The following is a 461,373-nucleotide window of genomic DNA, read 5'->3' as shown; positions in this document are numbered from 1 at the left end:
ACTGTCCTGCAAATCCACGTCATCCGTTAAATCGATTAACCACTGATATGTAGCCCTAGCCTTTTCCTCGGCTGCGATATCCTCGTACAGGTCGGCGATGGGATCGCCCTTAGCTTGAATATAGGCAGCAGTGAAAGGTACACCTGCAGCATTGTTGTAGAAAAGGGCCTTATCATGTGCGGCGTAATGAGCATCCAGCCCGGCCTGTTCCAGCTGCTCAATCGTGGCATCCTTCGTGAGCTTGTAGATCATTGTTGCAATCATCTCTAGATGCGAAAATTCCTCCGTCGCAATGTCATTGAGCAGACCGATAATTTTGTCAGGTATGGTATAGCGCTGATTCAGATATCGTAAGGCTGCCGCGAGTTCTCCATCCGCACCGCCATACTGTTCCATCAACAGCTTCGCCATATGAGGATCACATTTACTCACCCGAACCGGATACTGCAATTTTTTTTCATATACCCACATGTACAGGACGCCTCCTTTGATTTTATACCTGCCAAGGCCAAGGTGTCTGGGACCACTCCCACGGATATTTGGAAAAGGCGTGGCCAAAATTCGTCAACGGACCATACAGCTGCTGAAATTCATGGGCAACGCGCATACGTTCCTGACTGAATTTGTTGTACTGTTCAATGCTTTGAAAATCCCCCGGGTGGGTGTCCAGATACAGATTCAGCTCAACAAGGACAAAGTCCAAGGCCTGCAGCTCTTCCAGCAGCTCGTAATACTTAGCATCACAGGCTTTCGGCTGTTCCTTATCCATCGTTCTCCACCGCCCTTTCTTTCGTTTTTTTCGATGTATACGGACTATACAGCGCAGGCCACAGTGTCCCCAGTCTCAAAGCTTCAGCCGGACTGTACTGCGGCCAGCCCATCGGCTGAAAGGGGATAAACAACTGTGGTGGAACCAGGTACGTTCGAATACCTATCGGCTTACATGGATCAAACGGACCCACGAACGGCATATAGGCGCGAACCTGAGGATCTTTCATTCAAAACGCCTCCTTTATCGTACAGATGACCTGCATTCTGGTATTCCTTCACAGCATGCAGTACGATCCCATCATTTCCTGTCCTTATAACCATATGTCAGGCTGAGCCAATATCATTCCTCTTTACCGAAACTGTACAAAAAAAAAGACCTTCAAAAGCCGCCTGAGCTGCTTCCAAAGGTCCTCTATATTTAATTTACGATCTCTGGCTCCGGATGTTAAAATCACAGATCTAAACGACACCTGAGAAATAATCATCATTCTGAGACTGAAGCAGCTCACTGCTCCTCTTGTGAATCAGCATTTGATTCTTTCGGCTGTCTATACACTCTAACCCGGGTAATTCGTAATCGTGTGGATTCTTCTACTTCAAAAACATATCCGTTCTGTTCACGTGTTTTTCCCTTGACCGGACTGCCTTCCAGCTCTTTGAACAGCCACCCGCCGATCGTATCTACTTCTTCGTCCTCAATAATCGCCCCGGTCCATTCATGAACTTCTTCAATCAGCGAACGTCCGTCGATCGAAAAGGCTTCACCGATGCGTTCCATATGTGGACGCTCATCTTCAAACTCATCATAGAGATCGCCAACGATCTCTTCCAAAATCTCTTCAGCGGTCAACAATCCCGCAGTCCCCCCGTATTCATCGACTACAAGGGTCATCTGAGAATGCTTTTTCTGCATCAGGCGAAGCACATGACTGATCTCCATCGACTCCGGTACGTTCAGAATCGGGCGTACAAGTGAAGCCAGATCCTGCTGCTGCTCCGGTTCAGCCAAGAGCAGATCCGTAATATGGATAAATCCGATAATCTCATCTTTATCCTCCACAGCTACCGGATATCTGGAATGTTTCGTTGCGTTAATAATCTTTAAGTTTTCTTCCAGGGGCAGATGGGTGTACAAGCAGTCCATATCTGTACGAGGCAGCATAACCTCACGAGCCAGCATGTCAGAGAAATCGAAAATGTTGTCCATCAGCTTGATCTCATCCTTGTCGATGACTCCGCTTTTGGCACTTTGTTTCATCAAAATGCGAAGCTCATCCTCGGAATGGGCCTCACTTTCACTCGCGGGTTCAATACCAGCCAGACGCAGCAAAGCATTGGCTGATGCGTTCAGAACCCAGATAAACGGGAAGAAAATTTTATAAAACAACAGCAGCGGGGCGGATAAAAGCAGCGCGACACCATCTGTTTTTTGAATCGCCAGAGATTTGGGCGCCAGCTCACCAAGTACGATATGCAGGAACGTAATGATACAAAAACCAATAATGACAGATACGGTTGTAATCAGACTTGTATCCGACACGCCCAGCTTAAACATCAGTGGTTCCACAAGCAGCTTGGAGATTGCAGGTTCTCCTAACCATCCCAGTCCGAGAGAAGTCAGTGTAATTCCGAACTGAGTTGCTGACAGGTAGGCATCCAGTTTACCATTCACCTTCAAAGCATAACCAGCCAGACGGTTTCCTTCACTCTGCAGTTGTGTCAGGCGCGTCTGTCTTACTTTGACAAGAGAAAACTCTGCTGCCACAAATACGCCATTCAAAAATACGAGCAAAAAGACACAGACCAGATTAAATACCAGCTGTCCAAGATGAAATTCGGTATGAATCTCCAAGATGTAACTCCCCTTCTCTGTCTATTTCAGGAATGCACCTGGAATATTAACGTGTAATGGCCTTTCTGGATTTAAAGTCCACGCCTTTATAATACATATCGGCCACAAGCAGGTTTGGCCCGCAGCATGATGCTGCATCACAATGGCAGTTTACCGTCTGATTCAGCGGATGCTCCGCAGACCATTCGTGGAACACGTCATCCAGTTTCCGGTCATGAATGTTACCGAATGCAGGGATATCGGCAAAATCGGTCACATATACGTTACCGGTGAACATGTTGACATTAACACGGTTGCGTCCATCCGGATCGTTGCGAACGGTCACATTCGGTTCGCTGTACAAGCGCTGAATCAATTCACGATCCTGCTCGGCCGTACTGCACGCGAAGAACGGCAGTGTTCCGAAGAGCATCCACATCTCTTTATCACGTACATCAAGCAGCCGATGAATGGCAGCTCTCATGTGATCGAGCGACAGCACGGGCAGCGCGGATGCAAAGTTGGAATTGTACATCGGATGGACTTCGTGCCGAACGCAGCCCATTTCCCGAATTAATTGATGAATGCCATCCAGCTTATCGTGCGTACGATAATTAATCATCGACTCTGCAGAGATAAACATGCCGGCTTCACTCAGCTTCCGAGAGTTCTCCATCATCTTCTCATACATTTTCACGGCAACCTCACGCTTCACCGCTCTGCCGCTGTTGGCAAATCCAACCTGATGGAAGTCATCTGCATTCAGATAATTGAAAGAAATGTGCATCACATCCAGGTAGGGAAGCAGCTTTTCGTATCGGCTGATATCCAGCGTCAGATTAGAGTTGATCTGACTGCGAATACCGCGTTCTTTGGCATATTTAAGCAGCGGAATGATCATTTCATCCACCGTCTTCTGGCTGAAGCTTGGTTCGCCGCCTGTCAGACTGATCGTCTGAAGGTGCTCCACCTCGTCCAGTCGTTTCAACATCAGTGAGAGCGGAAGTGCAGGCGCCTCCTGCATCGTAAGCATATCCCCTACGGCACAATGTTCACACCGCATATTGCACAGATGTGTCACCGTCATTTCTACACTGGTCAGCACATGCCGTCCATATGTACGCAGAGAGCCAATCGGATCCCACGGATCATTCGTTGGCGATAAAGGCATCGGCTGTACCGATCCTGAGTTTAGCATGGTCATAGTTCTTCACCTTATTCCTTTTATTAACCGAAAAAGTTTTATTTACATCATATCCGAGATTACTTTTTTGGAAGCTGTCTTTTATCATAGCACAATTACAATTCTTCCGGCACATCCAAACCCTGTCCATTACATGACAAAAAACGCTCATGCATCTTCGAAAACTTGTCTTCAAGTCTCCGATAAGACGATTGAGCGCCTGCACCATATTCTGTTTGCTCAGCTTTTCAGAGGTTCACCTGTCAGGAGTGAAGAAGCATCTTCCACGCCCTCCACACCTGTAATCATTACTGAAAGTTCAGTGGCAAGGTTTATTTCATATGGTGCAGCGAGCATCTGCCCTTCTGCATCCTTGAGAACACGAATCAGCGGCCGCTGCGGCACGCGCGGTTGAATCGCAGCAACAACGCCGACTTCCCCGGTGCTCAGCGTTACGGATAGACCTACGGGATAGATCGCGACGCAGTCCCTGAACTTTTCAAGCATTCGCTGCTCATAAAGGGTCCCGGAACCTGTGTACAGCACTTCCACAGCTTGATGCGGCAATAAGGCTTGACGATAGACGCGGTTCGTCGTCATTGCATCGTAAGAATCTGCCAAAGCAATCCACTTTGCATATTCATGGATTTCACTGCCTTTCAAGCCGAAAGGATAACCGCTGCCATCAATTCGTTCATGATGCTGCAGTGCACAGTGTGCTGCAAGCAGAGGGATGCCGGGTTCATCCTTCAGAATCCGGTGCCCGTATGTCGTATGCTGCTGTATAATCTTGAATTCTTCATCACTGAGGCGTGAAGGCTTATGTAGAATGTCGGAAGCAATCTGTGTTTTACCAATGTCGTGCAGCAGTGCACCCAAACCAATCTCCATAAGCTGCTGACGTGTATAACCTGAGGCTACTCCAAGCACAAGGGTATATACGCAAACATTCAGCGAGTGATTGTACAGGTCAAAATCGCTGGAGTTCATGTCCATTAACATGATCATCGCTTCCTTTTGACTGCCGATGTCCTCCAGAATGCTGTTCATTACACCACTAAGCGCTTTACCGAAGTGAGGGATCCGGTTTTTACTTTTCAGGCCGGACATATGTTGGAACTGCTGTTTGATCTCTACAAGCGCCCTTCGCTTCGTTTCTTCCTGGAGCATGTCAGGCACGACGATATCCTCTGTCGCCGCATCCTGAATATAGACATATCCAATCCCGAGTTCTTTCAATCGTCCGATCAATCTGCTTGTTAATTCTACATCCTCACTGAGTAAGACCAGACCTTCTTCACTAAAAATTCGTTTCCCCAGCTTCATGCCAGGCTGCAATAAGTTTATATGTACTAAACGCACAGCCTATCCTCTCCCGCTCCGTAGATGTAATGAACACTAGCCGCCGCATCAGCAGAAGGCAGTCCTGTTCTAGCTTTGAAACCAGCGAGCATGCTGGCTCTCCTCCAGTGCACCTGGTCGTTTTAATTCCCGTTCCAGCAAATCACGTATAAATTCAGGAAGATAATATTGTATACTGTTTCCTTGGGCCAAGGAAGGATATCCCACATTAAACGTAAACATGTCAAGTGTTCCAACAACATATTCACGCTGTTCATCCATAGGAATTCCGTTTACGTAAATGGACTGTATTTTGTTATCCGCTGCCGCCAAGGGATCATAATGAACCTCCATTCCGTCCATACAGATCGTCCCGAGAATTCGCCCCCGAAACCCGAATCCTGTAATCGGTTTATGAATAAATTCTTCAAGTAATGACTGCTCCAGTGCTTCACGAATCTGCTGACCATTCAAGCATATTGTACAAGCATTTATCGGAGATGGACATAGGGAATGTAACATTCCTTTGGTAATGTCTCCCTGCGGGAGGCCGCCAAGAAGCTGCCCCGCATTCACAAGTGCCAGTTCAGCCCCTGTAAACTGCCGGACTGCTTGTGCAAGCAGGTTGGCAAAAGGCGACTCCTGTTCGTAGTTGATGGGCAGCGTCCGATCCGTAATTACGGCTGTCTGATCCAGCGTTCTCTCCGCTTCTTTAAAATTTGTGGCAATCGCCAGGGACACCTGTTCTTCCAATAGGGTCTGCTGTACGGGCACACATCCACTGCTCACCAGCTTCACGGGTTCGGCTTCGCCTGCTCGTTCCAGCACTACTTTACCAAGCCATTGTCCGAACTTACCTGCTGCTCCAAGCACAGCTTGACCTATAACCAGAGGTTCCTCCAAAACATGATGGGTATGTCCGCCCAGAATAACATCAATACCGGCAATTTGTTCCGCCAGTCTTTTATCCATTGATAGACCAAGATGAGATAAAATGACAATCACGTCCACTTGCTCACGCAGCATGTTAACCTGTTCTTTTAACGTTTCTACAGGGTCAGTCACTTCCCACCCCAGAAGTTCATAGAACGTATTAAATGGAGCGGTGGCTCCCAGGAGACCAATGCGGAAAGGACCTTTTTCGATAATAATCGACGGTTTCATCCAGGCAGGAGGGCATCCTGTATCCTGTTCTATTACGTTGCCGCATACAATCGGACAGAGCAGTCCGGAATAGGACTGTGCAAGCTGGGCCGGTGTAAACGTCAGCCCTTCATTATTGCCGATCGTAACGGCGTCATAACCTGTCAGATTCATCACATCCACGTTGGCCATGCCGAGTGTACCTTCCGTCTCAACAGCCATTCGGTCCATATGGTCCCCGATATCAAGGACAAGCAGATGCCTTCCTTCAGCGCGTTCCTCATGAATCATGGCAGCGATGGCGCTCATGGAGCTGAAATGACTATGAATATCATTGGTGTGCAAAATGGTTAATGTTTGCTTCTCGCTGCTGTGCATAACACTGCCTCCCTGCCGTTCATTAAACGTACATTCTTCTAATGGATAAGCATAACATTTTCTACGGCGTTATGATATATTTATAGGGTTTAGAGATCAAAAAGGAGAGATCCATTCCATGAAATTTACAATTCAACTATTTGCAGGCATTGCCGAGCGTTTAAATACATCCCAACTGGATTTTGAGTGCAATGGCGAGATGATTACGGCTTCTGTGCTGAAAGAACAATTAGGACAGGCATATCCCGAGGCTGCTTCGCAGATTCGTTCCTCCTTCCTGGCAGTAAATCAAAAATACGCTCCTGCCGATACTATACTTAAGGCCGATGATGAACTCGCCTTGATTCCTCCTGTATCCGGAGGAGATGGTACTTCTAACCAGAATCAAGATCAGCAGCCGCATACGCAGGAACACCGCACGGAAGACGGCCTGTTTATGATTACGAATGCGCCTCTGTCTGTTGAAGAAGTTACCAATCAGGTGATTACTGCCAACCATGGCGCCGCACTCACTTTTGTAGGGACGACTCGTGAAATGACGGGCGAGCAGCGCACTGTACATCTGGAATACGAAGCATATGTGCCCATGGCTCTTTCCCATATGGCAGCGATTGGTACGGAAATTGCAGCACGCTGGCCAGGTGTAATCTGTGCGATCAGTCATCGTATTGGCAAAGTTGACGTGGCAGAGATCAGCGTGGTGATCGCCGTATCCTCCCCTCACCGCAGCGACTGTTACGATGCAAGCCGTTATGCTATTGAAAGACTTAAACAAACGGTACCGATCTGGAAAAAAGAAATTTGGGAAGACGGTTCAGAATGGAAGGGACATCAATTAGGACCCTGGAACCCCATGGAATAGAAAAAAATGAGTCTATACGCTGTTTACATGAACCTTTAAACAGTAAATAAGTCGTTGTCAACCCATTTTTTTCTTGTTATTATAATGATATGTGTCGATATTAGTCGAGGAAAAGGTGGTTTATACGTGAGAGTGCATGTTACAGATCTTAGACCCGGCGACCTGCTAAAAAACGATATCTACAATTCTTCAGGTCTCCACATGCTGATGAAAGGTTCCGTTCTCAGTGAAGATGACATATCCAAACTGCTGCAGCATGGAATTGATTTCGCAGATGTAGAACATACATCTAACCTTCACTCTGATGAACAAAACTTGCCTTCCGATCAGACCCGTCTGTTAACCAATCTGTTTAACGACACGATCAAAGGCACGGAATCCCTGTTCCAACAAGCCATTGAGAAGGGATTTATTGATGAATCACAGGTTGATGAAATTTTAGGCACCCTGACGGGTCAGCTTGAAAAACAAAAAGATGTTGTCTCTCTCCTGCTTATGCTTGATGGAGATAGCGACTATACGTACAATCATTCTTTACAAGTCGGCATGCTCGCTTTTTATATTGCTGGCTGGATGGGCTATGACCCGGAAGAGTGTCTTACGGTAGCCAAAGCGGGGTATCTTCATGATATCGGAAAGTCCAAGATTCCTTCTGAAATCTTACATAAACCAGGCAAACTAACGACCGAAGAATTCGCAGAAATGAAAAAACATACCTTTTACGGTTATGATATTATCAAAGCTTCTACACAGGACGAAATTTTGGCATTGGTTGCCCTCCAGCATCATGAACGCGAGGATGGGAGTGGTTATCCGCATGGATTGAAGAGGGAAGAAATTCATCCCTATGCTCGCATCACTGCCGTAGCTGACGTGTACAGTGCCATGACAACGAATCGGGTCTACCAAACCAAGCAGGAGCTGATCTCTGTACTGTGCGAGCTCTACAGTCTCAGTTTTGGTCAATTGAATGGTGAAGCAACTCAGGAGCTGATCAAACATATGCTTCCGAATTTTATCGGCAAAAGGGTACTTCTCACAACAGGACAGACGGGTGTCATTGTTATGAATAACCCCGCCGACTATTTCCGCCCACTCGTTCAGACCTCTACAGCCTTTATCGATTTAGCGAAAGAAAGAGACGTGGCTATTGTTGAAATCTACGTTCAATAAGCCGCAGCATCCGATTAAATTACCATTATTAAAAGGGAAGCTCACCGGAGCTTCCCTTCGTTTTTTAAGTGTTATTTTGTCGGTCGTGTTATACGCAGAATGCTTTTGTGATGATTACCAACAGGATGAACAGTACCAAGATCGCGCCAACGGATGTACATGGATTGTATCCACCTACACCGCCTACGTTACCAACATTGCCCCCACAGCCATATCCTACTTCGCTCATGTGATTGCCTCCTCTTTATCAGGTATACCCTAACATATGATGCTTCTCCCCTCGGTGAACCGGGCGAAACGGCAATCTTCCGGATTTGGTTCACAGCCCATCTAACTTTTTCCCCGTTTCCTTCCGATGCATGATTACAAGTATTCTCCAAAAGTCATAACTCCCTGTGTCATCCTCAATAAAGGGACGATAATAGGCCAGTGCCTCCTGAGCCCACACAGGGCAGCTCATATTAGTCAAACGCTTCTGTTCCTGAATCCATTTTCCTTGAAGCTGCAGTGTTTTCTGCATCAGCGTAAACAGCTCTTTTTCCTCATTTGTCATCGGCGTTCCCTCCTCTTCCTGAGAGATCATTCCGTATTCTTTTAACAAGTATGCTCCTGGTTCAACAACTCCATGTTCACTTGCCGTGTATCCATAGGAAGGTGAACTTGTTTTGCGAATCTCATAATGTACATGCGGACCTGTGCTCTGCCCAGTACTGCCCTGGTAACCGATAAGGTCGCCTCGCTTCACCTTCTGACCAATGCGAACAGCAATACGAGAAAGATGACCATAACAATGCAGGTATCCACGATGATCTTCCATAGCGACGGTAAGCCCATATCCTCCAAAACCGGAGCCTGTGCGTCCTTCTGCCGCAAAACGTACCGTTCCTTCAAGAAATGCGTATACGGGACCATTCCAAGGCTCTGTGACCAGGTCTACACCTCGATGAAACGTTTGGCCTCCATGTATAGGATGGATTCGATAACCGAATGAACTTGTAATCCGATACCCTTCGAAAGGGTTTGCATTCATAGCATCACATCCTTTTTCTATTATAAAATGCTCAACTCTATGAATTGGCTTGTGCGTTTCGTCAGATTGGAGCAAAAAGAGCACCCCTCGGAATACGATCGTACGATAACCTTTCGGTTTCAATAATCGTTTCAAGCGGTGCGGCTGATTATATGATTTATGCTCTATTTGAAAAAATACAGAATGAAAATACGTAAAACTACATTACCTACTTACTCAGCATGGATTGGCTTATACACGACACCAAGCTGATCTAATTCCTGTCCTGCTCTTCCGTAAAAACCGGCAATGTACCAGCCCGCAGGCGCTTCCAGCTGCATCTGGTCTGATGTCCTCTGACCACCTGCAATTTGTTGACCCAGGTTGGTCGTTAACTCTACATAGAAGATGCGTTTATCTCCATTTCTCGTCCCCTGAGCAATCGTCATGTGTGTCAGGTATTCCCCATGAGCCAGGTTTAAGGCAGCCGCACTGGCACTGCCTCCGTGGCTCAAGGTTGTGCCGTCTCTATATGCCACTGTGATACCGTCCACGCGGTTACCTGTATTGATTACGATGGAACTAGGCTCGGCATCAGGAATATGATTCAAATCGTTAAAGCCTGTACCTCCAGACCCGCCTATCGACGAACTCAGCTGATATTGCGAAGATGTGCTGTACACTAGTGATGCTGTAATCGGATAATGATCCGATAACTGATTTCCTTTAGAATCAACAAAGACTTGGTCTTCCAGACGATAGCTCTGAGCATGAAGGGAAAGTGCACTGCTTCCGCGATACAAAATTTTATCTACAACCTCGTAATTCGGGCCGTTTTTATTCGTACCATCCATAAGAGCGTCTCCGTCAGCAGGGATATTTCCCCCACGAATAAGGTCAATCCATGGATCTCTCAATCCATTTTCAGACATAAGCAGCTCAATATTGTCGGAAGCACGGGTGTACCTTGTATTTGTATCCCCCATAACGATGACCGCATTACCGTCCGAATGCTCTTTGATGTAGTTGGAGAGCTGCCGGATGTTATCGCGTCTTGCCTCAAGCGAATTAGCATCACCGCCAGCATCTGCATGCAGGTTGTATACATCGACTTTTACGCCTGGTGCAATCTCGTACACTGACGCTGTAAAACCCTTTGGTGTCAATTCATCATTACCATTATCAAAGAAACCCGAACGCTTATTCCAGGTCACACGTTTCAAATCACGGAAGGGATACCGGGATAAACTGTTGAGTCCGCTTCCAAAACCTGCAGGCCCACTGGTTTGGGTCAGGTAGGGCAGCGATACCTGCGAGATCAGTTCATTATGATAATTAAAATCTTCCTGTACGTTAATAATGTCATAGTTATTGAGTTTGGGAGAAATCTGAACGGTGTATTCTTGAGGTTTGGAACTGGATACAAGGCTCGGAAGACCACCCACATTATAACTTAGTACCTTGAATGAACCCGTTACTACTCCACTTTCTTCTGCCTGTACCTTTGGTGATCCTGCCTGAAAACCCGTCAAGATTACAGCAGCAGTTAAAAGCAGGGCTGCCCCCTGTTTTATCCAATTCCTTTTCAATCATCTCACTCCTTCTATGCATATTCCTTTGCATTTAGTATAACTTTTGTTTAGATGGGTATAAAAAAACACCTCATAGACAGACATTGTTCTAAAGTCTGTTCTAAGAGGTGTTTTAGTGAAAAGGCTGGGTCTGTCACAGAGCTTCTGCTGCAGTACCCAGCTTATTGTAGAAGGCTGTATCGCTTAACCGATGGAGCCTTCCATTTCGAATTTAATCAATCTATTCATCTCAACTGCGTACTCCATTGGCAATTCTTTTGTGAACGGCTCGATGAAGCCCATGATGATCATCTGTGTTGCTTCCGCTTCGGTCAGACCACGGCTCATCAGGTAGAAGAGCTGATCCTCGGATACTTTGGATACCGTTGCCTCATGCTCCAGCATGATGTTATCATTCATGATTTCGTTGTATGGGATTGTATCCGATGTGGACTCATTATCGAGAATGAGTGTGTCACATTTGATGTTGGATTTCGCGCCCTCAGCTTGACGTCCAAAGGAAGCCAGACCACGGTACGTTACTTTCCCTCCATGTTTACTGATCGACTTGGATACAATCGTGGAAGTTGTATCCGGAGCAAGGTGAATCATTTTGGCGCCTGCATCCTGGTGCTGGTTTTTACCTGCAACAGCGATCGACAGAACGGAACCTTTAGCTCCACGGCCTTTCAGTACAACCGCAGGATATTTCATCGTCAGTTTGGAACCGATGTTACCATCAACCCATTCCATCGTTGCGTTCTCTTCAGCAACCGCACGTTTGGTAACGAGGTTGTAGATGTTCGGTGCCCAGTTTTGGATCGTTGTGTAACGAACGCGCGCATTTTTCTTACAGATGATCTCAACTACCGCACTGTGCAGGGAGTTTGTGCTGTAAATCGGTGCAGTACAGCCCTCTACATAGTGAACGAAGCTGTCTTCGTCTGCAATAATCAATGTACGTTCGAATTGACCCATGTTTTCAGAGTTAATCCGGAAGTAAGCTTGCAGAGGCACTTCACATTTTACGCCTTTTGGTACGTAGATGAAGCTTCCTCCAGACCATACCGCACTGTTCAGCGCAGCAAATTTGTTATCTGCTGGCGGAATAACGGTAGCGAAATATTCACGCAGGATTTCCGGATGCTCTCTCAGTGCCGTATCGGTATCCATAAAGATTACGCCTTGGTCTTCCAGTTCCTTTTGCATGTTGTGATATACAACCTCGGACTCATACTGAGCCGATACCCCTGCCAGGAACTTTTGTTCTGCTTCCGGAATACCCAGTTTATCAAATGTTTCTTTAATTTCGGAAGGAACCTCTTCCCATGTTTTCCCCTGCTTTTCGGAAGGACGAACATAGTACTGAATATCGTTGAAATCCAGCTCATCCAGGTCGCCGCCCCATTTAGGCATAGCCATCTTCTCAAACTGTTTCAAAGATTTCAAACGGAATTCCAACATCCACTCCGGTTCGTTCTTAATCCGGGAAATTTCAGTAACAACTTCTGCCGTCAGACCTTTACCGGTTTGAAAGATGGATTTATGCTCATCGCGAAAACCATATTTATACTCTTCCATTTCTGGTGCTTTTTTAGCCATCTTACTCGACCTCCCTATCGTTATTGTACATTGTCCTCTTCGTCAATTCCTTTGCGTAGTGCATTCCAGGCCAGAGTGGCACATTTGATGCGTGCAGGGAACTTGTTCACACCGGATAGGGCTTCGAGATCTTCATAATCGTCGAAATCGACTTCTTCCCCTTGCATCAATGAGGAGAAACGGTTAGCCAAATCGAGTGCCTGCTCAATCGTCTTGCCTTTGACAGCTTCGGTCATCATCGATGCCGAAGACATGCTGATCGAGCAGCCTTCTCCCGTATACTTGGCTTCCTGAACGATTCCGTCATTCAGCATCAGCTGCAGTGAAATCCGGTCGCCGCACGTTGGATTGTTTAAATTCACCGTGACGACATCATTGTCAAACGTTCCGCGATTACGCGGGTTTTTGTAATGGTCCATTATAACACGTCGGTACAGATCATCAAGTTGCATCGCCAAAATACTCCTTCGTCTGGATTAAGGCGCTCACAAGCCGATCCACATCTTGTTCGTTATTGTATAGATAAAAGCTCGCACGAGCCGTTGAACTTACTTCAAGCCAGCGCATAAGCGGCTGACAGCAGTGATGTCCTGCACGAATCGCTATACCGCTCGCATCCAGCACAGTCGCCACATCATGGGGATGGACATCTCCCAAATTAAAGGTGACTACGCCAACGTGACGTTTAGCCGGACCATATATCGTTAGTCCATCAATCTCGGACAGGCGTTCGGCTGCATATGCGGCCAGTACACCTTCATGATGCGCGATTTCATCCATGCCGATCTGCTCCAGGAAATCAATGGCAGCGCCCAATCCTACTGCTCCAGCAATAATCGGGGTTCCACCTTCGAATTTCCACGGCAGCTCTTTCCAGTTGGAATCGTACAATCCAACATCATTAATCATCTCACCGCCGAATTCAATCGGTTCCATGGACTCCAGCAGCGCCTTTTTGCCGTAGAGTGCACCGATACCGGTTGGGCCGCACATCTTGTGACCAGACAGTGCGTAGAAATCACAGTCCAAATCCTGCACGTCTACCTTCATATGCGGTGTGCTTTGTGCTCCATCTACAACGATAACTGCTCCGTTGCGATGGGCAATTTCAGCGATTTCTTTCACGGGATGCACAAGACCCATCACATTGGATACATAAGCAATCGCAACAATTTTAGTCCTGCTCGTGATCGTCTGCTCCACGTCTGCCAGTTCAATATGACCGTCGGACTGCAGCGGAATGTACTTCAATGTGGCCCCTGTCTCCTTGGCGACCTGCTGCCAAGGAATCAGGTTGCTGTGATGCTCCATCTGCGTAAGGACAATTTCATCGCCTTCTTTGCAGTTGGCACGGGCATAAGACGAAGCCACCAGATTCAGGGCTGTCGTTGTGCCGCGCGTGAAGATGATTTCCTGTGTACGGCGAGCGTTAATAAACTTCGCCACCTTCTCGCGAGCGCCTTCGTAAGCATCCGTTGCACGGCTGCCAAGCGTATGAACACCGCGATGCACATTGGAGTTTTCATATTCATAATAATGTTTAACCGCATCGATTACAGCACGAGGCTTTTGTGATGTTGCGGCACTATCTAGATATACGAGCGGGTGTCCGTTGATTTCCTGGTGGAGGATCGGGAACTGCTCGCGAATGGATGGGTTCATTGTCCCAGCTTTTTCTCAATCAAGGACTGCAATTGGGTACGCAGTGCTTCCAAAGGAATATCCGCCACCACCGGTGCGAGGAAGCCATAAATAATGAGGCGTTCCGCATCCGTACGGTTAATCCCGCGAGACATCAAGTAATGGATCTGCTCCGCATTCACTTGACCGACAGAAGCCGCGTGACCTGCTGTTACATCATCCTCGTCAATCAGAAGGATCGGGTTGGCATCTCCACGTGCTTTAGGACTAAGCATCAACACTTTCTCGGTTTGCTGTCCATCGGCTCTTGTAGCGCCTTTCTCGATTTTCGTAATGCCGTTAATGATTGCCGAAGCCTCTTCACGCATAACCGCACGTGTAATCATTTGGCTTGGCGTATTTTTACCGAAGTGACGCGCTTCGGTTGTATAGTTGATTTTTTGGGAACCGGAACCGACTGCGATCACTTTCGAGTCCGAAGTGGAACCGTTGCCTTTCAGAACACTCATCGTGTTGCTTGCTGTATCCCCATTATTCATTTCACCAACGATCCATTCAATGGAGCCGTCATTCTCCAGCACAGCACGGCGGAAAGATACATCCGTTACGTTGACGTTCAACTGGTGTACGGTAGCGAAGCGTACTTTTGCACCCGATTTAACGAATACTTCCACCGCACCGTTATGGAATACCGGTGCAGACAGATCGCCAGACACATAGTTGTCTACGTAAGTCACCGAGCTGTTCGCTTCAGCAACAACGAGCACGTGAGGTGCAAACGTTGCAGAAGCATCGTCAGTAAGCAGCACCGCTTGCAGCGGAACTTCAATGTTAACGTTTCTCGGAACGTAGAGGAACACCCCGCCGTTCCACAAAGCTGCATGTAATGCGGCAATGGAATGCTCGTCGGCTTTGACCGCTGTGTTCAGGTAAGGTTTTACCAAATCAGCATGTTCACGAACAGCTGTTGCCAGATCTGTGAAGATGACACCTTGCGCTGCAAGATCAGCAGACAACTTGGAATATACGGCTCCAGAGTTGCGCTGGATAACCAGACTTCCTTCTGCCTGGTCCTGAACCAGTTCTTTGATTGATGCAGGTACTTCTTCCAGAGAAGAGATCGCTGCGCCTGTTTTATATGTGCCGTACTCGCTGATATTCCAGCGTTCGATTTTTTGTTTTTCCAGTTTAGGAAGCGCCAGCTCACTCGCAAGCTTCAAAGCTTCGAGACGCTGTTCAGTCAACCAGCCGGGTTCATTATTGCTTTCCGACAAGGCGCGAAGCGCTTCAGATTCAACCGGAAGAATTGTTTGTGTAGTCATCTATTACCCTCCTCCGTTTTGTCTTTACGCTTCTTGACCTACAGTTTCATCTGTAATTCCCAGTTCTGCTTTTACCCAGTCATAACCTTCTGCTTCCAGACGTTGAGCCAGTTCAGGGCCACCGGACTTCACGATACGACCCTGCATCATCACGTGAACGTAGTCAGGTGTGATGTAGTTAAGCAGGCGCTGGTAGTGGGTAATAATCAGGAAACCACGATCTTCGCTCTTCATTGCATTTACACCTTCTGCAACAATTTTCAGAGCATCGATGTCCAGACCGGAGTCGATCTCGTCAAGAACTACGATTTTCGGGTCAAGCAGCATCATCTGCAGAATTTCATTCCGTTTTTTCTCACCACCGGAGAAACCTTCGTTCAGGTAACGATGAGCAAACTCAGGGTTCATATCGAGTTCTTTCATTTTGGATTCCATTTGACGAATGAACTTGATCAAGGAGATCTCGTTGCCTTCGCCGCGGCGGGCATTAATTGCACTGCGCAGGAAGTCGGAGTTCGTTACACCCGCGATTTCGCTCGGGTACTGCATAGCCAGGAATAGACCTGCACGTGCACGCTCGTCTACAGCCATGTCGAGTACATCTTCACCGTCAAGTGTTACTGTACCGTCTGTTACTTCATATTTCGGATGTCCCATCAGGGCAGAAGCCAAAGTGGATTTACCTGTTCCGTTCGGTCCCATGATCGCGTGGATTTCTCCACCTTTCATCTCCAGGTTAATGCCTTTCAGGATTTCTTTACCTTCAATGGTCGCTTTCAGACCTTCAATGACGAAATTCGTAGTCATGTGTAATGTTTCCCTCCATTGATTAAATTGATGTTTACTGTCGAAAAAGAAAAAGCGCCTATTATATCTGAACAGGGCTTCCCCTGACTTTCTCTGTGATCATACATCTGTGATGCCATTTCTTCATACACCCTAGAGCAATTCCTTCAAACGCTGTAGAGCAGCAATCACTTTAGAATAATTCTAAACTGATTCTCAATGATTATCAAGTCATTTCCTATCAATTCTTGTCCTTCACAGGAAACTTCATTCCTATTGATTCTATAATAAATGACTGTTTGAATCAAATGAGAAAACAACTTCTCTGTGGTCGGACAGTGATATAAATCACAAAATTCACAGTTTGTTCAGCATAGGCACTGAATTAAAAAGGACTCATCCATTTCTGGATAAGCCCTTTTCAATTCCAGCTATTAACTTTTCACGCACAGCCGGATTACATTCTGAGTGTTTCGTTAATCTTCTGTACCTGTTCGGCAAAATCCGCAACGTCCAGCACCGGCGTCATTTCGCTCGTCGCCAAACCATTCGGAATGGAAATCCATGAACGGCAGCCGTTATATTCGGGTAATACGGGAATCTCCATCGGTTCCTGCAAACGGTACACACGTAAAATCAAAATGTGGAGCGGATCTTTCTTTTTCCACTTCAACCGGGATTCAGCAAAATCCGCTGTCCACATATGATATTCCAGAAGTCGATCCAGCATTTCCTGATCTCGAATCTCCAAATCCTGCGTTACTTCAGCATACGCTGTAATGCGGACGGTTGAAGCTTCAGGCACCCATTCGGCCAGCGACTCTTCAACATAGGATTGATCCAAGGACTTGATCAGTTCTTTACGCTGATGCTCATAAGTCGGATACAGGTAAAATGCCGGACTTTTCAACTCAAAATGTTTTGTTTCCTCCACAATGCCGCCTTTGCGCATCACCATAATCTGGCGTCCGCTTTCCAGCGCTTTGATCGCAGAGGCCCATTCCTTTAACGCCGGTTTTGCTGCCTTATCTACCATCGTGATCACCCTCCCTGTCGCTTTGTCAGCAGTATAGACGCTTAATGCTTTTCTGACAACTTACTGGCAGGAAGGACGGAATCACGATGAAAGAACCTTTACGAGAACAAAGTCAGGAATAGCTGTATGTCAGTCGTGGACGAATTAACCCAGGTATGCACGAAGCATCCACATATGTTTCTCCAGATCCGCTTTGAAGCCGGTCAGCATATCGGCAGTTGGTTGATCTTCAGCTTCATCAGCCAGATCAATACCTTCCTGATACTCACTGCACAGCGTCGCGAAGTCTTCAATCAGATTCTGCACCATGGCATTGGCATCTTCCTTACCGGAAGCCTCTTGAATGGAAGCCATCTCCAGATATTCTTTCATCGTTGCTGCAGGGCTGCCTTTCAGTGTGAGCAGACGCTCAGCAATTTCGTCCATTTGAACTGTAATTTCGTTATAGAATTCTTCAAACTTCACATGCAGCGTGAAGAAGTTCGGGCCTTTAACATACCAGTGATAGTTATGGACTTTGACATACAGTACGTTCAGGTTAGCCACCTGACGGTTAAGTACTTGTTCTACTGATTTTGCTTGATCTGTTTTGTTTTTTGTAGCCATATTCTATCCCATCCTTTATTTAAAATGTAGTCCGCCCGACGTGATATCAGGCTGCCCTGTACGAAGAACAGAGAGTAAATATTAGAAACCCGCCAACTCGGCAGATGTGCGCTGCGGCTCGGTTTTCTTAACCGTCCGCCCTATTCGTTTTTACCCTTCCGTCTGATCTTCGAATCACAGCAGGCGTGACTTGTCTCAAAAAAAAGTTCAAAAACCGCGCTGTATCCGATATACTGTCATAAACCAAGCAAAGAAGTGGGTTTTCCTGTTTCTTCATATATATGGAGGTGGCACCTTTTGACTCAATATCATCCTTTAAACCCCCAAGAAGCGATCGAATTAGCCAAAACCTTACCGGGTCCATTTGCGGCAGATACGAATCTGGAATGTCGTGAGATTGGGGACGGCAACCTGAATCTCGTTTTCCACATCACGGATCCGAACTCCGATAAAAGTATCATTATCAAACAAGCCCTTCCTTATGCGAAGGTGGTGGGCGAATCTTGGCCGCTTTCACTCGTACGTGCCCGGATTGAACGTGAGATTTTGCAGGAAGAATACCGCTTATGTCCAGGAATGGTGCCCCAAGTTTATCATTACGACGATGATCTTGCGTTAACCGTTATGGAGGATTTGAGTGACCACGTTATCATGCGAAAAGGTCTGATCGACGGAGCCTCCTACCCTCTTTTTGCCCAGCATATCGGGGAGTTTATGGCAAGAACCCTCTTCTTCACATCAGACCTCGGCATGAATCAACAGCAAAAGAAAGAACAGCAGGGACGTTTCGTTAACCCCGACCAATGCAAAATAACAGAAGACCTGATCTTTGATGAACCGTATCGGATTGCCCACAATAACAATTATGACGCAGCGATCGAGGATGAAGCCGAAGCACTTCGCACCGACGAAGAGCTGCATCTGGAAATTGCTTTGCTGCGAGCAAAGTTCCTGACCCAAGGACAGGCACTGCTTCATGGTGACCTGCATACCGGCAGTATTTTTGTGACACCAGAGTCGACCAAAGTGATTGACCCCGAGTTTGCTTTCTATGGACCGATGGGTTTTGACATTGGCGCGGTTCTAGCGAACCTGCTGCTTCATTATGTTTCACTGTCAGGTCGTATTCAGAATATGTCATCTCGCCAGGATCGCGAAGCAGAGCTGCTGCAGATGGTGCAGGATGTCTGGACCGAATTCGAAACTCGTTTCCGTGCTTTGTGGGTATCCGATCTTGTTGATCCGATGGCCAAAACCCCCGGATATCAGCATCTGTATGTACAGCAGCTGTTCAGGGACACGGTTGGTTTTGCTGGAGCCAAAATGGTTCGACGTATTGTGGGACTCGCCCATGTGGCTGACATCGATACGATTGCGGATGCTTCTGAGCGTGAACGCGCGCAGCGCAGGGCATTGGCTGTTGGCAAAACTCTGATTAAGAATAATCGCCAGGTAAACACAATCGGTGAGGTGCTCGATCTGATATCGTCCGCCTTCGCTGCCGTAAAAGCCTAAACAAAATGAACGGAGGAACATCCATGACAACCCCTGAACATCAGCCTCTGTCTTCTCTGAACTGGAAAAAGGACAAGCTTGAAATGCTCGATCAGCGTCTGCTGCCCGAAACCATTCTGATGCTGAAACTATACACCCCTGAGGAGGTGTGGGAATCCATCCACTCTATGAAAGTTCGCGGGGCACCTGCCATCGGTATTGCGGCCGCATTCGGCGTTGTGTTAGGTGCCAAAGCTTACGATGGCACTGCCATCCAAGGCTGGCTCGAGCACGTTAAATCGGTCTGCGCACATCTGGCCACATCCCGTCCAACCGCGGTGAACCTATTTTGGGCACTCGACCGCATGATGCAAAAAGCTAATCAGGCTGCCGAGGTCGGTTTAAGTTTGGAAGAAAGTACGGATGCTCTTGAAGCGGAAGCGCTGCTCATTCAGAAGGAAGACGAGGAAGTGTGCCGCATGATCGGTGAACATGCCCTTCCTTTGTTTGAAAACGGCATGGGAGTACTAACCCACTGCAACGCAGGCGGCCTGGCAACAGCCAAATACGGTACGGCAACGGCGCCAATGTATTTGGCTCAGGAACGCGGCATTCATCTCAAAGTATTTGCTGACGAGACACGCCCTGTTCTGCAGGGAGCTCGTCTGACAGCGTTTGAGCTGCAGCAGGCAGGAATTGACGTTACGCTGCTGTGCGACAATATGGCAGGGATGGTCATGTCCAAAGGCTGGGTTCAAGCTGTCATCGTAGGTACAGACCGGGTTGCGGCGAATGGCGATGTTGCCAATAAAATCGGCACGTACAGTCTGGCCGTTCTTGCTAAGGCGCACAACATCCCGTTTTATGTGGCCAGCCCATTATCAACCATTGACTTGTCTACGTCATCCGGCGATCTGATTCCAATTGAGGAGCGTGCTGCTGAGGAAGTTACTGAAGGGTTCGGCAAACGTACTGCACCGCAGGGGGTAAAGGTATTTAATCCCGCTTTTGACGTAACTCCTAACGAGTACGTTACAGCCATAATTACCGAAAAAGGCATCGTTCGTGCACCTTTCCAGGAAAACCTGGCCGCTCTGTTTGCGCAATAAAAAGACGGTGAACGTATAAAGCTTTGAAGAGTTTTGTATAAGCAGCTTTCGAGGATTTAGTTAAGATAGGAAATATATAAGACAAGTGCACCTAGAAGCAATTGCTGTGGGTCTGTAAGAAGAAGGGACAAGAAGGATATCCGACTTGGTCCCTTTTTTTCTGTTCTATTTCTATTTTGACAAATAGGAATCCAAAACTTGCTTCAAATCATTTTCAACAGTGCTTCTACACCTGTCATTCCTGCTGTAATACCCATAGCTTCTGCCTCGGTTGTCACTGATTCCATCGGCGCGTGAAGCAGCTGTTCAAGTGTGCGCACACCGACAGCCCGCGCTGCCACAATCTTGCGATCACCCAGTTTCTCATTCAATAAACCGACATCGAGTGCGCCGCACATGATATACCCTTTGGATGTATTAATCGTCAGCAGCGTCGTTTTGGGAAGCTTGACTTCTACCCCTACGAGTACATGCTCTCCTACTACAATAGGCTCCATCGTCACCATAGTTTCCCGGTCCACCTCCTCTTCAACAGATCACGATATTTGTATGCCTCTCGGTGATTCCTCGTGTGGACACCTGCCATGCATGAAGAAAAAGTGTATTCAAAATAAGATAATATAACCTTTATATTCGATGTTTTCTAAGTCTTCGGTACTATGATTTCAAGCATATTAATGCTATAGTATACTAGAGTGTCTTTTTTGCTCACACATTATTTTACGGGGCTGGGATGAATGAAACAAACCTTATCCAATCAAGATGAAATCGGCTATTTATTCAATGTCGATATACTTATTAAAAGCCGTTCAAATGCATTGGCACTGCAGTCCCTGATGGAGTTCATTAATAAACAAGAACAAATTGCGGACTTTCGGATTCATTCCGGAATAGAACTTGGCAAAATGATTGAAGCTATGCTTCAGGCCGAAACAAACTCCCCTGACTCCGATCAGCCGAAGCTGGAGTCATCACCATTACTTAGTCAGCAATTAACCTCTAGCAAGTCAGACAAGAAAGCCGAATCTGTTTCTTCCGGATTACATCAAGAATTAACGACCAGCGCTGCCAAAAAAGAAACTTCTGTCGACACTTCACATGTTGCTGACGCTAATTCGTTCGATGCCTGGATTGAATCTTTAATTAAAGAAAATCGCCTCACGCGAATTGTTGTAAACAACAAAAATGGCAAACATCAGAGCATACCTTGCCGAATTCTTAATTTTGACCGGGACAATAATGTGGTAACTATCTACCATGTGGATGAAAAACAAGTGTATACGTTCCGAACGAACGAGATTGATGAGTTTTTGCTGTAGACCTCATTACAAGCGCAGTACAGCTGAGCTCAAATTTTATTCAAACCAAAAAAGCAACCTGAGCTGGAATGCAGAACATTCGACACAGGTTGCTTTTATTATGCTGCTGTCTTTGCAATAGAAGAAGTTACAGACTCTTCTTGCCTCGCTGCCATACATCCATTGCAAACAGCAGCCAGCCGGCGATAAAAGCGACACCACCGATCGGTGTAATTGCTCCCAATATTTTGATACCCGATATACTGAGTATGTAGAGGCTGCCTGAAAAAATAATTATACCCGTGAACAGCAGACGTGCCGCCCATTTCAGCTTTGTTGATGATCCCAGCTGCCCGGCCGTTAATCCAACAATCAGCAGAGCGAGTGCATGTATCATGTGATACTGCACGCCTGTTTCGTATGTAGCTATAGCACCTGCACCAATTTTGTCCTTAAGCATATGTGCACCAAATGCACCAATGGCTACAGACAGCATGGTTAATATGGCCCCAATCATCATCCATTTTCGCTGCATATTCATTCTCTCCCTTAACTCGTTTCTAACTCCATTTATTGTAGCGAATTCGTGAGCTAAAGTAAAAGGAGCATGGTATGCCGAATAATCCCGGAATCACAGTCCGCTAAGCGGGGTAATAGATTACACTGATCATTAAAAGGAGGAGTCCTGCATCATGGACCATCAACATTCTCAGAACTCAGGCATGAATGACTCATCATCGCATGCCAGCAGCTCAGACCCCTATAATACGGGAAGAAGTGACACATATTCACCCGATTTCGCCGAGCCTCCTGCAGAACATCTGAAACACTCAGGCCCCGGTATATCCAGTTTCATTGTTGGGTTGGTCGGACTGATCGGGCACATTATGATCTTTCTACTGCTCTACCTTGCCCTGTACAGTTCTTTTGGAATTTTGGACTCATCCATCAGTCGTGAAGAACTTGCTCTGCATCCGGCAGTCATTCTCTCTTCGTTAGCTTTCCTTGTATGCCTGATCCTGAATCTGGCCGGGCTCGTCCTTGGTATCATCGGATTGGTGCAAAAAAACCGCAGAAAGGTTTTTGCGATCATAGGTACCATTATGAATGGACTGCTTATATTGCTGTTCGCGGGACTCGTACTTGGAGGGATATACATGGCGTAATACTTTGCATGAATCCTCAGGTTCATTATAATTAAACTCAGACGGCCTGTATCCGGTTCAGCCGCACTTTACTTATTGACTGACCAAATATATGTATTCTAAAGGAGAACGACATGTCACGAATCAAAATTTTTGCGGACAGCACCAGTGATCTGGCTCCTGAGTGGATCCAGCAGTATGATATTGGCATCATCCCTTTGTATGTGGTGTTTGGCCAAGAATCGCTGAAAGATGGAGAAGAGATCAAACCAGAGCAGCTGTATGACCGTGTGAGCCGTAATGGTTCTCTTCCAAAAACAGCTGCACCTTCACCTGCTGATTTCATAACCGCATTTCAACCTTACATAGAACAAGGCGATGATATTTTCTACATCTCCTTATCCTCTGAACTTTCTTCAACGTACCAGAATGCACTGCTTGCGAGTTCCGAATTTCCAGAAGGACGCATCTCCGTAGTAGATTCACAGAATCTTTCCTCAGGAATTGCTCTAATGGTCATGAAGGCCGTTCATGCTGCAGAGCAAGGACAAAGCCTGGCTCAGATTACCCAGCTGATTGAAGCCATGAAACCTACGGTGCGTACAGAGTTTGTTATTGATACACTGGAATACCTGTACAAAGGCGGACGCTGCTCGGGTATGCAGAACCTGATTGGAAGCCTGCTTAAGATCCGTCCCGTGATTCGAGTCACGGATGGTAAGATGTCTCCCGCCTACAAAGTACGCGGTAAACGGGAGAAAGCGCTGGAACAAATGCTTCAGAATACGCTCAGCAATAAAGATCAGATTGATCGGGATCTAATGATTGTCGTTCACACGATGGCGGAGGAAGATGCACTCAACCTGAAAAAAACACTTCAGGAGCAGACCGGAGCACGCGTAGAATTGACTACAGCAGGCTGCGTGATCTGCAGTCATTGTGGTCCAAAAACAACAGGAATTATATATAACACCCTTCACTAGGATCGAAGAATGCTGGGGGCAGGCAGCCTCAAACTCTGTCAGTTTCTTACCTCACTTCGCTAACAAAAACAAAAAAGGGCATGCTCAGCGAATTCGCTTGGCATGCCTTCTTTATCTTCATTAAAGTCTCCTAGATTCGTTCTAAGCATCGATACGTTCGTGACTTAATAACATTTGGTTTTCAAGTCATTCAAACTTTTGAACACATAACCCTGCTTCCTTGCATCATCGATAATAGAACCAAGTGCCTCGGTGTTGTCTTTGGATACCGAATGCAGCAAAATGACTGCTCCGGGGTGAAGCTGCTTCAGCACTTGCTGATGAGCATATTGTGACCCTCGCTGTACATTGGTATCCCAGTCCTTGTATGCTGCAGACCAGAACACGTTGATATATCCCTGCGCATAACTCTCGGCAAGCGTACGGTTGTTAAAAATGCCGCGAGGCGGACGCAAAAAAGTACCCTGCTGTCCCGTAAGACGCTGTACCTCCGATTTTACCTTCTCCAGTTCCTCTTTGATCTGAGCATTGGAGATTCGAGTCATGTCCGGGTGGCTCCAGGAATGGTTTCCGACAATATGTCCTTCCGCCGCCATACGTTTGACAAGTTCAGGCTGGTCCTTCAGATAATGTCCTGTAACAAAGAAAGCAGCAGGCACTTTCTTCGCTCGAAGCACATCCAGTATTGCAGGGGTAAATCCGTTCTCATAACCGTTATCAAAAGTCAGATACAGTTCTTTTTGTTTGGTATCCCCCAAAAAGATGGCATGATTGTGTTCCAAAATGGACTTAAAGCCTTCCTGATCAATCGAAGGCAGCTGACCATTCTGACTTTTTTTGAAACCAAAATGGTACGCTCCATTAATAGGAGATGCTTCTGCCTGTGATGCCAGCATGCTGATCGTTAACAAGCCGAGCAGCAGATATAGAACCGTTCGCCTCATGTTATACGCCCCTGTTCCTGAATATTTCGGTTTGTTTAATCATCTACAAACACCTTCAGGTAATATGCCTCAGGAACGTCTATATTATGTAATCTTAAAGGTTATATCCGTTTATTTGCTCGGGAATTCGAGGTTGGTTGGTGAAACAGCTCAAGTAAGGTCTGAGGTTTACCGCTGGCAGCCAGCCATTCTTTAACCGTTTGAATCGCACGAGTCTGACCATCTCCCTGATCACGCCAGGTCAGAAGTTCAATCACTTTGATAATTAGTGCCGACATATTATGATTGTCCTGTTCAGTGCGTTCAGCACGCAGCTTGTGATATAATGCCTCCTGCTCCCAGTCCAGCAAAATTTCATCTCCAATCGTCGGTTTCATGAGTGTATAGGCCCGATTGCATCCTCCGCAGCGAACGGTGTTAACCTGCTCCTGCATGAAATATATGTTTATTTCCTGCCCGCAATCAGGGCATTGGAACCCCACTTGTATATTTTGAATATGATCACTCATGATATGGCCTCCTGGTCTCTGTGTATAACATCTATACCCGATAAACAGACCCTTTACGCTTTTTTTGCAGAAAATTCTCATAGTCTATAATCTACTAAATATGTTAAAATATTATACATTCCAGTAGGCGAGAAGAGGCGGGATAACATGTCAAAGGACGAGCGCAATATTACCTGGCAGGCATCAAGTCTAACCAGGCAGGATCGGGAGGAAAACAATGGGCATCGCAGCCGCACCTTGTGGTTTACAGGTTTATCCGGTGCAGGTAAATCATCCATTGCGTTTGCACTGGAGCGATTTTTGCATGAGCAGGGTGTTCGCTGTTATGTGCTTGATGGCGATAACGTGCGGCATGGATTAAATCGGGATCTTGGTTTCACTGCAGCGGATCGGCAGGAAAATCTGCGGCGGATCGGAGAGGTGTGCAGGCTGATGGTAGACGCTGGACTGTTTGTGCTCTCGGCGTTTATTTCTCCCCACGCCCAGGATCGGGAGATGGTTCGGCAGCTGATCGAACCGGAAGATTTCATTGAAATCTACGTTCGCTGTTCCATTCAAGAGTGTGAGCGGCGTGATCCCAAAGGACTCTACCAAAAAGCCCGAAAAGGTGAAATCCCTCATTTTACAGGCATCTCTGCTCCTTATGACATCCCTGAATCCCCTTCATTCATCATTGATACCGAACTATGCACTATTGAAGAAGCCGTGCAGGAGATTGTGGGGCATCTGCAGCAGATCGGTGCATTACATCTTCCTCTGCAAACCAATTCAGCCCTGATCTATTAATCCAATTCCAAGCAGCTGCACAGCAGGATAGAAAAGGCGTCCCTTCGCGGGCACGCCTTTTTGATGCATCTCACTTAAAAATTCGGCAAAACCTGCTTCTTTACTTTTTTAGATCTTCACTGCCCTGCCGCACCAGCCTGCATATTAAGCAGCTTGCTGAACGTACCTGCCGAATCCGTAGAAAGCTGCTGATAGCCTCCCTCTTGAATGACACGCCCTTCTTCCAGAACAATTACACGATCCGCAGTCCGAATGGTCGACAATCGATGGGCAATGACGATAATGGTAACGCGGCCTTTCAATCGTTCAAGTGCTTCGTGAATGTGCTGTTCATTTTCGCTGTCCAGTGCACTTGTCGCCTCATCCAAGACGAGCACCGAAGGATTACGGAGCATAGTCCGGGCCAGCACAAGACGCTGACGTTCACCTCCTGACAGACGTATCCCGCGATCGCCAATAACCGTATCCAGACCTTGAGGCAGCCTGCGAACAAATGCGGCCGAGGAGGAAAATTGCAGTGCCCGCCACATCTGCTCTTCACTTGCATCAGGATCAACCAGACGTAAATTTTCACGAATGCTTGTATGAAACAAAAAAGGGTCCTGAGACACATAACCAATCGAACTCCGCCAGTTCAATAACCGTTCCTCTGTCAAGGGTTCCCCATCAATCAGAATGCGGCCGCTTTCTGGTTTTACTAAGCCCATAATGAGATCAATTAATGTGCTTTTGCCCGCACCGGATTTACCAACGATGGCAGTCATACCTTTAGCGGGAATGGAAGCATGCACACTCGCCAAAGAATAACTGTCACTCCCTTCGTAACGATAAAACACATCTTCACAGATGATTTCATCGTTCAGATCAATGGGAATGATCTGCTGCGCGGGAGCGGAAGATGTGCTTACCTCTCCTGCCTCTCGCTGTGCAGCGGTCTGTTCGCTAATTTCGCGGCTCCCCTCTGTCTGGACCTGCAGCTCTCTCACGATTCGAAACGCCGGAAGCATCGAGCTGATGTACTCCAGATTGGACTGAATAGCAGTAAACCTTGGCCATAATCGTGAAAAAATCAATATTATTAGCAGCAGACTGGCCGGGGGCACCGACATCACCTTTAACGATAGATAGATAAACGCCGCGATAATCATCGCCGCGGATACCCGGTGGATGAGCTGTGTACCCGTGTTAAGCTGGCTAAACTGCACCACGTTCTGCTCAATCTGTCTGCACATACGCTCGAACCAATGGATATGTGAACGTTCCAGCATGTTGCTCTTGATGTCCTTGATTCCGTTAAAATGCTCGGTAATTCCATAATAATAGCTTTGTGAGAATTCTGAAGTCTGATCCCCAATCTGTTTGGCACGTTTAACGAATTTTCTCAGGAGAACAAACAGCAGCAGACCACAGACAAACACAAGCGTCGTAAGCTTCGCGGACAACCAGAAAGCCAGACCAATCTGAACAGCAGTAAAAATCAGTGAAGCTGCCATCTGCAGTACCAGACTTGTTCCCTGACTTACACGGGCCAACTCTGTCGTTAATATATGGTTAAAATCGGATTTTCGTTTTTGGAGGAAAAAGGACCATTGTGCCTTAAGGACAGCACTGTAGGTTTCTATACGCAGCGTTCGTACGAACTGCTGCTGAATACGGGTATTACGGATCGTCTGGAGGCGCTGCATCCACGCCTGCCCGGAGACGATGAGTACAAAGGAGAACAGAACAAATATCAACTGACTACTTTCTGAAAATCGACCGAGTACTTCGGTTAACCAAGGGATGTGTATACCAGAGGACCCCATTTCAAAAACACCAATCAGACTCAGCATAGGAACGAGCATATAGATGCCGATTCCTTCCATTAACCCAATACAGACCATGCCCAGCAGATTCCAATATAGAACTGGCCCAGAGACTTGATGAAGTTTTCGCATAAAATAGTTTAATTCCGAGATCATACTTTTCCCCTCTCTGTCATCGTGCTTCGTTTCAAACGTCGCCAGAACCAGAGAAACGGGCGTAACGGAAAATACAGAAAGAACAGCCGACGCGGAAGAGGGAACTGCTGCACGTCCCAGGTACTTGGATATAAACGTTCAACAAAGAAAAACCATTTCTGTCTCGTACTCCGGAGAGAAAATAAATAGGAGCGGTAATGCTTCAACTGATCCGGACTGTCCAGCATATCATTCATAAACAGCGCACCTTCTCTTGCTAATCGCCGGCCTGCGCGCTCATTCATAGTCTGGATCGATGTGAAAGCATCATCCAGCGGTGTGTGCAGCAGATCTGAAGTCAAGTGCAGTGTTTGCGAACCAATAGATAAACGGCCCTCGGCTTTCAAACGCCGCTCAATCTTTTTCATGTCCAGCGGCATCGTTCGAATCATCTGATCAATGTCCAGCAGCCACCGCAGCCTGAACCAGCCATGCCTCGCTCCATGGGTCACCAGATAAACCCACAAATCTTCTCTTTCGAGCATACGCACAGGTGTCTGGGTATACGAGCTGAACCGGCTTCGTTTCCACAACACCTCAAAATCCGTTTCACGGCCAGAATCGGGATTAAGCCGCCAATGGATCTCCACCTGCGTGCGTTTGTCCGGATGAATATAACAAATATGGTGCTCCCGCCACTTCCAGCTGCGGACCGTAAGTGCCCTCTCGCCTTCTTTACACTGGTAACCAAGATCGATAAGTATACGTTCAGCTGCCTCGACGTCCTGTACGGGAATCAGAATATCCAGATCTTTGGACGTCCGCATCGATACTTCCCCGTATAGGTCATCGGCCAGAGCAGGTCCTTTAAGTGTTATCGTACGGATGCCTCGTTCGCGGAATGCACCACATACTTGCTCCATTTCTGCCGTTAACTGCAGCATACGAAAGGTATTGATCGTGTACTGCTGTTTCAGGCGTTCCATCACCGCTGCAGGAACAAACGGACTGTTCAGCTTTTTTAATTGGACATAAATGACCGAATACAGCCGATGGTGGTACGCAAGCTTTAGAAATAGCGGCCAATCTATATTATGCAGCCGGCTCTTGATCTCCTCCGAAGTCAGATCTGTCAGATCACCTCTAAGCATGCTCAAGATCAGCTTGAGCTCCTTTGGAAACCGTGTCCCATAAAGTTCAGTTTCATGTGTCATAGACAATCTCTCCAGATCCCTTCTCAGGACATCGTTTGCCAAACACGCCGACAACCGTATACTGGTCCATCGTATCTGCACCGGTTACGATCAGTTTTCCGCTTCGCAGCCAGGCGTGTGCCTTCAGTTGTCCTTGTTTATTCCGTGCAGTGCCCATGTACAATGTACTTGCAATTTTACGTCGTTCCAGCATTTTCATTGCAGCTATAGCCATCACGAGACATTGACTTTCCCATAACGTATACTTACTGGCGATCAATACGGCTTTGGAGATATTCCTTATTTCGAGCACTTGGCTGCGATCCAGCCCGGTCACAGGTGTTTCAACCATAGGCGCTCCAAGCCCTGGAGCAATTTTGGCAAAAGGTCTTGCCTTCTGGATTCGTGCCCAACCCAGCAGCACATAAGCTTCCCACACCAAACGCCTTATCGGACCCGGGAGAGAAAAGTATGACCTCGCTTTATGAAACATCTCGCTACACTCCGCGAGAAATGGCGATTAAACCTTCACGGGAAAGATGCTCCAAAAAAGGCACAACCTGCTCACGGCATTGATCAGGCTGAATATCGTATTCCGCAGCAAGTGTCTCGATCAATTCGTCCAGCGTATGTTCTTCGGCAATCAGTTCCCAGATTCGTCCGCCTGTGCTGCCCAGATTGTAATACTTGCCTGAACTGATGCTCATCATCACCTTTTCGCCGCCCATATCACTAACCAGATTGCCTTCCTTCCGGGTTACCACGTCATTGGCATAAATGGGTGTAACTGCTGTCATATGCTTGTATGCACTCCTTTGCTTATATGATTGATGATCCGCTCCACCATTTCAAATGCCGTAAAATCCGGCCCGGTTCTGCTTAATCTGCTGACTTCTACACTTGCTGAAAGTCTTGAAGACGTTTCAAACAGCCATTGAGCAAGCCCCTGACGTGTCACCAGTCCACCACGAAAAGTATGAGAGCAGAGCACGTGCAGACGTTCAAGACCGCTGATCGCTCTCAGCTGTACAGGTCCCGGTTCAAGATCAGGCTGGGGTACAAGCTCATATATACCCGCCAGCGGCACAGCGCTCTCGTGGAAGTAGTGCTGAACCGGTATGGCATACTTGGTAACTTCAGCATGGACTGTAGCATAATTTTCCTGGTTCATGCCGAAGCCTTCCAGACTGGGCTGCCATAATTTCTGCTGAGGATATCCTGGCGATACAATTGCCCTCCCTCCAGCATCCCATGTTAAAGCCACTACATCATCTGTGAGCAGCGGATACCCGCGTGATGCCAGCGCTGCTGACAGTGTTGATTTTCCTGCTCCAGAATGACCGACAAATGCATAAGCCCACCCATCAATAACAACTGCACTTCCATGCAGTGGAAGTATACCGCGCTGCATCATAATAACGGACATGCATGTCCCCAGGATAAATAATCGAATCTTCTTCTCATCCGCCCCGGGCACTGGAGAGACAGCGATCCTTTGACCGTATTCCATTAAAAACAAACCCGTATCTTCGATTTTGAAAAAAAGACATCCATCCCGTGCCACAAAATTGTCGCTGCCAACATCCCATTTCTCCCATAAATCGGTCAGATCGCAGGCATCGATATTCACATCCACTGTCTGCTGATCCGTCCCTGTATTCGGCACTGCAATCTGCAATTCAGGCATCGGAATCTGACTTAACCAGACCAAACCGTAAGCTTCATAATGCACAGGCAGCAATAAAAGATCCTCCTTCGTTAATAGATATGAAAAAAAGCCCTGATATTCATGTGCTCAATATTAGGGCGGAGGCGGAAAAGCTGGACTGGCTGCAGTTCCGCCCTTTAAGTATGGTGATTCTATGGGAAATTAGAATTAAGACGTTGTTGGGTCGTACAAGTCGGCATCATGAACCGTAATCCAGTCGATTTGTCTGTAGCCGGTACCTGCCATTGTTTCATTTACGTCCAACACTTCAAGTACGGGTGCTTGCCATTCCTTTTTTTCGTTTTGCATCGTATTCACCTCCTTTCAAGTGGATAAGATAGAGATCAAAATTGCTGCATAAAGCGGTATACAATCAGGCTGTGCATCATTAAACGCAAATCTGGATGGGACGCTAATTCAGGTCGTGGGCTTGGAAAATGAGCCAGAGCCGATTGAATACGATCCGTGTTTAATATGCCGGCAACCCGGCTGTCAGAACACAACGTTTGAAGCTCGGAGGTAAACCTCTCCCAGTCGGGCAGGATGCGGTGCAGCCAATCCGCAGGCTGTACTCCCCGTACACGCTGGTTTAGTCTCACTTTATCGGGCAGTTCGGGTGAAGCAGCCCGGCGAATCAGGGATCGGTCTGTCCCCTGCCGTACATACTGCTCAATGGGCACGGAAAGACAAAACCGGATTACTCTTGGATCACTGGTCGGATCACGCTCCCACACCCGGTAACGGAGGGAGCATTTGGTGGCAACAGCCCCATTTTTATTAGCAATAGCCAGATTGTTGAACTTGTCAGCTCGTACCTTAAGCGCATCAGCTTGTGCACTGCTCTGCAGCACAAGGATGGATTTAAGTCGATCAAGCACACCTGTTCTTCGGGCAAACTCTGGATGAATCAACTGCACGCCTGCAGGCTGAGCCGCCCCGTTGCGGTGTGACTTGAACAAATCAGGAAAAGCTTTACGGCCTGTAATTTTGGCGATGCGTGTGAAGGCCATCCCTGTCCGCTCGCTGTACTGCTGCATCTCGCGAAACCAGCGGAAATATCGACCGCTCTTCAGCAAACTGGCGTAGTAATCCAGTGCAGGTCCCCAGGAGATCGTAAAATTACCGCGTGCGCCTGTCAGCAAAATGCCGGCATCCTGCTCACTCGCTTTTTCATAAAAGCCGCGGATCCAGAATGAATTTTCAAAATATTTATATGGCATCTCCATCATATTGAGCCACGTATCTACTTCACTAAGTGGACTGCGTCCTTCGAAATCCAGATAGTTTTCCGAGATGTTACCGACATGATTAATGGTAGATCGAATAAACGGCCGCTCGTCAGCCAGTAATGTTTTCGACGTGTAATCTGTAAAATCCGGAACTGGCACATAACTGTATGCATGAAGCTGTTTACCCTGGCTCCGGAGCGTACCGGAAGCAAAACCGGCAACAGCCCCTGAATCCAGTCCTCCGCTTAAAGCTGCCGCCACCTGTCTGTGGGTCCGCAGCCGCGAACTGACAGCTTGACTGAACACTTCACGAAAAGCTTCTACATAGTCATCATCCGATTTGAGGCGAAGTGGTTCAACATCGTCCCAGTGATGATACTGCTTCAGTTCAATCTTCCCGTCTCGTAACGTCAACGTGTGCGCAGAGGGAAGCTGCTGGACGCCGCGATATACCGTAGAATGAATATCTGCCGAATCATGCATGTCAGGAATGGCCAGAAATTCGGATAACCAGGTTTCGTCGAGTGATTTCTGTACACCTCCAAGCTCAAGCAGTGGTTTCATCAGCGTACAGAAGGCAAACCGCATACCGTCATGACGATAATAAAATGCTCTCATACCTGTAATATCTCTCGCGGCAAACAGCATGCGGCGGCGTTCATCCCAGATTGTGAACACAAAATCCCCGAGTAAGTGCCTCGCCACGTCTTCTCCCCAGTGCTGATATGCACGTAAAATCACTTGACTGTCCGCCAGCACAGCCAGCTCTGCTCTTGAAATCTGGAGCTGGTCGGCCAGCTGCTCCCGGTTGTCCAGAATTGCATCGGCCGTAATAATCATTCGACTTTCTTCATCATATAGAGGTAATTTCTCGTTTACGGACTCTGGCGTAATCCACTGGGCATGACAGCTGAGAAACGCTTCATCCCCTTTCCATACTCCCGTTGTATCTGCCGGGATATGTCCTAGACTGGCGTATAACCGCCAGCTGTCCTCCCATAGCGCCTGCTGACCATCCATATGTACGATTCCGGCTATGGCACTCATGACTTTCCTCCCCGAACCATTCTGCGCTGGGATGCCCATGCGCTGATTTGACGACCAAATGGTATCCATGATTTGATTCGCTGCAGTTTACTATGGGCAGAAGCAAGCTGCTTCTTCAGACGTTCCCGTTCCGTATATCCGCGTTCCAGCCTCTGATCCGCTGCTCGAAGAGCTGCCTGCAGCTGTCTAATCGTGACCATGGCTTCCAGTGCCGGATCACGCTTGGCAGGTTCATCCTGCTCACTGCAGTTCTGCATCGGAGACGGATGCTGCCCATTGTTCTTCCATGCCTTCATTTGGTAATTTGGCTGCCACCGACATCCGGACGCCACCGACAGCTGCTGCTCAAGCCGATGTAACACTTCCTGATCGGGATTATCTTCCACCCGAACTCCTGTCCATTGTTCAGCTTCCCGCAGCTGTTCACTGTAACCCATCCGGTGGAACAGGTTTGCTCCCAGCACACGGCAGTACATTTCAACCTCCTGCCGATCAAGTATTTCTTTCCAGTTGTTAACAGAATTCTGATGAGCTTCCTGATGTGATGAGAGGAAAGGGTCCCCCACACCCATACTGTAAAACATGTCCGCTTTGGTACTATCAACAAATTGCCCATACTGTTCCATTCCCTGTTCATACGAGATGTCCAGAAAAGCACATAACTTTTCAAGTTCTTCCCGTGGTCTCATGACCAAGTGCTCATACTTCAATTCGTAAGCAAAGGAATGAGACTCGGCAAAGTAATCATTTAAACGAGTTAAACCAAGGGTCAGATCGACTGCCTTCATATCAAGCTTCGGACTATTTAAACTCTGGAGCAGATCAAAGCCTTCTCCGGTATGGCGGTTCACTTTTTTAAAGGATGCGGCTGTTGAAAGGGGGTTACGCTGAAGATGGATGCGCCTGGACTGTGGAAACAAACGATCCAGCCATTCCAGCATGTAATAATAACGCGGAGATTTATCAACGATGAAGTCTGCTCCGCTCCCTTCCAGGAATCCATTATATATTTCAAGAGCAAAGCTTCTGCATGCCTTTTCGAAAACATCTTCGGACACCATCGCTTGATAAAATTGGCGGATGATGGAGCTGCCGCCATATACCCGGGAGTCTGCCTTGGATAAATCGACAAGGTTCATCAGAAACCACATCTCCTGGGTGGCAAATATGCGGCTGTGATTCTGCAGCATGACGGTGGACAACGAACTTCCGCTGCGCGGGATGCATAGTAAAAAGACAAGTCCATTTCCCTGCGTATCTATCAATGGCAGCCTCTCCTCTGTATATTTATAAGAATATGCTGTGGGATGGGATCGACCGAATGATCATTACCTTACAATTGACAGGAATTTTCGACACTCTAAGATACACTATGTATTCATACCTTTACTCTATGATACAAAATGTATCATGTCAATCTTTTATTTTCACCTTTTCATAATTTCTTTATGTTCCCTTGTCCTGATTATGGAGCAGGACAAAAAAAAGCCCCAGACCTCTGTTCTGCTGTGAACTAGGTCTGGAAGCTGGGGCAAAAACGATACGGATCAATACACTACACTACTCACCCGGTAAAAGGAACTCCGTCCCCTTTTCCCTTCATACTTCTGCCTTGAATGCGTTCCCGTTCTTCCTGGTCAGCTAACTGTGCATCCTGCATCCCACGCTGCACCTTCACTGTCAGCAGCATCGCAATGCCCGCCGCGAAAAAGAAGATCAATGACAGAATGCCCCAGCGAGTCGAGCCCGTGATCTGCCCAACGTAACCAAATACAAATGGACCAAAGATGGAAGCAAATTTACCCGTAATGTTAACAAATCCAAAATACTCTCCCGTTCTGCCTGCAGGCATCAGATTACTGAACAACGAGCGCGACGTTGATTGGCTTATTCCCTGCACAACCCCCACAAGTCCGGCGAGCAGATAAAAATGAACAGCTTGAGTCATAAAGTAACCCAAAATAACAATACAGATATAGATGCTTAAACTGACCAATAGTACCTGCTTCGCTCCCCATCGCTGCGCCCATGCCCCCAGAAGCAGCGTACAAGGAAAACCGATAAATTGGGTCAGCAGCAGCGCCAGCATCAAATCAGTGGTGCCAATGCCAATGCTTGCCCCATAAATGGTTGCCATCAAAATAATCGTGTTGATCCCGTCATTAAAAAACCAGAACGCGATCAGCATGCGAAGCAGCTGCGGAAAACGCCGGATCTGCCCGAAGGTTTGCTGCAGTCTGCGTAAGCCAACCTTAGCATAATCGGTCCAGGATGCAGGCAGATCAGCCGATGCTGGCCGTCCCGGGGCATGGCGGAAGATGGGGAGAGAAAAAAGCAGCCACCACAGCGAAACGGAGATGAATGCCAGTCTCGTACCTGCAAGTGTACTCGGCATGCCAAACCAGCCCGGCTGCTGAATCATCAACAGATTGATTGCAAGCAGCAGTCCTCCGCCGATATAACCATAGGCATAACCTTTGGAGGACACCATATCTCTCCGCTCCGCAGGAACCAGATCGGGCAGCATTGCATCATAGAACGTATTTCCGCCAGCAAATCCAATCGTGGACAACACAAGCAGGATAGATGCAAGCAGCCAGTCTCCTTCACCAATGACACTGAATCCGAGTGTCGCCATAATTCCAACGATCGCAAATACACGTAGAAAGTCCCCTTTTCGTCCCGACAAATCAGCCAGTGTGCCGAGCAGCGGAGTTAACAGCGCCACACATAACATGCCAATCGAATGCGTATAAGCAAGGTAAGAGGCTGCGGTGTCCTTATCCACTGTTGCGGCAGCAACAGAAGCATAGAATACAGGCAGCACTGCTGCCAGTACGGTTGTTGCATAAGCCGAATTGGCCCAGTCATACATAATCCAGGCTTTTACTGCACGTTTATCCACATGTAATCCGTCCTTTACACGCATCAGGTGAGATGCTCAGAATCAGTCCATTTTCTCTATTGTAAAGGAAAGAACTCACATTAGATCATGATTTTTGTAAATTTTCGGCATATGCCTCTTCTCAGCCTATGGTTAGGCCAATCGAGTGGAATTCATTCATTTTAGTTGAGATCGCATCACATATCGTCCCCGCCCGTGAATATACTTAATTACCGACAGGCCAAACTGTGCCGCGTAATCAATGGGGGGTGCCTACATGTCAAATTCACACCAGCCTTACTCGTTCGTCGTATCCCGGGAAGATTGGTCGCTTCACCGCAAAGGGTACCAGGACCAGCAGCGCCATCAGCAAAAGGTGAAAGATGTCATTAAGCAGAATCTGCCTGATCTGATTACCGAAGAAAATATTATCATGTCCGATGGACAACAAATCATTAAGGTACCGATCCGCAGTCTGGATGAGTACCGTTTTGTGTATAACTACCAGAAACAAAAACATGTCGGTCAAGGAGACGGAGACAGCCAGGTAGGTGATGTTATTGGCCGCGATCCTGCTTCACAGAAGCCGGGCAAGGGTGAAAAAGCCGGTGATCAGCCGGGTCACGATATTGTAGAAGCCGAGATCAGCATCGAGGAATTGGAAGATATTTTGTTTGCCGAGCTTGAATTACCGGACTTGAAACAAAAAGATAAGGATCTGATCGAGACACATACGGTGGTCTTCAACGATATTCGCAAAAAAGGCATGCAGTCCAACATTGACAAGAAACGTACGATTTTGGAGAACCTTCGCCGCAATGCAACAACGGGTAATCCCGGCATACACCATATCAGTCCGGATGATCTCCGTTACAAGACGTGGGAAGATAAGATTATTCCCCAGTCCAATGCTGTCATTATTGCCATGATGGATACGTCAGGATCGATGGGCTCTTTTGAAAAATACTGTGCGCGAAGCTTTTTTTTCTGGATGACCCGTTTCCTGCGCCGCCAGTATGAGAAGGTCGAAATTGTGTTTCTCGCCCATCATACGGAAGCCAAAGAAGTCACGGAAGAGGAATTTTTCACTCGCGGCGAGAGCGGCGGCACGATCTGCTCCTCTGTATATATGAAGGCACTGGATATTATTGATCGCCGCTATCCGCCTTCCAGCTACAACATCTACCCATTTCATTTCTCGGATGGGGATAACCTGACATCGGATAATGAGCGCTGCGTGAAGCTGATCGGCGAATTAATGAAACGCAGCAATATGTTTGGGTACGGTGAAGTGAACCAGTACAACCGCAGCAGCACGCTTATGTCCGCCTATCGCCACATTAAGATGGATCAGTTTATGTATTACGTCATCAAGGAAAAAGGTGAAGTCTACAAAGCACTGCGCAGCTTTTTTCAAAAAAGAGAAGGAGGCAGCCTGGGATGACCGATGAAATCCGCGAACTGGAATATGCCATTGCTGAAATTATGGAGATTGCCGATGGATTCGGCCTCGACTATTACCCGATGCGCTACGAGATCTGCCCGTCGGATATCATTTACACCTTTGGTGCGTACGGCATGCCCACAAGGTTCAGTCACTGGAGTTTCGGCAAAACCTTTCACAAGATGAAAATGCAGTATGATTTCGGTCTGAGTAAAATTTATGAACTCGTCATCAACTCCAATCCCTGTTACGCCTTCCTGCTGGACGGCAACTCTCTGATCCAAAACAAATTAATCGTCGCCCACGTGCTGGCCCACTGCGATTTTTTCAAAAATAACGCTCGCTTCTCCAAGTCCAACCGCAACATGGTGGAAAGCATGGCTGCTACGGCGGACCGGATCAGCAACTATGAGATGGAGTATGGCACAGAGGCGGTCGAATCGTTTATTGATGCCGTGATCGCCATTCAGGAGAATGTTGACCCGCAGCTGATCAAACCCCGCCATCTGGATAAACAGCGTTATATGGAGATGAAAATCCGTGAGCAGCGCGGCGAAAAACCACCTAAACCGGAAGGTCAATATGACGATCTCTGGTCTCTCGACAATCTGCAGACCGAGGAGAAACCTGCGGACAGCGTGAAGGTGCATCATTTCCCACCCGAGCCGGAAAAAGACATTATGTGGTTTATTCAGGAGTTCTCCGAGGTGCTCACCGACTGGCAGCGGGATATTATGAGTATGATGCGGGAAGAGATGCTCTATTTCTGGCCGCAGATGGAAACCAAGATCATGAACGAAGGCTGGGCCTCCTACTGGCACCAGCGTATTATACGCGAATTGGACCTGAGCAGTGAGGATACGATCGAGTTTGCCAAGCTGAATTCTTCCGTTGTACAGCCGTCCAAACAGAGTCTGAATCCGTACTATCTGGGGCTAAAAATTTTCGAGGACATCGAACACCGCTGGGATCATCCGACACGCGAAGAGCAGGAACGATGGGGACGTCAGCCCGGACAGGGCCGCGCCAAAATGTTCGAGGTCCGCGAGTTCGACTCGGATACCTCCTTCATCCGCAACTACATGACCAAAAAGTTAACCGAGGACCTCGACCTCTATGTGTTCGAGAAAAAAGGGCCGGACTGGAAAATCACCGATAAGTCCTGGGAAAACATCCGCGATCAGCTTGTATTCTCCCGCATTAACGGCGGTTCTCCGTATCTGGTCGTACAGGACGCAGACTATCTGCGCACCGGAGAACTCGTGCTGAAGCACCAGTATGAAGGCATCGAGCTGGATCTGAAATACATGGAGCGCACGCTTCCGTATCTGTACCGCCTATGGGGACGTACGGTGCATGTTGAGACCCGTGTGGAGGATAAACCGATCTGGTTCACGTACGACGGCAAGAAACATCATCGCAAGTTTTTATAGACACAAGCAGTCATACTTTTATAATCAAAAAGAGGCAAGTTCCAGATACTACTCAGGAACTTGCCTCTTGGCCGTTTATACATGTTTTCCGAAGACTAGAATCTATATTTGCGATTCATCGCACCATGCTTAAAAGACGTAATTACATAGCGTTCACCGCTTTCCATTACTTTGTAAGACACAACGTAACGATCCACGATACAATAATATGTATTGTGGTACTCACGGGATGGCATTAATGTACCCATGGTAACCACCTTCTGTTCCACTCTACGAATCAAATTAACCTTATACTCCATCGTTTCTTGATCTGTAAAATGTTCACTCTTGATCTGACGAAGTCGGTTCATCGCCGTTGCGGTCCATTGAACCATCAATTACAGCTCACCACGCTTCACCAATTCAATCAGGTCATCTGTTGAATACAGCTTGCCTTGCTCGATGTCTTTCTCGGATGCTTCAATCATTTGTCTTATTTCCGGATCAAAATCCAACTCATCCACCGGGTTATACACTTCATATTCCAGGCCTGCAATACGAATAAATTCCTTATGATCTTTCTTATAGGATTCAATGACGGTGCCATCAGGAGCTTTCAGACTAAAGTTCATTCCTTGCAACCTCCTTTGATGAAATTACAACATCTTCTCGCGAAATATTTAATCTGATTATAGCATATAACCAAGTAAGAACTAATTCATACACTGTGATAATCCTGCATTTAATCATTTTTCATTTGTATCATAGAACAAAAAAGAGGCAAGTTCCAGATACAATCCGGAACTTGCCTCTTGACCGTTTAAACCGAATGAAACACCGTGTTACGTTCCCCCAGCAAACGCAGGGGTACAAAGAAATTGTTTTCCACTTCGCTTGCCGGTAGAGGCCTACTGAAATAATATCCTTGAATCTCCCTGCAGTCATTCTGCATTAGAATATCAAGCTGTCCTTTCGTTTCAATGCCTTCGGCGATCACTTCCATCTTGAGATTCTGGGCCATCGAGATAATTGTAGCTACAATGGCCTGATCACTGTGACTTTCGGTAATATCCGTGACAAAGGAACGATCAATCTTGAGTTTGTGAATCGGGAAGTGTTTGAGATAGCTCAGCGAGCTGTATCCCGTGCCGAAATCATCCAGACTGATCTTCACACCCAGAGCAGACAGCTCGTTCAGAATGGCCGTGGAGACCGCTGCATCCATCATCATGCTCTCCGTAATCTCCAGCTCCAGATATTTGGCTTCCAGCCCTGTCTCGCTTAACGCGTTCTGAACCTGCTCCACCAGGTTCGACTGGTGGAATTGCTGGCTGGACAAGTTCACAGACACCGGTATGAGTGGCCCGCCGCTGGCATGCCACAGCTTCATCTGCCTGCAGGCTTCACGAAGCGTCCAGTTGCCAATCTCATAGATCAAGCCTGTCTCCTCGGCCAGCGGGATAAATACATTCGGTGCAAGCAGTCCTTTAAGCGGGTGTCTCCAGCGAATCAGGGCTTCGACGCCAATCATTCGGCGGTCCTGCGTGCGAATCTGGGGTTGATAGTACAGCACCATCTCATTGCGCTCCAGTGCTTTCCGCAGATAGCCTTCCAGCTCAATTCGTTCATAGAGTTCCGAGTCAAGCTGTGCGGTATAGAACTGGTACCCGTTCTTGCCATTTTTCTTCACTTCATACATGGCAGAGTCCGCATGTTTAATCAGGGCATCTGTCCCCGCCCCATGTTCAGGATACATGGCAATACCGATGCTGGCTGTAACGTAAAAATCATTTTCCTTCAAACGATACGGCTGCTGTATCGATTCAACGATTTTTTCCGCAAGCTGAATGATTCGCTTCTCGTTCGCCTGGTCCCCGGTGACCACCATGGTGAACTCATCTCCGCCCATTCGAGCCAGTGTGACATTAGCAGCAGCCTGAGGATGGGAAGCTTCAATGGTGCTTACAATTCGGTCGCTGACTTCCTTCAAGAATACGTCTCCAATCGAATGACCGAGAGAATCATTAATCATCTTGAAACGGTCGATATCCATAACCATAACCGCAAATCTGGCTTGTTTTCTCCCGCAGACATGGATCGTTTCAGCCAGCACTTCATCCAGCTTGCGACGATTAGGCAGTCCGGTGAGCGGGTCGTGCAGCGCCTGATGACGTATCTTTTCCTGAGCCTGTGCCTCTTCCGTAATATCTTTAATCAGAATATGGCTTCCAACATGCGTTTCATCAATAATAACCGGAATGACGGCAATGCTTAGGTCGAGAAGTTCATTCTGTCCATTTTTCATTTTGGCCATATAAAGTCTCTGTTCCAGTTCCTGATTGTCCCACTCGTGAACGGTATGCTTATTCGCACACTGTACATTAATCTGCTCTACGATCTCGCCAACCGGACGGTTGATCATCTTTTTCTCGGAATATCCCGTTATGGTGGTGACTGCAGCGTTGATGCCTTTAATGATCCCATCTCTGTCCACAGAGATGATAGCATCCGAATGATTATGGTACAGCGCTTGATACCACTGTTCGTTCTCACGAATACGCTGATCCTTCTGAGACATCCGCTGATTGATGAAATTACCAAATATGGTGAGTCCAATCGCAATAAATGAACCTGCTGTAATCAGATAAGCAAGAACCTCTGCCTCCATTTGTCTGCTCAAGCTCTCAGGAATCACCGCAGTTTGATGGAAATCTGCGGCGGCCATCCCGGTATAGTGCATGCCTGTAATGCCCAGACCCATAATAAATCCGCTGCCAATTTTGTAAACCCAATCGCGCTTCGAGTCCCGGCGGTTAAAATAAAACATAAGCCACAGTGCGGCAAACGAAGCAGCGGCTGCAATAAGAATCGATAAAGATACAAGAGCAGGCTTGTACGTCACAGTAATTGACATCGCCGCCATTCCTACGTAATGCATGGAGGTAATGCCTGTTGTCATCAGCAGCCCCGCAATCACGAGCCTGCTGATTTTATTGGACTGACGGCCGGCGAAATCCAGTGCTACCCCCGATGCAGCAATTGCAAGCAAAACGGACAAAATGACTTGATCTGTGGAATAAGAAACGTGCATAGGCAGCACAAAAGCAAGCATGCCAACAAAGTGCATCGACCAGATGCCAAGCCCCATGGAGACTGCCCCGCATACGACCCACAGGTGACGTGCCTTTCCACTCGTCAAAGATACACGGCCTGCAAGATCAAGTGCCGCATAAGAGGCTAGCGATGCAATGATATAGGATAAAATAACAAGTTGTAGATTGTACGTGCCATGTATGTGCTCCACTCACTCTGTCCTTTCAGTCGGGCGATCTCCGTATGTATGTTAAAAGTAAAAAAGAAGCGAGTGCGCTGTCTGGATGACAGGCACTCCCTCCGTATCATTTGACTTTGCGACCAGCGACTTAGTCATAAACCATTCGGCATACATTAGAAACCCGCTTATGATGAATGTCTATAGTCTAAACGTCCCAGCCCTATAAATCAACACTTATTTCCAGAAACACAGCTTGTTTAAACCTGACTTCCTCATTTGAAGTGTTTCATTAAACGCCTGAACCCGGTGCATCGTCGGCCGCTTTATTTTTTCACCAGCAGCAGACTGCCAAACCCAGATGTGTCGCGATATGAATTGCCCGAAGGATCACTCCACATGAACACACTGCTGCGCTTGCCATCCCCTGCACCGTCATCATTCACCTGCAGATCAAAACCAATCCACCTGCTCTGCTTGGAGCTGACATTCTCGAGTGGAATAGCTGCCTCGATCACATACCCGTCCTTGGTCAGACGAGCACTCGATTTGAACTGCTCCTTGCGGGCATTGCCTCCATAGGAAATTTCATTGTCGAAGTTCACCCGGTATTGGGCGTCATCGTCCTCATAACTGCTCGTTTGGTTTTTGTTCAGATCAATGAACAACTCAATGGAGTCCTGTTCATGTGCATTCGCACTTTTTTTGCTGAGCAGCGGATCTGTGACTTGAGCAAGTACGTAGAGATATTTCTCATCCCAGAGCAGCTTCGCCTTGGCCTTAGCACCAGAATCTCCTGCGACCTTAACATCCGTTGAGATCGTTACAGCTTTTTTCCACTGCTTATCTTCTTTACCGTCCACTACCGGAGTTCCGTACGTAACTTTTACCTGTTTCAATACAGGGCCCAATTTGAGCTTGCCCCGGCTTTCCTTTTTCTGCGGCTGCTGATTATTTGTATCGTTCCAGACAATGATTGAAGTTTTACCGTCAGCTTGTTTATCCGTAATGCGGAAATCCAGAGACAGTACTTTGCCTTCGGTCAGATCAGCTGAGGAGAAGGGCAGGGATGCATACACAACATATCCCGATTTATTCTCTTTCACCTGATACAGCTTCTGATCTTTGCCTTTGCCGCCATCCCGGTTAAAGATATAATGCCCGTCCTTTGGCGTACTGGTTTTCTTGCCGGATGTCAGCTCTTCCGGACTGACAAAGACCTCTACCTGGTCACCCTTGAAACGTGTGGCATCTTTTACGTCAATACGCAGGTTCAGTTTTTTGCCATCCCATAACGTCTTCACTTCACCTGTAGTGCCTGCTGTGCCTTCAATGACATGCGAGAATGGCTGTGCCTTGACAGCTCCCCATAGAATATCCTCCTGTCCTTTGCGATCAGGCAGGGATACTTTCGACTGAGCTGCTGTCCACTCATTTCGATATACAGGCAGGGAGGCCGGGTCCACCAGTGCCCAGTAAGCCGGTTTGGCTTTCAGCTTGCGATCAAACAGAAGTGGTGCATCCTTTCTTCCTTTGACAGGGAAATCATCCAACCAAGTACCGTCGTCGGCAAGTCCCCATAACGTCACACTGTCCATAACACCACGATCGTCAAACTCTTTGAACAGGTCAAACAGCGCACGATAACGATACGCCTGCTCCAGCATCATCTCATCCGTTACAGGTTTCTCCTGCTCGGAGTTTCCGGAATAGATCGACATATCCAGCTCTGTCACTTGAATGTGAACGCCCAGAGCTGCAGCCCGGTTGAATGCTTCACGAATTTGTTTCACATCCGGTCCGTACATAGACACATGCATCTGAAATCCGATGGCATCAATCGGTGTACCTTTGGCCAGCAGCTTCTCTACAAGCTTGACCATATCGTTCATTTTGCTGACACTGCCCTCAATACCGTAATCATTGATCACCAATACCGCATCAGGATCAGCCTCGCGAGCGTAACGGAAAGCCAGTTCAATGTAATCACTGTCATCGCCGTCGCCATCTACATCACCAATAATATCCCGCCATTTCGAATTGCTCGCCTGATCACGCAGACCGCCGCCGTCCGAAATGACTTCATTGACAACATCCCACGTGTGCACTTTGCCTTTGTAGCGGCTCACAATCGTTTGGATATGTGTTTTCATGCGCTTCAGAAGCTGCTCACGCGTAGCAGGCTTCGATGGATCATTCGGATCCGTAAAGAACCAGTCCGGCACTTGACTGTGCCACAGCAGCGTATGACCTCTTACCTCCATATCGTTCGCCGCAGCAAAGTTAACCAGTCGATCCGCTTCAGACCAGACAAAGTTGCCTTCTGTTGGCTGCATTGCATCCATTTTCATAAAGTTGCCTGCAGTAATACTCTTGAAATGTTTCTTGAGCAGATCCGAGTGTGGGTCCTGTGGATCGAGAGCTGTCTGGTCAATCGCCGCACCCAGCGCATAAGACGTACCCAGCGTTTTAGCCAAGTCCGGAATATCCTGCTCAATCGCAATCGCTTCTGTCGCTGTAATCTGCACATCATCGATATAGAACGGAATGGTATCTGTTTCGGTCACTTCCGAAGACTGCTTCCAAGGTGTTTCGGCGTACATCCGCAATCCGCTTACACCTGTACTTTCTGCCGGCACGATGATATCTGCTTCGATTTTTTTCCACTGGCCTTTGTTCAGCGTAGTGGAAGCAAAAGTGGCATACTCCAGCTTAGCCGCATCACCGTTAAACTCCTTTTCCAGAGAGCCGTTGATCACCTGTGATGCTGGTCCTTCATCATACATTGCCCAGAAGGAGACATGAACTGTACTTCCCTTTTGCAAGTAAGGCAGCACCTCTACCAGCGGTCCGTGGTAAGTTTCCGTTCGGGAGGAGGTTTTCAAACTGCGGTTACTATTGTGTCCGATGCCGCTGACTACCTCCAGCTTCTCCGTACCGCGAGGCTTCCATTTTCCGATATTCCCATCTTCAAAATCAGCGTTAAACAAAGCTTTGCCCGGTTCTCCTGGTATACCCGGGTTCTCTGGGGCAGGCTTCACAAGCCGGATCTGGAACTCATCTAAAAAGTATGCAGCAGCTGCATCTGTGCTCTCCAGATACAGCTGCAGTCCGCTTCCCTGCTCATAGCTGTACTGACCCTGCAGCTTCACCCACTTTTGATCGGTTACCTGCTCGGCTGCGTTAACCTGATCGTACTGCGTATCCCCGCTGCCATCACGGCGTTCTACGGTGAATTTCAGATCAGCCGGTGCTGAACCTGCAGTCAGTTTCACATAACCGGAGATTTCTACAACTGCATTTTTGTTTACCACGTCTGTTAATGATAGGGAGGGTCCATTCCAGGCTTCCGTACGGCCTGTGGTTTGAAGGGAGTGTTTCCCTTGATAAGCCTGATCTCCATTCACTTCTACCTTCGCTGCCCCCCGGGCTGTCCAGCCTTGAGTCGTACCGTCTTCAAACGAATGAGACAACAGAATATCACCTGCATTTGCTGCGCTTGCCTTCCCTTCTCCTGCTCCGATTCCTGGAAGCAAGCTCAAGATCATCACGGCTGCCAAGCATAACCTCAACCATTTTCCCCGCACGTAAACTCCTCCTTGTCAATTTCATCATCCATCCTGTAACGCAGTCAAACATCAGGCATTTCACGACACACTTCTGCATGCATGGATTTCCTCTGCTGGTCTGTTCGCTGGCAGCTGCTCACGCTGCTGCACGGATGGGATCAGGAACATTCAATGCACGGTCCTTAACCTCCTCAAGTGAGCCTTATAGCGCCCTGGAGAACCTGCTTCACACCAAAAGTAAGCGGTTACATAATCAAATTTATGTCATTGTACCTTTAACTGTAAATATGGAAATTTAGTGTCCAACCCCCTCTTTTTATACTTCTGACTGTTAACGATGCCTTTTTCACTCCAACTTCACGTTATATTCTGGCACTAAAAAAAAGCACAGCCTAAGGCTGTGCAGGTACTTCCTGATCCGCTTCATTTACTGGCGCCGTTGTCTGGCGGATAATTAAATTTGATGGCTCCGTCACGACAGGCGGTGTATAAGATGGATTCTCAACCATAGCAATCAGATATTCAATGGCTCGAATACCAATATTGTAAATATTCTGATTCACCGTGGTCAAACCTGGCTTAAACACTTCTGCATAATACGTGTTGTCGAATCCGACCACAGAAATATCTTCCGGCACACGGAAGCCATGTTTCTCAATCTCATGGATTGCGCCAAAGGCAGACATGTCTGATGCACAGATTACTCCTGTAGGCTGTTCCCGCAGCGCCAGCAAACGACGCGCTGCCTTCGCGCCTCCATCAAAGGAATAGTCACAGACTTCCAGATAGATCGTTGCATACGGAATGCCGCATAGACGCAGCCCCTCCTTGTACCCATCCAGACGCAGATTGGCTACAGCAGGTCCCAGGGTACCTGAAATATAGGCAATCTTGCGATGCCCCAGCTCATAGAGATGTTTGACTGCCATCGCGACGCCGTTAACATTATCTGTTGTAATATATCCTGCACGTTTGCCGAACAGGTCAGTATCAATAAACATCGTCGGGATCTCTGCAGTGACCAATTCCTGAATACTTTTATTTTCCCGCCCTTCCCCGAAAACAACAACGCCATCCACATTTCGACTGCGGCAGTGCTTGATGAATGAATATGTAGGGTCATCAAATCGTGTTGATAATCGAACTAGATCATAACCGCTGTTTTCCAAAGCTGTTTTGATACCTTCAAGTAATTCCGATACAAACGGGTTCGTAAACGGAACGGTAAGCAGCACCCCCACTGTCCATGAACGGCGTTTAACCAGTCCACGTGCGACAACATTGGGTTGATATTTTAATAGTTCGATGGCTGTATTCACTTTTTTACGTGTTTTTTCGCTAACATCCGGGTAATCGTTTAACACTTTGGAAACGGTTGCAACCGATACGCCCGCCTCTTTGGCCACATCATGAATAGAAGCCATCTAATCACCTCAACCTCTTTATGAATCCCCTGTCTCCGGTTATATTGTCTATAACATCGGCAGGTTTGTCTACCATTATAGCTTATTACAGCCCGAAACGGTATGGAAGGTTCATGCGGGCTCGGAGCTTACTTATCCTGCTGCTGTTCGAGTTTTTTCAAGTCCGCTGCAAGCCTCTCCATAGCCGTCGCAAAAACGGCAAGCTCGGACGAACGTGAAGCCTGACTCCGTGCTCCGCTCGATGTGCGGGTAGATTCATGCTGTACTTTCCTTAATTTTTCCATGATTTGATCCAGGTTGGACTGGATTTTACTCTGCGCTTCTCTGGAGCTTGCCGCCAGTTTGCGCACCTCGCTTGCGACCACTTCAAATCCACGTCCAAACTCTCCAGCATGCGCTGCTTCAATGGCAGCGTTCAAGCCGACAAGATGACTTTGATCAGAAATTTCACGAATCAGCTCACCCATTTTTTCGATCTGCTGCATTTCTCCAGTCAATTCTTCCAGCAGCATATGCGCCTGATCCTGAGAAACGGCTGTTTCCTTCGCTACAGCGGAGATGGACACTGCATTTTCATTTAATTCTGTAATCATACCCGTAAGCTCCTGGGTAATCTTCGTGATGGCCTGCAGTGTATGATCCTGATCCGCAGCAAGCTCCTCAAGCTGCTCTTTTTCCTGCTTTTCATAAGCTTCCAAAACCAGCTGCGAGTCCAGGTTGAACATTTTGCTCAGTGCATGTATAACGGGATGCCACGAAGCCGGAATGAGCTGCTGAAATATGTTCGTGGCAATATCCAGATAAACCATGTAAGCGCCCAGATAATAGTTAGCCGTTAGTCCAATGCGTGAATGTACCAGCCCAATGGTAATCCGCTGTTCAATATAGGCATCGTCGACAATCCCGTCCGTCATGGATAACCAGTACATCCGCTGCGTTTCCTTCAGCCGGTCAATATTGGAGAAACGGTCTATCAGTTCCATTAACTCAGGATACCTGCCGATGTGTTCATAGAAGTGATCAACCACTTCCTCAACGACTTTCTTGAAGACAGGCCGATGATCAGCAAGCAGTCTTAAATCCCCTACATCCAGCCCCACGTAATCCAGTTGTTTCTGTCTTTCTGCTGAAATACTGCTCATATCAGATCAGATCAACTCCTTATCCACTTTTACTGCAAAATTAAAAAGATTTTAATTGATTATAGACTAAAATACCTAATCAAACATATACCCTAAGAACTATTTACCGTAGAACTAATCCTATTTTTGTTAATATTTGTTCATTTTTGATCTTTTCAATATAAAAAGGCCCTGAATATGCTGTGAAGGAGCCTCACAACAAATCTTCAGGACCTGATTCGGAATGGTGCGGCAGGTTAGCGGTTAAGCAAACTTCCCACGTATCTTAACAATTCATTGGCGCTTGCAGCTGTATATCCATGTTCTTCAATGAGACGTTTGATGACTTCATTCATTCGCTTCAATTGTGTAGCATCCGGTGTTTTCGTAGAGGTCGTAATCTTGACAATATCTTTGAGATCCGCAAACAATTTCTTCTCGATGGCTTCCCGCAGCCGATCATGGCTGCTGTATTCAAACTTGCGCTCCTTGCGGGAGTATGCCGAGATTCGAATCAAAATCTCTTCCCTGAACGCTTTTTTTGCATTCTCCGAGATGCCGATCTGCTCCTCAATGGAGCGCATCAGCCGCTCATCCGGGTCCATCTCCTCATCTGTAAGCGGATCACGGATTTTCGACCAGTTGCAGAAGGCTTCAATGTTATCCAGATAATTTTCGAACAGCGTTTTGGCGGATTCTTCAAATGAGTAAACAAAAGCTTTCTGTACTTCCTTCTTCGCCAGTTCATCATACTCTTTACGTGCAAGAGCGATAAAGTTTAAATACCGCTCGCGCTCTTCCTTCGTAATGGAAGCATGCTGATCCAGCCCATCCTTGATGGCACGCAGAATATCCAGCGCGTTAATGCATTGAAGGTTTTGCTTAATCAAAGCACTGGATATCCGGTTAATGACGTACCGAGGATCAATACCGGACATGCCCTCATCCAAATATTCATTTTGCATTTCGCGCAGATCGGCTTCCTTGTACCCCTCAACCTCTTCGCCGTCGTACATCCGCATTTTTTTCACCAGGTCCATGCCTTGTTTTTTTGTTTCCTTCAATCGGGTAAGTATGGAAAAAATAGCTGCTGTTCGCAGCGCATGCGGTGCGATGTGCACGTGTTTCATATCACTTTGCTGAATAAGCTTGGCGTAAATTTTCTCTTCTTCCGATACCTTCAGGTTATAAGGTATGGGCATGACAATCATCCGCGACTGCAAAGCCTCATTTTTCTTATTGGATATAAAAGACTTATACTCGGATTCATTTGTGTGTGCCACGATCATCTCATCCGCACTGATCAGCGCGAAGCGGCCCGCTTTAAAATTCCCTTCCTGCGTCAGGGATAACAGGTTCCACAGAAATTTCTCATCACATTTCAGCATCTCCTGGAATTCCATCAAACCACGGTTGGCCTTGTTCAGCTCCCCGTCAAAACGATACGCGCGCGGATCCGATTCCGATCCAAACTCGGTAATTGTTGAGAAATCGATGCTGCCTGTCAGGTCAGCGATATCCTGTGATTTCGGGTCTGACGGACTGAATGTACCAATCCCCACCCGGTTATCTTCAGAGATAATGACCCGTTCCACCGGAACTTTACTGATATCGCCACCGTACTCCGTGCGCAGTCTCATCTGGCAGGATGGGCACAGATTGCCTTCGATACGCACACCAATCTCTTTCTCCACCTCTGCTCGAAGCTCCAGTGGGATGAGATGAAGCGGCTCCTCATGCATCGGGCATCCTTCAATGGCGTAAACTGCCCCTTTCTCCGTTCGTGAAAATTGTTCCAGCCCACGCTTCAGCAGCGTCACCAGCGTAGACTTCCCTCCGCTGACAGGCCCCATCAGCAGCAAAATCCGCTTGCGTACATCCAGACGGCGTGCAGCCGAATGGAAATATTCTTCCACCAGCTTCTCAATGGAACGATCCAGTCCGAAGATCTCTTGCTCGAAAAATTTGTACCGCTTGTGCCCCCCGACCTCTTCTACCCCAAACGATTCAATCATCTGATACACTCGTGCGTGAGCCGTCATTGCTGGAGTCGGGTCCTCCCTCAGCAGGGCAATATAATCTTCAAATGTTCCGTTCCATGACAAACGGTCACTCTCTGCCCGATATTCCGCAACACGTTCAAAAATATTCATGCTTGGTACCTCCCATGGCTCCTTTAGTGTGATTGTCAACCATTCCGAATGGTATGAAGAAATCAATAGAATTGCAGCTCCTGCTTGAATACCCTTCTGCGGTCGGCTTCGTCCCGCCAGCCTTGTTCCAAATGTCTTGTATGGATGTGAAAAGTGTATTACATACCTATGCGGCAACTTGGATAAGTTGACCTCTTTTTTTCAAACCTTCGCGCTGAATTTTACGTACGCACTGTTCTATCAGACATCTTCTGGCCTCAGAAAAAAAAGCATGAATATGCTATAATAAAGGTTCTATCCAAGGAAACCGGACAACGCAATGAAAACAGACAAACAACTTCAAGAGAGGAGCGGAGAGCATGGCTGTACAGTATGAAACGGAGCTGTATTCCCCCGTCAAAACTTTTTTTGAACAGCGCGGATTCGATGTCAAGGCAGAGGTGAAGCACTGTGACCTAGTCGGAGTCAGCGCGGATCAGACTGAACCCCTTATTGTAGAGATGAAAAAAACGTTTAACCTGTCTCTGCTCCTGCAGGGCATGCAGCGCCTCAAGCTCAGCCCGCTCGTATACTTGGCGGTAGAGCGTAACCGAACCAAGCGCGGAGCCGTCAATCAGCGCTGGGGCGAACTAACCGCACTGTGCAGCCAGCTTGGTCTCGGGCTGCTGACGGTCACCTTTTACAAAACCAAACCACCTCTGATTGATGTACTTTGCGACCCTGCGGTGTACTCGGCTGCTGGCAAAGCCGTACCCTCCGCTCGAAAAAGCGGTATACGCCGGCAGCGTTTGCTTAAGGAGTTTGATGAACGGAGCGGAGATTACAATACAGGCGGCAGTACAGGCCGGCAGCTGATGACGGCTTATCGCGAAAAAGCGATACGTGTCGCAGCAGCCTTGAGGTCGAGCGGTGAATCTTCCCCGGCAGCACTTGCCCGGCAGACAGGTGTAGGCACAGCGGCATCCATTTTGCAAAAAAATTATTACGGCTGGTTTGAACGTGTCTCCCGCGGAAAGTACATGTTAACCGTTAAAGGGATTGAGGCATTATCCGAGCATGTATTTGTAATGCAGGATCAGGGTTTGATGACCGGGGAGGTTGACGAATGGACGGAACAGGATGGGGTCAACGGACAGGATATGAACTCGGATGAACTCGAGCATGCAGCGGATGAAGAGCTTGCCCTGGTCGCTGAAGTCACCGAACAATATCTCCTGAACACAACCAAAAACTAAATCGATATGATGAACTATAGGGAACTGCTCTGGAGTCACCATCCTCCAATGTGAACGTACAGCTTGATGCTCACAATGTCATACAGCACAATCAGGACCACCCGTCCAACGGGTGGTTTGCTCTTGGGGTATAACCCCCTGTTGCCAAACTGCGCCTAAAGACGCTAGCCTGACAGCAGGGCTGTTCAGGCTCAGTGTAATTTGTCTCTTTCACTTACCAGTAAACTGGTTTTACTTCTTTTTGCTTCGATTACTGCTGAATGGATCTTCGTATTCTTTTACACTCAGCTTATCTACCGCCTGATCATGTGCTTCTTGCTCACGAATATACTTTCTTACGGTTGCTTCATTTAGACCCACTGTGCTCACATAGTACCCTTCGGCCCAAAATTTTCGATTTCCGTATTTATACTTAAGCTGGGCATGTTTTTCGAAGATCATGAGCGAACTTTTTCCCTTTAGATATCCCATAAACGTGGAGACCGCAATTTTTGGAGGGATGGCTACTAACATATGGACATGATCGGGCATCATGTGACCTTCTATGATTTCGACTCCTTTGTACTTGCACAAACGTTTAAAGATTTCGATTAAATCTCTTCTCACTTGATTATAGATTTCTTTCCGTCTATACTTCGGGGTGAACACAATGTGGTACTTACACATCCACTTTGTGTGAGCTAGGCTGTAGCTCTTGGTTGCCATGAATGACCATTCCTTTCTTTTTGAGCCTGAACATCTCAATTGTATTGGAATGGTCATAATGGTCAAACCCTTCATCCCTCCACCCGCATAGCGGGTGGTTTTTTGTTTCGCGCGTTTCACGCACTCAACTGGCTAAAGCCATAAAAAAAACGCCTGTCATCTCCTGGGGAGACGACGGGCGTTCTCTTTAAATCGAAATGGAAAAGCTTAGAAGCTTGCTGCCACTTCTTTAGCCAATTTCAAACCAGCTTCTACGATCTCTTGGGAACGATCAGGTGAAGCATTGTGACCTTCAACTACAACAACTTCAGGGTTTTGAATGCCCCAGAAGCCAAGTACGTTCGTTACATAACGAACAGACATTTCAGCAGATGCCATAGGCTCTACGGAATATACGCTGCCGCGTGCGTTAAGCAGTGCAACTTTTTTGTCGCCTACCAGACCTACAGGGCCTTCAGCAGTGTATTTGAACATTTTGCCTGCTTGGCTCAGGTAAGAAATGTAGTTCACCAGTGGTGCTGGAACAGTGAAGTTCCACAGCGGGAATGCAAATACCACTTTATCAGCCGCCAGGAATTGATCCTGCAGTTGTGCAGCCAGTGCTGCTGCTTTTTGCTCTTCTGGTGTTGCTTCGATACCGTTAGCTGCTTTGTAACCACCAGTGATTACAGTGTTACCGTAGTAAGGAAGATCCGTATTGTAGAGATCCAGCTCAGTGATTGTATCGCCTGGGTGGGACTCTTTGTATGCGCTCAGGAATGCATCGTACAATTGAACACTAATTGCTTGATCCGCAGGACGGTCATTAGCTTTAATAAAAAGAACGTTAGACATGTTGAAATTTCCCCCAATAATTAAAATGTATGAGTGCGTATCCCGAACTCGCAACTGCTGCTGCCCAGTATAAAGAAACCAACAACTCATTAATACATATTATATATAAAAATGTTAGTGGATGCAATAAGGTAATCTAGGTTATCTATATATTTAAAATTCGAATCGAATAACTACGTATACAATCTTCTCTTCTTCTAGCTCCGTGCTGTAAATTCCGAGATAGCTTCGCTAATGAGATTCATGCCAAGCAGCAGCTCATCACGGCCCGGATGGCTGAAATTCAACCGAATGTATCGTTGATCCAGCGTGCCTGTAGAACATAGCGTTCCGGGCAGAAAAGATACCCCTTTTACTAAAGCTGCCTTGAGCAATGCCTCACTGTTCAATCCTTCAGGCAGCTGCACCCACAGATACATTCCCCCTTGAGGGATATGATAGCTGCACCCTTTCCAGCCAGGTCTTTTCAATAATTCTAACATCAATTTAAGTCTTATTTTGTACTCTTTGTTCAGCATGGACAAATGGTCACTCCACCGGAAAGGAGACTGTGCGAGCAGTTGATACAGCAGCCGTTGGTTCATCGGACTGGACTGTCCATCTGCAATTCGCTTAACGGATGTCATCGCCTGGATCAATGCCGGGTGGCCTGCCGCCCATCCCGTGCGGAGGGCGGGTGCAACCGTTTTGCTGAAAGAGCCAATATGCAGAACATGTCCACCCTGATCCGCGGTATCCAGTGCGAAGAGTGAAGGGTATTTTCGATAGAACGCAGACGGCTCCAAACCGTCAAAATGAAGCTCTCCATAGGAGTCATCCTCGACAAGCAGGACTCCATAACGAGAACACAAGTCAAGTACGGCTTCTCTCCGTTCCATGCTCCACAGAATGCCGGTAGGGTTAGAAAAGCTGGGTGCAGCAAAAAGCAGCTTCGGCCTCACCTGCTGCATGTGCTGTTCCAACAAATCCGGCAGAATGCCGTCCTGATCTCCCAAGACGGGTACAATGGCCGCTCCCTGCATTTCCAGTACTTCAAGACAGCCAGGAGAGGTAGGATGCTCTACAAGCACAGAGTCTCCCGGCTCCAGCAGCAGACGCATCACGAGATCAATGGCCTGCTGGGTACCTGTGGTCAGCAGAATCTGGTCGGACACAGTCCGTATACCTTTGCGAACATTCCAATCGTTGTTCAGCCATTCCCTTAGCGGGGCATATCCTGCGGGCTCACCATACTGCAGAGCAGAAGGACCTGAACTGAAAACAGACAGTGCCGCTTCCTCCAGCAATTGAAAAGGAAACAGTTCCTCCGCAGGCAGTTCTTCAGCGAGTGAAATGAAATACTCCTTGCCGGACATCTCACGGATATCCCTCAATGGTGAAGACAAAAGCCTGTTGGTTCGGGAAGCAAAGAAATATTTCATGGATAGATCCCCCTTCATCTCTATTCCGAAACTGTTCTCGCAGCCGCCCTACAACCTATTCCAGATGAACAACAAATATAACTGGAAGCATGCCTGATTTATGACCTGTCTGGACCAATCTGATTTCGACCTGTTAGGAACTATTTTAGTTCGACCTGCCAGCCAGGGCCGGTGGAAGCAATAATCAGGACACTGTCTTGGACTGCCTTGCATGCAGGGCATAACGTTCGATGGCCTGCGCTCTGCTGCTTACTTCCAGCTTCACATAGATTTTACGCAAATAATTATCAATTGAGCGTCTGCTCACATTGATCTCACTCGCTATTTTATCATAGGTTACCCCTTGAACAATTCTTTCCATAATAAAAGTTTCTGTTTCTGTTAATTCAATCAGACTTTCTTCTGCCTGCGAATCGGTAGGCTGGCCCCAATCTGTACTGTGCAGCCACGACATCGGGATGGAAACATAGCCCTCCCGCAGCCCGGAGATGAGATGAATCAGTTGACTTGGAGAAGCCTGTTTCGATAACATACCGCTTGCTCCAATGCTCATTAGATGGCGGAAGAGCTTGACGTTATCTTCATCTGTCAAAATAACAATATGTGTTTCATTCGACAGCTCTTTTATTTGAGCGATGTATTGATCTGCCTGTCCCTCTGGAAGACGATAATCCATGAGAATCAGATCGGGCTTGTGCATAGTCACAAGTTCGAGGCCTTCCGTTCCGGTTGAAGTCATACCACGCACCGTCAGATCCTTCTGCTCTTCCAAAATTAATTTTGTACCCAGCATGCTGGTGGGGTGGATATCTACGATGACCACCTGCCATACTTTTTTCATTGCGGTTCCCCCTGTTATGTATTGGGCAGTTGACTTCTGCTTCTCATCTACATTCTTTACGCAGTTTATGCGACAGTCCGAGTATAGATGAAGCAAGGGTCGGATTATGTCGAATAACAAAAGAATACAGGACCCAGACGCTCAAAAGCTCTGTTTTATAACTGTATCTCACGCTAACGACGGCAAAACGGCCCTCTTTCCATGCCTGAAATGATCAAAACCTAGTATAAATTTCCTGCATTTCTATCTAAAAAAGTCGAAAGACTCGCCCAAAGTTCCTACTTATTGCATCTATAAGAAATTGTATCCTAGGACTTCCTTCCGATGCAATCTCTTTTTAAGCTATTATTTAAAGAATTTCATTTTTGCGTAATGAATTGCAGCATGGTAGAATGAGGATTGGAATTTTTTTAACCATAATCTATCAAACCAGGAGTGATGTTATGAAACTATCCGACCCGTCTTCTGACATCCATCACACCCGGAGCGCCAAAGGCAGGATCAGATCATCGGTCAAGTGGTTTCTGGTCATGTGGATTGTTCTTATTGCATTAGGTGTTACAGGTACCTACTATTATAGTAACCACCTCCAGCAGCAGATGATCAACCAGCTTCAGGTTCATACACAGCAGCAGATAGACGCACTCAAAACCGATTATGAAAAGCAGCTGACAACGATATCATCGGAAGTCGAAGCACTGCAGGGACAAGTCCAGTCTTTCAATGAACTGTTGACGTTCACTAAGGATAATGCAAGCAGCAAAACGGATAACAGCAATAAATTGTATACGCAGCTGAGCGAAGTGAAAAAGCAGCTCGATGCTCTCCAGAAAAAGATGGACTTGCTCAAATGATTACACCCGTGAAACAGGTTAATCGTTTTTTTATGCTTGCACTGGCTCCTTTTATAGGATTAATTATATGCATGCTGCTGTTTCGTCCCGAGCTTGAGACCGGAAACGTGCTTCCCGCTGCTTTGCCTGAAGATCGGGTAACCGCTCAGACCCAAGCCATCAGCAGGGAACTTGCCGGAGCAAAAGATGCTGCGGTTCAAACTTCTTCTTCTATTAAAAGAACAACGCAGCTGTATAACAAAACCACCAGCACCATGTCAACCATAGTACAGAAGGCTGCGGTTCAGGCTTCACGTCCGGAAACCATCTACAACAAACGAATTACATCCAAACTCGGTATTCCTTTCGAGCGTGTGGATAGCGACCGGATCACCATTGAAATGTACCATGTTAATCCCGGTACCTACACAGGATATGCCATGAAGATAAAACTGAAGGATCCCAGCGCCATGCAGATGGCCATGAGCAGTGAGCCTGGACGTTCGGAGACAACGATGCAGGCCGTGAAACGGAGCGGAGCCATTGCCGGAATTAATGCCGGCGGATTCGCTGACAGCGGCGGTAAACGATATCCTCTCAGTACAACGGTCATGGACGGTAAGTACGTAAATGGTTTTCAAGCCAGTTTCAAAGACCTGTTCTTTGTTGGCCTTAATGATGCCGGCAAGCTGGTTGGAGGCAAATTTTTTGATAAAAGCACACTGGATCGTTTACGCCCCCAATTCGGAGCAACATTTGTACCGATCCTTATGAAAAATGGACAGAAAACGATTATTCCAGACAAATGGAAAGTATCACCGAAACGGGCACCAAGAACCGTCATTGGAAACTACAAAGACGATCAATTACTTATTATTGTTGTCGACGGATATAACGAAAGCGGAAGCTCTGGTGCCACGCTTGAAGAGCTGCAGGGCAGATTGCTCAAACTGGGCGTAATCGATGCCTATAACCTCGATGGCGGCGGTTCCTCATCGCTAATTCTGAATAACCGGGTAATGAATAGACCTTCGGATGGCAGCTTGAGACCGGTGCCCACCCACTTTTTATTTTACAAATGATGGGATGAGGCATTCCTTTTCTAGTTAATATGGTTATAATAGAAGTAAATGAGCTTGTGCAGGAGGTGCGAAGTGTATGTCGTTTTCACTGACATTCTGGATTATTGCTGTTGTATTAACACTGTTTATCACAGGCATTCTCACTTCATCCTACAACCATGACAAAACAAAAGGCCTGTAAAAAGCGAAGCCTCTCTCTGGAGAGGCTTTTTTTCATCTTCTCGCATACAGCAAAAGACAAGTCTCAAAAGAATGATTCATTCCTCCAAAGCTTGTCTCTTGCTGTAGCGTTTGATTTTGCAGATAAGCAGCAGGTAAGGTTGTGAAACATGTTAAATTGCTTCAATAGCTTGCTGCACGTTCATTTGGCATGGAAAGTATGGAGGCAGGATCAGCATGATTTGGTCCCTTCACCGACTCTCCTTCCACCAAAGTGACATATATCCGCTCATGATCGACCGGTTCTCCAGCGATAATTTTAATTAACTGCTCAGCCGCAAGCGCGCCCCACTTTCGTTTGGAGTAATCGATGCTTGCCAGCTTTGGCTGCACGTAGTTGCTCAGCTCAATATGATCGAAGCCAATGACATCGATCTGCTCTCCCACCTGAAGGTCACTATCTGCAAGACGGTCACATAAGCCGATAGCCATCTCATCATTAAGACAAAATACCGCTGCCGGTCCGTTATACGTCTGTATAATGTGATCCGCAGCTCGTTCTCCTCCGCTTTTCTCGAAATCTCCCGCGATTTCGATCCATTCGACATCCGCCTCACGCTCTGCAACCTGCCTTACCGCCTTCAAACGCTGTACGGAGTCAAACGATCCTTCCGGACCTGTAACTACATAGATTTTTTTGTGTCCCTGTTCAATCAAATATTCCATCGCCAGTGTAGCGCCAGCCTTGTTATCCAGCAGTACCTGATTAATGTTTGCATGTTTCAGCTCACGGTCGAGCACTACAATTTTATGTCCCCGATCGGCATACTGCATCAGTTCCTCACTAGCAAAGGTATGATCGAGAATAATGGCGCCATCGATCATTCTTTCGGGCAGCATCCGATGGGACTGTTTACCGCTGCATACAATGAGATCGTACCCTTGGGCATTGCACACCGCCTTCATCCCGCTTAACAAGTCGCCATACACATCACCGCTGAAATCCGTGAGAAACACACCCAAAATCCGTGACTCTCTCTTTTTTAATGTTCGTGCAGCTGCATTGGGAACATAGTTCAGCTCTTTGGCAATGGCCAAAATTTTGGAACTCGTCTCATCGGTCACTTTGCTGCTTCCATTCAGCGCGTATGATACGGTCGAGATGGAAACTCCCGCCTTTTTGGCGATATCCTTGATACTGACCATATTCTTCGCTCCTCTGTTATGTGGATCAGGCCTTTCCTTACGAAAGACCTGATTATATTAAGTAATGGTATCTGTTTGTAAACTAAGTTCTGTTTAAACCAGTCTGAATGTACGGCTTTGTGTGTCTCTGCTGTTGGGTCCAACCAAAACATGAAACTCTCCGCGATCACTCCGATGGCTCAGATCAGAATGATGATAGCGCAGCTGCTCTTCATGTAATGTAAACACTGCTGTGCCGGTCTCGCCTGGGGCCAGGGACAACCTCACATAATCTTTCAGCTCACGCATAGGACGAACCACTTCACCGCTTACATCCCGAACGTACAATTGCACAGTCTCCACACCAGCACGATCTCCTGTATTGGTTACACTCAACTGAACCGTCAGAGAATCATTCGCAGTCATCTCCTGACCCGACACTTCAATCTCTCCATAAGCGAATGTGGTATAGGAAAGACCGTATCCAAATGGGAATAACGGTTCATTCGGACTGTCGATATATTGGGAAACATAACGATTCTCGGTATTATCCGGGTTGATTGGGCGCCCCGTATTGAAATGATTGTAATATACCGGTACCTGCCCAACCGATTGCGGGAAGGACATCGTCAGTCTGGCAGATGGATTAACCGCACCCGTGAGTACATCCGCAATGGCTGCTCCGCCTTCGCTTCCCGGGAACCAGGCTTCAAGTACAGCATGCGATTCCGCAATAACTCCGTTCAGATCGAGCGGACGGCCATTGAAAATAACACTCGCAATCGGTTTACCTACGGCCTGCAGTGCCTGCACCAGCTGAAGCTGCGCGGCTGGCAGACGAATGTCAGTGCGTGAGCCGCCTTCACCGCTCATCTCTGAATCTTCGCCCAATGCAAGCACAATGACATCAGACTGACTTGCAGCTTCAAGCGCTTCGGCAATCTGTTCTTTCGTGATGGTGTGCACATAACTGCCCTGCGCCATACGAACCGTACCTTGCGGTAAACGTTCTTGAAGCGCTGTACCCAGCTTCACCGCATCTGCTTTAACGCCTTCACAGGACCACCATCCGAGAATATCCTCACTGTCGGCGAACGGTCCGATCAATGCCACGTTCGCATCAAGTCGGAGTGGAAGGACCTGATTTTCATTTTTCAGCAGCACTGCAGATTTCGCAGCAATTTCCCGCGATACTTCACGGTGCTCCTTGGAGAAGACAACTTCACGCTCGCGAACAGGATCAGCGGCGCGGAAGGGGTTATCAAACAGCCCCAGCTTGTCTTTGAGCTGCAGCACCCGCAGCACGGCTTCATCTACAAGATGTTCCTCCACTTCACCCTTTTGAACCAGTTCAGGCAGATGTTTAACATAGCATGGAGTCATCATCTCCATGTCCACACCCGCGCGGATCGCGCGATAAGCAGCTTCACGATCATCCTCAGCTGCACCATGCGCAATCATCTCCCGGATCGAAGCCCAGTCAGAGATCAATACGCCATCGAAGCCCCATTCATCACGCAAAATGCCGCGCATTAACTTCTCATTCCCGCTGGCTGGAATACCGTCTACCGTGTTGAATGAAGTCATCACCATCTCCACACCAGCATCCAGTGCTGCCTTATATGCCGGTAAATAATATTCACGCAGCTGCCGTTCTGACATATCTACCGTGTTGTAATCACGCCCGCCTTCCGCGGCACCATATGCCGCAAAATGTTTGACACAGGCTGCCAGACGATCCAGCTCTTCTGTCAGGTTATCCCCTTGATATCCACGTACAAAAGCAGCGGCAAACAGGCTGTTCAGATACGGATCTTCACCTGTCGTTTCCATGACTCGACCCCACCGCGGATCACGAACCAGGTCCACCATCGGTGCAAAGGTTACATGCAGACCGGATACAGCGGATTCACGCGCGGCAATCTCCGCACTTTTCTCCGCAAGCTCCAGATCCCACGAGCAGCCGATCGCCAGCGGAATGGGGAAAATGGTTTTGAAGCCATGAACCACGTCTGCCATGAACAGCAGCGGGATGCCAAGACGGCTGTTTTTCATATAGGCCTGCTGTACATCCATAATGGCCTGTGCACCGGATAAACCTAAAATCGATCCACTTGCACGTACAGATGATTCCGTGATGCCCATTTCTTCCATCGGACCTGTAATCTGGCCCTGTGTATCTGTTCCTTCATAGAAATTGGCCGTCAGCTGCAGCAGCTGGGCCACCTTCTCCTCCAGCGTCATTTGATTCACCAAATCCATCAACTGCTGATTGTTCACTTAACCATCCTCCACTTCTACTGCATTTGTATTGAAAGAAAGAACCCGGCTGCGTTCGGGGAGAGACCGCGCACCGGGTTCAAACGGACGGGAGACAGAACGCTCCTGCCATCCCCATTCTGTTCTTTAGTGTTTTACGTTTTTACTTGAACTTCTCGTTCAGTTCATCCAGGTATGGTTGAACCAGAGACATTTTGCTATTAACCCACTCTTTCCAGTTGGCTTCCAAATCTCCACCTTTGAGGATCAAGTTGGCGTATTCGTTTTGATAATCGAAAGAAGCTTGGCTCTTCGCTTTGGAATCGTACAGGTTCACATCCCAATCGTATGGTGCCAACGATTTTCCTTCTGTACCCAATTTCGCTTTCTCTTGGAACAATTCTACTGCTCTATCACGGTAATCTTTTTTGATTGCAGGGTTTACAACACTGAAGTCATCGCCAAGAAGATAAAGTCCTTCAAAACGTGCAGGATATTTGTCTTCCAGTACAGTTCCCTCTGGCAGCAAGCTTACCAGCTCTTTGTTGTCATCGTATTTCCAGTCCTTGCCTTCAAAGCCCATGTTGATAAGCAGTTGTCCTTCTTTAGTTGCAGAGTAATCGATCAGATCCATGATCCGTTCGAATTTCTCATCACTGATGTTCGGGTTGAAAATCAGTGCAGACCAGAAGTTCGCTTGCTCCATGTTGCGGTATTTACCATCATCACCAAGAACGATCGCTGTGTGAACGAGGTCATCACTGTTCACGCCAAGGTTCTTTTTCATATCGGAATCCAGACCTTGTCTGTAAGAAGCGAGTCCACCAAGACTTGTTACAGCCGCAGTACCTGTTACTTTGAAGTTGTTTTGTCCTTCATTGTTTTTCCAAGTGTAGAACTCAGGGTTAAGCAGTCCATCTTTGTACGCTTTTTGCATCAATTTCAGACCTGTCAGTGTTTCTGGATCTGCAGGACCCCAATGGAACTGACCATCTTCACCTTTGTAGAAAGGAACGTCTGTAATTGCATGAACATTGTTAGGCATGATGATGTTTGTCATCGCATCGGCAGCATTGTAAGACAATGGCACCAGTTTATTGCCCACTTTGCCTGGATCTTTTTCTTTTACCAGTTCAGCAAACTGATTCAATTCGGAAGTTGTGTAAGCATCCTTCAGTTCGAAACCAACGGCTTTTGCCCAGTCTTTACGAAGAGCGATAACACCGATTTGGTTCGTCAGCGGATCTGCCGGTTTGTTTTCAAAATAGATTGGTCTAGGAAGCACATACGTACCGCCTGTCAGTTCTTCCAACTTATCACCAAGTCCTGTCAGTTTGTAAGCCGCAGCAACGTTTGGCCAGCGCTCTTTCCAATCATCCGGGAATTTGTAGAACAAACCTTGATCGATGTTGTTGATTGCATCGCCATGTACATAGTTCCACACCGCTACATCCGGCAGGTCGCCAGAGTTGATCCACAGACGAAGCTTCTCGCCCCAAGAATCCCAGTCAATGTAGTTGTAGTCCCATTTTATGTTGAATTTGTCTTCCCAGAATTTATGGAACTCATTGTCCATATTTCCGTTCTTCACTTCGGTCAGATTCGCTACAGAAATGGTCAGGTTATCTTTGTAATTTCCTTCCGCATCCTTTTCGTTTCCACCATCTGAACCTTTGCTGCTGTTGGAACAAGCGGATACCACCAACATCAAGAGACAGAGTGTGATCGCAAATAACGATTTGACTGACAACTTTTTGCCCGTTTTCATGCTTTTACCCCCATGTTTTTTAGTCGAATTTCTTTTGCATTGAAATCCTATGTGTATATCAGGTCTTGATAGCCCCTGTTAATACCCCTTTGGCAAAGTGCTTTTGCAGCATTGGGAAGAAACACATAATTGGTACCATTGTTACAAAGACCGCAGCCATCTTCATACCCATGGAGAAGCTGCTCAGCTTGACTGCATCGACACTGGATGCATTGGAAGCATTGGTCGTTGATGTGACAATGATGTTGCGCAGCACGTTCTGCAGCGGTAACTGATCTGCTTTTCGCAGGAAGATCATCGCATCATACCAGCTGTTCCAGTAGGCTACCCCGTAGAAAAGTGTGATGGTTGCCATAATTGGTGTTGCCAGCGGAAGAACGACGGAGAACAAAATTCTCCACTCTCCTGCACCATCCAGCCGTGCTGATTCCATCAGCGATTCAGGCAGGGTGTAGAAGTAGTTCATCATCAGAATCATGTTAAAGGCACTGAAGCTTCCCGCCAGAATAACGGACCATAACGTTCCTGTAAGATGCAAAGATTTCATAATCAGGTACAGAGGAACGATCCCTCCGTTAAAGATCATGGTGAACAGCACCAGGAAAAAGAGAAACTTTTTGAACGGAAAATTGCTGCGGCTCAGACCGTAAGCCATACTTGTTGTCAGGAACAAGCTGAGCGGCAAACCAATAACCAGCAAAATCAATGTATTTTTGTAACCAGACATAATACTTCCGTTAGCGAACAGTGCTCGGTAGGAATCCAGCGTGAACTCTTTCGGGAACATCAGGAACGGATTTTCCGCATACTCTTTCTGCGTTGCAAACGAGATCATGACGACATTCCAGAACGGAATCAGGATCATCAGCGCAAGCACTAACAAAATAGCAAATATTACGTAATCGAGAATCGTCATTCGTTCGGTGCCGATTTTCGGTTTTCTTCCAGCTTTTTTGCTCATCTCATTTCTCCCCCTCTCTTATCGGAACAAACCGTCTCCGCCAAGCCACTTGGCAAATCTGTCAGCCAGAAGCAGCAGCACCATATTCACCAGGGAACGGAACAAGCTGACCGCTGTCGAGAATGAAAAGTCGGTTGAGGACTGGAACGTAATCCGATAAATATACACATCGAGTACTTCTGATACATTTTTCGTTGCCGCGTTCGCCAAGTTGAAAATCTGGTCGAAACCGGAGGACATCAATCCGCCTACGGACAAAATAAACATGACTGTAATCGTTGGAAGAATATTGGGCAGCGTAATACGAAACATCTGCTGCATCCGGGATGCACCGTCAATCTGTGCAGATTCGTATTGGTCCTGATCGATACCTGAGATCGCTGCCAGGAAGATAATCGCGCCCCAACCGCTTGATTTCCAGATATCCGTCAGCAGCAGCATGGGAACGAAGTTTGATTCAGATCCAAGGAAATTAATGGTTGGCAGTCCAAGCAATCCAAGTGCACTGTTCACCAAGCCGTCGTAGGCAAGCACGTTGATGACTACCCCGGATACGATGATCCAGGACAAAAAGTGCGGGAACGTCAGAACCGTTTGAAACCACTTTTTCCCTCTGCGCATCCGCAGCTCATTCAGCAGCAGTGCCAGAATAATCGGGAACGGGAACTGAATAATCAGTTTCAGAATGTTAATGTAAAGCGTCCGCCATACGGCATCAATAAAGGATGGATCACGGAAGACGTATTTGAAATTTTCAAATCCGCTCCATGGACTTCCCCAGATTCCAAGATTCGCTTTGTAATCTTTGAATGCCAGTGACAGGCCGCCCATTGGCATATAAGCAAACAGGATCAGCCAGACAAGACCCGGAACAAGCAGGGTATACGTCATTCGGTGCTTCCAGATTTCAGTCCAGAGCGACTTGCCTTTCATGTTTGCCTTCAGCTTTTTGCTAGGTCCTTCGGCTGCAGGTTTCAATTTGCATCTCCTCACTCTACTATGGTGTTGTCGTTGAAAAGAAAATCAAACATCGTTTTCAGATGCTGCTCCCAAAATCTCCATTCATGTGTGCCGGGCGTCTCTACATACCGAAAATCAAATGCAGTTCCCCGCATGTACTCGGCATAATCCCGATTCATCTCCACGAAAGGATCGTGGTCTCCGCAGCAGCTCAGTATGCTCGGCAGAGATTTTCCCTGCTCCAGCAGTCTGGCTGACAATGCGTAAATATCCTGATCAGCCGTTACCTGTAACCGTTCCCCAAAAACCGCTTTCATTTCCTTGACCATGCCTTCTGGCATATGAGGATCACGAAGACGAGCCTGAATATTGGTTACACCGGATAAAGACGCCACCTTACTATACTGCTCAGGATAAGTCAGCCCACATTTCAATGCTCCATATCCACCCATGGACAAACCAGCAACGTACGTTTTGGATGGATCGGAATTCAGCTGTAACAGCCGTCCGCATATGTCGGGTAGTTCCTTCGTGATGTAGTGGAAGTAATTCAGGCCGTATTCCATATCGGTGTAGTAACTGCGATTTGCTTCCGGCATGATGACGGTACAGCCGTACTGGGCTGCGTACATCTCAATCGTAGTCAGACGCTGCCAGGTACTCGCATTATCTCCTGCCCCGTGGAGCAGATATAGTGTACCGCCTGAAGTCTCTCCGGAGTCACTGGACACCACGTGTATGCTGGTGTTCATACATAATGTGGGCGATCCGGTTTCGATCGTTATGTGCGCCATTTTCGTAACCCCTTTCATCATGCTGCTTTTGTACTGCGGATTGCTTACTTTTCTTCTCTGTGTTCCGTTTCTTCTTCTCTCATGCTCCCCGTAACCAGCTCTGTTATCGAAACGATTCTCTCGAATCGTTTCAAAACTACCTAACGTTGATTTACTTAGAGTTGAAATATCAACATTTTACTTGGAAGCGATTTCTTCGAATCGTTTCGAATAAATCATAATCCCGATGAGTAAATCCTGTCAATAACCTTTTTACAATTTTCGCGTTATTTTATCAAAAAAGTGACCTGAGCGTTTCAATTTTGATCCAAAAGACACTTTTATTGTGAACATATTAAGGTTTAACCATTCGTTTTTGCACCCGAATTGACATCAAAACAAGATTATATTAGCATGAGTTCTAATTTTCCATTAAAATTACGGAAACGTTTCACCAGATTGAATTCTTTCAGGCGAACACCTGAAATTGGAGGGTTATCATGTCTGTTAAACTCAAAGGATTTATAGACACAATCACAGCGAAGCAGCTCAATGTGCATTCTGTGCGTGTACTGCAGCATGGACAGCTGCTGGACGAATGGCATCAGAATGGTGATTACCGCCGTGTACAGCATTCTATCAGCAAATCCTTTACCAGCATGGCCGTCGGACTGGCCGTTCAGGAAGGACTCATCCATCTCGACAACACATTGGGAGACTTCTTCCCTTATGATCAGTCACAGCCTGTCCAATCCCCGCTTCCTTCTCCGCGGGAACTTAAACTGCGAGATCTTCTTCGCATGTCTTCGGGCCACGACTCCCCGCCTCTCTGGGCTGACGAGCGGGAATCGCTGCAGGAAAAGGATTGGGCAAAGCATTACATGTCTTTATCACTGGACCGAATGCCCGGAGAACACTTTACTTACAGCAGCGGCGATACGTTTATGATTTCGGCTATGCTGCAAAAGGCCGTCGGCCAGACAGTTAAAGATTACCTCATTCCACGTCTTTTTGAACCACTGGGCATGCATCATATTGAATGGGAGACTTCTCCACTTGGCATTACACTTGGATGTGCAGGTCTTTGGCTGAACAATGAGGAATTAAGCCGTTTTGGACAATTTCTGCTTCAGGAGGGCCGGTGGAATGACCAACAGCTGGTCCCTTCAGAATGGATCGAAGCAGCTGTGCATGAGCAGATCAAAACAACAGGCGACGGGGATTGGGGACAAGGATACGGTTACCAATTCTGGATGTGCTCGCATGATGCTTATCGCGCAGATGGAGCTTTCGGTCAATTTTGCATCGTGCTGCCTTCCAGAGAAGCGGTCATCAGCATAAACAGCCAGGAGGAAAATATGCAGGGCATTCTCAACACCGTTTGGGATCAGATTTTGCCTGAGCTTGCTTAGTGATCACTAAAAGCAAAAAAACGCCATGAAGTTTAGAACTCCATGGCGTTTTTTTGCTTATTTTTTATGAAAGCTGAGTCATTTCTTCCAAGCATTGTGCGCATATGTAACGCTCTTTAAAGTCATTGACTTCTTCCATCGATCCGCAGAAAATACATTTCGGGCGGTATCTTTCCAAAATAATATGATCCCCTTGAACTAAAATTTCTACAGGATCTCCTTCATTCATTTGATACCTTTTGCGCAAAGATTTAGGCAATACGATCCTACCCAATTGGTCAACTTTGCGAACTACTCCAGCTGGCTTCATAGCTACGGCACACCTCTCCTATCTTACTCTGAATTTCTAGGTACATTAGTACTATATCTAATGATTCGCCAAAATTTTGTCGAATCCTGCTGGAAATAAACATTTTTTGTCCTTTTTTTTGAAAAATGTTTTTTTAGCGAATTCTAACCGTCTTTTTACGCGTATTTCATTAATCCAACCCTGGAAAATTTAGCTGTCGCAGCGCTTCATATACAATAATTGCTGCTGAATTGGAAAGATTTAATGAACGAACATCACCACTCATTGGCATTTTCATACACGTTTCGGGATTGGCAGCGATGAGTTCAGGCGGAAGTCCCTTTGTTTCTTTACCGAATACAAGAAAATCTCCATCTTGAAACTCGAAATCAGTATACTTGTTTTTGGCTTTCGTTGTTGCGTAGAAAAAACGTCCCTCCGGATACTTCTCTTGAACCTCAGCAAACGAATCGTGATATTCTATATGGACCGCATGCCAATAATCCAGCCCTGCGCGCTTCAGTGTGGCATCATCTGTACGGAATCCCAAGGGGCGCACGAGATGCAGATGGGTGCCTGTCGCAGCACAAGTCCGAGAAATGTTGCCTGTGTTAGCCGGGATCTCCGGCTCAACAAGAACGATGTGTAATGCCATATGTGTTTGATCTCCTTTTAATTACATGTCAGATGTACAGCAATCCTCTAATTCTAAAGAAAAGCCCTCCACACGTCAATGTGGAAGGCTTTGCCACAGCAGCAGTACAGCTCGTTACAACAGCTTCACTACTGCCCATCTGGTCAAATTTGTGAGATTAACCGTTCGTCTGTTGGAAGTGGTTCATAAAGTCAGTAAGCGCCTTAACACTATCGTAAGGAGCCGCGTTATAGATGGAAGCACGAAGTCCCCCCACACTGCGATGTCCCTTCAGACCTACAAAACCTTCCTGCTCAGAAGCTTTAATAAACTTCTTCTCCAGTTCCTCGGAAGCGAGCCGGAACGTAACATTCATTAAAGAGCGGTCTTCTGGTGCAACGCAGCCGCGGTAGAAATCTCCGGAGGAGTCGATTGTATTGTAGAGCAGCTCCGCTTTTTTAATATTCTTTTGTTCCACGCCAGTCAGGCCGCCTTGTTCTTCAATCCACTTCAACACTTCGTTTACCATATATACCGAGAAAGATGGCGGTGTATTATACAGGGAATTGTTATCCACATGTGTACTGTAACGCAGCATGGTCGGGATGGTTTTAGGGGATTCACTCACCAGCTCCTCCCGTGCGATCACAACGGTAATGCCCGAAGGTCCAAGGTTTTTCTGTGCACCTGCATAGATCATTCCGAACTGATTCAGATCAAACGGTTTGCAGAAAATATCACTCGACATGTCCGCAATCAGCGGTACTGATCCGGTATCGGGGAATGATTTGAACTGTGTACCTTCAATCGTTTCATTAGATGTCAAATGCACATAAGCCGTACGTTCGGACAAGCTGAGATTCGAAACATCCGGTAATTTCATGAATTTATCGGATTCCGATGAGGCAGAGATCTGTGTCTCACCAACGAGCTTCGCTTCAGACAGAGCCTTTTTGGCCCAGCTGCCTGTCATGATGTAACTCGCTGTCTGACCTGCCCCAAGCAGGTTCATCGGCACCATGGCAAACTGTGTGCTTGCACCGCCCTGCAGGAAAAGAACTTTATAGCCTTTTGGACTTCCCAGCAGCGACAGCAGGCGCTCCTGAGCTTCATTATGTACAGACTCGTACACGGCCCCGCGGTGGGACATCTCCATAATCGACATACCCGTATTACGAAAATCTACAAATTCCGCCTGAGCACGCTCCAGTACTTCTAGCGGCAGCGCCGCTGGTCCTGCATTAAAGTTATACGCTCTCTTTGTCAAAAAATCCCCCACCCTTTCCATCCTTAACTGACATATGAAGTAAATATTATCGCTATGATATCAGTATTCCCTCACTGCTTCAAGGGGAATATGCACTGAATTGTCATTCCAGGCCATCAAATTCCTTTATCACCCTAAAAAGTTAAAGCGATACACTGTTTCCTTCAAGGAAAAGCCTCCGAGAACGAATCCCGGAGGCTTGGTGCTGGAACCGCTTTGGTTCCGACTTCGACGGATTAGCAGTCGAAGTAGAGGCTGTATTCATGCGGATGAATGCGAATTGCAACGGCTTTAGCTTCATCACGTTTGAGGTTGATGTAGTTATCGATAAATTCTTTGGTGAACACGCCGCCTTCAGTCAAGAACTCGTGGTCAGCTGCAAGTGCATCCAGCGCTTCTTCGAGGGAAGCCGGTACACTGCGGATGTTTTCTTTGTCTGCATCAGACAGGTCGTAGATATTTTTATCGAGTGGACCATATCCAAGTTCAGTTGGGTTGATTTTGCGTTTGATTCCGTCCAGACCCGCCATCAACATTGCGGAGAATGCCAAGTAAGGGTTAGCTGTGGAGTCCGGTGTACGGAACTCGATCCGGCAGCCTTTAGGTGTTACAGCCGCTACCGGGATACGCACAGCTGCGGAACGGTTACCTTTGGAGTAAACCAAGTTAACAGGTGCTTCATAACCAGGAACCAGACGTTTGAACGAGTTCGTGCTTGGGTTCGTCAAAGCGATTAGTGCCGGAGCGTGGTAGAGAATACCTCCAATGTAGTGCAGAGCCATTTCGCTCAGGTTAGCATACCCACCTTTGTCATAGAACAATGGAGAATCGCCATCGAAGATGGATTGGTGAACGTGCATTCCGCTTCCGTTATCGCCAAACAATGGTTTTGGCATGAATGTTGCTACTTTGCCATATTGACGTGCCGTGTTGTGCACGATGTATTTATAAACAAGCAGGTTATCTGCTGTTTTCTTCAACGTATCAAAACGGAAGTTGATTTCAGCTTGACCGGCAGTCGCTACTTCATGGTGATGACGCTCGATGGACAAACCGGCTTCTTCCAACAAACGACACATTTCGCTGCGGATATCTTGTTGGGTATCCACTGGAGCTACTGGAACATATCCGCCTTTAGTGCGAACTTTGAAGCCCAGGTTGCCGCCTTCTTCTTTGCGGTTTGTGTTCCATGATGCTTCTTCGGAATCTACGAAGTAAGAAGAGCTGTTCGTGCCGCTCTCATAACGAACATCGTCAAAGATGAAGAACTCGGACTCTGGTGCGAAGAACGCTGCAGTACCTACGCCGCTTTCTTTCAGGAAAGCTTCGGCTTTAACTGCGATGCTGCGCGGGTCACGCTCATAACGCTCGCCATCCGGCGTGAAAATGTCACACATAACATTCAATGTAGGGTGTGCAGTGAACGGATCGACATAAGTCGCTTCAGGGTCAGGCATCATAACCATATCGGACTCTTCAATACCGCGGAAACCTTGGATAGAAGAACCATCAAACGCTACTCCATTTACGAACGTGTCTGCATCAACAGCCGAAGCTGGCAAAGAGATATGATGCGCACGACCAGCCAAATCTACAAAACGAAAATCTACCCACTCGATGTTGTTCTCTTGAATTGATTTCAATACGTTTTCAACCGACATGTATTCGTCCTCCCAAATATTCCGAACATTAAACAACCCCACGAAGAAAATGTCTATATATTCGAATTTTTTTCTGTCGTCATTATAAAATCTGAAATATGACATCGTCAATACTTATGTAAGGTATTTTTTGCGAGCATGTCAGATATACTTACATTTTATAATAACTATAAATGCATATAACAACGAACTTATTTAACATTTGATTGATTTAATGCGGTGAAGCGACCCCCGAAATAACCTAAATCATGGAAAAACATAACATCATAAATGTTTCTTATCACCTTTGATTAATAAATATGTTCATCTATGCAAAATAGACGAAAAACCGGACATCTCCTCCAATTGTTCACAAAGAACGAATCAGAGAAAATGTCCGGTTTTTAAAAAAAATCTCATTCTTATGCTGCGTCAATTTAAACGCCTGCACGTGCCGGGAAAAATGCCGCAGGCTGTTTAGCTGTGTTAAACGTTTTGCCAACGATTGGAGCTAACTTCTCCAAATCCTGCAGCAAATTCGCGAACTGGTCAGGGAACAGGGACTGCACACCGTCTCCAGTCATGGAGTTATCAGGATCTGTATGCATCTCAATGATCAAACCGTTTGCTCCTGCAGCTACTGAGGCTTTGGTCATCGGTTCTACCAATTCACGACGTCCTGTACCATGGCTCGGGTCGGAAATGACGGGCAGATGGCTCAGAGACTGCAGGACAGGGATCGCCGACAGGTCAAGTGTATTACGAGTGTATTGTTCAAATGTACGGATACCGCGTTCACACAGCATCACATTTGGATTCCCACCTGCCAGAATGTACTCCGCTGCGTTAAGCAGTTCATCATATGTGGCACTAAATCCGCGTTTCAAAAGTACCGGTTTACCGCACTCACCCAATTTGCGCAGCAAGTCGAAGTTCTGCATGTTGCGTGTACCTACCTGCAGAATGTCCGCGTATTCCGCACAAATATCTACGTATTCCGGCGTCATGACTTCTGTAATTGTGAGCAGGTTATGCTTCTGTCCCGCTTCCGCCATCATGATCAAACCTTCCACACCCGTACCCTGGAAACTGTAAGGTCCTGTGCGAGGCTTAAAGGCACCTCCACGAAGCACCTGCCCGCCAGCTGCTTTCACGAGGCCAGCAATTTCATCGATCTGTGCTGCAGATTCAACCGCGCAAGGACCGCCCATAACCACAAGCTCTTTTCCGCCGATGTCTACACCTTTGATCGAGATCACTGTATCTTCCGGATGGAAGTCACGACTTGCGAGCTTATAGGATTTCGAAATCTTCACAACATTCTCGACACCCTTCATCTGGCGCAGGTGTTCCTGCATTTTAGGTTCCACTTTACCAATCAAGCCAATGATCGTACGGTCCTCTCCGCGCGATACATGCGCCTGCAGCCCTTCCTTTGCAATAACGCTGACGATATCCTGAATCTGATCCTCCGAGGTATTCTTGCCTGCAATAACGATCATAATATTTCCCCATCCTTCCTTGTATAAGAGCACTCGTTTACTTCGTGCCTCTGAATGTTTAGTTATTGGTTGATTGTGCCGTCAAATCCTGTCGCACTTAAACGCTTGTTCGCTTTTAAGCTTTTAATCATTAAAGCAAATATATCACAGCTCCCTCCTTCCGTCAAGAAGCGCCGTCAATGATTCACGCTTTAGACAAAATAAAAATAAAAAAATCCCGCTGCGCAGTTATCCAAAAAGGGATCTGCACAGCAGGATATTTCCTGTTCATTTGTGAAATTAGGTTGTACGGGTCTTCTCTCTAACCGGAGGCAGCAGCTTGCTCATGTTAACGGTACGTTTGATTTCCCACGTTTCCGGCTGATCATGCTCATACTGCTCCAGATACTGGATAACTTCCTTCGTAATTGGTGTGGGTGTTGAAGCACCTGAAGTAACCGCTACCTTCTGTACACCTTTCAACCAGTCTTGTTGAATCTCGGATACGTCCGAAATACGATATGCCGTTACACCTGCAATCTCCTCCGACACTTGAGCCAGACGGTTCGAGTTATTGCTGCGCGGATCACCCACGACGATGACAAGATCCGATTGACCCGCCTGTTCAGCAACGGCCTCCTGACGTACCTGTGTAGCGAGACATATTTCATTATGAATTTCCGCACCCGGAAACTTCTCCAGCAGCCGGCTCATAATGTGTTTGATATCCCATTGACTCATCGTAGTCTGATTGGTAATCAAAATTTTGCCCGCAGGCACACGCAGGTCTTCGATCTCTTCTTCCTTCTCGATCAGATGCACATGGCCCGGCGCAACACCAATCGCCCCTTCAGGTTCAGGGTGATTTTTCTTACCGATATAGATGATCTCATATCCTTCGGCTGTTTTCTCCCGGATCAGATCATGGGTCTTGGTCACATCTGGACAAGTCGCGTCCACTGTAGTGAGACCTTTCTCCCGAGCCAGCTTGCGCACCTCTGGTGATACACCATGTGCTGTGAAAATAATTGTGCCGCTCTCCACCTGATTCAGAATCTCCATCCGATTCGGACCGTCCAGTGTAATAATGCCCTCATCTTCAAAAGAATCCGTCACATGTTTGTTATGCACAATCATTCCTAATATATAAATAGGCCGTGGTAGATCCAGGTTGCGTGCCGCCTGACGCGCAAGCACCATGGCGTCCACAACTCCGTAACAATATCCCCGCGGTGAAATTCGCAGTACTTCCACTTGGTTGCCACCCGCTTTCTTTTCGGCGTACAGCCGATGTAATTGCAGTCCTCATTTATTATACCTTTATTCGATAGGCGGGGCAAAGACAACCGGAAGCCAGATGATAAAAGTGGTTCCTTCTCCACGTCTCGTCACAACTTCTACAGAACCATTATGCTCCTCGATGATCCATTTCGCAATGGAAAGTCCCAGCCCAATACCCGGTGTCGCTCCGCGAGACTCATCTGCCCGGTAGAAACGGTCGAAAATAAACGGCACCTCGTCCCGTTCCATGCCAATTCCGGTATCACTGATCCGCAGTCCAACCTGTCCTTTGTAGAGCAATGCATCCAGTGTAACCGAGCCTTCCGGTGTGTACTTAAACGCATTCTCGATAAAAATAAACAGCATCTGCTGCAAATAATCTTTGCTCCCATTCACGTAGATGCCATTCAGGATCGAAAAATCACCAGGCAGCCAGTCAGCTTGGCGATCCAAAAACTGCGCTCTGCGCGCCACTTCCTGCACCAAAATCTGAAGCGGAGTGGGATTAAGCTCAATTTTCTGCCCTGTATCCGCTCTGGCTAGTGACAGCATATCACTAATGAGCCTGCTCATTCGCTTACCTTCATCTGCCATATCTTCGATCGCCTCCAAAGACATCTGTTTGACTGTTTCTTCATCCAGATTCGGGCGATCGCCACTCTCTTGATCCCACAGTTTCTTCAGGAAATCCACATTCCCTCGAATCGTGGTCAGCGGTGTCCGCAGCTCATGGGAAGCATCGGATACAAATCGGCGCTGCGCTGCATTGGTCTCCTCCAATCCGCGGAAAGACAGTTCCGTACGCTCCAGCATGCTGTTCACCGTTTCAATTAAACGGCCAATCTCATCTTTCGGACCGGTGTACTGAATCCGGACGCTGAGATCGTCCCCGGACTGTATTTTATTTGCCGCATCAATCACATTAACCAAAGGGCGCATGGACTTGCGGGCAAGAATCAAACCTGACGTTATCGCCAGAGCCATAGCGACAAGCCATCCAAACACAAGGATGTTCCGCAGCGCTTCCAGCAGACGCTCCTGTGAATTCACAACAGTCCCCACTTGAAGAACGCCTTTAACGCTAGTTACCCCATTGATTTTAATAATGATGGGGTCCTGATTCACCATGAACGGTGTTCCATTCACATAGAGCTTTGTCATTCCCGGTTCTCGAAGCAAACGTTCGGCATTCATAACCGGAAATTCCAAACCTACTTTTTCCATATTGTTGGATCGGTTGTTGTTTCCCGTCTCATAATCGAATAACTGAATGTAGATTTGGGAACCCTGCAGTTCAATCTCTGTAAATGGATCTAGGTTCAGATTCAGTTGGTTGAGAAAGTTCAGATTAATCTGACTCAGAATCTTGCTGCTTTTCTCTGCAAGTTGATGTTCAACTTCCTGATATGAATTAAAGTAAACAAAAGCATAAATGACAACACCCCAAAAAATCAGCACCGCTGCCAGAATTCCGGAATACCATGCGGTTAGCCTTAACCGAATGGACATGTTATGAGTCACCTCTTAAAATGTAGCCGGCTCCCCGGATCGTCTGAATCAAACGTTTGCCGCCATGCTCTTCCGTTTTCTGTCTCAGCATCGCAATATAGACCTCCAGCACGTTAGACTCTCCGCTGTAGTCATATCCCCAAATTTTATCCATAATCAGATCACGGGACAGCACCCGTCTTGGATTCTGCATAAACAGATTAAGCAGTTCGAACTCTTTCGCCGTCAGCTCCAGACGTTTACCATCACGCAGCACCTCACGTGAATCGTTGTCCAGAATGATGTCTTCATACACCAGTCGATTATCCGTCACAGTAGCGATATCCGCCTTGCGGCGCAGCAGCGCACGGACACGGGCGAGCAGTTCCTCCAGTGCAAACGGCTTCACCAAATAGTCGTCAGCGCCGGTATCCAGTCCGGTTACTCTGCTCTGAACCTCATCTTTGGCAGTCAGCATCAGTACAGGCACTTTGCTGCCCGCTTCTCTTAATCTGCGGCACACTTCAAAGCCGTCAATTTGCGGCATCATGACATCCAGAACTACAATATCCGGCTCCTTGTCCATCAGCTTGCTGAGGCCCTCTGCTCCGTTAGAAGCCGTCTGTACCTCGTATCCTTCAAATGCCAGGCCTCGGCGCAGCATAGACACAATTTTTTCGTCGTCATCTACAATTAAAATAGTTGAGCGCATGGTCTTTCTCCTTTACCCTAACGTTGTATTCCCATTGTAACAGGCCAAAGCCCGATTCGCATCTTCTCCATCTTGAGCAGCAAAGTCCGAATCATTGAGCAGCAAAGTCCCAACCAAAATATAGGGAGCAGCGTTCCAACTGCATCATAGAAATACAGTGCAAAAAACGGAAGGGCCTTCACCCTTCCGTTCTCAGCTTTTCGGCTGCATCGCGTCTTACAGCTTATTGCTGCTGTGTTTGTGTTGTATTGAAATCATTTTTGTTGCCAATCTTTACTTTTACATCCATTTTTTTACCGTCACGAACGACATTGAGCGTAATTTCACCGCCGACTTTCTGTGTCTTGATGAAATTAATGAGGTCCTGACTGGTTGCATACGGCGTGCCATTTACACCTGTAATAATGTCATAGGGTCTCAAATCAGCCAAATAAGCTGGTGATTGGTAGACCGTACTCGCTACAACTGAACCTTCCGTAATATTGGTTCCCATTTGTTTAGCAACTTCAGGTGTAAGATTCATAAGTGAAGCTCCAATAAACGGTACAGGTTCTTTAGGAACGTCCTTATTCTCTTTCAAATATTTCACGGCCTCAGAGATTACGCTGGACGGAATCGCAAAACCGATCCCCTGTGCGTCTGCGCTTACTGCAACGTTCATACCGATAACCTCACCGTTCAGGTTAAGAAGAGGGCCGCCAGAGTTACCCGGGTTAATGGAAGCATCGGTCTGCAGCAGGTGGCTGTATTCACGTGTTTTACGTGTTTCCTGATCCGGAATGCTGATCGAACGTTCTTTGGCACTGAGGACACCCGCAGTTACCGTATGTTCAAACCCTTCCGGGTTACCAATCGCTACGAGCCATTCACCAACCTGGGTGTTGTTGGAGTCGCCCAGCGGCGCTACAGGGAAATCTTTATCTCCGCTGTTTTTCTCAATTTTCAAAACGGCAAGGTCAAGGTCAAAACTGCTTCCCAGCAATTTGGCTTCATAAGGCTTGCTGTTATTCTCAAGTGTTACCTGAATGACGTCAGCTCCTTGAACAACGTGCTGGTTCGTGAGGATGTAACCTTCTTTATCGAAAATAAATCCGGAGCCAATCCCCATAGGTACGAGCTGATTGCCTGCTTGAGGCTGCTGACCTTGTCCTGGTTCCTGCTCTTCATTTCCACCAGGCCCGCCAAGCCCGCCGCCGAAGAAATATTGATACAGTGGATCACTTGTATTGGCTCCGCCCTGTCCTGCACCACTGCGCGAAGACTGTTTCGCCAAGGTTTCAATCTTGACTACGGCCGGACTTGCCTGTTTCACTACAGAGGATACATCCTCTTTACCCGTTGGCAGCAGAGATGCCGTTACGTTATTGCCGCCGCCTGTATTACTCGGAGTTTCCTGGGCAGCTGTTTCGGCTCCATTGTTCACTAACGCAGCCTGCGGCGTGAACATATTCGTTCGATCTGCTGTGTACATAAGCAGGGTGATAACCACCATACCAGCGATAAACGAGAATAAAAGGGATCTTACAGAAGACCGTGGTCTTTGATTGTTATAGTTCCAGTTTCCATTGTTTTTGCTGCCATTCCCCTGATCTCCGCCATGACCTGAACCACGACCGCCAGATACACCGCCTGCTGCATCAGAAGTTTCGCTGCTGTAGTACGCAGGCACTGGCTTCACGGGATCGGGTCTTGTGATTTCTACGTTTCCTTCTTGGCGTGCCCCGTTGGAGCCAGCTGTATCTTCCTGATTCACGGACTGAAAAGGTCCATAAGAATAATAATACGAGGAGTCTTCATTTCCGGCAGGATTGCGATTCTCAGCTGCGCTGGTTTCCTTTTCCTCATCTTGTCGGTTCGATCTATAATTACGTTCGTCCATGCCTCTCTACCTCCCAATCTCTTATTCGCAAGAGATATTCTTTAACTGTCTTTATTTTGTACTTTAAACCTTAACCGTACCTTAAAAACAATTAAAAAGGAGATAAAAGCATGAAATAATTGCTGTTTTTTCCCGGCACAGCAGTATTTTCAGCTCGGTTTCTTCACCCAGCCCTGACGATGGGCATAGATGGCCAGCTGCGTCCGATCGTCCATTTCACATTTCATCAGCAGGTTGCTTACATGGGTTTTCACCGTTTTGATACTGATATGTAATTCTTCTCCGATATCTTTGTTGTTTTTCCCCTCCGCAATGAGTAAAAGGACTTCCTTCTCGCGATCTGTTAGTCCCGATTCGCTTTCTCTCGCCGTCCGCTGCCGAATCCCTCGCGTTAACGCCTGTGACACATCTCCCGTCATCACCGGCATACCTCGGTTTGCTCCCTGAAGGGCATAGATTAGCTCTTCAGCGGATACGGTTTTCAGCACATAACTAACCGCTCCTGCCTCAATAGCTTGAACAACAAGATCATCCTCAAGAAAACTGGTCAGCATTACAATTTTCATGCCCGGAAATTCGGACATAATAGCTTGGGTCGCCTCAGCTCCATTCATCACCGGCATCATCAGATCCATGAGAATCAAGTCAGGCTTATCCGTGTCTTTCATCTGACGAAGCTGTTCCAGCGCTTGCTGTCCGTTGCCCGCTTCTGCCATCACATGAAAAGCAGGCTCCAGCATTAGATATGTCTTCAAGCCCATCCGTACCATATCATGGTCATCCACAATCATTACGTTTACTTTGCCGTTCATTCCGTTTCCTCCTCTGACACCTTCTGAAATTTCGGTATAAGCACCCGTACTGTCGTTCCCGCCCCGGGTTTGGAAATAATCTGCACTTGACCGCCAAGCTTCTCTGCACGCTCACGCATCGTCGACAATCCGTACGAACCCGGACGGTCTGCCTGCTGCAGGAAACCCTGTCCGTCATCACTGATGCTCATGCTGATCTGATGCTCCGATTCCCGAATGGACAGGCTGACCAGCCCGGCTTCGGCATGTTTGACTACGTTCGCCACCGCTTCCTGAATAATAAGAAACAGCTGGTGCTCAATGGCATCCGAGACTCCGCCATCCAGCTCCAGCTCTTTCACGCCTTTCAAACCATTTTGCCTGCAGTAATCCGGAAACCAGCTGTCCAGTGCACCGGCCAGATCACGTCCTTCCAGTTCCACTGGACGAAGCTGGGCAATTAACCCGCGCATTTGGCGCTGCGCCGTGTGTGACATCTGAATTAACTGATCCAGCACATTACGGCCATGTTCAGGATTCATCTCCAGCAGGCGTGGAAGGGACGAAGCTGACATATGCATGGCGAACAGCTGCTGACTTACTGTGTCATGCAGATCTCTTGCCATACGTTTGCGTTCTTCGATGACGGCACGTTCCGAAGCCTGCTCTTTCTCAATAACCTCCTGCTCGCCAAGCCGCTGAAGGAGCCTCATTTTTTTCTCAATCGACTCCATCATTACATTAAATTCCTGATAGACCCGACCGAATGAAGCATCATCAGCCTCCGGCATACGTACCGCCAAATTCCCCTTGGATACCTTAAGCATATTCAGATCCAGCAGATCAATCTTGCGCTGAATGCGCAGTGCAGCAATATAACCAGTGACAACGGTCCCCAGAACAACAATACCAATGTATGTCCATGCCTTATTACGATGAGAACCCGTAAGAACATCACCGTACAGCAGATAAAAACCACCCAGTGCAATCAGTCCGGTTAGCACAAAATACGTCATCAGTTCCCACTTGTTTGCTTTGAGAAGCGTTCGAATCATGCGTTAACCCACCTTATTGACTTTGATGTCACCGATAAACACACTGACGATAATTCGCACTTTCTTGCCTGCTTCGCGATAGTGTGGAGTCTCTTCCTGCGCGTTTCCTATAAAACCTCCGCGTTTAGTATCCAGAAGCTTCATATCGCCGATAAAAGAGGTTGTGCTTAACGAGACGCCCAGATCCATGTCCTCAGGAACAAACACTTTGACATCTCCGATAAAATGTGAAATGACAATTTTGGTCTCACCATACGGAATTTGTGCCTTGGTCAAATCAATGATCGTATCGCCAATAAACGAAGAGATATTCATCGGTTTCAGCGTAAACACTTCTTTACCCATATGAAAATCACCAATGAACGTCGATTTATTCAATGTTTTGCCATAGCCCTGCTCGTACCCGTTGTTGTTGAAATGACCATATCCTTCAAAGTTCTGATCATTGGAGTTTTTATTATACTTTGTATGAGGCTGACCATACGTTTCACCGTTTGCATTCTGATGAGATTGCTTCTCGGCGTGAAAAGACTGATGCTTGCCTGAGGATGGCTCCTGCTTCGGCTTGCCAAACGTTTTCTCAAACTCTTCATCGAACGAAGAAGGCATCTCCAGATCCTGAGGTGACAAAGGTTCGTATGGCTTCTCAGGTGGAGGCGGCGTTACGCTGTCTTGATGTTTCCGATTCCGGTGCCCTGGGCCAATTAATACATACAACCCTCCACCAATCAGCAGTACGGGAATCAGATAACGGATAAATTCACCCAGTGAGTAGTCGTACCCAATCACACCCAAGTTACGCGCCAGAAAGAATCCACCTATGGCAAGCGCGATGACCGGTCCAACAGCAGCATATCCTCCACTGCGCCGGATTTCCGTCAACCCTTTTACGCCCCACCAGATTAAAAACACCGGCCAATACGTTCTAAACACATATCCTATATCAATGTCATATCCCAATTGCCTGAGCAAGATCAGTGCACCGATAGCGATAAGAGGTATCCCAACCCACCAACGGTCCCGCGTAGATCGTTTCATCACTCATGTCTCCTTTGTCTTTATTGTATATCCAGTGTACATCAGACATGCCAAGGTTAACAGCGCCGACAGGTTGAATTCGACTCGGTCTCGAGACTGAGGCTTGAGGATAATTATGTAATTTATTATTTTGTAAAAAACATAAAAACACCCCGGAGGTCGCTCCGGGGTGTCTGGATCATCATTCTTTGCTTTCATTCTGCATGGTTTGTTTCTTCCATGCTGCTTGAACTTACTTTTTCATTTTTCCTGCACGGCCAGTTTGGCCTGTGTTTTCTACACCAAACTCGGCATTATATTTTTCATCAGGTGTTTGATAATTGTCCTGTACTTTGTTTTGACCGGATTGCTTCACTTTAGAAGCTGCACTTCCATTCTCCTGACCAAACTCAGCATCATACTTCTCGTTAGGCGTTTGATAACCTTGGGATTTCTTTGCCACAACGAATCACCTCTCTCTTCATATTTACACTGCTTGCTGCAGTGCGGGGTTCGTCCCCAGTCAATATTATGTGAAGAGAGGCTTTTTGTTATGCAGACATAACATTCCATCATTTAGATGGCTTTATCGAGCCAGGAGTCCGGCACTGTTTTATAGACATTGATCGCTTTAGACAGCTCAGCCAGCATCTTTTCGGTACATTTCCCTGCGCCCTGCTTGATTACCTGAACCTCAACGTCCTTCTTGCCCCATTCTTTATACACCTGCTTGGTTGTCGGAAAATACAGATCGATCTTGTTACCTTTGATGGCTGAGCCCGTGTCAGCGACGATACCGTAACCGTACCCCGGAATATACAAAATAGACCCCATCGGAAACAGCTTTGGATCCGCTGCAATCGTAGAAACCGTTTCTTTGTCACGCCGAACCTTTACTCCGGAATACGTAATACCGTACTGGGGATGCTTGGGCGTCTTGCCTGTAGACTCAATCCCTGCCGTATATCCTGTCGCAGTGACCTTCTGTGTCTCCAGAATCTGTTCCGATCGTGGAGCCAGTACGGGCATGGCAGGATCAGCAGACTTATTCACCCGTTTCTCGGGCAGTTCAGGTTTCGGCAGAACGATCGGCTGCGGAGACCACATAAATGCCATATAAACCAAAGTGGTCCATTGAGCCTCACCCGTGTATATAGGTGCAGCCGGGTTCAAGCCAGCTGTCTGCTCTGTTTTGACGATATCGGTCAGATCATTTTTATCATCTGCTTCTTCTTCGACATGCAGTATATTTCGTTCCTCTTCAAATATATAGGCCTTGGCCTCATTGGTACTCATTAGGATTCCGGCAAACATCAAGCAGCACATGATGATTAACTTTTGGTTTTCATTGAATTTTAAAAGATGCTTTTTCATAGTATAACCTCCCCCTCACTTGCAAAGGGTTACCAAAAAGCATTCGTTCTATACCTTGTATCAGGTAACGGACTGCAAAACAAGCAGTAAAAAACCGCCTGAAAACGATGGATTCCTCCAATGTTCCCAGACGGTTTCATTCAACTATTTTACAAACAGCGTTCTATATTAGACTTGTCTTGAAGCAATTTCCTCTTTCAATTGGGCAGTAATTTCATCAACGAGCTTCATGCCGAGATCACCTTCACCGCGTTTACGTACGGATACCGATGCCGCATTTTTCTCGTTTTCACCCACAACGAACATATAAGGCATTTTCTCAAGCTGTGCTTCACGGATTTTATAACCCAGTTTCTCGTTGCGAAGATCGGCTTCAGCCGCAATTCCTGCACGTTTCAGCTTTGCTTCCACCTCACGCGCATAATCGTCATAGTTGCCGGATACCGGAATAACTTTGGCTTGAACTGGAGACAGCCAGAGCGGGAATGCTCCTGCAAAGTTCTCGAGCAAAAATGCAGTAAAACGTTCCATTGTGCTGATTACACCGCGATGAATTACGACTGGGCGGTGCTTCTGTCCATCATCACCGACATATTCCAGCTCGAAGCGCTCAGGAAGCAGGAAGTCCAGCTGCACGGTAGACAATGTTTCTTCTTTGCCCAGTGCTGTTTTAATCTGTACGTCAAGCTTCGGACCGTAAAATGCAGCTTCCCCTTCAGCTTCATAGAACGGTAAATCCAGCTCTTCCACAACTTCACGCAGCATGCGCTGGGACATTTCCCACATCTCATCGTTCTGGAAGTATTTCTCCGTATCCTGCGGATCACGGTAAGACAGGCGGAACCGATATTCGTGGATACCGAAATCTTTATATACAGTCTGGATCAATTCGATAACCCGTGCAAATTCTTCTTTGATCTGATCCGGGCGTGCGAAGATATGCGAGTCATTCAGCGTCATCGCACGCACACGGTGAAGACCTGTCAAAGCGCCTGACATTTCGTAACGATGCATCATCCCCAGCTCGGCGATACGAATCGGCAGATCACGATAGCTGTGCATGCTGGATTTGTACACCATCATATGGTGAGGACAGTTCATCGGACGAAGAACCAACTCTTCGTTGTCCATAACCATTTTCGGGAACATATCTTCTTGGTAGTGCTCCCAGTGTCCGGATGTTTTGTACAGCTCCACATTGCCGAGAACCGGCGTATACACATGCTGGTAACCGAGACTTTCTTCAAGATCGACGATGTAACGTTCCAATGTACGGCGCAGTTTCGCACCGTTAGGCAGCCAGATCGGCAGACCTTGTCCTACCAGTTGGGAGAACGTGAACATTTCCAGCTCTTTACCAAGTTTGCGATGGTCACGTTTGCGTGCTTCCTCAAGGAAATGCAAGTGCTCGTCCAGCTGAGCTTTTTTCACAAATGCTGTACCGTATACACGCTGCAGCATTTTGTTTTTGCTGTCTCCACGCCAGTATGCACCCGCTACGTTCATCAGTTTGAATACTTTAATTTTGCTTGTAGATGGAACGTGCGGTCCACGGCACAAGTCGAAAAATTCGCCCTGTTCATAGATCGTGATCACGCTATCTTCCGGTAAAGCATTGATCAACTCAAGTTTGTATGGGTCGCCAACTTCGTTAAAAATGTTGATAGCCTCCTCGCGGCTGACTTCCTTGCGCACGATCGGCAGATTTTCATTGATGATGCGTTCCATTTCTTTCTCAATCTTCTGCAGATCCTCCGGGTTGAGCGGATGTTCGAGGTCCATATCATAGTAGAAACCATCCTCGATAACCGGCCCTACGCCCAGATGCACCTCTTTGTTTCCGTACAAACGTTTAACCGCCTGAGCCAGCAAGTGCGCTGTACTGTGACGCATCACCTCAAGACCTTCAGGAGAATCCAGCGTTACAATTTCGACCAAAGCTCCTTCATGAATTGGAGTAGATAGATCTACCACGATACCATCCAGCTTGCCTGCTGCGGCATTTTTGCGAAGTCCGCTGCTGATCGAAGCGGCTACATCCTCAATACTGCTGCCATCTGCATACTCACGCACCGAACCATCCGGTAGTTTAATGTTCACTGCCATTTGTCTCATTCCTCCTGTAAAATAAAACTGATCCATTCTCATCAACCGCACGGACTGATCATCTATTGCGCCTTCTGCTGCCTACGAGGTCAACAGAAACAACGCAAAAAACACCCGTCCCGGTAAAGGGACGAGTGTTATACTCGTGGTTCCACCCTAATTCAGCTGATTATTCCCAATCACAGGAATACAGCCCTCATTGGCATGTCGGTAACGGGCATGACCCGGCAGATCCTTACTCATAAAACCTTCCGTCATCTTAGATGGTGGGATTATGCGGCTTTATTTTCAAAATTGCAGCTACAAAGGGGTAAACCATACGTGATATCCGGAGGAAATTTCAGCCCAGGTTCCTCTCTCTGCACCGATCAAACGTGCGGTTCTTGTCTTTGTCATCGCTTTTGTTTCTCAATTTATTCATATCTTAGATCAACAGTTATTATAATTGCCCAAATCGCCTGCGTCAAGACCTGTCAGCAATCCTGAGCGCAGCACTTCGCATTCGGGACATTGGTGGCATATCTGTACCTTATCCTCAAAAATCTGGCATATTGTTGAAATGATAGGCAGCTCGGGTGTACTCGTGTGCAGCATCACTTTTTCAGGAGATATGGAGATGAGTGTACTCACGATCATATCTTCAATATCCATTTCCAGTTCCAATCCCGGCATCTCCACTACAACCTGTTCATCCTTCTGCACAGGCAGCAGATTCAGTCCCGCATCAAGCACCTGAAATTCATGCTTGCCTTTGTGAATCAGATGGATCAAAGGAACTTTTGCTTCCTGAAAGAAAACAAAGTACTTGAGAAGCCCCATAAACTCTTCATACTGGCGGTCCATCCAGAATTCATCCAGAGCGTATTCCACCAATTCCTGCAGTTCCTGTTTGTAGCTGCGCAGCCGGAAATTCAGGATGCCTTCCAGATGAAAAAAGTGAACTTCCTCCAAATCCTGCCGTAAACCTCTCGCTAAAGATGCACGTCGGCGTTCTCGAAGGCCCGGCTGACCCAAATCACCGTTGATCAGCAGCGGCATGCAGATTCGGTGAACCTTTTCAACCTCATGTTCGTCCATAACAGAACAAGTTTTGGCAATCATATCCTCTACCAGTCTGTGCTCCTGCGTCTCCATAATAAAATCGGCTATACCAAGCGATAACAGATCGCTGATGCGGGGAAGCCACTGCTGGAAATCTTCGTGATTCTCATTCCCTCTACACATCCAGCCTGCCCTGCCATCCTTATGTTTGAAGGTGAGCCGGAAGCCTCTTTTGCTTATATGTAAACCTTTGGTTTTTTCCTTGATGCATCGGTGAAAATGCGCTGCTTCCTCCTGTCCAGACACATCGGTCCATACTGCAAACAGTTCCATAAGAATCACTCCTTTCTTCCTCTTCAAAGTATATGGCAAGGCCAATGGGGATATACGAAGCGGTTTGATGGAAAGGGTGTCATGATTTCTCAGCATAAAAGGAAAGGGTTGGAAAATACTTTAAGGAATTGGAGGATACTTTGAAGAGGAATTGGAGGGTACTTTGAGGAAGGCTTTGGAGGATATTTTAATGAATGGTTTGCAAAGCTTCGAGCAGCATTTTTTTGCAGAACTCATAATAGAAGGTTTAGTGAACTTTGAATGAATGGTTTGGAGTTAAGACAAAAATGTGTTATTATTTTTATAACAGTATGTTCACGGAAGGGGGGAAGCCAACAATGAGACAACAACCGAGACTGCTTCATCACATGATTATTATCATTTTGTGCGTCTTTCAGGCGCTGTGCTTCCCGATCCCAATGCAGACGGAGTCTGCAGTTGGTGTATCCGTTGATGCCACTTCGAATAAAGAAGGGCTTGAAGTACTGTCCCAAATACCCGAGTCTCAGCAGAAACCTGTCATTCGCAAAAACACGCAAGTGATGTCTAAGCTGGCTGCAGTGAAGCAGACCAAGCCTGTATTTCTTGTCCTCGCATTGTTAATCGTGCTGCGAATACCCACAGCAGGTCTGTCTTTTAAACCGTGGTATTGTCTATTCAAACGCAGATTATTTCTGCTTCCAATTAAATTTACCAGTATGTATTTATCCCTCTCTCCGATGGCACCCAAATACGCCTGTGCTCGATAAGAGCTTGTTTGCTGTATTTGCAAGGCTGCCTGCGCATAGAGCTACCTCCTCGTTATGGACGGTGTTCTCATGCATAACTTATAACCCTTTACGTAAACGTTAGTTTTGAAATATCTTGGTTTGGGCGTTTTGTTTGCTGCACTTTATTTTGCTGTTTTTTATTTTGTTGTACTTTATTTTGCATACTTTTCTCTATTTCACATTATATATTTGGCTGTGTCAGGAATTACTGGCTCTGTTTCCCCGCACCATTTGATGTTCCGCCCTGAGCAGCAGATGACCTGATTACGGGAAGATAAGCCTCCCTTCTATGGCCAGCCTCAATCACTAAGGAGGCATACTATCCATGGATGTACGCGAAACAGACCTGCCGGGAATCGGCAAAAAATTTCAAATTGAAACGAGCAGCGGTGATAAAATCGTTATTATTATTCACGATGATGGCCGCCGGGAGATGTATCACTTTGAATATGATGATCCAGATCAAAGCATCTCCATGATTACACTGGATGACAATGAAGCAAGACAAATTGCCGCCATCGTTGGCGGATTAACTTACAAACCGAAACAGCTTGAAAATATTGAAGTCACTTTTGACGACCTGATTATCGAATGGTATAAAATCGAAACCTCGTTCGGATGCATCGGCAAATCCATTGGTGAATTGAATGTACGTCAAAACTCTGGCGCAACGGTCATTGCCGTTGTGGAGAAAAATCATAAAAAACACATCAGCCCAGGTCCGGAGGTTGTGATCAGCGCAGAATCTACCGTAGTTGCCGTTGGCGAACGCAACCAGCAGAAGCTTTTCAAGTCCCTCCTCCTGACAGGAAGGGGGTAACTCGATGGATCATTTGATTTTTGAAGTAGGTCTGGCCTTGGTGCTCATCGCAGCAGCCGGCCTTTTATCCGCAAAACTTAGATTTTCGGTTGTTCCGTTCTACATTCTGATCGGGATGGCCGTAGGACCACACGCCATGCAAATCTGGCATCTGGACTTCCGATTTATCGAAAGTCAGCCGTTCATCGACTTTATGGGTCGCATCGGTATTCTGTTTCTGTTGTTTTATCTGGGACTGGAGTTTTCAGTTGGCCGCTTGGTCAAATCCGGTCGCTCCATCGTTGTCGGCGGCTCAATCTACATCGGGATTAACTTTACACTTGGATTAGTGTTCGGTTTTGCCGCCGATTTTCCGGCAGCTGAAGCATTGGTCATCGCAGGGATTACGACAATCTCTTCCAGTGCCATTGTAGCCAAGGTGCTCGTTGATTTGAAACGTACAGCCAATCCGGAGACCGAGATGATTTTGGGTATTATCATGTTCGAGGATGTGTTCCTCGCTGTATATATCTCCATCCTGTCCGGACTGGTGCTCAGTGATTCCTCCTCCATCGGAGGCGTGATCATGTCCGCCCTGATTGCTCTCGGCTTCATGCTTGTAGTCATCATTGTCGGACGTAAAGCTACACCGCTGCTGAATAAACTGCTCAAAATTCGTTCCAACGAATTATTCTCACTTGTTGTTTTCGGGGCACTGTTCCTGGTAGCCGGCTTCTCTGAAACCATCCACGTTGCCGAAGCAATCGGAGCTTTGCTGGTTGGTCTTGTACTGGCGGAAACGGAGCATGCTAAACGGATTGAACATCTGATTCTGCCGTTCCGTGACTTCTTTGGAGCTGTCTTCTTCTTCAGCTTCGGACTATCGATTGATCCGTTGTCCCTCGGCGGGGATGCCGTATGGCTGGCATTGATTGCTGTGCTGATTACGCTGTTCGGTAACTTCCTGGCCGGTATGCTGGCTGGACGCAGCGCAGGACTTTCGCCAAAAGCATCTGCCAATATTGGATTAACCATAGTATCCCGCGGAGAATTTTCAATCATTATGGCCAACATGGGTAAAGCCGGCGGACTGTTACCACTGCTCCAGCCATTTGCCGCACTATATGTATTGATTCTGGCCATTCTTGGGCCGCTGTTAACCAAAGAGTCCAAGCACGTATTTAATATTCTGAACAAAATATTTAAGTTCAAAGATCCGCGTAAAAAGAAAGAGGAACCAAAGGTTCTGCAGAAAGAAGGATAAAACATGTCCGTGCAGAGCAGACATGTAATTGTATCAAGCCATTAAGCGGCTGCATGCTGAACTTTCTGTGAAGAACCCAGGGAGAATGGCTCGAAGCCGCACATAAGGAGGATGACCTGTGAAAGCACCTCTGATATCGGCTAATCCGGTGCCGCGTACTGCCAAGGGCAGCATATCGCCTTCCCGCCGCTGGTTGAATCTGATTCTGGTTATTATTGGCGGAGTACTGGCCTCCGTGGGACTAGAGTTATTTCTACACCCCAATAAAATTATTATTGGCGGGATGACGGGAATCTCTTCCCTTTTCGCACATTGGACTGAGCTTCGAATCGGTTTGTTCCTGTTTTTATTCAATGTTCCGTTTATATTTCTATCCTACAAGATTGTGAAGAAAAAGTTTGTACTGGTTACTGTTCTGGGTCTGGTTGTCTTTTCGATTAGTGCCATTGTGCTGCATCCCATGCCGCCGCTCGTCGAGCATCCTCTGGCTGCTGCCATGTTTGGTGGATTATGTCTGGGGCTCGGGATCGGGCTTGTCGTACGGTATGGTGGGACACTGGATACGCTGGAAATCGGTGATCCGTCCTCCCGGCCGCCTGAACGTGTTTTTAGCGGGAAACGGATGCTTATCGAAAAAATAATCATGCTACTTAACTTGATCATACTGACAGCTGCTGGTGTTGTTTTTGGCTGGGATCAGGCCATGTATTCTGTCATCGCTTATCTGATTGCCTACGAAATGGTGTATCTTGCCTTCCGGGGATTCTCTCCCAAACGCAAAATATGCATTCTGACTACTCAAAGCGCTCAAGTTGAAAAAGCTGTACGCAGCCGTCTGCGCAGGGAGCCGGGAAGGTTCGAAGGTGCTTTCGAACCTTCCCCAACCGCAGGATCTGAAACCTGGATCGGACAGATTCCAGGAACTCTTTATTACGAAGTGCATTTCCTGGAGATGATCTGGTTGAAGTCGATCGTTCGGCACATCGATCCGCATGCGGGCATTGTATCGAACCCAGAAAAATGAAATGGCTGGAATCTAAACGATACCAAAACGCTCTCTTCCCTGATGAATCTATGGATTAATCTCCATTGTTCATCGCTTCGGAAGAGAGCGTCTCTCATTTATACATGAAACTGTAATTGTACAAAAACTATAACTCTACAATCGCTTTGACCACTTGCGATTCAGGTAACAGCCACTTATCCATAGAGGTGGGCAGCTCACCGAATGCTGCTCGGTGTGTAACATAACCATCCATGCTTAATTTTTTGCTGCGCAGCGTAGACAGCACCTGTTCAAAATCTTCACGCGTTGCATTCCGGCTCCCGAGCATACTCATCTCACGTTTGTGAAATTCGGGATCATGAAATGTGATATCCGCTTTTACCAACCCAACAAAAATCAGCTGCCCACCGTGCGCTACATACGGGATGGCCCCGTTCATGGAATGCACATTACCTGTCGCATCAAATACAGCCGTCGCATAATCACCACCAGTGATCTCGGATACTCGCTGCAGCGCCGATTCATCTGCCTGTACCGTCTCGTCTGCTCCCGCCCACGTTCGACTGAGTTCCAGCCTGTCCACATTACGGTCTACTGCAATAACATAGGCTCCTGCTTCTTTAGCAAAAGCCATAACGCCAAGTCCAATCGGTCCGGCTCCAATCACAACAACACGCTCTCCTGGTTGAAGTGCTGCTCTGCGCACAGCGTGTGCTCCAATGCTGAGAGGTTCCACCATAGCTGTCTCATCTAACGTTAAACCTTCTGCTTTGAGCAGATGAGTGACAGGTACTGTGATCCGCTCCCTCATCCCACCGTCCACATGAACGCCCATCACCTGCATAGAAGCACAGCAGTTTGTCTTGCCTGAACGACAGGCGATGCAGTGGCCGCAGTGCAGATAAGGGATAACAGCCACTTGATCTCCTACCTGTAGGCCAGCCTCATTGGGACCAATCTCCTCGATGATGCCTGCAAGTTCATGACCCAACACACGGGGATACGTAAAGAACGGCTGATTGCCCTTGTAGGCATGCAGATCCGTACCACAGATGCCAATTCGCTGAATTGCAACCATTGCCTCTCCTTCAGCTCTTACCGGCTGTGGAAGTTCCTTCAGCACCAAACGATTAATTTCTTCACATACCACAGCTCTCATTATTGCTGTTCCCCCTTAGACGAATTTGGCGTTATACTGCTGTGCACATTATATTCAGCGCGTCCACTAGGCCAGGTTTCATTGTTTAGTGGAGCCAGAATGTGCAGCACCTCTTCCAGCAGCTTCTGATCTAATGGCTCTTCGACCCAGGCGGCATTATTCATAATATTTTGCTGACTTGCACTGCTCACCAGTGTTGTCGGGATTTGTTCATTTGCTGTGGAAAATTGTACTGCCAGCTTGGCAATATTACTGCCTTGTTCCTCGCAAAAACGAGCAGCTTTCAAACAAAGTTCCTTAACCCGATCACCCGCTGGGTGCCAGTCGGGCGTTCCCCGGGTACTTAATAATCCCATGGAGAGTGGGGAAGCGTTTACAAGACCAACCCCTTTTTCCTCAAGCAGCGGAAGAAGCGACAACAATGACGTATCGTTTAATGCGTAATGACAATAAGAAATAATAGCATCTGCATCAAGCTGGGGCAGCATTTTTTCAAACAAAGACAGCGGCAGCCCGCAAATGCCAGCATAACGGATCACGCCCTGCTCTTTCAGATCTAATAGCGTTGGAAAAGCTTCTTCAATGATAATTTCAGGTGCCACAAACTCGATATCATGCAGGAATAAAATATCAATGTAGTCCGTATGCAGCCTTCCCATGCTCTCCTGCACACTATCCAGAATACGCTTACGGGAAAAATCAAACTCGTTTTCGCCATAACGTCCCGCTTTGGTCGATAACGTATACGAGCTGCGCGGCAAAGTACGAACAGCCTCACCAAGTACCGTCTCTGCCTTAGTTAATCCGTAGTAAGGTGATACGTCTATATAATTCATGCCCGCATCTATCGCCGCATGAACGGTACGAATGCCTTCATCCCGGTCAATATCTCGAAATACAGAACCTAGCGAGGATGCGCCAAAACTTAAAACGGGTACGTCTAGTGCTGTCTTTCCAAGTTTTCTTGTCTTCATCGATTCGTTCCTCCCAACAGGTTTGACTGCACAACTGTCCCTCCATTGTATCAGTTAAAAATCTATATAACATATCGCCAAATGCGTAATATGTACTGTTTGATGATCTGAAACAAACTGCAGCTGCAGTTCAGTACAACATCAAAAAGGGATGAACCAGGTGTTTTCCTGATTCATCCCGATCTCATATCACGAACGCTCATTCATTCTCATAGAAAATAGAAAACATTCATCCTTAACGTGAACACTTAGATATCATAAGTAATATTAGTTCTGCATGACGAAATCTTTAGGTACACTGCTCTCTTCATCAAACATGCGCAGAATCTCATAACGTGTATTGCGCTGTGCCGGAATGTAACCAGACTCGCGTATCAGGCGAAGAATAGATTCGATGTTTACTTTGTACGTCGCTCCTGCGGAGGATACAACGTTCTCTTCAATCATCGTACTGCCGAAGTCATTACAGCCGAATTCGAGCGACTTCTTACCAATTTCAGGACCCATCGTTACCCACGAGGATTGGATGTTCTTGATATTATCCAGCACCAGGCGGCTGATCGCTACCGTTTTCAGATATTCTTCTGGCGTTTGACGCTCCAGCTTGAGATTCGTATTATCCGGCTGGAAAGTCCACGGAATAAATGCGAGGAAACCTTCGGAATCATATTTGTTCTCAATACATTCATCCTGAGCTTCACGCACACGCATCAGATGCAGCGCACGTTCTTCCATAGATTCACCCAGACCAATAACCATTGTCGCAGTGGTATTCATCCCGATCCGGTGAGCTGTCTGCATGACGTCCATCCAGTCGCGCCATGAACCTTTCAGACGGCTGATTTTGCGGCGTGTACGGTCATCAAGAATCTCGGCTCCGCCACCAGGGAGGGAGTCCAGTCCAGCTTCATGAATGGCACGTACAACCTCTTCGAGCGTAAGGCCGTCGGATACTTCAACCATTTTCATAATCTCGGCTGGTGAGAAGGAGTGCATCGTGATATTCGGAAAACGCTCCTTGATTGCTTTCAGCAGGTCCGTATAATAACTGAAAGGCAGGTTAGGATTTGTTCCACCCTGCATCAAAATCTCGGTTCCGTTGACATCTTCGGTTTCCTTGATCTTCTGGAAAATCACTTCATCCGGCAGCACATAACCTTCTTCAGAACCAGGTCTGCGGTAAAAAGCACAAAAACGGCAGTATACGTCGCACACGTTCGTGTAGTTAACGTTACGCCCAATGACAAAGGTTCTGTATGGTTCAGGGTGCATACGTTTCATAATTACATTGGCTGCTGCCCCGATTTTATCCACTTCATCAGATTCAAATAACTGAATCGTGTCTTCCAAGTCCAAACGTTCGCCCCGAAGGGCTTTATCTAAGATACGGTCTACCGTACTCATTGTAAAAAAGCCTCCCTCGTAAAGAGAAAATAATACGACATTCCGCCCGGCTTGATATAAAAGCAAGTCTTGGCTGCAGCATCGCATTTCTGTACTTTACATATCGTAACACAGGTTACATGTGAAAAAAAGCACCTTATGCAAAGGTGCTTCAAAAACGAATTAAAATTTTTACATATAAAATCAGTTATATTTAAAGCATTTGGGGATTGCCACCGCTCTCCAGGGTTATCTTGACGTCAGAATAACTCGTGTGAAAAATCGAGTTTAACTTTATAAAGTGGCCTGAAGCGCCTGCTCAAGATCAGCAATCAGATCATCAATATCCTCAAGTCCAACAGAGAAACGAAGCAGCCCGTCCGTGATTCCCCGCTCATGTCGAACCTCTGCCGGCATGGCAGCATGGGACATCATCGTCGGATACGAAAGAATGCTCTCAACGGCGCCCAAACTTACAGCAACAATTGGCAGTTTCACCTGATTCAAGACTGCTTTGGCTCGATCTCCCGAACCAACATCAAACGAAACCACAGCCCCGTAGCCCGTAGACTGACGCTCGTGTGCTTCACGCCCCGGATGATCCTCCAGTCCTGGGTAGTAGACAGCCGTTATATCAGAACGCTTCTTGAGCCAGCCAGCCAGTTTAGCCGTACTCTGCTCACTATGAGCCATACGTGCACCAAGTGTTTTCATACCGCGCATCAGAAGCCAGGATTCCTGTGCTCCGAGAACGGTACCGAGCCCGTTTTGCAGCTGTTTCAGCTGTCTTCCCAGTTCGTCTGTACGTGCAACAGCCAGACCCGCCAGCACATCGCTGTGACCACCTAGAAACTTCGTAGCACTATGTACAACGATATCTACACCAAGCTCAATCGGACGCTGATAGTACGGTGTCATGAACGTGTTATCCAAAATGGTAATCAGATCATGTTCCTTCGACCATGACGTTACCGCCACAATATCCGTAATTCTCAGGGTCGGGTTGGATGGTGTCTCCATATACACAGCTTTGGTGTTCGGCTTGATCGCTGCCTTGACTTCCTCAATGCTGGTCATATCCACAAAGGTAGTCTCAATCTGCATCCGGCTTAGTATCGTAGTCAGCAGACGATATGTACCGCCGTATACATCTTCCGTTACAATGATATGATCCCCTGCGGAGAACATCATGAACACACTGGATATGGCAGACATCCCTGTAGAATAGGCAAATCCGCGTACCCCGCCTTCAAGCAGTGCAATGTAATCTTCCAAAGCTTGACGGGTTGGATTACCTGAACGGCTGTAATCATGCTGCGGCGGATTAAAAATATCAAAGTGATGGAATGTAGAAGCCTGATAGATCGGCACACTCGACGCACCCGTCGTCTTGTCAATCTCATCTCCAAAGTGAAGCAGTTTGGTATCAAACTTCAGCTCCGACGTACTCGGCTTATGGTTGCTCGATTCACTCATGAGGTTACGCCTCCTTCAACTTCCTGCTGTGCGGCCAGCAGTGCAGCGTTCAGGTCTGCAATCAAATCTTCCGCATGTTCAATGCCTACCGAGAACCGAAGCAGGCGATCATCCACACCTACAGCATCACGAATTTCATGTGGAATATCCGCGTGGGTCTGCACCGCAGGATACGTCATGAGTGACTCTACACCCCCAAGACTTTCAGCAAATGCAATTAATTTGATATGGCGCAGCAGCGGCTCAACATAACGTGCGTCTTTCACTTTGAACGAGAAAATGCCTGTATTTCCCGAAGACTGCTTCTGCTGAATCTCATATCCCGGATGATCAGACAACCCCGGATGAAACACTTCGGCAACAGCCGGATGCTCCAGAAGGAACTTCGCAATGGTAAGCGCGTTATACTCATGACGTTCCATACGAAGGGCAAGTGTTTTCATGCCTTTCATCAATTGGTAGGAATCATTCGGTGATAACACGGCACCAATGGAGTTATGAAGGAAGGCCATCTCTTCAGACAAGGCTTCCCCTTTGGTAATAATCAATCCGGCAAGCACATCATTATGCCCACCCAGATATTTGGTCGCACTATGGATGATGATATCTGCGCCAAGTTCGATCGGACGCTGGAAGAATGGGGTCAGCAGCGTATTGTCCACGATGGTTAGCAAGTTGTGTGTTTTGGCCCAAGAAGCAACAGCTTGTATGTCCGTAATCATCATGAGCGGGTTCGTTGGTGTCTCGATAAATACCGCTTTTGTATTCGGCTGACGGATGTCTTCCAGCGCTGTAAGATCATTCGTATCTACATAGCTTGCAGTTACACCAAACCGGGACAAAATTCGTTCCAACAGGCGATATGTACCACCATACAGATCCAGGGAAACAATCAGGTGGTCCCCTTGGCTAAACATCGCAAAGATTGTTTGCAGCGCGGCCATACCCGAGCTGCAGGCAAAACCTGCATCACCGGACTCCAGAGCAGCAGCGGCTTCCTCAAGCACTTTGCGCGTCGGATTTGTTGTACGGATGTAATCAAATCCCGTGCTTTGTCCCAATTTTGGGTGACGGAACGCAGTGGATTGATAGATCGGAAAGTTCACGGCCCCGGTGACCGGTTCATTGATGGACCCGATTTGTGCTAAACGGCTTTCAATTTTCAACTTGTTATCTTCCATTACTGCATCCTCCTGTAATCTCGATTAGATTTGCGGTCCAATATCGTAAGGTGTTTCTTGATACACATAGTAATTGAGCCAGTTAGAGAATAATAAGTTAGCATGCGCACGCCATGTTGCCGGAGGAATCCGGCTAGGATCATCATTAGGGTAATAATACTTCGGCAGTGCGATATCCATTCCTTTGGCAGCATCACGGTCATACTCCCATTTCAATGAGAACGGGTCATACTCGGCATGTCCTGTAGCAAAAATTTGCTTGCCGTCTTTGGTCGCAACCAGGAATACGCCTGCTTCTTCCGATTCAGCTAAAATGTCGAGCTTATCGTTCTTCTCGATATCCTCTCTTCTTACCTCCGTGTGACGAGAGTGGGGAACGTTAAACACTTCATCAAATCCACGCAGCAGCGGAACATGGGGTTTGCTGATCGTGTGTGGAAATACGCCAAAACACTTTTCAGCCAAGGGAACTTTGGGTACATCAAAATGGTGGTATAAACCTGCTTGTGAGGCCCAACATATATGCATAGTCGAGGTCACGTTCGTTTTGGTCCATTCAAAAATCTCCTGAATTTCTTCCCAATAATTCACATCTTCAAAATCCAACTGCTCTACTGGCGCACCGGTAATAATCATCCCGTCAAAACGACGGTGCCGAATCTCGTCAAATGTTTTGTAGAACAGATCGAGATATTCCTGGGACGTGTTCTTGGAAGTGTGGGATTTGGGATGTACCAATACCACGTCAACCTGAATTGGAGTGTTACCCACCAAACGGAGCAATTGCGTTTCGGTTGTCTCTTTGGTAGGCATCAGGTTCAGAATCGCAATGCGGAGCGGTCGAATATCCTGCTTGTATGCAGATGATTCGTCCATGACGAATATATTCTCCCCTTCAAGCACTTCTTTGGCTGGTAGTGTGTCCGGAATTTTAATTGGCATGGTGAGTTGACTCCTCCTTGTTCATAGATTACATTGGCCGCGAAAATCACTGCTGAGAAGTTGGGCATATAACAAAGACCTTTCTCGGATTCCGAGAAAGGTCATATGTAAATAGATATGCGCCTCTCTCATCTCTCAGTTACAACAGCACTACGGGAGTGCTTGGTCGCTGCAAGAATTAGCACCGTGCAGTATATCGCCGGTTGCCGGGTTTCATCGGGCTGGTCCCTCCACCTACTCTTGATAAGATTTCGCTGTATTCAATTTTAATTCAAATTTATTAACTTTTACTTTAAAACATTACTGTCCTCACGTCAAGATGCAGTTGCTTGGTTTCGAGCCTGAAATTGTAACCGTTTATCGTCCCTTGTCATACACTGCCTCAGGGCGCGAAATAGACACATTTTTGCGCTTGAAAGCACTCTGGACCAGCGGTATACTAGACAAGTGTTTATAAGCCCTTATGTGAGAGGTGACATATTAAATGGATGGCGACCCGAGGCCCAACTGGCAGTCGAATTCCGAACAACTGCATAGAGAATTGACATCAGCATGTCGGCAGCGGGACGTTTCTTTCCGTTTGATTATAGATTGATGAACGCAAGCAAGCGGAGACCTATACATCAGGCTTCGCTGCCGACCGGCTGATCTGTTCTTTTGCGCCCATATTAATGATGATATCCGCCAAGACGGCGGGTGCAGAAGGAGTAGATAACATGAAAATCCGGTTGGTTAACAATGGTGTATTTATCCCGGTGGACGATATTCAGCAAGCGCTGACTCCGCCAGCGGAAGGATTCTACTGGATTGATGCGGATGTGGACGATCTGGCTGTACTGCAGCCTCTGTTCTCCATGCATGATCTGGCTGTGGAAGACTGCTTGAGTGATGAGGAGCAGCGCCCAAAGATCGAAATTTATGAAAATCATTATTTTATTGTTATTAACAGCATTCGTTTTGATGATGAAGAAATATTCCTGCGGGCAGTAAATCTCTTTCTCGGCAGACATTTCATCATCAGTGTAACCAAACAGAAGGTCAGTGAACTGCGTACATTGAAGCCGATCCTGTGGGAACAGGAGATCAGCAGTCCCGACCGTCTGCTCTATCTGCTGGTTGACTTGATCGTAGATAATTACTTTACTGTTGGTGACCGAATTGAAGCTCGCATTGAAAAGCTTGAGGAAGACATTCTAATGCATACCAAAAAGTCACATTTGAATGAAATTATCGGGCTGCGAAGCGAGATTTTATGGCTGAAGAAGGTACTGGGACCTCAAAAAGAGGTTATCAATACATTAAACAAAAAAGATCTGCGTCTCATTGATGACCAGCTGCAGAAATACTTCAGTGACATCTATGAGAACGCCGTAAAAATATCAGAAACGTTCGAAACCTACCGCGATCTGATGGGCAACTTGCGAGAAGCTTATCAATCCAGTATTGCGAACCGGGCGAACGAGATCATGCGGGTGTTTACAGCCATCACGACCGTGTTCATGCCGCTGACCGTTATTACCGGAATATACGGAATGAACTTTGATAACATGCCGGAGCTGCACTGGAAATACGGTTATTATGCGGTGATTGGCCTGATGATTACGCTCGGCCTGACGATGTTCTTTATTTTCCGCAAAAAAGACTGGATCTGAAATGACCGCAGTATCCGTCTTATGACACAAAATACATGTTGAAGACGAAGCGCTCCTTCCCGGAACGACTTCGTCTTTTTGGTCTTTACGGCTTTTGTGTATTTCTGAACGCTTTCCAACTAACCTGCATTGCGTTCGGTTTCGGCGTGTCGGCGGAAACGAATGCGAATCATACGTAATCGCTCATAGACCTGTTCCAGGCTCCCTCCTTCCGGACGCTCTCCTCCATACACTTTATGTAATACAGGCTTCAGAAACGCATCTCCCAGTTCCTCATAGGCATTCCATACTGCCTCTTGTTCCGTTTCAGGCATAACGGCCAGTTCGACGTCAAGCAGCGAATCTGTGTCGTACCCTTCCAGATCCAGTGCCTCCAGCAGTTCGATTAACTCCCTGCGGGATAGACCGGAGCGATTCACAATCTCTTCCAGAGTCTGTCCTTCTTTCATTCCTTCCAGCACATGTTTACGTGTAACGAATTTGTCCAGTTCCTGCTTGTATTTCTGCTCTTTCTGTTTGTACAACCAGCTTTCGTACTCGTCCTCTCTCAATACGGTATATACCCAGTCCAGCGGAAAAGATCTTGATCTTTCAATGCCACTTGTCATTTCCAGCCATTCCATTCCATATTCCGCAGCTTTGCTATCCCCTACGCCAGGAAGCTGTATCAACTCGTCCATCGTCTGCGGAACAAAAGCGCTGATCAGACGCAGCAGACGATTCGTTGCGACAAAATACGGAGCTTTCCGATCACTGGCGGCTTTCTGCCGTCGCCATGTACATAGATCATCATATAACTGTTCATTACCATACAGCTCGCTAAAACAATGCAATCGCTGGCCCGCATAACTGCGCTGCTTCAAATCATCTTTTTCATCATATAATCCATGCAGCAGCGGACGGTAGCCCTCGCTCATTCTCATGGCTAGCTGATGACGATATATATGCAGCAGTTCCACCCATGAATTCCCTTCGTACCAGATCGTATCCTCCCGGTCCCCTGCTTCATATCGGCTCCACCCCAAATGCCAGATGCTCTCCTCCTCGCCAATCCATAACTGGGCAATTTCCTCAGTGTGCTCTGACATTCTGGATAATTTGTTCATAAAAATAACTTCCATTACCATTCCCTCCTTTTTACATTTCAGCCTGTACGATTAATGAAATATTCTCTGTTTCCAAACAGCACGAAAAAGCACCCCTCCTGCAAAATGGCTGCAAGAGAGGTGCTTCCTCATTAATCGTACTATACTGCTACTCCTATCATACCACACTGGTAAAATTCGTCAATCCTAGAAGCGTTATTTGCACAAGGCCAATTTTGCCAGTGCCAATGAACCGCACAACCCCGCATTGTCTCCCAAACCGGGTGGAACAACATACTGATCTATTCCGGCATGAAGTGAAGGATGCTGCACATAACCTGCAAGCAGTTCCTGCAGTTTTCCGCGAACCATCGGGAACAGATGCTCCTGCTTCATTACGCCTCCGCCCATCACAATTTTCTGAGGGGACAGAATCAGCACGTAATTCATCAGAGCGTGTGCAAGATAATGGGCTTCAATCTCCCACGCTTTGTGATCTGCCGGCAGTTCATAGGCTGGCTGTTCCCAGCGTTTGTTAACAGCTGGACCGGCTGCAAGACCTTCAAGACAATCCCCATGAAACGGACAGAATCCTTCGTATGTATCTTCCGGATGCCTTCTTACCATGATATGACCCATCTCGGGATGGGACAATCCATGAACCATTTTCCCGCCGACCACAGCTCCGGCACCAATACCTGTACCTACTGTTATATACAGACAGCTGTCCAGTCCCTGTGCAGCTCCCCAAGTGGCTTCGCCCAGAGCAGCTCCGTTCACATCGGTGTCAAATGTCATGGGTACATCAAAGTGTTCCTTGAGTTTGCCAATCATGTTGTACTGTCCCCAATGCGGCTTCGGTGTGGTGGTAATGTAACCATATGTTGGGCTGCCTTCAATTGGATCAATCGGACCGAACGAACCTACACCCAGTGCTTCAACACCTTTACCTTCAAAGAAAGAAATAACCTGAGCCATCGTTTCTTCCGGTGTGGTTGTAGGAAAGCTTACTCGTTCCAGAACCTCTCCACTTTCTGTCCCAATGCCGCATACAAATTTGGTTCCGCCTGCTTCAATCGCACCTAAAACTGTCATGTTGGTCTCACTCCCCTGTTGATTTAGAAGAAGAAATGCCGCTGGCCCAATAGAACAGCAGCATTCCTGTAGAATGGTTTAGTTACGCTCAAGCTTGTTCAGCCGTTTCAGTAATGACTGCTTCCAGCTGTCCGATAGTGCAGGCACAGATAACAAAGCCCGCATTCCCTCCTCATCCTGTTTCCCTTGATGCATAATTCGATTAGCCTCTAGAATTGTCATCGATGCAGCATCCGTCTGGACTCGTTTGAAACGTGGTGCAGGGCCGACTTCTCCCTCCTGCAGCACTCTGAAATAAAATCCTGTATGACCGCTTTCCTGAAAATAGACAGGCAAGTCCTTATAATTATATCTTGCACTCAGCTTGAAGCACGGCTGCCTGGGCTGACTGACCTGGACCTGCGCATCTCCGATTTCAAATACATCACCAATGCGCACCTCTTCTTCCTTACAGCCAGTAACGGTCAGATTCTCTCCGAATGCTCCCCAATCCAGCTTACGGTCCATCAATCGCTCAAGGGCTGAATACCTGCTGTAGTCATATACACAAACAGCTTTATCAGGACCGCCATGATTCACAAGGTCTGCCTGCCCATCCCCGGTCATGCCAGTGAAGGATAGAAATACGGGGACAGAGACCGGATGTTTCACGATACCGCTCAACACTTCACGCTTCTGACCAGGCAGTGGTTTAGGCTGCCCTACATTAATCGCCAGGACGGCTGTACCGTCTTTTTCTGTTATCAGATCAGGTATAGATGTCATGCCGCGTCATACCTCCTGCTATCCGTTTTTATCGAACAGAACCACCGAATACGAGGGTATTGCTTAACAGTCTCCCTGGAGAGGTCAGCATCTTGCCGCCTGCATACATGCCTGATGATGCACCCCCATCCAGATTCATTGCCTGTTTAGCTCCCAGCTTCTGCATGATGGCTGCCCATTCTTTTATTGTAGCACCTGATACGGTAGCAAGCATCACTGAACCATCGGCCATGATTGCAATTCCACTTCTTGCACCGGACGCATTCAGAATCTTGGGATCTTTGAACCCTTCACCTGCGGGATTTACAGCAATCTTGCCGTCTTTAATCAAACGCGGACCAGCGCCAACAGCAGTCACGACATCCTGCCATGGAATCTCCTGACCAGATGCATTGGTATATCTGTAGTTCATCTCTACGGTAGAACCTACAGTGAAACGGTCTGCTGTGGATTTCTCTCCGCCTGTGAAGACAAGCACAGCACCATTTTTGGGAATGGCCGCATTTGTATTAGGAACTTTTTTGGTGACTTTGCCCTTTTCTATGACAACTGCGGTACCTCCCTTAAATCCAACGTTCGCTCCACGCTCCGGAGTGTACAGCATCGAGATGCTTGCATCTGCTGAAGGTGTGCGATTAATAAACGTCGCATACCAGCTGCGGGATTTTCCCTTCGTATCCGTAACCGTGCCCGTCAAACTCACTTGGAGCGAATCCATTACAGCTGATCCGTCGGATTTAAAGCCAATCGATGTTCCATATCTTCCTATATGTATAACTTTTCCGTTTGCTATTAACATCCCGTAAGGATCAGGTGCCCCGTGATAGGCTTCGAAAAAAGCCCCGTTAATTGCTGCCTGTGCACCGTACGCTTTTACAATGGATGGCAAAGTCGCGGTTTGACCCACCTGTTTCTTCGCAAGTCCTACGGTTACCGGTGTACCTTTGGGAATCGAAACGGTCTGCACGCTAAAACTGCGTCCTGCTGCTTTTACTTTCTGTACTTTCGCGCTAATGGCTGCCTTCGCCTCAACTGTCTGTGGAGCACTTATCGCCCCCGAAAGCAGTACCGGAAATGCCAGGACAAGGGCCAGCGCCCCGGTCCACCACTTTTTATTTGCTATTCTCGCTGTCATCCTGCTGCTCACCCGATCGCCACTCCCATCCAAGAGCCTAGGCTCTTCATCTCAAGTTGTTCAAACTTGTCCATCACCATATCCGGATCCAGACGCAACTCACAGCCATCCAGTGCACATGCCACCGGAACCGCACAGTGAATCTCTGCCAGTTTGCGGGACAGATGCAGCATATCGAGATCATTCTCGATTTTTTTGCGAACTGAAGGGGTCAGCTTGTCCAAATTGCTCAAAATCCCTTCAATCGAGCCATATTCCTGCACTAACTTCAAAGCCGTTTTCTCGCCAATCCCCCGTACTCCAGGATAATTGTCGCTGGCATCCCCCATCAAGCCTTTCATGTCAATCACCTGACGAGGCGTCAACTGTTTCTCAGCCATCAGCGTTTCAGGATTGTACACCATGTAGTTGCCATGACCTTTTTTCATAATAATAATACTTGTGCGGTCATTAATCAGCTGCAGCATATCATGGTCACCCGTCAGCACCATTACATTCATATCGGTTTCTTCGGTGTAATACTTGGCAAGCGTCCCGATACAATCATCGGCTTCGAATCCTTCAGCTCCAATATTCGGAATATTAAGGCTGTCCATCACTTCACGAATGAGTGCAAACTGGGGAATGAGGTCATCCGGAGCTTCGGCACGATTTCCTTTGTACGCTGCGTACTCCTCACCGCGAAACGTCTTGCCTCCCATATCCCAGCAGCAGATGACATGGCTTGGTCCAAATGTCTGAACCGCATCCCAAAAATAACGGATAAAGCCATAGACTGCATTAGTCGGAAGCCCTGCCTTTGTGCGTCTGATATATCCGCTTGCAGATGTTGCGTAGAATGCACGGAACAACACTGCCATACCATCTACCAGTAACAAAGTAGGTTCATTACGTTGATTCACTTGAATTTGTTCTCTCCTTGATCTATAAAAGTTGAACATTTAATTCAACCTCGATAGCGTATAAAATATCGAAACTCATTCTACCATTATAACATAGTTACGCCAACCCTCATTACAGCATAATTATGCCACCTGCGTAGTTAAGCCAAAAAAGCCCTGAATTGTGAACAATTCAAGGCTTAACTATAGCATTAGATTAGACAGCGCTCCATTCCTGCTCATATGTTTCTTCTTTAAAACCAACCGTCACTTTGTCACCATCCGTCACAATCGGCCGTTTGATTAGGCGGCCATTGGAAGCCAGTAAAGTAATCTGCTCCTCCTCTGACATGCCGGGCAGCTTATCCTTGAGCTGCTGCTCTTTGTACACTTCCCCGCTGGTATTAAAAAACTTTTTAACTTCCAGCCCGCTCTTCTGAATCAACTTCGTCAATTCGTCTTTGGATGGCGGTGTGTCGAAAATGGGGATCAGCTCCAGCTCATGTCCTTTCGCTTCAAGCCATTTCACGGCCTTGCGGCACGTACCACATTTAGCATATTGATATACTGTAAGTTTCATGGATGTTGCCTCCTCGGGGGACTCGGGGGCTCGGGTTTCGACCTCTCGCTTCCCTTGGTTTGCTCCGCAAATCCAAAAGTCGCTCCATCCCGATACCCTCGCCCTGCATCTTTTTTTAGTCGAATGCGGGCTTATCGCCCCTCACTACGACGTGATTTTTCAACATTTATTCCAACATCTACAAAGAGAAATGTTGGGAGATTCCGTACCTTAAGATCTTAGAGGATTATGGGAATCAGGCTTAAACTACCTTCAACCCTGAGAATCTTAAAAGCTTTAAAGTCTCTTTAGCCTTCGGCGTGCTGTTCAGGTGCTTTGCTCTCTGAACTTTAAGGCTCAAACACCTTAAAGCTACAAAACCTCTCTAGCCTTCGGCGTGCTGTTCAGGTGCTTTGCTCTCTGAACTTTAAGGCTCAAACACCTTAAAGCTACAAAACCTCTCTAGCCTTCGGCATATTGTTCAGGTGCTTTGCTCTCTGAACTTTAAGGCTCAAACACCTTAAAGCTACAAAACCTCTCTAGCCTTCGGCATGCTGTTCAGGTGCTTTGCTCTCTGAACTTTAAGGCTCAAACACCTTAAAGCTACAAAACCTCTCTAGCCTTCGGCGTGCTGTTCAGGTGCGCTGCTCTCTGAACTCTAAGGCTCAAAACCTTAAAACTCGAAAACATCTTTAGCCTTCGGCGTGCTGTTCAGGTGCTTTGCTCTCTGAACTTTAAAGCTCGAAAACCTTAAAGCTCAAAACCTCTCTAGCCTTCGGCGTGCTGTTCAGGTGCTTTGCTCGCTGAACTTTAAAGCTCGAAAACCTTAAAGCTCAAAACCTCTCTAGCCTTCGGCGTGCTGTTCAGGTGCTTTGCTCGCTGAACTTTAAAGCTCGAAAACCTTAAAGCTCAAAACCTCTCTAGCCTTCGGCATATTGTTCAGGCGCTTTGCTCTCTGAACTGTAGACACCTTTATTTACGAACATGCAGCTGCGTCCAAAATCATGGTTACTTTTCCGCTTGGGTATGTCCATCTGCGTCCTGCAGCACTTCTCTTGGCGCCGCCTCGGCATCTAAACGTTTCTCCAGTGTGGCCATATCAGCCGGAAATGGAGCCTGGAACGTCATACGTTTCCGGAGAATCGGATGTTCAAACGTGAGCTCACACGCATGCAGCGCTTGGCGTTCAATCCATGCATCCCGTTCTTGCCGAACTGTCAGTATCTTCTCATTCACGTCATGCATCGGCAGCGTTTTATACATACGATCACCAATCAAAGGACAGCCAATCGACGTCATATGTACACGAATCTGATGTGTTCGCCCGCTCTCCAGCTTCAAACTTACAGCACTGGCACTGCAGTCCGCCCAGCGTGATAATGTTCTATAAAGGGTTCTGGCTGCATACCCATCAGGTGTAACGATGCGGCGATGTGGTTCCTCAGGATCACGGTCAATCGGGCCGTCTACGGCTCCCTGTTCAGGCACAGGACTGCCGTGTACAAGTGCGATATACTTTTTGTCCACCGTACCTGCGATCATCTGCTCGGACACATGCTGGTGTACATACGGATTTTTGGCGATCGCCAGCACCCCTGAGGTTTCCTGATCCAATCGATGGATTGGCCGGAACCGAAACTTCTCGCCTTTCTTTTGCCAATAATGAACTACGCCGTTAGCCAGAGTGCCTGTATAATGCCCATGGGTTGGATGCACGATGATTCCGGCATCTTTGTTCACAATGAGCAGATGTTCATCTTCGTACAGCACGGTAAACGGGATATCCTCCGGCAGTATATCATCCGACTCCTCCTGCTCCATCCGCACTTCCACCAGATCACCTGCACTCACTTTGACACTGATATATACCCGTTCACCATTGAGCATTACACCCTGTTCGGTCAGTTTGATTTTGGACAAAAGTTTGCGCGAAACCAACAGCCGCTTCTGAAGCACGGTTTTCAACAGCCATCCTTCCTCCTGCTCCGTAACCGTGTAGGTGATTGGCGCATAATACGGGCTCATTCTTTGCGGCGGAATACTTTTTTGCTCCGCACATATTCAATATCAGCAACCTGCTGTCTAGCATTGGCTGTCCGTGCCACAACAAAGAAATAGTCCGATAGACGGTTTAAATACCGACGTACCGACGGATTGATATCCGCATGCTGCCCCAGCGTAACCGTGCGGCGCTCTGCCCGGCGGCATACCGTACGGCACACATGCAGTGCTGATGACAGCTGACTGCCTCCAGGAATGATAAAACGTTCAACCTTCGGATTTTCGGCATCATATTGATCGATCCACTGTTCCAACCGAGTAACCATTTCGTCCCGCACTTTGTACTTTGTCTCACTTATACGTACAAAAGCCAGATCTGAGCCGCAGTCGAACAGCTCCTGCTGCACTTCCAACAGATTTTCGCGCAAATCCTCGAACTCCCCATTGGCAGCGTCAATCAAGCTAATCGCTTGACCAACGAAGCAGTTTAATTCGTCAATCGTACCGTAAGCTTCTACCCGGTCATCATCTTTAATGACCCGGCCTCCGATCACCGAAGTTTGGCCTTCATCCCCGGTTCTTGTGTATATCCCCATCCTTAATCCCTCCAATTTACAATTTAAGCTGTATGGCCAAATGCCAGACATTTCAGCCTGATCATTTACCACTTATCCATCCAAATCCTCTAATCCTCATAGCGCACTTGTTGGGCCTTCATGTCCAGTGCAATGCCGGATACCAGCATGTACATCTGTTCCGCATGGGCGTGCAAAATCCGATTAACCGAAGCCATTCTCGCAGCAAAAACACGTTCCTCTTCCGATGGATGCAGGCTGCCGTGCATCTCGTTCGTAATCACCAGGATCTTCCCCTGATAAGACAGCAGTGCTTCAATCAGAAGCTGCGTTTCTCCACGCTGTTGGTGCAGATCCACTGCTGTCCTGAAACTGGCCGCCATCCAGGATGTCAGACTATCTACGACCACAATGCGTTGGTCCGCCAGAAACAGATTGGATTCCCGATTAATCTGGGTCACCACTTCTGCAAGTTTTGGACCGTTCCCCGCTTGAATGGCACGATAATGAGCGGATGGCAATTCGGGCATAACGGGATCATGATCACCAGTGGATAAATATACACCCTCCCGGCTGATTTGGGCTGCGTGTTTCAGCGCAAAACGCGTTTTACCACTGCCAATGCCGCCCGTGACCGTAATCAGCAATCCGCTCCCTCCTTCTATACTCTTCTAAAATGAATGTTACTCCGTCAACGCCTTAAGCACTTTTTTTGACTCGTCTGTGTTAGCTGCCGACAATGGGATCGTAGCGAACAAATTGCTTGGAGCATAGTTTACGTCTTTGAACATCTGCATATCCTCTACCGGAATTCCGTACAGATGCGTTTCCTTTTTCATGTCTGAACCGTCGTCGCCTTTCCCCTTTTCAACCAATACAGACCCTTCAAACACACCGCGTTCGTATTTTTTGACATCAAACGTATCATCCAGCGGCACATTCGAGCCGTTCTGACCATACTGCTTCATATCATTTTCAGGCAAAATGAAGATGTCGTGACTGCCTGCTGCATATTCAACCATTATTTTTTGAACATCATACATCGCACTTGTAATAATTTCGACTTTCGGCTCTTCACCGAGCTTTTTCTGCAAATTTGCCTGCAGTTGTTCCGAAATACCGGATGGATTGCCCTGATTATCAATGATAAACACCGTGAATCCGTCTTTGCCCCCACATCCGGCTAATAAAAAAATGAATGAAACCATAACTGCAAGCCCCAAAAATCTCTTCATTCCAGCTCCCCCTTTAGTATCCTAAGTCCAATATATCACAATTGTTCCACGCAAAAAAATAACTTGGTTATTCAAAAGCGCCTGTAGAGGCACAGCAAAAAAGAGATCCTCTCGGATCTCTTCTCCAATGTGTCATTCAGCATTTCTCTAACGTTATATCCAGCACGTATCCAGCATCCGTAATTATTTGGGCTTGACTGGGTTAGCCTTCATGTATTCGTTAATTTTGAGGTCCAGCAAACTGCTGATTTCAATAACAATATCAGAAGTAAATGATTTTTCTTCCAAAAAAATCTGTTCCATCCTGCGCCGAAGCATATGAATCTCATCTTCCAAGGAAATGTTATGCAAGGATGCGTGATCAGGGTTCACCGACCATCGGTCGCCATGATCGCCTTCTGCCAGAACGTGTCCACGATTCGTCGGTAAATCATATTCAACACAAAACAAAGCTAACCCCTCCTCGGAAAATGTCTTTTCCAAATATATGAAATCTCATTTCAAATTGAAATTATATCATAATATTTTGTAAAAGAAAGTATTTTTTTGGTAAAGTTCCAGATAAAATTATTTAAACCGACCTTCTTCTTTCTATTAACCCTCTTTTTGAACTTTATAAACAAAATTTCCGATTCGTTCCAATGCTTCATTCAATTGGGACACCGAAGTCGCATAAGAGCAGCGTAAAAATCCTTCTCCCTGCGGACCAAATACGTTACCGGGCACAGCAGCCACCTTGTTCTCCGTTAACAAACGTTCAGCAAACAGGTCAGAATTCAGGCCAGTCTTCTGAATACTTGGAAAAGCGTAGAACGCACCTTGAGGTTCATGGCAATCAAGCCCGATCTCACGGAATCCCTGTACAATCAAACGTCTGCGCTGATTATAAGATTCAACCATCCGGTCTTTCTCACCCAGTCCGTTAGTCAGCGCTTCAAGAGCCGCTACCTGTCCCATTGCCGGAGCACACATCACGGTATATTGATGAATTTTGAGCATCGCTGCAATAAGCTCGGGATGTCCGCACATATAACCAATCCGCCAGCCTGTCATTGCAAAAGCCTTCGAAAAACCGCTTACCAGAATTGTACGGTCTTTCATGTCAGGAATTGAAGCAAAGCTGACATGTTTTTGATTATACGTCAATTCAGCATAAATTTCGTCAGCAATCACAATCAAGTCATGCTTTTTGATAACTTCGGCAATCGGCAGCCAGTCTTCATAAGTCATAATGGCACCTGTAGGATTACTCGGATAGCATAAAATAACGACTTTTGACTTCGGTGTGATGCTGGCTTCCAGCGCTTCAGCCGTTACCTTGAACTGATCTTTCGCATATGTCTCCACGCCAACAGGGACGCCTCCGCCAATCGATGCAATTGGCGAGTATGCTACATAAGATGGTTCCGGAATCAGAATTTCGTCTCCCGGTACAATCAATGCACGCAGAGCGAGGTCAATCGCTTCACTACCGCCTACGGTAACAATGATCTCGTCTTTGGGATCGTATTTGGTATCAAACTGCGTATCCAGATAATGACTGATTGCTTCACGCAGCTTCGGCATACCCGCATTCGATGTGTAGCTGGTCATGCCTCTTTCGAGCGAATATACGCAAGCTTCGCGCATATGCCAGGGCGTTACGAAATCCGGCTCCCCTACACCCAGTGTGATGATATCCTTGTTGTCACCCACCAGATCAAAAAACTTGCGAATACCGGATGGCGGAATCTGCTTAACGAGCGGAGCCAGATATGAGGACATCGTTTTGCTGCTTCCGGTTGTCTGTTCATTCACTATCATGGCACATCTTCCTTTACGGCGAGATCATGAGACGGTTGTCTTCCTGATGGTCTTCAAAAATAATCCCGTCCTGCTTATATTTTTTAAGAATAAAATTCGTCTTGGTTGACAGTACTGAATCGATTGGAGACAGCTTCTCCGATACAAAGTTCGCGACTTCACGCAGATTGCCGCCCTCCACTTCAACGAGCAGATCGTATGCCCCTGACATGAGGTAAACGGACTTTACTTGTGGATAGAGATAGATGCGCTCGGCAATTCCTTCGAAACCCCGGCCGCGCTCGGGCGTAATCTGAACTTCGATCAGGGCCGTTACTTTCTCATCATCGATCTTGCTCCAGTTCACCACGGTTGCATATTTCACAATGACATGGTCCTGTTCAAGCTGTGCTACAGCAGCTTTAATATGATCTTCCGACTCCCCCAGCAGCGTTGACAGCAGTGCGGGAGTCCTTCTCGCGTCTTCTTTCAACAGATCCAGAACTTTAAGTTGCAGATCGTTCAACTCTTTCATCGTTTTCCCTCCAGCGTCATCCAGGTTCCTGAAAATGAATTAATACTTATATTACATGAATTTAACGTTGATGCATAGACAAAAGACCGCCTGCCCTGAATTCAGGCAAGCGGTGGTATGGTCCGGTTCTGGGTATGCTTCAAAACCCTTGTTCACAGGTTACATGTAATAAGGGTTACCGTAATTCGGCTGACGTGGAGACACATTCGGGATCTGGCTGTAAGTGCTGTTTTGAACCGTTTTCTCCTGCACGAACTGCTGGCACTTTTGCTGTGCCTGGTGTGCAGACTGAATCTGCTTATCCAGATCCTGACGGGGTGCTTTGGCGGAAGCCGAATACATGTTGTTCTGCTGCATCAGGTTGAACAGTTCACCCTGCAGCCGGAGTGTATCATTTGTCAGTTCATTAAACATGCTGCGCACCATCGGACATGATGACTCCGTCGTTGCTGTTGTATACTCGCGCGAAGTTCGTCTTAAATCGGCAAGAATCGTTTTAAGCAAATCCTGCTCCTGCATAAAATTACCGGTTTGATTGTACATGTATTTTCCTCCTATACGCTGATATTACTAAGACTGCCTGTGATTCATTGAGATTGAGAAGGCGCAAGGGACTGATGCTGATGCAGTGTCTGGATCAGCGTATTCATATGCTGCTCATGGGAGCGAACATATTGATTCAATGCCTGCTGAATTGCCGGTTGAGTGGAGATGGAAGCTGTCGCTGCACACTGCTTGATCAGCATCTCCTCATTGGAGATGGAATCGGCAATATAGTTCAGTTCCTTGGGGCTCAGTGCTTGCATCTGTGAATGCTGCATGTACGTCTTACCTCCTTGATCTAAAGTTTATGCGAGCTTATTGTTACCTCGAATTGCAAAACTATACCAATGTGATGACAAAGGAGCTGTTTCAGATGGATCTCGTGTATGGCACACCTTATTGGCCTTCGACTTATAAACCGGACTTTGAATATCCCTCTTTAAATACGGATATTTTATGTGACTGCCTGATTATAGGCGGTGGTATGGGAGGTGCACTTACTTCCAGACTGCTTGCACAGCGCGGCATAGATACCGTTGTCATTGATAAACGAAAAATCGCTCATGGGAGCAGTTCGGCCAATACCGGTCTGCTTCAGTATACTAATGACAAAACGTTGACATCCTGCATCAACACGTTTGGAGAAGAGAAAGGCGTACGATTTTATCAGCTGTGCCGTGAAGCCATGCAGCAGCTTGGCGAGATTGCCGGAAGTCTGAAGACCGATCCGTGGTTTATTCCGCGAACCAGCTTTTGCTTTGCCAGCTGTGAAGAAGATGTCGCTTTGCTGGAGGAAGAGTATCATACCCTGCAAAAGTATGGATTTGATGCAGAGCTGTGGAGTGAAGATCGGATCAAGAATCATTTCCCTTTTGCTAAGCCTGCGGCCCTTTATACCAAGGGAGATGCTGAAGTCAATCCATATCGCTTTGTCCAAGGTTTGTTTGAATCTGCACGGGAGCATGGTGCCCGGATTTACGAACAGACTGAAATGATACACTGTGATTATGATGGCGAAGGGGTATGGTGTTATACTCCTAATGGCAAAATTCGAGCAAAACAGGTGGTTTATGCCGCCGGATATGAAACTCAGGAGATCAAGAAGGATCGTGGAGCTTATTTGAAATCCACGTATGCAATTACTACCAAACCGCTGCCTGATATGAACAGCTGGCATGAGCAAGCCATGATCTGGGAAACGGCACGTCCGTATCTATATATGCGTACCACTCCGGACAATCGCATTATAGCGGGTGGTCTTGATGAAGAGACACCTGCCGAGGATCAGCGCGAGCTTCGTTCCAAAAACCAAGGTGCTGTTCTTCTGGAAGAGGTTAAATCGTATTTTCCACTTGAAGCTCTTGAAGTGGATTACGCCTGGGGTGCGGTGTTTGGCAATACGCATGATGGTCTTCCCCTCATCGGAACGCATCCTGATTACCCTCATTCTTTCTTCGTTGAAGGTTACGGAGGGAACGGAACGGTTTACAGCATGATTGCAGCCTCTCTGATCGCAGATGCGATCACCGGTAAGGACAATGAAGACATGAAGCTCTTTTCCTTAACCAGAACGAGTAAACCTTCTCCTCCCAAAACAGACGATCTACCCATGCTTTAATCCAATTCCTCCGTATCAACGTAAGCAGAGGAAAAGATCATAAAGGGTACTGCAGAGGAAATTCACATTTCCTTGTACAGTACCCTTTTCACGTTCATATTAGACAGCTGCATTCGAATCCTCAGATGCCGTTTGTATTAACAATTTCCGCATAAAAATCCACCCGATCAGCGGGAATGTACCTAACAAAATGATCAGCCAAATTAACACCTGCTGCGATGGAGCATTTATAACCGCAATTAAGAATATGATCAAACCAAAAAGCCGTCCAGTCATGAGACACAGCTCTCTTAATACGACAAGTTCAACTCTTTTCTCTACATTTTCGCCGCTTGTGCCCATCATGTCGAAACCTGCGGATATCATCGGCAAAATATAAAGCGGCATCGCTGCTGCACTACCGATCCCCATAAAGAGCAGCGTCCCGTAATTGACTTTCCAGAGCAAAGGCAGCAGAACCAAAAGCAGCAGTATAGAGCCCGTCAGCATGCCTTTAGATCTATAATTGGGCTTAAACCATTTTCCTGCGGCCCAGTAACAGACCAAAGCCACCGCTGAAGTAATCAGAGAAAATTGTCCAAGTTTGTACTCTTGAGCTGTTGCCAAATATACAAGCAGTGTAATCAAAAAGGCAAATACGCCTTCCCGTACCCCTTGGGCAAACAGCCCCATCGCCAAAGGACGCCATGGACTTTGCGATGCAGACAGCTGCCGAACTGGTTCTGACCAACGGTATGTACCGCTGACTTTCCGTTTTTTCAGAAAAAAACTGAAGACTACGGCGATGATATAAATGACAAGTGACACCGTAAAGATGAGCCGGTACCCCGTATTATCTGCCATGCGTGAAATAATGAATCCGGAAAACCACGGCCCGATAATTCCCGTCATAGAGCCCAGCAATCCAACCCAGCCATTAAACAAGTCTCTGTTATCGCGATCGGTGACTTCAAAATACACAACATTAAAAGCGAGCCAGAACAGTCCCAGTGCACAACCCAGCAGCAGTCCAAGCGGCCAGATCCAATCTACTGCACGCGCACCGGTCCACAGAACCAGCATATAGAAGACGCCAGATAACCCTGTTCCCAGTCTGAGCGCATTCATTTTGTTGTGTTCTTTGACCCACTTTCCGGCGAGCCAAAACGTCAGACCGATCGCCAGCTGCTGACTTATGGTGAACCAGCCGAGCATAGCGTAATCCGGGCGGCTCTTCCAGAGAAACACGTTCAAAAATGTACCGGATAATGCTCCGGCTAACGCAAACAATCCATTCACGCCCAAAAGCAGAATGGATTGTCTTCCTAAAGAAATCTTCATCTGCCCCCTCCTTGATCACCTGAAGCAAAAACATGAACAGGCTGCTCTTGGGTTTAACCTGCCCCAAGCGGAAGAAAAACATAATGATTCTTTAGGTTTGTATAAAATTAGCTCTCCGTAAACGATTGCTTACTGTGCACTCAGGTTCTGAATCAACCGCAGACGGTCATCCTCAGACAAACTGTATTGGACTTGGAAGCAACCTGAGCAAACATAGGTCAGGACCGTAAATGGAGGTGCCAATACGGATCCTTTACCTGAAGCAGCGTTCGCGATCGGCGTAAACGTATCCTGACTGGCTGCCTGTGATCCGGCAAGAATCATGAACTCCCGGCAATTCGGACACTCCGGTACTTCCTCCTGCTGGTCCAACTGCTTCTCCACACCCTGCTCATACTGAATGAGATCATTACCCTCGTCTGCGTATTTGTTCAATGTGCGCAGCTCCGGCAGTTTAAGTTCGACCTCGTCCCCCCATAATGAGGTCAGATCCGAGATTTGCTTTTGATCCTTCACTTCGACATCATAGAACTCTTCCTCGGTTTCATCGCTCTCTTCGTCGCCAATGTTAATATTCAGTGTACGGTAACCATTCAATTCATTGTGACAATACGGACATTCTTCTTCAGGTCCCAGCTCCTCGTCCCAAACAATTTCCGTCTGACACCAAGGACATACTGTTGTTTCCATCGTGTATCAACCTTTCTCTTTCATATAATTACGTGTTTATCACATAGATTACACCGATGGCAAAAAAAACAATCGATGCCGCAAACAAAATCCGTATCAATAGTTTCATCATCGATCCCCCTAGATAATGCTTGCGCCGATCACAAAGGACAGTGAGACAGAAATGATCATCGATATCAATCCGACTGCGCGATTATCTGCTTCAATCTCCCGGTCGATTGAAAACACTGGCGTCAGAAATTCAAACAAAAAATAAGCAGCAAGCAGCAGTACGAACCCGACTATGGACCATGTCATCGCTTCATAAACGGAAGATTTCGCTTGAATGCAAAAACGCAGCACGTTGCATATTCCGAAGATTTTACCTCCTGTAGCCATCGCTACAGCTACGTTTCCTTTCTTGATCTCCGTCCAGCATTTATATTTGGTCACCAGTTCAAAGCATGCCAGAAAGACGAGCAGCTCCATAATCGCTACTGAGAAGAAACCGAGGACCATCCCCAAAGGATGGGACAGCAGTCCGTCAATCGCTTCTTTCACTCCCCATTCTCCTTCCGAATCCGCTCTTCAGATCAACTGAACAGCAGATTTATTCATTCGTGTTCCGGCTATTCAAGCTCAGCAACAGTTACACCATTGCCGCCCTCCCCATAGTTGCCCAGACGATAACTTTTAATATGTTTATGCTTCCGCAGGTAATCCTGAATACCGGAACGCAAAATTCCTGTACCTTTACCATGAATAATATACACTTGACCCAAGTTCGCAAGGAAAGCCTCATCAATGAAACGGTCTGTCTCCATCAGCGCCTCTTCCAGATTCGTGCCGCGCAGGTCGAGCTCGCTCTTCACATTATCATCACGAGTTCGTTTCATGCCCGTAACCGGTTTTTGCTTCGTCTGCTTCGCTGCAGGTGCGGCCTGCTGCAGTTCCAGATCGTCCAGCGACACTTTCATTTTCATAATTCCGAGCTGTACAACGGCGTCTTTGCTGCCAGCCATCTCTACGACATGTCCCTTCTGATTAAGACTATACACAAGCACTTCGTCCCCAGGACCGATAGCACGGGCTTTCGGAACAGCTGCCTTTTTGACCGTTTTTCTTCGCTTCTCCGGCTCTGCTTCATCCAGCTGTTTGCGGGCTGCAATCAATTTGTGCTCCTTGACAGAAGCACCTTCTTCCATAGCCAGCTGACGAAGATCAGCAATAATTTTCTCTGCTTCTGCACGAGCCTTATCTACAATGCTGCGGGCATCTTCCTCTGCTTTTTCAATCCGGCGGTCACGCTGCTGTTCCAGTTTCTCCAGCTCCGCCTGATGACGGCTGCGTAATTTTTCCATATCTTGACGAAGCGTCTCCGCTTTCTCACGTTCCTGTTCGGCCGTAAGACGATTCTCTTCGAGGGAAGCGATCATGTGCTCGATCCGCTGATCTTCTTCTTTCACTTCACCGCGGGCATATTCCAGAATGTATCCTGGCAGGCCGAGTCGCTCGGCAATTGCAAATGCGTTACTGCGCCCAGGTACACCAACCAAGAGGCGGTATGTCGGACTAAGCGTATTAATATCAAACTCCATGCTCGCATTAATGACTCCTTTGCGCTCATACGCATAGGCTTTCAGCTCACTATAGTGAGTTGTTGCTACCATACGGCAGCCTGTCCGGTGCATATGCTCCAGCATGGAAATCGCAAGCGCAGAACCTTCTGCAGGATCTGTTCCTGCTCCAAGCTCATCCAGAAGGATGAGACTTTTGGGTGTCATATTTTTCAGAATACGAATGATGTTGGTCATATGGCTGGAGAACGTACTCAGATTCTGCTCAATGCTCTGCTCGTCCCCAATATCAGCGTAAATGGCATCAAATACGCACAGCTGACTGCCGTCCTCGGCTGGAACAAATAATCCTGACATAGCCATCAAACTCAACAGGCCTATTGTTTTCAGCGTTACCGTTTTACCACCTGTATTCGGTCCAGTCACAATAATAGAGGTATAGTCATTCCCAAGCTCCACGTCAATTGGGACAACATGCTCAATCGGAATCAGAGGATGACGTCCTTTTTTCAGCTTGAGGAATCCCCTGTCATTCATACGAGGCAGCGTTGCTTTCAGCTCACGGGCAAGGCGGGCTTTAGCAAAGATGAAGTCCAAGGATGCCAGCAAATCGACATCATACAGCAGCCATTCTCCCTGCTCACTGACATGTGCCGTCAATTTCTGCAAAATCACTTCAATTTCACGTTCTTCCCTGATCCGGGTTTCACGCAATTTATTGTTCATTGCAACGATCGCTTCCGGCTCGATGAACAGAGTCGCGCCTGAACCCGACTGGTCATGGACAATGCCGCCGAAATACGAACGGTATTCTGCCTTAACCGGAATAACAAATCGATCTCCGCGAATCGTTATGAGCTGGTCCTGCAGCATTTTGGAGACGGTAGACGAACGAATCATGGAATCCAGTTTTTCACGAATGCGAGCTTCTCCGCCCCGCAATTCACGACGGATCTGTGCCAGCGTCACACTTGCACTGTCTGCCACCTCCGCATTGTCATCGATACAGATCCGAATTGCGTCCTCCAGCTCCTTCTGCTCGGACAACTGATCACTTAAAAAGAATAGGGATTCAATGGGTTCATCCTCATGCAGTGCTGCAATCTGGCGTTTCAACCGTCTGGCCGCATTTGTCGTATTGGAGATGCCAAGCAGTTCATGCGGATTCAGGGTCCCGCCAATCTCGGCCCGTTTCACGGACGCTGTGATGTCTACAATCCCTCCAAAAGAAGGCGATCCTTTGAGTCGGTCAAAGGTGAACGCTTCATCTGTCTGCTGCAGCAGACGTTTTACTTCTTCAAGTTCACTAATCGGCTCAAGCTGCTCCGCTTTTTTCTTGCCCATTGACGTCTGGGCGAAGCCAAGCAATGTATTTAAAATTTTTCGATATTCGAGTGTGTGTAATATTTTCGTGTCCAAATGTACAACTCCTTCCAACCTATATCTGTATTATAACGAAAGAAACTTTGCCGCGCTATTTAACGAATCCTTCCACACATAACTTGAAGTACAACACCACAAACTACGAGAGTCAGGATTGTGCCATCCATTCCGCTCGCCTTCGAGCCTGTGCTGTGCCCAATCCAATCTGAACAAAGGAGGTAACCCCATGAATTTTCTGGGTCATGTCGTACGATTTATTATCGCAGCTATTGTATTAATGGTCGTTAGCTGGATCGTTCCCGGTTTTGCCGTTGGCGGTTTCTGGAGCGCATTGATGCTGGCTCTGGTCATCGCACTGCTGGGCTGGATCATTGAAGGCATCTTTGGCAGAAGAGTTAATCCGTTCGGCCGGGGAATCGTCGGTTTTATCGTGAGTGCACTGGTGATCTGGCTCGGTCAATATGTCGTTGATCACGTTGAAGTCAGCCTGCTCGGTGCTATTCTTGCTGCTTTGGTCATCGGGATTATCGATCTCTTCATCCCGGTATCCACACCGTTTGATGCTGGAAGAAACTCCAAAAGCTAAACGCAGGCCGCTTGTACAAGCTTGACTGTTTGCAAGAAATGTAACCTCGGAAGGCCTTTGGCCCGAAGAGGTTTTTTCGCCGTATTTCGAAAAACGGGCAGCTAATTTGTATTCTTAATCACTTTTCAAGAAAACGTCATACCTGACATGTACAGGCGTCTGCAGATTGAGGTATGATGACTTGAGAAATCATTCAAATTTTATCCATCTTACATGTTTAAGGAGGCACATGATGAAGAGAGGTATAGCATGGCTTGCCGCCTGTATGTTAATCCTTGTTCTCGCTGCATGCGGAAACCCCAAAGACTCAGGAGCATCATCCGAGCCTGAGGTTCAGGCCAGTGAACAACTGGTAATTAAGGCAAGCAACTACGAGTTTGACCAACCTGAATACCGACTCAAAAAAGGGGTTCCTGTTAAAATTGTCTATGAAAATGTAAACGGGAATCACGGTCTGCTTGTACCCGAGCTGAATCTTCGGCTGGACACCCAAAAAAGTTCCAAAGTGATTACCCCGGACAAAGCTGGTGAATTCGAGATGTCCTGTTCTGTTTTTTGCGGTCCCGGCCACAGCAGCATGATCTCCAAAATCATCGTAGAAGAATAACTTCATCACAAGGAGCCCCCGCAGCGACGGGAGCTCCTTGTGTATTATAACAAATTATGCAGGAGTTCGCTGTTCCTCGTCTGGACGAAAAAAGTCTGTCCGCTACGTCTGATCCTGCTCGATCAATTCAATCCATTCGTTATATTCCGTCTGTAATTTCGTATATTCATCATGCAGCTGGCGATATTCCGTATTTAACTGCTCAGCCTTCTCTTGTTCCATTTCCCGCTCGACCTGCAGCAGCCGCAGCTGGTTGGCTGCCAGTTCATAACGTTCTCCTATTTCTCGCAGTTCATTCTCCATAATCTGTTTTTCTTCATTCACTTCAGCCTGCAGCTGTTCGCGCTGTGCACGCTCTTTCAATAACTGATCTCGTTGCTGTTCCAGTTCTTCAAGCTTCTCGGAACTCACCGCACTTTCACGCTGCCATGCTGTCAACTCGTTCTCGAGTGCAGTCCAGCGTTCCTGCCAGGTCTGCTCCTGAACTGCCCATTCATCTGCGCGGAGCTGCCACACCTTTTCGTTCTGTTCTGCAGTCTCTGCTGCCTGTTTTAATTGAGAACGAAGCTCTTCTTCGGTTGTTGTCAACTGCTGTATGCGTGAAGACAGTGCAGCCTGATTGGCTGACAGATCCTCATGTTTAATTTGCCATTCGAGCGCTTCCTCTTCCGTCTGTGCAAGCTGATTAGCCTGCTCTGTGTACCGCTTCGCAAGCTGCTCAGCCGATTGTCTGGCTTCCAACAGGGCCTGCTCTAAGGTCTGCTTCTCTGCCTCAAGCTCACTCATTCTGGAGCCAGCATTTTCTTCTCGCTGCAGAGCATCACTATACTCATTACGGATTTGTTTGTACTGTTCCTGCAGACGGCTTAACTCCTCCTGAGCACCATGCAGTTCATCACGATTATCCTTCAGCTCCTCACGAATACCGCTGATTTCCTCCTGCAGCTGCTTGCGCTTTTGTTCCAGAATCTCTGTTTCCTTCTCATAACGAACGGCCTCTTCATTGTAGAGACGTGCTTCTTCCTTCACGACGGTTAGTTCATCATGCAGGGACTGCACACCAGATTCCAGGGTTTCATTTTGCTCGGCTGCCTCAAGTATTTGATTCTCCAGATCACCTATATCCGCCAGCCGCTGTTCGGCAAGTTCTTTCCAAGACCGTTCACTCTCTGTAAGTGAAGCAATCTCTTTTTGCAGCGTACGTACAGCAGCATGAGCCTGTTCAAGCACCTTATGCAGTCTGCGCTGTTCCTCTTCCGATTTGGTCTCAGCTTCGAGCAGATGCTGTGCATCCTGTTCAAGCTGTACGTGCTGTTCCTGAAGTTTGCGCAGCTGGGCTGTGAGCGCGGTTTCGCGGTCTACTGCTTCATTATACTGCTCCTGCCACTGCTGCTGGGACTCCCGTGTCTGCTTCAGTGACTGCTCTGTTTCGCGAAGCTTGTTCCGCAGCTCCGTGCTGTCTTCTTTCAGCTGCTCCAACTGCTGCTGAAGCTCAATAATCCGACGTGCCTGAGTCTCCTGCTCCTGAATACGAGTCTCATGCTCCTGACGCAGCGACTCCACTTGTGTCCGTTCCGCCTGAAGCAGGTGCTCCTGCTCAGAAACCACTTCCTGCGCATGCTTCAGTTCATTTCGAACCGAGGAAAGCTGTTGATTTATCTCGGATATGCGTGACTCAGCCTGTGTACGTTCTTCTTCAAGCTGACGCAGCAGCTTGCTCTGCTCCTGCTGATGCAATTTCTCCGCAGCAGCCGCGGCCTCAGCAGCACGGGAAGCCGCGGCTTCCTGTTCTTCTTTTAATTGCTCTTCATATAGTGCCTCTTTCTCCATCCATTCCAATTCGGACTGTTCAGTAAGAGCTTTGAACTCAGCCTGCATCTGTTCAACGGCAGCCCGGCGCTTCTGTTCAGCTTCAGCAAGCAGCGCTTCATGCTCTTGTTTCGCCTGTGCTTTGTAAGCATCCGCCTGTTTCTGAGCATTTTGTTCAGCCTGCTCCAGCCGCTGCTTCATCTGCTCCTGCAGCTCACTATATTGAAGGGCCGCTTCTTCCTGCACCTGCTTCAATTTAACCTCAGCCTGCTCCAGCTCGGACAGAATGGCGGATTCCGCCTCTTCTTTGGCAGCCTGCACCTGCTCTGCTGCCTGAGCCTGTACTTTCTGGCGTTCTGCTAAAGCCCGACTCTCGGCTTCTTTCAGCTGCGCTGCGGTTCGATCCTGCAGCTCTTTGTATTGGGCTGACGCTTTTGCCTGTACCTGCTGCAGCTCTGCTGCCGCACGGTTCTGCGCTTCCTTCAGCTGTGCAGCTGATTGTGCCTGCACCTGTTTGAGCTGGTTTGCCGCTTTTTCCTCTGCCTCCTTAACCCGTGCTGTCCCTCTTGCTTCGGCCTCTTTGAGCTGTGCCGAAGCTTGGGCCTGCAGCTTCTGAAGCTGCTCTTTCGTCTGACTGCGCTCCTTCTCCAGCAGGGCGTTCAACTTGGAGATTTCAGCCTGCTTCTCTGCAGTCAGTTTTTGTAAAGCCTGTTCCGCTTCAGCCTTCTGCTGCCGAACTTCGGCGAGAGACTGGTCCCGCTGCTGCAGTTCTTGTTGGTGCTCACTCTGTATGGCGTTTAACCGGTTGATTTCTTTGCGAAGCTCTGTACGTTCTCCCGTAAGCATCTTGAGCTCATTGCGGATTTCCTCCGTCTGAAGAGACTGCTCAGCCATATGTACGGCCGCAAGTACAGCAATCCGCGGCGTATCCAAACGGGAATGACTTTTGGAGATGGCGCTCATACGTTCATCTACCAGATTAGCTACTTGTTTCATATAATCGGCACTGCTGCCGACAAGTTTATAGGAAGTCCCGTAGATCTCTACGGTGACGCGTGTACGATCAGGTGTAGTCACAGTTGTGCCCTCCTTCAAGTCTGTATGTTGATTCTAAGCTGTAATGACAAAAAAGTCACATCGATCCTCTAATGCTAAGGATTCGATGTGACTTCAAGCAATTCCTGCTAATCTTTGTTCAAAAAATTGACTTCTGTCCTATTTGCGCAGTTCTGCGTTGAATTGCTCTTCCAGACGTGTTACGACACGGGTATGAACTTCGGTAACTTCCTCGTCTGTCAGCGTACGTTCACGATTTCGGTATACCAAAGCCATAGCTACACTTTTCTTGTCTTCACCAAGTTTGCTGCCCGTGAACACATCGAATACCTGTACCGTCTGCAGCAGCTCGCCTGCTGATTCACGGATGGTATGAAGCATGTCGCCAGCTTCAATATCTTTGCTTACCACCACGGCAATATCCCGCTCTACTGCCGGGAAACGTGGAAGCTCACGATAACGGATATCCGCATCGGCTTCCTTATAAATAGCTTCAAGTGCAATCTCAGCAGCATAAACATCGTTCAGATCATACTGCTGCTGCAGCTCTGGATGCAGCTGACCGATCGTACCGATCAGGGCGCCTTCGCTGCCATCTTTTCCATCCAGATAGATAGAGGCAGAACGACCAGGATGGAATCCTTCCGGACTATTCGCTGCGAAACGAATACGCTGCTCCAACCCCAAATAAGTAAACAGATTTTCAAGCGCACCTTTAATGTCAAAGAAATCCACTTTCTCTGCACCAGCATTCCACTGCTGCGCTGCACGGTTACCCGTGAGCAGTAGAGCCAAAACCGGAATTTCATGCGGCTGCTTGGTCAGCTTTTCTTCTTCCGTGAAGAAAATACTTCCTACTTCAAACACGGCAAGAGAATCCTGTTTCCGGTTCATGTTGTATACAGCAGCGTCCAGCATCTGCGGTAGAATGCTCGTACGCAGCACGCTGCGATCCTCACTCATCGGCATAGCCAGTTTAACAGCTTGGCTTCCTTGCGTCAGCGCAGGGAACAGAACGGTTTTGTCCGGATGCACAAAGGAATAACTGATCATTTCCTGCCACCCGCTTCCAGACATCACACCACGGATGGTACGGCGGATGGCTTGAGGACGTGTGTAAGCTCCCGGAGTAGTCGGCCCTTCGATCCAAGTTGTGGGAATGTTGTCGTAGCCGTATAGACGGGCAACCTCTTCAAACAGATCCACATCCAGCGTGATATCCCCTCTTCGCGTTGGGACTTCAACGTCCAGAACGCCCTGCTCCGCATCACCGCATGCAAAATGCAGACGGCCAAAGATCGTTTTCACCTCAAGCAGGGATAGGTCCGTGCCGAGATAACGATTGAGTCTGTCCAGAGACATTTGAATGACACGTTTCTCGGAAGCTTCCTCGCCAGCCTGAACAATCCCCTGATGTACTTGGCCTGATGCATAACGCTGAATGAGTTCAGCCGCACGATCCAGAGCCGTAATGACCGCACCCGGGTCTACTTCTTTTTCAAAACGCAGGCTTGCTTCAGAACGCAGCCCCAGTTGGCGCGACGTCTTCCGAACCGTTCCGCCGTCAAACTTGGCGGACTCCAGCAGCAGATTCACGGTGCCTTCCGATACCTCGGAATTCTCACCGCCCATAACACCAGCGATGGCGACCGGTTTCACGCCATCGGTAACGAGCAGCATATGCGGTTCAAGCTTGCGCTCCTGACCGTCCAGCGTCACAATTGTTTCGCCTTCATGTGCCATGCGCACCTCAATGCGTCCGTTCTCCAGCTTATCGGCATCAAAGGCATGCAGCGGCTGACCGTATTCCAGCATGACATAATTCGTAATATCCACGATATTGTTAATCGGACGAACACCGGCTGCCATGAGACGGTTCTGCATCCAGAGCGGGGAAGCACCCAGCTTGATGCCTGTCACATAACGAGCCGCATAATGGCTGCACTGCTCCTGAGCTTTGATCTCTACAGAAATGTGATCAGCCGCTTTATCACCAGCTTCGACCAGCTGATCCTTAGGGCTCGGCAGCGTCACTTCGCGGCCAAGAATCGCAGCCACTTCGTATGCTGCACCTCGCATGCTCAAGGCGTCGGAACGGTTCGGCGTCAGATCCAGCTCCAGCACGTGATCGTCCAGACCGAGCACCTGGCTGATTGGTGTGCCGATCTCTGTGTTTTCCGGCAGGACCAGAATACCTTCCTGTTGATCCTTCGGCAGCAATTTATCGTTCATGCCGAGCTCTTTGGCGGAGCAGATCATACCGAGCGACACAACGCCGCGCAGCTTCGCTTTTTTGATGTCCAGCCCGCCGGGAAGTTTCGCACCAACGAGGGCTACAGCTACCTTCTGACCGGCATCCACATTTTTCGCACCACACACGATCTGCAGCTCTTCTTCTTGGCCTGCGTCAATGACACATACATTCAGTTTGTCCGCGTCCGGGTGTTTTTCCTTACTTTTGACGTAACCGACGACAACCTTGTTTACGCCCTGATTACGGTTCTCCACTACATCAATTTCGATCCCTGCACGGGTGATTTTCTCTGCCAGCTCCTGCGGTGTGACACCTTCAAGGGCAATATAATCAGACAGCCAATCTGTCGATACTCTCATGCACGTTCACTTCCTTAATCTATTTATTAGTGGTGCTCAATATAATTACAACCGTCCGAATTGTTTCAGGAAAGTCTGATCACTATTATAGAAATGGCGAATATCATCAATGCCATACTTCAGCATCGCGATCCGCTCTACCCCCATACCAAAGGCAAAACCGCTGTATTTCTCCGGATCATAACCGCCCATCTCAAGCACTTTCGGGTGAACCATGCCGCCGCCCAGAATTTCAAGCCAGCCTGTTTGTTTGCAGACCCGGCAGCCGCTGCCGCCGCATTGTACACAGGTAACATCCACTTCCGCACTTGGCTCTGTGAATGGGAAGAAGCTTGGGCGCAGACGGATTTCGGTATGAGCCCCGAACATTTCGCGTACAAATTGCAGCAGCGTTCCTTTCAGGTCACTCATGCGAATGTTTTCACTGATCACAAGACCTTCGACCTGATGGAACTGGAAGGAGTGGGTCGCATCGTCATCATCACGGCGGTATACTTTACCCGGGCAGATGACCTTGACAGGCACTTCACCTTTCATGCTCTGCATCGTGCGAACCTGCACCGGAGATGTATGCGTACGCATCAGCAGATCCTCCGTCACATAGAAGGAATCCTGCATGTCGCGCGCCGGGTGATTCTTCGGCAGGTTTAGAGCTTCGAAATTGTAATAGTCCATCTCCACCTCAGGACCTTCCGCTACGCGATATCCCATACCGATGAAAATATCTTCGATCTCCTGCACCACTTTCGTTAGTGGATGCAGTCCGCCTTGACGTCCGCGACGTCCAGGCAAAGTCACATCAATCTTCTCGGATTGAAGACGCTTCGCAGTCTCTTCCTTCTGGAATTGCTCCTGTTTGCTGTTGATCACCTCTTCAATCGCTGCACGCACTTCGTTGCCCACCTGTCCAATGACAGGACGCTCCTCGGCACTAAGCGCTCCCATACCGCGCAGAATCTCAGTCAGTGCACCCTTTTTTCCCAAATACTTTACACGCAGATCACCAAGCGTCTGCGGATCGTTTACGCCGGACAACTGCTCCAGCGCTTCGATCTTTAATGCTTCCAAACGTTCTTTCATGTGTAATTGCCTCCTTTATGAGCTGTTATTGCAACAAAAAAAGGCCTTTTCTCCCCAAAAGGGACGAAAAGACCGTGGTACCACCCTTGTTAGACTAACGCTGTCACATCGCTACAAGCTCTGCAGCACGTTTTGCCTCACTTTGTACGGAATAACGACCGTTAACCGTTTGCCTCTACTTTTGCCTCTGTGTCTGCACACATCATCAAGTTCAAGGAACCGCTCCGGAGTGAATTTCGGCAGCCTGGTTCTACAGAAACGCTCTCAATCTACGGCGCTTCCTCCCTGTCCAGAGGCACTGCTTACTTGTCTCCATCATAACGTTTGTTTCATTAGACTAACCTTTATCGATACCAATGATCGATGATCGTTCATTATTATATGCAATATAAGGCGAAATAGCAAGCATGCCCAGCTGCTAATTTGCAGATGCACCCTGATTTCTCAGCTCTTTGAGCCGCTGCTGAATCATACGAATCTCAACTGCTTCCGCCTCTCTTGCGGTCTCATCTGCAGCTGTTGTCAATCGCTCTGTTCCTGCAGCACATACTGGAGTTAGCAGTTCAGATAGCCGCATCTCGAGCCGTAGACGCTCATCATCCGAATCCCGGGTATCCAGCGCCGCTTCTCTTAGCTGTACGGATTGCTCCCAATCCGCCACTCCACCTTCGAAGAGCGTGGCCGTTCCGTCAGGTTTCAGATCACATAGACGGTTTGCCAGAGAACGGATCAGCATCCTGTCATGTGACACGATAACCAGTGCGCCGGAGGCTTCTTTTAGCACATTCTCCATCACTTCCTGGGTGTCGATGTCCAGATAATTCGTTGGTTCATCCAGCACCAGCAGATTGGCACCACCGAAATACAACCGCAGGAATGCCACCCGGCATTTCTCCCCCATACTTAAATCTCCGATGCGTTTAAACACATCTTCTCTTGAAAACAAAAAGCATCCCAAGATGGTTCTTGCAGCACTTTGCGTCATAGAAGGGAGAACCAGTAAGCTGTCCAGCAGCGCTGCATCTTCAGGCAATCCTTCCAGCTCTTGTGAAAAGTAACCGATACGGAGCCGGGGATGCCGGCTAATTTTTCCCTGCGAGGGCTGCAGCTCTCCGATCATTAATTTCAGCAGTGTGCTTTTGCCCGTTCCATTGGCTCCACGTACAGCAAGCCGATCCCCGCGCTCGACTGCAATTCGCAAATCATGAAGAAACGACTGCCTGGCATCGTACGAAAAGCTTACTTCTTCCAGCGCAAGAAGCTGCCGGGTGCCCAGTGAAGTCATCTGCAGCTCCATATTCAGTTTCGCGGCTTCCCGTGGTTTATCCACCCGTTCATTTTCGAACCGCTCCAGCTGCTTCTGTTTGGCGTGGTAACGCGAGATATTTTTGTTGGCTCTGGCCTTGTAGAAGCTCTGGGTAATCTTCACTTCTTGGCCTCCTGCCGAGTTATGAGCTTTATGGAACCACTGCTGGTAATTACGAATGGTCTCCTCCAGTGCTTTACGTTCCAGCTGCTGCTTGCGATATATCGTCTCCTGTTCCTTCAGCTCCCGCTCTTTATAACCCTTGTAATCGGTGTAACCACCTTTATATTTCGTCAGTTTTTCTGCACTAAATTCAATCACACTGGTCGCTACCCGGTCAATAAATGTCCGGTCATGGGATACAAATAATACTGTTCCCTCATATGCGGACAACCAGGTTTCCAGCCAGCGCATGCTCTCTTCATCCAGATGGTTGGTTGGTTCATCCAAAATCAAAAAAGTGGGCTTGCTAACCAACAATCCAGCGAGGCGTGCTTTTGTTTTCTGACCACCGCTGAGTGAGTGATATGGCCTGCTCCAGTGTTCTGCAGTTAACCCGAGCCGGGTCAGTACCTTCTCTACCTCTGTTTCCCACATGTAGCCGTTCAGCTGCTCATATTCCTCCAAAGAACGGGCATAATCGTCCAGCAAAGAGATATCCTCGGCAGCATCGGCAGCACTCAATCGGTGCTCCAGTTCTTCGAGCTTCCGCTTGATGTCGTCAATCCGCCCGCTCTCCCGTCTTACTGCATCTAATACATTTATTCCGCTTGGGACCTCTGAACGCTGACGCATGAACCCCCACTCTGACAGCGGAAGTTGACGATCAATCCTTCCACCTCCATCCTCTTCGCCGAGTATAATCTGCAGCAGTGTGGTTTTGCCGCATCCATTACGACCTAGTATGGCAAGGCGTTCGCCTTCGTTAATTTCAAGGTTTAATCCGGAAAATAATTCGTTACCGTTCCATTCTTTTGATACTTCATGCAAGCGCACCAATGTCGTCATGAGTCCTCATCCTTTCCTGAACAAAAAAATTCAAAAAAACCGCTGGCATCAGCCAGCGGTTTAGCAATTTGTATGGAATCAGCATTCAAAATGCAGATATGAGGTCACATATAGCATGAACAAATACACCCTAATAAGGGTATACGCAAGCTAAAACGCCTGCTGGTTTCATACTTTTCCCATAGCTGAATTTGGACACACGAATCCCCTCATTGCTCAGCCGCTCGGCTGACTGCGTCATAATACAATCTGCAGTTAACTGGGGTTCATTTCATGTGTCTTACTTCATGGGACGTATGGTTACCTCTCATTCATGTGTAGTATCAATCCTCGTTATTGTACCAGATCATTGGAAAAAAGCAAAGATCAGGATGCAGCTGTCTGCAATAAATGTTCAGACAAAAAGAAAAACCCTTGATCATTCAAGGGTTTTCCAAGTAATGCTGTTAAGCGGGTGATGGGAATCGAACCCACGCTATTAGCTTGGAAGGCTAAAGTTCTACCATTGAACTACACCCGCAAGATAAGCAATCGGGACGACACGATTTGAACATGCGACCCCCTGGTCCCAAACCAGGTGCTCTACCAAGCTGAGCTACGTCCCGTTAAATTCCAATGGAAGTTAACAGTAATTTTACAAAAACTAATATACCACGATCCGCACTAACGTGCAAGGTGCATTTGCAATTTTTCCATTAAATTGAATAACCAAAAGGCAGGAACGCTCACGCGACCCTGCTGCTCTTTATCCCGCAGGTTTTTCTACGTCTCTCAAAAACCTCTTCTCAAAGTTTACCGCATCAATGGGTTTACTGAAAAAGTACCCTTGTGCCTCATGACAGTGCTGGTTGCGCAGGAACATCATCTGTTCTTCGTTCTCTACACCTTCAGCTGTAACTTTTAAATGCAAGTGGTGTGCCATCGAAGTGATGGTGGATACAATGGCAGCGTTATTACTATCTTCCTTGATCTCATTAACAAATGAGCGGTCAATCTTGAGCCGGTCAATGGGTAAATCTTTCAGATAATGTAATGAGCTGTACCCTGTACCAAAGTCATCAATACTGATGTGTACACCAATTTCCTTAATTTTGTGAAGCTGCTCAAAGGCACGGTCTTTATCAAATGTCATGCTCTCGGTGATCTCCAGTTCAAGCCATGCCGGTTCCAGCCCCGTTTCTCTCAGTATACTGTTAATACTATCGAGCAGGTGGGAATGTCTGAACTGTCTCATCGAAAGGTTAACGGATACACACAGCTTGCGATAACCGGCTTCCTGCCACAACTTGTTCTGTGCACATGCCTGACGCAGCACCCATTCCCCAAGAGGAACAATCAGTCCACTCTCTTCGGCCAGCGGAATAAATTCTGCTGGAGACACCGAACCTCGCTGCGGATGCTGCCATCTAACAAGAGCCTCCATACCTACGACCAACCCACTTTGCAGATTCACCTGAGGCTGGTATACCAGATAAAACTGCCCCCGAGCCAGCGCTTTGCGCAGGTCATTCTCGAGCTGCAGGCGTTCCTGGGCTTTCATCTGCATCGCATGTGCGTAGCGATTGAGCTCAATCCCCTGCTCCTTGGCACTGTGCAGTGCTGTATCCGCATTCTGTATCATCTCTTGTGGGGACTCTCCGTCATAAGGATAAATTGCCATACCTATGCCCAGGGTAAGATGGTACTCATTCCCGTCAACCATAACAGGTTTCTCGAACAGCTGCAGGATGGATCTTGTTCTGCCCAGCGCTGTATCTGTACTGTAAAAATCCGTCATGGTCAGCGCAAATTCATCTCTACCCAGTCCAAATACCTCTTCTCCCGGAAGTGAGGAGTGATTCAGACGCTGACCCACTTGTCGCAAAACCCGATTAGCCGCTTGCTGCCCAAGCGAGTCATTAATCGTTTTGAAGCGATTAATATTAAGCACGAGCACACCCACGAGTTTTTCTTCCCGGGCAGCATCCTTCATCATTAATTGAAGCCGCTGACTAAGACGGCGGCGGTTCGGAAGACCTGTAACATCATCATGATGTGCAATATAGTTCATTTTGGCCTCGGCAGCCTGCTGCTGCAGAAAAGGTGTATCCACTACGGATGCATAGAGCCCCTTTTGAATGAAAAAGTAGCCCATACAATTGCTGAGCATGCCAAGCAGCAGATTGAGATCATCCACTGCGGTGGCGGTCACGCAGTAGACCTGGCCCATCAGAAAACTGAGTATACCGCATAATACCGGCGGCAGATCGGCATTTCTGGTCTTTTTCCACTGCACATACAGAACGACAGCCCCAGCCAAATACAGTCCGCTTGTTATCAAATGCATACGAGTGAACAAAATACCAAGCAGGTGAACATCAAGCATTTCAGGCATCATACTCCACTCTTGAATGGCGAGTATGTACAAAATAAGAAAACTGCCGAGCGTTGCGCCAAACAAAAGAAATTTGCGCGGTAATGCAAATTCTTTCTCCCTTACGGTATATATGAATAATAGACCTGATGAACTTATTAGTGATCCCATCGTTGACATCATTAAGGAAAATTCGGATTCCATCATCGCTCCGCCGGGTGTTTCTTCAGCAAAAGAAACGACGTGTACCAACTCAAATAGACCTATCATCAAAAAGAGTGTTGTCAGCAGCACTCTGCGCAGTGTCAGCTTTTGAGTCTGGAACAACCAGCTTTGATTATAGATTCCAATACAGGCGGCAGCAGCAGCGAACCCACCCAGAAGCATTAGTACCGGGTAACCCGAAATGATCAAATCAGAGCCTGAGTAAGAACGAAACCATTGACTTACGAGGAAAAACAATAAGCCGCCGATGGCGACCCAAACTATTTGACTCTGACCTTGCATTTTAACCTTCATGCCATGTTTTCCTTCCCGGGATCACTATCCTGAAATACGTATAAAACTAAATTCTGCTTATCTAAGTTCATCATGTTTATTAAACAGTTCACCAAGTATATTACACATTTCGACAAAAAAATATATTGACCACTGTTTAATTTAATTCTACGAATGTTCTATCTGGTACATAATAACATTTAAATCCGTATTCGTGAACTAAAAATTAGGCATAAGTAGGAATATCTATTCATATAAATGAGTAAAAACAAGGCATAAAGAACTAAAAAACATGGACCTCTTCTCAGAGACCATGTTTTTTAGAATTTACATCCGCTTTTCAGACTATTTTTACTTATCGAAATTCACTTCAGGCGTTGTCAGCTTATCGTAGAAATCAACGACTTTGTCTTTGTTCTCCGATGAACGAAGTGCCATAGCCGAACGTGGATGCTCATCCAGTGCACCCGTAATCATGTAAGGCAAAATGTAACCCCATTCTTCTTTTTCTCTCAACGGAACCATCAGCTGTTCCAATACGTCAAGGACTGGACGCAGATTATACTTCGTTCCTTTCAGATGGGCCACCAGCAGCTCCGTAGGGCAGTTGCCTGCCGCACGTCCCATGCCGTATACGGATGCATCCAGCAATTCAACACCGAGTTCAGCAGCAACAAGTGTGTTGGAGAACGCCAGCTGCATATTGTTATGGGTATGCACACCAAGACGTTTGTTTGGCAGATGTGTTTTGAACTTTTCTACGAGATACTTCACATCGTTATGATCCAGACTGCCGTAAGAGTCTACGATGTATACCACATCAACCGAACTCTCTTTGATCAATTCAAAAGCTTCCAGCAATTCATTCTCCATGACATTGGAGAGCGCCATAATATTCAGTGTCGTTTCATAACCGCGATCGTGGAATGTCTGCACCAGTGCAAGTGCCTTGTCCACATCTTTGCTGTAACAAGCAACCCGAATCAGGTCGAGCATACTCTCGCTGCGCGGTAAAATATCATTCTCATCTACACGTCCTACATCAACAAGTGCGGATAATTTGGTATTCCCTTTTTGCGGAATCACTTTACGAAGAAAATCATCGTTCAGGAAGCGCCATGGTCCGGCATCCTCGGAGCCTTTGAGCAGCTTCGGCGAGTTTTTGTAGCCAATTTCCATATAATCAACGCCAGCTTCGTTCAGTCCTGCATACAACTTTTGAACAAAGTCCACGCTAAAATCCCAATTATTTACCAATCCACCATCACGGATGGTACAATCTACAATTTTACAATGATTTGTCTTCATTAATGTCTGCTCCTTTTCTGACCAACTTGTGTATTCCTCTCATGATACTTGAACGTGACAAGAAAAGTAAAGGGATTCCGCGCTTATTTACTGTAAGATTTCCAGATTCGGTCCATCTCAACCATATCGGTATTCTCCTCGGCTTTCTCCCCGTAACGTACAGCGTTATAGACTTCTGGGAGCCTCCGTGCGATCTCGTCCTCTGCCCCGTCTTTAGGCTTCGAATGGCTCATCTTGATCGTTTTCGCTGCTTCCAGCGGTGTATGAGACTTTTCAATCTGGGCGCCGCGCTCCACGGCCTGGCTCACCCACATTCGATAGTAATACCGGATACGATCTCCAGCCTGAACTGGAACAGGCTCCTTCTTACGAAACCAGCGCTTGCGGACTTTGGTCGGCGCTTCCAGCGTTTCGCTTATATCCACATATTCCGTTTTCGGTCCCTGTCTCTTCTGCACAGGCTGCAGCATTCCCTTAAACCGCTGCGCCAGTTTATCTAGGACCGTTCTACCCAGTCTGAATAAAAGCCAAGCAATTAATGCCGCTGCCGCTCCAAAAACGATCCAGCCGAGTATGTCCCAGAGCACCGACAGTTCCGAAGGCGGCCCGCTTAATTCATCAGGCAAATTCATGGGCTCATTAGGCATCTGAGGCGTATCAGGCAGCTGCGGCGGAGAAGGATTACCAAATAAACCTCTGATCCACGCCAGCAGACGATCACGAAGTGGTGCAAGCCAGGCAGCGAGACTTGGAAAAGCACCAATGCCTGCTGTTATAATCAGCATCCAGGTGATTCGGCGATGGTTCGCCCTCGTGAATTCCCTCAGTACCATTCTGCGTCTGCCATCGTTAAGCACCGCCCGATCCAGCTGCGCCCTGTACTGTCCCACAATCCAGAATCCAAAGCTGATAACTCCGGCAGCATAGACATACCCTGTATACAGCAGCATCGGCTGCAGGAATTCGATCTGAGCTGCCGCAATCGTAAGCACAATCGCACTGATGGTGCCGGTGATCTGCAGGCGCCACAGCGTAATGGAATGGTAAGCAGGATCGAAATTCAAACCTATATATACGGCAGTGAATATTCCTGCTCCAAGCGTAATGACCTCAGGAAGCGAGAGAGTTAATACGGTGCCCAAAGCCAGTGCTGACAAAATGCCTGCAGCAGATGCGATAACACCTCGAACGAATGAACTCTGTTCTGCTAATTTCGTATATCGATATCTCGTCCATTGAGCGGAACAGGCGGTCAGAGCAAACAAAATAAATAGCAGGTAAGGAAAATATGACTCCGTATAGAGCGATGTGACTGTGAAGAGCGGAAACAGGTAGATTGCAATCAAAAGGACAGACAGTACCGGGATGAGGGATGTTTGTTTTATTTCGACTTGATCACTCATGCGCCCACCGCCTCCGCTTTACGTTTCGACTGCTCGACAGGCAGAATTGTTACCCGGTGTCCCTGCTCATGCAGACGTCCGATCTCATGCTCCATCGCAGGAGATACATAGGACGTAATTAACAAATAGCTGCGGACCTGCTGTTCCTCTTCGTTTAACCTTACTTCATCCTGCAAAAACTGCTCCATCGGCACCAAACACTTCAACTCGGTTTCAGCCATTGCCTCCAGCAGCAATTCCAGATGAGGTGTTCCATAATCCGGTTTAATTCGAACCACATCGCGACCACCCCCAGCAGGATAGCCGTTATGGGCAAATCCGGCAGGCAGACCTCTGCCAACAGCATCGACAGCGGCAGTGGCTGCATAACGCAGTGCCTGCTCGATCAGCTCAGGCTTCGTAACAACACTCCACATCTCCGCCGAATCTTGGATATTCACGATAATCCACGACTGCGGGTCTGCCGTCCAACCCTGCTTGTACACTTGAAGTTCTCCTGTACGTGCACTCGCTTTCCAGTGAATACGATTCATAGGGTCACCAGCACCATACGGCCGTACCCCTAAGATCAGGAACGGATCTTCCACAATCCAGCGAGAAACTTCCACCTCACCCTGCCATACCTGATAGATTGCCGGCATATCTTCTATGCTGACTAAAGTAGGGTATACAACCATTGACATCTGCACAGAAATGGGCTTTGTGCTGCGCCATACACCAAACAGGTCCCCTCCGGTCATTGTCACTGTATCCATCGTATACACTCCGCGCCTCGAGCAGACGAACGGATGCGTACGCGTAATTCGATTGTACGGTTTTAATGTGAAGATGCTTTTATGGTTCTGATAAATATTGCCTTGACTGATGTCCATACCCGAACCTGAGCGAAAAACAAAAGAAGCCGGCATCATTGCCTCAAGTCTGAGCCACGGTACGGAAATTCGTTTTTCATTCGATATGGTTTCAACCATCTCCAGTTCATCGCCAGCGTAACAGCGCGTTTTGCTGAACTGTCTGCTGTACTTGAGATTCTGAAGCACAGGACGTCCAAACCATATGCCGTGCAGCACAATGACTAAACTCCCTACGACGACAAGCCATAGAAGTGCCATACGCCTATTGTCCGCCTGCAGCAAGTGTCTCGGTTGGCACCTCGGTCTGGCTCAAAATCTGCTGAATGATCTGTTCCGCAAGTCCATCCTGCTGTCTGATTCGATTACGAAAGACCAGTCGATGGGCCAGCACAGGTTCGGCCAATATCTTGATATCATCCGGTACCACGTAGTCTCTGCCATGCAGAGCAGCCCAGGCCTGACTAGCTTTCAAAAGCGCCTGTGCACCCCGCGGACTGACGCCAAGCGACAGTTCAGCATGTTTTCGGGTCGCCTCAGTGAGCTGTACGATGTAATGCATGAGATCTTCGTTTACGGTAACGGTTTTATACGCTTCCTGGGCTTCCATAAGCTGTTCACGCGGAATAATGGCGGACAGCTCATCTACAGAGCGGCTGGCCACGGTTCTTCGCAATATCTCTATACTTTCTTCCCCGGTTGGATACCCCATACGAATCTTCATCATAAAGCGGTCCATCTGGGCTTCCGGCAGTGGAAATGTCCCTTGATTATCAATGGGGTTCTGCGTAGCGATAACGATAAACGGTCTTTCGAGCTGTCTCGTTGAACCGTCTATACTGATCTGACGTTCTTCCATACATTCCAGCAAGCTGGACTGCGTCCGCGGCGTGGCCCGATTAATCTCGTCTGCCAGCACAAGATTTGCAAACAGCGGGCCAGGTCTGAATTCAAAGTCTCCTGATTTTTGATTGTAGAAATGAATGCCTGTCAGATCGGATGGCAGCAGATCAGGAGTAAATTGGATCCGCTGGAATGTGCAGTCCAGTGAAGAAGCAATGGATTTCGCGAGCATCGTTTTGCCCGTGCCGGGTACATCTTCAAGAAGCACATGGCCGGACGCAATGATCGCTGTCAAAATAAGTTCCATCGTATGAGCTTTACCCACAATCACTCTACCTGCATGTTCAATTAATTGTGCATTCATCTGTTCCATATCGTGTATATTCACTTCTAATCCCTTCCTTCCGTGATGCATATGTATTCGCATTCATTTCTAACTATAACCCTATTTGTTCCAACAAAAAACAAAGGAACCGGCAGGATACCGATCCCTTCTGACATCATTTGTGCCATTATACCAATGGAAGCTTGATCACAAAGCTGGTGCCTTCTCCCTTTTGGCTGTCTACTGAGATCGTGCCTCCATGATTTTTAATGATACGGTAGCTCACGGAGAGTCCCAGACCTGTTCCGCTCTCTTTCGTCGTAAAGAATGGATCGAACAGACGTACCAAGGTGTTGTGATCCATGCCGCGGCCATTATCAGCGATCGTGATCTGTACAAAATTGTTTTCCGTAGCTGTCGTGATCCGAATCCTGCCTGTATACTCTTCACCTACTTCTTCGATCGCGTCCATAGCATTTTTGACAATATTCAAGATGACCTGTTTGATCTGTTTCACATCGATGGACACATGCAGCGGAGTGTCATCCACCTCCAGCAGAATTTCGCACCCTTTCATCAGCCCTTCACTCTCGGTCAGCAGAACGACTTCTTTAAGCAAAGACTCTACGGTTATAACCGTTTTTTGCGGAGCCGAAGGTTTGGAGGAATTCAAAAACTCATAGATGATATCATTTGCCCTGTCAATCTCCGTTAGGATGATTCGTGCGTACTCATCCTTGCCAAGCTGCAGCAGATGGGGCCGGAGCAGCTGGATAAATCCGCGAATAGCTGTTAACGGATTACGAATTTCATGGGCAATTGACGCGGAGATGCGGCCAAGCATAGCAAGTTTGTCATTTTGATAGGCGGTTTGCTCAATCTGCTTGTAATCCGATACATCCTTGACGCTGAATAGAAAATCACCATCCATCTGATCGCCGTAAGTCACCGTTACCAGCCAGTGTCTTCCATACTCATCCGTCAATTCATGATAGCGCTTACGATGAAAGATCGTCTCCCGGTAAATCCTCAGAATTTTCTTTTTCTTAAACCGGCTCATCTGTGGCAGACGCAGCATCTGCATTAACGTACAGCCGCTTAACAGATCTCTCGGCAGTTCCAGCAGTTTGGCCATCTGAACATTAATAAACGTCAAGATACCGAGATTGTCAAACAGCATGATGCCGCTATCCATGTGTTCCAGCACATTTTCGTACTTATTGTTATCCAGATGCACTTGAGGAAGCACGTCCGTTGGTTGAGGCACTGTATCCTGAAATTCACTAATCACTTCAGGTTCCTCCTTTTCACGTAAATGATAAACTTTGCCGTTCGGACATCATATCATCACAGAAACAGGAAGGGCCGATTGGGTTGTTGATTACCGGGTCCCTTTCATCAGGGGGCTGAGCCGAAAATATGGATGGCATGTCCGGAACGTAAGCTGGTCTAATCCGGTTAATCCAAAGAAAGTCCGGAAAAATCATATACGTTTGTTCCTTTCTAACCTTTTCCAATTCCCAAACGAAAACCCTTTATTTTGCTCCGCCTCTTTTGCAAGTCTGTTTTTATCATAGACAAGTTTAGGGAATAGAGTCAATCGGAGAAAGTGTCGAATGGGAGTTATTTTGCAAATAATCCATGAATCTATTTAAAAAACACAAAAAACGAAGCCTCTTCACCTTAAAGGAAAACCAGCTTCGTTTCGTATTTTCTGACAATCGTTCACTGACATAACATCTCAACTGCAATCTATAGTCCGGTCTTGTTATGTTGAATTTTCAATTTCCGCTGACTCATGACAGCAAGGCGGCGTTTCAGTTCGCTCTCCCATTTCTCATCTTTCATTTCCTTGGCGAGCCGCAGCAGATCAAGTGACATATCAATCTGACGCTGAACGATGACCATCGCATCTTCACTTTCACGATTTACGCAATTCTCAAAGATTGCATCCTCATCTTCTGTCACATAGTCTTGAAAATCAATCTCAGAAGCTCCATCACCATGTGCATACTCAGCAAGAATCTCATACTCATTCTCAACCTTGTAGTGCACCTCAACCCGGTGACACACCGGACAGAACAGCAGGGGAACATTATGAACCTGGGTGCGGTAATGCTTCAGCGTGCCCTTCGTTCCAACCATACTTGCCCCACAACAGTAACTCATCTTTGTTCACCCTCCTTATTAGGTGCCGGGATTTTTGTGTAGACACAACCCGTGCACTTCAAAAACTTCCGAAAGGGAATCGTTCAAACAGTGTATCACATTCATATGCAAATTATAAATGCGGATTACCGGAATAATTACCGGGTTTCCATACCCTATTCGCTTTATAAGCCTTCAATTCCTCTTTCCTCTTATAAAAAAGAAATCATTCTTCTATTACATTATTAACACGCTTGGCAGCTTGTTCAAACACCTTGATAAAGTTAACGTTCTGCTGTGGAAAAAGGTTGCAAAAAGCCCTCAATCCCGAGTGGGATGAGGGCTTGAACATAAACCGTTCAAGTAAACCTGGCTTACAGGTTGCTGTCGCCTGGTTTCCAGTTCATTGCACACAATCCGCCGGATTGCAGTGCTTGCAGTACGCGAAGTGTTTCTTCAACACTACGGCCTACATCGTTGTGGTTAACCACTTGGTATTTCAGTTCGCCTTCTGGATCGATGATAAACAGACCGCGCAGTGCTACGCCTTCTTCTTCGATCAGAACACCATAATCTTTAGCTACTTGCTTCGTGATGTCGGAAGCAAGCGGGAAGTTCAATTGACCAAGACCATTGCTGTCTTTTGGTGTGTTGATCCATGCTTTGTGGCTGTGTACGGAGTCTACGCTCACGCCAAGAATTTCTGTATCCAAAGCTTTGAATTGCTCGGAAGCGTCGCTCAAAGCTGTAATCTCTGTTGGGCACACAAATGTGAAGTCCAAAGGATAAAAGAAGAATACAAGCCATTTACCGCGGTAATCGGACAGTTTAACGGAACCAAAATCTTGTCCGTCTCCTGATACTGTTTCCATTGCGAAATCTGGTGCCGGTCTACCTACCAAACGTTCTGCCATAACTAAAAATTCCTCCTTTGGGATTATGTAAGCATCCGTGCGGATTGCTCATCATCAGGATACACGCAAGCGCTTGTCCTGTCATTAATTGTTTTGATACTTGTTCTCAAGTACAAATAAAATGTTATCATCCGCACTTCTCAAAGTCAAGATTATAAACGTTATTTTTTTATAATAATTATAAATAAGAAATTTCCGTGCCGAATTTAAACGAAAAATGAGAAAGGAACAGCCCTCTGCATTTTCCGCTATTAGAAACCAAAAGACGTTCTACTAGGGTATCAAAGGGCTGTTTCTTATACGAAGCACAGGACTGTATCCTGAGATATGTTTAATGTTTCAATACGCGGACAGGCTGAAACGGAAATTTAAGCCTTTTTCTGAATAGCTGCGACAATCAGGTCGCCCATCTCGGTGGTGCTGATCGCTTTGCTCTTGTCGACGGCGATGTCACTTGTACGGTGACCTGCGTTCAGAACATTCGCTACAGCCTCTTCAATTGCATCAGCACCTTCTGCATATCCAAACGTTGTACGGAACATCAACGCCAGAGACAGGATGGTTGCAATCGGGTTAGCCAAGCCTTGGCCGGCAATATCCGGCGCAGAACCGTGTACCGGTTCGTAGAGTCCGAAGCTGCCTTCACCCAGCGATGCGGAAGCAAGCATACCGATGGAACCTGTAAGCATTGCCGCTTCATCACTCAAAATGTCGCCAAACATATTTTCCGTTACAATAACATCGAAGCTTGCCGGACGACGCAGCAGCTGCATCGCACAGTTATCTACAAGCACGTGTTCCAGTTCAACATCCGGGTAATCCGGAGCTACCCGGTTAACCACTTCACGCCAGAGGCGGGACGTTTCCAGCACGTTCGCTTTATCAACGGAAGCCAGCTTTTTACGGCGGCCCTGAGCAATCTCAAAGGCCTGACGAACGATGCGTTCTACTTCAGATACGTTGTAAGCACAAGTATCCACTGCCTCTTCGCCCTGTGCACTTTCACGTCTGAACTTCTCACCGAAATAAATTCCGCCTGTCAGTTCACGAACGACCATCAAGTCTGTGCCTTCAAGCACTTCCGGTTTTAGGGTGGAAGCGTCTTTCAAGCAGTCGAATACGACAGCCGGACGCAAATTAGAGAATAGACCGAGCGCTTTGCGAATGCCCAGCAGTCCTGTTTCAGGACGAAGCTCCTTGCTGTTATTGTCCCATTTCGGTCCGCCTACTGCTCCGAGCAGCACTGCATCTGCATTTTTACATACAGTCAGTGTTTCTTCCGGAAGCGGTGTACCTTTCTCATCGATGGCAATACCACCAAAGAGTGCATGCTCAGTTTCAAAGCGATAACCGAATACTTCCTCCGTACGTTTCAAAACTTTCTCCGCCTCGGCCACAACTTCAGGACCAATTCCGTCACCTGCGATTACTGCAATTTTTTTCACGTCTGCCATAGGTTGTCCACTCCCTCATCTTCATTCGTCACTTATCTGCCAATCGATTGTGACTGTGTAAAACATCGTCTCATAAATAACTCTCTTCTTTGTATCATATTCTGCGGTCATTTGACCAAGATATACAATCTATGACTTTAATAGTTTTTACCTATAAGGGGGCGAATCCTAGCTTTAAAGTTGTTCGTCAGGACAGGGTAAGTTAAAATATAGCTGAAATCAAATCAGGTATGCTGGAGGGATGTTCACCATGCATTATTCTTATTTAGGTAAATCAGGCCTTAAAGTCAGCCGCATCTGTCTGGGTACGATGAATTTCGGGCCGGCCACCGACGAGAAAGAAGCTTTCCGCATTATGGACGCAGCGCTGGATGCAGGTGTTAACTTTTTTGATACCGCTAACATTTATGGCTGGGGTGAAAATTCCGGTCTTACGGAAAAGATTATCGGGCGATGGTTCAAACAAGGCGGCGGCAGACGTGAAAAGGTTGTGCTTGCTACCAAAGTCTATGGTTCCATGCATGATGAAACAGATGGCCCCAACAACGAGGCGGGGCTCTCCGCATACAAAATCAGACGCCACCTCGAAGGTTCGCTGCAGCGTCTGCAAACCGATCATATTGAGCTGTACCAGATGCATCATGTCGATCCGGTTATTACGTGGGACGAGCTGTGGGGAGCATTTGAACATGCCGTATATCAGGGCAAAATTGGATATGTCGGCTCAAGTAACTTCGCCGCTTGGCAGATCGCGCTTGCCCAGAGTGAAGCGAAGAATCGTCACTTCCTCGGTCTTGTATCCGAGCAGCATAAATACAGCCTGAACTGCCGTCTGCCTGAACTGGAGGTATTACCGGCCGCTAAAGCGCTCGGGCTCGGCGTTATTCCATGGAGCCCGCTCGATGGCGGATTGCTTGGACGTAATGCGATGCAGAAGCTTGAAGGAACACGCAGCGGAGGCATTGCAGAACGCATTGAGCAGCATCAGACACAGCTTGAAGATTTTGCTGCGCTGTGCCGTGATCTGGGTGAGCCGCAGGATACGGTTGCCCTTGCTTGGGTAGCTGCCAATCCGGCTGTGACTGCACCAATTATTGGTCCCCGTACACTCGAGCAGTTCGAAAGCGCCCTGAAATGTCTCGACCTGACACTGGATGAATCCACCCTCAAACGTCTGGATGAGATCTTCCCTGGGCCTGGTGGGCACGCTCCTAACGCATACGCATGGTAAAATTGTAATAAAAAAAGTCTGCCCCCCGTTGAACTGTGCTCATAATAGATAGACTTCATCACGTCTATACTTTAGGATACAGTTGACTTCAGAGGGGGCAGACTTTTTAATATTTTCGGCTTTAGCTGTTGTACTGTACACGCCTAGTTAGCAGGCCTGAAATTGTGCTTTAAGCACGCGGTGCAGTATTCTTCTACAAATTAACGTTAACACGGTTCGTGTACGTTTTGCGCTTCTCAATCAATTGGTTCAAACCGTCTACGTACGCACGAGCACTAGCACCAAGAATATCTGTGCTCACCCCGCGTCCTTGAACAGAAACCTGATTTTGAGTCAGCACGACATGAACTTCACCAAGGGCATCCTTGCCATGTGTTACCGATTTGATGGAATAATCCGACAGCGTGACCTCTTCCCCACTCACTTGATCGATAGCGTTATAGATCGCATCCACTGAACCATTGCCTTCAGCCTGTTTCTCCACCGCTGCGCCATCCAGCATCGCAATGCGAACTTTAGCCGTAGGCACGGATTCATCACCATACGTAACAAAGATGGATTCCAGTTTGTACACCTCAGGAGCATCCTGCAATTTTTCCTCGATTACAGCAAGCAGGTCTTCATCGGTAACTTCTTTTTTCTTGTCTGCCAGATCTTTAAATTGTGCAAAAGCACGGTTCAACGCCTCTTCGTCCAGCTCATAGCCGAGGTCAATCAAGCGCTCGCGGAACGCGTGGCGACCGGAGTGTTTACCCAGCACCAGCTTGCTCTCTTTAAGCCCAATCGTTTCTGGCGTCATGATTTCATAGGTGGTTTTTTCCTTCAGCATGCCATCCTGGTGAATACCAGACTCGTGCGCAAAGGCGTTAGCGCCAACAATCGCTTTGTTCCCTGGAACAACCATACCCGTCAAACGGCTGACCAAACGGCTGGTACGTGCAATTTCTGACAACTGCAGCGTTGTTTTCGCCTGGAAAAACTCCTGACGTGTTTCCAGCGCCATTGCGATTTCTTCAATCGCCGTGTTACCTGCACGCTCTCCAATTCCGTTGATCGTTCCTTCGATTTGATCTGCGCCATTAAGGATGGCTGCAAGTGTATTGGCAGTGGCCATACCCAGATCGTTATGACAGTGGGCACTCAGCTGAACCTTATCGATATTGTGAACATTTTCCTTCAGATGTTTGAAAATATTTCCGTATTCGTACGGACTCAGATAACCGACCGTATCTGGAATATTGACGACCGAAGCACCCTCTTCAACCGCCATATTCACCATTTCCACGAGGAAATCATACTCGGTACGCCCTGCATCCTCCAAGGAAAATTCAATTTTCGAAAATGTCTTCTTCGCATAACGAATGGCAGAACGTGCTGTATCCAGCACCTGTCCTTTATCCATGCGCAGCTTGTGCTGGCGATGGATCGGCGAGGTCGCTAAAAACACGTGAATACAAGGGTCCTGTGCGCCTTTAAGCGCTTCCCTCACCGCATCAATGTCCTGCTCTCTCGAACGGGACAAGCCAATTACCGTAACATTTTTAACCGCTTTCGCTACGGCGTTAACTGCGGCAAGGTCACCTGGAGATGCTGCCGGGAAACCTGCCTCCATCCGGTCAATGCCAAGCCGCTCCAGTTGATGGGCAATCTCCACTTTCTCACGAGTGTTCAGATTGACTCCTGGAGATTGCTCTCCATCACGCAGCGTTGTGTCAAATACATAGATTTTACGCACGCTTCGCACCTCCTGCTTTATTTATAGCTTCCCGCAAACCAGAATAGCGGCTCACGCATAAGCACGGCCGCTATTCCCAGTTCACGCTCTAAGCTCCTTGGATCTTTTACAATGCTTGTTCAAAAAGCGAGCCAAATGACTGCTTATTTTTTGATCCAGTGCATCATTTCGCGCAATTGTCCGCCAACCACTTCGATTGGGTGTTCAGCTTCGTTGCGGCGTGTTGCCGTCAGGAATGCACGACCGGATTGGTTCTCCAGGATGAAGTCACGTGCGAATTTACCTTGTTGGATATCGGAAAGCACTTCTTTCATCGCTTTCTTCGTATCTTCTGTAACAACGCGAGGTCCAGTTACATAGTCACCGTACTCTGCTGTGTTGCTGATGGAATCACGCATGCTTGCAAGTCCACCTTCATACATCATGTCAACGATCAGTTTCAATTCGTGCAGACACTCGAAGTATGCCATTTCAGGAGCATATCCAGCTTCTGTCAACGTTTCGAATCCAGCTTTAACGAGGGCACTTACACCGCCACACAGAACCGCTTGCTCACCGAACAAGTCTGTTTCTGTTTCTTCACGGAAGGAAGTTTCGATTACGCCTGCACGTGTGCAGCCGATTCCTTTTGCATAAGCGAGACCGATGTCTTTCGCTTTACCTGTTGCATCTTTTTCGATCGCGATCAGACCAGGAACACCGAATCCTTCTACATAGGTACGACGTACCATGTGGCCAGGGGACTTAGGAGCTACCAGCAGTACATCGCTGTCTTTTGGAGCAACGATTTGGCCGAAGTGAACGTTGAAACCGTGAGAGAAGAGCAGTGCTGCGCCTTTTTTCAGGTTTGGTTCGATTTCGTTTTTGTATACAGAAGCTTGAGTTTCATCCGGCAGCAAGATTTGAACCACATCTGCACGGCTAGTTGCTTCAGCCGGAGACAACACTTCAAATCCATCATTTTTAGCAGCGTCAAAAGATTTACCTTCACGAAGTCCGATAACTACGTTCAATCCGCTGTCACGCAGGTTTTGTGCCTGAGCATGACCTTGGCTGCCATATCCGATCACCGCGATCGTTTTTCCTTTCAATACGCTAAGCTCTGCATCCTGTTCATAATAAGTAGTTACTGGCATGTTATAAGTCCTCCTTTGTATTGTAAAGAACCCTTCATTAATGAGCGGGTGTCTCAATGGACCGATAACCTTCGCATCTTGTAAAAAACTGCATGATTGATGCGGGTACCGCTGCACATGATCCGATCCGTTCAGACACCCGCTCGTTAATGCGGGGGTGTGGCTCTCTTTTCAAGCGTTACATCACTAAAATGTTACTTTACAGAAATGACGGGACTGACCCATCTCTATCACATAACGTTTATTTTACGCTAACTGTGCATTTTCACAAGTAAATCATTGTGTTCATGTATGAATCAACCCATCTTGATTGCATTATACCTCTAGACGTTACCCCGTACCAATGCCGTTACACCTGTACGCGATAGTTCACGAATGCCATAAGGCTTGAGCAGTTCAATCATGGCATCAATTTTGTCCGTATCCCCAACCGCCTGTACCATCAGGCTTGCTGGGCCTACATCGACAACCGATGCTCGGAATGTTTCCACTACACCCAAAATTTCCGGACGCTCAGAAGGCTCGGCTTTTACCTTGATCAGTGCAAGTTCACGGGCAACCATCGGTTTGAGGCTGAAGTCAACCACTTTGATAACATCGATAATTTTATAGAGCTGTTTCTCAATTTGCTCGATCGTTTTGTCGTCACCCATCGTAACAATGACCATCCGGGAAAGACCTGGCTCTTCAGATTGACCTACCGTAATACTTTCAATGTTATAGCCGCGTCGACCAAACAATCCGGATACACGCTGAAGGACACCTGGCTGGTCATTAACCAATATCGAAATCGTATGTCTTATCATTCCTCAGCATCTCCCATCAGCATTTGATCGATTGTTGCTCCCTGCGGAACCATTGGATAAACATTTTCATCCTTGCGTACTACAAATTCGACAACGACTGGCCCTGGTGTATCCAAAGCTTCCTGCCAAGCACGCTCTGCTTCTTCCTTGTTTGTTGCGCGCAGCCCCTTCACGCCGTAGGCCTCCGCCAGCTTCACAAAATCAGGGCTCCCTGCCAGGTCGATGTGACTGTATCGATTTTCGTAAATCAGTTCCTGCCACTGACGAACCATTCCAAGTACTTCGTTGTTAATAATTACAATTTTAACCGGAATGTTGTTAATTGCGCAGATAGCGAGTTCCTGAGAACACATCTGCATTCCGCCATCTCCGTTGATGGAAATAACCAATCGATCCGGATTGGCCATTTGAGCACCGATCGCAGAAGGGAAGCCGAAGCCCATGGTTCCGAGTCCACCTGACGTAACCCAAGACCGCGGTTGATTGAACTTGTAGTACTGAGCTGCCCACATCTGATGCTGCCCAACATCGGTGGTTACGATAGCTTCACCTTTGGTAGTGTCGTTCAACATTTCAATAACCCACTGTGGTTTCAATACTTCATCAGAATCTGTGTAGCTGTAAGGTTTTTCCTGCTTCCACTGTTTGATCTGGTCTCGCCATGCATCCGCACGCTCAGCACGCTGCACTTCCTTATTGGCAATCTCCAGTACCGTTTTCACATCACCTACGATCGGGATATCTGTCGCGATATTTTTACCGATCTCTGCAGGGTCGATATCGATATGAACAACTTTCGCATGCGGCGCGAACCCATCCAATTTCCCTGTAACCCGGTCATCGAAGCGTGCTCCAATATTAATCAGCAGATCGGATTGCTGTATCGCCAGATTCGAAGTGTACGTTCCGTGCATGCCCGGCATCCCTGTCCAAAGCTCATGACCACTAGGGAAAGCGCCAAGTCCAAGAAGGGTTGTCGTGATCGGAATGCCTGTCTTCTCTACAAACTCGAAAAGTGCTTCGTGTCCGCCAGAGTAAACTACACCGCCACCTGCAATAATCATTGGGCGTTCCGCTTCCTGAATGGCCTGCGCCAAGCGATCTACCTGTAATTTGTTTGGTACCGTCCGTGGATTGTACCCTCTGAGAACAACAGGTTCGGTGCTTGGTTCAAACAACGTTTTGTTCGCCGATACGTCTTTTGGAATATCGATTAATACAGGTCCTTTACGTCCGGTATTCGCAATATGGAATGCTTCATGGATGATACCCGGCAGGTCTTTTACGTCTTTGACCAGATAACTGTGTTTCGTGATCGGCATCGTGATTCCGGTAATATCGGCTTCCTGGAAAGCATCCGAACCGATGAGGCTTGATACGACATTACCTGTGATAACCACCAAAGGTACGGAATCCATATACGCCGTTGCAATGCCTGTAACAAGGTTCGTAGCACCCGGACCAGAGGTTGCGATGCAGACCCCCACTTTGCCGCTCGCACGGGCATAACCGTCAGCCGCGTGAATGGCACCTTGCTCGTGACGAGTCAAAACGTGTTTGAAATCTTCAAAACCATACATCGCATCGTAAATGTACAATACTGCTCCGCCTGGATAACCGAAGACACAATCCACACCTTCAAGCAGCAAACTTCTCAGCAGAATCTCGGAACCGCTAATGACCTCCGGCTTCATCCATTTTTCACGTAATTCATCTGTTGATCGTACTTCTGGAATTTGAGCTCCCATCAGTCATCCTCCCCTCGGAATTTACACCATTCTGACATTCAAAGTTACAAAAAAAACCTTCCATCCCTGCAAACAAGTTCATGCTTGCGAGGGACGAAAGGTTATCGCTTCCGTGGTACCACCCAACTTTGTCCGAAATTTCGCAATAACGGACCTTACCAGGTATAACAAAACGATGTTCAAACGAACACAGTCGTCTCCCATACCTGTTGTCTGTAACGCAGACTTACGATTCCCCCTAATACGCAAGGATTTGACGATCCAATGCTTTTCAGGAAAACAGCTCCGAGGTGAGCTCGTATATAAGGGATAATGGTGGTGGTTTCAGCAAATCCAGCCACTCTCTGAGCAAAAGAGCCCTTAAAACTTCGTCCTCTTCATAGCCGATAAAATATTCTCGTTAAATGTTAGGAACATTATATGATTCCTCCAACCGATAAGTCAATACCTGTTTTTGATAAAATTGTACAAACCTCTTTTTGCAGACTCTCTTCACCCTATTTTTACCCTGAGCCTCCGCCTTCATACAGTCACCTTTTATCTCGCCTCAGGCATAGGATATACAGGCTGCACAACTGGCCCTGAAAGGAGGCTCCGCATGATTATTCGTCAGCGTTCATCCAAACTGGATGACGGCGCCATTATGAAGCTGATTGACACGCAGCTTGTTCCTCTATCACATATGAGTGAGAAGGAGATCCATAAAATACGCAAAGAAATACCCCTGCGGATGAACAGGGGCATGACCTTTGTCATCTCGCCGGAGCCAAATCAAGCTGCTGTCGCATTCATTCATTTTCTCATGCATGGAGAACTGCTCTACGTCGATATGATGGCCGTGAGCACCAAAGAACAGCGCAAACGTTACGGACAGACGTTACTGCATAAAGCAGAGAGCTTTGCGGTATCTCGCGGCTGCCGAAAATCCAAAGTTATGGTGGACGAGGGCAACACAAAAGGATTTCAGTTTTACCAAAAAAACGGATATCAAAACCTAAGATATATTATGGTGAGCCGCTGTTACGAAATGGAAAAAAGACTCTAGTTTCTTCTAGAAAATGCCTGGTGGTCTAGGACCTGGACCATAAGGACCGTATCCTGGGCCCGGGCCATATCCCGGTCCCGGACCATAACCGGGTCCATAACCAGGACCGTATCCAGGTTTCGGACCCGAACCATACCCCGGACCGTAACCAGGACCTGGACCATAAGCGTAAGGCAGCGTTGCAATCGCCAGTAAATCAAACAATACCAGAGGTAAAATGGCCTTGGTACGTACTTTTTTTCCGCCGAGACGCTTGAGAACGAGTTTGCTGCCTGATACTTTTAGCAGTTTCCCTGTAACCCGAGTACCGTCTTTTTTGATCGCAACAATGTTTTTGCCTATGAGTTTCATCGCTTCAGTACGCATGACATGTTTTTTCATACTATCCCTCCTCCTCGGATCATTCAAAACAGTGTATTCGTCCAAGACTGGATTCGCCTGTTTCTTTGTCCATACCGAAAAAGTTGGGTGCTTAGAAACAAATACAAAAAAGGCCCGCTCGATTGCGGACCTCTTGTGTATAACGTATTCCTGATACAGCATTAAATCGTATATTTATTACCTCTTACCCGGATCATACGGTTCTCCCAGTGCAGATGGCGCCGAAGAACGTCCCACTGCTGCTACAAGCACAATAAGTGTCAGCAAGTAAGGCAGCATGTAGATAATTTCCTGGGGAATACTTTGGGTCCATTCAAAATTTTGCACATAGTTTCGAATGGCTTGAGAAAATCCGAAAAATGCCGCTGCTCCAAAAGCCCCGATCGGATTCCATTTACCAAAAATCATCGCTGCTATAGCAATAAAACCTTGTCCCGATACCGTATTGTGCGAAAAAGTCCCTGTCGTCGTCAGTGTAATGGCTGCGCCGCCGACGGCTGCAAGTGCTCCACTGATCATCACACCGATATAACGGTAACGACGCACTTTAATACCTACTGTATCGGCCGCACTTGGATGTTCACCCACTGCACGCAGACGAAGGCCAAAAGGTGTTTTGAACATAATGTAATAGGTCAAAAACACAAATAATATTGCCAAATACGTTGGTGGATAAACATTTTTGAAGAGCGCTTCTCCGAGCAAAGGAATATCCTCAAGAAAAGGCACATTGAATTTGTTAAATCCTTGAACCAGAGGTGAATCTCCAGAACCTTCAAACAGCAGTTTTACCATGTACAGCGTACTTCCTGCTGCCAAAAAGTTAATTACGATACCGCTGATAATTTGGTCAGCTTTAAACGTGATCGAGGCCACTGCATGAATAAGTGAAACGAGCACACCAATGACTATAGCAAGCAGGACTCCCATCCATGCTGCTGTCGTTCCGCCCATACCCGCTTCCTGAGCATAGTGAGCCCCAATACCGGCCGCAAAAGCACCGAACACCATAAAACCTTCAAGACCAAGGTTTGTTACTCCGGATTTTTCCGAAAAAATCCCCCCGAGGGAAGCAAAAATCAATGCCGTAGCAAAGACAAGCGTCGTATTAATAATTTGCCCGATTGTCAACAAGTCCATCTACAACACCTTCTCTTTCTTGCGCTTGGAATAGAACGGTTTAAGAATCCAGCGCACGATGCCTTGTGCTGCAATGAAAAAGATAATCGAACCGATGACAATCCGAATAATCTCCGGCGGTACATCCGCAGCAAAGCTCATTCCTGCTGAACCGTATGTGAGAGTTCCAAATAGAACTGCCCCCAGCAATACACCAAATGGATGATTCAAACCAATCAATGCTACGGCTATACCATCAAATCCTGTTCCAGGTGAACCCGTCATTAAGGATTGATAGTGGAATACACCCAAAATTTGAAAAGCGCCGCCCAAACCTGCAAGCATACCGCTAATAAACATCGCTTTTACAATATTTCGATTAACACTCATCCCTGCATATTCTGCTGCGTTCGAGTTGAGACCTACAGCGCGAATTTCAAAACCCTGCTTCGTTTTCCACATATAAATATAAAAGACTACAGCCATCACGATCGCAATCAACGTTCCCATATGAACGCGGGAGTCCCCCATTAATTCAGAAAGCCAAGTCAAACTAATGGATGCCGTGTCGCTGATATCTGCTGAACGATTGTCGCCTGGAAGCAGTAAGAACTGTCTTACGATAAGGTTGGCCAGATACAATCCGATCCAGTTGAGCATAATACTGCTGATTACTTCATTAACCCCGCGAGCAGCCTTCAAATAACCTGCAATGGCAGCCCAAAGTCCGCCAAACACCGCACCCGCAATCAACGCCAGAGGCGCGTGAATATAAATAGGCAGACCTGCGAACTTCACACCTACGAAGGTAGCAGCAGTCATACCTACGAGAAACTGTCCTTCGCCCCCAATATTAAACAGTCCGGCGCGAGCGGCAAAAGCAAACGCGAGCCCTGTCATGATGAGTGGTGTCATCTCACGAACAGCTTCACCGAAGTTGTACATATCGCCAAACACCTTTTTAAACAATGCACCATACGCTTCAAATGGGTTATATCCACCAATCATCATAACAATTCCCCCGAGAATGAGTCCCATCAGAATCGCCACGACTGGCATAATAAATGAATCCCGGGTAAACCATTTTAATACTTTATTCATGCACAGTACCTCTCTTTTGGGTGCTGCCCGCCATCATCAAGCCGAGCTCCCTGTCATTGGTTTCTTCCGGCAGCACCTCACCTACGATCTGTCCTTCGTAGATCACCGCAATGCGGTCCGAAACGTTCATGATCTCATCCAACTCGAACGAAATAAGCAGCACGGCCTTCCCCTGGTCTCGTTGTGCGATCAATTGCTTCTGTACAAACTCGATAGCTCCTACGTCCAGTCCACGAGTTGGCTGAGCCGCAATCAGCAATTCAGGGTTTTTATCGACCTCACGGGCGATAATGGCCTTCTGCTGGTTTCCTCCGGACAGCGAACGCGCTTTTGTCTCGATGCTCGGTGTACGCACGTCAAATGCTTCAACAAGCCGCTTGGCCTGCTTTTTGATTGCCTCAAAGTTAAGGAAACCTTTGCGCGTATACGGTTCCTTGTAATATGACTCCAGAACGATATTTTCGCTCACCGAAAAATCCAGAACAAGCCCATGCTTATGTCTGTCCTCTGGAATGTGTGCGACACCCGCCTCGGATATATGACGCGGAGAGTGGTTGGACAGTTCTTTCCCCTGCAGGCGGATTGATCCACTGTCGACTTTACGCAGGCCAGTAAGAGCTTCAATTAATTCACTCTGGCCATTACCGTCAACGCCGGCAATACCGACAATTTCTCCGGCACGCACATTCAGATTGAATTCGTTCAGTACTGCGATTCCTTCTTTGTTTTTGGACATCAACTTGCTGACCTCAAGCACATTGGCTCCAGGCGTGGCAGGCTTCTTGTCCACTTTGAACGTAACGTTGCGGCCAACCATTTTCTCTGCCAGTTCATTCGGATTCGTTTCCGATGTTTTGACGGAATCAATGACCTTGCCACGACGAATAATGGTTACTGTATCCGAAATCTCCATGATTTCTTTCAGCTTATGGGTAATGAGAATAATCGACTTGCCTTCTGCAACAAGTTTTTTCATGATAACCATCAGCTCTTTGATTTCCTGCGGTGTAAGTACCGCTGTAGGTTCATCGAAGATCAGAATGTCCGCACCGCGGTACAATGTTTTAACAATCTCAACACGCTGCTGCATACCGACAGAGATATCATGAATTTTGGCATGAGGGTTAACCTTAAGCCCATACTGCTCGGACAATCGCTGTACTTCTGCAGCAGCCTTTTTATAGTTAATATTGAGACCCTTCTTAGGCTCGGATCCCAAAATAATGTTCTCTGTTACCGTGAACGGCTGTACAAGCTTAAAATGCTGATGCACCATACCGATGCCAAGATCGATTGCCCGGTTAGGACTATCGATGATGACAGGTTTGCCATTCACTTCAATGGAACCTTCATCTGGCTGATAGAGACCAAAAACAATATTCATTAATGTTGACTTACCAGCGCCGTTTTCGCCCAGTAGAGCATGAATCTCGCCTTTCTGAAGCTGAAGGCTGATGGCGTCGTTGGCAACAATGCCTGGGAAACGCTTCGTTATCTGTTTCAACTCAACGACGGGGGTTGCTGCACCCATGTAATCACCCTTATAACTGATATAGTGTGGTTCCGCAAACGTAAAAAAAAACGTCTATCGACGTACTTTATGGAAGAAAGATCGCACTTTACTGAAATTTTTCTTGCGATAATACAGTTGTTCAGCTCCGCTGAAAATATCTTAAAACTCTATTATCTTAAGAAAAGCTCCGATCCGGAGCAGTGTTACAAATGTCACCTTGTACAAATGTTATGATGGCTTGATCAAATGTTCCTGTCTTTACAATCACAAGGCCGGTCAAGACCGGCCCTGATAATTATATTCAGCAATTTCAAACACCTGCATTATTACTCTTTAGGTACTTTGATTTCGCCGCTGATGATTTTTTCTTTGTATTCGTCAACTTTGGCCAAAACGTCAGGCTTCACGTTTTTACTGGAAGTATCTGCAATGCCTACGCCGTTATCTTTCAAAGTCAATGTTTCTGCTCCACCTTTGAATGTTCCGTCAATCACTTCTTTATTAACACGTTTAACTGCTTCATCCACTTTTTTAATCATGGAAGTCAGCGTTACTTCATCACCGAACTCCAGGGATTGGTCCTTATCGACACCGATTACCCATACATCCTGACCTTGTTTCTTACGAGCATCTGCTTCTTTAAACACACCGTTACCAGTTGCACCTGAAGCGTGGAAAATGATGTCTACGCCTTGGTTGTACAATGTAGCAGCTGCAGCTTTACCCAGGTCAGGCTTGTCAAAAGCACCTGTGTAGTTTGGAATAAATTGAGCGTCAGGGTTAACTGCTTTAACCCCTTCTCTGAAACCTACTTCAAACTTTTTAATCAGTGTGCTCTCTGCTCCGCCTACAAAACCAACTTTATTTGTTTTTGTTGTCAAACCAGCAACAACACCTACGAGGAAAGAACCTTCTTCTTCAGCGAATGTTACGGATTTCACGTTAGGTGCATCCACTACGCTGTCGATGATTGCAAGTTTGGCATCCGGATTTTGATCAGCTACTGCTTTGATCGCTTTTTCCAACTGATAACCGATACCCCAAGTCAGGTTATATCCACCTTTAACAAATTCGTTCAAGTTTGGAATATATTCTTCATCCGATTTACTTTGCAGGTATTTAACTTTTGCACCTGTTTCTGTATTGGTTGCTTGAAGAGCTTCCCAAGCGGATTGGTTAAAGGACTTGTCGTTTACGCCGCCTACGTCAGTAACCATACCGATTTGAATATCGGATTTGGCTTCGCTTGCAGCACCGCCGTTGTTTCCACCAGCGTTTGATTCTTCTTTCGGTTTGCTTCCGCATCCTGCGAGCATGACCGATACTGCCAGCAGCATCACCAGAGACAAGCTGAGCATTTTTTTCATTTCTCTTTTTCCCCCTTAATAATATGTCCCTTTCAAATCTTGTCTGCACTGCACGGACCAACAGATAGGGAAACAGGTTAGAAGCGGAATGTTTGGTTAATTGGAATGAAAAGCGCATTCTTATCTTCACAACATCTGCTCATCTGTCGAAAAACCGAACATTATGACCCGAAAAGAAAAATTTAGGACTGACCTACTAGAGGTGATTATACAATCAACCAGTGTTAAAATCCAGATGTATAATCACCAAAGTTCACTTATTTTTGTACTTTTTTTATTGAAAGCGCTTAATAATTTAACGTTTTAACACACTAACGTTACAGCGATGTGATGTTGTGTAACAAACACTTACCATCACTCCCCTTATGCATCGCAAAAGAGGCGTGTTTCTTTGCATTATTCCACCGTTCGTATTTTATGTAGTGTCATGTTGTGTTATTCACTAAGGAGCATCGCAATTTGTGCTCTTATCTCCTGATGCTGCGATGTATCTAGGTTGTTCTTCCTACGCTGTTCTTATTCTCCAATCCGTAAAAAAAGCCGCCGTAGTACGGCGGCTTACATTATACAGATTTAAGCGTTGATTTTACCTTTAGCTACAGTCGCCAAAGAGTTGAACGCATTGATGTCATTAACGGCCAGATCAGCCAACATTTTGCGGTTCATGTCTACTCCAGCAAGTTTCAATCCGTGGATCAGTTTGTTGTAAGACAAACCGTTCATACGTGCTGCAGCATTGATACGAACGATCCACAGTCTGCGGAAGTTACGTTTCGTGTTGCGACGGTCACGGTATGCGTATACCAAGGATTTCATTACTTGCTCATTAGCTGTTTTAAAGATACGGTGTTTGGAACCGAAATAACCTCTTGCCAGTTTCAAAACCTTTTTATGACGACGACGTACTACAAAACCGCCTTTTACTCTTGCCATATTAAAGAACCTCCCAAATAAATATAAATGTATCCGTGGTATGTGTATGGCCGAAGCCAATCCCCCGTACGGAATCTAGTATTTTGAATTAACCTTTCAGGTTAGCCAAACCTTGTTTCAAACGTCTCACGTCACCTGCAGCCATAACCGGGTTACCGTTCAGAACGCGCTTCGCACGTTTGGATTTGTGAGAAAGCAAGTGGTTTTTGTGAGCTTTGTAACGAAGGACTTTACCGGAACCGGTAATTTTGAAGCGTCCTTTCAAACTGCTGTGTGTTTTCATTTTAGGCATATTGTGTTTCCTCCTCCAATGTTATCAGGCTTTAGGAGCCAAGATCATGATCATACTGCGGCCTTCCAGTTTGGGTTGACGCTCAACGGTACAAAGTTCTGCAACTTCCACCTTAACGCGTTCCAAAATCTTTTGACCAATAGACGCATGTGCAATCTCACGTCCGCGATAACGAACGGAGCATTTCACTTTGTCGCCTTCTTTCAAAAACTTAATTACATTACGAAGCTTCGTCTGATAATCGTGCTCCTCAATATTGGAACGGAACCATACTTCTTTAATATCAACAATTTTCTGGTTCTTACGGGCTTCTTTTTCTTTCTTCTGCTGCTCATAGCGGAATTTGCCATAGTCCATGATGCGGCACACCGGCGGTTTAGCCTGTGGGGCCACATTGACCAGGTCCAAGTTCAGGTCAATTGCCATTTGAAGTGCTTCACGAATGGGTGTAATCCCGATTTGTTCTCCTTCAGCTCCGACAAGGCGTACTTCCTTCGCCCGAATCTCGTCATTAATCATGTGATCTTTACTAATAACCGTCCACCTCCAGGTCATTTTGAATATCCAGTTACACAAAAATAAAAGGGATGCCGGTCAAGCTACCGACATCCCTGTAATCAACACAATTCTTCATGAGTATACACTTCATAAATTATTGGGATCGTTGACCAGCCAACTGATGTTGGACAGGTGAGAAGTCGGACTTCTGCTTGTGATTCCATTTTGTTATTTGTTTAACGCACTTGAACACTATACCATTCGCCAAGCATCGTTGTCAACATATACAGCATATTTTTTTGAAACAGTATGACAAGACTCATAGCAGTGTACTGATTCTCACATTACTCTATCCGAAAGTTAACCTTGTTTGCTCTGCACTTCGTCCAGACGTACAACCCGTGTGTGCTGTGTGTGGCTCCACTGTTTGTTGTTCTGTGTGAAGAACGCATAGAAGGTAATCGGATACCACGACAGCAGATAAATCGGGAACAGGATCAGATACAGATACACTTTGGCAAAAGTAACTTTCTCCAGAGCCATCGATAACAGGAACGTCAGCACGTTCATACCGATAGCAATGAACCCAACCCATAGCGGGAAGTAGCCATAGATATTGGCAATATGCGGCCCATCCAGCACATAGATATCGATCGACATTACCGCCGTCAATAGAAAGGTAAGAAGCACTACATATACATTGGCACCATACACAGCAAGGTCAAACTTCACCAGACTTCTTTCTTTGATCGACTGCCAGAGCAGCGGGAAGAAGTATCTTCTGGCAACCGTAAAGTGACCCTGCATCCAGCGCAGGCGCTGTCTTGCAGACGCTTTGAATGTTAATGGTTTCTCATCAAATACTTTGGCATCATAGTTAAACACTGGATATACATTACGCTGCACGCTGCGCATGGTAAACTCCAGATCTTCTACCAGACTTGTAGCTCCCCAACCGATATCTTTTAGCAAATTCGTCTCGAAGCACATGCCCGTACCACCGAGGAAATTCGCCATGTTCAGATTATGACGGGACAACTGCCACAAACGGTTGATGTACCAATACGATACACCATAAGCAGCTGTAATCCATGAATCTTCAGGATTCTTTGTATCGATGTATCCTTGAATAACACGTGCTCCATTGCACAAGTCGTTGTTCATCTCGCGCAGGAAGTTCTGTTCCACCAGATTATCGGCGTCGAACATAACTACCGCATCATACTGGCGCGGCAAATCCCACAAGTATTTAAGCATCCATTCGATGGCATAACCTTTACCTCTCAGGTCAGGATTCGTGCGCACACAGGCATTCCAGCCATGCTCGCGAACGATATCTGCCGTACTATCTGTGCAGTTGTCACAGATAACAAATACATCGTACAGATCCCTAGGATAATCAAGCTGCTTCAGGTTTTCCATCAGCGCGCCAATAACTTGCTCCTCATTGTGCGCCGCAACGAGCACGGCAAATGATTTTGAAGCAGGATAATTTTTCTTTTTCTTTTTCTTATACAGACCGAACAGCGAAAACGTGAATTGGTACACGGCGAGCAGTGCCAGAATGACCTGCAGCGTGACAAATATAGCGTCCAACATCGTTCTCTGTTACCCCCTTTTAATAAAACCCAAATTACTTCGGCATTTCTCTTCCTGATTCTGCATTTTGTTTTTTTGTAATTGCAGAATATGACCCTGTGCTTTTGTTTACTACGTCAGTGATACAGGCAATGTTTCAAATCATGGCTGCGGCCCGTGGGCTGCTTTATCGATTCTGTATTCTTTTCAGCGATTTGTCAAAACCCCAATTCTACTGTCTGAAGCAGAAATGTGAACTTTAAACGCTGAATAGCCACTCCTTGATACCACAACCTCGCATTCATGCCTGTTATATCTTATTTTCAGCCGTTTTCTTGATTTTTATTTCTAAAGTCCCTTCTTTTTTCTGCGGCTTGCTGCAGATTAACTGCACCTCTACTTCAAATAACGTAAATGGGCACCAAAAAGTTTAATCTAAAACTCACATTTTTTTACCTCATTTCAGCCACGTTGAATCATTGTATCTTTTTTCAAGGATTGAAGTCAAAAAAATACACTGGTTTTTTACCCACTCTTTTACATGAATTTTACGTTCTTTACATGTGTTCTTCTTGAAAAGGACAACATTTAAAAATATGATAAACATATGTCTGAAATAACCTCAAGACTTCAAAAAACGGTTATATACTAATCAGGTGGAAACCGGACACCCGCAGCATCCCGGAAATACTGCCGCCCTTGGGGCGGCCTACTGGCAGGAGGCCAATATGAGCCGTTTTTTCTTAAAGTTCCAAGAGTATGATCGTAACGTATTTATGTGGATTAACGGCCGACTTCATAATCGGTTTATGAATTTCTGGCTGTACTATTTCACCCACCTTGGTGGAGCAACTTCTTCCATTGCTGTATCTCTTTTGATCTGGCTGCTCGCCCCGGCTCCATGGAGCACGATTGGACTTCAGGCCTGCATTGCTTTAGCCGTAAGTCACATCCCAGTAGCCATAGCCAAAAAATTGTATCCTCGCATTCGGCCCTATCTGGCCCTGCCTGATACAATCACTTTCCGCAACCCTCTGACGGATCATTCGTTTCCGTCCGGGCATACGACTGCTATTTTTTCGGTTACAGTGCCCTTCATGGCTGCTGAACCGTTTCTACTGCTAACACTGCTGCCTGTGGCTCTTATTGTCGGATTCTCCCGAATCTATCTGGGGCTCCACTATCCGTCCGATGTTTTGGCAGGAGCTGCAATCGGTACTTTAGTCGCACTTGCCGCAGTTGCATTCTGGCCTTAAAGCCGATATGTTAGACTCAGGAAAACCTAGCAGGAACAGGTGAAGCAAGCGTGGAGAAAAAAAGAATCTTACTATTATCTGAAGGGTTTGGTGCAGGACACACCCAAGCCGCTTATGCATTGTCCAGCCATTTACGAAAGCTCTCTCCCATGATTCAAACCAAAGTGCTTGAGCTGGGAAGCTTTCTCAATCCAAAAGTAGCGCCACTTATTATTAATGCGTACAAAAAAACGGTGACCAATCAACCGAAACTTGTTGGATACATGTACAAACAGCAGTATAAAAAACCTTTAAACCGGCTGACAACTCTTGCACTGCACAAATTGTTTTACACACATACCCGCAGTGTCGTTCGTCAGCTGCATCCGAGTGCCATTGTCTGCACTCATCCGATCCCAAGTGCTGTAATCTCTCGTTTAAAGCGGCTGGGAACGAATGTCCCGCTGTGCAACGTCTTAACTGATTATGACGCACACGGTACTTGGATTAGTCCTGAGGTTGATCTGTATCTCGTTTCCTCGGAAGAAGTAAAGTCAAAATTGATGTACCGAGGTGTAGCTGTAGACAAAATCAAAGTGACAGGTATTCCGGTTCACCCGAACTTCTGGGAACACCCTGGACATGAAGAGATTCGCAGCAGATTCAATCTGAAGAACATGCCCACTGTGCTGGTGATGGGCGGTGGTTGGGGAATGATTAGTGATAAGGTTGTCCACCAGCTGCTGGCACGCTGGCATGAGGATATCCAGATCATTTTCTGCCTCGGGCGTAACGACAAAATACGCACCCGTATGGAACAGGACCCGCTGTTTCAACAGGAAAATATCCATATCATCGGTTATACGACGGAGATTGACAAATTAATGGAAGTTTCCGACCTGCTGATTACCAAACCGGGTGGTATGACCTGCAGTGAAGGTTTAGCCAAAGGTATTCCGATGCTTTTTCATAATCCAATTCCCGGGCAGGAAGAAGAGAATGTGCATTACTTCACAGCCAGAGGTTTGGGCGAACCCCTAACCTCACTTGATGTGGTCGTACAATGGATGAATAAACTCCTCCACCATTATCCGGAAGTAGTCGAGAAAAGGAAACGGCATCTGGCCGAAATTGCCAAGGTGCATCCGATGGAAAGCGCCCACTGCATCATGAATTTGCTGCAGGATCTGCAGTCCTCCTCTTCCGAAGAAACACGAGTATAATCAGAACGATCCGAGCATCTCGCATTCATCATTTCTTTCAATTCATGAGTAAAGGTGCCTTCAAAACGAAGGCACCTTTTTTTGGTTTTTTAGAGCAGCGGCTTCATCGCCTTACTGTATACCCGCCGTTTTCAGATACTCCTGCCACTGCTTTGTATACTCGGATTGGATTTTCTCCAGACCTGCCTGCTTGGCTTTCTCCATAAACGTGTTCAGACCGCCTTCTACATCTGCGACAAGACCTACGTTAAGCGGATACAAGTACTGCTTCTCCACCTGCTCCAAAGCCGCTTTTTCTGCTTGATAAGGGGTCCAATCCTCGGCAAAACCGGTGAAAATATCCGGTTTTTTAATCTTGTCGAGGTCTTTAAACATGGTCAGCACATCATCAAAACTTTTGTCATACAGCATAAACTCCGGGTTACGCCATGCCCATCCATTCATACCTTCACGCGGGAAGCCGTTGCTTTGGGCATCGCCGATCATATGATAATAACCATCTTTCACTTCAAAGTTTTTGCCTTCCACACCATACTCCGTCAGCCAGTTATATCGTTTATCCGTCACAAGCTTCTCATAAAATGCCAGTGCTCTTTCCGGATTTTTGCTGCTGCGCGGAACAGCAAAACCGTTATGAATCGGATGCACCGGCTGTGCAAATCCTTTGGCATTCGGATAAGGAAAATATCCCAGCTTCCAGTCCGGGTGAGTGGATTGGACCTTAATTACGTCGGAATTGAATTTGTTCGGATTCTCCCCGGCAAGAACGACAGCCGCCTTACCATTCTGCAGCAGTGAATTGGATGTATCCTTGACGTTCAGCACGTTTTTCGGGAAAAAGCCTTTATCCATCCAGCGTTTATATGTTTTGAGATCCTCCAGATGCTGCGGTGAGCCCCAATAGGACGTTACCGTCGATGGTGAGTCATACATAATTTCCAGGCCGTATGGAAGCTGTCCTGCCGTATTTACCAGCTTGGAAGTTAATTGACGAACCCCATGAGTGTGGTTTGCACTGCTGTCTGCGATCGGAATCATATTGGGCTCGTTTGCCTTGATGCCTTCCAGATAAGCTTCGAGCGTTTCCATAGACTCAGGCTTCGGCAGATTATACTTCTCACGCAAGTCTTCGCGGTAAGCAATGCCTTCTGTTACGTATTCAATCCATGTGGATGGAACCGTGTAGATTTTGTCATTGATCTTAACCGCATTCCACATATCATCCGGGACATGAGATTTAAGCGCAGGTGTCTTTGCAAGAAGTTCATCCAGCGGCAGGAAAGCGCCTTTTTTGGCATAGGACTGATAATTCGTCCAGTCCGCTGTAAAGATTAAATCGATTGGCTGTCCGGAAGACAGCAGCAATTTATATTTTTGATCCCAGTCGGTCCAGGACGTGAAGTTAAATTTTACATTAACATTTAAATCCGCTTCAGCCAGCTTGTTAATCTCGGACTCAATTACAGGCAGATCTTTGGGCGCATCACCAAGCATGTAAAATTGCAGTGTTACTTTCTCGCCTTTATTGTCCGATGAGCCTCCCTGCGCATTCCCTCCTGACCCGCCGCCATTACAGGCAGCCAGTACCCCGGCAAACAACATCAGAGCAAGTACCATAGACAGGTGCCGAATCATTTTATTACGCATGTGCATCCTCCCTTTTTGTGTTAAATCTATATGTTAGCGCAGACCCGCCATGCATCAGACCCTGGATATCCAGCATCGGCCTGACGTCCCCAGCGTGGATACGTTCTAACCTTTAACTGCACCAATCGTGAGTCCTTTGACAAAATAGCGCTGCACAAACGGATACAAGAACAAAATGGGACCGGTAACGATAATAGCCATTGCCATCTTGGTGGACTCTGTTGGAACATCCTGACTGAGGGTAACCCCCGTACCAATCGCCATCTGGTCAATGAAGGTAATGGTATTCATCGTGTTGTAGAGATAAAACTGAAGCTGATACATATCCGGATTGTTAATAAATAAGGATGATGTAAACCAGTCGTTCCAGTACCCCAGAGCAAGAAACAGTCCAACGGTGGCGATGCCGGGCATTGCCAGTTTCAGCACAATGCTGAAATAGATGCGAAAATCGTTGGCTCCGTCGATCTTGGCCGATTCAATCAGCTCATCCGGCACAGCGGAGCGAATAAAGTTTTTCATCAGAATAATCAGAAACGGAGTCATAAGTCCCGGGAAAATCAGAACGGTATACGTGTCCGTCAGGTTAAAATAGTTCGCCAGCATGATGTACCAAGGCACAAGTCCCCCACCAAACAGTGTTGTAAAGTAGATGAAGAAGGAGAACGTGTTGCGGTATTTGAAATCCTTGCGCTGCAGCACAAATCCGGCCATGGTGATAAAAAACAAGCCCAGTGTCGTACCAACTACCGTGGTAAACACGGTTACCCCGTATGCTTTCAGGACCTGGGTTGGGAATTTGAACACCATTTTGTATCCTTCCAGAGAAAAGTGTGTTGGAAAGAGATGATAACCGTCCCGTACGATGGATTCGTTGCTGGTGAATGAGCCTGACAAAATGAGCAGAAACGGCAGCAGGCACATGATGGACAAAATAATGATGACAGTATAAGCGATCACCTGAAATGCCAGGTTGAATTCGGAATCCTTTGCATGAGTGCGGGTTCGAAGCCGTCTTTGGGTATGCGTTTGTGTGCTCATGATAGCTCTCCCTTCTGCCCTGCGGGCGTGTTTATTCTAGAACAAGGCGTAGTCTTCATTAATTTTGCGAATGATGTAGTTGACCGTCATAATCAGGATGAAACCGAATAACGACTGGTACAGCCCCGCTGCGGTTGCCATACCGATATCGAAGGTGACTTTTAATGATCGATATACATACGTATCAATAATATCCGTAGCATTGTAAAGTACGCCGTTATTTCCAATGAGTTGATAGAACAGATCAAACTGCCCCTTCATGATGCTGCCCAGTGAAAATAACAGGAGAATAACAAAAGTTGGTTTCAGCATCGGCACCGTAATGTACCAGATCCGCTGGAAGATATTTGCCCCATCAATGCGGGCCGCTTCATAGTACTCGTCACTAATTCCGGTGATCGCAGCCAGATAGATGACCATGCTGTACCCCAGATTTTTCCACAGATAAAAGATAATAATCAGAAACACCCAAATCCATGGAGTGTTGTAGATATCCACTGGTCCTGCCTCGAATCGTTTGAGCACAGTGTTCACGAACCCGGATTCATAATTAAACATGTTGTAAGCGATTACACTTAATAGAACAAAAGAAATAAAGTATGGCAGGAACATGACGGACTGGGTAATTTTTTTGAACAGTTTGCCCCTGATTTCACTAAGCATGATGGCACAAAAGATCGCCAGGCCATTCCCCAGTATAATAAAAGCCAGATTGTAACCTACCGTGTTCGTCGTAAGTTTCAGCAGCATTCCCGATTGCCAGAGGAACTTGAAGTTCTCCAGTCCAACAAATGGACTGCCGAATAACCCGCCTGCAAAATCATAACTGGTAAATGCGTAGTAAATACCGACCATCGGAAAATACGAGTTAATGAGAAAAAAGATCAGCGTGGGCAGCAGCATCAGAAACATGATTTTGTTTTTGTTCAATTCTTTGAGCATGGCTCGATCCCTCCCAATATGCAGCAGTGGTACGTGTGAAGCTCTGAATTTATTGTAGGCTGCCCTCTTCATCGCTGGATACTGAAGCTTCCTGCAAATTGATGAACGATGCTGCGAATGGAGCTGTGAACAATATGCACCAATCATGAAATGAACACACGTACGTTCACAAAAGTTGATATCGTGCACAGCATCATGGAGGTGAACAATCCAGCGATCGTTGAACTTTATCTAGGGAAAAGGAACCAAAACACTCGTCCAGCGTTGATGTAAACGCATACATAATATATAATATATAATTCAAGTTACCTTGCTCTTCTGTTCTACCGCATGTGAAATCAGATCTATGTTATGAAAAATACATAAGTTCACTCATATCAGAAGGTTCGAGGGGGAAAAAAAGGATGCGCAAACGTTCAGAGGACAGCCAGAAAGTATTCGCGCGGATTCTGATTGGCATTATTATCAGCACAGCAGCAACCCTGCTTGTAGCATCAGCCATCTTGTACGTTAACTATAATCGGATTGCACTTCGCCAAGTCTACCGTACAGATATGAACAGTCTCACTCAGACGAGTCGTGAGGTAGCCAAAATGACCGAAAGTGCCAAGTCGCTCTCCTATCAGATTTATCAGGACTACACCATTTCATCCCTGATGCTCTATTCGAAACCAAGCATCTATCAGATTACCTCCGCCATGGAGCAGCTCGACAATTACCGCATGTCTCTTCCATTCATTGAATCCATCTATGTATACAACTCCAAAAGCGATGAGTTTTTTATCAGTTCCGACGGGGTACGCAATGGCCAGCAGTCTGTAACCGAGATCGATGATCAGGGGATCAAGGACATCCTCGAACGTTTTCATGACTACAAACCCTTCGTGCCCATCCCGCGCACGTATAAGGTCGGCTCAACGGAAGCCAGTGAGGTGAACAGCTACACATACCTGTGTTATGACACCATTAATGATAATGCCAAGCTGAATTATGCCGTTATCGTTAACATTAAAGATGACTGGCTTAGTCCCAACATGAATGCCGCGGATCAACCAGGCACGACCTTTATCGTGAATGAAAAAGGAGACTTGTTGTCCGATTTCGGAGATCGGCCGCTGCTTCATAATCTCTCTGGCGAAACATTCATGCGTCCGATTATGCAGGATACGGAGCATTCTGCTTATTTTACCGAACAAGTGGACGGAGAAAATTCACTGATTACCTATACCGTACCAGACAGCCTGGGATGGCGTTACGTGCGAATTACGCCTTACGATGTTATCACTTCAGATATTCGCAGTATGCGAACTCACACGCTGCTTTTCTGCCTTGGGCTGCTGGCTGCAGGTCTCATTCTCTCTTATCTTGTATCCCGTAAGCTGTACCATCCGATTAATAATGTGCTTGTACGCATGCGTGTAATGGAAGCGGAACGCCGAGGCAGTCTGCACCTGTTGAGACAGGACTATTTACGGGGTGCGCTTCAGGGACGGGAAACGGTAACCTGCAGTATGCTGGAAGACCGGATGAAATTTTACGGTTCCTCTGTCGATGTGCATCGCTCATCCCGACTGGTGCTGCTGCGCATTGACCACTATACGGAGTTTTGCGAGACTTACCGTGATGATACCAAACTGGTGAAATATGCGATGATGAACATCTGCACCGAAACGGCCGACCTTCATTACCATGTAGAGGCTGTGGATATGGGAGGTGACCTGATCACACTTCTGTTTAACGAGAAATCGGGGGCGCATTCTTCTTCACTCTCAGAGAACGGGGAGCCGCATGAAATGGAAGAATTGCTGCGTATGATGCAGGCCGCAGTCATGACTCATTTGAAATGCTCCATCTCCTGTACGCTTGGTCCAGAAGAACAGTCGCTTGTGCAGTGTATTGAAGGTTATGCACGCTCTGCCGAAGCCTCTCTTCACCGTTTGTTCATGGGTCCAGGCTGTCTGATCTACACCTCGGAGATCATGGCGTATCAGACGAAGGAATACACCTTCCCTGCTGGCAAAGAGAGACAGCTCGTGGATTGTTTGATGACAGGCAAGACGGGGGAAGCAAAGATGATCTACGCCGATATTGTTAATGAAACAGCGGAATTCCCGTTTAATGTTTTTCAGCTCGCCCTGTCCCATCTCACAATGACACTTAATCATGTTCGCAACACGCTTAAGAAAAACAATCAGTTTAGACTGGATTCCGTCTCAGGCAGTTTAATGCTTCCGGTGAAAAATGCGGAGGATATCAGTGAGGTGCATGAACATTTTTACCACATGTTTGACGAGCTTGGCTCCAAAGTGGAAGAAAAGCGCACGCTCAAACACGAAGAACTTATTCGGAAAATCAATGACATTATTGAGCGAAACTATGCTGATCCGAATCTGTGCCTGACCTCGATTGCAGAAGAGCTGGCCATGTCCCCCATTTATGTCAGCAGGCTGTACAAACAGCTCACCTTAAAGGGATTAACCGATGTTATTAATGAGACACGTATTGCTAAAGCGCAGCATCTGCTTGTCAAAACCGAAAGTTCTGTCGCGGATATTGCCGAGAAAACCGGTTTTACCAACAGCTCTTACTTCTATCGGATGTTCAAAAAATTCAACGGGGTGACCCCCAACGATTATCGCCGCAAAGAACTCCACTCCGATCATCTTTAACGACAAAAAAGAGCGGTATCTGAGAGTAAAACATTAGCCCTCAGATGCCGCTCTATTGTATTAAGCTTCGTCTTGATCCTGACCGTCACCAGATTCGTCAGCCGCTTCACGTACTTTATACTTGTCCAGACGCATCTCGTTATACTCCCGCAGCGCCTCTTCGCCTACAATCACTTCAACCCTGTGAATGTTCATGCCTTTGCCCATAAATTTCTGTTCATACTCGGTCATCACATGCTCTTCATTCAGGCCGTCACGATGCAGGTTCAGAGACAGATTCGTCATCTGCAGTCCGAAATCAGCGATAGAGTTCAAAGAGAACTCAAACAGCGTCTCTGAATCGGTTTTAAAATGAATCTGTCCTTTCGGATTCAGCAGCTCAACGTATTTTTTCAGAAAGCGCGGGTGGGTTAACCTGCGGCGTGCATGTTTTGCTTTTGGCCACGGATCACTGAAATTCAAATAAATGCGTTCCAGTTCTTTCGGTTCAAACACCTCTTCAATCTGTTCGATGTTTGCGAGCGCCAACTTCAGGTTCGGTGGCGTCTCCACCTCAGCTTGACTCCAGGCGTTACGCGCTTTCTCACTGGCACGACGGACCAGTTCATCATACATATCAATCCCGATAAAATTGTACTGCGGATATTTATAACTCATTTGACTGATGAACTGACCTTTACCCATGCCAAACTCGACAAAGATCGGATGATCATTGCCAAACAGTTCAGCCCACTTACCTTTATGCTGCTTTGGCTCCAGTACAACCAGGTCCTCCTGCTGCTCCAGATTTTCTCTAATCCCTTTTCTGCCACGTAAACGCATCTTATTCCTCCGTTTGTCCATACTTGTCCTAGACTCATTTTGCCGAAGAACCGGCCAATTGTAAAGAGCAATGAAAAAGGAATCTCCGGACCTGCCACGTTGGGCAGATCTCAAAGATTCCCTTTTCGATTTATTTGGAATTGGGGTCCAACTACTTTAGTAGTTCATAGTCTACCTTATCTTGGTGTGAAAAATCAAATGTCTTTTCGAAAGCATCGCGAACTTTTTGTCTTGCAGCCGCTTTCACTTTTGGATTTCCATTAAAACGTACACCTGTCAAAGCCAGTGCCTCTTCTGCAGTCAGTTCAACGGATACATGCTGGAATTCTTTATTTTTAACTTGGGAATTCATTCGTATCACCTCACGGTATAGTATGAACCATAACGTCAGCATTCATTCAAATGCTGCAACGAAAACTGCTCACTGGATGGTGTCTGACGCTGATTTAAATATAACATAAGGTGTAAACTGTATCAAGTAAAAACCGTTGATTTGGCGGCCTTTTTTTTCGTTTGCATTCCCCTTTTTTTCGGATTTTTGATACAATAAGTGACGGAAACCGCACAGCGTCTGTATTCCCTATTCAGGTACGATAATACGGTATCAGAGATGTACCCAATACAAAGACATCGATCTCAAAGGAGTACCTTAAATGAATGCACCTGCTTTACAGCCTCCACGGATGTGGGGGGATAAACGTTTTCACACCTGGAATTACGAAATGCGTGATCAATTTCACAACAAAGTATTCAAAGTCATGCTGGATGCCGGGTTCACCTGCCCGAATCGGGACGGTTCTATCGCCAAAGGCGGCTGTACGTTCTGCAGCGCACGAGGTTCAGGCGATTTTGCGGGCAGCAGACGTGAAGACCTTGTCAGCCAGTTTAATACAATTCGGGACAGGCAGCATCTTAAATGGCCCTCTGCTCACTACATCGGCTACTTTCAGGCGTACACGAATACTTATGCGCCGGTCGAAGAACTGCGCGAATATTTCGAAGAAATACTGCAGCAGCCCGGCGTTGTGGGGCTATCAATCGCTACCCGCCCCGACTGTCTACCAGATGATGTCGTGGAATATTTGGCCGAGCTTAACGAGCGCACTTATTTATGGGTAGAGATGGGACTGCAGACGATTCATGATTCCACTTCAATTTTGATCAACCGTGCACACGACACCGCATGTTACGAAGAAGCTGTCGAGAAGCTTCGCAAACACAATATACGGGTTTGTACACATATCATTTATGGCCTGCCTCAGGAAACACACGAAATGATGCTGGACACCGGCCGTGCTGTTGCTCGTATGGATGTGCAGGGTATCAAAATCCATCTGCTGCATCTGATGCGCAAGACGCCGATGGTGAAACAGTACGAAGCAGGTCTGCTTCGATTCCTTGAGCAGGATGAGTACATCAAGCTGATTGTAGACACGCTTGAAATGCTTCCGCCCGAAATGATTGTACATCGTCTTACAGGCGATGCCCCTCGCGATTTGCTTATCGGACCCATGTGGTCTTTGAAAAAATGGGAAGTCTTGAACGCCATTGACCGGGAACTGCGTGAACGGGATACCTGGCAGGGTAAGTATTGGAGGGGAGCGTAAATGGGATTTCTATCGGTTCTAAGCTGTGCGCATCAATGGATTGCTTCCCGGCTCCAACCGGGAGATTTCGCGATTGACGCCACGGTAGGCACAGGTGCTGATACATTGTTTCTTGCACAGCAGGTAGGCGCGCGTGGTCAAGTTATCGGATTTGATATCCAGAGCGAAGCACTCACACTGGCTCAAGCCCGAATCCGTAAACAATCGGAAGGCAGCAAACTTGGATCAATTTCCATGCTGGAATTAAGTCATGCCCGGATGGCTGAAGCCGTACCTGATGTCTGGGTTGGCAGGGTAGGAGCCATCATGTTTAATCTGGGTTACCTGCCTGCCGAAGGTGCTGATGCTTCCATTATTACCGAGACAACCAGCACCATTGCAGCGCTCGAAGCCGCACTGACGTTACTGCGTCCTCGCGGCATCATTACAGCTGTGCTCTATCCAGGTCACGAAGGGGGCGCTCAGGAAGCTGAAGCCGTATCCGCATGGGCCTCTGGTCTGCCAGTAGAAAAGGCCCAGGTTGTACTGTACCGTCAGATGCAGCGTGATAATTCCCCGTATCTAATTGGCATTGAGAAAAAGTAACAACGAATTCCCTTCGGTCCCCAAATGAAATACACTAGACACAATCACAGGACAAGCCGCATCAGATTAATCCGATACGGCAGTGTGTCTGCATATGGACCTGCAAGCGCATCCACCTGTTCATGACACTTCACCATCGTGAAGTTAAAAGCTTAGCACCGGAACCGTTTAAAGGGATTCACCATTTCATATACTAGAGGAGAGATACCCATGTCTACGCCATACCCACTTCAATTCCAGCCCGAATTCAAAGAACGTGTATGGGGAGGTCGTGCGCTCGAGCAATTCGGCCTGACGCCCCCTGAAGGACACATCGGCGAGGGGTGGATGATCGCGGATCATGCCAACGGTACAACCAAAGTGTTAAACGGTCTATTGGCCGGTAAAGGACTTGATGAGATCCGCAAAGAGCTGGGAACAGCCTGGCTCGGAACTAAGGGTGTTTCGGAAAAAGGCGGACGCTTCCCTCTGCTGATCAAGCTGCTCGACTGTAACGATGACTTGTCGGTTCAGGTTCATCCTACAGATGATTACGAGGCTCTGCCTCCAGGTGAGCTGGGTAAAACGGAAATGTGGTACGTGCTTGATGCCAAGCCCGGTGCCCATATCATTTATGGTCTGAATGAAGGTGTAGATCGTGAGAGGTTGAAGCAGGCGCTTGAAAATGGCAGCGTGATGGATACTCTCCGTCAAGTCCCTGTGGAAGCCGGCGATACTTTCTTTATTCCTGCCGGAACCGTTCATGCCCTCTGTGCGGGTGTTGTCGTTGCCGAAATACAGCAAAACTCGGATACCACCTACCGGATTTATGATTACAATCGTCCCGGACTTGACGGTCAGCCGCGTGAACTTCATGTAGAAGATTCTCTGAACGTCACCGCATATGAAGGCGCAGGAGCCACCACAATGAAAACTAATCAGGCCGTACCTGGGGAATGGCTCCAGCTCGCAGCCTGTCCATACTTTGTTGTGGAAAAAGGCGTCGTTACCGACCGTTGGGAATTGTCCACCACACCGGACAGCTTTACGATTATTGTCGTCTGTGATGGTGAAGGCACACTTGAGTGGGCTGGCGCAGAAGAAGACGGACAGATGCCATTGAAATCAGGCCAATGTTACTTGCTTCCAGCCAATCTGGGTTCCTACACCTTAAGCGGGAACACCACCGTTCTTCGCTCCTATCTTCCTTAAGTAACGAGACGGACAACATACCTGTGAAGGAGGAATCACACGAGATGCAGGAGTCTACCTTTACGCTGATCAGCAATGAAGGTACCCGTATTCATGTGTACCGCTGGCTTCCCGATCCGAACCATCCCATCCAAGCCGTTGTGCAGATCGCACATGGAATGGGCGAGACGGCGGCGCGTTATGCCGAATTTGCGGGTTACCTTACCAAACACGGATATGCTGTGTATGCCAATGACCATCGGGGCCATGGCAAAACCGTGGAGAACACCGAATTACTGGGTGATGCAGGTGTTGATGCGTTTCGCTGGATGGCCAGCGATATGCTTAATCTGGGTGAGACGGCAGCCGAAGAAAATCCGGGCCTGCCTCTATTCCTAATGGGACACAGCATGGGGTCCTTTTTGGTACAGCACCTCATGTATGCCGGACATGAAAGATACTGTGCTTTTCTGCTGTCTGGTACAAACGGCAAACGAGGACTTCTGAGATTCGGAGAAAAGCTGGCCCTGCTGCAGTGCGGCATTCAGGGTGATCAGCATCGCAGTTTACTGCTGAATGCGATTGTATTCGGGGGGTTTAACCGCGCTTTCCGCCCTGCTGCAACACCCTTTGACTGGTTGTCCCGTGACCGCCAGGAGGTGCAGCGGTTCATCGACGACCCGATGTGTGGAGTCGTCTGTACAGCCGGTTTTTTCAGGGATTTCTTTAAACTGCTGCTTGAAATCCATAAGCCGCAGCATATGGAACGTATCCCCAAACACAAGCCGGTTTTCCTGTTTTCAGGTGAGCTGGATCCTGTCGGTCTTCGGGGCAAAGGTATACTTAACCTGTTCTCCCAGTATCAAAAACTCGGCTTGCAGGATGTAGAATATCGGCTTTATCCTGGAGGACGTCATGAAATGCTGCATGAGACGAATCGTAAAGAGGTGGCTCAGGATGTCCTTGACTGGCTGGAGCGGCATATGCCGGATCATGAACAGACCGATGAGCAGGATAGTCATGCGAATTAACAGTCTATCAAGTGCTTAGTGCAGTAAGCCGCTTAGCAGATGAGCGCTCTCTGATGATATCATCCAATGTCTCCAGCCCCTTATCTTAACTATTTCTCGGACGGTTTCATTCAATCTCAACAGTTATAAGCCAAAAAATCCCCTGACCAGCACAATCTGTACTGTGCCCAATCAGGGGATTTTGTTCTACTTCCATCTCATAGAGATCATATAAGTCCGATGCAGCTGCTGCACGTTTTGCAGGTATTAACCTTCGATCAGCAAGGATTCCGGATCTTCAAGCAATTCTTTCACCGTCACCAGGAATCGTACTGCTTCGCTTCCATCAATAATCCGGTGATCGTAAGAAAGTGCGATATACATCATTGGACGGTTCTCCATCCGTTCAGCATCAATCGCTACCGGGCGAAGCTGAATTTTGTGCATGCCGAGAATACCTACTTGCGGAGTATTCAAAATTGGCGTGGACAGCAGGGAACCAAATGTTCCGCCATTCGTAATTGTGAACGTGCCGCCCTGCAGATCAGACAGTGCCAGCGTGTTGGAACGCGCTTTGGATGCAAGGTCTGCAATGCTTTTTTCGATCTCGGCAAAGCCCAGACGATCAGCATCACGTACAACCGGAACAACCAAACCTTCTTTGGCAGATACGGCAATACCGATATCGTAGAATTTTTTCAATACAACATCTTCGCCATCAATCTCTGCGTTAATCGTCGGGAACTTCTTAAGCGCACCGACTACCGCTTTGGTAAAGAACGACATGAAACCAAGGTTGATATCATGCTTCTCTTTGAATTTGTCTTTACGGCGTTTACGAACGTCCATAATAGCTGTCATATCAACTTCATTAAACGTGGTCAGCATCGCTGCAGTCTGCTGCGCTTCGACCAAACGCTTCGCAATTGTCGCCCGGCGGCGGGACATACGCTGACGCTCTACCGGCTTGGCATAAGTAGAACCGCCGGAAGTCGGAGCAGCAGGCGCAGTTACCGGAGCTTTGGGAGCAGCAGGCGCCGCCGGAGCGGAAGGCTGACTGCCATGGCTTTTCACGTCATCCTGATACACGCGTCCAATCGGATCTTTGCTCTGCACTTGATCCAGTTCGATGCCGCGCTCGCGAGCCAGCTTGCGCGCAGACGGAGAAGCTGTTTTGCTGCTGTCGGATGCCTCTGGAGGTGCCGTAGCTGCCGGAGCCTCAGGAGCAGGGGCAGCAGGTTTCGATTCAGCTGCTGCTGGTTCGGAAGCGGCAGTACCGCTTCCTCCCCCTGCTCCAGCTGAAAGTGTACCGATCGTTTCACCGATTTCGACAGTCTCGCCTTCCTGACGAATGATTTTCTCAAGCACACCGCTTTCTTCCGCACTGATCTCAATGTTGACTTTGTCTGTTTCCAGTTCAAGCAGGACATCACCTTGGTTAACGGTGTCCCCTTCTTTGACCATCCATCTGGATACCGTTCCCTCAGTAATCGATTCACCCATTGCAGGTACTTTAATTTCACTCACAGCTGTTACCTCCCCAGTGGAATATTATTCTTCGCCGTTTGTTTTAGCGCTGCTGTAATGATTAATTGCTGCTCCATGCTGTGCACAAGCTGATAACCGCTGGAAGGACTTGCATGTTCCGGACGGCCTTCATATCTTACGGTTGTGCCTTCAGGCGCAATTTCGCGAAGACGAGGCTCCATATACGTCCAGGCTCCCATGTTTTTGTTCTCTTCCTGCACCCATACCAGCTCTTTTAATTGGCTGAAACGCGCAAGTACACGTTTGATCTCTTCCGCTGGGAACGGATAGAGCTGCTCAACACGGATGATGTGAAGCCAGGACCAGTCTCCTTTATCCTTTTCAATCGCATCTTCCAGGTCAATGGCAACTTTACCGCTGCACAGAATGATTCGTTCTACCCGATCCGGCTTCGTACCGAGACCTGGCTGCTCCAACACAAGTTCAAACTTGCCCTCACTGAATTCTACAGCCGGTGACGCCACACGCGGATTACGGATCAAACTTTTTGGTGACATCATCACAAGCGGACGTGCATCTTCCGTCTCCGTTAATGAAGCCTGACGACGCAGGAGATGGAAATACTGTGAAGCACTCGACAGATTCACCACCGTCATATTGTCTTCAGCACACAGCTGCAGGAAACGTTCCAGACGTGCACTTGTGTGTTCCGGTCCCTGACCTTCGTTTGCGTGAGGAAGAAGCATTACCAGACTTGATTTTTGAGACCATTTCGCCCGGCCTGCCGATACAAACTGGTCAAAGATCACTTGTGCACAGTTTGCAAAATCACCGAATTGAGCTTCCCAGATTACAAGTGTTTCTGGAGAATATACGTTGTATCCATACTCGAATCCAACAACAGATTCTTCAGACAGCGGGCTGTTGTAGATCGCAAACGATGCTTTTGCCTGCGGCAGATGATGCAGCGGACAGAATTTATCACCGTTCTTCGAATCATGCAGTACCAGGTTACGGTGAGCAAAGGTTGCCCGCTCTGCATCCTGACCGCTGATACGGATCGGCTTACCGTCTGCCAGAATAGTTGCAAATGCCAGCGTTTCCGCAAGGCTCCAGTCCACTTTTTCCCCTTCATTCAGAGCAGTACTCCGGCGCTGCAAAATCCGCTGCAGTTTTGGATATACATTAAACGTTTCAGGCCATTTCAGAAGATCCGCATTAATGCTGCGCAGTTGGTCCAGCGGTACTGCTGTTGGCGTAATTGTAACAGCCTCGGACTCGCTAATGTTGCGCTGGTAATATTCATGCACTTCATTTTTCTTCATCTGATCGTAGGCTTCTTTCAGGCGATTAGCTACGCCATCACGAACCTTGGTGATGAAGGCATCATCGATGACAGATTCCTTCTTGAGCATATCCTGATACAGATGGCTGACTGTCGGATGATTCTTCACCTTGTCATAAACAAGCGGCTGTGTCGTTTCAGGATCATCCGTCTCGTTGTGACCATAACGGCGGTATCCGATCAGGTCAATCAGGAAGTCCTTTTTGAACCGGTTGCGGTATTCCGCAGCCATGCGGACTGCTGCAATACATGCCTCAGGGTTGTCTGCGTTCACATGCACAATCGGAATTTCATAACCTTTGGCAAGGTCACTTGCATAGTAGGTTGAACGAGAATCGCTGCTGTCTGTAGTGAAGCCAAGGCGATTGTTCACGATAATATGAATGGTTCCGCCATTCTGGTATCCCGGCAGCGCCTTAAAGTTCAATGTCTCGGCTACAATGCCTTCTCCAGGGAATGCGGCATCCCCGTGCATCAAAATAGTTGCTGCCTTCGTTACATCCTGCTTCGGATAACCAGGTTCACGGCGATCATCCTGAGCTGCACGTGCGAAGCCCTGCACAACCGGATTCACATATTCCAGATGGCTCGGGTTGTTGGCGAGTGTCAGGCGAGCCTGCACAGTTTCCCCGTCTTTTACAAAACGGTTCGCGCCCATATGATATTTGACATCCCCCGTCCAGCCATAGTTGATTCCGGTAGAACCTTCAGATGGAACCAAATCTTTGTTCGGGGCATGGTGGAATTCAGAGAAAATTTTGCTGTATGGCTTGCCCAGAACATGAGCGAGAACGTTTAGACGTCCGCGGTGAGCCATACCCATCAGAATGTGGCTGGAACCTGCTTCTGTCATAAGACGAACCGCTTCGTCCAGCATCGGTACAAGCACATCGTTACCTTCAATAGAGAAGCGCTTCTGTCCTACAAATGTTTTGTGCAGGAAATCTTCAAACTGCTCGGCTTCAACCAAACGCTCCAGCAGTGCTGTACGTTCATTCTGGGTAAGCGGAGCCGGAGATGTACGGGATTCTGCACGGCGGTTCAGCCACTCACGTTCCTGTACTTCGTGCACATGACTGAATTCGTAAGCAATAGGTCCGGTATAGATTTGGCGAAGACGCTGAATCGCATCCCACCCCGTCGCTGTCTGACCATCTGCACCTTCCCAGATCAGGGAAGCAGGCAGTGCCTTCAAGTCTTCTTCATTTAATTGAAAATGCTTTGGTTCCAGCAGGGATGTATCGGTTGCTTCACTGATCCCGAGCGGATCAATATCTGCAGCCAGATGACCATACGTACGAATATTCCATACGAGCTTACCCGCTGTAACCGCTTTCTGCAATAATTGAATATCTACGCTTCCGGATGCAGTTTGGGCATTCCCGGAATTCGAAAGAGTCTCTGCACCTCTGCCAGACATCGGCGGTGCACCCCATTGTTCAAACAATTCACGATAAGCCGGTGTCACTGCACCCGGATCTTGGGTGTATAATTCATATTGTTCTTGTACGTATCCCATATTGGGACCATAATAACTCTCCCAGGGTTTCATGTTGCCTTTCTCGATCGTCATCGACGTTCCCTCCGTCTTGATTTTGTCATAGGGTTTGACGGAAATCATTGAATAAGCCGTAATTCGCGTTCGTTCAACATTTTAAGCGAAATTTTTCATGAAGTCCAATAGTCGTGCTGTTAGTGGTGATAACGTTGTTCCGACGCTCCCGTCAAAGGTTTGTCTGCGTTTTCAAAATCAAAGTAAAACAATGATTATCTTTACCATCGCACAGATGTCGAATAATGTCCTGATCCGTTCGAAGGTATACATCCTTCCACCATTTCGGCGAAGTACGTGTTCTAATATCTATTCTATAAACTTTTACGCTCAGGAGCATTTCCTATTTTTAGTTCAATTGATGCATAAATTAGATCAATCGAATAATCGGTGCAATTCCGGGCAGGCCTCGAACGCCGGATTCCGCCAAATCCAGATCTGATTCCGTATAACCTCCTTATAAGAATTGTGGTCCATTCTGTCTAAAAACAAACCGTCCATTTAAACATTAACCAATTGACATGTTATTCAACAAGAAATTGGTTTTTCTCAGACTGGCTTGATGAAAAATTCAATAGAATAAGCCGCTCGAATCGTATGACTCCGGCGGCTTCTCTATGATATGATTCATGGTTTCAGATCCAATTTATCATATATCGGGCAAAGGGAGTTAACTCGAGACCTTTCACCTGCTCCAGTGTAAACCACGCTGCTCCCAGCGAGTCTTCTCCATCAGGTTCTCTTCTGATATACTGCAGCTGATCATCCTGCAAAGCGGTAATATTGTAGAGTATACCAATATGGTGTACTTCCTCCGGTTCACCTTGATATTCCCACTCTATCCTGTTGGATTGTGAAGAATGAATGGTCAGCTGCAGCGGAGTGAGTCCCGTTTCTTCCTCAAATTCACGTTTCAATGCCGCTTCCGGCTGCTCCCCGAATTCCATTCTCCCGCCAGGCAGATCCCATTTCCCGCAGTAAGGTCCACGAGCCTTCTGAATTAAAAGACAGGATCGTTCCCGCACGGCCAGTCCATATACACCCACATGAGTGTGCCTGTTCATATCCCAGCCCCCCTTTTTTCGTGCTCTTGCGCCTCTCGAAGACTTATGCGTATTCTGCTCCAGCCTTACTTCTTGTCCTCCTCGGTTGCTGATTCCAGGTCGATGGCCAGGCGAATCATATCTACACAGCGTATGCCGTTCTCTATAATTTCTTCTTCATAATGCCTTACGAAATAATCGCGATCTACTCCCGTAATTCGAAAACCGCAGCGCTGGTACAGCTTCAATTGATGCAAACTGGAATTCCCCGTGCCAATCTCCAATATGCTGCACCCAAGCCTTCTCGCAGCTTCCATTGCTTCTTTAATCATGTGTTTACCAACACCTTGTCCCTGCAGCTCCTCCTGTACGGCGATGTTAACAATCTCTGCAGTCTCCGGGCGAGTCTTGAGCAGTACAAACTCTCCTACCATCTCTCCTTCATACTCCGCGATGAAACAAACGCCTCTGCTGAGGTATTCGTCCACAATGGCTTTTGAAGGATCTGCCATCAGCAGGAGTCCGTACGGTTTTTCTTCATCCCAGTCCAATATCCGGAACGACAAGTTCATGCCAATCCCCACCTTTTCTCATCATACAATTTTTTCTCCTCCATGCCTTTTGCAGAAGCCTATGTATGGCAGATCTACAAATTACTCATCCCACATTTTAGTGAGGTCCCTGATGCTGCTTATAACGCTGCTGCTGCACAATCTATGTTAGTCACTCTGTCTGCTGCTGATATTTCCCGCTTGATTGGAATAACGACGGATGGACATGCCCGTTGATCTCCGCATCCCATGTTTCTCATAAAATTGCTGTACTTCCGCATCACACAGAAGGTCAATCATATATAACCCCTCAAGCCGCTGGAGCATACGCTGGACAAGCCTACTTCCAATAAGCTGATTTTTGTACTCCGGCAGCACTTCCAGTAGAGGAATGTAGGCACTGAGTACCCCATCCGAGATGGCTTGAATGAATCCCACAACCCTGCCGGTATCTTCATCGACAGCCAGTTCAACAGCATAGGACTGCTCCAGCAATTTTAGAAACGTTGACGTAGAGGGCGGATTAGGCCACCCATCAAAGAAACCTCCACTAAGCTGCTCGCAGTCTAATCCCACAAGCGTATCCTGAAAAATGATTCCCAAGCACCTTCACCTCCGTAAAAAGACTAAACTTCATTATATCATAATATCTGGAACAAAATATATAGATATGGATACTATGCCGGTGTTCTATTCCCCCAGGCTCAAATGCTCATGAACCAGTTTCCAAGCACCTTCGTCATCTTTTACAAATACATTCGTTGCTCTACCCTGCCCTGAAGCATGCTTGCCCCGAACGTATCCTTCCCAGTGATAAGTGTAGGTACATACAGCCTGATGCTCGTCCACAGCAATCCAATGCACGTTCTCCGCACGATATACCTCTTCTTTTACTGTCTCCCAGGCATTTTCGAAGTAAGCCTGAATCTCATTCAGGGTTGTGCAGGAAGTACCTGTGAACCAATACAGTGCATTCGGGGCAAGCAGCCTGCTTACCTCGTCAAATTGATGTGTGTTTGTTGCTTCAATATACGCACGCAGCGCCTGTTCATGCCCCATAACCATAATGCTCATCCCTTCTGTTATCTGTGTATGTTTTGAAGGTCTCCTGCAGCGTTTGTCCGCTGGACTTCTCCCAGACGACACTTCGTTCAAATGTACCTGCATTGAAAAAACGTGGAAAACGCTCTGCAAACCAGTCCTGCATTGGCAGCTCCAATGCCTGTTTCAATGATATCCATAGAAGCTCTCCCTCCGGCGGATTGGCCATCAGTTCCCCCTCAAATGCAGTAACCAGGTAGTTAAAGACCATGTACCTCAAACCCTGCTCCGGATCACAGAACTCATCCAGCCCCTTGTACGTAATCTGCTTCACAATAAGCCCTGTTTCCTCGCGAACTTCACGAATGGCTCCATCCACGATACTTTCGGGGAATTCCACTTTCCCTCCAGGCGCAATGTATCCCGGAAACCCTTTATGATTCGGCCTGTTCATTAGTAAAACCTGATCGGAATCCGGGTTCCAGACCATACACATCGTATAGATCTCAACGTGATGATTCATGCCTGACCTCCCCCAATATATGTTTTTCTCACGGCTCATTATCATTTCTGGAAATCATGTGTTTATTCCTGCTGTATGAAATGTATATAGATTCCTTTTCTTAAACACACATCTAAAAGACGGACGTCCGTAACTCCAGATGCCCGCCTGAATGAACTCGTTTGTATGCTGTTCTGACTTGAATGTTCTGAACTGAAATCAATCAGGATATGCCTTAGTTCAGGATAATTCTGTGATCAGTACCCGGCGTTTCTTCCAACCGGCTCGACGATAAGCCTGTAACATTCCAAATTTGCGGATGCTTGCCTTGGGCAGCACCTTGGTTGACATACTTACTTCGAACTGCTCGTCAAATGGAAAAAAAGATAATCCTACTTTCTCGCCCGATACCCACTCGGCCTGGATGGTCTGGCTTGGACAGGCGTCAAAGCCGCAGCCAAGTCCTTCTGCAAAGAAATCATAACGCGCTGCAGGTGTACCCGGCTCTTCCATACATAAGAAGAGACTGAGCTGATCACAGAACAGCATTACGCCTACATCATTTTTCAGCTGCCCTTCCAGCGCTGCGGCATCCCCGCCAAGCTCTTTCTTCCAACTTTCCTGCTGCTGCTGTTCTTCCAGCAGATATTCTCTGATGTCATCATCATCCTCTGGGTTTGCTCCCAACGTTTTCTGAAACAGTTCTGTGTACATCAGACTGCACAGCAAACCGGCATACGGACTTTGCTGTCTCACTTCCTCGATTCCCTTGCGATAAAATACAAAGCGCGGGCGCAGCGGAAAATCCCGAAAGGAGTATGGAATCTGATTGTAGTCGTTCCACAATGGTGCAGCATCCAGCTCAATCCAGCCCCGGTCATGCTCCTTCGCAGCGAGAACCAGCTCGTCCCGGTGCGGACCATGGGGAAGCCACTCGGTTTTCCAGTGGGCAGCCATCTCCCCGGCAGCAAGTCCATGCTCATGCTGAGCGGTCAAAACAAAATCATGCTCTCTCTCATATACGATCATTTGCTGTCACCCTTCCGCATGGTATACGTTGACTTTAACATAAATTGGGTTACACTTTCTTATAAGCCGCTTTTACGCTGCATTTAAGCTGCCTTATCCTTTATATACATGACGTTGATTATTAAACAGAGCATGTAAAAGTGTTGTCAGTTGCCTGAAATTTGGTACACTAATGATTGTGTCTTCGATTACATTACATACAGAAAGCGGGATCTCATGAATTTATACTCACCTTACATCGAGTTTGACCGCAAAGAATGGGCCGAACTCAAACAACATCAGATCACTCTTCCGCTGACGGAAGCTGAACTGGAACAGTTAAAGGGCTTAAACGAAGAAGTATCCATTCAGGAAGTTGAGGATGTTTATCTGCCCCTTACCCACTTCATTGACTTATATGCAAGAGCTTCTCGAGATCTTGATCGGCTAACGGCCTCATTTATGAAAAAAGAAGCACTCCACACCCCCTATATAATTGGCATCGGGGGCAGCGTTGCTGTGGGAAAAAGTACGGCGGCCCGTCTGCTTCAAGCCCTGCTCGCCAGAGGCAGCAGTAAACCCAAGGTCGATCTGGTCACGACGGACGGCTTTTTATACCCGAATGCGGTCCTGGAGGAAAAAGGCATCATGAACCGTAAAGGTTTTCCCGAAAGCTATGATATCAAATCACTCATCAAATTCATGGGCGATGTGAAATCAGGCAAGCCTGAAGTGAAAGCACCCGTCTATTCACACCTGGCTTACGATGTGATCCCGGGCGAAGAGAAAACGATCTGCCAGCCGGACATTCTGATTATTGAAGGCATCAACGTACTGCAGGTGAAACGGGAGACGCCGTTACTGGTCAGTGATTTCTTTGACTTTTCAATCTACATTGATGCAGAGGAAGAGCACATAAGGCACTGGTATGTCGAGCGCTTTAAGCTGCTGCGGGAGACCGCTTTTCAAAACGTGAATTCCTTCTTCCATCAACGATTTGCCAATATTAATGAAGAGGAAACCATTGAAACAGCCAATCAGATCTGGCAGGACATTAACGCCAAAAATCTGCATGAGAACATTTTGCCAACCAAAGGACGCGCACGGTTAATTTTGAAAAAAGAAGCCGATCACTCCATTCAGCAGATTCAACTGCGCAAATTGTAATCAGATATCACAGCATCCTCTCTCGTCAAACGATGGATGTACTGCTTATTACCCGTTAGCTGAACGATAATTATCATATAAAGGAGAGAAAATGACATGCAAACTCTGATCGTTCTTGGCAGCATTATGATGTTTCTGGCCGTTGCATTGGGAGCCTTCGGGGCACACGCACTCAAACGCAAGCTGTCCGCTGATATGATCAAAATCTACGAAACCGGTGTTCAGTATCATATCGCTCACGGACTCGGCATCATCATGCTTGGACTGTTCGCAGACCGATTACCCTCCACATCCCTTGTCATGACCTCGGGTTGGCTCTTGTTTGCCGGAATCCTCCTGTTCTCCGGGAGCCTCTACACGTTGAGTATTACAGGCGTCCGCAAGTGGGGAGCCGTTACACCACTAGGCGGAGTGGCCTTTCTAGCAGGCTGGGTCACTTTGCTGATCGCAGCACTGTAAGCAACCAGCAGCTTCCATACCGTTTAATTACGTGTTCCGACTGAACGAAAGTGATGTCGGAACACTTTTTTATTTAATCCGGCCACAGTCTCGTCATACTGACCTTGTGTTCAGCCTCCTTGGTTATCCCCTCATCTGACGATGCCTGTTCGCGCCTCAGAACATATACATCCGGGTTGGACAGCTTGGCCCATTCGGTATAACCAAAAGAAGGATTGTAATGACGAATAATTAACGATAACAGGTTGCCATGTGTGACAACTGCTCCATTCGGCTCCGGTCTGCTCCAGCATTCCTCCAGCAGTTCCAAACCTCTGGCAGCCGCAGTTCTTGAGGACTCTCCGCCTTCTGCCGTCCAATCTTCATCATCATATGTACGTTTCAGCGCATCCATCCAGTCCGGCAGATCGCGAGTACTCAGCACCCGTTCCTGCAGACGTTCATCTATATGAACATGCTGTTTGACCGCTGCGCCCAGAGGCACCGCTGTCTGCACCGCCCTTTTCCACGGACTGGATACAATGTAGGAGATTCCGCGACTGGACAGCATATCGGCCAGTTTTTCGGCCTGTCTGTATCCCTCATCCGTCAGACTTGCGTAAGGCTCCTGTCCTCCGGCTCTCGCGTGACGAATCAGATAAATGGACTCCATCTCTGACACCTCCGTTGGTCTGGTCTAGAGTGATTTTTCTTTGAGATATTGAAGTGCAGTACGCATTTTATCCTGATCTTCCGTTCGGCCCGATGAACTTAGAAAAATTACTTTGTCTTCCCTTCGCCGTTCTCCGCTTCCAGCCTGCTGCTGCACATGAAGTCCCAGCCGCTGCTTCAGGTGATTCACGGTACCCGTGCTGCCGTCAACGATCTGGATATGCTCTGGCAGCACCTTACGCAGAATGGACGTATAGAACGGGTAATGAGTACAGCCCATCACCACCGTACCGTATTGGTCCAAATCCAGATTGGACAGCTTGGAGCGGAAGTAGGCTGCTGTTTGTACCGGGTCAAACTCAAGCTGTTCGCACCACTCCACGAGCTCCGGGAGCGCAAGTGAGTCAACGCGGTGCTCATCATCAACACGCGATACCAATTCGTTATACTTCGTTTGACTCAGGGTCAGAGCCGTAGCAAACACAAGCACCCGCTTGCCATTGTCCCGGTTCATCTCGACGGCGGGCTTGACGGCCGGCTCCATGCCAATAATAGGAATGTCATACATCGAGCGCAGCTCATTAACCGCCAAACTCGTTGCTGTATTGCAAGCAATGACAACCGCTTCTGCGTTTTCCCTTACAACCGCTTCTACGCAGGCAAAAATATAATTGCGGACTTCGTCCGCTGACTTGGTTCCATACGGAACATGCAGTGTATCTGCGTAATATATGTAGGATTCATCCGGAAACTGCTGCAGCGCTTTGTGCAGCACCGTTAATCCACCGATGCCTGAATCAAAAAATGCAATTTTTTTCGTCAAGGATGTCACCTCTATCACGTATTCTTTCGGCTGCAGGAACCGTTCATTACTGCTCATGCTGACTGGAGGTGAAAGTTAAATTAGAGATAGATCTGGAGTTAAACGTATTTATACAGTCCTCTATACTGACCAAGTTCTCTTCGTTAAAGTGCAAAAAAATCGTTCGACGAATACAGCCTAATCTATATTCATTTTATACTGCCTCAACCAATCTTTGCCACTGTTCCAGTCAAGCACCGGATTATCGTGTCCCAACATCTCAGCACTGGCCTGAGCCATAACCCACTCCTTCAGACCGTTGTCCTCACTGGATTCAAGCTGTTATTTCTCATGACAGCACCTCCATTAAACCAAATTTTCCTCAAATAGAGACCTGCCTTGCGACTTCCAATAACATTCTGTCTCCGGAACCCTCTCCAGAAAATTGGAGTAACTCCCCGTCCAGCCCTCAGGCATGTAATGCTCGTAAGAGGCAGGTTCAGGGAACATGGAGAAAAACAGCCTTTGATCAAAATCGACAAGAAAGGACGGTACATACTTGAGCCATTCATCGCCTTCACGGTGCTTTTCGCGAAAATGCTGCAGCTCACATCTCAGCTCCGCTGTGCTTACCTGTTCCTCCTGAATCGCTTCCAGAAAAACAGCCGCCGTCTCCTCATTTAACACATGAATGCCAAATCGTTCTTCCATCTCAACATTCAGAAACCAATATTCCCGCTCGGTAACGTACCAACGCCATATGCCCTGAAAGCACACACCTGCAATTGTATGTTCAGCATAAACAGGTTCTGTTTTCATCGTTACACCTTCCGGCGCAGGTCCTGCTCCTGCAATTGTTTGAGGTCTAAAGCAAGTTCCCAGCGCTCCTCCGTCAATTCCTGGCCCGACAGAATTTGCGTTCGAATCTCTTTCACTTCAAAACCATAAGACTCATACAACCTGCGAGCACCAAGCAAAGATTGATTGGTCCACAATAAAATCAATCGGTATCCCTGTTGGTTCGCATACGCAATCACGTGCTCAAGGAGCTTCCTTCCCCAACCTGCCCCCCGAGCTTCAGGTTCAAGCAGGAACCAGCGCAGCTGAGCGGTTGTCTCGTTTACACGTGTCAGCCCAATTGAGCCACAAGGCCTCTGAGAAAGCTCAACGATCCACAACATCTCACTTGTGAAGTCACCCGTTTGAGCGAATGTCTGGACTGTCTCGGAGATAAATGCAGCAAAGCTGTCATCATAATTATACTCGTCCCCATAAATACGGCTATGCGCTTCAATGACATATTGCAGGTCTTTTTGTATGAAATTGCGAATCATGGCTGCATGTTCTCCTGTCCTGTTCCTATCTCATCCATTGATGAAGCAGTCTCTCCCCTTCACTTCTTTGGCCAGCGGCCTGCTGTTCCAGAAATTCAGGTACCTCACGCAGATCAGCAGGACGATATCCTGCCCCGCATCCACAGTTATGAAAGGTCACACCATGACGATACAGCGTCATTACTTTGGTCCACTGCTTGACATCTGTTTGCTTCGGAGCCTGAAAATCATGACCCATATTCACCATGATCTCCGCACATTGCGGGCATTTATGTTCAAGCCCTGCTGCCGTTTGCGGATTCAAATCACGGGGGGATACTTGTTTAAAAGATTTACGGCAGTTAAAACAAGCATATATTTCTTTATACGGTCCAGACATAGCATATCGGCACACCATCATCAAACCTCCTTATCATTTTCCATTATACGGGATTTTTTGCATAGATACGAATCCGGTGATGCATCATTATGCATTCGCCTTATTCCAGGCCAGACCGAGCTCCGCCACAGATGTGTAACGGTGGGAACGGTCAGGATTGACCGCACGTATGACGACCTCATACAGCGCTTCACCGGCATCCCAACGCTCAAAGGAACGATCCAGCTCGCCACCAAGGAGAGCAAATGCCATCGCTCCCATGTTAAACACATTCGTCACCGCATCAATCGGTGCTCCAAGTTCAAATTCCTCTGGAGACATAAAGCGAGAGGAGCCCCACATCCGTCCCATTGTATTCGTGAAGGTACCTTATGAATAACTTCATCCATCATTGAACGGCTCCTCCTGCCTATTCTATCGGTTCAACCGGGCTCTCCATTGTAAAAATACGTCATGTGCGCCTCATCGTAAACCTGGCCTTCAACTTCCAGTGCATGGCGTTCGATCCCGTAGGTTTCAAACCCGTGCCGTTCATATAAACGTCTCGCCGCAGCGTTGGCCGTGACGACACTCAGGTTAATCTGCTTGAGGTTGTCCAGTTGGCTGCCCCGCTCCAGTACCTCGGTTAACATTAGAGATGCCAGTCCCTGCCCCCGATGCGCAGGCGATACATAGACACCCCAGATGAATCCCTTGTGCCTGAGCTTCAGGCCGTATTCTCTTTTAAAACCCATGATACCCGCAAGTGTGCCGTCAGGTGTGAACGCACCCAAAATATAGTCATCCGGCTCATTATGTATGCGATCCTGCACTTCACTCACAGACAGCTGGCTGGATATCTCATAAGAAGCCCCAAAAGCTTCGGGATGCGTTCGCAGGGCTTCAAGACGCAGGGGCCAATACAGCCCGTATTCTTCACGCTCCACACTGCGCAGGATGTACCTTTCTCGCCCAGCTTTCTTGTTCAACGTTCATCCACTCCCTGCATGTCATAAGGGTAATCCATCTGAAGTTTGACATTCGCCGTCGCTTCCATCTTCGTCTGAACACCCCCAAGATTTGGTTTTTTCTGCGCCTAAGAATAATTCAACTTATACAGCTATTTTTCGGGTACTCGTTCTAGTTAGTTCTTGTTGTGATTCGAATTATGGTTGTGGTCGTGGCTGTCTCTCTGGGCAAGATCACGGTCCAACGCTTCCCGTACCCGGTCACGGGCCGGGAGCTTGATGTTGATATGCAGGAGCAGACCAGTAATAATAAGAAGCAGGGCAATCACGATAACCTCAAACATGAACCAACCCCCAGTAGAAAAGTATACGGCTTCCATACATACATGTCACAGATTCACGCCCCTTCACGATCGAAGGGCACGGGCAATGATTCGCTCCAGCCACTTCCACGGCAGCAGCGCCTTTCCCATAATAAGCATCCTCGAGCCTTTACCAAGCGCATACCGCAGCCTTGGTGCTCGCATGCGTGCAATCCGCCCGATCAGTTCAGCAACCTCCTGTGGATCAGGTGCAGTCTCGCTCGCATGTCTGGAATATTGAAGGACTGCATCCAGCTTATGCTTATAAGGTGAATTCTCATTCCGATGAATCTCCCCCAATCCTTTTTTCCAGATGGGTGTGCGATACGCCCCTGGTTCCACGAGTACGACCCGAATGCCAAACGAAGACATCTCATGACGCAGGCTTTCTGTGAATCCTTCCACAGCAAATTTCGAAGCGGCATAAGGCGCATATCCGGGAAACCCCGACAGGCCACTTACACTTGAAAGATTAACAATCAGTCCCTGCTTCTGCTGACGCATAACAGGCAGGACGGCACGTGTGACCGCGATTAATCCAAACAGATTGGTCTCCATCTGCCGCCGCCAGTCCTCCATCGACACTTCTTCAATGAACCCGCCCACAGCGAAGCCGGCATTATTCACCAGTATATCAATGCGTCCATATTGCTGTATCACCGTGTCGACCGCGGTCTGTATAGACTCCGAATCCAGTCACATCCAGCTGCAGATAATGGAGCCCGTCCGTTACACCCGCTTCCTCGGCACGGTTCACAAGTTCTCCCTTGCGGCTCAGATCACGCATCGTTGCAGCAGCAAGATAACCCTGTTTGGCAAGCGTGATGGCAGTCAGCATACCAAAGCCGCTGGATGTGCCTGTAATTAAAGCAACAGGACGCTCGCTGCCGTGTTTGAGTGTTCTTGTTTCTTCTGCACCCGATGTCGGCACTGCTTCCGCTGTCTTGTTTTCCCGCGCTGCCTCTCTTCCATCTGCAGTATTTGGCGGTACATCTTCTCCTATTTTATAAGCCCATACCGTCATTTCATCACCTGCTCTCTGATCATTGGTTACCTGAACCTGCTTCTTCCCTTAGTCCTGGCGTCTCTCCACCCGCCGCAGCTTGGTTATTCCGGCTTCGAACGTGTACGGCACATAACGCACCTCTGGCAGCACACACTGCATCCGGTCTGCTAATCTTCCGAGCTCCCGCATGACTGCAGCCCGCACCTGGTTCTCATCTGCTTCTTCGCTGATCCGCATCGAAACTTCCAGTACTCCGCTCCCGCGCTGCACCACACGATAATGCTCGATGGCCGGCGAAGCTGCAATCACGGCACGACTGATAAAATCCGGGAAAACCGAAACAGCCTCACCCTCCGATACATGTGAAAAATAGAGCGTATCATCACTGCGGCCTTCTATCCGCTCAATGGGAGTAAACAATGAACCGCAGGGGCAAGGCGCTGCCGCTTCGGTTAGTATATCATTCAGCCGATATCGGATGATCGGCTGTGACGTTCTGGAAAAGTCCGTAATCACAGGCACGAACCGACGAGTCGCAGGATCAATGTATTCTTTTTCAATATGCACAATGTCTTCGTTAAGATGTAATGTACCATGAGAACAGGTCGCACCCAGAAAACCCTCTGTGCACTGATATACCTGATGAACGGTCTGCCCGAATACGCGCTCCAGCACGTTACGATCGAGTGGATCAAGCACCTCAGCGGCTGAAATGATCTTATGCGGCTCATAGGTCAGACGGCCCTGCAGATACGAATCGGCCAGTATACGAAGCATGGAAGGCGGAGCCACCCACACAGTGGGCTGGTATTGTTTCATACGTTCGATCAGAACATCCACATGTTCCAGCAGGTCAAAGTATTGAAACTGCAGTCTGCCGCGCTTCACAGATTCGTACAGCTTACTGTTTGCACGCAGGAAGAAAGCAATCTTGGCGGGTTTCCACAGCCCACCCGGCAGCAGTTTGGCCAATACTGTACCTGTCCAAGCATCCTGCTCCCGATCACTCACAAGAAACAGGCCCCGGTTACCAGATGTCCCCGAGGACAGCCCCACCGTTATTCCTTGAATAGAGGACTGCTTGAAATCACGAGTGTCTTCACTTTCCCCTGCCAGAATAAACGCCTCTTCCTTCGTGATACCTACGGTGTTCAGCGCATCGAAATGCTGCATCATAATGGACTTGTCGATCTGCGGAAAATGTCTCCACTGCGATGCGTTCCGTTCGCCCCACCACTCGCGGTAGAACAGTGATGCCGCTCGGACATGCTCGACGTGCCGCCGGATTCGTCGTTCCTGCCAGCGTTCAAGCTGCTCCCGATTGGCCCATCTTCGCATTCCTCGTGCAAGTGCATAATGAGTTACAATGCGAAACGGACTGCTCATAACTCGGTACCTCCCATGCCCCATGAACGCAGCACTTCTTGACAGTGGCTCGGTACAATCCGAAGATCAGGAAACTGCTGATGCAGCTGAACTAACTTATCAAAGTTCCGTCTGTACTCCCGCCGATCCGACATAATGATGCTCGCAAGCGCATGGGGTCTGCGCTGTTCACGAAACGCCCGACTTGACCACACCGCATCGGCACACAGAAAATAGGTATGCTGCTCTGTCCGCAGCAAGAGACCCATCATGCCTTCCGCATGACCGGATACATCGACACCCAGCACGCTGCCGTCCCCAAAAATATCGTACACCTCATCCCAAGGGAATCCATCCGGCACTACTACTCCCGCATGCTCTGTCACCTCCGCCCATCGTTTGGGCTGCGAGTTCACGGGCAGCGACCGAGGGACAAAATCATCGGGGAGCAGCCCTGCCAGAAATCCGGCCTTTACTGCCGCAATCGGACCAAGTGAGCGAACAGCATCATAGGCTCTTGGCAGATAAATAAAAGCGGCCTCCGAAAAATCACGCACACCAGCGATGTGATCCCCGTGAAAATGGGAAAGAATGACATAACGAATATCCGATGCAAGCAGCCCGATCCGCTTCAGAAAATGAACAGCGCTGTCCTCGTCCCGATATACCACGGGTGTGATATGACGATATAATGCATTAGGCAGACGTGCAGTCTCATCGAAAAAGCGGGAACTGTACCCCGTATCCAGCAGCACAGGACCATGTACCGGATGAATAATGCAGGCAAACCCTGCCGGAAAAGGAACAGGCTTTATGCTTCCGCCGCGAAGCGTCAGCCTTTCGGGATGTGTACAGTACCCTGCTGCACCCAAATATAACGTTACTGGCATTGTCGTCAGCATGATCCACCTCTCCACCAATCCGCAAATTGCTGCAGTCCCGCTTCAATAGACACCCGCGGTATATATCCCAACCGCTCTTTGGCATCGTTAATGTTCAGCGTCTGCGGCACACCCAGAGATCCAACCGTATATCTGGTAAGCATTGGTTCGCCAAGAGCCGGAATGATCCGATGCACACCTTCCAGCAAAGCTGCAGCACCATAAGCCGCCCGGTATGGAACATTCAAGCGCCGAAGCGGCATGTCTAACAGTTCAAACAGGCTGCTGACCAGTTCAGCAAACGGTTTGGGATCTCCATTGGAAATATTATAGGCTCTACCCAGCGCATCAGTAGAAGCACGCTGGCACAATAACAAGGCATCCACTACATTATCTACGCATGTCAGGTCAATCCATGCCTGCCCACCGTCAATCATAGGCACTCCCCGTTTGGCATTTGCCGCCACAATGCGGGGAAAGAGGGTCTGGTCATACGGACCGAAAATAGCTCGCGGACGAATCATGATTGAAGGCAGACCTCTACGGTGTGCATCCATAACCAATTGCTCGGCGAGCCGTTTGGTAGCCGCATAATGATTGGCAGGTTTGGCTGGCAGCGGATCATCTTCATGAACTTCGTAACGCGGTGTAAAGTTAAAATATATACTTGGAGTGGAAACATGCACGAAACGTTCCACCTGGCTGCGCCCAGCACTATCGACCAGGTTCTGCGTGCCCTGCACATTGCTGCTGTAAAAGTCTTCGTACTTTCCCCACGGCGCCGACAATGCCGCACAGTGAAAAACGACATCCTGACCCGCACATACCTCATCCACAATCCGCCGGTCCCGAATATCGCCTTGTACAAATTGAATGCCAGCGGGGCCCAGTAAAGTCCCAATCTCTTGCTGACGGCCTAGTCCCGTTACAACCCAGCCTTCTGCGGCAAGCCGTACAGCCAGGTGTCGTCCCAAACAGCCTGTAGCCCCTGTGACCAGTGCTTTCTTCATGATTGTTCACCGTTCCATTCTATGTCATGAGTCAACGCTTCTGTCAGTGAAATCTTCTGTGAACGCGCAAGACGCCATGCCGCGAGCACTACGCTGCACTGCATGAAGAAGGGCCTCCGATCCTGAGGCATATACACGACATCCCTCGCACCACGCCAAGCGGCCATCCATGCCCTCATACTCCCTCTGCTGCCTCGAATCTGTCTCATGCCGCTTCCCAGCATAGGCAGTGAAAGCATGGCCTTAGCTCCCGGCTGCGGCGTTACTTCTATACCTTCTTTCAAAAGGCCTGCGGGGTCAAGCAAAGCGCGAACCAAACCATCACCTGGATGAAACAGATGAATGCCGCTGGTTGCCCTCGGATTGCACTCGATTGCATATACTTGTCCGTTCGCGTCTTCAATAAAATCAAATCCGATCTGCCCGCTAAAACCCGCTGCCTGCACAAATCGCTTCACCCAAGCATGAGCCTCCTCATGCTGGACCTGTTCAAAAAACACACTCGCACCTACCTCACCTGTACGGTATCCGCTCTCGTAGGCAGCATGAGCAACCAACTGCCCTTCATGCACCACACTGTAGGTGCACAGCCCCCGTCCATCTATGTACCGCTGGGCCACCCAAGGAGTCCCGGGGGATAAAAGTATTTCGTCCGGTGGATCATGACGCAGCAGGGCAAACCGGGATGGCGTGGTCATCCGTTTATGATGAGACCGCGTCTGATGTGCTTTTGCGGTACTTCCACCTGAATCGGCGAGGTTATTCTTATGGATATGGGACAGCCTCTGTAACGGCATGCGCACTCTAGCAGCAAAACGGGAATACACCGGTTTCCAGACCCACTCCTCCGTTTCTCCGAGCACCTGCTGTGTTTCCAGCCACTCCTGAGGACTCTGTATCAGATGTGTCTCTGGAACCGGAAGCCCCGCAGACTTGGCATACTGGATAAAATCATACTTGTGATGGAGCATATGCAGCTTTTCCAAGCTGGAAACCAGCACTCGGCAGTGCTTCCTCAAACGATCAGCCCCATGAGCTGCATAAAATACTTCCTCGCACATCGGAATGACCAGATCAATCTGCCATATTCTGATCCAATGTTCCAAGGCTGACAGGTATGCCTCCGTATCATGGCGCGGCGATGGAACGATAACCGATTTCTCGACTGCTCTGGACGCACTGCACAAATGCCGCTTCATGCTCTCCGCAGCAAATACCCGATGGCCCGCACGATGAAGCATACGAGCCAGATCCAGCGTCACCGGAGCTCTTCCTCCTGTAAGCAGCACTCTGCATGCTTGGTCTGCTTGAAGCCTGCTTCGTTCGAGTTCAGGTTTAGTAGTCAAAGATAAGTCCTCCCAAGGATAAACCTGCCGCCGTCCCAATCATTAATACGCGATCCCCGCGCTGTAACCGATTTTGACGAATCGCTTCATGCAGTCCCATTGGAATGGAAGCTGCAATGGTATTGCCGTGACCTCTTGTAATATCCATGAAGCGTTCTTCAGGGATGCCAAGCTTCTTGCGAATGAGACGCATAGCCATTGCACTGCCCTGATGGGGAATAACCAGCTTGAAATCCTCCATCCGGTTACCCGAAGCTTGAAGCATCTCATCCATAAAACCTGGTAACAGCTTGGATGCCATACGAAAAATCGCCTGTCCATCCATGTGAAAGAGATAGGGAGCGGGCTGCTCACGATTATAGCTGGCTGCGTGCTGACGTGTACCCCCGCCTGCTATTTCCGAAAACCTCGCCCCGCGGCTGTAAGTGCGAAGCGAAGCGTGAATGATCTGCGAGCCTGACGTCTCAGGTGTACGCTCGATAATGACTGCGGCCGCTCCATCTCCAAACAAGGCTGTACTCTCCGGGTCTTTCCAGTTTAATCCGGCAGAAGCAATCTCAGTGGCAACAAGTAATACACGCTGGTAACGGCCGGCATCCACCATATAGGAGATCACATCAAGTCCGTTCAGGAAACTCAGGCAGGTTGCATCCATATCAAAAGCAGGTACACCCGAATCCTGCTGCCCCATCGCCTGCTGGATAAACACAGCTGTACTTGGCAGCGGCTGTTCCTTTGTTCCGCTTGTGCATACCAGACAATCGATCTCTTCAAAAGAAATCCCGGCATCCAGGAGAGCAGCTTCTGCGGCTCTTGCCCCCATATAGGAGGACGTTTCTTCGCCTGAGGCATAGAAACGAAAACCTACACCTGTCGCTTTACTGACCCAGCCCGCGGGTACATTCAGGCGTGCATCCAATTCCTCGTCCGTTACTTTCATCTGAGGCAGATATTTCCCTGATCCTGCGATTCTTACTTTTCTAAGCTGCATGTGTTCAACCTCTTCTCTTCCATACGTCTTATGTAGAATTGGTGCTATTACCCATTAACCGAATCTGCCTCATGCTGAATACCGGGAAATATTTCAATACAGCTAAACCTGCAGCATGATGAGATTTTAATCTGTATATCATCAGAATCTGTAGAAGGGCAGATTGCTCTGCCCCTCCCACATTTTACATTTATGATCATCTCTACCCAGTGAGCACAGTTCCGAAAAACGTGTATGTGCGGCCTTTCCTGCTTCGCACTACTTTGAAGTTTTGAGGATGTCGGCAAGTGCGGCATCCAGTGAAGCAAAGTGAAATGTGAAACCTTCCTTTTCCATTCTGTCAGGGATCACCCAGCGGCTTTTGAGCACCAATTCCGTCTCCGTGCGAATGAATATGGCTCCAAGCTCAAGCATCCAGCGCGGAGAAGGCAGCCCAATACGTACACCCATTTGTTTCCTCAGAGACGCCATCAGTTCCTGGTTGGTCACCGGATGGGGAGATGAGGCATTGAAGACACCTTCCAGACGCGGGTGCTCCTGTACAAACATGACCATACGGAATAGATCTTCGATATGAATCCAGCTGAACTGCTGGGTACCTGCACCCTGTGCCCCTCCAAGTCCAAACCGGACCAGGTTGGTCAGCGGCCCCATCACTCCGCCTTCGCCAAGCACAATCGCAATACGCAGTGCAATCTGGCGTGTAGACGGCAGCTTGAATTCAAAAAATGCCTGCTCCCATGCTTTTGCTACATCCACGGAGAACCCTGAGCCAATCTCACCCTCTTGTTCCGTCATTGGACGATCTTCCGCATGACGATATATGGTGGCTGTACTGGAGTTAATCCACAATTCGGGCGGCTGCGCACATGCCAGCACCGCTTCTCCAAGAATGTGCGTCGTCTCTGTTCTGGATTCCATAATCATGCTGCGGTTCTCTTCCGTATAGCGGCAGTTTACCGATTTGCCAGCCAGATTAATAAGCATCTCCGCGCCTTCAAGAGCTGCAGCGATGGCTGATCGATCTTCCCAGGCGATGTGTCCGGGTTGGCGTGAAATGATAAGCACATCATATCCCCGTTTTTTAAACCTGCGTGCAAAATCCTGACCAACAAATCCGGTTCCTCCAGCAAGTACAACCTTTTTCATGGTATTCCCTCATCTCTCCATATGGGTAATGCCCTGCATTCATAACAGCTTAAACACCGCAGCCGACCCTTTCGTTTGATGATGCCCCATTTTTTTGTTGAGCAGTGCTTGAAACGCTGCGTCTCGCTTGAACCGTTTCAATTTCAATCCGAGGTCACTTCACACCAAGAGACGCGTACAGACGGCTGCGCTCTTCACTAGCCCAGGCATCCGCACAATTTTGTTCAAGCCGGTATAGAAGCTCGTCATGAAAATCATGAATCATATAACCTTCTGGCAGTTCACCCAGCATTGCCGCAAAATCATACTCCGGCAGCCCCCGCTGTCTCTCAGCGATCTGCTTTAACCAGTACATCCAGTCCTGCAGTGTGAGCACTCCCTCCTGCCACAACTCCGCCTGCAGTCCAAGCACATCCTGCAGCTGCTCGTAGGCGTATGAATCCGTGAAACACCGGCAAGCCTTCACAGCCAATTCATACAGCTCAATCACGGCACGCCGGGTTTCTTGCGTCAGTTCAACCTCCAGTCCTTCCATATAATCCTCGACCTGAATGTGCTGACCATCATCGTATAGTAAAGGCGCATGTGCCAACATCCGTATAATGTCTTCCAATTCGTTTGCTGAAACGTTTTTCTGCTCCTGAAGAGCAGGTAATTGATATGCTGTAATGATCGTTCACTCCTGCCTTGTCCATCTATTTTGACCTTTATTATAACATGCTTTGTCCACTGCTTTTGAAGTGCCGAAAGGGCATAGGGAAGTGAATTACCTCACGACTAAAGGTTCCTGTGAAAGTCTCTACCCCTTATCTTGAAAAAATAAAAACAAACCCGCCTGAGATGTTCTCAGCGGGCTTACGAATGCAGTACGGCTATAGGAAGGCTTTGACTGTGCCAAAATACTCACGAATCATGTTGATCGGCTTCAAATATCCCGGTGAAGGAGCGGATATGCCGTATTCTGCGGCGTAGCCGTTTTTGGCAGCAATATATTTGGATCTGAACATATGGTAATCACTTGTGACAATCATAATTTCGGGATGTTCCACCCCGGATGCCTCAATGATTTTTTTTGAAAAAGCCAGATTTTCCTGCGTACTTGTCGAGCGGTCTTCCATAATGATCTGAGCAGGAGCGATGCCCTGATCTACCAGATAATTTTTCATCGCAAGAGCTTCGGGAATGGATTCACCCGGTCCTTGTCCCCCGGATACAATGACCGGGATCCGCGGGTGGTCGCGAACGTAATCCAGACTGGCATCCAGCCGCTGTTTCAAGGTCAGTGATAATTCGGTCCCCTTGATTCCCGAACCGAGAATGATAACATAATCCGCCTGCTCGGTATCCTTCGAACCAAGCTGGGTAAATACAAGCGCTTCAATAATAACAAAGGATACTGCGCCGATGCCGAACCCGATCAGAAGCACACGCTTCAACCAAATGTGCTTCTCGTAATTTATCCTTCTTAATATCATAAAGGTCGCTGTGATGAGCGCCAAAAATTGAACAGCAAAGTTCCAGCCCCAGAATACAAGAAAGAAAACAAGACACGCCAGCAGCATGAGATCGAGAATATATCCTTTTTCCCGTATAAACTTCTGTACCAGTACAGCAGCACTCCTTTCGGCACTTACGCCCTTACTATCGTTAATTTGGGCCAATGTTCCTGCCAATTCTTATTGCGAACACGCTCGTTATAGTAGGCCGCATCCTTAAACGCCGGGCTTTTCCGCACAACTAACGCATACAGATCCTCCAGTCCGTATGGTGCACATATGCTGATTTGATCGTCTGTATCCAACTGCACAGCCACTGCGGTTACTCGTTCAGGCCAGAAGCGAAGCGCATCCTCGGTAGATTGATAGGGCGCATCCCCGTTACGAAGATGCATTCTCGCCTGATTTTTAACCGACCACTTGCTGCTGCCTGAAGCAGCACGCAGCCCCTGTTCAAGCTCGATGTCCCGTTCCTCCTGAAGATGAACGGCATCAAAATAAACAACATCAATATCGCTATGCAGCTCTCGTCTGGCGTACCCATGAAGATCATCCCATATGTAATTGCGAATATAACCTGCACCGATGTAACAATCCGGCAGCCTAAGCTCACGCACACGGCGTAAATCCTGGATGATCTGCTCATCCTGCCAAAGCGCTCTGACAAACCTCTCTTCACACTGCATAACCATCTCTCCCTGCCTGCACGACTTCTGATATCTTAATTCATTTCCAATATAAGTCTTCTTGTGGGGGACAACTACCTTTCAATATAACATGATTCTAACCCCGGAATAAAATAAACAACTCCGCTCAAGGTCCTCATTTTTCAAGCACACCCTTAACAAATGTACGTTAAAAAACGGTTCCTGAGAGGAGTCGTTATGTTATTATGATAAAATCTCGTGACGGCTATAGAACTATATGCACCACTCTTCTTACTCTTATGATACCAGTCTGTCTATCTAATCGGAATCCAGATTTGAGGCAGTTGATGCATCCCAGGATAGACTTCCAGTTCGGGCAACCAGGCATGTTCGTACGAAGTGGAGGGAAACCACTCGCCAACAATCCGTTTCCACAGCTTCTGCATCCCTTGAGGCATCGGTTCCTCTACCTCAAATACCGCCCATTTGCTCGCCGGAAATGCTAACGTAGGCAGTCCTTCCGGTTCATCACCTTCATAGGCTGCTGCAATCCAGTACTCCATCTGTTTATCCTGAATCTCGGACTGGTCAACACACACCCCCAGTAAACCCGGGATCACCCCGTTATTCAATGCAAAAATCCGGTCCTCCGCTCCGCTCTTGTAAGCTTCCTGCCACATATTACCGATGCCCTGCAAGTGCTGTCCATCAATATACGAAAACCTCTGGCTGATGCCTGCAATCGAAAATGGCCCCTGCTCAACAATACGATGCTTCATCGGTTCTGCTCCTACTAAACTAATTTGAATAACAAACCGATTATATGACTGCACGGAGGTACCAGACTTGCGAATTTCACTCGGGGTTATTCCATGCTGTCTTCGAAAAGCTTTGGAAAAAGATTCGGGTGTGTCATAGCCATATTTGAAGGCCATGTCCATGATTTTACAATCCCCCTGCAGCAGTTCATGTGCAGCAAGTGTCAGCCTTCTGCGCCTTATGTACTCCGCAACGGTCACCTCGGTCATCAAAGCAAAAATACGTTGAAAATGAAATACCGACATGTGTGCCTGTGCCGCAATCTGCTCCACCATCATAGATTCCAGCAGATGTTCTTCCATATATTGAATAGACTTCTGAATTGAATTAACCCATTTCATGCAGCTCATCACTCCCTGTTCCCTATCATACAGGATGATGTGCACAGCAGCCTGTCATTTTGTGCTTTTCTCTGTCCGGTATACGTTTCGCGCTCTTAGATCACAGCTTCTGGTTCCCGCACTACCCCCACATACCAATCAGCAGAATGCCGCCAAAAATGACGAGGGAACAGAGAATACGTTTCATGCCCTGCTGCTCTTTCAATAACCAGATTCCAAGAAAAGCTGCAAATACGGTACCTACCTCCCGAAGCGGACCCAATCTGGCCATCGGAGCCTGTTCCAGTGCAAACAGAAAGAGCAGGTATGATCCCGGATTCAGCAGAGCTCCTAACATAATGGTTGAACGATTCATCTTCCATTCCAGGCGCAAACCACCTGAAGCGAGCAGGGCCGGGGTTAATCCAGCCACGAAGCCAATGTTCGTTACTTCAAGCAGCGCCAGTGGCGATATATGCTGCAGATTTAATTTGTCTACAAATACGTAACTCGTTGTGCACAGTCCAACACATAATGCCATCAGAACCGGCTTTGCTCCCTGCATCCCCGTGCCTGTTCCCTTCCTTCTGCCCACCACACCGCTAAGAATGGTAAACCCAACAATCATGCAGGCGATGCCCAGCCATCCGTATCCCGTCAATCTTTCGCCTAGAAAAGCAGCCCCGATCAAAGGCACCAGCAGTGTGCTCGTGCCCCGCATAATCGGATAGATCTGAGAGAGATCTCCAAGCTCATAGGTTTGAGACAACAGCCAGGAATACAGCGCCTGCAGCCCCATTGATACAAGCAGCAGCGCATAGGCTGACATCGTTAACGGCTCACGGGACAATTCCACGACCAGTACAGGGAGCAGCAGCACCGTAGGAATCATCATAATGGACCATAAAAAAACACTTTTGTTCAAACTTCGCTTCGTGAACATACTCCAGACCGCATGAGCCATTCCCGAAGCAAGTACCAGTATTAACGGTAAAATCATGCTGTCTACGTTCCTCTCTTTTTCCTTCGCTCACGATTACTCTACAGCTGCTGATTGCTGATCTCGTCGTGTATGTGTATCTTGGGTTGATTACAGCTAAACCACTTCACCGAGAGGTCTCAGGCTGATGCTCCGGCTGCTCCTTCACCAGCGATCCATCTTCCAGACGAAGCCAGGTATCAAACGCCCGCTCGCCAGCCCTTAGCTGAATCACACGTGCTCCGCGCAGCATCCCTTCCCTGCCGTATGTGCTGTGTCCGCTGGAACGCCCGTAGCAGAGACGTATCCCATGATACTGTCCGTGAAAATCATTCACATGATCATGCCCGCAGAACGTACCCATCACATCACCCATCTCCAGCAGCGCAGCGAATAACCCTGAATTGACCTGCGCACAGCAGACCGGTTCGTATTTGCTGCCCCAGCAGAGCTGCGTGTCCCACATCGTTTGATATTCCGGAATCGGGATATGAAAAAACGCCAGAGCTGGGAGCTTATCCCCGCGGCTGCGGCCGGGATTGACGCGTGTGGATTCATCCATCAGCCACCGCAGCTGACTCTGCTGAATCCAGCCATAACCCGGGATTGATTCCACGGTTGAATAACTTCCCGAATCGAGCAGATACAGCACAGCTGCCGGAAGGCCATCTGCCCCGGCAATCTCCAGCGTGTAATTGCCCACACCTGCGATGTCGCGAGGTCCCGCCTGCGTCACGCTGCAGGCATGTTCCTGAACCACACGCATAAGTTCCAATGGAGTGATTCGCTGTTCAGCATCATGATTACCGTATACAAAAGCCCACGGAATCCCGCATTCTTCCACAGCAGAAACCGCATCGCGAAAAGCCTGCTCCGGCTGCTCGCACGCTTGATTCCCCGGATCTACAGGGCCGGTGTAGATGACGTCTCCTGTGAAAACAACCAGATCAGGCTGCTCAAGCTCGATGATGGACTGCATCATCCGCCGGGTTCGAAGATCCTCAGGCCGCCCGTCTTTCCAATGCAGATCGGTAAATTGTACGATCGTAAAGGTTCCATTTTCGCGAAAAGCAAGCTGTCGTTTCAATGTTTGTCCCTCCCAAAAACCACATGAATATGCATTGGAACAGAGCATTAACCGTCACCAATGGCTTGATTTCATGCAGCGTGAATGATGTATTTTTCGATATGTATGATTGATTAATCTTCACAAATGACTAAACAGGTTAATCCATTCTCCTTATTTTAAATTGTGGTTTAATGTGGTTTTTAGTTGTTTTACATGATATTACTCTCGCTATTTGCACCTGTCAACACATTAAAACAGCGTCTGGACAAATGAAATTGACAAGGAGTTTGTACAAACTTACACTATTAGAAAACAACAACAATCCACAAAAACAGTAATCTCGGATCGCAAGGAGGCCGGATCAACATGTCTTTAACATACGAGGAACGAAAACATACCATTCTTGCTCAGCTTGCCACACAAGGCAAAGTCCAGGTACAGGCACTGGCTCAGCTCTTTGATGTCTCTACAGAGACTATTCGGCGGGACCTGGATCGTCTGGAGAAAGAAGGCGAGCTTCGCAAAGTTTACGGAGGTGCTGTACGTGTTCGCTCAGGTATGATTGAAGCGCCCTTTCAAAAGCGTTCACAGCTGCAGCTTCAGGAAAAAAAGGCGATTGGTGCAGCTGCGGCTTCATTGATTGAGGACGGTGAGACCATCATGCTGGATAATGGCACAACCACCCTCGAAATTATGCGTCAGCTGCAGCATCGTTCACTAGTGACGGTCATTACCAATTCGGTTCCCATTCTTACGACAGCTCTCGAGTCTTTTGCCGGCAAAATCATATTCGCCGGGGGTGAGATTCGTGCAGCTGTACAAGCCGCTACCGGACCTGCGGCACATGATATGCTTGAACAGTTCAAAGTCAACAAAGCGTTCATCTCGGCTGGCGGTGTTTCCTTCACGGATGGCATCACGGATTATATGCTGGAAGAAGCTTTGATCTCGCGCAAAATGATGGAACGGGCTGAAGAGGCCATTTTGGTGGCGGATCATACCAAGTTTGGACGCTCCACCTTTGCCAAGATTGCACCTGTAGAACATATTTCCATGGTCATCACAGACTCAGCATGTCCTGCGGAATGGATTGAGAGCCTTCATCGGCTGGAAATTGAAACGGTCATTCAAGTTTGACAACGGAAACCGCTTTCTATATTTTGGATAGATACAGCCATCATTCTGCTGCACCCGTGAAAATGTTTGAAAGGAGTGAGCCAGCATGAGCAGCAAAAAGGAAATGCTCCTGAATGTGTCAGAAGATCTTTTTTATCGGCATGGTTTTCATGCGATTGGTTTAAAACGGATCATTACCGATGCCGGAGTGGCCATTATGACCCTATATAATCACTTTAGTTCCAAGGATGATCTCATTGTCGAAGTACTTCTGCGCCGCGAACAGCGCTATTTGGAGCAGCTGCGTTTATATGCAGATAACAAGACACAGTCTGTCTTTCTAAATCTGGCTGAGGGACATGCCAAATGGCTGATGGAATATGAGGCCAGAGGATGCCTTTTTTTACGGGCAAAGGAAGAGTTCGGCGCTGATCCGGACCATATTGTCGTGCAAACGGTGAACGGACACAAAAAACATGTCATGACCCTGATAAAAAAATGTGATCCCCAAGCCAATGACCGGAACGTCATGCAGTTTATGCTTCTGCTGGAGGGTTCTACGGCGCTTGCCGAAACGGAAAATGTAAAAGTTGTGTGCCGGGAACTGATTCACATGACTCAAAATAGTTTCAAATCATTACACAAAGGGTGAGTTCATATTTCAACTCACTTTTTTTATTTCACAAGAAATATAATGATCGTTCTATCCAAAAAAGGCGGTGGAATTGTAAATGAAAAAAATAGTCCTTCCTGGCGTTGCCCTCATCGCCGTATGTTATGCTTTTGGGCGTTTCAGCTACGGACTGTTTATGCCGGAAATATCCGAGGCACTGCAATTATCTGAATCGGCATCCGGGGCCATTAACTCGGCAACCTATATCGCTTATTGTCTTGCACTTCTAACGGCTCCTCTGATTATTAATCACAAGGGGCACCATTACGTGATTCAGCTTGCAGGGATCAGTGCGATTCTCGGCTTGATTGGTATTGGCTTGGCCCATGACGCCTGGCTGCTTGCAGTCAGCGTTTTTCTCGCTGGACTCAGCACAGGCTGGGCATCGCCTGCTCTTGGTAATGCGGTCAGTGCGGAGCTCGAACCAAATCTGCATGCCAGAGCCAACAGCTGGATTAATACAGGAACCAGCTTCGGCATTATTGTGTCCGGTCCGCTCTATTTGCTGTTCACCGATTACTGGCGTATCAGTTATATCTTGTTCGCCCTCATCGGCGTGACTGTGCTGATCTGGAACAGACGGGTGATTCCGGCAACTAAAACCCTGCCCTGCACGAAATCAATCTGGGCCTGTATGAAACCGACCAGACCCGGCTCAGCTTTACTTATGGCTTGCCTGTTAACAGGTGCGAGCTCTGCGATTTATTGGACGTTTGCCCGAAATTTCCTTACGGAAGACAAAGGGGCCTCCGATTCGGAGGCCGTCCTGTTCTGGATTGTGATGGGTATTACGGGGATTCTGGGCGGATGTGCAGGACGAATCATTGAACGAATTGAGCTTGCCTGGTCTTATCGGTTAGGCATTCTATTATTATCCATCTCGCTCGGCGTTATTGTGCTGCCTTCCATGACAGCAAGTCTGGTCTCTGCCGTCCTGTTCGGAAGTACGTACATTTTTCTCACCAGCATATTTATTGTATGGGCGACTAGACTGTTTCAACCCAATGTATCCATTGGGATCAGCCTTGCCTTTCTTGCACTGGGTGCGGGTCAATTTCTGGGATCATTCATGGCAGGTTATACCATCGAAGTATTTTCCAATACAGCAGCCTTCATCGCTTTTGCAGCACTTGGTTTGCTGGGGTTATTCCTTCGTGTAAAAGCTTAAACAGGTGTGGTAGTCGTAAGGCAGCAGACGAGGATTACTGCACCTGCAGAATACTTCCCTCCAACCCTTGCTGCAGTCGTACGCCGCTGAACGCAACTTGGGTCCCCTGCCCAATGGGTGACTGGGCCACAAGACCAACCTGAATCTCTTCAGGACAATCCATGCCAAAATAACGAACCAGTTTCCATTTTTCACCATCCTGAGAATAATGGAAAGCAAAGCTGCAGCCAACCCGAGCCAAACGCAGATACGGTTTCGTGACGTGTATTGGAGCAGATACGCAGTCATCCGAGTGTCCACGGGTAACGACGCTCAGAATGGATGGCTGCTCTTCAAAATATTCAAAGCATACTTTTGCCCAGGTTGTCTCGTTTGCTCTGACCATTAGACATCCTGAATCATACTGCTCTTTCATCTCCACATGTACCTGAGCAGTTATACTGAAATCACCTGTAATCCGTGTATGTAAAAACGGTGCTGATGCCTTCACCGCCGCGCCCGCCGGATCAATGAAAAAATCACTTGCCGGCGGCACGGTCATACATACTTCTCCATTTTCAACAAACCATTCCTCCGGCTCATTCAACCACTCCAGATCCGCAGCTAATCTCTTACCTGAACTATGTTGGAACAGATTCATTACGCAGCGCTCCTTTTAACTGTAAAATAAATGTACATAGACTATACGAAATATTCCGTGTATATCACGAAGCGAATTCTGTTCAGGCACCAAAATCCTGCTCCCTTACTTCATACAATGGACTAGCAGAATGGTCTGACGACACGTTCGTCCCAAACCTGCACCTCAATATAACGCTCGGGCCCCTGTTCTCCCGTCTGATTCCATTCCTGCGGCAGGCCATAGGTCTGTATGAGTTCACCGATTTCGGATTTAGTATAGACCTGCCTGCGGTAAGGCTTGCCGTCTGCATAACGCATCGTTGGAAAGAGATCACCGTACGTGAAACTCACCACGTCTGAGGGAAGCTTCTCCCATGGTATGATGATATGCTCCGGCTCCCTATACCACGACTCCAGCCAGGGGCATGAACCAAGGGTCATATAATGGGGGTAGGATTGTGCCGGCCGGCCTCCTTTGGCTGCAAATTTCACATATGCTGTCTGCTCAAGCTCTCTGCGTATAGTCATATAATCAGCTGAGCGCTGACTGGCAAAGATTCGGCCTTCCTGCCGGATCTGCTGCAAAGCTGCTTCCGCCTCGCTTAACGAAAAGCTGGAAAGATTACAGAAGGGACCTCTCTTTTTCTCAAAGTAGTGGTATGCATTCAAGTTCATGCAGCTCAACTCCCTGATGGTATATGAATCCAATTATACTCAATCCATTCGATTACAACCCTGCACTCTGGATGACGGATTGTATAAAAGAAGCTTTGGCACTGGTATACCCCACCCGGTCATGACGGAATTGCTGCGCGAGTTCTCTTTTTAATCTATCATAAGTTTGCATCAGACGGGGATCATGCCGAAGCGCATTACGAAACCTCAGCTGATCTTCCCACGCTTTCCCCTGATATTTATACACATGCAGATGGTGAGTGCCTGCTCTCCACTGCCCTTTGCGGAAGAAAAGACGCTCCGGGAAATCCGGTTTGTGCATGTATTCATAACCGAGTACAGACAGCGAGTCAATGTGTTCCCGCTGCACTACTTGCAGATCAGAAACACCTGCCATCATATCGATTAAGGATTTGGCACCAAGCCCGGGTACAGCGGTACTGCCGATATGTTCCATACCCAGACAGATATCGTGCAGCGCTGCCATTATGTGTTCACGCTCGGTCAGGTAACTCTCGGCCCATTCAGGATTATATTCAGTAATCTCCACCAGCTCTTGGATAGCAATACACCTCTTTCCTCTGCAAAATAATATGACAGATCGTTTACTGCAGATAATGGCATCGTTTACTGTAGATGATATACATAGTTTACTTTAAAGGCGCAGCTCAGTGAAATATGCTGCAGCTCTAATCTATGATCTAATTCAAGTATATTAATTAGGAATTTTTAACCAAAAATGATAAACTGGAACTATCCTGCAATGACTACTATTTTAGTATCACAGAACAAGGAGGTCATCTTATGTTTGGTGTAAGCGCAAAACAAGTAGAGGATCAACTCGTCATTCGTTGGCAGTTTTCCAAAATTGAAATCCCTCTTGCAGAGATCACATCTGTTACGCTGGATGATTTTTATGGAGGCAGTGAACCTTCGGCTATTCGGATTGGACCTGTGAATGGGACAACCGAACGGATTGCCATCCGCACTACGCGTCAATCCTACATTTTATTTACGAACAGCGAGAATCTGTTTCCCGAAATTCAAGCCATGCTGACTCACGCGGCGGGTTAACGGTCCAAGATCAGTTCTTCATCTCTCCCGAAATCTTGATAACCTCAAAATTTACGCTTAATGAATATCGAAACGCCGGAGAGAATGTTCTCTGGCGTTTTCTATTCCCCTCACTAAATACCTTTCTATTACCGAGCATCTAAGACGAAACAGAATCCAGATAAACGTAACTCATACTCCGTCTATAAGACCTCTTGTTCAATCCATGTCACAATATCATGATCGGGAATTGTTACATAGATATCCGGATAATCATATGACACAGGAGGAAAGCATGAAAAATCAAGTTAATAAGAAGCTCTCATTAAGTAAAGTGGCTGTGGCTTGTTTTATGGCTGCGGCTGTAACAACGACAGGAACAGGAGTATTGTGGAACTTTTCGTCTACAGCAGAAGCAGCTCAAGCAAGTACGGCAAACTCTAAAAGTGTAACTCATGATGGGGTTATACTTACGTTGTCTGAGGTAGAGTATGACGGTTTGTTACTCAAAATAACGATAAAACGTGAAGGCAAGGGTCTGCCTGAGGGAATGATGGCTTCCTATAATCAAAAAAATACGGTAAAAGGCCATCTGAAGACACCTGAAATTCTAATCAATGGTCAAAAAGACAGTAAAGCCACGACTGGATTACGCAGTCATTTAAAAGAATCAAATACTGCTATTTTGGAATATAAATCCGAATCTCTTCCAGATCAATTTGAATTGACCCTTCGGATGCCTGTAAGCAGCATTAAGGAGAACTTCGAGTTTAAGATTCCGGTTAAGAAACAAAACGGACTCATTCAAATCAAACCGAATCAGACGAAGGAAAGCAAAGGATTCAGTTATACAGTACAAAAAATAAATATGACTTCTAGCCAGACTCAACTCGTACTGGACAGCAAAGGAAAAGTCCCTGCATCCTCCAAACAAACGGGAGTATATGCCCCAACCATGATGTATTACGATATTGTGGATGACCAGGGCAAGACGCTGAAGCAGAAACGATTAGCTTTCTATTCCAAAAAGCCAGGCACCAAGTATCATATTGACGAACTATATGATGCCGTCAGTCCGCAAACCAAGTCGATCACAATCAAACCTTACACCTTCACGGTAAAACCTTCGGATTGGAGCATTGTAGGAGAAAAAGTGGACAAAAAAGGACGAATCATCAGCTCAGGAACCAAGACATACATCAAAGAATTAGAAATGAAAGTTAATATCACAAAATAACTTCAATTAACAGCACAAGAAAACTTTTAATCGTGTCACAGATGAACTCTTTCAGATTGTTATATAAACATCAAGACAAGGAGGTGAGCCCATGCAGGCCGCCATCCCCGGGGACATGCAGGTTAAGAAAGAAAAAAATGAACGAATCGAACGAGCTGTACAGCGAGTGATCACTGGCGAAAAGGAAGCCTATGAGCTTGTTATTCAGGAATTTGAACGTCAGATGTACACCTATTGTTATTACATTCTTAAAGATCATCAAGAGACTGAGGATGCTGTGCAGGAGATTTTTATTCGGGCCTATGAAAATCTGAATAGTTATAAGAGAAAGGTCAGTTTCTCCTCGTGGCTGTATAAAGTAGCCTACAATCATTTGATGAACATGAAGAAAAAGCACAACCGCTGGTTGAAGCTGGTGGACGAGTATAAACACCACAAGCCTGTCGTACAGGAATCTTCTTATACTACAGTCATTGAAGAGCTCATGGAATATTTAACACCGGAAGAACGTCATATCCTGCTGCTCAAGGCTGTGGAGCAGTACACCTTTGAGGAGATTTCCATCATTATGAACATCAGGTCTGCTGCCTTACGCAAGAGATACGAACGTCTAAGACGTAAACTGATCGAACAGACAACCAAAGGAGGACAACTGCATGGACAAACAGCCCAACCCTTTTCCTGACCAGCGGCTTGAAGAACTGGAACAGCGGATTCGAAACACACCCATGCCTCGAAATAGTATGAGCAGTGAAATTATGAACCAAATCGGAGGAACGAACATGAACAAACAACGGAACGGATCTACAATACTGAAACGGACTATAACGGCAGCCTCCATCGCTGCAGTTATAGGTGCGGGTGCTGTAGGTGCAGGATTTGTATCACCAACCATGGCTAGTGCATTAAAACAGATTCCAGGAATCGGATCTATGTTCTACGGGCTGAATTCCGATGAAATTCAAAGGGCAGTTGATCAGGGTATCCTGACACAGCCGCTGAAACAGATCACAAAAGACGGAGTGACCTTAACACTGACAAACGTATTATATGATGGAACCCGTCTGAGCTACACCATCGAACGTTCCGGAGAGCATCTCCCGCAGAAAGTCACCAGCCCGTACATTCCTATGGACAGCGAGATTATTTCGGGAGATAAGGAATGGAAAAAATCTCGCCAGGTGCCGGAACAGGATCAGGAGAAGGGGTATGTCACCTTACCTAAAACCTTTATCAATAATGAAGCGTTGAAAGCCTTTAGTGGTTTTGGAGATGATATCGGGAACTCAAACGCAGTCTTTGTTGAATATACGAATCTAGGCTCGCTGCCTAATGAATTCGAGCTTACCGTTCGGACAAAAGTAACTCGGGTAGATGAACCTTTTGAGTTCAAAGTACCCGTGAAAATCAGTGACAGCAAACTTGTCGTCCAACCGAATGAGACAAAAAGCTACGAAAATTTCAGTTACACATTGCAAAAAATAGAATCTACCGTAACTAATACACGCCTTATCCTCGAAAGCAAAGGAAAGGTGCCCGCTGCCTCCGAGCAAACAGGAAAATATGCTCCGACCATGATGTACTATGAGATCATAGACGATCAAGGCAAAGTATTGAATCAACGGCAGCTTGGCTTCTTCCACCGGGCTCCCGATCTGGAGTATCAAGTGGATGAATTGTATGATGCGATCAGTCCGAACGCAAAATCAGTGACGATTAAACCGTACACATTCACAGTGAACACAGACAATTGGAGAGTTGTAGGGGAGAAACTGGACGAAAAAGGCAGAGTTATCAGCAGTGGCGACAAGACGTATATTAAAGAGTTGGAAATGAACGTCACACTTAAACCGTAACTCCTAAGGCATGATCTTCAAACTGCATCCATTCTTTACATTCACAGTGTACCTATAACATAAGAGCCATCGATCAGATTAAAAACATCTGCTTGATGGCTCTTTTTTAATAAGCTGGAGCTGAATTCCGATCCATCCCCCCCGATTAACCTACGATGCCTGAACGCTCAATGCTCTCCACGAAATAGCGCTGTACAAACAAATACAATATAATCAGCGGTGCAATGGCAAGTAATATACCCGTATCCACAATCATCGCCACATAGTTTGGATCAACTTTCATGCCCGAATTCGAGCCAAATCCCATCAGCTGCGGGATCAGCTGGTTCGTTTGGGCGGGCAGCGATGCCACTTTTAGCGAAATGAGCGGACTTTCACTCATGAATAAAGCTGAATAAAACGTGTCATTATACTGCCATACAAAAGAGAACAGAATAACGGTAATCAGCGGTGAGATCGCGTTTGGCAGCATAATGCGGGCAAAGGTCCGGAATCCTCCGGCGCCATCGATCAGCGCAGCCTCTTCTATTTCCTTCGGCATCCCCTTAAAAAACTGACGGAAAATGTAGATGAACAATCCTGCCTTGAGTCCACCCGCCGTAGCGGCCGTAATCATGGAGGGCCAGTAGGTATTCAGCAGATTAATCCCGTCCCGCCCAGTGAACAACCGAATGATTCCCAGAAAATCAAAGCTGCGAAAATGCAGATACATCGGCACCATCAGCGTACTGGTCGGTACCAGAATGGTCAGAATGACCAGAATAAACAGCAGGCTGCTGCCGGGAAACGTAAACCGTGCAAATCCATATCCCGCAAGCGCACAGGATGCGGCCGTCAGCAGCGTCGTCATGGCGACGAACAATAGTGTGTTTGCCAGCAAAGGCATATAATCCATCACTTGCGCGGCAATCCTGATATTATCCAGCGTAAAATGCCGGGGGATCATATAAATCGTTGGATTATAGATATCCTGCTTATCCTTGAATGCAACGGACAATTTGAGAAATAACGGATAGAGAATAATAAAAGAAATCCCGATAACCAGTGCATATCTAAATATGGAATACAGCAGGTCCGATGTCTTGTTTCGTACCCGCTGCATACGGTGGTCCGACTTGGGCATCACCACCATGCGATCTGTTCCTGACGCAGCCATAGCCTGCAGCCTCCCTTGACGTTAACCTTCAGTTGTAATGGACCCTCCGTGAAAGCACCCAGCCTACGATGAGCAGAACCAGCCCAATGACCAAAGTGTACAGCCAGGACATCGCCGAGCTTAGGCCAAAGTTCTGGGTTTTGAATGCGGTCTGATAGATGGCACGGGTAACCGGACTGCCGGCAAACGAATCAATGATGGTATAGATGACATTGGTCAGAATGAGTGGACTTACCATAGGAAATGTAATTTTCCAAAACGATTCATATGCTGTGGCTCCCTCGATCTTGGCAACCTCATACATCGAGCCGGGAACCGATTGCAGCGCGGCAAGAAAGATCAAAATCTGTACCCCGGAGCTGCTGATAATGTCATAGATTCGCATAATGGCTTCCACGATGTAATCCACGTAAGCCATCGGAAGTCCGACATCGGCCAGCATACGTACAATGGACACCACGTTAAATGAAGCTCCTCCATCAGCCGCTGCTTCCACTGCACTTGCATCGCCCATCAGATTAATCAGCCCCGCGGATTCAGCTGCCGCTACAGCACTGGACGCCAGAATGACGGGCAGAAAGAAGACAGCACGTGCCATCGTTCTGCCTTTGAATTGCTGATTAAGCAGTGCTGCCGTAAACAGGCTGAAAAACAAAATCATCGGCACGTTCAGCAGCATAGCCCAGACCGAATCCACCAGAATGCGGTTAAAAGCGGCATCGACCAGGAGCGCATCCTTAACATTTTTCAATCCCACAAATTCCAGTACATAGCCATTCGGTGCAACAGACAGATTGCTGAGGCTGAACCGGACCGATTGCAGCAGTGGTGTGGCAAAAAGAAAAATAAAACCGATCAGCCACGGAGAGATAAAGGCAAGCCCCAGCAGGGCTCTCCGTGATTTCAACGACAATCGCATGCTTCTCATCGGCTTGCTCCTTCCACCACATAATCCATTCCGCCAACCGTTGTTCCATTTATGGTGACTGGATCTGCGTTATAATTCACCAGAAGTGCTGTACCACCGCTGTAGGTAATCCGGACAACACCGATGTGAATGCGTTCATGCTTGAGCATCTGTTCGTTCCCCAGCTTACCCAGTACAGCATTGGCCTGATGATACAAGTCAATCGCCTCGTTCACCCAAAACCCGTATTCGGCAGCATAAACCGAATCATAGTTTGTCAGCTTCAGTTTTGAGGACGGCTCGTATGTCCATTGAAAATACGGGGCTGCCCCAAGCTCCAGACTGCGAAGCAGCTGTTTCCGCAGATTCTGATCTCCCGATGTATTCATTGGTGATGAAGCATAGTTCACATAACCATGAATAACCATCGCATAGAACGGCACCTCTTCATCTGTAATGCCGAAACGGCTCGAACTCGCCGGAATGTTCACGATATGCTGGGCACTCCCCCAAGCGTAACTGTTCGCTGCAGATAACATCAGATTCGGATAAGACTGCCGCAGCTGCTGAAGCTGTTCTTCCACGATGTGTTTTGCGGTCTCCCGGTGGATGACCCGGCTGTCGCGATAATCGGATGCCAGGATCTGACCCAGGTCTCGCAGCGACAAACTTTCAAGACCGATATCCCTATACTTTTCGGCAAATTCATTCACAACGTACGGAAGCTTGGCAGGGGAAAGCAGATAATAGCTGTCCTTGCTCCGATCCATGCGGTTCAATGCCGGATTGTAAGGATACAATGCTGCCGTCTCTCTGGTGACGAACCTTGCCGCATCCGCAGAAGGAGCAAAATTCATATCATCGTGGTAAATCTGTTGAAATGCCGCATCCGGGAACAATGCTCCACCGGACTGCTCCAGCTGCCCGGACAGCGCCTGAAGGTCGGTACGGCTGCCCACTTCACGATCCAGCTTCATTCGGGTTGGTGTGTGATGACTGAAGCCGCCACCGAACCACCCCTGGAACCGCATTTGTATCCGGTTCACACCGTCTCGCTGCAGCCTGGATGCCATCTCTGCAGCCTGTTCATACGTAGTCATTGCCAGAATGGTCCGGTAGGGCACACTCAGGAAGGACGACTTTTTGTCCACTGCCCCCAGCACATCCACATAAAACGGCAGATCCGTCTGTTTGGGCAGCGGTTTCAGCATATTCTGCTTCACCAGCTGTTGTTGATACAGACGAGCCATGCCCGAATAGTTGGCATCCTTTCCGTGCAGGAATCGGTATCTCACCTGAATATCCCCGCGATAGGGTTCTTCGCTCAGAAGCTGAATCTCCTGCATCTTCTGTGAGGTGTACATCTCCAGCTCATCCTCACCCCTAAGGGCAAAGGACGCATGCACGTGGTTATAGCTATTTTCTCTTCCGCCAACATCTGCGGTAATGCTGGCCATGCCGTCTCCTTTTTCAATGACAGCAAACCATGCGTTTTCACCCTTCTTCAAACCGAATACAGGCATTCGTACCGACTGACTCACTTGAGGACGACCGAGTGAATTATCATTCGGATCTGACCCGTATACACGCTGAACATACTGCTCTTCCTGCACCTTTCCGTTGTTCAGATAGATCAGACTGCCGGAACCGTCCGGAACCAGCATGTAACCCTCATCCTGCGTTCCCGCTGCACCGAAGTATGCCAGCAGATCCAGATGCCGAATGCGATACTGTCCGCTCTCTTTTACCTGACTTAACGGTACCTTCACAACCAGCGCACCCTGATCCAGTCGGTATTCAATTGGAATAACGAAGCTGGGTTTGTCAGATACTGTCCCGCCCTCAACTCCATTTTCCTGATTGTCAAAAGCCAGATCGTCCGCTGTATACCCCGCTGCCTCAAAAGCACCCAGCATCTTGTTTAACACCAGCTGCTTGGAGATCTGTCCATCCAGCCGCTCCAGCACCTCCGGATTATCTTTAACCGGGTAATAACGGGCAGACGTGTACTTTGCTGCAGAAGCGTCCAGTTTGGACAATACTTTCTCCTCCAGCCGCTCCTTGCTAATCAGCTTGGGCAGGGCTTCAATGCCCAGAGAAGTATCCCCAACCGTATAAGTCACCCGTACTCCCTGCTCAATCGGGCCGACAGTGAATTGTTTACTGCTGATGCTGGCACCGAAATTCGGGAAGTTCTCCAGCGTGCCAATCGCATCCCGGAACGATACGTTCAGCTGTGAGGAGAGCACTTCCTTTTCATAGGCGGAAGCCAGACTATCCTCATTTCGTTCCGGCGGATTGCTGTACCATATCTGACCGCTGTTCTCGTCCCGCACCGCAATTTCCGTAGTTTCCTCGTTGTAGTAGAGAGCCAGCCCCTGATCCTGCGCTGCCAATTTCATCCCTGGAACCCCCTGCGAAGCATCTGCCAGAAAGGATATAGGCTCCCCCGTGACAGGATAAACTTCTGTCGTTGTCTCCAGATAGCCCGAGACGTCAACGGCAGGAATGCCTCTGCTGCTCATATACAGCAGACTGCCTGCAATCAGGATTACAGCTGTACCAGCAGTCAGCACCGTATATAATCGCTGCCTCTTGTTCACGGATGCCGCCTCCTTTAGGTCCGAAAAATCAACTCGCGGTAAATGTTATAACCGAATTCATACAACTGCTGCAGCATGCTGAATACCAGTGCACCGAGAAAAATGATGATTCCCATCACAATGACGGTCAGCAGCATCGTCAACAAGGTTTTGAACACGGTATACTGATGCACAGTCATCATGCCGATGAAGAGCAGCAGCAGAAACCAGAGAAACGCAATGCTGTTGAACAGGTAATAAAAAGACGTTTCCTCTTGAACCATGAACCGGCTAACCACAATCATGGGAGCATAGATCAGAATGATCGGAATCAGCGAGTATCCTGTCGCCAGAAAAATTTCTCTGAATCTGCCCTCGCCTTCCATAAGGGTGGTTACTGCCCAGTTTGCAATGCACCATAAAAAGAAAGGCAGCGCTGCTGTCGCAATCTCTACAAAGCTATTAATGGTCCGGGGATCGATATCATTGACCAAAAAACCGGCGTACTCCTTTTGCAGAATCATCATCGTAATGGTCAGCGCCAGCGCCGTGTAAGCCACCACCATCCGGCCGCGATGATCCGACTTGAGATCCCAGAATGCATCGATGGGGTGAAAAATGAGATGCAGCGGAAACTTAATGTAATCCTGCTTCACGATCAATCTGCCTCCTCCGTCTCCATTTAACCGCCATTCGGGTTACAATCAGAATCACAATCAGCGCAATGGCAGCCGTCAGAAAAGTGCCCAGATGTTCCTTCATCATCTCCCGCCGATACCGTTTGAATGCGACTGAGTAATTTTTACGGTCCATACCAAGTTCAAAGTACTCCAATGCTTCCTTGTTTTTCTTCTTCATAAGCAGAGATTTCCCTATACCGATATAGGCAATATCATAGTTGGCGTTCAGCATCAGCACTTCTTTCCAGCGGCTGACGGCCTCCGTGTCTTCCCCCTGATAGTGAAGGGCCGACGCTTCATTCACAAGTGTTCCGAAACGGGTTGGTTCATACACGACCAGGTTATTCTTTCCCCGGTCGAGAATCAGCCGGTGACCGCCGGACCGTTCAATGGCGACTGGCGTCTTGAGGGTGCCGACCTGATTTCCTTTCCCCCCGTATATGTAGAGCAGATGGCCTTCATCGTCGTAAGTGAACACCCGATTCTGCGTGGCATCCAGAACGCTGTACATTCCGTTACCAAGCACCTTCACATCAACCAGTTTGGAAGGTCCTGTATTGCTGCGATATCGGATATCGCCCTTCACGTCATAGTATCCAAACCGCTTCAGTACATCCTCTCCCGATGGATTCAGGCGTTTGACCGGTTCATTGGAGCCTGGATCCATGTTGGCTGCATATACGAAGCCTTTGGAATCCATGTCCGCATTGGAAAACTCGGTCGGTACAAACAACACCATCTGAGCTCGCTGCGCCTTGGTAGAAAACATTCGCCAGATATACTCCCTGTAATCCCTTTCCACTTTGTTGGTGCCCACGTATCCGATAAACTCCCCCTGTTCATCAAACTGCATGATGCCCTCATATGCGCCCTGCGCCACGACATACACTCGACCTACTCCATCAACGGTCAATTTCAAAGGCTGGAACTGGAACGCTGCAGGAAGGATGTCCGATTCCGGCTTCGAGATGGTCTGAATCCATTTTCCTGTAGAATCAAGAACCACTACCCTGCTGCTGCCTGTATCTGCGACGTAAATTCGCTCTTTTTCATCAACAAACAGTCCTCCGGGCAGATGGAAACTCTCCTTGCTGCCATCCTTGATAAAACCGTCCAGCACCCGCACCAGTTGGTACGCTTTATCCAATACGACAATACGGTTATTCCCGCTGTCCAAAATATAAATCCACCCGCCTGGAGAGACGTTGACGTCACCCGGTTCCTTGAAGCTGCCGACGCCGAGATCTCCACCTGTAACGATGCGGCTGGGCAGGTAGGCATCTGGCGAGGGCACTGCCTCTTTCCAATAATTGTAGTTATAACTCTCATACGGCGCCGGGGAGCCCGCCGCAGGAACGGCATTGACCAGCAGAAGCGATACTGCCGCCAGAAGAACAAGCCATCTTTTCACCGTGCGTGCCATATCGTTCCTCCCTACTCCTTCATGCCCGAACTCGCCATCGTCTCAATAATCCGGCTTTGAGAGAAAATGAATAGCGTAATCGGCACACTCATTAGAATCAGCGCAACCGCAGCTCCCGCACCAGCCCGCGATATGCCGCCCTGAATAATCTGTCCGGCTGCATAGTGCAGCGTTTTGAGCTGCTCGCTGTAGATGTAGCCATTCCCGTCGCTCCCCCATAACATCTGAAACAGCAGAATGATCAGGGTCAGCCATGCAGGCTTTACATTCGGCATCACAATAGACCAGAAGATCCGGTACTCACTGGCTCCGTCAATCTTGGCCGCTTCCAGCAGCGCATCCGGGATCTGCTCCATAAACTGCTTCATTAGATAGAGTCCCAGAGAATAGGCAAATGCAGGAATAATAACGGCCCAGTACGTATCAATCCAGCCAAGCCATGACATGATCATGTAGTTGGGAATGGCGGTTACGGCTGGCGTGAACATCAGCGAAAGCACAACGACCTGGAACATGAATACCTTGCCCGGAAACTTGTGCTTCGCAAGCGGATAAGCCGCCGCCGAAGCCAGCAGCACATGACCGATAATACCGATGCCCGTGATGAATACGGTGTTGAAGATGTACCGTGAAAACGGCACCCACGAGTCACTTAACAGATTCAGCAGGTCTGTGAAGCTGCTGAACGTCGGATTTCTGACAAACAGCGTAGGTGGAAACATAAAAATTTCATCCAGCGGTTTGAAAGCATTATTGATGGCATAGATGAGCGGCAGCACCATAAAGGCACCGAAAACAAGCAGCAGGGCAAACAGGGAGAGACTTCCTGACAGCGAGCGGTTCACCCGCTTTTTACCAGTCGCAACAGCCGCCATAGCTATTCTCCCACCCTTCGAAGCAGTTTCTGTACCAGCAGGTTGGTGCCCACCATAATGATGAACAGCACGGCCGCAATTGCCGATGCGTATCCCATCTCAAATCTTGTTGTGCCAAAGTCGATCAAGTGCGTAACCACTGTCTCGGCCGCATAGTTTACACTCGGAAAACCGGCCAGCGCAATCGACACATCCGCCACGGCAAATGAAGTGGTCAGTTGAATAACCGCACCGAACATGAGCTGCGGACGCATCGAAGGCAGCGTAATATACCACAGCTCCTGCCAGCGGTTTTTGATCCCATCCACGGCTCCCGCTTCGTACAATGTTCGGTCCACGGTCTGCAGCCCCGCAATAAAAGCAAGGAATCCGGTCCCGAGACTCAGCCACAGCTGGACAAGAATGAGAATGGGCATAATATAGGCTTCCGTCTTCAGCCACTGAATCGGTTCGAGCAGCACTCCCCATTGGATCAACAGACCGTTGGCAATTCCATAGCGATCTCCCGAAAAGATCATCAGCCAGATAAAATACACATTGCCCGAGATGGATGGCGCATAGAAAATCAGTGTCATAAACGCTCTCCATTTCGGTGTCAGTTCATTGATGATCCATGCAAATACAAAGCAGGCAATGTAACTGATCGGTCCGGTAATAATGGCGAACAACAATGTATTTTTGATCGCGATCAGGAATACGTCGTCTTCCAGAAACAGGCGAGTGTAGTTCTGCCAGCCGATAAAACGTGGAAATTCCAGCATGTTAAAATATGTGAAGCTGAGTATGATCGAGATGACAACCGGAATCACGGTAAACATGGAGAACAAGATCATATAAGGTGCCAACAGCACATAGGAATGTTTGCTGGCCTTCATCTCCTGCAGCTTCCAGCTCCACCACCATTTCACGCCCATCCTGGTTGATTTCTCAGGAGTACGCTGCTGCCCGTCTTGAAGTGATATTTGCGGCACGGTTAACCCTCCCTCTGCTTACGGAAGACCAAATTCATGACGTTTGACCCGAATCTCGTCCTGAATATACTGGGTATAATCCATGATGGACTCCCTGGCTTCCATTTGGCCCACAACGGTTTTGTAAAATGCATTGAATAGATGGCGACCGGTAAAATAACCGCCTGGTATCTCGGGTATTCCCTTAACCGTTTCGAATTGTGCCTTGAGATTGGCGTAATCCTCCGCAGGCCATGGCAAGGAATCCAGTGCCTTGATATTCGCCGTCGGGTAACGAGCCGCAGCTCCCATCAGCCCTTCCATCTCTCGGCCAAATTCGGCCTGAACCGGGGTACTGGTCCACCATTTCATGAATTCCCACGCCGCCTCCTGATCCTTGGCGTTCTCCAGCATCATGACTGCACTGCCTCCACCCGGAACGTCACGGTTTATCGTTCCATCCGGCTGGATGGTTCCCGGAACAGGCACAAATCCCCACAGCCCGCGTATCTCTGGAGCAAATACGGATAGTTGGTTATACATGGTGTAATCACTTAAACCGATCGGCATCTGTCCGGTGCGAAACCGGTTGGCAAAATCATATTCACGCTCCAGCTTGTAGTCGGTGTAAAACTCCGTCCACTGTTTGAACGTCTCAATCCCGATTTTGGAATCCAGATCCGACTCTTTGCCATCATTCCGATAGAAGGCTCCCCCGTTCTGGAGAAGCATGGCTGCATACTGAGAGTTTGGCGGAATATTTACTCCCTGCATATTGGCCTGGGTTACCATCGGCATGCCAAATTCCATATGATTTTTGCTCAGGATGGCGAGCAGAGCTTCAACCTCATCCCAGGTTTGAGGCACCTCAAGTCCAAGCTCTTCAAGCACGTCTTTGCGATAAAAAAGCATATTAAAGGTTTGTGTCTCCGGCAGGGCATACACCCCTGCATCATAAACATACGGAACGATGGCACTATCTCTGAATTCCTGCTGCACCTCTCGGTAGTCACTGAACTGTGTCAGGTCCACAGCCGAGTTCCGCATCGCAAAGTTCACGGGCAGATCGTTACCAATCTGCATCGCGATATCCGGCCCTTCCCCGGATAACACTGCAGGCAGTAACGTTCCCATGTTCACCAGCTTCAGATTTACGTTGATGCCGCTGTCCGGAGTGAAGGTTTTGTCAATCATGGCCTTCATCGTGTTGGCCTGATCACGTCCGCTGCCAATCCAGACGGTAACCGTGCGTTGGTGCTCGGAATCCGCTATGTTGCCAATCTGGTTATAGTCAATAAAGAACGAGTTATAGAAGGTTCTTGCTTCATGACCCAGCTTGGCAAAGGGTCCCATACCTGCAGCCGGAATATCTTGGTCTAACGAAGCGATATGCAGTGCGTCAATTTCAAGCGGCTGCTCACGTGCCTGCTGCACCCAGGTTCCAAGGCCCCCGGTATTCGTTTTGTATGCTGCAAGCCGTCTTGGAATGGTGTCGGGTTTGTCGATCATTTCATCCAGCTGCAGTGCCATCGTTTGAAGCAGGGCTTCCTGATCGCTGGATTGACCTGATAACAGGCGAAGCTGCGCGGCAACTTCCTTCAATCGTTTGCTCTCCCCGGCAAATACATCCAGCAGATTCGTAATCTGCTCTTCCACTCGATAGTCCCTGAATTCGTCCGGCTTCGTGCCTGTAATCATCAGAATACGGCGATACATGGAGTTGAGGTTATAGAGACTATCCTCCACATTTCGAATCAGTGGAGCAAAGCCACCAAGACTATTCTCCAGGCGAAGCACATGTTTGCCCTTTTCGAGTTGGAAGCGATAGGCTTCCTCTTCCCTTCCCATGACATCAACTCGATAATTGCTCTGATATCGGAACGCTGTTTGGGCCATCTCGGCAAATGGCACTTTGCCATCAATGGTTAACCTGCGATTGGAGTAGATCCCTTTAACAAAATTCTGCTGCGCGGTAAATGCAATTTGATATAATCCGCTTTCTGGCACATCCACTTCCCACTCAATCCACTGTCCGGGCAGACGCCAGTTGTAGCCACCAATGGTGTTGATGCGAACCTGGGAAGCGCTGTAAGGAAATACGGCTGAACTTGATCTTTCGCTCGTTGGATATAACGTTGGAGAGGACTTGCGAACAGCATGTTCTCCTTCAATGCGAATAAGAACATCCTTCGGCTGCGCATTCATGTCCGTCTGCTTGGCTCCTTCTGTCTCTGCATAAGGAATCGCAGGCTGTTCATTAAACAGTCGGAGGGAATGAATGACCATCGGTTCGCGTGACGATTTCAACGTCAGTGAATGCTTTCCTTTCTCCAAAAAAAACTTGAACGGGGCCTGCTCATAGCCGTCCGGGTCCTGAAATATTTCCTCCAGCCAGCGCGGTTTCTCCACCTGTCTTGGACGCAAATCATTGCCTTGGTTATCCTGCTCTACCACATCTTTTTCATTGCCCCACACCCGGTCAAACTGCAAATAGGCGGCTTCCGCAAATGGGAGTTCACCATCAATGTATAAGGCGCGTTCTACAGCCGAGCTTTTGCCCTCCACCGGGTAATATAAGGCCGAAAGGTTGTACAGCCCGCTCTCCGGCACATCAATGATCCATTCAACTTCCCCGGTCTCCCCCGTGTGCAGGGATTCACCCTGCATCCCTTCGTAATCCTTCAGTTTGCGGACGCCCCCACCTTCGGCTCTTATGTAATTTCCCGCTTCAATGGTGATGTCCACTTCAGGCTGTCCCGCCTGCCCTACAGCTAAAAAATATTGTTCATATCCCTTCTTTTGCCGTGTCTGCTGCAGCAGTTCATCCACCTCTATGGCTGGCAGGCTGCCAGGCGCAACAATGGCTCGCTGCCCATCTACATCAGACGTCAGGTATAGAATCATGCCGGCCGCCGCAGTCATCATCACTGCGGACAATATCCATTTCTTGCGCTTAAGAATTCCAGCCATTCTACGAGTCCTCCTCATCAAGGCTGATGTCTATAATAAGGTTCAGGAAAAAGGGGCCCGGTGCGTTTGCGGACACGCGAACCCCTGCCTGAATGAACTGCAGGTGATTTAGCTATTGCTTGCCCAGTTTATCAATGGCAGCTTGGGCTTGGGCCTTGTATTTCTCTGCAGTCGCAGTCACCGAAGCATTATTTTTAATAATATCGTTCACGTAGTCGCCAATCGGATAACCGGTGTATGCATCATCCAGCAGAATGCGTCCTGTTCCCGCGATATGCTCGCGAATCATCTGGATGTCTCTTTCGTCTGTATAAAGACTTTCCAGGTAGTCTTGACCCGGATATTCTTCAATCTGCGGAATGTCAAACGTCTCTTCGTAGATTTGGTAGACTACCTTTGGGTCTTTAACTCCCTTGGCTATAAATTTGGCCGCAGCTGTGTTATTGGCATAAGTTACATTTTTGCTTCCCTGCGGTCCGTTTGGAATAGGCACTACACCAACGGAGAAGGTCAGATCGCCGAGCTGCCACTCCGCAGCCGTAAACAGAGCAACATCCCCATCCTTAAATGTGTTGGTTTCTTCCCAATTGGTTTTGTCTCCTGTTTTGACCTTCACTACATTTTCGACGTTATACAATCGTTTGACGAATTCAGCTGCTTCAATCGTTTTGGGATCAGATAATCCTTCCTTCCTGTTTACGTCATCTGCAATCGTCCCGCCATTGGCAGCCGTGAAGTGACGAATGACATCGATGGCCCAACCGGAAAAACCATATACGTCAATTTTGCCGTCGTTATCTGTGTCCTTGGCTGCCAGTTTGGCGATTTCCAAAAACTTATCCCAGTTCCATTCACCTTTCTCATACAATTCCTGCGGATCAGGCAAAGATAATTTCTTAAACAGGTCACGGTTATAGTGGAGGCCGAGCCCAATGCTGGTTGGTGATTCAAATGCGTATTCACTGCCTGCAATGGCAGGATATTTGGCGATCAGATTTCCCTCTTGGTTGATATTGTTGTCAGCTGTAGTGAACTCGGAGAGAGGCAGCAGTTGCCCTTTGAGGATAGCTGGAAGCGCGGATTTATACTCCATCTGCACGATATCGGCGAAAGGTTCACCAGCAAGTACAGAGGTAGTGAATTTGTTCATATATTCTTCAAAAGGTACGTTAACAAACTCAATCTTGACGTTATATTTTTTTTCGACTTCTGCAATCTTATCCAGCCTTGCTTTGTCAGAAGCGGTTTCTCCCGCTGGCTTCAGATCCCACCAGGCCGCAACTTTGATAACACGTCCACCCAAATCCGGTACATCTGCTGTTTTTTCTTCAGCACCGGCTTCCTTGTTAATCTCGGCAGCTTCAGTATTACTCCCCGGATTGGCTGCTGCCCCAGGGTCAACTCCGGTTTGCGCAGTGCCCCCACTGCAAGCGGATACAAAAAACAGTACTGCAAGCAGCATCAACGGCAGAACATTCCATCTTTTCATCATGTTCCTTACACCCTCCCCGAATGTGTTTATCACCATGACCCACTTTAAAACTTTCGTTATTATTAAAACCAATCAAAATAACAACACCACCACCTTTTGTTATTTTATAGTTTGTTTTTAACAAACAAAATTTAACACGTAAAAATGTAAGCGTCAACATTTTTATTGTTAAATTTTTCTATTTTTTCTTCTTAAATTGTTTGGAATCATGTTAATTCCCTGATATAACCTCCTGAAAATATATTCATACCTCTTTATCCTCTCGATAATCCATATCTAAAAAATTCAGATTTTATAATTTTGTTATTTTACAAAATAACAAAAACATAATAATAAAGACATGATTCGTCATCATTTGATAGATTTCTTCTATGAAATGCTGCGATATATGACGTATGATGCACACCTGTTTTTCATTAAGCACGAATCGTTATTAGATCAAGAGAAACACTGCATGCTATACTAGAATCTGTTAAAGTCGCTTATACACTATGGATGCGGCAGAATTACGAGTGTAAGGATGGTATGATGAAAACGAAGGTAACAATCCAGGAAATCGCACACTTTACGGGTTTGTCGAAATTCGCAGTTTCCCGTGCCCTGTCGGGAAAATCCGGGGTTAGTGACCAGACGCGGGACATTATTCTTAAAGCCGCTGGCAAACTCGGTTATTTTAAAGATAACAGCATGTTATCCGGAGAACTGCACACTCACGCAGACACACAAGAAGCAAAAGCGGCCAAAAGCAGCGGCACGATCCTGATTTTGTTCCCTAATGTGCGTTATCAGAATCAAGATTCTGTATATTGGGGACCTGTATTTAACGGGATCTCTTCCAAATTAAATCAAAAGGGCATTAACATTCTGACCCTGACCGAGCCATCTGCGGATCAATTGTTTACACTGCTTAATCCGGATGCCATTCGTGGTATCATTACGGTCGGCTCCATCTCGACTCCTATTCTGCTGGAAATCAAACGTTTGGGTATTCCTGTCGTTATGGTTGATCATCTGGATCCGGTTTTTCACAGTGACAGCATTTTCACGGATAACTTTGCATCCATGCGTGAAATCATGCTTTACTTGCTCCGTAAAGGGCACACCTCATTTCAGTTTGTCGGGAATATTAGTGATGCACAAAGCTTCTACGAGCGATGGATCGCATACAATACCGCCTTGGCGGAAAGCGGAATTGATATGCGTCAGATCCCTGAATTAACCAGCAAGGCTTTGGATCAATTCCGCGAAACGTTCACCTCCGTCATTCACCCAGATCATCTACCCGAGGTGTTCGTTTGTGCCAATGATTTCTATGCACTCTATACCATTGAAGCTTTGGAGAGCATGGGGATACGTGTACCTGATCAATGTGCAGTCACCGGATTCGACAATTTATATGATCATATTCCAGTGCTGGCAACCGTCCATGTAAAGAAGGAATTGCTCGGCTCCCGTGCAGTCGATCAGATGTTGTGGAGAATAGCCAATCCCGAGAGCAGCGTGGAGAAAAAGCTCATCCTTGCTGATGTCATTATTCGAGAACAGTTCGGAAGATACGGCGGATAACCATAGTATCTGGACAATATAAATACCCCCACACCGTCTTTCAACGGCTGGGGGTTTACATCTATCTTTTACAACAGCGTGCTTCATCATCTGATTTTACGTATCCGTACGTACCTCGTCCCACGCCTGATCCAGATAACAGGTCAGCCAGTTGAGTGCGCGATGCCGCTCATAAGCCACACCGTGACTAAGTCCCGCAGGCGGCGCCTCCCCCTTGATCCGACTGTTTACACACACCCAATTGTACCGATAGATCAGGTCAGCCTCATCCAAAATTTCGCTTTTGCTGCGCAGTGCGGCATCGGCCAGAAACGCTGCAAAGCTGTCCTTTTGCTGTAAATAACCAACATCCTTACTTACGTTACACAGCTCTGTCGGCGCACCCAATTCCTCCACATATCCCAGTGCCCACAGCATCACATGGTACCCTTCATAGCCCCATGAGAAGCGGATAATTTCCTGCTGGTCAGCTCCATCTTGTGCCAGAAACGCCTTTTCATCGGGAGAAAAAAAGGTGGATGCATCATACTTATCAATCACTTCCTGTACCAGCGCTGCGGTGTCAGCAGTACTTTCACCCGATCCCAAGCACTCCCCTTTCAGCGCAGCCAGGCAGAGAGCAGCCGCACGTTTCGCAACCTCCTCCTTGGTTCGAATCTTCGTATCTTCCTCCCCAGCTCTTGCTGGCAGATTTACGTTATATGGAATCCCAAGTGCCGCCAGCTGCTGCTCTGAACGCGCCTTGCGCTCTACTGCATCGGCAGCAGGAGGACGGGTATCATCCAGAAAACTGGTATGTGCTGTGACCGTATAATCCTCCACCTCCGATTCACCATTCACATCCAGAAGCAGCTGGCCTTGAGCATTCAGGAGGGAGCCGCCTCCCCAGAAAATGACACCATCCAGCGCATCAGCCAATTGTAATAACTCGTTAAAGAACTCTTCCGAGATATCTTCCTCAGTCTCGATGCCAATCACCATGTTCAAGGTGGAGCATTTAATCAGTACCTTTTCCTGAAGCGCAGCATTACGCCCCTCGATCTGGCTTAGAAAGCCAAGCATGCCCCCAATCATCGTGCTGAACTCCTCGGGATGGGTCTGGCTGGTCATGATGTTAAAACCTTTTGTTTTTTTGCTGAACCATTTCTTCTGTGTTACTTGAATGTGCGTCTGATCTTCTCTCCGCTGGATGGAAGCCTCAGGGTAAATGGATTGTATGATTTCATATAACTGATCCAGATCAAACTGGGAGCTGTATATCGCGCAATTTCTCATAGCATATGCCCTCTTCCTTATGTCAAAATTTTGGCTTAAATGACCTTGGGCCTATGATCAACCCTTAATCAACTTGCTGTTAATCCTTGATTAATCCTTGTACGGGTCAAATTCATTGCCACCAGCCATGGCTACACCTACCGGACGCAGCACATGATTGATCTGGAGTGTATTCGCATGTGCATGCAGCACGTCCTGCAGTTTCTTGTATACAAACGGGCTCTCGTCGGTCCCTGCTCCACGAAGCTCTACACCGTAGGCGCGCACAGCCGCCTGCATCTGTTCTTCACTAATCTCGCCGCCCATACGCGTGCGAAGTTTGTAGTTCATTTTACCTGCTGCCTGTGTACGGCTCATTACCCGCCCTGCGCCGTGAACCGTGCTGCGGAAGGATTCTGTATTTTCCTCACTCTCGATCCCTTCTACAATCACCGAAATATCGCCCATACTTCCGCCGACAAAACCAAGCTGGCCCGGCGACAGCGGTGTAGCTCCTTTACGAACTACAACGACCTCCTCGCCCATATGCTGCTCTTTCCACGCAAAGTTATGATGGTTATGTACGGCATATTCAGCGCTGGCTCCAAGGATACTCAGCACCTGCTCAATCACGTAATCCCGTCCGGCATAAGCATAACGACCCGCCAGCGTCAGCCCCGCCCAATACATATCACCCATTTCACTGTTCAGGTCAAACAGGGTCGGCGGCTGATCCATCGATTCACCTGGTGCTTTGCCACTGAATTCCCGTCCTGCCGCCAGATTCAGGAAACCACTTGCTACCTTATGCCCGAAGCCGCGGCTGCCAAAATGATTCGCAATCCATACCTTTCCCGTCTTCTCTTCCACGAAAATATCGACAAAATGATTGCCGCTGCCGACGGTTCCGAGTTGATTCCGCGCCAATGTCTTTAACTTCTGCTGCAATCCGCTTTCGATCGTATCAAAGAGCTTCCAGTTCGGATCGTCAAACAGCTCATGCTCCACTGGAGTCGGATTGTTCCGGCCTACGCCGAATGAGATGGCTGCGCTGATATCATCCATAATAACCGCAATCCGGTCACGAATATCATTCCACATCAGATTGGTGCGTACGGCTTTGTTGCCGCAGGCAATATCATACCCGACTCCTGACGGGCTGATCATATTGCGGTAAGCCACCACCCCGCCAATGGGCTGCGAGTATCCTTTGTGATGATCGGCCATCAGAGCCACGCCCAGCACATCCCCATATTTCGAACAAGTTACCGCCTGAGCGACGGCATTCTCCAGCGGTTCCCCCCAGACTTTAATGTTATCCACGATACGCATGTTCTGGTAACCTCCTATGTATTCTTTTCCTAAGTTTAACAAAGATCCGCTCTGCTCGAAACGATACAATTCTATAGGTCCGTTGTGAAAAATTGACCTTGCTGCAAACCAGCATGCGTACTTGTGAATTCATCAAAAAAAGAGAGCCGCAGCTCTCTTTGCCCCATCGCATCTAATCCCGTGTCTATCCCGTGTCCATCTGTATCACTCAACATGTATTCACTCACTGCCAATGGAGCTGTGCTCAACGCCGATTCAAATGCTTTCGGTAACCCTGAACAGGCTCGTCTTTGAAGCCCAGCTTCTCATAAAAAAGGTGCGCTTCCTTACGCTGATCCCCTGACACCAGAATGATGTACGCACACCCCAAATCTCTGGCGATATGTTCGATCTGAAGCATCAGCTTCTGACCAATTCCCTGCCTGCGCACACGATCCGAAACAATGACATTCTCCACGACCATAAACGGCTCGCAAGACCCCATCAGATCCATGCACTCAATCCCCATGACCGACCCAACAAGCTCATCACGATCATAGGCTCCAAGCACATAGTAACGCCCCTGCTTCTCCATATGCCGAAACGTCTTCTGCATCTGCTGCTCATTCTTCTGCCGATCATCGGGTGATGTGCCCATCAATTCATGATACAGCTGGTTTAACCCTGGCAAATCCTTCGATTCAATCGGTTTGATCGTAATCATCGTGATGAATCCGCTCCTTCTGAGGCGGTGAGATCCTTCTTGAAATAATAATGCTGGTGTCCTGTAGGCGCATTGTCAATCACCGTCATAAGCTCATATCCATGTCTTCTATAAAATTCAGGAGCCTGATACGAGAACGTATTCAGCATGATAAAATCACAGTTTTTCTCCCGGGCCAAACGCTCTACTTCCTGAAGCAGCTGCGTCCCGTATCCTTTGTGCCTTTCTTGGGCATCGACCCATAAAATATCCAACTCAACCCAATTCCAGCACAGCGTGCTGAGCACCCCGGCCACAATCTGTCCCGACTCGTTTCGAATGTGAAAATGAAGCTCCTCAAATCGGTCCTTCAACGCTTCGCCCACATGTGCGGCATTGTAGGCACTTAATTGTTGACGGACATATGCAGACTCTTCTGCCGTACTCACTGTTATGTTTGTATTTGACATCTCGTTCTCCTTTAGGCATTCCGATGTATACTTCTATCTTAACAACTTATAATTTACGATAATATAATTCAAACCGGATAACAAAGTAATACCTGCCGCCAGCCACATCAACATCATATCCAATCTGATGCCCGTAAACGCATGAAACAGGACATTATTCAACAGCACAGCCAGAATTGCCGCGACTTGAAGCACCATTTTGATTTTTCCATATCGATCAGCCGCAAGGGCAATCCCCTGTTCTGCAGCTGCCATTCGCAAGGCGGTTATCCCTATCTCACGTGCAATAATGATAACAGCAATCCACGAACTAATCATATTTACCTGAACCATCATAATAAGTGCTGTCCCAATTAGAAGCTTGTCTGCAAGCGGATCGAGCAGTTTACCCAATCTGGTTACCTGATTATATTTTCTGGCAATATACCCATCCAGTTTATCCGTCCCTGCGGCTAGTGCAAAAATAAATACCGCGACCATCAAACCCTGCTGGTTAAGAAAGAAGAACATAAACAGCGGAATTAATGCCATTCTTGCCAAGGTGATCCGATTGGCCAGATTCATTGATTTCCCTCTACTGATGCAGTCTTCTCCTCCAGCAGTTCCAGTAGGGCCTGTGCCGCCTCAACCGGGGATCTTAATTGCCCCGACTCATACACATCCTTGAATACGCTGGATAGTGCAAATTCATCTGCATCCTTCCCTCTCGCCACAGCCTGCAATTCCGTATCTACCATTCCCGGATCAAAAACGATGATCTCCACCGGATTGGGCCGTGAAGCTTGTTCCATCGTTACACACTGTGAGAACATGTTGATTCCTGCCTTCGAAGTACAGTAGGCCGCCATAGAAGGCGCGGGATAATTACCCGAAGCAGAACTTACATTGATTATTTTTCTTCGAGCCGTCATGTGATTGGTATAATGGATAAAAGATGACGTAAGAATCATTGGCGCAGCCAAACTGATATTCAGATGAACGCTAATCTCATCTATAAGGCACTCATCTATCGGTTTCAAAGGTTCAAGCATGGCCGCATTGTTAACAAGCCCGATACACTCCGTCTCGGTAAGCGGAATCTGCTCCAATATGCCCGAGATCAGATCGTCGATGCTGTGAAGGTCTTCCAGATCGAACTGAACATGCGTATATCGCTCATATCTATTCCCCAAGTCCGAACTTCCGCGTGCTATACCGTAGACAACATCCCCTCTTTCCAAACAAAGCTCCGCAAGCTGTCTGCCAATCCCTTTGGACGTACCTGTAATAATAAAATATCTGTTACTCATATGCTTCCCGCCCTTCTGTTCCTTGTTATGCTGCTCTGCTGCAGTGCCCAATAGTTAGCCCGCATGGTCTAAACCAGGATGTGTCCATCCCGTGCCTCCGGTTTCCTCCACAACGCTGCCCACAAAATAGGCAGGCCAAAATAAGCATCATTCTGCCCCATCGCCTTCATTGGACGCAGCTCTACACACTCGAATGTATCCTCCAGTAAATAACGAAGCTTCTCCTCCGTAAAAGCAAGACCGCCCCGCATCGACTTCTCGCGGTAAACTTCCCAATCGTCCATCACATGTTCTGGTCCGCCTTGGTCGCCAAATCCCGGAGCAAAACAGGTCAGACCAAAATAACCTCCAGGCTTCAGCGCTTGATCAATCATGGCTATGTAAGGGATTCGCTGATGCGGCAGCAGATGATGCAGACAGCCCGAATCGTAAACGAGATCATATTCCTGCTCCGGCGTTAGTCCAAACACCGATCGACACTCAAAATGCACATCCAGCTGTTCTTCGGCAGCCCGTTCCTTGGCCCATGCAATCGCAGTCTCTGACAGATCATAAGCCTCCACCTGATATCCCTGACGAGCCAAATACAGCGCATTCCGGCCCGGTCCACATCCCATTTCCAGTGCTCTGCCTCCTCTTAGCAGACCCTTTTCCATACCAGCAACGAGATTTTCATCAGGCTTGTTAGGAAAGAAGGGAATGGGTCTGTCCCGATTTTCATAGAAAGGCTCCCAAAAATGTTTGGCTGATCTGAAATCCGCATCGAGCATATCATAGAGATCCTGAACACTTTTTATCGTTTTTTCCAAAGGCCGAATCCTCCCGTTTCATCGCTATAGATGAATGTTTTTGACTGTCGTTTTTTAAGCCACTTTTCAAATCATCCAGCTTATTCAAGCTTACTCTATTATAACATTTTTACCCATTCATTCTCTATTTTTCATATGTATTTCCGCAAGGTTTTTATCCATTTCCCATAGAAAAAGCGGACGACATTTCATGTCGCCCGCTTGAGTCACAGCCGTAATATTACTGCTGCATAATTGAACCAATATTTATTTTCAGGCCTGCATTCAGGCCCTGCGTTCCATCACGGCAAAGTAGTTCTTCTCATTGTCTGCAAAGTTAAAAACACGGCCTGTTGGCATCTCTACGATCTCTCCAACCGTTACATGTTTAGCAGCCAAATCGGCATATAACCGATCGAGGTCATCTGTGAAAAACATTAGCGAAGGTGTGCCCAGATTTACCCCCTGTGACATCCGTGCCACAACCTCTTTATCATGCAAAATGATACTTGTCTGTGAATCTTTCGCAGGTGCGATCTCAATCCACCGCATGCCTTCATCCAGGATGACCTCATCGACGATATGAAATCCAGCCACTTCCGTCCAGAAAGCCAGTGATTCATCCTGGTTATTGACGTACAGCATAATCTGGCCTACTCTGCTAAACATGCTTTCACCACTCCTCTAATCAAGTCATCTCCGCATACATCTATTGTAGATTGCCACAGATTCCTGTTGAGTATAACACGCAGCCGCTGCTGCAGGACAAACATTTATTTTAGAGAAGTTGAATCGAACTATTATCCCTGCGTACCGTACTTTAAAGCTTGATGTTCTGCGCCTGCCCCAGCTTTTTGGTCAAATACAGGACAACATCATCGTCGATCACCGTCTCTTCACCCGGCTGAAGGTAATGATCGCTCTTGTAAACGCCCCGCCCGTCTGGAATATATCCACGTAGAGCATATAAAACTTGAGCATTTCCATAATCCGCATATATACCTACGCCAAGACCTGCCGTATCCGAGCGTTCCATCGCGACTGTCTCTGCATGATCCATCAGTCTGGAACCAATCCCCCGTCGCCGGAACTTCATCAGCACATTAAAGTCACTGATCTCGGGAATACCTTGTTCTTGAAACGAAGGGTAGTCCGATGTCCAGATCACATTGACGTAACCGGCAAACTGCCCGTCCAGTTCGGCAATCAAGGTTATGCGCGCTCCCTGCTGCTGTTCTTCCCAATAACGTTCATATAGTTCTGACGGTTTGTACCACCCCTGCTCCTGAAACGCCTGTGAGATGACCTGCGCGTCCTGCTTGTCCAAATGGCGAATATGTATCGTGTTCATAGTGTTCTCCTCTCAAATACCCAGTCGATTTCGAAGCGACATGATCTGCGCTGTATGATGCTGCCCGTGCCAGGCATACAGTCCCAAACAATGATCCAGTCTCATCGTTTCCTTCGAAGCAGGGTGATAGAACCGTCTGGCGTAATCACCATCCGATAAGGTGTGCAGCAGCGCCGTCCAGCGATGGTGCAGCGCGTCCAGCAGCTGCAGTGACACCTCGATATCCAGCGCTCTGGAGTCACTCAGCTCTGCCCAGCGTTCTTCGTAATAAGGCCGAATCTCAGGCGTATCCTCCGTCAGGGCAAGCTTAAAGCGAATGACACTGTTCATATGACTGTCTGCCATGTGGTGAATAACCTGCTGCAGCATCCATCCGCCTTCCCGGTATGGCAGGCGTAACTGCTCTTCACTCAGACCTTGAACTGCTTCCCTCGCTTGAGTCGGCAGTTCGGCAATATCCTGAATCCACTGCTTCCTGTGAGCCTGTGTCACCTCACCTGTATGTGCAAACTGTCCAATTGGATATCTCAAGTCCACTGCAAGCCCCCCTTTATAATCTCAGCATCGTGACCCGTTTGCATTTTATGCTGACGAGCACACTCCATACTCCATAAGCCAGCAATCTCTCATCTGCCCTTCGTGCAGCTCATGCTGCGGCAGTCGTTTAACTCGTCTGAAGCCGCACTTCTCATAACAGGCTAACGCACGTTCGTTCCAGGCTTGAGGGTCCATGACGATTTTCCGGGCGTGCCTCTCATAGGTTAAGTACGATTTCATGGACTGGACTAATTGTGTACCTATGCCTCTATTCCAGCAATCCGTCTCACCAATAAACTGATCGGTTCCATAGATGATTTCATCGCTGTCTGTGTAACCGTATGCAGCTCGTTCCTCCGGCTCCAGTTCATAGAATTGAATGTATCCGATCGGTCGTCCGCCATACTCCACGATACACCGCGAAGCTTCATCTTCCTGATGATAAAAATGTGCTCTTACCTGCTCCAGATCATGCGGCTGATCCCGTCCTTCGTAGTACTGCAGTACCTCCGGGTCAGACAACCATCTAACCAGGATTAACTCATCCTCCGGCTCCAGCAAACGAACTGTGATTTCTTCCGTCTGATATACGTTCTTCACCTCGTTCCCTCCTTCACGATATCCAGCTTCTGACCCGCTGCCCAGCTCAAATTTTTAACTGATAATTGTCTAACAAAATCAGCCATACTTCTACTATCCTCTGATATTAAGTCCACTCCAACCGTGTTTGACATCATCTTTTTTGCGTATTCTGTACTCCTGGCTGTTTATCAATACTCCTGCGCAGTATATCCTCTTGAGTTAAAGACTTGGTCAACTGATCTAACTCGGGAGAGGCTATCCAATCGCTGTAGGTTTCAGGTCCATGCTTGATCGTATGAATTACACTATGAGCTGACATATATATATTATGTTTAGTACCTGGCTCAACAACGACAAGCTCTCCTTCCTTCATGATCTCGATAGTCGGTAACTGCTTTTCTCCTAAACTGGCATAAGCAATCCATCCGCTTTGGACTACATAGAACTCTGTTACGTTGACATGCACATGGCTATTCTGCCAACCGCCATGAGATGATGCTGCTGTTCTGCAATAATAACTACCATCAGATGCTGTCATTTTTACTTTTGTATCACCATTGTCCATTTGTTCGATACTGGTTGTTATCTTCTCATCATTAAGGTCGATGGTATCATTTCTTCCATTCATCCTCTGAACCCCTTTACACTTTTACAGCTCTCCAGATAAATTTATGTTCTTGAACCGTTATTTTTCCGCCCAAAGTATGTTCTTTTGTTTTGGCCTGCAGCAGTTCGCGGTATTCAGGCTGTGTGTAGTCCGGGCTGCCCGGAATATCCGCAAGGAAGAGCGCAAACTCGGTCTCGTCAGGAAAAACCATGCATGCGTCGCGATACTCTTCAATCTCAATTTGCTCGTATCGGTTGCGCTCCAGTCGCTCCCGAACTTTGGTAACATCCGTATGAATCCCAAACAGTACGCCTCCCGGAGGAAGAAGTCTGCCGTACTCAATAATGGATGTGGGACCTCTTCGATTGTAGATCAAGTCAAACTGCTCATCCTGAAAAGGGAGTTCTTCTTTCGTCGCTGCACAGACGAAATTTACATTTTGTACTGTACTGGATTCGAGCCCCTGCTGCGCAATCCGGATCATCTCTTTGGAATTATCGAATCCAATAATATGAGAAGCGTATGCTGCCATTTTAAGCGTAAAATCACCATGACCACACCCAGCATCCATCACGGATGTATAAGCAGGAAGCATGCGGATCAACCGTTCTTCGAAGATCTCCTCCGCTGACTTCCCTTCCCATATATACCGCGCCCGACCTCTATATCCCCCATTGCGGCGTGCGATCATATCGTACCACTCCATGCTCATAGACATCCTCCTGACTGCTATTTTTATCTTCCGTATCAATATTCGACAAAATCCTGCTGTTCCCCCTTTTTTTTCAAAAATTGAAACGCATGGATTCCAACGTCCGTATTATGCTCGAAGTCGTTTCTCTTTTAATTAAAATCCATGGAATTCGGGGGTCACTAACATGTCATTTTTCAAGAAAATGTTAGCCAGTGTTGGTGTAGGTGCAGCGAAGGTAAATACGGAATTACATACGACAGAAGTCATGCCAGGTGGAACTCTTTCAGGAATGGTTTATATCGAGGGCGGAGATGTAGAGCAGCAGGTTGATCGGATCTATCTGCTGCTTAAAACGCATTACATTCGGGAGAGTAACGACCGCAAAGTGCAGGAGACGGCTGTTGTTGCCAAATATGTGCTGACGGATGGATTCGTCTTACAGCCTGGTGCCAAGCTGGAGAAAAGCTTTCAATTCGATCTGCCGCATAATCTGCCGATTACACTTCGCCGTGCGGAAGTCTGGGTTGAGACAGGGCTGGATATCTCCAGCGCAGTGGATCCTTCAGATCGGGACCGTTTACATGTCGTGCCTTCCAGAGAGATGAAAATCGTGCTGGATGCCATCGATTTGCTGGGCTTCAAGCTTCGTGAAGTGACTAATGACTATGCACCAAGGCTTGGAGGTAATCTGCCATTTGTACAGGAGTTTGAATTTGTGCCGACCAGCAAGTTCCGCGGATATCTGGACGAACTCGAAGTTCTCTTTTATCCCATGGGAGATTCCCTGGAGCTGCTGCTGCAGATCGACCGCCGTGCACGCGGACTTGGCGGAATGCTGTCTGAAGCCATGGGTACGGACGAAACCTATGTGCGCCTGCAGCTGCACGAGAGACATCTGGAGCGCGGTGTACGCTCTGTGGCGCAGGGTCTGGAAGAAGTTATTTCAGAGCATATTTAATAGAGGACTTAATACCAGTCTCTACTCATTACGTACTCAGAACTCATACACGTGGACCTGCGCGGATTAAGCAATACCCATAAAGAAACCCTTGTCAGCCGGATCTGATGACAAGGGTTTACTTTATTCGTATTCATAGTGCAGCAGTATTTATCGTCGCCATGAGAATCACTTTCTTTTCCCGATAAAATAAGAACGAATGACGTAGTATCCCGCAGTAAACAGCATGATCATGCCAATCCCTACAACAATCGTAGAACCACCGGCACTTGTCACACTTCCAAACTCTACTTTCGATGGTGCGCCAGAGGTATGCAGCTGCTGCAGCTCAGGAACATGCTTCATGGTTAGAAACATCCCCTCCACAACGTTCCAGCCCACCAGGATCAGTAAGAAAACAAGGGCAACAATCAGCGACTCCATCCCTACACGTTTGTTCATACGCATTCATTCTCCTCCTCAGCTTGTCTACGATAACAAATGCTCCAGCTGCTGCTTCAGTTGAGCTTTATGCTCATCTGCATATTGATACAGCAGGTCGAAACTTTCTTCATTGTCCGTTTGAAAACTAAGAGAATCCGCTTCCCGCTCCACCTGCTGCAGCACTTCATGAATCTGAGGTCCATGTGTCTGCAAGCTTGTCGTGATGTCATGTTCGGACAGGCGCTCCACATGCTCTCTTAATTGTCCTACGGTAACACCCTGATCTGACAGCAGCTGACCCACTTTTTGCAGAATCGCCGCATCCGCATTATCACCAATCCGTACCAATGCTTCAATCGTTTCGTCCATATATTGTCCGCTGGCATTTTCCAGAAATCCGGTCATTCCATTCATCGACAGCTCGGTATCCAGGTCAATAATCAGTATAATATCCCGTAATACTGCGGGCAGCTCGGTGACTCGTTCCCGAATGGAAGCAAATTCAGCACGGTACATATCCATTGCGATACTGCCCACAATCTCTTCACCAGACATTCCGTCTATGTGTGCTGGCGGCAGCAGCTCTGCCAGTTCTTTCTGTAACTTGTTCATTTCACTTGTCCTCCTGTATCTCTCTGTCCCAACCTATGCCGACACGCCCTCCTATCATAACAGAATAAGCTGTATAAGCTGAAATGCATTGGTATAGAAAGACGAAAAGATCACATCATTACAGAGCAGTTCTAACAACACCTTGAGGGATCCGATTTGCTGCCATCCTGTTCAGGCTATCCCGTTAGTAATTATGGATTATACTGTTTTTCTCGTTGGAAGCTTTCCTGTCTGAACAAGGGTTTCTATAATATATCTCTTAATTCACGGAGCTCCTGAATGGTATGTATCGGTGCTGCCTCAATCCCCTCGGGCCAAGGCTGATTTACCTTGATCCAGATCGTACTCATACCCGCCTTCGCAGCCCCCTGTATATCGTTCACTGGGTGATCACCAATGTAGAGGCACTGCTTAGGCTCCAGCCCAAAATAATCGAGAGCCATCTGAAATATGCGTGAATCTGGCTTTTTCACACCTGCTTCTTCCGATACAATGATATGATCGTAGTCCTCCCGAATCCCGAGCTGATCTATTTTCCCATGCTGGATATCCGTCTGACCATTCGTGATTAAACCGATTGAATATTTGCCTTTCAGATACTGGACTACTTCCCGCGCCTCGTCCATCAGCACCGAATTCAGTACATATTCCCTGCTGTAAAACGTCATGAGTTCCTCATGCGGCGGCTTCTCGTTCCAAGGCAATTCCTGCAGCAGTTCGTTGAACAGCATTGTTTTATACTTGTATCCATCTTCATCAAGCTCAATGATCCGCTGCTGTATATGTTCAGTAGACTCCAGGTGTCCAAAATACGTATCGATCAGACTTTGGGTAAAACCTTCAAACGTTTTGGTCCGATTCAAAATGGTATTGTCCAAGTCAAAAATGACTGCTTTAATATGATCCATATGACTCATGCTGATTGTCCCCCAATTCTGCAGTTCCCACCTTCTAATGGATATGAATGTTCAACGTTATTTTTTCTTTTTATGATAATGATAACCGGTGCAGAGACCTTTTTTAATCGATTTGGCGGAGCACTTGTGCCCGCCGCTCTTATCCAGACGACCAGGATGGGCATACGCTGCGGATGAAACACCAACGAGCATAATCAGAGACAGCAAAATAATAAAACCTTTTTTCTTCATACCATTCACCCTTCTTTCCCCCTATGCTTTAGGGTTTGTCACTACAACTCATTTTACATAAAACGCCACAATCTGGATATCCTTTATTTCCAACTTATGTCCCTTTATATAAGCTTAAAGTGCTTTAATGCATGACTTACCCCGTCTTCACTTGCTTTCAGCGTAACATAGTCCGCACATTGCTTGACTCGCTCACTTCCGTTCCCCATAGCAACACCGACTCCTGCATACGTCAAAAGGTCAATATCATTCTCTCCGTCACCAAAGGCCATCGTATCCTCTCTGCGGATTTGGAGATATGTCAGGACTGTCTGTGCTGCTGCAGATTTACTCACTTCACCTGCTTCAAGTACATTGCATACATAGGGATGGAATCTTACCAACCGCAAGGAAGGAAATTGTTCTTTATACCTGTCTGTTTCGGCTTCATTGGCGTAAAGGCACATACAGTATATATCTTCACCCAGCGTCATCGTCTGCTGCGGGTACTCCATTAACCCAAGTGTCTCCCGCAGGGCCTCCGTCACACGGTGATCGGTTCTACATGCTCCATTCATGCCAAAAGCTTCGGTAAAATAGGAAACCGCATGGCCCTGGGAGGCAGCGAAATCGCTAAACGCTCGGAGCGTCGATGGAGACAGAATGGATGAATGGATCTTCTCGCCTTTACAGGTTATAAGAGCCCCATTAGCCGAAATAATAGTTTCAATATCGAGATGACTGAACTCTTCACACAGCTGATGCGGTCTGCCCGTGACAAGAATACTATGAATTCCTTTTCGAGCCAGTTCGCGTATGCATGATTCCGTACCCCGGGAGAGGCTTCGATCTTTTTCACTGAGCAGCGTACCGTCCACATCAAAAAATACAGCTTTAATCACAACACACAACCTCCTTGGCTGCGAATCATTGGTTGGTCAAAATAAAGAATAAGCGAGCAAAGATAAACCTATGTCATTCGGCCTGTCTTCACTCGCTTTCGTTGTCTGCATCTATTGCCGATCATCTACCGGGTCTGCACCTCTCTGGAGCGTCCCATGTACCACATCTGGAACTCACCTGCAGCACTATCCGGGATATCATGAACGTGATGATGCATGACGGGTTTGGCACGGTTTACCGTATGGATCGAAGCCAGCCCGAGCCTGCGCTGCAGGGGGTGACGTGTAATTTTCACTTCGATAACCTTCTCCCGTTTGGATACAAAGAGTGTGGACGTCAGTGCACCTGAGCGAATCTGAATGAATTGATCGTTCAATCCATATCGCGTATGATAAAAATCGATTACTCGGTATGCAGCAATGCACACGAACAGTAACAGTGAGATGATCCACCAAGCCTGTGAAATCCCGAAGAGAACCGGTTTGAAATAGGCCAGGCCACCAGCAGCGATGATCCAAAACCAACTTGGTTTAAGCAGACGCAGTCCTAAGGCTGCACGCGGCAGTTTTGCCATCTCCTCTTTAACATGATACGAAGGCAGCATCTCCTCAATAATCCGATGGGCTTCTTTTACGGGAAGAAACGGGTACAGTGAATTCATCTCCTGCCCGGATTCACCTAAGCTGCCTGCTGTCGTAAGTTCTACCTCGGCCAGGCCCAGCATTCTTTTCATCGGGGACTGCGTAATTTTCACGGCCTGTACACGATCTTTCTGGATCGAAAAAGACGTTTTCTCCAGCATCCCCTTGGTAATATAAATCCGTATGTCATCGGATGTAATCTGGAAATCTCCATATTTTACGAAGGTCCGTACAATGCCAAGCCCAATAGAGATGAGGATCAGGAACAAAATAATCAGGCTGGTTACCCACCACGATTCAAGCCAGGACAAGACCAGGCTTTCCGTTACTGTTTCGTCCGGGAAAAAATCCTTCACTGTTGAATACAATGAACCCAGGATCGGAATCAGCACGAGAAAGCTGAGCGAAGTAAACGAAGCTTTGAGCACATCCTTGCGGGTAGAACGGTAGTGAATAACCCGTTGGTCTGCTGCAGCGGATCGTGGGAACATCTCCGCATCTTCAGAGTGACCTGTATCGTGCACTTCATGTGCAGCCTGATTCATGCTGTTCACTGTTTCATTGACATCCTCATTTTCCCTGCCATCCGCTGCTTCCTTACCGATAAATTCCGCATTGGATTGCTCCTCTTTCTTGGCATCCTGTTCATCCACTTCCACCGCAGCCTGCCCCTGTACTTCTGATCTATAACCCGCCACCAGCTTCTCAAGCTGCTCCGCTTCGGAGAGGGAAACCACCTGCAGTTGGAACGTCGCATCCTCACCCTTGATGCCTGTTTCGAAGCGTATGGAGGTTACACCGAACAAACGATGAAAGAAGCTGGTATGGCGGCTCACATTTTGCACCTTCGTATACGGGATTGTTCTGCGAGTGCGGCTGAATGCTCCTGTGTAGATATGAAATGACTGCTGATCCGCGGAGTAACGTGTGGTCAACCATTTCCAGACAATGGACACCAGCGCGATAGAAATACCGATATAAAAAATGTACCTTGCATAGAAAACCCATGTTGATTCTGAACCTGCTCGAAAAACGAATAAAAACAAAATAAAAGCAAATGTACTTTTGACCAAATTGCCCAGGCTCCACAACAAACTGAGTGCATGATGCCGTTTCAATTCCGTCATTCATCCACCTCATTAATCCGGGCATATGCCGCGATCTGATTCCGCAGTGCGAACGCCACTTCCTCCGGCAAAGCAGGTATATCATGCGACGAACCCATCGTGCCGATCGAAACGGAATACAGCCCATATTTTCTCATCAGCGGTCCCTGATTCGTCGTAACCGACTGCACTTTGGCCATGGGAATCACCTGATGGACCTTGTTCAGCGCACCATGCTTCAGCTGCAAAAACTCTGCGCTCACGCCATAGTACCAATGCCGATACAGCCATACAGGCTGCATAAAAATATCCCACACCGCATAACCAAGGGATATCGCCGCCACTCCCCACAAAATCCAGCCAATCCAGGGCCTCCAATCATATACCGAATCCAGAATAAGCAGCACAGCCAGCACGATAAAACCGATGAGGTTGGTTATAACAGCACTGACTCTCCACAGACTCACCGCGTGAGGGGAAAGCTTCTGCTGCGGTGTGCTCCATTCCTCTGTTCCAGATGTTTCTATTGTTTCTGCTGTTCCTGTCATCCTATTATCCATCTCCTTCCCTTCTCTCTCTGTCTATACACTGTACGATCATACGTGTGTAATCGATGCAGCTGGATAAGCGAAATTAAAAAAAGATGACACCTGTCCCTGTACAGGCGGTCATCTTTCGGTTCTGTTCATTTGAACTGCAAAATCCTGCACCGCACACAACCACACCATATTTTCACTGCCTTCGCCCCAGTAATCCTTCACCACGGCATACGGCTCTCCAAACTTCCGGCGCCACTTCTGCTGTGCAATGCGATAACCGCTGTCCAGACAAAATTGTTTGATGCCCCGCTCCTGCAGTTGTGTAACCAGAGCTGTAACGAGCGCAGAAGCAATTCCCTGCCCGTGCAGTTCAGGTAAAACATACAATGCTCCCAGCTCACCAACCTGGTCCAAACGATGATTTGTGCAATCTTGAATGACTTTACTGCAGGGGCCATATGAGATGGTACCCACGACTTTATTTTCTTTCTTGGCTGCGAGAAAGATCGGAGCCGTCGGTGCACCGAGAACAGATCCATGCTGCAAATAAGCTTGTGCCACAGCTTTCTTCAGCTCGATCTCATGCTGTATTTCCTCCAGAAGTGATCCGATTCCTTCCTGACTGTACGCCGCCGGAATGGTCGTCTCAAAAACATGGTATGCTCCATCCACATCTGCTGCCGTCAGTGTTCCGATTGTTATCAACTTGTCTACATCTCCATTTATTAGCTTGTAATTAACTGCCCGTCTGTCTGTTCCATTCACCTAATAAATCGATTAAGCGCCGGACCGTTCTGGCAGCAAAGGCTTGTACGATCTCTTCTGTAATGTAACACGGTACAATTCCAGGCTCTTTCCCATGCAGCAAAGTAAACGTTCGATCCCGCCAGCGTTCAATTTCATTTGCTGTCAAACGATCGGTCATGTCATAACCTGACGTGCCGTTTAGCGCCGACCATACCTCTTTGCTCCAGCCTGCGTTTTGATAGAGATTAACATCAATCTGATCCGTCTCTTGATAATATAAACAGGAGACTTCTTCCTTCGTTCGAACGATCCCCTCTCGCTGGTCATCCTCTCGAACTTGCTCCACGAACTGTGGATGTACACTTCGAAACCAGTAATAATCCGTCATCACATGCATGAAATATCCAATGACAAACGAATGCCATCCTTCATCCGAACCCTCACTTCTATAACCGCTGTATAGTTTCTGAAGACGTCCAGAATAATTATTCTCTTGTTCAGGGTAAAAATGAGTGTGCTGCTTGTCTTCTCTCGTTGTTCCCTCACGCATGTGAATGGAATCCGGGGCGATACTCCCGAGATAAAATGCTCCCCGATCCAGCGGCTCAGGCAGAGCATCAGCCAATGGATAAGCTATGCTGAGATGTACCATAGGCAGAGGCATAAACCATTCTCTCCTTTTTATACAAGAAGTGCACACAATCCATCGTTGATCAGCTGACGAAACCTGCCGCTCTCTCCATCTGCATTCGGTCAAACAACTGTTCCAAGTCCGTATGATATGCAGGGTGTTCCTTCACAAGCAAACGAATATATTGTGATCCGCATTCGTAAAATACGAGTCGGTTAAACGGCGCTGTATCGCCGTAATGATTAGGTTGTAGACCATATTTGGCCCGAATCAGATTCTCGACATACCTTGCAAACCCTTCGTTCCATTCCAGCCAGCTCCAATATTCAGCTTGTTCTTCCGTCAAAGATTCAAACAGTTCCTTGCGTGCAGCCTGAATCTGCTGGAGATTCTCACTTTTCAATGCGGATAAAAGAGAATCAATCCGCTTCGCGACACGCTCATCCTCGTACGGGAAATCATAATCGATCTCCCAGGTTACCCGTTTCAATTGAGTCATTTTATGTTTAATCTGCAGACGGTCCACGATCCGCTCCTTATATTTCCCATAGACAGAGCAGTGCACGTACTCGTGAAATAGAAAGACTTTCTGCTCTAGATTTTGGAAAACGGAAGCCGTGACGATCGCGCACATCCGATGGTTTATATGATGTACAGGCATCGCGCCAAGACAATCTTCTGGAATGTACAGGTCATCCGGCACAGTTTTGACCCACTCATACTGCCGGGTTCTGGATGAATAATCATAGATATGTAACAACGTTTCGTCCGCTACGACAACAGGATGATGCTCTGCAAAAAAAGGATGCAGGCTGACCAAGTCTCTCTGAAGCTCGTTTAACTCGTTGATCTGCTGCAAAAATGTATCCATTGTCTGACCCTCTCTCTTTGCAAATGATACATTCATCATACTAAAATAGCAGCCGTAAATCACTGAGAGAAAAATGATAATGTTGTGCGAGTATAGCCGAAAGGAATCTATGAACTAACTCTTGATATATCCTGCTTTCGTCAATACGTATTTGGTAAATGGATTGATATCAGGTATCGGCTGAGTCAAGTCAAAGTATCTGAGCTCTAACCCTTCATCGTCCATCACGGTTGGGCTGCCCGTAATGCCGTCTGCTTCATAGATGGCCATTACGTTATAGACTTCATCTCCATGCGGATACTGATAATACATATCCTGTCCCGAGAAAACGGTAATGAGCTTGTATCCTGCTGCGCGCAATCCGGCTTCTTCATATAATTCACGTGCAGCAGCTTCCTCTAGAGATTCACCCGGCTCAAGGGAACCGCCTATGGTTCCCCAGTCCAGACTGTCTGTTCGTCTCTGGAGCAGCAGATGACCTTGTTTATTAAACACCAATACACATGAACCTGCCATAACTATGGGCCGTGTCCCCACTAGTTTACGTAATTCCAAGATGTATCCCATACTGCTCCTCCTGTGTTCAGACATATATTCATAACATCGATGGTTTCATCTTATTTGGAATGCTTCAAGATACCCTGATCTACCGAATGCTGTACTCTTTCGACTCTAACTCCATCCACAGATTTAACTGCTTACAGACTATGAGATGGTGTACCAATACACCAGATAGTTAAAATCGAGAGACAAACCTATGTTTTGTGCTAAACGGATTGAACCTGTGTTATCAGGTGAGCAGTCCCAATATGGATGGATGCCTGCCTGATTGCACTGCTCCATATACGCTTGAGCCGCCAGCGCAGCATAATTCTGCTTTCGATAACCTTCCAAGGTTTCAATATCAACAGCATGTGTACTTCCCTCAACGAACGCAGAGAGGCATACACTTACGATATCTTCGTCATGAACTACAACACAGCCCAAACCATGTTCTAAAAAAGCATCCACCGTCGTCCAGAAGGAATTGATTTTATCGGTGACAAAGGACAGATGATTCAAGCGGCTATCTTTAAACAATGCTTCGTCTATTCGGATCACCCGTGTTTCACCATCTGCATGCAGCTTCATTCGGGCAGCGGGCTTAGGACCGTCACTCCCTGCGATGCTGTGCATCGGATTTAACATAAACACGTGCTGCACATCACAGTTAATCTCACTCGAACCCGCCATATGTTGGATTACATCTTCCCAGGGATCATCAGCAGCCCCGATCTCTATCGCGGAGATTTGTAAAGCTGCCCATTCGGACCTCACATATGTCTCCATGTATAACCGCAGCTCACGTCGAAAAGCTTCGGACTGCGCATCACCAATGAGTTGGTAACCGGACTGCCCCTGAATCCATAGAAGAGCTGCCTTGATGTCATCAGCATCATCCACATAGATTCGTCCGGGATTTACGCCCGAAGCGACTGCTTTGGCCTCAATATTGCGGCAGTCGTCCGTGAGATGTTTTATTTTGTAAAACTCAGATGAGTTAAGCTCCGTAATCATGTTCTCATTCCTTTTCACACGAGATAGAACTACCTTCTGTTCTGCTCTACTTTCATCTTCAGAATTTTCCACGTCCAAACCCCATACCAAATTCCAGCGGCCGGGAACAGAACTAAGGCGGTCAGTAAATTCACATAAAACTCACCATTCAGCGTGAGACTTTGCCCACTCCATGAGGTCATCACCAAGGTATACAGGAAAGCCAGAGGCAGTCCCCAGCCAAGAACGCCGCGCACCCAAATATGATACCGCTTACCTTGTTTCAATTGTTTCTCCCATTTGATCCGTTTTGACTCTTTCATTGTTGTTTTCTCCTTTAAGCCTGCATTGCCTCATAACCTTTGTCTGAGCATATACTCGGCATAATTCTTTAAGACGGCAGCAGACTTGAATGGTATACATCATTATCATCCTCTTTTAATGCACGGCAGCTGCCCCGCCAAACCGTTCAATTGAATCATCTTCAACAATGACAGCTCCGCCATCCGGACAACCATAAACCTCCGTTTGCTGCAGTTGCGCATATTCCTGAAGAGCGTGCAGTGTTTCTTCCGTACCATCCCAATGGGGTGCAAACTCAAAATGCACAAGTCCGAGCGCCTGCAGATCCGTTAACTGGATATAATTCTCGTCCGCATCTTCACCGTGTCCAGCCAAACGAATGGAAGGTGTCATCAGAATACTGCCTGCGCTGACTCCAATCAGAATACCGCCTTTATCGACATAGGAACGCAGCTGATCCAGCACATTTCGTTTCTGCAGCAAGCTTAGAAAATAAAATGTATTGCCGCCGGACAGATGGATCGCATCATGTTGGAAAAGAGAGTCCAGCATTCCTTCCTCGTACTCCGTATCGAGATCATAGTACTGTACATCTTCAATGCCAAGCTGGCGGTAGTAACGCCGGGTATGTTCGACATAGATCCGCTGCGGGTCGGAACAGGAAGGAATGTAACCGATGGAAGGCTGTTTCGGCTGAAAAAGGCTTCGAATTCTCTCATTCAATCTATCATTTGCATGAAAGTATACGTCACTCAGCAAAACCAGTTTGCGTCTTGTCATTGAGACACAGCCTCCTCATGTTCACTAATAACTTCCTTAAACTCTCTATCCAAAATAGAAAAAAAGTACTGATCTGTCCACTTGTTCTGCCACCATAACTCTTCCTTGAAAATCGCTTCCCTCGTCATGCCCGCATGCTGCATCAAAGCAGTGGAGCGTACATTTTCGGCATTACACATCCCGACAACCTTATGAGCCTTTAACTCATTAAATGCATATTGAAGTAATAACCGGGCCGCCTCGCTTCCGTACCCTTTGCCTGAATATTCGGGCAGTACAGCATATCCCAGTTCCCAGCTTTTGCGAAAGTCAACATAACTCCATATCTGAACAATTCCAATGGGTGTCTCGCTCGAATCATTCAAGCGGCGGATGACAAAATCATACGCATACGGTGTCTCACCTTCAACGGGAAAATGACTGCGGTACTTTTCCTTCACATCATCTTCCTTCGTTTCCACCGTTTCCTCAAAGGCCCACAAGTCTGCATCACATTCCAGTTTGCATATAAAATCCATATCCTGCTCGGTTAAGCTGCTGATTTTAATCTGTTGTCCGATCAACTCCATGTTCGCTAACTCCCTTATCCTTTACGTTACGAGATGAAATTTTTTGAATGCCTTGACTACTGCATCTCTCCATTGATATATCTTCGATGATTGTTGGAAGCATCCTGTATCCATGACTCCAGTTCAACCCGGCTTATGTAAAATTGATCCTGCACTTTAATAAACGGGAACATCTTGCCCTCAAAACGGTGAAACGCATTCAAACTACGCTGCTCAGCCTGAATAATACTCATCACCTGATCTTCTTTCATACCTAGATATACAGCCGTTTCCTGCAGGGTCAGCATGGCTTTCTGACTTAGAATCGACTGCTCTGCACTTAGAGCCGGTACTGTGTTAATCTGATTCTGACCTTTGTCTTGATTCACGAACAGCACACAGCCAATGATAAACGCAGCTCCCAGAACAGCACTGGCTAACAGAATCGAAAATGAAAGTGAAATTGACTTCATATAAGCCTCCTATGGATTTTATCATCAACCGTATGAGTTCAATGGTCTCCACCTACTCTTAAATACTGCGGACGGTGCAGTATCCAGCTTCACCTAGAAAATCATCTCTTGTTAATCCCTGTTCACCTAAAAGCACTCTATAATTCGTAATCGTACCATCATGTGAGACGATAAAGGTATGCCCGTTCTGTTTCCTGCACCAATCCAGAAGCTGTTCTGCTAATCTCGTAAAACGCTGTGCCGCCATCTGATTTATACTTTCTTTCCATTCATTCCGTCCAACATGAAGGACCTGCATCTCTGAATATAAAGTGCCAAGTTCTCTCCTCGTATAGATCTGGTCACATCTTAACGGAGCAAACGTTGGATCCTGAGGAAACATTCTTGGCCCGACCAAAGGACTGATCATCACCCTGCTGTGCTCACTCGTCGTTAACAGCTGTGCCGTTTCAAGCGTTCGTTTGGTCGGACTGACTATGACGGGATCACCCGTTTCCACCTTTATTGTTTTACGTAAGGCTGTAATCTGACGCTTCCCTTGTTCCGTCAGACCCGGGTGCACCCGGTTAAGCTCATTCGGATAATTCAGCAAATGCTCCGCGTGGCCATGACGGATAAATGTAATGTCCATTGACTGCCCCTCTATCTCTGGATGATGTGTCTGATATCGTTGGGATCACGATAGTTAACAAGTTCCCTTTTCAGAAAAACAGGATAAATCTCCATGTGCTCAAGCTCTCGCAACGGGAACCAGCGAAACGTCAGTTCGCCATCACGCTCCAAACCATTGAACTCAGCCTCATCATAGTACGCATGTCCTTCGGGTAACGAGATCACGTAATAGAACCCAATCTCGTGCATGTTCATGCCATCGTATTCATAAAAGTCTTCGCAAACACAGGCAAGCTTCCCGACCCGGACATGTACCCCAATCTCCTCCATCATCTCTCGCCGAACAGCATCCTCTGTTGATTCGTTCATTTCTACCCGCCCTCCGGGCAGGTTCCAGAAATCATCCTGTTTCGCCTGATGCAAAAGAACTCTGTCCGCATGCATTACGATCCCTGCCACGCGAAAGTTAAATCGGCCGCCGTTCTGCACATACGATATATTGCTGTTCAATGAATTCGTCACTTGGCTGCCCATCCATCAACAAACCCGTTCTGAAATCCATTCACAAACGAAGGAATGAATAGTACAAGCAGCAGAAGCAGGCTGGCAATCCCCCATCTAAAGAAAGATTTACGCCTGCTTACTGCACCCCTGATGAACAACAACACTGTAACCACGATCAGACCAATCTCTACATATTCCATCATTCATACCATCCTCCGTTATGTATAATTCCTCGATGCCTTAATTCCATCTACTATTCATAGATTTTGCCCATATACATGATCTGAGCAGAGCGTTTCCATGGATTATCCGGCTTCTCGTAGTGCGTTAATCCATTAACCGATTCCTGCCCCCACTCCGATGCAGCTTCCAGAAAGGATTCTATCGCATCATGCTGCCATTCATCTGGACAGGACTGCCGGTCTTGGCTTAGCGCACTCAGAAATGCAATAAAAGTCGCCTCATCCTTCACTTCATTGACAAGCTCGAATAATATCTTATTCATCGCTGCTCCTTCCTTCTTACGTGTCCATCCTATTGTTAATCGATGTCTGCAATGAACCATTGTGCTGCATCGCCGTCCGTTTTCTTTCGTTGAAAGACCATCATGGAGCTGTACTCATTCTCGTCTCCCGCCCTTAATTCTGTAACGTTTACGGTTGCTTCATAGATCTTCCGTTGTTCCGTAATCTTAATATCACTTAACGCAATCACTTTGCGGACCTTATATTCAGACATGCCGCTTACAGGAGCCCTAGGTGTAAACAAGCTCATATATCCCTCTTCATCTTGTTCATATAAATAACGCAAACGAGCGTTCATTTGTTTGACAATGGCCAGTTTATCCCCCGCATATATCCTCTCATCAATATATTCCGGCGGGGCATCCTCATCTTGTAATTGTGAAGGAGAAGCTGCCGACTCATCTCCGGTGACTTCTTCATGGTTCACACTGCTCGGCGAAGCTGTTTTCTGTGTATCCTCTGGCGCTTCTTTATTCTGGCAGGCCGTAACAAGCAAAATCATGCCCAATATAAAAGCTAACCTCTGGATCATGCTTCTTCACTCCCTACTCCTTTTCCACCAAATGAATTCCTGTTGTTGTCTAATTTTCTCTCAGGTACATCATAACCCATAATGTGGAATTTGCGAACGTATAAATGAAGTTAACTTCCATGCCTCCGTGCTCTCACATAAAAAAACACGCTGTCATGCATGGATTGAACCATACATTGAACAAGCGTGATAACCGGTTATTTACTGCCTCCAATTCCCCCACACTGAACATCAGCCGGGACTCAGCCCTGATACAGTTATCTGTTCAAAAGCCCCTCATCAAACCATACATCCTCGTAATCCTCGGCAATCAGGAATCTCCATCCCGGAGCAAGTCCAAGATACGGCTTGATTTTGGGGTCCCAATCATCGATATGTGCCGTATGCAGCGGTACGAAGAAATCATCGGCATCGGAGTACTCTTCAGCCCAAATGTACCAACCGGTCGTATCGCCCTCAGGCTGAATGCGCATCCCGTGAATCGGTTCGCGCTTTCCCTTAACGTTCCAGGCAATTCCCACCTTCAGGTGTAGTTCACTTGGAACGTAGTCTGCCTTGTATTTCCTGCACAGCTGTTTCTGCATCACTTCAGCAGTCTCTGGCTTCAATATCTATCCCTCCTTTTTTGGCATCAAACGCCATAGTACGCCTTGTATCCAGACAACCACTGATCTTTGGAGAAATCCACAAAGTCATAGAGCTCGCACTGTTTAAGATACAGCAGCAGCTCATCTTCGTTCATAGCTATTCACCCTACTTTAGAATATCGTTTAACTCTTCCGCTTTCTTCCTGCTGTCTATTCTAGCATAAAAATAAAACGCTATAACGTGCAGCACGATTGACAGCAGCCACATTCCCGGGAACCAAGGCGCGATTAACTCAAACATTTCCCTCGAAAAAAGCCAAACGATTACCATCCCCCCGGCGATATTACATGTAGAAGAAATGACGATATTCCACAGCGGTTTTAGCGTAAAATGATTCCACAGTGCGCTGTACATCACCCCGAACAGCACAGCGGCAGCGAACGAAATGCCTGCCACATTCCACAGAAACGTCATACGGATCGGCTGGTCGTGATAGAACAGTGTCAGCAGCAGCGTTACCCAGAGTGTCGTGACTGTGAATACTTGAAAAAAGGATTGTTTAAGTTGTTGTACCATCATAATTTCCTCCTAAAGTTTTTCATATAGAATCGACTTACATAATAGCTTGAACCATCAGTCAGGTTGACCTGAACTCTGGCATGTTCCGCAGCTGAGAAGCTGCCGATATGCCTGGTGTTAATGATCGTCTGATTGTTGATTCTGACAAGTGTAGTGTCCTGCTCCTGCAGCTCTTGCTCCACATACTTCAAACGCTGATTAAGCAGGTACCTTTCCCCTGTAATAACACTCACGCCGCACATCCGTTCTTCCGATACAATGGCAGCCACCGTGCTGAGCTTGATCCTTACGTTACGGTTGTTCCTTGCCTGGATGACAACGAGTTCATGTTCCATTTGACTCATCGCTTCCCGAATACGATCCCACTTTGATTGATCTTCAGGGTGAGTTATTATTTTCGCCTCATTCGGCTGCATCTCCTGACTTTCTTCAAAAAAGACTTTCACACGATGTCCTCCTCTCACCACTCATATTACATATCCGCCAACACAATTCCCACGATATTGCGTTTTGCTGCATGAATCTGCAGTTTCGCTGCACTCGTTTAGAAAAATGAAACAAAAAAACTACTCTTTTCAGAGTAGTCTCCCGCAGCTTCATACTTCTTCCTTCATCTCCACTACCGTGTCCTGATGATGCCGAACCCACTCATTCATCGCCATAATCCCTTTCTGTGAAACCTCCTGATATGCCGCGTATACCCGTTCAGTTCGCTCGCGCAGCTGCGGGTCATGATCCAGATCGGTTGGCGATACCTCCTGCCATGTTTCTCCTGATTTTTTAGCATCGGCTATCAAAGCCTCAATGTCATCCAGAATACGAACCATTCCATCTAACTGAAAGAACTGCATGCCTTTTCTGATCCCGTTCCAGCTCTGCAGATCCATGATATGATACGCCGAGAACCAGTAAAACTCAGCCAGACTCCGGGTATGATTATGATACGAGTAAAATAGGTACAGCGCCTGCTGCCCCTCATTCAGCTGCAGATACACCTCTCTTTTGGCCGCCAGATCCTGTCCGCGCACAGAGAGCAGCATCGGTTCAATGCACAGCCAGCTTAATTGGTGCGAATCCAAATCTTCTCTTTTAATCGCAGCTTTCATTATATGCTCCTCTCTATTCATCATTTGCACTATTCCTTGTTCCGCGGGTTCTCTGGTACCTCTACTGCCGGTTCGTTCTCCCCGCCCATTCTGCGCCTTGATGTTGCCCGTCTTCCTGATGCAGGTACATGATCGGATACTTTCGCCAGTCCAAACTTCGGCATGTTGGCATAGATGGTTTCGTGCGAGCCTGTTTGAGCTTTATATGTCTCATGGTAGATTCCCACAGATCCGTCGGAGCCGATCGACTTATTAAATCGTTTCCATGCCTCCAGATGTAATCCGCCACGCGCATAAGTCTCCAATTCGTCGTATGAACGCCAGTACTGCAGCAGGGTTACTCCGCGCCAGTTCACCAGAAATTCTGTACCTAAAAATCCGGTGTCCGGGTTCTGATATAATTCTTTAATCATCGGCCCCATGGAGTTGAACACAGGCAGCCACTTATGAATCGCCCACAGCCGATTAATTCTCATGCCAATAATAAAAACAACGAACTCTCCCTCGATCTGAGCGGTGTATCTTCCCTTATATATTTTCGCCACACGGCTGCCTCCCTGTCTGATGGATCGAATCCTTTAATTAATCTGTACTATTCGGCCAATTCGTTCATACGCATTACCATGACAACCTCCTCAGTTCCCTTATGGAGCGAAGCAAGTTGACGTGCCATATCCCCCAGCGCATCCGAAAGCCACGAAACCGGGAGCTCAACCCGTTCGTGCGTCTTATATTCAATTGATACATCCAGCCAGCCATGCGGCTCCAGCGTCAGTGTGATGTCCATTCTATCTCCCCGATCTCATCAAGCTGTAGTGCAAAATATACTGCATACCCTGCCTGCCCATTCTTCTGACCCCCAAGTCGAGGAAACCGGATTTCAAATACAGCTGCCGTGCAGCCTGGTTTGCTTCATTCACCGCGAGAATAATCTCGTTCATCTCAGGATGAAACTTGCGTACCCAGGCAGGCAATCTTTTCATCGCCTCCAATGCATACCCTTTCCCCTGCTGTTCCATCGATATGGACAGCGCACGAATGAGAATTTTGCAATCCGACTCTGCTGGCTCTACGTATTCTGAACCTTTGTGTAAAACAAAGAATCCTACAGGCACCGCCCCACATAAAATAACAACCGGATCTTTGTCCGGATTCGTCACAGCCTCTTCAATCACTGCAGCAGGCATCGCCGTAAAGTCCATCTGTTCCTTTTTCAGCATAAAATGGGTCAACGCTTGATAATACTGCTCTTCGTAAGATACCAAACGAATTTCCTTATCCACCCTGCAACCTCTCTTTCCGCCTCGCTAAGACTGCAGCTGCTCATAGATCTGCCATTCTTTGAATCTGGTTTTCAAGTCGGAAGCCGTTTTATGTATAAATTCCGTTACTGTCTCCATTGTCAGTATTTTTAGATCACCATCAGGTTCATTCTCAGAGTATGCGAAGAAATCAAACTTTTCTTCCCTATACGCGCATACCTCCTGCGCTTTCAAGCCGCCGAACTCATACCCTTTCGCTATCCTCAACTGATCTAACCATTCCGAAGCTCCAGCGTATTCACGCCGTATTCTGAACTCCAGCTTCTTGACGTCATGGGTGTAAATCTCTCTTCCATTCGGGTCCGCTTCATATGGAGGATAGATCTGAAAAGTCCACTCCCGGTCCGTATAGATATGGGCAATATAACCGCATAGATAATGCAAAAACTGGGGGTCACGCCGCATCCGAAGCACGTTCATTTCCGAAGCCATAACCTGCTGTAAATCGGTATCTGCGGCAAATTGGTGTTCTGTGGCCATAAGGTGAGTCTTCGCTTTTTCACTGCGTACATTGGTTCTCACATGAATGGAATCCGGAGCTAAGCTTCCCAGCAATAATGTCGGAGATGGATGCGGTACGATTTCGGATGCAATTGCAAAATGAACCATAGGCCAAGGCAATAGAAGCCCCCCTTATATTCAAGAAATGTTGTTATTTCAACTGCGAAGCAATGTGTTCTTACCTTCAATCAAGTCGATAAATACAGGCTGCTGCACCTTATTAATTACATTCAGATCAATCTCATCGAGACTGTGAAAAACGAGCTGCAGAGACTCATGATGTTCGTCTTGAAATACAAGGGTTCTAAGATCGGGAGCCATCCGCCCGGACAGCTCTGCAGTAACATTAAATAAAAACATAACAAATACGACTTTATTCCCGTCAGGGTATGTATATTTCATTCTTTCGCCGGTATATACGGCAGCCAGTTCATATGAGCTTACTTCCAATCCCGTCTCCTCTTTCACTTCCCTGATCATCGTCTCTTCGATCTGCTCGCCAGCATCCATTCCGCCGCCGGGTAGTCCCCAATCTCCATAATCCGATCTCCGTTGAAGCAAAATTCTCCCTGCATGGTCGCGAATAATCGCACCGCCAGTTACAATAATACGTCTGGTCATTCCAGTCCCTCTTTCACCAGATACTCATATGCCAAAATGTACGATACAAGCCTCATCCGCCTGAGCGTGTCTTGTCATTGCAACAAGTTTGTTTAACTCTTTTATTAAATCTGATTTGTTATAGACAAGTTTCTCGCTGTACCCCACTCCTTTTTCTCCGTCGATACAGTAATTCCCTGTAAGAACAACCGAATCAGGTGCGTTGCTGAATAACTCAGCCCAACACTTTAAAACCTGATGAAGCTTCGACAGCGTTTCCTGACCCGCAATAACGGTTACTCCATGTAAATTCAGCCCTTCGCTCTGTACCTCGGTACCCGGATTCCATGTGACTAACCAGTTAAGGGAATCATAAATATAAGCTATAAATTCATCTTCAAATACGGCCTGCTCTTCTAAATCCAGACCATGTTTACGCAGATTTCCATAAGAATCCCATGAATAAGAATCGATCAAATGTTCACTAAGATTCGCCTGGTTTTCAATAACGAATTGATGTTTTGGCAGCTGCATCCCCTCCTCATCATACTACAGATCTTTTCCAAAGCACACTTATTCACCCATCATAACCCATGTATGGGAAAAGGGGAATCCAAAAAGGCCCTTTTTCTTCTCCAATAAGAGAGGAAACAGAGCCTTGTTATCTGCCCCAAACACAGACCGCCCGAGGGCGATAGTTTCTTTAAGAAGTTCATCCATTATGCCTTGTTTCCTTCTTTCGGTACAAACAAAGCAGCAGCAAATGCAGCAGCACTTACAAGCGGTAACCAGGTCATCCAACCCATCATAATCAGTACAGGTGCCAGAATCAGAATGACACTGAAAAACACCATCAGCCTTAACTTTTTCCTGAATCCTTTGAGGGTCCAGATCACACCTGTGAACGAGAGAAGAAGTAAGAGAGCGTTGTAGTATACATCCATATCCTCCAGCCTCCTTTTAGAAAGTAAACGCTGTTCTTTGATCCATTTGGATATCTGCTTCCGTTACCAACTATCGAATCAAATAATCTACTACCGGATACGAGATTACATTACGGTCCCTGTATGTGGAGGATACCGCCTCAGTATGGGTGCTGAGAATGCCATTTTGCAGCATCACAGGCCTGAAACCGCGTTCCGCTGCACCATTGTATGTGAACAGCACACACTCTTCTGCCGCAAATCCTGCGATAATGAGCAGTTCGATGCCCTGATTTTTCAAGGACTGCTCCAGTCCCGTTTGCCAGAATGCGTTGGAACTCTCTTTTGTGATCGTCATATCCTTCTCATCCACGTCAATCTCGGGAATGACTCGATACAGTTCCGGCTCTGCTCCCTCCATCCCCTCGACATCCTGCACATGTACAACTGCGTGGTCATTGGAGCGGAGTACGTTCGCCACATGATTAATATATTCGCAGGCATGGTCGATGGCCTTCTGATCCATCTGTTTGCGTACAATACTCTCCTGCATATCAATAATTAACAATCCTGCTTTCATCCCATCTCTCCTTAACTCGTTTGTTTTCCGGCTGGTTCCTGCATCCTCAATTTATTCATCCTTAAATAATTCATGCAGCATACGATCCCGATTCTCCAGAAAGCTGCGGGTGATCAGGTAATGATCCGTATCCTCGTACATCATTTTATGAATATGACCGTCATCAAAACTCAAAATCTCGGCCCCCGGATACCCAAGCAGAATGGGTGAATGTGTTGCAATAATAAATTGCGAATGACCGGACAAATCATGGAGAATTCGCAGCAATGCGAGCTGCCGGGCTGGGGACAAAGCTGCTTCCGGCTCGTCAAGCAGATAAATGCCTTTGGAGCTGAAACGATTGATGAACAGATTAAGAAAAGACTCCCCATGGGACTGCTTATGCAGCGAACGCCCTCCATAGTATTGAAGTGATCCCGGCATCTCATCGATATGGGATGCAAATTGATAGAACGACTCCGAGCGCATAAAAAAACCATTGGTGATCTTGGGCATCCAGGCCAGTCTCAAGTAGTCTCCAAGCCCAGACTCTGACGCATGTGTCTCAAAATAGTTATTGCGCCCGCCCCCGGCAGTGTTGAACCCACACTGATGAGCGATGCCTTCGAGCAGCGTTGATTTTCCCGAACCATTCTCACCCACGAAAAAAGTAACGTTATGGCTGAACTCCAAACGATCCAGAGATTCAATCGAGGGAATATGAAACGGATACTGCCCCGGATGATCAATTTTGTCTGTCATCAATTCGACTCTTCGAAGATACATGATCGACCTCCTGCACTGAGTTGACTCACGTTCATCTTCCTCCATCGTACCCTATAACCGTTTAAATGGGAAAGCTCTTCCATCAAAAAAGAGCGAGCACATTGGCTCACTCCTTACGCAAACAAAGCATCATATGCTGGACAAGGCCGCTTATCCAGAAAGTCCGTCAAGGCAGCAGGCTGCTGCTTATAAATATCCTTTAATGACGTTCCGTCATAGATGTTCCCGATGACCACCGGATGACAGAGTTCACAGATCAGAATATCTCCATTGCCATGCAGGTGCAGCTGCTTCGTCCCATCCACACAGTTCGAGAAGTATACCCCGGGCTGTTCACGCAGATCCAATTGCTCAGCAAACCGATCCATGCATGTAAAATAAAGCGTCGTATCCGGCTTTTTATTTTCAATTAACGCCGTGACTGATTGAACCAGCGACGCTTTGGAGACAATCTGACTCCAGTCGGTGTGCGGCATCTTGATACTGTTCTGAATCTCATGGATGCGCACGCCCAAGTTGTAGACTTTATCGCTAATTGCCTGCATACTGTCCTGATTGCCTTGGAACAGCAGGGTTTCCAGCACCGTCTCCAGACCCAATTCCGTGCACAGGCGAATGTTACGCTCTAATCGCTCATACATGCTGGGATGCACACGGTAATAGGCAGCATACGAATCCGCATCGGTATAGTTATACGAGATATGAATGTTAGACAAACCCGCATCCCGCAGCGCGATAATTCGTTCCTCGGTTAGCAGACTCGCATTTGTATTCAGCTGTGTATCGATGCCTTGTGCCGCACAGTACGTTACGATCTCCAGACAGTCCTTATATTTCAGCGTCACTTCCCCGCCTGACAAGCGTACCCGTTTAAGGTGAGGCAGCTCACGAATGATGCGGATCGCCTCTGCGCTGCTGATGCACTCGCCATCATCTCGATTGTACGCACAGCAGTAGTCGCATTTATAATTGCAATTCGAGGTTACCCCTACCTCCAGCCCTTCCAGTTCATAAATACCGGGTGTCTCCAGTTCAAGTGCTTTATATTTATTTCGAATCGTCATACGCTCTGCCTCCTGCTTCCCTGCTTCATTTCAGTTCTATCGTCCTGGTAACCTGAAAATTATAGCGAAGGTCATTCTACAAGCGCTATGACATTACGTACAGTTGTCTTCGTCACTCCTGCTGCTGTGTGCCTGTACTTTCAAGGCCACAGCCTGTTCTTTTGCCAATGTTCATCCTGCAGCTTATATTGTACACGTAAATGTTTGCGCTCCGTACCCCCCTGCCAGAACTCTACTTCCTCTGCATGCACAGCATATAAACGCCAATGAGGCGCAGCAAAATCAGGGTCATCCTGAAGGCGTTTCCTCTGAGCTTCAATAGAACGTTCCAACTCGTCTTCACAATCCAGCAGCTGACTTTGACGCTCCGTCATGGCTGCCGCTTTGGCTCCAGGTTTGCGTTTCCGGAAGTCCGCTGCCCCTGCTTCGTCCCCCTCATCTTGAGCAATCCCCCGAATTCGAATCTGTCTTCCTAATGAAGGCCAGTACAGGGTAAGTGCGACCCTTGGGTTATCGTTCAACTGCCGGCCTTTTCGACTGTTCGAGCTGGATGCAAAATAGAAGGTATCCTCCATAATATTTTTTAAAATTAACACCCTCGCATCGGGATAACCATGCTGATCCACTGTAGAGAGAGTCATGGCATGAGGCTCTTTTACCTCCTTTTCGACAGCCAATCTCAACCAATCCAGAAATAACTCTCCCGGCTGATCCGGCAGCTGCTCCACATTCCACATGGGGAATGGTCCAGATAAAGATTTGAGATGATGCAGCAGTTCTTCTGATTTACCACTCATGTGTCGGCCTCCCTACTTCTCGGATTTGATGATGTGCATTGATGTTTCATATGGGCACTCTATAATTTCAGACGGATAAAACTGGCGACAGCAGTGATGCCGATGGTTTTTCTTATCTCAGGTGAGGAATCCTGTTAGGGTGTATTATGCTCCAGCCCTCTTTATGTTTCTCGATCGTATGAATGCTTGTATTGTCGATGGGATAGAAACTGGACTTGCTGCTCCACTCCCTCTTAGCCAAAAGATAATACAGAATATTGATTACTCCTCCGTGTGTGACCAAGAGAACGTTAGATTGAATCTGTTCCTTTTCGAGTTGAATACACAAATGTTCGAACGTGTTTCTAATTCTTGTATGAAAATGAATCGGACTCTCTCCGCCGGGAAAAGCAGTACTCATGTCTAACGTATTAAAATAAATACCGGGGTACTTTTCTTCCGCTTCCGCATGAGGCATACCTGCCAGCTCACCATTGTTCATCTCACGCCACTCAGGTGTGTACATGACCGGCATATCCAATGCGGCTTCGATTTCGCTGCTTGTCTGCACCGCACGGGGGAGATCACTGCTGATAATCGTTTGAATATCATACTGCTCCGCATGCTCCTGCAGATACGTCCCTAATCTTCTGGCCTGAAGAATTCCATGATCGGTAAGTCCCCGCTGACTCCAGCCACCGCGGTAACCTTCTTCATCTGCACCGTGCCGAACTAGATAAATCTTCACTGTTTCCGGTCGCCTCCCACTGTCAGATCTAATATGTATATAACCCCCTGAATAACCAATAAAAAAACCGATCTCAGATCACTTCGATCCAAACTCGGTCATTTCCTGCTCCGTCATTTAACGAACAAACGTATTCCGCACTCGTTCTGACTTGATAAAATACGGAATCCAGGTCTCACAAGCTATAGCGGATCTTGGCTTATTTACTTATTTTATCGCTCGTTATACTTTCGCCATGTTCCATCCAATCTGCTTATGGCATCATTCAAGGTAACTACAGCAGCCCAAAGTACTGCTTGCATTGGTTTATGATCATAAGGGAGGATTTAACGATGACTGATTCAAAATTAACATTATTACCTTTTGCCGACATCTCCTGTTACACCGAGGATTTCAACATAATCTCTGTGCAGTGGGGACATGATGGCCTTGCATATATCCTGCTCATCAACAATGTTCCTGAACGAAAACAGGGCATGTTTGTACAGACCAAACTCCACAAAACCTACACATACAAAGTGCTGATCGTATCGAGTCAGTATGTAGAGGAAATCATTATTCAGGGGCAGCAGTATCACTATCATTACGTGCAGCCGCTGCAGGAACATCTGCTGCTGGTTGGCGCTCGCAGTACCTATTACGGAAATGGTAAATTTGATCTGAATGCCAAAGTATGTGATCGGCAGGGTACAGCAATTCGTGAATTTCTGCTAGGCGATGGCATTCAGAGTGTGCAGGTGACGGAACAGGGGACCATCTGGACCAGTTACTTCGATGAAGGTGTGTTCGGTAATTACGGCTGGAATCCGCCTGTTGGGGAGAGTGGGCTGCTCGCTTGGGACGCATACGGGAAGATCATTTATAAAAATAACAGCGCAGACATTGCCGACTGTTACGCACTCAATGTCGTGAACGAACAGAAAGTCTGGTTCTACTATTACACTGATTTCAAACTCGGCTGTATTTCGGGAGAGGTCGGCACAGAGTCACCTCAAGTTACCTACTTGAATCCGAATATATCCGGTTCCTCGGGTTTCTGCACGGATGGATATCACTTCTTGTTTGATGCCGGGTATGGGAAACATGGAACATTTATTTTCAAGATAATGCAGAAGCCTGGCAGCCTCACCAAGGGAACGAAGTTCACATTGCTGAACGAAAAAAACAGCCCGTTCCAACAGGCACGACAGAATTTTCGACAGGATCGCCTGCTGCTGAGTGAGGGGGACTTACTGTATCAAGTAACGATGGAAGAGCTGTTATCGGTTATAGAATAGTTCTGAAAAGGTGGAGGAAGAGGAAGGCGAACAGCAAAAAGCTTAAGGCTGCGCCTTAAAACATAGCCCCTCTTCCTCCAGCGACTTACGCAGTATGGGCATGGAGGAAGGTCCGATCCCGTGCAGCTTTAAAATGTCTTTCTCCGTATACTCGGCAAGTTTCGGGAGGGTTGTGATTCCCTCTGATTCCAGTGCACGTCTTACCGGAGCAGACAGCAGGCTCATAAATCCCTCTTTCGGTTTCCGTTCTGCTTCGCATTTGGGGCAGGTAGAACAGTCACTTTTTTTATAAAATACATGCCCCTTCTCACAAGTCCGCCTTGTTCCTTTATTGGTTGTCATATGTGATTTCCTCCCCTATAACCTCTACGGATCCGATTTGTTTTAATTTTGGCAGCGTTTTCCCTAACATTCTTGCTTTATCTCGAATCTGGATATACAGCACCATGCCATCCGGATCTCCCGCTTCAAGACCGTGTTCTTCTGTATAGGACAGATAAGCATTGAAATGCTCCGGCGCAGTACCTTTACTAAGGATAGCACAACTGAACCAGAAATCCGTATATTCTAGAGCTTTGACGATCTCTTCTTTTGTCTGCAGTTCATACCACAACACACTTTTAAAATGCGGAGGTACATCAGCATGCTTCAGCCACAGCTTATTTTGGTATTTCACTCTTGGACGAATGAAATGCCGCACAGATTCAGGATACTCTTTTAATTCATAAGTCGTACACATGTCATATAACAACTCTTGAATTTCATTTTTCAATCCATTATCTATGTCGTCCAGTTCCTGCTTGCGAAACTCTTCGATCCATTGTTCATTGGTCACATTAACATCTTTCCTGAATGATTTACGTTTTAATACATCGACTACTCTGTTTGCCATTTCGTAATCTGGGTCCCATAACACACCCGCATGGAATTGTTCTAAATTCATTTTTGATATCAACGCTTTATGGGAATCTTTTGTTTTGTCGTATTCTATAAAATGAAATAATATCTCTTCGTTATCTTCCTTGAAGGCTAAGATGAGCTCAGCTAATTCGGCGCTCGGCCCGAAGCCTAGTTCATATCCGATCTCTAATTTGATGGGATCTAGATTTAAAAATAGTTTCAATGTTGATCTCTCCTGGTCTGCAATCAGAGTTATTTTTTCACCTACCGCACGAGGCAAAAATAGCTGCATACTTCTTCTCAAAGATTGCCCAGCGATTTTCGGCTCCGTATTTGGCCTGCAGCTGCTGCAGATATTTCTGAGCAGTCGTCGTATCACCATTTTGCAGCAGATAATGAAAGGTTTCTTCGCTTAAATGTAATGCTGTCATTCTCATATAATACTCCACAATATCTCTGGTGCTGGTTATGTTCCGCATATATTCCACAGCTTCTTCGAGATGAGACAACAATACTTTTGAAAAAGTGACCAGGTCGGCGTCAGATGTCAGCGAGTAGCGGTCTGGAGCAGATGGAACAATCTCTTCAATCCTGCAGTTTAGATGAGCCTGCTCCTGTATCGTTTTACCGCCTGATATCATAGACTGCAGCTGCGCCAGCTCCTTGGAATGAATCATGCAGTTCATATAGAAGCGAACGTGATTGGCTGTATTGGATTGAGACTTCTGAATGTTGAATGTGTAAATAAGATCGCCTTCGACTCTTCGAAAATTCAGACCTTTTTTGGTATAACCGTGACGGGCAAACAAAGGTTTTACTTCATTTTTAATCATCTCTTTAAAAAGCCCCTGCATCGAAACTCCCTCCCCTCAAATCCAGCAAATCCAGCATAGGTTAATTTCTTCCAGGACCATGCGGTGCTCTTCCCTAGTTCTGTCCACTACCTTCGTGTTTTTCTGCTTCCCGCAGCACATAGGCCAGTTCGTACATTTCAGCTATATCCTGCCGATTCTGCTCCCGGAAACGCTGGACCGCTTCATCGATATTAACCACCTCAACCGACACGACCTGCTCTCCATCCTCGGGATTGAGCGGATCACTGACCAATTCCACATCGCCATACCCAATCACTCTAACGAAATGTGGATGTGGTATGTACGGCCGATACGGCGAAGGTGCACTGGAGGTACAGTGGAATTGCCCGAAAATCTGATAAGAACACAGCTCCGCACCCAACTCTTCCATCAATTCACGTTCTAATCCGCCCATGTAAGGCTCGCCTGCTTCCAACGTTCCTCCGGGCAGCTCCCACAATCCGTTATCCAGTTGAAACACAACACACTGTTCCCCGACAAACGGAATGATGCTCACGTTGCTCACCAGTGTCTCGTCTACTTGCTTGCCCAGCCGGAATTCAGCCTCTACAATTCCCCAATGGATCGTCGTGCTCAGTGCAGGAAATTGTGCTGCATCTATGCCGCTCATCTATGTCCACTCCTCTCCAAGTTCAATTCCTGATAGCCTGATATTATGCAGTGATCCGGTTCAAGTGCATATGCTTCATACTCTTCCGATTATAATCGAAAACACAAAAAGAAGGCCAACTCCCCACACAGGGTATATGGACCTTCCGTTAACATGTTCAATATCAATAATGAGCCGTATATTTTCTCGAATCGTATTCCAAACGTCCTTAATGCTGAACCAGCTTACCCTTTTCCAAAAAAAGAACCCGGCTGCAGAGCGGCAAAATCCGCTCATCATGCGTAACCATCACTGCACTTTTGCCCTGCTCCTTGACGAGCCGTGCAATCGTGCCTACAATATCCAGCCCGCGCTCCGCATCCAGGCTGGCCGTCGGTTCATCCGCCAGCAGCACAGCCGGATCATTCATTAGCGCCCGCGCAATGGCAGCGCGCTGGCGTTCCCCGCCCGACAGCTTGTCGGTGTACGCTTTCCGGCGGTGAGACAGGCCCACCGTCTCCAGCAGCTCACCTGCACGGCGCTCGGCTTTGCTTTTATCCATACCTGCAAGCTTCGCCACCACCATCAATTGCTCCTCCACCTTCAGGTAAGGAATCAGATTGGCACTTTGAAAAATAAATCCGAGCTGGCGCAGCCGCACATCCGAGATATCCGTCCTGCTTTTGCCCATAATCGAAGTACCGTCCAGCAGTACATCGCCGTCCGTTGGTTGAAGCAGTGCACCTGCAATGGACAGGAATGTGCTTTTGCCTGAGCCCGAAGGGCCCATTACCGCGACAAGCTCTCCTTCTGCCACCTGCAGATCAAGCCGATCCAGAATCGTCCGCGGGCTGCCGCCGTCATCAAATGTCTGTGTAATGCCTTGCAATTCCAGTCGGTTTCTCATGCTGCCGTCCTCCCAATTGCATCAAGTGCATCAATTTTAGCGACCTTCCACACCGAGAATAACGAACCCGCCATCGACATGAGGATGAACAATACACACGTTAATGCAAGCGTGGATAATTCTAATTGAAAGGGCATTGATGCGGGCAGCACAGATTCAAACAGCCTTACAAGCAGGACGCTAATGGCCAAACTGCCCACGGATAACAGCAGGACCTGCAGTGATACACTGCCTGCCAGATAACCGTTTCGGGTCCCGATTGCTTTTAAAATGCCGAACTGACTGGTCTTCTGAATCGTTATCACATAGAAAAATACAGCAAGTACAAACGCCGAGATCACATATAGAAAAGCAATCATCATCATCAGCGAGCCCTGCTCCTCCTTGTAACCAGGGATAGCAGATACCGCCTCCGATTTGGTGATGATCTCTGTCTTGGGCAGTGCAGCACTCAGGCTGCTCATCTGATCATCTGCATCCTTGACCGCAATGGCATTGTATACTGGCGTAACCGATGCTGCAGATGCAGCACCAGCGCCAGTGCCGATTTCAGCTTCACTCCCCGCTGCCGATGGCATCTGTGCAGCTCGTGATCCAACCTGCAGTGCGAGCCATTCCTGCTCATTCAGGAATACCACTGGTGCGTGGCTGAACGATTCATTTTGTACAAAACCACTGACCGTCCACTCGGTTCCCGAAGCCTGATCTACCAAAACCGTGCCGATCGTTACGCCGGATTTCGCGAGCTTCTGATCTACCACAACTTGTCCCGCGGACTGATCATTGATCGCTCTGCCTTCGGTAACCGTTGGCGCAAGCCAGCTGCCCGGGTTCACCATAAAGAGGGCGACGTCGATTTTCTTGGTATCGTCCGCCGGACTGACGGTGGTCATTCGAACGCCAAGCGGCTCGGCATGATCCTGCCCAACGACAGCACGCGCCTCATCCAGCTCCTTCTGACCTACCTGTGAACGAGTGAAACGATGATTCGAATCCTGTTCGAGTACAAAGCGGGATGCTGCCATATTTTTAATCGAAGCCGCGTTATCATACGACAGCCCCTGTGCAAGTCCGGTTACAAACAGCACCAGAAACGAAACCAGCACCATGATCGTGGCAATCAAGGCATAACGTCCCTTTGCAAATCTCATTTCTCGTAAAGCCAAGTACATATGCTCTGACCTCCCTCTTGATAACCCAAGTATAAGAGGTGAAAATGAACGGAAAATGAATAACAGATTACATCTGCGGGAGCGTTACGGTGAAGACCGTGCCTTTGGCCGAACTGGACACCTCAATCGTGCCGTGATGGATGCGGATAATTTTCTGCACAATCGCAAGGCCCAGGCCCGTCCCACCGGAAGAACGTTCACGCGCATGATCCGCCCTGTAGAAACGATCGAACAGAAACGGCAGATGCTCCGCTGCAATTCCGTCTCCGTTATCCTGAATATAAACGACACATGCGGTATCCGTCTGTTCTGCCCGAACCTCAATGCTTCGGCCTTTCGGCAGATGCTGCACCGCATTACCCAGCAGATTCATCCAGACCTGCATCAGCAGCACTTCGTTGCCCTTAAGCGCTATGGAATCGGGTATGGACATGCGAAGCAGCAGCTCCTTATCCTCCAACTGCCACTGCAGTACCTGAACGGCCTGACGGAATTGATCTTTCAGAGAGAATGCGGTTTGGGTCTGAGTCATATCTTCATGTCCCTGTTCAAGGGAAGAGAGCAGCAGCAGCTGTTTACTCAGCGACGAAAGATGTCTGCTCTCCTCTTCAATAATGGATGCGTAATGCGCCCGTTCTTGCTCCGGTAATTCCCGATCCGCCACCAATTGGGCAAACCCCTGAATGGAGGTTAAAGGTGACTGGATCTCATGTGAGACATTGGATACGAACTGCTGCCGCGCCTGATCCACCCGTTCCAATTCGCTGCTCATCGTCATAAAATGCTGGGCGAGCTGGCCAATCTCGTCACGTCTTGCTGTATTTAATTTCAGGTTATAATTGCCCTGCGCAATGCGTTTCGTCGCTTCGGACAGCCGTTCAATCGGATTCACCAGATAACGCGTGCTGAACAGAAAGATCAGGACACTGATGCCCACCGTTAAAGCCCCAATAAGTGCAAAGAAAATGCGCAGTTCTCCAAACTGCAGGATCACATCGGGACGCATGAACATGGCATAGCGAGCATCGCCTACCTGCAGCGGAACACCCACCGTATTGCTTAATTGATTATCAAAAAATCCCGTAATAAATGGTTGGCTGGGAAACTCGGCCACGCCATGGTACACATCGCCCCCCAGCACCAGACGTACAGCCTGCCTGTCCAACTCTTTTTCGCGGAACTCCCGACCGTAAAACTGATCATGCCCTTGACCGTCTGTGACATAGATTTCGTATCCTAATGCCGCTGCGTTGTGAAGATATCGCTCTACCGTACCCGGCTCAGGCTGCTCTTCGGCAAACTTTTTCATGTCCATGGCGATACCGACCAACTTCTCATCATTAAAGTCTTTAAGTTTCGCATGATAATAGATGTTGGAGAAAAAGAACCCGAGAAGACTGCTGACGATAATCACAGCCACCGTAATGAGAAATATTCGAACGTACAGCGTTCTCAATGAGATTTCACCTCGATCTTGTATCCAATCCCCCGCACCGTATGGATTACAAAATCATTTGTATAATCCGCAAAGCGGTCACGCAGCCGTTTGATATGTACGTCTACCGTTCGGTCATCTCCTTCATAATCCGCCCCCCAGACCAATCGAATCAGTTCGTCCCGCGAAAAGAGGCGTCCGGGAAACTGCGCAAGCTGCGACAGCAGTTCAAATTCCTTCATTGGTAAAAAAAGAATCGACTGCCCGTCGCTCACTTCCACATTGCTGCGGTCAATCACAATCCGGTTCATACGAATTATATCGCTGGAAGTCCGGTGATATCGGCGAAAAAGAGCTTTAACCCGGTATACCAGTTCTTCCGGTTCGAATGGCTTCGTTACGTATTCATCCGTACCTCGCAGATACCCTTCTTTCTTGTCTGACAGCTGATCCCGTGCCGTCAGCAGCATAATGGGAATATCGTAATGCTGACGGATGTAGTCACACAGCTCAAGTCCATTCATACCCGGCATCATGACATCCAGAATCGCCAGATCGATCGGCGTCTCCTGTATGATTTTGACGGCTTCCGCACCGTCCTGTGCTTCATGTACCCGGTATCCTTCCTTCGTCATAACGTGGCGCAGCAGTGCGCGAATATGGCCATCATCGTCTGCCAGCAGCAGATGTTTCATCTTGTTGTCCGCCCTTCTATAGTGATCCTGCCCCGATGGTAGCACAAATGCGAAGCCATTAGCCAGTACAGCTGCCAGTAGATCTCCATTACAGCTGTCTGTGTCGATACATGTTTATATTTTCGCCAATCTGGTTGACACTACTATGAGGGAGATTTATAATAAATCCATAACATATGAGTGATTGTTCATATGTTCATATAATATATATAAGAATTCGTTATCCTTTTTACTATGAAAGGAAGAAGCACAACCACAGTCGCTGGAAATACACAGCATGTCGTTATCAGGTAACTTACATAATGGAGCAAGGCTCCCAAGGAGAGGATTTATAATGTCGGGACAACAACACAGTCATACCCATGGTCACGACCATGGACATCATCATGCTCACACCACCAATAACAAAAAGGTACTGCTCTTTTCCTTTATTATCATTACCTTGTACATGATCGTGGAAGCCTTCGGGGGATTCATCACCAACAGTCTCGCGCTCATCTCTGATGCAGGTCATATGCTCTCGGACTCCATTGCGCTCGGCATTGCTTTGCTGGCGTTCACGTTCGGGGAAAAAGCCGTCAATACAGGCAAAACCTACGGATATAGACGTTTTGAGATTCTGGCAGCTGCACTGAACGGCATCACGTTAATTGCTATTGCCCTTTATATTTTTTACGAGGCTGTAGGCCGTTTCATCAACCCGCCTGAAGTTGCAACGGTCGGCATGCTGATCATCAGTACAATCGGATTGCTCGTGAACATTCTCGTTGCATGGCTCATGATGCGAGGAAGCGATACGGAGAATAACCTGAATATGCGCGGGGCTTACCTTCATGTCATCAGTGACATGCTCGGTTCCATCGGCGCCATTGCTGCCGCACTGCTCATGATGTTTTTCGGGTGGGGCTGGGCTGACCCGCTGGCAAGTGTCATTGTAGCAGCGCTCGTACTGCGCAGTGGATTTCATGTCACCAAATCCTCGCTGCACATTTTGATGGAAGGTACGCCGGCTAATGTCGATGTCAACGATCTGGTGCAGACCATGCAGCAGGTAGAAGGTGTTAAAGGTGTGCATGATGTGCACGTATGGTCGATTACCAGCAACCTGAACGCGCTGACCGCCCATATCGTCGTGGATGGAACGATGGATGTATATGCATCCGAGATTCTTGTGCAGCAAATCGAACATCTGCTGGAGCACAAAGAGATCAAACATGTCACCCTGCAGGTCGAGTCCGAAAAGCATCTTCACGACACCTCGGTTCTCTGCACCGTGAAAGGCGACGCACCTGATGCCCATGCGCATCACCATCATTAAATCTATCGCAGGCGGACTGCCTGCTTATATCTAATAAGACAAAAACAGGACGATTCCAGTGAAGGGATCGCCCTGTTTTTTGATGCTGCATTGTTAACATCAACGCTGCGTTAGTACAACAGAGCATTAGCATAGCGTTGGTATCAGCTTAGCCTTAGCGTTCGCTATGGCATGGGCATTAAAGTTAGCTGTATGCTTTGCTGTTGTTTATGCTTTTGTTTATGCTGCAGTAAACTCCAGAAATTCCAGCCGATTCCCGAAGGGATCATTCAGATAAAAGCGCCGGACTCCCTCATCTGCTCTTGCCTCATCATCGATAACTTGAATACTGTGCATGTGCAGGTGTTCACGCAGCTGCTCCAGATTCTGTACATGGAATGCCGGATGGGCTTTGGAAGCGGGTACAAAATCATGCTGCACACCGATATGCACCTGATGATCTCCGCATTGAAACCACACACCGCCGCGTTTCTGCAATGCTTCAGGCTTAGGAATCTCTGTCCAGCCCAAGATTTGATTAAAAAAATGTCTGGCTTCCTTCTCGCACCCCGCAGGAGCTGCCAGCTGCACATGGTCAATGCCTTTGAAATGAAAGTTCATGTTATACACACCCTCTCTAAGTTTCATTTGATGAAACCTAGTTTTATTTTAACACTTCCATTTTATAGTTAAACGAGCAGTAAATCCAGTCTATTTTTTCAGCAAACTACGCGCTATGTACCTTCACATTAATATATGGGTCTAGATATCGATCTCGTCCCAGTTAAGAATGACATACCCCAGCTGACATAACAGAATAACCAGATAGCTAATGTTGATGATCATGCTTCTTTTCACATTTCTAATCTGCCTCGCATGTTCTTCTGCATCTATCGCTCCGCGTCTCACTCTGAAATTTATCCTCTGATTTTGCTTCCATATTAGGGCGAACTCCAATACTCCGAAAACTCCCCAGAACAGTGTAAATAATAAAGAAGCTGCATTGAATACCGACAGCAGCATGAGTATCCCTATACCCCAACCTTGTTCTATCCCCCATCTAAAACTGAAATGTACCATGATCGTCAAAGCTGCAAGCCCAAAACCAATGTAACTTAAATAAGGTATAAATCGGGTTCCACGCATTTTTCTTCCCCTCCTTAGGTGACATGTCATTCACCTGTAAAGCATCAGCTTTTGAGCTTCCGCCGTCAGTCCGAATGAAACAAGTCTGTCTTTCATCGCCCGGTACACATCAGGATCATCGAACCCTTGTGCCTGACTGTCGCGGATGAAACTAAACAGACCGATTGGATCTGCACTCGATACGTAAGACAGCAGCTGTTCCTCCTGATCATATGGAATCTCCTTGCCATACCACGGATGCGGAACGGCTGCCGCAGCACCATCACTCATCATGCCTTTCCCCAGCGCAGCACCAAGACCATCAAGCGTATCGACAATGACTTCGCTGCGTCTGATCTGCCGAGCTTCCTGCATATAAGAGTAACCGTCCGGGATCAGCTGCAGGTCAAATCGCTGCACAGCCCAGTTCCGAACCTTGTTTTTTTCAAGATGCCAACGTTTTCTATCAAAGTATTCACTTTCACTCATGTCCTCTGCCTGTTCTTTCACAAAGTTGAGATACTGCTGTTTTGATTCAAACTCATTGAGCAGTAAGTCCACGTGACCTGAGAAACCTAACGCAAAAAACTCTCGGATATTGCTGGCCACAATTCTGGCATAACGTCCAAAATCCGTTGGATCTACACGTATGATAGGTGCTGCGCTTAAGTCCGAAATATGGCTGAAGTCCGTCAAAAACGAAAAATGAATGCCGCCCATGCCCGTATTGGCAAATACGATGGCATCCGCGGGAGAACACAGATAACCGCCATGGTCATGGGGGTCGAACTGTAGAAAATACCCCGTTGGCGTCTCCAGATAAGGCACTTCATGCTTAATTTCCTGCTCCCATTCCATCATTTCCTGCAGCAGGTCAGGAATCTTATAACTGCTTCTCATTTTATTTCTCCTCCTCGGTATAGATTGCCTGAGAATCCAAGCGGCAAATGCATTAATTTTCATTGTATCATTGTTCAACTTCAGCGCTAACGATCCGGAGAAGCCTTATTCAGCCATATTTAAGCACTTCACATTTCTAACGATTCACAGCGACGCTATTTCGCTGATTTCGCCCCAATCGAGGATATTTTTCAGGTTTCTTGATGGAATAAGCTTCCTGGGAATCGTTAGAATGTTGAAACTCCCCATGGAGGGCAAATAAGGTTCGTGGAAATCGTTAGATTTTATTTCATCTCCATTATGAAGTTCGGCAGCGCCTATACTCAAGTCGTATGTCACGTAACGTTAAAGCAATAAAAAAGCCCCGGCTTTAAGCCAGGGCACAATTGGTATACAGTAAAATGTACAGCCACCGCTATCTTCTAATTGGACGGCAATTCAGCATCTAGAATCCGATCATTGACCAATGCTTTTAAGAAAAACAACTCATCCCCCACTGGAGCGCGCCCCTGTTCTCGTTCAAACGAATCCATCGCTTCTTCCAGAGATGTCGAGGTTACAGCTTGGCTGCATGCCGTCAATTGACCGAAGAACATATCCATTTCTTCTTGGTCACAGATCGACTCATGCCCCAGCAGGAAATGAACTGCATCGTAACGCTGTATATCCTCGATCATAGGCAGCAGCCGATGCTGCTTATAATGAAACAATGAACGCGTCGTCGTAGAATAAGGGCTATCCCCAAGGAATAACGTTCTCTCATCTGGAACATACACAATAGTTGAGTCATCGGTGTGTGTACTGCGAATCTGTTCCAGTGTACACACTTTGTTCCCCAGATCAAGCTCGAGAGAGCCTTCGAACACAATTCCCGACCTGCCTAGTGTAAACGATTCTCGATTCGGCACCTCATTCTGGATCATTTGCATGCCATGTGCACTCAGCCTGTTCCCCTCTACATACTTAAGGAGCGCAGCATCATCAAAGGTATATGCTCGCCACTCATTCAAGCGCTGCTCTGTTAGACGATTGACGATAATCACTGCATCTTCATATTGATTCATTCCCAGAAAATGATCCCAATGTGCATGAGTGATAACCACATACCGAACTGGGGGCACCTGCAATTGCCGAATCTCGGCCAGGAACTCTTCAGCATGCTGAACCGAATTGCCCGCATCGATCACAAGGCTGTATTTTTCTCCGCATACCAATCCAAGCACCGGTCTTTCTCGTTCATTATCATTAACCATATAATAAATGGACTCGCTTAATTGTTTTAACATGTCAATTCTCCTCTTATATGATGTTTGATGTCATAGGTAGAGAAAAACCACATGTATTTCGAGTGCATATCATGGGATTCTTCTCCGTTTATGCGTTTACCAATGGAATGACCTCCTTTACCCTGCTGATATCATCATTACAATCTTTCATTTTTTCAAAAATATGCATTAATGCTTCTCACACTGCCGTTTCCACAAATCCCACGCTTCTAGATACTCAGGCAGGTCCTGCGGATGATGTTTGTTACTGAGCCCAACCCGGCAGTATAGATGAACCAGGGCTTCTTCCATCAATCTGAATTTATCCATATGCACCTGTTCAAGGTGCTCAAATACCTCCCATAACAATGTCGGGTCGAGGTCATCGGGTGAGGAACAAAAAGCATAGAGAAAGTCATAGTGAACCGGGCCCACCATGGGAGACGGATCGATCACCCCGATCATTTTCTTTTCCTTGAATACCACATTATGTACACCTGCATCCCCATGCAAAAGAAACCTCGCCGCCTCATCCTCATGAAACAGACGATTTACTGTAGATAGAACTAGATTGTAATCTTCCAATCCAAGTACATCACCGAGATTCTCTCTCGCCTCTTCGATACTAATCTGATTGAATACCTTCCATGTCTCACGTGGATACTCCATTCTCCCCCATGAATCTGTATCCGGCAGACGAACATATGTATTAAACAGTTCTTTCACAAGCCGGGTTAACCAGACTTTCTTCGTCCCCCGATTGTAATGAGTCTCCCCCTCCCTATAGCTGTATACAAAGTAAGTGTTGTCCTCAGCTGTAAAGAGAACCTTCGGCAGCAGCATCGCATGACTGTACGCAGCCAAAAACTGCTGTGCAATCTGGATTTGTTCCGGATCATCCCATTTCAAAATATACTGCTGGCCCGAGCTTCCACGAAGTCTCAACACCCGTCCATCCGTCGTGCCTGACAACTGCTCTGCTTCTATAACCTGTTCGTGAATCATATGTTTGTGAAACAGCTCAGTAATCTCCTTGAGACCTTGATTGTTGTTCATGTACTTCACCTGTTTCTAATTTCATCTTATTTTTGCAAGCAATTTCTCTTTTTTTTGATCGAATTCATACTCCGAAATGATATTTTTGTCCCTTAATTCCCCTAACTGCAAAAGCTGTTCATGGACATTAACCACTGGTTTCTTCAACTTATTGACCATTACAAGCACAAAAATCGAATAAGGTATGGCAAACAACATAGATACAAGTGCTATAAATGCAGCAGCGCCCTCGTCTATGGGTCCCAAAATAAATATGAATAATAAAGTCAATGAGAATATTATAACTGCGATGATGGATAACGCCTTCAATTTCATTTCCCCTTCGATTTCGTTTAGTTCTATTTCAATCCTCGAACGGACTGTCGGCGCTGGTCACTTCCTGTATAATTACGATTGGGTCGGAGATTAAACCAAGCTCCTCATCCTTCGGATACGTTACCGCAATCGTAGGCTCAGGTCCTGCATAAGCCATCATCGACTCCATATCCTCCCACATGGTGCACAGGAAAAAGTGCGCGTATGCACCCTGATCAACGACCTTCAGATAGGCTCCGCAATTCCCTTGGATCGCCAATGTATCTTTCACACCTGTTTCATACTCGTATTCCAAAAAAGCTTCCTTATGCTCCAGCGGCACCGCCCCATGCCATGTTCTGGCGATCATCAAATCACTCCCACATTCTAACTTGTGTAATTTGTGTAATAAACCAGATTACACATCTAGCCATCACTTCTATTCATAATCCAATGCACGGCCTCCAAAATATCTGCCGCAACATAATCCGGTTCCGTCTGAGCCCACTTCTCTCTGAACTTCGTTAATGAAGATTCTCCCCAACCTGTTCTCACCATCACCTTGACGGCTCCTACCGCGTGAGCAGCAAGCATGTCCGTATCACCTACGTCGCCAATAACGATGCACTTGGTCAAGTCCAAGCCATGCTCCTCAGCGGCCTGAAGTAACATGCCGGGTTTTGGCTTTCGACAGCTGCATTCTTCTTCATGTGAACATATGTAGGCCTGATCGAACCCATACTCCTGAAACTGCTGCTCGAACTCCTGAACGGTTGCTTGTCCGCGTGAAATTCGGTATTGGTTCGTAAATGCAAATACCTTCGTTCCTGTCCCCTTTAGAAGCGTAATCGCCTCCTGTGCATTCGGATATAACTCAAAATCTCTCGGATGAATAAAATGCCCCGTGCCCCCGATCGTGCCATCTCTGTCGATGAATACAGCTTGAACGTCTTGAATGGAATACATCAAATGTGTTCACTCCCGATACAAGTTATTGGGTAAGCTCCATTTACATTCCAAATCACACACAGGTGCTCACCGCGGCTACACTTTCTCATCGATAAAATGTTTACTTTCCTGCTGCTTGGTGTGCCGAAGTGTTCTGACTTCCGCTCGCAGATCACGTACTTCTTTCATTAAAGAATCGAGTTTTCTTGATGTTCTGGATGAATCTACGGCATAGCGTACGATCGCTATGACGATCAGAACAACAATAATAAACACAAAAGCTGCGATTAACGCTGTAATCCATTCCATATTGTTGAACACCTCCCTGATGAATATGAACTGATGTGTCTGACAAAAGGATGGTCCAACCCAAGTCATACCTAAACTTTCAATTTAATTGTAACATTTTTCAACTCCATCCGTTGTCTTATTTGAAGGAGGATGAAATCTGGAATGAGGAGTGATTTATATGCCAAACTGTTCAAACAGTACCAATCCTCCCTGCAGCTCTATCTATACCGGATGTGTGGATCACAGGAGATCGCTGAGGAGTTAGTTCAAGAAACATTTTACAGAGCTATGGTATCGATGAAAACAAACCATGCAGCCTACGCCCGAGCGTGGCTGTACAAAGTAGCCAGACATTTATTTATCGACTGGTATCGAAAAAATCGCGGAGAATTGGAAATGAGCCGGGAATTGGAGAAACAAGGTGTAGAAAATACATATCGTACGCCTGAGGAAATGCTCGCTGCCCGTGAACGATCAAAGCTCATTCAGCAGGTGATGAAAAAGCTTCCCGAACAGTATCGGACTGTACTGCTGCTGCGAGAGTTGAATGAGCTGTCCTATAAGGAACTCTGTGAGGTTCTGGATATGAATATGAGCCAGGTCAAGGTAACCCTGTTCCGTGCCAGAGCACGGTTCAAAGAAGAGATGTTACAGATGAAAGGAGAGAATGAATAATGTCCAAACCAACAGGAACAGACGATCTGTATGTGCTGCATCAGGATGATTTTGAACCGCAGCGCCCGGAATGGAGTCATAAGCAGTTCAGACGCATGGTATGGAGAACACGCTGGAAATTTTTCCTCAATGCGGGGGGAACTCTTCTTGTCGTTGTTATACTCTATCACGTCTATGTGTCTGCACTGCATATCTATTTCGATCAATCGAAAGTGCGCAATGAGTTTATGCGTTCGATTGTATCTGTAGTTGAGATGAACGGTGACGGACTTCGAGTGGATAAGTCGAATAGGGGGCCGTTTGAAGTTACCCCTTTTCTGACACAGAAGGCTAATCTGAAAGTATATCGCCAGGTCGGCTCATGGGAAGTAATCACTGGCGAGGTTCAGGCCGAACTTAGTATTACCGGTAAATTCAGTTATAAGATTACCAAGACAGGAGCTTATCTGAATGGCAATGATACAGGTCCGTTCTACCTTCCGTATGATTTAGTCGATGGCAAACCTGAACAGGAAGGTTCTGAGCAAAACAGCAGCCTCAAGCGGCTTCGTCAAATAGATGACGGACATGTCGCCGAGATGTCGATGTCTTTGAAAAATCTGAAATCGCCTGAGCAGCTGATGCAGATTCTCTCTAAATACGATGTTGGAGTCACGGCTATGCCCATCTATTCAGGCGAGCTGCAGGAAAAGAATCTTTCCTATTCACGTGCAGGTATGTTCGACTACAATACGCCTCATCTGAGTCTCAAACCTCTGTATGAAATGGAGGAAGATGGATCCAGATGGTTTATTTACTTTCCCACAGAACCTGAAGATCAGAGGCAGGCACAGTCAGAAGGATCGATGAAGGAACAGGTCGAATTTATGATGTCTGATCTGGAATGGATGTCCGGTAATTTGAATTACAGTGGTCAGGAATTCGATCAGCGGCGACTGGCCTATTTGAAGAAAAATGGCGTACAAGTATATGGGGCGGTTGTAACCGGTCCTGTACGTGAACTGCAGAAAATTGCTCAAAATCCCGAATTTCATCATGTGCATCTGAATCGGGTAGAGATATGGAATTGGGATTAGATTTAGATTTGATTTGATTTGATTAGATTTGATTTGATTATGGTAGACAAAGAGATCCTGCCTTTCTATGAAGGGGCAGGATCTCTTAACTTGGATATTGGTCATCCGCAGCGGTTCAATGTTCTCTTCTGCAGACGGAGGTACAGATATTTCATTCATAATATCTTCTCCCTCCTTACTCGATCTCTGCGATAATATCAGCACACCGCACAATCAGTTCAGGCTTCGATCCCCCGTCCAAAAGAACATGCAGCTCATATCCGTTGTCGATTCGATACAGTTCCTCGTACAGCCAGTATGTTCCTACAATCTCGCCCTTCTGCTTGACTATTTCAGCTGCAGTTAGTGTAAGTTTATTCACCTCGGTGAAACCTCCGTCTGTATCAAAGCGAATGACAAGGTCATCGCCTGTCAGCAGTTCGGTCACGGTGCAATCATGGAACTGTATCCGGCGGCGCACGTCAACCGGAATTTGCTGCGCTGCCATAACTTCTCTGTACGCCTGCTGTACACGCTGCATCTCTTCTGTATTTTCTGCACTTTTTTTCTTCAGCTGCTCCATGACTTCTCTCGTGCAGTACCCCAGGGAGAACACGCGGATATCCGCAATCTGTTCCAATATTTCAGTGGGTAAACGCTCTGCATGGAACTCGTAATGCCCCCGCATGGATTGTTCGTAATCTTCTTTGCACTTCTTTGTATCAAACGCAGGACGGGCATCAAACTCGGCGATCATGTTCTCAATACGTTCGCGCTCTTCGGGAGGCATATGGTAAACGATCTGATCTGCTGGCGTGACCTCTTCACCGCTAAAAGCTTTGTCTGCTCTTGTCAGCACCTGACCATCATGCTCCAGCATGTAACGAGGGTCGGTGTCGTACATCTCTCGCTGAAACTTGACATACTCCTTTTCCTTCCGCTTATACAGCCTTTCGAAAAGGGCTTCATCCAGCGAAGCCGCTCCTCTATGTACTCGCATTCCAAAATGCAGTCCTGTCTGCTGACATAAATCGTACCACTCATTCGTTAAAAATTTCATAGGCATCTCTCCTGCTGCTCTTGCATTTTTAGACACACCCTAGATAGAAGCGTATAACTTTTTAATCTGCGAAGCGAATTTGGCTGCACCGGGAATATGTGTGCGTTTGAAAAAAGCGGTCAGCTGTTTCGGATGATTTTGGACCAGATCATATTCAATAACCGTGTTCGCGATGACCGATCTTGTAAAACCGAGCACCTCCACCACCTCGGAACGGTCCCCTTCCTCCAGTTCTTCACCCTCGGCAAATTCGCCGTCAGGATCATCCGTCAACTGCTCACTGAACGTTAGTCTGGCAGTCACATAAGCCATAACCTGTTCCTTGCCCTCTTCGATCTGTGCCATGATCCACTGCACACATTCCTCTTCAGTTGGAGCAGCGGCATCGAAACCTTCCAGAACATATTTCCGTTCTCGAAAAGATTCCATCAGCATAGGTGCTTCATAACCGGCATGCTCCACAAATTGAACCTGAGGTTTAAGCTGAACGACTTCAGCCGTCAAATTTTTATACCAATCGCCGGTTAGAAATTGTTCGATCGTTATCATGACTGCTCCTCCTGAATTTCCAAGTCCAACTATCGTTTACTTATACACAGACGTATCTGTTTACGCCAAAGTTTGAAAGAATTTATGTTTTATTTCTTTATGGTTCTGTTCGGCCCACTGCTGCACTGCTTCTACCCCTGCGGTTTCCTGACCTTTCTGAAAATAAAAGCATAGATCCATCGGCACAATTCGTTTGCCATAAAGCTTAATCCCGATCCGTCTGTAATTCATATAGATACACTCAATCTGGGAAGCCTCATATTTCTGCTTTTTGGTAGAGATCACATGATCATGTTCCAGCTTAACCCTAGGTTTGGGGGACAACAATCGACGAATAAGAAAGACAATATAAATTAGAACATAGAGAAATATCAATAACCCGAAGTACTCTAAAACACCATTTCCATCAAAAGAAACCGTTCTGAACAAAATCACCTCAAGAACTAACATACACATCAAGTTCAATACTGCTCTTGGATAAATCACCTGGAATGTGATAAGTTATCCCTCCTATTCAATCTCCTTCGGGATTCGCAGCCACTTGGAAGGAGTCTTTTTTGCGAAATGCTTTTCAACAAAATCTAAAATGTCATCAATTCCGGGCAGTGCGGCGTTATGTTTGGCATCGTAAAACGTCATCCATTGATACTCACGATGCTCATGATTTAACCGCACTGTCTGATCCTCGGGCACATAACCGACAAATACAGGAGCCATATAGATATAATCTCCGATTGGTGAATAGAACTGTTCGAACTGGTTCGGCAACCCCTTCACAGCGGATAGGCACTGCCGGTTTGGCCTATTCGGTATGCTCCATTCATTCAGCCTCCTGTTGTTCAGCTTTCGGTAGATTTGAATTTCTCCAGTACCTTCGACCGATCCCCGTATACCTTATCCAGATGTTCTTCTCCCCAGTAACATAAAAGGTCCAGAGCCGGTTTCAGCCCGAATGCATACTCCGTCAGCTCATACTCCACCTTGGGAGGGATTTCGGAGTATACCCTGCGCTGCACAATCTCGTCTTTTTCAAGCGCTCTGAGCTGTGTGGTCAGCATTTTCTGCGTAATGCCTTGAATCAACCGCCGCAGCTCCGATGTACGTTTACGTCCTGTAAACAAATGATAAATAATTAACGGCTTCCACTTCCCGCCCATCACCTCCAAAGCGGCTTCGACACCAACTCTATATTTCTTCGGGACAGCCACATCTACAACCGTCTCCGCATCCGTCTTCCCTTGTTCTGCCACCATCGATCCCTCCATAGTCCATGTACGTTAACCCCATATTCACACTGACACAGGCTCAGTAGAACAACCTTACTCAATCTCTCCATCTGCATTCCGGACCGCATATTCGCGTCACATCGCGGTCTGCTCATCAAGGTACATTCATGTTCTCAGGGTACTTTTTTCTCCCTATAGAACATCAAAGTGCGTACTTCCAGATGTTCTCAACCCTGTTTATAATAGCATCAGCAGAGGAGCTGTGGCTACCGAACCAAACTCCAGAAAGGTTGTGATTGATAATGAACGTACTCGTCGTTGTATCCCATTCACGCAAAGATTCCCTGACTTTCCAGGTTACCGATCGCTTTGTTCAAGGTCTGACAGAGGCAGGCCACCAAACAGAAATCGTGGATTTACATGAGATTGGTTTTGATCCGATTCTGCGAGCAGAAGATGAGCCTGACTATACGCAGGAGAATCAGCGCTTCTCCCCTCAGATTGAAACGGAGATCCAGCGGCTTAAGAAACACGATGCGATTGCTTTTGTATTCCCTTTGTGGTGGTGGCATCTGCCAGCCATGCTGAAAGGGTACATTGACCGTGTAATGAACAACAGCTTTGCCTACGGTACGAACAAGCTGCATCATCAGCAGATTTTATGGCTCGCTCTTGCCGGGGTAACGGAAGAACAGATGAACAAGCGCAGCTATGGTGATTCGATCCGCAATCTGCTTAATGTCGGTATCGCCGATTACTGCGGCGTGTCTAATTCAAAGGTTGAGTTCCTATACCATACCGTAGATGCCCCACCGGAACACTATGAGGAACTGCTGCATCAGGCGTATGCGTTGGGCGTTAACTATGCCGGCGTATCAACCGAGCAGCTAACAACATAAATGATGATGTACATGTACCGTTAACGATTGGACAAACAGAACCCCTATTGTGCTTCACATGCTTCGCCTTTGGAAAAATAAATCATCCGTTTCCGCGTTTCAAGAGCGGTATGGTAAGTAAGAACCCAAGCTTATATTAAAAAAGGTCGCTCCAATGAGCGACCTTTCTGGTCTGTAATGCTGCTTGTTTCGTAATATACGCTGTACGCAGCTCTCCAGCCTTATTTAACAGCTGCAAGCAGAAATCTCTCCAGCATGCTGATATCCGTGATGCTCTCGTTGCACGCCTTATCATCCATACACACATACTGACCGATGGAAGCAAAATGGTCCGCCGACGATCCCTTGGTCTTCACATTGAAAAATCCAAGCTCCTGATGACGATGACAGAACATACAGTACCCCTTCTTGTTCGTGGCGGTGATGCGTCCCTCAATCCCGAGGAACTTACCCTCGTGTGGATACACGATGAACAAGCGGCTTGTCGCAATGTCGACCCATCGCAGATAGGTAGTGTGTGCGTAATCGATCGATTCCAGATCGGGCAGCTTGAGCTTTTTGGCCTTCGGAAACAGCTTCTGAATCTGCTTGGCTGTGACCTGTGGATATGGAATCAGGTAGTCCTCAAGCTGATTCAAGTAGGTCTGCACGTCATGCGGCGTCGCGTACGTGGACAGCTGCTCCAGCAGGTGTGTCTGCTCTACCGTCGGATCCTCGAAGATGCCAGCGGCATTCGTACTGACGGTGTACCGGACCGTATCCAACACTTTGGGGTCCACGACCGAGCGCAGCGTTTTCACTAGAAATTCGGCTTGTTTATAAATATAGTTAAATTGATGGTTATGAATAAATGGTGTTTGCATGGCCTTCAGCCCCTTATTTATAGTGGTCGAGCAAATAAGGTGCAAAGCCTGCGGGTTGAACCATGATGTTAATGCTTCTTTCAGGGCACACGATCTCATTTTGTCGCGCCCTACACAAAGTCCGCCCCTATTCAGGCTTTGCGTAAGGCTTTCTAGCGAACGAGCAATCCGGCACAGTCCATATTGCCACGTCATAACCCCCAATGCAGTCGATATACGAAAATTATAGCAGGAATGGGGGAAAGGGGGCAATGCAGTTTATTGTCTTAGTTTCTTCCGCACTGGTGCATAAGACCATTTGTATACAGCCCCTGATACAAAAGCGACAAATACAACGACATGTTTAAATTTTAATTTCTAAATTCAAAAATTCAATTGTTGTCAGCACAATCTGAATTCATCCCAAATTAATTCCCTCAGCATCAATTAAAATTTATGTTGTCTGCACCATTTGGAAAAGTTAGTATTAAGAATACTTATATCTCTAACAAAATTACTTAATAAGGAGAATACTCTATGCATCCACATATAAAAGCTCTTATGGCAACCTTTAATAAATCAACATTAAAAGATTTTCAAGCATTTTTAAGGCCATTTAATGAAGCAGAAGTAACAAAATGGATAATATGTAGTGATTACTGTATAGAAGATAAAAGTAAATTTTATGACTCAATGACATTTACCTTAATCCCTTATGTTCTTTCCTTCGAAGAATTGCAAGAATTTATCAATGAAATCGCTCCTACAGATTTAAAGAAAACACAAAGCATCGATGAACGATTCACTACTTTTATAAAATCAGGGCTAACCTTCTCCTTCTCGTTTATATTTCAAAAAGGTAAGAGAAATTTTTTTTAAAAAGCAGATATGAATCAATACATAGAAGATATGAATCGTTTAAAAGATCAATACCAGAAATGGATTATAAATACACCTCAAAATAAAGTATATTATGAAAGTGTAATAAAAAAACTCAATAAATTAGAGCAAGAAATGAGAAGGGACAGTTTTAATAAGAAGTTATTTCATAACATAATAATAGTCCAAATGTTAGTTGCATTTATAATGGCTACGCTAAAAAAAGAAACAGATCATACTATAGAGATAATATCATGGTTATCTGATAGAGATAAAATTGTAGATTCATATGAGAGTTTAGCTTATGATATAGCCCACTCCTCATTTCATGAATTGTGTACACGGATGGGCCTTAATACTCAAAACACTACAGAAAGATTTCTTATTGCTTCGACTGACAAAAACACAAATCAGCTTTGGTTTGATGAAATGCTGCGCGTCCCAGATTTGATCACAGGTGCAACTGCTGGAAGAAATTATTTGCCTAAGAAAAAAGATAAATACGATCTTATATTCGAAAAAGTCTTTTCCGAAAACAAGTATTTGTCCATTATAGATTGCACTAGAAAAAATAATGTAGGTAGATTGAATGTATTGAAAAAGCAACAAAAAAGTAATACACAAGTTAAAGAACAGTCATAATATTCGATTTCTCTCTAAATTTATCTGAGTTATAATCCATGAACATTTTGTATACAAGTGAGCAATTTAATTGGTTATTGGAACTATAAATAATTCATATATATAGAGCTTGAAAATCTACTTTTAATCAAACTTTCTAAATCTAGGTGTTGCGTAACTACAGATGTCAAACACTCTCTTACCATCACGAATTTTAATAACTGGAACAACATATTGACTTTTTCAACTAGCTCAAAACCATTTAAACGTACTATAACACTAATATCGCCTGCACCTCACCACAAGCCAGTACGTCACCCGTAAGCTGAAAACCAAGCGAGTCATAGATTTTCTTGGCTGCCGCATTTTCCGGTTTATACGTCAGCTCTACCACTTTGGCTTTGCCGCGAGGGGCTGATTGTGCATACTCTATCGCTTTCTCTACCATTTCTCTGCCGTATCCCTGGCCCTGGTACCGATGATCGATCATCATTTTGAAAATACCATAGCTGCTGTAATCGAAATTCCCGTCCCCATCGTCATAATACATCGAAATAAATCCGATCATTCGTTCTTCCTTGTATACCGCAAATGTGATAATAATCTGCCCCTCATCCGAGGCTATGTACGCTTCTGCAAGTGCATGCTGGTTCGAAGAGATGAACTGCTGCTGTTCTGGAGAGACTTTAAGTTCGATACATTCAATAAAATTATCCCAAGTGATCTTTCTGAATTCCATTTGATTTCCCCCTGATTTAGTGTGAACTGCTCATGTTATCACTGCACCTTATCACTGGACTATGCCGAAATTGCCTATTTAGTACTTCTCTTGAAATCGCTCGCTCCACCAGTGCTGTTTCATTAAATAGTCGGTTCTGATCGGCATAATGACGTATTCGTCCGTAACCTCAATCGGCTTAGTTGGACCGTTATAGATTAAATCCACATTTAAATGAAACGGTTGAATTCGCCTACCCACTTCCATCTCAAACTCCTGTACATAGCGTATAATATCAGGTTTACCTTCCCAGTAATGCATGGCGGCTTGTCCTCCCGCAGGCATGTTCCACCACTGGATGAAGCACGGCCATTGTGCTGCCAAAGCTTCCCTTAATCCCTGATGTTCGATAGCTGCGAAATGCGGCGGTTCCAGAACAAAAGGAGATGCGCAGCTATGGTTAAGGTGTGCAAACAAGGTATGAGACACAGCTGGATCCGGTGTTTGGGATTTTGATGCAGCGTTTTGAAGGAACTTTGCTTCCGCTTTTCGTTGAATGCTGCCCTCCCAGAAATCATTCCACTGTGCCTCAAGCTCCTGATGAAGCTGCTCCGGTAATACGACCTGTCTATCAGGCCAAGCACCGTGCTTATCAAAGTATTCATCACAGATGCTGTACGCTCTCGCAACATAAACCAAAAAGTTTAATTTAACATCGCTTGATATACATACAGACCAGGAATCTGGATCTGAAATCATGCCGCGCTTCCCCCCTATCTTACTGCACTTGTAAAACTTGCTTAGAAAATATGATCATAGGTAATGGTAACTATGGAATAACAAGAATCAGAATTCCATTTTATTTTTCCTATCGTACCATTTTATTCAAGTAAAGGTAACAGGACAGATTCAAGTGTTTTTATGCAAAAAAAGAAGCGCCTCCCTAGCCTTCCCCAGTTTGGCAGCTTCCTCTATATCTACTTGCACACTCCGATGACACGTGTAAATACGTCGTTCAACTTATACAGCGATACTTTATACAACCGAACGCCCTATTCCTTCACAGCCCCAACTACAATCCCGCTTACAAAGTACCGCTGCAGGAACGGATACACCAGCAGGATCGGCAGTGCGCTGATGAAAATTTGCGATGCCCGGATGGTCCGCTGGGACAGGTTCGCAATCGTTTGCGGATCCATCTTGGTCATGTCCCCTTGCACGATGATCGTCTGCATAAATGTCGCCAGAGGCAGCTTCTCCGAATCACGGATGTAGATGATCCCGTCGAAATATGCGTTCCAGTGTCCCACCATCATGAACAAGGACACCGTAGCAATAACGGGCACGGACACGGGCAGATAGATTTTGATAAACGACTGGAAATGACCTGCACCATCGATAAATGCCGCTTCCTCCAGATCCTTCGGCACCGTGCGGAAGAAATTCAGCAGCAGAATAATGTTGAACACCGCCACCAAACCCGGCAGGATCAGTGCCCACAGCGTGTTCATCAGCCCAAGCTTCAGTATGAGGATATATCCCGGAATCAGACCTCCACTGAACAGCATCGTGATGACAAAGTACCACAGGTAGATATTCCGTGCGCGGAACACACGCGTTTCTTTGGAGAGCGCATACGCCGCAAGTGTATTGACGATCAGTGCAAGTCCCGTACCGAGCACCGTCCGCTCCACCGATACCCAGAGCGAGGACAAGAAGTTGGCGTTATCAAATGTCTTCGCATACGCTTCGAACGTAAATCCAATCGGCCAGAATGTCACGAGCCCTGCATTCGCAGGGGCGGACGAACTAAGCGATACCATCAGCAGGTGATACAGCGGCAGCAGGCAGAGCACCGAAAGGATGGTTAGAAACATATTGTTGAAGATGCTGAAAATGCGATAAGGCAGCGTTTTATGATACATGGTTCGTCATCATCCTTTCTTAGAAAATTCGGTATCCCGCAAAACGGTACGCCAGTCGGTACGAGATCACGATGAGGATCAGACTGATGACCGATTTGAACAGATTGACCGCCGTTGCAAAGCTGAACTGTCCGCTCAGCAGACCTTCGCGATACACAAACGTATCGATGATATCCGCCTGCTGATAGATTAATGGGCTGTACAGGTTGAAGATTTGGTCAAAGTTTGCGTTCAACACGTTGCCAAGCGCCAGCGTCGCAATAACGATTCCGATAGGAATGAGTGCCGGAATGGTGATATACATCGTCTGCTTCCAACGCCCAGCTCCATCCACTTCAGCTGCTTCATACAGAGACGGGTTGATGCCCGCCAGTGCCGCGAGGAAGATAATCGTGTTAAAACCAAACTCTTTCCAAACATCACTGACAATAACCGTGAAGCGGAACCAGCTGCCATCCCCGAGGAAGAAAATCGGTTTGATGCCAAACACCGACACCAGAAACTGATTCAATATGCCCGTCTGTGCCAAAATATCGATCAGAATACCGGACAGCGTAACCCAGGACAAAAAGTGTGGCAGATACACCAGTGTCTGGATCGTACGTTTCAGCGCCATCTTGCGTACCTCATTGAGCAGTAGCGCAAAGATAAACGGAATAATCAGGTTCATGACGATCTTCGAGCAGGCAAAGAATAATGTGTTCCACGTTATTTGCAGGAAATAATCATTTTTCCACATATACTCGAAATGCTTCAGCCCCACCCACTCCGAACCCGTGAACCCCCGCGCAGGTTTGTAATCCTGAAAGGCCATTAGAATACCCGACATCGGAATATATGAAAAAATAAAGACCATAATGGCCGCTGGCAGCACCATGAAATGCAGCACCCACGGCTGTTTGTAGCGTTTTTTTCTTTTCTGTTCCAGCTTGTTTCCCGCATTCGCCTGCGGGAGCCGTTGACCCTCCATTTTAGCCTCCATAATGACCTTCTCCTGTTCCCAAAAAAAGTTTTTTGTGTGTCTTGGGCTTCTCTGATATAAATAGTATCAAGCCATTCCGAGGTCTGACTATATAACATTGTTAGGGTCGATAGTGTTTTGTTAGTTTGATCTATATTGATAAGCATCCGTTCCTCACACGAGACACTCCGATGGCAGAATAAACCTCCAATCGCCGTTATCCCCGTATTTCTTTAATCTCCCTTTTTAAGGGAGAAATTCGGTGATAAATGCGAACACTTCGTTTTTCCGGTTTTTTTCTGCCCTCTCCGTTAACGTGTGAGAAAAAGGGCCATTAATATAGTTAGATGTGAATATAGAGGAGACTTTTTATGTATACATGGGGGCGCTTTAACGTTTTTCAAAAAGGAATCCGATCCCGCTTCAGCCTTTTCGCTAAAATCAATCTGTTAATCGTCATTCTGTTCATTCCGATTCTGATCATGTACACCTATTCGAACAACGTCACATATGACGTCGTCAGCAAAGAACTGCAGGTCTCGAACACCAAGCAGCTCACGTTCCTGTCCAGTCAGATCGATTCCCGCATCAACCAGATGATGGATTTCAGTCTTATTCTCTCGCGAGATCCGAATGTGCGGGCCTTCAACGGCCTGAACCTGTGGCAGGATAAGTACGACCAGATGCAGACGCGTTATATCATTCAGGAGAAAATGACGCTCCAGACCGGCGTAACCGATCTCTGGCCTACACGCTATGCGGTATACTCCCAGCAGAACAAAGAGGTTATTGCCAACTACAAACGGGATACCGGCTACGACGAGGCGTATTTGAAAAAAAACATGAGCGGACAATGGACCTACGGGGATCATTCCACCGATTCGAAAGACACACTGCAGTCCTTTTACTGGTTCTATACGGATTCCTTGTCACAATCAGGTGTGCTCACCGGGAGCAATCTGGTCATTGAAGCCAGCTTCAGCTACGAGAACATTCAGAATATGCTCGACACGTACAAAGCAGGCGGGCAGGGCGATCCGATCCTGTATCACAAAGGAAATGCTCCTATCTTGAACCGAACTGCAGACAAGCAATTATCCGGCGAACTGACCCGTTATCTCGACACTCATTCCCTTGAAGATACCACGCAGGATGTCGTAGAACTGGGCGGCAAAAACTATCTCGTCAGCACGGTCAAATCCACGTATTTGGACTGGCATCTGGTCGATGTCGTACCGCTGTATCAGATTCTGCAGCCGATCTCGCTGAGTCAGAACCTGTTCTATGTCTGTATGATTTTGCTGCTCGTTGTGGGCATATCCGCGTCCATCCTGCTCTATCGCAATGTGCAGTACCCGATCCAGAAGCTGATCAAAGGGCTGCGGCGCGTGCAGCAGGGCGATTACTCCGTGCGTTTGCACAGCAATAACCAGAATGAGTTTTCGTTCCTGTTCCACCGTTTCAACGACATGTCCCACCAGATCCAGGATCTGATCGAAAATGTCTTTCAGGAAAAAATCCGGGCCAGAGAAGCGACGTTGAAGCAGCTTCAGGCCCAGATTAACCCGCATTTTTTATATAACTGTCTCGGTTATATCATCAACATGGCTCAGATGAAGGACGAGCAGGCTGTCGTATCCATGGCGCATAACCTGAGTGCATACTATCGCTATACTACCCGAATGGAACGCGAGACCTCTTCGCTGCAGGAAGAGATCCAGCTGCTCGTTAACTATCTGGATATTCAGAAGCTGCGCAACGGCCGCATCGAATATCACATCGATATTCCGGAGCATATGCTTGCCCAATCAGTGCCGCGCTTAATGCTGCAGCCGATGGTCGAGAACTCGGTGATCCATGGTATCGGGAAATCGTACACTTCTGGAGAGATTCGAATTACCGGGGAAAGTGCGAATGGCTTTGGCAAAATATATATCGATGACGACGGCCCGGGCCTCACGCCGGAGCAGTACGAAGCGTTGAACCAGGAAATGCTGGAACCACTGCAAGAGGAGGTCGGCTGCGGTCTTTGGAACACGTATCAGCGCATGATCCACACCTTTGGCAGTCATTCCTACCTCCTGTTCGGTCCATCTCCACTCGGCGGCTTCCGAACCGAAATCGTCTGGGAGATCCCCAGCGAGGATGTGGACAAGGATCGGGGAGATTCGGGGAAGAGTTGATACGGATATAAAAATTTTTGAACAAAACTACGTACACGATAACGCAGAGGACAGAAAAAAAACCTGTAGAAACGAAGGGCCATCCGTAGTTGTCTAAAGCTTATTGAAGTGCTTCATCCATCTGTCGGAAGATTTATTAAGAAGACCTTACTTTAAGTAAAGTCTCCAGCCTTTATATAAGGCCCTATTTTAAAATAAATGTATACCTCATGTGAACTTTAGCGGAGGATTGAAGGAATTCTGGAGAAACGAAGTGTTCGCCTTTCAAGCACCATTTTGACATTCTAATAATCTTAATTCGGAAAATGGGGCTTGAACAGCGATCGAAAGAAACCTTCAACTCCGAAGCGGCCTGTTCACACTTGATCTGTCAATTAATTTTCGAATAAGACTACGTACACGGTAAATCCGAGGATAACAGCGATCGGAAGGTTATTCTGGCATCGGAGTGGCAAGTGTACAGATGTCTTTGTTCAACCAACGTTAAGGAGACAAAACAACTATGCAAATGATTATCGTAGACGACGAAGCACACTGGGTCGATAACCTGTCCATGACCAAACCCTGGCATACGCTCGGGATCGAACAGGTACACCGGGCATACTCTGCTCGCGAAGCCCTGCAGCTGATTGAAACCCATCCGATTGATATCGTGATCTCGGACATCCAGATGCCGGAAATGACAGGTATAGAGCTGATCGAACGCATCCGCATTCGGGACAAAAAAATAAAATGCATCCTCTTATCTGGCTACTCCGAATTCGAGTATGCCAAGAAAGCCATCCAGTACGAAGCCGTGGACTACCTGCTCAAACCGCCAACCGATGACGAACTGATCGGCGCCGTGCAGAAAGCCATCGATCAGTTGAACAATGAATGGGCGCTTGTCAGCTCCCTATCGCGTACACAGTTTACCCTGCGCGAGAATTTACCGCATTTACGGGGGCGCCTTCTTTTGGAAGCCTTACAGGGACATCGGTTGTCCGCCAGCGAATGGGAGCGGAAGCTTGCCAACTACGATCTACCCTTTCATACCGGGGATGCTGCGCTGATGCTGGTCCGCATGGATAATGAGTTCAGCAACTACGACAGCCATGATCAGACCCTGATCGAATATGCCATTATCAACATGGCGGAAGAGATTATGGGTGAGTTTATGCACGTGTGGGGTGTGAAGGAAGAGCACGGGTATGTTGTGTTTTTGCTGCAATTGAAAGAGGCGAACGGCGATATTGGAAAAGAAACCATTCTGGAGAAGCTGTCCATTCAGCTTCAATCCAAAGTAAAACAGTTTCTGAAAGGCTCCCTCTCCATTGTCATGACCGAGTGGTTCACCTTCCCGGAACAGATCTACGATCGCTTCCGTCAGGCTTCCGCCTATTTCCGTCAGATCGTCGGGGATGAGCGTGAATTCGTCATGCGGGTGACCGATGTCGAAGCACCTGCGACCCAAGGTCCGCTGGACGTGCTGTACACACCGCCCACCTTCATTCAGCTGTTAGAGAGCGGCCAATGGGATGCCGCCGAAGACAAAATCCGTGCCGTCTGCGCCGAACTGGACGAGAAATGGTCGGAATCATGGGAACACTGTATGGAGGCCGGATTTCTCATCACCGCTGCTTTCACGAATCTAGCTCATCGGAACAAGCTCACCTTGTCTGGTCTAATGGGCAGTGAGATCGAGCAGCTGCAAAGCGGCGAAGTTTTCTCCACCATCGGCAAACTGCGCAAATGGTCGCTCGGCGTACTCGCCAAACTCAAGGAAGGCACGTCCAACGAGGTCAAAGATACCCGGTCGGAATACGTGAAAAAGATTCAGGAGTTTACCGATAAAAACCTGCATCTGGATGTATCTTTGCGTGTGCTCGCAGATCATGTGAATCTGCATCCAACCCATCTGTCCAAGATTTATAAGATCGAGACTGGCGAAGGCATCAGTGAATATATCGCCCGCCTGCGCATGGATCGGGCCTGCCACAAGCTGGTCACGACCACCAAAAAAGTATATGAGATCAGCTTGGAGATTGGCTATATGGACCCGGCGTATTTTATCAAAGTGTTTAAACGTCAATTCGGCGTGACACCCCAAGAGTACCGCGACCAGCATTAATATGACTAGCGGTTTGCTTTGGATTACGTTACTTATAGATAAGTTAAACTATTCCTTTACACGAGAACGGAGAGGACAGAAAAAACCTGGAGAAGCGAAGCGGTCGCCTTTATCCCCGGATTTCCCCCTTTAAAAAAGGGAATCAAAGAAGTCTGGGGATAACAGCGATTGAAAGGTTCTTCTGTCATCGGAGTGGATTGTGTAAAATCTTTAGTTCAACTTATATAGATTGCGATAACCAAAGTTTTTACACTTTCACTAAGAGAGTCCTATCGAAACTAACAAACTCATATAGATGCCCTCCCGCTCTACTTGGTACAGTTACAGTGTAAAGATCATACATCGTAGGGGGATTGAACAATGATCAAATTCAAAACATGGTGGTCCTTGCTCATGGTTATCGCACTCATCACCATCACTGCATGCGGTAGCAGTGGCGGGTCAGCCAGTGAGAAAGGCACGAATGATACACAAGAGGCTGTCGGCTCTGCGGAAGCGGAAGCGGCGTTTGCCAAAGGAAAATACGACCCACCCATCGAATTCAGCTCCGTGCTGATGCCGAAAAAATACGTACACGGCGATACCAAAGAGAACAACGTACATGACCGCTGGATGCTCGAAACGCTGGGCATGAAGCACAAAGATACGTGGTATCCGGCCACTGACGATCAATACAGACAGAAGCTGCAACTCGCAATTGCGTCTGGCGAGAAGCTGCCTGATTTCGTAACCGTGCCAACGAACGCAGTACTGACGAATCAGCTGATCGACTCCGGTCAATTCATCGCCATTGATGATCTGTTCGAGAAGTATGCAAGCCCGATTCTGAAAGAGCACGCGGCAGCACATCCCGAGCTGTGGTACCCGTTCACCAAGGACGGCAAAAAGTACAACATGCCCATCATGGAGTATACAGATAACGACGATACCTTGCTCTGGCTCCGTGAGGACTGGATGGAAAAGCTGAACCTGGAAGCTCCGAAAACCATCGCAGACCTTGAGAACATCATGGACAAATTCAAAAACGAGAACCCGGACGGTCTGTCTCCAGACAAAGTATTCCCGCTGGCGATCTCGCTGAAAAATAACACCAACACCTGGATGGGTGGACTCGACTGGTTGTTCGGTGCATACGGCACGATTGAAGAGCAATGGAACAAAGACGCAAACGGCAATCTGGAGTACGGCTCCGTGAACCCAGGTGCAAAACAAGCCCTTGCCAAGCTGGCTGAATGGATGGAAAAAGGGTATATCCACGCCGACTCCGCCCTATGGGACGAAGGTAAATCCGCCGAAAGCTGGACCGCTGGCAAAGCCGGCATTCTGCCTGGCGCAAACTGGGTACCGGACTGGCCTGCTCCAGACCTGCTGAAGAACGTACCTGGCGCGAAATACAAAGCCTACCCTGTTCCGGCTGGTCCAGACGGCAAGATCGGTACGAAATGGCAGAACTCTGGCGTCAACGCAAGTATCATGATCAACAAAGATGCGGAGCACCCGGAAGCGATTTTCCTTTACTACAACTATCTGCTGGATAACCTGGCGAACCCGAAAGCGGGAAGCCCGTACGAGTACGGCTTTGCCAAAGGGTACGACTGGGATGTCGTAGACGGTAAACCGACCAGTGACAAAGAGAAGATCAAAGACTTCTCCAACGAATTCCCGTTCCTGACCGGCCCGGCGCGTATTCCGGATCTGTACATGAAAACACTCGTGAAACTCGCGAACGGCGAGAAAGCGGAGACACCTTACGAGAAACAAATGGCTGAATTCCGTAAACCTGAAAACTGGTATGCAGGTAAAGTCGTGATGTCCCAAATCGATATCCGCAAACAAAACTATTTCACAGGTGCAGCCACACCAACCATGGTATCCAAGTGGAACCTGCTCCGTCAGTCCGAACTCGAAACCTTCAACAAAATCATCTACGGCAAACTGCCCATCGAGGCATTCGATCAATTCGTAGCCAACTGGAAATCCAACGGCGGCGACCAGATCACCCAAGAGGTGAATGATTGGTTCAAGTCTGTGAGTGGTAAGTAAGGATTTGTTGTTGGGAAAGTAAAGCCTTAACACCCGAGCCGAAGCGAGTTATTCACGCTTCGGCTCGGGTTTTTAAGTGTAGATCGGGGTCGCTCCCCCATGACTTATGGGTGCGCTTAGTGGATCAAGCCCGCCCATCTCCTAGCTTTGATCCGATTCATGTCCTCTCTCCACCAATATCGACTGACCTAACAAGGAAACCGTTAGCTGAATACCATCTCGCAACCCCTGCATATACAACCGCTCATTCTCTATCCCTCTGCTAACAATGTAACGATTCTCCCATTCAGCATATTCAGGTGGTAGCTCAACATCCTTGCCAGCAAACAAAGCTTCGAACGCTTTGTCGGTTTCCCCACGTACACGACTCAGTTCAGGATCATGCTCGATCCGAGCAGTCACCTCATCCAGCCTTGCCTGAATCGCTTGTTGCAACCACGGTGGAAAATCCATTGCTTCTCCTCCCCTACGCATTATGTAATTCGCTCATTGCTGTACCACTCGACTATGGTTCGCCTTCGTTTCATTAACTCGTGCAACCAGTTCATCCACCCTCCGGCTCTGTTCCTGAACCGCAGGAATGTCCCACAACGACATCGCTTGCTTCAAGGATGCCTCACCAAGCTGATTAAGCTTGCGCCGTTCCTCTTCCAATAAGTCAATAAGTCAAGCAACCGGCTCATACATGCACCTCTCTGATGGGTTTAAACTGCTCCATGTCTTGTTAAGACTAGACATGAGCAGTCATTTTTAATGCAATTCATCCGTACCCGATGTTGTAAAACTAATACTTTCGTCTAATTCAAATTGTAATATAGAATATGAACACTTTAATGCCGAGATCGAATTAAAATAAAAAGAACACCGATAAAAACACCCGGTGTCAAAAAAATTATAAAATATTATTAAAAAGGGGATTCCTACCAAGAATGATAAACTACGTTTCAAAGTCTATTTTTATAAATCAGTAAAAATGTCATTATCATTTATTCTATTCTCAATTAGTTCCTTATAATTTTTCGCTTCGAAATAATTAATAGAGGCTAGGGCATTTTGGATACTAAATATATATTTGATAGCATTATTCATGTATTGCAAATCTTCTGTTTTCGGATTTTCATTTAAAAGTTTATTTGCATACACAAACATCTGTTCCTCTATGCCATTCTCTATAAATTCATCCAATTCATAAGTTTTCACTAATTTATTATTCTTTTTAATTAAAAGATTTAAAATTCTCACAATCCAATGATTCTCTACAAACATGAAACTCATTCCGATACTTCCAGCACTCCATGTTAATTCATAATTATTAAGTTCACTAAGAAAATCAATTTTCTTTTTTTCAAGCTCCTTTTTGATCTCCTCTTTGATTTCCACCTCGTTTCTCCAATCAACTTCGCTCTTATTACCTATCAAATAAATTTTATTGAAAGTTAATTCTAAATACTCTAGATGGACTGGTTGTTTCAATGAATCTATTCCAAATGATTCAATAAAATTTACAAACTTGCTTATTAAAGGATAGATGAAAACTTTATCAAATAATTCTCTATCAATCTCATAATAAAAATCAAGCATGTTCATGTACAAAGTAAAATTGTTACTTTTCAGAATCTTATTTAAAATTTCTTCTCGATTCTGTTGATTATCTATAAAATTTGCTGAAAAGTAATCCATAAAAGATTTGTGTATCCATTTGTAACTTAGTCCTACTTTACTGAATAATGGAACAGTTTCTAAAAAATCTTTCAAAATATTTTCTTCTTTTACATCTTGAAGATATGGACTATTTTTAGCTTGTCCAATTAACTTTAAAAGTTTTCCTTTATCATAATCATTTTCATTTTCCCTTAAACAAAGAAAGCCTAATTTCATAAGTACCTTTTGCATATCACCACTTGTTAATCCGCTATATTTTTCGCGCTTGTAACTATCTTTCGAAAGATCATGTACTTCATATAAAGCATCAAATACTTTTCTATATAAATCTGACTTTAAAGAGGGAATATCTTTTTTATACTTGAACGTAGTATATAAAAACGAAACAAGCATCGGATTTGCTAAAAATGACTTTAAAGTTTCGAAGTTTTCGATTTCTATAAGTTCCTCAATTTGAACTATTATTCTATTGGCTAGATTCAGTCCAGAAACTTTGTCACAATTCCTCAATAATTTATATGCTTCTCTATCTTCTAAATCTTTGATTTGGAATTTTTTAAACTGACCAAAACTCATTAATGAATCATCATGTCTAGAGGTTAAAAAAAACGTATTCTTGTTAGCTGATGATATGAATTTTTTTAAATTAAGTGTCACTTCTTGTTTTTGATGAAAAGGTATTTCATCATATCCATCGAAAAAGAAGATAAAATCTCCCCTCTCAATTAGAGCTAAGATAAGTTCCTTATTGTTTTCTTCTGTCAACTTACTCAAGCTTTCAAAAATATGGTTCAAAATATCTTTGTCTTTCGAAATATTTCTCAATTCAATAAAAATTGGAATTCCCAGATTTTTTGCAATAACAGATAGAAACATTTTCTTCATCAACGTTGATTTGCCCATACCTGCTGTATCTTCTATAACAATTCTTTTATATTTCCTTGCCAAATTACTTGGATATTGAGTAATCGTGTACTCTTCTTCTCTTTCTTCTGAAACTAAAGTCAATGGTACATATATTTGATCTACTTTAATTTGTTGAAGTCCTAAAGCAATAACACTGATAAAGCTTTGTTCTTCAAATGTCTTTTGAATATATTCTGAAAACAATTCATAAGCAAACAACTCTAACTTTTCATTGATCTCTTGCTTTTGTTTGATTTTTGCAAGTTTCGGTTTTAACCATGTATCTAATACATGTTTCACAGGCTCAACTATTAATGAAGATGCTGTTGTGGCGAGAGCTCTGCTCGTAATTTCATCCATTATAATTCTCCTTAATAAAAATTTGGCTTTACAAAAGTTGCGCTTAACGTTCCTGTATTCACGACCCAACGAATGTTGGGTGACCGGCGAATGCCGGGTCAAGGACGGATGTCCGCAGCGTGAATATATTGTTAAGCGATGCTTCTCCTTGTATCTTTTTTGCTTTATAGATACATTTTTAAGATTCAAACGCTTTATGATGGGTATTTGTTCATTTTTATTTCTATATCTTCATACTTCTTTTCGACATCAAAGCGCATCAAATCAATAAAATCCCAGTCACTAATTAATTGCTCTTCATTGCATTCAAGATGATTTTCCCATGCTTCAAGTAGAGTAAAATATAAATATTTGAATTCTCTGCTGTCATTCTCAATATACTCCAAGTCAGGCATAGTATTAATTACCGGAAACTGTTTTTGATGGAGTTTTAATTCATTTTTATTTGAAGCTAATTGTAATCGGCCATCAAAATCTATACATATACGATCATTTTTTGTGGCTATATTTAATAAGTCTAAAAGCTCTTTTTTCGAAAAAATATGAGCTGGTTGTTTTGTCCTAAAACAAGTTACTTCAAAATGCATATTAAATGGAATATCAAATTTATTATTTTTTAAAGGGGAAAAGTGATTCTCAATGATTTCAACATACTTTAGAACTAAATTAAAATCGTTTATTCCAAGGCAGTCCTCAAAAATCTCATCTGCTTTATTCATTGCCTCGTACCAACCTGTAGCATAGTGTACTAATTCGAAGTTTTTAGAAAAATAATAACGTTTTTCTATAAGGTCTTCTTCAAACTTAATATTATAAATTATTTTACTTTTATTAGATGTGAGAGATAATAAATTCGGTATATCCAAGGCAGCCTTTTTTTCTTCCCATAATTCTTTGAAATTTTGAAGCTTTAACTTAAATAATTCACTTTCCTTTTTTCTTTTTTCTTCTAATCTCTTCCGTGCCTCTTCCTTTCTTTTTTCTGCAATCTCTGGATGCTCTTGCTCAAACTTTAGCCTATCTATAAACATCTGAATATAATTTCTAAAATCTTCTGCAGTACCACGATTATGCCTAGCATCATAAGTTGAAGAAATTGAATTATAGTAAGATCCTTTTGCAAACAGAACAAACCCTCCGCTGAGATGTAAACATATTTGTCTTCCAACAGTTAACTTTTGGTCTTCATACTCTAAATATTCTCCTGGCGATATTTCAACCAGTTCTAAATCGTATAATTTTTCATCTGTGTATCTTTCAGGAAATGGTGACTCTATTTCTTCTGTTTCTAAATAAAAATAATTCCAATCGAAAGAGGCATCAAAAGTGTTTAAAGTTAATCTTTTAGGTTTTAGTTTCAACAAATATCCGACTTTTAGTTCTAAAAATCCATCTTCATTTGAAGGTCTAACCTCATCTAAATCCATGCCTCCTCCTCCAGGAAAAAACATATGATTTAAATTGGTATTTGAAATGATACTTAATACATTGCAGATATCTTCAAGCCTTGTCCACGATATTTTTTCAGGCAAAGTAAAAGGTATAATATCTCTTAAATAAAATTCCCACTCTAATATGTTACGTTTTTTATAATTCTGATTTAAAATAAACCATTCCTCTAACATTTTTTTGAATTCCATTGCTACAGGTCTTTCACTAGGTGTATTTGAAGTTGATTCTTTTAACAATGTATGAAGAGTAACTGTAAATTTCTTTTGATAAGCTTTAAAACATATTTTTGAATCTAAATTGAAATCATCAACTTTATGCGAATATTGACCGTCAAATCCGTCTTTTACATCTGTTAGAAGTATCCATAGTGTTTTAGCTAAAGAGTAAATATCTGCAGGTTTACCATCAGACTGTATTGCATTTCTTTTCATTTCAGGGGCGATAGTATTTCTCGGACCTACAGACTCGCCTTTTTCTGTCAATTCAGTTTTTTCAGGATATTCTACTAATCCAAAATCTCCAAAAGCCCATTTATCTTTATAGTAATAAATGTTACTTGGCTTTATATCTCTATGCACAATGTTCTTTTCGTGTAACGAAACTAATATTTTGCTTAAATCATAAACGCACGAAATGACATCTTCCATGCTTTTATTGTTTTTTTTACTTAATGGTATGGCTATCGGCATTGTATACCAAGGCCGATTATCTACAGCAGGTTTTTCTGGAAGGTAAATATCTATTATAGGTATTATTCCTGTTATTTTTTTTTGGTTTTCTTTTACTACGTAAATTTCATCTTTAAATCGACTATATTTTTTATTAAAACTCTTATTATCTGACACTACCAACATCTTCATTGCAAAATAATTATTATCTTTTTGAACTTTGAACACATCTGCATTTCCACCAGTACCCAAGTGACCGATTATTTTATAGCTATCAATAGTCCTACCAAACATTTTTTTTATTTGAAAATTTACCATATTGGATACTCCTTTAATGTCACCGTTTTAGCTTCTGTTATTATAGTATTGTCTCTTAGAAGTTTCGCTTAACATCTAATCTATGTACTTCGTAAATACAACACATTCTACCTGATATCTGAATTACGTATATGATAACCTATGCAGTGATTTTTGCGAAGAAAAATTTGGCGAAAAAGGGAGAATATTTGATTAGCATTCCCTCATATCCATGCAATCCAATGGACTTTTAACACGTCGAGTATTTGTTATGTCGAAACAAAAAGGAAGGCCCTTCTTCATCCCATAAGGAGTAGAGGACCTTCCGATACCTTCTTAATTCTTTCCCATGTTGCACTACTAATCAATTGGTTTGATGAATAATAATAAACAACTGAACCAGCTACTACTTCATCTGGCGATACCTCTTTACCCAAACATATACCAATATTCTTCTTACCAGCAATCGAATGATTGATCTGAGAAGAAACAACATTATATACCCGCTCTTCCCCATCCACTGTTCTAATCATAATCTGATCACCGATCATCTCTTGAATGGTCGAAGTAAGAAGATCATCCAACTCTTCATTCGCCCCCATCACGATGGATCCGTATCAGGTGTATCGAAGACCAAACCTACACCAAACAGCATTTTTGTTTCCATTCTCTGACCTCCTTATCTCTGATCTATGAATAGCTCACCTTTGAAATCTCGTACTCGAACATCGGGGTTATGTAATCTAACGATGGCATCTCTCAATAAAGCATATCGTTCAGTAGAATTAAAATTACTACCGTCAACATATATAAAAAAACTACAACTCTTTAATCAATTAATCAAAGTTGTAGCTCTTTGTCCTGATACACTTTTTTCGTTATCATGCCTGTGTATTTCAATCTCGTGATTTCGATCAGTTCATCTGGCTGCATCATATTCAGGATATGACTATCTTTTATTAAAATTTTACGATGACCTCGCCCCAGCCCTTTAACGATAATGATATTTTTATCCTTCTTCACATCTACAATTTGTCCAATCGTTACGAATTGCTCTTGGTTCTTGAGATCAAGGTAGGTTAGCAGCCCAAGTATACAAAATATAATAAAACAAGAAATGTATAGTCCAGTTGTCCATGCAGGGGGATGATTCACGAAGTAGTTTTTGACAATTAATTGCACGCCAATGATAAAAATAAATAATATGATGAAGCCAAATTGCATTTTCAATTTTCCTTTAGCTTTTTCGTTCATAGGTTCTCCCCGTCTAAATCTTTTGCTCCAGATCCGTTCAATATCCCGCCCTCATTAATGGATCTTTACGGAGATGAATCACAAAGTCTGGATTTGAAGTATGATATACAAAGTTACCAGGCTCTACTCGAAAAAACTCTTTATTTGCATCTTGTTCGGATACAGTACGAAATTGGCAGAACCTCTTCCACGACTTTTTTGTTATCTTCCTCATGATATTGAAGGATAGAAACCAGAACAAATTGGTCAGGGAGTAGCTCTCTCACTTTATTCATTTCATATGCTAAACCTCCTTTTATTTGTATTTTTAAAACTTTCTATCACTTTAACATATACATTCGAGACAAAGATGGAGGCGATCCATCTTCACCAATTTATACACCAAATTCGCTTGGAAAGAGGTCGGACTTTCTTTAGAAACAACTCATGGTGAAAAGACAGTCATTTGCCTTAAATGATATTATGTATTATATTAGGAAATGATTGGTTTGAAAACGTTTTAAAAGTATATTATTAAAAGGAGTGTTCGTATGAAAAAATTATTCACATCATTGTTGTCTTGCCTGCTAATTGTTGGTATTTTAAGTGTTCAAGTAGCAGGGGCTAGTGGATTTAGCACCACTACTAGTTCTACTAGTGAATCGGGTACATACGTTATCCCTACTGAGGATGGCAGTACATTGGAAGTTTCGATTGAAGAAACAGACAAAGAATACATTGTAACTTCTTATGTAAATGGCGAAAAAGAATCACAAACAATTAAAAACAAAGAAACAAGAGATATGAAGACAATTGATAATGATGGGAAAGTAGAATATGCTAATGAGAGTGACTATATTGAAAAAGTTGCTCCAGATCCGATGATTAGTAACCAAGACTCTTTTACTACTAGTGCTGCTAGTAATTGGACGTTTGTAGATTCAGCATACAATTCTAATCCAAATGTGAAGCAATGGGGTTATTTATATAAACAAGAAAAAATCACTTTTGGAGAAACTTATAATCTTAATTATGATAAAGGGACTAAAGTTTCAATTATAGTAGGCGTGATTGTCGGCCTGATCACAGTCGGCACAGGTGGTATAGTTGCAGCTATTCTCGTAGCGCTGGGCACAACTATTGTTGCTGATAAGATCACCAAAGCTATTACTGGTCAAGTTTATGGAAGATTTGCTGCACAAGACTTGGAAGTAAGATCTAACGGGAAGATTGGACTTCGCAGTAAGCGAACGATCGTAGATGCTAAAGTGATTAATACAAAGAACGGAAAAGTTGAATGGGTACCAATTAGAGTTGAAGGCGAAGGAAGAAGTAATACTGATCTTTGCATAATCGGAGCCTATAATGCTTGGCTTCTTAACTAAGGATATGTCGAAACAATCCACAAAATAAATATTTAAGATAAGTTGATGTCAATAATGTTGGCTTCAACTACTTAATCAAAGGAGATATGATGTATAGAAGACTAATAATTATTGCTTGTCTGATAGAAGTGGCTTTTTTAATTTTTTTACAATATCGATACAATAATATTTTAGATCTTTTTCCTTTCATTGGGGTGTTAGTTTTTTTCATGGTGCTGAGTTATTTCTTAAAAGTTCAATTAAGTAAAAAACGTAAAGAAATAGTGTTTTTTTTACAAACACTCTTTTTAATATTTATTCCAATTTATACGATAACCACACTTCCTCAATACACGTATGAAAGTGCGGTAGATAAGGTCACTCAGAATTTAGAAGAACCTTATGTGGTTAATAAACAGAAGAATACGTTAATTGAAGATGAATCTAATGAAATTAAAAAAGGTTATATGTTCTCAGTGGAAAAAAATTCAGAAGTAAATTCATACGTTTTTGATCCGTGGACTGGTAATTATCATGAAGTACAAGATTGAGATAAGCTTATCTACTCGGTTAAATTGATGTAGATTCTGCTATCATGTTAAAATTGTTTTTTAATGCTTTAAGAATGAGAATGAAACTCACTTTTAAGAATCGGTTCGCCGATTCTTTTTTTCTTGCAGATTCTTAGCCTTCCTATCATGCGTACCTGCAAATACAAGACCGCGCAACATGAATATGATGTTAAGAGATATTCCTTCAAATAATCAGGAAACTTAATCTCTCTAATCCATACATCCATTGGGCTTTGAATACTGAATATACGCAGTGTTACCTCCTATTTTTCTTAATGGATCAACTTTCTATCATTTTAACATATACCCCTTACTTCATATATCATTCCTGTATTCATAACACCCGACTTAGCCCAATGTATTCTCACTCGAGAATGTAAAATGTACAAAGAAACCGTCTCCTTTGGTATATGGTCGCTCTCGCTTCCATTTACTACGAAACGGTTTCTTTTGTTTCCCCTCATCAAAAACTGCCTCTCAAGTCTAGGTCTGTCCTAACACTGATTGGTTCCGCATCGCTGGAGATTCAGTCATACCCATGATTTTCAACCTTTTATACCACTAAATGTAATGCCGCTAATAAACGTCTTTTGAAGAAAAAAGAACAGAACAATAATAGGTAATGTCATCAAGGTGGATACGGCCATTAATAGACCCCATTCGGATCCCTTTTGACTCTGGAATTGCTGCAATCCGAGCGAAACCGTGTAAGATGGTTCATTGGTTAAATAGAGCAAGGGGCCCATGAAATCAGTCCAGCTCCCCATGAATTGAAACAATGCCACGGCTAAAACAGCGGATTTGGCTAGCGGAAACATGATCTGTAAATATATGCGGAACTCACTGGCACCGTCTAAGCGGGCCGCTTCGCGCAGGGCATCAGGCAGTCCCATGAAAAACTGCCGCAATAGAAAAATGTAAATGGGCACTCCAAAAAATTGGGGTACAATCAGTGGTAGAGCTGTTCCTACCCAACCTAATTTAGTAAACAACAAGAATAGCGGAATCATCGTCACCTGTCCGGGAATCATCATAACAGCAAGGGTTACAAAGAAAAGTATACCTCTCCCACGGTACTCTAACTTGGCAAAACTATACGCAACCAAGGGACAGGATATGATCACACCAAGCGTACTCGCGATGGTTATAATCGCTGTGTTTTTCAGATACGTCCAAAAAGGGATATACTCAACGGCACGGGAATAATTACTCCACAGAATGGGTTGCGGAATCCACTCGGGCGGGAATGTAAAGATTTGTGTGAGTGGTTTAAGAGAAGTCGAAAGCAGCCAAATGAACGGAGTAATGAAAAATGCAGAAGCAACAATGAGACATACATAGGCTAACGCACGATTGATTCTTTTGATCGCGATAGGACTCATCCCTTACTTCCCCCTCCTCATTTCCCTTGATAATGAACCCAGCGTTTAGACGTAATAAAAATAATTCCGGTTAATGCCATAACAATAATAAATAAGATCCAGGCCATGGCGGAGGCATAACCCATTTTGAAATACCTGAATCCGTTCTCATATAAATACATGACGTAAAAAGTCATGGAATTTGCAGGAGTTCCTTGCCCTTTGGTCAACGTATAGGGAAGAGTAAACTGCTGGAATGCACCGATCATTCCCATGACAAGGTTGTAGAAAATAACGGGAGTGAGCAAAGGCAGGGTTACCTTTCTCGTTTTTTGAAACCAGTTAGCTCCATCGATTTGGGCCGCTTCATAGTACTCATCAGGGATGTCTCCTAGTCCAGCAAGGTAGATCACGACCGCTTGCCCAATACCCCAAAGCGACATCAAGATGAGCGAAGGCTTGGACCACGACTCACCACCGAGCCAAGAAGGCCCATCGATACCGATATGCGCCAGCATCCCGTTAACCAATCCGAAGTTTGGATGTAACAGCCACATCCACAGAACAGCCAGAGCCACTTGCGGCACGAGCGTAGGTAAGAAAAAAATCGTTCTGAATACAGCCATACCCTTGACTTTCATATTCAACATCATAGCGAGTGCCACACCGAAGAATATACTTAATGGAACAAAAAATACGGTAAAATAAATCGTGTTGTATATGGATTTCCAAAACAGAGGATCCTGGAAAAGCTCTCGATAATTATTCATTCCGACAAATTCACCAGGCTGCAGAATGCTGTAAGTCGTGAAGCTGAAGTAGATGGACATGAACATCGGAATTGCATAAAAGCACAGCAGCCCTATAGCCCAAGGTGAAGCAAACAGCCACCCAATCACGTTAGTTCTGCGAAGTGCTCGTTTCCTTGCCGATGGAATTGCGCTTACTTGAACTGAATCGGCTGGTTTCGCCATGTGCATTCTCCCTCCAATTGTCATTCATGAAAGGCAAGGAGTAAGTTCGCTCCCTGCCTACCGAGCATCCTATTTGTCGTATTTTTCTAAAGCCTTATTAACCGTCTCCGTTACTCGATCCAGGTTCTCTTTCGGAGTACCGTTGCCGCGGGTTGCCTTTTCCGTAGCGGAAGCTAACTCATTCCACAGCAGCTGTCCTTCAGGGATAACCGGGCGGTTGTGTGAATTGGGCAAAATAGTAATAAATTCCTTCATGATCGGATCGTCCTTGTAACCGTATTTGTCGTTAACCGCATCGATAACGGAAATTTGAGAGTCAGCGTTTAATAATGTTTGCCCCTCTTCTTTCCCTAAAAATTCGAGGAATTTCCAAGCAGCAGCGACGTTCTTGGCACCTTTAGGAATAATAGCGGAGCCTCCTCCTGACCATGTCGTAAAATCCGTTCCCGTTGGAGTCGGTATCGGTGCAACGCCGTAATTTAGATCCGGCTTAAATTTTTCTATCCCCTTAACCGTGAAGTTTCCATTTATCTTCATGCTGATTTGACCGGAAATGAACGGATCCATTTCCTCCGTGCCAGCTGCGCTTGTGAATCCGGCAATGTCCTCGACATTGTATTTTTTGCCGAAGTCGGTCATCCATTGCAGCGCTTCAACGACTTTAGGATCATTTGCAGTAATTTTGCCGGTGGCAGCATCCTGGAATTCTCCTCCAAATGCCCATCCCCAAGTATACAGCCAGCCTTGCGAATACCATGGAATGAACCCGATCCGTTTGAATCGTTTACCTTCCTTGATGGTTAACTTTTCGGCGGCCGCTTCTAGCTCGGCGATTGTTTGTGGCGGTTTGTCGGGATCCAACCCTACTTCTTTGAAATGATCCTTATTGTAAAATAGCAGGCGTGAGTCCGTATCCATCGGCATTGCATAAAGCTTTCCTTGATAACTGGACTCCTCCCAAGCAAATGGATAATACATTTCCTTACGAATTCCGGATTCTGCTGCCATCGAGGATAAGTCAGTCAGCGAACCTTGCGCAGCCCAAGTACCGACCTTAAATCGGTCGAAAAGTGCAACGTCAGGAGGATTGCCGCCTGCTACTGCGGTCAGCAGCTTCTGATCTGATCCCTCGCTGGATTCCGTATAAACCAAATTCATTTTGATGGTAGGGTTTTTCTCTTCAAATGCCTTCACGACTTTATTCATATTATCTAAATCAATGGAGGTAAGGCCATGCCACATCGTAACCGTTGTATTCCCCTCTCCCGCCGGATCGCTGGAGCCTTCCGTTGAGCAAGCGGTTAGAAGTAGTAACATAGCCAGAAAGCAAACAAGAATTGGAAACGCGATTTTTTTGGATCTCCTCATTCAAAGTACCCCCTTAAGTTAAATGAATTCGTTTAACTTGAACTCCTATAGCATCCACTTCCTTTTCTGATCAATCCATAATATATGTAAGCGCTAACAAGATTGGTGATATGAACGATTTGAAATCAGAAAATGATGAACGAAGTGAATTGGTTATAAGAATCCTACTAGTTACACTAGATATACTAAGTATATTAATATGACATTACAAATTAAGTCAATTGCAATATTACGACATGAATAGGTATGACGTATGGCTATAATTAGATATGTGAATCGATGTTTTGAGGTTCGTTAATCTCCGTTCTCCCAGCCCATTCCCTGATATGAAACAAGCTTTACCATAAGAAAAACGGCTATCGACATACTTCACAGAAGACAGACGACATCTAGAAGAACTTTTTCCTGGGATATCAGGTCCGGAAGGTCCAAGCTTCGAAGTTCATATTTGTGTTATCAAAAAAAAGTGCCGAAAAGCCCCTGGGGACTTCTCGACACATTGAAAAATATCCTTGATTTTGTTGAGCTGCACTGAGCTTGTATTCACCCTATGTGTTATTTTTCACGACCATACGATGTTCAATAATGTTCAGCTCGGGAACTTCTGCTCCATGCAGCTGAGAGATTAGCCTATCCACTGCCAATTCACCCATCTGCTTCTCATCCTGCTTAATATGAGTGAAGATGGGTTGACCCAAGTAATCATTCAGGGAGTCGAAACAAACAATCTCGAATTCCTCCAGAGATTTCCCCATCGAGTGGATGACTTGAGCCAGCATGGTAGCTATTAGAAATTCCGACGCGACAAACGCCTTTACATCAGGGTGTTGTTTCAAAAAATGCTTTATTGTTTCTTTATCACTTTCAATCGCTGTTCCATTTATGTTCATAGGAAGGGTGCCCTTCAAGTTCGTCAATACATAATCTTTGTTCAAATTCATCCCTTCCTGGGTGAAGGCAAACGTATATCCGAGCAGCCTTTCCTCCAATGTGGAAGTGTTCTCTTCCGGCGGAGATAAAAAGGCAATTTTTTTATGGCCTTGGCTAATCAGATGTCGCGTAAGATCCATGGCTGCTTTCTTATTGTCTGTGTATACCGAACAAACCGGAATTCCTTTTAGATATCTATCGGCCAAAACAATCGGAAACCGATCTAATACAAGCCGAAGCAGTTCCGAATTATAGTGTTGACCATGAATGGGAGTCACGATTAATCCCTTGATGCCCAAACCAATAAATAAGTCGATCGCACGTTTTTCCTCATCCCGATCCCCGCAAGTTCGCTTGATAATGAGTTGATAATTGTGCTCAGCGCTCCGCTTTTCCATCGATCTAAGAAGCTGCAGACCAAACTCGTCAGAAAAATCCGGTATAATAAAACCGATCAACCGTTTATCATCCTCAGGAACCAAGGTCGTTTTTACCTCTGAATAGTGCTTCGGTTCTTGTCCCCCAATGATACTATCGGCCACAAATGAACCTTTTCCTTGTATTCGTTTGATCACCCCGGAATCGGCCAATTTCTCCAGAGCCTTTTTAGATGTAATACGACTGACGCCAAATTGTTCCGCCAACTCTTTTTCAGAAGAGACTCGGTCTCCTTCTTTTAATCGACCTTCTTTGATCTCTTGTACAATATAGACATATATCTGCTCGTATAAATGCAATTCCACAAGACCACCCTGACATCATAATATTAATATACTAAGTATATTACACAAGAAGTCATTCGCAAAGTTAATCAGATTACCGCCGAACTTCTGTGGGCATGCAACATCTTAGTGGATGCGATGGTGTCTATTAAAATGTTTAAGAGATCCGAACGAGCTGACATTGAGGCAAGGCTGATTCACGAGCCAGGATAATGCGCGTCCATATAACGACATAACATGGACAGGATCATCAGGCTAAATGTGTTGGAATTGTTCCAATCTCCTCGCACAAGCTGTGGGCAATCTGCAAGTACCCCACATTCCCATTCAACTGAATGGAGATATTTTCTCCGAACTTTCGTGCATCACTTTATGAATTATCAGTTAAATGTAATATAATTGTTAATTTTTATTAATTTTACTTATATAGACTTTATATGGTTATATTTGTATGTAATGCATATGCATCAAACAATCTCGATTTCAAAATTTTCAGCATTACCTAGCGTGAATAAGGCCTACACCGCCTTATTCACATTTTAGTTATTGGAGGCGACTATGCTGCAAAAGATATAGCACTGCTTTTCTTTTTCATGGGTTGGGACGTAAAGTTAGTGAAATCATACTATTATAAATGCACAAAAAAACCGTCTCCTGTGGTATGTGGCTGCGGAAACACTTCCACTTTACCAAGGAACGGTATCTTTTGATTTTATCATTTTAAATAATGGGGCAATGCCTAATTGTTTACGACTTATGGGACAGTCCCCACGAGTTAGACGTTTCTTATCATCATAAAGCTACTTCTTAAGCCAACAATGCCTGTGCGATCTGATCCACAATCCCATTGATCCCGATTAGCCCATAACAACCGATCCAGGTTGCTGCATCGACGGAGTGGACATATTGCTGCTCACTGGTATCAAGCATTGTCCACACACCTCATCACTAATGTAATCCTTCTGCTTAAATACCTCCTGAATTTGAACATTTCAATATGATTATGTAAACTAGTGACAATACAACTATATGTACATTTATTCCTTGTTTAAAGAAAGCAGAGGTGTCCCTTTTTGAGAAAACCTTTCTTCCTGTTTGTAATCTTAATTATCTCCTCTCTCATGCTTGGAGGCTGTGCCTCAGAAGAGGAAAAGACGATTGTATCCTCCGCCGAGAAGTTCGCTGCAAATTATGTTCTCGAAAAATACGGGGTAACCGTTCGTTTTACGGAATATAAATTTTCTCCTCCCGATCTAAGCAAGTCGTTAGGCCTCCACGGCTATATTGAAGGCGATAAGAAAAAGAAGGTATTTGTTTTCGTGAACTACGATCCTTTAAGTATTAAGACACTATCGCTCCCTGAAGGAATATCCGAGAAATCAGATTCCAAATAGAGCGTTGGATTATATTTTTACAACGATCCATCGAACTAAATGCTCTCCTGAAAATATACCTGGAATTATAATGATCCTCTTTTTTCATTTTTCTGGATAATTATTCCTTCGGCAGTCACATCTTGCAGCTCCACTTTCGCAAGTTCAAGCGCAGTTGCTATCGTAATCTGTGGAATCTGCCTAAGCCCTTTCCAATATGTATTGTCTAGCTTTCGTACAGATTATGTTTCGTTCTAATCCTTTCATACAACTTAAAATTCTTATTTCTATTTACAATCTCCCCGATTAACTCTCTCCATTTGTTTTCAATCCACTCAGGACTTTTCCCCTTCAGAAAATCCTCGTCAAATTGACTATCTAAATACTCAAAATCTTGTTTAAGCAATCCTATATCCTTAATCAATTGATCTCTCGATTCTCCTTCTAGTGATACCTTATTTGTTAAAATATCATCTTTGATATCTGCTCTTATATAACCATAAATATCTCTAAACACATTATAGATTAGATAGGTTGATGATCCTCCATCTTCCCTGAAATCAGAATCAAGAAATACAAATGACTCTTCCCCCACTTTCAAAGATTCTGTTAGATTGCCTAATGTGAATATAACTGTTTCCTTTGAAGAATTGTCTTCTAAACTTTTAATGACATAATCAAAATTCTGGATTGATAATTTAATCCCGATTTGAATTCCATGATTTAGTTTAACCGCATAATCAACTTCTTGATTTTCTTTGTACTCTTTGAATTGATAATTAAAATACATGCTTATGATCAATCCGGCCATAAGGATAATTATTGCGATATTTTTTCTCATTAAATCACCTCGTAATTGTCAACTGAATTCCTATAGTATCTATTATTTTGCATTACTCACTACAACATATTCTATCTCACTCGTGCCTGAACTTCGTAAAAGATAACCCATATTGTTACAATTGTGAAAGTGAATTGGTGAATAAAGGAGATTTATTAATATTATTAAGCCCTTATACAATCGATTCAATGAACTTTGAATACTAGATATACACTGTGTTATACAAGATGCAAGCAAAAGAACCTTCATTTAACACAAAGGCCCTTCTTCATCCTTAAGGGAATCCGACGGCCATGCGATACAATTGAAACCTATCAACTTTTCAAAAAATGAACGTACTATCTTTCGCTGCAAACGGGTAAAACCACCAACTCCCCTCATCCCAACAACGCCTGCTCAACCTGATCCACAATCCCATTGATCCCCACCGGCCCATAACAACCAATCCAGGTTGCCGCATCCACCGAATGAACTCGTTGCTCTTCGCCTTCACCGAGCATTCCCAAAACCCGCTCCTCTGTCGTAGATATCCCATCCTGCATAAGTTCATTACTCAGCAAAAAGTAGTGACTCGCCTGCACTGCGGGTAATCTCTCAACCGAGATGTGATAGGCCGTGTCGGAGGTATCTGCGACAAACAGCGGAACGGGCAGACCTAGATCGCGATACAGCACAGCACCTGTGCGATGAGCCGCAGAATGCACTCGAACGAGCGAATCCAGCGGACGGATCAGAGCCACACTTTTGCCTGCCAATACTGCAGCTAATTCCTCAGACAGCAAAGCCGTTCTGCGAAAATAGTCAGCAATAATCTGCTTGGCCTCTGCTCGTTTGCCTGTCAGTTCACCGAACAAGCTTAGAATCGTCTGCCAGTTTTCATTACGTTTGAACATGAGCACTGGAGCGATCCCACTTAATCGTTCAAGATACTGCTCATGTACCTCGGTACAGATAATCAGATCCGGGGCAAGTCGTTCTACCGCAGGCAGATCGGGATATTCATATGTACCTAGTAAATCGGTGTGCTGGAGTCCTGCCCGAAGGGACTGGGGGAAAGATAACACGCTGCTTCCTAGTCCGACACTTCCTACCGGAGACACGCCCAGCGCAAGCAAATGATCGGCATACTGCACATCAAGGACAGCGATACGCTGGGGCATTTCCGTGACGGTGTACTCTCCTTGCATATGACAGATGACCGGGCCTTGGGCTGATTCATAGGAAGAAGCGGTGCGGTTTTGCAATAAGGCATTCGCATAGTCTGACTCCGTTCTCGAAGCGGCGGCATGCCGGTAATGCAGCGGAGGAACGCCGTAATACTTTTTAAATGCTCTGCTGAAATAATACATATCCCGGTAGCCCAGCTTGTCCGCAATTTCACCGATCGAAGCATCCGTATGACGCAACATCCGCGAAGCACTTTCCATGCGCAGCTGAATGACATATTCCATCGGTCCGAGCTGCTTTTCTTGTTTGAAACGGCGCTGCAGCTGTCGTACGCTGCAGCCCGCAAGGGCAGCCAGCTCTTTCAACTCCAGGTTCTGACGATAGTGCGACGCAATATAGGAAGCGACCACATCCACCATGTCAGACTCCGCTCCCCCCTGACCACGTTCATACGCCATGATCAACTCGTAGATCATCCCTTGGAGCAACGCGTTGGCATAGAATCGTTCCAGTCCTTCGCCGCGGCGCCATTTGGCTACCATTTTTTCCGCGTTTTCGATCCATTCCGCGTGGGCTGCCGAGCTCTGCACAAAGGATCTGCGCAGCGGGTGTTTGCGGTATGAAGGCATAACAATAGAGGCTCCCTCCATGGAAGAAGCCTTGTACTTGATCACAATATAATGAATGTCCTCTGATCTGGCCGTCAGCGTGTAGGATGATCCCTTCACCGCATGACAGGCAAAAGAAGCTCCAATGTGGCAACCCTCGCCATCCATTGCAAGCTCCCCTTCCCCTCCGTATGCCAGCAGCAGCACATTAGAAGTTACATTTGTTTCGTGCAAAACGCTGCCTGTCTGCAGAGTACCGCTATATCCGTCCAGCATCTTGATTGCTGTATCACTCCAACCACTTGTCTGTTCCTGCAGCGGCATTTCTCTCATCTCCTGACAATCGCATCGGTATAATCATTGCTGTTGTCATTGTAGTTGAGATTCTTTCTCATTGTCAATTTTCGGACATTTGAGGCAATATTCCCCTGACATCTGATAATAGAAACAGCAGGTGATGCGCTCACTTTTGGCAGCATGTACATTGTCCTTACACTCGGTAAAACGGGTCAACGGATTCTTCCTCTCACCAAACACCTGCCCGGACGCTACCTGCGTCAGATAGGCGAAGTCCTCTCGAATGATCTTACGTTCCTGCTCCGTCTCACCTTCATCAGGAGCGAATAGTCGGCCGATCCGCACCATAATATTCTCCCAGAGAATACTCATCGAAAGGGGCGCAATTGCAGCCAGTGTCTTTAACAAAGGTGTGAGCTGTACCGCAAACATCTCATGGACTGCTTTTTCCCGCCAAACGTGTCTGTCTCCCGTCCATTCCTCAGCCCGAAGCTCGTTCACCGCTAGATAAGGAAATCGTGTCCCTTCCTCATGTTCTTCGAGTTTCGGATGATAGAGAAAGCTGTTCTCCAGCCGAAAGGTTACATGCTGATGATGAAACGTCATCGCAGTCACGAGCGGAGCCGTCCATAGATAGCCAAGTCGCTTGGCTAACATGGAAGCGGCAACCTTCATGTCTGGTGCATCGATATAATGTTGAAACCAGCTGATGTACTCTCGGCACGCCTCTTCGTCATGAAGCTCACTCAGCGCAATGCTGCGGACACTATGTTCAGGCGGCTCGCCAAGCAAAATCGAATGATCCTCCACCGTCTCTTTCCATACGTCTGTCGAGAGATATCGGCTCATGTTAGTTCGATCCGAGCAGGGCTTCCGATGCCTGATCTACAATCAGATTAATCGCAAGCGGTCCGTAATATGCAATCCAAAGTGTAGAGTTCACATCATAAGTACGGTTATTTTTCACAGCATCCAAAGACTTCCATACCGGATTGTTCACCATCGCCTCAGCTTCTGCCGCAAACAATTCGTCTGACAATACAAAGTAACGATCTGCCCCGATCTCAGGCACCTTTTCCATCGATATTTCAACGGAACCATCTTCATTAATCTCCTGAACCAAAGCAGGCATCTTCAGTCCCAAGTCATTATACAGAATACCGCCAATGCGGTGCTCAATCCCGTGTACACGAATGCCTTCTTTTCGTGGACGAATGATTGCCACCGTTTCATCGCCCAGCTTCTCTGACAATTGTGTTTTCAGCCCGGCGATTTTCTCTTCATACGCTGTACGCACTTTCTCTGCCTCGTCCTGCTTGTCTGTAATCTTAGCAACTGCAGCTAACGTATCCCGCCAGTCTTCGTAGAAATCAAGTACTAAGGTAGGAGCAATTTTGCTTACGCCCTCATACTGTTTTTCCTGAAAGTCGGTCATGATAATCAAATCCGGGTCGAGCGCTACAATCGCTTCCAGGTTAGGCTCGTCCCGTGTACCCAGAACTTCTACGCCATTCGGCTGGTCTCCCAGGTATTCAGGAAAATCGGTGTTTCCTCCAGCGATAACACTACCTGCCGGCTTTTCGCCAACCGCTAACATTTGATCCAAAAACTTAACATCGAGAATTGCAATTCTCTTCGGTTTTTCGTTTAGAGTGATATCACCCTTCATACCCTTGATTGTTACTGGAAAAGCGCCGTCGGTCTTCGTCTCCGTACTCGCAGGTGTCTCCGCTGATGTTCCGGAAGATGATTTACCGCTATCTGTACCCGTTCCGGTACCGCACGCCGTCAGGACTAGAATCAGGGCCAGCATCAAGCCCATGAGTAATCGTGATTTGTGAGCAGCATAACCTTTGCTTCCGGCCGCCTGCTCCTTTGTTCCTTGTTTCATTTGTAAATCCCCCTTATGCATACTAGTGATAATGATTTTCATTATCGAAACATAAAGAGAGTATAAACGATCTGTGTATCGTGTTACCATGTACTTTTGCGACATTTCAGTCGGACTAATGCGACATCATGATTCGTGTTTGTCTATCCACTATGCACCTTTTAATTTCTCAGCAATATAAGCCTGTAGACGGTAAATGTCTGCAAGAAGTTCTTCTTCCTCCGGTGTATTGCCATACTCCCCCAGCCAGCGTGGTGTGCGGAACTGCCAATCTTCTGTCAGGTATTGCTTCTCATCGCGATACTCTAGAATATGTCCCAGGAAATATTCCAGAGAGCCGAAGGATTGCTTCTGATTATCGTTGATGATGGATTGTGTGTTCTCAATGATAGTATGTAACATTTGTTGAATATGCTTTTCTGGATTCATCGTTGATCTCCTTCAAAGGAATATTTTTAAGGATTCGTATCCAGATTTCGTTCCAGCATGGCTCCTATACGTTCAGCCATCACGGAAGGTGGGAGAGGCTTTTCATGAGTAAACCACCATTCCACGACCCCAATGATTGCTCCCCCCACAAACTGAACCTCCACAAGTTGATCTTTCAATAATTCGGTGTTCTTAGCACCTGAAACGCTCTCGTTCCCATTTTTCCCATTCTGTAATTCATCGATAAAAAAGTCCAGAAACTGCTTACGAAAAAAAGAACCGCCTTTACTCGCCAGCAATGCGGAGAAAAATAAAAAATGCTTCTCAAAATACTCAAACCACATAAATACCATGTTGTTATAACCCGTGTCCATCTCCGTAGATTCACAGATTTCACGCAAATTCTCAATATGCTCTGTGATGAGTTTATTCAGAAGATCGAATTTATCCGTGTAATGAAGATAGATCGTTCTGCGGCTGACATCCGCTTTGTCGGAGATATCCTGGATCGTAATATGATCAAAATCTTTGTTCATCATCAGTTCAGTAACCGCCGTTTTGATCGCCTCTTGGGATTTTCGTATCCTTCGATCCACCTTAACCACTTCATATCACCCTTTTTTTCATTGTTAATACGCATTTCTAAAGCATCTGTGCACAATTGCACGCAATCCAGCTTTTTAGCCATTGTAAGATTTTTATTTATGTATACCATTATACATAAATGATAAATAATACACTACTGTGTACTAATGCGCAGTAAGGAATGGAGTTTAACCATATGAAAATTGCAGTCATTGGGGCTACCGGAGGAACGGGAAAAAAAGTGATCGAACGTGCCCTTGCATTAGGGCATGAAGTTATTGCCGTTGCTCGTCGTCCCGAAGCCATTGCTCCAACAGAAGGACTTACAGTTAGAAAAGGAGATGTGTTCGATTTACCTGTTATGATTCAAGCGATTTCAGGGGCAGAAGCTGTCATCAGTTGTATAGGCCCCCCTCTCAATGTATCAGCTGCTTCCGCCAAAAAGGGGATGGGTAATCTCAGCGCCTCTTTACTTACAATGAAGGCTAATCTCTCACCAGGTACGGTTATGTCTGAGGGAATTCCAAATATCATTGCAGCCTGTCAGCGTTCAGGGGTTCAACGTATTGTGATGCAGAGCGGCATTAATTTGAGCGATGGTAGAGAGCTTTCTTATATTCACAGTCTCGCCGTACGTCTGATGCGCCGTATTTTTTGGAAGGCCATTCAGGATAAACATATTGCGGAACAAGCGCTCATCCAAAGTGATCTCGAATGGGTCATCATGCGTGCATCCGTGCTTCAGTATGCGGAAGGGAAATTGGATTATACGGCCGGCCCACTCGCCCGCATCAATCCAATTGCTGCACTTCCTTTCACAGATTGTGCTGATGGGCTGGTACGTGCGGCAGTCAGCCAGTCCGATTGGACCGGGAAAGTCGTGAATATAGGGAGATAAGTCGTTCAGATTGGAGGTTCGTTCAACTTCTTATATACTCTATGTAGGCCTTTGTTTAAAACCAAAGAATCGATCCCCCCATAATGATAGAGACATCGATTCATATCATCTAACTCTGAGGTGAATCATAAGTATGCGGCTAAAAAGGAATTATATCGTTACAGTTTTCACCGCTGTCATTATTGCTTTTCCTATTGTCATTGGATTTTATATGTTAAACAAGGTTGTTGATCCAGAAGAGATTATGGTTACGAAAACGGAAGTTTCTTCTGAGCTCATTACGATCCAAGGTGGATTCGCAGACAGTATCAGCAGATATCACGGTTACAACATCTCACATCATAACCATTCATTATTCATTCAAATTAAAGGCAGCAAACTTCCGGTTAGAGGTCATAAGGACTTCAACATTTCACTCTCTAACACGTATGGGAATATTTCTGAAATCTATTTATTAGGACATGACAATGCTAAAAGAAAAATTTGGCCAAATCCCTGACGTTCATGTGCAGCCATATTAAACTCTTCCAGATCACTTCCTATTCAATTCCAGACCATGTCCTTCACCAGACATAACGGATACCTGTATTCCCAAAGCTCTCACTACCGCATTTCCCATTACTGCACCTGCTTTTCAACCGACTTTTGCTTGATTCTGCGAATCTGGCTGAGATGGTTCTGCACATGACAACGTATTAACTTATAGAACAATTCTATATCTCAATAAAATATTTAAATGGGTGCGATTACACCACATCTTAGCAGCACCGAGAATCCGCACTTGCAATAACACAGCCGACTTCTACGCTCCACCTGAGCATTGCCGTTATCTATCGGTTATCTAGGAGAGTTCAAAGCCACCCGTATAACGGGCGGTTTGTTCTGCAGCTGAAAGGTCACATGTTGATGATGAAACGTCATCACAGTCACCCGAAAAGCCGCTCAAAGGCAGCCAAGTCGCTTGGTTAGTATAAAAGCAGCAGCCTTCATATCTGATGCATCAATGAACTTGTTCCAAAAAGGAAGGTATGGATTCCCTCCCCCAGGGAATCCATACCTTCCGAACTGTTATCATCTTTTCTATTCTATATTACGGGTTGACTTTGCTGACTGGAAAGAGAATTTCGACTGGCTCTTCATCTGCTTCTTCATCGATATAATAAATTTCGATCTGACTTGAACCGTATAATTGAGGCTCATATCCATTTTGCCTGATCCATTCATGAAGTTTATCGTGACCTTCTCCAATGGTTTTATTTGTACACAGCACTTTGACATATGTGGTTTCTGGCAGTACAAAACCCAACATTCCCTCTGGGACATCCGCAATCTCCGTCACCTCAACACAGCCAAAATAGGTAGCTATAATGCCATTACACATAAAAGGGCTGAACAACACTTCGTAATCTGTTCCATGTTTGATTTCCTTTCTACGATCCCAGAATGCACGTTGAACCTTAACCGCGAGCTCAGGGAACGCATTTGGAAAATTCCCCGTCTCACACAGGCCTACGAGCTTAAGTTCCCTATTCAATACCTCAATGTCAAACGATCTTGAGAGTTCTTTACCCATCACCCTTCATCTCCTTTAGTCTCTTCGATTTATTTTCTTAAATGCCGAGTATTTCTGATCAGCCTGCATGTATTGCAGTATTATATCGGCACATGCAGCTGCACTGAGTTCTTCCGTGCTCACTTCCAGATCGTATTCATCATAGGCGTAGACGTAGTCGTATTGAGAATGAGCAAGTCCAGCTGCGCGATTAACCCTACTCTGCTCTCGTGTCATTGGAGATGACCGTATCCACGATGACATTCAAACCCATATCCGAAAACAGTTTAATGGTTGCTTCATTTCCTCCGCGATACTGGTCTTTCCCGAACTTGACACCTCCGTTCAAAAAAATAATGAGTCCTCGCTTCATATGATCATCCTTATGATTAGAACTGGTTTAGCTTTTTTAATATTCATGCATACCAAAAATCAACAATTTTCTGATTCACCAGATTCGCCTGTTCGTGGTTAATAGCGTGACCTGCATCTCGAATGATTTCGAAATTCAGGCCGTTACGTTCCAGCTTATGTATGGCTCTTGGATAGTTAGAGAGTATGTCGTATTCTCCGATTAGGAACTTGGCCTTGTCTCTCAAGATGGCGAGTTCTGAATCATCAACCATCTCAATCTTGTGCTTCATCATGGATTTGTTGTTGAAATACTTCAGCAGATAATACCAATGTCTCATTAATTCTTCATTCTCGGCAAAGACTGCATAGTTAGGTCCGCTCAATTTTCGAAGCAGCTTCTCACAATTTTTCTCTGATGGGAACAGTGCTTCAGGCATGAAGGCCTTCACCATTTTAGAGAATACCTCAAACGAACTTGAAGGAATTCCTCCCGCCAGGCACATCGCTTTTCGAATTCGATCAGGTCTCTTGAGTGTGTAAAAATAGGAAAGGTAAGCGCCATACGATACACCGCAAATATACGAATCGTGGAGCTGGAAAGCATCCATGATATCATCGATCCATTTCACCTGATCAAAACGTTGATAATACTCGGCGTTCGGTTCGCTTTTCCCCGATCCTCCAATCGAATCGACGGCAATCACGAAGAACTTCTTAGATAACTCATTCATATTGTAGATCCACATCATCGCCGCGTTATCAGCGGTGCCATGGAAGAGGAGCAGCGGAGGGTTTTGCGAATCTCCAGCAGTAAGCACATGTGTCTGTCCAAAGGTTGTTTCCATACGTTTCTCTTCAACACATACGCCATACGACTGCAGCAGCTTGTCATACGACTCGTATATGAGCTGTCTCCCTTGAGGCGTTTTATATCGCTCTATCATGCAGCATGTCCCCTTCTATGGTTTTGATGCTTCTCTTTCCTTCTGAATATATTGTTTGAAATACACCCGGAATACATCATAAATCTCCTGCACTTCATCAATCTCGATTCGAAACTTATCCTGAATTTCTTCTCTTTGTTTATGTTCCAGCTCGATATCGAATTCTTCTGCCTCATATTCCGTCAATAATTCATAAAAATATTCGCAAGGTTCCTTTACAGCTTCACAACCATCAGCATACTGACCTGCTTCCAGCAGCAAGCTCGCCCAGGATAACTCTCTTCTTGTATATTTGATGTACAAACAGGCAATATATTGATCGCAATGTTTACTATTATAATAAGTAATAAAAGGCTCAGAGCGGATATACTTATTCACGATTTCAATAGCGGTACCCTGATAACGCACCGTGGCTAATTCAATGATCCAGTATGGCGGCTTCGCGTATTCCAGGATAATGTCATCGCAAAAAAGCTGAAAGTGTTTGTACCAGATTAACTTACTACCAAGCATCACACCCAGCGTACAAGCAAACTCTTTCGTCGGTTCTATTTTCATAGCGAAAAACTCCTTATCTCCCGTCCTCTGCCTAACCTTCTAGGGAATTAAGCCAGTAATATCGGGCGAATCGGCGAACCCGATCCATTTTTAATTTTCAGAGGAAGTGCCATAAATATGCCAGCTGCTGGAGCCTGATCCATGCGGCTGAACCCTTCCATGATCAAGATCTGATTAGGCAAAAAATATTCCACATGACCTGGAGCGCTCAGAATTTCGCCATTCACCATGCAGATGTCTACTCCCGGTGTATCAGCTCCGATGGCTTTAATTCCCGATTCGTAAAAGTACTGGCATACCTCACGGGTTAGACCCGGTTCATTTTTTCCCCACCAGTCTCTTTCCTTGCCGCCTGCGTCCGGCTTGTAATATTGATCCCAGCCAAAGTCAATCAGCACAATATCCCCCGCCCGCAGTGTGAAGTTATCCCGCTCCTCTACCTCTTGGATCATACTCAATCCAACTGGTTTGCCTGCTTCCAAAGCATAGTTTGCCAGATCGTATTTCTTGTACGGACCAATGAGACAATCCGCCGGGAGCTGATCAATCGCTGCCTGCTCACCATTACAATGAATAGGAGCATCAACATGCGATCCCGTGTGCTCTGATATGATCAACGTCTGTGCATAGTACCCATGATGGCAGAAGTTGCGATGATTCTCCACAATGCCGAGTGACGGATGATGGTGAAACCCGGGCATATTGGTTTCGAATGTAGGTGAGATATCATATACATTCAATTGATTCAAACAATTCATAAATTGATGCGCAAGCTCCGAAGATTGCAAAACAAACGCCTCCATATTTGAGTGCTTACTACGCTACTCTAGTCTACTTTAATTATCTATCATACTTCTTTGTTGTTCTCTAATTCAGCTCATGCTCGTTTGACTGCTGCTTTTCAATCCCAACGTTCCTTAACGTTTGCCAATAAATAATTTCGTTTGAGTCCAATGCAGATTGTAACCATAGCGGTACAGCTCAAAGTATGGATACAGGCAGTTTTCCGCCTCTTGCAAACCTTGATAACGCGGCCACTGCAAGTAATAGGCAACCCAATAATCGCAAGCGATAGAATAGTAGGCTTCGCTTAATATTTCGATAGCTTCATCATAATCGCTGCGCGAGCTGAGAAGTTCACCAAGCGCTTCGTAAACGGCATCGCTATCTTCTTCATCTGTGCCTTGCATCGCTCTTTGCTCTAACGTGCCAATTTCACCAGGCGGCAGTACAACAACTTTCTTCACAGAATTCAAATCCTGTAATGCCTCCTTAGCAATGTCCGCCGCTTCGTCGTCCTCCGTCACCATGGAGAACAGGTCCTTCAATCCTCGAATTAACGCTTCTCCCAAACCACGCAGCTTTTCCTCGGAGACCTCCTCGTTTCCACCGTTGAAATACCCTGGCACATATTCACCGGCAAAGTCCTCGGGGTTCAACATCGTATAAATCGGTCGTATTCTGTCCAAGAACCGCCGGCCTTCTGGAATAGGCTCAAACACACGTTCAACACCTGCTCCCGTCGGCATAAACCACTGAAAAAATCCATACAGATGGTCTGCCTCAACCTGCTCATCCTCTTCTGGCATAAATTCTTCTCCGCCCATCGCTAAACAATAGCGGCCATATTCCTGTTGTTCCACTATACTGCCTCCTCTCCTCGTTCATCGCCCAATTCCAACTACCACTCTCTCCATTCTTCCGTAATATCTTCACCTTCTTGAGGAATTAATCCAGCCAGCCTTGCAGCCTTATCGATAAAACCAGCCAATTCCTCCCGTTCCATCGTCTCGATAAAATAATCGTTGTCCTCATTCATTTTATTAAAGGCAACCACAACTTCTTCTACAGCCTTCATAATTCGCTCGGAGGCTTTCGTATCTTGAACTGCAATTAACTGGTTTAAAAAGTGATCCAGGGCGCGATCCGACATCTGTAATCTCTCTTCTGTAAATATCTCATCTTTATATTTGACCATTCTTTCATTCCACAGTTTTGTAGGTTTTTCCTGAAACAAATCTTGTAATGTCATAGGGGTCTTCCTCTCTACATTCAATGATATCTATATTTTACCAACATCCACATTTGCGCACAAGCGTTCCCATTTCAATTCTCTTTTTACCTACGCTGCCTTATCCTTACCACAGTCTTGTCACTTTCTCTAGTTTCATTTCGTCAAATTGTAATTGGTAGATATCCGGTTTGCTGTTCTGATTCATGAAATGCAATCCATAACTCGAATCAAAGTAATTCATCATCAGCGTCATCACATGTCCGTGTGTGCCGATCGCTATTTTTTTCCCCGGGTACGCTTCTAAAATCTGCTTCAATACACCCACAGCTCTGTTCTGGCAGACCCTGTTCGACTCCCCTCCAGGTAAAGCATAATCGGGGTGTTCAAACATCTGCTGCTCAGCAGACGTAAAGTCTTCATCGGCAATAAACTCATCGGAAAAATGTCTCTCTCGTAAATCCTCTATGATCTGTATATCCAATTTCAAAGCTGCGGCCAGTCCCTCCAAAGTGAGGACAGCTCTGGCATAAGGACTGGAGATGATCGTATGTATCCCTTCATTCTTTAAAAGTTCGGTTACTTTGGCCGCATTCATCCTGCCCTTCAAGGTAAGTCCTCTTGTTCTTTCCGTTCCTTCGTTATACGGTGACTCCGCATGTCTGATCATGTACACGATGGTTTTCATTGGCTCCTCCTTAAGATTCCTTGTAGATTTTCATTTTTGAATCCGGTTGATCTATTACAATAATTTGTATTAAAGTATCACTAGAGTTTATTTCCATAAAAGGAGAATTAACGCCTATGAAAATAAAACCTTTGGCTCTGACCATACTTATTTCTTTATTCTTATTAGGGGGATGTTCTGGTATATCTACCTCAGATAAGCAAATTATTATAGATAAAGCCGCACCAATAAGTGTTCAGTACATAAAAAAATACTATAATGCGGACTTTATAGTAACAAGTCACGATATGGATGCCCCGTCCATCCATTCACGCCTATACCTATACGGTCACATAACGGGACATGAGGATGAGCGTATTACCGTTTCCTACAACTACGATACACAGGAGGTTCTCAATGTAGAAGGACCAGGCTGGTTTATAGATAGCCGAATTCCGAAAAAGGATGCACCTTCGACTTGAGAAAAATCTATATCGAGACAGACAGAATGTATATCTTTGATTAGGGATAATGAACTGAAATCAAACTTCGGGTATTTTTTACAGTAAATCTTACGTAGAGAGGATCATATCATGTCTCTTTTCAAAAAGAAGAGCGTTCTGCTCTCCGTACTATGTATACTGGTTATCTCTATTGGAGCAATCGGATATGTAAAGGGTCAATCCAATCCGGATCAAACCGTTTATAACATCGTCAATCTTCCAGCCAACTCCATCACCTTTAGTGAGATAGATAAACTGGATGCATTTGCTGAATTGATCGTGATCGGTTACGCAGCAGCAGAGTTTAAGGATCGCGAACATGTGATCACCGCATTCGATGATGGAGCCATGCAGTCCTTTCACACCAACACCAACATCAAAATTAAGCAGATATTGAAGAAGCCCGAGGATTTCCCTTCAGATCAGAAGGAATTGAAGATTATTGAACCTGTCAGCTTGAAAGAAGATGTCAAATATACCGTTAATCAGTATGTTGAACTGCAGAAGGGTGAACCAAGTGTACTATTTTTAATGAAAAACACCTATGGTGACTACGGATTAATCAATGATAATTTGGGAAAATTCAGCTTGGAAGGCCTCAGCCAGAGCAGCTTACCTGAAACCGCCACAGCACAGGAATGTTCAGAATACGAAGCATTTCGCGACTCGGTTATGAAGAAGTACCATTTAGGTCAGGATTCTTAATCTATTTTCATGGTCATAAAAATACGTTTGATCAGATCAGCCCCAGAATAGGGGCTTTTTTTATCGATCACATTGGTTCATACCGTGCTCTACAACTTTTTATCCCGATCATATGCAGCTAACTGCTGTTCAATGAACGCCCATGCACTGTTCAGATCTCGGTGAACCCAATCAATGTCGTCAATAGTCTCGTCACTATACACACCCCAAATCAGTGTCCGTATCGCTTCTTCCGATTGTTCTCCGACAATAAGGGCTGCTGGAAAAGGAATTCTCCCAGACTTGGCTTTACCGATATCAAAAACACGCTCGATCAGATCGCCCCATTCGTAGACCAGCTCACTAAAGTCCAAAATCAAACCGTCTGGTCCCCAGGCTTCCACTGCTGCTTCTCCGATGGCACACATATAAACAGCATCTGAATTCCCAGATGAACCAAAACCATACTCACCCATGAATTTCAAGATCATGATGCTGCAGTAATGCACGGCTTGGGAATCTCCGATACGCACTTCATATTTTAAATCGCTAAGCTCTTCCAGCTTCAACTGCTTGGTTACAATGTCCATAACACCCTCCATAAATATAGCTGCATATTACTATTTCTATCCGAACCAGAAAATCACGCGTACATCTTGAGGCTCTCCTAACGCGGAAAGCTTCGGGATCGTTTCATCAATAAAATCGAAACAGATCTGTTTAACCTGTCTATACTCCATAAACGTATCACAATAAAAGCGCTCGTCCCAATTGAACTGCATAAGCTCTTCTAATAAGAGCCAGCTGTGGTCATAGAAGTCGTCTTTACTCTCTAATGCCACTTGAAGCAATTCGGGAGAAAGATCGGTAGGCAGACCTCGCGGAGCAGCTATATACTTAAGATTACGGTCATTTCTGGTATTGGACAAAATACCAAACAGATCGTAGTTTCTCACTCCGCTGTAAAATTGATATGGATTGATCTGTATGAGTTGAGCAGCACGCTCTTCCGGGTACAGATGGTAGTTGGGATTGACCTTCCAGTGATCCTCGCTAACCCAACGGGCTGTGTCCTTCAATTCTTTTTCACTTTTCGGGATTTCGACCAGGGTGCCATTTATCCATTGATACTCTCTTCGGTAGTGTTTTTTCTCTACATAAAACCAAATATCTGTCCCCATAACTCCTCCTGAAACATACGGTGACTTGTCGAATGATTGACTTCTATCTCTTTTAAATACGTTGGTCTAATGCTGTGATTTCACCTTTCCAGTTCAAACTTATGATTTCTTTGTCTTTCATTGAGCACCAGTCGATGATTTCCCCAATCAATCGAGGTGTAACTACGCCATCGTTCCATGTGGGCGTTCGAACTCTTCGGTGACCCCTATAAGCTGCAGTCCACCCTTCAAACTCTTTACCGATAATCACTAACATTGGAGCCACGCGGTGACCTCTAGTGCACTGTCCCACCTCATAAGTGACGATAAACATTTTGTCCTCCGAAATGATATGTAATTTCATGGTCCCTTCATCGTCCAGATCGGGCTTTACATACCAATAAAATAATCGATTCGCACGAATAATGCTGCGTTTATATTTCTTCCTTACGCCCATCCACTCACCTCATAGCACGGCGCATCTGATCGCTTGTACCCAGTCATGATATGCTGCTATTTTTTCATATAATTATAAACATTAAAATCATCATACTTCACATAGAAGCCTTCCTTAATAAGCTTCTGCTTTTCCTCCTCAATTCCAAAGGAAAACGCTGCGCCTGGGCCAAGTCCTGTCTGACTTACTGTTATTTCTTTGCCGTGTTTATCGTACAATTTCACATTAGTATCCGTAGGTGTGCTAATCCCCTCATCAGTAAAGTATCCATTATATATAAATACTCCCGATGGATCGTGCATATTAAAGATCGTCCTAAACGAAAAATAAATATCGTTACCTCTGTTGACCACATCCAGCAGCAGATTCGAGTTGTGGATCTCGGCAGCTTTGATATCTTTTTTCATAGGTTCATCGACATTGAAGTTAATCCATTCCGGTTTCACAAAAATTTCAACAGGAATATGTTCTGATCTCAGCGTAACGGTATAGCCATCTTGGTTCAAAACCTTCTCTGTTATTGCCTCGCTTGTGGAGTTGGACAAGTAATACTGATAAATAAATACCGCAGCTGCGATCAGGATAACCGTTGAAAGTACTGCCCACCTTCTGTTATTCATCTCTGTTCCCTTCCTTCGCTGTGCTTAACTAAGACTATATGCTCATCCCTTCAGCGATTTGAATTAAAGCTGCCGCGGACTGCTGATCGCCCATCAGCTCATACTGCAGCGCCTTTCCGCTGCTTCCAGCCTCAATCCAGATCAACCGATCACTTCCGTGATTCGAGAAATAAAATGCTTCCGCGCCCCGAACGCGTAGTGGTTTCACCTGAGACAATTCATCCTCAGACAAGTAAATTCGGCTTTTGGTTGTGCCAAAAATATGAAGGGTCAGTGCACCTTCTTCTTTATAACGGATTCGGACACCTACAAGTTTGTTGTTTGGATGCAAATCGCGGACCACAACCTGCTGTCCCGTGCTTCTGCTCTCTTCAGCCATAGCTTCGATCTCATCCGGTGTCAGATTATCGAATCCATAATAAACCTGAATGCTCTCGATCTCCGTTTGAGCTGGGAACTGCGGCTGCCACTCCGCCAGCGCTGCCTTCAACTGCTCCAGTCCGTGCTCCCATTCAACGGCTGCATAATTCGTCTGCTGGGTGAACTGGTGCTCTGCAGCATTTGCAATATAAATCGCCTTTCCATCACCGGGTTTCAGCGTGCGTATAATCTGATCTACGACATAATCACTCTCCAGTGATTCCATCTGAATTCTACCAAGAAAATCACCACTCTGACTCTTCATATCCATGCGTGTTCACTCCTCAAATTAGCTGTTTTTGATCTATCCGATTTATCAGGCATTCTCCCAAACCCTGAACGCCATCTCACCTTTAATAGAATCAATCGATCTCTCATACTAAAACCATGACATTTTCTCTCAATCTTGTCAATTCAGCACACCAAATCGTATCTGTGCAGGGGTATCCTGTAAAAGGTGAAGCGGGGCGCGGCTGTTCAGCAGCAGGCCGCGTAAGGGTGAGGTGCTGCACGGGGATGCAGCACCTCACGAAGAAAGCCCCGCGACCCATAGTCACGAGGCTCATATTCCCACCAATGGCATATCACTGAGATGTCAACATATATGGCCGCTGCAGCAATAGCGATGCAGACACCATTATATTTTTCGATTATCCTGTAGTAATATGCCGCAGCTCTCACAGTATCTTTTTACTTCTTTATTTATTTCATCTCTTACAGAGTCTTTGGCGGAGCCTTTCACTGAAAATGATCGTTTTTTATTCTCATCGAACAGTAATACATGGACATGCCGATCCCCTATTCGTATTCCACGAATATGTTCAATCGAATAGATTATCTTATTTATGTATACTCCCTCAGGCGACAAAACCACAACATATTCTTTATATAGATCAATGCCCGTTTTGACAGCTAAAATGACAATAACTATACCATTCATGAAGATGAATGATATTCTGAATACCTCATTTATATACGAGCTGCTTAGATTAAGAAGGACATTTATAAAGATCGGAATAAAAATGTATACAACCGATGATGGAACCTTTCTTAATACAAATTCTGTATTCAACTTTGGATACTCCCTTCATCACTTTCCAGGTGTTCAAAACTGGCCTTCTGAATTTCTACAATTCCCCTCCAACATCTGGAATGCATGCTTTAAGCAGCTAAGGGGATTTAATTCCACTCCCGTCTTGTCTTTAAAAACGCTATAAATGACTCTCGCTAATTCAGATTCATTGATATCTGACGTGACTTGTTTACTTATCTCTTTTATCTCGAGATCGTATTCATTTCTCGGTGCCCCACCTGCCAGCAGTGCCAGCGGGTCCCAGTGGTTAATCACTTCTGCGATTCCTTCTTCTGTCTTCAATAAAATAATCACCCCTAAACCTTTAGAGATTAATCCCAATCCATGTATAAGTTCATTTCCAACGTTGTCTCCCCACACGCTGGGCAGTCCAGCTGCCCGCTCTCCACCTCATCTAAAGGAGGTTTTGTCGGCATTTGCGTGCTGCATCTGGGACAATCATACCGATTGGTATACATGTCATCTCCCGATTTCAACTCTAGAAATATACCGTTTAACAAGTACTTACATTGTTCACAGACGTAAATCCCATCATAACATTCAAAAATTGTATCTTCTCTGCTCATATATTCTCGAATGTGTCGTCGCCCTTCTGCCTGCTCGTACCATTCTAAAATGCTGTTCAAATCTATATATCTAAAACCAATACCCAAAAAAACATTTTGACTGTAAGCGCACTGCTTGCAGCTTAATGTACCCGCCACTCCCATTACTGTACCCCGCTTATCTTCTAATCTATTGCCTCCTAATACTCCCCATTATATTCACTGAATCGAGATTTTTTAAAAAGCGAAATATGATATGGGGCATAACAGTATTTAACTTGCGGGCTTAAATCTTCGATGAACTCAATGGCTGCATCTACCATATCATCTGATACAAAGACGTCTTCATCAAGATATCCACTTATAAGAGCCGCATCTCCTTTATATTTCACACATAGATAGCCATATCCAGGGTCAACAAAAACGAGATTGATGATGTCGCCTTCTTCTTGTTCTTTGGCTCTATCAAAAAAACGGACGATAAGGTCCTGATCTTTGTAATACATCTCCGCATCACAGGAAAAATGTTTATAACTGAATTTCATTTTTACTCCACTCGACTGGCTTCTATCCAATTTGCTCATTGTGCCTCATGTTCCTTACGTAATATCGAAAATACAACTGCATCAACAAATCTGCCCTTCTCATAGAAGCAATCCCGTAAAATTCCTTCTTCCGTAAATCCTGTTTTTTCAAGCAGCATTCTAGAGGCGATATGATCTGGATCAACAAAAGCTTCGATCCGGTGCAGCCCCAGTTCTTCGAATCCATATTGGACGACTCGTTCGACGACTTCAGCCATGATCCCCTTTCTCCAGTGTTCGGGGGCAAGTTCATATCCGATCTCTGCTTTGAAATGCTCCTTGGACCAATTATGAAAACCGCATGTTCCAATCACCTGATCTGCAGCAGAATATGTGATTCCCCATCGGATTCCCTCCAGCTTGGTATATCTGTCATTCCAGCTGCTGATCAGCTCTGCTGCCTGCTTTAATTCAATGAAACTTTCCAAGTCATAGTATTCGGTCACTTCATCTTTGGAAAAATAATTAAACACTTCTACAGCATCTTCCTGTCTTAATTGTCTCAGCGTGATTCGTTCAGTTTCAAGGACTGGGAATGGTTTCATTAACGCTTCTCCTTCGACTGATCATCCTTCTTTCCCGTGAGAAATAAAATGATCTTCTTGTTATTTTTCAATGATAGATTCGATCCTGCCTCTGGCAATAATCCTATTCGTCTTTAACGAAAACGTATTGCCGGGTTCCAGCAGATGATGAGGCACCTCTGTAGAGTCATGGAATAAATAATACAGCTCACCTTGAGCTTGTCTGAGTTCATTCGGTTTACAATGTAACTTCACGACGACACTCCAAAGTCCGAATCTCAAATCCTGATCTACATCAAAAACAACAGGGGTTGAAAAATCCTCTGTAATTAGCCCCTTCTGTCCTCCCTCGGCCTCGGTCAAAAAATACAAACTCACTCCTGCTATTTTTTTCACGCAGCACCACTTCCAATATGATTGATATAATTTGACGTATTAGAAGTCTTGATCGTTTTATCCGCAAATGGTGATGGTTCCGTTGTCCAAATCAGCGTATCGCTGTAATGTACGACATCAACTTCATATCCCCCACAACCGAATTCGGCCGAACACAGACAGATCAATGTCCGAAATCCCAGCTTAAATAGATTTCTTTAATCCCTTTGATCAGAAACTCCTGTAATAGATCATGAGTGGTTCTGGGGAAAGTATACGTTCTCAGTCTATGATCTGTCTGCATTAATGAACGTTTGATTTCATTTATGGACAGCCATTCTATTCCAATCTGCCCGATGTCGGCCTGCAAGTATTTTGGGTCCATATGTGAGTCAGGGATACATCTATAGATAAAATCTAAAGCGTGCACCTCTTTCATAATCAATGAATACTCATGATTTTTGGATATGTACTCTCTAATACACAACAGCTTACAATCTATCATTTTTAATCCTAGTTCTTCCAAGCACTCGCGTTGAAGAGATTGCTCTAGTGTTTCATCAGGCTCTTGAGCCCCACCGGGTAATACGTAATAAATTCCTGCATCCGGAAGACTTTTTTAATAAAAAGCATCTTATCGTCTTCAACAATCCATGCTCTAACTGCATTTCTAATCACCTGGATGCACCTCACTCACGAGATTAATACTATAAATGATGTTTCTTGGCTGGATTCCAAACTGTGTATTCCCTTATTTCTTGATATCTTCGTTCAAACTTCAATATAGACCTCCTGTTTTTCCTCTTCATCATTGCTTTTCCAAAATTCATACTGCTCCATTCCACGTTGAGTTTTCGCAAATTCCGAAACAAATTAATTATAAATACTTTTGTCAGTAATTCGCGCCGCTAGAATCAGGCAGCAGCATGTTTACTTGAAAATAAGCTCTTTCATATATTTCATGGATACATATATTAGATTTACACCTATGATTAAACATATAAAAATTAAAGCAATTAATATCCAATCCCATTTCATCAAAAAATAGTATAAATTTATCTCATTTTTATCATTTATTTTAATTGCAGCTGATTGCAGCGTGACAATATTCATTATTATAAATACACTATTTAACTTAATTACTCGATATAACGGCCATTTTGCCTTAGCAAACATCCTATTTTTTCTTTCCCACTTGTCGTGTACTCCTTCTTCTGTTAGTGCTTTACGGTAATGATCCCATCTAAAAGCCCCCATGCTGGCAACAAGCGCAGCGATTGAGAGAGAAGAAGTAATGTTAACTTGTACAAGATCTTTAATAAATTCCGGAAGATTCATTTCTCCTGAAATTTGGAGGTACAATAAGAGAACTATAATTAATATTGAAATAACTAGAAAACTATTCTCGAAAATATTACTCTTGATTTTAATTTTGTCGGATCTTTTCATAAGGCTTCCTCTTCTTGATGGATTTGAATTTCTAATTCGTTTTAGTTAATCTTGCTAATACCTCCTCAAGGTTATCCCACAATCGATGTCAACTCAATACTGCGGCAGTGACATCACAGGACACAAAAATATACCGGTTCTTTCGTCTTTTTGATGTGCTCCAGCCTATTATTCCCCATTTGTTTTATACCAAATCTGATATCTCTCCATGTTTGTTTCCGAATAGTCGCTGGCGTTGGATGTCTTGAAATATCTCGCGTAGTAGGTATGTTCAATCGTTTCTTTATCCTCATCCGTATTAATATCAAGATAGATTTTGGATATTTCCACACCCCATTTGACACTGCGAGCTATCTCATTGATGTTGTCTTCTGTTGAAAATGTCTTGATTTCCCCAAGAATCAATTCCAGTTCCTCTTTACTCGGTTCCTTGTTCATGTCTATTCTGTAAAAAAGGTTGGGACGAGTAAATGTACATTGGACCTTTTCGATCGACGAAGAAAGGGCCTTCAAGTTTTTTGTTAACTCTTTGGTCGAGTCTGTGTTAATACGATGTGTGGTACTGCAGCCTGTTAACAGTAGAAGGAAGCATATCAATGTAACCAACCATCTAATCATTTTATACTCCGATCCGTGTGTTTTATGTCAGTCTTTATTTCTATCCTACTCTAATTTTTCTAATGGAAAATGAGCAATAATATCTCCGTCTTCATTTGTTTTTTCCTGTATCTGCGACGTATTTAACTCTCCTTTGCCTGTATTTACGATCCAGGAGCATCTTTAATATAGCTGTAGAACTCATCTTTGCTTACTTGTGTTTCACTGTTCCGTGAAGGGACATGGGTTCCCAAATGATCTAATAATACTTCTAAGGCACCTTCAATATCGTTACTTGCGTTATGGATACGATATTCATTCGGCAGTTTGTTTCTCCGCCTTATGAGCGAATTCAATTGAATAGATTGTTCCCAATCCGAATAACTATTCCCATTATCCCTGTTCTCAATTCTTTCTCTAATCACTTCATCTTCGTCACAATAGAGAGTTAAAATAATATAGTTAAACCCTTCGAATTGAATAGGAATTTCCCGTATACGTGCGTCATCCAGATCAGTAATGATAATGTTCTTAAACCCATGCTGATTATAGTTCTTAACGACTAACATCAAATTTTCGAATGCTAACTGTTCTTCTTCTTTCTGAGTAATTTGTATGGAAGGGTTTAGAGAACGGAATTCAGGAATCCAACCAAATTCGAAATAAGGAGACGTTAGGTGCTCATGCAGTCTCTTAGACAATGTTGATTTCCCAGTTCCTGCTGCGCCATGGAGGATAATGAAGTCTGTATTCATCGCTTTCACCTGCTGCTGATTTTTTATATACATGCTTATATACTAGATCACTACGTTGTTATTTGATTGCTTTGGTGAAACAATAGGATAACCTATCAAATCCTTTAGATTCATAAAATGTATGGGCTTTTGTTCGTTGAAACCCACAATTTAATATGATGTAAGAAAGACCGCTCTTTGAAGCTAAATTTTCTGCATAATGAAGCAGTTTAGACCCTACTCCTTGATGTTGATAATCTGCCTGAACAACAAGACCGTTAATTTGTAAATATCCGACTTCGTATTCCAATGCCATGATTTGTGCCATCGAGATGCAGCCAATGACTTTGTCATCCAATACGGCAACTGCTATTTTGTAGTTCTCACTTGAATTTATTCTCTGAATCCGTGCCGCTGCGTTATCAGGAGTCAGTGTCGGACTTCCTAAATCATGATTCCATAACCGGACTAAATCAGAATGATCCGTATCCTGTATTTCTCGAATTAAAATATCCATAATGGCCTCCATATATCATTTCCTAACTATACTCGCTGCTGTTCTTCCATCCATTTCTCAAGCGTCTCTTGGATTAAAAAACGATCTCTGGAAGAAATACTTTTAATTTCGTTCCAGTTTCCATCAACAAGCTGCAAACAATACTGTCCATTAATATCTGAATCGGGATACCATCCTAGATCAAAAAGCATCGTATCTTCTCTTTCAGGAATGTACCAACTCCCCTTCTTTATTTTCATTTTGCTGATCTGTAATAAGTCTTCTGTGAAAAATGTCCAGTTCTCAATGAAGCAGCTGCCATCTCCACTAAGAATAGGTTCCACATCATAGAACTTGTTATACGTTACCGCATAACCTGCTGGAATCTTAAGCTGCATTAGATTCAATTTTCTCACCTGCTTACTGTGTAAAATTCCGACGGACACGAATTTGTTTCTTCAACAACATGATTTGTCCGACATGATATGCGTTATGTATACTTAGATTAGAAACGACTCCCCACCAAGGAGCATTAAAATATTCCGGGAGCTGTTTGGTAAGCTTGAACTCATCGGTTTCTTCCAAAACAACTCTCCAACTGCTAAACACATGTTCCAGTTTATTTAATGTTTCTTTCCATCCAAGCCCATTCAACTGATCTTGAGTCAAAGCAAATGTTTCATCATTGTTGATGGCGTTATTTAACATAAATTCTCCAGCCTTAAAACGTTCAAGCCACAGTTCATTCCAATAAATAAGATGATTCACTATGGACCATATGGTCTGTTTATTTTCGTCCTCCGTTAGTGCCTCTTCTAGAGTTACATCTTCCAGTATATCTGCAAGCGGAATAAACCAACTCTTATCGTTATAACATGCGGTTAATTGATCAATCAAAATGGATTTATAGGTCATCAGATCATCCTCATCTCTTCAATTTGTAGTGATTTTACTACCTTACTAACTCCCCTGATTATGATTGCAGCTTTAATATATTCAGAATAACAACTCATACACTTCTTTGGAAAACCAAAACCAAACCATTCCTAATGCGATCATAATCAGTCCTATACTTTTTAATATTCTTTCTATTATCATTGGGATTTCCCTTTTTTCCAAATTATCCTCAAAGTCCCCATTCGACTTTAACCCTCTATATCGAATTTCGAGAAACCATTTATACAGCATATCCGGAAAACTAAAAACAATAATTCCTAATACAAATATCGGTATGGATAAATAACCCAATGTATGTTCCGTCCACTCGAAGTCTATACCTTCAAAGTTTCCATTATATCCCATTCCTGCTGCCCTCTCTTTTTCCTTTAGCGCCATCTACCTACAAAATTCTATTTAGTATTTCCTCTACTTCTTCTATTAAATCACTTTGCAGCTCATCACTTGTTGGGTGGTCTCTTATTCTTTCTAGTTCTGGTTTAAGTAGTACTATAATATGATTTGGTAGTTTTCGCATTAATGAAGTTAATATCCAGTATTTCCATTCATCATCATCGGTCAGCAGTATAGTCCTTATATGCGGTATGAGATCTTCTTTAAAGTTCAATAAAATATTTTGTATTTCCAGTGCAATTGGCCAATTCATATCCTGCAGCCATGTTAGTAAATCATAGATTATCGGCTTCAACTCTTCGACTTTATAATTTTTTAGCATTTCGACTCTTTCAAAATCATTCTTATGTTCGGGAATTAAAGTTCGAATATCCATATCCATTCACCTATGTCCTTTATTCTTTGCAATTTTTCATAACGCCGTAATATTTACGAATGTCTTGATATGCTGCCATCCGATGTTCCATCTACCTGCGCTGCCTATAATTTTTTTTCACTTTCAGTAAGCACTCTGTTTACAAATTCGCTCTTCCCATCCGTATAAGACTGACGGTTTCCTCTATATTTAACAGCCAGCTCTTTCTTGAGATTGCCATACTCGACTGCATATCCGGGATTCCTGATCAATGCATCTCTGAAGGATATATGTCTTACTAGTTCCTTACTCTCTTTATTACAAACATATAAATGATGTTCGGTTTTTGGTATTTCCAATATACTATAGGGTACATTTGCATCTTTTCTGGCAAAAGCTTCTCTATCTTCAACACCTAAATTCCCTTCATGAACGTATCCTAAACTTTCTAACCCCTGAATTACATCTGGAAGCAAGTCCATAGAATCAATGACTACATCTATATCTAAAATAGGTTTTGCCGCGAGTCCAGGTACAGCAGTACTCCCAACGTGTTCAATTCTAAGTACTAGATCCCCGAGTCTACGTTCTATGATGGTTTTCAGGCCAAAAAACGTTTCAGGCCATTTATTGTTGTAATCTTCAATAATTATTGTTTTATCACCCATCTTTGAGATCCCCCATCCATTAAAGTATTTACGAAGATTCCTTATAACGTTCCTTGATCCATGGAGGACACTTCCCTCAGCCCCTAAAAATTTTGGAGCCAGTTTCACTTTTATTTTTATACCTTATCGTTTTCTTGCCTTTATTACAAAAGTTACGGGAAGCACTTTTGCTCTGTTTGCCATATCGCTGTTGTCATTCTTCGATTGTATAAGGTCTTGATCAGGTTCCTCAATCATAAACTCAATTACAAAACCCGCTTTTGCAAGCGCATTCACATAAGTGGACAGCATACGGTCTGCCAGCAGCAGCTCCCCTTCATCAACTGCTGCCGGAAACCATTCTTCGTTAAAGTAACTTTCCGAATTATATTATTTTATACGACACCAATTTCTTAGTACCTGTGTAATTCAAGTCTACATCCCTTTTCACCTTTGAACTTTCCCTCTTCAAAAACAAAGTCTTTTACTTTTTTAAATCCGTTCTTTTCCAGAACCTTTAACGAGCCTGTATTGCTCACCAAGCAGGCACTTCTGAGAACATGGAGATCTAATTCACTAAATGCAAATGCCGCTGCCTTTTGGGCTGCGGCTGTACCTATGCCCCGGTTCCAAAAAGGAACGGCAATCCAGTAATCCAATTCTGCTGTTCTCTATTCTAGGTCCACAGCGTTTAAAGACATAACACCCGCGAATCGGTCATCAACTAAAATACTAAATACATAAGATATTCCCTGTTCACGCCTGCCAATGACCATTTTTGCCCATGATTCTCCTGCCCCATCTGGATAAGGATACGGAACGTTACTTGTCTCTGAAATTAGAGGGTTACCTGCATACTCCTGTACAAATGCAGCATCGCTAGGTAATACAAATCGAAGCATAACCTCCATAAGATTAATCTCCTTTGTTATTTAACTTCTTTTAGACTTAAGATAATCAATAGCGTGCCAATGATCATTAAAAACAAATACTTTTTGACCTTCGAATTTTTCCATTTTACATTCATCGCTCTCAATAACATCTGCGATCTGAATGACGAACTCGTTCATATTATTTGCTATTACTAACTTTTCGTTTTCATCTCTTCCGAAATTAATAATTTGACCAACCTCACCCTGTTCATCCGGGTCCAGATCAATTCCAATGTAATTCCCGCCATGATCCTCTGCAATAGGTATCCATAACGGATTGTAACACTGACATTTAATTTTCTTCGGATCAATGGACGTGCATTGTGCATTCAAGTTCAGAACATCTGATTTTGAAAGAGAAGAAAGTAAATCGTTTTGCAGCTTCCACTGTTCATAAACTTTTTCAATAGTAAGAAATTTCATTCCTAATATAGATCCTGCTATAAACTTATCGTTATCTCCGTTACATATAGAATAGAGTTCTCTCAGATCCTCGGGCAGCTTGAACCCAAATTGTGCTTCGTATTGCTGCAGCTCGTTCTCCAAAACTCCTTTATTAAAATTTTTAGAGAATCCTTTGTATTTTTTCTCATAGTTAAGTATTAATCTATCCCAATTTCTTTTCATTTCACTCTTATTAAGCATTAATTAGCCCCCTTAGAAGGATCTTTTCTGCTTCCAGCGTTAACTCAATCCTTCTCTTACCGTTCTTAATAATTCTTCCATGTGGTCTGCGTGACATGCAATGAGATAAGGTTCTTCCTTCATGCCGTTAAAGGGATTTCCTTCAAAATCAATAACCAGTCCCCCCGCTTCCTTAACCATTAAGATTCCTGAATACAAGTCATCACCTTCAGAATTGTATACAATAATCCCATCGATATCTCCTTTGGCCAACATGCACCATTGAACCGTCGGAGCCCATAATCTTAACATGCGCTTGAATCTAATATCAATGTGTTGTCTTAGTTTTACGGCTTTGGGGTCGTTTTGTACGGCGTGACCTTGAATCCAGCCGATATTTCCTTTGAAAATATTCGGACTGCTCTTCATTTGTATTCGTTGATGATTACAGCTTGTCCCTTCACCGATAACCGATACAAATAAACGTTCTGTTAGCGGTTCGTAGACCACTCCAAGAACAGGCTCTCTTCTGTACATCAAGGTAATGGATATCGAAAAAACAGGTAATCCAATTGCAAAATTATTTGTTCCATCTAAAGGATCAATCAACCATAACCAATCGTCCTTCATTCCGATTAGCCCTGCCTCTTCGCTGTGTATCTGATGATTTGGAAATGTTTTTTGTATTTGTTTAATAATGATTTCTTCACACATATGATCTACTTCAGTAACCACATCCCCAAATTCATCTTTAGATCTCAGTTCGAGAACGTTATCAAACTTCTCTTTACAGATGAGACCTGCTTCTTGAATAACATTTATCGCAATCTCTTTTGCAGCTTGAATAATTTCACGATCCATAACGCACCTCATATCGATTTTGATTTTATCTGATGATTTCATCATTATCCGAAGCTGTCTTTATTGTTCATCTTTTTAACTCTAGATTGTTCATATTGTAGTCTTCTCCCGAGAAATTTAATACTCCTGAAAATCCACTGAATTTCCATTCGCCGTTTTCGTCAGGTATGAAAATATACTCTCTGTTCCATGACTTTAACTTTTCGTCATCACCGACATACTCTTCTTTGATGGTTAGTGTAGTTTCATTGAAAAACTCGTTCTCATATTCGGTCTTGTGAACCACCGCTTTTGTTATCTTGATTCCTTCATGGAAGATGGTTGGGTATAGAATGTTTTTATTGATGTATATATCTGCATTAGGCTCAGCATCCATATTATTGATACATAATATCCCTAAAATATCCTGTGCGCGGTTTCCAAATTCTTTCGTAAAAGACTGTTCCATTTCTTTATACTCCGGTTTGGTTAGCTTTTCTCTCAATGCTGCGTCGACAATCATTTTTTCTTTTGCTTTTACCATTTCCACTGCAGTGTTTATGTCAAAATCAATCGTTTCTTCCGTTATCAATTTGGATTGTTGTGAGGATTGACAAGCTGCCAGGAGAAAAATGACTGTAATACAAATGAATAGTTTTACTTTTTTCATAATCAGATTTCCTCCTTTCATGACGGCGTGTTCAAATTATAATGTGCTTCATATCCGCATCGATATTGGAACAAGTTTTATTCTTGTGTCGGATCTGCTGTGCATCTCATGATTACGTACTATCACGCGAATTTAAGATGTTGGTAAATAAGGTTAGTCACATTATTCGAAATGTCGTCTACGTCCGTGGTCGAAAGATTATTTAAAACGATAATAGAAACCTGATCATCAAGGTATCTTGTTATTTTGTTTTTAAAGCCAACAATTCCACCTCCATGGAAGACAGTTTTACTGGGTCTGTTATGAATCAACTCCTCTTTTACAAACCAACCATAACCGTAACCAAATCCATAATCCGTGAACAGCCGCTGCATTCCGTCACTTGTAACTAACTTGTTAAACGACAACGCACGATCCCATTTATATAAATCTTCTGTGGTAGACAGCAGATCCCCCCCACCAGCTGCAATAGACATATCAATAAAGGCGGAATTTACAAACCTTTTTGTATTGTCCATCTCATAACCGGATGCTCTTTGTGAGATAATCTCCCTATAATTATCCGGCCTTGTACTATTCATTAATAATGGCGAAAATATATTCTTCGTTAGGAATTCTTCATAAGTCTGTCCTGTTACAACCTGAATCAGTTGAGCTAATAGCAAATAACCCGAATTGGAATATTTAAATTGAGTTCCTGGCTGAAAATCTAATGGAAGTTTCATGATTAATGCTGTGGTCAAATTTAGTGGATTAAATTCCTTCATTAATGTATTGAAGTCTTGAAGTTGAGTAATATTAGGTATTCCTGACGTGTGAGTTAACAGATGATGGATGGTTATATGCTCACCATAGATATAGTTCGGGAAAAATTTTGTTAATGTATCCCGCTCATTCAGAATCTTTTGCTCGATCAGCATCATTACAGCCATTGAGGTGAACTGCTTTGTTATTGAACCAATTCGGAATTTAGTCTCGGGGGTGCATTGAATGGAATGCTCTCTGTTCGCTAATCCGACTCCTGCGCTGAATATGATTTCGTTGTTCTTTGTTACCAAGACAGAACCACTGAACTCTTCCTTCTGGAACTTATTCTCCAAGTAGTCTTGTAATGTAGTTGATAGACGATCCAATAGATCACCACTTTCATATATTGTATGTATTTTTATTATGCTCCAGGCGGTTTCGTTCAGCGTTCCCGCAGCATGAGAGCGTTATCAACTGATGCCATTGTTTCTATTGCATGTCACTCCGTCTATTGTGTGCTGAAATGTTTAATATGTCTTTCGTCTGCTCTGTCTTGAAGCAGCTCTAGCAACCCATCTGGTACCAACTTTACTTTCGAATTCCCTTTAAAGTAATTTAGCGGTTTCCATACTGCTTTAAAGGGTTTGATTCCCTCTATTCCATCGATCTCTTTCATATCGTAAAGGGACTTATTCATAAGTTCAGCCTCATAAATAAAATCATTTTCGTGTCCGATTTGATTCTGGTAGTTAAATATATTTTCAATGATACCAATCAACTTAGGTTCTGAAATATCTGCATCAATTTCTTCTTTTACTTCACGAATGACGGTAGTTTTGCTGGGTTCTCCATATTCAACTGTTCCCCCAATAGGTCGATAATACGTTAGGTTGCCAGTCTTATCAAAAAACTCTTCTAACAGTATCTCCTCTCCTCTTCGGATAACACAAAGTGAAACGGTTCTAATCATTAATAATGTCCTCCTTACTTACGGAATGGCACCATGCACTATTTTATGTGGTACGGACCGAGGATGAATGTCCGATGCGTGAATATTATGTTTTCTTATGCGCACTTCTTTAAAATATCCCAATACATTCTTTAATTCTTCTCTTTCAAAAGGGCTTCCCATTCTTCTATTGACAATTTATTGGATATATGCTTCAAATTTTCAGGGACATATACAAAACACATTAATTCTAAACTATTTCCATCTGGATCATTGAAGTAGACCGAGGCATTGCCCTGATTAGGCCTAACAAATGGATCTATTGACCCTCTCTTCCCAAATGGAACAGGCTCTATTTCATTTGTTCGAAGCCATTTCACACTCTCTCGAAGATTTTCATAACTCACTCGAAATGCGATATGCCTTAATGATGGATGATAAGAAGTTTTATGCTCTTCACCCTGCCATAGTCCCAGCCAACTTTTTTCTTTTTCAATCCAGAAGAAAGCTGTATCTTCATCTCTCCAAGCCAGTTCTAGTCCTAACTTAGAGTAAAATTCAATGGATTGATGTAAATTACTCACGGGTAAATGTGCTTCATATAATCCTCGTATCATTTTTTTCTCCTTTCACTTTTGCCAGTTTCAGATAACGCCACTATAGTCATGTACCCGGAAGAGGTTGTCAGTCAAGCTGTCTCTATGGAATCTTGGTCAATACAATAGGCTTGGATGGCCTATCCCTTCTTAAGTCATCGGAATCAAAACCACCTTTGGCGGTCAACCATTGGGTAGGTTGTTACTTTCTCTTGACATCAAAGTATCGCATCTTTTACTATGGCCTCACCTCCTTTCGAAGGAAAACCACGCCTACTTAATATTGAATTGTGTCAATATTTTACCTTTATTTACATCTACGTACAAGCGTTCTTAAGTTTAAACGTTGATTTTAGAAATCTTCTTTAAAATAATTCTCGCAATTTCTTCTATTTCTTTATTATCTGTGTCAATATGTTCTTGAAATTTTATATCTTTAAATGCGATTACACCTGCGTTTGTGTGCTTCCGATACAATTATCAAATTTGTCCCCACGTTTCTCAATTCGTTTTTTGATTGTTTCTTCTGTCGCTAATAAGCAAAAATGAAAAGTATCTTGATCAATACTTCTAAATCCATTGACTATGTAATCAAAATTTTCAGACTTATATATCGTCATTGGAACAATGAGATGTTTCTTATACCTATTCATTAATTCTTGAGCTGTCTGCACAACAAGTATTCTCCATAGTTCTATATCCTGAAAATCATCCGTTCGTTCTTCTTCAAAGTAGATGTCTTCTGTTATCATTTTTCTCAACATATACCCAATTTCTTCAGGATCATAAATCATACTATTAGGTATTAGAGGCTGCAGGTGCTGAGAAGTCGAGGTCTTGCCGGATCCAAATGACCCATTAATCATAATAATCAAGTGATCACTCCTTCTGGCTTAGATTCATATTAGGAACTTAGCCGATAATGCTGATATATTCGCGAATTGAGATGCTTAAAGGAACGTAGAAATTAGTTATTGAATCTAAACACAACACAGATAAGGATATGAAATGACTCGAGAATGGCTTACTTTGTAGTGTCTGACTTCAATAGTGAGTACATAACTAAATCAACAACACCTTTGCCCTTCCAGATATGCCCTTCACGGACTATTCCTTCTTGAGTAAATTTATTGCGCTGTAACACATTTTGGGATTTTATGTTTTCTGGTAATACGAATGCCTGTATACGATTAACACCCACACGGTTGAACAGATAATCTGTCATAGCGTTAACGGTTATTGTGGCTATACCTTGACCCCAAAACTGTTCGTGAAGTCTGTAACCTATAGTTATCATGTTGACATCACTATGATAATCAAACATTTCGGCTACTCCAACGATACTTTCAGGAGAATGTTGAAAAAGATTTTCATTGCTGTATATTTCAAACAGACGGTCTAAATCTGTTTCGACAATTTTTCTCAATGTTACTTCTGATGTTTTAATATGAGGAAATTCTTCATATGGGCTTCTATTCACGAAACTCCTCTCCGATCCTATAAATTTTCACATCCTGCAGTATTGAAATCATATTTCTTTGCGTTTTTGTATTCATGACTCAGTGCATGCTTAATAATCGCAATGTGAATATTATCTCAGATGATACAATGCGGTTCCTGAGTAACCTAGAAGATTATGGTTGTTCTTTTATCGGTCCTCCAATGTATACTGTCTTTCCATTCCAATAATCCATTAAATGGTTCCACCATCGTTTTGATTCTGGTTTTAATAATCTTTCGAATTCACTGTATTTTATATTTTTGTCCGGTAACTGGTTCTGAAATGTTTCTAGAATGCCGACTGCAGCAAATTCTCTAACATATGCATCCCCATTCGTATGGAACTGTTCGATCACTTCAAATAAATCATCAAATTCATCCGTCTGTTTACTTTGATAACATTCAATGACATGTTTAACGAAGTCACCTATATCTACATAGATCAATCTCTCTTCTCCAAGTTCATAATTCTCATTGATATACTGCTCATATCTACTCTTATAGGAAGGGACCGCTGTTAATAATTTTTCTAGGATTTGTTCTTTTTCAATCATTATAGTATTCACCTTCCGATTCAATATCCTTGTTCAAGCATCATTGAATATAGAAACGGAAATTCAGCAAAATCCGCTTCCTTCAGCGTTTTCAGACACGCCCTAATCTGATATTAATATTTCATTTATTAACTTTTTTTGTACTTCTGGCAAACCCTCTGGCCACTGATCCGTATCACAATAACAGATTTCAGAAACCTCAGTGCAGGATTTAAACGTCCCTCCGATGACCCGTCCGCGAAAAACAAGATCAACTCGATTGGGGTTCTTATTATAGATAGCCCTTGATACGCCAGTTAATTCTACAGATAATCCTGTCTCTTCAAATATTTCTCGAATTAGACCTTCTTCCGGTGATTCTAATTCCATCCAACCTCCAGGTATTCCCCATGGCTCATTACGGTACACATGTTTAAGTAATAAAACTTGATTTGATTCATTTGTGATCACTCCTAAGACTGCAACAAGAAACTTCTCCTGCGCTCTATAAACAAACCAATTTTTAAATCGTGTAAATGGAACATATTTATAACAAGCAACTAAGAAATCTCTTGGAAACAAATTGATAATTTTCTTTATCATATATGCACCGTCATTTTTTCTATTTTGATTTTGATACAATTATGTCTGTTTCGTCAGCCTCGGGCATAATTGCCCGAATTATTTAGGTTCTCATCTCTCTTATATATGGTGTAATTGAAAAACAATCTTCCAGATCGCTCTTATCTAGTGCCCAATAATGAATAGTATTGATATGTAATTCATAGTCTTGAAGTAGATTTTGTTTTATTCTATTCCATAGTTTGTTATTCTCTGTTCCAATTCCTTCGGAAAGGTAATCATCAAAAGAAGAAATAATAACGATCATCAGTGTGAATTTCTCATTTTTGTTTAATTGATTATTCTCATAATATGTAATGAATTCATCTACTCTCGATGAATCAGCTGACGTATATTCCCAATCCTGCGAATCTGGAGTCAGGGGCGGTAGGTTTAATTTCTTTATGAGACTTTCAATGGATTCTTTGTCAGTATACTTAGGAGCACTCTCCTTCATCTTTCCGCACCTCACAACTATATGTTAACTACAGCAATTTCATCCAACCCGTTTTAACATATCTTCTCTTCTCATTAGTTTTCTAATTGCTTTTCTGCTCCCTTTCTTCACCATATATTGAGCAGCTTTCAATTATCTTGTTCATATCTCATTGCTGAATCCTTAAGTGATTTATCTAGTGTTTTAGACTTCAATCCAAAGAATTGCGAATTGATCCCCTCAATTATAGGAGAATAGAAAGCAATCACTTTCATTTCTTTGTTCTCAATATTTAATCCTTCAGCTTTAAAAAACTTTTCTGAATATCTCTTATCCATTCTATAAGTGGAGTATTTTTCTCCATTCGTTTGCTCGCTCTCTTCAATAGTCACTCGGAAATGTTCTACAAATTCAATTCGATCCTTAATTAAAGTCCACTCGAAAAGGGTGATATCCTGACTATAAGGTGTCAAATAGGCATAACACCCTGTGCCGTCCGCATGAAATTCTAATTGTGTATCCTCAAAAGAATCATAAAAAAATATCTCAGATGACCATGATCCAACAAGATCATTAGCATGTAAAAAATGTATTGACTCACTCATATTTTGTACCTCATTTTATTTATTTCACCGATGCTGCTGACTTTTTATAGAACACGTTTCTTTTGCATTTCATTTAAGGCGTTCTCAAAATAGCTGTATACTTTATCTGCATTTCTCAAAAACTCTTCAACAGGTACATGACGACTATCCAAGTAACAAGCAAACAAATATTCAACTAAAGCGGGGTCAATCTCGCAAAAGTTTAATATCGCATTTTTCATCTTAGTTATGTCGTCTTCCCATACCCCTGTATTTTCTATAATCAATGAGTATAATGCACGAAGTAATCTCTTCGAGTAACCTTTAGTATATCTAGTTTTCAGCGCGTCATCACTAGCATTAGAAAGTGATTGATGTACACGATCCACTTCCTCCTTGGTGTCTGTATTTAAGTCTAAGATGAATTCTGGAGAGATGATGATCGGGGGTACTTTTTCACCAATGTCCTCCCCATGTATGCAAACACAAATGATCTTAACCCAAAAACCCCAATCATTCGGTCTACTTAATACATCATCCATCGAGCAAATGATCGTATCCACCTTCGTGACGAATGGATATTCTTCCAAAAGCCTGTCTTTAATATTTGATATTCTTTCGTAATCAATATCTTCGGGATTCGTGCATACAATCGTAAAGTCTGCATCTGACTTAAAAGGTTGAGCCGTTCCTTTTGGAATCGAGCCGCACATATAAATGCTATGAATCTTATCTTTAAATTCCGCAAGTAAACAATCTATGTACTTATTAACAAAATCCTTATATTCACTTTGTATGGTAATTTTCTTTATAACTTTTTCTAATATCATATAAATTCCTCCTAAACTTAAGAACCTCTTTCGGCTCACGTTCCTGTATTCGCGATGTTCAAGCAGCTTAGGTCACGGTTGTCTCTTTATGAATTGGATCATTCCTGCACCATAAGTTTCATTGGGTCTCTCCATGAATCCAAACCTCTTATAAAAATCCTCTTTGCCTTTTGCTGACATGAGTCCCACTGAACTTCCTGGCGGATAAGTACTTGTAATATACTCCATTAGTTCCGTCATTATTTTATGGCCTAACCCCATCCTCTGATAGGAAGGCAGCACGATAATGTCTTGTATGTAAAAAGTAAAACCACCGTCGCCCACGACTCTTCCATATCCGATCGTCTGCTCCTCAACCTCTAGACAGATGGAATATAACGTGTTCTTTAATCCAAGTTCAATGGCCTCTATATTTTCAGGATTCCCCCATCCCACAATCTCCCTTAGATTCATATAATCTTCTACACTAATTTGTTTTTTGAGTATGTTCACTTCCATTAATATCACCTACGCTACATTTATGTTGAGATTGCCTGCAATCCTCTACTGCACTTTAAATTCTTTGGATTCACTCGATAAGCTTATTTTCTTTTGTTTGCCATCATTATTCATCGTAAATTCAACATGCGTTTTAACTTTGTAATTGCCTGGCTGGTCGATAACGAATTCATAATATCCCTTACTTCGTTGATCTTGTCCATTGTTTCTATATTCTTCACCTGGCCCAATCTCAACCTGATAGCCAATAGCATGTTCTAACAGCACGGTTGCGTTTGGAAGGATTTTTTCGCCAGCTTCATTATAAATCTCATAACTGAACATGCCTGAACCATGAGATATCTCCACTGTTCGCATTGATGAATTTTTCAGATACCCTACGATTTGAAATTTTTCGTTGACCTTAACATCTTCAATCTCATCTACGTCAACCTGAAAGATGGAGTCAGAAGGATCTTTTTCATTATTGGGCGAACAGGCAGACAAAATTAAAAGTATGATCAAGGTTATGATTTTCATATTTAATTTTATCATTTCAAATGCATAACCTCCGTTAAATCAGCTAAAATCCCTGCAGCTATTACCAATTTACCATAATACTTTGTGATAAGATTCCCTCGCTCACTTCCGAAATTTCTTTACAAACTTTTTAAAGTTGTATTAACGGTTCTCATTCCGCTTTATTAATAGCTTTTCCATTGTATTAAAAATTGCCTTGGTTAAAGTACCGCCGGTTCCCTTATACTCAATACCACCCTCATCAAAAACTATAAATTTAAATCCAGAACCAATGTTCTTTACAAGCCTCATCCCATAACCATTCACATGGATCCAGTCAAATATCTCGTCAATAGTAAATAATTTAACTCCTTGGTTATAGACTTCCTGTGGTGCCAGCAGTAATTCACTACCTGTAATCTGCCCCCCAAGAGACCATTCTTCATCCTTGTGACTGTAAAATTGGTAAGCATAAACCTCCCCTGTTTCATAGGGAGGTCTAAAACCTAATTCTTTAAGTCGTAATACATCTTCTTTCTCCAGGTATATCATAGTCCTCCTGCTAAATAAGGTTTTTTAAAAAAATAGTCATTGCGAGGAACCTAGGCTCCAAGGGAGCCGCAGCTTGAATATGATGTTGATGATGTCAGATGTATGACCTTTCATGAATGACCTTTATGATTTTCTTAGGGATATTACCATTCTCATCGGGATATCCCAAAGAGGCATTTACAAGTCTACATCCTTCAATGATGTAATCTTCTCTTCGATGAACATGCCCAGAACACCAGACTTTTTTATTTAGTTTGGACAACAGCTCTCTCCCGTTAAAATAATAAAAGCTATTGCTAATATCATTGATATGACTAAGCGGAATTTTAGACCAATCGGGCGAAATATGAGTAACGATTACATCTGAACGATGAAGCACATTCTTAAGTTTTGTTAATTCTTCCGCATACATGGTTTCAACCAATCGTGGTAACCCTTCTATTAAGACAGAATCGTTAGATATTGATTTCCAATGATCATAGATTTTGTCCATGTCTAGATCCAACTGATTTATTCCATATTGAAAGTCGTACCACATTCCAGTGCCACCAAAAGTAATCTGTTCAATTTCAATAGTTTCTCCATCCAAAAATATTACGCCAGGTAATTGTTCAACCATCTTCTTCATCTCTTCTAATCTACGCATTGAATTATATCTGTATTTATTTTTTATTGATTTAGTGATTAAATAGTAGTCATGATTTCCTGCGACCAACAGCACATACCTATAATGTTCTTTAAGTTTTTCAAGAAAAATCAAATTTTGTTTGTTGTAATGACCTAGATCCCCAGCTATCACTAATACTTCTGAAGGCTCATTAGGAAGAATTAAATCTATGAACTTATCTACTTTTTGATTGTGCTTCCTAAGATTACTTGAGTACTCCACCCAAAAATCTAAATGTATATCAGATATGAGATCGAACTGGATTATGGTTTTCACCTCTGTTGTGATATTTCATCTAATGTTTCTGGATTCATGAACTTGTGCAGAGAAGTTGATCAGACAGTAATAACATCCTGACTTCCCTCTGCTGACCAAGGCGCAGCCACCAAGTGAATACTTTATTATGTAGTGCTGACTGCTTAGATTTGCTTTCCAAATCTGTGTTTTAAATAGTACTTTACCCCCGCGCGATCCACATCTGAAAACTGTTTTTGATCTTCTATCATCAATCTATAGACTTCTTCAACAGTTTCCCATCTGATATTTATAGTTTCATCTCCTGCTTCTAACAGATTGCCATCAACCTTACATATAAAATACATACCTATAGAATCAACTGGACCCTTTATTGTTTGGTATACACAATAAGGTTCTAAACACTCAACCTCAAACTCGGGGTTAATCCCACGTGTATCTATACGCTTATGACTACCTTCCACCTCTATAACAGTTAAACCTGTTTCTTCAAATACTTCTCGTCTCAGACCATCGAATATGGATTCAAATTCTTCTAATCTTCCACCTGGTAATTCTAATGATTCCTCATTCTTTTTATTTCGGGTCTGTATGATTATTTCGGTATCATCGCTTCCTTTACGTTCGACAATTGCTCTTGCATTAACATAAAACATCAAGCATTCTCCTTTAATTTTTATGTGGATTTCCAATTGTCTGCAGCAGTTTCGCCTAACGTTCCTGTATCAATAAACCGGGAAGGGTTATCTGCTGAAAGTCCTCCTCTTCATAAACATCATTGTGACCAAGGTATAGCTGCTGCTTGAATATTATGCTATAAGATCTCGAGGGCTTCATTGAGATATTTTCACAATCAACTTATGGTTTTTCCCTTAAAAAATCAGGCGTTCGCCCCATAAATCTACCATCATCTTTTACAATTGATATTCTTCATATAATTCATGAGCATCCTTCGTTCCGAGAATACCAAATAAATTCTTATACTTATCAGACGTCGTAATACTTTCGATTAATTTCTTTCCTATTCCTCTACCGCGATAATCTTCATCTACGTATACATCACATAACCAGTAAACCGTCTCATAATCAGTAACTAACCTCGCAAAGCCGACTTGTCTATTGTTATGATATACACCAACACATTCTGATGATTATGCCTCTTCGAATTCGCTCCGCTATAAATGAATAAGCCATTGCTCAAGTATTCTTAATGGTTTCAGCGAGTCTTCATACATTTCACTAGTTATGGCAATAACCATACTCAAACTAGGTACTATACATATATATTGACCACCAAAACCCAAAGCAAATATCATTTCTGTCCCGCTTACTTCTATATTGTTCATATTAAGGTGTCTTACCCACTAATGGTAAGCATAATAACCAATAGATTCATAAGTTAAATAATAGGGTTGTGTAGATTTTTTCAACCAGTCTGATGAAACAATACGAGTGTTTTTCCATTTCCCTTGCTGCAAGTATAAAGTACCAATCTTTAACATATCGATAGTGGTCATTGTCAAGCCGTCTCCACCCCGGTTAATCCCTTTACTATCTTCGTACCAATGTACATTCGTGATACCAAGAGGTTTAAACAGATGGAGGTGTGCAAACTCTACAGCTGTCATTCCTGTAGTCTTCTGCAAGATCGCTGTTAACACATGTGAACAACCAGAGTTGTAATTCATTTTTTCTCCTCTGTTACTTTCAAGATTTCGTTCAAAAACATACTGTATCATGTCTGAACTAAACAGCATTGGAGTGGAATAATTCCATTCACCGAATTCGGGCCATTCAAACCCCGCCGACATCGTAAGTAAATCTTCAATAGTGATGTCTCGTTTTCTAGGATCATCAAGGATATTCGTTAATTCCGGGAAAAAACTACACACTGGTTCTGCAATACTCTTTATGTATCCCTTATCAAGTATAATGCCAATAAGTAAGGATAAAATACTTTTAGTGCACGAATTGATTTTTTGAGGATTATTTTCTATTTTACGATTTTTATAGTATTCAAACACTAAACTGTCTTCCCTCATGATTAGACAGCTTTTGATCTTTGTCTTTTTTATCGCTCGTGCAAATTCATCAAGCGTCTTCGAATTCATTCTATCATCCTTATCTGCATATTATTTATTCTAACGTTCTCACGTTCCTGAACCCAAAAAGGCTGTCTGCCGAAAGACCTCTCCGAAATCCAGCCAGCCAGCCAGCAAGGGACAGAAAGGAGCCAAAATATGAATACTATCTAAGAGAGACCGCCCCCGCCCCTTCACAATTAAATTCTTGTCCATGCTGCTCGGGTATATCCGATTCTCATACCTACTCTTTCCATATTCCGATGGCTTTGCGAGCCATATGAGCACTGACTAACAACGAGATTACAATTTTTGTAGGCATCATGAATTCGTCTAAGTAATAAACTGGTTTGAAATCCTTTATTTCGATATTCCGGTAGTGTTGTCGCAAATGTTAATGAAGCAGCATTATCCTCTACATACATTACAGCTACTGCAGCTGGACGCCCCTGAGCCAACCCCAAATAATAGTGCCATCCCGGACGGGAAAACAGTACTCGGTTATTTGCAGCTACGTGTTCTTTCCCATCAAGAGATAATCCTGTACCTAAACAATGAATTTCTGCATATGTATCGAACTCATCTTCGTGCAGTTCACGAATTTCCAGGTTGTCATTATCGAACGAATCCTGATTTCTAGCTTCACAAAAAAGCGTTGTGTGAAATCCTGATTGATAAAATCCTTTATTATGGAGTTTTTTCATTACTTCTTGATTTATCTTACCGGGGATGACTTGAATCTCAAAATTCCTTTCCCGCTCATTATAAAAGTCTAAGATATCTTCAATCGCATCTTCAGAGATTCTTCCCTTTACATTATTAAAAAGACCCCAAGGCATGGTTTTACTATAAAACGCCGTGCTCTCCCCGAATCGTTTAATCTCAATTCCTTCAGGGTTTCCTTCTCGTTCTCTGATTGCAGCCATTCGATCAACCATATAATTAATTTCAGTTTTCTCTAGAATATCTGCTAGTTCCAAATTCAATATCATTAAATTTTATCCCCTTCCTTAAGTAGTATACAAATCACACTTTCTTTATTAACTGCTCTTTAATTTCATTTACTTTTATTTTCATTCATTTATATATTCCAAAACTTTTGGAAAGTAATCTGCGATTGGTTTCGATGAATCTACTACTATATACTTCTCTCCTTCTGGTTTTTTACTGTTTTTTATAGTCCTATAAAATCCTTCTTCTGATGATGGTCCTTCGATTTGACTCAGAAGTCTTTCTCGATTTTTTAATCGATTTCGTATTATTTCAATGTCTTCTATATAACACTCCACATACTTATATCTCTTTTGGTATTTTCTCGCTAATTCAAGTCCGGTTTCTAATACATTACTGTACAAACAAGGACTATCCATAATGACACTGTGTCCATTCGATAAATAAAAATCCACCAACGACCAATCTACATCATAGGATAGCTGTCCTATTGCTCTGCTCTCCATCGTGTTTCCTTGTAATGATAACGATTTCATAATTGCTGTTTTGGAAATGTCATGATCGACAATCACAGCTCCAGCTGCTTGGCTAATCTGTCTTGCCAATGTTGACTTTCCTGATCCCGGGAATCCTGACATCTGTAAAAAGAACATGCTTACACCTCCTATCTTCAAGGTATTGAATTTATATTTCTTTTGCCATTACGATGCTCGTTTCTTTATAACCTAGCTTTTCATATAAATTACGTGCTATTGGATTATGAGCAAAGACGTGAAGTTCTATACTCCTTATGCCAAATTCTCTACCCACTTTTTCTATCTCCTCCATCGCTTGCTTACCAAATCCACGTCCTCGGTAATCTTCCCTAATCTTTATATCGTAGATAACCCCCTTGTTGTTTGGTTTTAATGCCAGCCAAATCATTCCAACCTCTTTGCCATCAGAACGAATTGTAAATAATTTGTTATTAGCTGTTTTCTCGTCATCCGGCAAAAGTTGTGCGTATTGTTCTGCAGCCTTACTGACAGATTCCTGTTCACTCCAATTACCAGATTGAACGTTGCTTTCTGCATAGCTTTTAATTGCTGAATTTAGATACTCCTGGAATTCTGAAGAATTCATTAATTCTAATGTAATCATTTCTTTGTTCCCCCTCTTATAATATTTCGAAATATTTCGCAGTTCCATTGAAAATATCAATATCCTAGTTTACTTCGCAAGACTGCCCTTTAATTCAACAATGAATTTAAGTAGGTTTTGTTTAATAAAATCTTGCGCTGATTTCCTATAACATTCCTGTACTCACGACCCAGCGAATGCCAGACCCAAGGAGTTTGCCCGCTGCTTGAATATGTAGTTATACGGTATTGGTACCTTCTTGCTTACTCATAAGTACTATAAATTAAATTCATCTTTAATTAATCTTGCGACTTCATTTGCACTTAAATTTGTATTATTGATTCTCAGATAGTTTTGTCTAGTAATTTCTCCCTCTTTAGAATTAAGTCTATGTTTTTCCATCGTTTTGATTAAGTCCTTTTTAGAATTTTCAATATTTCTTTTTGTTGGTTTTCGATCAAGTCTAAACGCCGTTGTATTTCGTTTTAATCTTTCTTCTATAGTTGACTCTAATTCAACAAAATAAATATCTGCTCCTTTTGTTTCAAACATGTTACATGTTTGTTCGACAAATTCCCAGTCCTCTTTAAGATCAAACCCCCAAACGTAAGTAAAAATTAGTCCGTACTGGATGCTGCTTGCAAACGATTCAAAAAGTTCTCTTCTTACGATACTTGATAACCTCCAAGTTTCACTACCAAAACCAAAAAAGGGATGAAACAGCTCGATCGACATATGATTGTGAAACAATTTTAATTCCGTTATTTTCGTTAATTCATGACCAACCGTCATCTTTCCGACGGCCTGTGGGCCAAATATCATTATGAACTTAATAGTAATCACCCCTGTTCGTCCCCGTCGTGTTACTGTTTATATAGAGTACACTTCGTATTCTTTTTCCATTTTGTAACCTAATTTTTCTGCAAGAGCAACTGACTCTGAATTGGCTGCGTCCCAGTTTGGGTGGATATTTCGGCTCAGACACTCAAGAATCAATCTTGATGCGCAAGCTAGTGCCAAACCTTGGCGCCTGTACAAGGGATGTGTCCCAATTGTAACTTCAATTCCCCCTTCATGATAAGTATAAGAAGAAGCACCGGCAATAATCTGATTATCCTTGAGGATAACAAATCCAATTCCATGCTGCATAAATTCTTCTAAGGTAGAGAAGAAACAACAACAATCTGCCATAAAGGGATCCTGCAGTACCATTGGGTAAATATGTTCATCTATGGGTACGATTTTGAAAGCAGTATCTATCATTTTTATGTTCTCTTCTAACTGTTCTACTTGGAAATTCGATTCTTTCTTAAAGGAATACCGGTTAAACTTTTGGAATGAATCGGAGTAATGTTGAGATAAAAGGGATATCCAAGAAAACTCATTCGTAATTATGATTTTTCCCCTGCATTCTTCAAGAACAAACCGCAATGGAACATCTACTTTTTTCAAAGCATCGACACTTCCAAGTAAGAATGCGAAATCTCCTGCAATAATCACGGAGTACGTGGGCTTCTTATTATCAATCCATGTCCTTCCTATCTTTCCTTCTATATTTGCAAAAAGAACTGTATTACTTATACCGCTGCATAAAAACCGAACAGTCTCGAGCTCATTCTTCGCTAATTCTAACACCAATTATCCCTCCAGATCTAAGTAAGCTGCACTTAAAAAATACTTTTAATTTCAATGATTATGTCTTTAAATATATTTGAATTTCCATTACCTCATGTATCCTTGTTGTTGATTCTACTGATATACTTTTCTGCATCGTCAATAATTTCCAATAATTGTTTCATAGCATTTTCTTTACGCTGCCATATACCCTTCCACCCTAGTACATCAAAAAATGTTACTGCTCCTTCGGCCATTGTATTCATGAACCCTCACTGGCTTAAACACGTAAGCGCGGGTCCGACGGACTTGGCAGTGCAGGGTTGTGCGGCTGTCATCACTTCCCCGAAAATCCTTTGCCCACCGAGGGGCGGATGCCCGGATGTTGGGCCATCTTTGAGTTAACATAAATAAAGTCTGTCTCCAAATTCCTTCATCTGTGTTCCCATTCTCTGCAAGTCAAATCGGATTTGTAATGGAGTATCACCAATCCATGCACCCACATGAATATGTGGATTTCTGGAATATCCATTGTTCCCAGCTTTCGCAACTACTTGACCAGTCGTAACGATGTCACCTTCTTCAACGCTTATATCCATTACATGGGCATAAGTAACAAGAACACCATCTTCTCTTTCAAATACTATAGAACTTGCCCTTCCCGGTGTTAAAGTCCCTGGATCATTAGTTATCGGATTTATAAATATAGATTTCACAACTCCATCAAATGGAGCTAGTACATCAGCACCCCATGTATACCAATCCTCATTGAGCATACCGTCACCATCATACATTCGCATCCATCCATCTTTGAATCTGGTAATCATGCAATCTCTACCTAATGCATCACCTATGTACTGGTACTGCCCTTCAGGATGTTCAATTGTTAGAAATAAATGATTGAATACAGGATGTATAATCACTTCAGAGATATTCAAATCTTTCATCCTTTCTTCATTGATTTGCAAAAAACATTGCCCCAATTGTATATAGCGTTCCTGTATTCACGACCCAGCGTTTGCTGGGTGTCCGGCAACCTGCCGGATCAAGGGCGCATGCCCGCAGCGTGAATATTATTTTTAAGTGATGTCCTGCTTTTATTTGAATCTTCTCTCATCAGGTCTTAGCTACAAATGTATAAGTCAAAATCAATCTCTGCCCCTAAATCGTAAATGAACTTTATGATGTCTTTATTTAGATACATGGCAGGCTTTAGATTGTTCTCAATATTAATCACAACCTCGAACTTACATTCAAGATTGTTCTGTTCAATTAACTTTACAACTTGATCTTTTTGATCCTGAATCAAAGCTTTAACCTTATCGATTTGATCATTAATATCCAAAGACTCTTCGTAATCAGTCGCTATTTCCCAACACGTTTCTTTACGAACTAGATTTCTTCGTATAGGATCGCCTTTAAGCCAAGCTCTTGTAGGATTAATTAATAGTGTGTTTGTAATAATATTGGGGTCAAATTGATCTCCAAATATACTGAATTCGACTTTAACATTTGTTCTTTCCATCTTGAAATTCTCCTCAATTTGTATGTCCGGCAGGATTTCATCTAACGTTCCTGTATTCATGACCCAGCTTATGCGGGGTGTCCGACGACTGCCGGATCAAGGGCGTATGCCCGCAGCGTGAGTATTACGTTATGGGATGTTCTTGCCTTCTTCCAGCGACTAGACTAATTCCTTTAATTCACAGTAAGCATCTTTTAGCCATGGGTGAATAACTTTAAGATGGTCTCGCTGTTTCCATAAAAAATGAATGTATTCGAATGCTGCTTCATTTAAAGAATGATCAAGCTTTTCTAAGATTTGAGATAAGTATGGAGGGTTTCCCGCTTGATCCCATTCGATTTTATCTGCAACAAACAAAATCTTATCTAGGACTGTTGAATTTCTTCTTAATGTTGTATGGCACCCTACTGCATTAAGAACCTTTTCGTCTCTAATGTGGAATAGATCTTTAGCCATTTCTTTCGATATCTTTTGATGAATAATCATTGGAAAGATTTCTTCTTCAGGAATGACTTCAATGCCCAGATCATGAGAGACTTGAATCCTTACATCATTGGGATAAACTGCACTTATATCATGCAAAAATCCAGCGATTTCAGCCGAATTTGCATCTTCATGATACATTTCAGCTACCCTTCTTGCTTCTTGTCCTACCCTCATACAATGTTCTGCCGTTTTAGGGCAATGGTTGTTCACTAAGAATGTATAGATGTCATCCTGAAGATTTCCCGACAACTCACTTATAACGAGATCATTGTATGCCGAATTCATCAATCTACCTCCATCCTACGTTTTTATTCGTGCAAGAATTTCTGATAACGTTTCTGTATTCACGACGTCACAACGACTTAAGCGACCACCGGGAGTGTCAGCGATGCGGTTAGTCGGTACGGATGTATTTGCTGAGTTCACTCCCTTGCTAATCGCTTCTTGCGGACTAAGGGCTGTCAGGCCCCAAGTGTGGATATCATGTTATATGAAGGTGACAACTTCTCGAATTACTTACGATATCTTTTTAATAGTACTTCAATAATTCTTTATCGATTTCATCTATATATCCAATGTCTTTAATTCCATCCCAAAAGATAATCTTTTGGGCTTCCTCATTCATTTCAAATGGTCTTTTTTCTTCTATATCTGCGCTGAAGAGGCCCCCATATTCAATTTTTCCATTCCTTAATGTAAACTTCATTAATCCTTTAAATTCAATTTTTCCAGGAGTTTGATTCGTTTCTTCAAACATTTCTCTGATTACACATTCTCTTAATGTTTCCCCTGGCTCAAGCATTCCTCCAGCTAACTCCCAATTGTTCTTCCAGCCGTTAAATAATAGTAAAAATCCTTCATTATTCTTAGCAACGACTAATGCATGCGTGATTGGGTAATCTAAGTTAATTTCTTCTACTTGCTCCTCAGTAATATCTAACAGTTCTTCAAAAACATCACCTTTTTGGTTTATACAAATTGGTATCATTGTTCTCCCCCACAACATTAGAATTTCATCACTTTTTTATAACGTTCCTGTATTCACTACCCGACGACATTCGGATGTCCAGCGAATGCCGGGCCAAGGACGTATGTCCGCAGCGTGAATATTATGTTAGGCGAGGTTATTGCTATGAAATACTCTAAAAATATTATTGACTTCCTGTTGTTCCAAAAGCTCTATTAATTTCCTTCTCATAGTTATCCCACTTGAAATAAAAAGGACCTATATCAATACCTTGATTACTAGGCTCTATCTTAAAATCTTGCCATATTATCCTATCGTCTTCCCTCTCAATATAAACAGAAATAAATCCGCACTCTTCATCCCCGCACCATGGACAAACCAATAGGGGGTATCGATCATACAAATAATCATGTTTTCTCTTTAATAGAAAGTAATCAATCATATTTCTTTGATGTTCTTCAACTCCCCATCCTAGAGACGGAACCCTATCATGCTTTCTAAGCATTTGATATAACGATCTACCATCAATAATGAAATCTGCAAATTGGGTGTTTTTATTCCCGTCTTGATCCGGATCAAATTCATCATATCGACTTGAAAGTCTAGTTTCTAAGTAATTTATAGTTTTCATATGGCTCCTTATATGCATTACAGGAATTTCACCTAACGTTCCTGTATTCACACCCGACACATGTCGGGTGTCCGTCGAATGCCGGATCAAGGCCGTAAGCCCGCAGCGTGAATATATTGTTATGAGATGTCAAATTAACCTTCACTGTTTTCGCTTTCAAATTTCTTTTCTTGGTTCTGCTTAAATGTCCTTCCGTTAGCATCTACCCACTCTACTGGTCCAGCTGCTTGACGTCCTAGTACTACAGCAGTCGCTGCACTAATACTAGAGAAAATCGCATTCTCTTTGAATATATAAAATTCTCCACTATCGATTAGGACTCCGGTTTCTATCAACTTATTTCTCTGCTTGATCCACCCTTCAGAGATTGAACTTGACGTTTGTTTACAACTTTGAGATCCAGACAGAACTACATAGCCCTTTTCAGTTTCAATCAATTTAGCAGAAGCTCTTTTACTTTTAAGCGTGTATACAATATCGCTATTGACTTGTACTGGGGCAATCACAGTCTCACTTGATTGTTTGAGGGTAGAAGGAACCAAGAACATAAAATTAACTACTGGAAAAATTAATTTCATTTGTTCTAAAAAATACTCCATATCCGAAATATCAGCTTCCGGGAGAGTTGATAGTTCAGGCTGAACCGAATTATCAATCTCGGCTGTTTTCGCTTCTTTAGATAAAGAGATAATTCGAGATTCTAAATACTTTATATGAGACTTAGTGAGCATTTCGTCTTTGCTTATAAAAGCTACAATCTCAATGAAGTCCTTATCTGAATCCGCTAAATGTTGTTTTAATCTCTTTTTGAGATTCTCTGCTTCCCCTATGTATATGCGTTCATTATAGTTTTCACTGTTTGGTAAGGACTTTAAAATATATACTCCTGGTCTATCAAATTCAGAGCGCTCTATAATTTTGGGTAAAGAAGAACGTTGAGAATATACAGCCTTTCCTGACCAATTACCGATTTCAATTGTTCGAGGTCCTGTTTCCGAACCGTCCACAAGAAATATAGTTAATTTTTTCCCCATTTTATTTCTCCTTTAATTTGATTTCTCATAACGTTCTGGTATTCACGAACCCCAATGGGGTTGTCTGCTGAAATTACTCTTCGAAATCCACCCCGCAGACCGAGGCTCCAATGGAGCCGATGCTTGAATATTATGTTATATGATGGAAATACTTCTTCGAGATTGCTTACTAACCTGTTCATTTTATAGCTTTTTTATTTTGATTCATCTTTTTCGATGTGTTATCATATTCTTAAATAAAGACCAAGTGCAGCGAACACTTGGTCAGTACAATTGGCTTGGATGGTCTATTCCCTTCTAAGTATCAGGTAATAAAAACCCACCTTCGGCGGTCAACCTTTGGGTGGGTTTTTACTTTCTCTTGTTGTTATTGATGTAAGTTAAAAGTGCAAGAATGAATGTTCCAAATAATAACATCAGAGTCATCGCATCTTTCACTTCCATGGTCTACCTCCTTTCGAAGGGAAACCATGCCCACCCAAGATTCAATTGTATCTATATTTTACCTGTGTTTACATCTCCGTACAAGTGTTCTTATCTACTTTTTTGTATTATTCCTATATTCTATTTTCAGTTCATCATTTCTATCATATAACGTGTTTTGTTCACGAGCCCGAAAGACTTAAGCTGCCCATTAATCAAGCGCAGCGATCGATTCTTGCCGGGTGGCTCTGCCACTTAGCCTTGCAGGGTTGTCCGGCTGATTACGCTTCCTGGCTTCTCAGCTTCTGCCGGACCGAGGCGCGGATGCGACGATGCGACGATGCGACGATGCTTGAACATTATGTTATATGAAGTAGCATGACCTCTTGAGTTACTTTCAGTAAATCAACTCACAATCATGATGTTCCCATACATCAAATAAGTTACCATCAAGATCTTCTAGAACGAAAAACTTCCCATACTTTCCTTCATCAATCATATTTCCTACCTTTACATCTTCTGATTTTAAATAAGAGTGCAAAGAGCTAATATCGTTAGTAAAAAAGGTGATCACCCATCTCTTCTTATTATTTATTTCAAATACTGCCCTAGACTCATTATCGCTTTGGATTAAATCAAGGATTGGTCTATTACCCCTAAACAAACTCAAATAGCCTTCTCGTTGATTCCTAATATTAAATCCAAAATGTTTTACAAACCATTCTGCCGAGTTCTCGATATTTTTAACGGGAATTACGTTGTAGGCAATTCCAAGTATCTTTCCAATCTCCATGAACATTCCTCCTAAATAAGTTTTTTATTATTTCATGCTATTTTATATAACGTTCCTGTATTCACGACTCGGCGTACGTCGAGTGTCCGGCGAATTCCCGACCCAGGACGAATGTCCGCAGCGTGAATATTATGTTAGGCGAATTCTAGTTGAATAGCTTAAAAAACTCTTTCAAAATTACAACTGAATATTTAAGTTTATCTACAAAGTTATTCGTATTAGATAATAGCTCTTCACCTTTTTTCAAACTCTCATTGTATTCTGTAAATAGATTTTTACTTTCTATCTTATCTTCATTACTAGGTTCACCTTCAGGATCTTTGGGTTCTAGCATGCTTACATCAGTTCTATCTTCTTGTTTTTCATTTTCTAATTCTGAAAATAAATCTGTATTTATATAATAATCTCTATAAAAATTATGGTTTATCACAGGAAGCTTCTCATACTCGTGAAATATATCTTTTTCTAAAAACTGAATAGCAGTTTTCACTTCTGCATCTACTCTTTCAGCAATTGTTGCAAGCTTTTCAAATCTGTTTTTCTTCGAAAGAAAAATCCTAAAACTAAAGAAATCAACTTGGTTATTACAATGTAAGAATGTTTCAAAGTTTAACGTCAAAAGTCTGTTCCTTAACTCTTCAGGCATACTATAAAACTCAGCTTTCAATTGAATTGAAAGTTCAAAGAGGGTGGGATGTGAAAATTTATATTCATGCTCTTCTCCAAACTCGCCCATCATATACTCGGTTAAAGCTTTAAAGTACTTATCATAAACTGATTGAAAAGAGTTAATGGCATTTATAGATTTGTTTGTCTCCATAATATCACTCCTTGATTTCACCTAACGCTCCTGTATTCACGACTCAACGCATGTCGAGTGTCCGGCGAATGCCGGACCAAGGACGAACGTCCGCAGCGTGAATATATTGTTAAGTGATGTTCCAGTCTTCATCGAATCACTCAACTTCTTATCTTCTTCATCTCTTATGAACGAAGTAATTTAAACGCCTTTAAATCAATGTTAAATTCTCCTTTAGTCAGTACATCAAGTCCCAAAAGTCCGTTAATGTTGTGATATTTAAATGAAGTAAAGTCGATGTATACATCTTCTAAAATAAAATCTCCCACTTGTATACCCTCAATTTTCTTACTAAAGGCATGCTCTTTACCTCCAATCCCGTAGCTGGTTATGATTTCGTCGTCCATACTCACTTGTATCCCAATCTCGTCTACTTCATCTTGTGAAATTAAGCTGTGACTAGCCCCTGTATCGATCACGATGTTCGATATGACTTTCTTTTGCTTATTAAAATGGACTGTTATTTCCGTAAATAACAGTCCTTCTCGATATTCAATATTCATTTAAAGACTTCTCCTTAACCCTATATTTCTCCTTACCTTCACTACGACTTGATCTTTGGAAGTATGATAAACCAATGTTTTATCTCGGCTATTCAATAATTCGCGAGTCGCTTCTTCATCACTGATCGGACCAATTACGGCTACATCATCAATGACCTCTTGATTGTCAGTTTCTTCTGAATGAAGAACTTCAAATTTTACGAACTGATTCGGAAAAATCTGCTGAACTTCTTGCCATTTCATCTTTGTCCCTCCTCTGTTTTGATGGTTACATTATACCATCTCATAGATCTATAACTCTCATTGGAATTTCACTTAACTTTTCTGTATTCATGAACCCCAAAGGGGTTGTCTGCTGAAATACCTCTACGAAATTCATCCCGCAGACCAAGGCTCCCTAAGGAGCCACTGCTTGAATATTATGTTAACTGAAGTCAATAACTTCTTGGGGATCTCTCATAAATGTTTCTTTGTTCCAATCTCTGATCAGATTAGTAGGCCCTTTTCATTACTTCAAACGAATGCTTAATTCAAGCTTCTCCATATTTAATTTCACTGAAGACATTGAAATAAGTATTATCTGTATGTACTTGTAGACTTATTAATTTTGATCTCAGTAATATCATATCCATAATATCCCAATACCTGATCCAGATCGCTCTTTTGTATTTCTGATTTCGGCCCGATGGTTATTGAATCGATTATGCTTTCTTCAAATCCTTTGAATGATAAATCAAAATAAGAGACTATCTTGTTTTTTTGTGCTCTGAATTGCAATCCGTTTGGAAAAAGTTCAGCATGCTCCCCATAAAGTTTTGGTCTACCTTCTTTTGGATCGTACCAACAGTCCCAATCTGTGGATTTACTAAATTCACCATCAAATATTATTCTCCATTCATTCTCTTCCTTAAAAGCTGGGTTTTTAAAACTAATTGATTTTCTAATAAAAATTCTTGAAGAGAGTTCATGGAATATATCAATCGCTCCATATTCATTATTTAATAAAGTCTCTAATTTATTATTAGCTAACGCACGATGAATACTATCTAGAACTCTTTCAGAATAATCTTTAATTTCTTGTGAAACAGTATTAATATCTTCAGGATATAAGACCTTCATCAAATATAACTCTTTACACTTAGTAATTAATGTATTTAGGCTATGAAAATTAAACCCTATTGCTAAACCACTCCCATCATCTGCATAGCCTCTCCATTGGCTTAATTTATCATCATCTGCTGAGAGACATGACACATACATTAATTCTTCAGATCTATTTTTCATTTTCTCCATTACATTTCTAACAATTAATTTAACAGTTTCTATTTCACTCAAACCTCGAATATACTCACCACGAAAAAAGGGAGCCTCCTCAAATTGTTTTATAATTTCATCTTCTATGTACTCAAAAAGCCATTTCGTTTCCTTATAATCGTTTGATTTTGCAATATCAGACAACCTTAAAGTCTTATTAGCAATAATATTTAAAAATGTTTCTGTGCTGCAATAGTGAAATAGTGTTGTTTCAGACTGAATGTTATTATTTAGTTTAGTCAATTTTATTACCTCATTTCATTGATTTCAGTTAACGTTTCTGTATTCATGAACCCCAAGGGGATTGTCTGCTGATATACCTCTTTGAAATACCTCCTGTAGACCAAGGGTCCAACGGAGCCGCCGCTTGAATATATTGTTATATGATGGAAATGCTTCTTCGAGATTGCTTACCAACATGTCTTCACTCACTTCAATTATTATTTTAGCTTTGATTCATCTTTTCTCATGTGTTATCATATCTTTAAAGAAAGACCAAGTGCGGTCAACACTTGGTCAATACAATTGGCTTGGATGGTCTATCCCTTCTTAAGTCAAGTCAGGATAAAAACCCACCTTCGGCGGTCAACCTTGGGGTGGGTTTTTACTTTCTCTTGTTGTTATTGATATACGTCAAAAGTGCAAGAATGAATGTACCGAATAATAGCATTAGAGTCATCGCATCTTTCACTTCCATGGTTTCACCTCCTTTCGAAGGGAAACCATACCCACCCAAGATTCAATTGTATCTATATTTTACCTGTGTTTACATCTCCGTACAAGTGTTCTTATCTACTTTTTTGTATTATTCCTTTATTCTATTTTCAGCCTATCATTTCTATCATTTCTATCATATAACGTTCCTGTATTCACGATGTTCAACGTAGTTGAATGTGTCTGATGAATCCGCTTCCATTGATTGCTTCAAACAGACCAAGGCTCCCTAAGGAGCCGCAGCGTGAATATTATGTTATACGACGGAATTGCTTCTTGAATTGCCCTTCACAATATGATTTTCTTATTCTGTGTATTTTTTTAAATCATAACCGATCAAAGTAGATTCTATAATTTCATAATTCTCTAATTTTTCGATTGAATATCTAATTTCATCTTCAGAAAACTTTTCTCTCTTTTCCTTTGACCATTTATGAAACTCTATTATAATTTCATCAAGATCTATTCCAGGATTATTTTGGATGATAAATGTAACTGTCGATAGGCACTCCAGCTCATGATCAGTAGTAATCTCATTAACAAAACTTGTTGCTTTATTAATCGCATCTTCGAAAAAAGATAATTTATCTTCTACCTTTTTACTTACTAACTTATTCTTTAAGATAGTATAGGCTTCTTTAGTATTTTTCACCTCATAATAATCTTGGTACGCTTTTATATTTTTACTTATTATAGCTATTGAGTTATCATAGGGTCCAAACTTATATTTCTTGAACTTAAAATAATTTTGTCCACTAAATATGTTTAGAAAGTAAGCTGATTTTTGAAGTCTGATTGTATTGAATTTAGTTAAATGTAATTTTATATCCATTAATACTAACGCAGATGGATTTAAAATTGGTTCATTCGTTGGTTTGGTTTTATAGTTTTTTGATGGCTCATAAATAATAAAATCAACGCTGTTAGATAAGATGTTGATTTTATTCTCAATTATAAGCTTCACTTCTGACCACAGTAAACCACCGTTTCCACTCCCCAATGGAGGTATGGCTACACTTGAAATATTTAAAGTGGTAATCAAATTCAGCAACTCATCTAATCCACTTGTAATGTACTCAATTTTAGATTTTTCTCTCCATTTATCTTTTGTAGGAAAATTAATTATAATTTTTTCATTTTCCTTAAAATGGTGAAGCTTCCCTACAGTCAATTTACCTGTTTTGCAAGCTTTGATGTAATCTTTATTGTTATTTGGAAACTTCATCTTGAATTGATAAGCAATTCCTTTTCCCATATATCCTTCACAGTTAACTGTATTAACCAAAGCTTCAGCTTTGGATTCAAGCAAGTCACCTGTAGTATAGGTTATCATGGCGCTTCTCTCCTTATAACCACTTTCAATTTCACGCCTTGCACCAAGGCTGTACACTAACAAAAGGTGGTTTTTTTGTTATGCCTGCATCTTTTAATTTTTGCTCTACTATTTTTTTTGTATCTTTATCTTTCACGCAAATTTGAAGAAAATCTTTTGCTTCAATTCTTTGAACCGATAAACATTCAGCCATTTTTACGTGTTTCGTATAGTCAAGTTTACAGCCCTTTTTCTCCATTGTATCCCAATCTATCTTATTAAAACCTTCATTATAATCATCGTAAAGCTCAACGCCTTTAGCTAAAGGGTGCATTGTTAAGATTTTAAAATCATTCTTTTTAGCAAATTCCCTTTGTAGGGTTATGTATATAAATTCATCTTTGCTATAGGTCTTCTTCACTATAACATCAAAAGCCGAATGTGGGTGAAAGTGAAAAGGTACTAAAGAATCTAACTCCATTTCTTCTCTTTCTTTTATTATATCACTATCAGCTACATCACAAAAATCCTCTTGATCGCCTAATAGTTCCGCTCTTGATCTAAGTCCATTTTCCAGTATCGAATCCAAATTGTCTAATTTAGTAAGGTGATAAATTAGCTTTCCTAATTTAATTTTGTTATCGACCATCGTCTTCTCTCCTCACAAATCTTTTATGTGCAAATAATAATGAAATCACAGAGTCATACCCTAAAATTGATCTCTAGGACAAGCTTATTAAATCTAAAGCAGTGTTATTATCCCTCATCACTATCAATTTTCATAGGTTTATATTCAATTAAATCTGACAATTTACAATTGAATGTGTCACATAACTTGAATAATGTTTCCAGCTTTGTTGTTTCGATATTAATTTCCTTATACAACTTGTTGATTGAATTCCGACTTAAGCCGGATCTCACCATCAATTCTGTTATATCATCTATTCGATGTTCTGCCATGAGTTCTCGTATATTGCACTTGATTACTTTCATCTTTTCCCCTCCATAGTTCTATCTTATCTTCCACATTAGTAATCATCAATGAAAAGCGAATTTTTAACTCTACAAAGTCAAATATTCACCTTGTAATTAACTTTATGAGGTTATATAATGACTCTATAGAGTTAATCAAAGGAGGAATAGGATATGGTTAATACATTAGAATCGCTAACAGAACCACTTATAAGAATACGTCTAGAATTACTCTTTACTGAGCTTTTGGAGTGTCATGCGGAATACACTCAGCTTTCTTCTGAGGCAGATCAATACTTTAATACACTTCGTGATGCTTTGCCCGATCAACTTCAACATACGGTTTTTCTTTACGAAGACGCTCAAATTTCTCTTCAATCCATCTTAGAAAGAAGTATCTACATACAAGGTTTCAAAGACGCTCTACAACTCTTTAGTGAATTGCAAAACTCTAGCATTTAGAGGATCATATAATCCTTCTTTTCTATTGTTTTTGATTCTGTCTTTTAACGTCTCTTTATTCACGAGCCAGCCAGCGTAACTAGATGGCTGGCAGATGCCTGATCGAGGACTTATACCCATAGTGTGAATATAACTTTATACGACGTGATCGCTCCTTGTTGTATTTTCCACATTAAGATTCTATTTTCTCTTCTTGGACTTCTTTGTCCACCGTAGCTATACTATTCCCCATAGTATCAAAAATTTCATAGCTTTGATTTTGTAAAACCTTAGTAAAAAGTTCGACAGCTTCCTGTGAATAACGATGGTTTGCAGCCCTTCCGCGTCCCTGTTCTCTATCAACATGATATCTATTAGTTTCTTGTTTAATCTTGTATCCTGTTTCTCCTTCAATTCTCTTTATAATTGGGTCTAAATACTGCCATCTTTCTAAACCCATTTCAATCGCTACATCATTTAAAGAATACGGGTACTGCAAGAGCAACTGCTCTGGATTAGTTAAATTCCCTAAACCTGCTACATTTATTTTTTCAATATCTTTCATATCTTCAATGGCCTTAAAACCTAGTTGATTAGCAAGTTTATTAATATCAGTAATTGTCCTAAAATCGATTCTATCAACTGCCAAGTTAGTAACTGTTTTACTTTTAACAATATTATAAATGTTGTTTTCTAACTCTCTAATTATATCTACTGGTTCGTCTATATTTTGTTGCAAGCTTCTAAAAATCTCTGTAAAAGAGTTAACAACCAAATAATTTATTCTTATTGTTTTTCCATTTCCTAAATCAACAACTTTATCAGTTGATGGTTTCGAATGGCTTAGTATATTATTTTCTTGCCATTCTATAAACCAGATATTACTTACCGGCTCATCATCATCAGATCTGATAATTTCAGAAACATCGGAGAGAATAGATTTCACATTTTCGTCAGCAAGAGCATAGCCTAAAAAAATTATTGGGTACTCCATGAAGTATGTTAATAACTTAGCAATTAAGTATTTCTGTTTCTCCATAAATATACTGTAATCTTCGCTTGACACTACAATTTCGGACGGTTGTGTCACGCAGCCATGTATCTTTAGTAAGTGTCCATAGTTTGTAGACTCTCTGGCTCTAATGACTTGTTGTCCAATAATAGGGTTATGCTTAGGGAAAATTTCTTCCATTAGTAAATCGTAATTTGTGGTTATAACTGCATGTGGAGTAATTTTCATTAAAGCATCTAATTCATCACTATATTGATGTCCTACTGTAGAAAACCCTTTGACTAATGATGTTAAATGTTCAGCAATTCTATATTTTAAAAAGATACTTCTTGAATAATTCGTACCATATAATTCTCTCGGAAAAACACTTTCTGAGTATTTTTGCCAAGCATAGTCATAATATTCGTTAACAATTAGAGAACCAACCTGCGGCAGGTTATCCATCTTTTCTTGAGTGTAGTACCCAATGGGATATATTTTATTAGGATTTGCCTCAATAAGATACTCAAGCAAGCCAATCCAGTTAGGAGAATTTATATACCTTCTTGAGATTCCTGCACCAACAAAAAGTATAGGTCGACTATTACTATCATTAAGAAGTGTACTAATTTTATAAAGAGAATCCTTTAAATATTCATCATAGCTATTCAATCAAATGACCTTCTCTCAATTGATGATGTTTGATATAGATTTTTCATTTAGTTCTGTCGTATAACGTTCCTGTATTCACGAACCCCAACGGGGTTGTCTGCTGAAATTCCTCTTCGAAATCCTTCCAGCAGACCAAGGCTCCATCGGAGCCGCTGCTTGAATATTATGTTATTGGACGGTCTTGCCTTCTTCGAATCTACTGCACATTTCTCTTCAATGTTTCTTCATGTATGTGTTTTTTGTTCTTTCATGGTTCTCATTTTTTATGTCATTTCATTTTCACTGGTCTTCGTTCTCAATATGTCCTTGATCCTCAATCTCTTTTGATCTTTTGAATGTTACTTGACCTTTTTTTAATCCGATTTTTAAAATCGCTTTTGTCCTTCAATGTCATTTTATCTCTTCTTTGATCCTTTTTTGTTAATCGATTTTTGACCTTTCAATTCTTTCATCCGATCCATTCAAGGCTTTAATCCATTGCAAGTCTGTTCCAATAACATCTAATTTATGTACTTCGTAAATACCACACATTCAACGTAATATATGAACTACGTATATGATAACCTATGGGGCGATATATGCGAAGAAAAATATGGTGAATAAGGGAGAAGTTTAAGGTGTTCAATCTCCCATGTCCATCCGATCCAGTGGACTCTGAATACGCTGAATATTTTTCGTGCTCACATGCGTATATCGCTGCGTTGTTTGTGCACTGGTATGACCAAGAAGCTCTTGTATATAGCGCAGGTCTGTTCCGTTTTCCAGCAAATGAGTAGCGAATGAGTGTCGCAACGCATGGATGCTACACTTTTTTACAATACCGGCCTTTAGTCTGGCTTCTTCAAAAACCTTCTGCACGCTGCGCTCGGTAAGATGTCGATCCGAAGTTTGTCCCGGAAATAGCCAACGATCGGGTCGATACGCTGCAATGTATTTCTGCACCATGTTCCAGGCAAGATTAGAAAGAAGCGTTCTCCGATCCTTTTGACCTTTTCCCTGCCTTACGATAATGGTCTGACGCTCAATATCCAGATCGCTATAGCGTAGACGAACGACTTCACCGACACGAAGCCCTGCCGAATAGGTTAGATAAAGAATCGTCTTATGCTTGAGATTAGTCACAGCTTTCAGCAATTGGGTAACTTCTTTTTCGGACATGACATTGGGCAGCTTCGTCTGCTTTTTGGGGCGTATGTATTGAATTTCAGCAGGATGATGGAGTACATATTTACAATAAAATCGGATCGCACTAATCGTCTGATTCACACTGGAATGGGAAATTCCTCGCTCAAGCAAACTCAAACAATATGTCTGAACATGAGATGCACGGATTTCTGTATCGATCTGAGGAAGACTGGCAACAAATCTTTCCATCTGATTACAGTATGCTTTAATCGTTTTGCGACTGTATCCTCTTAATTTTAGAGCTTGCTGCAATTCATTTCTTTTCCATTGTTTTTGCTCTCCACTTAACTTCCAGTTCCTTAAAAATTCACTCTCCACCCACAACTCCGCGGAAATCTCTACATCTAGCGCATCAAAGTGCTTTGTAAATTCCTGAAGAGATGCCTCTGAGTAGGGGGTGATCCAGCGTTTTGCATCAGGCTCCCACCTTCTTCCTGTTATCTGACGAATGCACTGAATATGCACCGTATTATATGGAATTTGCACATACAATGTATTAGCGGAACCTTTGGTTAAAATGATGGCAGCTTCTGTTTTGTTGTTCATACGACATTCTCCTTCAGCTCCATTAATTATATGAGTTCTATTGAATTTGAAAAATAAAAAAAGGAAGATCGTCTTCATCCCGTAAGGGAATCCAATGATCTTCCGATGCTTTCGGAAATATGGCCGCTGCACCTACATGGCAGCGGCTTCTTCTCCCAGCGGCAGCGTGTAATACTGCGCCTGCTGCCCTTCGTGCTGCTGGTATACCACGACCAGCAGCGTTTGGCCTTTCGCGGCAAGCGGGCTGGCGCCAGCAAGCACACGCTCAAGCCGGAACGGAAGCACGTCCAGTACGGCGTGCTTCTGCAGTTCCTTTTCGCCGAGTCCCAGATCGGCGAAAGCACGTGCACCCATGACCGTCTGTGCGGTCATGGCCGAGGTCATCGGCAGCGCACGCGAAGCGCTGCCATCCCCCATGTCCGCCGCTCCATCCGCGGCGGACCCTACTGCGTCGCGCGCTGCAGGCGGCGCAGCATCCCCGGCATGGCTGCCGATCACACCCGCCGCATCTGCGGCAGTGTTCTCTTCGGCAGCCGCCGAAGTTCCCGCAGCGGCCGCTGCACTCGCGCCGCTGCTTTCCAGCCACGCCGAGCCAGAGGCACCGGCGATACGCGGCAATCGAACGTCTTCTGGACGTTCGGCCAGCATTTTCATATAACCCGCCCACTGGTCTTTCTGGAGCGCATCGTCCCACCAGATTTTACGCGGCTTGTACTTGTGGCCGAGGAAATAATCCAGCTTCATCAGACCAAGCACAATATCCATATGCGGCGTATTGCGCGATTCCAGAAAGCTGTGCAGACGAGTAAACAAATCTTCAAGCTGGTGACCAATCTTCTGCCACCCCTGACCTTCCCAGTAATCGCCAAAGGCCTGAAAGAAATCAAACGGTGAATCAAACTCCTGCTCCATCAAATACTTCAGCGTATGGTCCATCCGGTGTGCATTCCAATATTTCTCCAGCACATCTTCGAGACGCTTCAGACGTACGATGTCGCTGAACGGCAGCACGTCACTGCCCAAAATCTCATACGGCGCGTGATCCATGTACGTATAGTTGTACTTTTCCGCATCCAGACGAAGTCCCGTACCGCGAAGCATTTTGAGAAATCCGAGCTGCAGCTCTTCCGGTCCCAAAGCAAATACATCGTTAAACGTCTTGCGGAACGTATTGTAATCTTCCTCCGGCAAGCCTGCGATCAGATCCAAATGCTGATCGATCTTGCCGCTGGCTTTCACCTTGTTCACCGTACGGCTCAGCTTGGCAAAGTTCTGACGGCGTTTCACCAGTTCATTCGTCGGATCATTTGTGGACTGTACCCCGATTTCGAAACGGAACGTACCCGGCGGCGCGTTCTCTGCCAAATAGTCGAGCACCTCAGGACGCATAATGTCAGCCGTAATTTCAAACTGAAATACCGTTCCCTGATGATTCTCGATCAAAAATTTAAACATCTCCATCGCATAATCCCGTTTAATGTTAAACGTCCGGTCTACAAACTTAATCAGCTTCGCACCCTTCTCAATCAGGTACAGAATGTCCGACTTCGTCCGCTCGATATCGTAATACCGCACGCCGACCTCAATACTGGATAAACAGAACTGACAGCTAAACGGACACCCCCGGCTGGTCTCAAAATAAACAACCCGCTTCCCGAGATCCGGGATATCCTCTGCAAATCGATGCGGCGAAGGCAGATCATTCAAGTCCGCTTTCGGGCGTCCTGGCATGAGAATAACTTCTTCTCCTTTGCGATACGCCAGTCCATAGACAAAATGAAACTTCTTACTGCCTTCAAGCTCCGTCAAAAGCTGGTGCAGCGTCTCTTCTCCTTCACCCATGACGATAAAATCGACATTGGGAATCCGGTTCATCCAATACTCGGTGTCGTAGGACACCTCCGGCCCGCCCAGCAAAATTTTCACGTCAGGCATAACCTTTTTCAAATTATCAATGACCTTAATCGTCTCTTCAATGTTCCAGATGTAACACGAAAACCCGATCACATCCGCTCCGCGCTGGTACAGATCCGACACAATATTCATGACCGGGTCTTTGATCGTATACTCCGCCAGCTCAATATCAAAATCCTTCTCACTGTACGCCTTCAAGCACCGCAGCGCCAGCGAGGTATGGATGTACTTTGCATTCAAAGTCGATAAAATTACCTTCATGGTTCACAACCTTTGCCTGGACACCCAGACCATATATTTTTTTGGGAAAAGTAAAGCTCCACAGCCATCCTGCCCCGGATGCTGTTCAGACAAACCTCTAATTCAACTCCGAGCCATATCTTTGGCCACACTTGCACAAAACCACATGTATAAATCCACATCGACAACCGCACAAGTACACGCGCATCACGCACTAACACACGCGCAGGACCTATTAATAAGATTTATAAACAAGATCTATAACAAGATCTTTCAACTAGTCCGTATGCTAAATCGTCCGCACCTCATAAACAAATCCCTAATTTGTCTTTCAAAGAGTGGACACCTCTTTTAAAAATACATACACTCTCCACTCGACTAAAAACGTAATATATAGACTGAATAACATCAAATTAACTATATATTGTGCCAACACCCGTTATCCGTTTTTCAAGTCCATGTCCATCCTTTAAAAGACATTTTCGCCTATTTCGTCTACTGTGCAGAGACACATTTCATGAAATACATATCCTAATTTTCGATTACGTTTCTTTTCTGATCTTGGCTCTGATTCTGTTACTGATTCTAATTCTAGCTGCGCCTCTTGTTGTGATCCTTCTTCTAATTGTGCTTCCGATTCTACATCTGCTTCTATCTATATAAGTTAAAAAAGAATGTACACAATCCACTCCGATATGCTCATCAATTCAGGCACATTAGTCAAATATCACCCAGCCGCCATGCTAGTGCAAGTCTGCCACCCTCTACTGCGAGCGCTAACGATCAGGAGAAACCTTATTCCGGCACATTGGGGCTTTGGAAAATTCTAACGATTCACAGAGACGCTATTCTGCTGAAATCAGCTTGATCAGGCTCATTTTTCAGGATTTTGTGTGGAATAAGCTTCCTGGAGATCGTTAGATTTCAAATGTCCCCGATTCGGGGCAAATAAGCTCCTGGGGAATCGTTAGCGTTCCATCTTCTACTTGAGCAGCCTGCCGAGGCTGGCATTCCTGCCTCATTACAGGGCACTTTGACGATCATTGACCGTTAATCAGCATAACGTCGCTTCTTTAGTTCAATTTAAATAGTTTCTGTATCTGCATCTGTCCATATCTCTGTCTGTGTCTAATGACTAGCTCCTAAACTTTAGTCTAATATCTAATATCTAATATCTAGGTTTTAGGTTCTAGTCTTTAAAGGTAGTCTTTAGGCCCCAGTCACTGATCATAGATCAGATATCACTTTCCATTAACCCCATGACTTATCTCATACCACATATCACTCATACTCATAAAAAGCATCATCGTCCGTGTCCACTTCTTCGCCCGATTGTTTCTGGAAGAATTCCAGGAACGGCAGTCCGTACTTCCGGTACTTGACCTCACCGACCCCTTTGATACTCAGCATGTCACGTTCCGTCTTCGGACATACCACACTCATCTCACGCAGCGTAGCATCATTGAAGATGATGTAGGATGGCACATGTTCTTTCGCGGCCAGATCACGGCGGATCAAGCGCAGCTGTTCGAACACGGTTTCATTCACTGCCGATGGCATCGCGTCACGTCCGCGGCGTCCGCCGTAGTTCGTACCCGAAGCTGTGGCTGCTGTTTTGCGTACGACACGCTGCATGACTTCGCGCTGGCCCTTCAGTACTTCCACCGCCAGCGGCTGCAAACGAACCACTGGATATTGCCCTTCGGACAACATCAGGTAGCCTTCGGATACCATCACGTTGATGATCTCGGCAATTTCCCGCTCTGTACGATTGCCCATGACGCCGTAAGTTGGCAGGGAATCAAAGCCGTAGTCCAGCACCTTTTTGGCACGGGAGCCTTTGAGCACCGAAGCCACGAGAGATACCCCGTAGCGTTCACGCATGCGGTGAATGCAGCTGAATATTTTTTGCGCATCAATGGTCATATCTACCAGTTCGCGATCATCCGTGCAGGAGCTGCAGATACCGCACGGCTTGTCTTCATGTACTTCACCGAAGTAATCCAGCTGTGCACTGCGCAGACAGCGTGTAGTATAACAGTAATCGACCATCTGCTGCAGCTTGCGGTAATCGTTGGCTTTGCGGTCACCCTCCATCGGGTTCTGCTCGATCAGGAACTTTTGGGTGATGATGTCCTGCGCTCCAAACAGCAAAATGCACTGACTTGGCTCACCGTCCCGTCCCGCACGCCCGGCTTCCTGTACATATGCCTCCATGTTCTTCGGCATGCTGTAGTGCAGTACATAACGCACGTTGGACTTGTCGATCCCCATTCCAAAGGCATTGGTCGCTACCATAACGCGAATATCATCGTACAAAAACTGCTCCTGACTCTGGGCCCGTTCATCGTCCGTCATGCCTGCATGGTAGCGGCCCGCGGGCAAACCTGCCTGCATCAAACGCTGATGCAGATCGTCCACGTCCTTACGGGTCGCGGCGTATACAATACCCGGCTCGCTCGCATGCTCGCGTGCGTAGTTCAAGACAAAATCCTTTTTGCTCTCGCCGCGCAGCACGCTGAACGCGAGATTGTCCCGCCCAAGTCCGGTCACATACGTCTGCGGGTCCTGCAAACGCAGCAGCCGCAGAATATCGCCCATGACCTCGGGCGTCGCCGTTGCCGTAAAGGCCGCAACCACCGGCCGCTCCGGCAAACTGTCCACAAACGGCGCTACCGCCAGGTAGCTTGTCCGAAAATCATGGCCCCACTGTGACACACAGTGGGCCTCATCCACTGCCACGCACGAGATCGGCAGCTGCCCCATCTCATCGCGGAACCAATCCAGCTCCAGTCGCTCCGGCGCGACGTAGAGCAGCTTCAGCTCACCGCGCTGCGCCGCGCGGATGCGCTCATTCACTTCTCTGCCGCTTAACGTACTGTTAATATAAGCGGCGGCAATGCCGGCGGTCGTCAGCGCATCGACCTGGTCTTTCATCAATGAAATTAACGGGGAAACCACAAGCGTCAGCCCCGGATATAACAGAGCGGGAATCTGGTAACAGATTGACTTCCCGCCCCCGGTTGGCATAATGCCCAGCGTATCCTCATATTCGAGCAGGCTGGATACAATCTTTTTTTGGCCCTCACGAAAGTCGGGGTAACCGTAGTATTTCTGCAGGAGACCCTGCGCTTCTTCTAAAGTAGGTGCTTGCACACTCATGTAAAGACTCCTTACTTGTCACCGGTGCTGCTGCACCAGCTTGGTTCTATCCGATTCTGACATCCAAACGCAGGCATCGTCACCGCGTCCTCGACAACAAAATGGCGTTCTCATGACTTGTCCGTCAAGCAAAACGCCGCTCCCTTTAGTTTAACGGGCCAGCCCCAAATGAGCAACCGCGTTTTCCCGCAAATCATTGGAAGGGCATACACTTAGACAAAAAAAACAACCGTTCATCCAAAATAGGACAAACGGCTGCTTTCCGTTACTCTTCTGAGGCCGCACCTCTGGTATGCATGTGATAGTACAGCCCTTTTTGTGCCATCAGCTGCTCATGTGTACCATCCTCGGCAATACGTCCCCGCTCCATCACTACAATGCGAGAGCACTGCCGGGCAGTCTCCATTCGATGCGTAACCAGCAGTCCTGTTTTCCCCTCCATAAAGCGGCGCAGCTCTTTCATCACGTACTGCTCTGTCCGATTATCGAGCGAGGATGTCGGTTCGTCCAGAACATAAACATCCGATGACCTCATCAACAGCCGGGTTAAGGACAGCCGCTGCTTCTGCCCACCAGACAGGTTAGCCCCTTTTTCCTGCAGTATCGCATCGTACTGTCCCTCTTGGGCTTCAATAAACTCATGCAAACCTGCCCGCTGTGCTGCTCGCTTCATTTCATGCAGCGCAGCGTTCCTGCCCAGTCGGATATTCTCTCCAATCGTTCCTGTAAAAAAAGCAGGTGTCTGCGGCATATAGGTCACGCGGGATGGATGCCCCCCAGCCATAATCTGCGATGTGTCCTCGTTTCCCAGCATTACACGGCCATCATCGGGTTCAATCAGCCCCGCACACACCTGACATAATGTAGATTTACCTGCTCCACTGGTGCCCATCAGCGCAACCAGTTCACCCGGTGCCAAGTGCAGCGTAATCCGATCCAGAATGGTTCGGCCGCTGCTCTCATCCATTACTGTAACCTGTTCGAGTATCAGGATGGGTAATTTGTTTTCCATAATTTCAGCGGACTGCGGGCTGTCTTGTTTGAGATCATCCGCCGCTGCACGCTGCCTCAGGTTAAACCAGGCCGAAATCCTTGCAAATGCGCCAACACTCGCCTGCATTTGACTCCACTGACCGGACAGGCCCAGCACAGGCCATACGACAAGTTCAAACAGCAGACTGCTGGCTACAACTACCCCCGGCGACAAGGCTCCTCTCGCAGCAGCTAAACCGATTACAAACAGCGCCGCCAGCTGGGCCAGACCAAACACGGCCATCGCCACGTTATCTGACATGCTTAGAGTCATCTGCAGCTTTGCCTGAACACGATTCAGTGATTGCTGCTGCGTGCGAAAACGTGTGAGAAACCATGGTGAAGCATTGTACGCCTGAATCACAGCAGCGCCTTCAGCATATTGTTGAATCTGCTGCTGCGACTCTCCTTCCATGGATTCCACTTCATCCGATAATCGTATGATACGCTGATCATATAATCTGGCCGTAAACCAGATCGCTGCCGCGCTCACAAGTGCAATCACTGCTGCCCATGCATCTGCACGGTAAAGGTACACCAGCGACAAGGCAATAATAAATATAACCGTAACCCCTTCTGCCAAAGCTTCCACCACTTCTGCACCATGCTTGGTATCTTCCTTGATTCGAAGCATGATATCTCCTGATTTCTGTCTCCGAACCCAAGCGTAGGGCATCTGATGTAACCGTTTGAGCAGATCCATCGACATATCTCTGTTCATGGATTCTTTGAGCCGTACCAGTACATATCGATGCATGGCGAGTAAAATGATAAACCCGATCAGAACCGCGATCCAAGTTACCGCCGCTGCATTCAGTTTCTCCTGTCCTCCATCCTGGATGGCATCAACGAAAAATCCCTGCACAAAGGCCAGTCCCCAATCAAACACGGCATCCGCTGCTATAAAAAGAAACATAACGACTACCGCCCATCTATACGGCTTCATGTAGCGGAAAATAACGGGCCATACCATTTTTAAAGAGGGTGCCTCTGCAGCCTTATCCCCTTCCTTCTCTTTCTCCTGAACCTCGTCCTGATGCTCTGCCCGATGTTTCTTCAGTTTCTCAGACGGACTCTTCTCTAGATTCCTATCTTCTTCCGCTTCTATTTCCTCTCGTCCCTTTATTTTCTCTAATTCCTCTACTTCGTCATGCGCCTTACTGTTGTCATACTCCATTATGCTTTTATTTCCTGTACTTTTCTGATGACTCTGGGCTTCTTCAGTCATTTCTGTACCCGGTCTGTCTTTCTCTTCACGTCGCATTTCTTTCCCCCACTCTAACTAACTCCAGCTCCAGCTCGAACTTTACTTTTACCCATACTTTTCCTCAAACTCCTGCTCCGCAATATAGTCCCGATATCCAACCCGGCGCTCCAGCAGCTCATCGTGAGTGCCGATATCAACAACCTTTCCGTCCTGCATATAAATCACCTGATCCGCACACTCAATTAGAGACAAGCGATGGGTAACTGCAATGATCGTCGTACCATGCTCCGCAGCTAACCCGGTAAATAACATATTCAGCTGCTGCTCGTGCCACGGGTCCTGTGAAGATGTCGGTTCATCAAGCAGTAAAATATCCGGTTTTCTTACAACCGCTCTCGCAAGACTGATCCGTTGGAGTTCTCCGCCGGACATGGACCCGCCTTGCGGCTGGAGCTCCGTCCCGTATCCATTATTCTGGCGCATGATCGCATCATGTGCATGAGTCATATGAGCGGCAAGCTGTACTTCCTCGCTGGATATCCCTTCAGCACCGAACACAATATTGTCTTCTACGGTTCCTGAGAAAATAAACGGCTGCTGCGGAACATACACTTGGTTGATATCTACGTTTAATCTCTGGGCCTGGAATTTGGAATCAGCCGATTCCGACATATTCCACTGGATTGAACCACCTTCAGGTGTGTATAATCCGCTAATGATGTTCAATAAGGTAGTCTTTCCGCATCCGCTAGGTCCCGTAATTACCGTGAGTTCACCTTTCACTGCAGCGAAGGAAATATCTGATAATACTTCTTCCTGCCCAGTATATTTGTAGGATACCTGCACTGCATGGACACCTTCGGTTTTAAACTTGTACTGCGGTGAGGCAGCAGCTGTTTTCTTTTTTTCCAGATCCAACATTTCGAATACACGAGCGGCATGAGAGGCCGATCCAATGACCTCGTTCCATAAACCCGACAGTGCTTCAATCGGACGTGTCAGCTGACTGCTTGCCACCAGAAAAGCAGCCAAACCGCCCACATCCATCTGTCCCTGCAGCACCTGCTTTCCGCCGATATACAGGATCAGGATCATGCCACCATAAGTAGATACCCGTCCAGCCGCCTCCGATAGACGCTTCAGTACGGAAACCGACATCATACGTTTGAATACCTTGTCCATGCGTTTGCTGAATTGATGCTGCAGGTAACCCGAAAGCCCATAGCTGCGGATTTCTACAGGAGCTTGAATCATATCCGTAAGCAGTTCATCTCTTGACGCTTCATCTGCATGCAGCCGGTCATGTTCACGCTGCAGTCTTCTTCCAAGCCCTGCCGTCACTAGAGGATAGATTAACGTAAACGCAATGATGGCAAGGGAGAGCTGCAGGTTCACCCAACTGAAATAGGCAAAGGCCAGAACCAGTTGAATGATATTTTTGGCAAGCTCGATACCATGCCGATTGATCCCTTTCTGAGCCGCTGCCGCCGATGTCCACACTCTGGATGTGAGATCTCCTGTATGAACCTTCGCTAATTCCTGCGGGCTGGTGCTCCCAAGGGATTGCAGCAGTCTTGTTTGTAAAGACACGAGTGTCTTTTGCTGAAATAACGTCTCGGCCCATGTCGTGAATGCGGTCACAAAAATCCGAAGTACCACGATGGAAACACCGATGATAAGCCCTGAATAGATTAGTGAAAATTGGGACTCCGAAGCCCCTTTGACCAGTCTTCGAATGGATTCCAGATATCCTACCTCAACCAGCGAAGCGGCCAAGGCGGCCAAGAGCAGCACGATGATGAACATTCGATGCTTTCCGGTTAACGTCCATAATCGTTTCAGCATGGTTAAGGGGTTATACGTTTTTTGGTCTGTAATTCTTTGGGTGGCTAACATGAATGACTGCTCCAATCTTCTCATTAAATTGAGTACCTGGTTATGGTATCATCGTTTATAAGGAAAAAATGAACATTTCTTGCTGTACCCATTAAATCCGGACCAAACAAGGAGATTTTACATGCAACATGATCTGCTGCAGACATTAGACAGGCTGTTTGATTATATCGAAGATCATATTCACAAGAAGCTTACACTTGACCACCTCGCTTCAGTAACCCATATCTCCAAATTCCATCTGCACCGCATGTTCAAGCATGCCAGCGGTCAACTCCCTGGTGAATACATACGCTCTCGTAAATTGGCCCGCAGTCTGGAACAGCTGGTTGATCTGAACTGGAAGATTATCGATATTAGCGGGCATTACTCTTTTGAACATGAACAATCTTATATTCGTGCTTTTAAGCAGGCCTTTGGCATCACACCACTGCAGTATCGCAAACAGGGTGCTGGTGATTTGCAGTTTACGGCCCGTATGACCTCATCGATGATTACCATGCTCCCATTCGGATACATTTTCCAACCAGCCTATGTTCGGAAACCTGCAATGAAGCTCATTGGCCAGCAATCACAGATCCGTTACGAAGACAATGAGACATATTATGAAGCCAATTCGGCGGGCAACCATTTTTATGAAAAATACGTTCATCTCATTCCTAACGTGCTGCACCCCGACGTCTATATTGGACTTACGAATGAAATCAAGGATCACCACAGTACATATCAGCCATCCGTAGAAGTGACAAGCTTGGAACAAATCCCCGAGGGGCTGAGCGGTATTGAAATACCAGCCAATCAATATGCCGTGTTCAAATTTGTTTGTGACTTCCACCCGAGCCTGATCCATATTGACCACCTGGACAGCGTCTGGACATTTATTGACGAGTACTGGCAGAGTCATTCCGGATACGTCAAGAGTGATGCTTATTATTTTGAAAGAATAGACGGCAGTCTCGCGCAGGAGCATTACGGTGAGCTGGACATTTACATTCCGGCCAAACAAATTACACTTTAAGAAAGGTTTATTGTTATGGAAAAAGAGATCACTACGCGTTCGGCTTCATCGTCTGCAGGCAATTCACGTCAATCCTGGATACACAGACATCCGATCGCTTCGGTAATCATCATCCTGTTTGCCTTGTCCGCCGCAGCTTTGATTCTTTTCTTTACGCTTCGTCCCTATCTCTCCACGTTTGATCGTGCCGGTCAGGGCGATCTAAGCTCTTCGATGTCATCACCAAACGGTGAGCACACGGCAGAACTATACGGTGTTCCCTACGGCGGTGCTGCAGGCGGGGTTACGCTGTGGGTGGATGTGAAGAAAACAGGAGATACATCCCTTTCAGGCGCCAAAAGTATCTATCGCGCGGCATTCCACGGCAGCAACCACCTCGAATGGGAGAGTGAACACATGCTGCGCATCGAAAACAGGAACGAGTACAGCAATGAGACAATCACACTGAACATTAATGAGGAAATCTATGACGGGCGGGGCTGGGCCTGCAAAAGCCTGCTGACCAAAGACCAGTATGTACGCTGTCTCGCACCTGAAGGTGAAGGGGGAACAGCGGGAAAGGATGATTAATACCGCCTGCCTCTCGCCTCGGATAAGACTTTAGAAGTGGATGGGACTGAAGTGATTGGGATTGGTTGACTTGATTGGTTTGATTGGTTTGATTGGTTTGCTTGGTTTCGTTTGGCTTGGATTAAGTCGAATTGAATCGGGGAGTCATTCCATTTGGTCGAAGCATTATAACTTGTTCAGACAAAAAGAAATACCCCGTTTACCGTTGCTCACGGTTGAACGGGGTATTTCTGCATCCGTCTCTCTCAAAGAGACCCTGATCTAATACGGCAGGGCAGCCTGTCATGAAAATAGGGCACGAATGTCCGCCACACTGTACAAAATTTTGGCCGTGCTGTACGGTTTTTTCTTTCTGATCACTGCTGCAAACGGATGTAAGCTATCCGACTGTTCCTCTTTATGACAGTGCTTTTCCTTCCTGTTAACCGCGTTAGAGACTTTGGACTCCTGCGTAAGAGACTTTGGACTCCTGCGTAAGAGACTTCGAGTTCCTGCATTAGAAGCTTCGAGTTCCGAGAAGAGGCTCACTCTTCCCTCTATCTCCTCATCCCTCTTTCTCCGCTTTTCTCCTATCTTACTGCGCTTTCCGCTGCTTGCGAATTACAGCTTCGAGCTTATCCCGATTGCCCAGCAAACCTGGATCCTTCGGCAGATATTCCCGGGCCTTCGTGTTATGCAGCAGAGCCTGCTCCCAGCTGCCGAGGTGAGCATAACAGAGTGAGAGCCGGGCATGCGGCAGCCAGGTCCGGCAGGCTGCCGGGACGGGCCGCAGACCCGGATCGCGACTGCTCACGTCCACCGCCTGCATATACCAATAGATGGCGGTGATTACCTCCTGCCGCTCATGGAAGCAGGAAGCAATTGCGCAGCAGAAATCGGCATGCGGCAGGTCGTACTGGAACGACTGCAGCAGTGCGCCCAGTTTGCGGCCCGGCTCGCCAAGCCGCTCATAACATTCCGCCAGCCTTGCGCAGGCAATGAGCCGGTCCTCGCGGTAACCGCTGGGCTGCTCCAGCAGCTTGGCGTAACCGCGTGCCGCAGCCGCATAGCGCTGGCGGTCATAACATTCGCCTGCATAGTAGAACAGCAGGCGTCCCTGGGCTATGCCCTCTTCGGCGATCCATTTGCGCAGAATGCGCACGTTTCGCGCCGAATGATTGACCGCCTCGCGGCGATGGGTAACGGCAATATCTGCCGTAATGATCTCGCCTTGCGGGAAGTGCAGCTGCTCGTGCAGCCGGCCCTGCCAGCGGCACCCGGCATCCCGCTTGACCAGGCGGAGCCGGCGGTCCGCTACCAGCGGACTGCCTTCCGGTCCCTCGGCCAGCGTATAGCCCATAATCACACCGGCCGTCTTTCCGCCGGACGGCAGCTGCTTCTTCAATACCTCCAGCTTTGCACGTTCCGAAGGCAGCAGCACATCATCTGCATCGAGCCATAGGATGTACTCCTGCGTGGCCCGGGCAAACGACTCGTTGCGCGCTGCGGCGAAGTCCTCATTCCACATATACGTATAGACCTGGTCGGTATACTTCGCAGCGATATCCATCGTTCGATCCGACGACCCCGTATCGACGATGATGATCTCATCTGCAATACCAGCCACCGAGTCAAGACAACGTGCAAGTTTGCGTTCTTCGTTTTTCACAATCATACACAAACTGATGGTGATCACGTTTCAAGCCCCTTCCTGTCGTACCCGTACTAATTCACGCTTCTGCATCACTTTAACTTTAACTTTAACTTTAACTTTAACTTTACTTACTCGCCTACTTACTCATTCAGCACACAACTACTCATACACACTCTCTCTTACTCACTTACTACTCGCTCTGGTTTACTGACTGACTTATTCACTTACTCACTTACTCACTACTGGCTCACCTACTTACTCCACTTACGCCTGCTGCTGCGGCTAACGATTCCAGATGACGTTATTTTGTTCATTTCAAGCCTTTTAAAAATGTAACGATTCCGAGGAACGCTATTTTCGCGATTCGGGTGTAAATTCAAGGCATTTCGTCCGTTTTACGAGAAATAGCGTCGCTGGAGATCGTTACACTTCTCATCCTGCCTAAATAAACTAAATAAGGTTCCTGCAGATCGTTAGAGTCGTGCGGCGGAACTCACTGTCACAGCACACCGTCTATCTTTCCTCGTTCTCCTGACGGCGAAGGCGTTTCAACTGATCGACAGCACTGTCCAGTGCTTTTTTGCGCTGTTTCATGGACCGCAGATGCTGCTGCTCCACCTCGGTAAAATGCGTATGATCCAGCTTCATCCAGTCCAGTACCTGATTCAAGTCCGGCTTCATATGAAGCTGTGCTTTCTCTCGCTTACGCGCCGTACAACATAGATATTTATGATGCACTTCCAATTTCAGTACTTCAAAATACGGCATCAGACACATTGCCAAATTGCCCGCATAGAACGTCTGTTTATGATCATGGAATGGATGATAGCCATAGGGAACCGTCACAATCAGTGTGCCTTCCTCCTCCAGCAGGCGATGCAAATGCGTCAACAATGTCTCGGGATGTGCAAAATGCTCCAGCACTTCTCCCAGCAGGATTGTGTCAAACTTCGTTCTGGCCTTCCACTGCGTAATATCCAGCATGCGGAAATCCACATTGTTACGCACCGGCTTCGATTCTTTGGCCAGCTCCTGCTGCGCATAAGTGATACTGCCTTCCTCCAGATCGACCCCTGTCACGCGGAAGCCTTCCCTTCCCAGCAAAATGGACGTAATCCCCTGGCTGCATCCGACATCTAGAATACGTCTGCCCGTTGTCTCGCGGCACATCCAGTGCACGCGGGCTCTCGTCGCTTCGTGGGAATCCTCCGAATTGATCTCTCCATAGTAACGTTCGTTCACCCGGTCATGATTGGCCATAGTCATCTCCCGTTTTTCCGTGCGCATTTTCTCCGTCTGGATGAGCCCTGCGAGTCTGAGCGCGGTCACGGTTTTCGTTCGCTTTGTCATTCTCGTCATTTCGAACCGACGCAGTATCTTTGCGCGCTGCATCCGGTATTTTGCTCACTTCTCGCCGCGTTTGGCCTGCTGCCAGGTGTTTATCACCTTTTTCTTGATATTTATCATTTTTTACCGGATGTTCTTGTCTTACTTCTAGAAGTTCCTGCCCCGCTTCTAAACGTTTTCGATTTGCTTCTTTTCCTGTCGGCTGGCCCAGTACAACGATGTTTCCCCCGCGGCATGAAGCAGTCGCATTGCGTGTGTCAAAAATCAGCTGAGCATGATCCGCCATCTCCTGATAATTGAACGCAGAGTGGTCGGTTGTGATTATCACCAGATCAGCCCATGTCCACAATTCCGGCGAAGCGGTCCGAGATTGGAGCATCGTGCCGTCATCCTGCCGGAAGACCGGTACCATCGGGTCGGTGAAAACAACCTCGGCTCCCGCCTCGCGCAGCAGCCGGAATACGTCAAGCGCTGGCGATTCGCGCAGGTCGTCAATGTCTTTTTTGTACGCCATTCCCGCCAGTACAACGCGGGCGCCGCGAATAGAACGGCCGCGCTGCTCCAGCAGAGCTGCTGCACGCCGCACCACATGCTCCGGCATCTGCCTGTTGGTGGCATCTGCAAGCTGGATAAACTGCAGCTCCGATCCTTGACGGCTGGCCGCCCAGGACAGATAGATCGGATCAATCGGGATGCAGTGCCCGCCAATGCCTGGGCCGGGGTAGAACGGCATATAACCAAACGGCTTCGTTGCCGCTGCCTGAAGCACTTCCCAGATGTTAACACCCATCTGCTCACAGGCCGGGGTCAGTTCATTGACCAGCGCAATGTTTACGCTGCGAAACGTATTTTCGAACAGTTTAGCGGTCTCGGCTACAGTCGTTGAACTTACCGGAACCACTTCATTCAGAAACGAGCCGTAAAATTGTGCACCATAACTCAGACAGGCTGGAGTAGAGCCGCCAATGATTTTGGGGGTGTTTTTCACACCATAATGCACACTGCCCGGGTCCACGCGCTCAGGAGAGTAACAGACGTGGAAGTGCTCACCTGCTGTCCAGCCGCGTGCTTCCTCTACCGGCAGCTTCACATGTTCTTCCGTTGTACCCGGATACGTTGTGCTCTCCAGAATGACCAGGCAGCCTTCCTGAAGATGGGGAGTCATGGCGCCAACAGCTGATGATATATAGGATATATCCGGCTGGTGTGCATCCGTCAGCGGGGTTGGCACGCAGATCACGACCACATCTGCCTCAGCAGCTGCTTGGTAATCCGTACCTGCCGAGAACAGTTCTGCTTCGATCAGGGATTGAAGCACAGCATCTTCGATACCGATAATATAGGAACGGCCTGCACGAAGCTTGGCTGTTCTGTCCGCATCAATATCTATGCCGTGCACCCGATAACCGGCCTGTGCCATCTCGACCGCCATCGGCAGACCAACGTAGCCCAGACCAATGACCACAGCCTTGAGGGAGCGGTCATGAATGCGTGCTGCATGTCTCTCGTCTTTTTTCTGTCCTTGTTGTTCGGGATACGGGCTGTGTTCATTCATATCTTCCACCTCCAAACGTTCCGCCTCCCTTCCTTAGTTGATATAGCCTCCTGCCCGTAAAAACGCGGCGATAGCCGGTTTGTTCATCATTTCACTGTCCGAACGGTATTGGGCAAACTGCACACGCGGCAGATGATCATAATGCTTTGTCAATTCCTGGTCAGGATGCTCCGGCAAAATGACATAATACTGCGCATCGTACTGACGTGTACGCGGTGCTTCAAATGGCGAGATCAGCACTTCATGCAGTTTCTCCCCCGGCCGAATCCCTGTCACTTTGTAATCGCCAGACGGGCGGCCGGCCTGGTCCAGCATGACGGAAGCCAGATCGGTCATGCTGCAGGCTTTCATTTTCATCACAAAGGTCTCCCCGCCCACCGCTGCTTCCGCTGCTTTGAGCAGCAGGTGAATGGCCTCGGTACGTGTCAGGAAAAAGCGCGTCATGCCTTCATCTGTGATGGTCAGGTTTTTACCTTCATCAATCTGCCGCCGGAATAGAGGTACCACACTGCCGCTAGTACCCAGCACATTACCGCCGCGGATACATACAAAACGCGTTTTCTCGCTCAGCCAGTTGGCACGAATCATCATTTTTTCGCCCAGTGCCTTGGTCATGCCGTACACGTTAATCGGATCAACCGCCTTGTCAGTAGAAACATCGATCACTTTCGGAATCTGCATACGAATGGCTGCACGAATAATATTTTGTGTTCCGATAACATTTGTTTTGAACGCCTCATCGGGCTGGTCTTCACAGACGGGAACATGCTTCAAGGCAGCCAGATGGAAGAGCACATCTACGCCTTTACACGCATCCTCCACCGCCCGGTAATCCCGAATATCTCCAATGATGAAACGCAGGCGCGGATCATGATTGAATTCCCGCTGCATCGCAATCTGTGCATATTCGTTCCGGGAAAGCAGGCGAATCTCCGCCGGGTTCTGCGCCAGCAGCACCTCAGTCAGCTTTTGGCCCCAGGAGCCTGTTCCTCCGGTGACCAGAATCGTTTGTCCTTGAATCATGGATGAATCCCCTCCTGTTTAGTTCATGAATTCGCGTAAAACCTGAGCCATCTCTTCTTGGGTGAGTCGATCTTTAGGCGGTACCTTTTTAACCGATGTGTTGCTGGAATGCACAATGTTCACGTAGTTCCGCGGCGCCAGCAGCTCATGCGGCAGGTCGATAACATTGCCGTGCGTACCTCGGCCTGGAAGTTTGACACGGTATCCTGCGGCATATTCCGCCGTCTTGTAGAGATACACATAAAATTGCGGAGAGCGATGGAACGCCGGCGCCATCTCGTTGTTTACACTGTCCCAGAGATAGCCGTTCTGGTTAATCAAGGCCATCGTGCCAGGCTGCGGCTGCACATCGTAGAGCTGCTGTACGAATGTTTTATGATACAAATCGTCCGAATCCAGACGCGCAATATAGATGTCTTCAGCATCTTTGGCAAATTCCAGAATAGCTCTGACACTCTCAATGTGGGTTCCAAAACGAACATTGGATGGCAGCGGCTCCTGGCCCGCCAGTATCTCCTGCATTAACTCCCCGGATTCCTTCGAGAGCTTCACTACCGTAAGGAAATCCTGATTCGTCTGCGCCTTGAGACAGTGCAGTGTGAATGTGCGAAAAATCGTCATGCGGCGCTCCAGCCATTCACGTGTCAGACGCTGCGGGTCCAGCCCGTAATTATTAAAGTTAATTTCAATGACAACTTTCCTGGACATACCCTTCCTCCTCATAACGCTGTAAGCCGGTGTGGGCAAGTACAGACGTTTTCATAGTTTTTTAGCAGCCTCTGTCTACGAAACTCTTTTATTGCGCTGATCGCCTGCTCGTAGATTTCTTCACTGCCAGCACTATATAACGTATGAACTGCTTATCATTCCGGCACCGACATATGTACTGATTTTCCTATAAATAGATTGATATACATCCCAAGTTATCTTCTGCGGGTCGAACGCACAGATCACGGTTTCTCTCGCAACATAGAATAGAGGAGCTTGATTTTCAAAGGAGGCAGGTTTCGAATGAATTCGATTTATCTGGAAATGCAGGAAGTGCTGGACCAGCTCGAAACGGCTTTGCGGGAGCAGCGTCCCTTCTCACTGGTGCGTGTGGGGGATGGCGAGAATATCGTCATGTCACAAGAAACGGTGTGGCCGATGGAACAGGTGCTTCAGGAACGCTGGGCGGTAAAAGCCAATCTTGGTCAAAAGGGGCTGCGGCTGCCCAACCTGAAGATGCGGGACGAAGTGGCCTCTTCATTGAAGCGTGCCACTATTGTCGGTGTCCTTCCACGCGGAGACAGCATGATCAAAGCCCCGGATTATCTCAAGCGGCCGCTGACCGATATGATATTTGCTCACTACGGCATCTCACCTGCGCTGACCTGTCATGCTTGTGTGAATCGTGAACTTGTGCAGGTGCCGCGGTTCTGGCAGATGCTTGCTGGCAAACGAGTGCTGCTCGTGACACGTGAGCTGGAAGAGTTACAGGCCGCACTAATTAAGGAGCCTTACCATCTCAACCTTGTAAGCTCAATTCCGTTTGACAACTACGATCAGATGGATGAAACATTGGAATGGATTCAAGCCCACAAGGATGATTTTGATGTGGCACTTTTCTCCTGCGGCGTCAACGCTGTCATTCTAGCCGAGCGAACAGCAGCACTTACAGGTAAAGTTGCCATCGATTTTGGTAAAGCCAACAACATGATTTTGAAAGGACGCGCCAACTAATCTGCATTCATCCACTTCCCTTTTTCCTCTAACCTGATCCGCTCTCATACGGGACGTGCACAGAACAGCTGTATACGATAATGCAAAACCCCCGCCTGCCGAGGTCGGGGGTTTTGCATATCACCTTAATTGAAACGAAACATGCTGAAACATGAGCTGTGCGCTGGTCGGGTCAAAAGATTGTTTGGCAAAACACGTCGGGTGGTTGTACAATTCTTCCTCCCTCCGAGCTGTACCCGAAATCATGCATGCCTTTATTTGATTAGTTTGTCGCAGCAATGCCATAGAACATCTCCGGCCCAGTCCGCACGGCTGTAGACACACCCGAGATGAACGAAGTATATACACTTTCCAGCGCTGGTGGTGCAGCCAGATCCTGAGCTGTAAACGAATGGAACTCGGCACCACCATTCTGGCCGATTGTTCCTTGTGCACGATAGATGATGAAGAACGGATCGTACAGAAAACCGCGTACAATCTCTACAGTAAACGTATCGCCGAGTTCTCCTGTTACACCCACCGTACCGTTCAAGGTAATGATCGGATTAATGACCCCCTGCGTTTGAAGACCAATTGCGCCGAAGGCTTCAGGGGATTCGGATAAGGGAAGCCCTGGCGCTCCTACGTATCCCGAGTTCTCCGAGGTTCTCATATCGAGAAACACGCCCATGAAAGTAACACCTCCAATGCTGTGGGATAACATATTCTATGAAACTGAAAACTCTTCGGATTGGATGGGCTGCAGATTTGAGGAACCTATTTTTAATTCGGTGCGGTTAATGGTATATTGAACTGCATAACGAATTGAACGGATCGTATGCACACAAAGGGTACAGGCTGTTCAGAAGGAGATAGTATCTATGAATAAACGCAAACGCTCAACGGGCAGTACATCTGCCAAAGGAAAATCATACGGAGGTTCCTCCCAGCCGCGATCCGGCCGCTCCAATGCTTCCTCATCAAAACCTCCTTCCCCTCGCTCGGGGAACGCTGCCAAACAAGCTTCCGCCTCCCATTCGCCCGCGGGCGTTACCAAAAGCGGTAGTAAAGCGGCCAAGCCGGCCGCGGCATCCAAGCGTCCAGGCAGTGCACATTATCGCAAATCCGAACCGCCGCGCCAGTACAAAGTAACGGAGCCGGATGAACTGCTTCATTTCCTGCTGAAACATCTGAAGTCAGGACGCAATGCCGTTAAATCCATTTTGGGACGTGGGCAAGTATCCGTGGATGAGAAAGTCGTGACCAAGTTTAACGAGCCGCTGACGCCTGGACAGACTGTGTTCATCAGCAAAGAAGGTGCTGTCGCCGCTCCTTCCCTGACGGGCATCAACATTTTGCATGAAGACGACGATATCATTGTCATTCGCAAGGAAGCCGGCCTGCTGTCTATCGCAGCTGACAAGAGTGATGATCTGACCGCTTATCGCCAGCTGATGGCACATGTCCGTCGTACGAATCCGCTAAACCGGATTTTCGTTGTACATCGTCTGGACCGGGATACATCCGGTGTGATGATGTTTGCCAAAAGCGAAGAGGTGCAGCAGCAGCTGCAGAACAACTGGAAAGAAAACGTACAGGATCGTGTTTATGTCGCACTCGTTGAGGGCGCCGTAACTCAGGAAGAAGGCACCATCTCCTCCTGGCTCAAGGAAACCAAAACGCTGAAGATGTACTCCAGTCCTCGTCCGAACGATGGACAGCATGCCATTACTCACTATAAGCGTCTGAAGTCGAATCGAGAGTTCTCCCTGCTTGAAGTTCGTCTGGAAACGGGCCGCAAAAACCAGATTCGTGTGCATATGGAGGACCTTGGTCATCCGATTGCCGGGGACCGCAAATACGGTGCACGCACGAGAGATCTTGGACGTCTGGGGCTGCATGCACGTGTGCTGTCCTTTATTCATCCGACAACCGGCAAGTTAATGACGTTTGAGACGGATATTCCGAAGCCATTCCTGTATCCGTTCCGCGGAGAGACTGCACCTGAACAATAAGGAGCTCATATGAAGACGGACAGATGCTGCGTGACATCGTTCATACCGTCCGTCTGAAAGGAGGGCATCACGCTGCAAAACCTGTTCATCACCGGGTACCGTGCCCATGAACTGCAGATTTTTGGACAGAAGCACGAAGGCATTCCCTTTATTAAGAAAGCCATCGCTTCCCGCCTTACTCCGCTTGTGGAAGATGGACTCGAATGGGTGCTCACCCCCGGACAATACGGTGTGGACCTATGGGCATGCGAGGTAGTGCTTGAACTGAAACAGAACTATCCGCATCTGAAGCTGTCGATTATAACGGCCTTTCAGAACCCCGAGGAACAGTGGAAAGAAGACAAGCAGGAATACTACCGTTCCATTCTGTCCGGAGTGGATTATTATGGCGCCATCAGCAAACAGCCGTATATCGGACCGTGGCAGTTCACTGCCCGGGATGACCTGCTGCTTCGTAAAAGCGATGGTCTGCTGCTTGTCTATGACGAAGATGCCGGGGAAGGCAGTCCGCGTTTCGTGAAGGAAAAGGCGGTCAAAAAACAGCAGCAGGAGCACTACCCCATTATCACCGTAACCTCGGAAGACATTCAGTCTGTCGCAGAGGAAGAACGCATGAATGATTACGGCTATGATGAAGACCTGCCCTTTTAACGTTGGATGCCGTGCAGCTGATGCTGTGCGGCATTTTTTCAGCCACATGCCGGATTATGTGACCTGATGAGAAACCTGATTATGACGAATGATGAGCACCTTTTGGGTTTCGGATTACGCAATTTCATGTTTTTTTTCGGGCAAGGTTGGGTATAAGTAGTATTAAAACTGCGATTATTATGTCGTATGGGACAAAGGGGAACTGCAACCATGACTTTAACGCCAGAGCAGCGCATTCAGCTGCACGGGTTCAACAACCTCACCAAGTCGCTCAGTTTCAATATGTACGATATCTGCTACACCAAGACCAAAGAAGAACGTGAAGCTTACATTGAATATATCGATGAACAATATAACGCAGATCGGCTGACGCATATTTTGAAAAATGTGTCGGACATCATCGGAGCCCACGTCCTGAATGTCGCGCAGCAGGATTACGTGCCGCAGGGCGCCAGTGTAACGATGCTGGTATCCGAAGGTCCGATCGTCGAGATTCCCGAAGAATCCTTCGATGAATCGCCCGGCCCCCTGCCCGATAATGTCGTGATGCAGCTGGATAAAAGCCATATCACCGTGCACACCTATCCCGAATTTCACCCCAGCGAAGGCATCAGCACCTTCCGTGCAGATATCGATGTGTCAACCTGTGGCGAGATTTCACCGCTTAAAGCGCTGCATTACCTGATTCATTCTTTCGATACGGACATTATGATTATGGATTATCGGGTGCGTGGTTTTACGAGGGATACGAGCGGACGCAAGCTGTTTATTGATCACGAGATCAGCTCTATCCAGAACTATATCCCGGACGAGATCAAAAGCGGGTTCGACATGATTGACGTGAACGTATATCAGGAGAACATTTTCCACACCAAATGCAAGCTGAAGGAATTCGATCTGGATAATTATTTGTTCGGATACACCAAGGACAAGCTGAGCAAGGCCGAACAGCAGGAGATTACCGAGTGGCTGAAGCTGGAGATGGACGAAATTTATTACGGCAAAAATATTAACCGCTCTCCTGAATCGAATTGAAGAGAACTTACCAACGACAAAGACGAGTAATGAGGATAATCGGCTTCTTGAATCGGAGTCAGATCGATCATGTGCTTGTCTTTTTTTTGTATGAGAGGCGATGCTTGAATTTGTTCGTTACCTTGACAGTGTGTGGGCAAATTTCTTAAAATAGAGATAACTGCATTTCGATTGCGGTGAAGGAGGATCTCAGCATGATCGAAACCAATACTTCCAAACGGAATGAATCTCTTTTGCAAGCATTGAACGCGCGGCATCAGGCCATCACCAACAACATCGCTAACGCAGATACGCCGAATTACAAGAACACTACCGTTGAGTTTCAGGATGAGCTGCGGCGTATTATCGAGAATGGCAAAACAGGACAGCTTAGAATGCAGCGGACACACGAGAAACATTTCCCCGTGACCAATCCTAACGCATCCATTGTACAGTACCGAGTCATGCAGAACAATGAAACAGCCATGAACAATAACAACAACAACGTGGATATTGACCGGGAGATGGCCATGCTTTCCGAGAACCAACTGCTGTACAATTACATGGCGGATCGGGTTAGCGGACATTATAAAAAAATGAAGAATTTATTGAATAACTTAAAATAATTAGGAAGCAGCAGCCCTCGCGGCTGTTTTTTTGTGCAAAAATCTTTTCTGAATTTCATAAATATCTCGGACGCCAATCTCTTATTCTCGAAAACAAACAATTTAACGGGTATGTTCGGTATTCCTATCGGCTGTAGTATAATGGGATGAACGAAGGATGTTATATCAACCAAAAGAGGTGCGGCATGACTCGTCAATATAATGCTTTTCAAGGCTCCAAGGTCAAACTCACGGCACCCTGCCCTGAAGATCGCATGCAGATCGCATATTTCACGGATAACTATGAATACTTGCGTAACATGGATACAGATATTGCGACCCCACAAACATCGGATGAAGTCGGAACCTCGTCGGTTCGGAACGGTCAGGATTTCGAGTTTGCACTGCGCACTCTCGACGACAACCGATTTATCGGATTTGTAGCCATTTATCGGATTGAATGGAATAACCGCTCTGCACAGCTGGCCATTGGTATCGGTAATGAAAGTGATCGCGGCAGGGGTTACGGCAGTGACGCGCTTGCCTTGATTTTGCGATACGCATTCCATGAATTGAACCTGAATCGGATTGCTCTGGACGTGATTGAATACAACGAAGCTGCTAGACGGGCGTACTTGAAGGTTGGCTTCCGTGAAGAAGGACGCCATCGGGCTGCTGTACTGCGGGACGGCACACAATACGATCTGATCTCCATGAGCATTCTGGCAGCGGATTGGTCCGCCCAGACCGGACACCCGATTGCATTTCAGCCAGTACCTGCTTCTCTCGTCAGCTCCGATCCCCATCAATACCTGCTTTCCGGCAGTTACAATGAGTCAGCAGAAGCTGCCGAGGGCAGCAGTTCTACAGATGCTGCTCCACGAATCGGGGTAGGTGCGGTGATCCTCAACGAACACAGCGAGGTACTGCTTGTTTGGCGTAATCGTGCACCAGAGCAGCATACCTGGAGCATTCCCGGCGGAAAAGTAGATGCGTACGAAACACTGGAAAAGGCTGTGATCCGCGAGATTAAGGAAGAAGTTAATCTGGATATCATCATCGATGGGCTGCTCTGCACTGCGGAGACGATTCGTCCCGAGCTTCAGGAGCACTGGATATCTGTGCTCTACTCCACCAAAGTCCTTGGCGGAACAGCATGTAACCTGGAAGCAGGCGGAGCCATTGGTCAGATTGGCTGGTTCCCGCTGCATAAACTGCCCACTCCCCTTGCCCATTTTGCCATTCCGGCATTAGAAGCCGCGAAGCAGCGTCTCGCTGCAAAACATCTTGGCGAAGATCCGCAATGAACAAAGGGTCTGAACATAAAACGACGCAAAGATCCGTGCCGTTCATCCTGCATGAGTCCAGATCGCAGTTTGATTGGAAAGGACAAGGAGCTCTGTCTCTGAAAACGTTTCGTCATGGAACAACACTGTACGAAGCGGGTCACGGACATTTTACAGTCGGTCAGGAGCGATACCTGCTGCTGAATGCCAGTCAGGAATATCAGCTCCATATCGACTCTCCTGTACCCGTTGAATCTTTCTGTGTCTTCTTCCCTCCGGGATTCGTCGAAGAGGTTAACCGCAGTGTCAGCAGCAATGATCTGAATCTGCTGCATGAGCCTTATGCCTCGTCCACTCCCCTGACATTGGATTGGGTTGAACGCACATATCCTATGGGAGATCACCTGGGTACTGCGATTGAAAGGCTGCGTTCCTCCTATATTTCTCCATTAACAGATCCTTGGGAGCTGGAGGAACAGCTTCATCAGCTTGCACTGCATATGCTCGTTTTACGTCATGAAATCAGGTCCGAAATGCATGCCCTTGATGCGGCGAAATCTTCAACAAGAGAAGAGTTATATCGCAGAGTCTATATTGGACATGAATATATGGCTGCTTACTATGACCAAGCCATAACGCTGACAGAGACTGCCTCGGCGGCACATCTGTCTGTAAATCATTTTCTTCGAAGCTATAAAAAGCTGTTTGGCATTTCGCCGCATCAATTTCTGACAGAACGACGACTGCAAGCCGCGAGGAAGCTGTTAGTGGACACCGACCTGCCTGTCACCGATATCTGTTTAAGCGTCGGCTTCGAGAGTCCAGGCTCATTCAGCTCGCTGTTCACCAAAAGGTTTCATCTCCCTCCTTCTCTGTACCGGAAAAAAGGTGATTTTGAAGAAGCGCTGCCGAATTGAATGGCCTATAATTGCAATATCTCAGCAGGCATCATAACCATTCACAGGACGAGAAAGAGGAGGTTTTGTACAGATGAACGAAGCGAAGCATTATACAGAACAGGTGAATCAGCTGTTTCAAGCTGCACAAGATGGCGAGGCGGCAGGACTGAAGTCTCTGCTTGAGGCGCATCCGGAACTGGCGAATACGGAAAATCAGGACGGCTTAACTCCTCTGGGATATGCCGCACATTATGGACAAGCAGCGAGTGTGCAGCTGTTACTTGAGCATGGAGCAGATGTAAATGCCATCTCCCACTCCCTCATTTCCTTCATTCCCAGCAATACCGCTCTGCACGCCGCACTGGCTGGAGAACGTTCAGTCCAAGTCATCCGTCTACTGCTGGAACATGGCGCATCCACAAATATCGCTGATAGTGATGGACAGCATGCGCTTCATACCGCAGCCTTTCATACGGATCAGACAGCCAACGGCACTGGACATTGCACGGCAGCGAGGCAATGCATCTGCAGCAGCGCGCCTGCAGCAGGCAGTGGAGACGCTCCGCAAATAGAATGGATTCGAGATACGGCCACGAAGGATAAAGGATACACTTATAACCGTCAGACTCTCATGGAGCAGCATGCTTCTAGGAGGTTTGACGGTTATTCGCTGTATAATGCAGAGGAACTTTCTCCAAGCAGCATGAATAATTTTTTTTGAATACAAGAACCGTTTGACCGCTTTCCCTGTCTAATATGAAACAACATCAACAAAGGAGGAGCCTTGTGACCCCTACCGAACTTACGCGCGCTGCACAAAAGGGGGATGCTGCAGCTTTTGCAGCCTTAATGGAAATGCATCAGAGCCGCCTGTACCGGATCGCCTATGCGTATCTGCATAATGAGGGCGATGCTCTGGAAGCGATACAGGAAGCAACCTACCGGGCATACCGCAAACTCAAAAAACTGAAAGAACCCTCTTACTTCAGTACGTGGTTGATCCGCATTCTTCTAAATTACTGTGCAGACGAGCGGAAACGCATAATCCGGTTCAGCCCGGTCACGGAAATCCAGGAATCCGGCCGCTGGGATCGTCCCGAGGACCCGGATCTGGCTGCTGCAGTAGCAGCACTGGAACCGGAATATAAACAAATCATCATTCTAAGTTACTTCGAAGGTTTCTCGCTGACCGAAGTGGCTGATATTCTGGAAATCCCGGCAGGTACGGTAAAATCACGGCTGCACCGCGCCCTTGGAAAGCTCCGGGATCAACTTGAACCGAAAGGAGAACAATCATCATGACCAACGAACATCACCCGTTTGAAGCATTGGAAGAACGTCTGCAGGCTCGGAAGACCGAATATGATGCAATGAGCGTACCGGACGCTGCGGCATCGCGCGCTGTTCGGGCCGGAATCGAGCAAGCTTCCCGTAAACGAAAATCCAGACTGCGCTGGCTTACCAGTTCTATCTCGGCAGCTGCCATCATTTTGTTATTTACTGGCTGTATTCGCGTGTCTCCTGCATTTGCGTCCTTTGTGGAGCAGCTGCCTGGCATGGAAGGTGTCGTCAGTCTGATCCGGCAGGATAAAGGACTCATGATGGCTATTGATCAGTCCCTGCTGCAGAAGGTCGGCATCACCGACGAGCATGATGGGGGCTCTGTAACCGTGGAAGGCATTATTACAGACGAGTCACGAATGGTTATTTTTTATAAGATGAAGAATATGAAAGATACGGAAAAATTCGACTATGACATCGACTTGCTTGATGAAAATGGTAAACATCTTCCGGTTGCCTTTAGTTACTCTTCACCCAAACCTGTATCGGAATCGGAAAGTCCTACCTATGAGGATATTATTGACGTATCATTCAATGAATCTTTACCGCCAGATCAACTGACCGTTGTCTTTAAAAATCGTCTGGAGAAAACAAATAATACGTGGAAAATCACTTTTCCAGTAGATCACACTCTCACCAAAAACATGAAAAAGGTCATCCCCGTTAACCAAACTATCACTCTTGACGGGCAGCGATTTACTGTTGAACAGGCCACTTTATACCCGACAAGGCTTGTGCTGGATATCCAGTATGATGCAAACAATAGCAAAAAGATTTTTGGCATCCGTGATCTGCAGCTGGTCGATGAACAAGGCCGAGCTTGGCGAACGGACGGAGCTTCCATTGGGGGTTACGGGACTTCTGTATTTTTTGAGAGCATGTATTTCTCGATACCTAAGAAACTGACCCTGCAAGCATCTGGACTTTCAGCACTGGATAAGGATAAACTGATGATTAAAGTTGATCCATCTTCTAATAAAATCGAAGGCGGACCGCAAGAATTAACCCTTCTAGACTACAAGACCAAAGGTAAGGATACCATTATGCATTTTTCCGCTGCTGATGCCGAAAATGCGACCTCAGGGCTCTCCTTCACTAATATCAAGGACAGTACCGGAAAAGATTTTGATGTGAAAGAATCCGGTTGGAGTCCTTCCGGTGAACACGGCACAGCCGAAGCATGGGTTACCATTTCTAATGGGACAGCAGCAAAAGGAAAACTGAGCATGGAGATTTACTCTTACCCTGTTCAAAGCCGTTCTCCTTTCTCTTTAGAAATACCCGTAAACAAGTAATACAGTCGCACTTTAAATGAAAGGTGTGTTATGAATGAACCAGCGTTCCATCCGTTACCCAAAGCCACTCGTGAAGGGCGATACCATCGGACTAACCGCACCTTCCAGTGGTGTAAGCCCGTCCATGCATCACTATCTGGAGCACAGCAAAAATCATGTGGAGCGCCTTGGTTTCAAGGTTAAGGAAGGCTCTTCACTGCGCAGCAATTCCAAATGTGTGAGTGCTCCCAAAGAAATTCGCGCCGCAGAACTGAATGCGTTTATGCTTGATCCGGGAATTCAGGCTGTCATTCCTCCATGGGGAGGACAGTTTCTAATGGACATACTGCCCCTGCTGGACTGGGATGCGCTGAAAAAGTCACCTCCCAAATGGATTTTGGGTTACTCGGATACCAGTACGTTCCTGTTTGCTTATACGTTAATAACCGGATCAGCTTCAGCCCACGGCACTAACTTCATAGATCTTCGATTAAGTGAACAGGATTCCGTTACATCCCGCTGGTTGGATGTACTGCAGACCAGTGCTGGAGAAGAAGCTGCACAGATCTCCTCCACACATTATCAATCCGAATGGAATATGGAGCTGCCCGGCTTTAATCTGGATACGCCATCCCGCTGGAAGCAGCTTGGAGCTGCCGAAGATACAGATGCCCCGGTCCGTTTTGCCGGACGATTACTTGGAGGCTGTATGGACACGATCAGCTGCCTGATCGGCACTCCGTTTGCACCGGTAGAAACCTATTTGCAGCAGTACTGCACTGACGAAGGAACGATCTGGTATCTGGAAAGCTGCGAGATGGACGCAAGTGATATCTATCGCCGCCTGTGGCAGATGAGACAAGCCGGATGGTTTGCCGGTACGAATGGTTTCCTGTTTGGGCGACCTGACGGTTATTCCGACACAGATGATTTTACGTTTACCGATGCCCTGTCTTCCGCACTTGGTGATCTGAATGTGCCTATTTTATATGAAGTAGATCTGGGTCATATTCCACCTCAGATGACTTTTGTAAATGGCGCACTGGGTCAGGTTAGCTGCGAAAGCGGCCGTGGAGCGCTCAAGATGACCTATGTGTAATCACCTTTTGTAGGCGAATGCATACCTTGAAGTAAGAACGATTTTACTTTGAGGAAGGATTGAGCATCATGTCTGAATCACCATCCACAACATCCGCCCGTGTTGTATATCAGGCCAATCAACCCCTGCTGCAATCCGTGCAGCGTGTACGGGATATGCTTCATCATACCGTTCGGCAGCATGTCGGCAAAAAAGTACAAGTTCAGAACATCGACAGTCAGGTCTGGGAAGGTGTCATTATCAGCGCAGATCGCGGAATTCTGTACCTCCAGGTGACACCGATGCATGGTTATCCTGAACCACGTGCCTTGTTTGGTCCAACGATTCTGCCGTTAGTGCTGTATGAACTGCTTGTCATCACGCTGTTGATGTAAGCTGCAGGCTTCGCCTCTGTCCTTTCGGATTGGGCGAAGCTTTTTTAAATCCCATCCCAAGCTTCACCTGTGACTGCACGCAGCTCACTCCTTGCGGAAAGCCCTTATACCAACGTGTCCCGTGATTATTTGTCGGCGTATGAAATATGATACAATGGTGTCGATGCTGCGCCTTATCACATATGAAACGGAGCCTGATCCGGTTGGAATACATACGTCACGATACACCATCTCCAGTTGAACCCGAACCGGAGATGAATAATAAAGGTCAGCGTGCTGCTGAAACATCGGAGCAATCCCGTGTGATCGCCATCTGTCTGCTCGCTGGCAAAATCATGCTTCAAAGTGGCGGCGAAACCTACCGCGTCGAAGATACGATGAAACGTATGGCAGCTGCGCTGGGTCTGCCTCATTCCCACAGCTATGTTGTGCCCACAGGCATCTTTTTCTCGGTGGATGCTACCGAGCCCGCCAAGCTGATTCGAATCTCCGAACGCACAACAGATCTGGACAAAGTGTCTGAGGTTAATGCCGTCTCGCGCCGTATTGGAGAAGGCCAGCTGACCGTTCAGGAAGCGCACGAACTGCTGCTTGAGATTGAACGAAAACCTTCCGGTTATTCGTACGCTGTTCAGCTGGCCGCGGCCGCGATCTCCAGCGCCTGCTTTACTATTATGTTTGGTGGAGGCTGGGGTGATTTTCTCCCGGCATTGATCTGCGGCGGATGCGGTTATGCAGCGGTCATTCTCTTTCACCGCTGGGTACGTGTCAAATTTTTTGCGGAGCTTACCGCTTCCTTTGTCATCGGTATCCTTGCTTTTTTCCTGGTATATGTGGGGGCAGGATTTGAGCGGGACAAAATTATTATCGGATCTGTGATGCCGCTGGTGCCGGGGCTGCTGATTACGAATGCGGTACGCGACTTAATGGCCGGACATCTCGTGTCCGGCTTATCCAAGGGTGCCGAAGCTTTTCTGACTGCCTTTGCCATTGGCACGGGCATTGCAGTTGTATTTTCACTTTTTATGTAAGACGGAGGGTTGCAGAATAATGCTCCATTTTATTGGACAAGCCTTGACCAGCTTTATCGCGTCAGCTGCGTTTGGCATTATTTTTAATGCCCCAAGACGAATGCTGCTTCACGGTGGATTTGTCGGTATGATCGGCTGGATCATCTATATCGTGCTTGAATATGCAGCAGATGCCGTTCCGGCCACATTGGCGGCCACGATTGCGGTGGGTGTGATCAGTCAGCTGTTTTCCCGCATGTTTCGGGCACCTGTTATTATTTTCAGCGTGGCAGGTATCATTCCACTCGTACCGGGAGGACTTGCATATAATGCGATGCGCAGCTTTGTACAAAACAACTACAGTGCAGCCATGGAGATGGCCGCCAAAGCGCTCATGTTATCCGGTGCCATCGCTGTAGGACTTGTACTGTCGGAGGTATTAAACCAGATGATCCGCAGCTTATCCCGCTCAACCCGCGTCAAATCAGCTCCAAAATGAAACAAGCTTTCGAGAGCGTTGATCTTCTTGCAAAAAAAGCCCATTGTCTCCAAGCTGGAATGCTGCCAAGCACAGCTCTTGTAGACAATGGGTTTTTCATTTTATTTTGCATCCATTCAAACACATGTCTTCCTCATTACTTGATAAACGTATTTTTTACACGAACCGACTTGAGGAGATACGGAATAAAAATACAGCATGTCAGCAGAGAGCGAACGATGAGGTTAAACGCAGGTGTCGCATCCAGCACATGTTCATCTCTTCCCACTTCGCTTTGAGCGATGAGAACCCAAGTCATCACACCGATGATCACATTCACGATGTACTGCATAATCATAAACCGCGTGAACAGCCGCTTACGTCTATATAACAGAACAAGATTCACAATAACAATCGCCAGCAGCAGGATACTGCTGATAAAACCAAACCATAGCAGAGGACGAATGACCTCCGTATACAACTGTGGATCAACTCCGCGAATTGTTTCCCATCGTGCCGGATCCATAATAACCGTAACACTTGTGATATCCGAGAGTAAAAAAATCAATGAAGCCCAAAGACTAATTTGTATCAAAATTAACCATCCACCCAAACCAGAGATACCCGGAAGTTCAGGCCGCCCCCCTTTTTGGGCCAAAGACAGCTCTGCCTCTCTATCCAACTTGTCATCTCGACTATGCATAAATTCCTCCCTATACGATATGAAGCATCTATTATAACTTAACATCTGTGTGCTGTGGTATAAAAAGGAGAAATAGCCGCTGATCAGCAAATTCTAAGAAACTATTATTATTATCGCTTCGCCCGTTTCATTACCGCCGCGAACAACTCCGCAGCAGTACCGCTCCCCCTCTTCAAGTAATGTTCAGCATCCGTATGATCAAAACCCATCCACACAACACTTGTCCATTCCCGCGTATAACCGGCAAACCAGATATCCCGGTTCGCTCCTTTGGGGGCATTCGGTATCGCTGCCTGTGTTGTGCCTGTTTTACCAGCCACTTTATTCTGAGGCAGCTGGGCACGTTTGCCGGTCCCTTGGCTGACAACAAGCTGCAGCATCTGTGTCATCTCTTGTGCTGTTCGCTTCGTTATCACCTGTTTCTGTTCAGCACGATGCCTATATATCAAGCTGCCCTGCGCATCTGTGATTTCACGTATGAAATGTGCCTGATTGTACCTGCCTTCATTGGCAAAAACGGCATAGGCCTGCGCCAGTTTCATTGGCGAAACTCCCTGATGCAGGCCCCCAAGGGCTGTGGACAGGTTCATATCTTCATCACTTAATTCAATCCCTAACTGCTGAGCAAATGCTTTTGCCTGTTTTAATCCCGTTTCATGGAGCAGCCATACCGCCGGAGCATTGATGGACTGCTGCAGCGCCTGGGACAAAGTGACCGAGCCTCTATACCGCCCTCCCACATTGCCAGGCTGATAACTGCCGTAACGTTTGGGCTGGTCGGGCAGCATACTTTCCGGTTGAAATCGTCCTGATTCTAAAGCAGGCCCGTAAGCAATGATCGGTTTGAACACCGACCCTGGCTGCCTTGCATCCATCAGAGCCCGATTCATATCTCCCTTCACAGGATTCCGTCCGCCCATTACCGCCTTCACTTCGCCGTTATGCTGATCAAGGATAACCATACTGGCCTGAACCTGCTGATCCTCCCGATCATCCGGGAACCAAACAGACTCGGCAAATGTTTCTTCAATCGCTCGCTGAGCACCTGCATTTAACCCCGTTTGGATCGTCCAGCCAGCGGAGCGAATCTCGGCCTCACTTTTACCTGTAAGAAGGGAGGCTTCCTGTATTACAGCATCTACTGCCGATGCGTAATCGGGCCCATCGGGACGAGCCGATGTTTGGGCAGATGACAAGTTCCCCTTCTCAGCAAGAGGAGGTCTATACTCAACGGCAGCAGCCTCCTGCATCTGTTTGCTCGTAATCATCCCCTGTTCGTGCATCAGCGACAGGACTACACTGCGCCGTTCTGTGGAGAGAGCCTCGTCATCCACCGGATTGTAAATGGAAGGCCCTTTAGGAATTCCAGCAAGCGTAGCGATCTGCCACAGCTTCAGCTGATTCAGATCCTCCACCCCAAAGTAACGCCAGGCTGCCGCTTTGACTCCGTACTGCTGCCGTCCCATGTAAATATGATTCAGGTACATTTCCAGAATCTCGTCTTTGGAATATTTCTTTTCCATCTCCATTGCAATGGATAACTCATTGAATTTACGAGTGATGGTCTTACTGCCATTCAGGTACAGATTTCTGGCCAGCTGCTGTGTGATCGAACTGCCGCCTTGGCTCCAGTCCATATGGATCATGTTCTGCACTCCTGCCCTGCCAACACCAATAAGGTCAAGTCCGGCATGACGGTAGAAACGGCGATCCTCCACAGCCAAAAAAGCTTTTTTCAACATGTCCGGCATTTCATGCAGGCCTGCATACTCGGAATATCCTCGGTTCGGTGTAACCGTCCTCACAATTTCGCGGCCGGCTACATCCACAATTAATGTAGACGCAACCCGCTGCACGGCTTCCGGTTGATTCCGAATGACACTTTTGCCATACGAAAACAAATAGATATACATAATCACCAGCAGAACGGATGCAATGACAGCGACATCATAGAGTCGGTACATGGCGCGTTTTATTTTCAACCTCAACATTGCACTTCCTCTGACTTACCCTTGATCGAAGAGGTAACCTTATCTGCTTTTCTCTCGGATACCCCCAGCGCATGCTGGAGCAGGGCGGTCTGTTCATATGCTGCTCTCGCCCAGTGGCGCACTTCGGCGTCATGCCTGCCGGGTCCTTTCAGCAGCTCTTCCAAAGCTGACTGCACACCATATAGCGTCAGTTCAATCGGTAAGTCAATGCGTTCACTCCTGCTATGAGGCGGGGCATCCGTTATGTCTTCCACATCATGCTTTTGCAAACGAGATAAATGAACCGCTCTCCCTTCCCGATCCGTGCGAGCTGCAATAGCGTTAATCTGGTCACTTAGCTGCCGAAGCTCACCACTACTCAAAACGCAAATGGGAGAAAGGCTCTGACCACTTGCAACCTCATGGGTTCCCCGAACAAGTTGTTGAAGATCCTCGGCTATTTTCTGAGAGCGAATCCAGAAAAACAAAACAAACAAACCTCCACCTGCAGCTAAAAGAAGCGGCTTCTTCCCTATATGGTTGACGCACCAGTGTACCATCGCTGTAACCCAAACGACTTCATGAAACATCAGACGATAAGCCAAGCTCATGATCTGATAGACAACAAAAAGAAGCACCGTGCTGAGAACCGCACTTGCTCCGCAAATGTATATGTATTTCATTCTAACTGTGTTAAACCTTGAACTCATCATCGGTATCCTCCTCAACCTGCTGACAAAGTGATAGAGGTAGCATACCGAATAGTTCTTAAAGAAGCATTGTTAACTTCTTATCAAATTCTTAATTTATGCCCATGCTGGATGTGAAACATTCATTCTTCAAGAGCAGTAGGAGCAGGAGGAAGGATCATCGGAAAACGGGTAACAAAATCCGTTCGCCCGTTCTCGCTGTATGCAGCGATCCTGCCTTGATGCAGCTCAATCATCGATTTGGCAATTGCTAAACCAAGCCCTGTACCTCCGGTATCGCGGGAACGTGATTTATCCACACGATAGAAGCGCTCAAACAGATGCGGCAAATCCTGAGCCGGGATCGGATCTCCATAATTGCTAATACGTACAACAGCCTCTTCATCCTCAAACGTAAGGCCAATCTCCATGACTTTACCCTTTGCACCATAACGGATAGCGTTGCTGAACAGGTTCTCGTAAGCTCGGACCAGCTCTCCCGCTGCAGCCTGAATCCATAGAGGCTTCTCACCTCCAACAATTCTATAAGTCATACCTGCATCTTCAAGCATCGGAGCAAATTCTTCGGCGAGCTGCATCAGGAACGGGTTCAGATTCAGCGGCGTTAATGATAATGGCAAACCTCCACCACTCACTCGCGTATACTCAAACAAATCATCAATGAGTTTGCGGAGGGTCAAAGACTTCTCATAGGCGATGCTGACGTAATAACGCATTTCCAGTTCATCCTGATATCGATCCTTTTCAATGTATTCCAGAAATCCAAGAATGGAGGTTAGTGGTGTTCTTAGATCATGCGATATCCCGGTAATCAAATCATTCTTGGCAGCAACCGCACTGCGCTCTTCCTGAAGCGATCGCTGCAGCTTCTCGGCCATCTGATTGATGCTCGCAGCCACGACTCCGAACTCATCCGCAGTTTTCACTTCAATGCGATGTGACAATTCGCCTTTGGCTACTTCCTGAATACCCGCCGTGATCTCGTCCAGCACAACCATCACTTTGCGAGTGAACAGGAAAAAAAACAGCACAAAACAGATAATTCCTACAGCAATCATCAGAGGGACAGAGCCAATATGATTCACGAGCCAGCGAACCGCTTGTCCCGGAATAGTATAGTTTGGATAGGGCTGGTTGGCCAGAATTGTCTCGCCGAGCTTGCCTGCGCCATACAAAATCACCGCAGTCAAAACGCCGCTTAATAGGAATGCATAAATAAACTTCCACCGGACCGTATTAATCAGTTTCGAATTCATGGTAGAGACTCCCTGCTTATTTCATTCAATCCGCTATACTATTATCTTACATCGGTTTGATCATCTTGTACCCGACACCCCATACCGTCTGAATAAATTTGGGATGTTTACTATCCTGCTCAATCTTCTCACGAAGTTTGCGAATATGCACCATGACCGTATTGTTCGACTCCATGAAATCTTCTTTCCACACTTGGCGGTAGATCTGCTCCATACTCAGGACCGATCCTTGATGACGAGCCAGCAGCTCCAGTACAGCGAATTCGCGAGGAGTCAGATGAATCTTTTCGTTATCTACCCACACTTCATGTGTATCGGTATTAATAACCAGATCATCAATTACCCATTCATGCTCCTTGCTCTCTCTGCTTTCGTTAAATGTGTGGTACCTCCGAAGCTGGGACTTAGCCCGTGCTACTAATTCAAGCGGATTGAATGGCTTGGTTACATAATCATCGGCGCCAATGCTCAGTCCCGTTATTTTGTCAATGTCTGTACTTTTTGCGGACAGCATAATAATCGGCATTTTCTGCTGCTCACGTATTTTCATACAAGCTTCAATTCCGTCCATATTCGGCATCATTACGTCAAGAATGATGAGGTCAATCTTCTCCGTCTTAAGCAGCTGCAGCGCCTGCATCCCGTCATTCGCTGTAACAATTCGATATCCTTCATTAGCAAAATAAATCTCCATCAATTTAATAATGTCCTGCTCATCATCAACAAGCAGTATCGATGCTGGTTGTGCCACGGCTTATTTCCTTTCTTCTTCACAAGTACTGCATGAGCTTAAACATCCACTCCTGCAGCAATCTTATCTGTTCACAGTATACCATCTTGGGATCACACTGCGAAAATCATCATGATCTTCACGCACACGTTCAATCTTCGTCATCATCTGATCCGTCTCGTCCGGCTTCACATTCTGAATCCACACTACAGAGGATACCAGTGCCATAGCCGTGTATAGCGAATACAAGTTCCAGAATTCTTCATCCGGATCATATCCTTCAAAATAACCCTGTACCTGTCCAATCGAATAAGGAACACTGATCTCTGTGGCAAACAAACCCAGCTTCAGGAACTCATGTACAGGGTCCCCTTGATCTGCACGGTTGAAATCAATCACCCCGGACAATTCTCCCTGATTCACTACCAGATTAGCCGGATGGAAATCATCATGCTGAAAACAATCCGGCCGGCCCTTCATCCAGTCCAGATGATCGTCAATAAAATCCAGAATATACTGATCCTTTGCCATAACGACGGGGCATGCTTGGTATCGCTCCACATAACGCTGATGTTTCGTACTCTTGCGGGTGTACCAGGACTCATCCTGCTTCTGTACAGGCAGCTGGTGAATGCGTTTCAACTCCCTACCGGCTTTCATGCCAATATCCCACTGCTGCTGTTCACTCATTAGAGGCAGTACCTCAGAGGCATCTTCCCCTTCCAGATAGCTCAGGATCATATACCCGTTGTTATCGTCCAATCTGCCAATGCCAAGTGGGATTTGACACAGAACTCCCATCTGTCTCAGTTGTTCCAATACTTGAATTTCTTGCCGTTTGGACTCCATTTCAGTGTAAGAATAGATTCGCAGCAGGACATTTCCTTGATCTGGCAGCATAATCTTGAACTTGTGGTCCTTAGAATACCCTTTGGATATCCGTTGAATCTGTACCGCTCCTCGAAGTTCAGGAATCTCTCTCACCCGCTCGATCATTCCGCTCTCGCTTGCAAATGAATTCTGATTATATATATTCCCTTCCAACTTTATCCCTCCGTTGTTAGATGTATACGACGAGTCAGCGAAATTTAAAAGAATACACAGGCGCTGCCCAATCGTATGCCGTTCGATACACCTTATATATAATGTATGTATTATATGTATTATTTGGTTTGCATCAACATGTTTACATCAACACATTAGCTATACAAACATCACCGTTTTGGGTTCTCTGCCTGTCAGTGTTAACATCGTATACAGCTGACCTCTGTGATGATACATATGTCCCATCATCTCAAGCAGCCACTCCAAGCGGCTGTAAGAAGCGCCCCAGTAGGATTTCGTTACATGAAGCAGTTCTTCCGTTGTAAACTGCAGGTATCGCTGATACAGAAAGTTCCGGTTCTCGATGAGTGCCTGCTTAATCTGGTTCAAGGAGCACTCGCGGTTCTCTTGATAAAAGAAAGCCATCTCTTCTTCCGATGCACCTTCGGATATGTACAAATCTGCGCGGCAGATCAATGCCAGGTGCCCGAGCAGCTCTCCGACAGATCGTTTCCCCTCAATCGGGGTCAGCTCCAAATCTTCCTCACTTAATTGATTGCAAATATCGACCAAAGATGCAACCGCCGTATCAATATGTTTGAATGCCGACTGAATCAATATAACCACTTCCTTTTCATTCCATTATACAGAACGTATGATCCCTTTTCAAGCTAATAACTCCTCAAACTATATAAACATATGGGCAGCTCCATTTAACACAAACGCATAAAAAAAGTCCCTCCTCCCTCTTATAGACGGGACTTGGGCCAATTTGTTACAGCTTTTGAATATTTTTTGCCTAATTTATGGAATGAAGTTCTAATAGGAATAACAATAAATATGGCAATTAACTTGAATAAACCAGGCAGCACGTGTGTTCAAATTGCTCAGCTTCCAGATCAGCACCTCGAATGAAAAATTGCAGTTCACCGCAATCCAGCCACTGAAAACCGATGGCATCGTGTGTATCTATTTTTAAAAGCAGCAGCGTGTCGGACAGCTCTTCCCATGCGCGCTCTTCATCTCCACTATATTGGGCCGTCAGCTTCTTCACACATTCCTGCACATCCCCGCTGTACTCCTCACCCAGCTCAATATAACTTAATGCTTGATGTTCAGCATCGGGGTGCTGCCCTTCCGGGTAACCAAACATGCCTCCCCAGTTGAGCGGGCTGGGATGATTCCAATCCGATTCGAATTCCAGATAGCGGTCAAACAGACTTCCTTCATGAGCAGCCCCTCCTTCACTTTCTGCCGCTGCATCAAGTTCGTTCAACGCCGCGGCGTCTATATATGCATATGTAGGAACCTCAAGGTTAGGCAGAACCGTAACCGCATGAGCTGTCGTGGGTTCTCCGCCCAGTGCAGTAACTCCGTCAGGCTCGCGTTTTACAAGGTTATGTGAAGAGGGTTCATAGATCACTCGATGTTCAATCGGATAAGCAGCATCCACTCCGCCAACGAAAAAGTACAGCATGCCCCGCTCCGGCAGCGTCCCGCGCCCGTCATTGGGCGTATAAGGAGACAAGTCCACCATATTCAGCTGGGCCAGAAAAGTCATCGGCACCCCATCCTTTGTCAGAGGCCAGTCCAGTTCTTCCGGCAGATCAGGATGTCCGCCGACACGCGAATTGCCTGTTCTGCGATATTCATCGGTCGTGGATACATCCAGGCGAATACCCCAGCGTCCAGCATCCAGCACCAGATCGGCAGCAGCTCCGAGACCGTATTCTTCTTCGAGGGTTTTACGCGCTTTTCTAGTCAGACGTTCACATTGTTCCGGCTTAATCATATAGATCCTCCCTTTTTGACGTTACACCTATGCTGAGACTTATTCACGTTCACACCTGTATATTCTTCCGCCTTGTCTTTTTTCCCTGCTTGCTGTGTAAAAAAGAGGCTGACATTCGTCAGCCTTCATCTCTTCTTATCCTAATTTATAATCGATTTGAATCAGAGGACTTCTGTTGATATGCAATCATATGCTCCTCACCATCCAGAAATTCATGCGACTGGTGCGCAGCCATCACCCCATGATAACTGATATCCAGACCGAGGTCTTCTTCCTCTTCGGTTGAGCGCACAGGAACCATCCTGCCAATAAGCTTCAGTCCAAACCAGGTCATCGCGAACCCCCAGATGACTAATGCCGTCAGACCCAGCACCTGAACGCCAAGCAGCTTCCAGCCGCCGCCCATGAATAAACCTCCGTCTGTGGCAAACAATCCTACAGCGATGGTACCCCACATCCCCGAAACGGCATGAACCGGGAAAGCGCCTACCGGATCATCAATTCGCATACGATCCAGCCAGTTGGCTGCCGCCATCATCAGCAGACCGGATACTGCCCCGATGAATATGGCTGCCAGATCACCTACAAATGCACAGCCTGCCGTGATGCCTACCAGTCCCGCAAGTGAACCGTTAATCACGGAAGGGGCATCGGAACGATTAAAGCGGAACAAGGTGTACAGAAGCGTCGCTGCACCGCCAGATGCCGCTGATAACATCGTCACGATAGCGATGTGACCGATTCTGACATCTGTGGCACTCAATGTGCTGCCCGCGTTAAATCCAAACCAGCCGAACCACAGCAGGAAAGCACCTACCGACGCCAGCGGCAGATTGCTCGGCAGTGCAATCGCACTTACACCAAGCGGCGTGTACTTCCCTTTACGCGGCCCGATAATAATGGCTGCCGCGAGTGCAGAGAAACCGCCCAGCGCGTGGATGACTGCCGAGCCAGCAAAATCCTGCATGCCCAGCTGGCCGAGCCATCCGCCACCCCATGCCCAGTGTCCGCCAATCGGATAGATGATCGCCGTCATCAGGATGATATAGAGCAAATATGCACGAAAATTGATCCGCTCCGCTACCGCACCGGACACAATAGATATAACTGCAATCGTAAATGCAGCCTGGAACAGCCAGAATGTCTCTAAGGATACCGGCACGTCCAGATGAGAAAGATCACCATGAAGGAAAAATCCGGTTACTCCTATAAAGCCACCTGCATCCGACCCGTACATCAAGCCAAAACCGATGGCATAAAACAATAACGTACCTATAGTAATATCAGCAAACACCTTCATAATGATATTCACACTGTTTTTATAACGTACAAATCCGGCCTCCAGCAGGGCAAATCCGCCCTCCATCAACAAAATCATCGCTGCGCTGAGTACAACCCAGACGGTGTCGATTCCGGAGCTTAATGTTTCCAAAGTCATGCCTGTACATCCTCCGTTTCACTTAGCTGCCTGATTTCGCGAATCGTTTCAGGGGAAAGCACAATCTCTTCCTGCTGGTTATGATCAGCAATTTGTATATGTTCTATAATCAGATCGAGATCACGGATGCGCCTGCGAATCTGCTCCATTTTGCGGAATCGCTCCTTCACCTGCACCATATATTCCACCGCTTGGTGATGGGAAGCCGGACGCCCGGCAAACCATTTGCGAACAGGCGATAGCGACTGATATGCAACTTCCTCGGCTCGTCGTTTTTGTTCAAACTGTTCTATCTTTTGTTTGAGCATTTCGATCTCGTTTTCTTTTTTGACCTTCAACCGTTCAATAAGGTACAATAGATCGGACGATGATATTTGCAATGCTGTATGGTGATACACCTCGTTGATTACTAACATATCATGTCAGGACTCCTTACATATCAAGTGACTTGTTACCGATTATAGTTTGCCGGGGTGCACCCGTCAATCTTTTTTTCGTTTCCTATAGGTTTCTATATGACGCGATATACGATTATGCATACCTCATGAGCGGGTATGTTTTCTTATCCCGCACAAAACTTCTTCTAACAAGGATAATAATATCTGACATTCGCAATTACTCGTTTTATGTTCTATGCTGGTTGAACAAGGCCTCATATGTTCCATTGGACATACACAAACTAGAATAAAGCTAAATATAAACCTGCAGAGAGGATGTTAACAATGTTTGAACGTAATGATGAGATACGAAATCAAATCTGGGAAACCGTTTCGGGACTCGATGAGGAGCAGTTGAACCGAAAACCTTCCCCGGAACAATGGAGTATCATGCAGGTGCTGCGGCACTTGAATCTGATGGAAAATGTGATCACCAAGCAAGCTCGCCTTGCCCTTGAAAAAGAGCAGCAGGTTTCCACCGAAAAAAAACCTTATGAACTGTCTCTGGACCGCAGCAGATCCGTGGAAGCTCCTCCTCATGTGCAGCCCCCGGCTGAGCCGGAGACACTTGCGGAAATTCGCAGCGATCTCGCTGCGTCCCACCAAGCACTGGAACAGTTCGCACGTGAGCATGATGTTGCCCTGTTACAAAGCAAATCGTTCCCTCACCCGGCGTTTGGTGAGATGGACCTTGCGCAATGGATTGATTTTACCAGCTATCACGAGGAACGCCATCTAGCACAGATTCGCGAGATCAAGCAGCAGCTGGGACTGTGAATGGGTTCTTCCGGTTTGTAGAATAAGCAAAAAACCTCCGTATTCCACCTTAGTGGGTACGGAGGTTTATCTTTATTTAGAACTGCGCTTCTTTCATGCGGTGATCTGCTCCAATTTTTTTGCCCAAAATGACAAGGTCCCGGTTCACCCCATCCAGCACAGCTACCTCGGGATAGAACCCCCACTGTTCGAAACCGTGCTTGCGGAGCAGCCCCAGGCTCGGTTCGTTATGACCAAATACAAATCCAAGAATTGTCGTAATCCCCAGCGCGGGACAAGCCTCGAAAACCGTCTGCAGCAGCAGCCCGCCGGCCCCAATTCCACGACACTGCCGGTCAACGTATACACTGACTTCCACTGTCCCATTATACGCAGGACGTCCGTAGAACGAACTCAGACTGGCCCACGCCACAACCTGCCCGTTCTGCTTCATCACCCACAGAGGGCGACGATCCGGTGTATGCTCATGGAACCATGGCAGGCGCTGCTCCACCGTCACCGGTTCCAAATCTGCCGTTACCATCCGGCTTTCAATCGTCGAATTATAAATCTCAACAATCCTCGGCAAGTCTTCCAGACGTGCGTAATCGATCTGCACCTTTTCCAACGCCATCCCAATTCCTCCATTAACCTCTATAAGTTGAACTAAAGATTTCACACATTCCACTCCGATGACAAGGCTGTAATTATAGAGGCTATTATAATGGAAAACGGAAGCTGGCGTACAGCATGTAGAATATCCCGACATCCATACAACAAATTATTCTGTACAATGATACCGCATTGCCCTGCTTACTCAGGCAATCCCTGAACCGTATTTCCGCGTATCAACTCCTGACTCTGATCAGCCCAGCGAATATGAAGTGATTGTGATGTGAACAGATCCGGTCCATTCGATACCTGAAAGTGCAGGTGAGCTTCGCTGGAGTTGCCCGAATTACCCAGATCACCAATCCGATCACCCTGCTTGACCTTATCTCCCTTTTTCACCGCCACACTGCCTTTTTTGATATGTGCAGTAATGCTGTATTCCTTATTGCCATGGTCAATCACCACATAGTTCCCTGCCGCTTCATCCGGATTCATAACCCCCGGCACGTTATCCTCAATGTCGTTCTTTATATCAACAACCGTCCCGTCTGCAGCAGCATAGAGCGGTTCACCGAACGCATAATAGTTCGCATTGACCTTCGGGTCTCCCTGGTAACTTGCTCCGTCTTTCGTCCGAACGATGTCCAGGGCATAACGCTGCATTGCATGCTCATAATGGTAGTTCGCCATAACATTCTGACCTCCCCAGAAGACAAACATATCTCCCTTCATCGGAAAATGGAACTCCGTTTGGGTCAGCTTGCTGTCTGTATCGGGATGCGCCTCCAGTGGAACAACGCTCAGACCAGCAATCTGTTGATCTTTTGTATAATAGACGCGAATGCCCTTGGCCCCTGTATCATCCGTCCATGCATATTCGGTTAAACCGTTCATCTCGGCACGATAGGCCTGCTTCCACGACTTCACTCCTTTCAAGAAGCTGTCTGCAGTCGACTTCAAATTCTCCAAGGACACAGCCTGTTTCATTTCAGGAGTAAACTGATTATAGACTGCTTCCTTGGAACCGTTCGTCAAAGTATCAATAAGACGCTCTGGTGATACTTTCTCCTGATCCGCCGACCCAGTTTCCTGTCCATTGCTCGAAGTGTCACGGTTATCCTTTTGTCCAGATCCCTGCTCTGCTTCGGTTGACGTAATTTTGTTACTCGTGCAGGCAGACAATATTGTTAACGCTGCCAGTGTTAGTACGAGCAATTTCCATCCACTGCTCCTTTTTTCGTATCTCCTGCCGTTTTCTTTACCTGGTTTTTCGTTTGAACGATTCAAATGCAGCACCCTCTCTGTTTATCTTTACTTCCTTACGTTAAATCTACATCATGAGTCTTATGCTTCGTCTAACCCTTCCTTACATCCAGATAAACTTGTCGCGGTTCCTCAAGTTTCATAATTAAGGTTCTGTTAAGGCAGCATGCCTCCCAAGGGAGCCCAACAATGATATGATGAGCAATATATTTAAAAAGGTACCGCAAGGAGGTAAGTGGTGCACATGGATCATGTCTCACTGCTGCTTGTTGATGATGAACAAGCGATTCTGCATATGCTCAAAACCGTGCTGCTTAAAGAACAATTTCTCGATATCGACACCGTTACGACAGGTGAGGAAGCCCTCGAAGCATGCAGCAATAAAACGTATCACTGCATCGTGCTCGACATTATGCTTCCGGGTAAAAGCGGCTTGGAAATCTGCCCTTTTCTAAGGCAGGTTACAGACGCACCCATTCTGTTTCTGACTGCCAAAACTACAGATTACGATAAGCTTACCGGATTTGCCGTCGGTGGCGATGACTATGTAGTCAAACCGTTCAACCCACTGGAGGTGGTCGCCCGTATTAAATCACTGCTGAACCGATATCTCCCTTCCAAAACAACGACAATGCAGTTAAATACCTGTGAACACGTAAAAACGTCATCACTGCATACTGCGCAAGGAATATATGATTTCGGCAGATTTCAGGTGTCTGAGCTGGCTGGGGAGCTCCGTGTTGAAGGACAGGCCGTAACTTGTCCGGCACTGGTGTTTCAACTGCTGCTCTTTTTCTGCAAACACCCTAACCGGATCTTTACCAAATCGGAGCTGTATGAACGAGTGTGGGGCTCGGAAGCAATCAGTGACGACAACACGGTTATGGTGCATATTCATCGCATACGGGAGCGCATAGAAGCCGATCCTTCCAATCCGGTATTTCTCGTCAATGTGCGAGGCTTGGGATATAAACTGATTCCGCCCGGCAGCGTGCCGCAGATATGAGTATTCGCCGCAAATTATTGACCCGCTTCATCGGCATGCTCACCGGTACCGTCATTCTGATTATTCTGCTGGGGTCCATGGCTGCCTTCTGGGTACTGCATAAAATCAATGAAGTCGAATTGATAGATGACTTTGCAAACAATGGATTGGATCAGCTCATCAATACTGCCGAGATTATGCCGGATAACACGATACGATATGATCCCGATCTATTGAAACAGGTCGATAAAAATCAGGGCTGGCTGCAGGTTCTGGATGAAAAAGGGCATGTCATTGATGATTATCACGTCCCGTCCGATGTACCGAACCACTATAAACCAGGTGAACTGATAGCCTACTGGCAGGCCGATAAACCTTTTCCCTATCAGCTCGCCATGCTGATCCGGGAGAAGGACGGGAAACATTTTACGTTGTTATACGGAGAACGGAACGCGGCCAAGTCATTCCTTGACGAGGTCCGTCCAAAGATTACGTACGCCGGTGGTAAACTGACTGTAAAACCAGCTGAACAGGATGCTTTTCGTAAAACAGATGCCTATATCCAGGTATTGGACCCTTACGGAAAGGAAATAACCTCCTATAATAAACCGGCTGTGGGCGTGCCCGGTCAGTACACCGTTCAGGATCTTGTTCTGCAGGTCCGTTATCCTAACCGTTCGGGGATATCCGTGGCCACGTGGTACGATCTGCAAAATGAAACGACCTGGATGCTGAGTGTGCCGGTTGATCCAACCGCTGTCGAAAAGGACAATCCTTATGCCTTCATTCTTGAACCGGCACTGGTCGTCTTGATTTTGTCCATCATCGTGCTTCTGGTGCTGCTGGCTCTATGGTACGCGAATCGCTTTGGCTCCCCAATGCTGCATATGCTCCAGTGGCTGCAGCGTCTGGAACAGGGAAATTACGAGGAACCGACAGGGGCTCTTGGTCTTCCTCGAAGTCAGCGCCGCAATGGAAAATGGAAGCGTAAATATCAGGTGTATGGTGAAGTGCTTCATTCGATGCAGGCTTTGTCCCAAACACTCAAGCAGGATGAAGAGCAGCGGAAACAGACGGATTCACTGCGTGAGGAATGGATTGCGGGCATTACCCATGATCTCAAAACCCCCCTTTCCTCTATCCAGGGATATGCGCATATGCTGGAAGCCGACAAGTACAGCTGGACAGCAGAGGAAGTCCGGGAATTCGCAGGCATCATGGTTGACAAATCCATGTATATGGACAGGCTTGTAAATGATCTGGCCATGACCTATCGATTGAGAAGTGGAGGTTATCAGCCTGAAGTGGAGCGAACTGACGTAAATACGCTTCTCCGTGATCTCGTGCATCGGGCAGAGCGGAACCCTGCGTTTGGCGAAGGCCGTATCGTATTCCAACCCGCTGATACACCTGTATACGGGATGGTGCATATCCCTTCTTTTGAACGAATCATCGATAATCTTGCGGCTAATGCCCTGCTTCATAATCCGCCTGAATCGATACTCACGGTTCGTGTCCATGCGGGTAAACAGGAGGGTGACTTCACTATTGAGTTTGCCGATAATGGCCAAGGCATGAGCCCGGAAACGGTGTGGAAGCTGTTCGAACGTTATTATCGAGGTACGGACACAGGAACGAGTGACGTTGGATCAGGACTCGGGATGGCCGTAACGAAAGGGTTAATTGAGGCCATGAACGGCCGGATTGAAGTATTATCCACACCTGGGGAAGGGACGACGATTCGATTGATATGGATGCAGCACTCCAAAGAAACGAGCTGACCTGCATTGAAACATTCCGCTTGACCTTTCCATTTCCAGTCTATATAATCGACTCTCAAGTAACACCTGTTCCAACGATTGAATTAAATTGGCACATTACGGGAACAGCTGATCTGAATTGACCTATGTCATTCCGTTCGCTGTACCCATTCATATTTGGCGTTGACCAGAGACATGGCTTTGATTGCGTGCTGCCCAGAGAGAGAAGGGATTGGTGAAACCTTCTTCAGCGAACGGACCGAAGTTACCCCTCTGCAGCCGTGGCCTCGAACCTCCGACGCTGTACAGACAATGCACAGATTATACAACCGATGATCTCACAGCATATCTGCCAGTTCGGTCAGTAGAGTTCACCGCCTGATCCCCGATAACGGATTCCAATGAGGGTTATGATGGTTCCTGTTTGCGGCGGCTGGCCGAAATCGGAATGCAGCATAACCAAATTAGGGTGGAACCACGAGCCAAGCGCACTCGTCCCTTTTCCGGGACGGGTGTTTTTTGCGCTTCCATCACAAACACATTGGAGAGTGGTTCACATGAGTCAAGAGAACAAACACGGGCAGAAAAGTAACAATTCATCTTTGGGCGAGAAACGATCTGCAGCATCTGAATCTTCGATTGAAGTTCGTCTGCAGGGCGGAGCTGTACGCTCGTATAACGCAGGGATCACCGTTGGCGAAGCTGCCTCATCGATCAGCACAAGTCTGGGCAAACAGGCCGTCGGTGGTATCGTGAATGGCCGGAATGTCGACCTGAGCGAGAAACTGGAGCAGGATTGCGAATTGATCATCGTTACGCTGGACAGCGAGGAAGGTCTGCATAGGTATCGCCACAGCACAGCTCATGTGCTGGCTCAGGCACTGAAACGTTTGTACGGTGCAGACCATGTAAAGCTGGGGATTGGACCTGTCATTGAGGACGGATTTTACTATGATGTCGACCTGGATCAATCCCTTTCCATCAGTGACCTCGCAGCGATCGAGCGGGAAATGAACAAGATCATTCAGGAGAATATTCCTATCTGCCGTAAACTCGTCAGCCGTGAGCAGGCGCTTGGTCTCTTTGAAGCGGTTCAAGATCCTTACAAGCTTGAGCTTATCCATGATCTGCCTGAAGATGCTGAACTTTCGATCTATGAGCAGGGTGAGTTTTTCGACTTGTGCCGAGGTCCACACCTTCCTTCGACTGGCCGGATCAAAGCGTTTAAACTGCTGCAGGTTGCCGGCGCATACTGGCGCGGGAATTCAGACAATAAAATGATGCAGCGTATCTACGGCACAGCTTTTGCAAATAAAGCCCAGTTGGATGAACATCTACACATGCTCGAAGAAGCGAAAAAACGGGATCACCGCAAGCTTGGCAAAGAGCTGGAGCTGTTCATGTTCTCTGAAGAAGCCCCCGGCATGCCCTTCTATCTGCCTAAAGGCATGACTGTCCGGACAGAGCTGGAGCAGTTTTCACGGGAGCTGCAGCTGCAGGAGGGATATCAGGAGGTTCGCACTCCGCTGATGATGAACAACCGTCTATGGGAACAATCGGGTCACTGGGAGCATTACAAAGACAACATGTATTTTGCGGACGTGGACGATGCCACTTTTGCCTTAAAGCCGATGAACTGCCCGGGTCACATGCTGATTTTCAAAAATACACTGCATTCCTATCGCGAATTACCCATTCGCATGATGGAATTCGGCCAGGTGCACCGGCATGAATTTTCAGGTGCCCTGAATGGCATGATGCGCGTACGGACGTTCTGTCAGGATGATGCCCACCTCTATGTGATGCCTGAACAGATCGAAGACGAGATCAATCAGGCAATCTCTCTGATTGGACGGATGTACGACATCTTTGGGTTCGAGTATAAAATCGAGCTGTCCACACGCCCGGAAGATTCCATGGGTTCGGAAGAATTATGGGATCAGGCAGAGCAGGCACTGCGCAGTGTGCTGGATGCCCGCGGTGTGGAGTATCATGTTAACGAGGGAGACGGCGCCTTTTACGGACCGAAGATTGACTTCCATATCCTCGATGCACTGAAGCGCAGCTGGCAGTGCGGAACAATCCAGCTTGATTTTCAAATGCCCGAAAAATTCGATCTCACATACATTGGTGAAGACAGCCTGAAACACCGTCCGGTCGTTATTCATAGAGCAATCTACGGCTCAATCGACCGCTTTATCGGCATTTTGACTGAGCATTATGCAGGTGCGTTTCCGCTCTGGCTCGCTCCGGTGCAGGTGAAACTGCTTCCGGTTTCGGATCATTATGCAGACTATGCACTTCAGGTACAGAGCCAGCTGCGGGCAGCCGGCATACGGGTGGAAACAGATCTTCGCAGCGAGAAGCTAGGCTACAAGATTCGTGAAGCCCAGATGGAGAAAGTGCCCTATTCACTTGTACTTGGTGAACAAGAGAAAAATGCCTTGTCTGCCTCTGTCCGAATGTACGGTCAGGGAGATCAAGGCATGCAGCGGATTGATGATTTTATTGAAATCGTTCGGCAGGCTGTGAAGAGTAAAATTTGAGAAAGGCAGCATGGATGAAAATAGCACTTTGTTACGGGACATATGTTAGATGTCTAACATGTCGTTGGCTTACAAGCGATTCATAGACTCTAAGCTATTTCGAAAGGTTCTAACACGCTCGGATTTCTAACAAGTTATAATCTTTCGTCAGGCTGCAGACCAACCTGTTCTTCGCTCCATGTCCATAAACGCTCGGCTGCCTCATCATCCAGGGCATGGTCTTTCAGCCGCTGCTCCTTCTGCTGGTAGAAGTAACGCCCGGTCACTCCGGTGACATCTGGACTTGCTGCCAAGTATATCGCTGTCCGGGCCCCCTCTTCCGGTGTCAGGAAAAACGGGAGCTTGGCTGCAAGCGCCATGATTCGCGTACCAAATCCGGTACTGCGATCCACCCCGATGCTCGTCCCTACCGCACCCGGATGTAAGCAATTGACCGTAACGGAAGTACCGGCGAGTTTACGGGCAAGGGCCCGGGTGAAAAATACGTTTGCCAGTTTGGACTGGGCATAACTTTTGATTGGATTGTATCCTTTACGCAAATGCGGATCATCAAAATGAATTTTCCCGACCTTGTATGCTCCTGACGATACATTGACAATGCGCCCTTGTTTGGCAGTTTTCAGCGATTCAATCAGAAGCAGTGTGAGCAAAAAGTGTCCCAGATGGTTAATGCCAATGCTCTGCTCGAAACCATCTGACGTTTCTTTGCGCTTAACCATCACCACGCCAGCATTATTCACCAGTACGTCCAGATGATCATACCGTTCGCGAAAATGACGTGCAAACTGGCGAATGCTGTCCAGCGATCCGAGATCACACAGCATCAGCTCAATATGGGAAGAGCGCGACTCCCGCAGCGCCTGCTGAAGCGCCTCTTGTCCTCTCTTTTCGCTGCGGCAGGCCATAATGACGTGATAACCCTGCCTTGCAAGTTCAATGGTCGTGGCCAGCCCCATACCTGAGTTGGCTCCCGTAACGATTGCTGTCTGAATGGCCATGAAGTCCTTCCCTTCTGAACCGGAGGTTCTTTGAATTATTTTGACCGAAAGCGCGTGCGGCATTTTGTTCCAGATTATGAGATAATGAAGTGATCATCTGTATCTTCTGATTCAATCGTGTTCCATTCACATCTCGGTACCCATGGGAGGACAAGTCGTATGCTGACCCAAGAGGATTTCAAACACGTGAGAAAGCTTGCCAAGCTTGAGATTAAACTGCTCGAACAGGAATATCGCGATATTCTGAACCATGTCGATTCCTCTATGTACGAAGAATACGAATGGCTGGATGAAGAGCATGCCAATGAACTGACTCGCAAACGCAAAAACCGGAGATACGCTTCGCTAACCTTGGAGTTATGCTCTATTATGGAACAGATGCTGCTGCAGCTTTACAAACGTGCGTATCAGAAAAAGTTTAATTCGACCCAACTCATGAAAACTCCTGCCTACCGGGCACGTTCGAACATGGAGATCCTTGAAGCGGAGCTGGACAAGAAGCATATTACTTTGAAAACGGGCAGGGAACTTTGCAGCACCGCGCTTCATCAGGCTTTCCAGACCCGGAACAAACTGATCCACGAAAACTTCTCGTTCATCGCCATTGTTAAAGACGGCAGTAATGAGGAAGAGACATTTGAAACAATCCTGCATGCGGTGAAAAAATATAGAAAACATCTGACCTATGAGAGTTCAGAGTAAATAATGCATTTCACATGATGTCGAGTTCTTTAAATGAATGCAGAGCGCAGAGTACACGCTGCTTGTACTCACTGATTGAAAAATACAACCACTGCAAGGAGGTGCCCGGATACTCATCCGGATAATTATGAACCAACCTATATCATCCATCACGGTGTTGAACCTTCACATTCCAACGCCAACAGGCAGCAGCCCTATTCATCCGGTCCTGCTTCGTGATGAAGACGGGTACACGCTGGTAGACACAGGTATGATCGGTCAATTTGCCGAGCTTCAATCCGCACTCAAGCAGCTGGACGTAACGCTGGCCGATATCAAACGTGTTATTCTCACCCACCAGGATATTGACCATATCGGTAATCTTGGTGCACTGCTGGATGCGATTCCAGGTCTTGAAGTCTGGGCTCATGCAGCTGAAATCCCCTATCTGACTGGCGCACAACCTTTGATCAAATTCACACCAGAACGCCGGGCCCTGCTCCCCGCCCCTGTGCTGGATTTGGCAGATCAACTGCTCATGCAGCTGCCAGAAATCAACATCAGCAGAATACTCGCGGACGGAGACATCCTCCCGCTCCAGGGCGGTACACAAGTCATCCATACACCAGGACATACGCCTGGTCACCTATGCCTGTATTTTGGCGAGCAGCAGTTCCTGCTTGCCGCCGACGAGCTGCGCATCGTTGAGGATCAACTGGTCGGCCCGGCACCGCCCGCAACACCAGACATGCCCGAAGCACTGCGCAGTTTGAATAAACTGACAAGCTTGAACGTGAGTAAAGTGCTCTGCTACCATGGGGGAGAATATACGCAGGACCCCGAAAAACGCATTGCCGAGCTAGCTGCGAACCCGGAAGCTTGAGCGTTGCATCCTGTAGGGAAAGCACATGCATGCGGAACGCTTGCGTGCTCCAGTAATCAAGAAAGCTGTCCTTCGTCGAAACATTGGCGAGGACAGCTTTTTTTGAGTGTCAACGTAGGGCGGCGCTGTGCGTAAGTACAGCGATACCGAAGGCACGTCGGAAGCAGGCGGCCTATGGCATTGTATGTCAGACGGCTGCATTGGAGACAGCAGTGTCTTAGAAGCGATGCTTCGGAGGCAGTCACGTCCGAGGCAGCAGCATCCTGCATCGACGCTTCGGTAACTGCCACATCTGGGGGGTCTGCTGGATTCAGCTTGGTGAAATCTTAACGATCTCAAGAAGCCTTATTCGGCCTGATCTGACGTCTTTTATTTTCTAACGATCCCCAGACACCTTATTTACTCGAATTACTAATGATTTAGCTCTATTATGCGCATTTTGGATGAAATAGCGTTTCTGGAAATCGTTAGGTTTTCCGAAAGCCGATAAACCTCGAAATAAGGTTCCCTGAAATCGTTAGAATAATAAGGGGCCAGTTACCCTGTCCCAGAAGTGTACGCCCAGCCTTTCTACTCATCCCATACTACTTACTCCACTCTACTTCATGTACTTTTCTACATTTCACTTCATTTTCAGCATTCCATTCGGTCGCCTTCTTCTGTTCCTACTCCAGCCCCTACTCTTGCCCTCCCCTGTAATCCTTCAGACTACGTAACGCCTACTTCTTACTCCCGCGCTTGATCTATCCTTCGGGGGTAAGCACAATCAGCTGATCATCCCCGTCACGCGGTGATCCTCGGCCATCACGATTGTTGGTCAGCACATACAGCTTACCGTTCTCACCAGTGCTTACATTGCGAATACGCCCCCACTCATCTTCGAAAAAAGGGACAACCTGCTCGACCTGAGTACCGTCTTCAGACAAAATAACCCGCAGCAGCTGCTCCCCTCTCAAATTCGCAGCCACCAATGATCCGGCCCATGGTCCTTCTGTGATAAAGGCCGCACCCGAAGGAGCCCAAGTTTCATTACCGCTATGCGCAAGCGGAGCCTGATACCTGCCGTTATCATCGTCGTCGCCCTCTACTTCGGGCCAGCCGTAATTCTTGCCGGCAATAATCCGGTTAATCTCGTCATGATTGCGCTGACCATGCTCGGTCGCATAGAGATACCCGTTATCCGGGTTCCATGCCAGCCCTTGCGCGTTTCGATGTCCCAAGCTGTATACAGGGGAATTCGGCCAAGGGTTATCTGAAGGGATCGACCCGTCGAGACCTATCCGCAGTATTTTTCCACCAAGGCTATCCGGGTTCTGTGCCAGTTCCGGCTCATATCGCTCACCTGTAGTGATGTACAGCAGCTGATCCGGCCCGATTTTGATTCGTCCGCCGTTGTGGTTCACCCCGCCCGGGATGTTGGTCAACAGTTCTTTGTCGATTTTGGCTTTCCCGTCATTGACCTTCAGGCGCAGCACCCGATTTGCAATATCCTGCCCGTCACGATAGGAATGGTACACGTACAAATAGCCATTGCTCTCAAAGTCTGGATCAGCCGTAAGTCCCAGCAGCCCACCTTCTCCCTCTTCATTAAAGGGGGCTTCGAATTCCAGCAGCGGCTCAGCCTCCAGCTTGCCATCGGTAATCACTCGAATAGCTCCGGGACGTTCTGTAACGAACATCTGCCCGTCCTGAGCTGTCACCATCTCCCACGGCGCATTCAGTCCTTCCACCAGCACAGAAGCCCGATACGGAATAACCGCATTTCCCTGCTCCTCATTCTCTCCAGCTTCTGCTTCATTAGAACCTCCATTTGCGGTCTTTCCCTGACCAGCCCCCTCTCCTTGAGAAGACGTCTGCGGCTCGGATGCGGGACTGCCTGGCGCACAAGATGCGGTTAACAAAACCATGCTGAGCAAAGACGCATACAGCGGTACAGTTAATCGATTATTCATAATAGATCGAACTCCCCTTTCGGTCTGATTTCACTTCTTTGCGGCTTTGGTTTACGAATACTCTGTAGATGCGGTTACCCGGTGCTTTTTGAGGAGCTTGCGGCAGGGGGATATCAGCTGCTCTCTATAGTTCATATATATCTCAACTATTTATGTGTATATATCATGTCTAAACTGTATTCACCACCTACATCCTATGCTGTTAAGCGGTTTCGCACTGTATTACCCCTGCCGTTCTTTACTCAAACGGTAAAAAACGTCTTTTCAGGTTCTTTGCATACGGCCGCCAGTTTAGAATTCCTTCAACATCTTCTATAATAGATAGAGCAAACGTTATATTATTAAGATAACATGATGTATTCAAAGCGAGTACATATTGAAAGGTGGACATATACACTCATGAACCAAACTCCTTTATCCAGACTGGAAGCTGATTTGTCCAAACAAGGGCTCGATGCTGTGCTGATCACCGACCCAAAACATATCTATTACCTGACCGGATATGCGAGCAATCCGCATGAACGTTTTATGGGTTTGATGCTTGCACGCGGCGAAGATCCTTTGCTGATTGTACCTGCCCTGGACGCTGATGCGGCAGCAGCCGCTTCTTCCGTACCTAACATTGCAGCACATACCGACACAGATAACCCTTATGATTTGTTTGATCGCTATCAGGGACGTCTGGGCCGGGTCGGCTTGGAAAAAGAATATGTCACCGTCTCCCGCTTTGAGCAGCTCAGCTCCGCACTTGGCGGTGCAAAATTTGAAGATGTCGGTCCTTCGCTGCGTGCACTGCGCGTCAACAAAACACCGGATGAAGTCGCTCGCATCCGCCACGCCATCGGTCTCATTGAAGAGACGCTGCGTCAAGGTCTAACACATGTACGTGCAGGTGTTACGGAGATTGAACTGGTTGCCGAGATGGAGTATCAGATGAAAAAACTCGGAGCAGACGGCCCCTCCTTTGACACGATGGTACTGACCGGACCGAAAACCGGACTGCCGCACGGCACTCCTGGGGACCGCAAACTGCAGCATGGGGATCTGCTCATGTTTGATATGGGTGTGTACGCAGGGGGATATGCGTCCGATATTACGCGTACCTTTGCATTTGGAGATATTTCATCAGAACTGCGCACCATCTATAACACCGTGCTGGCGGCGAACGAAGCGGCCATTCAAGTCGTTAAACCCGGCATGACCTGTGCATCTGTGGACCATGCGGCGCGGCAGGTGACGATAGATGCCGGATACGGGGAGCGGTTTATGCACCGTGTTGGTCATGGACTCGGCATTGATGTGCACGAATATCCTTCTCTGCACGGGGAGAACATGGATCTGCTTCAAGCTGGAACAGTGTTTACCATTGAGCCGGGGATCTATACCGCATCTGGTGGCGTGCGTATTGAAGATGATGTGCTTGTAACAGAATCCGGTGTCGAAGTGCTCACGACATATCCAAAAGAACTGCAAATCCTGACGGACTAACGCTTACGCCGCCAGGTGAGGCAGCGCGCGGCGAACGCTAAAAATCCCGCAAGCCATGACAGCATGGCTTGCGGGATTTTTAATTAACTGCTGCATGTATCCTGCGTCGTTCTGTGCATATGCAGCGTGCGTGCTCCTGTTGCTGCAGCTCAGATGGCACACCACACCAGGCAGGTCGTCTGCCGAACTCATTTGGTATGCAGTAGATGCCGATGCTCCAGCTCTTCACACTGCCCCAGCCCTATACGTCACATCATCTCATTTCATGCGTAATATCCTGCCAGTCCTCCAGCTGCGGCAGCAGCTGCTTCCCCCAGTAATCCAGAAACCATTGAATGACCCTTGTCGTATCTGCTGTCTTATAGCTGTAGTGCCGGAAACCGCTTTCCCCTTCCTGCAAACGGATTTCTGCGACCATCTGTCCCGGTTCATCGAGCGCGGCCGCCTGCATATACATACTTCCCTCCACCAGCTCCGAGGGTTCCAGTACCACATATTCCTGCAATTCTAGATTCGTGAGCAAATCCACGAATACCGAGGCATTAATGCTCTCATTCTTATAGGTTGTGCCATTGCTTTCCAGTGTATAACGCAGTGCAGTATACATGCGCAGTCCCCCTTTTAGGTTGCAAAAAATGATTATTCATCGTTACCAGGAAATATATTCTATATAAATTATCCCCCTGCAGACTCCAAAATGCAAATGGGTTCACAGGGGGATTTCAATATCATTCTATTCTATTATGCCTCATCCTTGAACTTGAAGCTGCGCGCAGCATACAGGAACGGTGTCCCAACCGCAGTCAGCACAAATTTGATCAAATATGTTGTCAGGAAAATCTCCAGCCACACGTCCCATGGATAGATGAACACAAAGGCAACCGTGCAGAATACCAGAGTATCCACAAAAGAACTGATGATCGAGCTTCCGTTTGTCCGAATCCACAGCTGATTACGTCCGGGTGCTATTTTGCGCAGCCAGCTGAACAAACGCACATCCAGAAACTGACTGATAAAATACGCAGATAAACTACCCAGCGCAAGACGCGGCAGCAGACCAAACAATTTTTTCATCGATTCCTGAGCAAAATCTGTCGGTGCCGGATCAAATAAAAGCACCATCTGCATCAGAATGGTTGTCATAATCAATGTGAAAAAACCGAACCAGACGGCCTTCCGCGCTTCCCCCGCCCCATACTTTTCGTTGAGAAGGTCGCTCGTCAGATACATGCTGACATACATCGTGTTGCCCAGCGTCAGGACGATGCCCATAATATCTATCGTTTTGGTTACCTGAATGTTGGCGATCACCGTAGCCACACCGATCCAGGCATACAGACCTTTTTTGCCGAACAAGCGGTAACACAAGAGGAAAAATCCGTACGTCACAAGAACAAATACCGCTCCAAAACCCAAATTAAACATGAATACATACACTGCCTTCCTAGTTTTGATTACGCGGGATGGTTACGAACCGCGGTTTGGCGCAGGGCCAAAACATGAATACTCTATCATATTTCAGACCTCTTGAACAGAACTAATTCCCTCCAGTTTAGAAAAAAAGACCTCCACCGCCCATGCATGCCATGCACGCCCCGGTATAACTTCACACCAAAAAGCCGCCCTTCGAAGTTCTCCGAAGGACGGCTTTTGGAACATGTACTGGCGCAGGCAACTTCATGCCTGAACCGTTTGAACAGCTGATCCGGCTTAGGCGTGAGCGGCAGAATCCAGTTCACGGCTCTGATCGTTAAACGTATCACGATCATTTTCTTTCAAAATCTTGCTGGTCAGCAGTCCAGATGTCATCGAGCCGTTCACATTAAGTGCGGTCCGGCCCATGTCGATCAGCGGCTCAACGGAAATGAGCAGTCCCACCAAAGCCACGGGCAGATTCATCGTGGACAATACGATCAGGGAGGCGAAGGTTGCACCGCCGCCGACGCCAGCCACACCAAACGAACTGATCATGACCACGAGGATCAACGTTACGATAAAGTCCAAGCTCAGCGGGTCGATACCGACCGTAGGAGCAATCATCACCGCCAGCATGGCCGGATACACTCCGGCGCAGCCGTTTTGACCAATGGTAGCCCCAAAGCTTGCAGCCAAGTTTGCAATCCCGTCGGAGACACCCAGTTTCTTCGTCTGTGTCTCTACGTTCAGCGGAATCGCTGCAGCACTTGAACGGGAAGTAAAGGCAAATACCAGTGTAGGCAGCACCTTTTTCAAGTACGTCACCGGATTAAAACCGGATAGGGTAATGATGATCAGGTGAATGATAAACATCACGATAAGAGCGACGTAAGACGCAATAACGAATTTAATGAGTTTCAAAATCTCTTCCGCATTGGTTGTCGCCGCTACCTTCGTAATCAGTGCCAGAATTCCGTAAGGTGTAAGCCTGAGCACAAGCGTAACAATTCGCATCACAACGGCGTACACGGCATTCACCATACCGCGGAACGTTTCCGCCTGCTGTGGTTTTTTACGATCCAGACCCAGAACGGCCACTCCGATAAAGGCTGAGAAAATAACGACAGCGAGTGTAGATGTACGGCGTTCCCCGGTCATATCCGCAAATGGATTGGAAGGAATAAACTCCAGTACCTGCTGTGGAATCGTTTGATCTTTCACGTCAGCCAAACGTTCCTCCACCTTCTGAATCTGGGCGTTCTCCCGATCTCCCCCTTGAATTTCAATGGAAGTCAGGTTGAAGCCGAGGCTTGTAACAATGCTGACTCCGGCAGCGATTGCCGTCGTAATCAACAGAATGGCAATAATGGAAAAACTCATTTTTCCGAGATTTTGCTTGCCTTTCAGATTCATGATCGCCGAGATAATCGACACCATGATGAGTGGAATCACGACCATTTGCAGCAAACGAACATATCCTGAACCGACCAGATTAAACCAATCGACTGATTTTGCAATGACGTCCGAACCCGAAGTATAAATAAGCTGCAGTACAACACCGTACACAACCCCCATACCCAGACCCGCGAATACGCGTTTTGTAAACGAGATGTGCTTCTTCTGCATCCAGTAGAGAACACCGAGCAGTGCCAGCATGACCACTACATTCACAATGATTAGAAATGTATTCATTACTTTGTATCCTCCTCAGACATGTATAACCGGCTTGAACCGATTTTTCTATTTATATGCTGCCTCCAAGTGCGGCAATGAACAATATACCACATATCAAACTATTCTGGTAGGTATTAATTGATATTATGTAATATGCATGTTAACCTTTCAACATTTATGAAAATATTTATGCAGTTTTATGAAAATTTTTCTATTCAACCCGCGGTTAATTTTGTAAAATAGGTATATCCGCTTATTCAAAGGTTTGTTAAAGATAAAAATTAGGTCTTTCTTCGTTAGTAAATAGGCCATAAGAGAACAGAATAAGGGACCGTGTTCATGAAGATGACGTGAAAGGATGATTGTATGTTTCGCAAACGAACCGTTGCCGGTAAAATCAGGGGCACACTGTTCCTTGTGCTGCTGGTTGCTTCTCTGTTGTTCAGTATCAGTTTTTATGCAGTATCTATGAATATTATTCAAAGTTATGTGCTGCCTCAGTTCGACAAAGTTCTGAGTACATCCATTCAGGATATTTACAAAAATACATCCTCTTCCAAAATTTTGCAGGTCCAAAGCGGTGGAGCAGGCTCCGATGGAGCTGCCATGACCGTAGGATCTTACCTGACCGAAAAATCCAAAGAGCACAGCCTCGACGCCGCATATGTCATTGCTTTGCAGGATGGCAAGGCGAGTATCGTTGTGGCTAACACCACCTCGAGCTTAAAAGCTGGTGATCCGATGGACGTTGAACCAGCCATGACTGAAGCAAGCGAGAAAAAACAAGCGGTAATCAGTCCGGTTTTCTCTGATTCATTCGGTGTACATAAAGCCGCATTTATGCCGATTGCCGGAAGCAATATGCTCATGGCTGTCAGCATGGATGCCAAATTCATTCAGGATAAAATTGCCCAAATTTTCTGGCTGTGCCTGGGCATCACAGCATTGGTGTTTGTACTTGGCTGGCTCATTTCTACGAGTATGATCAGAAGAGTCACGAAACCGATCGTAAAACTTGTAGAACACAGCAAGCGAATCTCTCAAGGCGATCTGACAGCTGAGCTCCAGATAAAGGGCAGGGATGAAATCGCCCAACTGGCCGTAAGCTTCCAGACGATGACCCAAAATCTCAAGGGAATGATCAGCCATGCCCTGTCGACCTCTAATGAGGTCGTTAACGGCTCCAACGATTTGCTTGAACGTGTACAGTCCATGTCTGGCATGGTGCAGCACTCAAGCCAGGCTGCAGAAGAAGCTGGAAAAGGCAGTGTCAGCATTGAATCCAGTGCTTCGGAGAATGCAAGAGCTATGGAAGAGATCACCCAAGGCATCATGCATATTGCCTCTTCTGCAGCAGAAGTTTCCGAGCAGATCAGTGAAGCCGCAACCGAAGCCGTTAACGGTAATCAGCTCGCACAGAACGCAGTTGACCAGATGGAACGTGTTGGACAAACTGCCAGTGAATCACTGCGTTACATTGAGACGATGAACGAACGTTCCGTAGCGATCGGCACCATTGTAAATTCTATTTTTGAAATTACAAAACAGATTAATATGCTGTCGCTTAATGCTTCTATTGAAGCCGCACGTGCCGGTGAACACGGGCGCGGATTCGCAGTTGTGGCCGGTGAGGTCCGCAAGCTGGCGGAACAGTCCAAGACGGCGACAGAAGAAATTGCGGATTATCTCGGTACGATTCGAGAAGACGCCGAACGCTCCGTCAGTGCAATGAATCGGGTAACCCAGGAGATTGGCTCAGGAACATCGGTCGTACAGCAGGCTGGTTCAGCGTTCCAGCAGCTGAATGAACTGATTCAGAACGTTAATCTCACGATTCAGACTGTCTCTTCATCTACACAGCAGGTATCTGCGGGTGCAGAAGAAGTCAGCGCGTCGGTTGAAGAAACGGCACAGATTACGTCCAAGTCCCGTGAAAGCATGCAGCAGATTGCCGCTACCGCAGAACTGCAGCTGGACGAAATGGGCTCCCATACCAACACTGTGCGCCATCTGCATGAACAAGCTGTTGAACTGCAGACAGCCATGAAAAAATTTAAAATCAGCTAAATTGCTGGTTATAAGCACCAATCAAATTCAGCTCAATCGATATATAAACACAACGACGAACAAATATCCTTAACCCCTCATTCATCAGATTAAACAATTAAAAAAGATGGATTCAGAAACACCCCCATAACCGCTGCATTCGTTCAAGATTGAACGCGCTCCGGTCATGGGGGTGCTTTTTTAGATTAATATATATCACACCACACTTGCTCTATCACTATACTGCTGCAATCATTACCTTAGTCCACTTGGTCTGGCTGCTTCATGCCCATGATCTCATACACTCTCTTCATGTCCAGTGACGAACGAAGCGAAGCAGCAACCCGATCAAATTCCATGTCTTTGCGCGCCTGAGCACTGTACGTCTCCTCCAGCGGTGCAAGCCCTTTGGCTTCACGTAAACCGTTCAGCCAGGAACGGCGGAATTGATCGCTCTCAAACAAGCCGTGCAGATACGTTCCCCACACTTTGCCGTCTGCTGTGCCCCAGCCCTCTAGAAAAGTTTGTCCACCCGCGTGGGATATCTCAAACAAGGCTGTAACCTGTTCCGGTTCACGGCATTCCGTCACACCCATATGAATTTCGTATCCGTTAACAGGTACGGATAATCCCCCGTCCAGCTTCCCTTTATATAACCGGATAGGATGATTGGAGTGTACATAACCGGAGGCCCTGACCGTATGTTTATGCTGAAGAAAGGTTGTTGATAACGGCAGCCTGTCCAGGCCTACCGCTTCCTGAGCCTGATCAGCCTCGACAGCGTAGGGATCAGTCAAATGCTCGCCCAGCATCTGATATCCGCCGCATATGCCCACAAGCTGCACATGCTGGCGTTCTGCCTGATAAGCAATCGCTTGTTCCAATCCGGATTCCCGCACGAAATTCAGGTCGCCGATGGTATCCTTCGTGCCTGGTAAAATAACAACATCCGGGCTGCCCAGTTCCTCCGGCGAGGTTACGTAGCGCACATTTACGTCCGGTTCACGGGATAGCGCATCGAAATCCGTAAAATTGGAGATGCGCGGGTAACGGATTACCGCGATATCCAGTTCGCTCTGTTCCCTTTTGCCATGACGCAGGGAGTCCAGCACTACCGAATCCTCTGCCTCGATCTGAATATCTCTTATGTATGGCAGCACACCCAGGACAGGAATGCCCGTCCGCTCTTCAAGCCAGTCCAGACCCGGCTGCAGCAGAGATAGGTCTCCTCTGAACTTGTTGACAATAAATCCCTTAACACGCGCCGCTTCATGGGGTTCCAATAGTTCCAGCGTACCTACGATGGAAGCAAATACACCCCCGCGGTCAATGTCAGAGATCAGAATAACCGGTGCATCGGCCCAGCCTGCCAGATTCATGTTGACGATGTCCCTATCCTTCAGATTAATCTCGGCCGGACTGCCTGCTCCCTCCATTAGTATGATGTCATATGTATCACGCAAACGGTTCAAGGCATCCATGACCGTCTGCTTTGCTTCAGGCAGGAAGTGCTGACGATAATCCGAAGCACTCATCTGGGCAAAAGGTACGCCATGCACCACAATCTGTGAATGCATATCCCGTACGGGTTTGATTAAGATTGGATTCATATCGGTTGTTGCTTCTATACCGCAGGCTTCAGCCTGCGCCCCCTGCGCCCGGCCGATCTCCTTGCCGTCTTCGGTGACATAGGAATTCAGGGCCATGTTCTGTGATTTGAACGGGGCAGGTTGAAATCCATCCTGCTTGAAAATCCGGCAAAGCGCCGTTGTGATTACACTTTTACCAACATCGGAAGCCGTTCCCTGCAGCATAAGTACAGCTGCTGGTTGTTTCCCCTGATCTTTCACGCCTGCTCCCCCTGTCTTTCGTGCGATTAACCTGCTGCATAACAAGAATGCTTAATGAATCACAACTAGAGCCAGAAGAGTCCTTGAAGTACGCTTAACACCGTCAACAGGGCAGCTTCCAGCAGTTCATTCATCGCACCATATGTATCTCCGGTGAGGCCTCCGAGCCTTGCACTAATTCGTACCGCCACGAAACGCCCGATGTAATAACACGCCACAGGCACTAGAATCACCGATGTTACGGGATACAGCCACCATGGCAGTGATCCAAACCCGCTGATCGCAGCATCGGCAATAGCCGTATCGGGCTTGAACATCCATACGGCAGCAATCGTCAAGACCCCTGCAATCAGCGAAAGTCCGGCAGCAGCGCTTCGTGCACGCTGCACTTCTCTCCGCTCGCCAAGCCCTTTGAACAGAACGGCCAGTCCGTCATCCCCGCGTGCATTGGGCCAAGCCGACATGGCATAAACCATGAACCATCGGCTCCAAATCATGGGCAGCAGCAGCAGTGCGCCGTAATACCAGCTGCCGCGCGCAATAAAGTCCGCGATCAATGCGGCCTTCATCATAAGCAGCAGCACACAGGCAATGACACCCATAGCGCCAACCCGGCTGTCCTTCATAATCTCCAGCATTCGCTCACGGCTTCGATAACTGAGCAGCCCGTCTGCCGTATCCATCCATCCGTCAAGATGCAGTCCCCCGGTAAGCCAGACCCACACCGTTAAGGCGAGAACGGCTGCCGGGAAGGCGGGAAGAAGCAAACCGCTCAGCGCCGCTGCAAGCCAGACGCATAGACCGATTGCAGCGCCCACCAGCGGGTAGTACACTACACTTTCGCGCAGCAGCGGTGGTGCAAAATCAAGCTGCATTTTCACAGGAAAACGTGAGAGAAATTGAAAAGCGGCAGCGGCGGCATATTGCTGCTGCGGAACATCTGAGCGTCCTGTGCCTTCCTTCATAAGCGATACTCCTTGCTCTTTAATTCGATTGCGATGCCCACCGTTACAAGAAATACTTCACGGCAGATTGCCGCAATTCGCTGATTAAGTACACCTGCCAAATCACGATAAACCCGGCCCAATTTGTATTCTGGCACAATCCCGTCACCCACTTCATTGGTAACCAGCACAAGCAGACCTGGATACGTTCGAATCGCTTCAACCAGCGCATCCAGATGACCCTGCAGCACATGGCTATCGTCCTGCTCGTGTGCTAACAGAATATTCGTCAGCCATAGTGTCAGACAGTCCACCAGTATCGTAGGTGCAGAAGTACCGGTATGTCCTTCACCCATGCGGTTAATGAGCGCAGGCAGGGCCAGCGGCTCCTCCATCGTACGCCAGAGATAACCGGAGTCTTCACGCTGCTGCTGATGCATAGCAATACGTTCACGCATTTCGTCATCATACGCCTGAGCTGTTGCTACATACCATGCCTCTGAGGAACGCTGCATGCAGAGACGCTCGGCAAACGAACTTTTACCGCTGCGGGCCCCTCCTGTGACCAATACACTCATCGGGAGCCATCTCCCAGCACGGATGACGCCGATGAAACAGCCGGATCGGCAGCAGCTGCTGAAGCCTGATTTGCTCCATCCGAAACCCCTGCGCTGGTGAAGGTAGCCATCTCATTCAGAAGAAGGCATGCGGCATCAATCAGATGCAGGCTGAGCACGCCGCCAGTTCCCTCTCCAAGACGCATGTCCAGGTCCAGCATCGGTTTCAGTTCCAGTTCACGCAGCAGTGCCGCATGCCCATTCTCATGTGAAGTGTGCGACGCGATCATGTATGCCGTGCTCAGAGGAGCAAGCTGTCTCGCAATCAGCGCTGCAGCCGTAGAGATGAAACCATCCACTACAACCGGACAGCGGTGTGCCGCTGATGCAAGAATAACGCCGGTAAGTCCGGCAATCTCCAATCCGCCCACTTTACAGAGTACATCCAATGCATCATCAGGATTTGGTGTGTTTATGCTCAGAGCCTGACTTATAACGGCAGCTTTGCGCAGCACTCCCGCATCATCCAACCCTGTCCCTCTCCCTACAGCAGCAGCGGGTTCAGTCCCTGTGAGCGCACTCATCACTGCAGCGCTCGCAGTGGTATTGCCAATTCCCATCTCTCCAGTCACAAACAGCTGTGTGCCTTTTGCCACCTCTTCCGCAACCACATCCACGCCTGCAAGAATGGCCTGAATCGCCTCATCCCGGGTCATTGCTGCCTCTTGGGCCATATTGGCAGTGCCTTTACGAATTTTGCGAGAGAGCAGGTCTGCGTGTTCAAGGTCAGCATTTACACCAATATCGACACAGATGACTTCTGCTCTGGCGTGACGTGCAAGCACATTAACGGCAGCGCCTCCCGCCAGAAAGTTCATGACCATCTGAGGAGTAACTTCGGCTGGAAAAGCACTTATCCCTTCTGCCACCACACCGTGATCCGCAGCCATCACGACAACCGCTCTGCGATCAAAGCGCGGACGCACACTGCCTGTCATACCCGCCAGTCGAATGACAAGGTCCTCCAGTTTGCCAAGACTGCCTGGCGGTTTCGTCAGCACATCTACATGAGCAGACGTTTCCGCTGCAATGTTTTGGTCAGGAGGTGCAATTTTGTTCAATAGCTGTCCCAACACCTGTTCATTCTTCATACAACGAGCACTTCCTTTTTTAAAATAGAGGTTCTCCTGCCTTATTTAAAGCGTATCCCGCCGCAGCAGCAGTTGAGGTACGGCATGATCCGGATGGGACACCATCGCAGGTTTAACGCGAAAAATCTCTTCTATCTGCTCCCCCGTCATCAAGCTTCGAGGAGCACCCATCCCTGCTATTTCGCCTTCTCTCAAAGCCAGAATCTGATCGCAGAACAAGGCAGCCAGATTTAGATCATGCAGTACGGCAGCAATGGTAATACAGCTCTTCTGCCGCCATGCAGCTAATAACTCCATGAATTGTAATTGATATTTGATGTCCAGAAATGTGGTGGGTTCGTCCAGCAGCAGCAGACGCGGCTCTTGTGCCATAACCTTGGCCAGCGCTACCCGCTGCCTCTGCCCACCGCTTAGGGAATCCAGCGGCCGCTCCGCTAGTTCCATCAGTCCCAGTTCTTCAAGCACCCGGTCCACAACTCGGGCCCCATCTGCCGATTCCCTGCCCAGCCAGTTCTGGTAGGGGTATCGCCCCATCTCTACGACATCACGCACAGAATAGGAAATTGCCGGCAGACCATCCTGCTGCAGAACCGCGATCATACGTGACAGATCCTTGCGGCTGTACGAAGTGATATCTTGGCCGTCAATACGGATCTGACCTTCACTTAGCGATTCCGTTCCAGCTATAAGCTGGAGCAGTGTCGACTTTCCGCTTCCGTTCGGGCCGACAACTCCCCACCATTCTCCTTCTTTAATCTGCCAGTCTACATCATGTAAGGCCCGATGATCACCGTACTTTTTGCCAGCACCTGTAACCGATACCCATGTTTTTGTTTTACCGACAGTCTTTCCGTTATCCCCGGTTAAAGCACGCTGTGCATTACTGCTTAAATCCGATTGAGACAACAACCCCGGAGACGGTTGTTGGCCTTGTTGATTGTGCTTCCACCCTTTACTCACGGGACCATCCCCTTCCGCAGCTTCTTGTTCCGGTGCAGCAGATAAGCGAAGAACGGAGCACCTACAAAAGCCGTCACGACACCCAACGGTATCTCGGTTGGTGCCAGCAGAGAGCGGGCAATCGTGTCCGCCCATACCATAAAGATCGCACCGCCAATTGCAGATAGCGGCACCAGCAGTCGGTAGTCCGGCCCTACCAGCAGCCGAAGCATATGCGGAATGACCAGTCCAACGAAGCCAATGACGCCGGAGACGGAGACTGCCCCGGCTGTGAGCAGCGTACCCACAGCAAGTACAGACAGCTTGAGTCTGTCCACGCCAACCCCGATATGTGCCGCCTGACGTTCACCCAGCGCCAGTACATTTAGGGAACGTGCACGGCTCCACAGAAAGATCAGACCCAGCAGGAAATACGGGAAAAGGATGGCCGTATACGACCACCCGCGCAGTGCCAGACTTCCCATCGTCCAGTATATAATTTCATTGATTGTCTGCTTGGACATGGTCGACAGGAAGGAAACGACCGCACCCAGAAAGCTCTGCATAACAACACCTGCCAGAATCAGGCTGTGTGTCGGTATTTTGCGTCCTTCACGAGCCAGCGTCATGACGAACCACAGCGTCATGGCCCCGGTCAGAAAAGCAACCAGCGGCAGCGTCCAGATTCCGATCAGGGCATACTGCAGTCCGAAGAAAATCAGGAAAGCCGCCCCCACCGAAGCTCCTGAGGATACCCCTAGTGTAAAAGGATCTGCCAGCGGATTGCGCAGCACTCCTTGAAAGCCCGCGCCTGCAATGGCCAGCGAAGCTCCAACGAGCACCGCAAGCAGCACACGTGGAAAGCGCACCTTCCAGATAATCTGTTCGGCAGCCCTGCTCCAATCAGGTGTGATCCAGTCGCCCACCCACGGCATTTTGTGAATGAGAATACCGGCAATGTCCCGGATGGGCAGCGCCACCGAACCAATGCCCGTGCAGATGAGCACGGTAAGCATCAGCAGCCCTATACCTATCGTTCCGTACAGGATCAGCTTTTTGCTCATTTGAACAGATCAGGATAGATCGCTTTGGCTACTTCTTTTAATCCTTGAGTTACACGTGGGCCCGGACGGCTCAGCAAGTTGGCATCCAATCCGACCACATTATTGTTTTTTACGGCTGTGATTTGATCCCAGCCGCTGCGCGATTTGATAATCTGATCCAGCGTTTTGGAGTTTTCGTCAATTACATCGTTTGCGTATAGAATAACATCCGGATTAGCGGCGATTACATTTTCCTCGTTAATCTGATACCAGCTCTCTTTGTCCGCAGCAATATTGGTGCCTCCAGCTGTCGTGATCAGTTCATCCATGAACTCACCTTTACCTACGGTCCAGCCTGGAGAGAACTCAACATATACTTTCTTTTTCTCTTCCGGCTTCACGGCTTTGACCGCTTCTGTTACGTTCGTTACATCCTGCTTCATCTGTGTGATCAGTTTCTGAGCCTGCTCCTGATGATCTGTAATTTTACCAAACGTTTCGATATTGTTCATTACATCGTCGATGGATTTAGGATCGGTTTTGAAAATGGTGATCCCCAAATCACGCAGCTTTTTCACTGCATCTTCACTCAACGAAATACCTCCGAATACGATATCCGCATCAGCGGCAATAACCGACTCTTCATTGGGTTTGTTAATCCCGCCCATTTTCGCTTTTGCTTTCGCCGCTTCCGGGTAGTCATCGTAATCCGATACCCCTATAATCTGCTCGTCCAGGCCAAGCGCAAACAATGACTCCGTTTCAGCCGGAGATACCGAGACAATTTTGGATGGTGCCTTTTCAAAAGTAAAAGACTCACCTGTTGCATCGGTAACCGTCAGCGGATATTGTGTTTTCAAATCGGTTTGCGTTTGTTCCTGTGACTGCTCTTGTGCAGGCTGCTGTGTGCTGCCCGCTCCTTCTTTGGTTGCTGCATTACCGCATCCGGCGAGCGCCAGTGCCAGCATCGCTGCGCTCAACAGTGACGTGAGTGCTTTCCAGTTCTTAATCATTAATTTAAACTCCCCTTCTCTATCTGTACTATTGTTGTTACATAATACCTCAATCTTAATGCTCTACCCCATCTTGGTGTGTTCCGATGAAACGAAAATGAAGATGTGTACACGTTTAACGGAGAGTGCAGAACCAATTTGGAGAAACGAAGTGCTCGCCTGCAGCTTTCTGTAAGAAAGCTGCATCGAAAGCATACGCCTATCACCGGATTTTTCCCTTTGAATAAGGGAATCAAAAAAATCTAGGGATAATAACAATCGGAAAATGGTACTGCACTCGGAGTGGCCCCGTGTAACATACTATTTTTCATCACATCGTGTACAACAAGAAAAATCCCTAATCCTCACATAAGGATCAGGGATGACGTCTCGCATATGGCAGTCTGTATATGTGCAGCAGGAAGCGCTCACGCACAGAATGGCCCGAAACGTTGTCCTTTCCTCGAAGGAACACCGGCTTGTACGTCCAGGGCTGGTAATCTGACTTACAGGATGGCTCCTGTTTCACAGTGGCGGGACCGTGCTGGATTTACACCAGCTTCCCCATTTACCCTTGTGCACATCATGACTTGTCTTTGCTCATCATGAACATCTGCTTCACACGCGGGACCCTTGGTCGTTAATGATGGTTAATCCATGTGACCGATAGATGCAGTTAGCTCCGCACGAATCACATCAGCTCAGGCCTTGCAGCCTATCACACCAATATGCTCGTACCGAGTCACACTTCTGTTGTGATTATAGGGTATATTGCACCGCCTTACAAGCCGATAGACGGAAAATTCACACGGCTGCCAAGCCAGCGGTTCCCCTGCTTTTCAATGTATACCTGAATCGCCTGTCCCGGGATCACATGTGTATCCCAGAATCCAACACCTTCAATAAGACGGGACAGCATGTAACGGATGACTCCGCCATGTGTCACAATCAATGTTCTATGTGAAGTCCGGCCTGACCAGATATGTTCATGCAGAAAAGAATCTATTCGTCCCGCGAATGACGGCCATGCTTCCCCTTCAGGCGGCGCAACCTCCTGCGGTTGATCGATCCAGCGCCGGTAGAGCGGATTATGCTGCAGCTGCTCGTAGGTCAAACCTTCCCATTGTCCAAAATCATTCTCGCGCAGGCGCGCATCCAACTTTGCCTGTGCAGCAGCCTGAGGCGCGGTGTACGCCAAGGTCTGACGACAGCGAAGAAGGTCACTGCAGTATACGGCGTCCCATGTAAGATTGCGGCACTGCCGGCTTAGCAGAGCCAGCTCTTCTTGAGCACCCGGCAGCAGACCAATGTCGGTATGCCCCAGGTATCTTTTTTCCACATTCCACTGGGTTGTTCCATGACGGATCAGTACAATGCTCCGCTTTGACGAAGACTGTTTTGATCCAAACTGTTCTAACTCACCGTGCTGCGATCCATTCTGTTCTGATTCACTAGAGTCTGGATCACTTTGCTCCTGCCCTTCTTTAATTACCACAATAGCGCACCTCCTATTAACCACACACCCATGGTTGCTAAGAAACAAAGGCCCACAAAAGCGCCAGCTGACCAAAACATTAGCCTTGTCGTTCGTACAATATCTTCGGCCTCCATCGGCCGCGCAGCCTCGCCCATATAAGCACGAAACGAGGCAATACCGTGATACACGTTATGTCCGCCCAGCCGAATGCCAAGTGCTCCGGCCACTGCCGATTCGGGAAAACCGCTATTGGGACTGGGATGCAGCCTCGCATCACGGGCAACCATGCGTGCTGCACCTCGGGCATCCAGCCTGAGCACCCGTGCGCCTACAATTAACAGTGCGGCGGTTACGCGCGCAGGAATCCAGTTTGCCCAATCATCCAGACGGGCAGAGGCCCAGCCAAGATGCAGATATTTTTCGTTTTTATAACCAACCATGGAGTCCAGCGTATTGACAGCCCGGTAAGCCATAGCCAGCGGAGCGCCGCCAATGAGCGCATAGAACAGAGGGGACACGATGGCATCAACAATATTTTCCGCGACCGTCTCCACCGTTCCCCGGACCACCTCGGGCTCGTCCAGATGTGCGGTATCACGTCCAACAATCATGCTCAGGGAACGCCGTGCGGCAGGCCAATCCTGCTGTTTCAGATGACGATATACTTCCATTCCTGCGTCTCTTAAACCTTTGGAAGCAATCGTGGTGGCGATCAGAACGATTTCGGCTGCAGCCGCTAAAAGGGGATGAATCTTACCAAGCAGCAGCAAAAGACCCCAGGTGACGGCAAAAGAACCACCTGCAATCAAGATCGGGAACAAGATTCCGGCTTTTTTCAGACCTGCATCTGTGTTCACACGTAATCGAATTACACGCTCCAGAGCCGAGATGGCTTTCCCCATACCGATAACCGGATGCGGAATCCAGCGCGGGTCTCCAATGCATCGGTCTAGTATATACGCCAGAATGATAACCCAAGCCCCCCCCATGCCAATCCAGAACGAGGAAGCCCATAGATGTTCCAATTCCAATGTCATTGCCGTCCTACCCTCTCTTTCCACTGCAGTCCAGCCTGAAGACTTTCGGTCACTGTGTCATACACCAGTCTGCCGATGACCGCCCCCAAAGCCGTTGCTGTACCCGCGTAAGTGTGAAGCGGCTGGATATCGTCCCCGTTCTGACGAACAGCAAGCACAATGGCATCCGTTGTTGTACCTGTGGCAGGCAGTCCGTTCTCCGAATCGGCAATGCCTGCATCCGCAAGCGCTGCAGCTTTGGCCTCCACTGCCGTCTGAACCGCATTGACCATTGCTCCCGAAGTCATCCGGCCGTTGAACCAGAGCATGATATTAATTGTGCCAGGGATATATGGAGCTCTGTTTTGGGTTTGCCCATGGATATCAAAAACAGTTCTCTCCGAACCTGCACGTGCAGCATTCGATACTCCGGCAGTTGTACAGCACAGCAGCCCGAATTCCGAACTCGTAAATTCCTGAATGGAGGTATGCTCCAGCCTAACAGCTGTTAATAATCCGGCACATTGATCGGCCTGTTCCTGCCATTCACGCAGCGCCTGAGCGATATCACGGGGTGGATCATCACAGCGGTAGTGTTTGTCCACATAAATGTTAAAGACGCGATTCAATTCAAGCATCCCGCCGCCATATACTGCGCTGGACAGTGCAGAAGCAGAATGCGGAATCTGTGCTTTGATATGCCGTTCATGCGCAGAGATGTGCAGCCCAGGCCAGGAAGAGGATACATAGACGTTCTCGCCTATTTTTCCATGTGTAAAATAGTTATAAAACGGGAGTGTCATGACCGCTTTCCTCCCTTTCCTTTTTCGGAATGCTGCTTATGGCTCTGCTGACCTGCCTGATCAGAAGATGCCAGACACGCGTCCTGATCCTTGCTCCGCTCAAGCACACTTCCCAACACGTCAAGCAGTCTGTCATTGGCCTGGGCACCTTTGACCGCGAAGCGTACATGTCCTGCACCAAGCCCCGGATACATGGCACAGCTGCGAATCAAAATGCCTCGCTTCCCCAATGCTTCCTGGATGGAAGCCGCCGTCCATGGTTCTGGCACACGCGCCAGAATAAAATTTGCCTCACCCGGCGTTACGCTGCACCCATACATCTCCAGCGATGTAATTAATCGTGCCCGTTCACGCGTAATATGCGATATCGTTTCCTGTTCAAAACGTTCGCCGCTGCGCAGGCAGGCTTCTCCTGCAATTAATGCCAGTCCATTCACACTCCAAGTCACCTGTTTCTCCGTCATCGCCTGTATGTATGCTGCACTCCCCAAGGCATATCCGAGTCGCAGTCCGGGAATAGCGTAGAACTTGGTCATGGAGCGGATAATAATCACATTCGGGTATTTATCCAGATGCGGAGCAAGAGACTGCCGCCGGGAAACTGGAATAAAATCAATAAAGGCTTCGTCAATAACGAGTACCGTATCCTTCTCTTCAGCTTTGCGGGCAAGTCTGTGAAGCACTTCCACCGGATACTGCACACCGTTTGGATTGTTCGGCTGTCCAAGGAAAAGCAGGTCTACCTTCTCCATCAACTGTTCGATATCTTCGGTTCTCGCCTGCCAATTCAATTCTTCCCGGCCTGCTGCATGGATGACCTCCGCACCGAATTGCCGCGCCAAAGTGCTGTACTCCGAAAAGCCCGGTTCCACCGTTCCTACTCTGCGTGGAGCAAGTGCCAGCAGAATCAGAGCCATGCTTTCGGCAGCTCCATTGGCTACGGAAATCTGCTTCTTCGTTACCCCCAAACGCTCACTCAACAGTGCTTTGAATGCCCGATGGCCCGGATCAGGATAACGAAGCACGGAGTGCAGACCTTGCTGCAGTGCTTCGAGCACCTCTCTAGGCGGTCCTAGCGGGTTAATATTGGCGCTGTAATCGAGGAAATCTGCCGCACTGCCTCCAAATCGCGAAGCAGCCGTCTCCACATCTCCGCCATGTCCGAATACTTCGATATAACCGGTCATTCTTCCGTCATCCTCTCTGTCTGTTCTTTTTATTATGGATGGCACATGAGGGACGGGTCAATGCTGTATTACTTTTCAATATCATATACCTGGAAAGGGAGGCTTCAAAATAAAGGGCATCACGTGTTTTCTTTGTGTCCCAACGACAATTCGTTTACAATAGAAGAGGAATTTCAGGAACTTCGGTTTTCTGATTCATGGATACAAGCATCACTACATAAGGGGCTTCGCGCCTCTCACATACATTAATGGAGGAATGACCATGCTGTTTGTAGACAACCAGGGCATTACAGATCCTTCTGTAAACCTCGCGATTGAGGAATACATTCTGAAGCATCTGCCGATGGAGGATGACAGCTACCTGCTGTTTTACATCAACCGTCCGTCCATCATCATTGGCAAGCACCAAAATACGATTGAAGAAATTAATATCGAATACGTTCAGGATAACGGTGTGCAGGTGGTACGCCGTCTTTCCGGGGGCGGCGCAGTGTATCACGATCTGGGCAACCTGAACTTCAGTTTCATCACTGCGGATGACGGTCAATCCTTCCATAACTTCCGCAAGTTCACCCAGCCTGTGGTTGAAGCGCTGCACGAACTTGGCGTCAATGCCGAGTTGACCGGACGCAATGATCTGCAAGTCGGCGAAAAGAAAATTTCGGGCAACGCCCAATTTGCTACCCGCGGACGCATGTTCAGTCACGGCACGCTGATGTTTGATCTGAATCTGGAGCATGTTCAGGCATCCTTGAACGTCAATCCCGAGAAATTCAAATCCAAGAGCACCAAGTCGGTACGCAGCCGGGTTGCCAACATTCGTGATCTGATTGACACCAATCTGACGATTGAAGAGTTCCGTGATGAGCTGCTGCGTCATATTTTCCGCATGGAGCCGCAGGACGTTCCTCAGTACAAGCTGACCGAGAAGGACTGGGACAAAATCAAGGAAATCTCGGCCGAGCGTTATAACAACTGGGACTGGAACTACGGTCTGTCACCAGAAAGCAATGTGAAGCACACCCGCAAATTCCCGGTCGGCATCATTGATCTGCGCATGAACATCAAGGATGGACGCATCGAAGATATTAAAATTTTCGGCGATTTCTTCGGTGTTGGTGATGTGGCAGATATCGAGGACATGCTGCGCGGCAAGCGTTACGATGAGACTGAAGTGCGTTCAGCACTGGAAGGTCTGAATGTGAAGCATTACTTTGGCAACCTGGAGCTGGAAGACTTTATCGGCCTTGTTTTCCTGGAAGAATAACAAAGAAAATATGACATTTAGATGGGTATAGATGGTTTGAACGAATTTTCGATTACACATTTAACGGAAAAGGCAGAACTATTCGTTTACACAATAACGGAGAAGACAGAAAAAAACCGGAGAAGCAAAGCGTTCGCCTGAAAGCTTTCTGCAAGAAAGCTGCATCGGAAGCATACGCTTATCACCGGATTTTCCCCTTTAACAAAAGGGAATCAAAAAATCGGGGGATAACAGCGATCGGAAGGTTATTCTGTCTTCGGAGTGACCGCGTAAATCACCGGTGGTTCAACTTTTAAGTTCTAATAAAAATCCGGTGATGATTAGAGCGATCATAAGATGAATCTACATTTGGAGTGACTCGTGTAATCTATTTATTTCGTTCAATGATATAGAAGCAGATAAAAAAAGGAGAGAAACATCACATGACTTACAAACTCATTGCCATCGACATCGATGACACTCTGATTAACGACAACAAGGAAGTTACACCGGCTACACAAACAGCTCTGGAACAAGCGGTAGCCCATGGAGTTGTTGTTACCCTTGCTACAGGACGCGCTTATGCCTCCGCGCAGGCACTTGCACGTCAAACCAAGCTGAACGTACCGATCATTACGTATCAGGGCGCTTTGGTGAAAAACCTGCTTGATGAAAAAGTGCTTTATGAGCGCTATGTACCGCAGGAGGCTTCCCGCAAACTGTTTGACTACTGTCTGGAGAAAAATCTGCACCTGCAAACGTACATCGACGACAAGCTGTATGCTCGTGAAGAAAACCAGAAACTGCTTGACTATGCCAAGCTGAACGGCACGCAATATTACATCGAGTCTGACTTCATCAAAGTCATCGAACAACCAACACCTAAACTGCTGATCATCGACGAGCCGGACTATCTGGATCAAGTGGCTGTAGAGCTTCGTGAGCTGCTTGGACCAGAAGTGCACATTACCAAATCCAAGCCGTACTTCCTCGAAATTATGCATAAGGAAGGTACGAAAGGCCACGCCCTGACGTTCCTGGCTGAGCATTTCGGTCACGAGCTTAGCGAGTGCATTGCCATCGGTGACTCCTGGAACGATCATGAGATGCTGGAAGTGGCGGGTCTTGGTGTAGCGATGGGTAACGCCATCCCTGCGCTGAAAGATCTGGCAGACTACATTACGGCGAGCAACAACGAAGACGGCGTCAAAGAGGTTATCGAGAAATTTGTACTGAACGCAGAGTAAACAATACGCTGTGAATCAAAAAAACAGCCCGGATACCACGATCAATTGTGGTTCCGGGTTTTGTTTGTAGTTTTATTTTTTATTTTTGGCCAGCAATACTGCGGTTAAAAAAGAAATCTGTAACGACACAGTAATAGCAACCGAAACCATAATATTCGTTGAATCGGATATATGAACGAAAAATAAAACAAGAATGAATACCAGGATAGAAAGAATCACACTGGCTAAGAAATTCAGGAAAACTTTTTTCATCATTTCACACGACTCCTCAAAGTAACAACTCTTACTATCATACTATAGAGGAGATTCTCCCGGTATATTCTAGGAGCCTTGCACAATCACCTTCGTACGTTTCCCTTTCTTCAACCAGCTGCTCACCTTATCATTCATAGCCAGCAGGCCAGAGATCACCAGCACTACACCAACCCAGGTAATCCAGCTGACATGCTCTCCGTAAACAACTGCCCCAAGCCCAACCGCGATCGGTGGAGAGATGTACAGCCACGTTGCCGGGAACAATGGATTTGTGCGCGACATGATCCAGTAGAACAGACTGTGCCCGACCATCGAACCGATTACGGTCAGATATATCACAGATGATACCGCAGGCAGTACATCGAGTGCCGACATGTTCCACGACTCCGTCAACGCTGACAGGATAAATAACAACACGCCGCCATACATCATCTGCACCGCATTAATCGCAACAGGACTCATCGAACTGAATTGATGAATGACTTTTTTGGAATAAAGCGTACCTGCCGAATAACATACTTCCCCTATCAACACAGCGATGCATCCCCACAAAAATAAAGACCCTGCTCCCAGCGATACGCCTGGCAAAACAACAAGCACAACGCCTGTAAAACCAATCAGGCAGCCAACAAGCATGCGAGCCGATGTTTTCTGCCGCAGTAGCGCTGTCTGCATGAGCATAATCATCAGCGGGCCTGTAGCCGATAGGATGGCACCCACGCCAGAGCTGACATGCTGTTCAGCCCAATATAACGTGGCAAACGTGCCGAAGGTCAGACCTGCTCCGGTAATCAGCATTTCTTTGCGCCACAACAAGGACATTTTCACATGCCCCTTCATCCTCATCCATGTAAACATCAATGCTCCTGCTATCACAAACCGCAGTCCCGCTGAGAGGAAAGGCGGCATGCCTGCCTCAACTCCAACCTTAATCGCCAGAAACGTTGTCCCGAAAACAAGACACATTACGGTAAATGCAATCCCCACCATGTTAACCACTCCTTTATCTGTTCTCCATCATAGCTCATGGTCTATAGAACAGAATGAACAAAACAGAACAGTTCCTCCGCTTTAGCTGTTACAATGGAGTTCAAAAGGAGCGTGAATCGGGTGGGCAAAACGTTAATGATGACAGATAACAGCATGAAACGGTACGAGCAGGTCATCCATTATCTCATTGTGCGGATCGAGGCAGGTGAATGGGCTGAACAGGAAAAACTGCCTTCGGTGCGAAGCCTGTCCGAACTGCTCGGCGTACATCGGCTTACAGTATTCAAAGCGTATCAAGAGTTAAAGCAGCGCGGCATTGTTTATGTCAAAGATAAATCCGGTTATTATGTCAGTCCTGCCAAACCAATAGCGGATGCAGATCAGGCCGATGACCCGTCCGTATCTGCCTGGCTTCATTGGGATACGCTGGATCGCGTCCAATCGCTGGAAGCTGAGTATCAGTTCTCCAAATCCTTGATCGACCCTTCCCTGCTGCCCAACCGATATTGGGGGGAGCTGATGCGTGACTTGCTGGATCAGTATCCTCGCCTGCTGGGCACCTATTCGACGATCCAAGGTGATCTGGAGCTGCGCAGCAGTCTCGCAGATCACCTGACGACGAAGGAACGTTTCTATCTCTCGGCTGATGAGGTGCTGATTACTTCCGGTGCGCAGCAGGCGATTGATGTCATCGCTCGTGCACTGGTCAAGCCTGGGGATCGGGTGTTGATTGAGCGGCCGACTTATGGCCCTGCCATGGAAATTTTTCGTAAACAAGGGGCAAAGCTTGTCTTTACCGATATCCACCCGGAGGGTTACGATCTGGAGCAGATTGAGCATCTGATGAAAACGGAGAAACCTCGCCTCTTTTATATGACACCGACGTTTCAAAATCCAACGGGACTCAGCATTTCTGTGGAGCAGCGCAAACTGCTGCCGGAAATGGCTGAACAATATGGCTGTTATCTGGTGGAGGATGACAGCACCTATGATATTTATTTTAAAGAGAAACCTCCCGCACCCATTTTCACTTACGATACTTCCGGGCATACGTTGTACATCCGCAGCTACAGCAAATACGTAGTTCCCGGGTTGCGAATCGCAGCCATTATGTGCCGTCCACACCTCATGGCAGGGCTGCAGGCGATCAAGGCTCTGACCGACAACGGATCACCGCTGCTGAATCAGAAGCTGTTTCTTCGTTACTTTCAATCGGAACGCATGCAGCAGCATCTGTCCAAATTACGAACTGCGATTCAGCTTCGAATGGAAGTGATGGAGCAGTGTCTGCTGGAAACGAACTGGACTTGGACACGTCCCGAAGGTGGTTTGAACATCTGGGCCGAGCTGCCAGAAGGGATTGATACAGGCAGACTGCTGCACCAAAGCATGGAGAAGTCCGTTGCTTTCGTGCCAGGAACCGTATTTGATCCTTCCCACGATTCGGGGAGCCGCAAAATCCGTCTCTCCTTCTCCTATGCGCGGGAACAGCAGATTCGGGAAGGCATGCACAGATTAATCACAATAGCGGAGAAAAAGTAAAAACGAATAGGCAGCAGCTCCGAGCGCTGATAAAGGCGCGGAGTGCTGGCAATGCCGCGGAGTTCTGATAAAGGCGCAGAGCACTGCCAGAGGCTCGAACAAGATTTCGGGAACCGCAGGCTCGGAAAGCGAAGCAGTACCATTTCCCTGATTGCTGGCTGCTGGACCTAATGGTTTGGAGCGCTAACGATCACCAGAAACCTTATGCAGGCGTTTTTCTCCATCTGAGAAGTCTAACGATTCTCAGTGACGCTATTTTAACCAAACAGTGCGATTTACGCTCATTTTTTGTCCAAAATGCTGAAATAGCGTCTCCTGGAATCGTTACATTTTCAAATCGCTTGAAATGCATCAAATAGAGTCTTCTGGAATCGTTAGCGGTTAAAAACCCGCAGGAACATCAAGTCCACGAGTTCATGAGTCCATGCATCCATGAATCCGATCTGCCTATAGATCCTTTCTCTCGAACAGGCGGATCGTAACCATATACGATAAGAAAAACATTCCTATAACAGCAGTGGAAATCCCTATAATGACTGGTGCTGTAATCAGCCCTTCTTTACCAACCACCTTGAAAATAAATGCAGCAGGCTGAGCCAGAATAACCAGACAGACCAAAAAAATAATATTGATGATCATTGCCCCTTTTTTGCTAAGTGCATAGAAAAGCGGCATGTAAACGGACACCAGCACAAGTACTATACCCATCGAAATGAGGATGTCCAATGGGGAATGATTGGGTTTGTTCAGTTCAGGATAATTCAAATTAATCAGCTTGTGAATTCCGTAGGAAACAAGAACTCCGCACAGGGCAGTGAGAATGGAAGACAGAAATTTGGCCTGCACGATCTGTTTGCGGCTGACCGGAAGCGTGACTAGAAAGTTATGGTTGTGGTTGGTGATGTCAATCATCGTAATAAGCACAGTTGAACCAAAAGCCGTATATATCCCAACGATATACATGGACCATTCCATCTGCGGGATAAAAGCCCAACTGAAAACAACAATATACACAGCAAGAATCCACAAAGCACCTCTCAGCGCGATAAAGTCTTTGCGAAGCAGATTAAGCATGCTTACTTCCCCCTTTTACTGTAAAATAAATGAGGTCTTCCAAAGCGGGTCTATGCAAAAGAGCCTCGTTACCAAACAAGCGCTGTGCTTCTGCTTTGTTATCCGACAATGCCTCAAAGCCAATCGATGTTTCACGAATGCCAACGAATTGACGCCGGGTATCGGCATCCAGCAGCTCCAGATCTCCTTTGACAATAGTGTAGCGTTCCAGCACATCGTCTTTGGTTTCATTGAAAATGAGCCTGCCCCGGTTGACAAACGCGATATAGTCCGAGATACGCTCTAGATCTGTCGTAATGTGTGTCGAGAAAATGATTGATTTGGTCTCGTCCTGAATGATGCCAGCCAGCAGATCAAGCAGCTCCCTCCGAAAAACCGGATCAAGCCCGGATGTCGGTTCATCCATGACAAGCAGATCAGCATTATGTGACAAAGCTGCCGCAAGCGAAAATTTGATCTTCATTCCTTTGGATAAATCCCTAATTTTCTTTTTCGGGGACAATTCGAACTGCTCCAAATAACTCTTGAACAAGGCATGATCCCAGCGGCTGTAAAATGGAGCAACCAGACGTGCCATCTCCCGAATCGTCAGATGCTCATAATAGAAGCATTCATCGGACACAATACCGAGCCGCTGTTTGACAAACGCATCACTGCTGACTCTATCACTCCCCAGGGTCCGTAAAGTTCCCTGATCGGGATGAATGAGTCCCGTAATCATTTTAATCAGCGTGCTCTTTCCAGCCCCGTTCGGACCGATAAGTCCTGTGATATATCCCTGCTTCACATCCATCGATATATTATCCACCTTGAATAAAGGGTAGGCTTTTGAAACATTACGCAATTCTATAGCATTCATCTGTTTATTCCTCCTCCAGTAACAAAGTAAGATGATGGATCAAATCCTGCGATTTAATGCCCAGTTCCCTGCTCTCCTGAATGACTTCAAGCATCTTGGCTTCCAATTGTTTCATTCGCCTCTCCCGGATAAATTCCTGATTTGCTCCGGATACGAAGCTTCCCTTGCCAACAACGGAATCAATCAGCTGCTCTTTCTCCAGCTCTTCGTATACACGTTTCGTTGTAATAACGCTGACTTGCAAATCCTTCGCAAGCTGACGGATCGAAGGCAGACTATCTCCTGCTGCAAGTTTTCCGTTCAAAATATGCTGACGGATCTGGGATAAAATCTGGATATAGATGGGGTCGCTTGATGCATTGGATATCCGTATATTCACGTTCATTCACCTCACTGCCGCTGTATGATATAATCAACCAGGCATAGTGTATATATATAATATATACACTATGCCTGGTTGAAGTCAACGCTCTTATTTAACATTTTTACCCGACCTCCCAAAAAAAGAGATGACAGTCTCCTGTCATCCCTGAAAATCGGCTGCGTATCCTCACGCACCTGTAATAACCTTATCCACCAGACCATATTCTACTGCTTCAGCCGCAGTGAGGAAGTAATCCCGGTCGGAGTCTTTTTCAATTCGCTCAAGCGGCTGACCTGTGTGGTCTGCAAGCAGCTGATTCAAGCGCTGACGGTGCTGTATAATGCGATTGGCATGAATGAGCATGTCTGATGCCTGACCACGTGTACCGCCATGCGGCTGATGAATCATAATTTCACTGTTTGGCAGTGCCATTCGTTTCCCCTTGGTACCTCCTACCAGCAGTATGGTGCCGAAACTTGCCGCCATGCCTGTACAGATCGTCGAAACATCCGGCCGCACAAACTGCATCGTATCATAGATCGAGAACCCCGCCGTTACGGATCCCCCGGGACTATTAATGTACATTTGAATATCCTTATCCGGGTCCTCTGCGCTCAAAAACAACAATTGGGCTACGATCGCATTGGCCATCTGATCCTCAATCTCGCCCGATACCATAATGATCCGGTCTTTCAGCAAGCGTGAATAAATATCATAACTCCGCTCACCACGAGCGGTCTGTTCTACCACATAAGGTACTACGTTCATCTATGTCGCCTCCTTGTTATCAGGCAGCCATGTGTACCGAATATCCTTCTCTGTACGACATCCATTTCTTACGAGAAGAAGCATATCCGTATGTCACCGGCTGCACGGATGGAGACGGCAAAGTGTGCTGCAGGATCGTACCCGCTACAGCCATCGGATCATCGGTCCGATTCAGGCACAGGTCAATAAGGCCAGCGGTATCCCCGCGGCGGAAAGCCATCAGATAGCTGCGAAGCTGCTCTTGTTCCAGATGAACAAGCCCTTCGATCGCACTCTTTTCTAACGATGCATCCTTTCCCTCCTGCTCCAGCTCATGCCTCACCTTGCTCATGCCAGTACGGGCACGATTTAATGCTGCTTTTACAGCACCTTCCGTTGTGCCGAGCATCCCTGCAGTCTCTGCCGCCGTATAACCCATCATTTCACGTAATATATATATCACCCGCTGCCATGCGGGCAGTGCGCTGACCAGAAGCTGCACCGCAGACTCCAGCTCTTCAAACGACTCTTCCTCCGCATACCGAGATACGACAGGTTTCAGTCCGTCGAGCAGGGAGCGCAGCTTCTCCTGCTTGCGAATACTGTCAATCCACGTATTGCGTGCCGTACGAATCAGGTATGCCTCCCAGTTGAACTCTCCCGTTCTTCCCGAAGCCTGAACCGCGGCAGACGATAACACCTTGAGACAGGTTTCCTGAACCAGGTCCTCTGTCTCCGTCACCGATTTGGTTAGTGATAAGCCGTACGCATACAGCGAATCCATCAGGTCAGGCAGTATTTGATGCAGGGTCGTGAGCGCCGAGTCTGACAAACTTACCGCCGCAGCATTTCCTTTAACCTCAATATCCTGCGTTTGATCAGCTGCACGGGTTAGAGTCGCTCGATATACTTTATTGCCTTGAAACGTTTCTGCAGTTTTACTTGCTGCGTTCGCTTCATGGCCTCCAGCCGATCTATTTTCGCATGCCAAGCTGTCTCTGCTGCACTCATTTACTTCATCTACTGTATACTCGCTATGCGTGCTGCTCCATTCAAAAAGCATTCTGTTGACTTGATGATCTGCGGACTTCACAAAGGCCATCTTGGGGGCCCCCCTTTGCTGGTTCCTAATTGATGCTATATAAGTTAAACGAACGATTTTACACAGCCCACTCCGATGACAGAATACCCTGAAGAGCAGCTGCTATCCCCTGATTTGTTCAACTTATATAATTTTTAGATGTTCATTATGTAAACGAAGAACCTCCTCTAAAGGATACGCTCTTCTTATAAATTTTTTCTAACGCAGCTTCACCGTCATACCTGCACGTGCTGTTGTAATGCTTTGATCCAGTCCATAGTCCTTCCTTACATCTACATCATGTGACATATGTGTAAAAAAGGTGCGCCCCGGCTGCAGCTCTCGCAAAAGCTCCTGAGCCTCCTGCATATCATACACCGAACGCGTCGAGAACTCCGCCAATTCATGCACAAAGCTCGTGCCCAGTACTAACATATCCAATCCATAGAGCAGCTGCTTCTCATCTTCTTTCAAATCGATAGCATCCGAACAGTATGCCCACGCATACCCCTCACGATCCAGTCGATAAGCATACGAAAATCCGTTATGTCCATGACACACTTTCCAAGAGCGAATCTTCCATCCGCCGAGTTCAATTCCGTTATCCGTTTCGTGAAAATCCATATGACGAACGAGCCAAGGAAACTGTCCCTGAATCGTGACGATCACCTCACGCGGTGCATACAGCTTCCCCTTCACTCCTAACCAGCGGCACGCATCCGCCCACTCCGGCAGACCACCGATATGATCAAAATGCGCATGCGTAATCAGCAGCGTATGCACCATCCTCATTCCCAGATCTTCCATCTGAGAACGCCAGTCTGGTCCGCAGTCGATCATAAATACCTCATCATCTTGCCGATCTCGAACGCCACTCCCCCCGTGAATCAGGACAGATGAACGTTTCCGTCGATTATCACCCGTCAGCCTGGCCTCCGTACATATCTCGCAATCGCAATACACACGTGGAACGCCCATCGCATCTCCTGTGCCCAAAAATGTGAGCTGATTCATTCCGCATTCCCCTCCCGATCCCTGAAGCCGATTCAGCTCAGTCCAAATATTCTATGTAAATTTTAATCTCCTACCTCCGTTTTTGCAAAAAAAAGACTCCCCCGTCCCGGCTCATCACCGCCTTTCGGGAAAGTCTCTCGTCTGACCTGAACACCTCCAGGTCAGATATGATCTTGCCTGATGCACCCGCTCACACCAGCGCGCGCAGCTTCAAAGTCAGTTCCCGTCCTGCAGGAACTTCTTTGGAATCCGTAATAACCCAGTTCCAAGCCAGACGCTTCTCCAGCACCTCTGCCTGTGCTGCAGTCAGCTGCAAACCGGTGACGATACCTTCACCCACCGTAAAATCCTTCTCTGCTTGCAGATTAAATGCTTTCTCCAGCCAAATGCCGAGTCCGCCGCGGGTATTAAATGTGATTCGATACCCGTTCCGCAGCGCCCCTTCCAGATCTTCACCATGCTCATCCGCATAGGAGAAAAATGTATCATACCGATAGTGCTCTTCTGATACGGCATCAAATGCTGCCGCGTCTTTAGCTTGAATGGCCTTTAGAATATCCGCTTCCGGCATGCCCTTGCCCCGAGCCTGCTCCAGTCGAATTGCGGTACTTTGGGATAATTTGATCTCTGTACTCATTCCTGTCACGCCTTTCTCCAATTACGATTATGCCATGATGTGCATTAAGTATACTTCCTATTATACCCTTTTCGCAGTAAAAAACCTCCATCTCGCCATACCGCAAAATGAAGGCTCATATTCCTATATTAGCTGAGCTAATATCCCTTACACAGAACACCCCGATGACAGATTAACCTGGAGAGCAGCGGTTACAGCCCCGCCAGCACCTGATACCAGACTCCCCGTTTGGAGTAGAGTGTCTTACGCACCTCATCCCATCCGCCCAGATAGTTGATATCGAACAGACCTGCTGGTGTCGGAAAGGCATCTTTGGTCTCAGCGAACACATCGGGATCGACAGAACGAAAGCCGTGCTTAGCAAAAATGCGCTGCGCTTCGGGTGTTCGCAGATAAGCGATAAACGCTTCTGCCAGCTCCCGATTCCCATGTTTGTCCGCGTATTTGTCTACCACCACTGCGGGATTTTCGATCAGAATCGTATTTTTCGGCACCACAATGTCATAATCTACCCCTTTTGCAATCCGGGCAAGCAGTTCATTTTCATACGTTACGATGACGTCACCTACACCATACTCAAATGCAGCCATGGAAGAACGGCCGCTCTTATCGAGAGATTCGACGTTCTGGTGTACCTGTTCCAGAAATGCCTTGGCTGCGGCAGGGTCTTTCCTGCCCTCTTTCTCCTCCGACAGCTTCAATCCCGCACCGTAGATGGCATTAATATCCCACTGTGCGCCGCCGGATGTTTTCGGGTTAGGATATAATACCTTAACACCCGGTCTGGTTAAGTCCTCGAAATCCTTGATGCCCTTCGGATTGTCCGCTCTTGTACCCAAAACAACAATTGAACGGGTAATCATGCCCGCATTCGGGGTCTGTTTCCAATCCACAGTGACCAGCTTGGCCTTCACCAGCTTATCAATATCACTTTCCATCGCAAGCAGAGCTACATCCGCTTCAAACCCGCCAACAATCGCTCTGGCCTGTGTTCCTGAAGCCTCATAAGACTCTTGGAAGTTAATCGTCTGCCCCGTCTTTGCCTCCCACTCCTTCTGGAACCTCGGCAGCAGTTCACCTACCGCATCTTTGGCCACACTATACGCACCAATGACCAGTGTTTGGGAAGAATCGCCGGTCGTAACCGAGGCCGGGTCCGCCTGCTTGCTGCTGCATCCGGCAGTCACACAGACGAGCACAAGCATCAGGATCATGTATAAAGGGATCGTTTTCTTTTTAATTTTGCTCGTCTGCATGGCTGCTCCTTCTTTCGTTTCTGCTTTTTCCTTATATAGAATAGGCTCTAGATCATGACCGGCATCGGATCTTCCTTCAGCCGATTCTCCACAACCCAGCTCTCTGAATCGTTAAACAGATAAGCCCGGTGCACAAGCACACGAATCGTTTGACCAATTTCCAGCGTCGTCTTCTCCAGAGAACGATAGGTAATGAGCTTGTGGCCCTCCACCTCTACTTCAACCATCCATTCACTGCCGCGGAAATGAAGATGCTTCACGATCCCTTTTTCCGTAGCAGAGAGCATGGTAAATTCGTTTTTCAATCCGATCTCGATGTACTCCGGTCTGATCAGCGCACGTGTACTGCCACCCTGCACCGCATGTTCAAAGCCTTTCAGCTGAGAAGCATCCTCCACCACCGTAGACTCACCAATAAAGGTCGCTACAAATGGAGTCTGTGGATTTTTGTATATATCCCAAGGGGTTCCCTTCTGCTCTAGGCGACCTTGGCTGATAATCATAATCTCGTCTGCTACTTCAATCGCTTCATCCTGATCATGCGTAACAAAGATGGACGTAATGCCTACACGTTCGATCAGCTCACGCAGCCATGAACGCAGTTCCTGACGAATCTTCGCGTCAATGGCGGCAAATGGTTCATCCAGCAGCAGCAGCTGCGGCTCAGGCGCAAGCGCTCTGGCAAAGGCTACACGCTGGCGCTGGCCGCCTGATAGTTGGTGCGGATAACGCTGTTCAAAACCTTTCAGCCCGGTCAGTTCAACCAGTTCCATCACGCGGTCACGAATCTGGGCTTTGGGTGTTTTTTTTACCTTGAGACCAAACGCAATATTATCAAATACGCTCATATGTTTGAACAGCGCATAGTTTTGAAACACAAACCCGATGCCCCGCTCCTGCGGTGGCAGATGATTTACGACCTTTCCGTGGAAACGGATTTCGCCCGAGCCCGGGCTTTCCAATCCTGCGAGCATACGCAGAATCGACGTTTTCCCGCCCCCACTGGGTCCAAGCAGACCGATCAGATGACCTTTGGCAATATCGAATGAGACATCTTTTACCGCATGAAAATCACCGAAATGTTTGTTCAGATCACGGACTTCTACATGCATCTCAATGCACTTCCTTTCGCTTCTTGGCCCATTCCATCAGGAGCAGCAGTCCCACGGAGAAGGTTACCAGCACCAATGCCACACCGTTCGCTGCTGACACATTGAAGTTTTCTACGTCTTGATATACCAGTGTTGTTGCCGTCTGCGTTTTATTCATAATGTTACCCGATACAACCAATACGGCTCCGAATTCTCCCAGTGAGCGCGCGACCGTCAGTACCAGACCATAGACCACCGCCCAGCGGATGGAAGGCCACGTTACACTCCAGAACGTTCTCCAGCCATAGGCTCCGAGTGTAGAAGCCGCCTCTTCCTGCTGCGAACCCAGCTCCTGCAGGACAGGCATGACCTCCCTCACCATCAGCGGGAATGTAACGAATAACGTGGCAATGACCATGCCCGGGAAAGCATAGACCACATTAAATCCGATACCTTCAAAAAAACCTCCCATGATGCTGTTTGGTCCGAGCAGCAGTACGATCATCAAACCACCAATAACCGGCGATACCGCATAAGGCAGGTCCACAATGCTGTTCAGCAGTCCCTTCACCCGGTCACTCAGCCAGCCCGCACGAACCAGATAGATCGCCATCATGATGCCAAACAGCGTATTCAGAAGCGTAACCGCCAGAACGACCAGCCCTGTCATCATTAGGGCGTGCAGCGCCTCAGGACGCATAATGCCTTCCACAAAGCCTCCTGCGCCGTCCTCAAATGCTCCAATCAGAATACGACCGAGCGGAATAATGAGCAGCAGCGTAAACACTACAAACGTCAGTCCGATTAACCATTTCCTCATCGTTTTCTCCCCCGCATCTGTACCAGATTAATCAGCCAGAGGATCAGGAAGGAGAGTGTCAGCAGCAGTACGGATACCGCCGCCGCCCCGGTCGGGTTATCACTTTCAATCTCACCGTAGATAAAGACAGAAGCGGTCAGCGTTCTGCCCGGAATATTGCCTGCAACAAGTACCACAGCTCCGAATTCAGCAAGTGCCCTGGAAAATGCGAGCATCCCGCCGCTGATCATTCCTGGAGCCATAGAAGGCAGAATAACCTGCATGAAGGTACGAGCTCTGGAAGCTCCCATCGTGTACGATGCTTCTTCTTCGGAAGGATCAATTTCCTCAAGCAGAGGCTGGACGGCCCGAATGACAAAAGGAAACGTGACAAAGGTCATCGCGATGATAATGGCAGGCTGATGAAATACAATCTCGAAGCCCATCGATGCAGCCAGTTTCCCGACAGCACTCACGGGACCAAGCAGCAGCATAATCATCAGACCGCCAACGGCTGTTGGCAGTGCAAAAGGAAGATCAACCAGACTGTTGAGAAATGATCTGCCAAAGAAGCGATATCTCGTTAACACCCAAGCAATCATCGTACCCAGAATTACATTAATGAGCGCCGCCACTACAGCTAGACGGACCGTTAACAGTACTGCCTTCCATGCGATCGGGTCCATGATACTCTCGGCGAAATTGCTCCATCCTTCGGAGAAGGAATTGACGTACACCCCAATAATCGGAAGCACAATAAGTACGATAAAATATAACAATACGGTACTGCGAAATCCCCAAGTCCATCCTTTATGACGAAGAACGGTGTTCATTGCTGTGTTCCCTCCCAGCCTCCGGCTTCGGCTCCGGTCGGCAGTCTACCTGACATCATACGACATTTTCCTAAGTTGGATAAGTTTACTTTATTATTATTCCCATTAGTCTACTTGGTTTTTTGCTTATCTGATACTTTACCAGTTTACAGTGCTGATCGTCAATGCTTTTATTCGAACTATTTTATGTGCTGATCAAAAAGCCAGATGCATATCAGCAGGCGTATTCGCTGCATTCGATTCATCGAAAATCGGTTCAATCCAGTTAAACATTTGTCTGTCCTCTTCTTTCATTTGACCTGTTTATGCATGCCTGTAATTCACCCGGATTTGTTTCGTTTAATGAAGTTAAGTTACAATCTATAGAGTTAAAGCCGGGAAGCTATTACAACGCCAAGGAGTGAGTAAAGATGTTATTTAAACAAAGCCTGTCCACCTCAGCCAGAGACGAAATGAAAGAAATTACACGGGATGTCAAACAAGTTGTGCTGAGCAGCGGCGTGCAAAACGGTACCGTGCTCATCTACTGTCCCCATACGACAGCCGGAATTGCCATTAATGAAAATGCAGACCCTGATGTAAAACATGATGTATTGTTACGCCTGGACGAGGTCTACCCTAGGGAGCATCCTGAGTATCGTCATGCCGAAGGCAATACAGCTTCTCATCTCAAGTCGATTACCAGCGGCCCCTCACAGACTGTCATCATTCATGAAGGCAGACTGCTGCTGGGACGATGGCAGGGTATTTATTTCTGCGAGTTCGATGGACCGCGTGAACGGGAGTATTTTATCAAGATTATGCAGGGTTAGATGGGATTTAGATAAAACTTCCAAAAAAATGAAAACACAAACAGGCGATCCACCCTGTAACGGGGTTTGGAATCGCCTGTCTTCGTCTTCTGCGTGTAAAGTGAATAACTTTCGCAAGATAACGTTATAAAGAATTAATGTTATGACAAATCACCGCCCTGAAGTGTAGGGGCGCAAGCGAAAGCGGCAGTTACTGCACGCCAGGCTGCTGGCCCAAGTTACGGCACAACACTTTAACATGAGACAGCGCAGAGGATTCGATCTCCGCGAACGTTAAACGGTCTTGAATATAATACGATATGAATCCGTGCATAGCCAGAAACAAAGTGCGCGGCACATGCTGTATATCCTCTTCGGCACAGCCTTCTTCTTTCATGTACTGGCGGATAATTGACGCAAACAGTTCGAAACACCTTCCCTGCTCGGTACGGCAATAGGACAACAATTCCTCGTCCCGAATCATAAACATAATCTCATATTGATACGGGTTCTCCAGACCAAACCGAATAAACTCCATCAAAATATGCTCGACCTTGCTCACGCCGCCTGCAACCGGCCTGACCATAGCCTGCAGCAGCAGATGCCCCAAGTGGTTGAAGTCCTCTACCACAATTGCATAGAACAGCTCTGCTTTTTCCTTGAAATGATAATACAGCGACCCATGACTATAGCCCAGATGCTGGCCGATGCTTCGCATCGATATGGCACGGTATCCTTTGGTAATAAAAAGATGCCTCGCCGCCTCCAGTATCCGCTCCCTCGACAACTCCTGTTCGACTGCTCTTCTAGCCATATATTTTATTCCCCTTCAATAAAATAAAGCCGCTGTCCCTCCGTGATCCGGGATTGCCCTTGCGTCAAATCCGTGATCCAGGCAATAAATGCCTCGGTTTCACTATCCGGCGGAAGACAAGTTAACGTAACCTTATCGGTGAAAGCCGTTTCACCTGTACGCACTTCCCGGCTTCTTAACTCGTTTTCCACTTTCCCAAGCCATGTATAATCCAGCTCTACAAATACTTCACGATGCAGCAGCTTGGTAATGGCTTCTCCTGCTTCAATGGCTGCCACAGCTCCATCCGTATATGCACGGATAAGTCCGCCTGCCCCAAGCATGATTCCCCCAAAGTAACGTGTGACTACAATCGCTACATTCTTTAATTGCTGATTCTTGATCACTTCAAGAATGGGTTTACCCGCGGTACCGCTTGGTTCCCCGTCATCCGACTGCTTCTGAATCTCATCCCGCTCGCCAATCATATACGCAGAGCAGTTATGTGTCGCATTCCAATGTTTTTTCTTGATATCATCAATAAAAGCAATCGCTTCCTGCTCGGTTGTGACCGGCATAATATGACCGATAAAGCGTGACTTTTTGATCACGATCTCCAGCTGTCCCGATCCCCGAACCGTACGGTAACGTTCCATCATGTTTAATCCAACTTTCTGTACATCTTCTGACGCCAACCTTCGTTGTTTCCTTATTTTCCTGAAGCTCAACTATCCGTAAATCATCCATTTTACAAGAAAGCAGTTCCCCGCGTGAAGCGGATGAACTGCCCTGGTTAATGACATCCGGGAAACGAAATCCTGCACAGCAACGATTCCCGGATGGACTTAACAATCTTTATTTAACTATATGAGCAGAGCGTTGAATTATTCGGAAAGTCTCGCTTCAAGCGCTGCTTTCTCTTCTTCAAAGCCTGGTTTGCCCAGCAGTGCAAACATGTTTTTCTTGTATGCTTCCACGCCCGGCTGGTCAAATGGATTCACACCCAGCAGATATCCGCTGATGCCGCATGCTTTTTCAAAGAAGTATACCAGATATCCGAACGAATATGGAGTCATATCTGGAATGTTCACAATCAGATTTGGAACTTGGCCATCGGTATGTGCGAGGAGCGTTCCTTGGAATGCTTTTTTGTTAACAAAATCCATCGTTTTGCCTTCCAGGAAGTTCAGGCCATCCAGATCGTCTGCATCTGCTTCAATGGAGATATGCTCCGATACTTCAGCAACTTGAATAACGGTTTCGAAGATGTTCCGGCTGCCTTCCTGAATGAATTGACCCATAGAGTGCAGGTCTGTGGAGAAATCCACGGATGCAGGATAGATACCTTTGTAATCTTTACCTTCACTTTCACCAAAGAGCTGTTTCCACCACTCGGATACAAAGTGCAGGGACGGCTCGTAGTTTACAAGGATTTCTGTGCCTTTGCCTTTGCGATAAAGTGCGTTACGAACCGCAGCGTATTGATAAGCTTCGTTCTCAGCAACATTCGGGTTGCTGTACTCTTTGGAAGCGTCAGCCGCGCCCTGCATCATCTCTTCGATGTTAATGCCTGCTGTTGCGATTGGCAGCAAACCTACAGCTGTAAGTACGGAATAACGTCCGCCAACATCATCCGGAATGATGAACGATTCATAACCTTCTTCATTCGCCAGTTTTTTGAGTGCTCCGCGCTCTTTGTCTGTTGTTGCATAGATGCGTTTGCGAGCTTCCTCTTTACCGTATTTTTTCTCCAGAGCTGCACGGAAAATACGGAATGCAATAGCCGGTTCCGTTGTTGTACCGGATTTGGAGATGACATTTACGGAGAAGTCTTTTCCTTCTACCAGATCAAGCAAATGTGTTACGTACGTGGAGCTGATGTTGTTACCTGCAAAATAGATCTCAGGTGTTTTGCGTTTGTCTTTTGGCAAATTGTTGTAGAAGGAGTGTGTCAGCATTTCGATTGCGGCGCGTGCACCCAGGTAAGATCCGCCGATACCAATAACGATCAGCACTTCGGAATCGCTTTGGATTTTGGCAGCCGCTTTTTGAATTCGGGCAAATTCTTCTTTATCGTACGCTGTTGGCAGGTCGATCCATCCCAGATAGTCGGAACCTGTTCCTGTACCGTTGTGAAGCTGCTCGTGAGCCAAACGGATCGGTTCAGCGAAATAATCTACTTCGTGCTGATTCACAAATTGCAATGCTGTGCTATAGTCAAATGTCACTTTTTTTGCCATGATCTCAAAAACCTCCTGATATCGGTATAATATTTCCGGTTTCGATACTAAACAACTTAGCCTAAGGATACTTCAAATCCACCGGGCTGACAAGCTCGCAGCACGAACTTCGTCGTTAACAGTCAAGAAGCAAAAAGGGCAAACCGAATCCGCAGGGCCGCGGTTCAGGTTCCCCTTCTTGTGTTATTCCGCCGGGTACGAGCAGACGTAGTCGGTAACGCTGCGTATCTCCAGTTTGAATTTGGATTCGGCAGGCACGTGGAATGTCGCTTGGCCTTGAATCTCCTGCCACTCTTCTTTACCAGGAAGCAGTACTCTCAGGTCTCCAGATAGAATCTCCATGATTTCACGGGAGTCCGTACCGAATTCATAACTCCCTGGAAGCATGATGCCCAGCGTCACTTTGCTGCCATCTCCCAAAATAACTGTTCTGCTGGTTACCTGACCATCATAATAAATGTTGGCCTCTTTCACTACACTGACTTGATCAAATTGTGACATGCGTACCCGCTCCCCTGAAGTTAATGAAAACAATAGGCAATACAGCTTAGGGCGACATGCTGCCCTAATACTGCGGAAATAACAACTGTCATGAGCCTGAACCGCCGTAAGCCGTTCCGCCCATGACAGCATCTGTAAAGCTATACCTTATATGAACTCTTGAAGCACAGCTTTTACAGCAGTGCTTTTACGCGGCTAACTACGTTATCCACAGTAAAGCCATACTCCTGGATTACAAGGTCGCCAGGCGCGGAAGCACCAAATGTGCTGATTCCGAGAATGTCGCCTTGATCTCCAACATATTTTTCCCAGCCCATCGGGTGAGCCATTTCGATCGCAAGACGAGCTTTAACATCCGGAAGAAGAACGGACTCTTTGTAAGCTTTGTCTTGTTTCTCGAACAGATCCCAGCTTGGCATGCTGATAACGCGAACTTGAATGCCCTGCTCAGCAAGTGCTGCTTGAGCTTTAACAGCCAGCTGCACTTCAGAACCTGTAGCAATGATTTGTGCTGCCGGTTTGCCGTCTTTGGCATCGGACACCACGTAAGCACCACGTTTTACGTTCTCACGCGCACCTTCTACCGTCCCTTCAAGGATCGGCAAGTTTTGACGAGTCAGCACTAAGGCAACCGGGTTGCTCTTGTTCTCAAGCGCGTAAGCCCAAGCTGCTGAAGTCTCGTTACCGTCAGCCGGACGAATTACCGTCAGATTCGGGATGATGCGCAGGGATGCCAATTGCTCGATTGGTTCGTGCGTAGGTCCATCTTCACCAACAGCGATACTGTCGTGAGTCAGGACATACGTCACTGGCAGGCTCATCAGGGCAGCCAGACGAACAGCTGGGCGCAGGTAGTCGGTAAATACGAAGAACGTACCGCCGAATACTTTCACACCGCTGTGCAGCGCCATACCGTTCATCGCTCCAGCCATACCAAACTCACGGATACCGAAGTAGATGTTACGTCCGGCGTAGTCTTCTGGAGAGAAGTTGGTCAGGTTGTTCAAGTGAGTCATTGTGGAGCTTTCCAGGTCAGCTGAACCACCTGTCAAATGAGGCACGTTGTGCGCCAGACCGTTCAATGCGTTACCGGATGCTACACGCGTAGACAACGCTTTGTCCGCTGCTGCATATTTAGGCAGATCACGATCCCAGCCCTCTGGAAGGTCGCCGTTAATTGCTGTTTCGAACTGAGCAGCCAGTTCAGGGTATGCTTTTTTGTACTCAGCAAACTGCTCGTCCCAAGCTTTGTTTGCAGCGATACCTTTTTCTTTTACTTGAGCAAAGTGATCGCGTACTTCAGCCGGTACGTGGAAGTTTTCTTCGTATACCCATTTATAATATTCTTTGGTCAGTTTAGCTTCTTCTGCACCTAGTGGAGATCCGTGAGTACCGCCGTGGCCGCCTTTACCTTGTTTGTTCGGGCTGCCGTAACCAATAACGGTTTTCACTTCGATCAATGTAGGACGCGATGTGTCCGCTTGACCTTCTTTGATTGCTTTTTCAATTGCAGGCAGATCGTTACCGTCTTCAACGCGCAGCACCTGCCAGCCATATGCGTCAAAGCGTTTTGCAATGCTTTCGGAAGAAGACAGATCCAGTTTGCCATCCAGCGTAATGTCGTTGGAATCAAACAGCATGATCAGTTTGCCAAGGCCCAGACGTCCAGCCAGGGAAGCAGATTCATGGGATACGCCTTCCATCAGGTCTCCATCACCGCAGATTGCATATGTGTAGTGATCAACAACGTTGAATTGATCTTTGTTGTAAGTTGCGCCCAGCTGAGCTTCAGCCATCGCCATACCAACTGCCATTGCAATACCTTGCCCCAGTGGTCCGGTAGTTGCATCAACACCAGCTGTATGTCCGAATTCCGGGTGACCCGGAGTTTTGCTTCCCCATTGACGGAATTGCTTCAATTCTTCCATCGGAAGATCGTAGCCGCTCAGGTGCAGCAAGCTGTACAGAAGCATGGAGCCATGTCCTGCGGACAGCACAAAGCGGTCCCGGTTAATCCAAGTCGGGTGGTCCGGGTTATGAGTCATCGTTTTTGCAAAAAGCTGGTACCCCATTGGAGCAGAGCCCATCGGCATACCCGGGTGTCCGGAGTTTGCCTTCTCAATTGCATCAATCGCCAAAGTACGTACGGTTGTAATCGACAGGTTGTCGATTGTAGTGTTCTCGTCCTTTTGAATCGCTTCGTTCTTGTCAGTCATGGTTTGTCCTCCTCATGTCTTTAGATAAGTCGGGTGCGCAAGCGAGTCCCTCTCATCATACAAGCAAACCGCATAAACAATAAGTGAATCCGCTTGAATGTTTCATTTTGACTTATTCACTTTTGTATTGTATCACTTGGCGTGAAGCTTTTCCATAACCTTCTTTTAGAAAGTTACGGAAAATTGTGCTGATTCCTGGGTGAACCTTGCTAATCCATCGGATGAAGTATAACCTTTAACTCAAAATCCATACCCTTTGCAGCAGGAAAAGCGAAATTTGTACGTGATCCCCACTGCTCGATTCAGAAACAATGCAGGTGGTTTATTTTCAAATAGAATGAAACGCTCAGGGCTTCTTTACGGCTTCTTTCGATTTATAACAGTAAATCAGCCACAGCATGCTTTTAACGTTTATTCCCAGGGAGGGCCCCTATTATGTCAGATACAGCGCAGCACCCGTCGAATGCATCAAAATCATCATTACCCTGGTTATCCGGGATCGTAACCGGATTCGTCAGCGGATTTGTTCTGGGCTTCTTTCTCAAAGCTGTACAGGCATTAACCGGTGAAAACGTGTATACCCTGCTGCTTAATATTGATTTTATGCCGGGTCTTCCTCCCCGCCTGCCGGAATGGATCGAATTCGCCCTGCACCTTGCTGTTTCTGCTGCCATCGGTGTTTTTTATATGTGGTGGATTAAACGTTCCGGCCACCCCATCTGCCGGGGAATCATACTCGGTGGCGTTTCCTCCCTTCTGTACATTCCCTTGTCGCCGTTATCTCCGCGTGTTCCAGACCTGAATGACATGGGGGCCATCCTATACTGGGCAGCTGGTCATCTGCTGTTTGGTGCAGTGCTTGGTCTGTGCGGAAAATATGTGCAGGCCAAAAAGCGGCATCCGGTTCATCAGTGAACCAGCGCCGCTTTTTGGGCTTGATTGTTTATCATTCTCTTGCGAGGTTACGGATCAACCTTGCACAGTATTAAAGCGTCAATTTAAAACACAACCGTTTTATTTTCATGAACAAGTACACGGTCCTCTACATGCCATTTCACAGCACGTGCAAGAACAACACGCTCAATGGTACGTCCAATCCGTTTCAATTCCGTCACGTCATCCCCATGGCTTACACGCTGCACGTCCTGCTCGATAATTGGACCTCCATCCAGCTCTTCGGTTACATAATGCGCCGTTGCCCCAATGATCTTCACACCGCGGTTATAGGCCTGAGCGTACGGTTTACCGCCGACAAAAGCAGGCAGGAACGAATGATGAATATTGATAATACGGTTGCGATAATGTTCAATGAACATCGGAGAAATGATCTGCATATAACGTGCGAGAATAATCACATCAACATCACTGCCGATCACTTCAAGCTGACGCTGCTCCGCTTCTTTTTTCGTATCCGCCGTAACCGGAATATGATGGTACGGGATACCAAACGACTCCACATAATCCTTCATGTCCAGATGGTTGCTGACGACAAGCGCAATATCGGCATCCAGATCACCAGCCTGCCACTGCCACAGCAGCTCTACCAGACAGTGATCCTCTTTCGATACAAAGATAGCCAGTCTTTTTTTGCGGCTGACCGCCGAAAGCGACCATTCCATTTTGAATCGCGCTGCGACTTCAGCAAAGTCTGCTTCGAGCTCTGCCAGATTGCTCTCCAGCTGCGGAAGATCAAATTCGATCCGCATAAAGAACATGCCGCCTGCCGGGTCCATTGTATATTGGTCAGACTGTACAATGTTAGCACCGTGCTGGTGCAAAAAGTGCGATACCGCTGCAACAATTCCCGGGCCATCCGGACAGGAAATGAGCATACGTGCTCGATTGGCACGATTCAGATCTTCAGGTCGTTTTTGTTTAGCATGAATCTCCATCAGGTTAATCTTCCTCCTTCAATTTAGGCCAACCAGACTTGCAAGGTATATCAAGCCGGGCCTGCAGGGGTTACCCTGCAAGCCAAGCAATCAAACGGTGATTAATTTGTTCTTCATTCAGATTAGGGAACAGCTCCGCTTCAATGACCATGTCATACAAGCGTTCCAGCGGTTCACGCGGATCGGCTTTTTTGGCTTTGGCATCATTTTTGAGCAGTGTCCATACATCAAGCACATAAGCACGGGAATCCAGTTCCTTCCCTTTGAAGAAGTGCTGCAGCTGTTCCACCTCGTTCAGGAACTCCTGACCGAATCGGCCTTCTACATCCCCACGCAGCAGCGCAATTTCGATTTCATACATTGGACGCTGGGTTTTGGCATCCTTACCAATCCAAGGCGTCTCCAGAATGAATGGACGATCGCTTAATTTTTCATGATTTACAATGCGATTAATCGCTTCGAAACCGATCCAGCCAGAACCAATCGGTGTGTGACGGTCTTTGCGCGCACCTGCAGCGTTTTTACTGTCGTTAATATGCATGACGGCAATACGTTCAAGCCCGACTGTACGATCAAACTGATCCAGTACACCGTCCAGATCATTGACGATATCATAACCCGCATCATGAATGTGACATGTATCCATACACACAGTCAGACGCTCGTTATGTGTTACCTTCTCTATGATCTGTGCAATTTCTTCAAAACTGCGTCCCATTTCGGTCCCTTTACCTGCCATCGTTTCCAGCGCAATGTTCACATCTGTTTCCTGAATGCCATCCAGCACTTCATTTAACCCCTGCGCAATGCGCTCAATACCGTAATGTGCATCCTTGTCCGTAAATGCACCCGGATGCAGCACAATGTTTTTCACACCAATGGCATGTGTACGGCGAATTTCCTCCTGAAGGAAATCCACAGCCAGTCTGTAGGTGCTGTCCTTGTAAGAACCCAGATTAATGATGTAAGGCGCGTGGACGACAATTTCCTCGAATCCGCCTGCCTGCATGGCCAGCTTGCCTTCCTCGATAAACATCGATTCAATAGGCTTGCGGCGTGTATTCTGCGGTGCACCCGTATATATCATAAACGAAGTGGATCCGTACGAGGACGCTTCCTTCGCTGCACTCAATAATCCCTTGTCCGAAAAGGACACGTGGGAGCCAATTTTCAGCATCATTTATCCCCCTTTTTCTGAATTATCCCTTATCATAACGCGATTATCGAAATAAATCTAGAAATGAGCTATAATTCGGATGAGAGGCTTTTTTTGGCAGCTGATTGCCAAACATGGGACGGCATTTTCAGGATGCCGTAAAAATCAATAAACCGAGGTGACTCCGTAATGATTTCTAATGCCTACACCCAGCTTTTAACGAACAGTTCTCCCAGCAACTGGTTTATGAATACGATCGCTTTCTGGACCTTTGTGCTGCTTGGCAGCATGTGTATAGGTGGATTTTTTATGATGCGTAAATTCCTTAAGGTACTCCCTAAGGCCGATGGAAAGTCAAAACTGGATTGGCAGAACTATTGGGTGGAGACGAGCCGTCATCTGTGGACAGATGAAGCCAAGGCTTTCCTCGATCAGCTTGTTGAGCCTGTGCCGGGCCCTTTTCGCGACATTGCCAAACATTCCATTGCTGCCGAGATCGGGAAAATTGCAGTGGAGGATAATGCATCTGAAGTCTCCAGAGATCACTGCATTAAGGGGTATATCATTGCAACACCCAAGCGGGATAACAAATTCCTGGTGAAGTTCCTGGAGAAAAACAAAATCGACTACACTCCCTATCGCCACTTGATGAAATAATCATTCGATGTATTATACAGTATGAACTGGTTGGGAAATAAAACAGTCCAGCTTCGTTAGAAGGGCCACCATTTTGGTTAAATTAAACACATATTAGCTCCGCCTGGTAAGCCTTCTTCGCACATTCAACTTACCCTGCGGGGCTTTTTGACCCATTAGAGAGGATGTTCAATATGAAAATTGCCATTTGCGGAGGAACCGGATTTGTAGGGGGCGCTCTTGTCGATTACTGGCTGCAGGCCGGACATCATGTGAAAGTAATCACTCGTAAACTGCCTGACATGCATAATCCGAGTAAAAACCTTACATATATATCCTGGGAGCAGCTTGAAGAAATGCCGCATGAATTGGAAGGTTTTGATGCGCTGGTGAATCTTGCGGGTGAAACCCTGAATCAGCGCTGGACTACCAAAGCCAAGCTGGAGATTGTCGAATCCAGGGTTACAACAGTGGCGCGGGTTGCCCGGCTGGTGGAAACGCTGAAGCAAAAGCCCGAGGTGGTAGTTCAGGCATCAGCCATGGCGATCTACGGAACTTCCCCTGATGAAACCTTTGATGAGAGCAGTCCGCAAAAATCCATGAATTTCCCTTCCCGGGTTTCGGAACAATGGGAGATTGCCGCTGATGCCATTCAGGATGTAAGACTGGTCAAAATCCGTGTCAGTCTCGTTTTGGGTCATAAAAAAGGCGCATTCCCGTTAATGAAGCTTCCATACATGCTGGGATTCGGCGGTAAAATCGGCAGCGGCAAGCAGTGGACCAGCTGGATTCACATTATGGATATCGTCCGATTAATCGACTTTACCATTCATAACAAAGAAATCTCGGGTCCGGTAAACGCCTCTTCGCCCAATCCGGTAACCAATGATGAATTCGGTCGTACAGTAGGCAAAGTTTATCATCGTCCACACTGGTTCCCTGTACCCGGCTTCCTGATCAAGGCAGTCGTTGGTGAATTGTCGGTTGTCCTGCTTCAAGGGCAGCGCGTTATTCCTCAAAAAGCGCTGGACCACGGCTTTCAATTCACCTTTCCTACGTTGACTCAAGCGCTGGAAGACCTGAAACATCGCGGCTTGTCTGATTAAGCGATTGCACCATCGTGCCATTTTCAATGCCTTCACACCCACACCATTAACAGTGTGAGCGGCACAATACAGTTCATCCTGCTGCCCGATAAATGTAGACTGAATCAGCCAGGATGAACGTATCCCCATCCGTCAATGGATATTCTTTATAAGGTGCCAGCAGTTCGCCCTGAAGCATTGTTCCATTGACTGAGCCCAGATCTTTGATGACATAACCGGACTGGCTTTGGCTCAATTCCACATGAGCTCGGGACACACCTGTCGAGCTGTCTACACACTGAACCATATCTGATGCTCTCCCAATGACAAAGGATGCTCCCTTCACCTCTACACGTTCGCTCCGTTCTCCTTTTTTTAAAGTTCGTTCCAAATAATACTTTGGCTCATGAGCACGTTCATCCTCCAACCCCTTTGCAGCCAGCTGCTGCAGGTTGACTGTTGCTTCTGCAGCAGGACCTGTGTGATCCAGATCAGAAGTCATAACACTCTCCCCACCCTTTTTGCGGGTATGCATTGGATCAGCCCCCTCCTCGCGAGTTGTATTCAATGGCTTTAAGTTTCTAATACCACGGCTGCCAAAATGAGAAGGGGCTGAATCCTTGTATACGGAGCTAACTGTCAAAGACTCCTCGAAATTTTCAATGGTCTTACTCTTGCCTTCTTTAGACTTGCTGTCAGCAGCATTCCAACGCCAGCTCTCCTGATACATTTCCTCGTCAGCTTCAGTCTGCTTATCTCTTTTCCCACCCAAGACCGGTATAGAAAATAATTTATGAACGCCGGATTCATTACGATTACGCGGCCTGCCCGTCCTTTTCCATATCCAGCTCGCCACTGCAATCAGCCCCAGACTTAGCGATACGGACAGAATCAGTTCGTTCTGGCCTGGCTGTTCCATGTAGATGAATCGCCATATTAATGCGATGGCAACCATGCAGCCGAGCCAGACATATGTTGTATGGGAAGAACCGGATGCCGAAATATTTTCTTCTTCATTGCCACCATTTTCCTGCTCCGTATAAACAAACGTAGGGGGCTTTTCCTGTGCAGAGTTTTGTATCAGATTTGCATATCCGGGGCTGCCCAATAAAGATTGTCCCGCTGTTCTCTTTTGTAAAAAGGTATTCGCACGAAGGTCCGTCTCGTCGATCTCGGAATCCAGCTTGATCAATGGTTGACGCTGATTATACTGCAGCTGTTCCGGAACAGCTGTATTTAACTTCAAGCTGACTTCACCTCTCGTTTTCAAATGATCCCCGGCTCCTGAATATACTGCGTTTCCGGCAGATAGCTCCAGCAAAAGTTCATGCAGCTGCTTAATATCCCACTGCTCGTCATTACAAAGCTGCAGCAGACGTTGTATGCCCTCCCCCTGCAGTTCCTGAACATAGGCCATAAGCCTTGTCACCATATTACGGAATAATTGCGGAGTAAGATCCTCCTGCCGTTCATCCATCATGGGCACATAAACCAAACCAAGTTCTCCCTGCTCCATCGTCCCCTGAATGAAAATGTATTCCTCATGCATCCATACATTCCGCGATTCCAGCATGTACGGTCTGCACTCCACAAGAGCATCGACCAATTGGTATAAAAGGTGGTACAGTACCTGCAGACGGATCCGGCCCGACTTTAACGTCTGTGACAGCATCTTGTAACCGGAAATGTCATACTGCAGCGTTACATTCTGATCGATCTCCCTTATGTATAAAGGCAGCATACGAGGAATTGGATTCGAGGATAACATACCAAGCTGTACCCTGCTGAGTTCATCCATACGAAGCCCGTTCACTTTTTCCAAAGTCATAAATGTCCCGCCATTACGTACGAAGTCTCTCGTTAATCCATACATATTTGTTCTCTCCGTTTCTATGTGAACGAGTAATTCAATTAGAACCTCTTTCTGCAAGCCCATAGACAGTTTAAGAAGCCATATAGATCCATGAGCTGACGAATCCAGGCAGCACAGCCAGCATAAAAGGAAACTTTAGTGATTTTTCTTGACTTACGAGTTTAAGAGAACCCATTTTGAAGAAACGGATCAGATTCCATGCCACTGCCCGTATTCGCTTAGCAGCATCTCTGCGAAACAAGAGAATGACTAGTCCGATCACGCCAGCGTACAAGACTGAATACATCATCACATGCAGGCCAAATGTAAATCCAGTCCACGCACCAATCCCCCCGAACAATTTCACATCTCCCGCCCCAACCGCACCGACTGCATACATTAGGAACACCATGCCGAAACCGGCAGCGAATCCGCCTAATGAGAACAGCATGCCTTCCCACCCTCCCCATACAAGATGGGCTGTCACACCCGCACCCGTCACTGGCAGGGTCAACCGATTCGGAATTTTCATAGAGCGTACATCGGTCACGAATGCCGCCAGAAGATATACACCACAGGCCATATAAAACCATCCCACCTATATCATCTCTCCTTATTTTCTGGATGCTGCAGTAAACGAATCTTCCGTCTGAGCACCTTCCGCTGTCTCCACAACAAAAATCCATGACCCTTCCGTTGTTCGCGTACCGACAAACCAGGTCCACTCTATGATTCCCTGTTCATCAGCAACCGCCCAGCCGATGTGCTTCGCGGTACTCTCACCTGACTTGTAAAAAATCGTGAGATTCGCCGAAGCTCCCGGTTCTACCTGAACCTTAATCGATGCATAGTTGCCTATAAAAGCCGGGTCCGGCTTGGACAAAATGACTGCAGCCCTCGGGCTGCTGCCACTCCCGTCCTCACCGCCTGTTCCCTCGCCTGTGTCACCAA

The 461,373-nt window shown here is 46.3% G+C and carries 476 protein-coding genes, 2 tRNA genes, 6 pseudogenes and 2 riboswitches (2 of these 486 only partly in view); of the genes and pseudogenes, 93 read left to right on the top strand and 391 right to left on the bottom strand.

Annotated features, from left to right (window positions below):
- The 7 genes from MKY97_RS09330 to MKY97_RS09300 form a co-directional block, all read right to left on the bottom strand.
- Positions 1–471, bottom strand: the 5' portion of a protein-coding gene (locus tag MKY97_RS09330; RefSeq protein ID WP_342555168.1) for a manganese catalase family protein. 99 nt of this gene lie to the left of the window's left edge; 471 of the gene's 570 nt are visible here — the first part of the coding sequence; its start codon is at positions 469–471; its stop codon lies beyond the left edge, outside the window.
- Between the two features lie 22 nt (positions 472–493).
- A complete protein-coding gene (locus tag MKY97_RS09325; protein ID WP_342555167.1) occupies positions 494–769 on the bottom strand; it encodes a spore coat protein CotJB in 276 nt (91 codons plus the stop codon).
- A complete protein-coding gene (locus MKY97_RS09320) occupies positions 762–998 on the bottom strand; it encodes a spore coat associated protein CotJA (protein ID WP_342555166.1) in 237 nt (78 codons plus the stop codon). Before MKY97_RS09320 ends, MKY97_RS09325 begins: the two co-directional genes overlap by 8 nt.
- A gap of 278 nt (positions 999–1,276) precedes the next feature.
- Positions 1,277–2,623: a hemolysin family protein gene (locus MKY97_RS09315; RefSeq protein ID WP_342555165.1), complete on the bottom strand. Its 1,347-nt coding sequence runs from the start codon at positions 2,621–2,623 to the stop codon at positions 1,277–1,279.
- A gap of 46 nt (positions 2,624–2,669) precedes the next feature.
- On the bottom strand, positions 2,670–3,806 hold the full coding sequence (yfkAB, locus tag MKY97_RS09310; RefSeq protein ID WP_342555164.1) for a radical SAM/CxCxxxxC motif protein YfkAB: 1,137 nt from the start codon (positions 3,804–3,806) through the stop codon (positions 2,670–2,672).
- 219 nt (positions 3,807–4,025) lie between these two features.
- On the bottom strand, positions 4,026–5,147 hold the full coding sequence (locus MKY97_RS09305; RefSeq protein ID WP_342555163.1) for an HD-GYP domain-containing protein: 1,122 nt from the start codon (positions 5,145–5,147) through the stop codon (positions 4,026–4,028).
- Positions 5,148–5,216: 69 nt separating this feature from the next.
- Positions 5,217–6,647, bottom strand: coding sequence for a bifunctional UDP-sugar hydrolase/5'-nucleotidase (locus tag MKY97_RS09300; RefSeq protein WP_342555162.1), 1,431 nt, complete (start codon positions 6,645–6,647; stop codon positions 5,217–5,219).
- Between the two features lie 118 nt (positions 6,648–6,765).
- Here MKY97_RS09300 and MKY97_RS09295 point away from each other — a divergent pair, with 118 nt between their 5' ends.
- Positions 6,766–7,509 (top strand): molybdenum cofactor biosynthesis protein MoaE, encoded by a 744-nt coding sequence (locus MKY97_RS09295; protein ID WP_342555161.1) that lies wholly within the window; start codon positions 6,766–6,768, stop codon positions 7,507–7,509.
- Between the two features lie 126 nt (positions 7,510–7,635).
- Positions 7,636–8,682 (top strand): HD-GYP domain-containing protein, encoded by a 1,047-nt coding sequence (locus MKY97_RS09290; protein ID WP_342555160.1) that lies wholly within the window; start codon positions 7,636–7,638, stop codon positions 8,680–8,682.
- An 88-nt stretch (positions 8,683–8,770) separates the two neighbouring features.
- Here MKY97_RS09290 and MKY97_RS09285 read toward each other — a convergent pair whose 3' ends face one another.
- The 10 genes from MKY97_RS09285 to MKY97_RS09240 all read right to left on the bottom strand — a co-directional run bounded on the left by MKY97_RS09285 (position 8,771) and on the right by MKY97_RS09240 (position 18,255).
- A complete protein-coding gene (locus MKY97_RS09285; protein WP_342555159.1) occupies positions 8,771–8,911 on the bottom strand; it encodes a YjcZ family sporulation protein in 141 nt (46 codons plus the stop codon).
- A 90-nt stretch (positions 8,912–9,001) separates the two neighbouring features.
- A complete protein-coding gene (locus tag MKY97_RS09280; RefSeq protein ID WP_342555158.1) occupies positions 9,002–9,712 on the bottom strand; it encodes a M23 family metallopeptidase in 711 nt (236 codons plus the stop codon).
- A gap of 212 nt (positions 9,713–9,924) precedes the next feature.
- Positions 9,925–11,280: a jacalin-like lectin gene (locus MKY97_RS09275; RefSeq protein WP_342555157.1), complete on the bottom strand. Its 1,356-nt coding sequence runs from the start codon at positions 11,278–11,280 to the stop codon at positions 9,925–9,927.
- Between the two features lie 186 nt (positions 11,281–11,466).
- Positions 11,467–12,864 carry a Fe-S cluster assembly protein SufB gene (gene sufB / locus MKY97_RS09270; RefSeq protein WP_342555156.1) on the bottom strand — a complete coding sequence of 466 codons (1,398 nt, stop codon included), beginning with the start codon at positions 12,862–12,864 and terminating at the stop codon, positions 11,467–11,469.
- A 20-nt stretch (positions 12,865–12,884) separates the two neighbouring features.
- The gene (gene sufU, locus MKY97_RS09265) at positions 12,885–13,316 is read right to left on the bottom strand and encodes a Fe-S cluster assembly sulfur transfer protein SufU (RefSeq protein ID WP_090920111.1); all 432 of its coding nucleotides are present in this window, start codon (positions 13,314–13,316) and stop codon (positions 12,885–12,887) included.
- Entirely contained in the window at positions 13,306–14,526 is a 1,221-nt protein-coding gene (locus tag MKY97_RS09260; protein WP_342555155.1) for a cysteine desulfurase, read from the bottom strand. The genes sufU and MKY97_RS09260 overlap by 11 nt, the downstream gene beginning before the upstream one ends.
- Positions 14,523–15,827: a Fe-S cluster assembly protein SufD gene (sufD, locus tag MKY97_RS09255; RefSeq protein WP_342555154.1), complete on the bottom strand. Its 1,305-nt coding sequence runs from the start codon at positions 15,825–15,827 to the stop codon at positions 14,523–14,525. The genes MKY97_RS09260 and sufD overlap by 4 nt, the downstream gene beginning before the upstream one ends.
- 24 nt (positions 15,828–15,851) lie before the next feature.
- Positions 15,852–16,634, bottom strand: coding sequence for a Fe-S cluster assembly ATPase SufC (gene sufC, locus MKY97_RS09250; protein ID WP_342555153.1), 783 nt, complete (start codon positions 16,632–16,634; stop codon positions 15,852–15,854).
- 436 nt (positions 16,635–17,070) lie between these two features.
- A complete protein-coding gene (locus MKY97_RS09245; protein WP_342555152.1) occupies positions 17,071–17,649 on the bottom strand; it encodes a DUF1802 family protein in 579 nt (192 codons plus the stop codon).
- Positions 17,650–17,793: 144 nt separating this feature from the next.
- Positions 17,794–18,255 carry a Dps family protein gene (locus tag MKY97_RS09240; RefSeq protein WP_342555151.1) on the bottom strand — a complete coding sequence of 154 codons (462 nt, stop codon included), beginning with the start codon at positions 18,253–18,255 and terminating at the stop codon, positions 17,794–17,796.
- Between the two features lie 297 nt (positions 18,256–18,552).
- On the opposite strand from MKY97_RS09240, the gene mtnK reads away from it, so the two are divergent.
- The gene (gene mtnK, locus MKY97_RS09235) at positions 18,553–19,770 is read left to right on the top strand and encodes an S-methyl-5-thioribose kinase (RefSeq protein WP_342555150.1); all 1,218 of its coding nucleotides are present in this window, start codon (positions 18,553–18,555) and stop codon (positions 19,768–19,770) included.
- Positions 19,771–19,775: 5 nt separating this feature from the next.
- On the top strand, positions 19,776–20,858 hold the full coding sequence (gene mtnA / locus MKY97_RS09230; RefSeq protein ID WP_342555149.1) for an S-methyl-5-thioribose-1-phosphate isomerase: 1,083 nt from the start codon (positions 19,776–19,778) through the stop codon (positions 20,856–20,858).
- A gap of 203 nt (positions 20,859–21,061) precedes the next feature.
- Here the strand turns inward: mtnA and MKY97_RS09225 are convergent, their stop codons facing one another.
- On the bottom strand, positions 21,062–21,364 hold the full coding sequence (locus MKY97_RS09225) for a DUF1805 domain-containing protein (RefSeq protein ID WP_342555148.1): 303 nt from the start codon (positions 21,362–21,364) through the stop codon (positions 21,062–21,064).
- Between the two features lie 231 nt (positions 21,365–21,595).
- On the opposite strand from MKY97_RS09225, the gene MKY97_RS09220 reads away from it, so the two are divergent.
- Positions 21,596–22,177 carry a hypothetical protein gene (locus tag MKY97_RS09220; RefSeq protein ID WP_342555147.1) on the top strand — a complete coding sequence of 194 codons (582 nt, stop codon included), beginning with the start codon at positions 21,596–21,598 and terminating at the stop codon, positions 22,175–22,177.
- 127 nt (positions 22,178–22,304) lie between these two features.
- On the opposite strand, the gene MKY97_RS09215 is transcribed toward MKY97_RS09220, so the two are convergent.
- Entirely contained in the window at positions 22,305–22,691 is a 387-nt protein-coding gene (locus MKY97_RS09215) for a DUF423 domain-containing protein (protein ID WP_342555146.1), read from the bottom strand.
- A gap of 157 nt (positions 22,692–22,848) precedes the next feature.
- On the opposite strand from MKY97_RS09215, the gene MKY97_RS09210 reads away from it, so the two are divergent.
- Together MKY97_RS09210 and MKY97_RS09205 are read left to right on the top strand one after the other, a co-directional pair.
- Positions 22,849–23,322 (top strand): hypothetical protein, encoded by a 474-nt coding sequence (locus tag MKY97_RS09210; protein ID WP_342555145.1) that lies wholly within the window; start codon positions 22,849–22,851, stop codon positions 23,320–23,322.
- 113 nt (positions 23,323–23,435) lie between these two features.
- Positions 23,436–24,284 carry a DegV family protein gene (locus MKY97_RS09205; protein ID WP_342555144.1) on the top strand — a complete coding sequence of 283 codons (849 nt, stop codon included), beginning with the start codon at positions 23,436–23,438 and terminating at the stop codon, positions 24,282–24,284.
- 164 nt (positions 24,285–24,448) lie between these two features.
- Here the strand turns inward: MKY97_RS09205 and pdaA are convergent, their stop codons facing one another.
- Both pdaA and MKY97_RS09195 read right to left on the bottom strand, forming a co-directional pair.
- On the bottom strand, positions 24,449–25,228 hold the full coding sequence (gene pdaA / locus MKY97_RS09200; protein ID WP_342555143.1) for a delta-lactam-biosynthetic de-N-acetylase: 780 nt from the start codon (positions 25,226–25,228) through the stop codon (positions 24,449–24,451).
- Between the two features lie 101 nt (positions 25,229–25,329).
- On the bottom strand, positions 25,330–25,737 hold the full coding sequence (locus MKY97_RS09195) for a hypothetical protein (protein ID WP_342555142.1): 408 nt from the start codon (positions 25,735–25,737) through the stop codon (positions 25,330–25,332).
- 147 nt (positions 25,738–25,884) lie between these two features.
- On the opposite strand from MKY97_RS09195, the gene cysC reads away from it, so the two are divergent.
- Positions 25,885–26,523, top strand: a complete 639-nt coding sequence (cysC, locus tag MKY97_RS09190; protein WP_342555141.1) for an adenylyl-sulfate kinase — start codon at positions 25,885–25,887, stop codon at positions 26,521–26,523.
- A 116-nt stretch (positions 26,524–26,639) separates the two neighbouring features.
- Here the strand turns inward: cysC and MKY97_RS09185 are convergent, their stop codons facing one another.
- From MKY97_RS09185 to MKY97_RS09145, 9 genes are all read right to left on the bottom strand, one after another.
- Positions 26,640–28,484, bottom strand: coding sequence for an ABC transporter ATP-binding protein (locus MKY97_RS09185; RefSeq protein ID WP_342555140.1), 1,845 nt, complete (start codon positions 28,482–28,484; stop codon positions 26,640–26,642).
- On the bottom strand, positions 28,481–29,614 hold the full coding sequence (locus tag MKY97_RS09180; RefSeq protein WP_342556288.1) for a nucleotidyltransferase family protein: 1,134 nt from the start codon (positions 29,612–29,614) through the stop codon (positions 28,481–28,483). Before MKY97_RS09180 ends, MKY97_RS09185 begins: the two co-directional genes overlap by 4 nt.
- A gap of 52 nt (positions 29,615–29,666) precedes the next feature.
- Positions 29,667–30,149 carry a lasso peptide biosynthesis B2 protein gene (locus tag MKY97_RS09175; RefSeq protein ID WP_342555139.1) on the bottom strand — a complete coding sequence of 161 codons (483 nt, stop codon included), beginning with the start codon at positions 30,147–30,149 and terminating at the stop codon, positions 29,667–29,669.
- 4 nt (positions 30,150–30,153) lie between these two features.
- Positions 30,154–30,453 (bottom strand): lasso peptide biosynthesis PqqD family chaperone, encoded by a 300-nt coding sequence (locus tag MKY97_RS09170; protein WP_342555138.1) that lies wholly within the window; start codon positions 30,451–30,453, stop codon positions 30,154–30,156.
- Positions 30,450–31,397 (bottom strand): aldolase, encoded by a 948-nt coding sequence (locus MKY97_RS09165; protein ID WP_342555137.1) that lies wholly within the window; start codon positions 31,395–31,397, stop codon positions 30,450–30,452. Before MKY97_RS09165 ends, MKY97_RS09170 begins: the two co-directional genes overlap by 4 nt.
- Before the next feature lie 135 nt (positions 31,398–31,532).
- Positions 31,533–31,673, bottom strand: a complete 141-nt coding sequence (locus MKY97_RS09160) for a paeninodin family lasso peptide (RefSeq protein WP_342555136.1) — start codon at positions 31,671–31,673, stop codon at positions 31,533–31,535.
- A 35-nt stretch (positions 31,674–31,708) separates the two neighbouring features.
- Positions 31,709–33,640: an asparagine synthase-related protein gene (locus MKY97_RS09155; RefSeq protein ID WP_342555135.1), complete on the bottom strand. Its 1,932-nt coding sequence runs from the start codon at positions 33,638–33,640 to the stop codon at positions 31,709–31,711.
- On the bottom strand, positions 33,637–34,905 hold the full coding sequence (locus MKY97_RS09150) for a sulfotransferase (RefSeq protein WP_342555134.1): 1,269 nt from the start codon (positions 34,903–34,905) through the stop codon (positions 33,637–33,639). Before MKY97_RS09150 ends, MKY97_RS09155 begins: the two co-directional genes overlap by 4 nt.
- 299 nt (positions 34,906–35,204) lie before the next feature.
- Positions 35,205–36,545, bottom strand: coding sequence for an MFS transporter (locus tag MKY97_RS09145; protein WP_342555133.1), 1,341 nt, complete (start codon positions 36,543–36,545; stop codon positions 35,205–35,207).
- Positions 36,546–36,801: 256 nt separating this feature from the next.
- Between MKY97_RS09145 and yhbH the strand changes: the two genes are divergently transcribed.
- Both yhbH and MKY97_RS09135 read left to right on the top strand, forming a co-directional pair.
- The gene (gene yhbH, locus MKY97_RS09140; RefSeq protein WP_342555132.1) at positions 36,802–37,968 is read left to right on the top strand and encodes a sporulation protein YhbH; all 1,167 of its coding nucleotides are present in this window, start codon (positions 36,802–36,804) and stop codon (positions 37,966–37,968) included.
- Positions 37,965–39,401 carry a SpoVR family protein gene (locus tag MKY97_RS09135; protein ID WP_342555131.1) on the top strand — a complete coding sequence of 479 codons (1,437 nt, stop codon included), beginning with the start codon at positions 37,965–37,967 and terminating at the stop codon, positions 39,399–39,401. The genes yhbH and MKY97_RS09135 overlap by 4 nt, the downstream gene beginning before the upstream one ends.
- Before the next feature lie 95 nt (positions 39,402–39,496).
- Here the strand turns inward: MKY97_RS09135 and MKY97_RS09130 are convergent, their stop codons facing one another.
- From MKY97_RS09130 to MKY97_RS09100, 7 genes are all read right to left on the bottom strand, one after another.
- Positions 39,497–39,778 (bottom strand): type II toxin-antitoxin system RelE/ParE family toxin, encoded by a 282-nt coding sequence (locus MKY97_RS09130; protein WP_342555130.1) that lies wholly within the window; start codon positions 39,776–39,778, stop codon positions 39,497–39,499.
- A complete protein-coding gene (locus MKY97_RS09125; RefSeq protein ID WP_342555129.1) occupies positions 39,779–40,012 on the bottom strand; it encodes a hypothetical protein in 234 nt (77 codons plus the stop codon). It abuts the gene before it with no gap.
- A 188-nt stretch (positions 40,013–40,200) separates the two neighbouring features.
- Positions 40,201–42,684, bottom strand: coding sequence for an EAL domain-containing protein (locus MKY97_RS09120; RefSeq protein ID WP_342555128.1), 2,484 nt, complete (start codon positions 42,682–42,684; stop codon positions 40,201–40,203).
- Between the two features lie 293 nt (positions 42,685–42,977).
- Complete coding sequence (locus MKY97_RS09115; protein WP_342555127.1) at positions 42,978–46,238, bottom strand: endo-1,4-beta-xylanase; 3,261 nt, start codon at positions 46,236–46,238, stop codon at positions 42,978–42,980.
- Positions 46,239–46,612: 374 nt separating this feature from the next.
- Positions 46,613–47,644 (bottom strand): LacI family DNA-binding transcriptional regulator, encoded by a 1,032-nt coding sequence (locus MKY97_RS09110; protein WP_342555126.1) that lies wholly within the window; start codon positions 47,642–47,644, stop codon positions 46,613–46,615.
- A gap of 128 nt (positions 47,645–47,772) precedes the next feature.
- Positions 47,773–48,786 carry a globin-coupled sensor protein gene (locus tag MKY97_RS09105; protein ID WP_342555125.1) on the bottom strand — a complete coding sequence of 338 codons (1,014 nt, stop codon included), beginning with the start codon at positions 48,784–48,786 and terminating at the stop codon, positions 47,773–47,775.
- Between the two features lie 236 nt (positions 48,787–49,022).
- Complete coding sequence (locus tag MKY97_RS09100) at positions 49,023–50,918, bottom strand: PrkA family serine protein kinase (RefSeq protein ID WP_342555124.1); 1,896 nt, start codon at positions 50,916–50,918, stop codon at positions 49,023–49,025.
- 359 nt (positions 50,919–51,277) lie between these two features.
- On the opposite strand from MKY97_RS09100, the gene MKY97_RS09095 reads away from it, so the two are divergent.
- Complete coding sequence (locus tag MKY97_RS09095) at positions 51,278–52,153, top strand: DUF2161 family putative PD-(D/E)XK-type phosphodiesterase (RefSeq protein WP_342555123.1); 876 nt, start codon at positions 51,278–51,280, stop codon at positions 52,151–52,153.
- 231 nt (positions 52,154–52,384) lie between these two features.
- On the opposite strand, the gene tnpA is transcribed toward MKY97_RS09095, so the two are convergent.
- The 4 genes from tnpA to MKY97_RS09075 form a co-directional block, all read right to left on the bottom strand.
- Positions 52,385–52,858, bottom strand: coding sequence for an IS200/IS605 family transposase (tnpA, locus tag MKY97_RS09090; RefSeq protein WP_138227108.1), 474 nt, complete (start codon positions 52,856–52,858; stop codon positions 52,385–52,387).
- A gap of 207 nt (positions 52,859–53,065) precedes the next feature.
- Positions 53,066–53,692, bottom strand: coding sequence for an FMN-dependent NADH-azoreductase (locus MKY97_RS09085; protein ID WP_342555122.1), 627 nt, complete (start codon positions 53,690–53,692; stop codon positions 53,066–53,068).
- A gap of 197 nt (positions 53,693–53,889) precedes the next feature.
- The gene (locus MKY97_RS09080) at positions 53,890–55,113 is read right to left on the bottom strand and encodes a PLP-dependent aminotransferase family protein (RefSeq protein WP_342555121.1); all 1,224 of its coding nucleotides are present in this window, start codon (positions 55,111–55,113) and stop codon (positions 53,890–53,892) included.
- A gap of 184 nt (positions 55,114–55,297) precedes the next feature.
- Positions 55,298–55,954, bottom strand: a complete 657-nt coding sequence (locus MKY97_RS09075; protein WP_342555120.1) for a response regulator transcription factor — start codon at positions 55,952–55,954, stop codon at positions 55,298–55,300.
- A gap of 443 nt (positions 55,955–56,397) precedes the next feature.
- Between MKY97_RS09075 and MKY97_RS09070 the strand changes: the two genes are divergently transcribed.
- Both MKY97_RS09070 and MKY97_RS09065 read left to right on the top strand, forming a co-directional pair.
- Positions 56,398–56,808 (top strand): hypothetical protein, encoded by a 411-nt coding sequence (locus MKY97_RS09070; protein ID WP_342555119.1) that lies wholly within the window; start codon positions 56,398–56,400, stop codon positions 56,806–56,808.
- Positions 56,805–57,869, top strand: coding sequence for a phosphodiester glycosidase family protein (locus tag MKY97_RS09065; protein ID WP_342555118.1), 1,065 nt, complete (start codon positions 56,805–56,807; stop codon positions 57,867–57,869). Before MKY97_RS09070 ends, MKY97_RS09065 begins: the two co-directional genes overlap by 4 nt.
- A 342-nt stretch (positions 57,870–58,211) precedes the next feature.
- Here the strand turns inward: MKY97_RS09065 and MKY97_RS09060 are convergent, their stop codons facing one another.
- The 6 genes from MKY97_RS09060 to MKY97_RS09035 form a co-directional block, all read right to left on the bottom strand.
- A complete protein-coding gene (locus MKY97_RS09060) occupies positions 58,212–59,234 on the bottom strand; it encodes a LacI family DNA-binding transcriptional regulator (RefSeq protein WP_342555117.1) in 1,023 nt (340 codons plus the stop codon).
- Positions 59,235–59,327: 93 nt separating this feature from the next.
- A complete protein-coding gene (gene bglX, locus MKY97_RS09055; protein ID WP_342556287.1) occupies positions 59,328–61,475 on the bottom strand; it encodes a beta-glucosidase BglX in 2,148 nt (715 codons plus the stop codon).
- A gap of 160 nt (positions 61,476–61,635) precedes the next feature.
- The gene (locus MKY97_RS09050; protein ID WP_342555116.1) at positions 61,636–63,240 is read right to left on the bottom strand and encodes an ABC transporter substrate-binding protein; all 1,605 of its coding nucleotides are present in this window, start codon (positions 63,238–63,240) and stop codon (positions 61,636–61,638) included.
- A 58-nt stretch (positions 63,241–63,298) separates the two neighbouring features.
- Positions 63,299–64,201: a carbohydrate ABC transporter permease gene (locus MKY97_RS09045; RefSeq protein WP_342555115.1), complete on the bottom strand. Its 903-nt coding sequence runs from the start codon at positions 64,199–64,201 to the stop codon at positions 63,299–63,301.
- Positions 64,202–64,219: 18 nt separating this feature from the next.
- Positions 64,220–65,179 (bottom strand): ABC transporter permease subunit, encoded by a 960-nt coding sequence (locus tag MKY97_RS09040; RefSeq protein ID WP_342555114.1) that lies wholly within the window; start codon positions 65,177–65,179, stop codon positions 64,220–64,222.
- A gap of 11 nt (positions 65,180–65,190) precedes the next feature.
- Positions 65,191–65,955, bottom strand: a complete 765-nt coding sequence (locus tag MKY97_RS09035) for an alpha/beta hydrolase family protein (RefSeq protein WP_342555113.1) — start codon at positions 65,953–65,955, stop codon at positions 65,191–65,193.
- A 479-nt stretch (positions 65,956–66,434) separates the two neighbouring features.
- Between MKY97_RS09035 and MKY97_RS09030 the strand changes: the two genes are divergently transcribed.
- Positions 66,435–67,346: a serine hydrolase gene (locus tag MKY97_RS09030; protein ID WP_342555112.1), complete on the top strand. Its 912-nt coding sequence runs from the start codon at positions 66,435–66,437 to the stop codon at positions 67,344–67,346.
- Positions 67,347–67,410: 64 nt separating this feature from the next.
- On the opposite strand, the gene MKY97_RS09025 is transcribed toward MKY97_RS09030, so the two are convergent.
- The 16 genes from MKY97_RS09025 to MKY97_RS08950 form a co-directional block, all read right to left on the bottom strand.
- The gene (locus MKY97_RS09025; protein ID WP_342555111.1) at positions 67,411–67,656 is read right to left on the bottom strand and encodes an AbrB/MazE/SpoVT family DNA-binding domain-containing protein; all 246 of its coding nucleotides are present in this window, start codon (positions 67,654–67,656) and stop codon (positions 67,411–67,413) included.
- A gap of 169 nt (positions 67,657–67,825) precedes the next feature.
- The gene (gene trmL, locus MKY97_RS09020) at positions 67,826–68,290 is read right to left on the bottom strand and encodes a tRNA (uridine(34)/cytosine(34)/5-carboxymethylaminomethyluridine(34)-2'-O)-methyltransferase TrmL (protein WP_342555110.1); all 465 of its coding nucleotides are present in this window, start codon (positions 68,288–68,290) and stop codon (positions 67,826–67,828) included.
- Positions 68,291–68,447: 157 nt separating this feature from the next.
- Positions 68,448–69,536, bottom strand: coding sequence for a 3-phosphoserine/phosphohydroxythreonine transaminase (gene serC / locus MKY97_RS09015; protein WP_342555109.1), 1,089 nt, complete (start codon positions 69,534–69,536; stop codon positions 68,448–68,450).
- A 236-nt stretch (positions 69,537–69,772) separates the two neighbouring features.
- The gene (gene glnA, locus MKY97_RS09010) at positions 69,773–71,197 is read right to left on the bottom strand and encodes a type I glutamate--ammonia ligase (RefSeq protein ID WP_342555108.1); all 1,425 of its coding nucleotides are present in this window, start codon (positions 71,195–71,197) and stop codon (positions 69,773–69,775) included.
- 416 nt (positions 71,198–71,613) lie between these two features.
- Complete coding sequence (gene aroF, locus MKY97_RS09005) at positions 71,614–72,678, bottom strand: 3-deoxy-7-phosphoheptulonate synthase (protein ID WP_342555107.1); 1,065 nt, start codon at positions 72,676–72,678, stop codon at positions 71,614–71,616.
- A 279-nt stretch (positions 72,679–72,957) separates the two neighbouring features.
- Complete coding sequence (locus tag MKY97_RS09000) at positions 72,958–73,911, bottom strand: 4-hydroxy-3-methylbut-2-enyl diphosphate reductase (protein WP_342555106.1); 954 nt, start codon at positions 73,909–73,911, stop codon at positions 72,958–72,960.
- A 66-nt stretch (positions 73,912–73,977) separates the two neighbouring features.
- On the bottom strand, positions 73,978–75,447 hold the full coding sequence (locus tag MKY97_RS08995; protein ID WP_342555105.1) for a HAMP domain-containing sensor histidine kinase: 1,470 nt from the start codon (positions 75,445–75,447) through the stop codon (positions 73,978–73,980).
- A gap of 1 nt (position 75,448) precedes the next feature.
- The gene (locus MKY97_RS08990) at positions 75,449–76,138 is read right to left on the bottom strand and encodes a response regulator transcription factor (RefSeq protein WP_342555104.1); all 690 of its coding nucleotides are present in this window, start codon (positions 76,136–76,138) and stop codon (positions 75,449–75,451) included.
- A gap of 223 nt (positions 76,139–76,361) precedes the next feature.
- Positions 76,362–78,017 (bottom strand): trypsin-like peptidase domain-containing protein, encoded by a 1,656-nt coding sequence (locus MKY97_RS08985; RefSeq protein ID WP_342555103.1) that lies wholly within the window; start codon positions 78,015–78,017, stop codon positions 76,362–76,364.
- A gap of 149 nt (positions 78,018–78,166) precedes the next feature.
- Positions 78,167–78,829 (bottom strand): response regulator transcription factor, encoded by a 663-nt coding sequence (locus tag MKY97_RS08980; RefSeq protein WP_342555102.1) that lies wholly within the window; start codon positions 78,827–78,829, stop codon positions 78,167–78,169.
- A complete protein-coding gene (locus MKY97_RS08975) occupies positions 78,826–79,863 on the bottom strand; it encodes a sensor histidine kinase (RefSeq protein ID WP_342555101.1) in 1,038 nt (345 codons plus the stop codon). The genes MKY97_RS08980 and MKY97_RS08975 overlap by 4 nt, the downstream gene beginning before the upstream one ends.
- A gap of 3 nt (positions 79,864–79,866) precedes the next feature.
- A complete protein-coding gene (gene liaF, locus MKY97_RS08970; protein WP_342555100.1) occupies positions 79,867–80,901 on the bottom strand; it encodes a cell wall-active antibiotics response protein LiaF in 1,035 nt (344 codons plus the stop codon).
- A gap of 232 nt (positions 80,902–81,133) precedes the next feature.
- The gene (locus tag MKY97_RS08965; RefSeq protein WP_342555099.1) at positions 81,134–81,343 is read right to left on the bottom strand and encodes a hypothetical protein; all 210 of its coding nucleotides are present in this window, start codon (positions 81,341–81,343) and stop codon (positions 81,134–81,136) included.
- 113 nt (positions 81,344–81,456) lie between these two features.
- A complete protein-coding gene (locus MKY97_RS08960) occupies positions 81,457–82,254 on the bottom strand; it encodes a 3D domain-containing protein (RefSeq protein WP_342555098.1) in 798 nt (265 codons plus the stop codon).
- Positions 82,255–82,422: 168 nt separating this feature from the next.
- Positions 82,423–84,360, bottom strand: a complete 1,938-nt coding sequence (thrS, locus tag MKY97_RS08955; protein WP_342555097.1) for a threonine--tRNA ligase — start codon at positions 84,358–84,360, stop codon at positions 82,423–82,425.
- A 429-nt stretch (positions 84,361–84,789) separates the two neighbouring features.
- Positions 84,790–85,734 carry a putative sporulation protein YtxC gene (locus tag MKY97_RS08950; protein WP_342555096.1) on the bottom strand — a complete coding sequence of 315 codons (945 nt, stop codon included), beginning with the start codon at positions 85,732–85,734 and terminating at the stop codon, positions 84,790–84,792.
- Between the two features lie 338 nt (positions 85,735–86,072).
- On the opposite strand from MKY97_RS08950, the gene MKY97_RS08945 reads away from it, so the two are divergent.
- From MKY97_RS08945 to MKY97_RS08930, 4 genes are all read left to right on the top strand, one after another.
- Positions 86,073–86,483 (top strand): hypothetical protein, encoded by a 411-nt coding sequence (locus MKY97_RS08945; protein WP_342555095.1) that lies wholly within the window; start codon positions 86,073–86,075, stop codon positions 86,481–86,483.
- Between the two features lie 346 nt (positions 86,484–86,829).
- A complete protein-coding gene (locus tag MKY97_RS08940; protein ID WP_342555094.1) occupies positions 86,830–87,324 on the top strand; it encodes a cation:proton antiporter regulatory subunit in 495 nt (164 codons plus the stop codon).
- Positions 87,325–87,328: 4 nt separating this feature from the next.
- Positions 87,329–88,567 carry a cation:proton antiporter gene (locus MKY97_RS08935; protein WP_342555093.1) on the top strand — a complete coding sequence of 413 codons (1,239 nt, stop codon included), beginning with the start codon at positions 87,329–87,331 and terminating at the stop codon, positions 88,565–88,567.
- A gap of 118 nt (positions 88,568–88,685) precedes the next feature.
- Positions 88,686–89,591, top strand: coding sequence for a YitT family protein (locus MKY97_RS08930; RefSeq protein WP_342555092.1), 906 nt, complete (start codon positions 88,686–88,688; stop codon positions 89,589–89,591).
- A 127-nt stretch (positions 89,592–89,718) separates the two neighbouring features.
- Here the strand turns inward: MKY97_RS08930 and MKY97_RS08925 are convergent, their stop codons facing one another.
- The 6 genes from MKY97_RS08925 to metA all read right to left on the bottom strand — a co-directional run bounded on the left by MKY97_RS08925 (position 89,719) and on the right by metA (position 96,688).
- A complete protein-coding gene (locus MKY97_RS08925) occupies positions 89,719–90,732 on the bottom strand; it encodes a zinc-binding alcohol dehydrogenase family protein (RefSeq protein ID WP_342555091.1) in 1,014 nt (337 codons plus the stop codon).
- Positions 90,732–91,706, bottom strand: a complete 975-nt coding sequence (locus MKY97_RS08920; RefSeq protein ID WP_342555090.1) for an aldo/keto reductase — start codon at positions 91,704–91,706, stop codon at positions 90,732–90,734. Before MKY97_RS08920 ends, MKY97_RS08925 begins: the two co-directional genes overlap by 1 nt.
- A gap of 267 nt (positions 91,707–91,973) precedes the next feature.
- The gene (gene mqnC, locus MKY97_RS08915; protein ID WP_342555089.1) at positions 91,974–93,110 is read right to left on the bottom strand and encodes a cyclic dehypoxanthinyl futalosine synthase; all 1,137 of its coding nucleotides are present in this window, start codon (positions 93,108–93,110) and stop codon (positions 91,974–91,976) included.
- A gap of 273 nt (positions 93,111–93,383) precedes the next feature.
- Positions 93,384–94,565: an aminotransferase class I/II-fold pyridoxal phosphate-dependent enzyme gene (locus MKY97_RS08910; RefSeq protein WP_342555088.1), complete on the bottom strand. Its 1,182-nt coding sequence runs from the start codon at positions 94,563–94,565 to the stop codon at positions 93,384–93,386.
- Positions 94,562–95,746, bottom strand: coding sequence for an aminotransferase class I/II-fold pyridoxal phosphate-dependent enzyme (locus MKY97_RS08905; RefSeq protein ID WP_342555087.1), 1,185 nt, complete (start codon positions 95,744–95,746; stop codon positions 94,562–94,564). Before MKY97_RS08905 ends, MKY97_RS08910 begins: the two co-directional genes overlap by 4 nt.
- 24 nt (positions 95,747–95,770) lie before the next feature.
- Positions 95,771–96,688, bottom strand: a complete 918-nt coding sequence (metA, locus tag MKY97_RS08900) for a homoserine O-succinyltransferase (RefSeq protein ID WP_342555086.1) — start codon at positions 96,686–96,688, stop codon at positions 95,771–95,773.
- Between the two features lie 125 nt (positions 96,689–96,813).
- Positions 96,814–96,938: riboswitch (SAM riboswitch) on the bottom strand.
- A 466-nt stretch (positions 96,939–97,404) separates the two neighbouring features.
- Between metA and corA the strand changes: the two genes are divergently transcribed.
- Complete coding sequence (gene corA / locus MKY97_RS08895; protein ID WP_123065051.1) at positions 97,405–98,340, top strand: magnesium/cobalt transporter CorA; 936 nt, start codon at positions 97,405–97,407, stop codon at positions 98,338–98,340.
- Between the two features lie 119 nt (positions 98,341–98,459).
- Here corA and MKY97_RS08890 read toward each other — a convergent pair whose 3' ends face one another.
- The 15 genes from MKY97_RS08890 to MKY97_RS08820 form a co-directional block, all read right to left on the bottom strand.
- The gene (locus MKY97_RS08890; protein ID WP_342555085.1) at positions 98,460–99,461 is read right to left on the bottom strand and encodes an HRDC domain-containing protein; all 1,002 of its coding nucleotides are present in this window, start codon (positions 99,459–99,461) and stop codon (positions 98,460–98,462) included.
- Between the two features lie 180 nt (positions 99,462–99,641).
- Entirely contained in the window at positions 99,642–100,520 is an 879-nt protein-coding gene (locus MKY97_RS08885) for an ROK family protein (protein WP_342555084.1), read from the bottom strand.
- A 78-nt stretch (positions 100,521–100,598) separates the two neighbouring features.
- A complete protein-coding gene (locus MKY97_RS08880; protein ID WP_342555083.1) occupies positions 100,599–101,285 on the bottom strand; it encodes an MOSC domain-containing protein in 687 nt (228 codons plus the stop codon).
- Between the two features lie 28 nt (positions 101,286–101,313).
- Positions 101,314–102,420, bottom strand: coding sequence for a phosphodiester glycosidase family protein (locus MKY97_RS08875; RefSeq protein WP_342555082.1), 1,107 nt, complete (start codon positions 102,418–102,420; stop codon positions 101,314–101,316).
- A gap of 8 nt (positions 102,421–102,428) precedes the next feature.
- Positions 102,429–103,322 carry a 5'-3' exonuclease H3TH domain-containing protein gene (locus tag MKY97_RS08870; RefSeq protein WP_342555081.1) on the bottom strand — a complete coding sequence of 298 codons (894 nt, stop codon included), beginning with the start codon at positions 103,320–103,322 and terminating at the stop codon, positions 102,429–102,431.
- A 196-nt stretch (positions 103,323–103,518) separates the two neighbouring features.
- Entirely contained in the window at positions 103,519–103,881 is a 363-nt protein-coding gene (locus MKY97_RS08865; protein ID WP_342555080.1) for an arsenate reductase family protein, read from the bottom strand.
- Positions 103,882–104,868: 987 nt separating this feature from the next.
- Entirely contained in the window at positions 104,869–105,885 is a 1,017-nt protein-coding gene (locus MKY97_RS08860) for an RluA family pseudouridine synthase (protein WP_342555079.1), read from the bottom strand.
- Entirely contained in the window at positions 105,882–106,457 is a 576-nt protein-coding gene (locus MKY97_RS08855) for a cob(I)yrinic acid a,c-diamide adenosyltransferase (RefSeq protein ID WP_342555078.1), read from the bottom strand. The genes MKY97_RS08860 and MKY97_RS08855 overlap by 4 nt, the downstream gene beginning before the upstream one ends.
- Before the next feature lie 89 nt (positions 106,458–106,546).
- On the bottom strand, positions 106,547–107,083 hold the full coding sequence (locus tag MKY97_RS08850) for a bifunctional adenosylcobinamide kinase/adenosylcobinamide-phosphate guanylyltransferase (protein WP_342555077.1): 537 nt from the start codon (positions 107,081–107,083) through the stop codon (positions 106,547–106,549).
- A gap of 36 nt (positions 107,084–107,119) precedes the next feature.
- Positions 107,120–107,671 (bottom strand): hypothetical protein, encoded by a 552-nt coding sequence (locus tag MKY97_RS08845; protein WP_342555076.1) that lies wholly within the window; start codon positions 107,669–107,671, stop codon positions 107,120–107,122.
- 183 nt (positions 107,672–107,854) lie between these two features.
- A complete protein-coding gene (locus MKY97_RS08840; RefSeq protein WP_342556286.1) occupies positions 107,855–108,043 on the bottom strand; it encodes an aspartyl-phosphate phosphatase Spo0E family protein in 189 nt (62 codons plus the stop codon).
- Between the two features lie 222 nt (positions 108,044–108,265).
- Complete coding sequence (locus MKY97_RS08835; RefSeq protein ID WP_342555075.1) at positions 108,266–109,474, bottom strand: aminotransferase class I/II-fold pyridoxal phosphate-dependent enzyme; 1,209 nt, start codon at positions 109,472–109,474, stop codon at positions 108,266–108,268.
- A gap of 13 nt (positions 109,475–109,487) precedes the next feature.
- Positions 109,488–109,988, bottom strand: a complete 501-nt coding sequence (locus tag MKY97_RS08830) for an Lrp/AsnC family transcriptional regulator (RefSeq protein WP_342555074.1) — start codon at positions 109,986–109,988, stop codon at positions 109,488–109,490.
- A 159-nt stretch (positions 109,989–110,147) separates the two neighbouring features.
- The gene (locus tag MKY97_RS08825; protein WP_342555073.1) at positions 110,148–110,531 is read right to left on the bottom strand and encodes a spore coat protein; all 384 of its coding nucleotides are present in this window, start codon (positions 110,529–110,531) and stop codon (positions 110,148–110,150) included.
- A 44-nt stretch (positions 110,532–110,575) separates the two neighbouring features.
- Positions 110,576–110,809: a hypothetical protein gene (locus MKY97_RS08820; RefSeq protein ID WP_342555072.1), complete on the bottom strand. Its 234-nt coding sequence runs from the start codon at positions 110,807–110,809 to the stop codon at positions 110,576–110,578.
- Between the two features lie 95 nt (positions 110,810–110,904).
- On the opposite strand from MKY97_RS08820, the gene MKY97_RS08815 reads away from it, so the two are divergent.
- The gene (locus MKY97_RS08815) at positions 110,905–112,149 is read left to right on the top strand and encodes an FAD-dependent oxidoreductase (protein WP_342555071.1); all 1,245 of its coding nucleotides are present in this window, start codon (positions 110,905–110,907) and stop codon (positions 112,147–112,149) included.
- 99 nt (positions 112,150–112,248) lie between these two features.
- Here MKY97_RS08815 and MKY97_RS08810 read toward each other — a convergent pair whose 3' ends face one another.
- From MKY97_RS08810 to MKY97_RS08795, 4 genes are all read right to left on the bottom strand, one after another.
- Positions 112,249–113,469: an MFS transporter gene (locus MKY97_RS08810; RefSeq protein ID WP_342555070.1), complete on the bottom strand. Its 1,221-nt coding sequence runs from the start codon at positions 113,467–113,469 to the stop codon at positions 112,249–112,251.
- 129 nt (positions 113,470–113,598) lie between these two features.
- The gene (locus MKY97_RS08805; RefSeq protein WP_342555069.1) at positions 113,599–114,159 is read right to left on the bottom strand and encodes a hypothetical protein; all 561 of its coding nucleotides are present in this window, start codon (positions 114,157–114,159) and stop codon (positions 113,599–113,601) included.
- Positions 114,160–114,279: 120 nt separating this feature from the next.
- Positions 114,280–114,699 (bottom strand): DUF350 domain-containing protein, encoded by a 420-nt coding sequence (locus MKY97_RS08800; protein ID WP_342555068.1) that lies wholly within the window; start codon positions 114,697–114,699, stop codon positions 114,280–114,282.
- Positions 114,700–114,767: 68 nt separating this feature from the next.
- Positions 114,768–117,134 (bottom strand): endonuclease MutS2, encoded by a 2,367-nt coding sequence (locus MKY97_RS08795; protein WP_342555067.1) that lies wholly within the window; start codon positions 117,132–117,134, stop codon positions 114,768–114,770.
- A gap of 190 nt (positions 117,135–117,324) precedes the next feature.
- On the opposite strand from MKY97_RS08795, the gene MKY97_RS08790 reads away from it, so the two are divergent.
- Both MKY97_RS08790 and MKY97_RS08785 read left to right on the top strand, forming a co-directional pair.
- Positions 117,325–117,684, top strand: coding sequence for a phage holin family protein (locus MKY97_RS08790; RefSeq protein ID WP_342555066.1), 360 nt, complete (start codon positions 117,325–117,327; stop codon positions 117,682–117,684).
- A gap of 229 nt (positions 117,685–117,913) precedes the next feature.
- On the top strand, positions 117,914–118,291 hold the full coding sequence (locus MKY97_RS08785) for a cytochrome C oxidase subunit II (protein ID WP_342555065.1): 378 nt from the start codon (positions 117,914–117,916) through the stop codon (positions 118,289–118,291).
- Positions 118,292–118,393: 102 nt separating this feature from the next.
- Here the strand turns inward: MKY97_RS08785 and MKY97_RS08780 are convergent, their stop codons facing one another.
- From MKY97_RS08780 to leuB, 15 genes are all read right to left on the bottom strand, one after another.
- On the bottom strand, positions 118,394–121,177 hold the full coding sequence (locus tag MKY97_RS08780; RefSeq protein WP_342555064.1) for a hypothetical protein: 2,784 nt from the start codon (positions 121,175–121,177) through the stop codon (positions 118,394–118,396).
- A gap of 138 nt (positions 121,178–121,315) precedes the next feature.
- Positions 121,316–123,769 (bottom strand): phenylalanine--tRNA ligase subunit beta, encoded by a 2,454-nt coding sequence (gene pheT / locus MKY97_RS08775; protein WP_342555063.1) that lies wholly within the window; start codon positions 123,767–123,769, stop codon positions 121,316–121,318.
- Positions 123,770–123,814: 45 nt separating this feature from the next.
- A complete protein-coding gene (pheS, locus tag MKY97_RS08770; RefSeq protein ID WP_342555062.1) occupies positions 123,815–124,849 on the bottom strand; it encodes a phenylalanine--tRNA ligase subunit alpha in 1,035 nt (344 codons plus the stop codon).
- A gap of 418 nt (positions 124,850–125,267) precedes the next feature.
- Positions 125,268–127,163 carry an ABC-F type ribosomal protection protein gene (gene abc-f / locus MKY97_RS08765; protein ID WP_342555061.1) on the bottom strand — a complete coding sequence of 632 codons (1,896 nt, stop codon included), beginning with the start codon at positions 127,161–127,163 and terminating at the stop codon, positions 125,268–125,270.
- A gap of 449 nt (positions 127,164–127,612) precedes the next feature.
- Positions 127,613–127,683, bottom strand: a tRNA-Gly gene (locus MKY97_RS08760).
- A gap of 11 nt (positions 127,684–127,694) precedes the next feature.
- Positions 127,695–127,768, bottom strand: a tRNA-Pro gene (locus tag MKY97_RS08755).
- Positions 127,769–127,908: 140 nt separating this feature from the next.
- Complete coding sequence (locus MKY97_RS08750) at positions 127,909–130,035, bottom strand: EAL domain-containing protein (RefSeq protein ID WP_342555060.1); 2,127 nt, start codon at positions 130,033–130,035, stop codon at positions 127,909–127,911.
- Positions 130,036–130,365: 330 nt separating this feature from the next.
- Complete coding sequence (locus MKY97_RS08745; RefSeq protein ID WP_342555059.1) at positions 130,366–131,322, bottom strand: aldolase catalytic domain-containing protein; 957 nt, start codon at positions 131,320–131,322, stop codon at positions 130,366–130,368.
- An 83-nt stretch (positions 131,323–131,405) separates the two neighbouring features.
- On the bottom strand, positions 131,406–132,725 hold the full coding sequence (locus tag MKY97_RS08740) for a hypothetical protein (RefSeq protein WP_342555058.1): 1,320 nt from the start codon (positions 132,723–132,725) through the stop codon (positions 131,406–131,408).
- On the bottom strand, positions 132,722–133,837 hold the full coding sequence (locus MKY97_RS08735; protein WP_342555057.1) for a DUF58 domain-containing protein: 1,116 nt from the start codon (positions 133,835–133,837) through the stop codon (positions 132,722–132,724). The genes MKY97_RS08740 and MKY97_RS08735 overlap by 4 nt, the downstream gene beginning before the upstream one ends.
- 4 nt (positions 133,838–133,841) lie before the next feature.
- Complete coding sequence (locus tag MKY97_RS08730) at positions 133,842–134,807, bottom strand: MoxR family ATPase (protein ID WP_342555056.1); 966 nt, start codon at positions 134,805–134,807, stop codon at positions 133,842–133,844.
- 124 nt (positions 134,808–134,931) lie between these two features.
- Positions 134,932–136,011: an ATP-binding protein gene (locus tag MKY97_RS08725; RefSeq protein ID WP_342556285.1), complete on the bottom strand. Its 1,080-nt coding sequence runs from the start codon at positions 136,009–136,011 to the stop codon at positions 134,932–134,934.
- A 485-nt stretch (positions 136,012–136,496) separates the two neighbouring features.
- On the bottom strand, positions 136,497–136,913 hold the full coding sequence (locus MKY97_RS08720; RefSeq protein ID WP_090922221.1) for a hypothetical protein: 417 nt from the start codon (positions 136,911–136,913) through the stop codon (positions 136,497–136,499).
- Between the two features lie 353 nt (positions 136,914–137,266).
- Positions 137,267–137,806 (bottom strand): peroxiredoxin, encoded by a 540-nt coding sequence (locus MKY97_RS08715; protein WP_062320195.1) that lies wholly within the window; start codon positions 137,804–137,806, stop codon positions 137,267–137,269.
- A 368-nt stretch (positions 137,807–138,174) separates the two neighbouring features.
- Positions 138,175–139,260, bottom strand: coding sequence for a 3-isopropylmalate dehydrogenase (gene leuB, locus MKY97_RS08710; RefSeq protein WP_342555055.1), 1,086 nt, complete (start codon positions 139,258–139,260; stop codon positions 138,175–138,177).
- A gap of 250 nt (positions 139,261–139,510) precedes the next feature.
- On the opposite strand from leuB, the gene MKY97_RS08705 reads away from it, so the two are divergent.
- A complete protein-coding gene (locus MKY97_RS08705) occupies positions 139,511–140,491 on the top strand; it encodes an aldo/keto reductase (RefSeq protein WP_342555054.1) in 981 nt (326 codons plus the stop codon).
- Between the two features lie 193 nt (positions 140,492–140,684).
- Here the strand turns inward: MKY97_RS08705 and MKY97_RS08700 are convergent, their stop codons facing one another.
- The 4 genes from MKY97_RS08700 to ilvB form a co-directional block, all read right to left on the bottom strand.
- On the bottom strand, positions 140,685–142,226 hold the full coding sequence (locus MKY97_RS08700; RefSeq protein WP_342555053.1) for a 2-isopropylmalate synthase: 1,542 nt from the start codon (positions 142,224–142,226) through the stop codon (positions 140,685–140,687).
- A 143-nt stretch (positions 142,227–142,369) separates the two neighbouring features.
- Entirely contained in the window at positions 142,370–143,362 is a 993-nt protein-coding gene (gene ilvC, locus MKY97_RS08695; RefSeq protein WP_090922211.1) for a ketol-acid reductoisomerase, read from the bottom strand.
- A 323-nt stretch (positions 143,363–143,685) separates the two neighbouring features.
- On the bottom strand, positions 143,686–144,168 hold the full coding sequence (ilvN, locus tag MKY97_RS08690; RefSeq protein WP_342555052.1) for an acetolactate synthase small subunit: 483 nt from the start codon (positions 144,166–144,168) through the stop codon (positions 143,686–143,688).
- Entirely contained in the window at positions 144,165–145,916 is a 1,752-nt protein-coding gene (gene ilvB, locus MKY97_RS08685; protein ID WP_342555051.1) for a biosynthetic-type acetolactate synthase large subunit, read from the bottom strand. The genes ilvN and ilvB overlap by 4 nt, the downstream gene beginning before the upstream one ends.
- 598 nt (positions 145,917–146,514) lie before the next feature.
- On the opposite strand from ilvB, the gene MKY97_RS08680 reads away from it, so the two are divergent.
- Complete coding sequence (locus MKY97_RS08680; RefSeq protein ID WP_342555050.1) at positions 146,515–146,961, top strand: GNAT family N-acetyltransferase; 447 nt, start codon at positions 146,515–146,517, stop codon at positions 146,959–146,961.
- 6 nt (positions 146,962–146,967) lie between these two features.
- Here MKY97_RS08680 and MKY97_RS08675 read toward each other — a convergent pair whose 3' ends face one another.
- The 9 genes from MKY97_RS08675 to MKY97_RS08635 all read right to left on the bottom strand — a co-directional run bounded on the left by MKY97_RS08675 (position 146,968) and on the right by MKY97_RS08635 (position 155,764).
- Positions 146,968–147,342 carry a hypothetical protein gene (locus MKY97_RS08675; protein WP_342555049.1) on the bottom strand — a complete coding sequence of 125 codons (375 nt, stop codon included), beginning with the start codon at positions 147,340–147,342 and terminating at the stop codon, positions 146,968–146,970.
- Positions 147,343–147,519: 177 nt separating this feature from the next.
- Positions 147,520–148,482 (bottom strand): ABC transporter permease, encoded by a 963-nt coding sequence (locus MKY97_RS08670; protein WP_342555048.1) that lies wholly within the window; start codon positions 148,480–148,482, stop codon positions 147,520–147,522.
- Positions 148,483–149,562 carry an ABC transporter permease gene (locus tag MKY97_RS08665; protein ID WP_342555047.1) on the bottom strand — a complete coding sequence of 360 codons (1,080 nt, stop codon included), beginning with the start codon at positions 149,560–149,562 and terminating at the stop codon, positions 148,483–148,485.
- Complete coding sequence (locus tag MKY97_RS08660; protein WP_342555046.1) at positions 149,555–151,093, bottom strand: ABC transporter ATP-binding protein; 1,539 nt, start codon at positions 151,091–151,093, stop codon at positions 149,555–149,557. Before MKY97_RS08660 ends, MKY97_RS08665 begins: the two co-directional genes overlap by 8 nt.
- Positions 151,094–151,401: 308 nt before the next feature.
- Positions 151,402–152,442 (bottom strand): BMP family ABC transporter substrate-binding protein, encoded by a 1,041-nt coding sequence (locus MKY97_RS08655; protein ID WP_342555045.1) that lies wholly within the window; start codon positions 152,440–152,442, stop codon positions 151,402–151,404.
- Positions 152,443–153,015: 573 nt separating this feature from the next.
- Positions 153,016–153,375 carry a 50S ribosomal protein L20 gene (gene rplT, locus MKY97_RS08650; RefSeq protein ID WP_017689664.1) on the bottom strand — a complete coding sequence of 120 codons (360 nt, stop codon included), beginning with the start codon at positions 153,373–153,375 and terminating at the stop codon, positions 153,016–153,018.
- An 88-nt stretch (positions 153,376–153,463) separates the two neighbouring features.
- On the bottom strand, positions 153,464–153,667 hold the full coding sequence (gene rpmI / locus MKY97_RS08645; RefSeq protein WP_017689665.1) for a 50S ribosomal protein L35: 204 nt from the start codon (positions 153,665–153,667) through the stop codon (positions 153,464–153,466).
- 24 nt (positions 153,668–153,691) lie between these two features.
- The gene (infC, locus tag MKY97_RS08640) at positions 153,692–154,186 is read right to left on the bottom strand and encodes a translation initiation factor IF-3 (RefSeq protein ID WP_342556284.1); all 495 of its coding nucleotides are present in this window, start codon (positions 154,184–154,186) and stop codon (positions 153,692–153,694) included.
- A 339-nt stretch (positions 154,187–154,525) separates the two neighbouring features.
- Positions 154,526–155,764 (bottom strand): glycosyltransferase family 2 protein, encoded by a 1,239-nt coding sequence (locus MKY97_RS08635; protein ID WP_342555044.1) that lies wholly within the window; start codon positions 155,762–155,764, stop codon positions 154,526–154,528.
- A gap of 707 nt (positions 155,765–156,471) precedes the next feature.
- On the opposite strand from MKY97_RS08635, the gene MKY97_RS08630 reads away from it, so the two are divergent.
- On the top strand, positions 156,472–156,999 hold the full coding sequence (locus MKY97_RS08630; protein ID WP_342555043.1) for a phosphatase PAP2 family protein: 528 nt from the start codon (positions 156,472–156,474) through the stop codon (positions 156,997–156,999).
- A 50-nt stretch (positions 157,000–157,049) separates the two neighbouring features.
- The gene (locus MKY97_RS08625; protein ID WP_342555042.1) at positions 157,050–158,201 is read left to right on the top strand and encodes a glycosyltransferase; all 1,152 of its coding nucleotides are present in this window, start codon (positions 157,050–157,052) and stop codon (positions 158,199–158,201) included.
- Between the two features lie 111 nt (positions 158,202–158,312).
- Here the strand turns inward: MKY97_RS08625 and MKY97_RS08620 are convergent, their stop codons facing one another.
- The 3 genes from MKY97_RS08620 to MKY97_RS08610 all read right to left on the bottom strand — a co-directional run bounded on the left by MKY97_RS08620 (position 158,313) and on the right by MKY97_RS08610 (position 161,831).
- Positions 158,313–159,848 carry an extracellular solute-binding protein gene (locus MKY97_RS08620; protein WP_342555041.1) on the bottom strand — a complete coding sequence of 512 codons (1,536 nt, stop codon included), beginning with the start codon at positions 159,846–159,848 and terminating at the stop codon, positions 158,313–158,315.
- 105 nt (positions 159,849–159,953) lie between these two features.
- Positions 159,954–160,889, bottom strand: a complete 936-nt coding sequence (locus MKY97_RS08615; protein ID WP_342555040.1) for a carbohydrate ABC transporter permease — start codon at positions 160,887–160,889, stop codon at positions 159,954–159,956.
- Positions 160,890–160,925: 36 nt separating this feature from the next.
- Entirely contained in the window at positions 160,926–161,831 is a 906-nt protein-coding gene (locus MKY97_RS08610) for an ABC transporter permease subunit (protein WP_342555039.1), read from the bottom strand.
- A gap of 404 nt (positions 161,832–162,235) precedes the next feature.
- Here MKY97_RS08610 and MKY97_RS08605 point away from each other — a divergent pair, with 404 nt between their 5' ends.
- Complete coding sequence (locus tag MKY97_RS08605; RefSeq protein ID WP_342555038.1) at positions 162,236–164,500, top strand: AraC family transcriptional regulator; 2,265 nt, start codon at positions 162,236–162,238, stop codon at positions 164,498–164,500.
- Between the two features lie 60 nt (positions 164,501–164,560).
- Here the strand turns inward: MKY97_RS08605 and trmB are convergent, their stop codons facing one another.
- Positions 164,561–165,322 carry a tRNA (guanosine(46)-N7)-methyltransferase TrmB gene (gene trmB / locus MKY97_RS08600; RefSeq protein WP_342555037.1) on the bottom strand — a complete coding sequence of 254 codons (762 nt, stop codon included), beginning with the start codon at positions 165,320–165,322 and terminating at the stop codon, positions 164,561–164,563.
- A gap of 151 nt (positions 165,323–165,473) precedes the next feature.
- Positions 165,474–165,674, bottom strand: coding sequence for a hypothetical protein (locus MKY97_RS08595; protein ID WP_251502605.1), 201 nt, complete (start codon positions 165,672–165,674; stop codon positions 165,474–165,476).
- A gap of 301 nt (positions 165,675–165,975) precedes the next feature.
- On the opposite strand from MKY97_RS08595, the gene MKY97_RS08590 reads away from it, so the two are divergent.
- From MKY97_RS08590 to MKY97_RS08575, 4 genes are all read left to right on the top strand, one after another.
- Positions 165,976–166,929 (top strand): TIGR01212 family radical SAM protein, encoded by a 954-nt coding sequence (locus MKY97_RS08590; protein WP_342555036.1) that lies wholly within the window; start codon positions 165,976–165,978, stop codon positions 166,927–166,929.
- Positions 166,930–167,514: a class I SAM-dependent methyltransferase gene (locus MKY97_RS08585; protein ID WP_342555035.1), complete on the top strand. Its 585-nt coding sequence runs from the start codon at positions 166,930–166,932 to the stop codon at positions 167,512–167,514.
- 210 nt (positions 167,515–167,724) lie between these two features.
- Positions 167,725–168,705 carry a type I phosphomannose isomerase catalytic subunit gene (locus MKY97_RS08580; protein ID WP_342555034.1) on the top strand — a complete coding sequence of 327 codons (981 nt, stop codon included), beginning with the start codon at positions 167,725–167,727 and terminating at the stop codon, positions 168,703–168,705.
- A gap of 44 nt (positions 168,706–168,749) precedes the next feature.
- Positions 168,750–169,715, top strand: coding sequence for an alpha/beta hydrolase (locus MKY97_RS08575; RefSeq protein ID WP_342555033.1), 966 nt, complete (start codon positions 168,750–168,752; stop codon positions 169,713–169,715).
- 246 nt (positions 169,716–169,961) lie between these two features.
- On the opposite strand, the gene odhB is transcribed toward MKY97_RS08575, so the two are convergent.
- The 8 genes from odhB to MKY97_RS08535 form a co-directional block, all read right to left on the bottom strand.
- Positions 169,962–171,221 (bottom strand): 2-oxoglutarate dehydrogenase complex dihydrolipoyllysine-residue succinyltransferase, encoded by a 1,260-nt coding sequence (gene odhB, locus MKY97_RS08570; protein ID WP_342555032.1) that lies wholly within the window; start codon positions 171,219–171,221, stop codon positions 169,962–169,964.
- Positions 171,222–171,226: 5 nt separating this feature from the next.
- The gene (locus MKY97_RS08565; protein ID WP_342555031.1) at positions 171,227–174,100 is read right to left on the bottom strand and encodes a 2-oxoglutarate dehydrogenase E1 component; all 2,874 of its coding nucleotides are present in this window, start codon (positions 174,098–174,100) and stop codon (positions 171,227–171,229) included.
- A 614-nt stretch (positions 174,101–174,714) separates the two neighbouring features.
- On the bottom strand, positions 174,715–175,143 hold the full coding sequence (locus MKY97_RS08560; RefSeq protein WP_342555030.1) for an NUDIX domain-containing protein: 429 nt from the start codon (positions 175,141–175,143) through the stop codon (positions 174,715–174,717).
- 65 nt (positions 175,144–175,208) lie between these two features.
- Positions 175,209–175,694: a GNAT family N-acetyltransferase gene (locus tag MKY97_RS08555; protein ID WP_342555029.1), complete on the bottom strand. Its 486-nt coding sequence runs from the start codon at positions 175,692–175,694 to the stop codon at positions 175,209–175,211.
- Positions 175,695–175,841: 147 nt separating this feature from the next.
- Entirely contained in the window at positions 175,842–176,276 is a 435-nt protein-coding gene (locus MKY97_RS08550) for a GNAT family N-acetyltransferase (RefSeq protein WP_342555028.1), read from the bottom strand.
- A gap of 87 nt (positions 176,277–176,363) precedes the next feature.
- Positions 176,364–176,732, bottom strand: a complete 369-nt coding sequence (locus MKY97_RS08545) for a nuclear transport factor 2 family protein (protein WP_342556283.1) — start codon at positions 176,730–176,732, stop codon at positions 176,364–176,366.
- A complete protein-coding gene (locus MKY97_RS08540; RefSeq protein ID WP_342555027.1) occupies positions 176,722–177,237 on the bottom strand; it encodes an 8-oxo-dGTP diphosphatase in 516 nt (171 codons plus the stop codon). The genes MKY97_RS08545 and MKY97_RS08540 overlap by 11 nt, the downstream gene beginning before the upstream one ends.
- Before the next feature lie 219 nt (positions 177,238–177,456).
- Positions 177,457–178,245: a DUF3891 family protein gene (locus MKY97_RS08535; RefSeq protein WP_342555026.1), complete on the bottom strand. Its 789-nt coding sequence runs from the start codon at positions 178,243–178,245 to the stop codon at positions 177,457–177,459.
- A gap of 216 nt (positions 178,246–178,461) precedes the next feature.
- On the opposite strand from MKY97_RS08535, the gene coaA reads away from it, so the two are divergent.
- Positions 178,462–179,391, top strand: a complete 930-nt coding sequence (coaA, locus tag MKY97_RS08530) for a type I pantothenate kinase (RefSeq protein ID WP_342555025.1) — start codon at positions 178,462–178,464, stop codon at positions 179,389–179,391.
- Between the two features lie 96 nt (positions 179,392–179,487).
- Entirely contained in the window at positions 179,488–179,850 is a 363-nt protein-coding gene (locus tag MKY97_RS08525; protein ID WP_342555024.1) for a DUF423 domain-containing protein, read from the top strand.
- A gap of 73 nt (positions 179,851–179,923) precedes the next feature.
- On the opposite strand, the gene MKY97_RS08520 is transcribed toward MKY97_RS08525, so the two are convergent.
- The 21 genes and pseudogenes from MKY97_RS08520 to MKY97_RS08420 form a co-directional block, all read right to left on the bottom strand.
- Positions 179,924–180,502, bottom strand: coding sequence for a histidine phosphatase family protein (locus tag MKY97_RS08520; RefSeq protein ID WP_342555023.1), 579 nt, complete (start codon positions 180,500–180,502; stop codon positions 179,924–179,926).
- A 24-nt stretch (positions 180,503–180,526) separates the two neighbouring features.
- Complete coding sequence (gene murI, locus MKY97_RS08515; RefSeq protein WP_342555022.1) at positions 180,527–181,324, bottom strand: glutamate racemase; 798 nt, start codon at positions 181,322–181,324, stop codon at positions 180,527–180,529.
- Between the two features lie 345 nt (positions 181,325–181,669).
- The gene (locus MKY97_RS08510) at positions 181,670–182,122 is read right to left on the bottom strand and encodes a hypothetical protein (protein WP_342555021.1); all 453 of its coding nucleotides are present in this window, start codon (positions 182,120–182,122) and stop codon (positions 181,670–181,672) included.
- 2 nt (positions 182,123–182,124) lie between these two features.
- On the bottom strand, positions 182,125–182,637 hold the full coding sequence (locus MKY97_RS08505; protein ID WP_342555020.1) for a GNAT family N-acetyltransferase: 513 nt from the start codon (positions 182,635–182,637) through the stop codon (positions 182,125–182,127).
- A 25-nt stretch (positions 182,638–182,662) separates the two neighbouring features.
- Positions 182,663–183,037 (bottom strand): hypothetical protein, encoded by a 375-nt coding sequence (locus tag MKY97_RS08500; RefSeq protein ID WP_342555019.1) that lies wholly within the window; start codon positions 183,035–183,037, stop codon positions 182,663–182,665.
- 66 nt (positions 183,038–183,103) lie between these two features.
- Positions 183,104–183,379, bottom strand: a pseudogene (locus tag MKY97_RS08495) (serine/threonine protein kinase); the annotation flags it as partial.
- A 59-nt stretch (positions 183,380–183,438) separates the two neighbouring features.
- Positions 183,439–183,984, bottom strand: coding sequence for a GNAT family N-acetyltransferase (locus MKY97_RS08490; protein ID WP_342555018.1), 546 nt, complete (start codon positions 183,982–183,984; stop codon positions 183,439–183,441).
- A 155-nt stretch (positions 183,985–184,139) separates the two neighbouring features.
- The gene (locus MKY97_RS08485) at positions 184,140–184,307 is read right to left on the bottom strand and encodes a hypothetical protein (RefSeq protein ID WP_342555017.1); all 168 of its coding nucleotides are present in this window, start codon (positions 184,305–184,307) and stop codon (positions 184,140–184,142) included.
- A 63-nt stretch (positions 184,308–184,370) separates the two neighbouring features.
- Positions 184,371–185,163 (bottom strand): annotated as a pseudogene (locus MKY97_RS08480) (SDR family oxidoreductase).
- Positions 185,164–185,397: 234 nt separating this feature from the next.
- Positions 185,398–186,717 (bottom strand): F390 synthetase-related protein, encoded by a 1,320-nt coding sequence (locus MKY97_RS08475; RefSeq protein WP_342555016.1) that lies wholly within the window; start codon positions 186,715–186,717, stop codon positions 185,398–185,400.
- Entirely contained in the window at positions 186,714–187,598 is an 885-nt protein-coding gene (locus MKY97_RS08470; RefSeq protein ID WP_342555015.1) for an MBL fold metallo-hydrolase, read from the bottom strand. Before MKY97_RS08470 ends, MKY97_RS08475 begins: the two co-directional genes overlap by 4 nt.
- Positions 187,592–188,587 carry an NAD-dependent epimerase/dehydratase family protein gene (locus MKY97_RS08465; protein ID WP_342555014.1) on the bottom strand — a complete coding sequence of 332 codons (996 nt, stop codon included), beginning with the start codon at positions 188,585–188,587 and terminating at the stop codon, positions 187,592–187,594. Before MKY97_RS08465 ends, MKY97_RS08470 begins: the two co-directional genes overlap by 7 nt.
- A complete protein-coding gene (locus tag MKY97_RS08460; RefSeq protein ID WP_342555013.1) occupies positions 188,584–189,933 on the bottom strand; it encodes an ATP-grasp domain-containing protein in 1,350 nt (449 codons plus the stop codon). The genes MKY97_RS08465 and MKY97_RS08460 overlap by 4 nt, the downstream gene beginning before the upstream one ends.
- The gene (locus MKY97_RS08455) at positions 189,923–190,924 is read right to left on the bottom strand and encodes a beta-ketoacyl-ACP synthase III (RefSeq protein ID WP_342555012.1); all 1,002 of its coding nucleotides are present in this window, start codon (positions 190,922–190,924) and stop codon (positions 189,923–189,925) included. Before MKY97_RS08455 ends, MKY97_RS08460 begins: the two co-directional genes overlap by 11 nt.
- A 258-nt stretch (positions 190,925–191,182) precedes the next feature.
- Positions 191,183–192,073: a TIGR01777 family oxidoreductase gene (locus MKY97_RS08450; RefSeq protein WP_342555011.1), complete on the bottom strand. Its 891-nt coding sequence runs from the start codon at positions 192,071–192,073 to the stop codon at positions 191,183–191,185.
- Between the two features lie 154 nt (positions 192,074–192,227).
- Positions 192,228–192,668: a hypothetical protein gene (locus MKY97_RS08445; RefSeq protein WP_342555010.1), complete on the bottom strand. Its 441-nt coding sequence runs from the start codon at positions 192,666–192,668 to the stop codon at positions 192,228–192,230.
- 277 nt (positions 192,669–192,945) lie between these two features.
- Positions 192,946–193,734 carry a YdcF family protein gene (locus MKY97_RS08440; RefSeq protein WP_342555009.1) on the bottom strand — a complete coding sequence of 263 codons (789 nt, stop codon included), beginning with the start codon at positions 193,732–193,734 and terminating at the stop codon, positions 192,946–192,948.
- Complete coding sequence (locus MKY97_RS08435) at positions 193,704–194,255, bottom strand: nucleotidyltransferase family protein (RefSeq protein WP_342555008.1); 552 nt, start codon at positions 194,253–194,255, stop codon at positions 193,704–193,706. Before MKY97_RS08435 ends, MKY97_RS08440 begins: the two co-directional genes overlap by 31 nt.
- Before the next feature lie 275 nt (positions 194,256–194,530).
- Entirely contained in the window at positions 194,531–195,376 is an 846-nt protein-coding gene (locus tag MKY97_RS08430; protein WP_342555007.1) for an AraC family transcriptional regulator, read from the bottom strand.
- A gap of 121 nt (positions 195,377–195,497) precedes the next feature.
- Positions 195,498–196,355: a DMT family transporter gene (locus tag MKY97_RS08425; protein WP_342555006.1), complete on the bottom strand. Its 858-nt coding sequence runs from the start codon at positions 196,353–196,355 to the stop codon at positions 195,498–195,500.
- Positions 196,356–196,461: 106 nt separating this feature from the next.
- Positions 196,462–197,421: a metallophosphoesterase family protein gene (locus tag MKY97_RS08420; protein ID WP_342555005.1), complete on the bottom strand. Its 960-nt coding sequence runs from the start codon at positions 197,419–197,421 to the stop codon at positions 196,462–196,464.
- A 348-nt stretch (positions 197,422–197,769) separates the two neighbouring features.
- Here MKY97_RS08420 and MKY97_RS08415 point away from each other — a divergent pair, with 348 nt between their 5' ends.
- The 3 genes from MKY97_RS08415 (at position 197,770) to MKY97_RS08405 (ending at position 200,360) form a co-directional block, all read left to right on the top strand.
- Entirely contained in the window at positions 197,770–198,540 is a 771-nt protein-coding gene (locus MKY97_RS08415) for a DeoR/GlpR family DNA-binding transcription regulator (protein ID WP_342555004.1), read from the top strand.
- 85 nt (positions 198,541–198,625) lie between these two features.
- The gene (locus tag MKY97_RS08410; protein ID WP_342555003.1) at positions 198,626–199,171 is read left to right on the top strand and encodes a TetR/AcrR family transcriptional regulator; all 546 of its coding nucleotides are present in this window, start codon (positions 198,626–198,628) and stop codon (positions 199,169–199,171) included.
- 79 nt (positions 199,172–199,250) lie between these two features.
- On the top strand, positions 199,251–200,360 hold the full coding sequence (locus tag MKY97_RS08405; RefSeq protein WP_342555002.1) for an MFS transporter: 1,110 nt from the start codon (positions 199,251–199,253) through the stop codon (positions 200,358–200,360).
- A 34-nt stretch (positions 200,361–200,394) separates the two neighbouring features.
- On the opposite strand, the gene MKY97_RS08400 is transcribed toward MKY97_RS08405, so the two are convergent.
- From MKY97_RS08400 to MKY97_RS08390, 3 genes are all read right to left on the bottom strand, one after another.
- Positions 200,395–201,000 (bottom strand): DUF1349 domain-containing protein, encoded by a 606-nt coding sequence (locus MKY97_RS08400; RefSeq protein ID WP_342555001.1) that lies wholly within the window; start codon positions 200,998–201,000, stop codon positions 200,395–200,397.
- A gap of 122 nt (positions 201,001–201,122) precedes the next feature.
- Positions 201,123–201,656: a hypothetical protein gene (locus MKY97_RS08395; RefSeq protein WP_342555000.1), complete on the bottom strand. Its 534-nt coding sequence runs from the start codon at positions 201,654–201,656 to the stop codon at positions 201,123–201,125.
- Positions 201,657–201,708: 52 nt separating this feature from the next.
- Positions 201,709–202,206 carry a GrpB family protein gene (locus MKY97_RS08390; RefSeq protein ID WP_342554999.1) on the bottom strand — a complete coding sequence of 166 codons (498 nt, stop codon included), beginning with the start codon at positions 202,204–202,206 and terminating at the stop codon, positions 201,709–201,711.
- Positions 202,207–202,460: 254 nt separating this feature from the next.
- Here MKY97_RS08390 and MKY97_RS08385 point away from each other — a divergent pair, with 254 nt between their 5' ends.
- The 4 genes from MKY97_RS08385 (at position 202,461) to MKY97_RS08370 (ending at position 205,802) form a co-directional block, all read left to right on the top strand.
- A complete protein-coding gene (locus MKY97_RS08385) occupies positions 202,461–202,730 on the top strand; it encodes a hypothetical protein (protein ID WP_342554998.1) in 270 nt (89 codons plus the stop codon).
- 274 nt (positions 202,731–203,004) lie between these two features.
- Positions 203,005–203,946 (top strand): DUF5643 domain-containing protein, encoded by a 942-nt coding sequence (locus MKY97_RS08380; protein ID WP_342554997.1) that lies wholly within the window; start codon positions 203,005–203,007, stop codon positions 203,944–203,946.
- Positions 203,947–204,037: 91 nt separating this feature from the next.
- Positions 204,038–204,631, top strand: coding sequence for a sigma-70 family RNA polymerase sigma factor (locus tag MKY97_RS08375; RefSeq protein WP_342554996.1), 594 nt, complete (start codon positions 204,038–204,040; stop codon positions 204,629–204,631).
- Entirely contained in the window at positions 204,603–205,802 is a 1,200-nt protein-coding gene (locus MKY97_RS08370; protein WP_342554995.1) for a DUF4179 domain-containing protein, read from the top strand. Before MKY97_RS08375 ends, MKY97_RS08370 begins: the two co-directional genes overlap by 29 nt.
- A 145-nt stretch (positions 205,803–205,947) precedes the next feature.
- Here the strand turns inward: MKY97_RS08370 and MKY97_RS08365 are convergent, their stop codons facing one another.
- From MKY97_RS08365 to MKY97_RS08325, 9 genes are all read right to left on the bottom strand, one after another.
- Positions 205,948–206,958, bottom strand: coding sequence for a carbohydrate ABC transporter permease (locus tag MKY97_RS08365; protein ID WP_342554994.1), 1,011 nt, complete (start codon positions 206,956–206,958; stop codon positions 205,948–205,950).
- Positions 206,959–206,986: 28 nt separating this feature from the next.
- Positions 206,987–207,886 carry a sugar ABC transporter permease gene (locus MKY97_RS08360; protein ID WP_342554993.1) on the bottom strand — a complete coding sequence of 300 codons (900 nt, stop codon included), beginning with the start codon at positions 207,884–207,886 and terminating at the stop codon, positions 206,987–206,989.
- The gene (locus MKY97_RS08355; protein ID WP_342554992.1) at positions 207,883–210,468 is read right to left on the bottom strand and encodes a DUF5696 domain-containing protein; all 2,586 of its coding nucleotides are present in this window, start codon (positions 210,466–210,468) and stop codon (positions 207,883–207,885) included. Before MKY97_RS08355 ends, MKY97_RS08360 begins: the two co-directional genes overlap by 4 nt.
- Before the next feature lie 14 nt (positions 210,469–210,482).
- Positions 210,483–211,103 (bottom strand): YIP1 family protein, encoded by a 621-nt coding sequence (locus MKY97_RS08350; protein WP_342554991.1) that lies wholly within the window; start codon positions 211,101–211,103, stop codon positions 210,483–210,485.
- A complete protein-coding gene (locus MKY97_RS08345) occupies positions 211,084–212,550 on the bottom strand; it encodes an NHL repeat-containing protein (protein WP_342554990.1) in 1,467 nt (488 codons plus the stop codon). Before MKY97_RS08345 ends, MKY97_RS08350 begins: the two co-directional genes overlap by 20 nt.
- 11 nt (positions 212,551–212,561) lie before the next feature.
- Entirely contained in the window at positions 212,562–213,425 is an 864-nt protein-coding gene (locus MKY97_RS08340; RefSeq protein WP_342554989.1) for a carbohydrate ABC transporter permease, read from the bottom strand.
- Between the two features lie 2 nt (positions 213,426–213,427).
- On the bottom strand, positions 213,428–214,339 hold the full coding sequence (locus tag MKY97_RS08335) for a sugar ABC transporter permease (RefSeq protein WP_342556282.1): 912 nt from the start codon (positions 214,337–214,339) through the stop codon (positions 213,428–213,430).
- Positions 214,340–214,414: 75 nt separating this feature from the next.
- Positions 214,415–217,345 carry an extracellular solute-binding protein gene (locus MKY97_RS08330; protein WP_342554988.1) on the bottom strand — a complete coding sequence of 977 codons (2,931 nt, stop codon included), beginning with the start codon at positions 217,343–217,345 and terminating at the stop codon, positions 214,415–214,417.
- A 112-nt stretch (positions 217,346–217,457) separates the two neighbouring features.
- Positions 217,458–218,834 (bottom strand): extracellular solute-binding protein, encoded by a 1,377-nt coding sequence (locus MKY97_RS08325; RefSeq protein WP_342556281.1) that lies wholly within the window; start codon positions 218,832–218,834, stop codon positions 217,458–217,460.
- Positions 218,835–219,362: 528 nt separating this feature from the next.
- Between MKY97_RS08325 and MKY97_RS08320 the strand changes: the two genes are divergently transcribed.
- Positions 219,363–220,403, top strand: coding sequence for a LacI family DNA-binding transcriptional regulator (locus tag MKY97_RS08320; RefSeq protein WP_342554987.1), 1,041 nt, complete (start codon positions 219,363–219,365; stop codon positions 220,401–220,403).
- 96 nt (positions 220,404–220,499) lie between these two features.
- On the opposite strand, the gene MKY97_RS08315 is transcribed toward MKY97_RS08320, so the two are convergent.
- The 13 genes from MKY97_RS08315 to MKY97_RS08255 form a co-directional block, all read right to left on the bottom strand.
- A complete protein-coding gene (locus MKY97_RS08315) occupies positions 220,500–221,678 on the bottom strand; it encodes a DUF4272 domain-containing protein (protein ID WP_342554986.1) in 1,179 nt (392 codons plus the stop codon).
- A gap of 90 nt (positions 221,679–221,768) precedes the next feature.
- Positions 221,769–222,989 (bottom strand): RtcB family protein, encoded by a 1,221-nt coding sequence (locus tag MKY97_RS08310; protein WP_342554985.1) that lies wholly within the window; start codon positions 222,987–222,989, stop codon positions 221,769–221,771.
- A 244-nt stretch (positions 222,990–223,233) separates the two neighbouring features.
- The gene (locus tag MKY97_RS08305; protein WP_342554984.1) at positions 223,234–223,692 is read right to left on the bottom strand and encodes a GNAT family N-acetyltransferase; all 459 of its coding nucleotides are present in this window, start codon (positions 223,690–223,692) and stop codon (positions 223,234–223,236) included.
- Positions 223,689–224,141 (bottom strand): GNAT family N-acetyltransferase, encoded by a 453-nt coding sequence (locus MKY97_RS08300; protein WP_342554983.1) that lies wholly within the window; start codon positions 224,139–224,141, stop codon positions 223,689–223,691. Before MKY97_RS08300 ends, MKY97_RS08305 begins: the two co-directional genes overlap by 4 nt.
- A 33-nt stretch (positions 224,142–224,174) precedes the next feature.
- Positions 224,175–224,705, bottom strand: a complete 531-nt coding sequence (pgsA, locus tag MKY97_RS08295) for a CDP-diacylglycerol--glycerol-3-phosphate 3-phosphatidyltransferase (RefSeq protein ID WP_342554982.1) — start codon at positions 224,703–224,705, stop codon at positions 224,175–224,177.
- On the bottom strand, positions 224,702–225,430 hold the full coding sequence (locus tag MKY97_RS08290; RefSeq protein ID WP_342554981.1) for an SDR family NAD(P)-dependent oxidoreductase: 729 nt from the start codon (positions 225,428–225,430) through the stop codon (positions 224,702–224,704). Before MKY97_RS08290 ends, pgsA begins: the two co-directional genes overlap by 4 nt.
- Positions 225,431–225,498: 68 nt before the next feature.
- A complete protein-coding gene (locus MKY97_RS08285; RefSeq protein WP_342554980.1) occupies positions 225,499–226,239 on the bottom strand; it encodes a class I SAM-dependent methyltransferase in 741 nt (246 codons plus the stop codon).
- 264 nt (positions 226,240–226,503) lie between these two features.
- Positions 226,504–226,887 (bottom strand): VOC family protein, encoded by a 384-nt coding sequence (locus MKY97_RS08280; protein WP_342554979.1) that lies wholly within the window; start codon positions 226,885–226,887, stop codon positions 226,504–226,506.
- Between the two features lie 151 nt (positions 226,888–227,038).
- Positions 227,039–227,569 (bottom strand): GNAT family N-acetyltransferase, encoded by a 531-nt coding sequence (locus tag MKY97_RS08275; RefSeq protein WP_342554978.1) that lies wholly within the window; start codon positions 227,567–227,569, stop codon positions 227,039–227,041.
- A gap of 12 nt (positions 227,570–227,581) precedes the next feature.
- Entirely contained in the window at positions 227,582–228,106 is a 525-nt protein-coding gene (locus tag MKY97_RS08270) for a YfiT family bacillithiol transferase (protein ID WP_342554977.1), read from the bottom strand.
- Positions 228,107–228,151: 45 nt separating this feature from the next.
- Entirely contained in the window at positions 228,152–228,706 is a 555-nt protein-coding gene (locus MKY97_RS08265; RefSeq protein WP_342554976.1) for a GNAT family N-acetyltransferase, read from the bottom strand.
- Positions 228,707–228,839: 133 nt separating this feature from the next.
- Positions 228,840–229,316, bottom strand: a complete 477-nt coding sequence (locus tag MKY97_RS08260) for a hypothetical protein (RefSeq protein ID WP_342554975.1) — start codon at positions 229,314–229,316, stop codon at positions 228,840–228,842.
- 13 nt (positions 229,317–229,329) lie between these two features.
- Positions 229,330–230,007, bottom strand: coding sequence for a class I SAM-dependent methyltransferase (locus MKY97_RS08255; RefSeq protein WP_342554974.1), 678 nt, complete (start codon positions 230,005–230,007; stop codon positions 229,330–229,332).
- 166 nt (positions 230,008–230,173) lie between these two features.
- On the opposite strand from MKY97_RS08255, the gene MKY97_RS08250 reads away from it, so the two are divergent.
- The gene (locus tag MKY97_RS08250) at positions 230,174–230,947 is read left to right on the top strand and encodes a sporulation protein (protein ID WP_342554973.1); all 774 of its coding nucleotides are present in this window, start codon (positions 230,174–230,176) and stop codon (positions 230,945–230,947) included.
- A gap of 168 nt (positions 230,948–231,115) precedes the next feature.
- Here the strand turns inward: MKY97_RS08250 and MKY97_RS08245 are convergent, their stop codons facing one another.
- From MKY97_RS08245 to MKY97_RS08065, 37 genes and pseudogenes are all read right to left on the bottom strand, one after another.
- Positions 231,116–231,394, bottom strand: a complete 279-nt coding sequence (locus tag MKY97_RS08245; RefSeq protein ID WP_342554972.1) for a hypothetical protein — start codon at positions 231,392–231,394, stop codon at positions 231,116–231,118.
- Positions 231,395–231,415: 21 nt separating this feature from the next.
- A complete protein-coding gene (locus MKY97_RS08240) occupies positions 231,416–231,982 on the bottom strand; it encodes a DUF4375 domain-containing protein (RefSeq protein WP_342554971.1) in 567 nt (188 codons plus the stop codon).
- 245 nt (positions 231,983–232,227) lie between these two features.
- Entirely contained in the window at positions 232,228–232,899 is a 672-nt protein-coding gene (locus tag MKY97_RS08235; RefSeq protein WP_342554970.1) for an HAD family hydrolase, read from the bottom strand.
- 57 nt (positions 232,900–232,956) lie between these two features.
- Positions 232,957–233,130: a YHYH domain-containing protein gene (locus tag MKY97_RS08230; protein ID WP_342556280.1), complete on the bottom strand. Its 174-nt coding sequence runs from the start codon at positions 233,128–233,130 to the stop codon at positions 232,957–232,959.
- A 104-nt stretch (positions 233,131–233,234) separates the two neighbouring features.
- Positions 233,235–234,011 (bottom strand): Cof-type HAD-IIB family hydrolase, encoded by a 777-nt coding sequence (locus MKY97_RS08225; protein WP_342554969.1) that lies wholly within the window; start codon positions 234,009–234,011, stop codon positions 233,235–233,237.
- 125 nt (positions 234,012–234,136) lie between these two features.
- Positions 234,137–235,780 carry a PH domain-containing protein gene (locus MKY97_RS08220; RefSeq protein ID WP_342554968.1) on the bottom strand — a complete coding sequence of 548 codons (1,644 nt, stop codon included), beginning with the start codon at positions 235,778–235,780 and terminating at the stop codon, positions 234,137–234,139.
- On the bottom strand, positions 235,777–236,307 hold the full coding sequence (locus tag MKY97_RS08215) for a PH domain-containing protein (RefSeq protein ID WP_342554967.1): 531 nt from the start codon (positions 236,305–236,307) through the stop codon (positions 235,777–235,779). The genes MKY97_RS08220 and MKY97_RS08215 overlap by 4 nt, the downstream gene beginning before the upstream one ends.
- A 120-nt stretch (positions 236,308–236,427) precedes the next feature.
- Positions 236,428–237,003, bottom strand: coding sequence for a GNAT family N-acetyltransferase (locus tag MKY97_RS08210; RefSeq protein ID WP_342554966.1), 576 nt, complete (start codon positions 237,001–237,003; stop codon positions 236,428–236,430).
- Between the two features lie 31 nt (positions 237,004–237,034).
- Positions 237,035–237,709 (bottom strand): zinc dependent phospholipase C family protein, encoded by a 675-nt coding sequence (locus tag MKY97_RS08205; RefSeq protein ID WP_342554965.1) that lies wholly within the window; start codon positions 237,707–237,709, stop codon positions 237,035–237,037.
- A gap of 49 nt (positions 237,710–237,758) precedes the next feature.
- A complete protein-coding gene (locus tag MKY97_RS08200) occupies positions 237,759–238,547 on the bottom strand; it encodes a hypothetical protein (protein WP_342554964.1) in 789 nt (262 codons plus the stop codon).
- 114 nt (positions 238,548–238,661) lie between these two features.
- The gene (locus MKY97_RS08195; RefSeq protein ID WP_342554963.1) at positions 238,662–239,114 is read right to left on the bottom strand and encodes an NUDIX hydrolase; all 453 of its coding nucleotides are present in this window, start codon (positions 239,112–239,114) and stop codon (positions 238,662–238,664) included.
- A gap of 138 nt (positions 239,115–239,252) precedes the next feature.
- Entirely contained in the window at positions 239,253–240,104 is an 852-nt protein-coding gene (locus tag MKY97_RS08190) for a GNAT family N-acetyltransferase (protein ID WP_342554962.1), read from the bottom strand.
- 29 nt (positions 240,105–240,133) lie between these two features.
- Positions 240,134–240,406: a hypothetical protein gene (locus MKY97_RS08185; protein ID WP_342554961.1), complete on the bottom strand. Its 273-nt coding sequence runs from the start codon at positions 240,404–240,406 to the stop codon at positions 240,134–240,136.
- A gap of 115 nt (positions 240,407–240,521) precedes the next feature.
- Positions 240,522–241,166, bottom strand: coding sequence for a Type 1 glutamine amidotransferase-like domain-containing protein (locus MKY97_RS08180; protein WP_342554960.1), 645 nt, complete (start codon positions 241,164–241,166; stop codon positions 240,522–240,524).
- The gene (locus MKY97_RS08175; protein WP_342554959.1) at positions 241,163–241,735 is read right to left on the bottom strand and encodes a GNAT family N-acetyltransferase; all 573 of its coding nucleotides are present in this window, start codon (positions 241,733–241,735) and stop codon (positions 241,163–241,165) included. The genes MKY97_RS08180 and MKY97_RS08175 overlap by 4 nt, the downstream gene beginning before the upstream one ends.
- Positions 241,736–241,791: 56 nt before the next feature.
- Positions 241,792–242,187 (bottom strand): hypothetical protein, encoded by a 396-nt coding sequence (locus MKY97_RS08170; RefSeq protein WP_342554958.1) that lies wholly within the window; start codon positions 242,185–242,187, stop codon positions 241,792–241,794.
- Positions 242,188–242,245: 58 nt separating this feature from the next.
- Positions 242,246–242,818 carry a histidine phosphatase family protein gene (locus MKY97_RS08165; RefSeq protein ID WP_342554957.1) on the bottom strand — a complete coding sequence of 191 codons (573 nt, stop codon included), beginning with the start codon at positions 242,816–242,818 and terminating at the stop codon, positions 242,246–242,248.
- A gap of 11 nt (positions 242,819–242,829) precedes the next feature.
- Entirely contained in the window at positions 242,830–243,321 is a 492-nt protein-coding gene (locus MKY97_RS08160) for an NUDIX hydrolase (protein ID WP_342554956.1), read from the bottom strand.
- The gene (locus MKY97_RS08155) at positions 243,318–243,506 is read right to left on the bottom strand and encodes a hypothetical protein (protein ID WP_342554955.1); all 189 of its coding nucleotides are present in this window, start codon (positions 243,504–243,506) and stop codon (positions 243,318–243,320) included. Before MKY97_RS08155 ends, MKY97_RS08160 begins: the two co-directional genes overlap by 4 nt.
- Positions 243,507–243,556: 50 nt before the next feature.
- The gene (locus MKY97_RS08150) at positions 243,557–243,808 is read right to left on the bottom strand and encodes a hypothetical protein (RefSeq protein WP_342554954.1); all 252 of its coding nucleotides are present in this window, start codon (positions 243,806–243,808) and stop codon (positions 243,557–243,559) included.
- Between the two features lie 35 nt (positions 243,809–243,843).
- Positions 243,844–244,359 carry a hypothetical protein gene (locus MKY97_RS08145; protein ID WP_342554953.1) on the bottom strand — a complete coding sequence of 172 codons (516 nt, stop codon included), beginning with the start codon at positions 244,357–244,359 and terminating at the stop codon, positions 243,844–243,846.
- Between the two features lie 278 nt (positions 244,360–244,637).
- Positions 244,638–244,943: pseudogene (locus MKY97_RS08140) on the bottom strand (hypothetical protein); the annotation flags it as partial.
- 169 nt (positions 244,944–245,112) lie between these two features.
- Positions 245,113–245,526, bottom strand: a complete 414-nt coding sequence (locus MKY97_RS08135) for a hypothetical protein (RefSeq protein WP_342554952.1) — start codon at positions 245,524–245,526, stop codon at positions 245,113–245,115.
- The gene (locus MKY97_RS08130; protein ID WP_342554951.1) at positions 245,523–245,972 is read right to left on the bottom strand and encodes a LytTR family DNA-binding domain-containing protein; all 450 of its coding nucleotides are present in this window, start codon (positions 245,970–245,972) and stop codon (positions 245,523–245,525) included. Before MKY97_RS08130 ends, MKY97_RS08135 begins: the two co-directional genes overlap by 4 nt.
- 150 nt (positions 245,973–246,122) lie before the next feature.
- Positions 246,123–246,632, bottom strand: a complete 510-nt coding sequence (locus MKY97_RS08125) for a hypothetical protein (RefSeq protein WP_342554950.1) — start codon at positions 246,630–246,632, stop codon at positions 246,123–246,125.
- A 29-nt stretch (positions 246,633–246,661) separates the two neighbouring features.
- Entirely contained in the window at positions 246,662–247,177 is a 516-nt protein-coding gene (locus tag MKY97_RS08120; protein WP_342554949.1) for a DUF4188 domain-containing protein, read from the bottom strand.
- Positions 247,178–247,224: 47 nt separating this feature from the next.
- Positions 247,225–247,419 (bottom strand): hypothetical protein, encoded by a 195-nt coding sequence (locus tag MKY97_RS08115; RefSeq protein ID WP_342554948.1) that lies wholly within the window; start codon positions 247,417–247,419, stop codon positions 247,225–247,227.
- A gap of 1 nt (position 247,420) precedes the next feature.
- The gene (locus MKY97_RS08110) at positions 247,421–247,915 is read right to left on the bottom strand and encodes a GNAT family protein (RefSeq protein ID WP_342554947.1); all 495 of its coding nucleotides are present in this window, start codon (positions 247,913–247,915) and stop codon (positions 247,421–247,423) included.
- Between the two features lie 24 nt (positions 247,916–247,939).
- A complete protein-coding gene (locus MKY97_RS08105) occupies positions 247,940–248,575 on the bottom strand; it encodes a hypothetical protein (protein ID WP_342554946.1) in 636 nt (211 codons plus the stop codon).
- A gap of 36 nt (positions 248,576–248,611) precedes the next feature.
- Positions 248,612–249,076 (bottom strand): NUDIX domain-containing protein, encoded by a 465-nt coding sequence (locus tag MKY97_RS08100; RefSeq protein WP_342554945.1) that lies wholly within the window; start codon positions 249,074–249,076, stop codon positions 248,612–248,614.
- A 24-nt stretch (positions 249,077–249,100) separates the two neighbouring features.
- Positions 249,101–249,589 carry a hypothetical protein gene (locus tag MKY97_RS08095; protein ID WP_342554944.1) on the bottom strand — a complete coding sequence of 163 codons (489 nt, stop codon included), beginning with the start codon at positions 249,587–249,589 and terminating at the stop codon, positions 249,101–249,103.
- 185 nt (positions 249,590–249,774) lie between these two features.
- Entirely contained in the window at positions 249,775–249,999 is a 225-nt protein-coding gene (locus MKY97_RS08090; RefSeq protein ID WP_342554943.1) for a hypothetical protein, read from the bottom strand.
- A gap of 70 nt (positions 250,000–250,069) precedes the next feature.
- The gene (locus MKY97_RS08085) at positions 250,070–250,558 is read right to left on the bottom strand and encodes an isochorismatase family cysteine hydrolase (RefSeq protein WP_342554942.1); all 489 of its coding nucleotides are present in this window, start codon (positions 250,556–250,558) and stop codon (positions 250,070–250,072) included.
- A gap of 51 nt (positions 250,559–250,609) precedes the next feature.
- Entirely contained in the window at positions 250,610–251,323 is a 714-nt protein-coding gene (locus MKY97_RS08080; protein ID WP_342554941.1) for an AAA family ATPase, read from the bottom strand.
- Positions 251,324–251,436: 113 nt separating this feature from the next.
- The gene (locus tag MKY97_RS08075; protein WP_342554940.1) at positions 251,437–252,387 is read right to left on the bottom strand and encodes a radical SAM protein; all 951 of its coding nucleotides are present in this window, start codon (positions 252,385–252,387) and stop codon (positions 251,437–251,439) included.
- Between the two features lie 140 nt (positions 252,388–252,527).
- A complete protein-coding gene (locus MKY97_RS08070; protein WP_342554939.1) occupies positions 252,528–253,184 on the bottom strand; it encodes a pyridoxal 5'-phosphate synthase in 657 nt (218 codons plus the stop codon).
- A 112-nt stretch (positions 253,185–253,296) separates the two neighbouring features.
- Positions 253,297–253,911: a histidine phosphatase family protein gene (locus MKY97_RS08065; RefSeq protein WP_342554938.1), complete on the bottom strand. Its 615-nt coding sequence runs from the start codon at positions 253,909–253,911 to the stop codon at positions 253,297–253,299.
- A gap of 332 nt (positions 253,912–254,243) precedes the next feature.
- Here MKY97_RS08065 and MKY97_RS08060 point away from each other — a divergent pair, with 332 nt between their 5' ends.
- Positions 254,244–255,188, top strand: a complete 945-nt coding sequence (locus tag MKY97_RS08060; RefSeq protein ID WP_342554937.1) for a hypothetical protein — start codon at positions 254,244–254,246, stop codon at positions 255,186–255,188.
- 42 nt (positions 255,189–255,230) lie between these two features.
- Here MKY97_RS08060 and MKY97_RS08055 read toward each other — a convergent pair whose 3' ends face one another.
- The 8 genes from MKY97_RS08055 to MKY97_RS08020 form a co-directional block, all read right to left on the bottom strand.
- On the bottom strand, positions 255,231–255,530 hold the full coding sequence (locus MKY97_RS08055; protein WP_342554936.1) for an RNA polymerase alpha subunit C-terminal domain-containing protein: 300 nt from the start codon (positions 255,528–255,530) through the stop codon (positions 255,231–255,233).
- Positions 255,517–256,311 (bottom strand): hypothetical protein, encoded by a 795-nt coding sequence (locus tag MKY97_RS08050; RefSeq protein ID WP_342554935.1) that lies wholly within the window; start codon positions 256,309–256,311, stop codon positions 255,517–255,519. Before MKY97_RS08050 ends, MKY97_RS08055 begins: the two co-directional genes overlap by 14 nt.
- A gap of 37 nt (positions 256,312–256,348) precedes the next feature.
- Complete coding sequence (locus tag MKY97_RS08045; protein ID WP_342554934.1) at positions 256,349–256,942, bottom strand: DUF4304 domain-containing protein; 594 nt, start codon at positions 256,940–256,942, stop codon at positions 256,349–256,351.
- Positions 256,943–257,015: 73 nt separating this feature from the next.
- The gene (locus MKY97_RS08040; protein ID WP_342554933.1) at positions 257,016–257,573 is read right to left on the bottom strand and encodes an NUDIX domain-containing protein; all 558 of its coding nucleotides are present in this window, start codon (positions 257,571–257,573) and stop codon (positions 257,016–257,018) included.
- Between the two features lie 208 nt (positions 257,574–257,781).
- Entirely contained in the window at positions 257,782–258,459 is a 678-nt protein-coding gene (locus tag MKY97_RS08035) for an ABC transporter ATP-binding protein (protein WP_342554932.1), read from the bottom strand.
- Positions 258,456–259,631, bottom strand: coding sequence for an ABC transporter permease (locus MKY97_RS08030; RefSeq protein ID WP_342554931.1), 1,176 nt, complete (start codon positions 259,629–259,631; stop codon positions 258,456–258,458). The genes MKY97_RS08035 and MKY97_RS08030 overlap by 4 nt, the downstream gene beginning before the upstream one ends.
- 67 nt (positions 259,632–259,698) lie before the next feature.
- Positions 259,699–261,087 carry a HAMP domain-containing sensor histidine kinase gene (locus tag MKY97_RS08025; protein WP_342554930.1) on the bottom strand — a complete coding sequence of 463 codons (1,389 nt, stop codon included), beginning with the start codon at positions 261,085–261,087 and terminating at the stop codon, positions 259,699–259,701.
- Positions 261,084–261,761, bottom strand: a complete 678-nt coding sequence (locus tag MKY97_RS08020; protein ID WP_342554929.1) for a response regulator transcription factor — start codon at positions 261,759–261,761, stop codon at positions 261,084–261,086. The genes MKY97_RS08025 and MKY97_RS08020 overlap by 4 nt, the downstream gene beginning before the upstream one ends.
- Positions 261,762–262,095: 334 nt before the next feature.
- On the opposite strand from MKY97_RS08020, the gene MKY97_RS08015 reads away from it, so the two are divergent.
- The gene (locus MKY97_RS08015; protein WP_342554928.1) at positions 262,096–263,079 is read left to right on the top strand and encodes a cation diffusion facilitator family transporter; all 984 of its coding nucleotides are present in this window, start codon (positions 262,096–262,098) and stop codon (positions 263,077–263,079) included.
- A gap of 219 nt (positions 263,080–263,298) precedes the next feature.
- Here MKY97_RS08015 and MKY97_RS08010 read toward each other — a convergent pair whose 3' ends face one another.
- The 9 genes from MKY97_RS08010 to MKY97_RS07970 form a co-directional block, all read right to left on the bottom strand.
- On the bottom strand, positions 263,299–263,679 hold the full coding sequence (locus MKY97_RS08010; RefSeq protein ID WP_342554927.1) for a VOC family protein: 381 nt from the start codon (positions 263,677–263,679) through the stop codon (positions 263,299–263,301).
- Positions 263,680–263,820: 141 nt separating this feature from the next.
- Positions 263,821–264,204: a hypothetical protein gene (locus tag MKY97_RS08005; protein WP_342554926.1), complete on the bottom strand. Its 384-nt coding sequence runs from the start codon at positions 264,202–264,204 to the stop codon at positions 263,821–263,823.
- Between the two features lie 30 nt (positions 264,205–264,234).
- Positions 264,235–265,083, bottom strand: a complete 849-nt coding sequence (locus MKY97_RS08000; protein ID WP_342554925.1) for a hypothetical protein — start codon at positions 265,081–265,083, stop codon at positions 264,235–264,237.
- A 422-nt stretch (positions 265,084–265,505) separates the two neighbouring features.
- Entirely contained in the window at positions 265,506–266,369 is an 864-nt protein-coding gene (locus tag MKY97_RS07995; RefSeq protein WP_342554924.1) for an MBL fold metallo-hydrolase, read from the bottom strand.
- A gap of 168 nt (positions 266,370–266,537) precedes the next feature.
- Positions 266,538–267,404: a phosphotransferase gene (locus tag MKY97_RS07990; protein WP_342554923.1), complete on the bottom strand. Its 867-nt coding sequence runs from the start codon at positions 267,402–267,404 to the stop codon at positions 266,538–266,540.
- 21 nt (positions 267,405–267,425) lie between these two features.
- Positions 267,426–267,713, bottom strand: a complete 288-nt coding sequence (locus tag MKY97_RS07985) for an SHOCT domain-containing protein (protein ID WP_342554922.1) — start codon at positions 267,711–267,713, stop codon at positions 267,426–267,428.
- 34 nt (positions 267,714–267,747) lie between these two features.
- Entirely contained in the window at positions 267,748–268,068 is a 321-nt protein-coding gene (locus tag MKY97_RS07980; RefSeq protein WP_342554921.1) for a hypothetical protein, read from the bottom strand.
- A 56-nt stretch (positions 268,069–268,124) separates the two neighbouring features.
- Positions 268,125–268,664, bottom strand: a complete 540-nt coding sequence (locus tag MKY97_RS07975; RefSeq protein WP_342554920.1) for an HAD-IIIA family hydrolase — start codon at positions 268,662–268,664, stop codon at positions 268,125–268,127.
- Between the two features lie 78 nt (positions 268,665–268,742).
- Entirely contained in the window at positions 268,743–268,955 is a 213-nt protein-coding gene (locus MKY97_RS07970; RefSeq protein WP_342554919.1) for a hypothetical protein, read from the bottom strand.
- 144 nt (positions 268,956–269,099) lie between these two features.
- Between MKY97_RS07970 and MKY97_RS07965 the strand changes: the two genes are divergently transcribed.
- Positions 269,100–269,612 carry a sigma-70 family RNA polymerase sigma factor gene (locus MKY97_RS07965; RefSeq protein ID WP_342554918.1) on the top strand — a complete coding sequence of 171 codons (513 nt, stop codon included), beginning with the start codon at positions 269,100–269,102 and terminating at the stop codon, positions 269,610–269,612.
- Positions 269,612–270,688, top strand: a complete 1,077-nt coding sequence (locus MKY97_RS07960) for an anti sigma factor C-terminal domain-containing protein (RefSeq protein ID WP_342554917.1) — start codon at positions 269,612–269,614, stop codon at positions 270,686–270,688. Before MKY97_RS07965 ends, MKY97_RS07960 begins: the two co-directional genes overlap by 1 nt.
- A gap of 175 nt (positions 270,689–270,863) precedes the next feature.
- Here MKY97_RS07960 and MKY97_RS07955 read toward each other — a convergent pair whose 3' ends face one another.
- The 5 genes from MKY97_RS07955 to MKY97_RS07935 form a co-directional block, all read right to left on the bottom strand.
- On the bottom strand, positions 270,864–271,727 hold the full coding sequence (locus MKY97_RS07955; protein ID WP_342554916.1) for a DUF4085 family protein: 864 nt from the start codon (positions 271,725–271,727) through the stop codon (positions 270,864–270,866).
- A gap of 39 nt (positions 271,728–271,766) precedes the next feature.
- Positions 271,767–272,276 (bottom strand): hypothetical protein, encoded by a 510-nt coding sequence (locus tag MKY97_RS07950; protein ID WP_342554915.1) that lies wholly within the window; start codon positions 272,274–272,276, stop codon positions 271,767–271,769.
- Positions 272,277–272,336: 60 nt separating this feature from the next.
- A complete protein-coding gene (locus MKY97_RS07945) occupies positions 272,337–272,561 on the bottom strand; it encodes a hypothetical protein (protein WP_342554914.1) in 225 nt (74 codons plus the stop codon).
- Between the two features lie 225 nt (positions 272,562–272,786).
- Positions 272,787–273,053: a hypothetical protein gene (locus tag MKY97_RS07940; RefSeq protein ID WP_342554913.1), complete on the bottom strand. Its 267-nt coding sequence runs from the start codon at positions 273,051–273,053 to the stop codon at positions 272,787–272,789.
- 62 nt (positions 273,054–273,115) lie between these two features.
- Positions 273,116–273,529, bottom strand: a complete 414-nt coding sequence (locus MKY97_RS07935) for a helix-turn-helix domain-containing protein (RefSeq protein ID WP_342554912.1) — start codon at positions 273,527–273,529, stop codon at positions 273,116–273,118.
- Between the two features lie 275 nt (positions 273,530–273,804).
- On the opposite strand from MKY97_RS07935, the gene MKY97_RS07930 reads away from it, so the two are divergent.
- On the top strand, positions 273,805–274,401 hold the full coding sequence (locus tag MKY97_RS07930) for an NAD(P)H oxidoreductase (RefSeq protein WP_342554911.1): 597 nt from the start codon (positions 273,805–273,807) through the stop codon (positions 274,399–274,401).
- Positions 274,402–274,622: 221 nt separating this feature from the next.
- On the opposite strand, the gene MKY97_RS07925 is transcribed toward MKY97_RS07930, so the two are convergent.
- Positions 274,623–275,264 carry a FusB/FusC family EF-G-binding protein gene (locus MKY97_RS07925; RefSeq protein WP_342554910.1) on the bottom strand — a complete coding sequence of 214 codons (642 nt, stop codon included), beginning with the start codon at positions 275,262–275,264 and terminating at the stop codon, positions 274,623–274,625.
- 516 nt (positions 275,265–275,780) lie between these two features.
- Between MKY97_RS07925 and MKY97_RS07920 the strand changes: the two genes are divergently transcribed.
- Together MKY97_RS07920 and MKY97_RS07915 are read left to right on the top strand one after the other, a co-directional pair.
- Positions 275,781–276,122 (top strand): hypothetical protein, encoded by a 342-nt coding sequence (locus MKY97_RS07920; protein ID WP_342554909.1) that lies wholly within the window; start codon positions 275,781–275,783, stop codon positions 276,120–276,122.
- Positions 276,123–276,152: 30 nt separating this feature from the next.
- The gene (locus tag MKY97_RS07915) at positions 276,153–276,764 is read left to right on the top strand and encodes a hypothetical protein (protein ID WP_342554908.1); all 612 of its coding nucleotides are present in this window, start codon (positions 276,153–276,155) and stop codon (positions 276,762–276,764) included.
- 250 nt (positions 276,765–277,014) lie between these two features.
- Here MKY97_RS07915 and MKY97_RS07910 read toward each other — a convergent pair whose 3' ends face one another.
- The 4 genes from MKY97_RS07910 to MKY97_RS07895 all read right to left on the bottom strand — a co-directional run bounded on the left by MKY97_RS07910 (position 277,015) and on the right by MKY97_RS07895 (position 280,263).
- Positions 277,015–277,482 carry a GNAT family N-acetyltransferase gene (locus MKY97_RS07910; protein WP_342554907.1) on the bottom strand — a complete coding sequence of 156 codons (468 nt, stop codon included), beginning with the start codon at positions 277,480–277,482 and terminating at the stop codon, positions 277,015–277,017.
- A gap of 78 nt (positions 277,483–277,560) precedes the next feature.
- The gene (locus MKY97_RS07905; RefSeq protein ID WP_342554906.1) at positions 277,561–278,220 is read right to left on the bottom strand and encodes a hypothetical protein; all 660 of its coding nucleotides are present in this window, start codon (positions 278,218–278,220) and stop codon (positions 277,561–277,563) included.
- 293 nt (positions 278,221–278,513) lie between these two features.
- Complete coding sequence (locus tag MKY97_RS07900; protein WP_342554905.1) at positions 278,514–279,386, bottom strand: carbohydrate ABC transporter permease; 873 nt, start codon at positions 279,384–279,386, stop codon at positions 278,514–278,516.
- A gap of 19 nt (positions 279,387–279,405) precedes the next feature.
- Positions 279,406–280,263 (bottom strand): ABC transporter permease subunit, encoded by an 858-nt coding sequence (locus tag MKY97_RS07895; protein WP_342556279.1) that lies wholly within the window; start codon positions 280,261–280,263, stop codon positions 279,406–279,408.
- 455 nt (positions 280,264–280,718) lie between these two features.
- Between MKY97_RS07895 and MKY97_RS07890 the strand changes: the two genes are divergently transcribed.
- The 3 genes from MKY97_RS07890 to MKY97_RS07880 all read left to right on the top strand — a co-directional run bounded on the left by MKY97_RS07890 (position 280,719) and on the right by MKY97_RS07880 (position 286,683).
- Positions 280,719–282,530 (top strand): histidine kinase, encoded by a 1,812-nt coding sequence (locus MKY97_RS07890; RefSeq protein ID WP_342554904.1) that lies wholly within the window; start codon positions 280,719–280,721, stop codon positions 282,528–282,530.
- Positions 282,531–283,032: 502 nt separating this feature from the next.
- On the top strand, positions 283,033–284,640 hold the full coding sequence (locus MKY97_RS07885; RefSeq protein WP_342554903.1) for a response regulator: 1,608 nt from the start codon (positions 283,033–283,035) through the stop codon (positions 284,638–284,640).
- 360 nt (positions 284,641–285,000) lie between these two features.
- The gene (locus MKY97_RS07880; protein ID WP_342554902.1) at positions 285,001–286,683 is read left to right on the top strand and encodes an ABC transporter substrate-binding protein; all 1,683 of its coding nucleotides are present in this window, start codon (positions 285,001–285,003) and stop codon (positions 286,681–286,683) included.
- Positions 286,684–286,824: 141 nt separating this feature from the next.
- Here MKY97_RS07880 and MKY97_RS07875 read toward each other — a convergent pair whose 3' ends face one another.
- The 7 genes and pseudogenes from MKY97_RS07875 to MKY97_RS07845 form a co-directional block, all read right to left on the bottom strand.
- Positions 286,825–287,136, bottom strand: coding sequence for a hypothetical protein (locus MKY97_RS07875; protein ID WP_342554901.1), 312 nt, complete (start codon positions 287,134–287,136; stop codon positions 286,825–286,827).
- Positions 287,137–287,169: 33 nt separating this feature from the next.
- The gene (locus MKY97_RS07870; RefSeq protein WP_342554900.1) at positions 287,170–287,292 is read right to left on the bottom strand and encodes a hypothetical protein; all 123 of its coding nucleotides are present in this window, start codon (positions 287,290–287,292) and stop codon (positions 287,170–287,172) included.
- Between the two features lie 348 nt (positions 287,293–287,640).
- Positions 287,641–289,611 (bottom strand): NACHT domain-containing protein, encoded by a 1,971-nt coding sequence (locus MKY97_RS07865; RefSeq protein ID WP_342554899.1) that lies wholly within the window; start codon positions 289,609–289,611, stop codon positions 287,641–287,643.
- A gap of 194 nt (positions 289,612–289,805) precedes the next feature.
- Entirely contained in the window at positions 289,806–292,049 is a 2,244-nt protein-coding gene (locus MKY97_RS07860; RefSeq protein ID WP_342554898.1) for a protein kinase, read from the bottom strand.
- A 278-nt stretch (positions 292,050–292,327) separates the two neighbouring features.
- Positions 292,328–292,630, bottom strand: coding sequence for a hypothetical protein (locus MKY97_RS07855; protein ID WP_342554897.1), 303 nt, complete (start codon positions 292,628–292,630; stop codon positions 292,328–292,330).
- 238 nt (positions 292,631–292,868) lie between these two features.
- Complete coding sequence (locus MKY97_RS07850) at positions 292,869–293,282, bottom strand: hypothetical protein (RefSeq protein WP_342554896.1); 414 nt, start codon at positions 293,280–293,282, stop codon at positions 292,869–292,871.
- 37 nt (positions 293,283–293,319) lie between these two features.
- A pseudogene (locus MKY97_RS07845) lies at positions 293,320–293,557 on the bottom strand (hypothetical protein).
- Positions 293,558–293,812: 255 nt separating this feature from the next.
- On the opposite strand from MKY97_RS07845, the gene MKY97_RS07840 reads away from it, so the two are divergent.
- Both MKY97_RS07840 and MKY97_RS07835 read left to right on the top strand, forming a co-directional pair.
- On the top strand, positions 293,813–294,646 hold the full coding sequence (locus MKY97_RS07840) for a hypothetical protein (RefSeq protein WP_342554895.1): 834 nt from the start codon (positions 293,813–293,815) through the stop codon (positions 294,644–294,646).
- 86 nt (positions 294,647–294,732) lie between these two features.
- Entirely contained in the window at positions 294,733–295,176 is a 444-nt protein-coding gene (locus MKY97_RS07835) for a hypothetical protein (RefSeq protein WP_251502445.1), read from the top strand.
- A gap of 566 nt (positions 295,177–295,742) precedes the next feature.
- On the opposite strand, the gene MKY97_RS07830 is transcribed toward MKY97_RS07835, so the two are convergent.
- The 5 genes from MKY97_RS07830 to MKY97_RS07810 all read right to left on the bottom strand — a co-directional run bounded on the left by MKY97_RS07830 (position 295,743) and on the right by MKY97_RS07810 (position 301,482).
- On the bottom strand, positions 295,743–296,579 hold the full coding sequence (locus MKY97_RS07830; protein ID WP_251502444.1) for a carbohydrate ABC transporter permease: 837 nt from the start codon (positions 296,577–296,579) through the stop codon (positions 295,743–295,745).
- 17 nt (positions 296,580–296,596) lie between these two features.
- Positions 296,597–297,532, bottom strand: a complete 936-nt coding sequence (locus tag MKY97_RS07825; protein ID WP_251502443.1) for a sugar ABC transporter permease — start codon at positions 297,530–297,532, stop codon at positions 296,597–296,599.
- Positions 297,533–297,601: 69 nt separating this feature from the next.
- Positions 297,602–298,900 (bottom strand): ABC transporter substrate-binding protein, encoded by a 1,299-nt coding sequence (locus MKY97_RS07820; RefSeq protein ID WP_342554894.1) that lies wholly within the window; start codon positions 298,898–298,900, stop codon positions 297,602–297,604.
- 548 nt (positions 298,901–299,448) lie between these two features.
- Positions 299,449–300,573 (bottom strand): GntR family transcriptional regulator, encoded by a 1,125-nt coding sequence (locus MKY97_RS07815; RefSeq protein WP_342554893.1) that lies wholly within the window; start codon positions 300,571–300,573, stop codon positions 299,449–299,451.
- A 786-nt stretch (positions 300,574–301,359) separates the two neighbouring features.
- The gene (locus tag MKY97_RS07810; RefSeq protein ID WP_342554892.1) at positions 301,360–301,482 is read right to left on the bottom strand and encodes a hypothetical protein; all 123 of its coding nucleotides are present in this window, start codon (positions 301,480–301,482) and stop codon (positions 301,360–301,362) included.
- 143 nt (positions 301,483–301,625) lie between these two features.
- Here MKY97_RS07810 and MKY97_RS07805 point away from each other — a divergent pair, with 143 nt between their 5' ends.
- Positions 301,626–301,946, top strand: a complete 321-nt coding sequence (locus MKY97_RS07805; protein ID WP_342554891.1) for a hypothetical protein — start codon at positions 301,626–301,628, stop codon at positions 301,944–301,946.
- A gap of 205 nt (positions 301,947–302,151) precedes the next feature.
- Here MKY97_RS07805 and MKY97_RS07800 read toward each other — a convergent pair whose 3' ends face one another.
- The 6 genes from MKY97_RS07800 to MKY97_RS07775 all read right to left on the bottom strand — a co-directional run bounded on the left by MKY97_RS07800 (position 302,152) and on the right by MKY97_RS07775 (position 307,754).
- Entirely contained in the window at positions 302,152–302,766 is a 615-nt protein-coding gene (locus MKY97_RS07800; RefSeq protein WP_342554890.1) for an oxidoreductase, read from the bottom strand.
- Between the two features lie 377 nt (positions 302,767–303,143).
- Entirely contained in the window at positions 303,144–304,865 is a 1,722-nt protein-coding gene (locus MKY97_RS07795) for a helix-turn-helix domain-containing protein (protein WP_342554889.1), read from the bottom strand.
- 45 nt (positions 304,866–304,910) lie between these two features.
- Positions 304,911–305,687, bottom strand: coding sequence for a (2Fe-2S)-binding protein (locus tag MKY97_RS07790; protein ID WP_342554888.1), 777 nt, complete (start codon positions 305,685–305,687; stop codon positions 304,911–304,913).
- A gap of 1 nt (position 305,688) precedes the next feature.
- Positions 305,689–306,729 (bottom strand): iron-siderophore ABC transporter substrate-binding protein, encoded by a 1,041-nt coding sequence (locus tag MKY97_RS07785; protein ID WP_342554887.1) that lies wholly within the window; start codon positions 306,727–306,729, stop codon positions 305,689–305,691.
- Positions 306,730–306,879: 150 nt separating this feature from the next.
- Positions 306,880–307,158 carry a hypothetical protein gene (locus tag MKY97_RS07780; RefSeq protein WP_342554886.1) on the bottom strand — a complete coding sequence of 93 codons (279 nt, stop codon included), beginning with the start codon at positions 307,156–307,158 and terminating at the stop codon, positions 306,880–306,882.
- Between the two features lie 26 nt (positions 307,159–307,184).
- A complete protein-coding gene (locus tag MKY97_RS07775; RefSeq protein WP_342554885.1) occupies positions 307,185–307,754 on the bottom strand; it encodes a TetR/AcrR family transcriptional regulator in 570 nt (189 codons plus the stop codon).
- Positions 307,755–307,939: 185 nt separating this feature from the next.
- Here MKY97_RS07775 and MKY97_RS07770 point away from each other — a divergent pair, with 185 nt between their 5' ends.
- Together MKY97_RS07770 and MKY97_RS07765 are read left to right on the top strand one after the other, a co-directional pair.
- Entirely contained in the window at positions 307,940–308,641 is a 702-nt protein-coding gene (locus MKY97_RS07770; RefSeq protein WP_342554884.1) for an NAD(P)H-binding protein, read from the top strand.
- Positions 308,642–308,774: 133 nt separating this feature from the next.
- Complete coding sequence (locus tag MKY97_RS07765; protein WP_342554883.1) at positions 308,775–309,140, top strand: hypothetical protein; 366 nt, start codon at positions 308,775–308,777, stop codon at positions 309,138–309,140.
- Between the two features lie 591 nt (positions 309,141–309,731).
- Here MKY97_RS07765 and MKY97_RS07760 read toward each other — a convergent pair.
- The 9 genes from MKY97_RS07760 to MKY97_RS07720 all read right to left on the bottom strand — a co-directional run bounded on the left by MKY97_RS07760 (position 309,732) and on the right by MKY97_RS07720 (position 314,748).
- Positions 309,732–310,214: a GyrI-like domain-containing protein gene (locus tag MKY97_RS07760; RefSeq protein WP_342554882.1), complete on the bottom strand. Its 483-nt coding sequence runs from the start codon at positions 310,212–310,214 to the stop codon at positions 309,732–309,734.
- 15 nt (positions 310,215–310,229) lie between these two features.
- A complete protein-coding gene (locus tag MKY97_RS07755; RefSeq protein WP_342554881.1) occupies positions 310,230–310,430 on the bottom strand; it encodes a hypothetical protein in 201 nt (66 codons plus the stop codon).
- Positions 310,411–310,566 (bottom strand): hypothetical protein, encoded by a 156-nt coding sequence (locus tag MKY97_RS07750; RefSeq protein ID WP_342554880.1) that lies wholly within the window; start codon positions 310,564–310,566, stop codon positions 310,411–310,413. The genes MKY97_RS07755 and MKY97_RS07750 overlap by 20 nt, the downstream gene beginning before the upstream one ends.
- A gap of 43 nt (positions 310,567–310,609) precedes the next feature.
- Positions 310,610–311,491: an alpha/beta hydrolase gene (locus MKY97_RS07745; protein WP_342554879.1), complete on the bottom strand. Its 882-nt coding sequence runs from the start codon at positions 311,489–311,491 to the stop codon at positions 310,610–310,612.
- 15 nt (positions 311,492–311,506) lie between these two features.
- Positions 311,507–312,049 carry a hypothetical protein gene (locus tag MKY97_RS07740; RefSeq protein WP_342554878.1) on the bottom strand — a complete coding sequence of 181 codons (543 nt, stop codon included), beginning with the start codon at positions 312,047–312,049 and terminating at the stop codon, positions 311,507–311,509.
- Between the two features lie 47 nt (positions 312,050–312,096).
- Positions 312,097–312,837 (bottom strand): cyclase family protein, encoded by a 741-nt coding sequence (locus MKY97_RS07735; protein ID WP_342554877.1) that lies wholly within the window; start codon positions 312,835–312,837, stop codon positions 312,097–312,099.
- 129 nt (positions 312,838–312,966) lie between these two features.
- The gene (locus tag MKY97_RS07730; protein ID WP_342554876.1) at positions 312,967–313,692 is read right to left on the bottom strand and encodes a hypothetical protein; all 726 of its coding nucleotides are present in this window, start codon (positions 313,690–313,692) and stop codon (positions 312,967–312,969) included.
- Between the two features lie 38 nt (positions 313,693–313,730).
- On the bottom strand, positions 313,731–314,081 hold the full coding sequence (locus tag MKY97_RS07725) for a hypothetical protein (RefSeq protein WP_342554875.1): 351 nt from the start codon (positions 314,079–314,081) through the stop codon (positions 313,731–313,733).
- 106 nt (positions 314,082–314,187) lie between these two features.
- Positions 314,188–314,748 (bottom strand): histidine phosphatase family protein, encoded by a 561-nt coding sequence (locus MKY97_RS07720; RefSeq protein WP_342554874.1) that lies wholly within the window; start codon positions 314,746–314,748, stop codon positions 314,188–314,190.
- 116 nt (positions 314,749–314,864) lie between these two features.
- Here MKY97_RS07720 and MKY97_RS07715 point away from each other — a divergent pair, with 116 nt between their 5' ends.
- Both MKY97_RS07715 and MKY97_RS07710 read left to right on the top strand, forming a co-directional pair.
- Positions 314,865–315,209 (top strand): hypothetical protein, encoded by a 345-nt coding sequence (locus MKY97_RS07715; RefSeq protein ID WP_342554873.1) that lies wholly within the window; start codon positions 314,865–314,867, stop codon positions 315,207–315,209.
- A 111-nt stretch (positions 315,210–315,320) separates the two neighbouring features.
- Positions 315,321–315,935: a hypothetical protein gene (locus MKY97_RS07710; protein WP_342554872.1), complete on the top strand. Its 615-nt coding sequence runs from the start codon at positions 315,321–315,323 to the stop codon at positions 315,933–315,935.
- Between the two features lie 89 nt (positions 315,936–316,024).
- Here MKY97_RS07710 and MKY97_RS07705 read toward each other — a convergent pair whose 3' ends face one another.
- From MKY97_RS07705 to MKY97_RS07400, 62 genes and pseudogenes are all read right to left on the bottom strand, one after another.
- Positions 316,025–316,504 (bottom strand): hypothetical protein, encoded by a 480-nt coding sequence (locus tag MKY97_RS07705; protein ID WP_342554871.1) that lies wholly within the window; start codon positions 316,502–316,504, stop codon positions 316,025–316,027.
- 36 nt (positions 316,505–316,540) lie between these two features.
- Complete coding sequence (locus MKY97_RS07700) at positions 316,541–317,095, bottom strand: hypothetical protein (protein ID WP_342554870.1); 555 nt, start codon at positions 317,093–317,095, stop codon at positions 316,541–316,543.
- Positions 317,096–317,147: 52 nt separating this feature from the next.
- Complete coding sequence (locus tag MKY97_RS07695) at positions 317,148–317,531, bottom strand: hypothetical protein (protein WP_342554869.1); 384 nt, start codon at positions 317,529–317,531, stop codon at positions 317,148–317,150.
- 56 nt (positions 317,532–317,587) lie between these two features.
- Complete coding sequence (locus MKY97_RS07690) at positions 317,588–318,151, bottom strand: hypothetical protein (protein WP_342554868.1); 564 nt, start codon at positions 318,149–318,151, stop codon at positions 317,588–317,590.
- Between the two features lie 34 nt (positions 318,152–318,185).
- Positions 318,186–318,842, bottom strand: coding sequence for a hypothetical protein (locus MKY97_RS07685; RefSeq protein ID WP_342554867.1), 657 nt, complete (start codon positions 318,840–318,842; stop codon positions 318,186–318,188).
- A gap of 834 nt (positions 318,843–319,676) precedes the next feature.
- Complete coding sequence (locus MKY97_RS07680) at positions 319,677–320,024, bottom strand: hypothetical protein (RefSeq protein WP_342554866.1); 348 nt, start codon at positions 320,022–320,024, stop codon at positions 319,677–319,679.
- 385 nt (positions 320,025–320,409) lie between these two features.
- A complete protein-coding gene (locus MKY97_RS07675; protein WP_342554865.1) occupies positions 320,410–320,793 on the bottom strand; it encodes a hypothetical protein in 384 nt (127 codons plus the stop codon).
- Positions 320,790–321,338, bottom strand: coding sequence for a GNAT family protein (locus MKY97_RS07670; protein ID WP_342554864.1), 549 nt, complete (start codon positions 321,336–321,338; stop codon positions 320,790–320,792). Before MKY97_RS07670 ends, MKY97_RS07675 begins: the two co-directional genes overlap by 4 nt.
- A 60-nt stretch (positions 321,339–321,398) precedes the next feature.
- Positions 321,399–321,713 (bottom strand): hypothetical protein, encoded by a 315-nt coding sequence (locus tag MKY97_RS07665; RefSeq protein WP_342554863.1) that lies wholly within the window; start codon positions 321,711–321,713, stop codon positions 321,399–321,401.
- A 909-nt stretch (positions 321,714–322,622) separates the two neighbouring features.
- Positions 322,623–323,141: a hypothetical protein gene (locus MKY97_RS07660; protein WP_342554862.1), complete on the bottom strand. Its 519-nt coding sequence runs from the start codon at positions 323,139–323,141 to the stop codon at positions 322,623–322,625.
- 168 nt (positions 323,142–323,309) lie between these two features.
- A complete protein-coding gene (locus MKY97_RS07655; RefSeq protein ID WP_342554861.1) occupies positions 323,310–323,579 on the bottom strand; it encodes a hypothetical protein in 270 nt (89 codons plus the stop codon).
- 323 nt (positions 323,580–323,902) lie between these two features.
- Entirely contained in the window at positions 323,903–324,493 is a 591-nt protein-coding gene (locus MKY97_RS07650; protein ID WP_342554860.1) for an AAA family ATPase, read from the bottom strand.
- Between the two features lie 58 nt (positions 324,494–324,551).
- A complete protein-coding gene (locus MKY97_RS07645) occupies positions 324,552–324,989 on the bottom strand; it encodes a GNAT family N-acetyltransferase (RefSeq protein ID WP_342554859.1) in 438 nt (145 codons plus the stop codon).
- A gap of 26 nt (positions 324,990–325,015) precedes the next feature.
- Entirely contained in the window at positions 325,016–325,366 is a 351-nt protein-coding gene (locus tag MKY97_RS07640) for a hypothetical protein (RefSeq protein ID WP_342556278.1), read from the bottom strand.
- Positions 325,367–325,388: 22 nt separating this feature from the next.
- Positions 325,389–325,883 (bottom strand): DinB family protein, encoded by a 495-nt coding sequence (locus tag MKY97_RS07635; protein WP_342554858.1) that lies wholly within the window; start codon positions 325,881–325,883, stop codon positions 325,389–325,391.
- An 81-nt stretch (positions 325,884–325,964) separates the two neighbouring features.
- Positions 325,965–326,303, bottom strand: coding sequence for a hypothetical protein (locus MKY97_RS07630; protein ID WP_342554857.1), 339 nt, complete (start codon positions 326,301–326,303; stop codon positions 325,965–325,967).
- Positions 326,304–326,307: 4 nt separating this feature from the next.
- Complete coding sequence (locus MKY97_RS07625) at positions 326,308–326,700, bottom strand: DUF5071 domain-containing protein (protein WP_342554856.1); 393 nt, start codon at positions 326,698–326,700, stop codon at positions 326,308–326,310.
- Between the two features lie 98 nt (positions 326,701–326,798).
- On the bottom strand, positions 326,799–327,341 hold the full coding sequence (locus MKY97_RS07620) for a GrpB family protein (RefSeq protein ID WP_342554855.1): 543 nt from the start codon (positions 327,339–327,341) through the stop codon (positions 326,799–326,801).
- A 392-nt stretch (positions 327,342–327,733) separates the two neighbouring features.
- The gene (locus MKY97_RS07615) at positions 327,734–327,979 is read right to left on the bottom strand and encodes a GNAT family N-acetyltransferase (RefSeq protein WP_342554854.1); all 246 of its coding nucleotides are present in this window, start codon (positions 327,977–327,979) and stop codon (positions 327,734–327,736) included.
- A gap of 12 nt (positions 327,980–327,991) precedes the next feature.
- The gene (locus MKY97_RS07610; protein WP_342554853.1) at positions 327,992–328,231 is read right to left on the bottom strand and encodes a hypothetical protein; all 240 of its coding nucleotides are present in this window, start codon (positions 328,229–328,231) and stop codon (positions 327,992–327,994) included.
- A gap of 21 nt (positions 328,232–328,252) precedes the next feature.
- The gene (locus MKY97_RS07605; protein ID WP_342554852.1) at positions 328,253–328,897 is read right to left on the bottom strand and encodes an SMI1/KNR4 family protein; all 645 of its coding nucleotides are present in this window, start codon (positions 328,895–328,897) and stop codon (positions 328,253–328,255) included.
- Between the two features lie 39 nt (positions 328,898–328,936).
- Positions 328,937–329,737 carry an inositol monophosphatase family protein gene (locus MKY97_RS07600; RefSeq protein ID WP_342554851.1) on the bottom strand — a complete coding sequence of 267 codons (801 nt, stop codon included), beginning with the start codon at positions 329,735–329,737 and terminating at the stop codon, positions 328,937–328,939.
- Between the two features lie 67 nt (positions 329,738–329,804).
- On the bottom strand, positions 329,805–330,386 hold the full coding sequence (locus tag MKY97_RS07595) for a hypothetical protein (RefSeq protein ID WP_342554850.1): 582 nt from the start codon (positions 330,384–330,386) through the stop codon (positions 329,805–329,807).
- Between the two features lie 122 nt (positions 330,387–330,508).
- A complete protein-coding gene (locus tag MKY97_RS07590) occupies positions 330,509–331,519 on the bottom strand; it encodes a serine hydrolase domain-containing protein (protein WP_342554849.1) in 1,011 nt (336 codons plus the stop codon).
- Between the two features lie 122 nt (positions 331,520–331,641).
- Positions 331,642–332,103: an NUDIX domain-containing protein gene (locus MKY97_RS07585; RefSeq protein ID WP_342554848.1), complete on the bottom strand. Its 462-nt coding sequence runs from the start codon at positions 332,101–332,103 to the stop codon at positions 331,642–331,644.
- A 131-nt stretch (positions 332,104–332,234) separates the two neighbouring features.
- Entirely contained in the window at positions 332,235–332,699 is a 465-nt protein-coding gene (locus MKY97_RS07580; protein ID WP_342554847.1) for a VOC family protein, read from the bottom strand.
- A 425-nt stretch (positions 332,700–333,124) separates the two neighbouring features.
- The gene (locus MKY97_RS07575; RefSeq protein WP_342556277.1) at positions 333,125–333,544 is read right to left on the bottom strand and encodes an AAA family ATPase; all 420 of its coding nucleotides are present in this window, start codon (positions 333,542–333,544) and stop codon (positions 333,125–333,127) included.
- A 158-nt stretch (positions 333,545–333,702) separates the two neighbouring features.
- Positions 333,703–334,158 carry a GNAT family protein gene (locus MKY97_RS07570; protein ID WP_342554846.1) on the bottom strand — a complete coding sequence of 152 codons (456 nt, stop codon included), beginning with the start codon at positions 334,156–334,158 and terminating at the stop codon, positions 333,703–333,705.
- A gap of 154 nt (positions 334,159–334,312) precedes the next feature.
- Positions 334,313–334,732 carry a hypothetical protein gene (locus tag MKY97_RS07565; RefSeq protein ID WP_342554845.1) on the bottom strand — a complete coding sequence of 140 codons (420 nt, stop codon included), beginning with the start codon at positions 334,730–334,732 and terminating at the stop codon, positions 334,313–334,315.
- Positions 334,733–334,834: 102 nt separating this feature from the next.
- The gene (locus MKY97_RS07560) at positions 334,835–335,353 is read right to left on the bottom strand and encodes an NUDIX hydrolase (protein WP_342554844.1); all 519 of its coding nucleotides are present in this window, start codon (positions 335,351–335,353) and stop codon (positions 334,835–334,837) included.
- Between the two features lie 43 nt (positions 335,354–335,396).
- Positions 335,397–335,789, bottom strand: a complete 393-nt coding sequence (locus MKY97_RS07555) for a hypothetical protein (protein ID WP_342554843.1) — start codon at positions 335,787–335,789, stop codon at positions 335,397–335,399.
- Positions 335,790–335,917: 128 nt separating this feature from the next.
- Positions 335,918–336,373: a hypothetical protein gene (locus MKY97_RS07550; protein WP_342554842.1), complete on the bottom strand. Its 456-nt coding sequence runs from the start codon at positions 336,371–336,373 to the stop codon at positions 335,918–335,920.
- A 44-nt stretch (positions 336,374–336,417) separates the two neighbouring features.
- Entirely contained in the window at positions 336,418–337,182 is a 765-nt protein-coding gene (locus tag MKY97_RS07545; RefSeq protein ID WP_342554841.1) for a nucleotidyltransferase domain-containing protein, read from the bottom strand.
- Between the two features lie 72 nt (positions 337,183–337,254).
- Positions 337,255–337,680: a GNAT family N-acetyltransferase gene (locus MKY97_RS07540; protein ID WP_342554840.1), complete on the bottom strand. Its 426-nt coding sequence runs from the start codon at positions 337,678–337,680 to the stop codon at positions 337,255–337,257.
- 45 nt (positions 337,681–337,725) lie between these two features.
- Positions 337,726–338,214, bottom strand: coding sequence for a hypothetical protein (locus MKY97_RS07535; RefSeq protein WP_342554839.1), 489 nt, complete (start codon positions 338,212–338,214; stop codon positions 337,726–337,728).
- Between the two features lie 126 nt (positions 338,215–338,340).
- Positions 338,341–338,730: a hypothetical protein gene (locus MKY97_RS07530; RefSeq protein WP_342554838.1), complete on the bottom strand. Its 390-nt coding sequence runs from the start codon at positions 338,728–338,730 to the stop codon at positions 338,341–338,343.
- 94 nt (positions 338,731–338,824) lie between these two features.
- A complete protein-coding gene (locus tag MKY97_RS07525) occupies positions 338,825–339,673 on the bottom strand; it encodes a metallophosphoesterase (RefSeq protein ID WP_342554837.1) in 849 nt (282 codons plus the stop codon).
- 143 nt (positions 339,674–339,816) lie between these two features.
- A complete protein-coding gene (locus MKY97_RS07520; protein ID WP_342554836.1) occupies positions 339,817–340,308 on the bottom strand; it encodes an NUDIX domain-containing protein in 492 nt (163 codons plus the stop codon).
- Positions 340,309–340,566: 258 nt separating this feature from the next.
- A pseudogene (locus tag MKY97_RS07515) lies at positions 340,567–340,737 on the bottom strand (GNAT family N-acetyltransferase); the annotation flags it as partial.
- Positions 340,738–341,016: 279 nt separating this feature from the next.
- Entirely contained in the window at positions 341,017–341,763 is a 747-nt protein-coding gene (locus tag MKY97_RS07510) for a serine hydrolase (protein ID WP_342554835.1), read from the bottom strand.
- Positions 341,764–341,933: 170 nt separating this feature from the next.
- Positions 341,934–342,725: a GNAT family N-acetyltransferase gene (locus tag MKY97_RS07505; protein WP_342554834.1), complete on the bottom strand. Its 792-nt coding sequence runs from the start codon at positions 342,723–342,725 to the stop codon at positions 341,934–341,936.
- 81 nt (positions 342,726–342,806) lie between these two features.
- Positions 342,807–343,337 carry an AAA family ATPase gene (locus MKY97_RS07500; RefSeq protein WP_342554833.1) on the bottom strand — a complete coding sequence of 177 codons (531 nt, stop codon included), beginning with the start codon at positions 343,335–343,337 and terminating at the stop codon, positions 342,807–342,809.
- Between the two features lie 31 nt (positions 343,338–343,368).
- On the bottom strand, positions 343,369–343,824 hold the full coding sequence (locus MKY97_RS07495) for a GNAT family N-acetyltransferase (RefSeq protein WP_342554832.1): 456 nt from the start codon (positions 343,822–343,824) through the stop codon (positions 343,369–343,371).
- Positions 343,825–344,079: 255 nt separating this feature from the next.
- Positions 344,080–344,637 (bottom strand): shikimate kinase, encoded by a 558-nt coding sequence (locus MKY97_RS07490; RefSeq protein ID WP_342556276.1) that lies wholly within the window; start codon positions 344,635–344,637, stop codon positions 344,080–344,082.
- 36 nt (positions 344,638–344,673) lie between these two features.
- On the bottom strand, positions 344,674–345,438 hold the full coding sequence (locus MKY97_RS07485; RefSeq protein WP_342554831.1) for a GNAT family N-acetyltransferase: 765 nt from the start codon (positions 345,436–345,438) through the stop codon (positions 344,674–344,676).
- Between the two features lie 92 nt (positions 345,439–345,530).
- Positions 345,531–345,683, bottom strand: coding sequence for a hypothetical protein (locus MKY97_RS07480; RefSeq protein WP_342554830.1), 153 nt, complete (start codon positions 345,681–345,683; stop codon positions 345,531–345,533).
- Positions 345,684–345,818: 135 nt separating this feature from the next.
- Entirely contained in the window at positions 345,819–346,385 is a 567-nt protein-coding gene (locus MKY97_RS07475; RefSeq protein ID WP_342554829.1) for a M23 family metallopeptidase, read from the bottom strand.
- A gap of 155 nt (positions 346,386–346,540) precedes the next feature.
- Positions 346,541–346,942, bottom strand: coding sequence for a DUF4279 domain-containing protein (locus tag MKY97_RS07470; protein ID WP_342554828.1), 402 nt, complete (start codon positions 346,940–346,942; stop codon positions 346,541–346,543).
- A gap of 159 nt (positions 346,943–347,101) precedes the next feature.
- Complete coding sequence (gene yqeK, locus MKY97_RS07465) at positions 347,102–347,713, bottom strand: bis(5'-nucleosyl)-tetraphosphatase (symmetrical) YqeK (RefSeq protein WP_342554827.1); 612 nt, start codon at positions 347,711–347,713, stop codon at positions 347,102–347,104.
- A 244-nt stretch (positions 347,714–347,957) separates the two neighbouring features.
- The gene (locus MKY97_RS07460) at positions 347,958–348,416 is read right to left on the bottom strand and encodes an NUDIX domain-containing protein (RefSeq protein WP_342554826.1); all 459 of its coding nucleotides are present in this window, start codon (positions 348,414–348,416) and stop codon (positions 347,958–347,960) included.
- 163 nt (positions 348,417–348,579) lie between these two features.
- Complete coding sequence (locus MKY97_RS07455) at positions 348,580–349,026, bottom strand: oxidoreductase (RefSeq protein WP_342554825.1); 447 nt, start codon at positions 349,024–349,026, stop codon at positions 348,580–348,582.
- 134 nt (positions 349,027–349,160) lie between these two features.
- Positions 349,161–350,060: a GIY-YIG nuclease family protein gene (locus MKY97_RS07450; protein WP_154886304.1), complete on the bottom strand. Its 900-nt coding sequence runs from the start codon at positions 350,058–350,060 to the stop codon at positions 349,161–349,163.
- 351 nt (positions 350,061–350,411) lie between these two features.
- Positions 350,412–350,504, bottom strand: coding sequence for a putative holin-like toxin (locus MKY97_RS07445; protein ID WP_007431380.1), 93 nt, complete (start codon positions 350,502–350,504; stop codon positions 350,412–350,414).
- 376 nt (positions 350,505–350,880) lie between these two features.
- The gene (locus MKY97_RS07440; RefSeq protein ID WP_342554824.1) at positions 350,881–351,276 is read right to left on the bottom strand and encodes a VOC family protein; all 396 of its coding nucleotides are present in this window, start codon (positions 351,274–351,276) and stop codon (positions 350,881–350,883) included.
- Between the two features lie 145 nt (positions 351,277–351,421).
- The gene (locus MKY97_RS07435) at positions 351,422–352,096 is read right to left on the bottom strand and encodes a hypothetical protein (protein ID WP_342554823.1); all 675 of its coding nucleotides are present in this window, start codon (positions 352,094–352,096) and stop codon (positions 351,422–351,424) included.
- Positions 352,097–352,260: 164 nt separating this feature from the next.
- Positions 352,261–352,638, bottom strand: a complete 378-nt coding sequence (locus MKY97_RS07430; protein ID WP_342554822.1) for a retropepsin-like aspartic protease — start codon at positions 352,636–352,638, stop codon at positions 352,261–352,263.
- Entirely contained in the window at positions 352,639–352,881 is a 243-nt protein-coding gene (locus MKY97_RS07425) for a hypothetical protein (RefSeq protein ID WP_342554821.1), read from the bottom strand.
- 333 nt (positions 352,882–353,214) lie between these two features.
- On the bottom strand, positions 353,215–354,195 hold the full coding sequence (locus tag MKY97_RS07420; protein ID WP_342554820.1) for a DUF2971 domain-containing protein: 981 nt from the start codon (positions 354,193–354,195) through the stop codon (positions 353,215–353,217).
- Between the two features lie 361 nt (positions 354,196–354,556).
- Positions 354,557–354,649 carry a putative holin-like toxin gene (locus tag MKY97_RS07415; protein ID WP_007431380.1) on the bottom strand — a complete coding sequence of 31 codons (93 nt, stop codon included), beginning with the start codon at positions 354,647–354,649 and terminating at the stop codon, positions 354,557–354,559.
- A 321-nt stretch (positions 354,650–354,970) separates the two neighbouring features.
- A complete protein-coding gene (locus MKY97_RS07410; protein WP_090808375.1) occupies positions 354,971–355,999 on the bottom strand; it encodes a macro domain-containing protein in 1,029 nt (342 codons plus the stop codon).
- A 31-nt stretch (positions 356,000–356,030) separates the two neighbouring features.
- Positions 356,031–356,627, bottom strand: coding sequence for a DarT ssDNA thymidine ADP-ribosyltransferase family protein (locus MKY97_RS07405; protein ID WP_090808373.1), 597 nt, complete (start codon positions 356,625–356,627; stop codon positions 356,031–356,033).
- Positions 356,628–356,734: 107 nt separating this feature from the next.
- Positions 356,735–356,971 carry a helix-turn-helix transcriptional regulator gene (locus MKY97_RS07400; protein ID WP_090808371.1) on the bottom strand — a complete coding sequence of 79 codons (237 nt, stop codon included), beginning with the start codon at positions 356,969–356,971 and terminating at the stop codon, positions 356,735–356,737.
- Positions 356,972–357,124: 153 nt separating this feature from the next.
- Between MKY97_RS07400 and MKY97_RS07395 the strand changes: the two genes are divergently transcribed.
- Positions 357,125–357,412 carry a DUF6809 family protein gene (locus MKY97_RS07395; protein ID WP_090808369.1) on the top strand — a complete coding sequence of 96 codons (288 nt, stop codon included), beginning with the start codon at positions 357,125–357,127 and terminating at the stop codon, positions 357,410–357,412.
- Between the two features lie 172 nt (positions 357,413–357,584).
- On the opposite strand, the gene MKY97_RS07390 is transcribed toward MKY97_RS07395, so the two are convergent.
- From MKY97_RS07390 to MKY97_RS07365, 6 genes are all read right to left on the bottom strand, one after another.
- Entirely contained in the window at positions 357,585–359,054 is a 1,470-nt protein-coding gene (locus MKY97_RS07390) for an SIR2 family protein (RefSeq protein WP_342554819.1), read from the bottom strand.
- A gap of 621 nt (positions 359,055–359,675) precedes the next feature.
- On the bottom strand, positions 359,676–360,863 hold the full coding sequence (locus tag MKY97_RS07385) for a tyrosine-type recombinase/integrase (RefSeq protein WP_342554818.1): 1,188 nt from the start codon (positions 360,861–360,863) through the stop codon (positions 359,676–359,678).
- A gap of 54 nt (positions 360,864–360,917) precedes the next feature.
- Positions 360,918–362,960, bottom strand: a complete 2,043-nt coding sequence (locus MKY97_RS07380; RefSeq protein ID WP_342554817.1) for a B12-binding domain-containing radical SAM protein — start codon at positions 362,958–362,960, stop codon at positions 360,918–360,920.
- A 1,260-nt stretch (positions 362,961–364,220) separates the two neighbouring features.
- Complete coding sequence (recQ, locus tag MKY97_RS07375; protein WP_342554816.1) at positions 364,221–366,101, bottom strand: DNA helicase RecQ; 1,881 nt, start codon at positions 366,099–366,101, stop codon at positions 364,221–364,223.
- A 265-nt stretch (positions 366,102–366,366) separates the two neighbouring features.
- Positions 366,367–368,397: an ATP-binding cassette domain-containing protein gene (locus MKY97_RS07370; RefSeq protein WP_342554815.1), complete on the bottom strand. Its 2,031-nt coding sequence runs from the start codon at positions 368,395–368,397 to the stop codon at positions 366,367–366,369.
- 48 nt (positions 368,398–368,445) lie between these two features.
- Positions 368,446–370,236, bottom strand: a complete 1,791-nt coding sequence (locus MKY97_RS07365; RefSeq protein ID WP_342554814.1) for an ABC transporter ATP-binding protein — start codon at positions 370,234–370,236, stop codon at positions 368,446–368,448.
- A 121-nt stretch (positions 370,237–370,357) separates the two neighbouring features.
- Here MKY97_RS07365 and MKY97_RS07360 point away from each other — a divergent pair, with 121 nt between their 5' ends.
- Positions 370,358–371,251, top strand: coding sequence for a helix-turn-helix domain-containing protein (locus tag MKY97_RS07360; RefSeq protein WP_342554813.1), 894 nt, complete (start codon positions 370,358–370,360; stop codon positions 371,249–371,251).
- 15 nt (positions 371,252–371,266) lie between these two features.
- Positions 371,267–371,821, top strand: a complete 555-nt coding sequence (locus MKY97_RS07355; protein ID WP_342554812.1) for a DUF5412 family protein — start codon at positions 371,267–371,269, stop codon at positions 371,819–371,821.
- Between the two features lie 574 nt (positions 371,822–372,395).
- Here the strand turns inward: MKY97_RS07355 and MKY97_RS07350 are convergent.
- From MKY97_RS07350 to MKY97_RS07330, 5 genes are all read right to left on the bottom strand, one after another.
- On the bottom strand, positions 372,396–373,496 hold the full coding sequence (locus MKY97_RS07350; RefSeq protein WP_342554811.1) for a glycosyltransferase family 2 protein: 1,101 nt from the start codon (positions 373,494–373,496) through the stop codon (positions 372,396–372,398).
- 471 nt (positions 373,497–373,967) lie between these two features.
- Complete coding sequence (locus tag MKY97_RS07345) at positions 373,968–374,714, bottom strand: methyltransferase domain-containing protein (protein WP_342554810.1); 747 nt, start codon at positions 374,712–374,714, stop codon at positions 373,968–373,970.
- Positions 374,701–376,356 (bottom strand): nucleotide sugar dehydrogenase, encoded by a 1,656-nt coding sequence (locus tag MKY97_RS07340; protein WP_342554809.1) that lies wholly within the window; start codon positions 376,354–376,356, stop codon positions 374,701–374,703. The genes MKY97_RS07345 and MKY97_RS07340 overlap by 14 nt, the downstream gene beginning before the upstream one ends.
- Positions 376,357–376,389: 33 nt before the next feature.
- Positions 376,390–377,379 carry an SDR family NAD(P)-dependent oxidoreductase gene (locus MKY97_RS07335; RefSeq protein WP_342554808.1) on the bottom strand — a complete coding sequence of 330 codons (990 nt, stop codon included), beginning with the start codon at positions 377,377–377,379 and terminating at the stop codon, positions 376,390–376,392.
- 18 nt (positions 377,380–377,397) lie between these two features.
- The gene (locus MKY97_RS07330; protein WP_342554807.1) at positions 377,398–378,087 is read right to left on the bottom strand and encodes a glycosyltransferase; all 690 of its coding nucleotides are present in this window, start codon (positions 378,085–378,087) and stop codon (positions 377,398–377,400) included.
- Between the two features lie 303 nt (positions 378,088–378,390).
- On the opposite strand from MKY97_RS07330, the gene MKY97_RS07325 reads away from it, so the two are divergent.
- The gene (locus MKY97_RS07325) at positions 378,391–379,101 is read left to right on the top strand and encodes a GT-D fold domain-containing glycosyltransferase (RefSeq protein WP_342554806.1); all 711 of its coding nucleotides are present in this window, start codon (positions 378,391–378,393) and stop codon (positions 379,099–379,101) included.
- Between the two features lie 262 nt (positions 379,102–379,363).
- Here the strand turns inward: MKY97_RS07325 and MKY97_RS07320 are convergent, their stop codons facing one another.
- A complete protein-coding gene (locus MKY97_RS07320) occupies positions 379,364–379,771 on the bottom strand; it encodes a hypothetical protein (RefSeq protein ID WP_342554805.1) in 408 nt (135 codons plus the stop codon).
- Positions 379,772–379,961: 190 nt separating this feature from the next.
- On the opposite strand from MKY97_RS07320, the gene MKY97_RS07315 reads away from it, so the two are divergent.
- From MKY97_RS07315 to MKY97_RS07250, 14 genes and pseudogenes are all read left to right on the top strand, one after another.
- Positions 379,962–381,095 (top strand): RluA family pseudouridine synthase, encoded by a 1,134-nt coding sequence (locus MKY97_RS07315; RefSeq protein ID WP_342554804.1) that lies wholly within the window; start codon positions 379,962–379,964, stop codon positions 381,093–381,095.
- A 72-nt stretch (positions 381,096–381,167) separates the two neighbouring features.
- Positions 381,168–381,746 carry a DUF1273 domain-containing protein gene (locus tag MKY97_RS07310; RefSeq protein ID WP_342556275.1) on the top strand — a complete coding sequence of 193 codons (579 nt, stop codon included), beginning with the start codon at positions 381,168–381,170 and terminating at the stop codon, positions 381,744–381,746.
- A 210-nt stretch (positions 381,747–381,956) separates the two neighbouring features.
- Positions 381,957–382,781 carry an adenosylmethionine decarboxylase gene (gene speD, locus MKY97_RS07305; protein ID WP_342554803.1) on the top strand — a complete coding sequence of 275 codons (825 nt, stop codon included), beginning with the start codon at positions 381,957–381,959 and terminating at the stop codon, positions 382,779–382,781.
- A 194-nt stretch (positions 382,782–382,975) separates the two neighbouring features.
- Positions 382,976–383,386: a flagellar basal body rod protein FlgB gene (flgB, locus tag MKY97_RS07300; protein WP_342554802.1), complete on the top strand. Its 411-nt coding sequence runs from the start codon at positions 382,976–382,978 to the stop codon at positions 383,384–383,386.
- Positions 383,387–383,532: 146 nt separating this feature from the next.
- Positions 383,533–384,057: pseudogene (locus MKY97_RS07295) on the top strand (GNAT family protein); the annotation flags it as partial.
- A gap of 192 nt (positions 384,058–384,249) precedes the next feature.
- On the top strand, positions 384,250–384,672 hold the full coding sequence (locus MKY97_RS07290; RefSeq protein WP_342556274.1) for an NUDIX domain-containing protein: 423 nt from the start codon (positions 384,250–384,252) through the stop codon (positions 384,670–384,672).
- A complete protein-coding gene (locus MKY97_RS07285; protein WP_342554801.1) occupies positions 384,669–385,568 on the top strand; it encodes a helix-turn-helix transcriptional regulator in 900 nt (299 codons plus the stop codon). The genes MKY97_RS07290 and MKY97_RS07285 overlap by 4 nt, the downstream gene beginning before the upstream one ends.
- 73 nt (positions 385,569–385,641) lie before the next feature.
- Positions 385,642–386,271, top strand: coding sequence for an ankyrin repeat domain-containing protein (locus tag MKY97_RS07280; RefSeq protein WP_342554800.1), 630 nt, complete (start codon positions 385,642–385,644; stop codon positions 386,269–386,271).
- A gap of 65 nt (positions 386,272–386,336) precedes the next feature.
- Positions 386,337–386,852 (top strand): sigma-70 family RNA polymerase sigma factor, encoded by a 516-nt coding sequence (locus MKY97_RS07275; protein WP_342554799.1) that lies wholly within the window; start codon positions 386,337–386,339, stop codon positions 386,850–386,852.
- Complete coding sequence (locus tag MKY97_RS07270; protein ID WP_342554798.1) at positions 386,849–388,186, top strand: DUF4179 domain-containing protein; 1,338 nt, start codon at positions 386,849–386,851, stop codon at positions 388,184–388,186. The genes MKY97_RS07275 and MKY97_RS07270 overlap by 4 nt, the downstream gene beginning before the upstream one ends.
- A 34-nt stretch (positions 388,187–388,220) precedes the next feature.
- Positions 388,221–389,264, top strand: coding sequence for a S66 peptidase family protein (locus MKY97_RS07265; RefSeq protein ID WP_342554797.1), 1,044 nt, complete (start codon positions 388,221–388,223; stop codon positions 389,262–389,264).
- 68 nt (positions 389,265–389,332) lie between these two features.
- On the top strand, positions 389,333–389,638 hold the full coding sequence (locus MKY97_RS07260) for a hypothetical protein (RefSeq protein ID WP_342554796.1): 306 nt from the start codon (positions 389,333–389,335) through the stop codon (positions 389,636–389,638).
- Between the two features lie 254 nt (positions 389,639–389,892).
- Positions 389,893–390,669: a threonine/serine exporter family protein gene (locus MKY97_RS07255; protein ID WP_342556273.1), complete on the top strand. Its 777-nt coding sequence runs from the start codon at positions 389,893–389,895 to the stop codon at positions 390,667–390,669.
- Between the two features lie 19 nt (positions 390,670–390,688).
- Entirely contained in the window at positions 390,689–391,147 is a 459-nt protein-coding gene (locus MKY97_RS07250) for a threonine/serine exporter family protein (RefSeq protein WP_342554795.1), read from the top strand.
- 136 nt (positions 391,148–391,283) lie between these two features.
- Here the strand turns inward: MKY97_RS07250 and MKY97_RS07245 are convergent, their stop codons facing one another.
- The 10 genes from MKY97_RS07245 to MKY97_RS07200 all read right to left on the bottom strand — a co-directional run bounded on the left by MKY97_RS07245 (position 391,284) and on the right by MKY97_RS07200 (position 401,185).
- Positions 391,284–391,829, bottom strand: coding sequence for a DUF2569 domain-containing protein (locus tag MKY97_RS07245; protein ID WP_342554794.1), 546 nt, complete (start codon positions 391,827–391,829; stop codon positions 391,284–391,286).
- A 110-nt stretch (positions 391,830–391,939) separates the two neighbouring features.
- A complete protein-coding gene (locus tag MKY97_RS07240) occupies positions 391,940–393,820 on the bottom strand; it encodes a PBP1A family penicillin-binding protein (protein ID WP_342554793.1) in 1,881 nt (626 codons plus the stop codon).
- The gene (locus MKY97_RS07235; RefSeq protein WP_342554792.1) at positions 393,814–394,512 is read right to left on the bottom strand and encodes a hypothetical protein; all 699 of its coding nucleotides are present in this window, start codon (positions 394,510–394,512) and stop codon (positions 393,814–393,816) included. The genes MKY97_RS07240 and MKY97_RS07235 overlap by 7 nt, the downstream gene beginning before the upstream one ends.
- A 119-nt stretch (positions 394,513–394,631) precedes the next feature.
- Complete coding sequence (locus tag MKY97_RS07230) at positions 394,632–395,765, bottom strand: HAMP domain-containing sensor histidine kinase (RefSeq protein WP_342554791.1); 1,134 nt, start codon at positions 395,763–395,765, stop codon at positions 394,632–394,634.
- Positions 395,766–395,811: 46 nt separating this feature from the next.
- Positions 395,812–396,516, bottom strand: a complete 705-nt coding sequence (locus tag MKY97_RS07225; protein ID WP_342554790.1) for a response regulator transcription factor — start codon at positions 396,514–396,516, stop codon at positions 395,812–395,814.
- Between the two features lie 63 nt (positions 396,517–396,579).
- Positions 396,580–397,539, bottom strand: coding sequence for an aminoglycoside phosphotransferase family protein (locus MKY97_RS07220; protein ID WP_342554789.1), 960 nt, complete (start codon positions 397,537–397,539; stop codon positions 396,580–396,582).
- 159 nt (positions 397,540–397,698) lie between these two features.
- Positions 397,699–398,157, bottom strand: a complete 459-nt coding sequence (locus MKY97_RS07215; RefSeq protein ID WP_342554788.1) for a DinB family protein — start codon at positions 398,155–398,157, stop codon at positions 397,699–397,701.
- A 229-nt stretch (positions 398,158–398,386) separates the two neighbouring features.
- The gene (locus tag MKY97_RS07210; RefSeq protein ID WP_342554787.1) at positions 398,387–399,331 is read right to left on the bottom strand and encodes a YwqG family protein; all 945 of its coding nucleotides are present in this window, start codon (positions 399,329–399,331) and stop codon (positions 398,387–398,389) included.
- A 145-nt stretch (positions 399,332–399,476) separates the two neighbouring features.
- Positions 399,477–400,769 carry an ammonium transporter gene (locus tag MKY97_RS07205; protein ID WP_342554786.1) on the bottom strand — a complete coding sequence of 431 codons (1,293 nt, stop codon included), beginning with the start codon at positions 400,767–400,769 and terminating at the stop codon, positions 399,477–399,479.
- Positions 400,766–401,185, bottom strand: coding sequence for a hypothetical protein (locus tag MKY97_RS07200; RefSeq protein ID WP_342554785.1), 420 nt, complete (start codon positions 401,183–401,185; stop codon positions 400,766–400,768). The genes MKY97_RS07205 and MKY97_RS07200 overlap by 4 nt, the downstream gene beginning before the upstream one ends.
- 306 nt (positions 401,186–401,491) lie before the next feature.
- On the opposite strand from MKY97_RS07200, the gene MKY97_RS07195 reads away from it, so the two are divergent.
- Entirely contained in the window at positions 401,492–401,983 is a 492-nt protein-coding gene (locus MKY97_RS07195; RefSeq protein ID WP_342554784.1) for a DinB family protein, read from the top strand.
- 76 nt (positions 401,984–402,059) lie between these two features.
- On the opposite strand, the gene MKY97_RS07190 is transcribed toward MKY97_RS07195, so the two are convergent.
- Both MKY97_RS07190 and MKY97_RS07185 read right to left on the bottom strand, forming a co-directional pair.
- Positions 402,060–402,596, bottom strand: a complete 537-nt coding sequence (locus tag MKY97_RS07190; RefSeq protein WP_342554783.1) for an N-acetyltransferase family protein — start codon at positions 402,594–402,596, stop codon at positions 402,060–402,062.
- Positions 402,597–402,775: 179 nt separating this feature from the next.
- Positions 402,776–403,861, bottom strand: coding sequence for a peptidoglycan DD-metalloendopeptidase family protein (locus tag MKY97_RS07185; protein WP_342554782.1), 1,086 nt, complete (start codon positions 403,859–403,861; stop codon positions 402,776–402,778).
- A gap of 220 nt (positions 403,862–404,081) precedes the next feature.
- On the opposite strand from MKY97_RS07185, the gene MKY97_RS07180 reads away from it, so the two are divergent.
- The 3 genes from MKY97_RS07180 to thrS (MKY97_RS07170) all read left to right on the top strand — a co-directional run bounded on the left by MKY97_RS07180 (position 404,082) and on the right by thrS (MKY97_RS07170) (position 409,128).
- Positions 404,082–404,843: a response regulator transcription factor gene (locus MKY97_RS07180; RefSeq protein WP_342554781.1), complete on the top strand. Its 762-nt coding sequence runs from the start codon at positions 404,082–404,084 to the stop codon at positions 404,841–404,843.
- Entirely contained in the window at positions 404,840–406,603 is a 1,764-nt protein-coding gene (locus MKY97_RS07175; RefSeq protein WP_342554780.1) for a HAMP domain-containing sensor histidine kinase, read from the top strand. The genes MKY97_RS07180 and MKY97_RS07175 overlap by 4 nt, the downstream gene beginning before the upstream one ends.
- 536 nt (positions 406,604–407,139) lie before the next feature.
- On the top strand, positions 407,140–409,128 hold the full coding sequence (gene thrS / locus MKY97_RS07170) for a threonine--tRNA ligase (protein ID WP_342554779.1): 1,989 nt from the start codon (positions 407,140–407,142) through the stop codon (positions 409,126–409,128).
- Between the two features lie 134 nt (positions 409,129–409,262).
- Here thrS (MKY97_RS07170) and MKY97_RS07165 read toward each other — a convergent pair whose 3' ends face one another.
- Positions 409,263–410,126, bottom strand: coding sequence for an SDR family oxidoreductase (locus MKY97_RS07165; RefSeq protein ID WP_342554778.1), 864 nt, complete (start codon positions 410,124–410,126; stop codon positions 409,263–409,265).
- 159 nt (positions 410,127–410,285) lie between these two features.
- Between MKY97_RS07165 and MKY97_RS07160 the strand changes: the two genes are divergently transcribed.
- The 3 genes from MKY97_RS07160 to MKY97_RS07150 all read left to right on the top strand — a co-directional run bounded on the left by MKY97_RS07160 (position 410,286) and on the right by MKY97_RS07150 (position 412,020).
- Positions 410,286–410,828, top strand: a complete 543-nt coding sequence (locus MKY97_RS07160; protein ID WP_342554777.1) for a hypothetical protein — start codon at positions 410,286–410,288, stop codon at positions 410,826–410,828.
- Positions 410,829–410,955: 127 nt separating this feature from the next.
- A complete protein-coding gene (locus tag MKY97_RS07155; RefSeq protein WP_342554776.1) occupies positions 410,956–411,690 on the top strand; it encodes an MBL fold metallo-hydrolase in 735 nt (244 codons plus the stop codon).
- A 174-nt stretch (positions 411,691–411,864) separates the two neighbouring features.
- Positions 411,865–412,020: a hypothetical protein gene (locus MKY97_RS07150; RefSeq protein WP_342554775.1), complete on the top strand. Its 156-nt coding sequence runs from the start codon at positions 411,865–411,867 to the stop codon at positions 412,018–412,020.
- A 413-nt stretch (positions 412,021–412,433) separates the two neighbouring features.
- Here MKY97_RS07150 and MKY97_RS07145 read toward each other — a convergent pair whose 3' ends face one another.
- A complete protein-coding gene (locus MKY97_RS07145) occupies positions 412,434–413,642 on the bottom strand; it encodes a PQQ-dependent sugar dehydrogenase (RefSeq protein WP_342554774.1) in 1,209 nt (402 codons plus the stop codon).
- A 399-nt stretch (positions 413,643–414,041) separates the two neighbouring features.
- Here MKY97_RS07145 and MKY97_RS07140 point away from each other — a divergent pair, with 399 nt between their 5' ends.
- Entirely contained in the window at positions 414,042–415,130 is a 1,089-nt protein-coding gene (locus tag MKY97_RS07140; protein WP_342554773.1) for a Xaa-Pro peptidase family protein, read from the top strand.
- Between the two features lie 253 nt (positions 415,131–415,383).
- On the opposite strand, the gene MKY97_RS07135 is transcribed toward MKY97_RS07140, so the two are convergent.
- From MKY97_RS07135 to MKY97_RS07125, 3 genes are all read right to left on the bottom strand, one after another.
- Complete coding sequence (locus tag MKY97_RS07135; protein ID WP_342554772.1) at positions 415,384–415,737, bottom strand: hypothetical protein; 354 nt, start codon at positions 415,735–415,737, stop codon at positions 415,384–415,386.
- A gap of 134 nt (positions 415,738–415,871) precedes the next feature.
- Positions 415,872–416,555, bottom strand: a complete 684-nt coding sequence (locus tag MKY97_RS07130; RefSeq protein ID WP_342554771.1) for a queuosine precursor transporter — start codon at positions 416,553–416,555, stop codon at positions 415,872–415,874.
- A gap of 285 nt (positions 416,556–416,840) precedes the next feature.
- Complete coding sequence (locus tag MKY97_RS07125; RefSeq protein ID WP_342554770.1) at positions 416,841–418,238, bottom strand: L-cystine transporter; 1,398 nt, start codon at positions 418,236–418,238, stop codon at positions 416,841–416,843.
- Between the two features lie 348 nt (positions 418,239–418,586).
- Between MKY97_RS07125 and MKY97_RS07120 the strand changes: the two genes are divergently transcribed.
- Positions 418,587–420,287, top strand: coding sequence for a methyl-accepting chemotaxis protein (locus MKY97_RS07120; RefSeq protein WP_342554769.1), 1,701 nt, complete (start codon positions 418,587–418,589; stop codon positions 420,285–420,287).
- Positions 420,288–420,526: 239 nt separating this feature from the next.
- Here the strand turns inward: MKY97_RS07120 and MKY97_RS07115 are convergent, their stop codons facing one another.
- The 11 genes from MKY97_RS07115 to cobD all read right to left on the bottom strand — a co-directional run bounded on the left by MKY97_RS07115 (position 420,527) and on the right by cobD (position 432,225).
- Complete coding sequence (locus tag MKY97_RS07115) at positions 420,527–422,080, bottom strand: cobyric acid synthase (protein WP_342556272.1); 1,554 nt, start codon at positions 422,078–422,080, stop codon at positions 420,527–420,529.
- 101 nt (positions 422,081–422,181) lie between these two features.
- Positions 422,182–423,081 (bottom strand): adenosylcobinamide-GDP ribazoletransferase, encoded by a 900-nt coding sequence (gene cobS / locus MKY97_RS07110; RefSeq protein ID WP_342554768.1) that lies wholly within the window; start codon positions 423,079–423,081, stop codon positions 422,182–422,184.
- Positions 423,078–423,638 (bottom strand): bifunctional adenosylcobinamide kinase/adenosylcobinamide-phosphate guanylyltransferase, encoded by a 561-nt coding sequence (cobU, locus tag MKY97_RS07105; protein ID WP_342554767.1) that lies wholly within the window; start codon positions 423,636–423,638, stop codon positions 423,078–423,080. The genes cobS and cobU overlap by 4 nt, the downstream gene beginning before the upstream one ends.
- Entirely contained in the window at positions 423,635–424,768 is a 1,134-nt protein-coding gene (gene cobT, locus MKY97_RS07100) for a nicotinate-nucleotide--dimethylbenzimidazole phosphoribosyltransferase (RefSeq protein ID WP_342554766.1), read from the bottom strand. The genes cobU and cobT overlap by 4 nt, the downstream gene beginning before the upstream one ends.
- Before the next feature lie 45 nt (positions 424,769–424,813).
- Positions 424,814–425,728, bottom strand: a complete 915-nt coding sequence (locus tag MKY97_RS07095) for an ABC transporter ATP-binding protein (protein WP_342554765.1) — start codon at positions 425,726–425,728, stop codon at positions 424,814–424,816.
- A complete protein-coding gene (locus MKY97_RS07090) occupies positions 425,725–426,771 on the bottom strand; it encodes an iron ABC transporter permease (RefSeq protein WP_342554764.1) in 1,047 nt (348 codons plus the stop codon). The genes MKY97_RS07095 and MKY97_RS07090 overlap by 4 nt, the downstream gene beginning before the upstream one ends.
- Positions 426,768–427,763, bottom strand: coding sequence for an ABC transporter substrate-binding protein (locus MKY97_RS07085; protein WP_342554763.1), 996 nt, complete (start codon positions 427,761–427,763; stop codon positions 426,768–426,770). Before MKY97_RS07085 ends, MKY97_RS07090 begins: the two co-directional genes overlap by 4 nt.
- A 452-nt stretch (positions 427,764–428,215) precedes the next feature.
- A riboswitch (cobalamin riboswitch) is annotated at positions 428,216–428,345 on the bottom strand.
- Between the two features lie 178 nt (positions 428,346–428,523).
- Positions 428,524–429,237 (bottom strand): histidine phosphatase family protein, encoded by a 714-nt coding sequence (locus MKY97_RS07080; RefSeq protein ID WP_342554762.1) that lies wholly within the window; start codon positions 429,235–429,237, stop codon positions 428,524–428,526.
- Entirely contained in the window at positions 429,231–430,208 is a 978-nt protein-coding gene (gene cbiB, locus MKY97_RS07075; protein ID WP_342556271.1) for an adenosylcobinamide-phosphate synthase CbiB, read from the bottom strand. Before cbiB ends, MKY97_RS07080 begins: the two co-directional genes overlap by 7 nt.
- Positions 430,209–430,252: 44 nt before the next feature.
- Positions 430,253–431,038 (bottom strand): adenosylcobinamide amidohydrolase, encoded by a 786-nt coding sequence (locus MKY97_RS07070; RefSeq protein ID WP_342554761.1) that lies wholly within the window; start codon positions 431,036–431,038, stop codon positions 430,253–430,255.
- Positions 431,035–432,225, bottom strand: a complete 1,191-nt coding sequence (gene cobD / locus MKY97_RS07065; protein ID WP_342554760.1) for a threonine-phosphate decarboxylase CobD — start codon at positions 432,223–432,225, stop codon at positions 431,035–431,037. Before cobD ends, MKY97_RS07070 begins: the two co-directional genes overlap by 4 nt.
- Positions 432,226–432,487: 262 nt before the next feature.
- On the opposite strand from cobD, the gene MKY97_RS07060 reads away from it, so the two are divergent.
- Together MKY97_RS07060 and MKY97_RS07055 are read left to right on the top strand one after the other, a co-directional pair.
- On the top strand, positions 432,488–433,492 hold the full coding sequence (locus tag MKY97_RS07060) for a lipoate--protein ligase (RefSeq protein WP_342554759.1): 1,005 nt from the start codon (positions 432,488–432,490) through the stop codon (positions 433,490–433,492).
- Positions 433,493–433,914: 422 nt separating this feature from the next.
- A complete protein-coding gene (locus MKY97_RS07055) occupies positions 433,915–434,718 on the top strand; it encodes a Cof-type HAD-IIB family hydrolase (RefSeq protein ID WP_342554758.1) in 804 nt (267 codons plus the stop codon).
- Between the two features lie 72 nt (positions 434,719–434,790).
- On the opposite strand, the gene MKY97_RS07050 is transcribed toward MKY97_RS07055, so the two are convergent.
- Together MKY97_RS07050 and MKY97_RS07045 are read right to left on the bottom strand one after the other, a co-directional pair.
- A complete protein-coding gene (locus MKY97_RS07050) occupies positions 434,791–434,973 on the bottom strand; it encodes a hypothetical protein (RefSeq protein WP_342554757.1) in 183 nt (60 codons plus the stop codon).
- A 66-nt stretch (positions 434,974–435,039) separates the two neighbouring features.
- Positions 435,040–435,963: an EamA family transporter gene (locus tag MKY97_RS07045; protein WP_342554756.1), complete on the bottom strand. Its 924-nt coding sequence runs from the start codon at positions 435,961–435,963 to the stop codon at positions 435,040–435,042.
- Positions 435,964–436,098: 135 nt separating this feature from the next.
- Between MKY97_RS07045 and MKY97_RS07040 the strand changes: the two genes are divergently transcribed.
- Positions 436,099–437,505, top strand: coding sequence for a PLP-dependent aminotransferase family protein (locus MKY97_RS07040; protein ID WP_342556270.1), 1,407 nt, complete (start codon positions 436,099–436,101; stop codon positions 437,503–437,505).
- A 447-nt stretch (positions 437,506–437,952) separates the two neighbouring features.
- Here the strand turns inward: MKY97_RS07040 and MKY97_RS07035 are convergent, their stop codons facing one another.
- The 11 genes from MKY97_RS07035 to cysT all read right to left on the bottom strand — a co-directional run bounded on the left by MKY97_RS07035 (position 437,953) and on the right by cysT (position 447,260).
- Positions 437,953–438,579 (bottom strand): ABC-2 transporter permease, encoded by a 627-nt coding sequence (locus tag MKY97_RS07035; RefSeq protein WP_342554755.1) that lies wholly within the window; start codon positions 438,577–438,579, stop codon positions 437,953–437,955.
- The gene (locus MKY97_RS07030) at positions 438,572–439,438 is read right to left on the bottom strand and encodes an ABC transporter ATP-binding protein (protein ID WP_342554754.1); all 867 of its coding nucleotides are present in this window, start codon (positions 439,436–439,438) and stop codon (positions 438,572–438,574) included. Before MKY97_RS07030 ends, MKY97_RS07035 begins: the two co-directional genes overlap by 8 nt.
- Positions 439,439–439,442: 4 nt before the next feature.
- The gene (locus MKY97_RS07025) at positions 439,443–439,817 is read right to left on the bottom strand and encodes a GntR family transcriptional regulator (protein ID WP_342554753.1); all 375 of its coding nucleotides are present in this window, start codon (positions 439,815–439,817) and stop codon (positions 439,443–439,445) included.
- Positions 439,818–439,988: 171 nt separating this feature from the next.
- On the bottom strand, positions 439,989–440,570 hold the full coding sequence (gene clpP / locus MKY97_RS07020) for an ATP-dependent Clp endopeptidase proteolytic subunit ClpP (RefSeq protein ID WP_342554752.1): 582 nt from the start codon (positions 440,568–440,570) through the stop codon (positions 439,989–439,991).
- Positions 440,571–440,589: 19 nt separating this feature from the next.
- Positions 440,590–441,651 (bottom strand): RNA polymerase sigma factor, encoded by a 1,062-nt coding sequence (locus MKY97_RS07015; RefSeq protein WP_342554751.1) that lies wholly within the window; start codon positions 441,649–441,651, stop codon positions 440,590–440,592.
- Between the two features lie 198 nt (positions 441,652–441,849).
- Positions 441,850–442,644 (bottom strand): MBL fold metallo-hydrolase, encoded by a 795-nt coding sequence (locus MKY97_RS07010; RefSeq protein ID WP_342554750.1) that lies wholly within the window; start codon positions 442,642–442,644, stop codon positions 441,850–441,852.
- Positions 442,645–442,834: 190 nt separating this feature from the next.
- Positions 442,835–443,281, bottom strand: coding sequence for a hypothetical protein (locus tag MKY97_RS07005; protein WP_342554749.1), 447 nt, complete (start codon positions 443,279–443,281; stop codon positions 442,835–442,837).
- A 191-nt stretch (positions 443,282–443,472) separates the two neighbouring features.
- On the bottom strand, positions 443,473–444,537 hold the full coding sequence (locus tag MKY97_RS07000; RefSeq protein WP_342554748.1) for a sulfate ABC transporter substrate-binding protein: 1,065 nt from the start codon (positions 444,535–444,537) through the stop codon (positions 443,473–443,475).
- 47 nt (positions 444,538–444,584) lie between these two features.
- Positions 444,585–445,649 (bottom strand): sulfate ABC transporter ATP-binding protein, encoded by a 1,065-nt coding sequence (cysA, locus tag MKY97_RS06995; protein WP_342554747.1) that lies wholly within the window; start codon positions 445,647–445,649, stop codon positions 444,585–444,587.
- 1 nt (position 445,650) lies between these two features.
- The gene (locus MKY97_RS06990; RefSeq protein ID WP_342554746.1) at positions 445,651–446,448 is read right to left on the bottom strand and encodes a sulfate ABC transporter permease subunit; all 798 of its coding nucleotides are present in this window, start codon (positions 446,446–446,448) and stop codon (positions 445,651–445,653) included.
- The gene (gene cysT / locus MKY97_RS06985; protein ID WP_342554745.1) at positions 446,445–447,260 is read right to left on the bottom strand and encodes a sulfate ABC transporter permease subunit CysT; all 816 of its coding nucleotides are present in this window, start codon (positions 447,258–447,260) and stop codon (positions 446,445–446,447) included. Before cysT ends, MKY97_RS06990 begins: the two co-directional genes overlap by 4 nt.
- 410 nt (positions 447,261–447,670) lie before the next feature.
- Between cysT and MKY97_RS06980 the strand changes: the two genes are divergently transcribed.
- Positions 447,671–448,072: a secondary thiamine-phosphate synthase enzyme YjbQ gene (locus tag MKY97_RS06980; RefSeq protein WP_342554744.1), complete on the top strand. Its 402-nt coding sequence runs from the start codon at positions 447,671–447,673 to the stop codon at positions 448,070–448,072.
- Between the two features lie 190 nt (positions 448,073–448,262).
- On the opposite strand, the gene MKY97_RS06975 is transcribed toward MKY97_RS06980, so the two are convergent.
- From MKY97_RS06975 to tkt, 5 genes are all read right to left on the bottom strand, one after another.
- The gene (locus MKY97_RS06975; protein ID WP_342554743.1) at positions 448,263–448,865 is read right to left on the bottom strand and encodes a TetR/AcrR family transcriptional regulator; all 603 of its coding nucleotides are present in this window, start codon (positions 448,863–448,865) and stop codon (positions 448,263–448,265) included.
- A gap of 5 nt (positions 448,866–448,870) precedes the next feature.
- The gene (locus MKY97_RS06970) at positions 448,871–449,503 is read right to left on the bottom strand and encodes a YigZ family protein (RefSeq protein ID WP_342556269.1); all 633 of its coding nucleotides are present in this window, start codon (positions 449,501–449,503) and stop codon (positions 448,871–448,873) included.
- Between the two features lie 225 nt (positions 449,504–449,728).
- Positions 449,729–451,084, bottom strand: coding sequence for a glucose-6-phosphate isomerase (locus MKY97_RS06965; protein WP_090918059.1), 1,356 nt, complete (start codon positions 451,082–451,084; stop codon positions 449,729–449,731).
- Between the two features lie 183 nt (positions 451,085–451,267).
- Entirely contained in the window at positions 451,268–451,585 is a 318-nt protein-coding gene (locus tag MKY97_RS06960; protein ID WP_342554742.1) for a pyrimidine/purine nucleoside phosphorylase, read from the bottom strand.
- Positions 451,586–451,758: 173 nt separating this feature from the next.
- Positions 451,759–453,801 carry a transketolase gene (gene tkt, locus MKY97_RS06955; protein WP_342554741.1) on the bottom strand — a complete coding sequence of 681 codons (2,043 nt, stop codon included), beginning with the start codon at positions 453,799–453,801 and terminating at the stop codon, positions 451,759–451,761.
- 435 nt (positions 453,802–454,236) lie between these two features.
- Here tkt and MKY97_RS06950 point away from each other — a divergent pair, with 435 nt between their 5' ends.
- Positions 454,237–454,716, top strand: a complete 480-nt coding sequence (locus tag MKY97_RS06950; protein WP_342554740.1) for a hypothetical protein — start codon at positions 454,237–454,239, stop codon at positions 454,714–454,716.
- An 83-nt stretch (positions 454,717–454,799) separates the two neighbouring features.
- Here MKY97_RS06950 and purU read toward each other — a convergent pair whose 3' ends face one another.
- Entirely contained in the window at positions 454,800–455,693 is an 894-nt protein-coding gene (purU, locus tag MKY97_RS06945; RefSeq protein ID WP_342554739.1) for a formyltetrahydrofolate deformylase, read from the bottom strand.
- Positions 455,694–455,763: 70 nt separating this feature from the next.
- The gene (locus MKY97_RS06940) at positions 455,764–456,870 is read right to left on the bottom strand and encodes a deoxyribonuclease IV (RefSeq protein ID WP_342556268.1); all 1,107 of its coding nucleotides are present in this window, start codon (positions 456,868–456,870) and stop codon (positions 455,764–455,766) included.
- A gap of 168 nt (positions 456,871–457,038) precedes the next feature.
- Here MKY97_RS06940 and MKY97_RS06935 point away from each other — a divergent pair, with 168 nt between their 5' ends.
- A complete protein-coding gene (locus MKY97_RS06935) occupies positions 457,039–457,506 on the top strand; it encodes a DUF2621 domain-containing protein (protein ID WP_342554738.1) in 468 nt (155 codons plus the stop codon).
- A 173-nt stretch (positions 457,507–457,679) separates the two neighbouring features.
- Complete coding sequence (locus MKY97_RS06930) at positions 457,680–458,591, top strand: TIGR01777 family oxidoreductase (protein WP_342554737.1); 912 nt, start codon at positions 457,680–457,682, stop codon at positions 458,589–458,591.
- A gap of 73 nt (positions 458,592–458,664) precedes the next feature.
- Here MKY97_RS06930 and MKY97_RS06925 read toward each other — a convergent pair whose 3' ends face one another.
- The 3 genes from MKY97_RS06925 to MKY97_RS06915 form a co-directional block, all read right to left on the bottom strand.
- The gene (locus MKY97_RS06925; protein WP_342554736.1) at positions 458,665–460,443 is read right to left on the bottom strand and encodes a DUF6382 domain-containing protein; all 1,779 of its coding nucleotides are present in this window, start codon (positions 460,441–460,443) and stop codon (positions 458,665–458,667) included.
- A 70-nt stretch (positions 460,444–460,513) separates the two neighbouring features.
- On the bottom strand, positions 460,514–461,020 hold the full coding sequence (locus tag MKY97_RS06920) for an A24 family peptidase (protein ID WP_342554735.1): 507 nt from the start codon (positions 461,018–461,020) through the stop codon (positions 460,514–460,516).
- Between the two features lie 15 nt (positions 461,021–461,035).
- Positions 461,036–461,373 carry the 3' end of a pilus assembly protein gene (locus tag MKY97_RS06915; protein WP_342554734.1) on the bottom strand. It continues 733 nt past the right edge of the window, so 338 of the gene's 1,071 nt are visible here — the last part of the coding sequence; the start codon falls outside the window, past its right edge; it ends in the stop codon at positions 461,036–461,038.

Source organism: Paenibacillus sp. FSL R7-0652, assembly GCF_038595045.1.
Taxonomy (GTDB): Bacteria; Bacillota; Bacilli; order Paenibacillales; family Paenibacillaceae; genus Paenibacillus.
This window is presented reverse-complemented; position numbering and strand designations above follow the sequence as displayed.

Bases quoted from the DNA above. Each gene is read 5' to 3' on its own strand.
- MKY97_RS07435 (WP_342554823.1), bottom strand. From the start codon at position 352,096: ATGGAGACAAACAAATCTATAAATGCCATTAACTCTTTTCAATCAGTT.
- MKY97_RS07875 (WP_342554901.1), bottom strand. From the start codon at position 287,136: ATGGATTTTCCACCGTGGTTGCAACAAGCGATTCAGGCAAGGCTGGAT.
- MKY97_RS08980 (WP_342555102.1), bottom strand. From the start codon at position 78,829: ATGAACGGCAAAGTAAACGTAATGATTGTGGATGACCATGATATGGTA.
- MKY97_RS08090 (WP_342554943.1), bottom strand. From the start codon at position 249,999: ATGGATGTATACTACAACGCTCTCTTACTTCTTCTCTCGTTCACAGGT.
- MKY97_RS08670 (WP_342555048.1), bottom strand. From the start codon at position 148,482: ATGGACTTGTTGACAATCGGGCAAATTATTAATACGACGCTTGTCTTT.
- MKY97_RS08410 (WP_342555003.1), top strand. From the start codon at position 198,626: ATGAGCAGCAAAAAGGAAATGCTCCTGAATGTGTCAGAAGATCTTTTT.
- pheT (WP_342555063.1), bottom strand. From the start codon at position 123,769: ATGAGAGTATCGACAGATTGGCTGTCTGATTATATTGCCCTTGAAGGT.
- MKY97_RS07610 (WP_342554853.1), bottom strand. From the start codon at position 328,231: ATGGAGGTTATGCTTCGATTTGTATTACCTAGCGATGCTGCATTTGTA.
- MKY97_RS07240 (WP_342554793.1), bottom strand. From the start codon at position 393,820: ATGTTGAGGTTGAAAATAAAACGCGCCATGTACCGACTCTATGATGTC.
- MKY97_RS09135 (WP_342555131.1), top strand. From the start codon at position 37,965: ATGACCGATGAAATCCGCGAACTGGAATATGCCATTGCTGAAATTATG.
- aroF (WP_342555107.1), bottom strand. From the start codon at position 72,678: ATGATCGTTATTGCAGGCAAGAATACCTCGGAGGATCAGATTCAGGAT.
- MKY97_RS08290 (WP_342554981.1), bottom strand. From the start codon at position 225,430: ATGAGTAACAGATATTTTATTATTACAGGTACGTCCAAAGGGATTGGC.
- MKY97_RS09030 (WP_342555112.1), top strand. From the start codon at position 66,435: ATGTCTGTTAAACTCAAAGGATTTATAGACACAATCACAGCGAAGCAG.
- MKY97_RS08220 (WP_342554968.1), bottom strand. From the start codon at position 235,780: ATGACGGAATTGAAACGGCATCATGCACTCAGTTTGTTGTGGAGCCTG.
- MKY97_RS07895 (WP_342556279.1), bottom strand. From the start codon at position 280,263: ATGGTGCTGCCAGCGGCCATTATGGTCTTTATTTTTTCATATATTCCG.
- cobD (WP_342554760.1), bottom strand. From the start codon at position 432,225: ATGACCGGTTATATCGAAGTATTCGGACATGGCGGAGATGTGGAGACG.
- tnpA (WP_138227108.1), bottom strand. From the start codon at position 52,858: ATGGCAACCAAGAGCTACAGCCTAGCTCACACAAAGTGGATGTGTAAG.
- MKY97_RS08365 (WP_342554994.1), bottom strand. From the start codon at position 206,958: ATGGCTGCGTCAGGAACAGATCGCATGGTGGTGATGCCCAAGTCGGAC.
- MKY97_RS08020 (WP_342554929.1), bottom strand. From the start codon at position 261,761: ATGAAACATCTGCTGCTGGCAGACGATGATGGCCATATTCGCGCACTG.
- MKY97_RS07910 (WP_342554907.1), bottom strand. From the start codon at position 277,482: ATGGAATTCAGAAAGATCACTTGGGATAATTTTATTGAATGTATCGAA.
- MKY97_RS07820 (WP_342554894.1), bottom strand. From the start codon at position 298,900: ATGAGGAGATCCAAAAAAATCGCGTTTCCAATTCTTGTTTGCTTTCTG.
- MKY97_RS07325 (WP_342554806.1), top strand. From the start codon at position 378,391: ATGAATTCGATTTATCTGGAAATGCAGGAAGTGCTGGACCAGCTCGAA.
- purU (WP_342554739.1), bottom strand. From the start codon at position 455,693: ATGGAGATTCATGCTAAACAAAAACGACCTGAAGATCTGAATCGTGCC.
- MKY97_RS07605 (WP_342554852.1), bottom strand. From the start codon at position 328,897: ATGCTTAATAAGAGTGAAATGAAAAGAAATTGGGATAGATTAATACTT.
- trmB (WP_342555037.1), bottom strand. From the start codon at position 165,322: ATGCGTTTACGTGGCAGAAAAGGGATTAGAGAAAATCTGGAGCAGCAG.
- MKY97_RS08320 (WP_342554987.1), top strand. From the start codon at position 219,363: ATGATGAAAACGAAGGTAACAATCCAGGAAATCGCACACTTTACGGGT.
- MKY97_RS06965 (WP_090918059.1), bottom strand. From the start codon at position 451,084: ATGGCAAAAAAAGTGACATTTGACTATAGCACAGCATTGCAATTTGTG.
- MKY97_RS08275 (WP_342554978.1), bottom strand. From the start codon at position 227,569: ATGAACACGATACATATTCGCCATTTGGACAAGCAGGACGCGCAGGTC.
- cysC (WP_342555141.1), top strand. From the start codon at position 25,885: ATGTCAAAGGACGAGCGCAATATTACCTGGCAGGCATCAAGTCTAACC.
- MKY97_RS08330 (WP_342554988.1), bottom strand. From the start codon at position 217,345: ATGGCTGGAATTCTTAAGCGCAAGAAATGGATATTGTCCGCAGTGATG.
- MKY97_RS07585 (WP_342554848.1), bottom strand. From the start codon at position 332,103: ATGATTAGAACCGTTTCACTTTGTGTTATCCGAAGAGGAGAGGAGATA.
- MKY97_RS08045 (WP_342554934.1), bottom strand. From the start codon at position 256,942: ATGCAGGGGCTTTTTAAAGAGATGATTAAAAATGAAGTAAAACCTTTG.
- MKY97_RS09205 (WP_342555144.1), top strand. From the start codon at position 23,436: ATGTCACGAATCAAAATTTTTGCGGACAGCACCAGTGATCTGGCTCCT.
- MKY97_RS09185 (WP_342555140.1), bottom strand. From the start codon at position 28,484: ATGATCTCGGAATTAAACTATTTTATGCGAAAACTTCATCAAGTCTCT.
- MKY97_RS08395 (WP_342555000.1), bottom strand. From the start codon at position 201,656: ATGAACTTGAATGCATACCACTACTTTGAGAAAAAGAGAGGTCCCTTC.
- MKY97_RS08430 (WP_342555007.1), bottom strand. From the start codon at position 195,376: ATGAAATGGGTTAATTCAATTCAGAAGTCTATTCAATATATGGAAGAA.
- MKY97_RS07950 (WP_342554915.1), bottom strand. From the start codon at position 272,276: ATGATAACGATCGAACAATTTCTAACCGGCGATTGGTATAAAAATTTG.
- MKY97_RS06975 (WP_342554743.1), bottom strand. From the start codon at position 448,865: ATGGCTAGAAGAGCAGTCGAACAGGAGTTGTCGAGGGAGCGGATACTG.
- MKY97_RS08175 (WP_342554959.1), bottom strand. From the start codon at position 241,735: ATGGAGTTGATCGGACAACAGATTAAAATCAGCAGCTTAACCGAGCAG.
- MKY97_RS08000 (WP_342554925.1), bottom strand. From the start codon at position 265,083: ATGAGAAGCAGTTATAAGATTCCTGACCTGCTGCAGGAAATGATGGAA.
- MKY97_RS08115 (WP_342554948.1), bottom strand. From the start codon at position 247,419: ATGGACATCACACTGACGCTGGAGCCGCATGGCTGGCTGGATGTATCA.
- MKY97_RS09180 (WP_342556288.1), bottom strand. From the start codon at position 29,614: ATGCTTAGAGGTGATCTGACAGATCTGACTTCGGAGGAGATCAAGAGC.
- MKY97_RS08465 (WP_342555014.1), bottom strand. From the start codon at position 188,587: ATGAAGAAAGCACTGGTCACAGGGGCTACAGGCTGTTTGGGACGACAC.
- MKY97_RS09240 (WP_342555151.1), bottom strand. From the start codon at position 18,255: ATGGCTACAAAAAACAAAACAGATCAAGCAAAATCAGTAGAACAAGTA.
- MKY97_RS08085 (WP_342554942.1), bottom strand. From the start codon at position 250,558: ATGAAAGCAGGATTGTTAATTATTGATATGCAGGAGAGTATTGTACGC.
- MKY97_RS09300 (WP_342555162.1), bottom strand. From the start codon at position 6,647: ATGCACAGCAGCGAGAAGCAAACATTAACCATTTTGCACACCAATGAT.
- MKY97_RS08885 (WP_342555084.1), bottom strand. From the start codon at position 100,520: ATGACAGTTTTAGGTGCGATTGAAGCAGGCGGAACCAAATTTGTATGC.
- ilvN (WP_342555052.1), bottom strand. From the start codon at position 144,168: ATGATAAGACATACGATTTCGATATTGGTTAATGACCAGCCAGGTGTC.
- MKY97_RS07830 (WP_251502444.1), bottom strand. From the start codon at position 296,579: ATGAGTCCTATCGCGATCAAAAGAATCAATCGTGCGTTAGCCTATGTA.
- MKY97_RS07330 (WP_342554807.1), bottom strand. From the start codon at position 378,087: ATGTCCAGGAAAGTTGTCATTGAAATTAACTTTAATAATTACGGGCTG.
- MKY97_RS07280 (WP_342554800.1), top strand. From the start codon at position 385,642: ATGAACGAAGCGAAGCATTATACAGAACAGGTGAATCAGCTGTTTCAA.
- flgB (WP_342554802.1), top strand. From the start codon at position 382,976: ATGATCGAAACCAATACTTCCAAACGGAATGAATCTCTTTTGCAAGCA.
- abc-f (WP_342555061.1), bottom strand. From the start codon at position 127,163: ATGACGACATTGGTGCGCTTGCATGAAGTATCAAAAGAATGGAACGGT.
- MKY97_RS07780 (WP_342554886.1), bottom strand. From the start codon at position 307,158: ATGAATCCAGAAAAGCATATTCAACAAATGTTACATACTATCATTGAG.
- MKY97_RS07360 (WP_342554813.1), top strand. From the start codon at position 370,358: ATGCAACATGATCTGCTGCAGACATTAGACAGGCTGTTTGATTATATC.
- MKY97_RS08370 (WP_342554995.1), top strand. From the start codon at position 204,603: ATGGACAAACAGCCCAACCCTTTTCCTGACCAGCGGCTTGAAGAACTG.
- MKY97_RS07500 (WP_342554833.1), bottom strand. From the start codon at position 343,337: ATGTTCTTTTTACAGATGTCAGGATTCCCGGGATCAGGAAAGTCAACA.
- MKY97_RS07335 (WP_342554808.1), bottom strand. From the start codon at position 377,379: ATGATTCAAGGACAAACGATTCTGGTCACCGGAGGAACAGGCTCCTGG.
- MKY97_RS07250 (WP_342554795.1), top strand. From the start codon at position 390,689: ATGCTCCATTTTATTGGACAAGCCTTGACCAGCTTTATCGCGTCAGCT.
- MKY97_RS07690 (WP_342554868.1), bottom strand. From the start codon at position 318,151: ATGAATAACAGAAGGTGGGCAGTACTTTCAACGGTTATCCTGATCGCA.
- MKY97_RS07455 (WP_342554825.1), bottom strand. From the start codon at position 349,026: ATGAAAACTATAAATTACTTAGAAACTAGACTTTCAAGTCGATATGAT.
- MKY97_RS06980 (WP_342554744.1), top strand. From the start codon at position 447,671: ATGTTATTTAAACAAAGCCTGTCCACCTCAGCCAGAGACGAAATGAAA.
- MKY97_RS07800 (WP_342554890.1), bottom strand. From the start codon at position 302,766: ATGAGAAAAAATATCGCAATAATTATCCTTATGGCCGGATTGATCATA.
- MKY97_RS07230 (WP_342554791.1), bottom strand. From the start codon at position 395,765: ATGAATTCGAAACTGATTAATACGGTCCGGTGGAAGTTTATTTATGCA.
- MKY97_RS08400 (WP_342555001.1), bottom strand. From the start codon at position 201,000: ATGAATCTGTTCCAACATAGTTCAGGTAAGAGATTAGCTGCGGATCTG.
- MKY97_RS07255 (WP_342556273.1), top strand. From the start codon at position 389,893: ATGAATAATAAAGGTCAGCGTGCTGCTGAAACATCGGAGCAATCCCGT.
- MKY97_RS08415 (WP_342555004.1), top strand. From the start codon at position 197,770: ATGTCTTTAACATACGAGGAACGAAAACATACCATTCTTGCTCAGCTT.
- MKY97_RS07825 (WP_251502443.1), bottom strand. From the start codon at position 297,532: ATGGCGAAACCAGCCGATTCAGTTCAAGTAAGCGCAATTCCATCGGCA.
- MKY97_RS07995 (WP_342554924.1), bottom strand. From the start codon at position 266,369: ATGTTAAAACAATTAAGCGAGTCCATTTATTATATGGTTAATGATAAT.
- yhbH (WP_342555132.1), top strand. From the start codon at position 36,802: ATGTCAAATTCACACCAGCCTTACTCGTTCGTCGTATCCCGGGAAGAT.
- MKY97_RS07480 (WP_342554830.1), bottom strand. From the start codon at position 345,683: ATGAATACAATGGCCGAAGGAGCAGTAACATTTTTTGATGTACTAGGG.
- MKY97_RS07115 (WP_342556272.1), bottom strand. From the start codon at position 422,080: ATGCTGCAGGGAACGGCTTCCGATGTTGGTAAAAGTGTAATCACAACG.
- MKY97_RS07685 (WP_342554867.1), bottom strand. From the start codon at position 318,842: ATGGATATGAAGAGTCAGAGTGGTGATTTTCTTGGTAGAATTCAGATG.
- pheS (WP_342555062.1), bottom strand. From the start codon at position 124,849: ATGAAAGAACGTTTGGAAGCATTAAAGATCGAAGCGCTGGAGCAGTTG.
- MKY97_RS06930 (WP_342554737.1), top strand. From the start codon at position 457,680: ATGAAAATTGCCATTTGCGGAGGAACCGGATTTGTAGGGGGCGCTCTT.
- MKY97_RS07625 (WP_342554856.1), bottom strand. From the start codon at position 326,700: ATGGATATGGATATTCGAACTTTAATTCCCGAACATAAGAATGATTTT.
- MKY97_RS08545 (WP_342556283.1), bottom strand. From the start codon at position 176,732: ATGGGGCATGAACAGGCGCTGCGTGCGTATATTGAAGCAACAAACACA.
- trmL (WP_342555110.1), bottom strand. From the start codon at position 68,290: ATGGCATTACACATCGTTCTTGTTGAGCCGGAGATCCCGGCTAACACA.
- MKY97_RS09325 (WP_342555167.1), bottom strand. From the start codon at position 769: ATGGATAAGGAACAGCCGAAAGCCTGTGATGCTAAGTATTACGAGCTG.
- MKY97_RS08180 (WP_342554960.1), bottom strand. From the start codon at position 241,166: ATGACAAGACGCAAACTGGTTTTGCTGAGTGACGTATACTTTCATGCA.
- MKY97_RS07655 (WP_342554861.1), bottom strand. From the start codon at position 323,579: ATGAACAAGGAACCGAGTAAAGAGGAACTGGAATTGATTCTTGGGGAA.
- MKY97_RS09280 (WP_342555158.1), bottom strand. From the start codon at position 9,712: ATGAATGCAAACCCTTTCGAAGGGTATCGGATTACAAGTTCATTCGGT.
- MKY97_RS07695 (WP_342554869.1), bottom strand. From the start codon at position 317,531: ATGGGCGTAAGGAAGAAATATAAACGCAGCATTATTCGTGCGAATCGA.
- MKY97_RS08615 (WP_342555040.1), bottom strand. From the start codon at position 160,889: ATGAGCACACAAACGCATACCCAAAGACGGCTTCGAACCCGCACTCAT.
- MKY97_RS08505 (WP_342555020.1), bottom strand. From the start codon at position 182,637: ATGATTCGCAATTTCATACAAAAAGACCTGCAATATGTCATTGAAGCG.
- MKY97_RS07860 (WP_342554898.1), bottom strand. From the start codon at position 292,049: ATGGTAAATTTTCAAATAAAAAAAATGTTTGGTAGGACTATTGATAGC.
- MKY97_RS08195 (WP_342554963.1), bottom strand. From the start codon at position 239,114: ATGGGATACATCTTGGAATTACGTAAACTAGTGGGGACACGGCCCATA.
- MKY97_RS07180 (WP_342554781.1), top strand. From the start codon at position 404,082: ATGGATCATGTCTCACTGCTGCTTGTTGATGATGAACAAGCGATTCTG.
- MKY97_RS07030 (WP_342554754.1), bottom strand. From the start codon at position 439,438: ATGAATGCTATAGAATTGCGTAATGTTTCAAAAGCCTACCCTTTATTC.
- MKY97_RS08855 (WP_342555078.1), bottom strand. From the start codon at position 106,457: ATGGGGATATACACAAGAACCGGGGATGAAGGCCAAACTTCGGTGATC.
- MKY97_RS08890 (WP_342555085.1), bottom strand. From the start codon at position 99,461: ATGGAAGTTATTTTTATGAACAAATTATCCAGAATGTCAGAGCACACT.
- MKY97_RS08815 (WP_342555071.1), top strand. From the start codon at position 110,905: ATGGATCTCGTGTATGGCACACCTTATTGGCCTTCGACTTATAAACCG.
- MKY97_RS08280 (WP_342554979.1), bottom strand. From the start codon at position 226,887: ATGTTTAGCAGAGTAGGCCAGATTATGCTGTACGTCAATAACCAGGAT.
- MKY97_RS08745 (WP_342555059.1), bottom strand. From the start codon at position 131,322: ATGAAGACAAATCATTGTAAAATTGTAGATTGTACCATCCGTGATGGT.
- MKY97_RS07385 (WP_342554818.1), bottom strand. From the start codon at position 360,863: ATGAAGACGATCTTCCTTTTTTTATTTTTCAAATTCAATAGAACTCAT.
- MKY97_RS08510 (WP_342555021.1), bottom strand. From the start codon at position 182,122: ATGAAAACAGAACCTGTTTATGCTGAACATACAATTGCAGGTGTGTGC.
- MKY97_RS07620 (WP_342554855.1), bottom strand. From the start codon at position 327,341: ATGGGTGATAAAACAATAATTATTGAAGATTACAACAATAAATGGCCT.
- MKY97_RS07460 (WP_342554826.1), bottom strand. From the start codon at position 348,416: ATGATACCAATTTGTATAAACCAAAAAGGTGATGTTTTTGAAGAACTG.
- MKY97_RS07425 (WP_342554821.1), bottom strand. From the start codon at position 352,881: ATGAAATGGCAAGAAGTTCAGCAGATTTTTCCGAATCAGTTCGTAAAA.
- MKY97_RS07000 (WP_342554748.1), bottom strand. From the start codon at position 444,537: ATGCAGACGAGCAAAATTAAAAAGAAAACGATCCCTTTATACATGATC.
- MKY97_RS08070 (WP_342554939.1), bottom strand. From the start codon at position 253,184: ATGAGTGGTAAATCAGAAGAACTGCTGCATCATCTCAAATCTTTATCT.
- coaA (WP_342555025.1), top strand. From the start codon at position 178,462: ATGAATTTATACTCACCTTACATCGAGTTTGACCGCAAAGAATGGGCC.
- MKY97_RS09245 (WP_342555152.1), bottom strand. From the start codon at position 17,649: ATGGTAGATAAGGCAGCAAAACCGGCGTTAAAGGAATGGGCCTCTGCG.
- MKY97_RS08665 (WP_342555047.1), bottom strand. From the start codon at position 149,562: ATGAATAAAGTATTAAAATGGTTTACCCGGGATTCATTTATTATGCCA.
- MKY97_RS06950 (WP_342554740.1), top strand. From the start codon at position 454,237: ATGTCAGATACAGCGCAGCACCCGTCGAATGCATCAAAATCATCATTA.
- pdaA (WP_342555143.1), bottom strand. From the start codon at position 25,228: ATGAGGCGAACGGTTCTATATCTGCTGCTCGGCTTGTTAACGATCAGC.
- MKY97_RS07345 (WP_342554810.1), bottom strand. From the start codon at position 374,714: ATGGCCAATCATGACCGGGTGAACGAACGTTACTATGGAGAGATCAAT.
- MKY97_RS08945 (WP_342555095.1), top strand. From the start codon at position 86,073: ATGAGACAACAACCGAGACTGCTTCATCACATGATTATTATCATTTTG.
- MKY97_RS08100 (WP_342554945.1), bottom strand. From the start codon at position 249,076: ATGACCAGACGTATTATTGTAACTGGCGGTGCGATTATTCGCGACCAT.
- MKY97_RS09215 (WP_342555146.1), bottom strand. From the start codon at position 22,691: ATGCAGCGAAAATGGATGATGATTGGGGCCATATTAACCATGCTGTCT.
- MKY97_RS08560 (WP_342555030.1), bottom strand. From the start codon at position 175,143: ATGAACAGGCACACTCATGTGGGTGTATATGGACTGGCCGTGCGGGAA.
- MKY97_RS09195 (WP_342555142.1), bottom strand. From the start codon at position 25,737: ATGAGTGATCATATTCAAAATATACAAGTGGGGTTCCAATGCCCTGAT.
- MKY97_RS07840 (WP_342554895.1), top strand. From the start codon at position 293,813: ATGAAAAAATTATTCACATCATTGTTGTCTTGCCTGCTAATTGTTGGT.
- MKY97_RS08975 (WP_342555101.1), bottom strand. From the start codon at position 79,863: ATGATTCGAACGCTTCTCAAAGCAAACAAGTGGGAACTGATGACGTAT.
- MKY97_RS08060 (WP_342554937.1), top strand. From the start codon at position 254,244: ATGACTGATTCAAAATTAACATTATTACCTTTTGCCGACATCTCCTGT.
- MKY97_RS06990 (WP_342554746.1), bottom strand. From the start codon at position 446,448: ATGAGGAAATGGTTAATCGGACTGACGTTTGTAGTGTTTACGCTGCTG.
- MKY97_RS08525 (WP_342555024.1), top strand. From the start codon at position 179,488: ATGCAAACTCTGATCGTTCTTGGCAGCATTATGATGTTTCTGGCCGTT.
- MKY97_RS07740 (WP_342554878.1), bottom strand. From the start codon at position 312,049: ATGAAAATAGAACCGACGAAAGAGTTTGCTTGTACGCTGGGTGTGATG.
- MKY97_RS07865 (WP_342554899.1), bottom strand. From the start codon at position 289,611: ATGGATGAAATTACGAGCAGAGCTCTCGCCACAACAGCATCTTCATTA.
- MKY97_RS08360 (WP_342554993.1), bottom strand. From the start codon at position 207,886: ATGAGAAGCATGCGATTGTCGTTGAAATCACGGAGAGCCCTGCTGGGG.
- MKY97_RS08200 (WP_342554964.1), bottom strand. From the start codon at position 238,547: ATGGATACATTTTTGCAGCAGATCAACGAGTTAAACGAGCTTCAGAGA.
- yqeK (WP_342554827.1), bottom strand. From the start codon at position 347,713: ATGAATTCGGCATACAATGATCTCGTTATAAGTGAGTTGTCGGGAAAT.
- MKY97_RS09125 (WP_342555129.1), bottom strand. From the start codon at position 40,012: ATGAACTTTAGTCTGAAAGCTCCTGATGGCACCGTCATTGAATCCTAT.
- MKY97_RS08450 (WP_342555011.1), bottom strand. From the start codon at position 192,073: ATGAAAAAGGTTGTACTTGCTGGAGGAACCGGATTTGTTGGTCAGGAT.
- MKY97_RS07955 (WP_342554916.1), bottom strand. From the start codon at position 271,727: ATGAAATTTTTAACGAATGAGTGGTACGATTTATGTCAGCAGACAGGA.
- MKY97_RS08740 (WP_342555058.1), bottom strand. From the start codon at position 132,725: ATGAGTGATCAAGTCGAAATAAAACAAACATCCCTCATCCCGGTACTG.
- MKY97_RS07670 (WP_342554864.1), bottom strand. From the start codon at position 321,338: ATGAAACCATTCCCAGTCCTTGAAACTGAACGAATCACGCTGAGACAA.
- mtnA (WP_342555149.1), top strand. From the start codon at position 19,776: ATGAACGGAGGAACATCCATGACAACCCCTGAACATCAGCCTCTGTCT.
- corA (WP_123065051.1), top strand. From the start codon at position 97,405: ATGAAAATCCGGTTGGTTAACAATGGTGTATTTATCCCGGTGGACGAT.
- MKY97_RS06960 (WP_342554742.1), bottom strand. From the start codon at position 451,585: ATGTCACAATTTGATCAAGTCAGTGTAGTGAAAGAGGCCAACATTTAT.
- MKY97_RS07340 (WP_342554809.1), bottom strand. From the start codon at position 376,356: ATGAATGAACACAGCCCGTATCCCGAACAACAAGGACAGAAAAAAGAC.
- MKY97_RS08455 (WP_342555012.1), bottom strand. From the start codon at position 190,924: ATGCAGCTTAGAAAAGTAAGAATCGCAGGATCAGGGAAATATCTGCCT.
- MKY97_RS07530 (WP_342554838.1), bottom strand. From the start codon at position 338,730: ATGATATACCTGGAGAAAGAAGATGTATTACGACTTAAAGAATTAGGT.
- thrS (WP_342554779.1), top strand. From the start codon at position 407,140: ATGAGTCAAGAGAACAAACACGGGCAGAAAAGTAACAATTCATCTTTG.
- MKY97_RS08015 (WP_342554928.1), top strand. From the start codon at position 262,096: ATGTCGGGACAACAACACAGTCATACCCATGGTCACGACCATGGACAT.
- MKY97_RS07650 (WP_342554860.1), bottom strand. From the start codon at position 324,493: ATGAATACAGACTTCATTATCCTCCATGGCGCAGCAGGAACTGGGAAA.
- MKY97_RS07970 (WP_342554919.1), bottom strand. From the start codon at position 268,955: ATGGAATGGATTACAGCGTTAATCGCAGCTTTTGTGTTTATTATTGTT.
- MKY97_RS08605 (WP_342555038.1), top strand. From the start codon at position 162,236: ATGCGCAAACGTTCAGAGGACAGCCAGAAAGTATTCGCGCGGATTCTG.
- MKY97_RS09080 (WP_342555121.1), bottom strand. From the start codon at position 55,113: ATGAAATATTTCTTTGCTTCCCGAACCAACAGGCTTTTGTCTTCACCA.
- thrS (WP_342555097.1), bottom strand. From the start codon at position 84,360: ATGGCAGTGAACATTAAACTACCGGATGGTTCGGTGCGTGAGTATGCA.
- cysT (WP_342554745.1), bottom strand. From the start codon at position 447,260: ATGAACACCGTTCTTCGTCATAAAGGATGGACTTGGGGATTTCGCAGT.
- MKY97_RS09170 (WP_342555138.1), bottom strand. From the start codon at position 30,453: ATGACAGCAGTTACACCCATTTATGCCAATGACGTGGTAACCCGGAAG.
- MKY97_RS08820 (WP_342555072.1), bottom strand. From the start codon at position 110,809: ATGCAGCATTCACAGATGCAAGCACTGAGCCCCAAGGAACTGAACTAT.
- MKY97_RS08620 (WP_342555041.1), bottom strand. From the start codon at position 159,848: ATGCGTAATAAAATGATTCGGCACCTGTCTATGGTACTTGCTCTGATG.
- MKY97_RS08475 (WP_342555016.1), bottom strand. From the start codon at position 186,717: ATGAGCAGTCCGTTTCGCATTGTAACTCATTATGCACTTGCACGAGGA.
- MKY97_RS07640 (WP_342556278.1), bottom strand. From the start codon at position 325,366: ATGCAGCTTAAGATTCCAGCAGGTTATGCGGTAACGTATAACAAGTTC.
- MKY97_RS08300 (WP_342554983.1), bottom strand. From the start codon at position 224,141: ATGTCAAATACAAACATAACAGTGAGTACGGCAGAAGAGTCTGCATAT.
- speD (WP_342554803.1), top strand. From the start codon at position 381,957: ATGACTTTAACGCCAGAGCAGCGCATTCAGCTGCACGGGTTCAACAAC.
- MKY97_RS07900 (WP_342554905.1), bottom strand. From the start codon at position 279,386: ATGTATCATAAAACGCTGCCTTATCGCATTTTCAGCATCTTCAACAAT.
- MKY97_RS09210 (WP_342555145.1), top strand. From the start codon at position 22,849: ATGGACCATCAACATTCTCAGAACTCAGGCATGAATGACTCATCATCG.
- MKY97_RS08335 (WP_342556282.1), bottom strand. From the start codon at position 214,339: ATGGGCGTGAAATGGTGGTGGAGCTGGAAGCTGCAGGAGATGAAGGCC.
- MKY97_RS07245 (WP_342554794.1), bottom strand. From the start codon at position 391,829: ATGCATAGTCGAGATGACAAGTTGGATAGAGAGGCAGAGCTGTCTTTG.
- MKY97_RS07205 (WP_342554786.1), bottom strand. From the start codon at position 400,769: ATGACTTTGGAAACATTAAGCTCCGGAATCGACACCGTCTGGGTTGTA.
- MKY97_RS08585 (WP_342555035.1), top strand. From the start codon at position 166,930: ATGGGATTTCTATCGGTTCTAAGCTGTGCGCATCAATGGATTGCTTCC.
- MKY97_RS09085 (WP_342555122.1), bottom strand. From the start codon at position 53,692: ATGTCTAACGTTCTTTTTATTAAAGCTAATGACCGTCCTGCGGATCAA.
- MKY97_RS07550 (WP_342554842.1), bottom strand. From the start codon at position 336,373: ATGAGTGAGTCAATACATTTTTTACATGCTAATGATCTTGTTGGATCA.
- MKY97_RS08785 (WP_342555065.1), top strand. From the start codon at position 117,914: ATGATGAAGAGAGGTATAGCATGGCTTGCCGCCTGTATGTTAATCCTT.
- ilvB (WP_342555051.1), bottom strand. From the start codon at position 145,916: ATGGGAGCTCAAATTCCAGAAGTACGATCAACAGATGAATTACGTGAA.
- MKY97_RS08715 (WP_062320195.1), bottom strand. From the start codon at position 137,806: ATGGCAGAACGTTTGGTAGGTAGACCGGCACCAGATTTCGCAATGGAA.
- clpP (WP_342554752.1), bottom strand. From the start codon at position 440,570: ATGAACGTAGTACCTTATGTGGTAGAACAGACCGCTCGTGGTGAGCGG.
- MKY97_RS07035 (WP_342554755.1), bottom strand. From the start codon at position 438,579: ATGCTTAATCTGCTTCGCAAAGACTTTATCGCGCTGAGAGGTGCTTTG.
- MKY97_RS08055 (WP_342554936.1), bottom strand. From the start codon at position 255,530: ATGACAACCAATAAAGGAACAAGGCGGACTTGTGAGAAGGGGCATGTA.
- MKY97_RS07760 (WP_342554882.1), bottom strand. From the start codon at position 310,214: ATGGGTAAAGAACTCTCAAGATCGTTTGACATTGAGGTATTGAATAGG.
- MKY97_RS07850 (WP_342554896.1), bottom strand. From the start codon at position 293,282: ATGAACGAAAAAGCTAAAGGAAAATTGAAAATGCAATTTGGCTTCATC.
- MKY97_RS08230 (WP_342556280.1), bottom strand. From the start codon at position 233,130: ATGAAGAAAAAAGGTTTTATTATTTTGCTGTCTCTGATTATGCTCGTT.
- MKY97_RS07175 (WP_342554780.1), top strand. From the start codon at position 404,840: ATGAGTATTCGCCGCAAATTATTGACCCGCTTCATCGGCATGCTCACC.
- MKY97_RS08750 (WP_342555060.1), bottom strand. From the start codon at position 130,035: ATGAAGGTTAAAATGCAAGGTCAGAGTCAAATAGTTTGGGTCGCCATC.
- MKY97_RS09035 (WP_342555113.1), bottom strand. From the start codon at position 65,955: ATGGCGCACATAACGATCGAAACCGGATCGCCCACATTATGTATGAAC.
- MKY97_RS07905 (WP_342554906.1), bottom strand. From the start codon at position 278,220: ATGATTTCAGATCCAGATTCCTGGTCTGTATGTATATCAAGCGATGTT.
- MKY97_RS07975 (WP_342554920.1), bottom strand. From the start codon at position 268,664: ATGTATTCCATTCAAGACGTTCAAGCTGTATTCATCGACAGAGATGGC.
- MKY97_RS07565 (WP_342554845.1), bottom strand. From the start codon at position 334,732: ATGATTGAAAAAGAACAAATCCTAGAAAAATTATTAACAGCGGTCCCT.
- MKY97_RS08170 (WP_342554958.1), bottom strand. From the start codon at position 242,187: ATGAAGTCAATTTCACTTTCATTTTCGATTCTGTTAGCCAGTGCTGTT.
- MKY97_RS07145 (WP_342554774.1), bottom strand. From the start codon at position 413,642: ATGAATAATCGATTAACTGTACCGCTGTATGCGTCTTTGCTCAGCATG.
- MKY97_RS07135 (WP_342554772.1), bottom strand. From the start codon at position 415,737: ATGTATACTGCACTGCGTTATACACTGGAAAGCAATGGCACAACCTAT.
- MKY97_RS07130 (WP_342554771.1), bottom strand. From the start codon at position 416,555: ATGTTTAATTTGGGTTTTGGAGCGGTATTTGTTCTTGTGACGTACGGA.
- MKY97_RS08375 (WP_342554996.1), top strand. From the start codon at position 204,038: ATGCAGGCCGCCATCCCCGGGGACATGCAGGTTAAGAAAGAAAAAAAT.
- MKY97_RS08190 (WP_342554962.1), bottom strand. From the start codon at position 240,104: ATGATTACGGAGCTTAACTCATCTGAGTTTTACAAAATAAAACATCTC.
- MKY97_RS07535 (WP_342554839.1), bottom strand. From the start codon at position 338,214: ATGATAAAATTAAATATGAAAATCATAACCTTGATCATACTTTTAATT.
- MKY97_RS07700 (WP_342554870.1), bottom strand. From the start codon at position 317,095: ATGGGGACAGATATTTGGTTTTATGTAGAGAAAAAACACTACCGAAGA.
- MKY97_RS07285 (WP_342554801.1), top strand. From the start codon at position 384,669: ATGAACAAAGGGTCTGAACATAAAACGACGCAAAGATCCGTGCCGTTC.
- MKY97_RS07635 (WP_342554858.1), bottom strand. From the start codon at position 325,883: ATGACCTATAAATCCATTTTGATTGATCAATTAACCGCATGTTATAAC.
- MKY97_RS07140 (WP_342554773.1), top strand. From the start codon at position 414,042: ATGAACCAAACTCCTTTATCCAGACTGGAAGCTGATTTGTCCAAACAA.
- MKY97_RS07925 (WP_342554910.1), bottom strand. From the start codon at position 275,264: ATGCAAACACCATTTATTCATAACCATCAATTTAACTATATTTATAAA.
- MKY97_RS08445 (WP_342555010.1), bottom strand. From the start codon at position 192,668: ATGTTGGCACATGCGCCTTTACTATACGATGATGGTCAGCACATTCAG.
- MKY97_RS07540 (WP_342554840.1), bottom strand. From the start codon at position 337,680: ATGGAAGTGAACATACTCAAAAAACAAATTAGTGTAGAAGATTATATG.
- MKY97_RS09060 (WP_342555117.1), bottom strand. From the start codon at position 59,234: ATGGTCAGTATCAAGGATATCGCCAAAAAGGCGGGAGTTTCCATCTCG.
- MKY97_RS07705 (WP_342554871.1), bottom strand. From the start codon at position 316,504: ATGGACATTGTAACCAAGCAGTTGAAGCTGGAAGAGCTTAGCGATTTA.
- MKY97_RS07575 (WP_342556277.1), bottom strand. From the start codon at position 333,544: ATGATTAATGGGTCATTTGGATCCGGCAAGACCTCGACTTCTCAGCAC.
- MKY97_RS08925 (WP_342555091.1), bottom strand. From the start codon at position 90,732: ATGAGAGCTGTGGTATGTGAAGAAATTAATCGTTTGGTGCTGAAGGAA.
- MKY97_RS08470 (WP_342555015.1), bottom strand. From the start codon at position 187,598: ATGCTGACGACAATGCCAGTAACGTTATATTTGGGTGCAGCAGGGTAC.
- MKY97_RS07720 (WP_342554874.1), bottom strand. From the start codon at position 314,748: ATGAAAACCATCGTGTACATGATCAGACATGCGGAGTCACCGTATAAC.
- MKY97_RS07450 (WP_154886304.1), bottom strand. From the start codon at position 350,060: ATGGGGAAAAAATTAACTATATTTCTTGTGGACGGTTCGGAAACAGGA.
- MKY97_RS07725 (WP_342554875.1), bottom strand. From the start codon at position 314,081: ATGACATTACAAGATTTGTTTCAGGAAAAACCTACAAAACTGTGGAAT.
- MKY97_RS08075 (WP_342554940.1), bottom strand. From the start codon at position 252,387: ATGACGATTCGAAATAAATATAAAGCACTTGAACTGGAGACACCCGGT.
- rplT (WP_017689664.1), bottom strand. From the start codon at position 153,375: ATGGCAAGAGTAAAAGGCGGTTTTGTAGTACGTCGTCGTCATAAAAAG.
- MKY97_RS08215 (WP_342554967.1), bottom strand. From the start codon at position 236,307: ATGACAGGAACAGCAGAAACAATAGAAACATCTGGAACAGAGGAATGG.
- MKY97_RS06940 (WP_342556268.1), bottom strand. From the start codon at position 456,870: ATGCTGAAAATTGGCTCCCACGTGTCCTTTTCGGACAAGGGATTATTG.
- MKY97_RS08520 (WP_342555023.1), bottom strand. From the start codon at position 180,502: ATGGAGTCCATTTATCTGATTCGTCACGCGAGAGCCGGAGGACAGGAG.
- MKY97_RS08920 (WP_342555090.1), bottom strand. From the start codon at position 91,706: ATGAAGACAAGAAAACTTGGAAAGACAGCACTAGACGTACCCGTTTTA.
- MKY97_RS08135 (WP_342554952.1), bottom strand. From the start codon at position 245,526: ATGATGGTACAACAACTTAAACAATCCTTTTTTCAAGTATTCACAGTC.
- MKY97_RS07430 (WP_342554822.1), bottom strand. From the start codon at position 352,638: ATGAATATTGAATATCGAGAAGGACTGTTATTTACGGAAATAACAGTC.
- MKY97_RS08830 (WP_342555074.1), bottom strand. From the start codon at position 109,988: ATGAAAGAGTTGAACGATCTGCAACTTAAAGTTCTGGATCTGTTGAAA.
- mqnC (WP_342555089.1), bottom strand. From the start codon at position 93,110: ATGAGTACGGTAGACCGTATCTTAGATAAAGCCCTTCGGGGCGAACGT.
- MKY97_RS07190 (WP_342554783.1), bottom strand. From the start codon at position 402,596: ATGGCGTTGGAAAAGGTGCAGATCGATTACGCACGTCTGGAAGACTTG.
- MKY97_RS07715 (WP_342554873.1), top strand. From the start codon at position 314,865: ATGAAAATAAAACCTTTGGCTCTGACCATACTTATTTCTTTATTCTTA.
- MKY97_RS07630 (WP_342554857.1), bottom strand. From the start codon at position 326,303: ATGGCGCTAAAGGAAAAAGAGAGGGCAGCAGGAATGGGATATAATGGA.
- MKY97_RS07125 (WP_342554770.1), bottom strand. From the start codon at position 418,238: ATGAATACATTTCTAATCATTGTGAATGTAGTGGTCATGCTGGCACTG.
- MKY97_RS08655 (WP_342555045.1), bottom strand. From the start codon at position 152,442: ATGAAAAAAATGCTCAGCTTGTCTCTGGTGATGCTGCTGGCAGTATCG.
- MKY97_RS07005 (WP_342554749.1), bottom strand. From the start codon at position 443,281: ATGAGTACAGAGATCAAATTATCCCAAAGTACCGCAATTCGACTGGAG.
- MKY97_RS07520 (WP_342554836.1), bottom strand. From the start codon at position 340,308: ATGTTTTATGTTAATGCAAGAGCAATTGTCGAACGTAAAGGAAGCGAT.
- MKY97_RS08485 (WP_342555017.1), bottom strand. From the start codon at position 184,307: ATGTTTGAGGTTATCGTGATTGCCCTGCTTCTTATTATTACTGGTCTG.
- MKY97_RS07200 (WP_342554785.1), bottom strand. From the start codon at position 401,185: ATGTTAGTAATCAACGAGGTGTATCACCATACAGCATTGCAAATATCA.
- MKY97_RS09110 (WP_342555126.1), bottom strand. From the start codon at position 47,644: ATGGCTTCTATTCATGATGTGGCCAAAGAGGCGGGCGTATCGGTTGCA.
- MKY97_RS08340 (WP_342554989.1), bottom strand. From the start codon at position 213,425: ATGGCGGCTGTTGCGACTGGTAAAAAGCGGGTGAACCGCTCGCTGTCA.
- MKY97_RS08500 (WP_342555019.1), bottom strand. From the start codon at position 183,037: ATGATGGTGTGCCGATATGCTATGTCTGGACCGTATAAAGAAATATAT.
- leuB (WP_342555055.1), bottom strand. From the start codon at position 139,260: ATGGCAGACGTGAAAAAAATTGCAGTAATCGCAGGTGACGGAATTGGT.
- MKY97_RS08205 (WP_342554965.1), bottom strand. From the start codon at position 237,709: ATGCCTCTGCCTATGGTACATCTCAGCATAGCTTATCCATTGGCTGAT.
- MKY97_RS08345 (WP_342554990.1), bottom strand. From the start codon at position 212,550: ATGGCACGCACGGTGAAAAGATGGCTTGTTCTTCTGGCGGCAGTATCG.
- MKY97_RS07380 (WP_342554817.1), bottom strand. From the start codon at position 362,960: ATGAAGGTAATTTTATCGACTTTGAATGCAAAGTACATCCATACCTCG.
- MKY97_RS06935 (WP_342554738.1), top strand. From the start codon at position 457,039: ATGATTTCTAATGCCTACACCCAGCTTTTAACGAACAGTTCTCCCAGC.
- MKY97_RS08030 (WP_342554931.1), bottom strand. From the start codon at position 259,631: ATGTACTTGGCTTTACGAGAAATGAGATTTGCAAAGGGACGTTATGCC.
- MKY97_RS09045 (WP_342555115.1), bottom strand. From the start codon at position 64,201: ATGAGCAAAAAAGCTGGAAGAAAACCGAAAATCGGCACCGAACGAATG.
- liaF (WP_342555100.1), bottom strand. From the start codon at position 80,901: ATGAAACGATCTACGCGGGACCGTTGGTGGGTTGGGATACCTCTTATC.
- MKY97_RS07580 (WP_342554847.1), bottom strand. From the start codon at position 332,699: ATGATACGAGGATTATATGAAGCACATTTACCCGTGAGTAATTTACAT.
- MKY97_RS08165 (WP_342554957.1), bottom strand. From the start codon at position 242,818: ATGGACATTACATTTATCCGTCATGGCCACGCGGAGCATTTGCTGAAT.
- MKY97_RS09320 (WP_342555166.1), bottom strand. From the start codon at position 998: ATGAAAGATCCTCAGGTTCGCGCCTATATGCCGTTCGTGGGTCCGTTT.
- MKY97_RS07935 (WP_342554912.1), bottom strand. From the start codon at position 273,529: ATGGTGGCAGAACAAGGGAAGACGGATGCGGAGACGGTTGTAGATGTG.
- MKY97_RS07710 (WP_342554872.1), top strand. From the start codon at position 315,321: ATGTCTCTTTTCAAAAAGAAGAGCGTTCTGCTCTCCGTACTATGTATA.
- MKY97_RS07395 (WP_090808369.1), top strand. From the start codon at position 357,125: ATGGTTAATACATTAGAATCGCTAACAGAACCACTTATAAGAATACGT.
- MKY97_RS07155 (WP_342554776.1), top strand. From the start codon at position 410,956: ATGAACCAACCTATATCATCCATCACGGTGTTGAACCTTCACATTCCA.
- MKY97_RS08865 (WP_342555080.1), bottom strand. From the start codon at position 103,881: ATGAAACTTACAGTATATCAATATGCTAAATGTGGTACGTGCCGCAAG.
- bglX (WP_342556287.1), bottom strand. From the start codon at position 61,475: ATGGATTTGGTGAATCAAATGACGCTGGAGGAGAAGGTGGCCCAGCTG.
- MKY97_RS07555 (WP_342554843.1), bottom strand. From the start codon at position 335,789: ATGAAGGAGAGTGCTCCTAAGTATACTGACAAAGAATCCATTGAAAGT.
- MKY97_RS07085 (WP_342554763.1), bottom strand. From the start codon at position 427,763: ATGATTAAGAACTGGAAAGCACTCACGTCACTGTTGAGCGCAGCGATG.
- MKY97_RS08540 (WP_342555027.1), bottom strand. From the start codon at position 177,237: ATGAATCATCACGTTGAGATCTATACGATGTGTATGGTCTGGAACCCG.
- MKY97_RS07400 (WP_090808371.1), bottom strand. From the start codon at position 356,971: ATGAAAGTAATCAAGTGCAATATACGAGAACTCATGGCAGAACATCGA.
- MKY97_RS07315 (WP_342554804.1), top strand. From the start codon at position 379,962: ATGAATAAACGCAAACGCTCAACGGGCAGTACATCTGCCAAAGGAAAA.
- MKY97_RS08040 (WP_342554933.1), bottom strand. From the start codon at position 257,573: ATGAGCGGCATAGATGCAGCACAATTTCCTGCACTGAGCACGACGATC.
- MKY97_RS07260 (WP_342554796.1), top strand. From the start codon at position 389,333: ATGTCTGAATCACCATCCACAACATCCGCCCGTGTTGTATATCAGGCC.
- MKY97_RS08005 (WP_342554926.1), bottom strand. From the start codon at position 264,204: ATGCGTGGAACCCGATTTATACCTTATTTAAGTTACATTGGTTTTGGG.
- MKY97_RS08590 (WP_342555036.1), top strand. From the start codon at position 165,976: ATGAATGCACCTGCTTTACAGCCTCCACGGATGTGGGGGGATAAACGT.
- MKY97_RS09100 (WP_342555124.1), bottom strand. From the start codon at position 50,918: ATGAATATTTTTGAACGTGTTGCGGAATATCGGGCAGAGAGTGACCGT.
- sufD (WP_342555154.1), bottom strand. From the start codon at position 15,827: ATGACTACACAAACAATTCTTCCGGTTGAATCTGAAGCGCTTCGCGCC.
- cobS (WP_342554768.1), bottom strand. From the start codon at position 423,081: ATGAAGGAAGGCACAGGACGCTCAGATGTTCCGCAGCAGCAATATGCC.
- MKY97_RS09155 (WP_342555135.1), bottom strand. From the start codon at position 33,640: ATGAGTGCCATAGCCGGAATCGTACATATGGATGGTCAGCAGGCGCTA.
- MKY97_RS09105 (WP_342555125.1), bottom strand. From the start codon at position 48,786: ATGAGCAGTATTTCAGCAGAAAGACAGAAACAACTGGATTACGTGGGG.
- MKY97_RS08660 (WP_342555046.1), bottom strand. From the start codon at position 151,093: ATGGGTGCAGCAACCCCCGTCGTTGAGTTGAAACAGATAACGAAGCGT.
- MKY97_RS08405 (WP_342555002.1), top strand. From the start codon at position 199,251: ATGAAAAAAATAGTCCTTCCTGGCGTTGCCCTCATCGCCGTATGTTAT.
- MKY97_RS08940 (WP_342555094.1), top strand. From the start codon at position 86,830: ATGGATGTACGCGAAACAGACCTGCCGGGAATCGGCAAAAAATTTCAA.
- MKY97_RS07545 (WP_342554841.1), bottom strand. From the start codon at position 337,182: ATGATATTAGAAAAAGTTATAAAGAAAATTACCATACAAAGTGAATAT.
- tkt (WP_342554741.1), bottom strand. From the start codon at position 453,801: ATGACTGACAAGAACGAAGCGATTCAAAAGGACGAGAACACTACAATC.
- MKY97_RS07885 (WP_342554903.1), top strand. From the start codon at position 283,033: ATGCAAATGATTATCGTAGACGACGAAGCACACTGGGTCGATAACCTG.
- MKY97_RS08805 (WP_342555069.1), bottom strand. From the start codon at position 114,159: ATGGAAACAACAGTATGTCCTTGGTGTCAGACGGAAATTGTTTGGGAC.
- MKY97_RS08185 (WP_342554961.1), bottom strand. From the start codon at position 240,406: ATGAAAGAGTCAAAACGGATCAAATGGGAGAAACAATTGAAACAAGGT.
- sufB (WP_342555156.1), bottom strand. From the start codon at position 12,864: ATGGCTAAAAAAGCACCAGAAATGGAAGAGTATAAATATGGTTTTCGC.
- MKY97_RS08155 (WP_342554955.1), bottom strand. From the start codon at position 243,506: ATGATGGAATATGTAGAGATTGGTCTGATCGTGGTTACAGTGTTGTTG.
- MKY97_RS08950 (WP_342555096.1), bottom strand. From the start codon at position 85,734: ATGGAACTGTTTGCAGTATGGACCGATGTGTCTGGACAGGAGGAAGCA.
- MKY97_RS08635 (WP_342555044.1), bottom strand. From the start codon at position 155,764: ATGTTGGACGCTATATTTGTCACGCTGCAGGTCATTCTGGCACTGCTC.
- pgsA (WP_342554982.1), bottom strand. From the start codon at position 224,705: ATGAATCTGGCCAATCGGATCACCTTGGCAAGAATGGCATTAATTCCG.
- MKY97_RS08580 (WP_342555034.1), top strand. From the start codon at position 167,725: ATGTCTACGCCATACCCACTTCAATTCCAGCCCGAATTCAAAGAACGT.
- MKY97_RS07495 (WP_342554832.1), bottom strand. From the start codon at position 343,824: ATGATTACATTAGAATTAATGAATTCTTCAGAATTCCAGGAGTATCTA.
- MKY97_RS09175 (WP_342555139.1), bottom strand. From the start codon at position 30,149: ATGTTTCATAAAGCGAGGTCATACTTTTCTCTCCCGGGTCCGATAAGG.
- MKY97_RS07795 (WP_342554889.1), bottom strand. From the start codon at position 304,865: ATGCCGCTGCAGGAACAGACAAGTGGTTGGAGTGATACAGCAATCAAG.
- MKY97_RS08835 (WP_342555075.1), bottom strand. From the start codon at position 109,474: ATGATAGTGAATGAACAGACAACCGGAAGCAGCAAAACGATGTCCTCA.
- MKY97_RS08825 (WP_342555073.1), bottom strand. From the start codon at position 110,531: ATGTACAATCAAACCGGTAATTTTATGCAGGAGCAGGATTTGCTTAAA.
- ilvC (WP_090922211.1), bottom strand. From the start codon at position 143,362: ATGCCAGTAACTACTTATTATGAACAGGATGCAGAGCTTAGCGTATTG.
- MKY97_RS08985 (WP_342555103.1), bottom strand. From the start codon at position 78,017: ATGGACGAACGTAATTATAGATCGAACCGACAAGATGAGGAAAAGGAA.
- MKY97_RS07405 (WP_090808373.1), bottom strand. From the start codon at position 356,627: ATGGTCGATAACAAAATTAAATTAGGAAAGCTAATTTATCACCTTACT.
- MKY97_RS08845 (WP_342555076.1), bottom strand. From the start codon at position 107,671: ATGAAGAGATTTTTGGGGCTTGCAGTTATGGTTTCATTCATTTTTTTA.
- MKY97_RS08425 (WP_342555006.1), bottom strand. From the start codon at position 196,355: ATGATTTTACCGTTAATACTGGTACTTGCTTCGGGAATGGCTCATGCG.
- MKY97_RS07060 (WP_342554759.1), top strand. From the start codon at position 432,488: ATGCTGTTTGTAGACAACCAGGGCATTACAGATCCTTCTGTAAACCTC.
- MKY97_RS07880 (WP_342554902.1), top strand. From the start codon at position 285,001: ATGATCAAATTCAAAACATGGTGGTCCTTGCTCATGGTTATCGCACTC.
- MKY97_RS07150 (WP_342554775.1), top strand. From the start codon at position 411,865: ATGGCATTGTATGTCAGACGGCTGCATTGGAGACAGCAGTGTCTTAGA.
- MKY97_RS08380 (WP_342554997.1), top strand. From the start codon at position 203,005: ATGAAAAATCAAGTTAATAAGAAGCTCTCATTAAGTAAAGTGGCTGTG.
- MKY97_RS07370 (WP_342554815.1), bottom strand. From the start codon at position 368,397: ATGCGACGTGAAGAGAAAGACAGACCGGGTACAGAAATGACTGAAGAA.
- MKY97_RS07010 (WP_342554750.1), bottom strand. From the start codon at position 442,644: ATGAATCAGCTCACATTTTTGGGCACAGGAGATGCGATGGGCGTTCCA.
- MKY97_RS08565 (WP_342555031.1), bottom strand. From the start codon at position 174,100: ATGACGATCGAGAAAGGCAACATGAAACCCTGGGAGAGTTATTATGGT.
- MKY97_RS08960 (WP_342555098.1), bottom strand. From the start codon at position 82,254: ATGAAAAAGCATCTTTTAAAATTCAATGAAAACCAAAAGTTAATCATC.
- MKY97_RS08250 (WP_342554973.1), top strand. From the start codon at position 230,174: ATGTCATTTTTCAAGAAAATGTTAGCCAGTGTTGGTGTAGGTGCAGCG.
- MKY97_RS08875 (WP_342555082.1), bottom strand. From the start codon at position 102,420: ATGACAGCGAGAATAGCAAATAAAAAGTGGTGGACCGGGGCGCTGGCC.
- MKY97_RS09285 (WP_342555159.1), bottom strand. From the start codon at position 8,911: ATGAGCGAAGTAGGATATGGCTGTGGGGGCAATGTTGGTAACGTAGGC.
- MKY97_RS08305 (WP_342554984.1), bottom strand. From the start codon at position 223,692: ATGATTACGATCAAACCGATTGAATCGAAGGATTTGCCAGGGTTAAAC.
- MKY97_RS07120 (WP_342554769.1), top strand. From the start codon at position 418,587: ATGTTTCGCAAACGAACCGTTGCCGGTAAAATCAGGGGCACACTGTTC.
- MKY97_RS08145 (WP_342554953.1), bottom strand. From the start codon at position 244,359: ATGATCCAGAGGTTAGCTTTTATATTGGGCATGATTTTGCTTGTTACG.
- MKY97_RS07770 (WP_342554884.1), top strand. From the start codon at position 307,940: ATGAAAATTGCAGTCATTGGGGCTACCGGAGGAACGGGAAAAAAAGTG.
- MKY97_RS07855 (WP_342554897.1), bottom strand. From the start codon at position 292,630: ATGGGGGCGAATGAAGAGTTGGATGATCTTCTTACTTCGACCATTCAA.
- infC (WP_342556284.1), bottom strand. From the start codon at position 154,186: ATGATTAATGACGAGATTCGGGCGAAGGAAGTACGCCTTGTCGGAGCT.
- MKY97_RS07050 (WP_342554757.1), bottom strand. From the start codon at position 434,973: ATGATGAAAAAAGTTTTCCTGAATTTCTTAGCCAGTGTGATTCTTTCT.
- MKY97_RS07990 (WP_342554923.1), bottom strand. From the start codon at position 267,404: ATGAACAACAATCAAGGTCTCAAGGAGATTACTGAGCTGTTTCACAAA.
- sufU (WP_090920111.1), bottom strand. From the start codon at position 13,316: ATGCAACTTGATGATCTGTACCGACGTGTTATAATGGACCATTACAAA.
- MKY97_RS07055 (WP_342554758.1), top strand. From the start codon at position 433,915: ATGACTTACAAACTCATTGCCATCGACATCGATGACACTCTGATTAAC.
- sufC (WP_342555153.1), bottom strand. From the start codon at position 16,634: ATGACTACGAATTTCGTCATTGAAGGTCTGAAAGCGACCATTGAAGGT.
- recQ (WP_342554816.1), bottom strand. From the start codon at position 366,101: ATGAGTGTGCAAGCACCTACTTTAGAAGAAGCGCAGGGTCTCCTGCAG.
- MKY97_RS07210 (WP_342554787.1), bottom strand. From the start codon at position 399,331: ATGATTAAGCCGGAACAATGTGAACGTCTGACTAGAAAAGCGCGTAAA.
- MKY97_RS08860 (WP_342555079.1), bottom strand. From the start codon at position 105,885: ATGAGCCCGTATTATGCGCCAATCACCTACACGGTTACGGAGCAGGAG.
- MKY97_RS07835 (WP_251502445.1), top strand. From the start codon at position 294,733: ATGATGTATAGAAGACTAATAATTATTGCTTGTCTGATAGAAGTGGCT.
- MKY97_RS08680 (WP_342555050.1), top strand. From the start codon at position 146,515: ATGATTATTCGTCAGCGTTCATCCAAACTGGATGACGGCGCCATTATG.
- cobU (WP_342554767.1), bottom strand. From the start codon at position 423,638: ATGAGTGTATTGGTCACAGGAGGGGCCCGCAGCGGTAAAAGTTCGTTT.
- MKY97_RS07355 (WP_342554812.1), top strand. From the start codon at position 371,267: ATGGAAAAAGAGATCACTACGCGTTCGGCTTCATCGTCTGCAGGCAAT.
- MKY97_RS08535 (WP_342555026.1), bottom strand. From the start codon at position 178,245: ATGATCGTATATGAGAGAGAGCATGATTTTGTTTTGACCGCTCAGCAT.
- MKY97_RS07165 (WP_342554778.1), bottom strand. From the start codon at position 410,126: ATGGCCATTCAGACAGCAATCGTTACGGGAGCCAACTCAGGTATGGGG.
- MKY97_RS08035 (WP_342554932.1), bottom strand. From the start codon at position 258,459: ATGAGAAACCGACTGGAATTGCAAGGCATTACACAGACATTTGATGAC.
- MKY97_RS09025 (WP_342555111.1), bottom strand. From the start codon at position 67,656: ATGAAGCCAGCTGGAGTAGTTCGCAAAGTTGACCAATTGGGTAGGATC.
- MKY97_RS07195 (WP_342554784.1), top strand. From the start codon at position 401,492: ATGTTTGAACGTAATGATGAGATACGAAATCAAATCTGGGAAACCGTT.
- MKY97_RS08315 (WP_342554986.1), bottom strand. From the start codon at position 221,678: ATGAGAAATTGCGCGATATACAGCTCCCAGTTTGATCTGGATCAGTTA.
- MKY97_RS08610 (WP_342555039.1), bottom strand. From the start codon at position 161,831: ATGCTCAAAGAATTGAACAAAAACAAAATCATGTTTCTGATGCTGCTG.
- MKY97_RS08910 (WP_342555088.1), bottom strand. From the start codon at position 94,565: ATGAGTGAATCGAGCAACCATAAGCCGAGTACGTCGGAGCTGAAGTTT.
- cbiB (WP_342556271.1), bottom strand. From the start codon at position 430,208: ATGGGGGGGGCTTGGGTTATCATTCTGGCGTATATACTAGACCGATGC.
- MKY97_RS09065 (WP_342555118.1), top strand. From the start codon at position 56,805: ATGATTACACCCGTGAAACAGGTTAATCGTTTTTTTATGCTTGCACTG.
- MKY97_RS07750 (WP_342554880.1), bottom strand. From the start codon at position 310,566: ATGAAGCGAGGACTCATTATTTTTTTGAACGGAGGTGTCAAGTTCGGG.
- MKY97_RS09160 (WP_342555136.1), bottom strand. From the start codon at position 31,673: ATGCAAAACGAAAAAAAGGAATGGCAAGCACCCGTACTTGAAGTGTTG.
- MKY97_RS08595 (WP_251502605.1), bottom strand. From the start codon at position 165,674: ATGAATTCCCAAGTTAAAAATAAAGAATTCCAGCATGTATCCGTTGAA.
- MKY97_RS07810 (WP_342554892.1), bottom strand. From the start codon at position 301,482: ATGCTTGATACCAGTGAGCAGCAATATGTCCACTCCGTCGATGCAGCA.
- cysA (WP_342554747.1), bottom strand. From the start codon at position 445,649: ATGCATGTAGAAGTCCGTGATCTGAACAAACATTTCGGTGATTTTCAT.
- MKY97_RS09225 (WP_342555148.1), bottom strand. From the start codon at position 21,364: ATGGTGACGATGGAGCCTATTGTAGTAGGAGAGCATGTACTCGTAGGG.
- MKY97_RS07980 (WP_342554921.1), bottom strand. From the start codon at position 268,068: ATGATCGCCAGAACATGGCATGGGGCGGTGCCGCTGGAGCATAAGGAA.
- MKY97_RS07645 (WP_342554859.1), bottom strand. From the start codon at position 324,989: ATGGATATTTTAATTCGAGAAATACAGGATACGGATCATTCTGATTTA.
- MKY97_RS08310 (WP_342554985.1), bottom strand. From the start codon at position 222,989: ATGCGTATCGTGGATAACATTAAAGTCTGGGGGGAACCGCTGGAGAAT.
- MKY97_RS08245 (WP_342554972.1), bottom strand. From the start codon at position 231,394: ATGCGTATGAACAAACGTGTAGGGATGGAGTCGCTGATTGTTGCCCTT.
- MKY97_RS07600 (WP_342554851.1), bottom strand. From the start codon at position 329,737: ATGGATCGTGAAATTATTCAAGCTGCAAAAGAGATTGCGATAAATGTT.
- MKY97_RS07415 (WP_007431380.1), bottom strand. From the start codon at position 354,649: ATGGAAGTGAAAGATGCGATGACTCTAATGCTATTATTCGGTACATTC.
- MKY97_RS08880 (WP_342555083.1), bottom strand. From the start codon at position 101,285: ATGACATCTATACCTGATCTGATAACAGAAAAAGACGGTACAGCCGTC.
- MKY97_RS08810 (WP_342555070.1), bottom strand. From the start codon at position 113,469: ATGAAGATTTCTTTAGGAAGACAATCCATTCTGCTTTTGGGCGTGAAT.
- MKY97_RS07440 (WP_342554824.1), bottom strand. From the start codon at position 351,276: ATGGAGATTGGAAAGATACTTGGAATTGCCTACAACGTAATTCCCGTT.
- MKY97_RS07960 (WP_342554917.1), top strand. From the start codon at position 269,612: ATGTCCAAACCAACAGGAACAGACGATCTGTATGTGCTGCATCAGGAT.
- MKY97_RS09050 (WP_342555116.1), bottom strand. From the start codon at position 63,240: ATGAAAACGGGCAAAAAGTTGTCAGTCAAATCGTTATTTGCGATCACA.
- MKY97_RS07790 (WP_342554888.1), bottom strand. From the start codon at position 305,687: ATGAGCCGATATCTCTCGACAGACGTATGGAAAGAGACGGTGGAGGAT.
- MKY97_RS08735 (WP_342555057.1), bottom strand. From the start codon at position 133,837: ATGGCACTTCTATGGCTTGTCGTCGTAGGGAGTTTAGTCATTGTGCTG.
- MKY97_RS07595 (WP_342554850.1), bottom strand. From the start codon at position 330,386: ATGAAAAAAGTAAAACTATTCATTTGTATTACAGTCATTTTTCTCCTG.
- MKY97_RS08240 (WP_342554971.1), bottom strand. From the start codon at position 231,982: ATGAACAAGTTACAGAAAGAACTGGCAGAGCTGCTGCCGCCAGCACAC.
- MKY97_RS08990 (WP_342555104.1), bottom strand. From the start codon at position 76,138: ATGCGCTCAACTATTTTAATTGTAGATGACGACGAAAAAATTGTGTCT.
- MKY97_RS07445 (WP_007431380.1), bottom strand. From the start codon at position 350,504: ATGGAAGTGAAAGATGCGATGACTCTGATGTTATTATTTGGAACATTC.
- MKY97_RS07675 (WP_342554865.1), bottom strand. From the start codon at position 320,793: ATGAGCAAATTGGATAGAAGCCAGTCGAGTGGAGTAAAAATGAAATTC.
- MKY97_RS08790 (WP_342555066.1), top strand. From the start codon at position 117,325: ATGAATTTTCTGGGTCATGTCGTACGATTTATTATCGCAGCTATTGTA.
- MKY97_RS08995 (WP_342555105.1), bottom strand. From the start codon at position 75,447: ATGTCCATTCGGTTAAGGCTAACCGCATGGTATTCCGGAATTCTGGCA.
- MKY97_RS07040 (WP_342556270.1), top strand. From the start codon at position 436,099: ATGATGACAGATAACAGCATGAAACGGTACGAGCAGGTCATCCATTAT.
- MKY97_RS08125 (WP_342554950.1), bottom strand. From the start codon at position 246,632: ATGAAAGCTGCGATTAAAAGAGAAGATTTGGATTCGCACCAATTAAGC.
- cobT (WP_342554766.1), bottom strand. From the start codon at position 424,768: ATGAAGAATGAACAGGTGTTGGGACAGCTATTGAACAAAATTGCACCT.
- MKY97_RS07965 (WP_342554918.1), top strand. From the start codon at position 269,100: ATGAGGAGTGATTTATATGCCAAACTGTTCAAACAGTACCAATCCTCC.
- MKY97_RS08705 (WP_342555054.1), top strand. From the start codon at position 139,511: ATGCATTATTCTTATTTAGGTAAATCAGGCCTTAAAGTCAGCCGCATC.
- MKY97_RS08435 (WP_342555008.1), bottom strand. From the start codon at position 194,255: ATGCAGTGTGAAGAGAGGTTTGTCAGAGCGCTTTGGCAGGATGAGCAG.
- MKY97_RS08260 (WP_342554975.1), bottom strand. From the start codon at position 229,316: ATGAATGGAAGAAATGATACCATCGACCTTAATGATGAGAAGATAACA.
- MKY97_RS09295 (WP_342555161.1), top strand. From the start codon at position 6,766: ATGAAATTTACAATTCAACTATTTGCAGGCATTGCCGAGCGTTTAAAT.
- MKY97_RS08235 (WP_342554970.1), bottom strand. From the start codon at position 232,899: ATGAGTCATATGGATCATATTAAAGCAGTCATTTTTGACTTGGACAAT.
- yfkAB (WP_342555164.1), bottom strand. From the start codon at position 3,806: ATGACCATGCTAAACTCAGGATCGGTACAGCCGATGCCTTTATCGCCA.
- MKY97_RS07365 (WP_342554814.1), bottom strand. From the start codon at position 370,236: ATGTTAGCCACCCAAAGAATTACAGACCAAAAAACGTATAACCCCTTA.
- MKY97_RS07470 (WP_342554828.1), bottom strand. From the start codon at position 346,942: ATGGAAAGAACAAATGTTAAAGTCGAATTCAGTATATTTGGAGATCAA.
- MKY97_RS08630 (WP_342555043.1), top strand. From the start codon at position 156,472: ATGAGCCGTTTTTTCTTAAAGTTCCAAGAGTATGATCGTAACGTATTT.
- MKY97_RS09075 (WP_342555120.1), bottom strand. From the start codon at position 55,954: ATGAAAAAAGTATGGCAGGTGGTCATCGTAGATATCCACCCCACCAGC.
- MKY97_RS07510 (WP_342554835.1), bottom strand. From the start codon at position 341,763: ATGAATTCGAAGACGCTTGATGAATTTGCACGAGCGATAAAAAAGACA.
- MKY97_RS07045 (WP_342554756.1), bottom strand. From the start codon at position 435,963: ATGGTGGGGATTGCATTTACCGTAATGTGTCTTGTTTTCGGGACAACG.
- MKY97_RS07070 (WP_342554761.1), bottom strand. From the start codon at position 431,038: ATGACACTCCCGTTTTATAACTATTTTACACATGGAAAAATAGGCGAG.
- MKY97_RS08675 (WP_342555049.1), bottom strand. From the start codon at position 147,342: ATGAAAAAACATGTCATGCGTACTGAAGCGATGAAACTCATAGGCAAA.
- MKY97_RS07235 (WP_342554792.1), bottom strand. From the start codon at position 394,512: ATGATGAGTTCAAGGTTTAACACAGTTAGAATGAAATACATATACATT.
- MKY97_RS07660 (WP_342554862.1), bottom strand. From the start codon at position 323,141: ATGAAAAGATCCGACAAAATTAAAATCAAGAGTAATATTTTCGAGAAT.
- glnA (WP_342555108.1), bottom strand. From the start codon at position 71,197: ATGTCGGTTGAAAACGTATTGAAATCAATTCAAGAGAACAACATCGAG.
- MKY97_RS07765 (WP_342554883.1), top strand. From the start codon at position 308,775: ATGCGGCTAAAAAGGAATTATATCGTTACAGTTTTCACCGCTGTCATT.
- MKY97_RS09095 (WP_342555123.1), top strand. From the start codon at position 51,278: ATGGCTGTACAGTATGAAACGGAGCTGTATTCCCCCGTCAAAACTTTT.
- MKY97_RS09260 (WP_342555155.1), bottom strand. From the start codon at position 14,526: ATGAACCCATCCATTCGCGAGCAGTTCCCGATCCTCCACCAGGAAATC.
- MKY97_RS08905 (WP_342555087.1), bottom strand. From the start codon at position 95,746: ATGGAAGATAACAAGTTGAAAATTGAAAGCCGTTTAGCACAAATCGGG.
- MKY97_RS07915 (WP_342554908.1), top strand. From the start codon at position 276,153: ATGAATCGTTTAAAAGATCAATACCAGAAATGGATTATAAATACACCT.
- MKY97_RS07160 (WP_342554777.1), top strand. From the start codon at position 410,286: ATGCTGACCCAAGAGGATTTCAAACACGTGAGAAAGCTTGCCAAGCTT.
- MKY97_RS06970 (WP_342556269.1), bottom strand. From the start codon at position 449,503: ATGATGGAACGTTACCGTACGGTTCGGGGATCGGGACAGCTGGAGATC.
- MKY97_RS08325 (WP_342556281.1), bottom strand. From the start codon at position 218,834: ATGAAAAGATGGAATGTTCTGCCGTTGATGCTGCTTGCAGTACTGTTT.
- MKY97_RS08575 (WP_342555033.1), top strand. From the start codon at position 168,750: ATGCAGGAGTCTACCTTTACGCTGATCAGCAATGAAGGTACCCGTATT.
- MKY97_RS09070 (WP_342555119.1), top strand. From the start codon at position 56,398: ATGAAACTATCCGACCCGTCTTCTGACATCCATCACACCCGGAGCGCC.
- MKY97_RS07785 (WP_342554887.1), bottom strand. From the start codon at position 306,729: ATGAAACAAGGAACAAAGGAGCAGGCGGCCGGAAGCAAAGGTTATGCT.
- metA (WP_342555086.1), bottom strand. From the start codon at position 96,688: ATGCCAATTAAAATTCCGGACACACTACCAGCCAAAGAAGTGCTTGAA.
- MKY97_RS08555 (WP_342555029.1), bottom strand. From the start codon at position 175,694: ATGAACTTGTCGTTCCGGATATTGGACTGGGATGAAGAAAAACCGTAC.
- MKY97_RS09220 (WP_342555147.1), top strand. From the start codon at position 21,596: ATGAAACAAACCTTATCCAATCAAGATGAAATCGGCTATTTATTCAAT.
- MKY97_RS08935 (WP_342555093.1), top strand. From the start codon at position 87,329: ATGGATCATTTGATTTTTGAAGTAGGTCTGGCCTTGGTGCTCATCGCA.
- MKY97_RS06925 (WP_342554736.1), bottom strand. From the start codon at position 460,443: ATGTATGGATTAACGAGAGACTTCGTACGTAATGGCGGGACATTTATG.
- MKY97_RS07265 (WP_342554797.1), top strand. From the start codon at position 388,221: ATGAACCAGCGTTCCATCCGTTACCCAAAGCCACTCGTGAAGGGCGAT.
- MKY97_RS08255 (WP_342554974.1), bottom strand. From the start codon at position 230,007: ATGAGCATGGAGTGGTACGATATGATCGCACGCCGCAATGGGGGATAT.
- MKY97_RS07090 (WP_342554764.1), bottom strand. From the start codon at position 426,771: ATGAGCAAAAAGCTGATCCTGTACGGAACGATAGGTATAGGGCTGCTG.
- MKY97_RS08095 (WP_342554944.1), bottom strand. From the start codon at position 249,589: ATGCAGCTGCCAAAACATCAATTCGTTATTGAAAACCAGGCGAATCTT.
- MKY97_RS07410 (WP_090808375.1), bottom strand. From the start codon at position 355,999: ATGATAACCTATACTACAGGTGACTTGCTTGAATCCAAAGCTGAAGCT.
- MKY97_RS07755 (WP_342554881.1), bottom strand. From the start codon at position 310,430: ATGACACGAGAGCAGAGTAGGGTTAATCGCGCAGCTGGACTTGCTCAT.
- MKY97_RS08150 (WP_342554954.1), bottom strand. From the start codon at position 243,808: ATGAATAAGATATTATTCGAGCTTGTCAATGAAGTGAAGGATGAGGCG.
- MKY97_RS07320 (WP_342554805.1), bottom strand. From the start codon at position 379,771: ATGGGCGTGTTTCTCGATATGAGAACCTCGGAGAACTCGGGATACGTA.
- MKY97_RS07920 (WP_342554909.1), top strand. From the start codon at position 275,781: ATGCATCCACATATAAAAGCTCTTATGGCAACCTTTAATAAATCAACA.
- MKY97_RS08720 (WP_090922221.1), bottom strand. From the start codon at position 136,913: ATGAGTTACTGTTGTGGGGCAAGTATGGTTGGAACGAAGGGCACGCTG.
- MKY97_RS07930 (WP_342554911.1), top strand. From the start codon at position 273,805: ATGAACGTACTCGTCGTTGTATCCCATTCACGCAAAGATTCCCTGACT.
- MKY97_RS08080 (WP_342554941.1), bottom strand. From the start codon at position 251,323: ATGTATCTTCGAAGAGTCGAATTGATGACAGACAAAATTGATCATCCG.
- MKY97_RS07505 (WP_342554834.1), bottom strand. From the start codon at position 342,725: ATGATATTGAATTTGGAACTAGCAGATATTCTAGAGAAAACTGAAATT.
- MKY97_RS07890 (WP_342554904.1), top strand. From the start codon at position 280,719: ATGTATACATGGGGGCGCTTTAACGTTTTTCAAAAAGGAATCCGATCC.
- MKY97_RS08385 (WP_342554998.1), top strand. From the start codon at position 202,461: ATGTTTGGTGTAAGCGCAAAACAAGTAGAGGATCAACTCGTCATTCGT.
- MKY97_RS07745 (WP_342554879.1), bottom strand. From the start codon at position 311,491: ATGATAGAGCGATATAAAACGCCTCAAGGGAGACAGCTCATATACGAG.
- MKY97_RS08010 (WP_342554927.1), bottom strand. From the start codon at position 263,679: ATGAACTTTCATTTCAAAGGCATTGACCATGTGCAGCTGGCAGCTCCT.
- MKY97_RS07270 (WP_342554798.1), top strand. From the start codon at position 386,849: ATGACCAACGAACATCACCCGTTTGAAGCATTGGAAGAACGTCTGCAG.
- rpmI (WP_017689665.1), bottom strand. From the start codon at position 153,667: ATGCCTAAAATGAAAACACACAGCAGTTTGAAAGGACGCTTCAAAATT.
- MKY97_RS07015 (WP_342554751.1), bottom strand. From the start codon at position 441,651: ATGGCCTTTGTGAAGTCCGCAGATCATCAAGTCAACAGAATGCTTTTT.